At 41.9% G+C, this 461,373-nt stretch carries 353 protein-coding genes and 4 tRNA genes (2 of these 357 running past the window's edge); 99 read left to right on the top strand and 258 right to left on the bottom strand.

Going from position 1 to position 461,373, the window contains the following annotated elements; translation table 11 throughout:
- The 4 genes in view from PHEP_RS19165 to PHEP_RS19180 are tightly spaced (at most 8 nt apart) and all read right to left on the bottom strand, a layout consistent with a single transcriptional unit that may run on beyond the window.
- A protein-coding gene (locus tag PHEP_RS19165; RefSeq protein ID WP_015809642.1) for a lipopolysaccharide biosynthesis protein crosses the window boundary here: on the bottom strand, nt 1–398 show its 5' portion. Its footprint begins 1,102 nt before the window's first position; the window shows 398 of its 1,500 coding nt (coding positions 1–398); it begins with the start codon at nt 396–398; the stop codon falls past the left edge of the window.
- Nucleotides 398–676 (bottom strand): acylphosphatase, encoded by a 279-nt coding sequence (locus PHEP_RS19170; protein WP_015809643.1) that lies wholly within the window; start codon nt 674–676, stop codon nt 398–400. The genes PHEP_RS19165 and PHEP_RS19170 overlap by 1 nt, the downstream gene beginning before the upstream one ends.
- On the bottom strand, nt 673–1,620 hold the full coding sequence (locus PHEP_RS19175) for an NAD(P)H-dependent flavin oxidoreductase (protein WP_015809644.1): 948 nt from the start codon (nt 1,618–1,620) through the stop codon (nt 673–675). Before PHEP_RS19175 ends, PHEP_RS19170 begins: the two co-directional genes overlap by 4 nt.
- 8 nt (nt 1,621–1,628) lie before the next feature.
- Complete coding sequence (locus PHEP_RS19180) at nt 1,629–2,807, bottom strand: amidohydrolase family protein (RefSeq protein ID WP_015809645.1); 1,179 nt, start codon at nt 2,805–2,807, stop codon at nt 1,629–1,631.
- 63 nt (nt 2,808–2,870) lie between these two features.
- Here PHEP_RS19180 and PHEP_RS19185 point away from each other — a divergent pair, with 63 nt between their 5' ends.
- Nucleotides 2,871–3,563, top strand: a complete 693-nt coding sequence (locus PHEP_RS19185) for a helix-turn-helix transcriptional regulator (RefSeq protein WP_015809646.1) — start codon at nt 2,871–2,873, stop codon at nt 3,561–3,563.
- 27 nt (nt 3,564–3,590) lie between these two features.
- Here the strand turns inward: PHEP_RS19185 and PHEP_RS19190 are convergent, their stop codons facing one another.
- Entirely contained in the window at nt 3,591–3,950 is a 360-nt protein-coding gene (locus PHEP_RS19190) for a winged helix-turn-helix transcriptional regulator (RefSeq protein ID WP_015809647.1), read from the bottom strand.
- Between the two features lie 81 nt (nt 3,951–4,031).
- On the opposite strand from PHEP_RS19190, the gene PHEP_RS19195 reads away from it, so the two are divergent.
- Nucleotides 4,032–4,916 carry an NAD(P)H-binding protein gene (locus PHEP_RS19195; protein ID WP_015809648.1) on the top strand — a complete coding sequence of 295 codons (885 nt, stop codon included), beginning with the start codon at nt 4,032–4,034 and terminating at the stop codon, nt 4,914–4,916.
- A gap of 6 nt (nt 4,917–4,922) precedes the next feature.
- Here PHEP_RS19195 and PHEP_RS19200 read toward each other — a convergent pair whose 3' ends face one another.
- Together PHEP_RS19200 and PHEP_RS19205 are read right to left on the bottom strand one after the other, a co-directional pair.
- Nucleotides 4,923–5,753 carry a sialate O-acetylesterase gene (locus PHEP_RS19200; protein ID WP_015809649.1) on the bottom strand — a complete coding sequence of 277 codons (831 nt, stop codon included), beginning with the start codon at nt 5,751–5,753 and terminating at the stop codon, nt 4,923–4,925.
- A gap of 58 nt (nt 5,754–5,811) precedes the next feature.
- Nucleotides 5,812–6,639: an AraC family transcriptional regulator gene (locus PHEP_RS19205; protein ID WP_015809650.1), complete on the bottom strand. Its 828-nt coding sequence runs from the start codon at nt 6,637–6,639 to the stop codon at nt 5,812–5,814.
- Between the two features lie 93 nt (nt 6,640–6,732).
- Between PHEP_RS19205 and PHEP_RS19210 the strand changes: the two genes are divergently transcribed.
- From PHEP_RS19210 to PHEP_RS19235, 6 genes are all read left to right on the top strand, one after another.
- Nucleotides 6,733–8,250, top strand: a complete 1,518-nt coding sequence (locus PHEP_RS19210) for an MFS transporter (RefSeq protein WP_015809651.1) — start codon at nt 6,733–6,735, stop codon at nt 8,248–8,250.
- A 278-nt stretch (nt 8,251–8,528) separates the two neighbouring features.
- Complete coding sequence (locus PHEP_RS19215; RefSeq protein ID WP_015809652.1) at nt 8,529–9,935, top strand: arylsulfatase; 1,407 nt, start codon at nt 8,529–8,531, stop codon at nt 9,933–9,935.
- Nucleotides 9,936–10,020: 85 nt separating this feature from the next.
- The gene (locus PHEP_RS19220; RefSeq protein ID WP_015809653.1) at nt 10,021–10,518 is read left to right on the top strand and encodes a DinB family protein; all 498 of its coding nucleotides are present in this window, start codon (nt 10,021–10,023) and stop codon (nt 10,516–10,518) included.
- Nucleotides 10,519–10,588: 70 nt separating this feature from the next.
- The gene (gene rluF, locus PHEP_RS19225) at nt 10,589–11,635 is read left to right on the top strand and encodes a 23S rRNA pseudouridine(2604) synthase RluF (RefSeq protein WP_015809654.1); all 1,047 of its coding nucleotides are present in this window, start codon (nt 10,589–10,591) and stop codon (nt 11,633–11,635) included.
- Nucleotides 11,636–11,667: 32 nt separating this feature from the next.
- Nucleotides 11,668–12,714, top strand: a complete 1,047-nt coding sequence (gene rlmN / locus PHEP_RS19230; protein WP_015809655.1) for a dual-specificity RNA methyltransferase RlmN — start codon at nt 11,668–11,670, stop codon at nt 12,712–12,714.
- A gap of 74 nt (nt 12,715–12,788) precedes the next feature.
- Nucleotides 12,789–13,487, top strand: a complete 699-nt coding sequence (locus PHEP_RS19235; protein ID WP_015809656.1) for a ComF family protein — start codon at nt 12,789–12,791, stop codon at nt 13,485–13,487.
- Nucleotides 13,488–13,810: 323 nt separating this feature from the next.
- Here PHEP_RS19235 and PHEP_RS21770 read toward each other — a convergent pair whose 3' ends face one another.
- Nucleotides 13,811–16,204, bottom strand: a complete 2,394-nt coding sequence (locus PHEP_RS21770) for an ATP-binding protein (protein ID WP_015809658.1) — start codon at nt 16,202–16,204, stop codon at nt 13,811–13,813.
- 18 nt (nt 16,205–16,222) lie between these two features.
- Nucleotides 16,223–17,494 (bottom strand): serine hydroxymethyltransferase, encoded by a 1,272-nt coding sequence (glyA, locus tag PHEP_RS19245; RefSeq protein ID WP_015809659.1) that lies wholly within the window; start codon nt 17,492–17,494, stop codon nt 16,223–16,225.
- A 94-nt stretch (nt 17,495–17,588) separates the two neighbouring features.
- Between glyA and dxs the strand changes: the two genes are divergently transcribed.
- Entirely contained in the window at nt 17,589–19,517 is a 1,929-nt protein-coding gene (gene dxs, locus PHEP_RS19250) for a 1-deoxy-D-xylulose-5-phosphate synthase (protein ID WP_015809660.1), read from the top strand.
- Nucleotides 19,518–19,531: 14 nt separating this feature from the next.
- Here dxs and PHEP_RS19255 read toward each other — a convergent pair whose 3' ends face one another.
- A complete protein-coding gene (locus tag PHEP_RS19255; RefSeq protein ID WP_015809661.1) occupies nt 19,532–20,281 on the bottom strand; it encodes a DeoR/GlpR family DNA-binding transcription regulator in 750 nt (249 codons plus the stop codon).
- Nucleotides 20,282–20,370: 89 nt separating this feature from the next.
- Here PHEP_RS19255 and PHEP_RS19260 point away from each other — a divergent pair, with 89 nt between their 5' ends.
- Nucleotides 20,371–20,925, top strand: a complete 555-nt coding sequence (locus PHEP_RS19260) for a 5' nucleotidase, NT5C type (protein WP_015809662.1) — start codon at nt 20,371–20,373, stop codon at nt 20,923–20,925.
- Here PHEP_RS19260 and PHEP_RS19265 read toward each other — a convergent pair.
- The 6 genes from PHEP_RS19265 to PHEP_RS19290 all read right to left on the bottom strand — a co-directional run bounded on the left by PHEP_RS19265 (nt 20,884) and on the right by PHEP_RS19290 (nt 32,899).
- Complete coding sequence (locus PHEP_RS19265; RefSeq protein WP_015809663.1) at nt 20,884–22,854, bottom strand: polysaccharide lyase family 8 super-sandwich domain-containing protein; 1,971 nt, start codon at nt 22,852–22,854, stop codon at nt 20,884–20,886. The genes PHEP_RS19260 and PHEP_RS19265 overlap by 42 nt on opposite strands.
- 2 nt (nt 22,855–22,856) lie before the next feature.
- Nucleotides 22,857–24,059 (bottom strand): YyaL domain-containing protein, encoded by a 1,203-nt coding sequence (locus tag PHEP_RS19270; protein ID WP_015809664.1) that lies wholly within the window; start codon nt 24,057–24,059, stop codon nt 22,857–22,859.
- A gap of 2 nt (nt 24,060–24,061) precedes the next feature.
- Nucleotides 24,062–26,818 carry a glycoside hydrolase family 2 gene (locus PHEP_RS19275; protein ID WP_015809665.1) on the bottom strand — a complete coding sequence of 919 codons (2,757 nt, stop codon included), beginning with the start codon at nt 26,816–26,818 and terminating at the stop codon, nt 24,062–24,064.
- Between the two features lie 66 nt (nt 26,819–26,884).
- Nucleotides 26,885–28,147, bottom strand: coding sequence for a glycoside hydrolase family 88 protein (locus tag PHEP_RS19280; protein ID WP_015809666.1), 1,263 nt, complete (start codon nt 28,145–28,147; stop codon nt 26,885–26,887).
- 6 nt (nt 28,148–28,153) lie between these two features.
- Nucleotides 28,154–31,504: a DUF5107 domain-containing protein gene (locus tag PHEP_RS19285; RefSeq protein WP_015809667.1), complete on the bottom strand. Its 3,351-nt coding sequence runs from the start codon at nt 31,502–31,504 to the stop codon at nt 28,154–28,156.
- A gap of 42 nt (nt 31,505–31,546) precedes the next feature.
- Entirely contained in the window at nt 31,547–32,899 is a 1,353-nt protein-coding gene (locus PHEP_RS19290) for a sugar porter family MFS transporter (RefSeq protein WP_015809668.1), read from the bottom strand.
- Between the two features lie 189 nt (nt 32,900–33,088).
- On the opposite strand from PHEP_RS19290, the gene PHEP_RS19295 reads away from it, so the two are divergent.
- Nucleotides 33,089–33,973 carry an AraC family transcriptional regulator gene (locus PHEP_RS19295; protein WP_238326513.1) on the top strand — a complete coding sequence of 295 codons (885 nt, stop codon included), beginning with the start codon at nt 33,089–33,091 and terminating at the stop codon, nt 33,971–33,973.
- Nucleotides 33,974–33,982: 9 nt separating this feature from the next.
- Here PHEP_RS19295 and PHEP_RS19300 read toward each other — a convergent pair whose 3' ends face one another.
- The 8 genes from PHEP_RS19300 to PHEP_RS19335 are packed head-to-tail and all read right to left on the bottom strand — an operon-like array spanning nt 33,983 to nt 50,235.
- A complete protein-coding gene (locus tag PHEP_RS19300) occupies nt 33,983–34,702 on the bottom strand; it encodes an SGNH/GDSL hydrolase family protein (RefSeq protein ID WP_015809670.1) in 720 nt (239 codons plus the stop codon).
- Nucleotides 34,703–34,725: 23 nt separating this feature from the next.
- Nucleotides 34,726–37,500, bottom strand: coding sequence for a glycoside hydrolase family 2 (locus PHEP_RS19305; RefSeq protein WP_015809671.1), 2,775 nt, complete (start codon nt 37,498–37,500; stop codon nt 34,726–34,728).
- Nucleotides 37,501–37,524: 24 nt separating this feature from the next.
- Nucleotides 37,525–39,141, bottom strand: coding sequence for a glycoside hydrolase (locus PHEP_RS19310; RefSeq protein WP_015809672.1), 1,617 nt, complete (start codon nt 39,139–39,141; stop codon nt 37,525–37,527).
- The gene (locus PHEP_RS19315) at nt 39,141–40,733 is read right to left on the bottom strand and encodes a hypothetical protein (RefSeq protein ID WP_202901281.1); all 1,593 of its coding nucleotides are present in this window, start codon (nt 40,731–40,733) and stop codon (nt 39,141–39,143) included. Before PHEP_RS19315 ends, PHEP_RS19310 begins: the two co-directional genes overlap by 1 nt.
- Nucleotides 40,734–40,763: 30 nt before the next feature.
- The gene (locus PHEP_RS19320) at nt 40,764–42,470 is read right to left on the bottom strand and encodes a RagB/SusD family nutrient uptake outer membrane protein (protein ID WP_015809674.1); all 1,707 of its coding nucleotides are present in this window, start codon (nt 42,468–42,470) and stop codon (nt 40,764–40,766) included.
- Nucleotides 42,471–42,491: 21 nt separating this feature from the next.
- On the bottom strand, nt 42,492–45,305 hold the full coding sequence (locus tag PHEP_RS19325) for a SusC/RagA family TonB-linked outer membrane protein (RefSeq protein ID WP_015809675.1): 2,814 nt from the start codon (nt 45,303–45,305) through the stop codon (nt 42,492–42,494).
- A gap of 37 nt (nt 45,306–45,342) precedes the next feature.
- Nucleotides 45,343–47,106 (bottom strand): RagB/SusD family nutrient uptake outer membrane protein, encoded by a 1,764-nt coding sequence (locus tag PHEP_RS19330; RefSeq protein WP_015809676.1) that lies wholly within the window; start codon nt 47,104–47,106, stop codon nt 45,343–45,345.
- 18 nt (nt 47,107–47,124) lie between these two features.
- Nucleotides 47,125–50,235 (bottom strand): SusC/RagA family TonB-linked outer membrane protein, encoded by a 3,111-nt coding sequence (locus PHEP_RS19335; protein WP_015809677.1) that lies wholly within the window; start codon nt 50,233–50,235, stop codon nt 47,125–47,127.
- A 501-nt stretch (nt 50,236–50,736) separates the two neighbouring features.
- On the opposite strand from PHEP_RS19335, the gene PHEP_RS19345 reads away from it, so the two are divergent.
- The gene (locus PHEP_RS19345) at nt 50,737–51,450 is read left to right on the top strand and encodes a hypothetical protein (RefSeq protein ID WP_015809678.1); all 714 of its coding nucleotides are present in this window, start codon (nt 50,737–50,739) and stop codon (nt 51,448–51,450) included.
- An 80-nt stretch (nt 51,451–51,530) separates the two neighbouring features.
- Here the strand turns inward: PHEP_RS19345 and PHEP_RS19350 are convergent, their stop codons facing one another.
- The 10 genes from PHEP_RS19350 to PHEP_RS19395 form a co-directional block, all read right to left on the bottom strand.
- Nucleotides 51,531–52,418 (bottom strand): PorP/SprF family type IX secretion system membrane protein, encoded by an 888-nt coding sequence (locus PHEP_RS19350; protein ID WP_015809679.1) that lies wholly within the window; start codon nt 52,416–52,418, stop codon nt 51,531–51,533.
- A 621-nt stretch (nt 52,419–53,039) separates the two neighbouring features.
- Nucleotides 53,040–54,071 (bottom strand): GntR family transcriptional regulator, encoded by a 1,032-nt coding sequence (locus tag PHEP_RS19355; protein ID WP_015809681.1) that lies wholly within the window; start codon nt 54,069–54,071, stop codon nt 53,040–53,042.
- Nucleotides 54,072–54,091: 20 nt separating this feature from the next.
- Complete coding sequence (locus PHEP_RS19360; RefSeq protein WP_015809682.1) at nt 54,092–55,495, bottom strand: FGGY-family carbohydrate kinase; 1,404 nt, start codon at nt 55,493–55,495, stop codon at nt 54,092–54,094.
- A 3-nt stretch (nt 55,496–55,498) separates the two neighbouring features.
- Nucleotides 55,499–56,773 carry a sugar isomerase gene (locus PHEP_RS19365; protein ID WP_015809683.1) on the bottom strand — a complete coding sequence of 425 codons (1,275 nt, stop codon included), beginning with the start codon at nt 56,771–56,773 and terminating at the stop codon, nt 55,499–55,501.
- Between the two features lie 11 nt (nt 56,774–56,784).
- Nucleotides 56,785–58,905 carry a bifunctional rhamnulose-1-phosphate aldolase/short-chain dehydrogenase gene (locus tag PHEP_RS19370; protein ID WP_015809684.1) on the bottom strand — a complete coding sequence of 707 codons (2,121 nt, stop codon included), beginning with the start codon at nt 58,903–58,905 and terminating at the stop codon, nt 56,785–56,787.
- Between the two features lie 29 nt (nt 58,906–58,934).
- Nucleotides 58,935–60,014, bottom strand: a complete 1,080-nt coding sequence (gene rhaT, locus PHEP_RS19375) for an L-rhamnose/proton symporter RhaT (RefSeq protein ID WP_036675275.1) — start codon at nt 60,012–60,014, stop codon at nt 58,935–58,937.
- 90 nt (nt 60,015–60,104) lie between these two features.
- Nucleotides 60,105–63,065: a glycosyl hydrolase gene (locus PHEP_RS19380; protein ID WP_015809686.1), complete on the bottom strand. Its 2,961-nt coding sequence runs from the start codon at nt 63,063–63,065 to the stop codon at nt 60,105–60,107.
- Between the two features lie 23 nt (nt 63,066–63,088).
- On the bottom strand, nt 63,089–65,803 hold the full coding sequence (locus PHEP_RS19385) for a glycoside hydrolase family 78 protein (RefSeq protein ID WP_015809687.1): 2,715 nt from the start codon (nt 65,801–65,803) through the stop codon (nt 63,089–63,091).
- 177 nt (nt 65,804–65,980) lie between these two features.
- On the bottom strand, nt 65,981–66,706 hold the full coding sequence (locus PHEP_RS19390; protein ID WP_015809688.1) for a tyrosine-protein phosphatase: 726 nt from the start codon (nt 66,704–66,706) through the stop codon (nt 65,981–65,983).
- Between the two features lie 27 nt (nt 66,707–66,733).
- Entirely contained in the window at nt 66,734–67,483 is a 750-nt protein-coding gene (locus tag PHEP_RS19395) for a glycosyltransferase family 2 protein (RefSeq protein WP_015809689.1), read from the bottom strand.
- Nucleotides 67,484–67,621: 138 nt separating this feature from the next.
- Between PHEP_RS19395 and PHEP_RS19400 the strand changes: the two genes are divergently transcribed.
- From PHEP_RS19400 to PHEP_RS19505, 22 genes are all read left to right on the top strand, one after another.
- On the top strand, nt 67,622–68,353 hold the full coding sequence (locus PHEP_RS19400) for a polysaccharide biosynthesis/export family protein (RefSeq protein ID WP_162141671.1): 732 nt from the start codon (nt 67,622–67,624) through the stop codon (nt 68,351–68,353).
- Nucleotides 68,350–70,758, top strand: a complete 2,409-nt coding sequence (locus PHEP_RS19405) for a GumC family protein (protein ID WP_015809691.1) — start codon at nt 68,350–68,352, stop codon at nt 70,756–70,758. Before PHEP_RS19400 ends, PHEP_RS19405 begins: the two co-directional genes overlap by 4 nt.
- Nucleotides 70,759–70,770: 12 nt before the next feature.
- Nucleotides 70,771–71,292: a UpxY family transcription antiterminator gene (locus tag PHEP_RS19410; protein ID WP_143715780.1), complete on the top strand. Its 522-nt coding sequence runs from the start codon at nt 70,771–70,773 to the stop codon at nt 71,290–71,292.
- A gap of 120 nt (nt 71,293–71,412) precedes the next feature.
- Nucleotides 71,413–72,537: a glycosyltransferase family 4 protein gene (locus PHEP_RS19415; protein ID WP_015809693.1), complete on the top strand. Its 1,125-nt coding sequence runs from the start codon at nt 71,413–71,415 to the stop codon at nt 72,535–72,537.
- Nucleotides 72,521–73,384, top strand: a complete 864-nt coding sequence (locus PHEP_RS19420; RefSeq protein ID WP_015809694.1) for an ABC transporter permease — start codon at nt 72,521–72,523, stop codon at nt 73,382–73,384. Before PHEP_RS19415 ends, PHEP_RS19420 begins: the two co-directional genes overlap by 17 nt.
- Before the next feature lie 8 nt (nt 73,385–73,392).
- Nucleotides 73,393–74,649: an ABC transporter ATP-binding protein gene (locus PHEP_RS22385; protein ID WP_015809695.1), complete on the top strand. Its 1,257-nt coding sequence runs from the start codon at nt 73,393–73,395 to the stop codon at nt 74,647–74,649.
- A gap of 3 nt (nt 74,650–74,652) precedes the next feature.
- Nucleotides 74,653–75,180 (top strand): class I SAM-dependent DNA methyltransferase, encoded by a 528-nt coding sequence (locus PHEP_RS19430; RefSeq protein WP_015809696.1) that lies wholly within the window; start codon nt 74,653–74,655, stop codon nt 75,178–75,180.
- Nucleotides 75,181–75,185: 5 nt separating this feature from the next.
- Complete coding sequence (locus PHEP_RS19435; protein WP_162141672.1) at nt 75,186–76,682, top strand: glycosyltransferase; 1,497 nt, start codon at nt 75,186–75,188, stop codon at nt 76,680–76,682.
- Complete coding sequence (locus PHEP_RS19440; RefSeq protein WP_015809698.1) at nt 76,679–77,575, top strand: glycosyltransferase family 2 protein; 897 nt, start codon at nt 76,679–76,681, stop codon at nt 77,573–77,575. Before PHEP_RS19435 ends, PHEP_RS19440 begins: the two co-directional genes overlap by 4 nt.
- Nucleotides 77,572–78,702, top strand: a complete 1,131-nt coding sequence (locus tag PHEP_RS19445; protein ID WP_015809699.1) for a glycosyltransferase family protein — start codon at nt 77,572–77,574, stop codon at nt 78,700–78,702. Before PHEP_RS19440 ends, PHEP_RS19445 begins: the two co-directional genes overlap by 4 nt.
- Nucleotides 78,699–79,970, top strand: coding sequence for an acyltransferase family protein (locus PHEP_RS19450; RefSeq protein ID WP_015809700.1), 1,272 nt, complete (start codon nt 78,699–78,701; stop codon nt 79,968–79,970). Before PHEP_RS19445 ends, PHEP_RS19450 begins: the two co-directional genes overlap by 4 nt.
- A 13-nt stretch (nt 79,971–79,983) precedes the next feature.
- Nucleotides 79,984–80,964 (top strand): glycosyltransferase family protein, encoded by a 981-nt coding sequence (locus PHEP_RS19455; protein WP_015809701.1) that lies wholly within the window; start codon nt 79,984–79,986, stop codon nt 80,962–80,964.
- Nucleotides 80,961–81,989, top strand: a complete 1,029-nt coding sequence (locus tag PHEP_RS19460) for a glycosyltransferase family 4 protein (RefSeq protein ID WP_015809702.1) — start codon at nt 80,961–80,963, stop codon at nt 81,987–81,989. The genes PHEP_RS19455 and PHEP_RS19460 overlap by 4 nt, the downstream gene beginning before the upstream one ends.
- On the top strand, nt 81,986–83,203 hold the full coding sequence (locus PHEP_RS19465) for a glycosyltransferase family protein (RefSeq protein WP_015809703.1): 1,218 nt from the start codon (nt 81,986–81,988) through the stop codon (nt 83,201–83,203). The genes PHEP_RS19460 and PHEP_RS19465 overlap by 4 nt, the downstream gene beginning before the upstream one ends.
- A 60-nt stretch (nt 83,204–83,263) precedes the next feature.
- A complete protein-coding gene (locus PHEP_RS19470; protein ID WP_049772283.1) occupies nt 83,264–84,490 on the top strand; it encodes a glycosyltransferase family protein in 1,227 nt (408 codons plus the stop codon).
- Nucleotides 84,487–85,650 (top strand): glycosyltransferase family 4 protein, encoded by a 1,164-nt coding sequence (locus PHEP_RS19475; RefSeq protein WP_036674945.1) that lies wholly within the window; start codon nt 84,487–84,489, stop codon nt 85,648–85,650. The genes PHEP_RS19470 and PHEP_RS19475 overlap by 4 nt, the downstream gene beginning before the upstream one ends.
- Nucleotides 85,643–87,046 (top strand): exosortase Y-associated Wzy-like protein, encoded by a 1,404-nt coding sequence (locus PHEP_RS19480; RefSeq protein WP_015809706.1) that lies wholly within the window; start codon nt 85,643–85,645, stop codon nt 87,044–87,046. The genes PHEP_RS19475 and PHEP_RS19480 overlap by 8 nt, the downstream gene beginning before the upstream one ends.
- Before the next feature lie 26 nt (nt 87,047–87,072).
- Nucleotides 87,073–88,212 (top strand): XrtY-associated glycosyltransferase XYAG1, encoded by a 1,140-nt coding sequence (locus PHEP_RS19485; protein WP_015809707.1) that lies wholly within the window; start codon nt 87,073–87,075, stop codon nt 88,210–88,212.
- Nucleotides 88,205–89,068, top strand: coding sequence for a glycosyltransferase family 2 protein (locus PHEP_RS19490; RefSeq protein WP_015809708.1), 864 nt, complete (start codon nt 88,205–88,207; stop codon nt 89,066–89,068). Before PHEP_RS19485 ends, PHEP_RS19490 begins: the two co-directional genes overlap by 8 nt.
- The gene (locus PHEP_RS19495) at nt 89,052–89,606 is read left to right on the top strand and encodes a putative colanic acid biosynthesis acetyltransferase (RefSeq protein WP_015809709.1); all 555 of its coding nucleotides are present in this window, start codon (nt 89,052–89,054) and stop codon (nt 89,604–89,606) included. The genes PHEP_RS19490 and PHEP_RS19495 overlap by 17 nt, the downstream gene beginning before the upstream one ends.
- A gap of 10 nt (nt 89,607–89,616) precedes the next feature.
- The gene (locus tag PHEP_RS19500; protein ID WP_015809710.1) at nt 89,617–90,720 is read left to right on the top strand and encodes an MraY family glycosyltransferase; all 1,104 of its coding nucleotides are present in this window, start codon (nt 89,617–89,619) and stop codon (nt 90,718–90,720) included.
- A gap of 121 nt (nt 90,721–90,841) precedes the next feature.
- Nucleotides 90,842–91,501: a PAS domain-containing protein gene (locus PHEP_RS19505; protein ID WP_036674949.1), complete on the top strand. Its 660-nt coding sequence runs from the start codon at nt 90,842–90,844 to the stop codon at nt 91,499–91,501.
- 37 nt (nt 91,502–91,538) lie between these two features.
- On the opposite strand, the gene PHEP_RS19510 is transcribed toward PHEP_RS19505, so the two are convergent.
- The 3 genes from PHEP_RS19510 to PHEP_RS19520 all read right to left on the bottom strand — a co-directional run bounded on the left by PHEP_RS19510 (nt 91,539) and on the right by PHEP_RS19520 (nt 97,540).
- Nucleotides 91,539–91,862 carry a hypothetical protein gene (locus tag PHEP_RS19510; protein WP_015809712.1) on the bottom strand — a complete coding sequence of 108 codons (324 nt, stop codon included), beginning with the start codon at nt 91,860–91,862 and terminating at the stop codon, nt 91,539–91,541.
- Between the two features lie 128 nt (nt 91,863–91,990).
- Nucleotides 91,991–96,004, bottom strand: a complete 4,014-nt coding sequence (locus PHEP_RS19515; RefSeq protein WP_015809713.1) for a chemotaxis protein CheB — start codon at nt 96,002–96,004, stop codon at nt 91,991–91,993.
- Nucleotides 96,005–96,010: 6 nt separating this feature from the next.
- Nucleotides 96,011–97,540: a GAF domain-containing protein gene (locus tag PHEP_RS19520; protein ID WP_015809714.1), complete on the bottom strand. Its 1,530-nt coding sequence runs from the start codon at nt 97,538–97,540 to the stop codon at nt 96,011–96,013.
- 204 nt (nt 97,541–97,744) lie between these two features.
- On the opposite strand from PHEP_RS19520, the gene PHEP_RS19525 reads away from it, so the two are divergent.
- The gene (locus PHEP_RS19525; protein WP_015809715.1) at nt 97,745–98,302 is read left to right on the top strand and encodes a biliverdin-producing heme oxygenase; all 558 of its coding nucleotides are present in this window, start codon (nt 97,745–97,747) and stop codon (nt 98,300–98,302) included.
- 28 nt (nt 98,303–98,330) lie between these two features.
- Here the strand turns inward: PHEP_RS19525 and PHEP_RS19530 are convergent, their stop codons facing one another.
- From PHEP_RS19530 to PHEP_RS19700, 35 genes are all read right to left on the bottom strand, one after another.
- A complete protein-coding gene (locus PHEP_RS19530) occupies nt 98,331–101,225 on the bottom strand; it encodes a T9SS type B sorting domain-containing protein (protein WP_036674951.1) in 2,895 nt (964 codons plus the stop codon).
- 35 nt (nt 101,226–101,260) lie between these two features.
- Nucleotides 101,261–102,115 carry a dTDP-4-dehydrorhamnose reductase gene (gene rfbD, locus PHEP_RS19535; RefSeq protein WP_015809717.1) on the bottom strand — a complete coding sequence of 285 codons (855 nt, stop codon included), beginning with the start codon at nt 102,113–102,115 and terminating at the stop codon, nt 101,261–101,263.
- 18 nt (nt 102,116–102,133) lie between these two features.
- Entirely contained in the window at nt 102,134–103,750 is a 1,617-nt protein-coding gene (locus PHEP_RS19540) for a hypothetical protein (RefSeq protein ID WP_015809718.1), read from the bottom strand.
- Nucleotides 103,747–105,705 (bottom strand): polysaccharide biosynthesis protein, encoded by a 1,959-nt coding sequence (locus PHEP_RS19545; protein WP_015809719.1) that lies wholly within the window; start codon nt 105,703–105,705, stop codon nt 103,747–103,749. The genes PHEP_RS19540 and PHEP_RS19545 overlap by 4 nt, the downstream gene beginning before the upstream one ends.
- 224 nt (nt 105,706–105,929) lie before the next feature.
- Nucleotides 105,930–106,529 carry a sugar transferase gene (locus tag PHEP_RS19550; protein ID WP_015809720.1) on the bottom strand — a complete coding sequence of 200 codons (600 nt, stop codon included), beginning with the start codon at nt 106,527–106,529 and terminating at the stop codon, nt 105,930–105,932.
- Nucleotides 106,526–107,731, bottom strand: a complete 1,206-nt coding sequence (locus tag PHEP_RS19555) for a DegT/DnrJ/EryC1/StrS family aminotransferase (RefSeq protein ID WP_015809721.1) — start codon at nt 107,729–107,731, stop codon at nt 106,526–106,528. Before PHEP_RS19555 ends, PHEP_RS19550 begins: the two co-directional genes overlap by 4 nt.
- Complete coding sequence (locus tag PHEP_RS19560) at nt 107,732–108,310, bottom strand: GNAT family N-acetyltransferase (protein ID WP_015809722.1); 579 nt, start codon at nt 108,308–108,310, stop codon at nt 107,732–107,734. It lies immediately after the preceding gene.
- Entirely contained in the window at nt 108,300–109,472 is a 1,173-nt protein-coding gene (locus PHEP_RS19565; RefSeq protein ID WP_238326514.1) for a glycosyltransferase, read from the bottom strand. Before PHEP_RS19565 ends, PHEP_RS19560 begins: the two co-directional genes overlap by 11 nt.
- 68 nt (nt 109,473–109,540) lie before the next feature.
- Nucleotides 109,541–110,530, bottom strand: coding sequence for a UDP-glucuronic acid decarboxylase family protein (locus PHEP_RS19570; RefSeq protein ID WP_015809724.1), 990 nt, complete (start codon nt 110,528–110,530; stop codon nt 109,541–109,543).
- Nucleotides 110,530–111,843: a UDP-glucose dehydrogenase family protein gene (locus tag PHEP_RS19575; protein WP_015809415.1), complete on the bottom strand. Its 1,314-nt coding sequence runs from the start codon at nt 111,841–111,843 to the stop codon at nt 110,530–110,532. The genes PHEP_RS19570 and PHEP_RS19575 overlap by 1 nt, the downstream gene beginning before the upstream one ends.
- An 87-nt stretch (nt 111,844–111,930) precedes the next feature.
- Nucleotides 111,931–113,163, bottom strand: coding sequence for a glycosyltransferase family 4 protein (locus tag PHEP_RS19580; protein ID WP_015809725.1), 1,233 nt, complete (start codon nt 113,161–113,163; stop codon nt 111,931–111,933).
- A 3-nt stretch (nt 113,164–113,166) separates the two neighbouring features.
- Nucleotides 113,167–114,042, bottom strand: a complete 876-nt coding sequence (locus PHEP_RS19585) for a glycosyltransferase family 2 protein (RefSeq protein WP_015809726.1) — start codon at nt 114,040–114,042, stop codon at nt 113,167–113,169.
- Complete coding sequence (locus tag PHEP_RS19590) at nt 114,042–115,253, bottom strand: hypothetical protein (RefSeq protein WP_015809727.1); 1,212 nt, start codon at nt 115,251–115,253, stop codon at nt 114,042–114,044. Before PHEP_RS19590 ends, PHEP_RS19585 begins: the two co-directional genes overlap by 1 nt.
- A gap of 31 nt (nt 115,254–115,284) precedes the next feature.
- Nucleotides 115,285–116,217, bottom strand: a complete 933-nt coding sequence (locus PHEP_RS19595; RefSeq protein WP_015809728.1) for an NAD-dependent epimerase/dehydratase family protein — start codon at nt 116,215–116,217, stop codon at nt 115,285–115,287.
- On the bottom strand, nt 116,214–117,452 hold the full coding sequence (locus tag PHEP_RS19600) for a glycosyltransferase (protein WP_015809729.1): 1,239 nt from the start codon (nt 117,450–117,452) through the stop codon (nt 116,214–116,216). The genes PHEP_RS19595 and PHEP_RS19600 overlap by 4 nt, the downstream gene beginning before the upstream one ends.
- Nucleotides 117,449–118,993: a lipopolysaccharide biosynthesis protein gene (locus tag PHEP_RS19605; RefSeq protein ID WP_015809730.1), complete on the bottom strand. Its 1,545-nt coding sequence runs from the start codon at nt 118,991–118,993 to the stop codon at nt 117,449–117,451. Before PHEP_RS19605 ends, PHEP_RS19600 begins: the two co-directional genes overlap by 4 nt.
- Nucleotides 118,994–119,017: 24 nt before the next feature.
- The gene (locus PHEP_RS19610; protein ID WP_015809731.1) at nt 119,018–120,322 is read right to left on the bottom strand and encodes a hypothetical protein; all 1,305 of its coding nucleotides are present in this window, start codon (nt 120,320–120,322) and stop codon (nt 119,018–119,020) included.
- Between the two features lie 20 nt (nt 120,323–120,342).
- On the bottom strand, nt 120,343–121,596 hold the full coding sequence (locus tag PHEP_RS19615) for an N-acetyl sugar amidotransferase (protein WP_015809732.1): 1,254 nt from the start codon (nt 121,594–121,596) through the stop codon (nt 120,343–120,345).
- Nucleotides 121,593–122,459, bottom strand: a complete 867-nt coding sequence (gene hisF / locus PHEP_RS19620; RefSeq protein ID WP_015809733.1) for an imidazole glycerol phosphate synthase subunit HisF — start codon at nt 122,457–122,459, stop codon at nt 121,593–121,595. The genes PHEP_RS19615 and hisF overlap by 4 nt, the downstream gene beginning before the upstream one ends.
- Before the next feature lies 1 nt (nt 122,460).
- Nucleotides 122,461–123,084, bottom strand: a complete 624-nt coding sequence (gene hisH / locus PHEP_RS19625; RefSeq protein ID WP_015809734.1) for an imidazole glycerol phosphate synthase subunit HisH — start codon at nt 123,082–123,084, stop codon at nt 122,461–122,463.
- The gene (locus PHEP_RS19630; protein ID WP_015809735.1) at nt 123,081–124,211 is read right to left on the bottom strand and encodes an N-acetyl sugar amidotransferase; all 1,131 of its coding nucleotides are present in this window, start codon (nt 124,209–124,211) and stop codon (nt 123,081–123,083) included. The genes hisH and PHEP_RS19630 overlap by 4 nt, the downstream gene beginning before the upstream one ends.
- Nucleotides 124,208–124,753 (bottom strand): GNAT family N-acetyltransferase, encoded by a 546-nt coding sequence (locus PHEP_RS19635; RefSeq protein ID WP_015809736.1) that lies wholly within the window; start codon nt 124,751–124,753, stop codon nt 124,208–124,210. Before PHEP_RS19635 ends, PHEP_RS19630 begins: the two co-directional genes overlap by 4 nt.
- The gene (locus PHEP_RS19640; protein ID WP_036674962.1) at nt 124,753–125,715 is read right to left on the bottom strand and encodes a hypothetical protein; all 963 of its coding nucleotides are present in this window, start codon (nt 125,713–125,715) and stop codon (nt 124,753–124,755) included. The genes PHEP_RS19635 and PHEP_RS19640 overlap by 1 nt, the downstream gene beginning before the upstream one ends.
- The gene (locus PHEP_RS19645) at nt 125,699–127,009 is read right to left on the bottom strand and encodes a DegT/DnrJ/EryC1/StrS family aminotransferase (protein WP_015809738.1); all 1,311 of its coding nucleotides are present in this window, start codon (nt 127,007–127,009) and stop codon (nt 125,699–125,701) included. Before PHEP_RS19645 ends, PHEP_RS19640 begins: the two co-directional genes overlap by 17 nt.
- Before the next feature lies 1 nt (nt 127,010).
- Entirely contained in the window at nt 127,011–127,961 is a 951-nt protein-coding gene (locus PHEP_RS19650) for a Gfo/Idh/MocA family protein (RefSeq protein WP_015809739.1), read from the bottom strand.
- Complete coding sequence (gene pseF, locus PHEP_RS19655; RefSeq protein ID WP_015809740.1) at nt 127,954–128,667, bottom strand: pseudaminic acid cytidylyltransferase; 714 nt, start codon at nt 128,665–128,667, stop codon at nt 127,954–127,956. The genes PHEP_RS19650 and pseF overlap by 8 nt, the downstream gene beginning before the upstream one ends.
- Nucleotides 128,668–128,684: 17 nt before the next feature.
- Nucleotides 128,685–129,734 carry a pseudaminic acid synthase gene (gene pseI / locus PHEP_RS19660; protein WP_015809741.1) on the bottom strand — a complete coding sequence of 350 codons (1,050 nt, stop codon included), beginning with the start codon at nt 129,732–129,734 and terminating at the stop codon, nt 128,685–128,687.
- Nucleotides 129,721–130,605 carry a methionyl-tRNA formyltransferase gene (locus PHEP_RS21775; protein ID WP_015809742.1) on the bottom strand — a complete coding sequence of 295 codons (885 nt, stop codon included), beginning with the start codon at nt 130,603–130,605 and terminating at the stop codon, nt 129,721–129,723. Before PHEP_RS21775 ends, pseI begins: the two co-directional genes overlap by 14 nt.
- Nucleotides 130,602–131,630 (bottom strand): UDP-2,4-diacetamido-2,4,6-trideoxy-beta-L-altropyranose hydrolase, encoded by a 1,029-nt coding sequence (gene pseG, locus PHEP_RS19670; RefSeq protein WP_015809743.1) that lies wholly within the window; start codon nt 131,628–131,630, stop codon nt 130,602–130,604. The genes PHEP_RS21775 and pseG overlap by 4 nt, the downstream gene beginning before the upstream one ends.
- Entirely contained in the window at nt 131,623–131,865 is a 243-nt protein-coding gene (locus tag PHEP_RS19675) for a hypothetical protein (RefSeq protein WP_015809744.1), read from the bottom strand. Before PHEP_RS19675 ends, pseG begins: the two co-directional genes overlap by 8 nt.
- On the bottom strand, nt 131,846–133,036 hold the full coding sequence (gene pseC, locus PHEP_RS19680) for a UDP-4-amino-4,6-dideoxy-N-acetyl-beta-L-altrosamine transaminase (RefSeq protein ID WP_015809745.1): 1,191 nt from the start codon (nt 133,034–133,036) through the stop codon (nt 131,846–131,848). The genes PHEP_RS19675 and pseC overlap by 20 nt, the downstream gene beginning before the upstream one ends.
- Nucleotides 133,029–134,051, bottom strand: coding sequence for a UDP-N-acetylglucosamine 4,6-dehydratase (inverting) (gene pseB, locus PHEP_RS19685; protein ID WP_015809746.1), 1,023 nt, complete (start codon nt 134,049–134,051; stop codon nt 133,029–133,031). The genes pseC and pseB overlap by 8 nt, the downstream gene beginning before the upstream one ends.
- Before the next feature lie 20 nt (nt 134,052–134,071).
- Nucleotides 134,072–135,169, bottom strand: a complete 1,098-nt coding sequence (locus PHEP_RS19690; protein ID WP_015809747.1) for a Wzz/FepE/Etk N-terminal domain-containing protein — start codon at nt 135,167–135,169, stop codon at nt 134,072–134,074.
- A gap of 43 nt (nt 135,170–135,212) precedes the next feature.
- Nucleotides 135,213–137,684 carry an SLBB domain-containing protein gene (locus PHEP_RS19695; RefSeq protein ID WP_015809748.1) on the bottom strand — a complete coding sequence of 824 codons (2,472 nt, stop codon included), beginning with the start codon at nt 137,682–137,684 and terminating at the stop codon, nt 135,213–135,215.
- A 208-nt stretch (nt 137,685–137,892) separates the two neighbouring features.
- A complete protein-coding gene (locus PHEP_RS19700) occupies nt 137,893–138,600 on the bottom strand; it encodes a hypothetical protein (protein ID WP_015809749.1) in 708 nt (235 codons plus the stop codon).
- Nucleotides 138,601–138,800: 200 nt separating this feature from the next.
- Between PHEP_RS19700 and PHEP_RS19705 the strand changes: the two genes are divergently transcribed.
- On the top strand, nt 138,801–139,142 hold the full coding sequence (locus tag PHEP_RS19705; RefSeq protein WP_015809750.1) for a helix-turn-helix domain-containing protein: 342 nt from the start codon (nt 138,801–138,803) through the stop codon (nt 139,140–139,142).
- A gap of 198 nt (nt 139,143–139,340) precedes the next feature.
- The gene (locus PHEP_RS19710) at nt 139,341–140,627 is read left to right on the top strand and encodes a nucleotide sugar dehydrogenase (RefSeq protein ID WP_238326515.1); all 1,287 of its coding nucleotides are present in this window, start codon (nt 139,341–139,343) and stop codon (nt 140,625–140,627) included.
- A 17-nt stretch (nt 140,628–140,644) separates the two neighbouring features.
- Here PHEP_RS19710 and PHEP_RS19715 read toward each other — a convergent pair whose 3' ends face one another.
- Nucleotides 140,645–142,435, bottom strand: coding sequence for a hypothetical protein (locus PHEP_RS19715; RefSeq protein WP_015809752.1), 1,791 nt, complete (start codon nt 142,433–142,435; stop codon nt 140,645–140,647).
- A 126-nt stretch (nt 142,436–142,561) separates the two neighbouring features.
- Nucleotides 142,562–142,999 carry a DUF6266 family protein gene (locus tag PHEP_RS19720; RefSeq protein WP_015809753.1) on the bottom strand — a complete coding sequence of 146 codons (438 nt, stop codon included), beginning with the start codon at nt 142,997–142,999 and terminating at the stop codon, nt 142,562–142,564.
- A 518-nt stretch (nt 143,000–143,517) separates the two neighbouring features.
- On the opposite strand from PHEP_RS19720, the gene PHEP_RS19725 reads away from it, so the two are divergent.
- A complete protein-coding gene (locus PHEP_RS19725) occupies nt 143,518–144,102 on the top strand; it encodes a hypothetical protein (RefSeq protein WP_143715782.1) in 585 nt (194 codons plus the stop codon).
- Nucleotides 144,089–144,472: a hypothetical protein gene (locus PHEP_RS19730; RefSeq protein ID WP_015809755.1), complete on the top strand. Its 384-nt coding sequence runs from the start codon at nt 144,089–144,091 to the stop codon at nt 144,470–144,472. The genes PHEP_RS19725 and PHEP_RS19730 overlap by 14 nt, the downstream gene beginning before the upstream one ends.
- A gap of 35 nt (nt 144,473–144,507) precedes the next feature.
- On the opposite strand, the gene PHEP_RS19735 is transcribed toward PHEP_RS19730, so the two are convergent.
- Nucleotides 144,508–144,777, bottom strand: coding sequence for a hypothetical protein (locus PHEP_RS19735; RefSeq protein ID WP_015809756.1), 270 nt, complete (start codon nt 144,775–144,777; stop codon nt 144,508–144,510).
- 214 nt (nt 144,778–144,991) lie between these two features.
- On the opposite strand from PHEP_RS19735, the gene PHEP_RS19740 reads away from it, so the two are divergent.
- Nucleotides 144,992–147,214: a glycoside hydrolase family 88 protein gene (locus PHEP_RS19740; RefSeq protein ID WP_015809757.1), complete on the top strand. Its 2,223-nt coding sequence runs from the start codon at nt 144,992–144,994 to the stop codon at nt 147,212–147,214.
- A gap of 75 nt (nt 147,215–147,289) precedes the next feature.
- Here PHEP_RS19740 and PHEP_RS21780 read toward each other — a convergent pair whose 3' ends face one another.
- The 27 genes from PHEP_RS21780 to PHEP_RS19875 all read right to left on the bottom strand — a co-directional run bounded on the left by PHEP_RS21780 (nt 147,290) and on the right by PHEP_RS19875 (nt 196,088).
- Nucleotides 147,290–150,490: a T9SS type B sorting domain-containing protein gene (locus PHEP_RS21780; RefSeq protein WP_015809758.1), complete on the bottom strand. Its 3,201-nt coding sequence runs from the start codon at nt 150,488–150,490 to the stop codon at nt 147,290–147,292.
- A complete protein-coding gene (locus tag PHEP_RS19750) occupies nt 150,487–152,328 on the bottom strand; it encodes a carbon starvation CstA family protein (protein WP_015809759.1) in 1,842 nt (613 codons plus the stop codon). Before PHEP_RS19750 ends, PHEP_RS21780 begins: the two co-directional genes overlap by 4 nt.
- Before the next feature lie 11 nt (nt 152,329–152,339).
- Nucleotides 152,340–154,283, bottom strand: coding sequence for a heparinase II/III family protein (locus tag PHEP_RS19755; RefSeq protein ID WP_015809760.1), 1,944 nt, complete (start codon nt 154,281–154,283; stop codon nt 152,340–152,342).
- Nucleotides 154,284–155,579: a polysaccharide pyruvyl transferase family protein gene (locus PHEP_RS19760; protein WP_015809761.1), complete on the bottom strand. Its 1,296-nt coding sequence runs from the start codon at nt 155,577–155,579 to the stop codon at nt 154,284–154,286.
- Nucleotides 155,580–155,600: 21 nt separating this feature from the next.
- Nucleotides 155,601–156,764, bottom strand: a complete 1,164-nt coding sequence (locus PHEP_RS19765) for a glycoside hydrolase family 88 protein (RefSeq protein WP_036675292.1) — start codon at nt 156,762–156,764, stop codon at nt 155,601–155,603.
- Between the two features lie 25 nt (nt 156,765–156,789).
- Nucleotides 156,790–157,680 carry a DUF5017 domain-containing protein gene (locus tag PHEP_RS19770; RefSeq protein WP_162141673.1) on the bottom strand — a complete coding sequence of 297 codons (891 nt, stop codon included), beginning with the start codon at nt 157,678–157,680 and terminating at the stop codon, nt 156,790–156,792.
- Nucleotides 157,681–157,740: 60 nt separating this feature from the next.
- On the bottom strand, nt 157,741–159,735 hold the full coding sequence (locus PHEP_RS19775) for a RagB/SusD family nutrient uptake outer membrane protein (RefSeq protein ID WP_015809764.1): 1,995 nt from the start codon (nt 159,733–159,735) through the stop codon (nt 157,741–157,743).
- 14 nt (nt 159,736–159,749) lie between these two features.
- Nucleotides 159,750–163,136 carry a TonB-dependent receptor gene (locus PHEP_RS19780; protein WP_162141674.1) on the bottom strand — a complete coding sequence of 1,129 codons (3,387 nt, stop codon included), beginning with the start codon at nt 163,134–163,136 and terminating at the stop codon, nt 159,750–159,752.
- Nucleotides 163,137–163,334: 198 nt separating this feature from the next.
- Nucleotides 163,335–164,492 carry a FecR family protein gene (locus PHEP_RS19785; RefSeq protein WP_015809766.1) on the bottom strand — a complete coding sequence of 386 codons (1,158 nt, stop codon included), beginning with the start codon at nt 164,490–164,492 and terminating at the stop codon, nt 163,335–163,337.
- Between the two features lie 121 nt (nt 164,493–164,613).
- Complete coding sequence (locus tag PHEP_RS19790; RefSeq protein WP_015809767.1) at nt 164,614–165,204, bottom strand: RNA polymerase sigma factor; 591 nt, start codon at nt 165,202–165,204, stop codon at nt 164,614–164,616.
- 477 nt (nt 165,205–165,681) lie between these two features.
- Nucleotides 165,682–166,296, bottom strand: coding sequence for an RNA polymerase sigma-70 factor (locus tag PHEP_RS19795; protein WP_238326516.1), 615 nt, complete (start codon nt 166,294–166,296; stop codon nt 165,682–165,684).
- A gap of 116 nt (nt 166,297–166,412) precedes the next feature.
- Nucleotides 166,413–167,366 (bottom strand): RpnC/YadD family protein, encoded by a 954-nt coding sequence (locus tag PHEP_RS19800; RefSeq protein ID WP_015809769.1) that lies wholly within the window; start codon nt 167,364–167,366, stop codon nt 166,413–166,415.
- A gap of 207 nt (nt 167,367–167,573) precedes the next feature.
- The gene (locus PHEP_RS19805) at nt 167,574–168,812 is read right to left on the bottom strand and encodes a BamA/TamA family outer membrane protein (RefSeq protein ID WP_015809770.1); all 1,239 of its coding nucleotides are present in this window, start codon (nt 168,810–168,812) and stop codon (nt 167,574–167,576) included.
- A 134-nt stretch (nt 168,813–168,946) separates the two neighbouring features.
- The gene (locus tag PHEP_RS19810) at nt 168,947–171,736 is read right to left on the bottom strand and encodes a polysaccharide lyase family 8 super-sandwich domain-containing protein (RefSeq protein WP_015809771.1); all 2,790 of its coding nucleotides are present in this window, start codon (nt 171,734–171,736) and stop codon (nt 168,947–168,949) included.
- A 16-nt stretch (nt 171,737–171,752) separates the two neighbouring features.
- A complete protein-coding gene (locus tag PHEP_RS19815) occupies nt 171,753–175,019 on the bottom strand; it encodes a glycosyl hydrolase (RefSeq protein WP_015809772.1) in 3,267 nt (1,088 codons plus the stop codon).
- Between the two features lie 155 nt (nt 175,020–175,174).
- Nucleotides 175,175–177,376 (bottom strand): alpha-L-rhamnosidase-related protein, encoded by a 2,202-nt coding sequence (locus PHEP_RS19820; RefSeq protein WP_015809773.1) that lies wholly within the window; start codon nt 177,374–177,376, stop codon nt 175,175–175,177.
- The gene (locus PHEP_RS19825; RefSeq protein ID WP_015809774.1) at nt 177,373–178,242 is read right to left on the bottom strand and encodes an alpha/beta hydrolase; all 870 of its coding nucleotides are present in this window, start codon (nt 178,240–178,242) and stop codon (nt 177,373–177,375) included. Before PHEP_RS19825 ends, PHEP_RS19820 begins: the two co-directional genes overlap by 4 nt.
- A complete protein-coding gene (locus PHEP_RS19830) occupies nt 178,235–180,625 on the bottom strand; it encodes an alpha-L-rhamnosidase-related protein (protein ID WP_015809775.1) in 2,391 nt (796 codons plus the stop codon). Before PHEP_RS19830 ends, PHEP_RS19825 begins: the two co-directional genes overlap by 8 nt.
- A gap of 27 nt (nt 180,626–180,652) precedes the next feature.
- Nucleotides 180,653–182,260: a glycoside hydrolase family 28 protein gene (locus PHEP_RS19835; RefSeq protein ID WP_162141675.1), complete on the bottom strand. Its 1,608-nt coding sequence runs from the start codon at nt 182,258–182,260 to the stop codon at nt 180,653–180,655.
- Between the two features lie 31 nt (nt 182,261–182,291).
- Nucleotides 182,292–183,398, bottom strand: a complete 1,107-nt coding sequence (locus PHEP_RS19840; protein ID WP_015809777.1) for a glycoside hydrolase family 88/105 protein — start codon at nt 183,396–183,398, stop codon at nt 182,292–182,294.
- Between the two features lie 55 nt (nt 183,399–183,453).
- Nucleotides 183,454–185,610 (bottom strand): polysaccharide lyase family 8 super-sandwich domain-containing protein, encoded by a 2,157-nt coding sequence (locus PHEP_RS19845; RefSeq protein ID WP_015809778.1) that lies wholly within the window; start codon nt 185,608–185,610, stop codon nt 183,454–183,456.
- Nucleotides 185,611–185,625: 15 nt separating this feature from the next.
- The gene (locus PHEP_RS19850) at nt 185,626–187,278 is read right to left on the bottom strand and encodes a RagB/SusD family nutrient uptake outer membrane protein (RefSeq protein ID WP_081436880.1); all 1,653 of its coding nucleotides are present in this window, start codon (nt 187,276–187,278) and stop codon (nt 185,626–185,628) included.
- 42 nt (nt 187,279–187,320) lie between these two features.
- The gene (locus tag PHEP_RS19855; protein ID WP_162141676.1) at nt 187,321–190,248 is read right to left on the bottom strand and encodes a SusC/RagA family TonB-linked outer membrane protein; all 2,928 of its coding nucleotides are present in this window, start codon (nt 190,246–190,248) and stop codon (nt 187,321–187,323) included.
- A gap of 315 nt (nt 190,249–190,563) precedes the next feature.
- A complete protein-coding gene (locus PHEP_RS19860) occupies nt 190,564–192,180 on the bottom strand; it encodes an alpha-L-rhamnosidase-related protein (protein WP_202901282.1) in 1,617 nt (538 codons plus the stop codon).
- Between the two features lie 50 nt (nt 192,181–192,230).
- Entirely contained in the window at nt 192,231–193,424 is a 1,194-nt protein-coding gene (locus tag PHEP_RS19865; protein ID WP_015809782.1) for an AGE family epimerase/isomerase, read from the bottom strand.
- Nucleotides 193,421–194,608, bottom strand: a complete 1,188-nt coding sequence (locus tag PHEP_RS19870) for a glycoside hydrolase family 130 protein (protein ID WP_015809783.1) — start codon at nt 194,606–194,608, stop codon at nt 193,421–193,423. The genes PHEP_RS19865 and PHEP_RS19870 overlap by 4 nt, the downstream gene beginning before the upstream one ends.
- Nucleotides 194,609–194,657: 49 nt before the next feature.
- Nucleotides 194,658–196,088: an MFS transporter gene (locus PHEP_RS19875; protein ID WP_015809784.1), complete on the bottom strand. Its 1,431-nt coding sequence runs from the start codon at nt 196,086–196,088 to the stop codon at nt 194,658–194,660.
- 177 nt (nt 196,089–196,265) lie between these two features.
- Here PHEP_RS19875 and PHEP_RS19880 point away from each other — a divergent pair, with 177 nt between their 5' ends.
- Nucleotides 196,266–197,135: an AraC family transcriptional regulator gene (locus tag PHEP_RS19880; protein WP_015809785.1), complete on the top strand. Its 870-nt coding sequence runs from the start codon at nt 196,266–196,268 to the stop codon at nt 197,133–197,135.
- A 15-nt stretch (nt 197,136–197,150) separates the two neighbouring features.
- Here the strand turns inward: PHEP_RS19880 and PHEP_RS19885 are convergent, their stop codons facing one another.
- The 11 genes from PHEP_RS19885 to PHEP_RS19935 all read right to left on the bottom strand — a co-directional run bounded on the left by PHEP_RS19885 (nt 197,151) and on the right by PHEP_RS19935 (nt 214,914).
- A complete protein-coding gene (locus PHEP_RS19885; RefSeq protein ID WP_015809786.1) occupies nt 197,151–198,461 on the bottom strand; it encodes a TlpA family protein disulfide reductase in 1,311 nt (436 codons plus the stop codon).
- Nucleotides 198,462–198,497: 36 nt separating this feature from the next.
- Nucleotides 198,498–199,934, bottom strand: a complete 1,437-nt coding sequence (locus PHEP_RS19890; protein ID WP_015809787.1) for a RagB/SusD family nutrient uptake outer membrane protein — start codon at nt 199,932–199,934, stop codon at nt 198,498–198,500.
- Nucleotides 199,935–199,981: 47 nt separating this feature from the next.
- Complete coding sequence (locus PHEP_RS19895) at nt 199,982–203,311, bottom strand: SusC/RagA family TonB-linked outer membrane protein (protein WP_015809788.1); 3,330 nt, start codon at nt 203,309–203,311, stop codon at nt 199,982–199,984.
- Nucleotides 203,312–203,434: 123 nt separating this feature from the next.
- Nucleotides 203,435–204,538 (bottom strand): FecR family protein, encoded by a 1,104-nt coding sequence (locus PHEP_RS19900; protein WP_015809789.1) that lies wholly within the window; start codon nt 204,536–204,538, stop codon nt 203,435–203,437.
- 68 nt (nt 204,539–204,606) lie between these two features.
- Nucleotides 204,607–205,137: an RNA polymerase sigma factor gene (locus tag PHEP_RS19905; RefSeq protein WP_015809790.1), complete on the bottom strand. Its 531-nt coding sequence runs from the start codon at nt 205,135–205,137 to the stop codon at nt 204,607–204,609.
- 188 nt (nt 205,138–205,325) lie between these two features.
- The gene (locus PHEP_RS19910; protein WP_015809791.1) at nt 205,326–206,456 is read right to left on the bottom strand and encodes a TlpA disulfide reductase family protein; all 1,131 of its coding nucleotides are present in this window, start codon (nt 206,454–206,456) and stop codon (nt 205,326–205,328) included.
- Between the two features lie 37 nt (nt 206,457–206,493).
- Nucleotides 206,494–207,630 (bottom strand): TlpA disulfide reductase family protein, encoded by a 1,137-nt coding sequence (locus tag PHEP_RS19915; protein ID WP_015809792.1) that lies wholly within the window; start codon nt 207,628–207,630, stop codon nt 206,494–206,496.
- A 33-nt stretch (nt 207,631–207,663) separates the two neighbouring features.
- Nucleotides 207,664–208,635 (bottom strand): discoidin domain-containing protein, encoded by a 972-nt coding sequence (locus PHEP_RS19920; RefSeq protein WP_015809793.1) that lies wholly within the window; start codon nt 208,633–208,635, stop codon nt 207,664–207,666.
- 16 nt (nt 208,636–208,651) lie between these two features.
- A complete protein-coding gene (locus PHEP_RS19925) occupies nt 208,652–210,031 on the bottom strand; it encodes a RagB/SusD family nutrient uptake outer membrane protein (protein ID WP_015809794.1) in 1,380 nt (459 codons plus the stop codon).
- A 12-nt stretch (nt 210,032–210,043) separates the two neighbouring features.
- Entirely contained in the window at nt 210,044–213,556 is a 3,513-nt protein-coding gene (locus tag PHEP_RS19930) for a SusC/RagA family TonB-linked outer membrane protein (protein ID WP_238326517.1), read from the bottom strand.
- 224 nt (nt 213,557–213,780) lie between these two features.
- Nucleotides 213,781–214,914, bottom strand: a complete 1,134-nt coding sequence (locus PHEP_RS19935) for a FecR family protein (protein WP_015809796.1) — start codon at nt 214,912–214,914, stop codon at nt 213,781–213,783.
- A 117-nt stretch (nt 214,915–215,031) separates the two neighbouring features.
- Between PHEP_RS19935 and PHEP_RS19940 the strand changes: the two genes are divergently transcribed.
- On the top strand, nt 215,032–215,640 hold the full coding sequence (locus PHEP_RS19940; RefSeq protein WP_015809797.1) for an RNA polymerase sigma factor: 609 nt from the start codon (nt 215,032–215,034) through the stop codon (nt 215,638–215,640).
- A gap of 66 nt (nt 215,641–215,706) precedes the next feature.
- Here PHEP_RS19940 and purU read toward each other — a convergent pair whose 3' ends face one another.
- On the bottom strand, nt 215,707–216,531 hold the full coding sequence (gene purU / locus PHEP_RS19945) for a formyltetrahydrofolate deformylase (protein WP_015809798.1): 825 nt from the start codon (nt 216,529–216,531) through the stop codon (nt 215,707–215,709).
- Nucleotides 216,532–216,644: 113 nt separating this feature from the next.
- Between purU and PHEP_RS19950 the strand changes: the two genes are divergently transcribed.
- Nucleotides 216,645–217,610, top strand: a complete 966-nt coding sequence (locus PHEP_RS19950) for an EamA family transporter (RefSeq protein WP_015809799.1) — start codon at nt 216,645–216,647, stop codon at nt 217,608–217,610.
- Here PHEP_RS19950 and gmd read toward each other — a convergent pair.
- From gmd to PHEP_RS20015, 13 genes are all read right to left on the bottom strand, one after another.
- The gene (gene gmd / locus PHEP_RS19955) at nt 217,598–218,734 is read right to left on the bottom strand and encodes a GDP-mannose 4,6-dehydratase (RefSeq protein ID WP_015809800.1); all 1,137 of its coding nucleotides are present in this window, start codon (nt 218,732–218,734) and stop codon (nt 217,598–217,600) included. The genes PHEP_RS19950 and gmd overlap by 13 nt on opposite strands.
- A gap of 37 nt (nt 218,735–218,771) precedes the next feature.
- Nucleotides 218,772–220,508 carry a hypothetical protein gene (locus PHEP_RS19960; protein ID WP_015809801.1) on the bottom strand — a complete coding sequence of 579 codons (1,737 nt, stop codon included), beginning with the start codon at nt 220,506–220,508 and terminating at the stop codon, nt 218,772–218,774.
- A 48-nt stretch (nt 220,509–220,556) separates the two neighbouring features.
- A complete protein-coding gene (locus PHEP_RS19965) occupies nt 220,557–221,852 on the bottom strand; it encodes an MFS transporter (protein WP_015809802.1) in 1,296 nt (431 codons plus the stop codon).
- Nucleotides 221,842–222,900 carry a glycoside hydrolase family 130 protein gene (locus PHEP_RS19970; protein WP_015809803.1) on the bottom strand — a complete coding sequence of 353 codons (1,059 nt, stop codon included), beginning with the start codon at nt 222,898–222,900 and terminating at the stop codon, nt 221,842–221,844. The genes PHEP_RS19965 and PHEP_RS19970 overlap by 11 nt, the downstream gene beginning before the upstream one ends.
- A 14-nt stretch (nt 222,901–222,914) precedes the next feature.
- Entirely contained in the window at nt 222,915–224,402 is a 1,488-nt protein-coding gene (locus PHEP_RS19975; protein ID WP_015809804.1) for a RagB/SusD family nutrient uptake outer membrane protein, read from the bottom strand.
- Nucleotides 224,403–224,424: 22 nt separating this feature from the next.
- Nucleotides 224,425–227,487 carry a SusC/RagA family TonB-linked outer membrane protein gene (locus tag PHEP_RS19980; RefSeq protein WP_015809805.1) on the bottom strand — a complete coding sequence of 1,021 codons (3,063 nt, stop codon included), beginning with the start codon at nt 227,485–227,487 and terminating at the stop codon, nt 224,425–224,427.
- Nucleotides 227,484–229,991, bottom strand: a complete 2,508-nt coding sequence (locus PHEP_RS19985) for a hypothetical protein (RefSeq protein ID WP_015809806.1) — start codon at nt 229,989–229,991, stop codon at nt 227,484–227,486. Before PHEP_RS19985 ends, PHEP_RS19980 begins: the two co-directional genes overlap by 4 nt.
- A gap of 82 nt (nt 229,992–230,073) precedes the next feature.
- Nucleotides 230,074–234,198 (bottom strand): two-component regulator propeller domain-containing protein, encoded by a 4,125-nt coding sequence (locus PHEP_RS19990; protein WP_015809807.1) that lies wholly within the window; start codon nt 234,196–234,198, stop codon nt 230,074–230,076.
- A gap of 192 nt (nt 234,199–234,390) precedes the next feature.
- Complete coding sequence (locus PHEP_RS19995) at nt 234,391–236,301, bottom strand: redoxin family protein (protein WP_015809808.1); 1,911 nt, start codon at nt 236,299–236,301, stop codon at nt 234,391–234,393.
- 11 nt (nt 236,302–236,312) lie between these two features.
- Nucleotides 236,313–237,755: a RagB/SusD family nutrient uptake outer membrane protein gene (locus tag PHEP_RS20000; protein WP_015809809.1), complete on the bottom strand. Its 1,443-nt coding sequence runs from the start codon at nt 237,753–237,755 to the stop codon at nt 236,313–236,315.
- A gap of 19 nt (nt 237,756–237,774) precedes the next feature.
- Nucleotides 237,775–241,008 carry a TonB-dependent receptor gene (locus tag PHEP_RS20005; protein ID WP_238326518.1) on the bottom strand — a complete coding sequence of 1,078 codons (3,234 nt, stop codon included), beginning with the start codon at nt 241,006–241,008 and terminating at the stop codon, nt 237,775–237,777.
- A 231-nt stretch (nt 241,009–241,239) separates the two neighbouring features.
- On the bottom strand, nt 241,240–242,241 hold the full coding sequence (locus PHEP_RS20010) for a FecR family protein (protein ID WP_015809811.1): 1,002 nt from the start codon (nt 242,239–242,241) through the stop codon (nt 241,240–241,242).
- 87 nt (nt 242,242–242,328) lie between these two features.
- Complete coding sequence (locus tag PHEP_RS20015) at nt 242,329–242,910, bottom strand: RNA polymerase sigma factor (protein WP_015809812.1); 582 nt, start codon at nt 242,908–242,910, stop codon at nt 242,329–242,331.
- A gap of 189 nt (nt 242,911–243,099) precedes the next feature.
- On the opposite strand from PHEP_RS20015, the gene PHEP_RS20020 reads away from it, so the two are divergent.
- Entirely contained in the window at nt 243,100–244,875 is a 1,776-nt protein-coding gene (locus PHEP_RS20020) for an aminopeptidase P family protein (RefSeq protein WP_015809813.1), read from the top strand.
- A gap of 1 nt (nt 244,876) precedes the next feature.
- On the opposite strand, the gene PHEP_RS20025 is transcribed toward PHEP_RS20020, so the two are convergent.
- The 22 genes from PHEP_RS20025 to uvrB all read right to left on the bottom strand — a co-directional run bounded on the left by PHEP_RS20025 (nt 244,877) and on the right by uvrB (nt 267,571).
- Nucleotides 244,877–245,656, bottom strand: coding sequence for an SDR family oxidoreductase (locus PHEP_RS20025; protein WP_015809814.1), 780 nt, complete (start codon nt 245,654–245,656; stop codon nt 244,877–244,879).
- 13 nt (nt 245,657–245,669) lie between these two features.
- Nucleotides 245,670–246,500 (bottom strand): amidohydrolase family protein, encoded by an 831-nt coding sequence (locus PHEP_RS20030; RefSeq protein ID WP_015809815.1) that lies wholly within the window; start codon nt 246,498–246,500, stop codon nt 245,670–245,672.
- Nucleotides 246,487–247,344, bottom strand: a complete 858-nt coding sequence (locus PHEP_RS20035) for a fumarylacetoacetate hydrolase family protein (RefSeq protein WP_015809816.1) — start codon at nt 247,342–247,344, stop codon at nt 246,487–246,489. Before PHEP_RS20035 ends, PHEP_RS20030 begins: the two co-directional genes overlap by 14 nt.
- 46 nt (nt 247,345–247,390) lie before the next feature.
- Nucleotides 247,391–248,155: an SDR family NAD(P)-dependent oxidoreductase gene (locus PHEP_RS20040; RefSeq protein ID WP_015809817.1), complete on the bottom strand. Its 765-nt coding sequence runs from the start codon at nt 248,153–248,155 to the stop codon at nt 247,391–247,393.
- A 9-nt stretch (nt 248,156–248,164) separates the two neighbouring features.
- Nucleotides 248,165–249,823: a UxaA family hydrolase gene (locus tag PHEP_RS20045; protein WP_015809818.1), complete on the bottom strand. Its 1,659-nt coding sequence runs from the start codon at nt 249,821–249,823 to the stop codon at nt 248,165–248,167.
- Nucleotides 249,823–250,161: an L-rhamnose mutarotase gene (locus PHEP_RS20050; RefSeq protein WP_015809819.1), complete on the bottom strand. Its 339-nt coding sequence runs from the start codon at nt 250,159–250,161 to the stop codon at nt 249,823–249,825. Before PHEP_RS20050 ends, PHEP_RS20045 begins: the two co-directional genes overlap by 1 nt.
- On the bottom strand, nt 250,154–251,407 hold the full coding sequence (gene fucP / locus PHEP_RS20055) for an L-fucose:H+ symporter permease (protein WP_015809820.1): 1,254 nt from the start codon (nt 251,405–251,407) through the stop codon (nt 250,154–250,156). The genes PHEP_RS20050 and fucP overlap by 8 nt, the downstream gene beginning before the upstream one ends.
- Nucleotides 251,408–251,547: 140 nt before the next feature.
- Entirely contained in the window at nt 251,548–252,408 is an 861-nt protein-coding gene (rfbA, locus tag PHEP_RS20060; RefSeq protein WP_015809821.1) for a glucose-1-phosphate thymidylyltransferase RfbA, read from the bottom strand.
- Nucleotides 252,409–252,436: 28 nt separating this feature from the next.
- Nucleotides 252,437–253,015, bottom strand: coding sequence for a DUF3109 family protein (locus PHEP_RS20065; protein ID WP_015809822.1), 579 nt, complete (start codon nt 253,013–253,015; stop codon nt 252,437–252,439).
- Between the two features lie 30 nt (nt 253,016–253,045).
- The gene (locus PHEP_RS20070) at nt 253,046–253,822 is read right to left on the bottom strand and encodes a DUF3108 domain-containing protein (protein ID WP_015809823.1); all 777 of its coding nucleotides are present in this window, start codon (nt 253,820–253,822) and stop codon (nt 253,046–253,048) included.
- 30 nt (nt 253,823–253,852) lie between these two features.
- On the bottom strand, nt 253,853–254,368 hold the full coding sequence (locus tag PHEP_RS20075; RefSeq protein ID WP_015809824.1) for a DUF2480 family protein: 516 nt from the start codon (nt 254,366–254,368) through the stop codon (nt 253,853–253,855).
- Nucleotides 254,369–254,439: 71 nt separating this feature from the next.
- Nucleotides 254,440–256,536, bottom strand: coding sequence for a peptidylprolyl isomerase (locus tag PHEP_RS20080; protein WP_015809825.1), 2,097 nt, complete (start codon nt 256,534–256,536; stop codon nt 254,440–254,442).
- 71 nt (nt 256,537–256,607) lie between these two features.
- A complete protein-coding gene (locus PHEP_RS20085; protein WP_015809826.1) occupies nt 256,608–257,135 on the bottom strand; it encodes an LptA/OstA family protein in 528 nt (175 codons plus the stop codon).
- A gap of 88 nt (nt 257,136–257,223) precedes the next feature.
- On the bottom strand, nt 257,224–258,537 hold the full coding sequence (gene bamG / locus PHEP_RS20090; RefSeq protein WP_238326519.1) for a BamG family beta-barrel-assembly machinery protein: 1,314 nt from the start codon (nt 258,535–258,537) through the stop codon (nt 257,224–257,226).
- A complete protein-coding gene (locus PHEP_RS20095; protein ID WP_015809828.1) occupies nt 258,500–259,255 on the bottom strand; it encodes a type III pantothenate kinase in 756 nt (251 codons plus the stop codon). The genes bamG and PHEP_RS20095 overlap by 38 nt, the downstream gene beginning before the upstream one ends.
- A 74-nt stretch (nt 259,256–259,329) precedes the next feature.
- Nucleotides 259,330–260,310: a DUF6427 family protein gene (locus PHEP_RS20100; RefSeq protein ID WP_015809829.1), complete on the bottom strand. Its 981-nt coding sequence runs from the start codon at nt 260,308–260,310 to the stop codon at nt 259,330–259,332.
- 22 nt (nt 260,311–260,332) lie between these two features.
- Nucleotides 260,333–261,319: a glycosyltransferase family protein gene (locus PHEP_RS20105; RefSeq protein WP_015809830.1), complete on the bottom strand. Its 987-nt coding sequence runs from the start codon at nt 261,317–261,319 to the stop codon at nt 260,333–260,335.
- A 52-nt stretch (nt 261,320–261,371) separates the two neighbouring features.
- Nucleotides 261,372–262,223 carry a UDP-2,3-diacylglucosamine diphosphatase gene (locus PHEP_RS20110; RefSeq protein ID WP_015809831.1) on the bottom strand — a complete coding sequence of 284 codons (852 nt, stop codon included), beginning with the start codon at nt 262,221–262,223 and terminating at the stop codon, nt 261,372–261,374.
- Between the two features lie 225 nt (nt 262,224–262,448).
- Complete coding sequence (locus PHEP_RS20115) at nt 262,449–264,926, bottom strand: hypothetical protein (RefSeq protein WP_015809832.1); 2,478 nt, start codon at nt 264,924–264,926, stop codon at nt 262,449–262,451.
- Nucleotides 264,927–265,010: 84 nt separating this feature from the next.
- Entirely contained in the window at nt 265,011–265,259 is a 249-nt protein-coding gene (locus PHEP_RS20120) for a DUF4834 family protein (RefSeq protein ID WP_015809833.1), read from the bottom strand.
- Nucleotides 265,260–265,322: 63 nt separating this feature from the next.
- Nucleotides 265,323–265,523, bottom strand: a complete 201-nt coding sequence (locus tag PHEP_RS20125; protein ID WP_015809834.1) for a YwbE family protein — start codon at nt 265,521–265,523, stop codon at nt 265,323–265,325.
- 8 nt (nt 265,524–265,531) lie between these two features.
- Complete coding sequence (gene uvrB, locus PHEP_RS20130; RefSeq protein WP_015809835.1) at nt 265,532–267,571, bottom strand: excinuclease ABC subunit UvrB; 2,040 nt, start codon at nt 267,569–267,571, stop codon at nt 265,532–265,534.
- Between the two features lie 74 nt (nt 267,572–267,645).
- Between uvrB and PHEP_RS20135 the strand changes: the two genes are divergently transcribed.
- From PHEP_RS20135 to PHEP_RS20165, 7 genes are all read left to right on the top strand, one after another.
- Nucleotides 267,646–268,683 (top strand): DUF7033 domain-containing protein, encoded by a 1,038-nt coding sequence (locus tag PHEP_RS20135; RefSeq protein ID WP_015809836.1) that lies wholly within the window; start codon nt 267,646–267,648, stop codon nt 268,681–268,683.
- The gene (upp, locus tag PHEP_RS20140; protein ID WP_015809837.1) at nt 268,664–269,308 is read left to right on the top strand and encodes a uracil phosphoribosyltransferase; all 645 of its coding nucleotides are present in this window, start codon (nt 268,664–268,666) and stop codon (nt 269,306–269,308) included. The genes PHEP_RS20135 and upp overlap by 20 nt, the downstream gene beginning before the upstream one ends.
- A gap of 29 nt (nt 269,309–269,337) precedes the next feature.
- Nucleotides 269,338–270,027 (top strand): YjjG family noncanonical pyrimidine nucleotidase, encoded by a 690-nt coding sequence (locus tag PHEP_RS20145; RefSeq protein ID WP_015809838.1) that lies wholly within the window; start codon nt 269,338–269,340, stop codon nt 270,025–270,027.
- Nucleotides 270,028–270,063: 36 nt separating this feature from the next.
- Nucleotides 270,064–271,398 (top strand): flippase, encoded by a 1,335-nt coding sequence (locus PHEP_RS20150; protein WP_015809839.1) that lies wholly within the window; start codon nt 270,064–270,066, stop codon nt 271,396–271,398.
- A gap of 80 nt (nt 271,399–271,478) precedes the next feature.
- Nucleotides 271,479–272,105, top strand: a complete 627-nt coding sequence (locus PHEP_RS20155; RefSeq protein ID WP_081436881.1) for a class I SAM-dependent methyltransferase — start codon at nt 271,479–271,481, stop codon at nt 272,103–272,105.
- Nucleotides 272,106–272,107: 2 nt separating this feature from the next.
- Nucleotides 272,108–272,752 carry an FkbM family methyltransferase gene (locus PHEP_RS20160; protein ID WP_015809841.1) on the top strand — a complete coding sequence of 215 codons (645 nt, stop codon included), beginning with the start codon at nt 272,108–272,110 and terminating at the stop codon, nt 272,750–272,752.
- Nucleotides 272,753–272,784: 32 nt separating this feature from the next.
- A complete protein-coding gene (locus PHEP_RS20165) occupies nt 272,785–273,684 on the top strand; it encodes a glycosyltransferase (RefSeq protein ID WP_015809842.1) in 900 nt (299 codons plus the stop codon).
- A gap of 3 nt (nt 273,685–273,687) precedes the next feature.
- Here the strand turns inward: PHEP_RS20165 and PHEP_RS20170 are convergent, their stop codons facing one another.
- From PHEP_RS20170 to PHEP_RS20180, 3 genes are read right to left on the bottom strand one after another with little or no spacing between them, the layout of a single operon-like run.
- Nucleotides 273,688–275,229 carry a rhomboid family intramembrane serine protease gene (locus PHEP_RS20170; protein ID WP_015809843.1) on the bottom strand — a complete coding sequence of 514 codons (1,542 nt, stop codon included), beginning with the start codon at nt 275,227–275,229 and terminating at the stop codon, nt 273,688–273,690.
- 12 nt (nt 275,230–275,241) lie between these two features.
- Complete coding sequence (locus PHEP_RS20175; protein ID WP_015809844.1) at nt 275,242–275,991, bottom strand: class I SAM-dependent methyltransferase; 750 nt, start codon at nt 275,989–275,991, stop codon at nt 275,242–275,244.
- Between the two features lie 28 nt (nt 275,992–276,019).
- The gene (locus tag PHEP_RS20180) at nt 276,020–276,541 is read right to left on the bottom strand and encodes a serine acetyltransferase (RefSeq protein WP_036674976.1); all 522 of its coding nucleotides are present in this window, start codon (nt 276,539–276,541) and stop codon (nt 276,020–276,022) included.
- A gap of 107 nt (nt 276,542–276,648) precedes the next feature.
- Here PHEP_RS20180 and PHEP_RS20185 point away from each other — a divergent pair, with 107 nt between their 5' ends.
- The gene (locus PHEP_RS20185) at nt 276,649–277,917 is read left to right on the top strand and encodes a glycosyltransferase family 4 protein (protein WP_015809846.1); all 1,269 of its coding nucleotides are present in this window, start codon (nt 276,649–276,651) and stop codon (nt 277,915–277,917) included.
- Nucleotides 277,914–278,672, top strand: a complete 759-nt coding sequence (locus PHEP_RS20190; protein ID WP_015809847.1) for a glycosyltransferase family 2 protein — start codon at nt 277,914–277,916, stop codon at nt 278,670–278,672. Before PHEP_RS20185 ends, PHEP_RS20190 begins: the two co-directional genes overlap by 4 nt.
- A gap of 29 nt (nt 278,673–278,701) precedes the next feature.
- Here PHEP_RS20190 and PHEP_RS20195 read toward each other — a convergent pair whose 3' ends face one another.
- From PHEP_RS20195 to PHEP_RS20205, 3 genes are all read right to left on the bottom strand, one after another.
- The gene (locus PHEP_RS20195) at nt 278,702–279,418 is read right to left on the bottom strand and encodes a 3-ketoacyl-ACP reductase (RefSeq protein WP_015809848.1); all 717 of its coding nucleotides are present in this window, start codon (nt 279,416–279,418) and stop codon (nt 278,702–278,704) included.
- A gap of 152 nt (nt 279,419–279,570) precedes the next feature.
- On the bottom strand, nt 279,571–281,370 hold the full coding sequence (gene typA, locus PHEP_RS20200; protein WP_015809849.1) for a translational GTPase TypA: 1,800 nt from the start codon (nt 281,368–281,370) through the stop codon (nt 279,571–279,573).
- A 381-nt stretch (nt 281,371–281,751) separates the two neighbouring features.
- Entirely contained in the window at nt 281,752–282,567 is an 816-nt protein-coding gene (locus PHEP_RS20205; protein WP_244862629.1) for an alpha/beta hydrolase, read from the bottom strand.
- 169 nt (nt 282,568–282,736) lie between these two features.
- Between PHEP_RS20205 and PHEP_RS20210 the strand changes: the two genes are divergently transcribed.
- From PHEP_RS20210 to PHEP_RS20240, 8 genes are all read left to right on the top strand, one after another.
- Complete coding sequence (locus PHEP_RS20210; protein ID WP_015809851.1) at nt 282,737–283,729, top strand: ATP-grasp domain-containing protein; 993 nt, start codon at nt 282,737–282,739, stop codon at nt 283,727–283,729.
- On the top strand, nt 283,726–284,829 hold the full coding sequence (locus PHEP_RS20215) for a carboxylate-amine ligase (RefSeq protein ID WP_015809852.1): 1,104 nt from the start codon (nt 283,726–283,728) through the stop codon (nt 284,827–284,829). Before PHEP_RS20210 ends, PHEP_RS20215 begins: the two co-directional genes overlap by 4 nt.
- 3 nt (nt 284,830–284,832) lie before the next feature.
- Nucleotides 284,833–285,663, top strand: coding sequence for a type 1 glutamine amidotransferase (locus PHEP_RS20220; RefSeq protein WP_015809853.1), 831 nt, complete (start codon nt 284,833–284,835; stop codon nt 285,661–285,663).
- Nucleotide 285,664: 1 nt separating this feature from the next.
- Nucleotides 285,665–286,852: a hypothetical protein gene (locus PHEP_RS20225; protein WP_015809854.1), complete on the top strand. Its 1,188-nt coding sequence runs from the start codon at nt 285,665–285,667 to the stop codon at nt 286,850–286,852.
- A gap of 50 nt (nt 286,853–286,902) precedes the next feature.
- On the top strand, nt 286,903–287,064 hold the full coding sequence (locus tag PHEP_RS21975) for a FeoB-associated Cys-rich membrane protein (protein ID WP_015809855.1): 162 nt from the start codon (nt 286,903–286,905) through the stop codon (nt 287,062–287,064).
- Between the two features lie 15 nt (nt 287,065–287,079).
- On the top strand, nt 287,080–287,670 hold the full coding sequence (locus tag PHEP_RS20230; protein ID WP_015809856.1) for a Crp/Fnr family transcriptional regulator: 591 nt from the start codon (nt 287,080–287,082) through the stop codon (nt 287,668–287,670).
- An 89-nt stretch (nt 287,671–287,759) separates the two neighbouring features.
- Complete coding sequence (locus tag PHEP_RS20235; protein ID WP_015809857.1) at nt 287,760–288,290, top strand: YceI family protein; 531 nt, start codon at nt 287,760–287,762, stop codon at nt 288,288–288,290.
- A 48-nt stretch (nt 288,291–288,338) separates the two neighbouring features.
- A complete protein-coding gene (locus tag PHEP_RS20240) occupies nt 288,339–289,211 on the top strand; it encodes a pirin family protein (protein WP_015809858.1) in 873 nt (290 codons plus the stop codon).
- 150 nt (nt 289,212–289,361) lie between these two features.
- On the opposite strand, the gene ispF is transcribed toward PHEP_RS20240, so the two are convergent.
- Together ispF and porV are read right to left on the bottom strand one after the other, a co-directional pair.
- Nucleotides 289,362–289,841, bottom strand: a complete 480-nt coding sequence (ispF, locus tag PHEP_RS20245) for a 2-C-methyl-D-erythritol 2,4-cyclodiphosphate synthase (RefSeq protein ID WP_015809859.1) — start codon at nt 289,839–289,841, stop codon at nt 289,362–289,364.
- A gap of 58 nt (nt 289,842–289,899) precedes the next feature.
- Nucleotides 289,900–291,078 (bottom strand): type IX secretion system outer membrane channel protein PorV, encoded by a 1,179-nt coding sequence (gene porV / locus PHEP_RS20250; RefSeq protein ID WP_015809860.1) that lies wholly within the window; start codon nt 291,076–291,078, stop codon nt 289,900–289,902.
- Between the two features lie 215 nt (nt 291,079–291,293).
- Between porV and PHEP_RS20255 the strand changes: the two genes are divergently transcribed.
- Complete coding sequence (locus tag PHEP_RS20255; protein ID WP_015809861.1) at nt 291,294–292,892, top strand: SUMF1/EgtB/PvdO family nonheme iron enzyme; 1,599 nt, start codon at nt 291,294–291,296, stop codon at nt 292,890–292,892.
- 68 nt (nt 292,893–292,960) lie between these two features.
- On the opposite strand, the gene PHEP_RS20260 is transcribed toward PHEP_RS20255, so the two are convergent.
- From PHEP_RS20260 to PHEP_RS20405, 31 genes are all read right to left on the bottom strand, one after another.
- Complete coding sequence (locus PHEP_RS20260; RefSeq protein ID WP_015809862.1) at nt 292,961–293,458, bottom strand: biotin/lipoyl-containing protein; 498 nt, start codon at nt 293,456–293,458, stop codon at nt 292,961–292,963.
- Nucleotides 293,459–293,501: 43 nt separating this feature from the next.
- On the bottom strand, nt 293,502–294,158 hold the full coding sequence (locus PHEP_RS20265) for a DUF4159 domain-containing protein (RefSeq protein ID WP_015809863.1): 657 nt from the start codon (nt 294,156–294,158) through the stop codon (nt 293,502–293,504).
- Nucleotides 294,155–294,859 (bottom strand): 16S rRNA (uracil(1498)-N(3))-methyltransferase, encoded by a 705-nt coding sequence (locus tag PHEP_RS20270; protein WP_015809864.1) that lies wholly within the window; start codon nt 294,857–294,859, stop codon nt 294,155–294,157. Before PHEP_RS20270 ends, PHEP_RS20265 begins: the two co-directional genes overlap by 4 nt.
- A 10-nt stretch (nt 294,860–294,869) precedes the next feature.
- On the bottom strand, nt 294,870–296,186 hold the full coding sequence (locus PHEP_RS20275) for a hemolysin family protein (RefSeq protein WP_015809865.1): 1,317 nt from the start codon (nt 296,184–296,186) through the stop codon (nt 294,870–294,872).
- Entirely contained in the window at nt 296,187–296,738 is a 552-nt protein-coding gene (locus PHEP_RS20280) for an inorganic diphosphatase (protein WP_015809866.1), read from the bottom strand.
- Nucleotides 296,739–296,740: 2 nt separating this feature from the next.
- Nucleotides 296,741–297,403, bottom strand: coding sequence for a DedA family protein (locus PHEP_RS20285; protein WP_015809867.1), 663 nt, complete (start codon nt 297,401–297,403; stop codon nt 296,741–296,743).
- A gap of 45 nt (nt 297,404–297,448) precedes the next feature.
- Nucleotides 297,449–298,822: an NADH-quinone oxidoreductase subunit N gene (locus tag PHEP_RS20290; RefSeq protein WP_015809868.1), complete on the bottom strand. Its 1,374-nt coding sequence runs from the start codon at nt 298,820–298,822 to the stop codon at nt 297,449–297,451.
- Between the two features lie 4 nt (nt 298,823–298,826).
- Nucleotides 298,827–300,293 carry a complex I subunit 4 family protein gene (locus PHEP_RS20295; RefSeq protein WP_015809869.1) on the bottom strand — a complete coding sequence of 489 codons (1,467 nt, stop codon included), beginning with the start codon at nt 300,291–300,293 and terminating at the stop codon, nt 298,827–298,829.
- A 21-nt stretch (nt 300,294–300,314) separates the two neighbouring features.
- Nucleotides 300,315–302,207: an NADH-quinone oxidoreductase subunit L gene (gene nuoL, locus PHEP_RS20300; RefSeq protein ID WP_015809870.1), complete on the bottom strand. Its 1,893-nt coding sequence runs from the start codon at nt 302,205–302,207 to the stop codon at nt 300,315–300,317.
- 19 nt (nt 302,208–302,226) lie between these two features.
- A complete protein-coding gene (gene nuoK / locus PHEP_RS20305) occupies nt 302,227–302,556 on the bottom strand; it encodes an NADH-quinone oxidoreductase subunit NuoK (RefSeq protein ID WP_015809871.1) in 330 nt (109 codons plus the stop codon).
- The gene (locus tag PHEP_RS20310) at nt 302,556–303,053 is read right to left on the bottom strand and encodes an NADH-quinone oxidoreductase subunit J family protein (protein ID WP_015809872.1); all 498 of its coding nucleotides are present in this window, start codon (nt 303,051–303,053) and stop codon (nt 302,556–302,558) included. The genes nuoK and PHEP_RS20310 overlap by 1 nt, the downstream gene beginning before the upstream one ends.
- Before the next feature lie 29 nt (nt 303,054–303,082).
- Entirely contained in the window at nt 303,083–303,580 is a 498-nt protein-coding gene (locus PHEP_RS20315; RefSeq protein WP_015809873.1) for a NuoI/complex I 23 kDa subunit family protein, read from the bottom strand.
- Nucleotides 303,581–303,614: 34 nt separating this feature from the next.
- A complete protein-coding gene (nuoH, locus tag PHEP_RS20320) occupies nt 303,615–304,652 on the bottom strand; it encodes an NADH-quinone oxidoreductase subunit NuoH (protein ID WP_015809874.1) in 1,038 nt (345 codons plus the stop codon).
- Entirely contained in the window at nt 304,652–305,656 is a 1,005-nt protein-coding gene (locus tag PHEP_RS20325; protein WP_015809875.1) for an NADH-quinone oxidoreductase subunit G, read from the bottom strand. The genes nuoH and PHEP_RS20325 overlap by 1 nt, the downstream gene beginning before the upstream one ends.
- A gap of 26 nt (nt 305,657–305,682) precedes the next feature.
- Nucleotides 305,683–307,047, bottom strand: a complete 1,365-nt coding sequence (gene nuoF, locus PHEP_RS20330; RefSeq protein WP_015809876.1) for an NADH-quinone oxidoreductase subunit NuoF — start codon at nt 307,045–307,047, stop codon at nt 305,683–305,685.
- Nucleotides 307,047–307,559 (bottom strand): NADH-quinone oxidoreductase subunit NuoE family protein, encoded by a 513-nt coding sequence (locus tag PHEP_RS20335; protein ID WP_015809877.1) that lies wholly within the window; start codon nt 307,557–307,559, stop codon nt 307,047–307,049. The genes nuoF and PHEP_RS20335 overlap by 1 nt, the downstream gene beginning before the upstream one ends.
- On the bottom strand, nt 307,552–308,766 hold the full coding sequence (locus PHEP_RS20340; RefSeq protein ID WP_015809878.1) for an NADH-quinone oxidoreductase subunit D: 1,215 nt from the start codon (nt 308,764–308,766) through the stop codon (nt 307,552–307,554). The genes PHEP_RS20335 and PHEP_RS20340 overlap by 8 nt, the downstream gene beginning before the upstream one ends.
- A gap of 6 nt (nt 308,767–308,772) precedes the next feature.
- Nucleotides 308,773–309,285 (bottom strand): NADH-quinone oxidoreductase subunit C, encoded by a 513-nt coding sequence (locus tag PHEP_RS20345; protein WP_015809879.1) that lies wholly within the window; start codon nt 309,283–309,285, stop codon nt 308,773–308,775.
- A complete protein-coding gene (locus PHEP_RS20350; RefSeq protein ID WP_015809880.1) occupies nt 309,285–309,827 on the bottom strand; it encodes an NADH-quinone oxidoreductase subunit B in 543 nt (180 codons plus the stop codon). The genes PHEP_RS20345 and PHEP_RS20350 overlap by 1 nt, the downstream gene beginning before the upstream one ends.
- A 105-nt stretch (nt 309,828–309,932) precedes the next feature.
- Nucleotides 309,933–310,304, bottom strand: coding sequence for an NADH-quinone oxidoreductase subunit A (locus PHEP_RS20355; protein ID WP_015809881.1), 372 nt, complete (start codon nt 310,302–310,304; stop codon nt 309,933–309,935).
- A gap of 76 nt (nt 310,305–310,380) precedes the next feature.
- Complete coding sequence (locus PHEP_RS20360; RefSeq protein WP_015809882.1) at nt 310,381–312,096, bottom strand: tetratricopeptide repeat protein; 1,716 nt, start codon at nt 312,094–312,096, stop codon at nt 310,381–310,383.
- Nucleotides 312,097–312,164: 68 nt separating this feature from the next.
- Entirely contained in the window at nt 312,165–313,070 is a 906-nt protein-coding gene (locus PHEP_RS20365) for a substrate-binding domain-containing protein (protein ID WP_015809883.1), read from the bottom strand.
- 36 nt (nt 313,071–313,106) lie between these two features.
- A complete protein-coding gene (locus PHEP_RS20370; protein WP_015809884.1) occupies nt 313,107–313,337 on the bottom strand; it encodes a hypothetical protein in 231 nt (76 codons plus the stop codon).
- A 1-nt stretch (nt 313,338) separates the two neighbouring features.
- Nucleotides 313,339–313,809: an energy transducer TonB gene (locus PHEP_RS22460; protein WP_015809885.1), complete on the bottom strand. Its 471-nt coding sequence runs from the start codon at nt 313,807–313,809 to the stop codon at nt 313,339–313,341.
- 49 nt (nt 313,810–313,858) lie between these two features.
- Entirely contained in the window at nt 313,859–314,161 is a 303-nt protein-coding gene (locus tag PHEP_RS22465) for a hypothetical protein (RefSeq protein WP_015809886.1), read from the bottom strand.
- A 31-nt stretch (nt 314,162–314,192) separates the two neighbouring features.
- Nucleotides 314,193–314,732, bottom strand: a complete 540-nt coding sequence (locus PHEP_RS20380; protein WP_015809887.1) for an ExbD/TolR family protein — start codon at nt 314,730–314,732, stop codon at nt 314,193–314,195.
- A gap of 9 nt (nt 314,733–314,741) precedes the next feature.
- Complete coding sequence (locus PHEP_RS20385) at nt 314,742–315,359, bottom strand: ExbD/TolR family protein (RefSeq protein WP_015809888.1); 618 nt, start codon at nt 315,357–315,359, stop codon at nt 314,742–314,744.
- 83 nt (nt 315,360–315,442) lie between these two features.
- Nucleotides 315,443–316,285, bottom strand: a complete 843-nt coding sequence (locus tag PHEP_RS20390) for a MotA/TolQ/ExbB proton channel family protein (RefSeq protein ID WP_015809889.1) — start codon at nt 316,283–316,285, stop codon at nt 315,443–315,445.
- Nucleotides 316,286–316,556: 271 nt separating this feature from the next.
- Nucleotides 316,557–318,158, bottom strand: a complete 1,602-nt coding sequence (pckA, locus tag PHEP_RS20395; protein ID WP_015809890.1) for a phosphoenolpyruvate carboxykinase (ATP) — start codon at nt 318,156–318,158, stop codon at nt 316,557–316,559.
- Nucleotides 318,159–318,301: 143 nt separating this feature from the next.
- Nucleotides 318,302–318,655, bottom strand: coding sequence for a translation initiation factor (locus PHEP_RS20400; RefSeq protein WP_015809891.1), 354 nt, complete (start codon nt 318,653–318,655; stop codon nt 318,302–318,304).
- Complete coding sequence (locus tag PHEP_RS20405; protein WP_015809892.1) at nt 318,645–319,535, bottom strand: diacylglycerol/lipid kinase family protein; 891 nt, start codon at nt 319,533–319,535, stop codon at nt 318,645–318,647. The genes PHEP_RS20400 and PHEP_RS20405 overlap by 11 nt, the downstream gene beginning before the upstream one ends.
- A 232-nt stretch (nt 319,536–319,767) precedes the next feature.
- Between PHEP_RS20405 and metK the strand changes: the two genes are divergently transcribed.
- Nucleotides 319,768–321,018 carry a methionine adenosyltransferase gene (gene metK / locus PHEP_RS20410; RefSeq protein WP_015809893.1) on the top strand — a complete coding sequence of 417 codons (1,251 nt, stop codon included), beginning with the start codon at nt 319,768–319,770 and terminating at the stop codon, nt 321,016–321,018.
- A 310-nt stretch (nt 321,019–321,328) separates the two neighbouring features.
- On the top strand, nt 321,329–321,676 hold the full coding sequence (locus PHEP_RS20415; protein WP_015809894.1) for a hypothetical protein: 348 nt from the start codon (nt 321,329–321,331) through the stop codon (nt 321,674–321,676).
- 67 nt (nt 321,677–321,743) lie between these two features.
- Here PHEP_RS20415 and PHEP_RS20420 read toward each other — a convergent pair whose 3' ends face one another.
- From PHEP_RS20420 to PHEP_RS20470, 11 genes are all read right to left on the bottom strand, one after another.
- Complete coding sequence (locus PHEP_RS20420; RefSeq protein WP_036675317.1) at nt 321,744–325,403, bottom strand: glycosyl hydrolase; 3,660 nt, start codon at nt 325,401–325,403, stop codon at nt 321,744–321,746.
- A gap of 11 nt (nt 325,404–325,414) precedes the next feature.
- Nucleotides 325,415–326,635, bottom strand: a complete 1,221-nt coding sequence (locus PHEP_RS20425; protein ID WP_036675319.1) for a glycoside hydrolase family 88 protein — start codon at nt 326,633–326,635, stop codon at nt 325,415–325,417.
- A 119-nt stretch (nt 326,636–326,754) separates the two neighbouring features.
- Nucleotides 326,755–327,864 (bottom strand): DUF4998 domain-containing protein, encoded by a 1,110-nt coding sequence (locus tag PHEP_RS20430; RefSeq protein WP_015809897.1) that lies wholly within the window; start codon nt 327,862–327,864, stop codon nt 326,755–326,757.
- A 24-nt stretch (nt 327,865–327,888) separates the two neighbouring features.
- Complete coding sequence (locus PHEP_RS20435; RefSeq protein ID WP_015809898.1) at nt 327,889–329,058, bottom strand: DUF5000 domain-containing lipoprotein; 1,170 nt, start codon at nt 329,056–329,058, stop codon at nt 327,889–327,891.
- Between the two features lie 25 nt (nt 329,059–329,083).
- Nucleotides 329,084–331,000 carry a RagB/SusD family nutrient uptake outer membrane protein gene (locus tag PHEP_RS20440; protein ID WP_015809899.1) on the bottom strand — a complete coding sequence of 639 codons (1,917 nt, stop codon included), beginning with the start codon at nt 330,998–331,000 and terminating at the stop codon, nt 329,084–329,086.
- Between the two features lie 14 nt (nt 331,001–331,014).
- Nucleotides 331,015–334,221 carry a SusC/RagA family TonB-linked outer membrane protein gene (locus PHEP_RS20445; protein ID WP_015809900.1) on the bottom strand — a complete coding sequence of 1,069 codons (3,207 nt, stop codon included), beginning with the start codon at nt 334,219–334,221 and terminating at the stop codon, nt 331,015–331,017.
- Nucleotides 334,222–334,398: 177 nt separating this feature from the next.
- Nucleotides 334,399–335,661 carry a M28 family metallopeptidase gene (locus PHEP_RS20450; RefSeq protein ID WP_015809901.1) on the bottom strand — a complete coding sequence of 421 codons (1,263 nt, stop codon included), beginning with the start codon at nt 335,659–335,661 and terminating at the stop codon, nt 334,399–334,401.
- Nucleotides 335,662–335,716: 55 nt separating this feature from the next.
- Complete coding sequence (locus PHEP_RS20455) at nt 335,717–336,982, bottom strand: DUF2264 domain-containing protein (RefSeq protein ID WP_143715784.1); 1,266 nt, start codon at nt 336,980–336,982, stop codon at nt 335,717–335,719.
- Nucleotides 336,983–336,992: 10 nt separating this feature from the next.
- A complete protein-coding gene (locus PHEP_RS20460) occupies nt 336,993–339,209 on the bottom strand; it encodes a glycoside hydrolase family 3 N-terminal domain-containing protein (protein ID WP_015809903.1) in 2,217 nt (738 codons plus the stop codon).
- A gap of 95 nt (nt 339,210–339,304) precedes the next feature.
- Entirely contained in the window at nt 339,305–340,960 is a 1,656-nt protein-coding gene (locus PHEP_RS20465) for a RagB/SusD family nutrient uptake outer membrane protein (RefSeq protein WP_015809904.1), read from the bottom strand.
- A 17-nt stretch (nt 340,961–340,977) separates the two neighbouring features.
- Nucleotides 340,978–344,124, bottom strand: a complete 3,147-nt coding sequence (locus PHEP_RS20470) for a SusC/RagA family TonB-linked outer membrane protein (protein ID WP_015809905.1) — start codon at nt 344,122–344,124, stop codon at nt 340,978–340,980.
- 351 nt (nt 344,125–344,475) lie between these two features.
- Between PHEP_RS20470 and PHEP_RS20475 the strand changes: the two genes are divergently transcribed.
- Genes PHEP_RS20475 through PHEP_RS20490 form a run of 4 tightly spaced genes read left to right on the top strand, consistent with a single transcriptional unit; the run spans nt 344,476 to nt 350,954 of the window.
- Nucleotides 344,476–347,181, top strand: coding sequence for a glycoside hydrolase domain-containing protein (locus PHEP_RS20475; RefSeq protein ID WP_015809906.1), 2,706 nt, complete (start codon nt 344,476–344,478; stop codon nt 347,179–347,181).
- Nucleotides 347,182–347,201: 20 nt separating this feature from the next.
- Entirely contained in the window at nt 347,202–349,367 is a 2,166-nt protein-coding gene (locus PHEP_RS20480; RefSeq protein WP_015809907.1) for a right-handed parallel beta-helix repeat-containing protein, read from the top strand.
- On the top strand, nt 349,364–350,002 hold the full coding sequence (locus PHEP_RS20485; RefSeq protein ID WP_015809908.1) for a carbohydrate-binding family 9-like protein: 639 nt from the start codon (nt 349,364–349,366) through the stop codon (nt 350,000–350,002). The genes PHEP_RS20480 and PHEP_RS20485 overlap by 4 nt, the downstream gene beginning before the upstream one ends.
- A gap of 43 nt (nt 350,003–350,045) precedes the next feature.
- Nucleotides 350,046–350,954 (top strand): class I SAM-dependent methyltransferase, encoded by a 909-nt coding sequence (locus PHEP_RS20490; protein ID WP_015809909.1) that lies wholly within the window; start codon nt 350,046–350,048, stop codon nt 350,952–350,954.
- An 11-nt stretch (nt 350,955–350,965) separates the two neighbouring features.
- Here the strand turns inward: PHEP_RS20490 and PHEP_RS20495 are convergent, their stop codons facing one another.
- A complete protein-coding gene (locus PHEP_RS20495) occupies nt 350,966–352,042 on the bottom strand; it encodes a substrate-binding domain-containing protein (RefSeq protein WP_015809910.1) in 1,077 nt (358 codons plus the stop codon).
- Nucleotides 352,043–352,437: 395 nt separating this feature from the next.
- On the opposite strand from PHEP_RS20495, the gene PHEP_RS20500 reads away from it, so the two are divergent.
- Genes PHEP_RS20500 through PHEP_RS20515 form a run of 4 tightly spaced genes read left to right on the top strand, consistent with a single transcriptional unit; the run spans nt 352,438 to nt 358,611 of the window.
- Nucleotides 352,438–355,578 carry a DUF5107 domain-containing protein gene (locus tag PHEP_RS20500; RefSeq protein WP_015809911.1) on the top strand — a complete coding sequence of 1,047 codons (3,141 nt, stop codon included), beginning with the start codon at nt 352,438–352,440 and terminating at the stop codon, nt 355,576–355,578.
- A gap of 29 nt (nt 355,579–355,607) precedes the next feature.
- Nucleotides 355,608–356,510 (top strand): phytanoyl-CoA dioxygenase family protein, encoded by a 903-nt coding sequence (locus PHEP_RS20505; RefSeq protein WP_015809912.1) that lies wholly within the window; start codon nt 355,608–355,610, stop codon nt 356,508–356,510.
- A 3-nt stretch (nt 356,511–356,513) separates the two neighbouring features.
- On the top strand, nt 356,514–357,332 hold the full coding sequence (locus tag PHEP_RS20510; RefSeq protein ID WP_015809913.1) for a sugar phosphate isomerase/epimerase family protein: 819 nt from the start codon (nt 356,514–356,516) through the stop codon (nt 357,330–357,332).
- Complete coding sequence (locus PHEP_RS20515; RefSeq protein ID WP_015809914.1) at nt 357,322–358,611, top strand: sugar MFS transporter; 1,290 nt, start codon at nt 357,322–357,324, stop codon at nt 358,609–358,611. Before PHEP_RS20510 ends, PHEP_RS20515 begins: the two co-directional genes overlap by 11 nt.
- Nucleotides 358,612–358,618: 7 nt before the next feature.
- Here PHEP_RS20515 and PHEP_RS20520 read toward each other — a convergent pair whose 3' ends face one another.
- The 4 genes from PHEP_RS20520 to PHEP_RS20535 form a co-directional block, all read right to left on the bottom strand.
- A complete protein-coding gene (locus PHEP_RS20520) occupies nt 358,619–360,409 on the bottom strand; it encodes a DUF4091 domain-containing protein (RefSeq protein ID WP_015809915.1) in 1,791 nt (596 codons plus the stop codon).
- A gap of 253 nt (nt 360,410–360,662) precedes the next feature.
- Nucleotides 360,663–360,736: transfer RNA gene (locus tag PHEP_RS20525), tRNA-Asp, on the bottom strand.
- Nucleotides 360,737–360,833: 97 nt separating this feature from the next.
- Nucleotides 360,834–361,907 (bottom strand): peptide chain release factor 1, encoded by a 1,074-nt coding sequence (gene prfA, locus PHEP_RS20530; RefSeq protein ID WP_015809916.1) that lies wholly within the window; start codon nt 361,905–361,907, stop codon nt 360,834–360,836.
- 163 nt (nt 361,908–362,070) lie between these two features.
- Nucleotides 362,071–362,817: a UDP-2,3-diacylglucosamine diphosphatase gene (locus PHEP_RS20535; protein ID WP_015809917.1), complete on the bottom strand. Its 747-nt coding sequence runs from the start codon at nt 362,815–362,817 to the stop codon at nt 362,071–362,073.
- A gap of 130 nt (nt 362,818–362,947) precedes the next feature.
- Between PHEP_RS20535 and PHEP_RS20540 the strand changes: the two genes are divergently transcribed.
- Together PHEP_RS20540 and PHEP_RS20545 are read left to right on the top strand one after the other, a co-directional pair.
- Complete coding sequence (locus tag PHEP_RS20540; protein ID WP_015809918.1) at nt 362,948–363,958, top strand: NAD(P)/FAD-dependent oxidoreductase; 1,011 nt, start codon at nt 362,948–362,950, stop codon at nt 363,956–363,958.
- 3 nt (nt 363,959–363,961) lie between these two features.
- A complete protein-coding gene (locus PHEP_RS20545; protein ID WP_015809919.1) occupies nt 363,962–364,291 on the top strand; it encodes a 2Fe-2S iron-sulfur cluster-binding protein in 330 nt (109 codons plus the stop codon).
- A gap of 6 nt (nt 364,292–364,297) precedes the next feature.
- Here PHEP_RS20545 and PHEP_RS20550 read toward each other — a convergent pair whose 3' ends face one another.
- The 6 genes from PHEP_RS20550 to PHEP_RS20575 all read right to left on the bottom strand — a co-directional run bounded on the left by PHEP_RS20550 (nt 364,298) and on the right by PHEP_RS20575 (nt 374,640).
- Nucleotides 364,298–365,998: a S41 family peptidase gene (locus tag PHEP_RS20550; RefSeq protein ID WP_015809920.1), complete on the bottom strand. Its 1,701-nt coding sequence runs from the start codon at nt 365,996–365,998 to the stop codon at nt 364,298–364,300.
- A gap of 77 nt (nt 365,999–366,075) precedes the next feature.
- The gene (locus PHEP_RS20555) at nt 366,076–366,291 is read right to left on the bottom strand and encodes a hypothetical protein (RefSeq protein ID WP_015809921.1); all 216 of its coding nucleotides are present in this window, start codon (nt 366,289–366,291) and stop codon (nt 366,076–366,078) included.
- 133 nt (nt 366,292–366,424) lie between these two features.
- On the bottom strand, nt 366,425–367,870 hold the full coding sequence (locus PHEP_RS20560) for a glycoside hydrolase family 10-like protein (RefSeq protein WP_015809922.1): 1,446 nt from the start codon (nt 367,868–367,870) through the stop codon (nt 366,425–366,427).
- 69 nt (nt 367,871–367,939) lie between these two features.
- Nucleotides 367,940–369,370, bottom strand: coding sequence for a DUF4623 domain-containing protein (locus PHEP_RS20565; protein ID WP_015809923.1), 1,431 nt, complete (start codon nt 369,368–369,370; stop codon nt 367,940–367,942).
- 39 nt (nt 369,371–369,409) lie between these two features.
- Nucleotides 369,410–371,218 carry a RagB/SusD family nutrient uptake outer membrane protein gene (locus tag PHEP_RS20570; protein ID WP_015809924.1) on the bottom strand — a complete coding sequence of 603 codons (1,809 nt, stop codon included), beginning with the start codon at nt 371,216–371,218 and terminating at the stop codon, nt 369,410–369,412.
- Between the two features lie 17 nt (nt 371,219–371,235).
- Nucleotides 371,236–374,640, bottom strand: coding sequence for a SusC/RagA family TonB-linked outer membrane protein (locus PHEP_RS20575; protein ID WP_015809925.1), 3,405 nt, complete (start codon nt 374,638–374,640; stop codon nt 371,236–371,238).
- 278 nt (nt 374,641–374,918) lie between these two features.
- Here PHEP_RS20575 and PHEP_RS20580 point away from each other — a divergent pair, with 278 nt between their 5' ends.
- Entirely contained in the window at nt 374,919–375,665 is a 747-nt protein-coding gene (locus tag PHEP_RS20580) for a DeoR/GlpR family DNA-binding transcription regulator (RefSeq protein WP_015809926.1), read from the top strand.
- Between the two features lie 81 nt (nt 375,666–375,746).
- Here the strand turns inward: PHEP_RS20580 and PHEP_RS20585 are convergent, their stop codons facing one another.
- From PHEP_RS20585 to PHEP_RS20600, 4 genes are read right to left on the bottom strand one after another with little or no spacing between them, the layout of a single operon-like run.
- Nucleotides 375,747–376,733, bottom strand: coding sequence for a phosphodiester glycosidase family protein (locus PHEP_RS20585; protein WP_015809927.1), 987 nt, complete (start codon nt 376,731–376,733; stop codon nt 375,747–375,749).
- Between the two features lie 46 nt (nt 376,734–376,779).
- Nucleotides 376,780–377,577: a DUF4397 domain-containing protein gene (locus tag PHEP_RS20590; protein ID WP_015809928.1), complete on the bottom strand. Its 798-nt coding sequence runs from the start codon at nt 377,575–377,577 to the stop codon at nt 376,780–376,782.
- 11 nt (nt 377,578–377,588) lie between these two features.
- On the bottom strand, nt 377,589–379,208 hold the full coding sequence (locus tag PHEP_RS20595) for a SusD/RagB family nutrient-binding outer membrane lipoprotein (RefSeq protein ID WP_015809929.1): 1,620 nt from the start codon (nt 379,206–379,208) through the stop codon (nt 377,589–377,591).
- A gap of 12 nt (nt 379,209–379,220) precedes the next feature.
- Nucleotides 379,221–382,304 (bottom strand): SusC/RagA family TonB-linked outer membrane protein, encoded by a 3,084-nt coding sequence (locus PHEP_RS20600; RefSeq protein WP_015809930.1) that lies wholly within the window; start codon nt 382,302–382,304, stop codon nt 379,221–379,223.
- 340 nt (nt 382,305–382,644) lie between these two features.
- Here PHEP_RS20600 and PHEP_RS20605 point away from each other — a divergent pair, with 340 nt between their 5' ends.
- Complete coding sequence (locus PHEP_RS20605; protein ID WP_015809931.1) at nt 382,645–383,391, top strand: DeoR/GlpR family DNA-binding transcription regulator; 747 nt, start codon at nt 382,645–382,647, stop codon at nt 383,389–383,391.
- A 55-nt stretch (nt 383,392–383,446) separates the two neighbouring features.
- On the opposite strand, the gene PHEP_RS20610 is transcribed toward PHEP_RS20605, so the two are convergent.
- The 4 genes from PHEP_RS20610 to PHEP_RS20625 form a co-directional block, all read right to left on the bottom strand.
- Nucleotides 383,447–384,079: a hypothetical protein gene (locus PHEP_RS20610; protein WP_143715785.1), complete on the bottom strand. Its 633-nt coding sequence runs from the start codon at nt 384,077–384,079 to the stop codon at nt 383,447–383,449.
- Complete coding sequence (locus PHEP_RS20615; protein WP_015809933.1) at nt 384,072–385,283, bottom strand: 6-bladed beta-propeller; 1,212 nt, start codon at nt 385,281–385,283, stop codon at nt 384,072–384,074. The genes PHEP_RS20610 and PHEP_RS20615 overlap by 8 nt, the downstream gene beginning before the upstream one ends.
- On the bottom strand, nt 385,283–385,639 hold the full coding sequence (locus PHEP_RS22110; RefSeq protein WP_015809934.1) for a hypothetical protein: 357 nt from the start codon (nt 385,637–385,639) through the stop codon (nt 385,283–385,285). The genes PHEP_RS20615 and PHEP_RS22110 overlap by 1 nt, the downstream gene beginning before the upstream one ends.
- Before the next feature lie 107 nt (nt 385,640–385,746).
- Nucleotides 385,747–387,066, bottom strand: coding sequence for a CDC27 family protein (locus PHEP_RS20625; RefSeq protein ID WP_162141677.1), 1,320 nt, complete (start codon nt 387,064–387,066; stop codon nt 385,747–385,749).
- 817 nt (nt 387,067–387,883) lie between these two features.
- Here PHEP_RS20625 and PHEP_RS20630 point away from each other — a divergent pair.
- The gene (locus PHEP_RS20630; protein WP_015809936.1) at nt 387,884–388,642 is read left to right on the top strand and encodes a LuxR C-terminal-related transcriptional regulator; all 759 of its coding nucleotides are present in this window, start codon (nt 387,884–387,886) and stop codon (nt 388,640–388,642) included.
- A gap of 107 nt (nt 388,643–388,749) precedes the next feature.
- On the opposite strand, the gene PHEP_RS20635 is transcribed toward PHEP_RS20630, so the two are convergent.
- Together PHEP_RS20635 and PHEP_RS20640 are read right to left on the bottom strand one after the other, a co-directional pair.
- Nucleotides 388,750–390,588: a RagB/SusD family nutrient uptake outer membrane protein gene (locus PHEP_RS20635; protein WP_015809937.1), complete on the bottom strand. Its 1,839-nt coding sequence runs from the start codon at nt 390,586–390,588 to the stop codon at nt 388,750–388,752.
- A gap of 11 nt (nt 390,589–390,599) precedes the next feature.
- Entirely contained in the window at nt 390,600–394,019 is a 3,420-nt protein-coding gene (locus tag PHEP_RS20640) for a SusC/RagA family TonB-linked outer membrane protein (RefSeq protein WP_015809938.1), read from the bottom strand.
- Nucleotides 394,020–394,265: 246 nt separating this feature from the next.
- Between PHEP_RS20640 and PHEP_RS20645 the strand changes: the two genes are divergently transcribed.
- A complete protein-coding gene (locus PHEP_RS20645) occupies nt 394,266–395,012 on the top strand; it encodes a DeoR/GlpR family DNA-binding transcription regulator (RefSeq protein ID WP_015809939.1) in 747 nt (248 codons plus the stop codon).
- A gap of 37 nt (nt 395,013–395,049) precedes the next feature.
- Here the strand turns inward: PHEP_RS20645 and PHEP_RS20650 are convergent, their stop codons facing one another.
- Entirely contained in the window at nt 395,050–396,249 is a 1,200-nt protein-coding gene (locus tag PHEP_RS20650) for an anhydro-N-acetylmuramic acid kinase (RefSeq protein ID WP_015809940.1), read from the bottom strand.
- A gap of 173 nt (nt 396,250–396,422) precedes the next feature.
- Here PHEP_RS20650 and nagB point away from each other — a divergent pair, with 173 nt between their 5' ends.
- From nagB to PHEP_RS20665, 3 genes are all read left to right on the top strand, one after another.
- Nucleotides 396,423–398,342: a glucosamine-6-phosphate deaminase gene (gene nagB, locus PHEP_RS20655; RefSeq protein WP_015809941.1), complete on the top strand. Its 1,920-nt coding sequence runs from the start codon at nt 396,423–396,425 to the stop codon at nt 398,340–398,342.
- A 68-nt stretch (nt 398,343–398,410) separates the two neighbouring features.
- Nucleotides 398,411–399,565: an acyltransferase family protein gene (locus tag PHEP_RS20660; protein ID WP_015809942.1), complete on the top strand. Its 1,155-nt coding sequence runs from the start codon at nt 398,411–398,413 to the stop codon at nt 399,563–399,565.
- A 29-nt stretch (nt 399,566–399,594) separates the two neighbouring features.
- On the top strand, nt 399,595–402,459 hold the full coding sequence (locus PHEP_RS20665) for a M16 family metallopeptidase (RefSeq protein ID WP_015809943.1): 2,865 nt from the start codon (nt 399,595–399,597) through the stop codon (nt 402,457–402,459).
- A gap of 60 nt (nt 402,460–402,519) precedes the next feature.
- On the opposite strand, the gene PHEP_RS20670 is transcribed toward PHEP_RS20665, so the two are convergent.
- Nucleotides 402,520–404,079, bottom strand: coding sequence for a glycoside hydrolase family 10-like protein (locus PHEP_RS20670; RefSeq protein ID WP_015809944.1), 1,560 nt, complete (start codon nt 404,077–404,079; stop codon nt 402,520–402,522).
- Nucleotides 404,080–404,259: 180 nt separating this feature from the next.
- Between PHEP_RS20670 and PHEP_RS20675 the strand changes: the two genes are divergently transcribed.
- Entirely contained in the window at nt 404,260–405,168 is a 909-nt protein-coding gene (locus PHEP_RS20675) for a hypothetical protein (RefSeq protein WP_015809945.1), read from the top strand.
- Here PHEP_RS20675 and PHEP_RS20680 read toward each other — a convergent pair.
- The 4 genes from PHEP_RS20680 to PHEP_RS20695 are packed head-to-tail and all read right to left on the bottom strand — an operon-like array spanning nt 405,160 to nt 410,916.
- Complete coding sequence (locus PHEP_RS20680; protein ID WP_143715787.1) at nt 405,160–408,885, bottom strand: sensor histidine kinase; 3,726 nt, start codon at nt 408,883–408,885, stop codon at nt 405,160–405,162. The genes PHEP_RS20675 and PHEP_RS20680 overlap by 9 nt on opposite strands.
- 42 nt (nt 408,886–408,927) lie before the next feature.
- Complete coding sequence (gene fabD, locus PHEP_RS20685) at nt 408,928–409,806, bottom strand: ACP S-malonyltransferase (protein ID WP_015809947.1); 879 nt, start codon at nt 409,804–409,806, stop codon at nt 408,928–408,930.
- Between the two features lie 54 nt (nt 409,807–409,860).
- Nucleotides 409,861–410,493, bottom strand: a complete 633-nt coding sequence (gene folE, locus PHEP_RS20690; RefSeq protein WP_015809948.1) for a GTP cyclohydrolase I FolE — start codon at nt 410,491–410,493, stop codon at nt 409,861–409,863.
- 9 nt (nt 410,494–410,502) lie between these two features.
- Entirely contained in the window at nt 410,503–410,916 is a 414-nt protein-coding gene (locus tag PHEP_RS20695; RefSeq protein ID WP_015809949.1) for a 6-pyruvoyl trahydropterin synthase family protein, read from the bottom strand.
- Between the two features lie 72 nt (nt 410,917–410,988).
- Here PHEP_RS20695 and mqnB point away from each other — a divergent pair, with 72 nt between their 5' ends.
- Nucleotides 410,989–411,621: a futalosine hydrolase gene (mqnB, locus tag PHEP_RS20700; protein ID WP_015809950.1), complete on the top strand. Its 633-nt coding sequence runs from the start codon at nt 410,989–410,991 to the stop codon at nt 411,619–411,621.
- Nucleotides 411,622–411,655: 34 nt separating this feature from the next.
- Nucleotides 411,656–412,501, top strand: coding sequence for a menaquinone biosynthesis family protein (locus PHEP_RS20705; protein WP_015809951.1), 846 nt, complete (start codon nt 411,656–411,658; stop codon nt 412,499–412,501).
- Nucleotides 412,502–412,505: 4 nt separating this feature from the next.
- On the opposite strand, the gene PHEP_RS20710 is transcribed toward PHEP_RS20705, so the two are convergent.
- The 8 genes from PHEP_RS20710 to PHEP_RS20745 form a co-directional block, all read right to left on the bottom strand.
- Nucleotides 412,506–412,883, bottom strand: a complete 378-nt coding sequence (locus tag PHEP_RS20710) for a hypothetical protein (protein WP_015809952.1) — start codon at nt 412,881–412,883, stop codon at nt 412,506–412,508.
- Between the two features lie 4 nt (nt 412,884–412,887).
- Entirely contained in the window at nt 412,888–414,123 is a 1,236-nt protein-coding gene (locus PHEP_RS20715; protein WP_015809953.1) for an FtsX-like permease family protein, read from the bottom strand.
- A 22-nt stretch (nt 414,124–414,145) separates the two neighbouring features.
- Nucleotides 414,146–414,784, bottom strand: coding sequence for an MBL fold metallo-hydrolase (locus PHEP_RS20720; protein ID WP_015809954.1), 639 nt, complete (start codon nt 414,782–414,784; stop codon nt 414,146–414,148).
- A gap of 3 nt (nt 414,785–414,787) precedes the next feature.
- Nucleotides 414,788–415,366, bottom strand: a complete 579-nt coding sequence (gene gldD / locus PHEP_RS20725) for a gliding motility lipoprotein GldD (RefSeq protein WP_015809955.1) — start codon at nt 415,364–415,366, stop codon at nt 414,788–414,790.
- Nucleotide 415,367: 1 nt separating this feature from the next.
- A complete protein-coding gene (locus PHEP_RS20730) occupies nt 415,368–416,111 on the bottom strand; it encodes a shikimate dehydrogenase family protein (protein WP_015809956.1) in 744 nt (247 codons plus the stop codon).
- Between the two features lie 28 nt (nt 416,112–416,139).
- Nucleotides 416,140–416,907 (bottom strand): phosphosulfolactate synthase, encoded by a 768-nt coding sequence (locus PHEP_RS20735; RefSeq protein WP_015809957.1) that lies wholly within the window; start codon nt 416,905–416,907, stop codon nt 416,140–416,142.
- Between the two features lie 65 nt (nt 416,908–416,972).
- Complete coding sequence (locus PHEP_RS20740; RefSeq protein WP_015809958.1) at nt 416,973–418,376, bottom strand: tetratricopeptide repeat protein; 1,404 nt, start codon at nt 418,374–418,376, stop codon at nt 416,973–416,975.
- A gap of 346 nt (nt 418,377–418,722) precedes the next feature.
- Nucleotides 418,723–419,364, bottom strand: coding sequence for a GIN domain-containing protein (locus PHEP_RS20745; RefSeq protein WP_015809959.1), 642 nt, complete (start codon nt 419,362–419,364; stop codon nt 418,723–418,725).
- 278 nt (nt 419,365–419,642) lie between these two features.
- On the opposite strand from PHEP_RS20745, the gene PHEP_RS20750 reads away from it, so the two are divergent.
- Nucleotides 419,643–422,537, top strand: coding sequence for a DEAD/DEAH box helicase (locus PHEP_RS20750; protein ID WP_015809960.1), 2,895 nt, complete (start codon nt 419,643–419,645; stop codon nt 422,535–422,537).
- Here the strand turns inward: PHEP_RS20750 and aat are convergent.
- Both aat and PHEP_RS20760 read right to left on the bottom strand, forming a co-directional pair.
- On the bottom strand, nt 422,530–423,165 hold the full coding sequence (gene aat, locus PHEP_RS20755; RefSeq protein ID WP_015809961.1) for a leucyl/phenylalanyl-tRNA--protein transferase: 636 nt from the start codon (nt 423,163–423,165) through the stop codon (nt 422,530–422,532). The two genes, PHEP_RS20750 and aat, sit on opposite strands and share 8 nt — an antisense overlap.
- Before the next feature lie 58 nt (nt 423,166–423,223).
- A complete protein-coding gene (locus PHEP_RS20760) occupies nt 423,224–424,195 on the bottom strand; it encodes an App1 family protein (protein ID WP_015809962.1) in 972 nt (323 codons plus the stop codon).
- 54 nt (nt 424,196–424,249) lie between these two features.
- On the opposite strand from PHEP_RS20760, the gene PHEP_RS20765 reads away from it, so the two are divergent.
- Entirely contained in the window at nt 424,250–425,128 is an 879-nt protein-coding gene (locus PHEP_RS20765) for a diacylglycerol/lipid kinase family protein (protein WP_015809963.1), read from the top strand.
- Nucleotides 425,129–425,136: 8 nt separating this feature from the next.
- On the opposite strand, the gene PHEP_RS20770 is transcribed toward PHEP_RS20765, so the two are convergent.
- The 8 genes from PHEP_RS20770 to PHEP_RS20805 form a co-directional block, all read right to left on the bottom strand.
- The gene (locus PHEP_RS20770; RefSeq protein WP_015809964.1) at nt 425,137–425,787 is read right to left on the bottom strand and encodes a TonB family protein; all 651 of its coding nucleotides are present in this window, start codon (nt 425,785–425,787) and stop codon (nt 425,137–425,139) included.
- 41 nt (nt 425,788–425,828) lie between these two features.
- A complete protein-coding gene (gene rbfA, locus PHEP_RS20775) occupies nt 425,829–426,212 on the bottom strand; it encodes a 30S ribosome-binding factor RbfA (protein WP_015809965.1) in 384 nt (127 codons plus the stop codon).
- 31 nt (nt 426,213–426,243) lie between these two features.
- Complete coding sequence (gene hflX / locus PHEP_RS20780) at nt 426,244–427,434, bottom strand: GTPase HflX (RefSeq protein WP_015809966.1); 1,191 nt, start codon at nt 427,432–427,434, stop codon at nt 426,244–426,246.
- Between the two features lie 22 nt (nt 427,435–427,456).
- Entirely contained in the window at nt 427,457–428,248 is a 792-nt protein-coding gene (gene trpC, locus PHEP_RS20785) for an indole-3-glycerol phosphate synthase TrpC (RefSeq protein WP_015809967.1), read from the bottom strand.
- Between the two features lie 2 nt (nt 428,249–428,250).
- Nucleotides 428,251–428,838, bottom strand: a complete 588-nt coding sequence (locus tag PHEP_RS20790; RefSeq protein ID WP_015809968.1) for an anthranilate synthase component II — start codon at nt 428,836–428,838, stop codon at nt 428,251–428,253.
- Between the two features lie 4 nt (nt 428,839–428,842).
- Nucleotides 428,843–430,246, bottom strand: a complete 1,404-nt coding sequence (locus tag PHEP_RS20795; RefSeq protein ID WP_036675333.1) for an anthranilate synthase component I family protein — start codon at nt 430,244–430,246, stop codon at nt 428,843–428,845.
- A 243-nt stretch (nt 430,247–430,489) separates the two neighbouring features.
- A complete protein-coding gene (locus PHEP_RS20800; protein WP_015809970.1) occupies nt 430,490–430,933 on the bottom strand; it encodes a hypothetical protein in 444 nt (147 codons plus the stop codon).
- Between the two features lie 112 nt (nt 430,934–431,045).
- Complete coding sequence (locus PHEP_RS20805; protein ID WP_015809971.1) at nt 431,046–431,285, bottom strand: hypothetical protein; 240 nt, start codon at nt 431,283–431,285, stop codon at nt 431,046–431,048.
- A gap of 128 nt (nt 431,286–431,413) precedes the next feature.
- On the opposite strand from PHEP_RS20805, the gene PHEP_RS20810 reads away from it, so the two are divergent.
- Genes PHEP_RS20810 through PHEP_RS20820 form a run of 3 tightly spaced genes read left to right on the top strand, consistent with a single transcriptional unit; the run spans nt 431,414 to nt 435,884 of the window.
- Nucleotides 431,414–431,800 carry an iron chaperone gene (locus PHEP_RS20810; protein ID WP_015809972.1) on the top strand — a complete coding sequence of 129 codons (387 nt, stop codon included), beginning with the start codon at nt 431,414–431,416 and terminating at the stop codon, nt 431,798–431,800.
- 54 nt (nt 431,801–431,854) lie between these two features.
- Nucleotides 431,855–434,581: an amidohydrolase family protein gene (locus PHEP_RS20815; protein ID WP_015809973.1), complete on the top strand. Its 2,727-nt coding sequence runs from the start codon at nt 431,855–431,857 to the stop codon at nt 434,579–434,581.
- Nucleotides 434,574–435,884, top strand: a complete 1,311-nt coding sequence (locus PHEP_RS20820) for an amidohydrolase family protein (RefSeq protein WP_015809974.1) — start codon at nt 434,574–434,576, stop codon at nt 435,882–435,884. Before PHEP_RS20815 ends, PHEP_RS20820 begins: the two co-directional genes overlap by 8 nt.
- Nucleotides 435,885–435,951: 67 nt before the next feature.
- Here PHEP_RS20820 and PHEP_RS22115 read toward each other — a convergent pair.
- Both PHEP_RS22115 and PHEP_RS22120 read right to left on the bottom strand, forming a co-directional pair.
- Nucleotides 435,952–436,096, bottom strand: a tRNA-Asp gene (locus tag PHEP_RS22115).
- A 69-nt stretch (nt 436,097–436,165) separates the two neighbouring features.
- A tRNA-Asp gene (locus PHEP_RS22120) sits at nt 436,166–436,273 on the bottom strand.
- Nucleotides 436,274–436,425: 152 nt separating this feature from the next.
- Here PHEP_RS22120 and PHEP_RS20825 point away from each other — a divergent pair.
- Nucleotides 436,426–436,899 carry an Lrp/AsnC ligand binding domain-containing protein gene (locus PHEP_RS20825; protein ID WP_015809975.1) on the top strand — a complete coding sequence of 158 codons (474 nt, stop codon included), beginning with the start codon at nt 436,426–436,428 and terminating at the stop codon, nt 436,897–436,899.
- Between the two features lie 267 nt (nt 436,900–437,166).
- Here PHEP_RS20825 and PHEP_RS20830 read toward each other — a convergent pair whose 3' ends face one another.
- The 7 genes from PHEP_RS20830 to PHEP_RS20860 form a co-directional block, all read right to left on the bottom strand.
- A complete protein-coding gene (locus PHEP_RS20830; RefSeq protein ID WP_015809976.1) occupies nt 437,167–439,494 on the bottom strand; it encodes a Tex family protein in 2,328 nt (775 codons plus the stop codon).
- 149 nt (nt 439,495–439,643) lie between these two features.
- On the bottom strand, nt 439,644–440,630 hold the full coding sequence (locus PHEP_RS20835; protein ID WP_015809977.1) for a pyruvate dehydrogenase complex E1 component subunit beta: 987 nt from the start codon (nt 440,628–440,630) through the stop codon (nt 439,644–439,646).
- Between the two features lie 157 nt (nt 440,631–440,787).
- Nucleotides 440,788–443,643: a PD-(D/E)XK nuclease family protein gene (locus PHEP_RS20840; RefSeq protein ID WP_015809978.1), complete on the bottom strand. Its 2,856-nt coding sequence runs from the start codon at nt 443,641–443,643 to the stop codon at nt 440,788–440,790.
- Between the two features lies 1 nt (nt 443,644).
- Nucleotides 443,645–446,866 carry a UvrD-helicase domain-containing protein gene (locus PHEP_RS20845; protein ID WP_015809979.1) on the bottom strand — a complete coding sequence of 1,074 codons (3,222 nt, stop codon included), beginning with the start codon at nt 446,864–446,866 and terminating at the stop codon, nt 443,645–443,647.
- Between the two features lie 50 nt (nt 446,867–446,916).
- On the bottom strand, nt 446,917–447,696 hold the full coding sequence (locus PHEP_RS20850) for a tRNA threonylcarbamoyladenosine dehydratase (RefSeq protein ID WP_015809980.1): 780 nt from the start codon (nt 447,694–447,696) through the stop codon (nt 446,917–446,919).
- A 1-nt stretch (nt 447,697) separates the two neighbouring features.
- On the bottom strand, nt 447,698–448,354 hold the full coding sequence (locus PHEP_RS20855; protein WP_015809981.1) for a TatD family hydrolase: 657 nt from the start codon (nt 448,352–448,354) through the stop codon (nt 447,698–447,700).
- Between the two features lie 9 nt (nt 448,355–448,363).
- Nucleotides 448,364–450,070, bottom strand: a complete 1,707-nt coding sequence (locus tag PHEP_RS20860) for a glycoside hydrolase family 3 protein (RefSeq protein ID WP_015809982.1) — start codon at nt 450,068–450,070, stop codon at nt 448,364–448,366.
- 413 nt (nt 450,071–450,483) lie between these two features.
- Between PHEP_RS20860 and PHEP_RS20865 the strand changes: the two genes are divergently transcribed.
- The 5 genes from PHEP_RS20865 to PHEP_RS20880 all read left to right on the top strand — a co-directional run bounded on the left by PHEP_RS20865 (nt 450,484) and on the right by PHEP_RS20880 (nt 454,698).
- Nucleotides 450,484–451,092: a porin family protein gene (locus PHEP_RS20865; RefSeq protein WP_015809983.1), complete on the top strand. Its 609-nt coding sequence runs from the start codon at nt 450,484–450,486 to the stop codon at nt 451,090–451,092.
- 247 nt (nt 451,093–451,339) lie between these two features.
- Nucleotides 451,340–451,984: a porin family protein gene (locus PHEP_RS20870; RefSeq protein ID WP_015809984.1), complete on the top strand. Its 645-nt coding sequence runs from the start codon at nt 451,340–451,342 to the stop codon at nt 451,982–451,984.
- Between the two features lie 137 nt (nt 451,985–452,121).
- The gene (locus PHEP_RS22275) at nt 452,122–452,298 is read left to right on the top strand and encodes a hypothetical protein (protein WP_015809985.1); all 177 of its coding nucleotides are present in this window, start codon (nt 452,122–452,124) and stop codon (nt 452,296–452,298) included.
- A gap of 144 nt (nt 452,299–452,442) precedes the next feature.
- Nucleotides 452,443–453,933, top strand: coding sequence for a glycerol kinase GlpK (gene glpK / locus PHEP_RS20875; protein WP_015809986.1), 1,491 nt, complete (start codon nt 452,443–452,445; stop codon nt 453,931–453,933).
- A gap of 33 nt (nt 453,934–453,966) precedes the next feature.
- Nucleotides 453,967–454,698: an MIP/aquaporin family protein gene (locus PHEP_RS20880; protein ID WP_015809987.1), complete on the top strand. Its 732-nt coding sequence runs from the start codon at nt 453,967–453,969 to the stop codon at nt 454,696–454,698.
- Nucleotides 454,699–454,757: 59 nt separating this feature from the next.
- Here the strand turns inward: PHEP_RS20880 and PHEP_RS20885 are convergent, their stop codons facing one another.
- From PHEP_RS20885 to PHEP_RS20900, 4 genes are all read right to left on the bottom strand, one after another.
- Entirely contained in the window at nt 454,758–455,453 is a 696-nt protein-coding gene (locus PHEP_RS20885) for a LytR/AlgR family response regulator transcription factor (RefSeq protein ID WP_015809988.1), read from the bottom strand.
- 143 nt (nt 455,454–455,596) lie between these two features.
- Nucleotides 455,597–455,684, bottom strand: a tRNA-Ser gene (locus tag PHEP_RS20890).
- 48 nt (nt 455,685–455,732) lie between these two features.
- Nucleotides 455,733–457,163 (bottom strand): pyruvate kinase, encoded by a 1,431-nt coding sequence (pyk, locus tag PHEP_RS20895; protein WP_015809989.1) that lies wholly within the window; start codon nt 457,161–457,163, stop codon nt 455,733–455,735.
- Nucleotides 457,164–457,305: 142 nt separating this feature from the next.
- Nucleotides 457,306–457,725: an IPExxxVDY family protein gene (locus tag PHEP_RS20900; RefSeq protein ID WP_015809990.1), complete on the bottom strand. Its 420-nt coding sequence runs from the start codon at nt 457,723–457,725 to the stop codon at nt 457,306–457,308.
- A 157-nt stretch (nt 457,726–457,882) separates the two neighbouring features.
- Here PHEP_RS20900 and PHEP_RS20905 point away from each other — a divergent pair, with 157 nt between their 5' ends.
- The 3 genes from PHEP_RS20905 to rnc are packed head-to-tail and all read left to right on the top strand — an operon-like array spanning nt 457,883 to nt 460,139.
- Nucleotides 457,883–458,119 (top strand): acyl carrier protein, encoded by a 237-nt coding sequence (locus PHEP_RS20905; RefSeq protein WP_008241990.1) that lies wholly within the window; start codon nt 457,883–457,885, stop codon nt 458,117–458,119.
- A gap of 28 nt (nt 458,120–458,147) precedes the next feature.
- Nucleotides 458,148–459,401, top strand: a complete 1,254-nt coding sequence (gene fabF, locus PHEP_RS20910; protein WP_015809991.1) for a beta-ketoacyl-ACP synthase II — start codon at nt 458,148–458,150, stop codon at nt 459,399–459,401.
- Nucleotides 459,402–459,410: 9 nt separating this feature from the next.
- Nucleotides 459,411–460,139, top strand: a complete 729-nt coding sequence (rnc, locus tag PHEP_RS20915; protein ID WP_015809992.1) for a ribonuclease III — start codon at nt 459,411–459,413, stop codon at nt 460,137–460,139.
- Here the strand turns inward: rnc and PHEP_RS20920 are convergent.
- The gene (locus PHEP_RS20920) at nt 460,136–460,849 is read right to left on the bottom strand and encodes a hypothetical protein (RefSeq protein ID WP_015809993.1); all 714 of its coding nucleotides are present in this window, start codon (nt 460,847–460,849) and stop codon (nt 460,136–460,138) included. The two genes, rnc and PHEP_RS20920, sit on opposite strands and share 4 nt — an antisense overlap.
- Nucleotides 460,850–460,959: 110 nt before the next feature.
- Between PHEP_RS20920 and PHEP_RS20925 the strand changes: the two genes are divergently transcribed.
- Nucleotides 460,960–461,373, top strand: partial view of a YicC/YloC family endoribonuclease gene (locus tag PHEP_RS20925; RefSeq protein ID WP_015809994.1) — the 5' end (the start) only. Its footprint extends 450 nt past the window's final position; only the first 414 of its 864 coding nucleotides appear in the window; its start codon is at nt 460,960–460,962; the stop codon falls past the right edge of the window.

Raw genomic sequence — 461,373 nt, forward strand, 5'->3', positions numbered from 1 at the left:
ACAAATAAAATACCGATAAAATATTGCACATACTTTTTGTAATCAGCAAGCTGTGCCGGGTCAGCAGAAAGATATCTGGCAATTGGATTTACAAAAACAAAACCGGTGATCAGGAATAGCAGCGAGATAAAAACAATGCATAAAAACGAGTTATTGTACACTTCTTGTTTTTTGTCTTCATGCTTGTTCAAGTACCTGAAATAAGTACTTTCCATACCGAAAGCCAATACTGCATTGATCATTGATGCATAGGCATACATCTTTGTAAAGATGCCATAAGTAGCCGAAGGATAGGCCCTGGTAAACAGAGGGGTCAAAATAAAATTAAATAGCCGCGAAAAGACTGTACTGATGCCATATACGGCCGTTTGTCCCAAAAACTTTTTTAATACCGACATTATTTTTTCAGGATTACAAAATCAGTAAAATGTTTCGGTTCGGCCATCTCAACGGCACAATTTTCCACTTTTGCCCTGTCTGGCCCGTCATTGCACCATTCCAAAAATGAATCCAGCTCCCATTGTTCCCCTTCGGCCTCAATATAGACCGAACCATCAGGCTCATTCCGCACAAAACCTTTAATTCCCGATTGGTCGGCCACATATTTTGTTGTCTCCCTGAAAGTTACGCCCTGCACTTTTCCAGTAATTTTTATATTTAAATGTATTTTCTTCATACGTCAAATTCTTTAATCCGCTCTACTTCAAGCAAAAACTCCTGCCATATACGGCCCAGTATTTCTGCTGCCGGTTTTATCTTCTTCAGCATGGCCGATACCTGGCCAATCTCCAGTTCACCCTCTTTCATATTCCCTTCAAACATACCCAATTTTGCACGGGCCCTGCCCAGCATACTCACCAGTATTTCGGCACTGGCCCCCGCTGCCTCCGCTTCCGCAACCGCCTCTGCAAACTCATTTTTCAGCAAACGTACCGGCACCAGTTTTTTTAAACTCAGTTTTGTATCCCCCTCAGCAGCATGGATAATCCGGTCCTTAAAATAAGGATGTGCAGAAGATTCTTCTGCAACAGCAAAAGCAGATCCGACCTGAACGCCATCTGCACCTAAGGCCATCGCTGCCAGCATAGCCTTGCCACTGCCAATACCCCCAGCAGCAATCAAAGGAAGCTTAACAGCCGCCCTGATCATAGGAATCAGGCACATCGTGGTAGTTTCTTCCCTTCCATTGTGCCCGCCTGCTTCAAAACCTTCGGCAACTATGGCATCCACGCCACAGGCTTCCGCTTTCAGTGCAAACTTTGTATTGGCAATCACATGTACCACTATAATCCCTTTCTCTTTTAAAAAAGAAGTCCAGCTGGCCGGGTTGCCTGCCGATGTAAATACGATACGCACCCCTTCTTCAACTATGATCCGCATAATTTCCTCTACGTTGGGATAAAGCAAGGGTACGTTTACTGCAAAAGACCCTGAGGTAGCCACCTTACATTTGCGGATGTGTTCCCGAAGCACATCAGGATACATCGATCCGGCACCTATAATACCCAAACCACCAGCATTAGACACAGCCGATGCCAAACGCCAGCCACTGCACCATACCATCCCTGCCTGTATAACCGGATATTTAATATCAAAAAGTTCAGTGATCTTATTTGTCATATTCAATATTAAAACAGCCGTTTTACTTTATCGCCTAAAATTACCGCACCATCTTTTTCCGTAAAATCAACCAGATTAACCCCGGGACGTTTTCCGGGTTCAAAGCTACCAAATTCTGACGCTAAGCCTAAAAATTCGGCTCCGTTAATTGTCGCCCATTTTAATAATTCTTCAGTTGGCACATTAAAATGCTCCTGCAACAGGTTCATTTCTGATAGAATGCTCAGCCGGGTATTACTGGCCAAACTATCCGTCCCAATTGTTAACCTTAAACCGGCAGCGCGCAGCATATTCACATCTGGCAGTTTATTTTCTATATACAGATTGGCATGCGGACAAAGGCACCAGTATAAATTAGGATGGGTAGCGACTGCAAAAGCTACATCTTCTGCCGTGGTATAAGTATTGTGTACCAGCAAAGTTCTTAGTCCGGGCGAGATCAGGGGCAGAAAAGCTTTTATTGAACTGGTTCCAGGGGCTTCAAAAAAGCTGATATCTTGCCCTAAAAACTCAAAAAGACCTAAAAAGCCACCTGTTTTGTGCTCAAAAAAGATATTTTCATCTGCCGATTCCTGGTTATGAATACTTACCATCCCTGCCATCTCCTCTTGATGCAAACGAAGCTCGGCAAACAACTCTTTTGAAACAGAATATGGCGCATGCGGCACTATTGAGACTGGTAAAGGGGCAAATTCTTCCTTAAATTTCAATGCCCTGGCTATCGCCTCTTTCGCTTTATCGGGGTTGAATCCCATTATCTCCAAAAAGGTATGGTAATGAATGGGCGTATTGTTTTTAAATTTCCTGGAGATCAACTGATTCGAAATATCACCCACGGCAGCTATGCCATTTTCAAACATCTCTATATCAGCCTTCAGCATAGCAGTTTCAATCTCATACTCATCTGAAGTACGCGACCTGATGACCGATTTTGCAAATTCCGGTAAACCGGTATGCCGCCTGATCTGGTAACAAAGATTAGAGAGTTCAAGGTGACAATGTGTATTTACAAAACCTGGCACCAACAGACCGTCATGGTATTTGATGTTCTTAATCTTCCTTTCTTTAGCCTCCTCTGCAGTAAATACCGCCTCAATTGTCCGATCAGGACCAACAGCAAGTACCCCGTTCTTTATTGGCGGGCCAACAACGGGATGTACATAAGTTGCCGAAATGTATGATATCATACGCAAATAAAAGATTTTTCCATCTAATAATGTTAATTTTGTTTTTACCAATCCATAAACCTGATGAACCGAATTGACCGGCTGTTTGGCATACTTTTATTACTCCAAACCAAGAAATACATTACAGCAGATCAAATTGCTGATCAGTTCCAGATCAGTGTACGAACGGTATACCGCGACATTAAGGCCCTCCTGGAGCAGGGCGTTCCTATCAGCTTTGAACAACCCAAAGGCTATTTTATTGTACAAGGTTACTTTCTTCCACCGGTTTCTTTTTCCCAGGATGAGGCCAATGCCTTGCTCATCATGGAGCGTCTGGTATCGCGTTTTGCAGACAGGTCTATTTTGGCCAATTACACTACGGCACTGAACAAGGTGAAGGCAGTTTTAAAACATGCTCAAAGGGAAAAACTTGAACTCCTGAATGAAAGTATAAAGTTTCAGCTGAACCATGAAATGCTGAACGATGAGTTTGACCACCTGTCCACCCTTCAAAATGCCATTTCAGGCCGCTGTATAATCGAAATCGATTACCAGAACAATAACGGTGAAAGCAGTAAAAGGGAACTTGAAGCTATCGGACTTGTATTTTATGCCTATAACTGGCACCTTATTGCCTGGTGCCACCTGCGCAATGAATACCGCGATTTCAGGGTATCACGTATAGTAAAAGTCAGAAACCTTGATATCCCTTTCCGGAAAAAAGACCATATAAAAATTGGGGATTATATGAAGATGCTACCTGTTGACTATTAAGGCCGTGGTAGATTTTATTTTTTCTTTTCACCTTCTCTGTTCCATATCATCTAATCCCCATACTGCCATTGCATTCAGCACAGGTTGTAACTTCGCTCCTGCAGGGGTTAATGAATAGGTAACAAACGGAGGAACAACAGGTTCCGCAGTTCTTAGTACCAGATTATCTTCCTGCAACTGCTTCAAATGCTGGATTAGCATCTTTTCTGTGATTTGGGGGATGGCCCGCTTTAATTCGCTGTAACGCTTCGGGCCGTTGGAAAGGTGATACAAAATAATCGGCTTCCAGTACCCGCCAATCTTGTTCATTACGTAAGTAACGGGACAAGAAATAGCAGAAAACTGCTTGTTAAAATTACGCGTTGAACTTTCTTTAATTGCGGTCATAGTTACATACTTTGGGGTAAGTACTTGTATAAAAGTAAGTACAAATATACCTTTGTATTCAACAATTTAAAATATATAACCATGAATTTTACAATCACAGGATCACTAGGAAATATCAGTAAACCATTGGCAGAAATCTTAATCGCTGCCGGACACCATGTGACCATCATTAGCAGCAATCCGGCTAAAGCTAAGGCTATTGAAGCCCTTGGCGCCACTGCAGCTATTGGTTCAGTAGAAGATGTAGCCTTCTTAACCTCTGCCTTTTCTGGCAAAGACGCCATTTATACTATGGTTCCACCAAATTTTGGGGCACCTAACATCAGGCAATTTATAGCTGGCACCGGTAAAAAATATGCCGAAGCCATTCAGGCCTCTGGCATTAAACAAGTGGTTAACCTGAGCAGTATCGGTGCACATTTAGACGGGGGTACAGGTCCTATTTCTGGTCTTCACGATGTGGAGCAAACCTACACCCAACTGGATGGTGTAGCTGTTAAACACCTGCGCCCGGCATTTTTTTACATCAACTTCCTTGGAAACATCGATATGATTAAACATGCAGGCATTTTAGGTTCAAATTATGGTCCGGAAACGCCACTTGTACTGGTGCATCCAAACGATATTGCAGCGGTAGCCGCAGAAGAATTGCAGCAGACTTTTACGGGTAAAAGCATAAGGTATATTGCCAGCGACGAAAGCACTGCTGCAAATGTGGCTGGTGTATTGGGTGCGGCCATTGGTAAACCGGAACTTCCCTGGGTAGCATTTAATGATGACGAAGCTTTACAGGGCATGTTACAGGCAGGCTTGCCCGAGGTGATGGCTAAAAGCTATGTGGAAATGGGCGATGCCACCCGAAGCGGTAAATTATATGAACACTATTTTAGCAACAGGCCTTCAACATTTGGGAAAGTCAAGCTAGAAGATTTTGCAGTAGAGTTTGCAGAAGCACTTATCCGATAAGGCTAACTATTTTATATTTTGCTGAAGCCATAACATTTTTTCGGCATATCGCTTTCCGTATGCAGTAGCCGAAGGCGAATCGAAATGTGTCAGGTCACCTTTATCCACCAGTGATTCCGACGTGGCCAATGCCAGGTTCGGAATCATTTGCGGAGCCCCGGCCAGCATCTTATTAAATTGCTGATAATTGGTTTTATACCGGCCCAACTCTCCAACTACAACCGGCAATTTTTCGTTACCCACCATTTTCCTGATCCGGGTGATCAGTTCATTTAGCTTATCTAAATAGCCGATCATATTTTGGGCACCGCTATTTGCTTCGCCCTGATGCCAGATCATGCCTTTTACCACCCCATATTTCATCGCTTCCCTGATTCTCATTTCCGCATCATCAAAGGGATGCGTATTTGTCGCCTTGTCCATAGCGCCAGGCTTCCAAACATCAATATTGGTTCCGCCCACTGCACATGGCACCAATCCGATACGGACATTTGGCTTTGACCGGGCCATTGCAAAACCAAAAGACAGGCCGGGGCCTACACCCGCAACCTTGGGTTTATCGTAATGTAAAGGATGCCTGGCTATGATCCATTTACCTTCGCTATCCCAAACTAAAACATTCGGCTGTTCCATCGCCGTGTACTCCGCTAAAAGCGGTCCTCTCCCAGCCATGTTTGACTGTCCAAGTAACAGATATATTTCCAACTCAGGGCCTGGTTTTTTAATATGAAGGCTTGTATCCACATCATACACCTCGTTAAATAAAGGAGTGGCGGCAGGAAGAAAATTCGGGCTTATAAAGCAAACAAATAATAAAATGAAGTAGTTTTTAAACATATTTTGCGATAGGCTTTCCTAATATACAGCATAAATGTCCAAATTTTATGCTATTCATTCATAAATTCTGCCTGTAACCAGTCAAACTTATACCTTTCTGCTTCTTAAAGAACTTGTTCAGGTGACTCCCATCGGCAAAACCGAATTCATCAGCAAGTTCATTGATTCGGAGATCGCTGAACTTTAACCGCCATTCGATCAGCCGGATCCTGTAGCTGGTAATGAACTGCTGGATAGTTTCTCCGCATTGCTTCTTGAAATAAACACCCAGGTAAGCCTGTGAAATCCCAAAAGTCTGACTTATTGCAGCCGCAGTCAGTTGATCTGGCATAAAAATATGGCGCTCGATATAATTGATGATCTGGAGTATGCGCTTATCTGTATTGGTACGGACGTTTTCAGGCCTTATCTTTGAAATGTTTCTGGCTGCAATAACAATCAGTGCGTTTACCAGGTTCATGTCCAGATCTTGCTGGTAAACACCTCCAAGCTTCATCCCAAACAGTAGCGATTCGACAATCATCTCAACCAGACGGCTGTCGTCCTTGCAGCGCATTACGCAACCCGACAGATGTGTGGCATAGAAGAGCAGACATTCCAGGTGGTGAATACTTTTCCAGGGATAACTCCGAACGTAACTATCACTAAACCGGATCAGCAGGAACTCTGTTACTTCAGTTATTTCAAAAGTATGGCGGTCGTTGGGCGTGAGTAATAATAGGTTCCCGTCACGATAGGCCATGCGGTTGCCATTGATACAGACGGTGCCCTTACCAGAAATGAGGTACACCATTTCAAAGAAACTATACTGCCGGTCACCTAGTGGGCAGTGATCAGTTTTGAGGTATTCCAGCTCTACCTGCTGGTGCATATTTTGTTTAACCATAATACAAACATACCTTTTTATCATAGAAATGAACCGAATAGTCATGCCTTTTTCGGTCTACTTTTGTTAAAAATGACCACATAAATAAAAACTATGTTTAAAGACAAAAAGAATACACTTACCCTGGCCGCCGTTTGCCTTTCCTCATTAATGTTTGGATTGGAAATATCTAGTGTGCCGGTATTACTGCCCACACTCGAAAAATTATTAAAAGGCAATTTCAGTGATGTACAATGGATCATGAATGCCTATACCATTGCTTGCACTACAGTATTGATGGCTTCCGGTACGCTTGCAGACCGCTATGGCCGCAAACTTGTTTTTACAGCCGGGCTTTTGCTTTTTGGTATAACCTCTCTGCTTTGTGGGCTGGCCACGGCGATGCCATTACTCATCGCAGGACGTTTTTTACAAGGACTTGGCGGAGGCATTATGCTGATCTGCCAGGTTGCGATTCTTTCTCACCAGTTCCAGGACGGACGCGAACGCAGCCTGGCCTTTGCCGCCTGGGGGATTGTTTTCGGAGTAGGCTTGGGGTTCGGGCCTCTAATTGGCGGTATGATCCTCACATTTTTAAGCTGGAAATGGGTGTTTCTGGTACATGTGCCACTCAGCTTGCTTACACTGGGACTTGCATGGGCCGGGGTGCGGGAATCGCGGTCGGCTCAAATACAGCGATTGGATACCTTAGGGATGGTCACTCTTTCCTTAGCTGTTTTTGGACTGATTTATTACATTACCCAGGGACCCGCAATGGGATTTTCAAGCCTTTACGCGCTATTGATTCTGGGGGCATCTGCAGCTTGTTTTCTGCTCTTTTTATATGCAGAAAAGACAAGCACCCAGCCTATGTTTGATTTTACCGTATTCAGGATACGGGACTTTTCCGGGGCCATCATCGGCTCTATTGGCATGAACTTTTGCTTTTGGCCCTTTATAATCTACCTTCCTATCTATTTTCAGGGTGTGTTGGGGTACAGTAGCCTTATGGCCGGTACGATGCTGCTGGCCTATACTTTGCCTACATTGGTAGTTCCACCACTGGCCGAGCGGCTTTTGATGAAATACCGGCCCGGTATCGTTATCCCATTCGGGCTTTTTATCATCGGACTGGGATTTATATTGATGTGGTTTGGCATCCATGTTGCACACATGGGGTCGTGGACCATGATACCAGGTATGTTGTTGTCCGGCATCGGACTAGGGTTCTCTAATACTACGGTTACCAACACTACCACAGGTGCTGTGAGTTCAGACCGTGCAGGTATGGCTTCAGGGATAGACATGAGTGCAAGACTGATCACCCTGGCAATCAATATTGCTTTAATGGGATTCTTGTTAAGTAAAGGTGTGCTCATTCATTTAAAGATTGCATTCGCAGGAGTTTTTGATAGTCCTCAGCTCCATTCGGTGGCTGAAAAGATCGCAGCAGGAAATTTTGCTGGCCTTCTGGAAAAATATCCCAGGATTGCTACTTTAGACCCGGCTGGCGATATTACACATCAGGCATTAGCTGGCGGTTTTCAACTGCTGACTTTGTTCGGCGGAATTGGGGTAGTTTTCCTTGCATTGGTCAGTTTCTTTATATTTAAGCCACGATCAATTCGATAATGTTCGTCTAATTATACCCATACACTGTCACTTACACTTTTCCAATTGGCAGCTATAAGGGCTAAGGATTTGTTTTGTACTGAGGATGTAATGATCAAGTGTTGGTTATGCCTTGATTGAGCCTGGGGGTATATCAAGGCTTAACCAACCCTTGCCCAATGGTTACTCAAGGTATACTCAAAGTTGAATGAGGATGCCGAAACCTCAGGAGTAGACAGGCAAAAAATCTCATTTATGACAGTCTCAGAATAGAATGGTTATTTTGCTATTTTTATAACATGAGAATATACCTTTTTACCGTTTTATTGGTTTTAGCGACAATCCATTTAAGTGCCCGCCAAAAGCCCAATGTGATCTTTATTTTAGCAGATGACATGGGCTATGGCGATTTAGGCTGTTACGGCCAACAACTCATAGAAACGCCTAACATTGACAAGCTGGCTGCAAATGGAATCCGATTTACTCAATTTTATGCTGGCACTTCGGTATGTGCTCCATCAAGGGCATCTTTAATGACCGGCTTACATACCGGCCATACGCCAATAAGGGGTAATCATGAAATTAAACCAGAAGGACAGCTACCCTTACCCAAGGACACCTATACCTTGGCCAGACTATTTAAAGCTGCTGGTTATAAGACCGAGGCATTTGGTAAATGGGGACTGGGCTATCCAGGTTCTGAAGGCGACCCGGTAAAACAGGGCATAGATCAGTTTTATGGCTACAATTGCCAGCGCCAGTCGCATAACTTCTTTCCAGACCATTTATGGGACAACGAAAAACGTGTTGAACTGGGCAATACTTTAAGCCAGCAAACACAATATGCCCCCGAACTGATCCAGAAACAGGCTATGTCTTTTATGAAAGCAAATCAATCCAACCCTTTCTTTCTGTATCTGGCCTATACCCTGCCCCATGCAGCATTACAGTTACCCAAAAACGACCAGGCATTTGAATACTATAAAAAGAAATTTAAGGAACAGCCCAAGCCTGTAAAAGAAAACTGGGACGGCATTGCTTATCAACCGCAGCCTTACCCACACGCAGCTTACGCAGCTATGGTAAGCAAACTGGACAATTATGTAGGTGAAGTAGTAAAACAGCTCAAGGCACTTGACCTGGAAAAACAAACGCTGATCGTTTTTACCAGTGACAATGGTCCGCACAATGAAGGTGGAAATGAACCTGCTTTTTTTAACAGCAGTGCTGGCTTTAAAGGAATAAAAAGACAGCTTACGGAAGGTGGGATTAGAGAACCAATGATTGTTAGCTGGCCAGGCAAGATCAAAGCCGGGCAGAGCTCGGCACATATTGGTGCATTCTGGGATTTTATGCCAACTTTTGCAGAACTGACGGCTCAACCCCTGCCTGTTAAAACAGATGGATTATCCATACTACCTGTATTGCTAAATAAAGGCACACAAAAACAACATGATTTTTTATACTGGGAGTTTCATGAACAGGGCGGAAGACAAGCCCTGAGAATGGGTAAATGGAAGGCCATCCGGGAAAAGGTTAAACAGGATGCAAATGGCCCAATTTTGTTATATGATCTGGATATTGATCCAAAAGAGCGCAACGACCTGGCTGCCAAACATCCGGAAGTGGTAAAAAAAGCGGCATTGCTTATGCAGCATGAGCATGTAGAAAACAAGGATTTCCCACTAATTTCAAATAAATTTTAAACCGGGAAAACAGACTGCCATAGGGTTGTCAGTGTCTACTCTTTTCTTTGTATTGTTAATGTTAAACTATTAAAAAAACAATACGATGAACAGGATTAAAATGTTTTTGAAAGAACTGGACGAAGCCTCAGTAACTACCCGAAAAATGTTGGAAAGGGTGCCTGCAGATAAATTTGACTGGCAGCCACACCCAAAAAGTATGACCGTTAAAAGACTGGCCACACATATTGCTGAACTGCCTTCATGGATATCAATGGCCCTGACCACCGACGAACTGGATTTTGCCGACAATCCTTACGAACCGGTAGATGTAAAAAATACAGACGAGCTACTGGCTTATTTTGAAAAGTCGTTACAGGACGGACGCAGCCACCTGGTTGATCGTTACGAAGATGTACTGGATAAAGACTGGACATTAAGAAACGGAGAACAGGTTTACAGTGTAGAGCCTAAGGCAGATGTGATCCGCATGAGCCTGAACCAGGTTGTGCATCACCGTGCACAACTGGGCGTATTTTTAAGGCTGCTGGACATCCCGATACCTGGAAGTTTTGGTCCGAGTGCAGATGAAACAGATTTTTAAAATGCATATTTTGATTTTTTATGGGTATAAATTGATTTCTTTGTAAATAATTTCAATTTATATCCATAACATGTCTGATTCTACCACCCGATTAAATAAATACATTAGTGAAAGCGGCCTATGCTCCAGAAGGGCAGCCGACAGGTACATAGAGCAGGGAAATGTATACATCAACGGCAAAAAAGCCAAGGTAGGTGATAAAGTGTTTTTTGGGGATATTGTAACGGTTAACGGACAAACTATAGACCCTAAGGAAGTTGAAAATTCTGTTTTAATTGCATATAACAAGCCTGTTGGCATTACCAGTACCACCGAAGCCGGGGTAAAAGGAAATATTGTAGATCATGTTAACCATAGCGAACGCGTGTTCCCCATTGGCCGTTTGGATAAAGATTCACAGGGACTGATATTTCTGACCAACAATGGCGACCTGGTAAATAAAATACTCCGGGCAGGTAACAACCACGAAAAGGAATACGTAGTAACCGTAAACAAACCCCTTACAGATCAGTTTATAACCGGAATGGCTAAAGGTGTTCCTGTTTTGGGTGTAATGACCAAAAAATGTAAGGTAGTTAAAGAAAGCCCGCTCATATTCAAAATCACATTGATCCAGGGCCTGAACAGGCAGATCAGGAGAATGTGTGAGTATTTTGGCTACGAAGTAACCAAGCTGGAGCGTGTAAGGATCATGAACATTCCATTAAAAGGCATTCCTTTAGGAGAATGGCGTGAGCTCACACCAGAAGAACTGACTGGAATATTTAATATGGTTGCCAAATCAAGTGCGGAAGCAGATGCAACACCCAAAAGAGTAAGCAAAAAACCTAAGACACCAAAAGAGGAGGATTTTTTAGAAAATGTGACCCCTGGGAGATCTTCAGGAAGAAATGCTAAACCCAAAAGTAAAGGAAAAGCTGCCCCAGCTTCAGTAAGACGGGAAGATCGACCAGCTGGAGGCAAGGGCAAATCCGGCCCTAAAACTTCCGCTGCTTTTAAAACAACAGGGGCGGCAGGCGACTGGAACAAAAGTGGCGGTCCGTCCAAAAGACCCGTCAAACCAACAAAGGGCCGCTCCGGGGCCCCTGCTGCCAAAACGAGAAGCCCTAAACGATAGAATTGTAAAAATTTAGGTAACTTTGCAGCGAAATGCCTGCTACAAATAAAATAGACATCCGTTCATTAGATCTTTCTCAACTGCAACAGCACTTTATTGCCATGCAGGAACCTGCCTACAGGGCCAAACAGGTTTACCAATGGCTTTGGGAAAAATCTGCCCGCAGCTTTGCGGAAATGAGCAATCTTCCAAAAGACCTTAGGGCTAAACTGGATGCGCAATATGCCATTAATGTGGTGGAGGTAAATAAATCGCAGATCAGTAATGATCATACCATCAAAAATGCCTTTCGTTTGTACGATGGCAATATTGTAGAAGGTGTACTGATCCCTATGGATGACCGAATGACTGCGTGTGTAAGTTCGCAGGTGGGCTGCAGTTTAACCTGCAAATTTTGTGCAACGGGTTATATGGACCGTAAGCGGAACCTGAATGCCGATGAAATTTATGATCAGGTGGTACTGATAGACCAGCAGGCCAAAAAAAATTACAATGCTCCATTAACAAACATTGTATATATGGGCATGGGCGAACCCCTTCTGAATTATGCCAATGTATTGAAATCTATTGAACGTATCACTGCTCCTGACGGATTGAACATGTCGTACAAACGCATTACGGTCTCTACTGCCGGCATTTCCAAAATGATCAAAAAACTTGGTGACGACGGGGTGAAATTTAACCTTGCTTTATCATTACATGCCGCTAATGATAAAAAGCGCAACGAGATCATGCCAATCAACGAGCACAATTCACTGAAAGCACTGGCCGAATCCTTAAAATACTATTTTGCCAAAACCAAGAACCCGGTAACCTACGAATACATCGTATTTAATCATTTTAACGACGAAATTGAGGATGCCATGGAACTGGCCAAATTCTGCAAACACGTACCCTGCAAGGTTAACCTGATTGAATACAACCCAATACAGTTTGCTGATTTCATCAATGCAGAAGGGGATAAAATCGATGCTTTCTCCAATTACCTGAAAAGCCAGGGCATTACCACCAATATCAGGCGCAGTCGTGGTAAAGACATTGATGCGGCATGCGGACAGCTTGCTGTTAAAGAAAGCTAAAGCAAGACAGGCTCCGAAAAATAAATCAGCCCATTTCTTATCATCGTATTGCTAAAACTCTGGAGATTGGCAACATGATGTTATTGAAACGGATTTTGGGCGACCTGTTCAGTCTTTTATTTCCCAGCCTTTGTTGCGGATGTGGTACGGACCTGTACACCGGCGAACAGTTACTCTGTACCGAATGTTTATATAACCTTCCTTATACCGATTACCACCTGCATACCGAAAATAAGGCGGCAAAACAATTATGGGGCAGGCTCCCCTGTAATGCAGTAATGTCTTTATTCTATTTTAAAAAAGGGGCAAGGACGCAAAACCTGATACATAACCTGAAATATAAAGGCAGGAAGGATTTGGGGATAAAACTGGGGAATATGATTGCAGAAAAACTACTGACAGCACCTGCTTATACAGGGATTGATATTATTGTACCGGTACCACTGCACAAAAGCAGGGAAAGAGTAAGGGGTTACAACCAAAGTTGCAGCATCGCCGAAGGCATTGCTGCAGGATTAAATATTCCGCTAAGTACAGATGGCCTGGTACGAATAAAAAAAACCAGCAGCCAGACGAAAAAAGGGCGCTATCAACGCTTTGAAAATATGCAAAGCGTATTTTCTGTTAAGGATGCATGGGCTTTTAAAGACAAACACGTATTGCTGGTGGATGATGTGTTGACCACCGGTGCCACCCTGGAAGCTTGTGGAATGGTACTGCTGGAAGCTAAAATTGCAAAACTGAGCATAGCAACCGTTGCCTATGCGGAATAAAAACGTGCTGATAAAACATTTTTCAAATAAATGCGTTATTATAATTGAGAGCGTTAATTTAGATGGTAAGAGTCGATATTTTCTATTTAGAAATATCGGCTCTTTACTTTTTATAGCCGGTTTAAAATGCTTAAAAGCCCTGTTGATAAAAAAAACGATAATCTGACAGAAATAATTACTGATATTTTTGCCAATTCAAAAATAATTATCATCTTTGTGGTGAGAGCGTTAATTTAAGGGTCGATATTTTCATTCACATGAATTATCGGCCCTTTATCTTTGGAGCAGATTTTTACAAAACCTACTTATTTTGAAAGCACAAATCAGGGCTGTAAATAGGCTGATAGCAAATCTCTGATCTCTTCAAGTTTAAATGGTTTTAAAATATGGCCATTCATTCCCGACTGCTTAAACCTCACAATTTCATTGTTTAATGTGGATGCCGTTAAAGCGATGATAGGCACCGTGCTAAAATAATTGCCACCAAGATTTCTGATACGCACCGTAGTTTCAAAACCATCTATGCCTGGCATTTTAATATCCATAAATACCAGGTCATAAATATTCTTTTGTACCATTTCAAGGGCTTCTTCACCGCTAAGTGCAAAGTCTATCTCCAAACTATATTTTGTCAGGATTCTTTTAGCGATCAGCAGGTTAATCTCATTGTCATCTACGATCAGTATTTTTTTACCTGATAGTGCAAGTGGTTGCAGCGCAGGCTTAACTTCGCTCACAGCGGCAGATGCCTTTGCAAATCTGAGCGTAAACGAAAAAGTAGTACCCGCTCCTTCCCTGCTTTTTACTTGAATTTCCGAATTGTATAGTTCCAGCAGTTTTTTAGTAATGGCCAGGCCCAGACCTGTTCCACCATATTTCCTTGAAATATCCGTTTTAGCCTGCGTAAAGGTCTCAAAAATATAAGAAAGTTTATCCTCAGGTATGCCAATTCCTGTATCACTGATCTCAAAATACAGGCTGGCATTTACAGCATCCTGCTCAAGCAGTTTAACACTCAGTATGATCTTTCCCTGATCAGTGAATTTAATCGCATTACCGAGTAAATTCATCAGTATCTGGTATAACCTTGTTTTATCTCCCGAAAGATGCGGGATCTGGTCATCGTACAAGAGCTCCAGAATATTCCCCTTTTTAGTTGCACCAACATATAAAGAGGTGATGATATCAGTGGTGAGCGCCTTCATGCTAAATGGAAGTGCCTCAAGTTGAAGGTTACCGGTTTCCATTTTAGTGAAATCCAGGATATCATTAATGATGTTCAGCAGGTTTTCACCCGAAAACTTAAGGATATTGAGGTCTTCGATCTGAGAGGCCCTCGGATCATTTTCTATCAGCAGATGAGTCATGCCAATTACAGCATTGAGTGGCGTTCTGATCTCATGGCTCATTACAGAGAGGAACATCTCTTTGGCTTCGCTCAATTGCAGGGCCTGTTCTTTGGCCTCCAGCATTTCACGTTCCACTCTCTTTTTGTCGGTAATGTCAATGATGATTTCTACTTCTATCTCCACATTTCCCAGATCATTAAATACTACCGTATTGTATATGGAAAGCCAGATGGGTTGACCATCTTTACGGTAAGCCAGGAGGTCGACCGTGAAGGACTGGTTCAGTTTGGTCTGTGCCCTTGCCCTTTCCATAAGTGCCATATCTGTTTCCGGACCAGCAATAAGATCGCCCAATCGCCTGCCCTTAAGATCATCCAGGTTAAAACCCGTAATCTTTTCAAAAGCTTCATTTACCCAGGTTACATGGTTGTTGGCATCATTAATGACGATGGCATTGTTCACCTTACTGGCCACAAAAGACAGCTTCATCAATTCGTGCTCTACCTTCTTATTTTCTGTAATGTCTCTTCCGTAAGCATACCAGCGTCCGTTTTTGGCTACCATGCTCCAGCCCAGCCAGCGGATTACCCCTGTTTTACTGACAATCCTGAAATCAATTACAAACTCCTTGATCTTATTCCTCAGCCCCTCTTCTATGATTTTTACAATACGGTCTATATCTTCCCTATGGCAAAAATTCCAGATATTTAAGCCAATAGCTTCCTCAACTGTATATTCAAGAATATTCGTTATAGCATTGTTAATGAACAACACTTTACCGGTATAATCCAGGATACAATGTATTTCGGGTGAAACTGCAGTGATGTTGAGCAGTTCCTCATAGCGGTGGTTATTCGCAATCAATGCTTCACTTTTCTTTTTTAAGGAAATATGGGCAACAACTGTTCTGGCCAGAATTTCCAGGCCCTCTTTTTGCGCATCGCTTAGTTTTCGGGGTGCTGTATCAAATACACAGAGCGCACCCAACTTAGAGCCATCCTCATCTATAAGAGCCGTACCTGCATAAAACCTTATATGAGGTTTGCCGACAACTGATGGATGCGCTTTAAATCTTTCATCAGACCTGGCATCATATACTTCAAAAGTCTGCTCGCCCGTAAGAGTATGTTCACAAAATGAAATGCCCTGGGGCATTTCATTATAGGTGATACCTATGGTAGATTTGAACCAAAGCAGGTCTTCGTCAACCAACGCAATGATTGCTATGGGTGTGCCACATAAAAACGAGGCCAGTTTAGCCATATGGTCAAACTGGTCCTCTTGTGGTTTATTCAATATACTATAGCCATGCAACGCATTGATGCGTTTACTTTCATGAGTTGATGAATCCTGCTGTGCTGTTGACATTGGCTTTTGATCAAGCCGTTATTTATACAATGGGAAACGGCTTACTAAACTTATCACTTTTTCTTTTACCTCTTTCAAATTATTTTCATCTTCTGCATTGGTCAGAACCTGATCAATCAGTTCAACGATCTGCTCCATTTCGGATTCTTTGAAACCTCTGGTAGTAATAGCAGCTGTACCTACCCTGATTCCAGAAGTTACAAATGGTGATTTGTCATCAAACGGAACCATATTTTTATTTACGGTAATATCTGCTTTTTCCAATGCACTTTCAGCGAGTTTACCGGTGATATTTTTATTACGCAGGTCGATCAGCATTAAATGGTTATCCGTACCACCTGAAATGATGCCATAGCCTTTAGCTACAAAAGCTTTGGCCATAGCCTGTGCATTTGCCTGTACCTGTTTTACATAAGCTAAATATTCATCGCTTAACGCTTCACCAAAGGCGATGGCCTTAGCTGCAATGATGTGTTCAAGCGGGCCACCCTGTGTTCCCGGGAAAACCGCCATATCCAAAACTGAAGACATCATACGGGTCTCACCTTTAGGGGTTTTTAATCCGAAAGGGTTTTCAAAATCTTTACCCATCATGATCATACCACCACGCGGACCACGTAAAGTTTTATGTGTGGTTGTGGTTACGATATGACAGTGTGGAAGTGGATTTTGTAACAATCCACGGGCAATTAAGCCTGCAGGATGAGAGATATCTGCCATTACCAATGCGCCGATTTTATCTGCTACACTACGTACAAAAGCATAATCCCATTCCCTTGAATAAGCTGAAGCACCAACAATGATCAGTTTAGGACGCTCAGCCAAAGCAACTTCTTCCAGTTTGGCATAGTCTATTCTTCCATCTTCTTTCTTTACACCATAAAATAACGGATGATACAATTTTCCTGAAAAGTTAACCGGTGAACCATGTGTAAGGTGTCCGCCATGAGAGAGGTCAAAACCAAGGATCTTATCGCCTGGCTGGATCACTGCCAGCATTACTGCAGCATTTGCCTGCGCACCTGAATGCGGTTGTACGTTAACCCACTCTGCACCAAAAAGTTTTTTAGCACGCTCAATTGCAATGCTCTCTACCTGATCAACCACCTGGCATCCACCATAATACCTTTTACCCGGAAGGCCTTCGGCATATTTATTAGTTAAACAAGAACCTGCGGCTTCCATTACCTGTTTGCTTACAAAGTTTTCAGATGCAATCAGTTCAAGACCATTTTCCTGACGGTCCAATTCCCTGTCAATCAAATCAAAAATTAAAGTATCTCTAGTCATTTATCGAATTATTATTTTGTAAAATTAACGATTTTCCTTCTTAGTTTGATAACAAAATAGCTTACTTTGTACTTTCTATTCTATAAAAGCCTGCATGGAAGATATTAACGGCCTGTTTTTACCCAACATAAATTATCCTGCTGATTTAAAGCAGTATAAAGAACAAGATCTGGAACAAATTGCTCAGGAATTACGTCAGTACATCATTGACGTGGTGAGCGTAAACGGCGGACATTTTGCCGCCAGTTTAGGTGTTGTGGAATTAACGGTCGCTTTACACTATGTATTGAACACACCTTACGACAAGCTGGTCTGGGATGTTGGGCACCAGGCATATGGGCACAAAATACTAACCGGAAGAAAAGACGTATTTCATACCAACCGTATTTTGAATGGCATCAGTGGCTTTCCAAAGATCAGCGAAAGTGAATACGATACTTTCGGCGTAGGCCACTCCTCCACTTCCATTTCTGCTGCTTTAGGTATGGCTGTAGCTTCACACTATAAGGGAGAAACAGACCGCCAGCACGTAGCTGTAATTGGCGATGGGGCAATGACCGCAGGTCTTGCTTTCGAAGGCTTAAACCATGCGGGCATCGAAAATTCGAACCTGCTGGTAATTTTGAATGACAACTGCATGTCGATAGACCCTAATGTTGGCGCTTTAAAAGAATATTTAACAAACATTACAACGTCCAAATCATATAACCGCTTTCGCGAGGACATCTCGCAGGTATTGTTCAAACTTTCTGAACTGGGGCCAAATGCACATAAGTTTGTAAAGAAAATAGAGAAGAGCATTAAAGGTACATTGCTGAAACAGAGCAATATGTTTGAGGCACTGAACTTCAGGTATTTTGGTCCGGTTGACGGGCATGATGTACAACGGTTGGTACAGGTGATCAGAGATTTAAAAGACATTCCCGGCCCTAAGCTTCTACACTGTGTTACTTTGAAAGGCAAAGGTTTTGCCCTGGCCGAAAAAGACCAGACCAAATGGCATGCACCAGGTTTATTTGACAAGATCACCGGTGAGATCAAAAAATCTGTATCTGATAAACCCCAGCCTCCAAAGTATCAGGATGTTTTTGGGCATACCCTTGTTGAACTAGCGGAAGCCAATAAAAAAATAGTAGGGATTACCCCTGCCATGCCCTCCGGCTCATCAATGAACATCATGATGAAGGCAATGCCGAACCGTGCTTTTGATGTGGGTATTGCGGAACAGCATGCGGTTACGTTTTCGGCAGGACTGGCAACACAAGGGCTTGTACCGTTTTGTAACATCTATTCGAGCTTTATGCAGCGGGCTTACGACCAGGTGATCCATGATGTAGCCATACAGAATTTAAATGTAATATTTTGCCTCGACCGTGCGGGCCTGGCCGGAGCAGACGGTGCCACACACCATGGGGCTTATGACTTGGCCTATATGCGCTGTATCCCTAACATGACTGTTGCAGCCCCCATGAACGAAGAAGAATTGCGCAACCTGATGTTTACAGCGCAGCAGGAAAATGCTGGCCCTTTTTCTATCCGTTACCCCAGGGGAAATGGTGTAATGCCCGACTGGAAAAGGCCATTTAAAGCCCTTGAAATTGGTAAAGGCAGGAAAATATGTGATGGCGAGCAAGTTGCGATACTGACCATTGGGCATGTAGGAAATTTTGCTGTGGCAGCTTGCAAAGAACTGAACAGTGAAGGCATACATCCTGCCCATTATGATATGCGCTTTGTGAAGCCCATTGATGAGGCTCTGCTGCACGATGTATTTAAACGTTACAAAAACATTGTTACAGTTGAAGATGGTTGTTTACAAGGTGGAATGGGTACTGCGGTACTTGAATTCATGGCCGACCATCAATACAGCGCACAGGTAATCAGACTGGGCATACCTGACGAGTTTATTGAACATGGAGAGCAGGCTGAGCTATGGGCACTTTGTGGTTATGACACCCATTCGATCATCAGCACAATAAAAAAAATTGCAGTAGGCAGAACAACTGAAACAATGGCCTCTTAGTAGCCTGCAGGCTTTTAAACAATTTCGACTCCCGCAGCTGCATACCTAAGCAGTTCCGGATGCCCGGGATCTGTATCAGTGATGATCGTATCAATTGCCCTTATCGGGCAAATACCGTAATTTTCTGCACGGCCAATCTTTTCTAAAGTCGACAAGGCAATGACATGCTTGGCATTTTCAACCATCGTCTTCTTCACCTGCGCATCTTCATAATCTTTTCCCGTTACCCCCTCATCAATATCAATACTGCAGATCCCCAGGAAACATACGTCCGGACGGATATCATTAAGGACACGGATCACTTCATGCCCTGAAGTTGAAAAGGCTGTTTTGTTTAAACGTCCGCCAATAAAAATCACCTCAGCATTCGGATGGTCTTCCAGCACTGAAGCCACCGGGAAACTATTTGTAATCACAGTAATCCGACGCGCTCTAGGTAAATGGCTGGCTACAGCCAATGCAGATGTGCCCGAATCAAATAGCACCACCTGATCGTCTTTAATGAACTGCAAGGCCTTTTCGGCAATAATCTCTTTATGGCTAACATCATAATGCTCCCTGTCCCGGAAATGCAGTGGAATCGGAGAATTAGAGATCGCCCCTCCACGCACTGCTTTAAGTAGCCCCTGGTCAGACAGTTCTTTGATATCCCTTCTGATGGTATCTTCAGATACGTTTAATAAAGTGCTCAGGTTACCCAGCAATACCTTTTGGTCTTTACTGACCTGTGAAATGATGAGCTGTAATCTTTCTGCTTTAATCATGGCTTAATTGCATTATATTGCAAATATAATAGAAATATTTGCAATATAATGCAATATTTATCTATATTTGTTGCAAAATAATTCGATATATGAAAAGAAAAACGATTGGTATAGATATGGACGGGGTTTTAGCGGATATTGAAGCTCACTGGTTAAACTGGTATGAAAGGGATTATGGTGTAAGGCTTGGACCAGAGATCTTTCTGGGTGTAAAGGAGTCAGAAGCATTTCCAGACAAAGAAGCGGTACTTAAATTTGTTTATTCACCGGGTTTCTTCAGGACTTTACCGGTGATGGAAGGAGCAGTAGCAGCCGTAAAAAAACTTTCAGAAGATTTTGAGATCTACATCGTTTCTGCTGCAATGGAATTCCCTTTGTCCTTATTTGAAAAAAGGGAGTGGCTTGCAGAGCATTTCCCTTTCATCAGCTGGAAAAACATCATTTTTTGTGGCGACAAAAGTATAATTGACACAGATTACCTCATTGATGACCATTGCAAAAATCTGGATCATTGTAAAGGCAGCCCTATTATGTTTACTGCCGGCCACAATACAAACCATACACACCATACCAGGGCGAACAACTGGCAGGAAGTGCTGACATTAATGGAAGCGGACAGGTGTGGAACTGCCATCTGCAGGTAGTTCAACCACTTTATATTGATCATTTATACCCAGCTTTACCTTAAGCGGCTTACATGCAGGATTGCTTAACCAGATCTTTTTGTTACTGATTAAAACCAGACAGGGCTGATCTACGCTAAGCTGCTGGTGACCTTGTCCGGTTTTAAGTACTCCAGGCTGATAAAAAGCAGCCATTATTGTACCGTCATTAAATGAAACAGCCTGTATCTCCTTATTATTGCAGAGCACTTTCCATTGCGGACCCGCCACTAGCCTTGCTGCTTCTTTAGCGTTTTTACAGGCCGAAATGACATATCCGGAATTGCCATTTTCAAGCGTTTTGTGTTCCAACACCGGCATAAATATTTTTTCTGTGAGCGGGGTATTACTTTCTGCGGCATTGATTTCCTTCCACGAGCCGGTGGCATCTGTTACATGCAGGCTTATCTTTGCAGCTCCCAGGGGGATGTAAGCAAATCCCGCATGGTAGATCCAGGAATCATTGACACTTTCGCCGCCACGCCACCTGCATTGGTCCAATGTAGTGTATGCTGCTGTTATTCCCGAACCTTCAAGACCCGCAATTAAACAGAGCACCTTCGAACCAGCCACAGCCCAAAACTTCTTTGCACGAAGTAATTTACTTTTATCTTTATTCTCTAATTGATAATCCATTACTGTGAGTCCGGCTTGCCCATTGCTTACACTCCCTGTAAAGGCTTGCCTGTTCACCTTATCTGCCCCAACAAAAGTGGTAACACCAGGCAGACAGGCCCAGTTCCATACCGGCATCAGGTTAAAATACTCCTTCCCATCCCTGATCAGATAGGCGTCACCGCTGTTAAGCAGGTTTCCTTTTAAGTTTTCGCTGTTGATGGATTCTGTTGCCAGGGTACGTGAGGAAATCGTTTTGAGGAAAAAGCTGAAGTCTTTTTGATGAAATGCAGCAAAATCGGAATAAGGGTAATAACGGTAGCCTGTAAGCGCGCCTTTCCCCTGCTGTATTTCATCCAGCTGACAGAAAGCGTTCTTATTCTCGGGACTAAGCGCAATGAAGTAGGGAATAAACTCACGAAGATCGGCATTGTCCAGCGCATTTACCCTGCTTGCAGACCTGTCCATAGTACCTGGCACAGTATGTATTCCCCTGGCCATCCACTGCCAGCCTTTCAAAGCAAAATCAGTAAGTATACCGATTTTCTCTTTAGGGAAAGCCATTGCCGTGCCCCTAAGCTCCCAGGCCAGCCTGATGTTCTCCTTTAAAAAAGCGGCTCCATACTGGTACATCTGTAAACGGGCGCCATGCTGATGGAAACTGAAATCAGGCTGTACACCCTCCTCTGTAGAAATCCTGATCTCTTTGACAATCAGGTTCCGGCAAAGCTCCATCATCCGGACATTACCGGTTAAGGCGCCGTAATGAAAGCCCAGATCGGCACTCCAGGTAAGGTTTGCGCCTACCCAGTTTTCCTGCACCCGGTGCTGGGCCATCACTTCCAATGCTGCTTTGAGCTGTTCAGGCCTCAATTCTTTTTTCATAAGAATAATGATATCGCGCATGTATTGAGGAACACCAATTTCGTTGTGCCACCAGTTGGAGTTCCTATAGCGCTTATCCAGCCAATGGTTTAACCCTAAGTTAATGGCCTTCTCTAATTGTATGTTATGATACAGGGCTGAACCCGGCTTTTCCCAAACAAGGGCCAGGTCGCGTACTCTTTTTAAATGGATCAGATTTTTCCAGTTCGCTTTTTCTGTATCTGTATAATTGATATCCGGCCATTGCCCTTCAGCATTCAATGAACCCAGCATAAGGTTTATATCACCTTCCGGTTTCACAGTGCCAAGCAAGTATTGCTTATAGCGGCTCAAAATGGTATCGGCCTGTGCCTTCACCTGATGACAAATGAATAGTAAGCTGATGAAAAAAAAGCAGGTCTTTTTCTTCATGGTTATAGTTTCTGATATCTTGACAGGGCCTCGATGTAATAATAATCTGCGTAAATCAGGGGCACATCTATATCTGCATTACGGGGGTAATTACCAACGCCATGTTTTAGAATAAACCCGCCATTTTCCCCTGTTGCAGCACGATAGGCAGGAGAAGACAACGCCCCAAGCATGGTCTCTGCCGCACTAAAATAAGTTTTCGCCATTTTAGGGCCGGCGTAGCCCGCCAGTTCGATCAGAGCTGAACAGATCACTGCACCTGCAGATGCATCTCTGGGTGCATTGGGAATACCTGCTGCATTAAAATCCCAGTAAGGGATCTTGTCTTTCGGCAGATTGGGGTGGCCAAGGAGAAACTGCGCAATGTGATTGGCCATATCCAGATATTTTTTATCCTTTGTTTCCCGGTACATTACAGTATAACCATATAATCCCCAGGCCTGCCCCCTCGCCCATGCTGAAGTATCAGCTGCCCCCTGAACTGTTTGTTTTTTGGAAACAGCACCGGTTTCAGGATTATAGATGACCAAATGGTAGGAACTGTAATCCGCACGGTAATGGTGCTTCATGGTGGTATTCGCATGTTTCACTGCGATGTGGTAATAGCTGGAATCTCCGGTTAATTTTGTTGCAGCAAACAGCAGTTCCAGATTGACCATATTGTCTATAATGACCATGAAACGTGCAGCATCAGAGTCCCATGAACGGATACAGCCCACTTTATCATTATAACGGCTGGAAAGTGATTTTGCACTGTTGATGATGATCTGATCGTATGCGCTTGTGTGCATCAGCCTTCGGGCATTTCCAAAAGAACAATACATCATAAAGCCAAGGTCGTGCGTAGTTTTGTTAAACTGCTCTTTTTCCAGCAATTTTAGTTTGCGTAAAGCTTCATTATATAGCGCTGTATCTCTAGTGCTTTCATACAGGTAAAGTAACCCCCCCGGATAAAAACCACCTACCCAGGGCTCGGAGCCGCTGGTAATCATTTTTTGTTCTTTACTGTAATAGGTAACGGGGAAACGTCCGGCAGGTAGCTGTTCCATCAAAAAATGATATTGCAGAGCTGATTCGTTCAGACCCCTTTTTACCGCTTTTAATAGATTTCCATTCGGCTTAAAGCGTTTCTGGGCATTTACCGACACCGCGGCAAAAGCCATGAACAGCAATACAAAACAGCTTGTTTTTAATTTATAATGCATAATTACTCTTTTATCAGTTGCTCCAGATCGCCAGTACTCAGCGTTACTGCCGGGTTAAATTTATTACTGCCCATATATTGCTCCAGACTGTACCTTAATTGCCTGGCCGCCGGTCTTTTTTCCAGGTTGGTAGTAATATCCATAGAACAGATGATGAGCTGCCCCTTTCCAACTCTGGCCTCTACAATATTGGCCATTTTTCTGTTCTTGTAAAAATTATCGATGATCCTGACAATCGGATCTACTGCCGGAACGGAATCCAGAATCATAGTTTTGGATGCCGTAATGAGGTCCCACCATTGCCAGTTGCTGTAAAAGTCTGTTGGAAAATCTGCCAGTGCCGGATGAGCCGGATCGCACAGCAGCCCCATGGTCCCTGGCTGGTTAGGGAAATGGACAGGGCTCCAGAATACAGGAGCGAAACGACCCTGCACGCCATTTATATGAGTAGTATCCGGATTGAGCAATACTTTCCTGCCTTCATTCAGGTGTTTAAGTGCCTGAGATAAAGAAGTGGCGAACACCATATCTTTCGGTGCAGTTCCAGGTTGTTCTGGGTATACCCAAATACTCCACTTATTTTTGCTTACTGTACCCTTGAGCTGCAGCTCTACTATGAGGTGCGTGGCTTTTTTTATGTCTTTTAAACTAAAGTTAATTTTACCAAGGCCAATTCCATTGCCCAGCGGGATATCTTTAGCGGCTAGTGCTCCACTGAACAGTGTCTCTCCTTTATCGTTTTTAACAGTCCATAGCGGTGTAACTTGCTGTAATGCCTTATTACTGAAATTGGCAACCTCGGCATCTGCTTCAAAAATTTCGGCATTGGTATAAGCTGCCTTCGAAAACCGGATTAACGGCACTATAGCTGCAGTATACATACGGTGCTCTGCCGGAGAAACTAAACCTTTACTGTCCCAGAAAGCATCAAGGATGCCTACCAAGGCAGTACCCTGACCAGGGAAATCATGAAGATCCAGCAGTTGAAAGCCGCTTAAGCCTTTAGTTTTAAGGGCTCTTTCAATTTCCTCTTTGTAAAGGCTGGCCGAGAACTTACCACTGGCCAGGGTAAACTGACCAGCTAGCGACAGCATGTTTTTTCTTTGCAGGTCTTTGCTGATGGCCTTGAAATTTACAGGCTCCAGCACACCGGTATACTTTGGTACTTCTTTTAAGTTTGGATAAACGGAGTACTGCCCGATCTCATGCGTAATGGAGGGTACGGGTAAGCTATCTATGGCTTTTGTATAATCTGTAGAGAAATTTGGCGCATAGGTATTGAATATACCCTGTCCGCGCACCCAGCCTTTTTTAGTGTATTGCGTAATGAAATAATCATCTCCTGGTTCTGGCCAGCGGCCATGGTCTTTCTGAAATGTAAAAGTAGTAGTGGTATAAAGGTGACGTTTATCTTTCATTTTTAATTTTTGCAGCAGTTGTGCCAGCCAGCTAAAATCTCCCTGAAGTTCATTACCCAAAGACCACAGACAGAAAGAAGGATGATTTCCGTATTCCGAACTGATCCTTTGGGCCTCTTCTTCAATAAAGCGATTGGTGTTTTTGTCTTCCCCGGTTTTAAGGCTCCATAACGGCAATTCTACCTGTAAGTAAAAACCCAGTGAATCAGCTACTTCAAAAGCTGCTTTTGGCGGACACCAGGAATGAAAACGAAGATGGTTTAAGCCATACGCCTTAGCGGTACCAAACACTTTGACCCAGCCTTTTTTATCCATAGGCGGATGTCCGGTTAATGGAAAAATGTTGCATTCAAGCGTGCCCCTTAAAAATACCCTGCGGCCGTTAACCTGCAGGGTACTGCCCTGGTTTGTAATCTCCCGCAGGCCAAACGTTGTTGAACTTGCATCTTTAAAAGAAGTTCCGCTAATGGTCAACTGTGCTTTTAGCACATAAAGATTGCTGTTGAATTCGTCCCAAAGCAGGGCGTCTTTGCCTAAAGGGATATTGATTTCCTGCCGGGTATCACCGGCGGCAAGATTGACGGGTATGCTACGGTTTGCGACAATCCGTTTGTCTTTTCCGATAACCTGGAGCTGCAATATCCCCTTTTTACTTTGTTTAAGGCCATTTTGCAATGTAGCAATTACATTTACAGATTTATCTTTGAGACGGGGATAGGTTTGCAATGTGGCAATGTTTATTTTGTCCTTTGCCATGAGTTCCATTTTGCCTATTACACCATTCCAGATAATCTGTGTACCATCAGTATAGGCATGGGCCATATTGAGATGGGTCATGTCGTATTGTTTGCTGTTATCTATGCGGATAACAAGCCGGTGCCGGCCTGGCTTTGCCAAAGCACTCAGCTCAAAGCGATGGGGAACACTCAGACTTTCCTGCACCCCAGCCTCCTGTCCGTCAATCCAGACCCTCGTGTTCCAGATCACCCGTTCCAGGTACAGGCTGATGTCTTTATCTTTCCAGTCTTTGGGAATGAGGATCTCCCTCGCATACCATGCCACACCAATATATGTATGTTTTCTGATCAGGTTGATCAAAACATCTTTAACCAGTTTATCTGCAGAGAGGTTATTTGACCTGCCCAGCCCTGCGTCATCCAAAGTTCCGGGTAGTTGGATACGCTGGCTGAATTGCTGATGATACCATTTTTCCTGTACACCTACATTTGCCGAATCCAGTTTAACCTGCCAGGTTCCTTCAAGAGGGATATGTTGCCGGGCCGTGGCACTGCCTGCTGCAAAACACAGGCAGCTGATGCATAACATCCCTAAAAATTTCATCGATATTCGTTTTATTATCATTGTTTGTTCTTTATACTTGGTTCAAATGTTGTACGACAATCCCGATCAGGCGCCCATTGCACGATATCGCATCAAGGCTTCCAGATAATAATAATCCGCATAGGAAACCGGGACATCCACTTCTATATTTCCTGGTACACCTCCTGAAGAATGCATCAGAATAAAACCGCCATTGGCTCCGGCAGCAGAACGGTATTGTGCAGAAGACAGGGACTTCAGCATGGTTTCGGCAATCGTCAAATATTTTTGTGCTGTTGCAGCATCCACATAAGCGGCCAGTTCTATCAGCGCCGAAGAAACGATAGCTGCAGCAGAAGCATCCCTGGGTATTTCCCGATATTTAGCCGGATCATATTTCCATGGCGGGATAAACCCAGGCTGGTTGACATTAAAATCCCAGTAAGGAATCTTGTCTTTGGGCAGGTTGGGATGGTTGATGAAATGCGCAGCCATCTTTTGTGCTGCTTCAAGGTATTTTTTCACCCTCGTTTCCCGGTATACCATGGTAAATCCATATATGGCCCAGGCCTGTCCTCTTGCCCAGGTTGAATTGTCAGAAAATCCCTGCATAGTCTCTTTACTTTTAACCGCACCTGTTTCCTCATCATAGTCTACTACATGATAACTGCTGTAATCAGGTCTGAAATGGTTTTTAAGCGTCGTTTCTGTATGTTTAATGGCAATATCTTTATAAGAGGGGTCGCCGGTAACTTTTGAAGCAAAAAACAAAAGCTCAAGGTTCATCATGTTATCAATGATCACCGGGAAATTCAGCATTCTTTTCCCATCCAGGGACTTGATCTTGTTCCATGATTTGATACAGCCCGTTTTTGGATAAAACCTGGAGACGAGGGATTTGGCAGATTGGACGAGTATATCTTTGTAACGGGTGCTGTCGAGCAATCTGTAAGCATTTCCAAAACTACAGTACATCATAAAGCCAAGATCATGGTTGGCTGTTACATATTGTATCTTTTCCAGGTCCTTTAGCCTTATTTCTGCATCTTTTAACAAAACGCTGTCGCGCGAATATTCGTAGAGGTACATCAGTGAACCCGGATAAAAGCCACTGATCCAGGAATAAGGGCTTGCCGTAGCCAGCTTCCCGTTTTCGAAAGTGCGTGGCAACTGCCCCTGCGGTAATTGCCGCATCATGGTTTTATATTGGGCCACAGATTGCGCCAGAACCTGGTCTGCCAGCTTTAACATCTCTTTTTCAGGCTTAAGGCGCTTCATCTGCCCATGACTGTAATTTACCCCTATCAGGAGAAAGAAAAATAAGAGCGGAAGGTTTTTAAATCGTCCCATTTCCTTTTAAATTAACGCGGGTTCATCTTTATAGCCTGCAGCCCGCAGGTGTACGCTTGCACCAAAGTGCATAGCATCATTTTTTAAAGCAAGTTCAAATTCCTTTTTGGCATTGCTCAGCTCCTTCAGGCCCAATAAACCTAAACCGATCAGGTAATGACAGTGCGTCTTGTTCCGTATATCCAGGTTATCTTCGAAAATAAGGAGATCAGGCAGTGATACCGCAAAATAATCTATTTTAACAACATCATTTAAGTGTGCCCTTCCATAGCTGATCAGGTTTTCAAAGATCATTTTTGCCTTTTCGGGTGCATTGAGCCTCATCCAGGCCAACCCCTGGTAAAAAATTTTGTCGGGTTGCTGATCATTATAAAACATAGCCGCTGATGGTTCTGACAGGCCCTTTACGGCAATATGATAGTGTTCGCGGGCAATATCTTTTTGTCCTAACCCATCGTATGCACAACCCAGCCAGTAAAAAATATCGTTTTCCTGTATACCGTAAAGCTTACCTTCGCCCAGGTTATGCGGATATTCCCGTACCATCTGTAATTTGTCAACAGCCAGCTGATATTCCTGATCCTGTATGTGTTGCTTGGCCATCTCTGTCAGGCTGTAGAGGTACTGGCCCGAAACCTTACCCTCTCCGCCTTCCCAAGGGTGAAACTGCCGGGACATGATCATTGCATAGGCTTTTTCGTACCTACCTGTAAAATTATATAAAGCAATCTGTTCAAGGTAAACGTCGTCTCTTAATGCTACCAGAGCAGGATGTGCTTCAAGTAAATTCAGACGTTCACTTGCCGGGGTATTCAATCTTTTATACAGCTGATCAAGCTCCATAAAAATACGGGCATCTGTCTGATCAAGTGTAAAAGCCTTTTGAAAACATTCCAGGGCTTTACCGGCATCATTTCTTTTGTTAAAATAGGCAATCCCCAAATTGCGCCAGGTTGCCGGAAAAGTATCCTCTCTCTCTATGGAAGATTCCCACATCTTAATGGCCTCATCGTATTGTCGTTTATCATACCATAAATTACCAAGGTAATAAGGTGCTTTGCCATCATTTTCATTCCTGCTCATTGCCGAACGCAACACGGCTACATCTTCTATCCGGTTGGGGAAACAATAATCAGAATTGGCCAGGGCCGCTTTCTTAAAAAGTGATAAAGCCTTTTGCTCCTGGCCCATTTGTACATTAAACCAGCCCAGGTAATAAAATACCATCGGATAGGTATCGGTATCACTTTGGTCCAATGCAAAACTCATCATTTCTATGGCTTCACTGTATTGGTTTGCCGCAGCGTAGTCAAGCGCGTAGGTAATATAGCTGTGCACATTTTGTCTGGACAATCTAAACAGTACATTTAATGCCTTTAAAGCCTTTTCTTCCTGCCCTTTACCCTTATATATTTTAGACTGTTCAAAATAGATGTTCAGGTTAAAAAGATCACGTTCTATAGCAGTCTCAGCAGCTATGGCAGCTTCATCCAGCCGGTCCATTTTTCTGAGCACCATCACTTTTAAGGCCCGGGCCTTATTGTTCCTTGCATTACGGTCTATCGACCATTCAATGTGCTGCAGGGCCTGTTCAAAATCACCACGGGCGGCATCGATCAATGCCAGTGAAAAATAGGCACTATCCTGCCATGCATTGTTCCATGCCGATTTATAAAAGTGATCGTAAGCTTCATCGTATTTGCCCTGAAGCTTTAAACAAAGCCCCAGATTGTAGTAAGGTTCTCCGTCATAAGGATTGGGGTTACGTGAAACCAGGGTCTCAACAGCTTTGCGCAGATAAGGTTCACTTTTATTTAACTGTCCCCTTCTCAAATACCATTTTCCCATCGCATTGTTCACCCGCACATCCTTATCATCGCGGCGTAAGGCCTCTTCATAATAATCAACAGGATTATAAGTGGCATGCCGGTATTGTTCCAGGTGCAGTCCTGTAAGAAAAAGCTGTTCGTTATTTTCTACTTCCTGTGGTGGCAGCGCTGCTTTTGCAGGCTCAGGAATTTCATTTTTCTGATCGGCAGCCGGTTCGTACTTCAGCAGGATTTTTCCTGAGGCATTTGTGATCACCAGCAAAATATCGGTTTCCTCCAGTTGGGTTGGGAGGGCAATTTCTTTTTCAAATGTACTTTCCGGGCTGACATCAAATACCACTGAATAAACCACTTCACCTTTAACAGACAAGCTAACCTTATTTTCACGCTGTACAGATGTTGCAAAAATTTGCAGCCTGGCTTTTTTCCCGGTCCGGGTTAAATTGAGTAAAATATCCTTATTGGCATTCTTTACCACCCCAAGTTCGCGGTAAGGCATAAAATATTGTACAAAAGATTTTTCTTCATAAGGCATCAGCCAGGAGAAATCGGGCTGGTTATCGGTATAAACACCGGTCATCAGCTCTATGTAGGGCCCGTCCTCATCAGTAAGGTTCCTGTCCCAGGCTTTCCCAAAGTCACTATTGCCCCAGGTCCACTGTTTTTTACCCGGCGAGATGTGGTGGCTGGCCACATGTAACAGCCCTGCTTCGGTATCATTTTCATAACCACCCACAAAATCATAATCGGAACGGATGGCCATATAAGAAGTAGGTACCGGAATATTCCTGTATCTGGAGATATCTGTTCCGGGGGCGTAATCAACTTTATAATAAGTACCCGTTGCTATTGGAAAGGTAGAAACGTCACGTTTACCATGGTCAAAAACAGCGTTTACATCAGGCGGAAAAACCGACTGATAATCGTCGTTTACCTTTACCGCAGGGTTTGCCCACCATAAAAATGTTTGCGGCAGACTGGTCCGGTTATACAGTTTCCCTTTAATTTCGAGGTAGGCTTTATCAGGATGTAGGGTAAAACCTGCCATCCCCTTGGTAAGGAACATTTTCTCTACCTCATTAACCCATACCGTTTTACTTCCATCCGCATTTTCTTCAATGGCATAATCAACAGGCTCAAATGTACTCGGACGATGATGTTGAGGCCAGTTAAACTCTATTCCGCCCGATATCCAGGGCCCGCAAAGACCAACAAGTGCAGGTTTGATCACTTGGTTATAATAAATAAAATGACGCTGCTTTATCTTATCATAGGCCATATGTACCCTTCCACCTAATTCAGGAAGGATCATGATTTTCAGGTATTTATTTTCCAGGTAGAGGGCAGTATAACTTTTATCTTCTTTGTCATCATAGATTTTTTCGATCACCGGGTTTGGATAAACAACACCACTGCTGCCCTGATAAATCCGCTTTTCAAAAAACATTGGATTTTTTTCCGGCTTACCCGTTGGATATGTAGGGATACTGACCTGTTCTTCCCAAACATTTACAAATAATTCGCTCATATACAATTCTTATACTAAATAGATGATTTTTTGATGTTCCTGTTAATGTCTGACCAAATCCTGCTCCAGTTCTTCAAGTGTCCTTCCTTTGGTTTCACGCACCTTGGATTTCACAAACAGGAAGCCAAGCAGGCAAATTCCGGCATACAGGTAAAAAGGGCCATAGGTACCCAGTTTTTCTGCAAGGATGGGGAATGTAAATACCAGGATAAAATAGGCCCCCCAAAGGGATACAATCGCAATTGAAGAGGCTACACCCCTGATTTTATTTGGAAAGATCTCTGAAATGAGCACCCAGGTAACCGGTGCAAGTGAGGTGGCATACATGGCTATTGCCAACAATACAAATACAGAAACGATACCCGCTGCAGCATGGCTTTGAAGTAAAAATGCCAGGATAATATATACTACAGACAGGCCCAGGGAACCGATCAGCATCAATGGCCTGCGGCCCAGCTTGTCAACCTGCCACATGGCAACAAGGGTAAAAACAAGATTTACAATGCCAATGGCAACCGTTTCAAACAACTGGCGGTCCAGACTGGCACCCACCGACTCAAATATGGTTGAGGTATAATTAAATACGACATTGATGCCACACAATTGCTGGAATACAGCCAGCGTGATGCCCACAATTACTGCCGGACGCACACCCTTTGCCAATACAGCTCTATAAGATTGTTTTTCTCCCCCTCTAAGGGAAAGCTCAATGTCGTTATAGATGTTCTGTGCATAGGCTGAACTGCCGATCTTGTTCAATACTGCCTTCGCTTTTTCCAAACGGCCTTCTTTAATTAACCACCTCGGACTTTCAGGAAGCCACACCACGCCCAGTAAAAAAAGGAGAGAAGGCACTGCCCCCAGGCCAAACATCCATCGCCAGGCTTCCGGGCCATTGTCTGAAAGTGTATAATTGACCAGGTTAGTGATCAATATGCCAATAACAATGGTAAGCTGGTTAATGGCCACATTCCGGCCGCGGATACTGGCGGGAGAAACTTCCGCAATATACATAGGGCTTAACATTGAGGCCATACCTACCCCAACTCCTGCCGCAAAGCGCATCATTACAAAAATACTGAGCCCGGAAGAAAAGGCCATTCCCAGGGAAGAAAGGGCAAAAATGAGTGCCGCCAGCATCAGGCCCGGTTTACGGCCATAACGGTCGCTTAAATTGCCTGCCATCAGACAGCCAACAATACAACCCAACGCAAGTGAACCGGTAAGAAAACCTTCCCACCAGGCATTAAGCGCAAACTCTACACGTAAAAAAGGAAGTGCACCCGATATAACGGCAAAGTCGAAACCGAACAGGTATCCGCCAAGTGCCGAGATAAATGATATGCAAAGAATATAACTGTTTTTGAAAGTCACCGGTTGCTGGCTCGTGCTCATGTTGATATTTGGTTGTTGGTTGTAGCTGGTTAATCTATAATTCAAAACTAAGATACCTATATAGCAATTGAAATGGGCAATTCACCGAAAAAGATAGATTTTGTTACACTCCATAAAATTTAAAATTCCGCCTCTATAAGCGTTTAAATCAAAAATTTATTATAATTTTAACAAGTAATGGACAATCTTATGAATGTAAGAAAAATCAAGGAGGGCTTCCTCGGGCAGCAGATGATCGTGCTTCCGCCTGATACCAAGAAAGTGGTTACAAAAAATCCACTTATCCGTGGATTGTACCTTACCGCTATCGGGTATTATCCAAAGGCAATCCATCACGACCGCGAACGGAAGACAGGTAGTCAGCAGTATATATTTTTATATTGTACAGAAGGCAGGGGTTATGTCGAGATTTTGAAACAACGGTTTGAGCTGGTGCCAAATACTTACATTATCATTCCCAAAAATATTGCCCATCATTATTGCACCAGTGAATCCGACCCCTGGACAATTTATTGGATCCATTTTACGGGGGAACATGCAGATCAGCTTTATTCCAGGTACGCAAAAGATACAGCACCAGAAGTACAGACCATAGCTTATGATGAACAAAGGACTGAACAGTTTAACCTGATGCTTTCCCTTCTTGAAAATAATTACAGCACAAGAAACATAGAATTAACGAATATAAAGTTGCTCCAGTTCTTATCTTCTTTTATTTACCACGAAGAAATGTATCCTTCTCATTATTCTGTAGATCAGGTTAGCATTTCTATAAAATTCATGAAAGAAAACCTGACAAAATGTTATGCGATACAGGAACTCGCTGCACATTCCAATTATTCGGTTTCCCATTATTCCGATCTGTTCAAGAAAAAGACAGGCTGTTCTCCTATGCAGTATTTTAACCAGCTGAAGATCCAGAAATCCTGTCAGTACCTGTATTTCACCGATATGAACATCAAAGAGATCTGTGTAAAGATCGGTTTTGACGATCCCTATTATTTTTCCAGGATGTTCAAAAAACTGATGGGCTCTTCTCCGGCCAATTACAGGAATATTTATAAAAAGAAATAGCTTAAAGAATTATTTGAAATAACAGAACAACTCATCAGCGATGATCTGATGTCCTTTTTTATTAGGATGGTTACTTTGAGCCATATAATCTTTTAAGTTCTGCCCATTTTTTGCCAGTGCTTTAAATTCCCCAAAACTATCGGACAGGCCGATATGGTATTTTTTTGCCAGTGTAATGAGCTGCTCTGTGTGCTGCTGCAAAGGGTTATCTTCCTGAAGTATATTGGTGCTGATATCTGGAGAGGGTGTAAGCAATATGACCTTTATACCCTTACTCAAAGCCGCCCTGATCATTCTTTCCGTGGCAATTTTCGACCTTTCCAGACCGATCCCCCTGTCGTTTAATGCGTAATCAATAAACAATACATCCGGTCTGTGAACAAGCACCTCATTTTTCAACCGTTTTTGCCCCTGTTCGGAGTTTTCGCCACCAATGGAAGTCGTGATCACATTGATGACCGCAAAAGGATACTTTTGTTTTAATTTAGCCAGTAAGGCATGCGGATAGGCATCCAGGGTGTTGACATCAGGGGTTGCAAAATAACCGGTAGGTACGGAATGTCCGTGAAATACCAGGTTGATGGTATGGTTTTCAGGCCATTTTTTTTCCAGTTCAGCTTTCAGTGCCGAAAGGTAGGTATCAGGAGCTGCGATTTGCTGTGCAGCTGCATGCTGAACGAAAAAACCAGTTAAGAAAAATAAAAAGACAAATAAATGGGGTCTGTTCATAAAATTACAGTTATTGCTTTCCCTTATTTTTTAAAGATCATATCGATCATCTGGGCTGGCACTTCGGTTAAAGGTAAAAATTTATCACTGTTCATGTATGCCTTCAGGCTATACAAAAGTTGCCGGGCCACCGGGCGTTTGTCCAGGTTGTTTTTCAGATCTACTGCCGATACCAGCAGGCTCCCCTTTCCTATTTTAACTTCAAACACCAGGGCTATCTTACGTGGATTGTTCCAGTCGGGGATCATCTGTACCAGTGGCTTAAATGAAAAAGGCATCTGTTCAAGTACCATAGGCTTTGAATTGCGTACAATATCCCACCACTGCCAGTCAGAGTGTTCTGCTGTAGGGAAGTATTTCAGTGCCGGATGCTCCGGGTTACACAAAATGCCCAGCAGGTTTGGCGGCATGCCAGACCATACCGTATTCCATGAAATCCCGGAAAATGCCGGATCGGCATCCGAAAGTATTTTTGAGGTATCGGCCAGCAAAAGCACCTTTCCCCCTTTTTCAAGGTATTGCTTCACTTTGCTATCCCAATGATCAGCAACCATCAGCCCTTTCCTTTCAGGTGAAGGCAATGTTTTAGGATATACCCATATGTTCCAATGGTTGCTGTATGTGGTTCCATCCACGCTAATCGTCAGCACCAGTTTCGTCGCCGCTGTTACCCGATCCAATGGAACAGATAGCTCACCCAGTTCAAAAGGACTACCTACAGGAATATTGCAGCGGTTAAATTGCCCTCCGGCATATAAGCCCCCATCCGGATATTTTAATGACCAGCTTACTGCCGCATTTTCCATACTTAACTTCCCAAAGTTGGCAAACTGTGCCCTGGCCTTAAAAGTCTGGTCATTCGTCCAGGTAAAAGAGGCCGTTCTGAGCAAGGGCACCCGGGCCGACTGAAACCTGCTAAATTCTTTGGCAGTCACATAAGGTTTCGGATCCCAGAAAATATCAACCACACCCACAGGGGCAGTCCCCTGTCCCGGAAAATCATTTAACTGGAGCATGTGATAGCCCCCAAAACCCGGAGTACGTAAATAAGATTCCACTTCCTCCTTTTTCATGATCACCTGAAATTTCCCCGAAGCCCTGGTAAAATCCCCTGCCTGATCCATCAGCTGATGGTCCCTCAACAGCTCCCTGAACAATTCATAATTATAGGGTTTTAAGACCCCGGTATACTTAGAAATTTCACCAAAATCAGGGAACGCACACCATTGGCCGATCTCATGGGTAATCATCGGTTCCTTATTTTTCTTCACATACTCCCCATAATCATACTCTGTATCCAGTGGACGTACATTAAACCGGCTTTTCAGGCCTTCTTTCCAGCGGTGTGGTCTTGCCCCATACAATACATGAAACTGGTTTTCTGCAATCAAGGGATAAGCCGCACTCCCTGTATATAAATGCCTTGGATCGGTCTCTTTCCAGTGTTTAACCTGTTCCGTCAGAAACTCCTTTACCGCCGGCCCAACCATTTCATTTCCTTCACAAAACATAATAAATGAAGGATGGTTGCCATAGGCTTGCAATATCCTGTCGGCTTCTTCTTTTAAGAACCGGTTCACGGCCGCATCTTTCCCTACAGTAAACCTCCAGTCCGGATTTTCTACCTGCAGGTAAAAACCCAACTGATCTGCGGCTTCAAAGGCTGCTTCGGGCGGACACCAGCTATGAAAGCGCATGGCATTTAATCCATAATCCTTGCAGGTCTTAAAAATGCGGAGCCATTCTTTCAGCCTGGTAGGCGGATAGCCCGTCAATGGAAACTCCGAAGAGTTTACCGTTCCCCTGATAAAGGTGGGAATACCATTGAATAAGAATTGTGTTTCCCGGGTAGCCAATGTCCTTATACCAAAATCAAGCGTTTTAGCAGCCCTGCTTAACTGCCCCTCTGCCCCGGCATTTAAGCTTACATTCAACTGGTATAAATTAGGATCAAACTCATCCCACAATTGGATCTGCTCTCCCAATGGAATTTCCGTTGTAAGGGCAATGACCGAATCCTGACCGGAAAATTTTATACGGTGTACAGGCATAGGTTCGGCACCTGCTTTTTTAAGGCTGCAGACAAAAAAAAGTTCGCCTTCTACTTGTTTCTTTGCCGCATTGCTGATCAGTACTTTGGCTGTAGCCGTTTTCTTTTCTGCATGGGGATAAATCTGTACATCGGCAAGATAAATCTTATCATTAGCCTGCAACTGCATTTTCCCGATAATCCCATTCCAGTTTGTTTGGGTTTCCGCACTAATGGCATGGGCATATTCCAGATCATATATCTTTTCATTGTTTACCCTTATCCGGATCTTATTCTTCTTTCCGGGCCGAACAAGCGCAGTGATGGAATAAATATGGGGCACCGAAAGGCTTTCCCTTTTTCCGATGGGTTTATCGTTAATCCATACCCTGGTTTCCCAATGCGCACGCTCTAAGTAGAGTTGGATCTCCTTGTCCTTCCATTCCAGTGGCACAAAAATCTCTTTCTCATACCAGGCTATCCCCTTGTATTCAAATGGCCTTGTCAGCCTGATCGAAGTCATTGCCTGTGTCTGATACCCTTTGCCTGCCTGGTCTGTAGAACCTGGCAAGGTAATGGTCTCTGCAAGTGATGGGAGCAGCTGAACACCATTGCTATTGATACCTGTTTCAAAGGGGTCCAGCTTAAAATGCCAGATGCCCTCTATAGGAAGCACATTTTCACTTATTCCCTGCTGCTGGGCACGGAGTATTGGACTAAATAAAAAAGTTATCAGTAAAAAAAACAACAGGGATTTAAATTTCATCATAATAATGGTTATCGATATTCAGGCTCAATGGTAAGTGCCAACAAGTGTAACTACCGACCGGGGAACGATCTTTACTTTCTCTGCCGAAGCAGTTGTTTTTTTAAGGTTATTTTGTGCATCAGTAGTGTATACGTTCAGCAGGTTCCCTGCCAGTTTAAAGACAGTACCTGCGGCCCTAAGCTGAAATTCTTTTTCCTTTTGCTCCGGATTAACAATTACAACTACTATTTTTTTTGCGGTTTCATCTTTATAAGCAGAAACCATGAGAGAAGCTGCCCCTTCAACCGGACCGGCAATACCATCTGTCTTTACCCCGATACGCTTCATTCCCGGACGGATAAAACGGGAATAATTTCCCATCGCCCATAGTTGTTTGGACTCTAATACCTCACCATCATTTTTACATCCTGCGGCATTGATCATCCCCGAAGGGTCATTGATATACACGAGGGCATCACTGTAATTATAAGGACTGATGGACAGCCACCATTGCCAGGAAGTAACATTGGCAATGGTAAGGTCGTGATGGATCACCTTGGCTACATACAGCCCATAATCGATCCCGGTATTTCGCGGGCCGCCATTGTATTGGTTGCAGATGTTGCCAAGTATGCCGAATTCCGTTTGCCATACTTCCAGCAAGGGGTCTGTTTGTTTGGCCTTTGCAGCAACCTGCTCACGCACATGGATCAGGTTGTTATCCGGACATGTTGTAAAATAACTGTGTCCGGAAATAATACGCTTAACATTTGGACGATCAGCAATATAATGAGCAGAAGCGGGCGAAAAGAACTCACTGATCTGATCACCCCGGCCATCTGTATTCTTTCCATAAAGAAAATCCCATTGCCCGGCTTCCCCAATAACCACCTGCGTTCCTGGACTCTTTGAAGGAAGTTGAACAGAAAGCACCTTTACCAGGTCTGCTATTTCTGCATTCGTTGCCTGTGAACCTTCCTGACTGATCCTGTCCCTTCCCCAGAACCACTGCGGTTCATTTACGGGGCTTAAAAAGTCAAATTTAAAATGAGCAGAAACCGCAGACATGAATGCTGCATAAGCATTTGTCATACCGGCCTTTATATTCAGGTTCGGTGTATTGCTGTTGTTATAGGCCTTCCCATTCCCGCTCATAAAAGCAGGAGGAGTAAGCGAGAAACCCAGAGTATAAGCTACCCCCCGTTGTTTAGCCGCTTTCAGAAACCATTGCTGCCCGTTCTGTTTTTCCCAGTTATAAGTACCGTTTTCATTTAAAAAGCATTCTTCCCTGCGCCATTCATCAGGAATATTACTTTCCGCACCTTGTTCGTAACTACCCGATCCAATGTTAAACCGCCATAAAGACAGGCCTATACCTTTCGGCTTGCCATCTGAAGTCGTATCTGTACTGAATAAAAGATCAGCAATACGGTTCTTTTTCTGCAGATCGGACCACTTGCCCACATATTTTGCCGACCAGCAATCGGAGGCCCCAAAACTGTGAATGGTCTGCTTTTCTTCAGTTAAACTGATCCTGATGCTTTGAGGAGCACCAGGACCAGGATTTTTTATTATTTTCTTCTGGGCAAAGACTAAAGGATTAAATACGGACATCAAAATGATGAGCACAAAGGATGGCAAAGAAGCACGCATATATTCCATTAATTACCTGTTCTGATTAACCTTAACCGCTCTAATGCCATATCGTAAGTTGCTTTAAAAGTACCTGCAGTATTGTGCGAAAACCCGTAATTGGTACCTGCACTGATCAGTCCCACAGCACTCACGATATCTATCGGATCGCCATAATCGTCTTTCATATTTGCCCTGGCACTCAACAACCTGAACCAGCCATTGGTACTGTTAACGAATTCTTTAGGTGCCGTAAAATTCAGGTTAACGGAATTTCCGGTAGTTTTGAAAGTCCCGGTATACAGGAAGTTATGGTTGGCTTCTTTCATTAGTTTTGGGGAAGTGGCTACTTCGGCCCAGCCTGCTGTTCCATCTACAACACTACTAATTACAGCCAGGTAAGCATAAGGTTTATTGGCGGCCCAACCCGGATATTTAGTGGCATCCACAAAGGGCTTGGAGGGCGTAAAAGGAACAGCCGTTATTGAACGGGCAGTCATGTCTACGGTAATACGGTAATATCCTTTCTGTGTTACCGGTAATTTAAAGTTGGCTTCGGCCAAAACCGGGGTCACTTTACCTGTAGCAGTCGCACTGTTGCCCAATACATTGGTCCCATCCAGCGTATACAAAGCCGCCGCCTGGGTAGTAGCCGTAAAGGGTCTGTCATTTCCTAAAAAGGCAATAAAACGGATATTGTCACTGGCTTCATTGCGGTAGTAATAATCGACCACAAAACTATTGGCTCCTTGTTTTTTCATAGAAAGTAAGGTACCAATACCCCTTGCATTGCCGCCATTGTCATAGCCCTGATTGGTTACTTCGGCCATATTTTCTGCATCCGACAAATACAATCTATCCATATAACCAACGGTTATTACACCGCTTTTGATAGATTTATTTCCACTGGCATCAGTTGCTTTGATCAGGTATTGGTATTCTCCTACCTTACCTGCCGGTAAGGCAAATGTTTTGCTGTAAGCATAACTGTTTTGCTGGCCAGCAACAGGGCTGATCAGCTCTTCCTTGTTGACGAGTTCTCCGGAAGCGGTTTCTCCCCATACTTTTACTTCAATAGCAGCAATTCCAATTGCATCAGTTATGCCGGCCGCCACATCAATATTAATGGGATCGTTTGCCAAACCGTAAAATCTGGTTATAGTGGGTTTGGTAACAGTAATTACAGGGGGTAAAAGATCTGGTGTATAGCCAGGAATCTGGTTTTGTGCAGAAAGGTCCTCTACTTTTACCTTTGCTTTTGCAATTCCGCCTTTACTGTTGGTTATGGTCAGTTCAACGTTATGCTCAGTAACATTTACATCTTTTGAAACCACAAAGGTCTGGTTTACGGTATAGCTGGTTTTATTGTCGGCCGTCACTTCAGCGTCCAGCCCCCACTCGCCGTTTTTTAACTTCACCTTACTGATCCCATAGGCATCTTGCAGTGTGGCCTGAACCACCAGTTTATATTCAGGGCCTATCCATAGCAGCTGGGCTACAGCTTGTTTTACCTGCGGAACAGCTGTGGGTTCGGTTTCAGGAAACATTAAAGGTTTGCTGCAGGCAGCTATGCCAATCATTACCATGATCAGCGCTGTTAAATTATTAAATACTTTTTTCATGATCATTATATGATTAATCAATGATAAAACTTACCAGCCCGGATTTTGGACCAGACTTCCGTTACTTTTAAGCACCTCAACTTCGGGAATAGGGTATAAATACATACGTTCGCTAAATGTCCTGTCTTCCGCCTTAACCACCAGATAACTAAAACTTCCATTTGTATTTTTCGTGATCTTCATGGCCATTACCGGTCTATTCTCTGTTTGTGCAGCAATTTTCCATCTCCTGACATCAAAGAAACGGTGTTCTTCAAATGCAAGCTCAACCCGTCGTTCGTTTCTGATGCGTAAACGCATTTCATCAACTGAAAGACCGGGAGGAAGAGGTGGCATAGCAATACCCGTCCGGGCCCTGACCATATCTACGGCTTTTTTTGCCGACATGCTATAACCGGCCGTAACGTCGGGGCCATAAGCTTCATTCATCGCTTCGGCATAGTTTAACAGCACCTCTGCATACCGGAAAATCATCCAGGTATGCAAGCTGGTCGCCCCCTGGGCCAGGTTCAGGTTTTCGTCCACGTATTTGCGGATATAGTAACCGGTCGTAGTTGCCTTAAATTTACCAAGCCCATCCAAACCACCTACCCAGGCTTCCACCGGGCGTCCTTTAAAGGAAGTATTGCTGACCAGTATGCTAAGCCCTAAGCGTGGATCTCTGTTCGCATATGGATTGGCCGGATCATAACCTGACCCATTTTCAGTTATAGCAAGGCCCGTAGTTTTCATTTCATAAGCATCTACCAGATTCTGTGATGGAGAGGTGCTCCCTAACCCCCCCTGGTCATAGCCAATAGGGTAATTGTATTTTTCATAATCGTTTCTGTTATAACCCTGCTGTGCGAAAATGATCTCCGGGTTTCCATCAGCCCCATTCCCCAACCTAAACAATCCTCTATAGTCAGTATGCAAGCCATACTTATTCAGGGCAATTACATCGTGCGCTGCTTTTGCGGCCTTTTGCCATTTGGTAATATCATTGGATGCATTATTAAGCGGACTGGCAGCATATAGCAATACCCTTGCTTTCAATGCCATTGCCGCTCCTTTGGTTACCCTGCCACGCCACTTGTCGCCATCAAAACCTACCCAGCTCTCGTTCAGCAGGGGCACTACCGCATCACACTCATCGGAAATAAATTGAACACATTCCTCATAAGTTTTTCGCTTATAAGTATTCAGTTCATCAATATCCGTTACAGATTTTAGCAGAATAGGTACTCCCCCATAACGTTTAATAAGCTCAGCATAGTAATATGCCCGTAAAAAGCGGTTTTCGGCCCTTAACCATTCTAAATCCCGTACTCTGTATTTATAAAGGTCTTTATTGGTTACATTAATGGTATCTCTGTAGATCAGGTTTTTAAAATCTGCCGATTCTTCCAGAAAAAGATTTGCCCGCCTGATGCCCTGGTAAAACAGTCCCCATACATCTTCAGGATTAAATGTAGCATTCCAGGTGCCCGTATTAAACCGCTGAATACTTGAAATATTGTCTGCATGATCGGCTTCATCACAACCTGAGGCCAGCATGGCACCATTGATCCGGTTATAGCCAATGGTATTAAAAAGGAAGGCATAAGCCCCATATCCTGCCTGTGAAATGCGGTCATAGTTCACAAATACCTGATCGTCCTTAACATTAGTTGGAATTTCCCTGTCCAGGTAATCCTTACAGCCCATAAAGGTGGTTAGAATTGCCATCAACCCTAACATAAATCTTTTAAGTTTCATACGCTATCTTTATTTATCGGGTTAAAATTTGACACTTAAACCCGCAGTATATGTTTTAATATTAGGATAACCGGCACTCAGCGTTTCCGGATCAACATTCACATCCAGATCATCCCAGGTTAGCAGGTTTAAACCGCTAACAAATACCTTCACACTTTGCAAACGAAGTTTAGCGGTTACACTTTTGGGCAGGGTATAACCCAGTTCCACATTTCTTAACCTGAGGAAATTGGCACTCCGCACCCAAAAATCGGAAGTCCTGTAATTGTTTGCACTCACCTCGGTAGTCAACCGTGGAAAGGTAGCTGAATTCGGATTTTCCGGAGTCCAGTAACCTTCCGATGCCCATTTGATGATGTTGTTGTTATTTACAAAAGGCTGGAACATCGCTCCGCTTAACAACACGCTTCTGTGTGCTACCCCCTGAAAAAAGAAATCAAGATTGAAGCCCTTATAACCAATACCTGTATTAAAAGCATAAGTTATTTCAGGATAAATATGGCGCCCGACAGCGACCTCATCGTTCACATCAATGATCCCGTCGTTATTCTGGTCTTTATACTTAAGGTCTCCTGGCCTTACTACCGAGAAGGTTTGCTGCGGGCTGCTGATGATATCGCTTTCATTTTTAAAAAAACCAATCGCCTCAAGCCCAAAGAACTGACCTACCGGTCTGTTTAACCTGGAGCTATAGGCTTCTTTTCTGGGTATATCGTAATTGGCCTTAACCTTATTTCGCGCGAATGAAAATTGTCCGCCGATATAATAGTCAACCGCGCCAACCCGATCATTAAACATGGTAAAGAGCTCTGTACCATAACTCAACACCTTACCTTTGTTTTGGCGCATCCCATCGGCAATACCCGACATTGCAGGTGTGGCATTACCCATATCCACCAGGATATCCGATCGCATTTCCCGATAAATATCAGCTCCGAAGCTTAGTTTGCTGTTAAAGGCTTTTGCCTCTATTCCCAGGTTATAGATCATCCCTTTCTCCCAGGTAATATCCGGATTGGCAGTACCCAGCTGAACCAGCGCATTGTAAAAACTGGTTCCTGTTCCAAAATAATATCCCTGCCCAGTCTGCGTGCCCCAGTATTGATTATAATTAAACCTTGGTGAGCCTTTATCATTGCCTACCAGTCCTGCAGAGGCCCTCAATTTCAGGTAATTGATTGCTGAGTTTTCTTTCCAGAAACCTTCTTTATGGATTAGCCATCCCCCAGACAGGGCAGGGAAAAACCCGAAACGCTTGCCCGGAGCGTAGTTTTCAATGCCACTATACGAAAAAGAGAATTCCGCAAAGTATTTATCTTTAAAGCCATAATTAAACCTGCCGGCAAGGTTTTGCATGGCAAAAGCCGACTGATTGCCCAGCACAGTATACTTATCCTGCTGGTACATCAGCATACCGCTAAGCTCACTGTTGTTAAATTTACGGTTGTAATCAAAGCCCGCCTGCAATATGACCCGGTTATTTTCGTAGTTAGGGTCTGTCCTTACAGTAAGGTCTGTATTAAGTCCGCGCTGTAAGTAATAAACATAGGGTTCACCATCCGTATTGGTACCCACAATCGGTTCCGCATAAGCATAATCCCTTGTTTTATCGTACCTGTTATTAAACTCATTGTCGAACAACAAGGAACCGAACACACTTAGGCCCCTTGTAAGCACATCCAGTTTCTGGTTTACCCTTACAGACGATTGGATATTGCGGTCATGCCGGGAAAAATAACCTTTCTCTAAAAGGTAGCCAACCGGGTTTATAGGGTAATTGGCACTACCTGTAATCTGTCCGTCCGGACTTCTTACTGAATATAAATTGGGTGCATAACTCGCCATACTCTTCCATAGATCCTCTGTAGATATGGTCGGGAACATCCTGTCCTGTATATTCCCCCCTAAACCAATCGCGGCAGATAAATTTTTAGTGATGTTCAAATCAATATTTCCCCTGAAATTGATGCGCTTAAAATTGATGTTGGAATTCGTTTCCTGATTGGTATTGGCATATAACCCCTCATTGGCCATATAACCTACCATCAAAAAATACTTTACCTTATCGTTACCGCCGTTAAATGTAAGTGCGTAATCCTGAAGGACTGCATTTTTCCGAAGGATCTCGCCATACCAGTTTACACTAGGGTATAAATAAGGATCTGTTCCTTCTTTATAACCGTTCAGCTGTTTTTCGGTATAGATGGGAGGGAGCCCGTCATTTGTCCTTGCTACGTTATGCAATCTGGCATAATCATAAGAGTTTGCAAATTCGGGCAGCAATACGGGCGACTGCAAGCCATAGCGGGCGTTAAAAGAAATATTGATCTTATCACTTACTTTTCCCCGCTTTGTAGTCACCAAAAGCGCTCCGTTACCACCCCTTACACCATACATAGCCAATGCTGCAGCATCTTTTAGAACGGTAACACTTTCAATTTCGTCTACAGCTATATAACTTAAGCTATTGATCTGAATGCCATCAACCAGTACCAGATAACCATTGTTGGCAGTTGTATGCATGCCACGGATAGCAAAGCTTGGGTCATCAAATCCGGGTGCGCCACCATTGTTTAATATCGAGACCCCGGTGAGCCTGCCAATAAGTGAATTGGATAGTGATGCCGTATGTGTGGTACGCAATTCGTTACCACTTACACTGGCCATAGCCGAGGTAACCTGGTCTTTGTTTTGCCGGCCGTAGGCTACACTCACTTTTTCATTTATATTTTTTAATGAGTCAGAAAGCTTTGTACTGTCATTTACTTGCGCAATCACAGATAAAGGCAATGCTAACCCCATTAAAAGAAAAATCCTATTTAATTGAAAATTCATAATAATTGCGTTTTGTTTGAAAAATTAGGCAAAGAGACTACCATCCCGGGTTTTGAATTAAATAGCCCAAATCTATTTCTGTGCTGTTAAAAGGATATAAATACATCTTATCTTCCCATACCCGGTCTTCAAACTTTTCCAGTTTATAGGTTGGGGAAGTCCCTCCATACAATTTAAGGCTCCACATTCCACCCTTCATTACCCCTTCCTGTCCTGCAATTTTCCAGCGGCGGACATCAAAATACCGGTGCTCTTCAAAAGCAAGCTCTACTCCTCTTTCCCGGCGGATTTTCTGACGCATGTCATCCTGGCTGGTATAACTGATCCCAGGCATATTTACCCTGGCCCTGATTTCATTTAAAGCATTTGTGATTTCTGTTGAAGAACCATTCACTTCGTTAAGCGCTTCAGCATAGTTCAGATAAAACTCCGCCAGCCGGAAAGTAATCCATCTTGGAGCGGCAGAACCATTCGAAACCCCCTTTACGAATTTTCTTAAGAACCCAACGCCATTATACCTGTCCAGCTGCTTGGAACCCTGTTCATAAAAATGATATCTGGTACCTGAGCCCCTGGACCATTCTGTGCCTGACTGGAATACAGAAGCCTGAAAACGCGGATCAAGTTCACCCAGTTTTTGCTGATACTGTGCATAAGGATAAGCTGTTCCCGGAACCTCATTCCAGGTTTGATCTGTTCCATCAGCCTTTTGATAGAATTTGGCAAAATTAAAGGTGATGCCTACATTAACCGGATCAGAGCCCGTATAAACGATTGTACCAGGTGTCAAAAAACGTACAAAATAATTGTTGGTCTGCAAGCCCTGGATCCCTGCATCCAGAATGATCTCGCTCACATTCGGGTTGATAAAGATCTCTTCATAGCGGTCTATAGGATTTGTTTTTCCTTTATAAAGTTCAAGGCCCCACTTTTGGGCAGAATCCAGTACCATTTTACTGGCATTGGCCGCCAGCTGCCAGCGCTCAGCCTTATAGCCATCTGCATAGCCAATCATCGCCCTCAGTTTCGGATCGCTTACAGGTACATAAGTTTCGTTGGAATTGAAAAGCGGACTGGCCGCATACAACAGTACCCTTGCTTTTAAAGCATAGGCAGCGGCCCTGATGATCCGGCCCCTGTAATTGCTGGAATAGCTCACAGGCAAATCATTGGCAATATCATTACAGCTTTTAACAATAAAGTTGACCGTTTCTTCATAAGTGCTTCTTGGAATTCTTACGCCGGGAACATCTTCGGCTGAAGAAACCTTGAGTACTTTGTCAACAATCGGGATTCCGCCCAAACGCTGCATCAGGTCAAAATGCATCAGTGCACGTAAAAATATGGCCTCTGCTTTCATTGCCCGTTTTTCCTGATCCGAAAAAGGTGCTTTATCCACATTTTCTATAAAGATGTTTGCATTCCTGATACCCTTCCAGGGGTACTCGCTCCTGAATTCATAAAATTTTATATCATTTGGGCCCCAGTTCCCCTTATTCATGGCTTCTGCCCCGGTCAGATTGGCAAAAGCATCTGCCTCATCGGTAGCTGCAGCCACAATGGTATATGTAGCACCATAATGGTAGTAATTATTTTCACCGGAAGTCCAGTAATAAGGGAATTCATAAATAGAGGCAGTTCTGTAAACTGTCCATAGAAACTGCTCAGTTTTGTCGCGTGATGCAAAAACATCATTCAGTGTGACATCGCTGCTCACAGGTTTTTCCAGATACTTTTTACAGGAAGAAAGTATAGAGGAAAATAAGATCAGACCGCTTATAAAGCATAAATATCTTTTCATATCAATTGTTTTTTATGATTAAAATTGAAAATTGACCCCACAGTTAAATACCCTGTTAGGCGGCGTTACACGTCCCCATAACTCCCGGGCATCAGGGTCTTTGCTATATTTTAAATCAGTCCAGGTAATCAGGTTATTCCCGCTCACAAATACCCTCATAGAGCTTAGTCCTACCCTTTGCAAAGCTTTGGTAGCAAACCTGTAACCCAGCTCAATGTTTTTAAACCGGAAATAAGAGGCGTCCTGCACCCAAAAACTTGAAGGCTGATAATTGTGCTGTTTATCTGGTGAAAGTTCTACCCTTGGAAAGTCTATCTTGTCTCCATTGGCATAACGTTCAGGTGTCCAACGCTCCAGATGCCATTCCTGTGCGGCACTCCAGTCGGACACAAAAGGATAGGCTGCCGTATTGCTGAAACTTACCGAAACATGGTCTGTTCCCTGGAAAAGAACGGCCAGGTCAAAACCCTTCCAGGATACTCCTCCTGAAATACTATAGTTAATTTCAGGAGAACTGGAATAACCAATATTTCCCATATCATCTGTTGTGATCTTTCCATCCCCATTCAGGTCCTTATATTTCATATCACCCGGCTTCAGCCCCGTTCCCTCCCATTGGGATTTGGGCCTGTTCGGGTCATCAATTTCCGCCTGGGTATTGTAAAACCCTTCAAAAGTTAACCCGAAATACTGATCAATGGGCCTGCCTGTACGCTGTAACCACTCGTACACCCGGGTTGGTTCATCCTGGTAAATGATCTTGTTCCTGGCAAAAGAATATGCGCCCTTAAGCCAGTAATTTAACGACCCTACCTGATCCTTATAGCCCAGCTCCAGTTCATACCCATGGTTTTTTACTTTACCGATATTGGCGGCAGGCAATTCTGCAGATACCAGTTCCGGAACGGTAGACAGCGTCCAGAGAATATTGTCCCTTTTTTCTTCAAAATAATCACCAGTCAGAGACAAGCGGTCTGAAAAGAACCGTAGTTCAGCACCGATATTGTATTTTACTGCTGTTTCCCAGGTTACGTCCGGATTGCCCAATGCACCTTCGGTATAGACATTGTAAACTGCCATATTTGTACCCTGCTGACCAAAAACCACCTTTTGAAAACCACCGTTTCCGAGTGCATAAGGACCATCCAGATATAAATACCGCTTTCCGCCAATTTTGTCATTCCCTACTTCACCGTAAGACCCTCTGATCTTTAAAAAGGAAAGCCATTTATTTTTCCTGATGAAAGGTTCTTCAGTAGCCACCCAACCGAGCGAATAGGATGGAAAGAGCCCGAAACGTTTACCTTCGGGGAAATTCTCGGAACCATTATAGCCCATATTAAATTCTGCAAGGTAGCGGTTCTTGTAATCGTAGGTTACCCTCGATACAAAACCCAGATAACCGGTTGGTAATTTATAGGCCAGATCAGGAAAATAGGCCTTCTGCAAATTTGCCAGCAATAAACCCGACACATTATGACCTCCTTCGAATGACCTTTTATAATCTATGGCCAGTTCACCGTACATTTTCCTGAATTTATCCCTTCTGCTGTCATTTATCCCTTCAGACAAGCCATAATAAGGGCCTTCTTCTTTACTCTGATATAAAATATAGCCTCCGGGACTGGCGGTATTTTTCATAACCGTGTAGGCAGGAAAGTACTTACTCCGTACAGCCGTTTTCAGGTAGTAAGTATCATAGGCACCCATAGCCCGTACCGACAAGCCCCGGGTTATTCTGTCCAGCTTATAATTAATGGAAAGATTGGTATTTAAGGTATTAGCAAACATTTCTGTAATAAAACCACCGCCCGAACTTGTCAGGCCAGGTTGTCCCCATGGGTTAAAATGAGGTACACCCGAAGGCAGACCAATAACCCCTTCAATGTACTTTCCATCTACAAAAGCGGGGCTGGACATGGGTGAGGCATTTGCAGCCCTGTCAATAGCAGAATAGGCACCGCCATTTGGCGCTACATTATCCGTAATTTGTTCCCCGAGCTTTACCGACATGGACAAATCTTTCGTCAGGTCGAAATCAAAATTCATCCTGATGGTATAATTGTCGTATTTATGCTTGTATGGCAGTCCAAAATCCTGTTCGGGCTGGTTATAGGCCCCGCCCTGATTAAAGTAACCGAAGGAGGTAAAATACCTTAACTTTTCTGTTCCGCCAGAGATATTGGCATTATACCGCTGCTGAAACGATACAGGACTGATCAATTCTTTAATCCAGTCTTTACTTGGGTGAAATATCGGGTCTTCACCACTTTTATATAGCCTAAGGTCTTCCTCACTAAAAGTTGGTACTTTACCCATATTTGTCTCCGCCTCATTTCTTAACACAGCATAATCATAAGAATTGAGGTATTTTGGAAGTATAATGGGCTGTACAGCAGCCACATTTCCGGTAAAATTTACAACAGGTGTTCCTATCTTTCCCTGTTTGGTAGTAATGATGATTACCCCGTTTGCACCACGAACACCATAAACTGCTGTAGAAGAGGCATCTTTCAGTATGTTAATGGATTCTATCTCATTTGGGTCTATGTTGTTATAGGTTTCCCTTTCCACCCCATCCACCATAATCAAGGGGTCCCTACCCCCGGCATTCAGTGTGGCCATACCCCTGATCCTGATCTGGGCTTTATCGCTTCCAAATTCGCCGGAACTTTGAATGGCCTGTATGCCGCTGGATAAACCAATTAAGGCATTGCTAATTCCGGCAACAGGCGCCCTGACCAGGTCGGCACCGGATACAGAGGTGATTGCCCCAGTAGAGGTGATCTTTTTCTGTACCCCATAGCCCACAACAAGCACTTCATCCAGTTGCTGCTTGTCGGCCTCCATAGATTCAGTAATAAAAGTCCGCCCCTTTATGGAAACTTCCTTTGTGCTGAAACCAATAAATGAAAGGATCAGGACGTCTGTGCCTGATGCCTTGATTAAGAATTCCCCATTCGAATCGGTTACTGTAGCTACTTTGGAGTTTTTTACTTTTACACCTACTCCAGGTAAGGGTATACCCGCTTCAGTGATCTTTCCCCGGATATTTACAGTCTGCGCCAAGGCTTTTTGGAAAAGCAGAAGGGAGAATACCCATGTAAAAATGAGTATAGCTTTTTTCATATCTGTTTAATTGAGATTTGGTTTAAATATTTGGTTGTATTATTGGTTATACAATATTGTAGATATAAAGGCTCTGAAAAAATAGACCTTTTTAGGGAAATAATGGACAATTTTCTGCTAATACTTTTAAGTGATACCGTGCAGGGACACAACGCTATTGTCCTTCAGCAAAATTTCTTAGGGGCCGGTAACGTAATCTATGCAGCAAAATTATTGACAAGCCTCCAAAAACCATTTTTAAAACTATCATTTTAATACCAAGCTTAGTTTAACCTTTTCATTTAAAAATGGACAATATTACAATTATCAGCATTCAATATCACAATAAAATAAGCCCTAAAGAAACCCCTGTTTAAACATCAAATTTCATCCAGCAGTAAATCAACAACTTAGATAATAAGTATCCTGTAATGACATTTTACTGACACTATTAATTCTATTAAACCTACTTTTGCAGCCTTAAATATTATAATTAACAATTATTTAACATTTAACACATTTATGAAAAAATTATTATTATCATTAAGCATTGCTATTTTAGGTTTGACAGCTCAGGCACAAGACTTTAAACCAGTTAAGGGCGATGTAACCACAGAATTTGGTTTAACAGGTGGCATTAACACGACAAATTTCAATTTAAACGAAGGAGCAGGTTTATTGCGTTTCCGTTATTTTCAAAAAGATAATTTAGCCTACCGTTTAGGTTTTAATGTTGGCAGCCAGAACGTAACCAAAAATGCTTATGGTGTTGTTGGTACACCAAACGAAGGTAAAGAAGGATCTGCGACTACAAAAGCTACCCAATTCTTAATCAACTTAGGCGTTGAGAAACACTTTGCCGGTACAGAGCGCTTATCTCCTTATGTAGGTGGCGATATCCTTTTCGGAACCGGTACAACTAAAACTTCTTTTGAAAATGCTACAGGTTCTGCAAATGCACCTGTTTATGCAGATAATACCAGCAGTGAATCTAAAGGACCAGGTTATACTTCTATCGGTTTGCGTGGGGTAATCGGCGCTGATTATTATATCGCAAAACGTTTATACCTAGGTGTTGAAGCTGGATTCGGGTTCAATTATGAGTCAGCTGGTAAAGCTACCTCTACTACAACTGTAGGTGGCAACACTACTACAGTTAAAACCAAATCTGCTGGCAACAGCTTTGAGATCAACCCTAGCATCATCACTGGTGTTCGTGTAGGTTTTGCATTCTAATAATTACCGGTCTTTACCGGTTTATATAAAAAAACCTGTTCATGATTTGAACAGGTTTTTTTATGCTCCGGGGTTGAAGTTTACTTACTCAGGTTCAACCTCAGGTTCAGTTCAAAACTGCCATTGGTATAACTGCTCAAAGCTGAAGTCTGGGTGGTATAGGTGCCGCTGATCAGGTATTTCTTTCTGAAGTCCATGCCCAGGCCAAAAGTTGCATTTTCTGTACTGTGGTACATGGCCAGTAAAAACACCTGTTTGTTGGCAATGCCAAACTGTGCCCCTGCATCCCAGATGTTGTCAAAGCCCTGTACACCCCTGTAGGCTACTTTAGGTTCTACATCCATACCCTCTGCTCCTTCGCTGATCCCGATCTTGTAACTTGCTGCCGTATAAAAGGTAGCTACATCGGCCAGTTTGATCACATCCTTTTTCAATACACTTTTCAGGTTGGGCACAGAAGCCTGTATGTTCAGTTTACCGGAAGTATAGGCTACACCAAAATCTCCGTCCAGATAGGTTTTACGGTCGTTGTACTGCCCTACCATCGGGTCGCTGGGGTTGCCATAAATGTCTGCATTTTCCAGGCGCTGGCTCATGAAGCCCAGGGATACCCCAAAATGCAGCTGATGTTTGTTGTCGTTCAGTTTGAGGTGATAGGCATAACTGCCCACTACCCTGGTCTGGCGCTGCAAACCTGCACTTTCATTGTTTACTGTAAGGCCCAGACCTACTTTGTTAAAACCATAATCGGCCGTCAGGTTTTGGGTCAATGGCGATCCGGGCACATTGCTCCAGAGCTTACGGTAAGTCCCGTTTAATTTTAAGCCCTGGTCTGCACCAGCAAAGGCAGGGTTGATCAGGTACTGGTTGGTATAGTACTGGGAAGATAAGGGGTTCAACTGCCCTTTTACGGTAGTACTGAGAGCGCTAATTGCAATCAGCACCAGTGTTTTATATAGTCTGTTCATTTGTTTTGTTTATCTGTGTTAGTCCTGTCTTACACTCGTAATAAAACCTTTGAATACCCTTGTTCTGTTAAACGAGAGCAGCGTTAATAATTTAAATTTCATGAGTCGCGGATTTAGAATTAAGAGATTTTTTGATACGTTTTTATTAAAATTATTTTCTAATGCTGACAAATATAATGACAACACCACTACTAAGAGTAAAAAATTAGCGATTATTTTTGTAACATTTCTACAATTAGAGGAATATTGAGGAAGAGACACCTCCTTATTTCCTAATCCTTATCTCACCTAGATACACGCTCGTACTTACATCTTCCCTTACAAATTAGTAGCTTAACAACCTGTTCATTGCAGTTTTATAACCTGCAAGTATTTGAAAGCTGATGTTGACCCAAACTAGGCCAGCACCTAACTGGACCAGGCAGGATAGACTTATACAGTTTATTTGAACAAGGCAAAAACCGCACTGACATGCAGGCCCTTTACACTTGCCTATGCCCTGCTTCTACATTTCTTCGGAAAAGGTACCTTTTCCGAAGAAAGGCCCCATCATCCACGAACAAAGGCCTAAGCAAGGATCAGCCAAAGCAGCGGGCAGGCCAAAATTTCTGAAAAAAATGTTTAAAGAGAAGCCCTGAGCGTTAAATGAAAAGGTACTTCCAGATGCGCTTTCGAATTGTCGAGGATCAATTTAGCAGTCATCTCTCCCATTTCCCTGAAATCCGTAGAGATGGTGGTTATTCCGTTTAAAATGATCTTTTTTAATGGGGTTTCGTTATAGGAGATCACCCCAACATCCCTTCCCAGCTTCAGTTTCAGGTTAATGATCCTTTCCACCAGTGTAACCAGGTCATCTTCCATCAGGTTAATGTAAACCTCTCCGGCACCTATTTCTTCTGTCAGGATCTGATTGATCACTTTAGAAGTAAATGCATATTGCTGGCAAAAACGATAAAAGCCTTTTAAGATCTCGACGGGGTAATAGCTGCGCTTAGGCATGATGATCTTAATGGTATGGTATTTACTTAACTGTTCCCTTGCCTGTTCCAGCGCATTGTAAATGTCATTTTCAAAGTTCTCATAAACCGCAGCATATTCGCCGCTTACCCCCGGCACCAGTTTGTCCAGCATTACCAGCTTTTCTTTTGGGATCAGGTTGATCACTTCGTGGACATGGTCATGTCCTTCCATAAAATGAGGGATGATCACATAATGTGAATATTCTTCTTTATTGTTGGAAAGCAGCTTTTTAAACAGGTTAAAATCGTTGTTGTAGATATAAAAATCTACAGCCACATGATCGCCCAAAGCCTTGATAAAAGCATCGTAGATAATCTTTTTATGGGCACTGAGTTTGTTGAACAGCAGGAATATCTTAAGTGTACGCCTAAAATCGGTACTGATGATGTAATAACCTTTACCTGGAACAGAACCCACTACGCCGATCTTTTTCAGGTATTTATACCCTTTTTCTGCGGTATCTCTGGAGATTTCCAGCTCGTAGCTCAGTTCGTTGATAGAGGGCAGCAGGTAATCTTTCTGAATTTTACCTGCTTCTATGGCACTGAGAATAGAATTGGTGAGCTGCAGGTATTTCGGGGTAGAGGAATACTCGTCAACGTGTATGTAATCAAAAAACTTCAACGGCTTCATCAGGTTAATATAGCAGTTATTTAGGATAAAACCTTCCCGCCGGCGTAATATTTTAGTTCAATGATGTCGTTAGGTAAGGCTTTTGCATTCCATGAATGGTGAATGGCCAGTGCTGCACCAACTGCCGTTGCCTGGGCCATATAGGCTGCAAACACTTCCAGATCAGGAAAAACAGCGGCCAGTAAGTTCATAAAGATGACGTTTTTACTAAAGCCCCCATCCACAAATATGCGTTTCACTGCGGTCCCATCCAGTACCCTCCTTGTAGAAATATATTGCTGGTTCACCAGGTCCAGGATCAGGCGGTGATAGGCCACAACATCTGAGGGATAATCGTTAAGGTCGCGCTGGGCGAAAGGTGATTCCTTTAAGCCTTTGGTCTCTTCTGCCCTAAATGGTGTAGCCTTATCTGATTGTTGTAAGGCCTCAACTATTTTAGGATCGTAAGTAACAGAACGGTAGGCAATGATATCTGTACCAAAATGGGCAGCAATCCTTTTTACCTGCTGTTCATGTTCATACCCTGCAAACAGCCGGGATGCTTTTACAGGTTTTCCTTCGTATTGTAAATAACAGAGACAGTCGTTCTCCAGTTCTTCTGTACTGAGCGGAATAGCATTAAAAGGATTTAAGCTGATGCACCAGGTTCCGGTAGAGAGGAGCACAAAGGGTTCATGGAAATTTACCAGGTAAGGGACCAGGGCAGCAGAACTGTCGTGAAAACCGGCACCAACGGCGTAATTGTTACCAGGGAACGCTGCCGGGATCACGCTGTCTGAGGGCACAATGGGTGCAAGTTTATCGATGATGCCTTCCTTACGTACCCAGTCGTGATAATCGTTTTTCGTAAAATCCCAGAGATTGGTATGGCAACCAATACTGGTCAGGTCAGAATACGCCTCGCCCGAGATCAGGTAGCTCAGGTACTGGGGCAAATGGAGTGCATACCTGATCTGCTTAAACAGCTCAGGCTTTTCATATTTGATCCGGTACAACTGCATTCCGGAATTTAAGCTGCCCAATACCGGAGAGGCAGTACGATTGGAAAACGCTGCCATACCACCATAAGTATTGTAAAACTGTTCTTTTAAATTTTCCGGGTATTCCTTAAGGTAATTGTACAAAGGGGCCAGTGGGTTTCCATTTTCATCGATATAGACAAAGCTTGCCCCATAAGTAGCAAAGTTGATTGATTTTACCTCAAAAGCCGGATTTCTGAATACTTCCCGTAAGGAGTCAAAAACAGATAACCTTAAGCTTTCCAGGTTCTCGCAGGGGTCACCATCTTCATCTACTGTTTCTGTAAACCTGGCCGATCTTTCGAAAACAATTTTATAATGTTCATCAAAGAGGAACAGTTTTTTATTGGTCTTCCCTACATCAAATACAGCTATTACAGGAGTTGCCTTCATCTTTAATCCCATCAATTATAATCCAGTTGCTACAGTTTTTAAACCACGGCTTTTTATCAGTTCTTGTCTTACCTTGCTATTTCTAAACAGCTCAAGCGGAGCCAGGGCTGCACCTGCACGCAAACGTGCTTCTGCTACCAAAGGTCGCAGATCGGTACGGAATGCCTGTTGTAATATTTCCTGGGCACGTACCACATCATTTTCTTCCTGGGCCTGCTGCAATGCTTTACGGTCTACTGACAGTGCCTGCGCATAGGCCAGCATAATGGCTTCAACCGATTGTAAAAGATCTTCTAAGGGGTCTTTAACATTATGTGAGGCATCGATCATCCAGCCCAGGTCTTTCCTGTGGTCCATACCACGTGCATCCATTCCTTCCACCAGTTCATTAAAGATCAGGAACAGCTGGTAAGGCTTCATGCTACCTGCCGTTAAGTCGTCATCGCCGTATTTGGAATCGTTGAAATGGAACCCACCCAGCTTTCCTTCCATCAGCAATAAAGAAACGATCTGCTCTATGTTGGCGTTTGGCAGGTGGTGACCAAGGTCGACCAGTGTAAAGGCTTTAGGGCCTAGTTTACTGGCGTACAATAAGGACTGCCCCCAATCGCCCACGGTAGTAGAATAGAAGTTGGGCTCAAAAGCCTTATATTCTACAAATACTTTCCAGTCGGCCGGCAAAGCTGCATAAATTTCCTGCAGGCTTTCCAATGTGTTCTGGAAGGCTTTCCTGAAGTTCAGCTGTCCGGGGAAACAGGAGCCATCTGCCAGCCATACCGTAAGTGCCTTAGAGCCCAGCTCCACACCCTGACGGATCACTTCAATGTTGTGTTCAATGGCCTGTTTTCTTACCGCCTTGTTTACATGCTGTAAGGAACCGAATTTATAGCTGTGCGCCTGGTTGGCCTGGTCCTGAAAGGTATTCGAGTTCATGGCATCAAAGCCCAGGCCATGCTGTGCTACCAAAGCTTTTATAGCCGGTACATTATCAGCCGTATCCCATGGAATGTGCAGGGATATGGTTCCGCTTGCTGCATTTAATTTATGCAGCAGGCCGATGTCTTCAATCTTTTCTTCGATGTTGCGGGGCTCACCACCCGAGGAGAAACGTCCGAAACGTGTACCCCCTGTGCCCAATGCCCAGCTGGGAATCCCGATCTGGAAGTCAATCAGTTTCTGTATGATCTCCTCTGCATTGGCAAGCTCATCTTTAACAAAGGTAAGTTTACGCTGATGTTTAGCCAACAGCTCATTGTTATGTGAATCTATCTGATAGTTCTCTAATATCATAATATTTGGTTTTAACGGACAAAGGCGTTGGCTACACCACCATCCACATTTAATACATTTCCGGTTGATTTATTGAGCAGGCCGCCTACAAAAGCGAAGCAGGCATTGGCTATATCGTCCGGTAAAATTATTTCATTCAGCAAGGTACGTTTTGCATAGTAAGCTGGCAACTCTGCCACGGTAATTCCGTAAGCTTTTGCCCGGCCTTCGGCCCAGCCACCAGCCCAGATATTGCTGTCGCTGATCACTGCATCAGGGTTAACCACGTTTACACGAATGCCATCTGCACCAAGTTCGGCAGCGTTTAACCTGCTTAAGTGCAGCTGAGCTGCTTTGGCACTGCCATAACCCGCATTGTTTGGCCCGCTTACCAATGCGTTTTTGCTTACAATGTTCAGGATATCACCACCGATATCCTGTTTTTTCATTACCGCTGCAGCAGCCTGGGTAATGAAAAACTGGCCTTTTACCAATACGTCATACAACAGGTCCCAATCCTTCTCGGTATGGTCTGCTATGGTTTTCGAAATAGAAAGGCCTGCATTGTTCACAATAATATCTACCCCGCCAAAAGCAAGCGCAGCAGCATCAAATGCAGCGTTAATGTCTTCAGCACTGGTTACATTCAGCAAGGCAGTGGCATAACTGTCTTTACCATATTTGTTTTTGAACTCTTCAGCAGCACCTTCCAGGCGTTCTGCGTTCATATCGTTCAGTACCACTACAGCACCTTCTTCTACAAACTTTTTAGCAATTGCTCTACCAATCCCGCCTGCGCTTCCGGTAATCAGGGCTATTTTTCCCGACAAGGCTTTCGGCTTAGGCATGCGCTGCAGCTTTGCTTCCTCCAGCAGCCAATATTCAATGTTAAACGCTTCCTGTCTCGGTAAAGAAGTGTATTCAGAAATGGCTTCGGCGCCTTTCATTACATTGATGGCGTTGGTGTAGAATTCTGCAGCCACCCTTGCCGTTTGTTTATCTTTTGAAAACGAGAACATCCCGATGCCCGGATATAAAATGATGACCGGGTTGGCATCACGTATGGCCGGGCTATTGGCATGTTTGCACGAATTGTAATATTCGGTATACATTTTACGGTAAGCCTCAAATTCAGGGGCCAGCCTTTCTTTCAGAGAGGACACATCACTCAGGTCTTCACTGGCATCCAGTTTCAATACCAGAGGGCTGATCTTAGTCCTCAGGAAATGGTCAGGACAGCTGGTACCCAAAGGGGCCAGACGGTCCAGGTCATTTGAATTGATAAATTCCAGTACCCTGGCATCATCGGTAAAGTGCCCGATCATGTTTCTTTCGCTCGAGCAGAACCCCCTTAAAACAGGGGCAATAGCTGCGGCCTGTTTTGCACGTTGTGTTTTTTCGGCACTTTCAATTTTCTGTCCGCCAAATACCGGACCTTTTTTACCATAATTTTCATCCAGGTATGCAGCACACCTTTCAATTACTTCAAGGGTATTCATATAGCTTTCGTAAGCTGTATCGCCCCAGGTAAATAAACCATGTGAACCTAACATAATGCCCCTGATGCCAGGGTTTTCGTCCAGGCATTTACGAAGCATCAGCCCCAGCTCAAAACCAGGTTTTTGCCATGGCACCCAGCCAATTGTTCCGTTAAACAATTCTTTGGTAATGCGTTCGCCATCTTTTGCAGCTGCAATAGCGATGGCTGCATCGGGATGCAGGTGATCAATATGTTTAAAAGGCAAAAAGCCATGTAAAGGGGTGTCAATAGAAGGCGCTTTACTGTCCAGATCGTAAATGCAATGGTTAAACAATTCCACCATTTCATCTTCGTATGCCAAACCCCGGTAAACATTTTTAAGGTTGCGCAGGCGGTCAACATATAAAGCGGCCAGGCCGCTTTTCTTTAAGGTACCCAAATCGCCGCCAGACCCTTTTACCCACATTACCTCTTTTTCTTCTCCGGTAAGCGGGTCTTTGGCCATGGCCTTGCAGGAGGTGTTACCTCCACCGTAATTGGTTAAGCGCAAATCTGCACCCAGTAAATTTGAACGGTAGATCAACAATGCTACTTCATCCCCGGCCATTTCAGCAGCCTTTGCATCATCCCACAAATAGCTTACATGTTTAAAATCGGTTGTTCGAGTACTCATAAAAATATTTCATTAATTGTTTATTGTTTCTATTTAATTGAATTGCCATAACCCACAATGAGTATGGATAAGATCAGGATTACAATGCCCGCAACTACGGTTCCAAAAGTCTTTTTCTTTACTCCCGACCATTCTTTAAAGAACAGGCCCCAGCCATTGGCCACCAAAATGATACAGGCCATGTGCAGGATCCAGCCACTGGCACCGTTACCCAGCTTGCTTTCGCCCATGCCATAAAAAAAGAACTGCAAAAACCAGGTGGTTCCGGCCAGTGCCGAGAAAATATAATTTTTAAGCAGTGGGGCTTTTTTATCCGAATAATCGCCAAAGGTTTTATTGCGGGAATTGAGCAGCATACACCAGAACAGGTTGGTGGTTAAACCACCCCATAAGATTACCACATAGGTTACATTGTTCTGGAACAGGAATTCACCCTGTCCGGGATTCAGTGCTTTCCAGGCCTCATTGGCATGATGGGCCATGTCTTTACCGGCATCAATACCAAAGGCAAAACAGGCACTTAAAATACCCGATACAATGGATACGATTAAACCGATACCCAGTTTATATTCTTTATTTGAAGGATCGGCCTTGCCCGAAGCAACCAGGTCCTTCTCTTTCATGCTGCCCGCCAGCCCGCATACCACAATACCCACTACGCAAACCAAAAGACCAAGCAATACCATTTGCCCCCATTGGGAAGCAGCCATATCTGATAAGCTGTCCTTACCAGCTGTAGGGTTAAAATCATAATACAAGGAAGGGATCAAGGCGCCAAACACCGAACACAGGCCAAGTATAATGGTACTGCCCAGCGATATGCCCAGATAACGGACACCCAAACCATATGTAAGGCCCCCAATGCCCCATAACAGACCAAAGAAGTAAGTAAGCAATAAGATCTTGCCATCGGTTTGAACAATGATGTCCATAAAACCGGGGATGGTGAGGTAAGCTGCAAGTGGAGGTACGATTAACCAGGAGAACAGACCACCAACAATCCAGTAAGTTTCCCAGGCCCAGCCTTTAACTTTTTTGAAAGGGATATAGAAACTGCCGGAAGCAAAGCCGCCGATAAAATGAAAAATAACTCCTAATAGAATCTGCATGTTTAAGGTTTTAAATTTGGTCCGACTAAAATAGAGGAATGACAGTTGACTTCCGTCATGTACTGTCATGCCTAAATTAATGAATTACAATTATTTTGTAACTTTTATAATTACAGGGCCCAATAATCCGGATGACAATAATTTATCTTCTTTCTTAAAAACAATGTTTGTATTGGTGATGCGCTTCTCTTTCGGTAAAGCGGCATCTCCAATCAGCCTGTTGGGCCATAGGTTGATCACTTCTATCTGCAGCCTGTTCTGACCGGTCTTTAAGGCCGGGGAAATGTCGACATGCCAGGGTGCAGTCCACACCACGCCCAGGTTTTTACCATTCAGGCTTACTTCGGCTATGTTTTTCACTGTACCCAGATCCAGGTATACGGGTTTATCTTTCGACAATGGCTTATCGTAACTGAATGTTTTGGTGTAAACGGCCTTACCGGAAAAATACCTGATCCTTTCGTCAGCATGCTGGCTCCAATCCAGCAGACTGGCAAATTCAACAGCTTTAGGGCCGCCCCAGTTTTCATCAAAGGCCACCTGCCAGGCACCTGTCAGTTCCAGTCCGCTTGTTAATTCCGGATAATTGGCAGCAGTAGTTTTAACGGAGGAACTGTTTTTTGGAAAGACGATGAACCAGGATTGAAATGCCTCAAATTTTAAAGGTATTTCTACACGATCACCGGCTTCCCGGAAATTGACCCTTTTTATCACTGCGCCTTTAACAGGATCCCAGATTTCGGGAAGCCGGTTTTTTACCCTGAAGGTACAGGTAGAACTGACGCTAGTGCCATGTCTGTTAGTGATGAAATAGATTTCAGCTTCCGGCGTACTGCGGTGGATAAAATCAATGTGTTCACCAGCGTTACCTGTATATTCAAAGTCTGGCTTTATCCCTTTGTTCATCAAAACATTACGGATAGCTGCTTTAGCTAAGACCTTTCCCTGCAATTCCCTGGCAATCTCCTGTACTTTGGCATCACATTCAGGATAGTTTTTAAGCCCTGAGTCTTTAACCGGCAGATGGCCAACAACTGTTGCGCCGGCTGCAACCAGCTCGCTGACCTTAGTGATGACTGCCAAAGGCATCCTTTCAGTATCCGGCAATACCAAAATGCGGTAATTCATTCCATCTGGCAGGGTAATCCTACCGTTTTTAACGCTTACACGGGTGAGAAGGACTTCTTCATTGCAAACATCATAATCATAACCTTTACCCAGCAAAGGGTCGATGTGTTTTTGTGCGACCAGGTTGGGTGCCCCGTCGCCATTATAATACAGCACATCGGCAACAAATTTACCCGAACGCAGCAGGTATTGTGAACGTGCAACATAATCAAAAAAGGGCCCTGATTTTTCCCACCAGGTTACATTAGGGTTAAAATGTGTACCTGCGCCATACTCATATCCGGGCTTACCATCTTTGGGCCGGGAAGCGGTTGAGGTATGGATGGCAATGCGGTTTATGCCTTCACAAAAGGCCCGGTCAAGGGCCTGCTTCAACGAGCCCGGATAATCGAGCCAATGCCGCATGGTGGTAAACGCCTCTGCTGAGGCGGTCTCACGTCCATAAATATGTGCTGCCGAAGCCACCATTTTGGTTACTTTATTCTGACCATAATCCAGCCTTGAAACGCCATAAGACTGGTCGTCTGCCAGTGTGCTTTCATCCTCGTGCTTAGGGCCGAGCCAGAATTCACCCATAGGGAAATCGCTGCGCCCAAGATTTTTGAGCCCGTCCAGACAGATGGTACCTGAGCGGCTTGGCCCTGCAGATTCATTCTGGACCAATATACCCTGCCCGTGACAGAGTTCTGCAAAACGTTTATAATGTTCATCAGCCATACAATCTGCCAGGGTTTTCCTGTAATCGTGCAAAAAGCGGTCGGCTATTTCTGCACTGCCGATCAGGTAACCTGAAAGTGCAGGCAGGTAGGGTGTAGGATCATAACCCCGGTAATGCTTAAAGTGTTCAATAATTTTTGCGGTCCAGTTGGGGAAGCCATCTTCAAAACTATCGTCACAGAAATATTTGGGTTTATTCCCAACTTTTGCAGCTTCTTCAATAAACATTTTGCCCAGCTTTTCGAACTGGATCTCTACGCCTTTACGGTCAAACCAGTCGACCGACAAACCATCTGCTTCGGGCTGGGCAATCATTAACTTCGAGCCTGTCATGCGGTGCCCGGTACGGATAATTTTCCATTTACCGGCTGGCACCTCCCAGTCAAGATGCCCGTCTTTACCTACTTTATCTGTCAGGTTGATCACCTGGTCGACAGGGACAGGCTGATCGGCCGGATCATTTTCCCAGGCCTGCCTTACCGGGCCCATTACTTCATTTGCCTTGGCAAAATTGCTCAGGTCTTTATGATTGATTTTAGCTGCAAGTACTTCTGCACGCGTTCCGCTGATGCGCATATCAGGCATTCCGTTATCAGGAATGGCAACGATGGCGGTATCCTGGTAGTCCAGCTGCTCCAGAGGCAGGTCTATGTATTCCTTATAGCCAGGTGGGTTAAATACCTTATCGTAGCCTACCCTGTTGCCTGGCAAAGGCAAGGTGCCGGAAAACTTCCTGGGACCACTCAGGGCCAGTTCCGACTGCAGGTACCAGCGTCCGGAATTTTCAGGTTCAATCCAGGGCCCGCCCATACACCAGCCCGAGCTCATATTGATCCCTACGGCTATGCCGACCCTTTTGGCTTCTTTCATGGCATGCCGGTATAAGGCTTTCCATTCTTCCGACATGAACTTTGCACCCTGCGGATAGGGCACGCCACCAAGCCCGCCAGCAGAATTTACCAGCAGTACCTCACCCATGCCCTTCGCCCTGAATTCTTCCATATCGCGGGTAATGCCCGCTTCATCTACCAACCCGTTAAACCACCACCAGTAACAGGATGATTTTGACGCATCTGGCGGATGGATAAAGTTTTTTTCCAGTGGAGAGAGGTCGGGTATCGTTGCTAACCCATCCACACTGAACAGGGATAAATTTAAGGCGCCAATAGAACTGATCTTTATAAAATTCCTTCTTCCTAATTTCATTTGTATTTTTTGCAGGGCATCGGTTAATATTCAAAATGATAAGTACCAGAACCTGCAGTAAGCTCGGTATTGTTATCCACATTTTTAATGGCTCTTAATCCTTTGGCTTTATTGAGGGCGACGTTAGATTCCGTTACCACAGCATTTCCGGTTCCCGGCAAAATAACTCTGGCAGTGGTATTAGGGGGAACGACAATGTCAATTTTAGTTTTACCATCAGCAACAGACCATGCAGATTTTACTTTGCCATACATGGTTTCCAGCTCGGCACCTGCATTTTTAAGATCGCCTCCAGGTTTTGGAGCAATGCTGATCTCTTTATATCCTGGTGCTGTTTCGTTAATCCCCGTTACGGTACGGTACATCCAGTCGCCAATTGCTCCATAAGCATAATGGTTAAAAGAATTCATGCTCACTGCCTGAAAAGAACCATCAGGTTTAATGCCATCCCATCTTTCCCAAATGGTAGTGGCTCCTTTTTTAACAGGATATAGCCATGACGGATAGGTATCCTGCAACAACAGCTTGTATGCAACATCATTGTATCCAAAACGGGTAAGGACATGGCACAGGTATGGCGTACCTAAAAACCCTGTTGTCAGGTGGTTGCCATAAGCTGCCACATTATCTGCCAGTCTTTGTGCGGCCTGGGCCCTTAAATTTTCAGGCAAAAGATCAAAATTCAGGGCCAGTACATAAGCCGTCTGAGAGCTGGAAACCAGTCTTCCTGAAGGGGTAACATATTCATCCAGGAAAGCTTTTTTAATTATTTTGAGCAGTTCAGTATAAGCTTTTACGTCCTCTGTATTGCCCAATACTGTAGCTGCATTGATCAGATTTTGAGTAGAATGCGCATAAAAAGCTTGTGCGATAAAAAATTTGTCTGTAATTGCTGCCTTACCATCACGGTCATCGGCCATCGTATAGAAAAGCCAGTCGCCATAATGCGGCCCGCTGTTCCACAGGTTATTTTTGCTGATGCTGCGGATATATTCTACCCAGGCTTTCATACTGCTGTATTGACGCGAAAGCAGTTCCTTATCTCCGTAAGCGCGATAAAAATCCCATGGGATGATGGTGGCCACATCGCCCCATCCGGCAGAACCTGCATTCTTTATCGTACGCACGTCAGGGATTACCACTGGCACATTTCCGGTTGGGTGCTGGTCTACTTTCAGGTCATGCAGCCATTTGTCGAAAAATCCGGCCACATCCATATTGTAGGCAGCTGTTTTGAAGAACACCTGTGCATCGCCAGTCCAGCCCAAACGCTCGTCACGCTGCGGACAGTCGGTAGGCACATCTACAAAATTCCCTTTTTGCCCCCACTGGATATTACTTTGCAGCTGGTTGAGCAAGGGGTTTGAAGTAGAGAACAGACCTGTAGGTTTCATGTCTGAATATACTGCAATGGCATTTACAGTAGTGCTGTCCAGTTTGCCTTTATAACCCGTAATTTTAATATAACGGAAGCCCTGAAAAGTAAAATGTGGTTCCAGCACATCTACTTTTGTGCCGCTCAGTATATATTTATTTTCCTGTTTGGCCTTTCTCAGGTTTTCTGTATAAAAATTACCGTCTTTATCCAATACCTCGGCATGGTTAATGGTCAGGGTATCTCCTGCTTTTCCTTTAATTTTCAGTTGGGCCCAACCTACCAGGTTCTGGCCAAAATCGATCACGATTTCACCTTTAGGGGTTTTGATGACCTTTAGTGGGGCAAAATGTTCGTGCTTACTTACGGTTGGCCCGAGCGGCGCAACCAGGTTATCCATTTTCAGGTCAACCACTTTAGCCTGCTGCCAATCGCCCGTATTAAAATCCTGTACCAGCGCATTTTTTTCCAGTCGGGCGTCATAAGTCTCGCCATTGTAAATATCGGAGGCCTTTACCGGACCGCCAAAAGAGGTTTTCCAGTCCTGATCAGAACTGATGGTTTCTTTTTTACCATCTGCATATTCAATTTCCAGCTGGAACAACAGCCCAACCTCTTTACCATATAAATTGCGTTTATTGTTAAATTCCAGGTTTCCACGGTACCATCCGTCACCAATGGTAACCAGTGCTGTATTTTTACCCGCTTTTAAAGCCTGTGTCACATCATAGGTCTGATATTGTAAGCGTTTGTGGTAACTTGTCCAGCCCGGTGTAAAATAGTGGTCGCCAATCTTCTTTCCGTTTAGTTTTGCTTCATAAAGACCATGTGCGGTGATATAGAGTCTCGCATTTTTTATTTCTTTTGCTACCGTAAAGCTACGGCCAAACATCGGTGCGGGTCCTACTTTGCCTTCTGTATCGCGGGCGGTCTGGATCCATTTTGCCGACCAGTCTTTTGGCGACAACAACCCCATCTCCCAGAAGTTTACTACGCTCCAGTCAGATGCTTTCCCATTGTTGTCCCATACACGTACCTGCCAGTAATAGCGTTGTTTGGCCTGCAGTGCGCTTCCTTTATAAATAACATGGGCAGATTGATCTGAATTTACCTTACCAGTTTGCCAGACAAGGTTTTTTCCATTTAAGAGGTCCTTGTCACTGCTTGCCACCCTTAGTTCATAAGCTTTCTGCATTACATTTCTTTCAGTAGCGCTTAACTTCCAGCTAAATTGAGGCTGTAATACATCGGTGCCTATCGGATTTTGTTTATAGTTGCAGGTCAGTTGTCCTACCTCAAGTTTTTGTGCCTGTACAAAAACTGAGAAATGAATGAGTAAAAATAATGCGCTGAGTTTGTTCATCTAATGTTCGTTATTTGGTTCATTTGTGCTACAATATAGAAACATCCATGTTAAGTCTTTAATAAAGTTAAATTAACTTTCAAATAACACCAACACCAGTTTCATTTTATTACTAAATTATAATAATATGAAAGTAAAACTGTCATGAACTGTCCTGTTTAAGAACATGGGAAGAGATTAAATCAGGGCTTTATTTTTAAAAGGATAATTTCCGATCGTTTGGTGCAGGCTGCCGCTGCGAACCATGCGTCTGAGTTCATCCAGGTGTTGATGATGGTGCAGGTCTGTTCCTGCAAAGTCGTAAAATTTTTTCTGCAGCAGGTATCCTGCAACCTGCTTTATTTCTTTACCATAATATCCGCTTAAGGACAATAAGTTCAGCTGGAACAAAACTCCCATATCCTTTAAACGAAGGTACCTGTCTGGTTTTTTATGGTAATAACCATAACGTTCCGGATGGGCCAGGATTACTTTATGACCCATGATCTGCAAATCAAAAATAACCTGTTCAATGGCTGGCATTTCAGATAGGTAAGACATTTCAATTAAAACATGCCGGCCGGGAAGACTCAATAAATTTGTAGCAGGCTTAAATGTCTCATCAACCATATATTCCGCTGCGGCATCAATTTTTACCTGAACACCAGCTTTAGTTAATGCCGTTGTGGTAATTGTTAAAGCTGCATCAATTGTTTCGGCCGTATTGGGGTACAATTCTGTAAAAATATGCGGGGTACAGAAGAACTGGCTAAAGCCCAGTTCCTTTAAGCCTTTAATTAAACCCACAGTATCTGCTACGTTTTTTGCTCCGTCATCAATCCCTGGCAATAAATGTGTATGCATATCTACACCAAGCCATTCCACATCACGTATACCCGTATTTTTTTTAAAGAATGAAAACATGGTGGGTTTTTTAAATGGATTTATAGATTATCCTGCAAACTGGGTTATTTTTCTGAGCGGCTTCATGATCAGGCCAAATACAGGAACATTTATACCGTGCTGCTTCATGGCTTTAAGGTCGTTTCTCCAGGCCTTAATCCTGTTTGTCAGGTTCTGGTTGCTTACCCCTCCTAAACTCATTTTAACTATTACTTTATTTAAATAAAAAACTTTCGCCCTGTTTAAATACATGAAACGGAGCATCAGCTCATAATCTGCAGCGGTTCCATAGCTAAAATTATATAGGCCAAACTTGTCAAATAGCCCCCTTTTTACATAAAAAGTTGGATGGGGTGGCATCCAGCCCCAATTAAATTTATTGGGCCGGTAATGGCCGGAACGCCAGCTGCGGATTACCTTTCCATTCTTGTTTACATAATCCAGGTCAGCATAGAGCAGATCAGGATCATTTTTGATAAAAGAACTGGCTATCTCATTCAGCACATGTTCATTATCCAGGTAATCATCTGCATTCAGCATACCTATAACATCTCCTGTACACATAGAAATACCTTTATTCATGGCATCAAAAATACCATGGTCAGGTTCTGACCTGAAAAGCTGAATGTGCGCGCGGTTGTTCAGCACAATCTGCCGGGTCTTATCGCTAGAATTACCGTCAATAATGATGTACTCAATATGTTTATAGGTCTGCCTGATCACAGAATCTATACATCGCTGTATGGTAAGTTCGGCATTATAGGAAACAGTTATCAACGAAATTTTTACATTCAACATAGCAACAAATTTAATAATTAATTATAACCGTCTACAATTAATATGTATTTTTGAAGTCGTGGCGTGTTGCTATAAATGTTAAGTCTGTTTTTCATTATGTGTTTTGTTAAAAAACTCATTATTTTATTTGCGGTTGTAATGCTCTTTGTTGCTAGTTTTTCTTGCTCTTATAAGCAGCAACAAATACTTTTTGAAAGTAAAAATGCAAGTGACAGTTTAAAAAACAAAGCTTTTATACTGAACGTTTACAGGATAAAACCTCAGGACCTGCTTCAGATCAGGAATCTGCAAAACAAAAAGTATATTGTAGATGAAGCAGTTACCGGCAAAAGCAGCTCCACATCGGCTGATAATGGACAGACCTACCTGGTAGGCGCCGACAGTACAGTGGCCCTGCCCATAATTGGACATGTAAAGGTTGCCGGTCTTACACGGGAACAGGCCGCAGGTCATATAGAAAACCTTTACCGAAAAGAACTAAAAGACCCGATAATTGAGTTAAAAATTATTAACCTAAAAGTAACCCTGCTTGGTGAAGTTAAGAACCAGGGTGTTTACAACCTGATAAAAGACCAGACTTCGCTGATTGAGCTGATTGGTGAGGCGGGGGGCTTAACAGAAAAAGCAGGCAGCAAACAAATCAAAATTATACGCGGGGGAATGCCCGCCCCTGAAGTTATTGAAGTTGACCTTAGCGACATCAGGGTATTTTCCGATCCAAGAATTGTACTTCAAAACAATGACATCATTTATGTGGCCCAAAATAAACGGGCTATACGATCCGAAAAGTTACAAAACGTCTCGGCCGTTTTACAACCCGTTATCACTTTACTAAATACAGCATTAATTATCTATACATTGACCCGTTGACACAGGAAGCAGAAAAAAACCAAAGAAAAACCAGGGAAATTGACTATTTAAAAATAGCCAGGATACTGTTTAGTCATTGGTATCTGGTAGCAGCAACTATTTTACTGGGTTTACTTCTTGCTTATTTTTACCTGTGGTACACTCCGAAGACATATACAACATCGGCTGTGCTTAAATTTGAAGAAAAGAAAACCGAATTGTCCGATCTGGTGAGTGCGATGAGCAACTCAGGCAGGGGCCCGGTTAACCTGCAAAGTGAAAAATTTATTATACAAAGCCGCGACTTGCTGCTAAGTGCCATCCGGAGCCTGGATTATAAAATCAGTTTTTATATAGCAGGCAGGGTACGGTCTTATGACTTGTACCCGAATAAGCCAGTTCAGGTCAGCATATTAAAATTTGACACAGCGCATCCCTTTCTGGGGCTGATTACCTTTAAACCCATAGATAAAAAAACATTTATGCTGACCTGGAACGCGGGGGAAAACGAGATACAGCGGAATTTTCAGTATCACGAGCCAATAAATATTGAAAATATGGGTTTCGTGATCAAATATCCGGGGCCGCTGAACGCCAATATTTCCTACCAGTTTAAGTTCAATACCCCTGAAATTTTACTGGACCGTGTACGTAATGGATTGCGCACCAATGAAATTGTGAAGAACTCCAATATTGTTACCATACAGCAAACAGATTCCAACCCCCAGTTTGCAGCAGATATATTGAATGCGGTAATGAATGAATACCTGAACTACGACCGTGATCAGAAAACGCAATCGGCTACCCAGATGATCCGCTTCATCAACGATCAGCAGCAATATCTTTCTTCTGCAGTAAAAGGATCAGAAAGCTCGCTGGAGAAATACAAACAAAACTCGGGCATACTGGATGTCAGCTCGTCAGCAAATATGGCCCTTTCAAAAGTAACGGAACTGGAATCACAGCGGTCATTGTTAAAGATGCAGCTGATGGCAATAGAGCAGTTGAAAAAACAAATTACAAACGACAAGCACAATGTAAGCCTCAATTTTAACCTTGAGGGGGTTGTTGATCCTTTGCTTGGCGTACTGATCGGCAATATGAACAATTTGCTGGCCGATAAAAACGTCATGTTAAAAACTTACAACAGCGGCTCAGAAACTATAGCAGCGCTCAACGATCAGATTGCGCAGGTTAAAACCGCAGCACTGCAGAACATCAGCTCTTCAAACCAACGGATCCGGAAAAACATGGATTATCTGGACAGTCAGTTGTCAAGAGCAAACCAGCAGGTGAATGCACTGCCGGCCGCAGAAAAAAATATGATCAGTTTGAGGCGCGACTTTGAGATCAATGAAAAAGTATACTCCTTTTTATCCGAGAAAAAACTGGAAGCGCAGATCAATCGCTCCGCAATTTTACCTGGTGCAACAATCATTGAACAGGCCCAGGTAAACAAAGTGCCCGTTTCGCCAAATGGAAGAGAAATTTATCGTACGGCTACTATATTTGGGCTGTTAGCTGGTGTTGGAATTATCCTTTCAGCAAGGGTATTTAATCCTTACATTTACGATAAGGAATCGGTTGAGCATGCCACAACTGTTCCTGTCATCGGCATCATCAGAAAGTTTCCCGATCAGATAGATGAGGACAATTCCCAGATTCTTGCTTTAAGCAAACCCAGGTCCCTCTTTGCAGAATCGGTACGTTCAGTTCGCACCAACCTTAATTTTCTTGCTTCCGGAAAAAAAAGTAAAATTATCAGCATCACCTCTGAGGTGGCCGGAGAGGGTAAATCCTTTGTTGCCCTTAACCTTTCCAGTACACTTGCGCTGATTGATAAAAAGGTGATCCTGATTGGGGCCGATCTGCGCCGGCCCAAACTACATCATGCCTTTGGACTGCCCAATACTACCGGGCTCAGCAATTACCTTGTCCACCAAAGTACGGTAAAAGACATTATCCAGCAAACAGCTTATAAAAACCTGGATTTTATCAGTTCGGGGCCTATTCCTCCAAACCCGGCAGAACTACTCCATCACGAACGCATTGCCCTGCTGCTCGATGAGCTCAGGACAAAGTATGAGGTGATCATGGTTGATACTGCACCGATCGGCCTGGTTTCTGACTCCATTCCTTTAATATGCCAGAGCGATATTAATCTTTTTATCATCCGGTATGGAAAGTCTAAACACAGTGCAGCCACCATACCCGAGGGCCTCGCCAGGGAATACGGCTTAAACAACATGGCCATTGTATTAAATGCTTTTGAAGAAAACCTTTTGCAGTCGAGCTATTATAAAAACAGTTCAAATCATGGCACATTTCATTACTATGCAGATTACAATGGTTACAAAAGTTCAGGTTATTACGAAGATGATGCCCCTGTAAAATGGTGGAATGTGAAAAATTGGTTGAGATCCTAATTTATGGAAAGTATGGCCTTAACATCAGATATAAAAAAATGGTACCCGGTTTATACACAATCGCGTGCAGAAAAAAAGGCATATCAGGCATTATTGAGTAAGGGTATTGAAGCCTATTTGCCACTTCAGCGGCAGCTCAGGCAATGGAGCGACAGAAAAAAATGGGTAGAAGAGCCGCTGATCAAATCGTACCTCTTTGTACATATTGCCCGGCAGCAGCAAACAGAAGTATTGATGACCACCGGCATTTCGCGGTTTATCTATTTTTCCGGGAAAATAGCTGCTATGCCAGACAGGCAAATTGAAGAACTTAAACTATTGCTGGCCAGTCCTTATGAACTGGAAATTACAGAAGAAAGGCTATTACCGGGAGAGAAAATTGAGATTAAGGCCGGGCCACTAAAAGGGATCAGAGGAGAAATTATTGAATACCGTTCTCAAAAACAACTTCTTTTAAGACTTGGGGATATATCGCATTCCATTGTTGTGAATGTGTCAGCGTCTTTAATAGAAAGAATGAACAATAAAAGTTGAGTTCCGGCCAGACCGGGATTTCAAAAACAGGCTATCATCAATTATAAGTTGCAAAAAAAGAACTGTGACTTAGGGGGCGAAGCTATGGGCAAGGCCCAATGACTGGAAAGTATAAAACAAATGTCTAAAAAAATTCTGCTGCTCACACTGGAAACATTTTGTGCCACGGGCGGTATACAGAAAATGGGCCGGATACTGGCTTACGGCTTACAGCAGTTGGGTGCAAAACATAAATGGGAGGCTGAGCTGTATTCCTTATGCGACCGGAAAACCGACTTAATGCCCGAATATTTAGCGGAAGAAAAGTTTAAAGCTTTTCGCAAAAACAGGCTGAAATTTATGTGGGAGAGCATAAAGGCAGGAAAGAAGGCAGACCTGGTTATACTAAGCCACATCAATTTATCGGTACTCGGCTGGGCAATATACCTGCTTAATCCAAATTGCCAGATCTGGCTTATTGCACATGGAATAGAGGTTTGGCGCCCCTTAAGGTTATGGAAAAAGTCGGTTTGGAAAATTTGCAGTAAGGTAATCTGTGTAAGCAGGTATACACAGGAGAAAGTTATTGCCTTACACCAGGTTGCACCCGAACAGTGTACAGTGGTCAACAACGCAGTCGACCCCTTTATCACCTTTCCTGAACATTTCCATAAACCCGGGTATTTACTGGAACGGTACGAATTAAATACAGATCAGAAAATTGTATTTACGCTGGCCCGCATTTCCGTTACAGAACAGTATAAAGGTTATGATCAGGTGATAAAAGCCCTTGGCAATCTCGGTCAGAACAATATACAGTATGTGCTTGCAGGACCTTATGATGAAGCTGAAAAGCTACGCCTTACACAATTGGCAAGCCAGTACGGCCTGGGCAATAATTTTATACTTCCAGGTTATATCAAAGCTGAAGAACTGGCCGATCATTTTTTACTGGCTGACCTGTTTGTATTGCCCAGCAAGAAAGAAGGCTTTGGGATTGTGTTTATAGAAGCTATGGCCTTCGGCTTACCCATCATCTGCGGCAATGCTGATGGCAGTGTGGATGCAGTGAAAAACCAGGAGATGGGTACAGCCATTGATCCGGATGATATCGGGGCCCTGGAACAGGCCATCCTCCGGAACCTTGGCCGCACCTTAAGCATTGGGGCACGCAAAAGCATTCAGCAACAATGTTTAAAATATTTTAGTCAGCAGCATTACCTGCAAACCTTAGAACGGTTAATCAAAAATGAAGCCTGTAACTGAAGAAACATGGGACATGGAGATCAGGCCAAAAAACAGCCTGATTGAACTTAAGCTCAGGGATGTATGGCATTACAGGGATTTGCTGGTATTGCTGGTGAAGCGCGATTTTGTTTCCTTTTATAAGCAAACCATACTGGGCCCGCTCTGGTTCTTTATCCAGCCCATTTTTACCACTATCACCTTCACTTTCATTTTTGGTAACCTGGCCGGGATTTCGACCGACGGGCTTCCGCAGCCTTTGTTTTACATGGCGGGCATTACTGCCTGGAACTATTTTTCAGATTGCCTGAACAAGACCAGTACTGTGTTTAAAGACAATACCAATCTGTTTGGGAAAGTATATTTTCCAAGGCTGATCATGCCCCTTAGCATTGTGGCCTCTAACCTGGTGCGCTTTGGGGTACAAATGCTGTTGTTTGTCCTGATGATTGTTTACTACCTGTTAACCGGCAAAGATTTTGGACCAAACTGGTACCTGCTCCTGTTCCCCGTACTCATTGTACTGATGGCCTGCCTGGGCCTGGGCTTAGGGATGATCATCTCGGCAATGACGACCAGATACCGCGACCTCAGCTTTCTGGTAAGCTTTGGGGTACAGTTGTTAATGTATGCCACTACAGTCATCTACCCCCTATCCACTGCGCTGGAAAAATATCCGGCCTATGCCTGGATCATTGAGTATAACCCCATGACGCCCATCATAGAAACTTTCAGGTATGGCTTTCTTGGAAGAGGTAGTTTTAGCTGGCAGAACCTGGGTTACTGTACGTTCATAACTTTTTGCATTACCTTTTTAGGGGTTGTTGTTTTTAATAAGGTTGAAAAAACATTTGTAGATACAATTTAGGGTAATTCATGAGCAACATCGTGATAAAAGCGAGCGACCTTTCCAAAGCTTATCAGCTTGGTGAAATAGGAACCGGTACAATTTCCAGGGATCTGGAACGCTGGTGGGCAAAGCTGCGGGGCAAAGAGGATCCCTTTCTTCGCATCGGGGAGACCAATGACAGAAATACCAGGGCTAAAAGCGACCTGGTATGGAGCTTAAAAAACCTGGATTTTGAAATTGAACAGGGCGATGCCATAGGCATCATTGGCCGTAATGGTGCCGGAAAAAGCACATTGCTAAAAATTTTAAGCCGGGTAACCGCCCCTACCAGCGGTTCTGTAAAAATAAAAGGCAGGATAGCCAGTTTACTGGAAGTAGGTACAGGCTTCCATCCGGAACTGACCGGCAGGGAGAACATATTTTTAAACGGTGCGATTTTAGGGATGCGCAAAGCAGAGATCAAACGAAAGTTTGATGAGATCGTAGATTTTGCAGGGGTAGAAAGGTATATCGATACACCTGTAAAAAGATATTCTTCAGGAATGTATGTTCGGCTTGCCTTTGCAGTTGCTGCACATCTGGAATCGGAGATCCTCATTATCGATGAGGTTCTGGCTGTGGGTGATGCGGAATTTCAAAAGAAATGTTTGGGAAAGATGGGCGATTTGAGTAAAGGAGGAGGCAGAACGGTACTTTTTGTGAGCCATCATATGGGGAGTATAAGCGGACTTTGCAACAAAGGGATTTTATTGTCAAATGGAGAAATCCTTCAAACCGGCAGCATTTCGACCACAATAGATAGTTATTTAGCTAATCAGGTGCAGGAAAGTGAAATCCCAATTGCAGCACGAAAAAACCGGGAAGGTATAGGCAGTGTAAGAATCGAAAAGATTGATATTCTACCCGCAGTCATTACAACTTTCAAACCCCTGGTAATAGTGATTTCCTTTCAAAATAAGACCGGAAACATCAAGATCAGGGAAGCAGGGATCAGTATCTGGACAAGGGATGGCTTCAGGCTCATCAGCATCTCTACTGATTTTACCGGTGGGCAGGGGCTGATCCTGACCAATAAGATAACCTGTACAATTTCCAGTTTGCCTCTTATTGAAGGCAGCTATCAACTTAATGCATTTATATCATCGGATAATGGTTTAGAGGACTATATCACTTCTGCAAAAACATTAACGGTAACCCATTCAGATTATTTTGGATCTGGGAAAACCGTTAACCCGCAATGGGGGACGCTTGCCGTTCCGCATTCATGGGAATTCAACATTTAGTATATGATTCAGTCAAAAAAAGAGCTTGAAAAATGGTATGACTCCAATGACCCCTGGAAATACGGGGCAGATACGGAGGATATCAAAAGAAAAAAAATATTATTAACGGAGCTCCCGGACAGGGAGTATGAAACTGTACTGGACATTGGCTGCGGCAATGGTTTTATAACGCAGGATTTACCAGGTAATTTAATACTGGGGGTCGATCTTTCTGAGAATGCCATTAAATACGCATGTGAAAACAATAAGGCTACCCACATTTTTTTTGAGCAGCAGAATATTTTTGAACTTTATCATACAGAAAAGACTTTTGACCTGATTGTGGTTACAGGAGTATTGTATCCACAATATATAGGTGCCTCATCAAATTTAATTTTTGTGATCATCGACCGGTTACTCAATAAAAACGGCATACTGGTTTCCGTTCATATTAATGACTGGTACAATTGCAGGTTTCCTTATGATCTTTTTCGTGAACATATTTATCCTTATAAAGAATATCTGCATAGATTGGAGGTCTACCAGAAATGATCTTAATGTACCATAAAGTTGACCTCGAAAGCCCAACAATGTGGTGGGTGACTGCCGATGGGTTTTACAGACAAATGTTTGAACTGCAAAACAGGAAGGCTGTTTATCTGGATGATTACGATCCGGAAGATCCGGATCAGGTGGTCATTACATTTGACGGGGTTTATAAGAATGTTCTGACTTACGCAGCTCCAATTTTACATAAATTTTCCTACCCATTTGAATTATTTGTAACCAGCGATTACATAGGAAAAACCAATGAATTTGACAGTGTAGAACCACAGGCTGATTTTGCATCTGTTGATGACCTGCAAATTCTGCAAAAAATGGGGGGAAGGATACAATGGCATACGAAAAGCCATCCTGATCTTAAAGCAACTTACGACGAAGATCTGATTCATCAGGAACTGACAGTGCCTGATGAACTAATACCCTTTGAAAAACATGGCTTAAAATGGTTTGCATATCCTTATGGAAATTTTAACGACAAGGTTGTTGCTGAGGTTAGCAAACGTTTTAAAGGGGCTGTGTCCTGCCACCAGGGGTCTGACACGAACATCTACACCTTGAACCGGGTTACTGTAACCCAAAAGCATCGCTTTTCTGACCAAACCATATCTTGTATTATTCCCTGTTATAATTACGGGCACTTCCTGGCAGAGGCCATTGAATCTGTACTCAGGCAAACTATCCCGGCAGATGAAATTATCATTGCCGACGATTGCTCAACAGATATGACAGCCGAGATCTCCCTTTTTTTTCAAAAGAAACATCCGGACCGGATCAAATACATAAAGAACCCTGAAAACCTTGGAATTATCAGAAACTTCAATAAAGCAGTTAGCTTATCAACCGGCTCATATCTTGTTTTCTTAGGGGCAGACAATCGTTTTCAATCAAATTATATAGAAGAATGTGCAGGAATACTCCATCAACATGCGTGTGTTGGCATTGCTTATACAGATTTTTTATTTTTTGGCAGCAGGGCAAAGAAAATGTATACCGATTCTAAAAAGGAATACCAATCTACTGTACACAACGGCTTTTTCAAAATACAGTTCCCGGAAGCAGAAGATATAGATGTAGCCGAGAGGCTAAAACATGAAAACTTTATACATGGATCTTCTATGTTTAGGCGTATATGCTATGAACAGGTTGGAGGTTATCAGTCAAACCCAACGGTACCGGAAGATTATAACCTTTTTTTTAGCATAGTTAAAAGCGGTTATCAAATTAAAAAGGCAAATAAGACGGTATTACATTACAGACAACATTCCCCTGACCAGGCAAATCATGTTTTTGGGGCCCAGGTACTGGTCAACATTTATATGATTAAGATAAAAGAGCTGGAGACTGAATTACGGTTCTTAAGAAAGTACAAAATTGTGCAGGCCATTTCATTTGCGTTCAGGATAAAGAACAATACCAGAAAACTAATCCGTTATTCAAATCAGCATGGGATGGGCAAGACCATCCGAAAAGTATTTAGCAGGTTATTTTGATCTCCATCATTATCATAAATTACAATACATTTCAGCTGACAGCCGATTGCATTTCTTCTGTTGTGGAGTATACCTTTTGTAAGTATGAAATTATAGTGGTAGACAATGCTTCGACCGAATGTGATCCTGAGCGGTTTAAAGCACTGTTTCCTTTTATAAAGCTTGTTAAGAACCCTCGGAATTACGGGTTTGCAAAAGGAAACAACACTGGCATCCGTGCAGCAGCAGGAGCGCTTATATTACTGTTAAACAGCGACACAGTGCTATTGAACAATGCAATAGATTTAGCCTGCAAAAAAATACTGTCGGATCAAAAGATTGGGGCATTAAGTGTAAAGCTCGTCAGCACCGATGGCAGTTTACAGCAATGCACCCATCACTGGTCTGATTTAGGAAAGCTGGTAGGCTGCACCTTTCGTCTGCATCATATTTTCAGTTATTTTAAAAATATCCAGCCCGATCTTGAAAAAGAGGCTTACAGTCAATATCTCTGGGGTACATTTTTTCTTTTCCCCCGAAGTATCCTTGAGATCTTTGAAAACAGACGTTTACCGGAAACATTTTTCATGTATGGGGAAGATACCGAATGGAGTTATTACATCAGAGCAGCGGGATATAGACTATACTATTTGCCGGAGGCAAAGATTTTACACTATGGCGCTGCAAGTCCAGGGCCCAATAAAGCCGATAAATGGGCAAATGGGTTCCACAATGAATACCGTCTGCATCTGATCATCAAGGGAAGACTTTACACTTTCTTTTACTATGCATTCCTGTCTTTATTTTACTTTTCGGGCTTTAGAAAAGAGAACTTTCAGCGGGGCAGGTATATATTTAAATACATCTGTAAGCATGCATTTAAATCCCGTAAATATTTTTTATTAAAAGCTTGAAGATTTTTTTATCCTTCTTACAGGGCCCTGAACATTATCCCGTACCTGCCTATTCCTTCTGGCAGTACTATATAAAAAACGGAATTGAGGAAGCGGGTGATCAGTGGGACGAATGCCCTGGGGCCGATTGGGCAATGGGCCTGCTTCCCCTGTCGAAGCCGGATCTTGACAAATGGAGGGTGCAAATATGGGAGAAAACCATCGATTATATTAAAAAGAACCGGCCAGACTTTTTTTTAAGCTATTTATATCCGCACCAAATTGATGTAAACGCGATAAATGAGATCAAAAAATCAGGCATCCCCTGCATTAATTTCTTTTGCGACAATTACCGTGAGTTTGACAGGATCCCGAATGCATTCGGGGCCTTCGATCTGAACTGGGTACCTGAATTCGAAAGCTTAGCCGCCTATAAACACGCAGGGTTCAAACACATACATTTACCAATGCCCATGTGGGTTGATCCGCTTTATAGAAATACAAATATTGCCGAATCTCAGCAAGTCACATTTATCGGGTCCGCAGACCAGCAGCGCATTGCATTGTTTAATGAAACAGCTGAAAAAATAGATACCCTAAAAATTTACGGAACAGGCTGGCTTGGTAAAAGCAAGCCCGCTACAGCTCAGGACTCCTTTATCAGCAAAGGTATAAACCAGGTCCAATTCATTAAAAAATACGGGTTAGGAGCCTATTGTCAAAAAATGGCCCGGCGGAGCGTAAATGTAGCCGTTAACGGGCAGCTTAGCGATAAGCTAAATGGCAATTTAAGTTTTGAAGCCTATATTGACCATACCAGGCATAGCCTGATCACCCTGGGCATCAACCGCTTCCCATCTTTTAGGTTTCCGTTTAAAAACCCCGGCAAATACTCCAGGTTACGTGATATTGAGGCTCCAATGCTTGGGGCCTGCTACCTTACAGAATGGACCGAAGGATTAGATCTATTGTACGATATAGATCGGGAAATAGCCTGCTACTCCAGTTCTGAGGAACTAATTTTCCAGATAGGGCGACTTGATAAAGATAAACCACTTAGAGATGGTATCCGAAAAAAAGGACAGCAGCGTGCACTCTCTGAACATTCAATACCCCATACCTTAAAGCTAATTAAGGCAGGCTTATGAACAAAGATTTTTTAAACTGTCGTTTTGCACCAGCCGTAAAGGTTAAAGTGAAATTTGATCACCGGCTGGAAGGACTGCGCGGATTTGCTGCTCTGGGTGTTTTTCTGGCACATGGATTAGGGCAAAACTGGCTCGATCCCACTTACAAGGCTGCTGGTATCATATCCTATCTGACAGTGGGGGGATTAGCCGTTTACATTTTTTTTATGCTATCCGGGTTTGTTATTGGTTTAGGTGCATTGAAGGAAACACACCTTAGCGTTCACACTTTCTATAAAAAAAGATTGGTTCGTTTATACCCGATTTATTTATTTGCTTTTGCCTTTCTGTTCATTTTAGGCACTAAAAATACATTCCCGATTATCGTGGGAAATTTATTGATGCTTCAAAACAGCTTACCTTATCTAAACATTAAAATCCCGGTTGAATTTAATCTTGCCCCAATCTGGAGCATCAATTATGAAATGGTTTATTATCTGCTCTTTCCTTTGATAAGTTTAGCAAAGCCAAAAATTATTAGCATTGCGATACCACTATTCCTCATTTCTGTAATCGGTTATTATTATCCTTTTGTGCCCACATTCCTGACCGACTATGCTACCGGATATATCTTCTGGTTATTTGGACTCGGGATTTGCTGGCTTTTACCGGCAAGTAAAGTAGTTAAGGTCAGTTTCCTGAGCTACATGTTTCTAATTATGTCTTATCAGCACTTTGCAATAGGCTCCGTGTTTTTAAAAGGTTTTAATTTGTATAGCGAAAACAAACATGGACTTGGCCTGGAAATCCTGTGGAACCTTCCGCTCTGCATCCTGATCATTTCAGATCTTGCCGGAAGGCAGCTGCCTTACCGGCGCTTCTTTTTGATCCTGTCTTACCTGATGCCATTGTTTCTGGTCATTTACCTGGTCATCACAAAACGGCTGACCGAGGATACGCGCTGGATCGCTTCCACTTTATTTTATCTGATCTCTCTTGCTCTATTTGCAGAAAAAACATGCTCAGCAATAGTTTTAAAAGGGTTAAGTTTTATTGGCAGTATATCTTATGCCATCTATATTTTCCATTGGCCTTTAATGCTTATTGTGAATAAATACTACCCCTATTCGGGAACGATGTCTGCTTACCTGCAAAAGTTTATAGTATGGACGATACTTACTTTTACCTTATCATATTTTGCAGAAAAAATTATCCAAGCCCGGATCAGTGCCTTTTTTTTCAAACCTGCTTCAGCTTCGCCCCGGCTTGTTAACAGCAAGAACGGCTAAAAAGATCAAATTGATGAAAAGCCAGCTGTGCATTTATTACAGGGAAGAACCCGAAAAAGATCGCTTTGTTAAAGGGGACCGGTTCATCAGGCCCATCATCAGAAGACTGGTCAGGGGCCGAAGGACCAGTGGGATTAAAAAAGTTTTTTTGAACTTATGCAAGGGGCTCGACCTCTTAAAAATAGATTATGTGGTTAACAGGCCATTTAAGAGGTTAAGTCCCGCGGATAAAGTAGTTGTGCTAGGTAAGGGCAGATATGCACTGGAAGGATATACAAACCCAAATTTAATTATAGCGGGGATCAGCTTAGTGACACACCCCAGTGAGTGGCCGGACTTATGCATCAGCTATCCCATAGCCAGATACCTTCAGCATTCTGAATGGGCAAATAATGTATACAAGCCCTATTATGGGACAGAACGATGTGAAACCTGGCCCGCAGGCATTGATACAGCGCAATGGAAACCCGGAAAGGGACAAAAGGAGATAGATTTTTTGATCTACAATAAAATATACTGGGACATTGAAACGACCAATAAAATGTTAAGGAATCCGATTATCGACTACCTGAATAAAAAAGGTTATTCCTATACAGAAATAAAGTACGGAAACTATAAGGAACGGGATTATCGTAAGCTTTTAAACAAATGCCGGGCGATGATCTTCCTTGCCGGCCATGAAAGTCAGGGTTTTGCCTGCTGCGAGGCAATGTCGATGAACGTCCCAGTTTTTGCATGGGACATGGGCTTATGCATGGATCCCGCACGTTTTAAATGGGGCCATCCTGTAATTCCGGCAAGCTCGGTACCCTTCTTCAATGAACGCTGCGGAGCTAAATTTAAAGATTTATCGTCCTTCTACCATGATTTTGAAGCATTCCGTTTAAACGTTATTTCGGGGCATTACAGTCCAAGGGATTATATTCTTGAAAACCTCAGCTTAAAAAAGAGCGCTGAACAAATGCTCAACATCATAAACACTGTCTATCAATGAAAATTGCCATCCTGGTTAATCCACTGATTCCCGTACCACCCGAACAATATGGGGGCATTGAACGGATCGTTTACCTGCTGATCAAAGAACTCCAGAGAAATGGCCATGAGGTTATACTATATGCGCACAAAAACTCACAGGCCGGTTGTAAGTTAATCGCCTATCAGGAATCCGTAAATTATGGTGCAAAAGATTTTATAAAGATTAATGCCTTAACTGCAAAAATTGCTTTTCAGGATTTTGATGTGTTGCACACCTTTGGACGTATGAACAATATCGCTTTGATGATGTGGAGCAAGATACCAAAGGTGGTATCCTATCAATTGCCCCCTACTATTTCACAGGTAAAAAAAGCCACAAAAATAGCCTTCAAAAATACTTTGTATTTTACTGCCTGCAGTAATTTCATAGCCAGGCAGATCAATAAATTTGCAAATGTTACTACCATTTACAATGGGGTAAACATCAACGAATATCAGTTTAACGCAACAGTATCCGCTGATGCCCCACTTGTATTTTTAGGAAGGATACAGGAAGAAAAAGGTACATCCATTGCCATACAGGTAGCAAGGACAACAGGCCGGAAACTAATTATTGCCGGTAATATCCCTGCAGAAGAAACCCACAAGCAATATTTTAGCACCAAAGTAAAACCATTTATAGACGATGTGCAGATCAGCTATATTGGCCCGGTAAACAATTTTCAAAAAAACGAGTTACTTGGAAACAGTTATGCTCTGTTAATGCCGGTAACCTGGGACGAACCTTTTGGTATTGTAATGGCCGAAGCTTTGGCTTGCGGGACACCGGTAATTGGTTTTAACAGGGGCGCTATACCCGAAGTGGTCATTAATGGATTAAATGGTTTTGTATGCAATACCCTTACCGAAATGATTGCCGCGGTTGGCCACATCCCAGAGGTCAGCAGGCTTACATGTCGTGGTACTGCTGAAGACAGGTTTAATGCCGTTGTGCTGGGCAAACAATATGAAAACCTTTACAGAAAGGCGATAAACAGGCGTTGAAAAGGATCACTTTTATTACAACAGGACAGCCTACTACCAATCCCAGGCTGATTAAAGAGGCAGAAACCCTACACAATCTGGGTTACCAGGTAAAGGTAATCTGTTGTTTTTATCAGTCATGGGCCCAAAAATTTGATCAGGAGATTATTGATAGAAATCCTGAGATGTATATTTATTGCGGTGGCACCCCATTACGCGATAAAATACCCTACTTCCGCAGCAGGCTTCGTCAGAAAATATGCGTGCTCCTCTTCAGCTATATAAAACGCATGCAAATAGCCGAAAATGCCATCAGCAGGACGCATCGGGAGGCTCTTGCTATTGCCGGGCAAATAAAAACAGACCTTTATATCGCACATAACCTTGGGGCCTTGCCAACTGCAGTGCTGGCAGCAAAGAAAACAAATGCCAGGGTAGGATATGATGCCGAGGATATGCATTCTGGCCAGTTTACCTCCAAAAAGGATAAAACGTACCTGCTGAACAAATATATTGAAACCAAGTATTTTAAGCATACAGATTATTTTACTGCTGCCAGTCCGCTTATTGCCGCTTTCTATCACAAATTATATCCTGATCTGCAACCAGTGGTCATCAACAATGTTTTCAGGAAGACCAGTCTGAACCTGAAACAAAATTATAAAACCGGTGGCTGTTTAAAACTTTTCTGGTTTTCTCAAACAGTTGGCCCCAACCGGGGTCTTGAACAAATCATTAAAGCAATGGCTATTACAGCCCATCCTGTACAACTCCATTTACTTGGCAAATGTCCGGCTGAATACAAACTGAAAATACTTCAGCTTTTGAGCTTTCATAAGCTCCATAAAAACCAGGTCCGGTTTCATGAGCCGATCCCCGCTGATGCACTTTTCAATTATGCAATAAGCTTTGATATCGGTATGGCCTCGGAAACAGACGTATCCTTAAACAGGGACATTTGTCTTACGAACAAAGTATTTACTTACATCCAATGCGGATTGGCCCTTATTGCGAGTGATACAAAGGCCCAAAAACAATTCATGCAGCAATATCCAGGCACGGGTAAATTATATGATAAAAACAGTGCAGAATCATTGGCCGATTGCATAAATGCTTACGCCGGCGATCCTGGATCTTTATACCAAAACAGATTAAAGAATTATCACCTGGGCCAGACGGTGCTCAACTGGGAGACTGAAAGCCTTAAATTTCTAAAGGTGATTGCAAATACTTAAGTCCTGAAGAAAAAAGTCCTCATTATTTCGCCCTACTTTCCCCCTTCAAACGCTGCAGATATGCAACGGATACGGATGAGCCTGCCTTATTTTGAACAATTCGGATGGGAAGCTGAGATTGTAACCGTTGATCCCAAATATTCAGACCTGCAAAAAGACGATCTGTTAATGCAAGGTATTCCTGAAGGGTTACAAATACATTATATACAGGCATTTGATAAAAAACTAACGTCCCCCTTTGGTTTAGGCAGCCTTGCGCTAAGGTCGCTATGGTTTTATTTTAGAGGGATCAACAAAATCCTTAAATCCCAAAGGTTTGACCTTATCTATTTTTCAACCACACAATTCCCTGTTTGTATACTTGGGGCTTATTGGAAAAAACGGGTTAACATCCCTTATGTCATAGATATGCAGGATCCATGGCATTCTGACTATTACCAGGATAAACCCAAAGCGCAACGGCCTGCCAAATACTGGTTCTCTTACCGGCTCAATAAATACCTGGAACCCATAGCAATGAAACATGTAGGTGGACTGATCAGCGTAGCTGATGATTACATACAAACATTAAAGAACCGTTACCCACAGATCAATAAAATTCCCTCATCAGTAATCACCTTTGGAGCATTTGAAAAAGATTTTGAAATAGCTGAAAGTAATCAGCTCTCATTTAAACCTCTTCTCCACAGCAATAAAATCAATATAGTGTATGTAGGCCGCGGGGGTCTGGATATGCATACTGCCATCAAACCGGTCTTTGAAGCATTATATCGGGGCTTACAAACGAAGCCTGAAGTATTTAAAAAACTACAATTTTCATTTATTGGCACCAGCTATGCTCCGGCCGGACAAGGGAAAGCAACAGTTTTGCCGCTTGCAAGAAAATACCAGGTCGAAGAGCAGGTAACAGAAATTACAGAAAGAATAAGTTTTTATCATACATTAAACACACTTCAGCAGGCAGATGCCTTATTTATTCCGGGTTCTGACGACCCGCAGTATACTGCTTCTAAAATCTATCCATACCTGCTGGTAAAAAAGCCACTCCTGGCTGTATTTCATCGAAACAGCAGCGTGGTGGAAATCGTAAATAAATGCATAGTTAATGCCCGGCTAATCCGGTTTCCGGATAAAAACATGACTGATGAACTCTATTCTGTATTAACAAATTGGGCAAACAACATTTTTACATCGCCGGAACTTACAAAAGCCATAAAAGAATATAGTGCCGAAAATATGACCAAAAAACAAACTGAATTGTTTAACAAAGTTATTGGCGGGGATTGAAAAAGTTAGCTATTATTACTACGCATCCCATTCAGTATTATGCTCCTGTTTTTAAACTGATGCAGCAACGTGGGCAGTTAAATGTCAAGGTGTTTTATACCTGGGGCGAAGAAGCTTCGCAAAAATACGATCCTGGATTCGGCAAAACCATCAGCTGGGATATACCTCTACTTGATGGTTATCCTTACGCATGGGTACAGAATACCGCAGCTGTTAAGGGTTCGCATCATTTTAAAGGCATTCAAAATCCGGACTTAGTCCGGCAATTAGTAGCCTGGCAACCGGAAGCAATTTTGGTATATGGCTGGGCCTATCCTAGTCATTTAAAAGTTTTGCGCCATTTTAAAGGCAAATTACCCCTATATTTCAGGGGAGATTCTACCCTCTTAAATGAAACTACAAGTTTAAAAAGATTACTGAAAATCCTATTCCTGAAATGGGTTTATAAGAACGTAGACCACGCATTTTATGCGGGCACAAATAACAAGCACTATTTTAAAAAGTTTGGCTTAAAAGATGAGCAGTTAACCTTAGCGCCCCATGCCATAGACAATAACCGCTATGCCAAGAACAGGACAATTGAGATAAAAAGATTAAGGGATTCCTTAAACATCGGGGATCAGGATATTTTAATCCTTTATGCAGGAAAATTTGAGGCTGTCAAAAATCTGGAACTACTGTTAAAGGTTTTTATTGAACTTAACCGTCCAGGCACCCATCTGTTATTTACCGGTAACGGTAAGGAAGAAGTACAGCTTAAAAAGAAAGCGGAACAAAGTACTTCAGCAGCAAATATTCATTTCCTGGATTTTCAAAATCAGTCTTTCATGCCCGTACTTCATCAGGCGGCAGATCTGTTTTGCCTGCCCTCAATAAGCGAAACCTGGGGGCTGTCCGTAAATGAAGCCATGGCCTGTTCCAAACCCATTTTAGTATCGGATAAGGTGGGTTGTGCTGTTGATCTGGTTAAATCAGAATGTAATGGCGCTATTTTTAAATCCGGTTCTTCAGACAGCATGACCCTTCATTTAACAGCATTGCTGGATAAAGGAAAAGAAGGCCTGGCACAGATGGGCCTTCTTTCGAAAAAAATTATTGATGACTGGAGCATCCCGGTACAGGTTGAAGCCATTGAATCTGCAGTTTTAAAACATGGATAACCGTACATCGATTGAACAATACTTGATCCTCTTTGCACCATGGGTGCTGGCCTCCTTATTAAAAGACAATGCTGTACTGTCTTATTTTATCGCGTGGGCAGGCTCGTTTTTTATATTCTACCTTACTTTAACCGGAAAAATAAAAGCCCTGCCAGAAGATCGAAATATAGCAGGACAACTTATGCGGCCCATTTTTCTGGTCCAGTTCATTTTTGCCGGTTATATGTGCTGTACCACCCTATTTTACTTTTTTGATGTACTGGGTTATGTTGATTTCAGAAAAATGGATGGTTTTTATTTTGCAGACCCAGAAAAACTAAGGCTAACCGCTCAATGCCAACGCTATTATTGTTTGGCCCATGCAAGTTTTGTAACTGGCATACTGGTTTTCATGCGCTACCCAGTTGTACAAAAATACAGCTATAATCCTGCGGCACTGACCAGGCTGATCTTCGCTATAGCTTTAATTACACTTAGCCTATCTTACCTGCTTTTATATATCGGGGGCTTATCACAGTTTTCCCATCAGCTCAATACCCTAAGTTTTATTGCAGGTACCCTTGCCCTGGCCTTTGCCGTCCCACAAAGAAAAACATGGAGTATAATTGCCTGCCTGGTCATCTATGGATTTAATTTTTATCAGGCCCTCATCTCGGGGTTTAAAGAGCCCATTATTTTAAGCATACTCATCCTGGGGATTTTTTTATACCCGGCCTATAAAAAGACAGTGGCCACCACCTTCATACCACTCTTGTTCATGCTTTTTATATTACTGCCTACCTATAACCGGGTATTTCGCCAGCATGCCTGGTCAGACAATGTATCTGCAGATGAAGCGAGCCAGCTTGCTTTGGAGTCGGCCCTGAACGAAGAAGAGGTGGACACCGACAACTGGTCCTTTTTCGCTTACAGGTTAAGTGAAATAGATATGTTTACCAAATATGTCCAATCTACACCAACCCATGTCAATTATTATGGGTTTGAGCTGGTCAAACAATCCCTCAGCTCCATCATTCCCCGTATTTTCTGGCCATCTAAGCCCATTACTGAGCAAATTGTAATGGAACGGGTTTACAACGCAGGCGTCGCCTCCCGGAGATCAAATGTTTCAGCCAAACCCGCTTTTGTGGTAGATGCTTATCTATCAGCTGGTACTGCCGGAATATTTATATGCCTGTTCATTTACGGGGCGGTTTGCCAGCTGATAGCCACAAAGGCCGAGGAATTGTTTGGCGGATATGTATTGGGCACGGCATTGGTGTTTACCGGTCTGTTCCAGGTTTTCTGGCGGGGACAAAGTTTTGAGTTCCTGTTCAATACCGTCTGCTGGAGTTATGTAACCATGTATATCATTTTCTGGATTTTGCGCTTTACCCAGATTTTAAAACCACAATGATCAGTACCATTCAGGGATAGATTCCAATGAAAATTCTTCAAATTAGCGCCGCTTATAAACCTGCTTACGTTTACGGAGGACCAACCATGTCTGTTTCAAAACTTAGTGAACAGCTCAGCAAACATGGGCATCATGTAGCAGTATTTACAACTACCGCAAATGGCCTGGAAGAACTTCCCGTAACCAGAAATATCCCACAAAATGTGGATGGTGTGCCGGTAACTTATTTTAAACGCCTCACAAAAGACCATAGCCACTTTTCTCCCTGGTTATTGATCAGGTTATGGAAAGAGGTAAGAAAATATGATGTGGTCCACATCCATGCCTGGTGGAACCTGGTGTCTGTATTGTCCTGCCTGATCTCCTGTATGCGCGGCGTGCCCGTGGTATTGTCGCCCCGCGGCACTTTAAGTCCCTATTCCTTTGGCAATAACCACATCCTGATCAAAAAAATGTTGCATAAGCTTATCGGCAGGTCCCTCTTAAACCGGTGTTATTTACACACTACTTCTGCCCGGGAGCAGGAGGCCATGTACAAGCTTCTTAAACCCAAGGGTATTTTTAACATTCACAATGCAGTAAACCTTCCGGCCATTTTCCCAAAACAGAGCATGGACCAAACAGTACTGGTACTTAAACTTTTGTTCTTTTCCAGGATTGATCCTAAAAAAGGATTAGAATTACTGTTTGCGGCACTTTCGGAGATTTCTATTCCTTACAGTTTAACGATTGCCGGAAACGGTGATGAAAATTACATCACCTATTTAAAAGAACTGGCCAGGCATTATCAGATTGAGCACTCCCTGACCTGGCTGGGTTTTAAAAACAACCATAAATTTGAGCTGATTGCCGGGCACCACTTATTGGTGCTGCCCTCTTATGATGAAAATTTTGGCAATGTGGTAATCGAAAGCCTTGGCGTAGGCACTGCCGTCCTGATCAGCAAAGAAGTGGGTTTAGCCCAATATGTCAAAAAAAACAACCTGGGCTGGATATGTGAAACAGCGGCCAGTTCCATAAAAAAGAATCTTGTCCATATATACCATAACCCCGGCACATTAAATATCATCAGGGAATTTGCCCCATTTATAGTAACAAATGAGTTTAATGAAGACAAGCTCATTGAACAGTATGTAGCCATGTATCAACAGATCAGCCTTGCTTAACCCTCATTACACTTTCATTATATTAACCTATAATGAAGAAACACACCTGCCCAGGTTGTTAAACTCCATTTATGAATTAAATGCAGCGGTTTGCATCCTGGATTCTGGAAGTACCGACCATACCATGACCATTGCAGCAACCTACAATGCACAAATTAAACAACATCCTTTTAAAAACCACCCCTGGCAATGGCACCATGCCTTAAGCACTTTTGACATCAAAACGCCCTGGGTTATTGGCCTTGATGCAGACCAGGTCATTTCTGATGAACTCAGCACACTATTGCTGAACTTTAGAGATGAAGATTACGCAGATGTATCCGGCATCTATTTTAACCGTAAAAATTATTTCAAAGGCCGGTGGTTAAAATATGGGGGCTATTATCCTTTCTATCTTTTAAAAATGTTCAGGTATGGTATCGGTTATTCCGACCTGAGCGAAAATATGGACCACCGTTTTATTGTTCCCGGAAAAACCATCATCTGGAAAAATGCTTACCTGCTGGAAGAAAACCTGAAAGAGAACCAGATCAGCTTCTGGATAGACAAGCACAACCGTTACAGCGACCTGCTGGCGCAGGAAGAAATAGAACGCAGAAAGAAATTAAGGATACAAACCATCAAAGCTTCATTTTGGGGAACACCCGATCAGCGCACTGCCCGGCTTAAGCAAATGTGGTGGCGCATGCCATTATTTATCCGCCCGGTTATATATTTCATTTACCGCTACATCTTCCGGCTGGGTATACTGGACGGCTATGCCGGTTTCATTTTCCATTTTATGCAGGCTTTTTGGTTCCGCCTGGTGGTAGACATCAAGATAAAAGAGCTTTTAGATAATGAACAAACAGACTGACCTTTCTACCTATGTCCATGCGGCAGCGCATCGCAATTACAGCCCGCTGAAAAGGATACTCTGGTTTTATGTCAACACCTTGATCTTTAAAACAGGGCTGTTTCCATCCAGCCGGCTCAAAGTTATGTTACTGCGTTGTTTTGGGGCCAAAGTTGGCAAAAAAGTGGTCATCAGGCCTGGCGTAAACATCAAGCATCCCTGGCTGCTGAGTATCGGAACACATGCCTGGATCGGTGAAAACGTTTGGATCGACAACCTGGTACAGGTATCCATCGGCAACCATGTCTGTTTATCCCAGGGTGCAACCCTACTTACGGGCAGTCACAATTACAAAGACCCGGCCTTTGGCCTCATTACCGGGGCAGTTACTTTAGAGGATGGGGTATGGATTGGTGCCAGAGCTACGGTTAACCACAGCATAACGGCCTCCTCACATGCGGTACTTACTGCCGGATCCGTGGCCACAAAGAATTTAGAAGCCTGGTTTATTTATCAGGGCAATCCTGCCAGCAAGACCAGGCCCCGTTTTATCAGTTAATTTAAATGTAATGACAAGCTATTTACAGGAACACCAGCCGATCTATTATATCCTGGTTGTGCTCAGTTCAATTTCTATTACCTTACTCAGCATCCCATCTATCATATTTATAGCACGTGAAAGGCGGTTGTATGACGACCTGGGACATTTGCGAAAGCTGCATAAAGCTGATGTGCCGCGTTTGGGTGGTGTGGCCATATTTGTGAGCTTTAGCATTACGCTGCTGTTCTGGAACATTACAGGCCCGGCCTTACCCCTCAATTATCTGTTAACGGCCTGCATTATGCTGTTTGCGATTGGCATTAAAGACGACTTGGCAGGCGTTAACCACCGTACCAAGTTCATCATACAATTTATTGCAGGCTTAACACTCAGCGTTGCCGGCAATATCCGGCTCAGCAACCTATATGGCTTGTTTGGCATCTATGAACTCTCCTATTTTCCAAGCGTGCTCCTGTCTATATTGATCATCATATTTATCATTAACGCCTTTAACCTGATCGATGGCATCGACGGGCTGGCCGCCACTACAGGGATCATTGTGAACAGTGTATTTTCAGCCCTGCTGATCAGCATGCACCAGTACCAGCTGGCGGCCATTTCCCTGTCGCTGGCAGGCGCTATTCTAGGTTTTATTAAGTTTAACATCAGCCCTGCAAAAATATTTATGGGCGATACCGGCTCATTGTTAACCGGACTGGTATCGGCAGTGGTGGCTTTAAAATTCCTGGAAGCGGCACATTCCTCAGGCGGTCTTTTCAGCTGGGGGCCATCTGCATTGGGCATCTGTATGGCCATTTTAATCGGCCCCCTTTCCGATACCTTAAGGATTTTTGTGGTGCGCTTGTCAAAGGGCAGGTCGCCATTTGTGGGCGACCGCAACCACATCCACCACCGGATCTTAAAACTGGGTTTCAGCCATCTGCAAACCACCCTCATTTTAGCAGGCCTAAACGGTTCGGTCATTCTGCTGGCTTTCTTTCTGGCCGATTACGGCAATGGGATCATCATCCTTTCCATCGCCCTGCTCCTGATGTTGTTCAACTGGATACTCACCTATTTTATCCGCTCAAAAGACCGCGAAAGCTATGCGCTGCGCAATTTGTTTGTTTAATTATTTATATCCTACATATCACTTTTATAAATTTAATTCGCATATTGCAGTAATCCTCCCTTATTATTTTTTCGAAATCATGTAGCGTTAATTGAACCACAACTAAAGTGTATATCAGACCGTGCCCAATTTTAAAGAACTAGCCGAACGCAGCCACCTGATGGCCCGATTAAAAATAGAGGAAGAAAAGTACAACAATCTGTTGACCCGATTCAATACACTTTCAAAAGCTACCAGCGATGCCATCTGGGACCTGGACATCAAAAGCGGATATATGGTATGGAACAAAGGTATTGTGGGGATTTTTGGTCACCGGGACATTGCCCCTACCCGCGAATGGTGGTTAAGCCATATCCATCCGGAGGATTTGGACCTGGTGCTTAATGAATTCGAACAGCTGTTCAAAAACCATAAAAACCGGACAAAGACCGAATACCGTTTCAGGTGTGCCGATGGCACCTATAAATCAGTTTTAGACCGCTCTTTTACCCTTTTCGATGAAGAGGAAAAGCCGGTAAGGATCATTGGTTCTATACAGGACATTACAGAGCGGGTCAATTATGTGAATGCCATGCAGGAACAAAATGTCCGGTTAAGGGAGATTTCCTGGATCCAGTCGCACGAAGTACGGGCACCCTTAGCGCGGATCATGGGCCTGGTGAAGCTGCTGGATGCCACTGCTGAAACCCATCCTGATGTGAAAGAGCTGGTAGGCCACCTTAGCGGATCTGCAGCAGAGCTGGACAATGTGATCAGTAATATCCTTAAACGGACTTCTTAATTTAAGCGGCCTTTTGCAGACCGCTTAAATGTGAGTACTAATCCGGCTGCTCCATTCGTTTTACCCGCTTTTTTCTTTGCAGCCTTCTGGTCGGTCTTTCTGGTATGCGGTCTATTATTTTTTTATAATGATCGCAGGTGATGTTCTGATTGGTCAGGTCCCCATACTTTACACCAAAAATAATTTCCAGTTTTCTGATCGTACTGTAAGGGATGTCCTTTTTACTGGTAATTTTGATCAGGCTGTAATTGATCAGGGTATTGCGCGACACCCCGATAACCCGGTGCAACTGAGTGTTCAGCTTTCTGTATTCTATTACAGGAAGCTGGTCCATAAACTCTTTAATTTTATATTTATACATGGTTAGTGGTTTTTGTTAATTTAAGCAAGTTGCTTGTACAAAACCACAGTATTCACAGGTAAATAAAGCGAAAAAACGGATTTTACAAAATATTGTTTGGCAGGTATAATCGTTTTTTCAATCAGGCCTTAGTGTTTCGGTTTCAGTGGAATCTGGAACCAGAATTCTGATCCCTTACCTTCCTCACTTTGCACGCCGATGGTTCCCCCATGACGGGTTACGATCTCGGCACAAATGTATAACCCCAGTCCGAGCCCCGAAAACTGGTAATTGACATGATCTACCCTAAAGAACCTGTCGAACACCAATTTTGCCTTATCCGGTGCTATACCGATCCCAAAATCCTGCACACATACCCGTATCTCCTTACCCATCAACTTAGTATACACAATCACCACCTTATTGTCAGGCGAATACTTGATGGCATTCGACAGAAAATTTTTGATCACCTGTTCAATTCTGTGCTGATCGGCATAAATATCGATATCGTCTGTATGTTTAAGGCTAATTTCATATCCCTCAGTATTCTGCATATCATCCACGCATTCTGCTATCAGTTTACGTATATTAAACTCGCTGTAATTGAATTGCATCTTTCCAGCCTGGATTTTGGATACATCCAGCAGGTCATTTACCAGAAATGTTAAATTCTCCAGCTGCCGGTTGGCCTTGTCAATGTAAATGAGCATGTCGCGGTCGGCCGTACCTTTTGCTGCTGCCCGTTTGGTCAGCTGTAAAAACCCTTTAATACTGGTAATCGGCGTTTTCAGCTCATGGCTTGCAATACTCATAAATTCGTCTTTCTTTTCCATGAGTTCTTTTTGCAGTTCATTTGTTTTGGTAATGTCTACCATAGAGCCCACCATCCGGTAAGGTGTATTAAAGTCATCGTGTAAAATACTGCCCCGGTCAAAAATAATGGCATATTCCCCATTGGCCTTTAACACCCGATACTCTGCCGACCACTGTTTTTCGTTGTTGTTAATGGCCTCGTAAACACTATCCTGCACCCTTTTTCGGTCTTCCGGATGAATTTTATCAAACCAAAATCCAATATTGCTATTTTCATCCGAATTCGAATAACCAAACATCACATTGAGGTTTTCACTTCTCCACATGTTATTATTCACCAGGCTCCAGTCCCATATGGTATCATTGGTGGCCTTGGCAACCTCGTTAAAGCGGTTCTCGCTGGCCGTCAACTCTTTTGTACGCTGTCTTACCTTTTCTTCCAGCTCTACGTTCAACAGCTTCAGATTTTCCCGCACTGCAATCAGTTCATTATAATTTTTCTTCAGTCGCTGATCGGCCCGTTTACGGTCGGTAATGTCGGTTAAGGTTGCGGCAAACCCATCAGACATTTTTACGGCCACCAATTGGAACCACCTTTTGTTCATCAACTGAAATTCAGTCTGTAAAGAACTGCCTTTCTCTACCACACTGGTATATCTGCCAAACAGGTTACCTTCTGCAAGTTCAGGTAACTGTTTCACCAGCATCGCGTTGTACAGTTCGTCTTTTTTCTTACCCAGAAAAGCAAGTGCTACATCATTAAAGGCAACGCACTTAAAATCCACGATAAAATATTCCTGGTTCCTGACGGCTGTAAAAGCCATTACCGCATTTAAACTTGCATTAAAAACGCCGGAGATGATGTTGTTCAATTCAGTAATGTGCGATACATCCACGAAAGTAATCACAACGCCATCTGTTTTTCTGTCCTTGCGCAGGTAAGGCAGTATGCGCATCAAACTGCGGTTACCATTTTTTAACTGCACTTCCTTTTCCAATGTCCTGCCGGTAAGCAGAACCGAGCGGATATCTTCAGACAGGTTTTCGGCCTTAATGTTATTCGAAATATGGTCAATCGACCTGCCAATATCTGCATCAATCAGGTTTACCATACTTACAGCTGCTGGGTTAAATTTCCGGATGTATAAATTACCGTCTAAAAAAACCTGACCAATATCCGTACTCCGGAAATAATTGTCAAGGTCATCGTTCAGCTCTACCAATTCTCTGATTTTCACCTGATGTTCCGTATTTAAGGTGTGCAATTCCTCATTCAGCGATTGCAGTTCTTCATTTCCCGACTGCAGCTCCTCATTTGCAGACAACAGCTCCTCATTGCTCGACTGCAACTCCTCATTGGTGGTTTCCATTTCCTCCACTGCGAGCTGCAGATTGCTGCGCGTCTCGTTTAGTTCAGCCTCCAGTTCAAATACATATTCATTTTGCTGGTCATTGGACAGGAGCGACATCACCAGGTCTTCTTTGTCCGGAATTACCTCCATGGTACTTTCACCAAATACAATCATGGTGTAATCATTGCCTTGATGTATTTCTGGGGGCCTGATAGAAATGTTCAGATATACATCATCCTCCTTACGCTTAAAGCGGATCCGTTTCAGGTGTGTATTTTTATTTTCCTTCCATGACTTTCGCAGGGCGCTGTTCAAAACAATAGAAATCTCTCTCGGTACCATTTTCAACAGGTTGAGCTCTATCTTATCATCCGGTAAAGACAGAAACTGCCTGTAATTTCCTACAGCATCCTGTATGATATAGGCTTTGTCGATAAATATTCCAACATAGCCAAGATCATTGGTAATAAATTTATTGAAACTCTTTTCTGCTGCTGTAAGCGGAACATCAGCAATGGATTTCTCTTTTTTAGCCTTCTGCTCCAGGATCCTGCCACCCGTGCTATAGGTATTGTAATTTGAATAATTGATTGGCCCCGACTTCTGGTACACCTTCCATTTACCCGAAATCTCTCTGAGGCCCTCCTTCAGCACAGATGCGGTTTCACTCGATCCGAGGAACAGGTAACCATCTCTGTTTAGGGAAAAATGAAAGGTTGATAAGATTTTTTCCTGCAATATGCCATTCACATAAATCAGCATGTTGCGGCAGGTTACCATATCATTCTTTATAAAAGGGGGCGATTTAATCACATCGTGCTTCGCAAATACCACCTGTTTCCGGATTTGGGGAATCACCCCGTAAAATTTACCATCCTTTACAAAATACTTGCGGAACAAATCCGGGGGGATTTCCTTAATGATCGATTCCGGATATTTGTTGGCCGATGCAATTTCAATGCTTTTTTCATCAATGTCGGTAGCAAAAACTTTAATGTCCAGTTTTTTACCCGACTGCTCTACACATTCATTCAGCAATACGGCTATAGAATAGGCCTCCTGACCGGTACTGCATGCACATACCCATACCTTTACCAGGTCGTTTTCAGTTTTTGCATGAATCAGATCGGGAAATATTTTTTCTGCCAGCAATTCATAAGCCTGATGATCCCTGAAAAATTTGGTTACCCCGATCAGAAAATCTTTGGCCAGTATTTTAACCTCTTCCTTATCCGATGCCAGGTATTTCACATAATCCTCCAACCGCTTTATCCTGGTCTCATTCATTCTTCGTCCAATCCGGCGGATAATGGTGGGCGTTTTGTACAAATTAAAATCGTTGCCACTTTGCCGGTGCACCATATTGAAAATTTGATCCAGCAATTTTTCATCCATCTTGTCTTCTTCCAGCAGTAATGGTTCTTCTTTGATATAATTGAACAATTCCTGGTACATCTTTTTTGCCGGCAATATAAAATCTGCATTACCCGAAGAAATTGCACTGTTGGGCATTCCATCAAATTTGGCCGTTTCAGGATCCTGCACCATTACCATTCCACCACATGCTTTAATGCTTTGTATGCCCCTGGTACCGTCTGTACCGGTACCAGATAAAATGATGGCAATTGCCTTTTCCTTTTTGTCCTCGGCAAGGGTATGCAGAAAAGTGTCTATGGCGGTGTTCGGGGCTTTTATCAGCGATTTATCTGCCAGTTTAAGCTTCCCCCGCTTTACGGTCATCAGCTTATTGTTGGGAATGATGTATACACAGTCCGGTTCAATCAGCATATCATTCGCGGCTTCAATCACCTTCATATTGGTATGCTTGGCCACCAGTTCAACGAGCAGGCTTTTGTAATCGGAAGAAAGGTGCTGGATGACCACAAAAGAAAAATTTGAGCTTTGTGGCATATGGTCAAAAAACTCATGTATGGCTTCCAGTCCACCTGCCGATGCACCGATTGCAACTATATATTTTTCCTTATGTTCAGCCATCATATTCAATCAATTGTATAACTGTTTTGTCCTGAATTCAAACAAGAAACTCCTCAAGGCCTCTGCGGCTTCCAGTTCCTGCTGTTTCCAGGGCAGGGCATGTTGTTTAACGGTTTGTTTCCATAATTTAAACGAGTTCCTCGGATGATACCTTTTCCCGTCCTTTTCAAAATTGATAGCCTGGTTGGGGTCGCCCCCCCATTGAATCGTTTCTACCACTTCAGGCCTGAAGCAAAGGATGTAATCTCCTTTATTGTTGTCTATCGGTATGACCAGCACACCACTTGCTATATCAGCAAATTCACTGGCCTCCTCATATAAACCACTCAGGTGTTCCGTTGCAAAAACCTTGTTTATGCTTTTACCTTCTACCCACATCATCAGGTTATCTATGGCTTCCTCCGCTGGTACCATTCCCTGAGTTACCATTCTTCCATTTAAAATCATGGCTGCCCCCGTTGCATTAAACAGGTCAGGTAAACCCAGGCCCTCTTCAGGCAGCAAGCCAGCCACGATATTGTCGGCATCGTAAATCCGGTCTGTCAAAGTACTGCGTATCTGCTGAAGTGAGCTGGAAAAATCGTAGTCTTCTTTGTCGAGTATACGTGATACACCATTGGAAATCACTGCCGACAGCCATTCAAAAATAGAGCATACCTCATAATCCAGGTATTTTTCGGTCAGGTGATGGCAGGAGATCAGTCCCCATAACTCAGCATTTCTGATCACGCGGATAGACATGGACGCGTCAATGTTCATGTTCTTCATGTATTCCAGGTGCACTGCTACCACGCTTCTCAGGTTACAGTCGGACAAGTCTATGAACGAGTTGGTAACCGGGTTGATCACCGGATATAGGCGAACTGGCTGATAAGACCGGTTTGGGATCAGCCGGTAAGGATTTTTCAGGTAAAGCTGCCGGGCTTGTTTAGGCACATCAGATGCCGGAAAAGTTTGCCCGATATAAGGTTCAAGCCTTTCATCTTTTTCCTCTGCTATAACGGTACCATTCCAGTCGCGGTCAAACTGGTACATCAACACCCCGTCAAAGCCCGATATTTTACGGATTTCGTGAACGGCCAGTTCACAAACTGCCTGCACGGTATCTGCCTGTTCAATGGCAGCCATTATTTTTTTTATTTCCTGGAAAACATCCGTAAAACTCTTTCTTTCCAAATCCCTGGCTTTTTCCAGTTCAATCAGTATATAGTCTGCTTTAATGTGCATCAAAGCATGGAAATGTTCAGCATTCTGTCCATTTTTTATAGATAGATTGAAGGGCAGCCTCTGTTTGATACCGGATTTCAAATTATCACTTAATTTGTCCGCACTTTCCACATCCAGGTATTGTGAAAGCGCTGTGCCTACCAGTTCCTGAACCGGCCTGCCGGTTATTTCAACTGTATTTTCACTTGCCTGGATGATCTTTAAGCCTTTTGGTTCAAGCACCAGCAGGTAACCATAATCCTGTATCAGGTTCACGTTATGTAACGGCAAATTGCCGCAAAATTCAGAATCAAAGTTTTTTTTCTCTGCCATCTATTGCTTAGTTATCTGTTTGTCCAGCCTGCATCCCCTAAATTTGTATAAGTAAAATGGCTGTTGTTTAAACAATGCATTAAATACCAAATAATGTACCAAATTGTTTGCTAAGTTTACCTGCAGATACGTGTTTACGTTAATCAGAGATTTAATCCCTAAAATATATCTTTGCAGGCGGAAAATAAACAGAATTGAAAAAAAATGATTGCCGATAAAGTTAAAGCACAAACCAGCACTTACCACAGGGAGCTTGAAGCCATCCTGGTACGGAAAATAAAATCTATCCGTTCGGTACAGGATTACATACAGATCTTAAATGATTTTTACAGTTTTTTTGCTGGGCTAGAACTGCTGATCAGCAAACATCTGCAGCCTACACTTGCAGATGCAGGTGAGCGAAGGAAAACAGCCGCTATTGCAGATGACCTTAGCTATTTTAAAGCGAAAGTTCCTGATCTGGCGGCCGGAGCAGAGCTTCCTGTCATTTTAAACCATTTTCAGGCGCTGGGCGCATTGTATGTGATAGAAGGCTCTACGCTAGGTGGAAAATACATCAGCCAGATGATATCGCAACAGCTGAATATTCCTGTTGATGAGGGTTTATCTTTCTTTAACGGCTACGGAGAAAGTACCATGGAGATGTGGGCCAGGTTTAAAGATTATTTGAATAAGGAAGCAATTGCTGATGAACAACAGGCAGATGTAATTGAAGCTGCAAATCAGACGTTTTTGAAGTTTAAAGATTGGGTTGAAGGGTAGGGTCTGTAATAAATATGCCCTCCTATTTTTACCTTATTAAAGTAACCGATCCTTTTTTAACAACGGCTTCATTTCGCTGAGTTGTAAAAGTTGCAATCCAAAAATAGGTTGCTGTAGGTAATGCTTCACCTTTGTAATCTCCATTCCAGCAATTGTGCAGTTCGTTCGAGCTTGCAACTAAAACCCCCCTTCTATCATAAATCTGGATCTTAAAATTAGTTGCCTTGCTATTGCTATTTGCTTTGAAGATGTCATTGACGCCGTCTAAGTTAGGACTGAAGGCATTAGGAAACCCTACATCCCCACACTCCTCTCTGGTTAATTGTACACTAATGTCATCTACAATACAACCATTTTTTTTGAGTATAGAGAAACGATGACTGCCCGCATACAAATTAGTAAAGGTATGATTAACGGGATAGGTTAAAGAATGATACCTGATGACATACAGCTCTGGATTTGTCTTTATCGTAAAACTTAGCTGGCCTGGAAGATCACAAACAGGCTCTGTTTTATTCAGCACACTCAGTGGTCTATCTAATGAATAATCGGGTATAACAACAGGAAGGCTTTTTGGCGTTCCCCCTCCAGATGCAGAAACATTTAAGATATAACTTCCCGGATTTAGCATGTTGAAGATACCGGTGTTATTGCTCATGCCATTATTTAATGAGTAAGTGTAAGTCTCTGGAATAGTCGGACAACTTACGCGGATTGCCCCCTTACCAAGTACATCACACTCTGCAAATACTTCCACATCGTTAATCACCACATCACAGGGTTGATATACCAACTCAACATCATATTCATCAATCAGACACCCAGCTTGATTTAGAATAACAAAATGATGTATGCCCATAGACAGGTTATCAAATAAATGATCAAATGGTAGTATGTCTGTTTTGTATTTTATTTTATATAAGCTACTGTTTCCGGCTATGCTGAATTTGATGCCCCCTTTTAAATTGCACGATGGATCATTTTTATTATAGGTAATCAATGGATGCAATAATCTGTAATCAGGAACGATAATGGCTCGCGTTTGAGGGGTGCCACCTCCGGAGGCTGTCACATTTAAGGTATAATTCCCAGGGTCTACCATATTAAATCGCCCGGTGCTATTCGTCATTCCGTTACTAAGAGAATAATTATAGGTTTCAGGGATGGCCGGGCAGGTAACACGTATAGCGGCCTTACCCAGTACATTGCATTCAGCAAATACATCGATAGCTGTAATTTCAACAGCGCAAGGTTCGTAAACAAATTCTATATCATATTCATCAATTAAACATCCTGATTGACTTAATACTACAAAATGATGGATACCGGCAGATAGGTTTGTAAATAAATGATCAAATGGCAATACATTATTTTGATATTGGATCTGATACAAATTACTGTTCGTCGCGATACCGAACTTGATATCCCCTTTTAGATTGCATGACGGATTATTTTTATTATAAGTAATAGTTGGCTGCGTGAGTTTATAGTCGGGAACTTCTATTGAAAGGACTTCCAGTTCATGCTCAGAAGAAGTTATTTTCACGGCATATTGCCCCGGGCTTAGGTTACTAAAAACACCGGTTGAATTACTGACTGAGCCATTTAGAGTATAGGTGTAAGCGTATGTATGTGGTTTTGTCAGCACCTTAATTACGCCTTTATGAAAAGCATCGCACTGTTGCTGTAACTGAATCTGGTCGAGTTCAATTTTGCATACGTCTTTTAACACGGGAATATCTGCTTCATCAACTTTACAACCATTTTTATTAATAATTTCAAAATGATAAGAAGTGCCGGAGTTTAAACCACTGAAAGTATGATTTATCGGATATGAGGTATTGTTGTAACGAACCTGGTAATTGCTATTGGGCTCAGGAGAAGTAAAAGTAATTTCGCCTGCAATACCACACATTTCATTTTTGCGCTGCCAGCTATAGTCGGGTTTCAGCAAGTCATAGATTCCCACGGTAATTGTACTAGAAAACTGATCAGATGCAGAAGTAATGCTTAGTGTATAAGTTCCAGGATCAATCCCTGTAAACCTACCTGTGGTATTGCTTATCCCATTCAACACATAAGTGAATTGTTCAAGGTGAGGTTTGGTCAGAATCTCAACCACAGCTTTGTTTAGGGCACTGCAATCCTGATTAATATCTATTTTATCCAGCTCTATTCCAGTTATACTACCGTCTTCTACAGGGCTTGCTGCATCCAGAATTCCATAAGGAAGGGATCCGACAACACCTATGATCCGTTTGTTTTCCAGATCGAGTTCAAGAACATCAGTTTGATAGGGGGTTACGCTACATAAGCCATATACCGTATTTTTACGGAGACTCGTTGCGACACTCACCAATCCAAACATATTCAGGTTTGGACTAAGTGGGAGATATACATAGCTTTTAGTAGGATCAGTTATATCCACTTTGATAATACCCTGGCTTGCCGCCATATATAGACTTCCTTTAAAGAAGCACATGTCTCCTGTAGGAAAGTAACTCATTGGACCTAAACTGACGGTTTGTAAGGTGGTCAGGTCGGTTGCGTACAAGCTATTTGATGAATAATAAGCCTTGTTGTCGGGACCGATAGTAAGTGCAGATGAGCCAGTAGTTACCCCGGTTAACAATTGACAATTTATCAAAGCGTTTCCATTTATATCACCTTTATAGAAATATGGGCTTCTAAGCCAGTAAAAACCATTCTTATTCATCGCGATCGAAAAAAACTGATCATTTGGCGAACAGTTAGATATTAACTCCGATACTAATCCATTTGGTGTTAATGTAACTTTATAAATATCGCTTCCTGTTATAATGTTCGCTGGATTTTTAGGGGCACTTACATAAAAGGTCTGGGCTTCTGTTTTAAAACAGCACACCAATAGGATGAAAAAAAGTAATTTAAATTTACCGATCATTAAGAGCATTAAGAGGCATGTACTAAAACCCTAATTTAGTATTTTAATCTTGCTATGCAAACTTGTAGGCTATCTCGCCAATAAGGAATTTCTAAACCGAATGTAGATTTAATTTTAGTTTTATCCATTACAGAAAACTTTGGTCTTATAGCTTTTGTAGGGTACTGGGATGTAGAAATAGGTTTCACTTTTATTTTAGTGCCACCTAGTTCAAATATACCAACGGCAAAGTCATACCAGGAAGTTACCCCTTCATTGCTGTAATGATAAACCCCATAATCTTTTTGGCCAGATTCAATTATAGACAATATTGCTCCCGCAAGGTCAATGGCATAAGTAGGTGTCCCTATCTGATCAGCGATCACATTGAGTACATCCCTATCCGCACCAAGTCTAAGCATGGTTTTTACGAAGTTATTGGCATATTCAGAATAGAGCCAGCTGGTACGTAATATAAAATGTTCTTTGAGATTGTTGATGACATCTTGTTCCCCTTCCAGCTTTGTAAGGCCATATATATTAATTGGCTCGGCCAGATCATCTTCTTTGAGCAGCTCCGGCTTATCGCCCTTAAAAACGAAATCTGTAGAAACATGGATTAAGGTTGCCTTATTTTCTTTGCAAAGCCCTGCAATATTCAAAGCTCCATCTTTATTGATTTTTCTGCAGAGTTCGACATCATCTTCTGCCTTATCTACGGCAGTATAAGCAGCGCAATTGATAACATGGGTAGGCATTTCTTCAGTAAAAAGCGTTTGAAGAAGCGCAGTATCCAGAATATTGGCCTTGCTTTCATCAGGGAAACTGATGTTGCTGATATTTCTTTCTGCAGCAACCTTTTTGAGGCACTGGCCAAGCTGGCCGGAAGCTCCGAGAACTAGTATTTTCAATTGTATGTTTTTAAATTATTAAAAGTCCTGATATAAATTTCTGAAGGTACTGCGTAAACCAAAAGTGAATAAAGCAGTATTCGTATTTTTTACCGAATTGGTTTCTCTTCTTAATACTCCACCAAGTTCAAGGCGCAGGTTATATTTTGGATTGAGCAGATAAGAAGCCCTGCCTTCAGCGAAATATAGATTAGTTTTTATACCCTGTCCTATTTTGTTTCCGTAATCGGAAGGGTGTACATAATTATTCAAAAATATATTTTTACCATAATTTAATCCTTCTGGATCCAGTCCATAACGGGCATACATCAATTGTCCCTGTAGGTCAAATCTTTTATAACTATAATTCAAAATCCCCAATACTTCTCTGAAATTAGCACCCATTGGATGGGCCAGTGGCTGGTTCATGGCCGCGTAATTTGAAACACGACTGAAATGTGCATAAGTATAAGGTCTGGCCGTATTGAACTCGGCAAGGTAATTCAGGTTTTCAACCTTAAACAGATCCGAGCCTCTGAATCCTAATTGCAAAGCCCATTTATTAGCCCAATAACCTTTATTACTAAAAAACTCCTTCGCTGTAAATTCATCAATCATGAATTGTCCATAAACAGTTGTTTTATCTAAAATCTCGTATTTGGTATTGATGCCCAATCTCATTTTATCAGGAGAAGTACTATTTGCACTCTCCACTGACCTTAAAAAGATAAAGGGATGGACATAGTTGAAATCAAAGCCTCGTTTACCTTCTGGTTCCGCATCAGCCCAAGTTACCGCTTGGAAAAAGCCAATAGAGAAACGGTCGGTTGCATTCCAGTCAATGTAATGCATTGCTGCCCACTTACCTCTATCACCTAAACGTCTGTCGGTGGTTAACTTCTCTGCACCTGGATCCAGCATATAGCCGAATATCGTTTGATACTGTACATTGCCCAAACTGGCCCTTACCCTTAAAAAGGAATAATTGGCTGCCACATCAGATAATAACATAGACCGATAACCATCGCCAATAAAATTTTTGTCGTAACCCAGGGCAACATTTAAGTGTTTGTTAGGTGTATAAGAAAGTAAAGCTGTAACGTACGACCAGTCTTTTGTCTTTTTGCTCAATCTAGGAATACTACCACTCATTTCACTCGGGATCACTTGATTCGTATTAATAAAGTCCGTTAGATAATTGGCAAATACAGCCTGATTCTCAAAACCATTGGTATAAAAAGAGAACTTATCTCCTATGGTACCCCCAATCTGAAAACCTCTTGTATTTTTCCAGGTTGTAGTGCTGTTCTTAAAATCCCTGCCTATCTGAAAATCGGGTAAAAAATCTGCGTAAACCGTATAGTCATCCCCTTTAAAATTAAGTAAGTGCTCATCGGTAAGCTTCCTTCGCACCCAGGAACCTCTGTTTAACGAATCTACGCCCATCCACATCAAGCTTTGGTAGCGGTTTACCAGCAAAGAATCATCTGCATAAAATCCTTTAATCGCAGAATGGGTACGGCTGTTTACATCATAAACCGATCCGTTCAGTTTCTGATAAAATTGATAAGAATAAGGAATGTTTACATTGGGTGTCTGGGCTTTTAAGCTGTAAAAAGCTAAAATCATTACACCCAGCAATAGGGATTTTTTCATTTTAGGGGGCTTTCTTCTACTGGAACCTCTGCGTCTAATTCTTCAAATACAGAATTCTTACTAATAAATTCAGGAACAATGACCTTCATTTGCCTTACTACCTGCCTCGTATTGCCAGAACTTGCGTGATTTAGCAACTGATAAATCTGGGTTTCTATTTCATTAAAAATATACTCTCTAACCTGCCCAATCATAATTTTTTCATGGTGTGTAGGCTTAGTGATTTCACTATCGTTTAAAAGCTCTTCAAATAGCTTTTCACCAGGCCTCAAACCTGAATAGGAAATCTTGATGTCCTGGTTAGGAACTAAACCCGCTAAGCGAATCATTTTCTTGGCCAATTCCACAATCTTTACTGATTTACCCATGTCGAATACGTAAATCTCGCCTCCTTTACCCATGCAACCCGCTTCCAATACCAAACGACAAGCTTCGGGTATGGTCATAAAATAGCGGGTAATTTCTGGATGGGTAACGGTAACCGGACCACCATTTTCGATCTGGTGTTTGAATCTAGGAATGACAGAACCATTTGAACCCAATACATTCCCAAACCGAGTAGTGATGAACTTTGTGATGGGTTTGATATTGGAATCATTTAAATAACTCAATCCATTGGAGAAGATCAGATCGGGGTTATTCAGGGAATTATTTAGTGACTGTACATAAATCTCCGCAATCCGTTTTGAAGCACCCATTACATTGGTAGGATTTACGGCCTTATCTGTAGAGATCATTACAAATTTTTGCACCCCATGCTTAACCGAAAGATCAGCAATGGTTTTTGTGCCCATTACATTTGTTTTAATTGCCTCTGCAGGGTTATCTTCCATCAAAGGCACGTGCTTGTAGGCCGCTGCGTGGTATACGTAATGTGGTTTATAAGTATTGAACAAAGTCTCCATCCGTTTCTGGTCTTTCACATCCCCGATAAAAGCATGGAAATTGGTATTTACATGAGTCTCTTCCAGTTCCAGGTAAATGTTATGCAAAGCCGTTTCGCTCTGGTCACATAAAATAATCAGCCCTGTTTCAAACTTTAACAACTGTCTTACAATCTCACTGCCTATAGAGCCTGCTGCTCCAGTTATCAGTATTCTTTTCCCTTTCAATTGGTTCTGAATACCTTCTATATCAATGTCGATTGTCTTCCTGTTTAGCAAGTCCTCAATATTGATATTCTGGATTTGTGCCGTGGTCACATGTCCCTTAGCCCAAACCTCGGGTGAAGGTATATTTAATATTTTAACATCATTTTCTAAACATATATCCACCACCTGGTTCTTGCGCTCCGATGGAATGGTATAAGAGGCAAAGATCACTTCATCCACTTCATGTTTTGTAATCAGATCTTCCAATTGTGCTGCATCAAGAATTCTCACGCCATCAATGGTTTTACCTACTTTCCGCAGATCATCATCCACAAAGGCAATAATGGTCTTATTTATTTTAGGATCATGGTCAAAAGTTCTTTTGGTAGCTACACCTGCCTCTCCAGCACCATAAATGATAATTCTTCTTTTGTCCAGATTAGCATTCTTTATGTACATAAAAAAGTACTTTACAATGATCCGGTAAGTAATCAGCATTAAGAAATTAAATAAAGTATAGGTGATGATGGCTACACTACTAATCACACGCTCACCTGTAATCACTATTGCCAATGCATGGGTAAAAAACAGGATCAATGAACTCAGAACAACAGCAAATAAAATCCTGAAAGAATCCTGTGCAGAAGTATATCTAACAATGCCTGCAAATGTTTTAACGCTGTAAAATACAAAAGAGTTCACTATAATCACTAAAACTACAGCTTTATAAAAAGCAAGAAAATCTATTGTATCGATAATGAAATTATTTTGCAAAATGATCGCAAATAACAATGCAATGACACTTAAACAAATATCAATCGTAAAAATAACCCAGCGAGATACAATTTGTAGTTTTGTAAACATACACCTTTACATAAAAATGATCCTTACAAAACTAACAATAATTAAACCAAAAGATATGATAAAGTTCTGGATACTCTATTTGAAACATAAAAATGTGAGAATAAAAAAAATGTAGAAGAGCATGCAAGTAATAGTAGCCTCTCGCAAGCTATTCTCATTTTGAGATTAATATGGTCATTTTTCCCTTGCGCAACATGAATATCCATATAAATTATAATTAGTAATTATTTCCGTTTTACAATTGCTCTTAGAGTTATTATTATTATTTTGATAGACCCGATTACAGTTTTACTCAAATCATAAGAACTTAAGTTAATTTTTATCTTGTCAGGCATTATAACTTCTATGTAATATTGTTCTGGGCTCTCTTGAGCACTTAGAATATCATTTTCATTTTTATATTTTATAGATGCTAAATCAGTTATGCCAGGTTTTAAATCAAGTACTTTTAGCTCTTCTGGACTATATAATTCAACATATTTACGGACTTCGGGTCTGGGACCGACTAAGCTCATATCACCTAAAAAAACATTTATTAATTGAGGTAACTCATCTAATTTATAATCTCTAATAAAGATGCCGATGGGAGTTATCCGTTTATCTTGACTACCAACAGTCAGTAGACCTCTACGATCTGAATTTACATACATAGATCTAAATTTGAGCAAAGTAAAATCCTTCCCATGTTGTCCAACCCTTAATTGCTTATAAAACGCTCCTCCTTTTGAAGATAGCTTAATCAAACAAATTAATAATAAAAAAACGGGAGATAATAAAATTAATCCGATCAACGATACAAAAAAATCAAAGCTTCTTTTTGTCATGATAAACTTGCATAGGCTCTTTCAACTGTAGAACAAATATAAGATACTTCGTCATCTGTCAATTGAGGATAGATTGGCAAAGATATTTCAACTGAGTAGTTTGCATATGACATAGGATAATCCCCCATCTTATATCCTAAGTTCTTAAATACAGTAAGCAATGGCATAGGTATGAAATGAACATTCACAGCCACTCCGTTGTTCGTTATAAAATCAATCATATCATCTCTTTGAGCTTCAGTTATTCCGATAATTCTTAACGCATACAAATGATTAGATGAAAGTCGACTCCCATCTTCTAAAATTGGACATTTAGCCCATTTCAGCTCTTTAAAAAAAAATTCATATGCTTTTGCTATTCGTGACCTATTTTTGGTTAAAAGAGCATATTGACTAATCTGTCCAAGCCCCAGAGCTGCACAAAGGTCAGGCATATTTACTTTCAATCCAGCAAAAAGAATATCATATTTCCAACCACCAGCTTGGGATTTTGTAAATGCATCCTTAGTTTGTCCATTTAGCGACCAAAGTCTCATCAATTTATACTCTTCTTCGTTATTAAATGAGTCAGGTAAGTTAATACATATCACTCCACCTTCTGCGGTTGTAATATTCTTTACAGCATGAAAAGAAAAAATTGTAATATCAGCTGCCTTTCCAGATTGAATGCCGTTCAGACTTGCTCCTATTGAGTGAGCTGCATCGGATAGCACTAATATACGTCCCAGCTGACGCTGCTTTTCCGATCTCGGTTTAAACAGTTCCACAATTCCAGGTTGGGTAACTATTTCATTAATTTTATCATAGTGACACATAAGTCCAGCAAAGTCAACCGGCATAATCACTTTTGTATTTTCTGTTATTGCTAATTTGAGTTTTTCAGGATCTACTGTAAAATCATCTAATACGTCAACCATAACTGGGGTTGCGCCGCAATGCAAAACACTTAGAGCTGTTGCTGAATAGGTATATGCTGGTATAATAACTTCATCTCCTTCTTGAATTCCAAACCATTTTAAAACCAAAATGGCTCCTGAAGTCCAAGAGTTCACACCCAACGCCTTATCACAACCCGTCAATTTCACGACTTCTTCTTCTAATGCTTTGACTTTTGGACCTGTAGTAATCCATCCCGATCTTAGCGTATCCACAACTTGATCGATTATTTCTTCGTTTATATATGGTGGTGAAAATGGTATCATTTATCTTATTTTTTTTTTATAAACATTTAAAGTCCTATTTCCTTGCATAATTACATTTTCTAAAATAAATTCGTTCTTTAGATAAAATCTATTTACTTTATCATTATCTTTTTCATCTGTCATTAATCGATAGGTCATGCCGGGCCCAATTTGCAGTTCAAAAATATCTATAAGTGCGGTTCCTAATCCTTTACGCCCTGACAATGGATCCACGCATATTGATAGCAGAAATGGTCCATCCGTATTGCTGTTGGACGTGCGTAGAGAAACAATAAGTCTAAACAAGAATCTTGGGTTCGCAAAAAAATGAGGTAAAGCACTAAAAGATAATGAAAAGAGATTTTTCTTTGCTATGTTTTTATAGAATCCTCGAACCTGCTTGGCACCAATTGCAAATCCAATAAGCTTATTTTCCTCAAAAGCTCCTACGCCAATTCCATTTTTATCCATTAAAATAGCTTTATAAAATTTAAACAAAAAATTAGTCCCTAAAGAAGTTAGAAAGAAATTTTTAAACGCTAAATTATGAAGCATTGCCAACTCTCTACAATCATCGACTGTTAAAATCCTATTTACCATAGTAAACATTTTCTATAACATAAATAAATTTTGAGTACTGTAAATTTTCAGAAAAGATAGTTGAAGCTATTAAAGCATTTTCTTTCATCTGCAATCTTTTATCTTTATCATCCACTAATATTTTAATAGCCCCAGTTAAAGCTGATACTGATTCGGCTTCATAGTTAATGCCAATTTCCATTTTATTGATAAAATATCCCAAGTCACGCTTCAGTGAATTAACAAGTGGCAATCCAAAAGCAAAATAGTCAAATGCTTTTATAGGCATTGAAACCGTTGATCGCTGTCTATAAGTACTTAAAGCTATATCGCAATGTCGAAATAACCCCGCAAGGTCAGTTGAACTTAAGCGTCCAAGAAAAACAATACTCTTTTGATCTGAATTTTCAATGCAAAAATCTGCGAGAGGTCCGTCACCAGCTATTATAAGTTTAAACCTATTATGTGAATATATCTTTTTCAATTCTTCTCCTGCATCTATAATGGACTTGACGTCATAATTTTCGCCCAAAGTACCTGCATATATACACCAAACTTCTTCTAAACCCTTTGATTCTATTAAGTTTATCACATCTTTATTAGATATCAGCTCTTCTTTATTAATTTCATTTTCAGGAATGCTCCAATATACCACATCAGTGTGAGATGGTTTGAATGGTTTAATCTTTAAAGCTATATCTTGGTAGTTTTTAGAAACAGCTACCAGTCCATCTACACTTCTATAAAGTCTTCTCCTCCACATATACAAAGGAAAAAATATTAAATTAGCCAAAAAATTAAGTGATTTTGGAAACAAAAGATGAAACAGTTCAGGCCAAATATCTATTAAGTCGATAATAATTTTAGCTTTCAAATCTTTTTTGATCCATCTGAGAATTATATTATAATAACAAAGAGCGGGTTCAGCAAGTATAACAATATCTGGCTTTTCATAATCTGCTACATACTTTATTAGATTTTTTGCATAACTTCTTTCATATTTAACGCGAGACAGCGAGATATGTGATTTATAGGATGTGCTTGGAATGATACTGATTGAATAGTTGGGCCCATATGATCTACTTTCGTAGCAATCATTTCTAAAGGTTTTACTACGATGCTCAAAATTTGAAATAAATTGCGTAACTCGATGCCCTGAAGCCACCAATGCATTTGCAATCATAGTGCTTCGGTAAGTGCGCCAACTCTCGTCAGGAAGACTTCCATAAGGGTTTATTATCCAGATATTCATTATAGATTAAAAGTAGAAAAATCTTTATGTTCTTTGTTTGTTAAAGCTTCCTGGGGCAGGGATTTAAAATACTCATAAGTAATTTTTAACCCTTCGGCACGGCTTACTTTCGGTTCCCAACCCAGTATCGCTCTTGCCTTGGTAATGTCAGGCCGTCTTTGCTTAGGATCGTCTACCGGCAGGTCTTTCAATACCAGTTTCTGGCTTGTACCGGTAAGTTTGATGATCTCTTCTCCAAATTGCCTGATGGTGATCTCATCCGGGTTGCCAATGTTCACCGGAAGGGCATAATCACTCAGCAATAGCCTGTAAATACCTTCTATCAGGTCATCCACATAGCAAAATGAGCGGGTCTGCGAGCCATCCCCAAATACGGTCAGGTCTTCTCCGCGCAGGGCCTGGCCAATAAAGGCAGGCAAAACACGTCCGTCATTCAACCGCATCCTTGGTCCGTAAGTATTAAATATCCTTACAATGCGGGTTTCCAAACCATGAAAAGTATGGTAAGCCATGGTCATGGCTTCCTGAAAACGTTTTGCTTCATCATAAACACCCCTTGGACCAACAGGGTTTACATTGCCCCAGTATTCTTCAGGCTGAGGGTTTACACTTGGGTCACCATAAACTTCTGAAGTAGAAGCGATCAGCATCCTTGCATTTTTATTTTTCGCCAAACCAAGCAGGTTGTGTGTGCCCAATGAGCCAACTTTGAGGGTTTGAATAGGAATTTTTAAATAATCAATCGGGCTGGCGGGTGAAGCAAAATGAAGAATATAATCCAGCTCGCCAGATACATATACATATTTGGAAACATCGTGATGTGCAAACTCAAAATTTTCCAATCCGAATAAATGCTGTATGTTTTGCAGGTCGCCCGTAATCAGGTTGTCCATTGCGATCACATGATAACCCTCTTTGATAAATCTGTCGCATAAATGCGAACCTAAAAAGCCGGCAGCACCGGTAATTAAAACTCTTTTTGTTTTCATTAGTTATTGATAAGCTTACGGCCCACACTGTTATAATAATATCCAAGGTCGATCATCTTTTGCAGGTCATATAAGTTACGACCATCAAAAATAACTTTATTGCTCAGGGTTTCTTCCATTCTTTCAAAATCAGGGTTCCTGAATACCGACCATTCTGTTGCAATCAATAAAGCATCTGCACCGATCAGTGCATCGTACTGGGTTTCAGCATATTTTATTTTATCGCCAACAAGCGCTTTAACATTGTTCATTCCTTCAGGGTCGAAAGCAGCTACAGTAGCCCCGTGTTTAAGCAACTCATCAATGATATACAAGGAAGGTGCTTCACGGATATCATCCGTTTCGGGTTTAAAGGCCAATCCCCATAAAGCAAAATGCTTACCTTTTAAATCACCTTTATAATATTTCAGCAATTTATCCACCAATAAAGTTTTTTGCTTTTCATTTACCTGCATCACAGACCTCAGGATCTGGAAATCATAGTTATGTTCATCAGCCGACTTTGCCAAAGCCTGCACATCCTTAGGAAAACAGCTGCCGCCATACCCTATTCCGGGGAAAAGAAAGCGCTTACCAATTCTTGCATCAGAACCTATACCTTTACGCACAGCATCCACATCGGCATTTACAATTTCGCAAAGGTTGGCTACTTCGTTCATAAAAGTGATCTTTGTAGCCAGAAATGAATTGGCAGCATATTTGGTCAGCTCAGAAGAGCGCTCGTCCATAAACAGAATCGGATTTCCCTGACGTACATAAGGACCATACAATTCATTCATTAACTTCTGTGCTTTCTCGCTCCGTGTTCCGATCACCACCCTGTCCGGTTTCATAAAATCTTCCACGGCCACGCCTTCACGTAAAAATTCGGGGTTAGAGACCACGTCTATTTCTACATCCGTGTTTTCTGCAAAAACAGCCTGCACCTTATCTGCTGTTCCTACCGGAACGGTAGATTTGTTTACAATAACCTTATAATTGGTCACCAGTTTTGAAATGTCTTTCGCTGCCCCTAAAATATAGGACAGATCGGCAGCACCATCTCCACCCGGAGGCGTTGGCAGCGCCATAAAAATGATCTGGGCATCCTTAACCGCATGGGCAAGATCTGTTGTAAAGGTTAAGCGGCCCTGGGCAATGTTCCTGTGGAAGAGCACATCCAGCCCGGGCTCATAAATAGGCACTTCACCAGCCTGCATTTTTTTTACTTTGGCTTCATTAATGTCTACACAAATTACATTATTTCCTGTTTCAGATAAACAGGTACCTGTAACCAGACCTACATACCCTGTTCCAATAACGGCTATTTTCATATATTAATATTATTACTAAAATTTAGTTTGTCTTAAAACTATCAAAAAGAACAAAAATCTAAGTAACAATCCACACATTTATTTAAATCACTCATCGCCAATTACCCCTAAATATATCTTAGTTAATTCAAAAACGTAATTATTTTGTGCCAAATGTGATTTCGCTAAATTTCTAGCCAAATCACTCTCATTAAGAAATTTATCATAACTAGAAACAACATACGATATCTTTTGTGCTAATGATTCAGTTGAATCACCATCGAACATTACACCGAACCCAAATTTTGATACCATCTCTTTCATCCCACCATGATTACAAACGATAGGTATTATATTGAATGCCAATGACTCCAAAATCATCATAGGTGCATTTTCGTAACATTTAGATGCTAAAACTGATATCTTCGAGGCACTTAAATACTTCTGTAATTCAATATGTTGCATGAATGGCATAAAAGTTACCAGATGTGTCAACTCTAACTCTTTCGAAAGGCTCTTCAAGACATCGGCATCAGGGCCTTCACCAATAATCAACAAACTGTAAGGATTATGATTTTTTTTAGCATATAACGCGAATGCCCTCAAAATAAGTTGAACATTTTTCTCATCTGACAACCTCCCAAAATAAATTATCTGATCAACCTTATCAATATGCGGCCCTTGATTTAAAAACCCCTTAGAAACGGGATTGTCTAAAACTAATATTTTATCTTGGTCGTGAAGCTTACTATCTAAAATTGTACTCTTCATAAACTCTGATGGCACTATAATTACATCAATAACTTTTCTTTTATAAAAAAAATGAGAGATTAAACTACTTATTCCTTTAGCAACGGAGTGAAAATAACCTGAGCGACTGCAGTTTCTATAAAAAATCTTAAATTTATAACGATCCCTTGAGCAATCAACACATCTTATAGATTTATTGTAGTCGTAAGCTGCATGGTGGGAGCAAATATGTTCAAAAGTATGTGCTGTTTGCACGACTCGGAAGCCAGAATTTAATCGTTTGTATTTCCAAAGAACGTGTAAGATAGATGACGACAACAGACCAGTATGATGTAAATGAACTATATTAGGTTTAGCATGAATGAGAATTTTTTCAAGCTCAATTTTATACCTAAATGAATATATAAGTTGTGTTTTACTAATTTCGTGCGAAAAACTGTAATCTATATCAAAAGGTAAATTCATTGACTTTTTACAGGCTACTAAATGAGTATTCGAATCATCATACTTTTTAAGTAACATCACACTCTCTCTAAACACAGATTCTGCTCCACCACCACTTCCTTGTTCAGCTATATGCAATATTTTCATAAACTATCTAAATAATAACTTGTAAAGCGACCTTGCTTTAACTTTCCTTGTCCCATATTTAAGAGCAAACATAAAACACTTCGAAGCCCCACTCATATCTTTACCAATCGTCAATATACAAGCTTTTTGATAATTAAAAGCGGCTGTTGACTTCTTTCTATCTTTATGTTTTAACTTATATTGATTCGTCATATACAATTCGAAAAGCCTATCAATCTGTCTTTGATCTAAAAATGTAATATGATCGGAGCCTTCAATATTATAATAACCTAAATCTTTATTCAGAAATTTAAATTTCGCACCTGCAAATGCCAATTGTATCCATAAATCAAAATCCTCCAAGCCAATAATTTTTCTTTCTTCTGAAAAACACAACTTCAGCTCATCAAGTTTTGCTTTTCTTATACAAGTTGAGGAAGTTAAAATTCCATTGAAATTTGTAAGCAAATCCAAAGTTGCGTCATTATTATCAATTTGCCATGTTGGCATTCTGCTCAAAATTACATTTGATCTATTAACCCGAAGCAAATTATGGTGATAAACATCAAAGTCATTATTAACTGCATTTGCAAGATATGAAAGTCTATCATTATGGTACCAATCATCGGAATCCAGGAAACATATCCACTTTCCCGAAGCTACACTCAGCCCTAAATTTCTGGGTTTCGCTGGACCGCCCCAATTTTCATTGTAATAATAGCGAAGATTAATCTGTCCCCTGAATTTTTCAACCATTTCAAATGTATTGTCTGTTGAGCCATCATCGCAAATGATTACTTCAAAATTCTTATAGTTTTGTAACAAGAGTGAATTTAAACACCTTTCTAATGCTAAAACTCGATTAAAAGTTGGTATTATAATTGAAAACAATAAACTCATCAGGCATCTATTTTTTTAGTCTTTTCTTCATCATTCCATTTACATACGATTAAATTGAAAATAAATAACGGTGTAAAAAAAATCACAACACTATTTAAAAACAACAAATTGGCGACCAGAAACAATCTGGATTTTTTCGTACAATACACAATAAACGCTATAATCAAGGAAAACGTAATAATTCCATATTCTACAAGAATTTTCATCAATTGATTTGATTCGCCAGTTTGAACCGTTACCTCAATAAAACCAGGTGATCTGCCAAGAATTATATCCGGAATCGAAGAATTTGCTAATATCAATAACGAGTTCATTACCCTGTCTTCCCTATTCTCATGGGAGGAGGTGCCTAGGCCTTCAATTAATTTTTGTTTAGGAATCGCTAGAATAGTAATGCCCCCCACTAATAAAAAACTAATTAAAATGATCATATTGGCCAATCGGCCTTTTATTTTTATTAGACTTAAAAAGATATAGAAAAAATTCAGTAAACCAACTATTGCAAAAACAATCCAAGATGCGGTAGAAAATGAAGCTAAAGCCCCTAATAAAACAATAATTCTTACTGGAATAAGGTACTTTCTTGTGATTAGATAGCGATCAAGTATAAAAAAATTGGTGGTTAAAAACCATCCCAAGTAGCTTGGCTCGAATAGGTATCCACAAACCCTTCCAATGTTAAAAGTTTCGAAGATCTTAAGATTGACATAGCCGAAGAAAATATTATGATAATATTCATAATATTCTTCTTGTCCAACTGTTTTTAATACATAAGGAAAAATATCCAAATTAAAAGCCAAGAATGACAAGATTGCTAATATTGATAGAGATACTATTAAGATTAAGTAAAACCTTCGGACGAGGAATTTTAACTGTGGGATTCTTTTTGCGACAATCACAATGCTTGAGGCTAAAAGAGCGAATAATAGGAAATAAATTGTATCTCCAACAATTTTATTCCCCGTTAAAAGCCAATACACCTCCTGAATAAGAAAAAAACATACCCAAGGTCCAAATTGATATACATAAGACCTCTTAGTAATTGCCAAAAAGAAGAAAAATGCAACAAGAATAAATAACAATGGAATTCTAATAAAAGCAGGAACATATACCGAAGCTATAAAGGGAGGATATATTAAAATAAAAACTCCAATTAACAAAGCTATACTCAATGACAGGTTATCTACTTTTATAGACTGTTTTAATTTCATTAATTTTAAACCGAAAGTACTAATGTTAATGTTATAATATCTTTAATTTTTCCCACTCAATGGTTTTTGCTAAGCCATCGTCAAATGGGGTTATATCAAAATCAATAACCGATTTTAACTTACTTATACTCAAACAAAAATTAGAAACATCAGTTGGCTTAGAAGGCTCATATTTGACATCTAACGAAGGTAGAGCTTGCCGGATCTCTCTGAGAATATCATTCAATGCAATAGCAGTTCCTGAACCAACATTGAATGTATCGTTGACGATACCTTTCTCAAGGAGTTTATAAATAATACTTATCACGTCTTGAACATAGATATAGTCTTTCTCCTGTGCTCCATTTCCCCATACCGTCACCGTATCATTTCTCAATGCTTTTCTAATCGCAATGTTAACGATCCCCTGTTGTTCTGATACGTGAAAATGACCATAAGGATTTGATAATCGCAATATAAGATAATTTAGGCCATAATTTCTGCTATGCAATGCTATATATTGTTCATTTGCCAATTTAGTTATTCCATAGGAACTTATTGGCACACAATAGTGAGCCTCATCAAGAATCCTATCATTTGAATTACCGTAAACTGCGCCTCCGGATGAAAGATATAATATAAAATTACAGCCATTTTTTTTCATAACCTCGAGTAATGTTAACGTAGACATCAAGTTATTGTCGACATCGTCGAGGATATTGAAGTTAGATGATGAAGGAACGGAAGTATTGGCAAAATGGAAGACTTTATTAAATTTCTCAGTTCTAAAAAGAACTTCCATCTCGTCTTTGTTGCCATAATCGCCAACAACATATCTAACAGTTTTGGTAGGCGAAAAGTGATGATTTTGGCGAGATAATACCACAAACTCGATGTCTTTTTTTATTAGTTCAAAACTGTTAATTAAATTTCGGCCTATGAATCCACCACCACCTATTAATAATATTTTTTCAATTCCCATCATAGTTGACGATATAAATTTTCGATATTTTGTCCATATTTTTCAGGCGAATATTCTATAAAAGATTTTCTCGCATTATTGCCGAGAAGTGTTCGCAAAGCTAAATTCATATAAAGCTTATATATAATTTCATACAATTCCTGATGAAAACTCACATCATTGATATCAATAAGCATACCATTGACTTCAGATGTTATAACCTGCGATATTCCCGCAAAATTGCTTGCAATTATAGGCTTTCCTAATTCTAGCGCCGTCAACAATACTAATGGCATATCTTCATTACTAATAGAGGGTAATACAAATAAATCGCACGCATTTATATAATCATGACTATTTGACTTGTATCCGAGAAAAGTTATATTTTTTTCCAGGCCTAATTCATTTACTAACTGCGTAAGTTTTATCTCGTCTTCACCATTTCCAATAAACAAGGCAGAAATTTTTGTTTCAAGTTCTGGATGTATTTTTAATAGCAAATCCATTGCTAATATAAGCATTCTTTGCCCCTTACGTTCGGTCAAAAAACCAACCTGTACGATTATAAAACTTTCAATAGGTAGGGAAAGTTCGTGGCAAATTTCTTCTCGGTTTTTTTCTTTTAAACCAGGAATTATACAATTATTTATAATCTTTATCTTATCATTAGGGAATTGTCTATTCTTTATCAACATTTGCTTCGCCAAATTTGACGCTGTTAAAAAAACATCTACATTTCTACAAATAAATTGATCTGTAGGCAGGTCAATTTTTTTTGAGATTGTAGCCTGATTATTCACTTGATAAATAACCTTTGCGTTACAAAATAATTTATTTGCTAAAACCAACATATTACAACTCTTTGCTCCAGGATACCCACCATTGTTAATATGCAAAATGTCTGGCCTCTCCTTTTTCAACAAGAAATAGAAAACCATCAGATTCCAAATTGAGTAAACCTGGATTTTTTGGATGAAAAAAAAGGGTAATTTTATAATCTTTGAAAGCTTTAAACAATTTATTTTATAAAATAAAGATTCATTAGATAAAAGTTGTTGAGGAAGAATTAATGACTTTGGTAAGTCCTGATAATCTCTAGACATTCCTCTTTCATAATCCTTATAAGCCCTGTAGCTTAGTTTAAGATCAAATTTATTCTGTAGATTTTTATTGTTTATAAGAAAAGACATTAGTCTTTCACTGCCTCCATAAATATAGCAGTCCGTAAACACCAATACCTTGATTTTATGATTAATCATATACTTTCTCTTTTAAACTTAAATAATTTCGAAAAGCTTGGCAAAAACTCCAGTATAGTTTTTCTAAACTGAGACGACAATAAATAATAAAGGACTAAACTGAATACCAGATATCCCGAACACAACATTGTATACTTAAAAAGATTTCCAGGCTTCTTAAAATAGGGAAGATATGTCTGAGTATAATATACAATAAAATATAAGGCAATTGACACGATAGTTGCCTGAAGGACATTCCTACTTAAGAATTGTTTAAAATCAACTCCAAATAATTTAATAGATAAATAGGAATAAACCATCGATGACAACGAGAATGCAAATAACTTAAAAATTGCAAAAGACTGTAATCCCCAAAAATTGTACGTGACTATAATTCCTCCCCAATATATTAAAGGCATTATTGCTGTAGTCAAATAAATACTACGAATTCTTTCGTGTGCAACAAGTGCGATACTAGCCGGGCTTGCGATAAAATTAAACAGATATATAAACAGCATAATTCTGACTATAGGAATAACCTCCTCATATTCTATTCCAACCCAACTGTATATAAAACTCTTAATTGTAAAAGCTACAATCAACGTAGGAAATACAGATAAAGGTAATCCAAGAACCAAAACTTTATAAAAAGCTCTATTAAATCCAGAAAAGTCTCTTTTTCCAATATAATGATTAAATTTTGCTGTAAAAGGGTTGTATATAATACTATGTAATGATCGAAACAATGCCATTAAGGTTATCGATAGACTAAAAATAGCAACCCCTTTAGCACCAATAAACTTGCCGATAACAAATAGGTCTATTTCATAAAAAACGATCCATGCAATAGTTACGAAGAGGCTGCTAAAAGCCAATTTTTTCGTTTTATTAAAAATTTCTTTACTAAATTTTATAGATGCGAAGTACATTTTCAAGTTATAGTTAAATGACTTTTTAGCAAGTAATAATGCTAAAATCACCGCGATCAAACCTACAAACTGGCTAAATATGAAGTATTCCACTAACAGGTACTTGCCTCTTCCGAAAAAAAAGAAAGAGGATAAAATCTTTATAATATTTGAAGCTGTAAAGATACGTTGGTACAGATAATCTTTTAATCTAATGTTAAAAATGATCTGCACACTTCTTTGTAAAACTAAGAGTGGAGTAGATAAAGCAAACACCAATAACAATGTACTAGCAACATTCTTGGAATTCAAATCAGGTAGACTTTTAATTAGCAAATGTGGCAGGAAAGAAAAAACAAGAGCCACTATTGAAATCAATAAAACAAAACCACCAAGAATGAATGTCACAAAGGATATAATCTCAATTTCTTGTTTACGCTCATTTCGGACGGCGTACTCACTCGCATACTTAGCTCCGGCACTTAAAAACCCCAAATCAGCATAGGCCAGAAACAAGGACATGGACATCACAACCGAATAAATCCCAAACAAGTATGGGTTTGAAGATAAAAATGGGGTTACAATAACCATCGTAGCAAATCCACTGATTAAAGACAAGATTTGCCAAAGATAAATTTTAATAAAAGAGGACATTATAATGTTATGTTAGGCACACTTTTATTTAATTACTTGTTTAGTTAACAACTCCATACTTAATGCAGGGCTAATGAAATCAGGAAGCACGGTTAAACTCACTTTTTTCCTATTTCTTAAAATCTCCACCAAAGAAACCTCATCTTTAGCCACAGGAATCCGATCATCACTACCATCAAATGGATGTCCTACAGGATCATTAAGTATATCTAAGCCATCTTCATACAAAGGCTCAAAAATAGTATAGTTAACACCCGCAAACAACGAATCCAAACAAAGCGACGAGCTTGGGCCAATAACCAACGTCGATTGATTCAGCGTTTCCGCTAACGAAAGTCGATCGATCTCAAAGAACTCCATATCAAGAAATCCGACATACCAATCTGAATTTTCCGATGGATGTACCCTCAGTCTTGCTTTTGAGATTCCAACTGACTCTAAAGATTTTTGAACCATCCATAAATATAAAATTACATTTCCCCTATCCTTTAACCTATTTGTATCTTTATCTCTTCCTTTAAGCTTGTCATCATATTCAACCGGTTGTCCCGGTATCGGCTTTGATATTACCAAAATATTCTCATAATCAAATTTTAATGATTTAGGAACAGAACTGTTTGAATACTTTGGATGCCCTAGAACTAAGACCTTATCAGAAGGAAAACCCGATTCTACTAATTTAGACTTAAAAATATCACCAAATACACATAGATAATCAGTTTTATTGTCATTAATAGTATTTCCGTATCTTAAAGCGGCTCCATGCAAAACCAAAATAGTCGGTATGGATAATCTCTTGCATAATTCTATAGTTAACCGCTCAAAAAACCCAACATCTTGAGCGACAAAAACCCCTTTTACGTTATTTTCTATTAAGACCCGCTCAATAATTTGAATAATTTCATCAATTTTACATTGAAAATTTTCAGACGTTAATTGATTCAAATTTGCAGTCCCAAGTATCTTGTTAAACTTCTTAATTCTGACAAAATCAGTAAATGAAAGAATCGAACCTTCTTTAGTTAAGGTCCATGGAACACCATACACCTCATAACCTGATGATCTTAAGTCTTCTCCAAAATTGAAATATACACTAGAAATAAGTACGTCTTTAGAGTCGTTCTTTTTAGAGGTGAGTTTTTTGAATAGAAAAAATACGTATTGAACAATATCAAAATCTGCCAGCCTCCTTTTTAAAGGATTTCTTTTCTCAAAACTAATCTTGAAATGATCACCAAAATAATATACACGCCTATCTAATTCATATTGTAATAAATCAGCATGCCTTACTTTCGATTTAAGATAATTGAAATAATAATACTCCTTCATTCAGTTAAATAATTTAATTTTTAGTTTGCAACACCTTTGCCAATTAAAATATACTGTTGCTTTGCATCAGTAGATTTTCCCGTTGGTGTAATTATAAAAGGGGTGTGCTTTTCTTTTATCTTAAGACAACTATCTTGTTTTTTGTTATCTTCTAAATCGGAAAATTTGTCAATTTGAAGTTTCCATTCCCATTGGTCATTCCTTTTCCAGATCTCTTTATTTCTGAATTGGTCTATTATATAATAGAAACTATTCTTAGTCATCCCTATCCAATCCAGAAATAAGTCCAGATTTTTAACGTCTTTACTCTCATACTCCTTTACCAAACGCATTCCTTCTTCCCTAGTCATCCTGCGAAGACGAATCTCTCTACAAACATGGTCTGTTACTTTTCCATAACCATGTTTAATAAATTTGATGTAATCATGGACATCTGAATAATTATAACAATCTACGTCATTATAAGTATCAAAAGTACGTCTCTGTTCGAGGGATTCATAGCCGTACAGGTCAATCATTTTTTCATGTTGCGCTCTTGTATCCCAACGAATAAAATTATTAAGATAAATTCCCCTAACACCTACCCGTTCAATTTCTTTATCATCTGGATATTCATACTGTACTATATCTTTTGATGAAATCTCATCAAATTCATCTATTAAATCCGAAGCTTCATAACCCATTAAATCATGTTCTTTTCGATACTTACGGGTCATCTCTACTTCATCAAGATGAGAAAACATTCCGACCTGATCAATCCCTTGATGCGCTCCCCAAATTATAAGCGGAATTTTAAACTTAACGGCAACCTGCACTGGATAAACAGTTTGACCTGCAATACAATGCCAATAAATACTTCCCATCTTACGCATCGATGCTCTTGTAACTTTTTTTACAGATTCAGGGTTAACTGTGAGTGTCATAATATCACAATTAAAGGTAATTCTTAGATTAGCAAGATTACGAACACCTACATCCGTATTGTACTGTTTATTGTAAGTAACAAGAAGAGGGTTCATACCATATACATTTTTAACCATGTGTACGATGAAGTAAGAGTCTCTTGCCCCACTTACAGGTATTATGCAATCATAATTATTTTCAGACTTATTTTTATAGGCAGTCAAAATTTTCTTCAGTTTCTCCTCACGAGATCCCCAATCAAGAACATCTTTTTCTTCATGAACCCTACAACCACTACATACCCCTTCTTCATCAAAAGTAATATACAAGGGATGATTAGAAGGATATAAACAACGTGAACAATACTTCATATAATTTCTTTTTCTATTCTTATAAATAACAAATTTTCTAATACCTCATCTTCTTTTTTCAGTAGCCTCTGATCATCATCAAAACAGGCATCTTCATAATTGGCAAACGCTTCTGATCTTACATCCATTTTTTTATTGAGAATAGACTTTGTAATATTGACACTGTGCTCCGAAAAATGAAAAAAATTAGCAGCAGTCGCTGCTGAGGCATTTGTTTTACTAAACACTTCTATAAAATCCCCAGCATTTTTAGCACCACCACAAACGATTACTGGTATATTAACTACCGAACAAACGCTATTAATCAACTCGTGGTCAAAGCCCAAATATGATCCATCTCTATCCACCGAGTTTATCAATATCTCACCCGCCCCAGAATCTTCCGCACGTTTAGCAAATTCAGATGGACTGATATCAAGCGCACTATGCGTTAAATAATCATAAATCCGAAATCCTTTGTTCGTATGAATTCCATCTATAGAAATCACCACACATTGTCCACCAAAAATATGGGCCGTTTCAGTGATCAATTCAGGAGTGGTTATAGCTGCATTATTTAAGGAGATCTTATCCGCGCCATTGTGCAAAAGTTCTTTCATTTGGCCGGTATTGGAAATTCCCCCACCAACAGTTAATGGCACAAAACATTTCTGTGCAGCTCTTCTAATCATGTCAAAATCAGGACCGGATTGTTTGCGAGTTGCACTGATGTCTGTAAGAATAATTTCGTCAATGCCCCATTGATTTAGGAATTCAATAGCGATCTCTGGTTTACCAACTGGCAAATATTTTTTAAAGCCGATACTTTGGACTACTATGCCGTCTTTTACAACTAAATTGGCTGCTACTCTTTTTTTTAACACGTTATTTTATTAAATTAAAAAAACCTCTAAATAGTTTTAAGCCATTTGTTTGGCTCTTCTCCGGATGAAATTGAACGCCAAATACATTTTCTTTTTGAATAGAAGCTGTTACCTTTAATCCGTAATCCGAATAGCCAGTAACATATTTCTTCTCACAATCAAAATGAAAGCTATGGTCAAAATAGAAATTAGACTCCGATGGAATGACACCAAATAAAGGATTGCTATAAGTAACATTATTCCAGCCAACATGAGGAACAGCAAATTCTGCCGGTAAATCCAACTTGGTCACCTTACCCTCAATCCAATTTAATCCATTATGGATACCATTTTCCTCAGAAAATGTAGCCATTAGCTGCATGCCTACACAAATCCCTAAGATGGGCTTTTTACGCACTAAAATAGTTTTATGAAGTATTTCATCTAGCCCAAGGCTTTTAAGGTTATTGATCGCCTCTTCAAAGGCGCCCACACCAGGTAATATCAGAACATCCGCATTATCGATTACACTTTCCTGATCTGATATGGTTACCTTCCTATATCCTAAATGTTTAATTGCATTTGATACGGAAAAAGTATTACCCACTCCATAATCTATGATCACAATATTTTGTTTTAAATTCATAATCCGACCCCAACTTCAAATTTAGCCACCCATTTACCTGATCCATCTTTCTCAAACAAATCCTTATTTACAGATTTGTCAATATGTGTCCAAAATTCACTTTCGGTTATTCCAATATAATCACAAAAACTTTTAATATATTTTGGTGAACACGCCCCATCATATTTTTTATTCAAGATGATAGCTTCTTCTCTGGTCATCCTTCCCAAGCGAATATCTTCATTCACATAATCACTGATTCGACCAAATCCAAATTTCAGGTATTTAATCATTTGATTCATCCCAACCCAATCTTCATCTAAAGATGTAATACCAAATGGGTCTCCAATATCTTGGGGAGGTTCATTCCTAACATCAAGTCCTCTGAGCGCAGAAAAGTTACCGTTATCTATTAAAGACCAATCCTTCCAAAAATAACCTAAGAAGGTAATTCTTAAATCAGCATCACTTATTTCCTTTTCTGAAGGATAATTATACTGTAAGATATCCGTCTTTTTTACTTCCTCACTTAGGAGCCAGGTGATATCACCACCTCCAAGCGTGTTCATTTTCCGAAGATTATTTCCATCACTACCATTTTTACCCATTACATTTAAATCGCCCAATTGTAAGGCTGCATTCTCTCCCCACCAAATCAAAGGGATCTGATAAGCAATAGCGAGTCTTGGAACACTGCTAAATAGAGCCAATTCTGTCGATTTTGCCCAATTCGTATATTCAAAAAAACCCTTAGCCATGAGATTCCTCCATACACCTGGCGCTGGATTTATAGTAATACAGTCAAATCCATGGTTAATCATATTTGAGACATTATCAACACCTCTTTGAGTGATTTGCTCAGGAGGATAGCTCAAAGAAACTAACAGAGGATTCATCTTAAGTACCTCCTTAACAAAGAAAGCTTGTCTTGTGCTGTCTTTTCCACCACTGACCCCAATAATACAATCATAGCCAGAATGGGAATTAGCCTTTCCAAATGCCACAATATCATCCAATTCTTTTCGGCGTTCATCCCAGTCAACAGACTTTAAAGATTCAAAATAATTACATGCAGGGCATACTCCAAACTCGTCAAATTTAGTCCCCGGCCTGGTATCTACCTGTAAACACTTTTTACAATACTTCATATTTTTTTGGATAAGATGCCATATTCAATAACATCTACATACTTACCTTGTTTATAGAGTGCGTCCTTTCTAAGCCCTTCTTCAATCATTCCTAATTTTAGAGCTAGTCTTTGCATCCCAACATTTTCTGAAGAAGTACCACAATAAATCCTGTGTAAATTTAACATTTTAAAGCCATGGTTTATAAGCATTTCGCCGGCCTCAAGCATTATACCTTTCCCCCAATATGCTTTCTCGCCTAAAAGAAATGCTATTTCAGCATTACGGTCAATCCAATTTATACTTTGAAGGCTTACATTTCCAATATGAGCTTGTGTAGCCTGGTCAACTACTGCTAATACCAATGCATTCCTTGAAATCCTTGACTGTTCAACATAATTTACAAGATCTTCATTTGTGGCAGGGAACCGCCCATGAGAGTTATAATGAGTAATCTCGGGGTCGTTCAGCCAATTTGAATAATTGCCAGAAATATCCTCCTTAGTGAGCAGCCTGAGATCAATATGATTTCCTCGGATAAATATATTTTTATTAATTTCCATTACAAATATTTTGAAATTTCCTGAATTAATTTTGAAGAATCCGTTTTTACTCCTATGTTTAATTCCTCCAAGGGATCATTACTCAGGTTTTTGGGTATAAACCTAACCACAGATTTTCCAATAATTTCCGCTTCAATAAGAAACGAAGAGAAAAATCCGACCACAACATCTGCAAAGTAGATCGCATCATTTGCAGATATACCAAAATTTAGTAGAAATACATCCGGATGTCTATTTACAATATCTTTTAATTTCTCTATATCCTGATTCGGATGAGGTTTAACTAAAATCACCCATTTCCTTACAACCCTCTCATTTGCGAAGAGCTCCTCAATCAGCATTTCAGTTGCTGTTATTTCATCAAAGCCATATAAATCGATTCCATTCACATTAGAAAGAGGATCAGGTGCATACACAATGATGTTCTTACCTACCAGATCACTATTGATCTCAAGTGTTTTTAAAAAATCTTGTTTGGAAAGCTTAGGACTCCATTTCGCTAACCATTGATGATATGGATTACCCGAAATAACCAACTTATCTGTAGGAATATTTTCGGAAATCGCCATTTCTTTAGCTCGTTGATCTATCACCCAAATATGATTTGGTAATATCATTTTGCCCTCTTTATTTAAAAACCTCTTAGAGATGGAAGTCCAATGGTCCACAAAAGAATAGCATAAAATACCTAACTCCTTTGCTGCACTAATATACAATTGCTCCAGATCGGAAGTATATGAGGTTCCCGTAAAAACCAAATCAGGGCGATTAGCTTTTAGAAATGCTACTGCGCTACCATTTGCTATTTGTACTTTGGCATTAAAATCATCATAAAATGGAGCGGACCTATCAGAAATAGCTAAAACATCAGCTTCACACTCCTCCATTAAGGCTAAACAAGGTTTAGCCCCGCCTGGATCTGCAAATACAAATAAAACTTTACCTTTAAGCGTTGGTCTCAATTTTCTCTAATTCATCAATATTGTCAAATACCTTTTCAAATGCGTTTATAACATCTTGAATGTCTGATTTAGTCATTCCAGGTCGCATAAATTCATGCGTAAAAAGTGCTTCAAAATGCATATGTTCTACTATCGGACAAAGTCCCTTTTCGTAATTTAATGTACTTTGATCAACGGATTGATGTCCAAATGCCCAGGCTGCACGTTCCTGATATATAGATTGCAGATATAGGGGCTTAACATACCCTGCGCCAATCAACGGTGCCGTTTCTCTTAATATTGCAGACGGCAATTCCGCCTTCAATGCATTTACAAAAACATCTCTGTGCACGCCCGCTAGGTCTTTATTAAATTTGATCGGGTGAATATAGTATGTATGTACCGAACCATCGATTAGTTCAGGTTGCAACCCAAGGATGGGAAATGTAGATAGTTGTCGATTTAAATCTTCTACATTAGCCTGTCTTTCCACCAATAATCCTGGCAATTTTTTCAATTGCTGTATTCCAATCGCACATTCGATCTCTGTCATGCGAAAATTATAGCCCATCAAATTAGTAAGGTCTTTTACACCTTTTGGTTCCACTACGTTCTCAGCATGATTTCTAATCATCTGACATCTTTCAGCAAGGTCAGTACTGTTTGTGGTAATCACACCTCCTTCTCCTGTATGAATATGTTTGTGATAATTTAAACTAAAGACCCCTAGATGCCCAATTGTTCCGACATAATTGCCTTTATATTTACCCATAGGTGATTGAGCACAATCCTCAATAACATATAAATTATGCTTTTTTGCAAGTGACATTATAGCATCCATATCTGCTGGATGTCCAAAAATATGAACTACAAGAATTGCCTTGGTACGCACTGTAATCTTTGATTCAATGCTTTTAGGATCCATGCAAAAGGATATAGGGTCTATATCCGCGAAAACTGGTATACCGCCATATATAAGCGGCGCAATTGCACTTGCAGACATCGAATAAGGAGATACAATCACTTCATCCCCGGGCTGAATACCTATTGCTCCAATTGCAGTAAACAAACCGGACGTATTTGAATTCACAGAAATTGCATGTTCTACATTGAATGCACTTGCCCATTCTCTTTCAAATTCCCTAACATTTGGTCCACCAAGAAAATCACTATGATATGCACCCAAAAACTGCGATAGATTTCCCGTTTCAAGTACTTTTAAAACAGCCTTTTTTTCCTCTTCGCCAATAGTATTATATGCTGGAAAAAGAGATGACCTTATTGGTTCCCCTCCATTAATTGCCAATTTTGCCATATTAGTTTTTTATATATTTTAACATTCTTTGGTTTAGATCAATCGCATCTATAAAGTTGTCTGCTAGAATTGTCCCATCCATTAATAGCAGCACCTCATCTATTACAAATTTCATATAATTTTTTAAACAGTTGTACTGAGATTTTTGAATATCTAAATTCAAAGGTTTAAAAAAAACACCTTCTGAATTTGATTCGAAAAATTCTATTGTATCTCCGGAGTTCTTTATAGATATCTTATGCTTTGTTAAAAAAATATCTATCTCAAAATAGGAAAATAAAATGTTACTGAGTCCCTGAACACTTACGTTAATTGCATTCCAATACCCCTGCAAAGAGATTGTAGGGTCATAATCAAAATGATCATTTACAGAGTTATGAATAGTAACATCATCTAACAGCAATTTTCTATCGAATAAATATTCTATAAGATCAAATGCATGACTACAATTATTCAAAAACCCTCGTTGATATCGTACACTAATATTTGTAATCGAATTATCAATCATTAATTCTTCAAATGTTCTTTTTAGATCAGAAAATGATGGAAGAAACCTTCGAATATAATTAACCAAAACCCTAGAGTTATTGCCCTGATATGATCTTATTAATTTATTAAAGTCACTCTCTTTTAAGGAAATTGGTTTCTCACAAATAATAGTCTTCACATTCGCTAAAAAAGCATTATGCAATATTTCAGCATGTGTATAAGTTGGAGTACATATGCTAATACAATCAAAAGCTGAAAGTGTTTTTACAGAAATATTTTCGACAGATTTACAAGAATAATGATCACTTATTAAATTAAGAAGATTTGCATCAGTATCAAATATTGTAACATCTACCTTATCAGGATAAGAGTGCCATGCCTTGGTATGAGTCGTTATCTCATTTGTATTTATATCATACAAAGCACCTATATTTCCACAACCTATAACAAGTACTTTATACATCCTTTTTTATTCTTGTTTTTTCTAAAAGAAAGGTGTATTTAATTTCTGCAACCTTCCAATCTTCTTCATTATCTATGTCTTGAACTTCGGACTCTGGCATTTCATAAGGAATGGTATGGTCTGTAAACAATTGCTTTGTATCCAGAAAAGCTTCAGTATTAATAAAATAGAACTGCCCACAATCATGATAAGCAGGTGGTAAGTCCTGAGATCTGGATTGCATGTACTCAGGCCAATTCATTTTCACAAGTCCATTTTCGATATTAAATGATCTTAAGATTGGAAACCCAAAGCTAACAACAGGAACCAAGGTTTTCGCGCTACTGTCCTTTAGTTTTTGATATGCTATTTTAAGCTTTTCAGCAGTAACGAACGGCGCTGTTGGATAAATACAACACGCGTATTCAAAAGATTCACCATCTCTTTTATAATTACTTAATACTTCACTAATAACATTTGCAGTGGTTGCATAGTCATTCGAATTTTCCTTTGATCTCGTAAATGGCACCTTCGCCCCTAAAGCAAGTGCCAATGCTGCTATTTCATCATCATCAGTGGATACCATCACCTCATCAAAACATCCAGCTTGTAATGCTGCATCAATTGAATATTTAATAATTGGACTACCTAGAAAATTTTTAATGTTTTTACGCGGAATACGTTTACTTCCTCCTCTGGCTGTAATTATTGCTAAACACTTTTTCATAAATTAACTATACGGTTCTAAATTAAATCAAATGTCAATGCTGTGCCTCTTTTTGCATCTTTAGCAATCCTTTTCCCAATTATTTGTTCGAAATACTTAGGAGAAAGACCTAATCCAGGACGAATTATTCGTATATTCTTTTCGGTGAAAAGATCTCCTTCTCTCATATCTTCAACTACATAAATTGATCTTTTAAAAGTTAGACTTTTCTTTTCCTCCTCTAGAATTCCATAACTAACTTTGCCCAAAGATAGAAAAGCCCGTTCAGTTTCTTGAACTAAGATCTTAAATTCATCTGGTTCCATTGAAAACGCAGAATCCACTCCACCTTCAGACCGATTAATTGTAAAATGTTTTTCTATCACTCTAGCGCCCAATGCAATAGATGCAATAGATACTCCTACCCCAACTGTATGATCAGACAATCCTACATAACAATTAAACAATTCCGCCATGTGAGGTATTGTAAGTAAATTGGTATTTTCCGGAGTAGCAGGATATGTACTTGTACATTTCAATAAAATTAGTTCCTTACATCCATTCTCTTTAAGAGTCCGTACAGCGATTTCAATATCTGCAAGAGTTGAAATACCTGTCGACATGATCACAGGCTTACCAGTTTTTGCTATTCTTCGTAACAATGGTAAATGATTATTCTCAAAAGAGGCTACTTTATACGCTGGAACACCTAATTCCTCAAGAAAATCAACTGAAGTATCATCAAATGGTGTACTAAAAATCAAAATTTCTTTTTCTTTGGCACGTTCAAATAAAGCTTTATGCCATTCCCAGGGGGTATGGGCTTCCTCATATAAATTATACAAATTCCTTCCATTCCACAAAGATTTCGAATCTGTAATATTGAACTCTCCATGAGAAACATCAATCGTCAATGTATCAGCAGTATAAGTCTGAAGTTTTATAGCATGAGCACCGGCCTTTGCTGCTGCATCAATTATTTTTAAAGCATTGTCTATAGACCTGTTATGATTACCACTCATTTCTGCGATTAGGAATGGTTTATGATTTGGACTAATTGTATAATTACCTATTTTAATCTCTTGCATATAATATATCTCCTATTTCAAAATTAAAGGATCCCTCCACTTCATAATCTATAAGCATTAGGGCTCCATTTTGTGTTTTTACAACAATTCCTTCTTGTACACTAATTACTTCTCCATTAACATCGTTATCAGCAAAACCTATATCAACAAATTTCACTTTATGAATAATAATTTTTTTATCGTTAACATATGAGAATGCTCCAGGATAAGGTTTTGCCTGTGCCCTCACCCAATTTTTTATCCTTTCTTTTTGCCAATTCCAATTTATCATTCCATCTTTAGGACTTCTCTTTCCATAATAAGTTGCGTGCTCATTATTTTGGGCAACTGGTTTTATTGAGCCATTTTCAATACTTTCTATTACTGATTTAATACAAATCGGAAACCGTCTTTCAAATTCGGCTAAAATATCCCCTCCCGTTGTATCAGGACCAATGGGAATAACCTCCTGATATACAATATCTCCCTCATCGCAATTTTTTGAGATTAAATGCGCTGTAATACCAGTTTGAATCTCATTATTTATTATTGCCCAAACATGAGGAGTCCTCCCTCGATACTTCGGCAGTAAAGAACCATGAAAATTAATCGCATATCCTTTAGGGAAATCAAAGATAGACTCATCAACCAGATATAAGTAATTAATAGATAAAATAAAATCTACATCAAATTGTTTTAAAAATAACTCTGACTTCTCATTTCTAGGATTTCCTACAAATACTGGTAAATTAATGCTATTGCATAAATCTATGATATTATTAGACTTAGAGTCTGTGAATACAAAACCAACAAAAACCTGCTTAAGAATTTCATTTAGACAAATAAATCCTAATCTCCCACTAGCTAAAATACCGAACTTATAATTGCTCATAAACTTAATTTCATGAATTCCTTTAATAATTCTTCATTGTGTACCCTCATTGTAGCCAATTTTTGACATCTAATTAGCTCATTTATCCTTTCAACAGAATTTACCTCATTAAGGGCGGTAATAATATCTTCAATCGTGGCTTTATTAAAATCCCCAATACTCATTGCACAGCCTTTACGAATTAATTGTTCGTGTATTGCAAACTGATTATCAATTACAGTACCAGTTAATAATCCTGATTTAACGCAACAAACCTCTAGAGAAATGGAACTTGCAGGACAAATAGAAAGTTGGCAAGCACTAATCATATCAACCATAAGTTCAGCACTTAAATTTCTTTCTAACTTTATATTAATGCCTTCATTTTCATTCTCGATCAAATTTATTAAGTCATTTGTATTAACATAAGCATTTCCAATAACAACTATAATATTTTTAACAAATCCAGATTTTATACATGCCTTTATAACTTTTGTCGTGACAGAAAAAGGATCGGCGCCCCCCATACAAATAAAAACTGTTTCTATCTCATCTATCACTCTATTTTTGGTCAAAGCTTGAATAAAAGCTTTTCTAACAATAAGATAATCAAATCCAATTAGAAGCCTCGTATATGATTCCGTTTTGTACTTATCCTTTATGTATTCTCCACCATGATTAATTACTAAATCTGCAATAAATTCACCTTTTGCTAAATCATCGATCACAACCAGCTTATGAACTCTGCACTTAATATATTTAAGATAAACATTGTTAAAATCATATCCGTCTGTTACAACAATATCTGTTGACAGTAACAATGGGGTTATTTCAAATAACTCATCTATTTTAGTATTGGATTTTAATTCAATCAGATCTCCAAAAGTTCGTATAATAGATTGTAGTTCTAAACTCGGTTTTGAAATTAAGAAAACACAATTAAAGTTTGGACTAAGCATCTCCGATAATGCAATGCATCTCATAATATGCCCTAAACCAATTTTATTATTTCCATCAGCCCTAAAGAGAATTCTGGGTTTATGCATAAAAAGTTCCACTTTTACCGGTAATTATTAATGCTTCAGATATTTCCGAAATAGACCTTTTCTTACCATTATTATTTAAGGAATAAACAACTCCATTCAAGACTATCATATTGGCTAGAATCTCTTTCCTGGTAATGGGCATAGGTGTGAGTGCTTGCAAAGCACTTAACTCACTATAAGTAATAATTGTAGCACTCTCTGAATAGGTATATACTTTAACTTTCAAAGAACTCATATATTTTTGCGATCACATAATCTTGTTCTTCATCTTTTAAAGATGGAAACATTGGTAAACTTATACAGTGCCTATAATATTGTTCTGAATTTGACATATCTCCTTCCTTCCATCCAATTTCCTTATAGTAAGGCATTAAATGGCATGGGATATAGTGTATTTGAGCGTAAATATTATGATCTTTTAAGTAATTATAAAGGCCCAACCTGTTTTCAACCTCAATAATATATAAATGATAGGCATGCCCTTCAACTACTCCTGATTGTCCTAGAATATATTCTTTTTCAATAAATGAATTATAGTATTTTGAGGCTATTTGCCTTCTTTTAAGAAGCCCTTGATCAGCTCTTTTTAATTGGCTGGAACCTAAAGCAGCCTGAAAATCAGTTAAACGGTAATTGAAGCCTAAAGTTTGCATTTCCATATACCAACCTGGATATTCTTCCCTCCCACCGGCCAATTCAATAGAATTGGTAAATACATCACTCTGTTTTGTAATGCCATGTGAACGTAAAACAAGTAATTTTTCGTATAGCGCCCTATTATTAGTTGTAATCATACCTCCTTCACCACAAGCAATGTGTTTTACAGGATGAAATGAAAAAATAGCTAAATCAGCAAAATTACCGTTTCCACAATTTTGCTGAATCCCATTTTTATCAATAAAGTAACCACCAGGAGCATGACAGGCATCTTCAATAATCCATAAATCATACTCCTTCGCTAATTTCTTAAGCTCCTCCAAATTGACTGCTCTACCTGCAAAATCGACAGGAATAATTCCTTTGTAAGTTCCTTTCGGGCTTGCGTCAAGCAGCGATTTTATCTTCTCAATATCAATCAGATAAGTTTCGGAGTCAATATCGGAAAATACGACCTCCCCTCCACAGTAGCGCACACAGTTTGCCGATGCAGCAAAAGTAATAGGGGTTGTAATTACTTTATCACCTTCTTTTACACCTAAGGCCAACGTACACAGGTGAAGAGCGGCCGTACCATTGCTCACTGCAACTGCATATTCACAGCCTATGTACTTAGCAAATTCCTGCTCAAACTGCAAAATCCTTGGCCCTTGGGTAAGGTAATCAGATTGCAAAGCCTCAATAACCTTTTTAATATCTTCTTGAGTAATATTCTGCTTTCCATATGGAATAACCACGTTATTATTCATTGTAGTTAAAACTTACGTCAACATGTTCTTTAATTAAAGATCGCAATGTATCTACCGTTTCCCATTCCGTGTTTTCACCAGAATTGTAAGCGAAACCTGGCTTTACCAGCTGAGCATTAAAAGTACTTTTGAAATCTTCAATGCTCCAATGGTGAGTTGCCGGTAAAATCGTATAATATTTCCCCAAATCATAGGTGTAAAAAGAATCAGAAGGTGTAATCATCTCTTCATGAACCTTTTCCCCTGGTCTGATTCCTACCAGAACCTGTTCACAATTTGGACCAATAGCAGTAGCAACATCAGTTATTTTATAAGATGGTATCTTTGGGATAAATATCTCTCCACCCCAAGCGTTACCCAGTGCATGCATAACCATATCTACTCCGCCCTGCAGTGAAATATTAAAGCGTGTCATTTCAGCATCGGTAATAGGCAATTTTCCTTCTGTTCTTTTATTTAAAAAAAATGGAATTACAGATCCATTTGATCCCATTACATTACCATATCGCACTACCGAGAAGATAATCGGACTATTCCCTTTTATATTATTTGCCGCGACAAAAAGTTTATCTGATGTTAATTTTGTTGCACCATATAAATTGATTGGCGCACAAGCCTTGTCAGTAGACAAAGCAACTACCTTTTGCACATTAGTCTCAAAACAAGCATGAATAACGTTTTGTGCGCCATTTATATTTGTCTTAATACACTCGTCAGGATTATATTCAGCTATCGGGACATGTTTCATTGCAGCCGCATGTATAACGTAATCTACACCTTTAAAAGCTCTGGTCAATCTTTGTGAATCTCTTACGTCTCCAATAAAGAATCTTATCTGTGGATATTGTTTTTCTGGATATTCCTGAGCCATCTGAAATTGCTTTTGCTCATCCCTAGAAAAAATGATAAGTCTTCTTACCTCAGGATATTTTGACAAAATCTCTTTTGTTAATGCTTTTCCCAGAGAACCTGTCCCTCCAGTTATTAAAATACTTTTATTCTTTAAATCCAACATATATATATATATCTATATTTTTATGAACCCTGAGTTCCAAATAATTTACTAACAATTAATATTATTATAATAATAAATCCCCCTAAAAATCCACCAACAATTATTCCCTTTAATTTTCCAAACGCCTCGACCTTTAAAGGATAGATAGGCTGATCTACTACTTGTATCAGCGGTGTCTCTTTAAGCAGGGATAACTTTGCCATCTCAAGATTCTGCACCAAAGAGCTTAGAAGCGCCTTATTTGATTCTGCAGAGAACTGGGCTCTTTGCGTTGGGACTGTGCGTTGAACCTGCCGCGTTGGATTCAAATTTGGAGTCGCATCAGCAACAGCTACAGCAGTATATATTGCCCCATTCATTACATTTCTAACAGAGTCAGTTTTCTTGGTTAAAATCATCACATTTTCTAGTGCCTTTTTAGTTTTAGTCTGTATGTAAAACTCACTTACATTTTTAACGATATAGTCATTGAGTAGTTTGGCAAATTCTTCATCTTTTGACTTGACGTCGACTTTTATTATACTTGATTTTTTATCAAGCTTTCCAACTGTCAAATAATTAGTATTTATGTCATTTACTATTACACCCAAAATGCTATCACGAAGACGAACATCTTTAGAATACGACTTCCCAGTTCCGTTAAAGCTGTTGGAAAAGTGTATTTCTTTAAGTCCCGGCTTTTCAACCCACGATTCCTTAAGTTTATTGAATTCTATATAATAGTCAATTAACAGTTTCTTAGAATTTGAATCCACAATACTAAGTAAGGTTTGCTGAATCATTTTTCTTGATTTATACAGCTCTAAAAGATTATCCCCTTGAAAAATCCCACCTTTACTGTCAATGTCAATACCAACCATTGAGGCTAATCCGGCATATTGTCCTAATCCAGCACTTTCAGAATTTTCTAAAACAAAATTTGTAGAAGCAGTATAAACAGGTTTTTTAAATAGAGAATATGTTAATCCCAATGCAGCTCCAATAAATCCAAAAATAATGATAACTAACCACTTTTTCAGGAAAAACCTATACCATTCACCTATTTGATGAGTAAGTTCATTTAAAGAAATCTCATCACTTTCTCTATTTATTTCGCTACGCGAACGCTCAATTGCCATTTTTTGGTAATTTTTAATATCAATAACACTCTTCAGCTTTCTATCATCTCAATAAACTTACGATAATAGCCCCAAGTGACGCAACTGCTGTTCCCAATCCAATCCATCCTTGAGCTGTCATTCTTTCTCTTTCTGCCTTCTTAGGTACTAATATTTCTGCTCCAGGTTTTACCTTCGGATAATTATTAAAGAACAAAAACTTACTTCCTGCTTCAACAGAGCCATTTGCATACTTAATATATGCTCCTTTTTTCAAAGCGCTTGAGGTAAATCCTCCAGCCCCATTTACATATTGCTGAAAACTTTTTCCCGGCAAATAAACTATACTATTTGGATTTAAAACTTCACCTGTAACTTTTACAGTCTGCAATTGTCTTGGCACCCTGATGACATCACCATCTTCAACAATTAAATCGTACCTGGATTGCGGTTTTCTCAAAATCTTTTCCAGATCTATACCAACTAAATCTGATTGAATTAACTTCTGTTCCACTTCTGCCTTAATTGTATCCTTAACACCGGCTTCCTGCGCGCGTTTTAAATTCAAAAACTTTTTATCATCTTCCTCCTTATTATCAATCGCATTTTTATCTCCCGGATTCACCTTTTCAGCTCCCGGTCTCTTTAAAGAAGCCCCTTCAGTATAAGCTGTCGGAGTCAAGCCTCCAGCTCTTTTGATCAGATCAGAGATCCGTTCGTTCTTCTGGGTAATCGTGTAAAGTCCAGGATACAACACCTCCCCTTCCAACTTAACTTGTTTTTGCACTTGATACCCTTCAGAACTCCGAACGGCAATCACATCAAATGGTTTTAACACAAATTTCTTGTCTATTACCCTCAAATTCTGATCAACTCCAACAGTAAATACCTGTGCGGTTTTAGCCGAAACAGATTTTGCATCACTATTTTTTATCCTACGTGAAATCTCGATTCTTTTAGCAGTAGCGTTTTCTTTAAAACCACCAGCCATCTGAATCACATCCTCAAGCGTCATGTTATCTGCATAATCAAATGTACCTCCAGCGCGCACCTCGCCCTGAATAGTTACTTTATATTCATCACGTAAATCAAATAAGGAAGAAATGGTTATTTTATCTTCTCTTTGTAAAACTACATCCTCCTGCGTACCTGCTATAACTTTGGCTACATCAAAAGAAATTAAGCTTTGCGTATTGTCTGCATTTAAGCGATTTATATAGCCCCTGTTCAAGAATGCATCTTCGGTTAAGCCGTCAGCTTTAGTGATCAAGCCTTTTAAAGTAAGTCCATTTCCCAACTCATACAATCCCGGGCGAAAAACAGCTCCAAGAATCTCTACTCTATTCTGGAACCGATCCAAAATTGCTTCAACCACATATTTATCACCATTTTTAGGCGCATAAGTTCCAAAATCAACAGCAGCAATATCTATTATACGACGTTCCTTGTCTGTATTCTGGAAAGATTTGATCTTAGCTGTATAAGCCTGTGTAGTAAAACCACCAGCAAAGCCAATCAGATCCTGCAAAGTTTCTCCTGTAACCACTTCAAATAAGGCCCCATTTTTTACTTCACCCAGAATCTCAACCCGCTTGTCGTAAACAGGTATATTGATCACATCCTGATCTTGCAAACGGATATTGTCCTGCTGAATTCCACGTAATAAGAAATCATATACATCAATAGTAGAAACTACCTTATTGTTGCGGATCAGTTGTATTTTACGGAAGGAGCCATTTTGAGAAGGCCCACCAGAAGCATATAATGCATTGTAAACTGTAGCCAGTGATGACAATGTATAAGTGCCGGGCTTGGTAACCTGACCAGTCAATACTACTTTGATACTTCTGATATTTCCTAAATTAATGGCCAGATTGGTACGTCCAGAGCGTAAGGAAGGGTAAGTTTTACCCATTGCAGTACGAATCTTCGATGTTGCCTGATCAATGGTCAATCCTCCAACTGCAATCCGACCAACATATTGTAAATTAATTATCCCTTCAGGACTAACCTGCAAGTTATAGCTGGCCTCATTATCGCCCGTTAAATCGATCAACAACTTATCATCAGGCCCAATTACATAACCTTTAGGTGTAGCTATACGCAGATTCGGTTCAAAAGTTATACTCCCATTCCTGAACAACTCCGCCCCAAATATTTTAGGACCAATCTCTTCATCCTTTATCTTTTTTTCATTGTCAACAGCCCCACCATCAGTAGTTTCACTGTTTTCGCGACCAGTGCTAACCACCTTGGTATCGACCTGTGTAGCTGCAGATCCTTGTTTACGTAATTTTTCAACCCTTAATTTCAATTTCTGGGCCTCCTCAGGTTTCATCCCCTGCGCTGCAGCCATCTGCTCCAGCTGCGCTTCGGTATACCCTATGGATTCAGCCCTTTTGATCATCTGCAAAATCTGCGCATCAGACAATTCGTCTACCTTCACATTGGCATAATTAGCTTGAGAAAAAGCCTGTTGACAGACCAGAAAGGAAAATATAAAAAGTATTGCAGTTATCGTTCTTTTAAAGTTCATATTTAGTGTAGAGAGAGGATAATGGTATATAATTTAATGAGCAGCAGCGCAAATCAGATTGAGCACAGTAAATTTTTGCATGAGTAAGAGACGTAATTTTATATTTTTATATGTAACTTTCATAGGGTAGATGTTAGTTGATATATATCGCTTGCAAATATATCAAATAAATTGAATTGTGATTAAATTGTGACACAGTGATTCTAAACTATTTAATGCTCCCCAAATGGACTTGTATCCCTACCGTAACCGGATTTAATAACCATTCCGTTTTATTGTATTTATTTAGGGTTCTTGTATTGTTAGCATCAGCTGCCACCATCTCCTGTCGTTCATAAGAATAGAACATTTCCAGGTTGCTTTCTGCAAAGAGAGAGATCATCGAAACGGGGTTAATTTTGATACCAATAACCGGAGCAGCGGTAAAACCAGTTTTGCTGGTCTCTACCCCATTAGGACCTAAAGTTGAAGATCCCACATCTCTTGAGTCAAACGCATCATTTGTACTTACTAGTGTTCCATCAAACTTATTGTACCTGAAACCAATATCAAACCCAAAATACGGCTGAATCCTTGAAAAATTAATGTTCTTTTCAAAACCAAGCTTAAAAGCATAATCCGTCATTTTACCATTGGCTTCCTGACAACCCACACAGTTATTTACCAGTTCCACGTCATTTTTCAGATAACTTCCACCCAGCCTATAGCTGATCTGGTTGTCGTTAAACTTGATCATCCCGCCTCGAAATGAAAAATCTGAAAACTTCTCTGCGTTTTTCTGGTTTAAAATTTTAGGCATTTGCATCAGGCTGTAGCCATTTACAGCAATACTGTAGTTATAGTTGCCGTTCATCTGTGCAAATGTGGCACTCCCCAATAGTAGAATTAATAGGACAGTTAGTAGATTTTTCTTCATTTATTTCCCCCCCGGGCATTATTTATTATCCAAGTCAAATGTAAAATAATAATCGATAAATACAATTAACCAATGAATTTGATAACCTATCATTTATTATGCCATAATATTAAGTATTTATTCCAGATCGGCACAATAATTAAAATTTAGGCCTGAAAATTGTTCTTTAACGGATATTCCAACATCCTTAAAAGAAAGCAATGAACACAATAAGTAAAAACATCAAACGTTTCCGACAAAAAAAAGGATGGAGCCAAAGAGAGGTTGCCGAACAGTTAAATATTTCCATTCCTGCTTTTTCTAAAATTGAGAATGGCATTACGGATATCAATTTGAAAAGGCTAGGGCAAATTGCGACCCTGCTGGAAGCATCCATTATGGATTTAATGGCTACCGATGGAGAAAACCCGCAATCAAAGCACTCTATGCATGTGAATATGCTTAAAATCAAACTGGCTAAAAAAGAGGAAGAAGTAATTGATCTTCAAAGAAGGGTTATTGAACTTTATGAGGAAGTAAAAAAGAAAAATAAAGGGAATTGATATTATCTCCTCCCCTTATTCATTTAAATTGTTTACTGTTAGCAAAACTATACAAGAATAACTGAAATAACTACTAATAAAAGAATTATTTTGATAACGCCAGTTGTTTTAGCCCTAGAAACAACACCAACATAGCCATCAACAACAAAAAACCTTGAAAGTCTTTACCCCATTAATTCCAACATTAAATAATTACGTATGTTTGCCTGCATGTCAGCAGCAAATAAGCCACATATTGCAATTATCGGATTAGGCTATGTAGGGCTACCCCTGGCCATTGAATTTGCCAAACAGTACCAGGTATTGGGCTTTGATATTGATGAAGAAAGAATAAAAGACCTTACTGCAAACATAGACCGCACCAAAGAGGCAGACCTGAACGCACTACAAAATGTACTTGGTAAAGGTCTTACCCTATCCTCCAATCAATCCTTATTAGAAGACTGCAATGTTTACATCGTAACGGTACCTACCCCTATTGATCAGTTTAAGGCGCCCGACTTAAAACCCTTGCTTAGTGCTTCTAAAATGCTGGCAAAGTACCTGTTAAAAGGAGATGTGGTCATTTATGAATCTACCGTTTACCCGGGCTGTACCGAAGAGGATTGCGTACCCATCCTGGAAAAACACTCCGGTTTAAAATACAATAGCGATTTTTATTGCGGCTATTCCCCGGAAAGGATCAACCCTGGCGACAAAGTAAACACGCTTACCAAAATCATCAAGGTTACTTCTGGTTCTACTCCCGAAGTGGCCGACTGGATTGACGGACTATACGCCAGCATCATTACCGCAGGTACCCACAAAGCCCCAAGCATAAAAGTTGCTGAGGCCTCAAAAGCCATAGAAAATGCCCAGCGGGATGTAAATATCTCCTTTGTGAACGAACTGGCACTTATATTCGATAAGCTGGATATTGATACTGCAGACGTGATTGCAGCTGCAGGAACAAAATGGAATTTCCTGAAATATAAGCCTGGCCTGGTGGGTGGGCACTGCATTGGGGTCGATCCCTATTACCTGGCACATAAATCCAATGCACTTGGTTACACCCCTCAGGTCATCCTGTCGGGCAGAAGGGTGAACGAAAACATGGGTATTTTTGTGGCCAGTAAGGTGGTTAAAATGATGATTGCCAAAGGATCTGCTGTAAAAGGAGAAAAAGCCCTCATTCTGGGTTTCGCATTTAAAGAAAACTGTCCGGACATCAGGAACACCAGGGTTATCGATATTTATACAGAGTTGCAGCAATTTGGTATGGAAGTAGATGTTTATGATCCATGGGCAAATGCAGATGAAGTAGCGCAGGAATATAACATTACATTAAGCCCAGACCTGGCAAACCAGGAATATAAAGCAATCATCATTGCCGTTGCCCATAATGAGTTTTTGAGCATCGATTACCAGAAATACAAACAAGCGGGCGCAATCATTTTTGATACCAAATCATTTATCGACCGCAAGTTTGCAGATGCAAGATTGTAAAATAAAAGAACGCCTCCTCAATTATCCCTTAACACATGCGCTGTACCCGAAATCGTGTGCGATAAATTGTATCCCTGGCTCATCCCTGTCATAACCACTTCCTGATAAGTTCCGCTAAAACTAACATCAATATATTGTCCTACGCCACCTACATTCGCCAAGTTATAAGTGATCGCAAACTGGTTAAGTGCCGAACCCAGACTGGTAGTCAATCCGTTGCCAATAATCTGTATTCCCGATGCAGAGCTATAAATGCCAGGCATTGAAGTATTACCGGTGATAGAAATATCATTCATTTGAACCGGACTGCCGCCGCTGATCGTAAATGCACCGGAAGAGGATGAGGCATTTATATTTACCGTTATGATTTTCGGTGCTCCCCCATCAATGCTATAGCTAATAGATTCCGAACTGGTATTACAGGCCAGTATATTGCCAATATTGGTTACCGGTGAGCTCAAAGTATAATTCAATGTACCAGTATTCTGATGACTGTCCGCATCTTCAGCAATTATGGTCATCCCATTCGACCCGCATATTATAGTCTGAAAGCTGAAAGCACCGTTCATCACCAAGGTAGCAAAAGTCTGCTGACCATAATTAACTACAACATACCCATTGGTAACATTTGTATTGTCGCATTTTTTTAAAGTACCGCTAATCGTAGTATACTGCGTTGCAGGCATATTCAGCACAATATCAGGCAAAGTCGTATTTACCGTAAAAGGGCCTATATTCTGCGTACAAACCACATTGCCACAAGCATCATAAGCTTTTAAAGTAAAAACCTCGTTGGCTGGCACAGGGCCATTTGCAGTTCCGTTCACCGCTGTTTCGGAAGCTATTGAAGCAGAACCACCTTGTCTGAACAATACCGTTTTAACATTTGCCAAGGGATGGGCATTCGCATCCACAAGTTTAATCTGCAGCTGTACAATTGGAGACTGGATTGGCGCATCAAAATTCCACCACGAGAAATGGGCAACCTCTCCAACATATTTATTTCCAACCCTATTGGCCAGGCCCTCCTCTTTCCAATAACCCAGTGCCTCATCAAAATGCCAAAGCGGCATGGTTGCAGCTGCAGTGCTCAACTGGGCGCTGGTAATATTCATCTCTATCTGGGCCTTATTGGCAATTTGCAACTTTTGTCCCGCACTTCCCCTCAGTTCCACATTCAACATTCCATAAGTTTCCAGCAATCTGGCATCACCAGCAGCATTGCGGGCAAACAGCATTCCTGGCATTTTCCTAAACAAATCCGGATCCGAAGCCTCTAAACCATTTAAAATTACATTTACCTGCCCGGTGTATGGGGTTCCGGTTTCTGTTTTAAAATTGCCGTCAAATGTAATCTTCACACCATTAGGCAAACTCACATTGCTAACTGCACCGGAATTTACAGTAGCCGTAACTTTATCCGAAAACAGCTTTATTTTAATGCTACTGGTTCCTGCTGCTGGCGATAAGGCCCTTGAACCGTCTATGTAACCGGCTTTCTTTACCGTTGCATAAGCAAATCGCTCAAAAACAGCAGCATTTTTAATCACAGCTACACCTTTGGCATCAGTCTGTGCAGTAATACTGCCAATTTTAACATCAGCCCCATTTACAGGGTTATTTGTTGCATCGAAAACTTCAACGATGAAGCTCCTGGAAGCCGCATCGCCAAAGTTTTTCGCAAAATCTGCATCCGAAACTACAGGATCTGTTGTTGGGGGCTCCGGAGCACCGGTATTATTTTTTTTACAGCTGCCAAAAGACAATAGCAGGAGCGTAAGGGCAGAAAGTAGAAGATGATTTTTCATAATACAGTTGTTAATTTTGGTTTATATCAACCAACATTAAAAAATGTTACCCCCTACTCTTCCACAAACTCAGCCAAAACCGCTGCAGCAACCACCAGCATAATCCCGTAACCAACATAAAGCAGATCATGCTAAACAGCACCAGCAAACAGCTGCTCTGGTCGATGTAACCATCACATCGGGGGCCGTTAAGGCCATCACCGGATCATTTAAGCCCGGCAAATCCCCGGCACTGATCACCATTTTGGTATAATCTACCCCCAAATTGGGATACACACCGGTTACAGCCTGATGAAAATTGCGCGAATAAGCTGCATTTAAAGCCGTTTTGGCAATGGCAAGGTTGGCAAAGCCGATATTTACATAAGGATGGAAGGGCACCAGCAGGTTGTTTACAAACTTCATCTTTTCCTCATTGGCAAGCCTGGCGGCCGACCGCGGGGCAGGATCAGTTTTTTGTTTGGGTGCCTGACGGATGTAGGGGATCCCCATCCAGGTGGCCCCTACTATTGCGCCCAGTTTTCCGGATAAAGGGCCGAAAATCCCTTTCTTTAATTTTGCCATAGTCTTTTGTTTTTTATAAGGTTTATGATAATTGCCATTTGTAGTTCACAGAGTGATGGCCTGCTGTTCTACCGATCTGAACAATCGCCCCATACCCGGATCAGCAAGGCCTTCCAAAGGCCATGACTGTCCTACGCAAGGCCTTTGAGAGGCCTTGGATACCCGAATGAAAATCCTATTAATAATACACTGCAACCGAGGGCGGCCTCAATAGGGCAATCCAGCGCATTACACATTATAATTACAAAAACAACTTATTTATCTTTTAACATTTTTTTATTAAAAATTATATTATTTTCTTAAAAGTGTGTTTTGCACACAAATTATATTTAAATTAGCAATACCAACTAAACCATATTGATACCACAGTCAGAAACACATTAAACAATCCTGATGAAATAAAACAGGTCAGGAAGCTGGGATTTAAAATTAATTTAGATGATAAGTCCTGTGCGGATTTTATTAACCAACATTTTAAGAACCTCAACTTATTAAAGTGGGCTGCAGATATAAATGAGGTGCTAAGTAAGGTCTGTACACCACCCCTATATAAAGAAATTTATCTTAAAGACGGTCTTGAGCCGGAAATGATTTTACAGTATTACGATCAGCTAGCTCAAGATGATACACAAGGCCTGGCATTTTCCCGTAAATTATATTGGAAACGCGGGGAACTTCTGATAAATCATGATTTTTTCAGGATACCGGAAAAAGATAGAAGAAAGGGTATTTCAAAAGCAATATTATTTGCCAGTTTGAAACAATACATCAATATGGCCGTTAATAAGATACTAATTCATGCTGCTTTAACTGATGGCGGATATGCTTGGGCAAGACATTTTTTTACGGCAACCAACAGGTTAGAAATGCGTGATATTTTAACCACTGCAAAGCGAAGATTAAGTACCATGGAATTTGCTGCTATTCATAGAATTTACACCAATTATTATACAGGCAATCCAGGCGGAAAGGCCTTTCCAATTTATAAATGGGCAGAATTTGACTTTATGAAACCCATTCTTAGAGGTAGTGAATGGCATGGGGGCTTGGATTTGAAAAATCAAGAACAATTGCTTAACTTTATATCATATGTTAATCAATAACTCAAAATTTAAAGAAGAAGGTTATACTGCAGATGAGTTACAGCCAAATGCACACAAGCAAATGGAACGAAAATGTCTGGTGATCAGCCAAACTGTAAAAGATGGTGATTTTACATTAGAAGAGGCCCTGCAATTGTATGGTGTATCACTTCAGGTGTATACTAAATATGCAGCCCAAATTATGGTTTCAGAATTGAATGCTAAGCTTGGTGAACTAAATTCGAAAAAAGAGGAATTGCTTTTGAAAGTTAAAATTATGCACGAGGCACACAAGATTCTATTTTCTACTGTAGACGATCAAATGCCGGAAGTAACTGAACATTACAAGCATCTATCAAGTACCATAAAAAGAGCTAAAGTTAAGGCCTAAAATAGCCAGGGCTAAAGGCTCTTATTTAATTGCAATTATCCATTTACCATCGTGACAGGGTGTAAAAAAGATGCCGTCGAAACAAACCACTCTGAAAAATTAATCGCTACTATTGAATCAGCTGCACTGGCTTCCTTAGTAGCTTTCTTCATGATATCAAATAATCTATCGTTAGCCGTCTGTTTGCTAAAAAAGTCCGTTAACCAGGCATTAATAAAAAGCTCAGCTTTCCTTTTACTTTCTCCGTCAGCGTTTTCAAAAGCCTCAGCTAAATTAGGAGGTACGTTTATCGCTATTTTCTTCATCTAGGTAAGGTTAAACTTACATTTTAACAAAAAAAATCAATTTAGTTAAAGCATCAATAGCTGGACTATAAAGTGACAAAACCTGTCACTTTTGCTACAAATGGGAAAAAACAAAAAAGTTCAAACAAATCTTAAATACTGATGGTTATTGCGCAGCTGACTGGTTAAAGAGCAAAAAGAGCAACTATGAATAAATTTCTCAAAGGTACTTGATATGAACGCATTATCACCATGGGCCGTATCGGCAAGCGCTGAACTGGCCGGCAATTCCTCAGTACGATTTGAACTTCATGCAGATCCCTTTAATTTTAAAGTGATTGCCACCAATGATTCCATCTGGATCCAAACTGAACTTCCTAATGGAGGACGCGTCTCCTTTCGTGCAGCCTATAGCCCCGGTAGCAACCTGGAAGTAGTAAAAAGCAAACAAAATCCCCGGCAAGGGATTGATTTGAAACTTAAATCAGCCATCGGCCAACAAAAGGTTACCATCAGCGTAGACCAAAGCGAAGGATCACCCGTACTGCGTTATACCAACAGCCTGATCCCAGTTAAAGATTTGATGATGCCCAGCTGGCCAAAAGACATTTTGTTTAATGGAAAAAACAATAATCCCGAACAAACCGAAGGAAAGATCCATGCAGGCCAGTTTGGTACCCGCACAGGATTTCTTTATTTGAGCCAGATCCGGCCAAAATCTGCTACCCTGCTCTACCTGCAAAACCTGACTGCCTTATCGGAATATGCTGAACAAACCGAAACCTCCTTAGGCGACACCGTTGGTGGCGAATGGCCGGAACTGGGATTTTCCCTGCCACCTTCAAAAAAGCCATTACCTAAGGGCAAGGAAGTCATCCTTGCCGATGCTTTCATCGCTTTTAGCGAAGAAGTACCGGAAAAAGAACCAGACATGATACGCCTTTACCTGGATTTGCTGGCCAGGATATACCTGCTGCTCCCAAAACCGCAAACAGCATACAAACACTGGCCCGACATACTGGACAAGGGTTTAAAAGATCTTATCGACAGCCCAGGCTGCTGGTCGCAGGTAAACGGACACAAATATTTCAATGCTTATGTAAGCGATTATGAAACCCCACCCGAAATCATGGTACAACTTGCTGTTTTGCTTCCCTTGCTGGACTATGTAGAGTGGAGTGAGAAAGAGCTTGAGGTTATGAAAACGATTAAAGCGGGACTTCCCTCTTTTTATGACAAAAAGCTGGGCACCATCATGCGCTGGCTTCCGGCAGCAGAAGACAAACTCAAAGGCGAAGAAGAACAAAAAGTTCCCAAGGTGATGGATTCCTGGTACCTTCATCACCCTTTGCTTAACCTGTCCAGATTAGCTTTGAAGGGAGATAAAATGGCTACGCAGCTTTTCCTGGATTCCCTTGATTTTGCCATCAGGGTAGCACACCATTTTAAATACCAATGGCCGGTGTTTTACAAGATGGATACCCTTGAGGTGGTTAAAGCAGAAACTGCTGAAGGAAAGGGCGGAGAAAAAGATGTAGCCGGTATTTATGCGCATGTGATGCTCCAGGCCTGGGAACTAACCGCTGAACAACGTTATTTAAAAGAAGCCGAAAAAGCTGCAAAAACCCTGCAGGGCCTTGGTTTTAAGATCTTTTACCAGGCCAACAATACCGCATTCTCTTCGGGAGCACTATTCCGGTTGTATAAAATCACTAAAAATGAACTATACCTGGAACTGAGTTACATGTGCCTGGCAGGCATATTCCGGAATGTGCAGCTCTGGGACTGTAATTACGGATACGGAAAAAACTTTCCGAAATTCTTTTCCCTTTATCCGCTCAACGACGCACCTTATACAGCCGTTTACGAAGAACAGGAAGTTTTTTGCGCCTTTCACGATTACCTGAAGCATGCTGAAGATGTAGACATTCTACCTTCTGTAAAACTGCTCATTGCCGAATACATCCGCTACCTGGTAGACCGTGCTGTATATTATTATCCTACTATGCTGCCCGCAGACATGCTAGAAGTAAAACCCAAAATCGGTGAAGTTGACCCCAAGCTATGGATTGCACTGGAAGACCTGCAGGATGGCTGGCTGAAATCCGGAACTGTTGGCCAGGAAGTATACGGGGCAGGTAACGCATTTGGAATTATGCCACGGCATTACCTGCAAATACCAGGCCTGCCATTCATGATTTACACCGACTACCCAACCTCAGGATTTAATGCCAGAAAAGGCAAAAACATCAGCTTTAAGATCCTTGGAGATAAGCGGATCAGCTGCCGGATGATGCTGGTAAAAACAGCTTCAAAGAAAATCCCGGAATTTCAAATATTGCTTAAAGGACAGAAAGAACCACTGAAAGCTAGTACCGTAGCAAATGGCAATCTGGAATACATCATTCCCGGCGACAGCTCAATCATCATTCATACACATCTTAGCAAATCCATTTAAAACGTCTTTCATAAGCTGTGTTTTTAAGGATATGCCCTGGAAGGCATTAACCACCGGCATCTACAACAACAATTTTTACTCTGGTCTGGTAATGGTAATGAAACCGCTTAAACTTGGCCTGCTTGTTCCAAAATTTATGATATAGTAATAAGTTCCTTCAGCCAGCGGCACACCATTTAAGGTACCTTCCCAACTATTGTCATAAGCTTTTTTACTATACATTAATCTGCCCGTACGCTCAAAGATCTTCACCTCGTTATTTGGATAAAAATCAATATTATCCACCACCCATTTGTCATTCACCCCATCACCGTTTGGAGATAGGATATTGGTTGCCTTGATCTTCAGTAAATCTTCCGGCTCGATTAAGTTAATCGCCTTGCGTTCTGTATAGCCGCTGGCATTGGTACCTGTTAAATTCAATGGCTGAGCCCCACCAATCTGTATCCGGTGGCGTAAGCCATTGGTATTAAAAGTAGCGGTAGCGGTATTTAGTGCATAATTACCACTGCCTATAACAGGTAACCAACTGTTTCCATTATATTTTGAAATACCGAAAGGAGATGATGGGGTAAAAGCACTGCCTTTCAGACTTGCAGGAAAGCCAACACGAAACGTATAATCTCCTGTTCCGCTTGTACGGATAACATGGTATGACGCATTTACAAACTGGCTCTTGTCTGCAACTACACCGCCATCTGGCAAACCATTAGCTGTAAGGCCTGTAAGTACACTCATTGTAAAGTTAAATGCAGTTTCTGCAGGTGGGGTAATCCGTACAGGCAGATAATTTCCGCCATTTCCTAAAGGAATATCTCCCTGAGCAGTTGTTAATCCGGTTACTTTAACTTTCGCAATTGCACCGGAACTTGCTGACGACATGGTGTTGATATAGGAAGTGTTGCTTCCGCCTGAAACACTTGAAACAGTAATCTCTGAAGTTTCCGGAATATTCAGCAATCCTTTCTGCATATCCAGTTTTGTTATCGTCAGCCCCTGGTTCAGCGTAACACCGGCGGCTGAATTGACTACCATTTTATTGACAGTTGCATCTTTAAAAGTATTGGCTGCGATGGTTCTTGCTATCGATATAGAAGGAGAGATATTTACAAAACCTATAGTGCCATTAGTTGCATCAATTATACCAGTACTGTTTAGACCAATAGCATCTGCAACATTCATTACGGCACCTAACTTCAATTTAAGGGTATTCGCAGCTTCAACACCCAGTGCGCTAAAAGTAACATTTCCGCCTATGAAACCGATATTATCTACGGTAGATTTTTTAAAATTTACTGTAAGTGATGAAATGGTATTATCGTGAGCTACAGAGATAAAATTAACAGTATCTTCTGCTATCAGGTTGCCGCTGATATTCAATGTACCTGTAACGGCCGAAGAGGCTCCCCCGCTATACACAGATGATCCTCTTTGAAAAGATACATCATTTGATACACCTAGAGCAATTCCGTCATTCACTCTCAGAAAGGTTCCTGCTATCACTGCTGGCGCTTTGGTATAACCGGTCCCTCCGCTACTAATGCTTATCTCTGTAATACCAACTTTTGCCGAAACAGCTGCTCCTGTACCATTTCCTGTAACAGACACAGTTGGTATGGATGTATAGCCAGATCCTGAATTGGTGATCACAATATCCATAATTTTACCATTACTCACTATTGCAGTAGCCGTGGCTCCGCTTCCGCCACCACCGCTAAAAGTAACACCGGCATTAGTATAGCCAGAACCCCGGTTTTTTATATCTGCACCTGTTACTTTTACGCTTGTAATCGTTGCAACGGCACTGGTAGAGCCTGTAGCTTGTCCACCGTTAACGAAAGATAGCGCAGGAATACTGCTTAAATTACCTGGCTCTACAATGTTTAATGCCGATACTGTACCTGCATTGACCTGTGCCCTTAAAACAGCTCCGTCCCCCTCTCCAACTATCAGGTTCTTTAAATTTCTAGTACCTGCTGCCAATGCACTTTGCCCATTTCTTACCAACAAATTAGTTGTTAATCCAAGGGCAGTTGTTGCTGTTACCCAATCTCCGTTCGTAAAAACTTCAAACTGTGATGGGGTACCCATACTGCTACTCAATCCTGTTGTCCGATAGTCACCCGCAGCAGGAACATATTTAAATACATATTCATTAAACAACAATGATCCGTATCCTGATAATATCGCAGTACCATTTTCTCCTCCATTGTCTTGCCTTATTTTTTCCACAACCATTTTGGTAAATTTAACCGGCTCTCCGGACATCCCTTTTCTGTTTACATAATGATTGTAAACCAATTCATAAAACGGAAGAAACTCTCCCCTTAAATCAGGAGAAATCACAGATCCATAATGATTTGTTGTATAGGGTACGCTATACCCTAAATTATATTTAGCGGTATATTCGGTTCCTAACAGTAACCTGTTTGAAAACAAACCATAAAGATCCGTACCTTGGTTATACCCTATTTCGCATGCTTCCGCTAAGCCCCCTATGCCCATTTGGGTATGCTCCTGATCGCGACCGCTTTCAAAACACTGGCCGGTAGTAGGGTAAATGTAATTGTTCAGTGTTCCTGAAGCGGTTTCGGTGGTTGACCACAAATAATTGCGCCCTCTGGTGTAAATGGCAACGTCATTTATAAAAACTCCTATTCCCATCATAGTTTTACAAATGGCGGTATCCCAATTCCCCGCCCATCCCCCCTGGAAAGGTTCAATTACCGGATAAAATTTATACCTGAACATAGATTCCGCGCGCTGTATATCTGTCGTACTCCAGCCTGAGTTTGTATAACGCAGAATTTCCGCAGCATTAACAAAACCAAAACCATACCAGGCCGCACATAACTTGGCAGCGCCTCCGGTAATACTATCCAGGGTACCTGACCACGAGTTCAATATTGTTTTAGCTTTATCTGCATATATTTGATTTCCAGTAATGACCCACAAAATTGCACACCTGTAAGCTCTCTGACTTTGGGCAGACATTGCCCTTGACTCAGTACTGGTTGCCCCTGCGAACTCTCTATTAACAATGGCATAAGCAGGTTCCTGCACATAGTTTATATCGTTATAGGCAAGTAATTTAGCATATGTCGCTGCCCATGGCTGCCGTTCCGTATTTGCATAGGTCTTTAACCTGGCCAGGCCAGCAGCGTTGAACAGTATCCCCGGATGTGTCAATTGCGCTTGAACATGTAAAACGCCCATCCATAAAAACATAAATGCCAGCAAAGGCATTTTTAGTTGCTTGGTAAATGTTAAGTTCATCTCTCTACTAACTCTTTAACGGTATCACCATAATAATCCAACTGATCTGCTTTCATTTTTGACAATTGGTACCATCTTTTAAAAGTGTTCACAAACACGATGAACATCAGTACCATGGCTATGCAGGCCAGGAAAGCCAGCAGATATTGGCCCTTGGGCAGGTACATATTCAGCACCTGCTCATAGCCCGCCCAGAAGGTGATGAGGACCATGAACACCCCGGGTATAGCAGCACAAAGGGCGTATTTTTTCCTGTTCATACGGATGAGCATGGTGGTACAAACAATCAGGCCGCAGGCTGCCAGCAATTGGTTGCTGATCCCAAATAAGGGCCAGATACTGCTTACGTTCCCTGTATACACCAGGTAGCCCCAGGAAAACGTGAACAGCAAACTGCTGATGATGAGCCCCGGCATCCAGTTCTTGTCATTGAATTTGGGGATGACCCTCCCTATCATCTCCTGCAGGAAGAACCTGCCGACCCTTGTGCCTGCATCAATAGCTGTCAGTATAAACACCGCTTCAAACATGATGGCGAAATTGTACCAGTAGGCCATTACATCGTCCATATACGGTATTTTATTAAATATATGGGCCATACCTACTGCAAGGGATACTGCCCCTCCTGTCCTTCCCTGCAGCTCTACCCCGATCTTTTCACTAAAATAGGCCAGGTCTATTGCCTTTAGGTCCGGATTTTGCGCAATAAAGCTTTCGTACATCTCTTTTGGGGTATTGATGGCGAAATAATCTCCCGGAAGCAATGTACAGGCTGCGATTAAAGCCATCAAAGCCACGAAGCCTTCTACCAGCATGGCGCCGTAGCCAACAAAAAGAATCTCCTTTTCATTGGTCAGCATTTTTGGAGTTGTTCCTGTAGCAATAATGGCGTGAAAACCAGAGATCGCTCCGCAGGCAATTACGATAAAAATAAAGGGCAATACAGGCCCGCCAATAACCGGACCGCCACCGCTCACAAAACGGGTAAGTGCAGGCATTTGCAGTGTTGGGTGTACAAAGATCACTCCTACTGTCAGCATGAGGATCGTTCCTATCTTTAAATAGGTAGACAGGTAATCCCTTGGGACCAATAATAACCAGACAGGTAATACGGATGCCAGAAAGCCGTATACTGTTATGGCGATAGATATGGTTGCAATCTTCCAATGGAAAATATTACTGATGGCGGGAATCTGCATCAGCTCATGGCCTCCAATTATGGAAGCAATTAGCATAATCCCTCCAAAAATACTGGCCAGGGTAACGCTGTCTTTCCGATAGCGCATGATCAACCCCATGATCAGGGCAATGGGCATGGTTGCTATAACAGTAAACAAAGACCAGGAAGCTTCATGCATGGCGCTGATACAGGCTAAAGAAAGGCCGGCAAGCGTAAGGATAAGGATAAAAAGAATAGCTATCCCTGCTATCAAACCAGTACCTGTACCGATCTCTTTTCCTGCTATGGTAGCCAGGCTTTTTCCTTTATGTCTTACTGATGCAAAGAGCACCACCATATCATGCACCCCACCGCCCAATACGCAGCCTATCAAAATCCATAACGCTCCCGGCAGGTAACCAAACTGGGCAGCAAGCACCGGGCCTACCAAAGGTCCGGCAGCTGCTATGGCTGCAAAATGATGGCCAAACAATACATTCTTATTGGTGGCCACATAATCTTTTCCATCTGAAAATTCTATTGCAGGGGTTACGTTTGCAGCATTGAGCTTTAATACTTTATTGGCCAGGAAAATCCCGTAAAACCTATACGCAATGGCAAATACCAATAAGGCAATAAAAACTAAAGTGAGGGCGTTAACGCCATTAAAAACATCCATGTCTTAAATTCTTAGTTTTGCGGTTTATAGGTGATTATCATGCGACCCGCCACTACTGGCTTGTCAATAAAAATCCCAATACGAGCATAAACCGGGCCTCCCTCAGTGATCTCTTCTGATCTCAGGGATAATTTGTTGCCCGGAGAAGAAAAGGTGACCAGCATTTTTTGATCATTCCTGGTCAGCAATAGGGTGCTATCGGAAACCTGCTTCCAGACTGAACGGGTAACCACCGCAGTTTCAAACTTTTTGGCTTCGGTATACTCAAAAACATCTTCAAAAGTAACGCTACCACTGCCCTGCCTGTTGTAAACCATAGTGCGTTCCAGTTTCTTTAGTCCGGGTACATTGTAGGCCGATGAGATATCTAAGGTAACCTCATCTTTTTCTGGTGTAAAGTTTGAATGTGTCGTTTTTGAGCGGGCCTGGGCACCTGGTCGCTGCGTACTATCCGCAATAAGGGGAACGGGATGGCCGAATGAACTTATTGTTTTGTAAGTATACCGATATTTAGGATCGAAAATATTAGCGGTATAGGGTATTACACCCGGATCACCCGCCATAGTTTGGTTACCTTGCACAACGGTATAGGAGCCTATATCATTATGATTATGTGATTCGTTGTTATTGCCGCCTTTAAGTACAACGCCCATATTGGAAGAAGATCCGGCAGCGGGCCTGCATACCAATACGCCCGTATGGTCGAAAAAGAAACGCAACGAAGAAGCGTCTTTCCGATCTGTCTTTCCCGGCTTCAGGCTGGTTGAAGAATTGGGAAAGGCCATCATCAAAGTCCGGCGGTTATCGCTTGTTTTTCCGGTAATCGACAGCGTGTCGTATCTTATCAGCCCCAGTTTAAGGCTCCGACTGAGGTAAGACATCAATTCGGTGTCAGGCGTTGCGCCTTCGCGACAATCTGAAAAAGCTGGATACACGTTGTTTATAATTTCGAGATTGGGTACATATCTGGCTATTTTCTGGACCTTCGGATCACTAAACAGGTCAACTTTACCCCCTGTAGCCTGCCAAATGCTTTCGCGCAACATCGCATAATGCCCAAAGCCGTAATTGTAATAAATAATACCTTCGCCACAGTACCCATCTTCACCAAAACCTGACAATCCGTTTTTCGAATAATATTCGCCTATCGCAACAAAAGTCGCACGTTCGTCTTTGTTGTCAATGGTGGCAAGTGCCGCTCCAACCAGTCCAGCCAGGCAAACATGGTTCCAGTTATTGGTTTCAGTCAGAAAACTGTTTTCTTTGTTTTGTGCTCTTATTTTTTCGAGTACAGGATTAAAAATCTTTAGGTACAAGGCGTTTATAGCCTCAGTTCTTAATTTACTGCTGATTTTATCGCCCATCATGTAGAGGGTTTGGGCAATGGTATGTGCATATAAGGAAGAGGTAAGTTCTACCGAATATGCGACGCCATTGTAGTTCTTAAAACCATGATCGCTGCGTGGCGATACCCATGATTTTTGATTGATAATATCGCGCAAGCCTGCTTCTACCTGAGCGGTATATCGGTCCTTGTTTTCCAGACATTCGGCCCAGGTCACTTTGGATAAGCCTTCGGCTCTTTTCCGCATCATGGTCAAGCCTGCCCCCGAAGAAGTTTCTGTTCCATTGGAAAGGGAGAAATAGTCCTTTTTGCTAAAGGGCGGGAAGGCATAATTTTTCATTCCACGTAAAAAACGCTCGTATTTGCCTGATTTTAAAAGCTTGTCCCAGGTTTCGCGCTTACTGATCGGGTCGCCAAATCCCTTGGGCTGTTCAGACAGCATGTTTTTAATTTCGGCTATGCGTTTGGCATCAAGGGGTTTGAGCGGATATGGGGCGTTCTGACTAATGGCCAAAGGTACATTTCCTATTAAAAACAGGGCAATCAACACCATTTTGATGGCTGGCAGCAGACGTAGTTGATTTACTTGTATAAAGTGTTTTCTTTTCATTTATTTTTTCATTGAGGGATGGTCCAAAAACCCTCCCAGTACTTTCATGGTGTCTTTTTGATATCGAATTACCCGGCTGAGGGCAGACATTGCTTTTGCTTTAGCGGCTTTAGGGTTTTTCACCATTTCCAGGACTGCGGGAACGATCCGGTCGACATCCGACTTGGTATCCATGTCAAATAACCACTCGCCTAATCCAATATCCCGCCACATAAATCCTTTAGAGGTTTGTTCGGTAAAGCGGCAAACGATAGCCGGTACACCCAGTGCTATGCACATAATGGGTGAATGCATTTCGAGCCCGAATAGTCCCGCAGAGCGGGCATAAGTACTAACCGCTTCATCTGTTAGCCAATATTTATCACGCCAGACAACCCGGGGCTTAATGTCCTCCGGCAGGGGATCATAAAGCATTTCCTTGCCAATACGGATCTGTGTTTCATTTTCAGGAACAAGCAATACTTTAAGATCTGTTTGCCTTACCACTTCAATAATTGCATTTCGAATGGGCAGGTTATCATGTTCTTTCATCTTTTCGTTCCATGCATGTTTTTCCTGGTTAACTGTAGGGTCTTTTGAAGGGAGTTCCCACCATGGAGAAAAACGGAGCTGTGGAATTGCACAAACAAATTTTCCTGTTTCCAGTGCATGTTCCTTCAGAAATAAATCAGCAGCTTTATCATTTCTTACATCTACCGCAAAAGCACCATCCGGACAGAAACCCATTACCGGGCATTTTGCACCTATTTGCTTTGCAAATTCCAGCGATACGGAGTCCCTGAAATATGCAAAAGATGCATGATTGATCAGTTCTAAATCCAAGGGATTGTAATTTCTATCCTGTGCCTGAAAACCATAATTGCCCGGGAAGGTAATTCCGTAGATCCCGTATGGTTTACCTGTTTCTTTTTTCCAACGGAGCATTTCCTTTCTGCCTACCAGAGAAGGCCCCGATCCGTGAAGAAAAAAATCGCTTTCTGCTATTGCTTTTTGCTGCTCCTTTTCTGATTTTAATATCTTTAATCCAGGAAACCTGGCCATCAGCATTTCTTCTACACCAGCCCCTACGTCCATAGGCCAAAGACGAACATCCACATGTGGCAGGTATTTCTCAATCAATGCCAGCACCCCTGGTGTGTGGGCAATATCACCAATATTTTCGACTTGCCACGATGAACGTAAAAGAATCGTTTTATTTCTCTTGCTACTGGAACTGGCTAAAGCCGGAATGGCAGCCAGGAAAGCGGCGAAAGCAAGCGTCTGCTTCAGGAAGTCTTTGCGATTGATGTGCATCATATATCTGATTTCTTTTTTAAATTATTTCAATAGTTTGCTATACCTTAATAATGCCTCCAGGTAATAATAATCTGCGTAAATTATGGGTGTATTTACCTCTGATTTATAGGGCTTTGAACCTACCGAATGTTTGAGCAGGAAATTGTGGTTTTTGCCCGGACTTGCAGTGTATACTTTACCCGAAAGACTTGCCAACATGTCTTCTGCCAGTCTGAACTGTGCCTTATCGTTGGTATAGGTGTACAATTCCAATAAAGCAGAAGCCGTAATGGCCGCTGCTGACGCGTCTCTTTCTTCATTCGGTATATCCGGTGCGTTAAAATCCCAATAGGGGATCTTATCCGATGGAAGGTTCGGATGACTGGCAATAAACTTTGCAATATTTATAGCCTGGTTAAGATACTTCTTATTTCCAGTTTCCCTATACATCATGGTATATCCGTAAACAGCCCATGCCTGCCCTCTGGCCCAGGCAGATTCGTCTGCAGCCCCCTGATTGGTTTTCCTGGCAAGTACTTTTCCTGCAGTATCATAACAAACTACATGATAGCTGCTATAATCTTTTCTAAAATGGTTTTTAAGGGTATTGTCAGCATGTGTAATACTTATATCATGAAATTTGCGGTTTCCTGATGCTTTAACTGCCCACAATAAGAATTCGAGATTCATCATATTGTCTATGATCACAGGATAGTCAAAGCCTTTAAACTCCTCCCAGGACTTGATCAGCCCAATTTTAGGATTGAAGCGCGTAGCCAGCGATTCTGCCCCAACAAGCATAATGTCCTTGTATTGCTCATTGTTGGTTAAACGATAACCATTTCCGAAGGAACAATACAACATAAACCCCAAATCGTGTGTGGTCTTATTGTATTTTTCTTTTTCTACAGCCATGGTCCATTTATCCGCAGCCACTTTCCATTTATCGTCGCTGGTAAATTCATAAAGATACCATAATGACCCGCCGAAGAAACCACTGCACCACCAATCTGATGTCCGGGTATCCAATGTCCCGTCTTGTTTTACAGACTGAGGGAACCTGCTGAGGTCTGTATTCGCTTTTAGCATCAATTCATATTGTGCTTTGGCAAATTCGATTTCTTTATTTACATCAACCTTAGGTTGTGCCTGTAACCTGAGTGTCGTTATTAAAAGCGTAACCGCTAAAAAAATAGTTTTCATCATTCTTTTGGTCAGGGGTGAAAGCATACTAATTGGTAACGGTAATTTCTATTTGCTTAACTACCTTTTTATTTCCATAGACATTATTGGTTTCAGCTACGAAAGTGGCCGTATAGGTGCCGGCTTTACTGTAGGTATAGGTGTAGCTTTCCTTTTTTGCTTCCCTGAACAATTTAAGCGCTGTTGCTTTATCTTTCCCCAGGTCGTTAGGGTTGATATAGATAGCCCTGCTTATTCCCCAGTCTTCTGTATATTCCTCCTTAATTTCCGCAGTTGCATTTCCTTTGAACTGAATCGTGGTCGTGTTTACAAGCGATCTGCCCGCTTGTTTGTTACCATAAGAAAATACAGAAAAATTACTACCTGACCCATAGTCCATTAGCGTAACCTCTGCATCGTCAAATTTACTTTTCAGCAATACAGCAGTGATATTCCAGTCATTGGCGGCTAAAAATTCTGTCTGAGGCCTGGTAATATATCTAAAGGCCAGATATAATGGTTTTCCTGTAACGGCAAGATCCATAATATCAACTTCCGTTGAGGGCGTTACTGTAGTGCTGGCTGCAAGTGTAAAGCGCCTGGTGATGTCTACCCAGGTAGCAGCCTTAATGTTGTCAATTGCGTATTTACCGTCAAAATCAGCAGACACCAGTACCGACAATTGATTGAGCTGTCGTATAGCGGCTACTGTAGCGCTGGAGAAAGACAAATAACAATTTTTTAATGCTCTGGAATTGGTAACATAGTTGTAGTCCTTCAGAAATTCCCCTGAATAAAAGGACAACATTTGAGGGCTCCCTTCAAATTTGAACGTAACAGACTCGCCAGCCTTAACCGTGGTTTTATCAGCCGTAACTTCTAATGCCGGATCATCAATCTGATATTTCTCACATGAAAATAAAAAAACCGATATCAGCATTAAATAATATTTAAAATATGTGTTCATTAGATTATCAATAAATAGTAAAACGAATAACAATTACCAACCTGGATTCTGACCGATTGCCTTATTGACGGTAGTTTCAGCATCAGGTATAGGCCATAAAACATCTCTCTCTGAGGTGTTTTCCCCTGCTTTTCCACCAAAGGCCCTTGATCCCAGAGCAGCAAAATCCAGCGCAATTTGTTTCATCACACGGTAGTAATCACCCCAGCGTACCAGATCTCTCTTCCTCATGGCCTCAAATGCCAATTCTCTTGAACGCTCCGCTTTCAGGAACTCCATAAATCTGGCATAGTCAGCAAAGCCCGCAGTTTTTACGTCACCTTTAAATTCAGATAACCTGGTCAGGGTTACAGCGGCCTTTGCTTGTACTCCTGCATAGGTAAACACAGCACCGGTAGTGGCTGCTGCAGATGCTCCGGAGCTTTGTGTTGGTGGTGTAGCGGTGGTTGTACCTGCTGTAGTTACAGTATACAGCTTATTGTCGTTATAAACTTGTTTACCTGCAGCGTATAAGACATTTGGCATCCAGGATTCACCAATAGTAATGGTTGGTGTTAAATTATAATTACCACCTCTGTTCTCCAGATAGATGGCGTTTAGCGCTCTGGTTCCACTTGTTGCAACTGTGGCAACAGCAGCGCCACCTGCACCGCCACCACCAGAAATTGTAACTGCCGGCGCTGAGGTATATCCTGAACCTGCAGTAGAAATAGTAATGGTATCAATCAGCTCTCTATTTGGCAACAGGTTTCCATACGCTCTTCTCCTTACCTGATTTACAGTCTGGTCCAATACATCCTGATCTGGTACAGTTCCATTTTGACTTGCTACTGCTTCTGCATACATCAGTAATACATCTGAGTAGCGCAGCAGCGGATAATTGACCGAGTTACCTCCTTGCTCTTTTGGATAAACGGTTTCATATTCCCTTTTCCATTTAGCTACACTTCTTTCACTTGCCTGCATGGCTGTAGGATAGATTGGGCGATACGTTTTAGTGGCAGGATTGGTCGACGACAAAGTGTATGGGGCGATGTTCCAGTCCCTTCTCCAATCACCTTTTGCATAGGAAAAATATAACTTTGGTGTGACCGCTACATATCCGAAGCAATAACCATAATTTGGGTCCTGACCACCGTGGGAAATTCCATAATGAATACCAACTTTCCCGGTGGCATTGAAACCATCTGAACTATAACCGTAAAACTCAACCTCCCAGATGCTTTCTTTAAGGTCATATTTATCCTGGCTCATGTTAATGAATACCTGCCTGTAATCCGGATTAAGGCTATGATAGCCGTCATCTATTACCTTTTTTGCCCAGATTTTAGCCATTTCGTATTTGGACACATCCTTTACAGGATCTCCGGCCATATATAAACACACCCTGGCCAACAAACCGCGTACGGCAGACTTATTGATGTGACCTGCGTTGCTGACCTGCCTTACATCAGGGACCAGACTTTCCGCTTCGGTCATATCTTTGATGATCTGCTCGTATACTTCTTTTGAAGGTGTTCTGGGATTATTAGTTTGTGCAACAGAAGAAGTAGGTTCCAGCAGCAAAGGCACATCTCCCCAGTAGCTCACCAGTAAAAAGTAAAAGTAGGACCTTAAAAACAAAGCTTCTCCTTTAATGACAGACCGGTTTGCTTCAGTCATTGTAGGTTTATTGATATTGGCCAGCAATAGGTTTGCTCTTTCAATTCCGTTATACAATGCGGTCCATACATTAGTTACGTTAGTTTCAGAAGTGGTAACCAGGTTTACAGCAATGCCCGTATTCTGTGCAGAACGGTTGTAAAAACCCTCATCTCCGTCCAATGACATCACCCCCTGAAAGCTGTGTCCATAAATTTTTGTCAAGGTCTGGAATACCCCGGCCAATGCCGAATTGAGCTGTTGTTCAGTCTCGTAATAATTTAAACTGGTGATCGTATCCTTTGGTACAGTATCTAAAAATTTAGAACAAGATGTAGCCATACAAACCAGGGCTACAACAATACAGATATATAATTTCTTTTCCATAATATTTTTTGGTTTTATAATGAAGCCTTTAGTCCAAAAACTAATGTTTTCGCAATAGGGAATGCAGAATAGTCAAACCCTGGAGTCAAGATGGAATTGCGCGTGGACACTTCCGGATCCATTCCTGAATAGTTGGTCCATGTAAGCAGATTCTGTGCAGAAGCTGTCAGGATGACCTCTTTAAGTCCTAATTTTTTCAGGTAATTCACTGGTACGCTGTAAGCCAATTCCACAGTTTTCAACCTTAAATAGGAAGCATCTTCCAATTCCCTGGTCGAATAATAGCCCTCAGGAACCCCACCCACAACCGGTATGGTCGTACTCGGATTTGCAGGCGACCACCGATTCGCATAACCCGCATATTGATTCAGCATGCTGTATGCTTTTGCCTCAAAAATCAGTTTGTTTGCATTGTATACATCATTGCCATAAGACCATTGCAAGAAGACGTTCAGACTTAAGTTTTTATAAGTAAAATTGTTGGAAAAACCACCAGAATGAATAGGTAAACCCCTGCCGATAATGGTTTGATCGGCCGCTGTGATGACTCCGTCATTGTTCAGGTCTTTATAGCGGATATATCCTGGTTTGATGACCTCTCTGGCCATCCCATTTGTCGGCACAGCATTTTTAAGGCGGTAACCGCCATTGGGCAATTGATAAAAATCATCGTACTGATAAATCCCATCAAAGATGTACCCAACGAAATTACCTACTGAATGACCTATTGCTGCACTATACAATACCGGGTCAGCATATCCGGATTGCCATCTGGGTGTGATACTATTCAACAAGCGTTCCTCTTCATCAGCTAGTTGTAAAATGGTATTCCGGTTGAAGCTGATGTTAAAATTACTCCGCCAGGTAAAATCCCGCTTATTGATATTCACCGTATTCAAGGTAAATTCCAAACCCTCATTCTTTAATTTACCTACGTTTTTGTAGGCACGGGCATACCCTGTGCTTGGCGACATATTGGCCAGCAGCAACAAATTGTCTGTTTTCTTTCGATATAGATCTACCACCAGCTCAATCCTGTTCTTCAATAAAGCTAAATCGTATCCTAAATTGAGCTGCGCAGTAGTTTCCCATCTTAATTTGGGATTGCCAATCGTAGGGATGGCTGCTGGTGTTGGCACCTCATTCCCAAAAGAATAACCAGTAGAGTTGTCTACATTGATTGGTGAAAGCGCAGAAAAATCCCCTACTCTGTTGTTCCCGGTAAGGCCGTAACTCAAACGTAATTTGGCTTCTGTAATGGTTTCAATTCCTTTAAGAAAAGACTCTTCCTTCATTTTCCAGGCAAAAGCTCCTGATGGAAAGTAACCCCATTTGTTATTCGGAAATTTAGACGACCCGTCGGCCCTGAATGTTGCTGTGAACAGGTATCTGGATTGATACCCATAATTTACTCTGCTGAAATAAGATTGCAGGGTATTATAAGTGCCGAAAGAGCCTACAGCCAGCGGCGTACCTTGCCCCAATCCGTCTATGCCCAAAGTCTCATTAGGAACTTTAATTGCTGTATAGTTATTTCCTTTGCTGCTTTCCTTTTGGAAACTAAAACCACCCAATACGTTTAAGGAATGAACCTTGTTTACCTTGCTATAGGTAAGGGTATTTTCGTTAGACCAGGTTGTGCGGCTGCTATAGGACATTGACCCCCACTGTCCATAGTTATTTCTAGGGCTTATGGGGCTACCTTCGCTCGTATTGGAGTTATAGAATGTACCCAATTGAATGGTATTCAGGTTAATGGCACCGGTAGATTTGAAGACCAGATTATTAGTGATGTCATAATTAAAATACCCATTGGCAACCAGGTTATTGTTGTCCTTATTTCTGTAAACATTCTTTGCAGACTGCACCGGGTTGAAGCGGTAATCTGTAGTGCTGGTTACACCTTCATCAAAAAGTTCTTCTTCCAGATCTATGTCGCCTGTCAAATATCTGGCGTTAACTGGCCTGTATCCCCATACTGAATAAAGAAGCGCACTCGATGCATAGCCATCTTTTATAGAAGAAGCGATCTGGCCATAGGTCTGCGTGTGTGTATAATTTGTGCTCAGGCCAGCTTTCAATTTTTTGCTGACGTTCTGATCTGTAGTAATGCGTCCCTGTTGTTTCTTCAAACCCGTATTTACTACCACAGAGCCGGTCTCAAACAAGGATCCTGAAATGGCATACCTGGTATCTTTATTCCCTCCCCGCAGTGATAAATTGTGAATATTGGTTACACCTTTGGTGAAGAACTGATCCTGCCAGTTGATCCCTTCCAGATTTTTATAGGAGTCATAGGTTACGCCGTCCGGGAGATACAGCGTCCTGGCAGTTACCGAATCCCGCTCAAATTCCAATTTAACAAACTCATAAGGACTTAATACCTCAACCCTTTTAGTCACATCCTGAAAACCGTAGGATCCTGAATAATTCAAATTGGGTTTACCCACTTTACCCTTTTTTGTTTCTACAACAATGACACCATTTGCACCTCTGGAGCCGTAGATCGCAGTTCCGGAAGCATCTTTGAGCACATTTATGGATTCCACATCGTCAGGGTTCAACATAGAAAGATCAAAGTTCTCTGTTGCGAAGCCATCAATGACGTACAAAGGGGACGCATCCTGTGTGATGGAGCCCACTCCTCTGATCCGTATATTGATCCCTTCTTCTCCGGGCTGTCCCTGACTGGCAGAAACATTTAAACCAGCCACACGGCCCGCCAATGCCTGTTCTATAGAAGACACCGGAGCTTTAGTCATATCACGGATATTTACCTGCGCAACAGAACCTGTAAGATCAACTTTTCGTACGGATCCATATCCTACCACTAAAACCTCATCCAGTTTGCTGATCTGCGGTTTTAGTGTAACGTTAATGGTTTGTCTTCCTTCAACCCGCATTTCCCGGTCATCAAAACCGAGGTAGGTAAAAACCAGTATTGCATTATCCGGAACCTCTATACTATAGCGTCCGTTCTTATCAGCAACTGCTTTTTTATCCCCACCTTTCATTCTTACGCCTGCGCCCTGCAATGGATTCCCCTCTTCATCATTGATCACACCTGAAACGCTGATATTTTTTCTAAGAGGTTGCATCATCACACTTGGCTTTATTTGAACAATGATAACGTTATTGTCAATCTTATAAGTTAAAGGCTGATTGGCAAATATTTGCGCTAAAACATCTTTAAAGTCGGCAGCTTTTACAGAAATGTCAACAGGCTTAGCCTGAGAGAGCGCATTGTCTGCATACACAAAATTATAGCCACTCTGAGTCCTTAGCACTTTTAGTACAGCACGTAAGTCTGCTTGTTTTTTTGAAATAGTAATTTTCTGTGCAAGGCCGGCAGCACTTACCTGCATCAGGGCAGCTATTAGTATTACGGTGGTTAATCGCATAATTAGCCAAATTTTACGGATATAAGAATTTATTATACCCAGGTTTGTGGTTATTTTTCTATACATTTATATATTTGGTTGTGCAGGAGCCTTTTGTTCTGAAGCGTCAGGCCACTGCGGGTTTAGTTTATTAAATTAAGCACCAAGTATTGACCAAGTTCCTGTTTCAGCAGGGATTTGGTTTTTTTGATATCCGTACTATCTGCTTACCAAAATCTTCGTTCCTTCAATTTTAAATTTTACCTGTCCGGTTGATTCTAATGGCCGCAATACTTCAGACACATTGGCAAAACGGGATACCGAGCCACTAAATGTAGTTACAGGTAATTCACCCAGATATACTATTTCTACATTATACCAGCGCGAGATCATGCGCATGATGTAGCGGATGTCATCCTGTTCAAAAACAAACTGATTGTTTTTCCAGGCTATAAACAATTCTGTGTCCACATGTTCAACTTTTATACGGGTACCATTAAGAGAGGATTGCTGGTTTGGTTTGAGTATGACCTCATTTACCTTTGCACTGCCCTCAACCAATGTAGTTTTCGTGCTATGCTCGTCCGCATAAGCATTGATGTTAAATTCAGTACCAATATCCTCTACAGTCTGCCCGGTGCTTTCCACTTTAAAAGGCATTTTTGAATTATGCACAACCACGAAATAAGCTTCACCGGTCAGTTTAACCCGCCGTTCGCCGCCCAAAAACTTACCCGGGAATTCAAGCTTACTGTCTGCATTTAAAAACACTTTGGTGCCATCAGGAAGGACAACCTGATAGGTTCCACCACGGGGAGTAGTGATGGTTGTCATTCCATTTAGCAGCCCTGGCGAAGAAGTATCCCCTTCCAAAGTAGTTCCATCACTATAGGTGATCTTACTCGCATCAATCACTACTCCGCTTTTCGCATCGCTTAGTTGCACGCTGCTGCCACCTGGTAAGGTAATTGTGGCTGTGTTTTTGCCGGGCTTAATGTCATTTTGATTCGCGATTTTTGAATTGCGATTTGCGACAGGGTTGCCGGCATAAAACCAAACGCCTGAGATTATCAAAGCTACAGCTGCCGCTATCGCCGCCAATTTTGGTAGTAACCTCAGCGTTTTAGGCTGATGGCTTGCTTGTAATAAATGATGATTGTAGATGTAGTTTAAAATAGTTTGTTTTTTTGTGGCATCCAATGCATTTTCGGGAACCTCCATTTCGTCACTAAATGCATCGGGAAAAAGCTGCATCAATTCCTGATCGTTGTGAGAAGTAATGATATGCGACCATAGCTCTTCATTTTCCGTTTCGGTATTCAGGTTATTGAAATAGTTTTGTAGCAGGACTTGAATCCTCGCGTTTGATTTTTGCATCGTTTGTTGGTTGTAGGCTTTTATACCTTTTAACTACATTGACACCTGACGCAAAAAAAATGCTTAGTGGTTAACTAAAAAATAATTGACAAATATTTAATAGACTGATTTACAATGCTATTTATTTAAATAGTACAGCAAATAGCGCCGGATAGGCTAGTGCATGTTTACTGAAGTGCTCACGTATGTGTTTTAAAGCCTGACGCATATGTGCCTGTACAGTACGGCTTGAAACGTTCATCTTTTTTGCAACTTCTTCATATTTCAATCCTTGTATATGGCAAAGGGTATATGCTGTTCGTTGCTGGGGACTTAAGTTTTCGACAGCCTGGGTCAATATCCTGTTACTTTCATTGTAATCTAGTATTTTATCTGTGGAATTGTCAGATTCCAGAGTATTAATTTTAAGCTGTGTGGCCGATCTGGCATCTTGTGCCAATTTGCGTATCACGTTTATGGAATGGTTTCTTACTACCCGGTTTAGATATGCCCCGAAATTTTTCACCTCGTTGAATTTTTCTCTGTTGAGCCATATTTTTAAGAATACATCTTGTACAATCTCACTCGCCTGATCTTCGGATTTAGTCAGCTTTCGGCCATAATCATATACATAACGCTGATAAAAATCAAAGATTTCCGTAAATGCACGCTGATCGCCCATGGCAATCCTGGCCAATAGTTCTTCTTCATTTTTAAGTTGCCTGCTCTCCATCAGTTGTACCCTGGTGATAATTTTTGTTGATTATCTAAGCAGCAAGTATAATATAAATTTAACCATGTTCAAGTATCTATTTCGATTGTTTTAAATGTAATGGCTGATTTGATGAACTTTCTTCGGAGCAAAAATGAAAGAATGTTTGTTTGAAAAAACCAGGCACAGTTCATTCGGCAATTTGCCATAAAATACGTTTCCAATTTATAAATGGGCAGAATTGTTTAACTCTATATCATATATTGATCAATAACTCAAAATTAAAGAAGAAGTATACTGCGGATGAACGAAAATGTCTGGTTCAGGTTGGCTTTGATTACTCTGATCACTTTGGTTAAATGCCCTTCAACCGTTTTTTAGATGGCAACATGTTCAGCCTCTTTTAAAATATCTGGCCCATGATATCAATATCCGTTTATTCTGTACCGCAGTGTGCATACACAAAAATACCATTTACACCGGCCTGCAAGGTTGAATTTAATTAATCCATAAATGACTGCTTGCAGAAACAGCAATGATCAGGATGCCGGAATCTTTCAAATTGGTTTTGATTACTTTGATCCCTTTGGTTAAATGTCCTTCAACCGTTTTTTCCGAAATATTCATCTCCTTTGCTATCTCTGGTATGGTCATACCTTCAACCCGGCTGTAATTAAATACCAGGCGGCATTTTTCTGGCAACAGCTCTACCTGCCCGTTAATATACTCCTGTAAAAACTTAGCTTCAAGCTTTTGTTCGTCATCTGCATAACTGTTCAGTTTATACTCCTTATGCTCAATATCCCTGCGCCTGCGTTCCCGCTCTATTTGCTTAAATATGGAGAACTTTACTGCCGTGGCCAGATAAGCTTTTAAGGTTTGGATCTCCAGTTTGTCCCTCCTGCTCCATACACCAACAAAAAGTTCCTGCACAATTTCCTGGGCAGCCGATTTATCTTTGGTATGGTTGTAGGCCATAGCCATCAACGTACTCCAATAACGGTTGTAAATTTCCGTAAAAGCAGCATGATCCGCAGCCCTTAACAAAGCAATCAGTTCCTGATCGGTATATGTGCTGTAAGCACCCATTTCCCTGTTGTGTTTAAACCTCAATAATAAGTTAGCTATAATTCCGAAAAAATCAAAACCGGATTATATTGTAAACTTATACATTTCAGCCAACGAAACCACACATTATCAGATGAATAATTTAATTGTGGGTGTATGGGTTATAGCTTTTCTATTTCTGCTATAGGGAGCTTGGTAGTTTTAGCAATAAATTCAATAGTAAGGCCCTCTTTTTTTAGTTCCCTGGCAATTTCTAAAGCCTCCTCACGGCGGCCTTCCAGTTTTCCTTCTATTTTAGCTTCCTGTCTTTCCCACTTTTTAAAAACGTCAATAACTCCCATAGGATTTTTATCTTTAGTTAGTTCCTCGATCTGCTGATCAAATTTACGATTAATTTCTTCACTCTCAATAAAAATGAAGTTCTTAAGAAATAATATAAAACTGATAATCCGCTGGCGGTCATAACCATGACGCAGTAATGCCTTGACAATGACAAGCCTTTCATCAGCAAGTTCTTCATCCGGTATTTTACCTTCCAGCAATGCTTTCTGGCAGGCCAGAGCAATGAGGGAAAACGGGTTGTCGCTTTTTAACAGTTCATCTTCCTGATGATCGAAAACGTGGTATGCAGTATACTTAAATGAAAGTACTGTACCCAGCAATTCGTCAAGGTATTCCGTAGGCCTTAATTGCGTCTTTTTACCGGTAAATACTGCAATAGAGGCTACAGATACTTTATACTTATCTCTGATGCGGTAATTGTATTCAAATACCCGTTGGCCAAACTTACGATCATTACCACCCTCTATTTCTACATTCAATAGTACCCACTTTTCTGTACCGTCTTTTAGATACAGTTTAGCTAAAAGATCTGCCCTGCGGCCCCCTCCTTTACGTTCCCTGTCTGGAATAATAGTGAACAGCTCATTATTCAAAAATTCTATCTCTCTATTAAAATCCAATATTTCGTCGGCATCAGAGAATACAAAACGTAAGAAATCAGGAAAATTGTCTTCAAAAGCTCCTTTAAGAAACTCGTCATCCTTTCGGCGGGGCCTTTCTTCCTCATTGTTTAGCTCCTTTAACGGTATTACAGCTATTGTTTGCTTTTCCATTTTTATTGGTCTGGTTTGTTTAAGCAAAAAAACATATCAATGGCCATGAAATCTGCATGAACACTCAACTCATTTCACTAAATTTTTGGGCTTTTGCCATATAATATTTGGCGATGGGCATTTTGCAGGCGAAGCATTGATAAACGTTATTCCGGGCGTTTTTTTAAACAACCTGCCAAAGGTTGTTAACCTTGTAGGATATCAGGTTTAAAATGCTTCTCCAAGATTGAGCAAAACTGCACTGTATCCTTTACTCATGCCATAATCAATACCGATATTCGTATTTGAAGCCTTATTAAACTTAATGCGCAGACCGGTTCCTGCTGCAGGCTTCCAGGAGGTAAATAAAGAGCCCGATCCACTAACAGTGTTTACATTTGCAAATACCACAAAACCCAATAAGCCATTTGTGGTAATGTCCCTGCGATATTCACTCTCAGCATAAAACAGCGTTCTGCCACGGTACCTGTTCTGGTCTATACCCCTTGCCGATCTGTTATAGGGGTCCCATCCGGTGCTTGGCAAATCCAGGTAAGGAGTTTTATCGTTCAGCACCGTCCAGAAGTATGACCATAGCGCGAGCGTATTTTGCTGACGGGGTTTTCCCGGATTCATAGAAATGTATTTACGCACATCCAGATAAACGGAGCTCCAGCTGTTGTCGCTGCCTAAAAACGTCGGGTTCACCCGGTAAACTAAATTTCCATACATTCCCGGCATAGGATTTATGGAATTGCTCCGCGTATCATAAACCATGTTCAGGCTAATTCCTGAAGAAAAGGAGTTTTTGCCTGTGCCGTATCGATAGCCGGCATACTGCTCCAGCTCCGGAGAGGGATCATCGGTATTGATGTTAAAGCGGTAATCCAGGTTGTAGCCAAGACCCGCATATAAGTACGGTTTGATCCGTTTAAGGGCATTCTGATAAAACCGGATGTATTTATAGTTCAGCAATACTTTCTCCTCATCCGCTTTCTGGTGGCCAAGCCCCCAGGTGTATTGAGGATAAACCAGGAACCGGGTATCTCCCTGAATCAGCCAGGTGTTGTCGGGAAGCCAGATGTTGGTCCTGACTGGCAATCCAAAACGGCTGCCAAGATTCCAGTAGGGTGTAAAGGTCGCCGTTGAAAGATTTGTCGTCTTTTTTGGGCCAAGATACATCGCAGCTGAAGTGCTGGTAATGAGCGCATTTCCGGTACCCCCGGGTACAGTACCCCCGATAGGCAGAATAGAAAAATAAAGCTTTTTATCCTTTTCTTCCCGGATTTTACCTGGGCGGATGCGAAATAAGGCTTTTCCGATGTCGATCAGATCTGTTTGTCTGGCGGTATCCTGACCCTTTTTGGTCTGAATGATCGCATCACCCGCATTTTGTCCAAAAGAAAAGACCGGCCCACACATCAGCAGGTTAACCAGGCATAATCTCACTATCGTCTTCGATTGCATATGAGCAGTTTAGGATAGATAAAATGCAATAAGCCTGCCAGAAACTGAGGTACCGGGATTAGCAATGGATTCATCACCAGAAGGATGGTATCGCTATTGTGGGAAATAATTCGTATTTTAGTGTACCAGAACTCTTACTCTTTGATGAACTGCTTCCGGATAACTTTGCCCTTATCGTAAATTCTCAGAAAATAATTGGGGCCATTTTGCAGCTCGCTTACCTCTACCGAATTCCCGGTCACCGTTTTATACTTACGGCCCCACAGGTCATAAACCTCAATTTTCGCGTCTTTAGAAACACCCTTAACTGTAAGTGTTGAAGTAGCAGGATTTGGATAAAGCATGATTTCATTGTTCTGCTGATCGGATTTAGCCATAAGCGATCCATCGTTAACAATGTTATAAAAACCTGTATTCGTTTTCCCTTTTTCATCTCCGGAATACATAGACAGGTTGATGGCAGTTTCTCCGCCCGCATAAGATGTGCCGGCACCGGTTAAGTGCAGGTTAAGCGTAATGGTGATGTTGGAGCCGGTATACTCCGGATCTGAAACCGATATCCGGTAATTTGTTGAATATTTCTTGACCTGCACTATCGCCTTTTTATCCGATTTGATCACCAGTCCATCTGGCATGGTTACCTGACCAGCACCATAGAAAACTGCAGCGTATTGCTTATTGGTGCCATTGTGGTAAATGGCCTGTACGGTAGAAGTGTTACTTGCAAGTTCGAATCCGTGATTGGCATAAAGTGTCGTCATGTCACCAGCAGACTTATTGGGTGCCACGATATAATAATAGGTACGGTTGGTTGGCGTAGGGCTGTGTCTTACGTAAAGGTTGAACATTTGGTTGGTAACACTGCCGGTGCCCCCGCCCAGACTTGCCCAGGTACCCGTTTGAGATTTATTTGTAAGCGAAAAGTACCCACCATTAGGAAACAGATATCCTACCTGTCCATGGTTCACCCAGTTTAGTTTATTGGTTGTGAGCGAATCGCCCGAGAAGGTATAGGTAGAACCATCGTCCCGAATGGTAATGGCCCCGTCCAACTTGGTCTGATTGACAGTTGTTACTATTTCGTTCGATTTTGATGCGGTAATGCTATTGCCAACACACACCATCATGTTCTCCAGCAAGAAATAGGCTTTATTTGCGGTAACCCCCCTTTTGTTGTCCTGCTGAAAGGCGATGATCCCTACTTCGTTGACCGAAAGACCACCCCCATAGACATTGGAGGCAGTCACATAACCATCTACCGTTCCAAAGGTGGTTGATGCGGCTGCCTCATTCATTTCGGACGTAGTACCAGGAATACGCGACCAATTCCAACTCGGAAAAATGTTATCATATTCGTTGCCGGTAACCAGGATATTAGTTGCACCGAAAGGCAAATTCCAGCCTTTTAAATTTGTCCCCTTAATGGCCTCTGCACCTGTATTACGTGAAGAAGTAATCTTTGCGGACATATAGAAATTCGCTCCCCGACTGACCACCATATTGGATAGCCAAAAATGTTTCGCCCTTGAAAATGGGAATGCAGCTCCAGCCAGATGCGCCTTCCAGCTCTGATAAGACGCATTGTTTACGGGATCATTTACAGCTTGTGTATCCAATAAACCTGCAGAGATCTTATTTAAAAGACTATTGGCACCACTAACCGACCTCCCAATAATTCCAAAGTCCAGCGTGTTGCGGTAGCTGAGATTGCGAAGGCCACCTAATATCACTCCCCTAAGGTTGTTTTTATAAGTTGTCGTATAAATTGAATTGAAACTGGTTCCCGCAGCGATATTGAGATACTTCACCTCATCATCTACGAATATCATTCCATAGCTGCCTGTTTGGATTTGGGTTCGATGCTGGTGGAAACTGCTATCTATCCGGATGCCCTCGGCTATGCTCATATTGGCAATATTTAACCCATTAACCATACTCTGGTAACCTTTCGTAACCGTTTTATAACTGTCCATCACCAATCCCTTTCGTATCATCGTTGTAGAAACCCAAGATCGGTTGGCACCTCTGTGATCAGGATTATCGGTTTGGTCAACTACAGTTGCCGCATAAGTCATAAGAGAATCGTTTGGTATCGCTCCTCTCATCAGCAGCAAAGCCGACACCACATTATTCGGCGAACGTATTTCATTATCATGCCAGTTAGATGACACGTAATTAGCATTGATAAAGTGTCTCATGGCCAACATAAATTTGGCAGGTACATCAGGATGATTATACAAAACATTGGACGGATTGCGATAAGCCTGTGCCAGGCGATTTAGCCAAAGTGTATGTCGCGGCCAATTGTCACCAGTATAATTTACACCAGGCCATTGTCCATTAGGCAACATCGTTGTAAGGAAAAAGGTAAGATCCTGCTTTTCCTGCTTCGAGTATTGGCTGATTAGCCTGCCGGCAACAGTATCCATATCTGCCTGTTGGCTACTGGTCGGATCCCCATCCCCATAAACCTTAAAATCTGAAATCCGATACCCGGCCGTATTTGCCCTGCCGCGTCCGTTAAACCTGATATACCTATACCAACCATAGGTTCCGTTTATAGTGAGCAGGGAAAGGCTGTTAGTGGGTGGAATTGTTTTTAGTGTATTCCAGGTTATTCCATTTGTTGAACCCTGGATATCAAAAGTTACGGCATATCGTCCGTCGGCAAATTGAATAACAACATGGTCTATATCCCGAATACTCCCGAGGTCTACCGTAAGTGTCTGGATATAACCATTAGAAGTTGATGACCAGTAAGTGGCCGTATTGTTATCCACGGCGTTAGCAGCGAAGTAGGAACCTTCTGTTGTAGATGCCGATGCCGGTTTATTCAGCGACAGCAATGTTTGCGCAGCCGCGCCAAAAGCAATGCCAAAAATCGGGAGCATGGCAAGGAGCAGAGATCGTAAATTTAGTTTCATACATGATTTGGTTAGGTTAATATTTAGTCACGCTTATAAACACCGGGCCTTTTAATCCTGATGGTTCGAGCATACTTTTCGGGTGATAAGGGTTGTCATTTGTCCAGGTATTCCGTTCTTCCGGCGGCAACATGCTATCGCCGATCAGACGGTTTACCCAGGTGTTCGCCACACTTATTTCAATGGTGTTCAGTCCCGGTTTTATGGCTTTGGTGATCTCTACCCTCCATGGTGCTGTCCATGCACCTCCTACATCAACACCGTTTACTTTTACTTTGGCTATAACCTTTACTTCTCCCAAATTCAGGTAAACGTGCTGAGCGGCAGTGGCTTTCTTTAATTCAACAGAATTGCGATAAACAGCCGTACCGGAATAATATCTAATCTCGTTATTGGTATGCTGCGTCCAATCGAGCAGCTCATTAAATATTACCGGCTGTACAGGACCGCGCATCTTACGGTCAAAGGTTACTTTCCAGGGTTTTTCAATTGTTGCCCATGTAAGCTCCTCCGGATTATTTAGTGTTCCAGTATGCTGTACTTTGCGAGCGGTTTTTTTAAAGATAATAAATGTACTCTGCAGCTTGTCCAGCTTTAAAGGGATAGTAGTTATCCCATTTTTATGTTCGTATTGGGGCAGGGCACGTGTTGTGCCATCAACCGGGTCCCAAAGCTCCGGCTGCTTATTGCCCACCCTGAATTCGGAAAGCACACTGACCGGCTTGTTTTTCTGGTTACTTACATAATAGATCTCGGCCTCGGGTGTTGTCCGATGGATAAAAAGTATAGAATCGGTATGGTTTGTTTTGTAGTCAGGAACGATATTAAGCCTGTTCAATGCAGTGGAAAGATCCGTACCATAAAGTACCTGCCCCTTACCATATTTGCGTGAGGTTATGGTTGTTCCGTTAATGTTGCCCCAAAGTTCTTTTGCCATAGCAGACACGTGCTGATCGGCCAAAGGATAATGTTCCAGACTTGGCGAACGCTTAGGGGCAGGGCCCATAACCGCAGCACCCTGACTTACCAGGTTACGGATTTTTTCAAGTAATTCCGGCCGTATTGTTTCCAGTGCAGGCAATACCAATAAACCATAGTTCATCCCGTCAGGCAAGAACAGGCGGCCGTTTTTAACAGAGAGCCGGTTTATGATCACTTCAGCATTGATGTAATCAAAAGAATATCCGGATGGTAATGCAGGTTCGGTTATCCCGGTCATTTTAGGTGCATCTTCTCCAATAAAATAAGCTACATCTGCCACGTACTTTCCTTGCTGGAGCATAAAATTGCATCGTTTTAAATAGGCTGTAAACAGGTCCAGATAATTGAACCAGGTATTGTGCCTGTTAAATTCGGTACTAAAGTTGGCGTTAACACCGGGCATCCTTTCATCTGGCTGCTGAATGAATACATGGAGCAGCGTATTGTTGATCCCTTCAGTAAAAAACCGGTCGCCCCGCTGTTTAATGTAAGCCGGATAGCGGATATACGGTTTGCCACCTGCGGTAAAAGACTCTGCCGATACTTTTGTTTTCCCGTATATATGTGCTGCAGAAGAGGCCGCCCTGTTTTCGATATTCCCCAATTCCCCGGCAGCCCAGAATTCGCCCGCAACTTCGTCCGACTGGCCTCCATATTGTAAAAATTCGCCCGGGAAGCCCCAGTGACCGTAATTTTCTAGCCATGTGCGGAGGCCGTTCTGATGGCTGATTTCGCGCAGTCCGCCCACATAATCATAGGCCACCTTGTCTGCAATGAACCTTCTTAAATCCCATAAAAAACGATCGGACATGTCCGGGTTACCCACCACCTTTCCCTGTAAGGCAGGTAAGTAAGGCAGGGGATCATAGCCATACCTGGCCTTAAATTTTTCGATCAATCCGTCCGTCCAGTTCTGTCCCCCCGTTTCGTAGCTATCCTGGACCACCACCTTCCAGGTCTTTCTGTCAGCGGCTGGTATGCGCCTCAAAATTTCTCCAAGAAAGGAGTCAAAATGAGACCTGAGGTGTTCCTTGCTCATTTTATCAACTTCCAGGCCCGTACCTTCTCTGGAAGCAGGACTGTTGTTTACCCCGGTCGGTGTCATCCCCATTCTCATAATAACCCAGTCTCCGGCAGGAGCATCCCAGTTAAAGTTCCCATCTGGCGACATAAACCGGGATACATCCAGGACATTTTTCGGCTCGATCAACAAATTTTTATCCCCAACTACGAGCTGCTGAGGCCATTGGTATTCATTCCAATAAGGAAGGGGTGTTTGGACCATTTTGGCAAAAGTCTTTTCTACATACCGCTCAACCCTGGGCACAGAAGAAAGGATAAATTCCCTGATCCCATATTTAGGGAAAGACTGGCCGGCCAACATGCTTTTTTTCAAAACTAAGCGGAAGTGCTTTGAAGTACTTGCCGGAAAAGAAATCACTATGGCTGCATAGGGATCGAAACCAACATTTAAGGCATTTCTCCTGCGGTCAATTTCAAAGGATCTTATTGTACGATAACCGCCTGCTTCCCTGATCTGAAGCTCGGCAGAAGCGGTCATCTGGTAAGCGGCCGGATAAATTGTCAGGCTTCGGGCCGTATACTCCCTCTCTGTCTGGAAGTCTATGTTCACCTGATTGGCATCTGTTATAGTAATTGCCGTTGAGGTATCGCGGTCTATCAGATTTTGTAGCTGCGGCAATTCGGGCTTAGAGGTCAGAACCGGACGAAGGTCTGTAAGCGTACTGCCATAAGCTTCAGGTGCCCTGAAAGCAACAACCCTGACATCCTGAAATTGAGGCTTGGGTTTTTCCAGCAAGACATTCACCCTGCCCCCGCCCTTAATAAGGGTTTCAGAGGAGGTCAGATACCTCATGGACTGCTCTGGCCTGATCCATGGCCCGCCAGACTGGCTCCAGCCTGGACTGTTAAAAATGCCGATCTCTATTCCGAGTTCGCCGGCCGTTTTTAAAGCAAGGTGGAGGATGTCCCACCATTGTTTAGAAAATAGTTTTACCTTCCCGTATGGGGTAGAATTGTATCCGATATTCCCGATAAAAGCTCTGTTGATGCCCGCAGTTTTCATCGCTTTAAGATCCCTGACCACCCCTTCTTTTGAGATGTTGTCCGACATCCAGTACCAGTATACACTGGTTTGAATCGTATCGGGTGTTACCTTGAAGCCTTTTTCCAGCGCAGACATGCCCTCATTTTGCTGACGGTGTTTTCCAGCCTGACCAAAGGTATGGATTGTACAGGCCGCCAATAAAGTCAGGCAAAAAAATGATTTAATTAGCTTCACAATAATTTGGTTAATTGAAATCAACGCTCAGTTTAAACAAATGTAATGGAGGAAAACAGTTATTGCTAATACGATCCAAGCAAAATATAGTACGATTATTACATTTTATTTTTTACCCAAGCTACTGGTTATGAGCAATATGACATGATCAAAAATTATTTTTTATAAACGATATGCAATGTATGCTTGCCTGAGCCTAAGTAGTCTACCAGAACTGTTTGATTTTCCCTGCTTGTTTTAACCGGACTACCATCTAACAAAACTTCGTATCTGCTTTCATTTTTAAGCGGGAGGCTTACCTGGGCCGAAGTATTCCCCGGTATTTCAACATCCATAGTGAAACTATCTTTCCTTTGTACATAGGCTACCTTGATCTTTCCCTTAACAGTAGGAACGGTGATACGCGCATGCTCCAGCGATCCTATTTGAGGTTTTATAGAGAACCTTGTCCAACCGGGCGTTATGGGTTCGATACCCATTAGTTTACGCGAAATGATATTTGCAGGCGCAGCACCCCATGCATGGTTCCAATCCTGATTGGGCTTATATTTATTGTCCCAGGCTTCCAGTGTAATGGTACTGCCTACTTTAATCATATTGAACCAGCTCCGGTCGGTTTTTGAAGTAAGCAGCGACAAACCATAGTCGCCATCGCAGGCATCATAAACCCCGTCCAATAAAAACTGGCTTCCATAAACACTACAGGCCATGCCTTTTGACCTGATGAAAGCCATAACGCTGTTCTTATGCTGATCGTTTACCAAGCCCAGGGCTAAAGCAAAGGCGTTGGCATGCAATGAAGCATGATCGGTACCAATACCGTCAACAAAAATATTCCTGGCCGGGTCAAAAAACATTTTTTGGAATGCGGCTTTAACATTGGCTGCACTTTTCCGGTACATATGGGCATCGGAAGTTTTACCCAGCTGCTTTGCGATCTGTTCCATGAGCACAAGCGCCCGATAATGAAACGCGTTGACCACCGCATTGTACTTTGTAAATACAAAACCATCTGTTTCGGTATTTCTTGGCCAATCGACGATGTCTTTTAAGGTTGCATCCTTCAGATGTATCGAAGCTTTAACATCGTCATTCAATAGTCCGTTTAACGTACTGATCAGTCCTGTTGAATCGGTTAATGAAAGGAGGGTTTTGGCCTGGAGGTCTTTGTAATAATGAGCTACAGAGCGGATATCCCCGGTATACAGGTAATCATTCCAGGCGATTAAAACAGATTGAAGGTTCCATTCCGTTGGCCAGGTAGGGTGTGTAATGAGGTATTCGTGTGAATTACGTGCTATTGTAAACTCTTTGTCTACCGCATAATGGCTGAGCTGGTTGATGTAAGCATCTGCTTCATAGGGGATACGTTCCCTGTCGCCATCTACATACATCCCTGTAAAAGACGTTGCCTTTATCGAATACTTACATAAATCCCATATGGCATTCAAAGTGGAATCAGAACTATGGAAGGATGAGCCTTCGTCATCGAATTTATAGTGGACAAACAATCTGGTTAATAACTCTTTTTGTATTTGCTGCTTATAACCTTCGATTTCACAATATCTATATGGGGTTACCTCGCCAACGTAAGCAGGCATTTTAATGGCGGCAGGCCTGGTATTGATGTTATCTTTATAAATACTGAGTTTGTAGGTGTGTGTACCTTTTTGCAAAACCAGAACATATTGTGCATAACGGATTTTTCCAGGGGGCTTCCGGTCAATGTTGCCATCCTTATCCAAAATTTCGCCCAAACGTACAAATACGGTATCACCTCCAAATGTTGAAGACAGCTGAAGTTTGAGCTGTGCAAAAGCATCCTTGCCGAAATCGGCCTGGTAAATTTTGCCGATTGCCTTTAATGAAACCGGCTGCTGTTCGGTAATTTGTAAGGGATAAGAGGGATTTTTATAAGCGGACAGCGTATCGCCCGTTAGAAATGATACGGCCCTGGAGTAGGGGCTCGCCGCCTTCTGGCTATCCCATATCTTAACTTTCCAATAATAGCGTGTATTTGGTTTCAGTGTGGTATTTTTTAACAAAACTCCAGCAGATAGGGAGCTCATTATTTTTCCGGAATCCCAAACCTTGCCCACATCCCGGTTTAGTTCTTCCAGATCATCAGACACCAATAGCTGATAAGCTATCTGGACCAACCCTTTCTTTTCTGCAGACAATTCCCAGCTAAAGGCAGGTGTTTTGTTAAATATAAGTACCGGCCGAACATCAACTGTTGCAGACACCAGGTCACACATCAGTCCCACTGGTGACCCGACCGGAGTGTTTTGAGCCCTTCCGGGAACCATATAGAGGATGGATAACAGAAAAGCCGATATTATTGATTTCTTTTTCATTTCTTATAACGTTCTTTTTTGATCCATTGGATACAATCGTCTATCCACTGTACTTGTGCTTGGGTATTATTTACACCATATCCATGACGCCCTTTTTCGTACAGAAACAACTCTACCGGAATGCGATACTGCCGCAGTGCGGCGGAAAAATAAAGACTATTTCTTACGTCTACAATTTTATCATCCATTCCGGAACTAAGGTAGCTGGGCGGTGTTTGCATGGTTACCTGCAATTCATTGGAATATGCCTTGATTTCTTCTGCGGTAATCTCAGGCCCCAGCAGGTTCATCCGGGAAATTTTATGGGTCAATGAATCTGCAAAACTTATTACCGGATAGACCAGCACCATAAAGTCGGGCCGCAATGAAGTGCCTTTCGGGTTATAGAGTTCCGATTCAGCAAAGCGGGTACCCACAGTTGACACCAGATGCCCCCCTGCAGAAAAGCCCATTATCCCCAAACGGGAAGGATCGATCTTATACTGGCCCGCATGTTCCCTCAGGTATTGGATGGCCCGTTGCGCATCTGTTAAAGGCACAATTTCCTTACGTTCCATTTTTTCTGCTTTTGGCAGCCGGTAGTCCAAAAGAAATGCAGTAATGCCTGCTTCCATCAGTTTGTTACAGGCAGGGATGCCTTCAACCCTGTTGGCCCGGCCTCCATAGGATCCTCCGGAACAAACAATAACCGCTGTACCTTTCGCCAGGTTTCGGGCAGGTTGGAAAACGGTCAGTTTTGGCATTTCTCCCCCTTCTTTGGCAAAAGGAACCTGCCCATCGGGATACAGCGGTATCACTTCCTGGGCCCTGAGTCCGATTGCCAGCAGACAAAACAATGTGGCGGTTAAATAATGTAGCTTATTCATATTTAAATGTGATTTCCTGCTTTCCTCCTGTTAAAATTACTTTTTGATCCTTGGAAATAAAGATACCATTTAAATTTGCTGGCAATTCAATATGGGCTGAATATGAGCCTTCTTTTATTTTTTTGTAACTTACTTTAATAGGTCCAAGGGGATGGGGCAGCTCTCCGGAAACTGCTTTCAGATTGCCCAGATTCGGGCTTATCCTGACGGTAGCAAAGCCAGGTGTTCCAGGCTCTATTCCACATACTGTTGCCAGGAAATCGTAACATGGGCTGGCACTCCAGGCATGGCAATCAGAGCGTACATTAGGCGCAAGTGTTTCAGGGAAGGTACTGAACCCTAAGTCGAGCATTTGCTTCCAGGGACGGAGTGAAGATAAATATAAGGAACCCAATCCTGCCTTTTTCATCGCCTTCGTATAATAAAATCTATAATAAAGCGACGTGGCAGTTAAAGTGCTATCGTTCATGATTCTTTCCATGGTAGCCTCCTGGTCTTTAAAGGGTATGCAGTCTGTAATTATCGACCAGATATTGGCATGCTGACTAAAGGCTTTCCTTTCGGGTGAATCGGCCAGCAATCTGTTGTTTATATCGTAACAGCGCGCATAGACCGCCCTTTTAATTTTTTGGCCCAGGTTATGGTAGTAATCAGCCTTTTGCTGTTGTTTTGCATGTGCAAAAATTTCTGCAGCCTGCTCTAAAGCATACACATACTGCAGGGATAAAATTGATGAATTGCCCTCCAGGCCACCAGATGGGATACCCTTTGGGCTGAACGACCAGTCTACAAAGTTCCAATATCCGGTTTTACCAAGCATCCCTGAATTGTTATCCAGCCTATACTCAAACCATTTCAGAATGGCTTCCATTGGAATGAGGTATTTTTCAATAAATTTCTCATCATCGCGATACCAATAAAAATCATGAAGCATTGCTATCCAGAACAAAGAAAAGGGTGGGATAAATTTACCACCCCCGGCAGGATAGGCATCCATAGTCAATCCATCAGGAATTTGTGACTGATGGAATTGTTCAATAGCGTTTCTCATTAGCCTGTCGTCTCCCGAAACATATAATGAAATCAGGGCTTGTATCCTTGTGTCGCCCACGTATTGCAACTGCTCATAATAAGGGCAGTCCATATACGTTTCGTTAGCACATAATCGGGCGGTGCGCCAGCTAACATCCCATATTTCGTGCAGAGTACTATCGTTTGACGTAAAAAATGCATGCTCTTTAAATGGATAGGCAGTGAATACCGATTGCATTTTGTCGATCACCATCGGTTCACTGCCAGTTGTGATGTCAAATTGTATGTATCGAAAAGTACGTGTCCATAGAGGTCTAAATGTATGGGCTGTTCCGCCATCGGGCAGAAATACATCGTAATACCCTTTAATGGTTTTGTTTTTTATCTCATTTCTGTTTCCTTTCAAGTTCTCGCTATTGAATAACGATTCTGCATAAGTGATCTTCACTTTTCCATTACTTCCTTTACTAAATGTTATTTCAGGATACGCTGTGGTGAGTGTTTTTCTATCAAAAAGAATTGTTGCTTTGGTATTTGCGGGAATGGTGATTGATCCATTTTTATTAAATGAGTTTAAAATTGCCGAAGTGTCTGTTCCTAAAATGCGAACAATGCCAGTAATGGGTTCAATTTTTTCCTCCATCATCGGAATGCTGCGGGGTATCAGCGAACGCTTTTCAGTATAGTATCTTGGTTTAGTTTCAGAAACAGGGCTTAGCCAACTCTTGTCATCATAATTAATATTTTGCCATCCAAAAGGGTAATTTTTAAACACCACACTGTCACAGCTGCCAACAATATATGAAGCCAATCTTGAGGGAGGAAACGGCTCAGGAAAGTAGCCCTTATTTTGAATAATACGCCAGCTATTATTTGTATTGACCATTTGCTCGGCATTGCTGTTCCCCTGTAAAATGAACCCTGTTTGATAAGTTAACTGGGCCGCCGGAGCTCCGGACCCCATATTCCACAGCTGTACCGCAAGCACGTTTTTACCCGTTTTCAAATATGGCGCGATATCTATAGTCTCATAGTTCCAGTTCCTTAAGTCGCCCCGGGCAGGGCCAAAGCATACTGGAGTACCGTTAGCGAATAAACGGTAACGCTGGTCACCCGAGACATGCACAACAAACTGTTTAGGCCTGGAAGTCAGTTCAAATACTTTTCGCATATGAAACACACCATAACTTTTTAAATTTACATCCGGACAGCTTATCCAGTCGGCATCAAAAGAGCCCCTGGGGTAAACAATGGTCCCGGATTTTACTTGTGCTGTTATAAAGGGGCTGCAGGAAAGAAACAACATCAAAAAAGAAGTGATGCGTTTAGCGATACAGGAAAAATTTGTCATAAGCGTATGGATAAATATTACCGTTTTTTATAAAGACGTTAGCCATCCTTTATATTTTTTAAACCCGGCAATGGCAATTTCAGGTTCAGCTGTGCCATCTAGTTGTATCAATGGTTGGTTTTCAGATTTAAAAACAGGATTGATGACTTTTATATTCTTACTGTTTTTTAAACCAATAGCAGCGGTGTTTCCTTCAGGCACCGGTAAATTTACATTGCTTATGTTAACTCCCAATACGTCATCCAAAATTATAGATGAACGATAATCGGGTTTTCTGACACTTAATTTGATGTGATTTAAAGATAGGTTTTTTACATGCCGTATAAAAAATCCGCTTGCAGGATAGGCCAGTCCGTACATCCTGTTTTCTGGATATGCACCCGGGTTCTCTATCAATGGGGTAATGGCTTCCTGTTGGGTTCCTGCTCCCATAATGTTAAATGCAATGTTGTCTAGTGTTATATTTTCTATGTAATGGCCTGGAAATGCTGTTATAGAACTGGCCATTTTGCTATGACTTGTCGCCTTGATATTTTTAAGCTGAATATTACTTATTTTTCCTACAGCTTGTTGTGCTGTATTGCCTGCAGAGGTATTGTAGAAATTCTTATCGCCCATTGGCTTATTACCTCTATTACCCAATACAATAAATAGGGGTGTTTGTACGTCTTTCATCGTGATATTAAAAATGCTGATGCTGTCAATTATACCTCCGTCTACAGCTTCAAGTGCAATGCCTGAAATTACCGTTATGGGTTGGTCTATAAATTTTAATGTCTTTTGCCAATGTCTGATGGGGTCAGCAGAGGCTTTCTGTATATTGCAATTTGATATGCTGACATTTTTTAATCCGGCCATAGATTTGGTGCCAAATTTAATGGCATTGCAGTTACTGGATATCTTACAGTTTCGGACCACCACATCTTCTACAATTCGTTTCGGATCATGACTTTTAAAACAAATACCATCATCATCAACATCTAAGGTACAGCCTTCTACCAGTACGTGTTTGGCGTCAATATCCATTCCATCCTGATTATAGTTTGACTGGTTATAAATCTTTAAACCTTTTAGCTCAAGAAATTCACAGCCCAGATAGTTTTGTAGCCAGTATGCTGAGTTCTCTAAAGTCAAATCATTCAGCTTAATGTGCTTGCTGTCAATAATTAGCAACATGCAGGGTCTTGAACGGCTTATAGACGTATCGTCATTTCCAAGATTAAATTCGGGACTGTCGCCACTGCCGTTAATAGTTCCCTTACCAGTAAACGAGATGTTACTCACATTTTCCGCAAAAATAAATGCTTTATTAGCATAAAGTTTTCCGTCTTCAAAATGTGTAAAGGCATTTTTGTAGGTCACTTTGTTGTCAGGATAATCTTTAAAAGAAGCGCTGCCTTTAAGTATCGCCCCTTCCTCAATATGTAGTTCTACATTGCTTTTCATGTATAAAGTACCTGACAGGTAAACACCTTTCGGAATTACAACCCGTCCGCCCTTTTTGCTACATTCATCTATTGCCTTTTGAATAGCGGCGGTGTTTAAGGTCTTCCCGTCCCGGACGGCTCCAAAGTCAAGTATATTAAAGTTTTTCTCAGTCCTGCAACTATAAATGAATCCAAGAAATATTATCATTAACAGTTTAAATCTATTTTTCATCCCGTTATTATCTGTATAGTTTATACAATTCAGATCCGGCAAGCAAAAAAGCACCCACACCGTAAACATCAGTGCTTTCATAGCCTGCTTTTACCGGTTTATCTCCTATGGGCTGTACATAGCCCAGCTTTCCATCAAGATGGACAGCAGAAAGCAAAGCTTCCCATGCTTTTTCTACCACTGGAAGGTACTTCTTCTTAGGCAGTAAACCCATGTTTATGCCCCATGCAAGTCCATAACAAAAAAATGCGGTACCACTGGATTCTTTAAGACTAAATGTAAGGGGGTCGTACAAAGAGGCATGCCAGCTGCCATCTGGCTGCTGTATAGTTGCTATTTTTTTTGCCATCTCTTTAAATTGCTGCTCATATTTTTTCCTGTTTTCAAAATCAACGGGCATATTGTCCATCATCCTGGCCAGGCCTGCCAGTACCCAACCATTGCCCCTCGACCAAAAAACTTTTTTACCATTGGCCTCCCTTCGTTCAAAAAATCTTGCATCGCGGTAATACAGGCTTTCTTTCCTGTCGTATAAATATCCCGAAGTTTTCCACCACAGCGTATCTGCTTTTTTAAGGTATCTCGGGTCTCCTGTTGCTTTGGAGAGCATGGCCATTCCAGGAGGGCCCATGAAGAGGGCGTCACACCAGGCCCATTCCCGGTGGTTAATTCCCGGCACGACCATTAAAGGTTCGTTAAATTGTTTATTTACAATGGTATCGGCAAGCGCCATCCATTTGGCAATCATTTTAGGCGCCCGATGTTCCATATACATTGCTGTATACATCTGGGCAATGGCATAATCGTCGGCAAAGAGCCTGACTTTTCCAGTGTTCCACTTCAACTCTTCTCCAATATTGTACAAAAACCGATCGTAGGCCGGCCGATTGTCGATTTGTTTCAAGGCGACAAAACCTGTATACATCGCAGCATTTTCCCATTCTGTTTTAGGAAGTTTGATGATCCTGCCCTCTTCCCATTCTTTCATTTGCCAATTGGCTACCTTACTCATCATCTTTAATACGGAATCACTGTTGGCCGGTATGTTCACCTTGGCCGCGGCAGCCACACATAAAAGGCAAGCGATCATCACTCCCGATACTTTTTTAACCATTGTCTTCTATTTACTAACTAATTTACACGGGCTGCATTTAAAACCAATTGTCAATTTATTTTTTATAAAATCTGTTTACGGCACTACCCTGATCGTCACCCTGTGGAAATATAAAGTTGAGTCTTGTTGTACCATTTTCCTGAGAGGGGGTAGCTGCATCTTTTAATAAGCTGAAGGATAAGTTCGCTTCTTTTTGCTGATGGGTAGGATCTGCAAGCGACAACTGATAACCATCCTCTTTCTCTTCCATCATGAATACTGCTTTTGAATCTGAAGAAACCTGCAGATTTTTTCCGAGATCAACTGCTCCCGGTTTGTAAAATACAACAAAATAGCTATGTCCATATTTTACGGCCTGTATATTCTTGTCATTTTTAAGGATTATAAAGCCATTTGCATGAACATGACTTTTAAAGCTTTCTAAAGAATGCTCCGGGCGCACGATATAACAGTAACTGTCTTCGGATGGAGCTGTGCCATGGTTAAGCCACAGACTAAAAACCGGTTTGCTGATGAGCTCCTCACTTCCACTTTGATTGATGGATTTCCAGGAGCCAGTCTGCACAGCGTTCTTCAGGGTAAGGTTTCCTCCGGCAGGAAAGATATAGCCCACACCGGCATGGTAAACCCAATGAAGTTCCACGCCTTTAGAGGTGCTCAGGCTATCTGTAAAGCGGGTTCCTTCTACATTGCCTTTTCCACCAGTAACCACCTCGCCATCCTGATAACATTGATTAACTGAGGTGACCACCTGCTGTGTTCTGATTGCATTGATACCTGCACCCAGGCAAAGCATAGAGCCATCCACAAGAAAATAAGCCTTTTTTGCCTGTACGCCATTATAGCTGTGCTCATAAGCAATTACGCCTGCTTCGCCATTGCTGATCCCTCCTGCAAATTCATTTGTTCCAAATAAATACCAGGGCAGTACTGTAGCCGATTGGTTCATCACTGCAGTAGTGCCGGGAACACGTGTCCAGTCCCATATGGGAAAGATATTTTTATATTCTCCTCCTGTCTTCATGATATTGGTTGCCCCCAATGGAAGGTTATATCCTTTCAGGTTCTCAGCGTTTAACATTTCCGTTCCGTTGGTACGGGTAGAGATTACTTTTGCCGACAGATAGTAGTCTTCTCCATGGTAGGTCATGATGTCTGACTTCCAGAAATACCTGCTCCCCAGAAAAGGTTTGGGGAAAGCCGCTCCTTGTATATGGGATTTCCAATCCCGGAATGCCGACTTCCGCTGGCTGTCGATGACCATCATCTGATCTAATGTTACCAGACTGATGGGACTTATTGAATTTGGACGGGCGATATTTCTGCCAATAGTTCCAAAGTCGACCGCCCCACGATAACTGAAAAGCTGGTGTCCGTACAAGAGCAGGTCTGAAAATATTCTTTTTTTCTCGGCAGAGAAGGTAGCATGAAAAGAGGTATTTGCAGAAAGGGCCATTAACTTTGCTGTACTTTCTGCAAAGCCCATCCCATATCCACCTGAATACAATTGTGGCCGGTGCTGGTGAAAACTATTGTCGGTTTTTATGCCCTCTATGCCTTGTTCGTTTGCGATTACCAGGGTAGCAGCTACACTTTGGAAGCCTTTGCCGACTAATAAATAGTCGTTTTCCAGGCATCCTTTGGCAATGGTAATGGCCGACACCCATATCCTGTTCATACCCCTGTGGGCAGGATTGTCTGTAAGGTCCTTTAGATAAGAAGCATAACGGATAAGGTCTGCATTTGCAATCTGGCCCTTCATCAAGATCAAGCCTGCCATATAATCCTGCTGGGCACCTATATCATTGTACCACCAGTTTTTTGATGTTGGCTTTTTATCCAGATAGTAATTATACCCGAGCAGGATTTTTTGTCTTAGTTCTTTGTTGCGATAAAAACCACTGCCTTGCCTGGCATACGCATTGGCCATGAGCATCAGCTTTTTAAGGTGAAGCCCGGCAGGGAAATCATTTGAAACGGTAACATAATCAATACCAGGCCAGCTGCCATCCTGTTTTAAAGATGAAACTACCGTTTCAACTTTATGGTAATCAACCCCTTCAGCCAGATAATCTTCAGCAAGGCGTTCTGTGATGGTTTTAATATCTTTTGCCCATACCTGAGGGCTGCTTTTATGCTGACCAAAAACCGATGCAACACCTGTAAGCACCAATTGTATAAGTAAGATAATTATAAAAAGTCTCCTTGCCATTTTTTAGGTTGAATGCTAATTGTCGTATCCTGGGTTTTGAGGAAAAGCACTTGCCCCACCAATAACCCTGTCTATCTGGGTTTGTGGAACAGGCCTCAACACATGATAGGATTTAATATTAGGTGCAGCAAGTGTATTGTATAGTTTCACGCGTTCCAATAATTTGCCTGTTCTTACCAGATCAAACCACCTCATATACTCCCCGTTAAGCTCCCTGGCCCTTTCATTCAAAATGAAATCTATGTTAAGGTCCGAAGCACTTACCTCCATGGCCTGCCTGTTAGCGGTTGTTACAGCAGGATCGGAAGAAACAATGGCAGCTCTTTTTCTCAGTTCATTCACATAGAACACCGCATCTCCAGCCTTGCCGTCCATCAGTAATGCTTCAGCAGCAATAAGATAAGTTTCACCTAATCTAAATATAAGCACATCTTTTACACCATTTATATTGTTAACATCGGCCCTTAATCCGTCTATGTGTTTTGAAGATTGGGGAAACAGGGTATTGTGTTGCTGACTGGGTGAGATGATCGTATATTTTGCGGCATTCCTTTGTGCCTGGGTAGGTTCGTAATCTGTCATCACCACAGCAGTATCACCCAATGCCATAGCTACAGTTTTACCACTGATGGTATAACTTCCTGGCTTGTTACAATACCATACCGTTTTAAACGACTTGCTAAAACGGGAGTCATATTGTTTGTTGTACAGTCCCAACATAAAATTGGTTGGCCTGAAATGATTGTAGGGCCGCCCGTTAGCTACATCGCGTACCATGCCCGGCTGGGAAGTATAATCTGTGGTAAAAAAGAGATGTGTCTGATTTCCAAGATTTCCAGCTGTACCACCGGTGAGCTGGTTCACATCATATTGACAGGCGAATATAACCTCGTTGTTCCTTCCTCCGGGCCCTTGTGCAAATATTGCTGCAAAATCGGGTAATAAAGAATATTTGCCAGATGCAATTACCTCTTTTGCCAGAGTTGCCGCTTTGGCATAATCTGTAGCTTCTTTAACTGCTGTACCGGCCCGGGTTAAATACACTTTAGCTAAAGCATGCTTGGCAGCAAGTGAAGTTGCCCGGCCATAGTCAGGGGTAGTTTCTGGTAAATTGGCCACAGCAAAAATCAGGTCATCAACAATTGCTTTGTAAACTTCAGCAATCGGTGTCCTGGTGGCCACACTCGAAGCACTTGTAGTTGGTGTTAAAGGCAGTGGAATCGCCCCATAGGTTTGAACGAGGAGAAAGAAATAATGAGCCCGCAAAAATTTGAGTTCACCGATTCTGGTGTTTTTTAATTGCTCAGTCATATTCACTTTTTCTGCCGCAGCCAAAACTGCATTACAGGTATTGATGGCCGTATAGGTTTGGTTCCAGCCATCTCTGACCACTAAATAAGATGAGTTCAGACCAGAAGTATAACCATTCATTGTGGCATCGGCAGCTCCATTGGTATATTCATCCCCATACATCGTTAACCAGGCTGACCCTTGCTTGCCATACCAGTTTCGCAGATAGCTGTAGCTGGCCTTTACCCCGTCTTCCACGCCGCTGGGTGTGGTATAATAAAGATTGGAGATTTGATTTCTAACATCTTCATCTAATAATTTCTGGCAGGAGGAAAAGAGCATTATACTGCCAATTATGGATACATATATATTTTTCATCTGTTTATAATTATTCATTATATTTTATTGAATTTTTTCAAATTAGAATTTAACATTTAATCCCAGTTGATAATTCACTGTTGCCGGATTGTCCAATATCTCAGGATCTATACCTGCATAATTTCTTACATAAGAAGAGAAAACAAAAGGGTTGGTGATGTTAAAATAAAATCTTAACGATTTTGCCCGGATTTTTGAAGCGACACGCTCTGGCACAAGATAGCCAAAATTGATATTCCTAATTCGTACAAACGAACCATCAAAATACTTTAAGGAGCTTCCAAAGAGGAGCGAATTCACATTTTGATCGGCAATGGGCTGCGGATAAGCATTAGTTGGGTTTGTAGGCGTCCAATAGTCAACTGCAAGCTGGTTATACCTGCCTCCAAAAGCAATGGTATTGTTAGGAACGGTATAAAGGGGACTGGTTACTGTCTTGTTCTGAACCCCAACTACAAATACTGACAGATCAAATCCTTTAAATGAAAAGTTATTGTTAAAACCAAATGTAAACGTCGGATCAGGGGAACCAAGGATTACCCTGTCATCAGGTGTGATTTTCCCATCTCCATTTTGATCTTTTACCCTGATTTGTCCTACTTTGGATCCTTGCTGAGCAGCTAGTGTCTCTTCCCCCTTCTGCCAGATGCCTATCTTTTCGTAGTCATAATACACATTCAGCTGTTTTCCTATGAAGCGCGCACTGCCGACATCATCTACTTTACCTAAAGACAGTTCAAGGATCTTTCCTTTATTGTAACCTGCTGTAATGTCTGTGCTCCATTGAAACCCGCTGTCAGACATGATGTTTTGGGTAGACAAAGAAAAATCAAGTCCCCTGTTCTGTGTTGATCCTATATTTGTGGTTACAGATTGAAAACCTGTAGATCCTGGCAGTGCAAAAGGAAGCAATAAGTCAGTGGTTTTGGTCTGGTATACCTCTATAGTTCCGCTAATTCGTTGATTTAGAAATCCGAAATCTATACCTATATTGGCCGTAGCAGAGGTTTCCCATTTAAGGTCTTTGTTGGCTATGCCATTGGGCGCATAACCAAAAGCTGCTTTCCCATCAAATTCGTAAGCTGTTTTACCTAAAAGTGCTAAAGTTTGATAAGAGTTGATCCCCTGGTTTCCGGTCAGCCCATAGCTCAGTCTCAGCTTAAGGTTACTCAGGTACGAGACATTCTTCAAAAAACTTTCCTCTGAAATGTTATAGGCAACTGCTGCCGATGGGAAAAAGCTCCATTTGTTGCCTGGTGCAAATCTTGAAGATCCATCAGCCCTTCCCGTGAGCGTTACCAGAAAGCGATTGTCAAAGCCATAGTTGATCCTTCCCATATAAGACAGGATATTCCATCTGGAGTAACCACTGCCTACGCCTCCAATAATACCTGCAGAACCCAGATTAAAATAGGTTACAGTCTCCACCGGCAAATCGCTTACACTGATATTGGTACTTTCATTTCTTCGTTCCTGAATGCTGTATAAAGCCGTTAAATTAAGCTTATGTTTTTTGTTAAATACTTTATCATAGGTCAATTGGTTGTCCAGGGTATAGGAGAACCAATAATTTTCAGAGGTACTGGCCGTTGGTAATATCCCCACGGGGATGTTTGTGGAGTTAAAATTGCCCACTCTTGCTGTACGGATATCCGGGCCAAAATTAATCCTGTATTTAAGCCCTGGTAATAACTCTGCCTCAGCAAACAGGCTGGCCAGAATCCTGGTGTCTTTTTCTATATTGATAAACTTATCCTTCTCTTTAGAGGCCAGTGGATTAAACATTGTGGGATCGTTAATGGGATAGGGTATAAATTTACCGTCACTATCATAGGGCACGCCCAAAGGTGAACTGATCAAAGAGTTAAGATATGGGTTATAACCCGCTCCATTATTTACAGCATATGAAGTCAAAATCGACAAGCCTGTTTTTATGCGCTTACCCAGGTTTTGGTCCAGATTAACCCGTGCGGTATAGCGGCTATAATTCTGACCAACAAAATAACCCTCATCATTAAAATAACCCAGTGACAGGTTGTATTTTGTATTTTCTGTTCCCCCAAGCATCCCTAGTTCGTGGTTTTGGGTATGGCCTTTTTTAATCAGTAAATCCTGCCAATTGGTATAGCGCCCTAAGGCTATGGATTCCCGTTCTATCGGATCTTTAAATATTAATGTCTCATCTGTTCTCCCGATAGCTGCTGCGGCATCTCTCATGTACTTTACAAAACCCTCTCCTTCAAATACATCTGCCTTTCGCACCACGTCTGTAATGCCATAATAGGCATTGTACCTCACACTGGTTTCTCCCGCCTTGCCTCTGGCAGTGGTTACCAGAATTACCCCATTGGCCCCTCTTGAACCATAGATAGCTGTTGCAGATGCATCTTTTAGCACCTCCATCGACACAATATCGCTCGGGTTGATGTCGCTGATACCATCATTTAAAGGCATACCATCTACCACGAACAAGGGAGCATTACCAGCACTGAAAGATCTGTTACCGCGAATGGTAATGTTTGGAGTGGTACCTGGCTTGTTGGCACCCGTGGTTACATAGGCCCCCGGAACCCTGCCCTCTACCAATTGCGCAGCATTGGTTACTGGAACTTCTCTCAATGTTTTTTCCTTAATAGAGGAGATGGATCCTGTAATATCCCTTCTGCTCTGGGTACCATATCCGACCACCACTATCCCGTCCAGACTGCTGTCGTCTTCCTCGAGCGTAACATTAATTACATGACGCCCCTTTACAGCTATTTCCTGGGTTTTCATTCCAATAAAAGAAAAAACAATAATGGTATTTTCATCAGGAACATTTATGGAAAAGTCTCCTTCACTGTTGCTTAATGTACCTCCCTTAACGCCTTTTATAGTTATGCTTACACCAACCAAAGGCATCCCTTTTTCATCAATAATTCTCCCGGAAACAGAGGTGTTTTGAGCATAGCCCATAGTGTAGCAAAGCATGAAGAATATCAGTAAACTTCGCTTACACCTATTCTCCAAAAAACTGTGTAATTTTTTTTTCATATCGTTATACTTGGTTATATAATAATCCATAAAGCCAGAAAAGATTGGCAAATCTGAGCTCGAGTTTTGCGCAGACCTTTTCTCTAAGATGTTATGGGATCATCCAAACTTAGGTAAGCTTTTAGCTAATTTGTAATACATTTTTAACGTTTTTAAGTACAAAAACATCAGTTAGCGCTATTAATTGCAATTTATAGTATCCTGATTTCATCATGGTGCAAAAGCCTATTCCTCAAAAACTGCTGAACAATATTATTTTTGGAATATCTCGGGATATTTTCTAATGAAATATACCGGTGTACAACTCCAGGCATGGCAATAACTATTGATTGGAAAGAAACCATACGGAGATAGGTAATCGTCGGAAGGATCATAAACTTCCCAAAACGTATCAGCACCCTTTTTAACCATTCCCCCCCAATAATCTAAAATTAAGTCTTTTGCCTCCCTGCCCATCCCCGATTTTATCATCGCCTCAACAACATAATGATAAAGGTAGGCTGCGCCCGGTTTTACCACATCTTTTATAGCAGCCAACGCCTCAAATGCGCTTTGGCCCTCCTTTTTAGAAGCTACCCCACTGATGACCATCCAGGCCTGGGAAGCATAAGAAATTTGCTTTTTAGGCCCACTTTCGAATAGCCCCCTTTGTTTGTTAAATAAGTTTTTCCTGGCGGCGGCAGTCATTCTGGCAATGAGAGCTGGCAAATGGCTAACCTCGCGCTCCTTTCCTAAACGTCTTGCCAGCTCGTATGTCTGTGCCAGGGAGTATATAACGATCCCCTGAATGGAGGCCTGGCGATCTAGCGCCTTGTTCCAATCCACAAACAGCCACCAGTTGTCTTTCATTGCCTGCCGATCATCGAACATCCCATCGCGCCTTAAATGGATTAGCGGACTCTCGGCCTGTTTCTTCACTACAGGCCACAAGTCTAAAGCCGTACCCCGGTCACCGCTAGCATCAAGATAGTCCTTAACCGCAACATTATATAACAATGCATAATCGAAAAGGAAGGAAATTCCTGCCTGTGGATGTGGTTCCGGATTTTCAAATACGCTTGGATACAGATAACCATCGTTCCTGCTTAAACCGGCAAGCAGATACAAACAACGTTTGGTTAGATCATGCTTTTTGAAAGATTGGTTATTAGCCAGTGCCTCCAGATAAAGATCTCCGATCCATAGTCGCCTGTCCCTCTTTGGGCCATCCTCATACACTGTTTGCATACATTCTTTAAGTGTTGCAAGCCCAACGCTATCAATTTGGGCAATCATTGAATTGGTACCTGCAGCAAGCGAAACAGGCTGTATGTTGACAGAGGTGGTTGACTTCAGCTCCATGTCGGCAATTGCAAAATCAAAAAACGCTGAGCTCCCAAGCAAATCAATTTTAAGATACCTAAACGCAACACGGCGTGGAAGCGTTACTCTGGCAGGAACGTCCATAACAGTTATGATTTCATCCTGCAACCAGGCGCGGCTTAAACCTCCCTTATACTGCTCAAACGGAGTAACAAGCTCAGAAGGTACTTCGCCGAAAGTGAACCTGAAACGCAGCGGCGCGTCTGGGGTTCCATGTATAGCTTTTATGGTGATGGTAAAATATCCTGTGAGATGTGTTTTAAAATCAACAACAATCCCTGATTGCTTTTTGAAAGATGAGCTATACAATTCGGATACAGGCTGGTTTCCTTCGCTCCTCCAACCCTGGAAAGAACGTTCATCCTTCACTATCTTAACTATCGAAACCGGCTTTTTAACCTGCTCAAAAAGTTTTGGTTTGCTTGCCTCCGCATTTTTTAGCCAGTCTTTACGCTGCAGCATAAAAACGTCTTTTGCAAGCTCTTGTCCTGCTAAGAATTGGCCCATGCCCAATAAAATCAAAAGTAAAAGTTGCTTTTTCAGGTTTATCATGATGATCAGGAAAAATCGAAATTGACACCAAGGCGGCGTATCATCTCCAAGCAGGCCCTGCCATTATGATATGGGCACTTCCATAAACCAACTTTATATTGTTCAGGCATCAAGGAAAGATCTTCATTTACACCCCAAAACCACTCTCCTTTTTGTGTATTGATAATGTGCGCTTTTGTAAACTCCCAGCATTTTAAAAATTTATCGTAGTAGGTCTGTTCTTTCGTAAGCTGAAAAGCATTAAAAAAACCTACCATGGCTTCAGCTTGTACCCACCAATGTTTTTCTCTGCTCCAATTGGATGGTTCAAACTCATAGTTTAGCCCTCCATTTTCATCTAGCCCTTGAATAGATGCCATGGCCATCTTTACTGCTACATCTTTAAATTGCCAGATCAGGTTTTCATCTCCCAAAGATTCCGCTGCTTCCAGCAAAAGCCAGGAAGCCTCTATATCGTGTCCAAAAGAAATTGCCCGGGATTTTGAATGCCAGCTTTCGTCAAAAAAAAGCATCAGATGATGGGTATCTCTGTCAATAATCTTATCTGTAAAAACACCAAGCAAATTACGGATCTGCCTGCCCAATCCCTCATCGGGCCAAACAGTGTAAAGACTGGTATATGCCTCTAAAACATGAAGGTGTGTATTCATAGTCTTTTTTTCGTTGGCATCCTTATCACTTAAACGTTGGTCTGTCAATTCTGACCACTGGCAGGAAAAAGCTTCAAAATATCCATTATTTATGGGGTCGAAGCTATGTTTCTCTATATCAGCATAAAGAATTTTAGCCAGGGCCAATGCCTCTTCCTCTCTGCTAGCCTTATAAAACTCTGTTATCCCATACAGGGCAAACGCTAGTGCATACATCTGTTTTTTGGTATCTGCTGGTTTGCCCTGAAAATCTACAGACCAATATACTCCTCCAAATTGCTTGTCCACAAAGTGGTCTCTTATATAATCATAGCTTCTTCTGGCCAGATGTAAACTTTCGGGCCAGCTCTTGTAATTATAGGCAGCAGAGAAAAACCAAAGGATGCGGGAGTTTAACACAGCACCTTTATCTGCTTTTTCAATAGCATTATTGTCATTATCAACTTGTCCATAAAAGCCTGTATGCACTTTGTCTACTGTATATGTAGCCCAGTAGTTCAGCATACCGGCCAGTTCCTTTTCAAACTCTTGTATAAGAATTTCGCTCATATTTTAGAAAAGCTGTGTATACTGTTTTTATCTATTAACCCAACAATATTCTTTATAGATTTAGCGGAACTTAACCCGTCTTCCGGGGTATTCACCACGTAATCTATCAGTTGTTCAACTGTAGATGTAGCAACGTGCATCCGGGTATCAGATGAAGCGTAATATATATAAACTTTTTCATCCTGATCTGCGATCCAGCCATTACAAAAAGTAACATTAGAAACATCCCCTACTCTTTCTTCTCCTTCAGGGGCAATAAAATAACCTCCTGGTTTATAGATTACTTTTGTCAGATCATCTAAATCGGTCATAAACATATATAACACATATCGCAACCCTGCCGCCGTATTCCTTACGCCATGGGCTAAATGCAACCAGCCCTTGTCTGTCTTTATTGGAGCTGGCCCTTGTCCATTTTTTGCCTCGTAAACAGTATGGTATTCTTTTTTATAAAAGATAGCTTCATGCGTTATAGTTGCATTTTCTATGTTATCTGCCAGTCCAAAACCTATTCCACCTCCTGTTCCGGCCTCTATAAAACTATCTTGCGGACGGGTATAAAAGGCATACTTTCCCCCCACAAATTCAGGATGCAGCACAACATTTCTCTGTTGAGGCGAGGGCGTTTTTAAATCCGGTAAGCGATCCCATTTTTTGAGGTCTTTTGTCCTGATGATCCCACACTGTGCCAAGGCCGAGGTTTGATCGGACTCCGGAGCTGAAGGATCTCTTTTCTCTGTACAGAACAAACCATATATCCATCCATCTTCGTGCTTTACGAGCCGCATATCATAAACGTTGGTATCTGCATGCTCATCGGTGTCAAAAACTATCGGAGCGTTCCAAAATTCAAAGCCATCAATACCATTTTCACTTTCAGCTATGGCAAAAAAAGATTTTCTGTCAGCCCCTTCTACACGGGCAACCAGGATGAACTTACCATTGAACTTTATTGCCCCGGCATTGAAAACAGCATTGAATCCTATGCGTTCCATGAAATACGGATTAGCTTTCGCGTCGAAGTCGTACTTCCAGGTTAAGGGTATATGTGCAGCCGTTAATACCGGATATCTATACCGGTCGAATATGCCATTCCCCCCGGTTTCAATTTGATTCTTTTGGTGGATAAGTGTCTGATGTACTTTCTGAAGTTGCTCTAAGCGATTCTTAAAAATGGATGTCATGCTTTTTTATATAATACATTTATATCTATACCTTCCCGCAGTTGACCTTTTAGGCTATGCGTTCGTTTTGTATCGCGATGTTGATGTGCTGTTCCTTTGTTCTTCTTTCCTCCAGTGCGTCAATTACAGAAACCATTAAGGAATCACTTAACTTGTAAAACAGGATAAATATGGCGGATAGTAATGCCCCGGTTGCAGGAATGAAGCTTAGCATGGTTCTTATGCCGGTTTGTGTTTCGATGGTCTGAGCAGCATTGGCTTCAAATCCATAGATGGCGAGCAACCAGCCCGTCAGCGCCCCACCTAATGTCCAGCCCAGCTTCTGGGACATGGATGAGGAGGAGAAAATCAGTCCTGTTGCCCTGCGGCCGGTTTTCCATTCAGAATAATCGGCAATATCTGCATACATAGACCACAATAACGGAAAAATACTTCCGGCGCAGATACTTATCAAAAACTGAAAAAAGAAGATCAAAAAGAGATCAGTTTCTTTAAAGGCATAAAATATACAGCTCAGGATGGCGGCAACCAGCATTGCAAAGAAAAAGGTATTCTTCTTGCCTATTTTGTCAGATACCGGCTTGGCCAATACGACACCAACAATATTGGCCGCCTGACCCAATACCAGGTAAAGGGTACTGTAATTAATCGGCGCATTTATCAAAGGTAGCTGAAAGGCTTCCTGGGCCTTGAAATAATACTTAAAATAATAAATAGCCGACCCATCACGTAACGAATTGAATATCAATGTAGAAACCCCCGCACCTAACAATACAAACCATGGTTTGTTTGTTGCCAGATTTTTTAAATCTGTTTTTAGGGATGTTTTCTGTTCTTTTGGGGGGTAAATCCTTTCCCGTGTCCAGGCAAAAGTCAGATAAAACAAAACAACAGCTATAACAGCATACAGGATCATGGTTAGCGACCAGCCTTTTTGGACATCTTCAACTGTTCCTGCTTTACCAAACCAGCCCACCAGGGGCTCTGCTGTTGCCAGTACAAGAATACTCCCTGCAAAAGCAAAAATAAACCTGAACGTGGATAAAGTGGTACGGTCCTTAACATTTGAGGTCATTACGCCCATTAGTGAGGCATAAGGTACATTGATAGCAGAATATACCATCATCATTAAAGTATAGGTAAGGTATGCATAAATAATCTTGCCACTCACATCCAGGTCGGGTGCTACAAATGTCAGTACGCCGATGATTCCAAAAGGAATGGCCATCCACAAAAGATAAGGTCTAAACTTCCCCCACCTTGAATTCGTCATATCGGCAACAATACCGACAATAGGATCAAGAGCGGTGTCCCAGATCCTGGTAATCAGGAACATCGTACCAACAACGGCTGCCGAAATACCAAATACATCCGTATAATAATAAAGTAGGTAAACAGAAAATATTTTCCAGAACATGGATGATGCAAAATCACCGAACCCATATCCGATTTTCTCTTTTAATGTTATTTTTTCGCTCATACTATTTATAGATCGTATTGTTTTGGCAACAACAATTCAAATGTAGCCCAACGAATTACATATCTATCAATACTTTTTTAACAAATTATGATACAAAAAGACAAGTCTGTGCTTAATGACTTGTCTTGATAATAATTTATTTTTAATTTACAAATACCAAACTACTCCAGTTCTCTTATGAATATTCAGCGAGAAATTACCCCTTTGACGCAAAGTGATTGCTTTACCTTATTTTCAAGACGTAAAAAGCAATTTGACTTCCCTCTGCACTATCATGAAGAGTACGAGCTTAACCTGATTCTCAATGCAAAAAATGCAAAAAGGATTGTCGGCAACCATATTCACCTCATAGATGACCTAGAACTTGTATTTGTAGGCCCCAATCTCAGTCATGCGTGGTTTACACATGAATGTAAATCTTCGGAGATTATTGAAGTCACCATTCAGTTTCACAAGGATTTTCTGGACGAAACGATCTTGAGAAGAAATCAGTTGAGCTTTATCCGAAACCTCTTCGAAAGATCAAAAAAAGGCATTGCCTTTTCTACTGAGACCATTAAAGCCATTAAACCGAGAATACTCGATCTATGCCAGAAAAACGGCTTCGATTCGGTTCTCGAACTGCTATCGATTCTGCACGATTTGTCCATTTCCAGAAATATGGTGACTCTATCTGATGCGGCTTTTATCAACCAGCATTCCAGTTACAATAGTAGAAGGATCGAAAAGGTATTTGAATACCTAAATGCCAACTACAGTAAGCAGATTACTTTAGCTGATGTAGCCAAAATCACCAACATGCCTGATGTATCATTTAGCCGCTTTATCAAAAAGAGAACCGGAAAGACATTTATCGATAGCCTGAATGAAATCAGGTTAGGCCATGCCAGCAGATTACTTATAGATACCACCACTACAATATCGGAAATAGCCTATAGCTGTGGCTTCAATAATATATCCAACTTCAACCGCATTTTTAAAAGGAAAAAGAATACAACTCCAAAGCAGTTCAGAGATAATTATTCCGGAACCAGGGTTTTTATTTAAATCAAATTGTTCAAATCACTGATCGTCACTGATCACCAGGGCTTCAATTTCCCTTTCCTGTAATGAAAAGATAAAACCATGTTTATTTAAAGCATAACTTAATTTTTTCCAGTCCTGTATGTTTGTGTCAATTTCAATATTTCCCAGTTTATCTGTAAATCCCGATTCATTTACAATGGGATAAGAAAGCCCGCTGTAATAGCCAATTCTCCCAATGAGTGCATTTAACAGCTCCTGCAAGGTAACTGCATTTAGTTTCAACATGCCATCATTGGTGTTCAAAACCTGTGTACCCTCTTTATACGCGGTAACAGGAAATTCCGATCTGGAAACAACCAGGCAGGTTTTCTTTACTTTTTCCCGGCTAACTTTTAATTCAAAATACCGTTGCAGGTCGCTTTTCAGAATGTCTTTTAATTTCTCCGTTGAGAAAACCTTTTCGGCAGTAAACTGTATGGTATAAAAGTTTTCAGGCCTCACGGCATCATTTACTTTGTTTACCAGTTTGGTTGTATCTGCTGCCTTTAATATAACCTGGCTATAGGGTACACGCAGCTGGTTCCCAATCCTGTCGACCCCCTTGCCATAAAGCATCCTGAACATATCCACCACTGTGGTATTACTGATTACGGCATAGGATGCATTGGCGTCTTTAACTTTTCCTGCCATGAAAACCCCCATCTGGTTCAATATGTTATTCCTGATTACCGTACGGCTTAAGACATCTTCTTCCGGCCCCCCATTGCCATTTATAAACAAGGGCCTGCTCCATTTTACGGGGACCTGAACATCGTTTTTTTGACGGATATCCATTTCTTTTCCCAGGATCATATTTTCAATGGTCTCATGGTTCAGAAACTGGGCCATAGAAATATATTTAACTGTCCCAACCTGATCAATCCATACCAAATGTGGGACACTTTGATGAGGAAACATGGAATTTACCACTTTATCCTGATAAGCAGTAGGTAGTGTCATCTGCATCTCGAAGGTCTTTGACCACCTTTTGATCAATGCCCGTATCGTAGCCTCATCATCCAGGTCATTTACCAGCAGAATCTGGATGTTATCCTTAAATTTTTCCTGCAACTTCATCAGTTTTGGCCAGGAGTCAATACAAGAGGTACAGCCACGGTTCCAGAAATCAAGAATCAGGATTTTACCCTTAAAATCTGTCAATCCAACGCTCGGCCTTGGGAAGTTGATGAGCCTGGTTAAGGTATGCCCCGGAATTTTTGTCCCGATCGTAACCACTGTAGTTTGTGTAAAAGCATTGCCTCCGGCCAGTATACCTACTGCCAGGAGGATCAAAAGTTTAAATCTCATGATATTTTATATGATAGAATAAGACGTTCCTGTTATTTACTGGTATCCCTTGTTTTGCACCAGGTTTGGGTTGTTTGCCAGTTCCGTTTTTGGAATGGGATAAAATACATCTGTACTTTGCCAGTTACTCCCTCTTAATGCGCCCATTACCGACTCAGCCTTATGGGTCCTTTTCAGGTCTAACCAGCGGTGCCCCCATTCAGCAAACAGCTCATATTTTCTTTCCTTTTCTACTGCAAGCAGCGCATCGGTCTGACTTAATGTCGGCAAAATATCAGGCAGTGGATTAGGGCCTGCAACACCGGGAAGGGGCCTGGCACGTTTGCGCAAAACATTCAGGTCCTGGACTCCAGTTTCCACATTACCCTGGTTAATACGGGCTTCGGCCCTGATGAGGTATTGTTCGGCTAAGCGCAGTACCATCGAATATTCCGTTACCACAGTAGCTCCTGTTTTAACCTTGTATTTGAATGCATATTTCCAGCTGCCAGCTGCATTGGTAAAGGTTCCGATCCATTTTTGTGCACGCTGGTCATTCGGATCAAAGGAACTGGTTAAATTGCTGCTCAATATTACAGCGGTACTGGCACCCGGCGCAGCAGTTAAAATAAAAAGCTGGCCCTCTCTGGTATTTACCCCGGTACTGGCTGGTGCAGCAAACTGTAAGATCGCTTCTTCACTATTCTTTAGAAATGCCTGGTTCAGGTCGGACTGTATTTTGTACAGATTTGTTTTTTGGATCACCTCGGTAGCTTGCTTTTCTGCATTTACCCAGTCTTCCTGGTATAAATAGACCCTGGCCAGCAGGGCTGTCGCCGCCCATTTGTTCGGCCTTGTTCTTTCAGCAGCCGGGTAACTCTCGGGCAATAATGCTTTAGACTTCAACAGGTCTTTAACCATACAGGTATAGATCTCTGTTTTGGAACTTGCCCGGGCAATGGCATTGACTCTGTAATCCGTGGTTAAAATAACAGGCACCTCACCAAAAAGGTTACTCAGATAAAAATGGCAAAATGCACGGATAAACAAAGCTTCGCCTTCAAGCTGGCTTTTCATGTCCGCAGAAACCAGGTCAGACTTTTGCAGGTTCTCCAATACAGCATTTGCATAATAAATGTACTTATAAGGCTCCTGCCATAATCCGGTCCGTAAAATACCATTATCCGGCAATAAATTATTGCTTGCAAACTGGACGTCCATCATACTGGAGGTATTGTAGTTTATAAATTCATCTGATGATTTCCCGGCCAATAAAGTTACACTGCTAACATAACCGCTTGCGAAACCATTTGCGATCATCATCCGCGCATATATGCCCCTTATGGTAGAAGAAGCCATATCATCACTTGTAAATACAGTCTCACTCACAATCTGGTCGACAGGGGGATCAATCTCCACAAATCCTTTACATCCGGCTATCAGCATGATCAGACCCATCACCATTGGTCTGATCAGTAGGTTTAAATTTTTCATTGGAATATAAATTTATTTTTAATGGTAATCGTTAAATGGATCAATCGTTACAGGCTTACCTGGATACCAGCCGTTAAAGTGGTTAAACTGGGTAAGCTTTTGATATTTAGTACTTCAGGGTCTCCTTTGTATTTGGTAAGGGTAAACAGGTTTTGCCCCTGCAGGTATAATTTAAGCCCCTTTAGCCGCAATCGCCGGCTCCAGTCTGCGGGCACATTCCAGGAGAACGATACATTCTTCAGCCTGATGAACGATGCATCGCTGAAATAATCTGAACTCAGCGTGTAATAGAACCTTAATCCGGGACCATCAGCGACGAGCGACTGGCTAAACTTCTGGACACTGCGCTCATCACCCTGCTTTTGCCACCTTTCCATAACTTCAGCCGATTGGTTACCCATAGCACCCGGAATGCCGTACAGGCTTATTGGATTCCTTGCCGTTTTGCTTACAAATTGAAAGAAAACATCCAGCTGGAAGCTTTTATAGGTAAAACTGTTTTGCAGACCACCAAAAGCATGACTTTCCAGCCCTTTATCTGCTGTTTTTTTATCTGCTTCATCCAGGTCGTTCCCGTTTCCGTCCAGATCTTCAAAAGTATACAAACCATTTTGCGGGTCAACCCCTAAATAGTGATAGCCTATAGGGGTATACAAAGACTGCCCAACAGTATAAGCACTTGCATAAGCGGAGCCTGCAATATTGGGATACGAAACCAGTTCATTGCGGGGAACTGTTAAATTAAATGCAGTTTTCCAGGTAAAGTTTCTTCCTGAAACATTGCTGGTGTTTAGCTCAAACTCCAGCCCCGTGTTTTGCACAACTGCCGGCAGGTTATATTGTATGCTTGTGAAGCCTGTAATATCCGGGAGTGAATAACCGACCAGTTGGTTGGATGACAGGTTTCGGTACCAGCTTATCGTAAAAAAGAGCTTGTCGCGAAGAAAACCCATGTCAACTGCGGCTTCAAGCTTCTTGTTATTTTCCCAGGCGTAATCGGGATTCGCCAGTCTGGTTGGGGTAAGCCCGGCTCCGCCCTGATAAGGCTGGGAAGCTGAATACGTATCCAGGAAGCCATAATCGCCGATCTTATCACTTCCCGTGAGACCGTAACTTGCCCTGAACTTTCCAAAGGAAAGAAAGGGCAGGCTGGATCTAAATGCCTTTTCTTCCGAAAATATCCAGGCAGCACCTACAGCACCAAAGTTTGCAAACTGTTTTCCGGGGCCAAACCTGCTCGACCCATCCCTTCTGGCAGTAAGGTTTAGAATATATTTGTCCTGATGGTTGTAGTTTAAGCGTGCAAACAGTGCATTGTACTTATACTGACTGCCTGAAGATGTGCCTGTTTTGGTCGGTGCAGCAGAGATGCTTTTCAAAAGCAGGTCGTTGGTGTACCCCGTACCGACAACCGCCTCTGTTTTTTGATCGTCCTTCTGAAAAGTACTGCCCAGTAATATTTCCAGACGCCCCTTAAAAACCTTAGGGTTCCAGATCAGCTGGGGTTCAGCAATCCAGGTTTCAATGGTATTATTTGACAGGTAATTAGAACCCAGCGAGGCTGTTGCCGGATTACCCGCCTTAACCGGATTTAGCAGGTTTTCCCTTAACCTGATATTGGTATAGCCCAAATTACTTTTAATGATCAAACCTCGGACGGGTTCATAACTCAGTACAGCACTCGACATGAAACTGACCGACCTGCCCTGGTAAACATTTCTTATTGCGGCCATCGGGTTTGTCCATGTTGCGGCACCGGTGCTGTTATAGGCCCAGTTTAAATCACCATTGTCTGTATAGGGTTCAGGTGCATTGGGGGCTAACAGGATATGATTGGTCAGATCAACCCTCGGTAGATTATTGTTATCCAGCAAATAAGATGATGAAAAATTTGCTTTAAACTTTTTATTCAATGAAGCGTGACCCGCGGTTAAACTTGCCGATCCTTTCTGATCCGCAAAATTGCCCGGAAAAACGGTCGATTGCCTGTTGTAATTGCTTCTGAAGGCAACCTGGGTAAATTCATTGCCGCCATTTATGGAGGCCGAGATATTGGTAAGCTGTGCCGTACCACCGATAAGTACATCCTGCCAGTCGGTATAACGATGCTGGTCCCAGCTGCCATTCAGGTCGTAATCTGTTAAGCCTGGACTTATCCCGTCATTTTTAAATGCCTCATTACGCATTTCAAGGTATTGCGAAGTATTTAAAAGATCGAGTATCGTACTGACTTTCGAAATGCCGGTATAAATATTGAAGCCTACTTCCGTTTTTCCGTTCCTGGCAGATTTTGTTTTGATCAGCACCACCCCATTGGCACCCCTTGAGCCATAAATGGCAGTTGCATCTGCATCTTTCAACACCTCGATACTTTCAATGTCGAGGGGGTTCAGGTAGTTTAAGGGGCTGCTGCCTGCTAAAATTGAAACACCCATACTGTTGTTGGTGAGCGGGGCAGAGGGATAAGGTACGCCATCAACCAGGTATAAGGGGTCCCTGGCATCCGATCTTAAGCTATTCCTCCCCCTTATTTCTACATTGACGTTTCCTCCGGCTACGCCGGAACTCTGTGCTATATTTACCCCGGCCATCCTGCCTGTTAACGCAGTCAGCGGATTACCAACCGGCTGTGCGGCAATTATTTCGTCAGACACACGGGATATTGCACCGGTACGTACTTTATTTTTAACCGTATAATAGCCGGCATTGATCTCCACCTCTTTTAAATCGTCAATAGCCAGAATCAGCTTAATGGTGCCCAGACTTTTCTCAGCTTTGATTTCTTTGGTCTCAAAGCCAAGATAGGAAACGAGCAGGATAGCATTTTCGGGCACCTGTTTCAGTTCAAAATTCCCCACTGCATTTGTTGAAGTGGCCATAGTGCTCCCTTTAACTTTAACAATTGCACCCAACAGGGGTTCATCCCGGTCGTCCACCACACGCCCCTGTACATCAATGCTAAGAAAAAAGTCATGGACCGAATCCAAGATGAGCTTCGCCTTATCTATAAGGGATGGGTTTATCGCTTTAATTACGATGGTCCTGCCCCTGATGGCATACGTTAAATTTAATCCTCTCAGGCTTTGGTTTAGCACTTCGGTTACCGGCACATTTCTAAAATTAGCGGTAATCACTGTATGGGTATTGATGTCCTGTTCCGGCCATACTACATGATAGCCCGTCTGGGCCTTTATTTCCTTAAACAGCTGGAGTAATGTGGTGCTTTTACGAACGTAATTCAGCTTCTGACCAAAACCGGAAGCACTTACCTGAAGCATCGATGCGATTAAAATTACGGTGGTCAGTCGCATAATCAATAGAATCTTATAGATATGCCTTTTCCGCATATCCGGATTATTGGTATAAAATATATACATTTGTTTAGTCTGTAAATTTGTAAATTGATGTAATAGATTCGCTTTTATTTCATAGCAATACAGGCATGAGCCAGAAGAGTCGAGACTTCTGGCTCTGTTGTGTATTACCGTTTTTATGTCTGTTTAATTCACGGTAATCCTCCTTCCTTCTACTTTAAATTTCACTTTCCCTGTTAATTCGAGCATATCCAGCACTTCTGAGACCTTGCCAAACCTGGATATGCTGCCACCGAATGGTACGTTACCGACGTTTTTATTTTCATAAACAACGGTAACATCATACCAGCGTGCAATTTTGCGCATGATACTTTCCAGTCTTTCATTGCTGAATGCAAATTCCCCGTTTTTCCATGCAATAACTTCCTCTGCCTCCACTTTGCTAACCTCAATCCTTTGCCCCTCATTAAATCCCTGTTCGCCTGGTTTAAGAATTGTCCCCCCGTTCTGCAATAGCGGGACAGAGAGGCGCACTGAACCCTCAAGCAGCGTTGTTTTGGTATTGGGCTCATCTGCGTAACTGTTGATGTTAAAATGGGTACCCAGCACGCTTACTTCCTGCTGAGCTGTTTTTACTATAAATTTTATGCCCTGCGGAGATTTGATCCGGGCCACTTCGAAATAAGCTTCACCGGATAAACGGACGATTCTTTCCTTAAGATCTGCAAAGCTTGAAGGAAATTTAAGTGTAGAACCCGCATTGAGCCATACCCGGGTACCATCAGGCAGGCTAACCTGATAAGTACCGCCCAGCGGTGTACTTACCTGTACTTCATTTAATACCATGTTTTGGGGCGATGCCAGCACAGTACCATCATTATAGGTTAAATGATCCCCCTCAATTACGACACCTGTTTTTGTACTGCTCAATGGAATAACTTTTCCATTGCTTAAGGTAAGCGTGGCTTTATTACCACCAGGGCCGATGTCATTACGGTAAGCTTTTGACAAGGGCCCTTCTCTAAACAGCAGCACAGATATGCCAAGCAGCAATAATATGGCCGCAGCAATACCGGCCAACTGCCGGTTTCTGTTGATCTTTTTTACAGGTACTTCAGCCAGAATGGAGCGCATAACTTCTCTATTGGCCCGCTCAATCCTTGCCGCGGAAGGGCTAACGCCATCTGCTTTCCAGTGCAGAAACCAGCTTTCTACCAATGCTTTTTCTTCAGCAGTGCAAACACCCTGGCTGTATTTATCGAGTAAATCTTCTGTTGGCTCCCTTTTCATTGTCAATTATAAACTATGCCTTTTATAACAATGACGAAGAACCGGGGGGCAGGGGGGCAATTAGCAGATTAAAATTTTAAGCGTAGAATTTTCAGGGCACGTTTAATATGTGACCTGACGGTTTGCTTTTGGAGGCCAAGCTGATCTGAAATCTCCTGATGCGATAAATCTGAGCTTCGGCTCAACAGGAATACTTCCCGCATCTTTATAGGAAGGGCATCGATTTCCTTTTCAATTAAGGCCGCAAGTTGTTTCTCCCTAACCAGGTGATCTGCCATGATATTGTCTGCTTCAAAAGTATCCAGTTTCTCAAGGTATTTTTTATGTAAACCATTGCGTCTTGTTAAATCGATCATTTTATTGCGCACCGAAGCATATAAATAGGACGAAACGGAAGTGGTAATGTTCAGGGATTCCCTCGAATTCCAGAGCTGGGCAAACACCTCCTGCACAATATCCTGCGCATCGTCCTGATCGTGCAGGCTTTTTGAGATGTAGACAAACAACAAATTGCCATATCTGTTATACAGCGCTTTAAAAGCAAAAACATTTCCCTCCCTTATAAGGCCGGTAAGCTGTTCGTCTGTTTGACAATCCATATTGTGCTTGTAATGATCTCCCTTTTTGTGAAGCTATACAAAATCAACAATACAAACCAAAAAACCCGGGCTTTATTTTTAATTCCGGTTTAACCTGGGCCTGTACTTCGCAAAAAAAAACCTTATTTAAAAAGACACAGATTACGTCTTTTTAAATAAGGGTCTAATGCTTATACTGATTTTATCTGCTAACGGATCAGCTTCGCAAGCTGCTCATTTACATCTTCACCCCTTAGGTTCTTCGCTATGATAACGCCTTGTGGGTCGATCAGAAAGTTTTGAGGAATGGCAGAGATACCATATTGAACTGCAATTTCACTCTTAAAGCCCTTCAGGTCACTCACCTGTATCCAGGGCATGCCATCATGCTTTACAGCATTAAGCCAGGCGGCTTTGGTTTCATCCAGAGAAATCCCTACAATTTCAAATCCCTTATCTTTTAACTGGTTATAAGCTTTTAGCAAATGTGGATTTTCTGCACGGCAAGGCACGCACCAGCTGGCCCAGAAATCGACCAGTACGTATTTTCCTTTTAATGAAGAAAGCTTGAATTCATTGCCTTTATCGTCTGTTTGCGTAAAGTCTACAGTTTTACCAATGGATATTTTCTTTGCCTTTTCAAATTTGGCAGTTAATTTCTGACCAGTAAAACTGGCCAGTACTCTTTTGCTTAGTGGATTGTAATAAGCCCCAAAAACCTGGGGATCGATTACTGCGGTCTTTTCTGAAGCAATCAGATCAAGCGCCACATAGGAATCCGGGTGACTAAAAATAAAGGAATCCAATGCCGCTTCGATTTTGGCATGTACTGGTCTTGCTTCGGCCTGAATCTTTTTGATCGTTACCGTATCTTTCACTTTCGCATAATAAACCTTGGTAAACCGCTGGGTGATCTCTCTGAACTGGGCCAACAGGGCCTGTGATTTAGACTTCCATAATAAAAAATCCTTTTGCGCCTGCGCTCCCGTTATGCTTGCTTTGGCCAGGCTATCTGTACCCGTTACTTTATACATGCCCTTTTCCAGGTAAAACTCCTGGTAATCAGATTGACCGACACGTCGGATAGTATCCTTTTTTACAGGCATTAGTGTCAGATACGCTTTATTACCAAAAGCTGTAGTACCGCTGATCAGGAATTTACCGTTTTTTACCAGGGCGCTGTCTTTGGTGTCTTTACCCTCGCTGTTTTTGTAGCTGAGCATTACCATCATATCCTTACCTGCTTGGGAAAGCTGGCCCGATATTTCAAATTTATCCTGCGCCAGGCAAAAACTTGCTGGCAGTAGCAGGAGCGCAACAATAATTATTTTAATATTCATAAGTAGTTTTTTTATATGTTAGAAGGTCAAAATGAATTTATTTAATCAATTCCTTCAATTTATCTGTAAGCGCCTCGCCCCTCAGATTTTTAGCAATGATTACCCCCTGCGGATCAATCAGCAGATTTTGTGGTACTGAATTGATGCCGTACATCAGGGCCACCTCATTTTTCCAGCCTTTCAGGTCGCTCACCTGGATCCAGGGTAAACCGTCTTTTTTAACCGCTTCTGCCCAGGCCGCTTTACCACCCGGGTAATCAAGCGATACGCCTACAATCTCAAAGTTCTTTCCTTTTAGTTCATTATATGCCTTTACCACATTAGGGTTTTCTGCACGACATGGGCCACACCAACTGGCCCAAAAATCTACCAGTACATATTTTCCTCTTAAAGAAGAAAGCGTAAATGGTTTACCGTTAAGGTCATTTTGTGTAAAATCTGTTGCTTTAGCACCGGTCTGGCGCCGCTTACCAATTTCTAATTTCTCTATGGTACGTTTACCAAGTGGAGAGGATTTTAAAACAGTTGAAAAACGGTTAAATAAGGGTTCTTCCTTCGCCGGATCAAATTTATTGTCGAGCACATACATATTGAAGGTGTAAAGTCCCATGAAAGAATTTAAATGCGTTTCTGCAAACCTATGGTTGATGTCCTTATTCATTGCCACCAATTTTTGAATGCTGTCTCCCGCTTTTTTACGTTCTTCCAATGATTTAATATAAGATCCGTCTGCGGCTTTTTTTCCAAATTCATCTTGCAGTTTTATGATCTTAGCGGTAACTGGCTTTATCATGGCTTCTCGCTCTTCATTTTCACGATTAGCAACCGAGCCGGTAATTTTAGCATTGCTGATTAAATCTGTTCCAACTATTTCAATTTTGGAGTTCTCAATGAAAAAGCCCAGCGCATCACGTTGTCTTCCTGAATCTGCTGCACCATTACGCCTGACGGCCAGGATTGCATTCTGAGGTTCATTCACACTCCCGGTAAACTGGAACTTACCATCTTTGATTTCAGCAGAGTCTGTTTCCTTCCACGCATTGTTTTTTAAAAGAACAAGATAAGCTTTGGCCTGGCCTTTAACAGCCGGCAATTTTCCTGTTATGGTATAGTTTTTTTGAGCTGCTGCCATAAAAGGCAGCAGTATCAAAACTGAAAATATTGTTTTTTTCATTTTTCTATTTTTATAGATTAAGAGTTATCTTTTTTAATTTAACAGTAAAATGCCGCCCACAAAACCTATGTTATAAGTGATTGTTGCTGATGCTACATATGGATTTGCTGCCAAAATGGTAAAGCGTAAGTATCTGGCTGTTGTTAATGAAGGCAAAGTTATAGTGTGCATTCTAGCAGTATTGTTGACATTGATTGCATACGTACCCTTATCTGTCCAGGTTATGTTATCTATACTTGTTTCCACTTTAGCAGAGGTTGTCTGAGCTCCATTGGCAGCGGTTAAGGCCGTCGGAAAAAAATAGTCTAATCCAGGAAAGGTAACATTTCGTCCATAATCAATGGTCAGGAATTGCGGCAGCGGCACGGTGTTAGAACTTGCCCAAAATGTTGTACCTGTAGCTGCATCAATTGCTCTGCTTGCTACGTTGGTTCCAAATGTAGAAGATGCAGTAGCAGTAGGAGTATATCCGGCATGGCTCATATAACGTGGTTCTTTTGTATTAAAAACATAATAAACCACTTTGCGTGTCTTTGGATCCTGTGGTATGCCATCTATAGATGCAATGGTTAGCGGCAGCACATAAGTGCTGAAAGGCTGTAGTGTAGTCTGAAAACTAAGATTCAGTACCGCTGCTTCTGAAAGGTTGGTGCCCGGAGCAATGGCTACCGTTGGCTTATAATAAAGATAGCTTTTTGTAGGAAGTAAAAGGGCGGTATTGCCATATTTTAGCTTATAATCTGCTATTTTAGTCGTATCAGTAGCAAAGGTCACATAATGAACATCCGAAGACGAGCTACCTTGTAGCGCCGCTTTCATTTCCACGCTAACTACGGACACATTTCTGATATCGAAATCTCTCGCCACTACATCTGTTGAAGCCGGCACATCAAAAGTTACCCTACCTTCTGGCAAGGGTTCGCGGCCAGTTTTGTCTTTTTTGCAAGCCATAAACAATAGCACTACCGTGCATATTGCCAATAAATTTAATTTGTATGTCTTCATCTCTTAAATTTTATAGTTATGGATTTTGGGGCATATCCGGGTTAAAGGCAATCACCTGAATAGGGATTTGCAGCGTGTATCTTGGGCTGTTCGGCTCAAGCGTGGCAACTACTGTGTTCTGTGCATTGGTGCGGATTACTGCTGACATCCTGTTCTCCATATCAAATCTCCGCATATCAAACCAGCGTAAGCTATGGAAAGGTAATTCACGTCTTCTTTCGGCCAGCACTTCGTTAAACACAACACTCTGACTTGATGAAGTAAAATCCCTGCTCTCAATTGGCGTACCCGTATACCTGTTCCTGCGCACCTGATTCAGGTGGCCAAGTGCCGTAGCCAGGCCATTCGGGGCAGTACTTCGCGCCGCACATTCTGCCGCAATTAAGTGCATTTCCTGAACAGTTGTACCGGAATTGGTTAGCTGGAAAGTTGGTGTAACTGCAGCTGCGTAAAACGCAGTCGCCCCTCTTACGGTACTGGTCCAGCTCGAATAAAAAATTGTTCTCCTTGTGTCGTTGCCCGCAAACGAGCCTTTCAAATCTAAGGTTATCGGGATACCAGCAGCAGCATATCCCTTACCATAAATTGCGTCCGGATGAGACACTACATTTTGCGTGGTGGGAAAGGAAGCAGGGGTGGTATAATCAATCATTGTGGCACGGGTATTGGCCAGCGCCAGCTCAGCATAACGCAGCGCTTCACTATATTCCCTTCTGTATAAATAAATGCGTGCCAATACACTATATGCGGCAGCCTTAGAGCCACGAAACCTAGCGCCACTGTTGTCAGCAGGAAGGTTCGGGATAGCCACATTGATATCATCCAGGATGTGTTGATAAATTTCAGCCGTTGTAGCTCTTGGGGGTGCTTTTTGACTTACATTGTCTGAAGTGACAAAAGGCACAGCCAAATCGGTGGATGCGGTTGCCGCATCGTAGGGCTTGGCATATTCATTCACCAGGTAAAAATACGAAAATGCACGGCCAAGTAAGGCTTCCGCCTTAAGGCTGTTCTTCTGTGATGCAGTCCCACCCTCAGCAGCGTCAATACCTAACAACACGGTATTATACAGACTAATGCGTTGATAGTGGTCAGCCCATAAATATGCCGGTGCTGTTACATCATTTGTAAACTGTGGCGCCCAGGTATAAACAAAGTCGGCAAGGCTAATTGGCGGAGTATTGACGCTTAGGTAATCTATATTGTCTGTCATATAATCCAAATAAGGACTACTCATCTCAGTTGTAAACGTTTGTGCGTTCAACCAAAGATCAAAGTCACCCGTTGTTTTCAGCAATTGCTTGCCCTTTGGTTCAACATCCAGATATTTATCGCAACCGCTAAAAACCATGCAGCAAACAAGCAATTGGGCGGCTATATATTTAAATTTCTTCATCAGTATAAAATTTTAAAAGTTGGTGAACAAACCAAGCGTATACGTAGGGGTTAAATACGATTTGGCATAGCTTCCTGTAGCCATGCTAAAGTTATAGCGGTTAAATCCGACGGAGTACAGGTTTGAAGCCTGGGCTTTGAGCTCAAAGTTCTTGAATCCGACATTTTTCATGAATTTAAGGTCATTTAAGCGGTAGGAAACTGTAACATCGCCCAGCGTCATGTAATCACCATGAACCACATAGTTGCTATTATAACGGTAAGCCAGTCCCGGAGCAGAGCTATTCAAATCAGTCAGGTTTGGAATGTTTGTTTTCAGCTCGTCACCGGCAACCCTCCAATAGTCGTTCGACCCTGGCAAAGGTCTGTTCTCTGCCGGAGTAGGTCTTGGCACCCGTACTTTAAAACCACCATAATAGTTGATCATGGCGAAGAAATAAAAATTACCAACGTCAACGCGGTTACTTAATCCACCGCTAATAGTTGGAACAGATGTTCCCGAATACTGTACCAGTCCTGAATTCTTATCTGACATTGCAGTAACCAGAGGTGTACCCGTGGAACTTGTATTTACAACATACGATGCCCCGTTCTGATCGTAAATAATAGGGTGGCCTTCATTATTGAGCCCGCGCGTATCATAGGAGAACATAGCACCTACCGGATAGCCACTTACATAACCCAGCACATCAAGTACCTGCGGATTGTACTGGCCTGTCCTGTAGACATCTAATACTTTGCTGCTATTTTTTGCCACCACTATACCTGTGTTCCAGTTAAAGTCTCTGGTAGAAATCCAGTCTGCTTTCAGGCTAAACTCTAAGCCATTATTTCTGATGCTGGCATAATTGATTAAGGCAGAGTTTGCACCAAGTGTTGGATCAATACTGGAATTACCCATCACATCGGTTGTTTTTTTGGTGTAATATTCAAAACTACCTGTGATATTTTTGAAAACATTAAAATCGAGCCCAAGGTTTAAGTTCTCGGTCTGTTCCCAGCGAAGGCCCGTATTGGCATTGGAGAACAGGACGAGAGAAGGAAGTGTTGGTGTATTGGCGTTATTGTTCCGGGATTGGGCAATGACCTGCGGAAGCGAAAGTTTAGCTACATTTCCATTAAATCCGTAAGCACCACGCAGTTTTAACTGGTGAAGCCAGTTAAAATTACTCATGAAATCTTCCTTATGTATGTTCCAGGCAGCACCTAATGACCACAGGGGCTTGTATTTATATTTTGGATCACTACCAAAAAGGTTTGATTGGTCGATACGGATACTTCCTGATAAGGAATAGGTATCTTTAAAGGAGTATACAACATTAGAAAAAGCCGATACATACCGGTCATCATCATAACCCTGGTTGAAATAATTCTCCAAAAGGCCAAGGCCATTTCCCGTGACAAGTGTACCACTGGTTCCCGTTACACCGTTAAATATCGAAGCGTAATCTACAGGCTGATGCAGCAAACTCTGATCGTTATAGCCAAAATAAGAGGCTAAATTACTTTTATTTAATACTCGGCGTATTTCAGCTCCTGCTATACCGTTAAGGGAATGGTTACCCATTCTTTTATTGTAATTCAATTGCGTACGTGCCGTATAGCCAGTTGAGGTGGCATTCTGCTGGCGTAGGAAATCTCCATCAGGAAGATTCCTTTTGAATGCCAGTGCAGGGTTAGCTGCAGTAGGTGTTACAGTATAATTGTTTACAAATGAATTCACTTCATTCGAACCCTGAGCGGCCAGGTGCCTGAACTCTGTACGGGAAGTTTCATATACCCCACCGAACAGCAAGTTAAACCCTTTTCCAATATCATAATTAAAATTGGCAATGGTCTTGTTGTTTAGCGTCCGCGTTTTATTGCTTACTTTATTCGCTTCAATCAAAGGGTAATAATTTTGATCCAACAAACCCTGTGACAGGATGAAACTATTGTAAACAGGCGCATAGCTTTGTGAAATGATGGCGGCAGGGTTGCCGTTTACATCTTCATAACGCTCATACCCCGCATAGGAAGCCGCACCTGGTACCGGAGCCCCGTTAACACGGTTTTCCTGATATTCAGTGGTCAGTTCCAGGCTCAGTCGTTTTGCGAGTTTAAGGGTAGTGCGGCCCGTAAGTTGAAATCTATTGTTGTCATTCAGGACTGCATTACTACGGTTACCCGTATAATTGGCCGTGATGTAATATAACGCGTTTGGCACACCGCCTGAAATGTTCAGGGTATTGGTTTGCGCAATTGCCGTCCGCTGGAATAAGCGACTGTAATCATCAAGATTATCATAATTAGCCAGTTCTGCAAAAGAGCTTTCAGCCTGTGCAGGTGTAATGATACCGGCGGCAAGCTGAGCCTGGATATAGAAAGGGATGGAACGTCGTACGTTACCTCCATTTGGTATTCCTGGTGCAAATAACAATCCCCAGCTACCAGGTGTAATAATTAATGATTGTCTTTCCCGTACGTAATTGGCATTGATGCCTGATGCCTCTGGATCCCAACGGTAGCGGCTGTAATTTTCCTCTGGTGTAATGCCCAATGTAGTCCTGAAATTGAACTGTGCCGCACCGGGTGTAGCTTGTTTTCTTTCGATTATGATGACACCGTTGGAGGCTCTTACTCCATATACGGTGGCAGAAGCGGCATCTTTAAGGATCGTAACTGATTTGATCTCATTTGGATCAATCATATCTAAAGTCAACTCCGTCGGATAGCCATCAACTACAATCAGTGGACTTTGGTTGGCCGACATGGTTGAAATACCACGAATGTTGAACAAAGGCCTCGAAGTGGAACTTATAGCACCTGGAGCTGTACTGGTAAACTGCACACTATTATTAATTAACAATCCAGGTAACCTGTTTACTAATCCATCAAGGAAATTGGAGCTCACCCTGGATTCGTACTCCTTTGTGCCTATTTGCGAAACTGCACCAGTACTTTGCTCTGGTTTGATTTTTTGGTAGCCCGTGTTGACTGTTACCGCAACTTCTTCCAGGTTTGCAACGGCAATATCCATCCTTATTGTTCCAAGGTCTTTTGAGGCTACAATCTCCCTGGTTTTATACCCGGTGTAACTAATGACCAGTATTGTCCCTTCTTCAACATTTTGCAAAAGAAACGTACCATCTGTACCGGCCCTGGCAATTTGTCTTTTTCCTTTGACCATTACACTAGCTCCCGGTAAGGCATGACCGGTACTGTCTACCACGCGGCCACGTACATCAATATTCGCAAACGCAGCCCTGATGTTATCCATAAAAGAAGGTTTTACCGGTTCTATTACGATGATCTTTCCTTCAATGGTATACTTCAGATTTAGACCCTTAAGTACAATGTCCATGGTTTCTTCAAGAGTAGCGTTCTGTACAGAAACATCGATAGATTTCGTTTTGTCCATTAGCTTTCTTTCCATAATCACGTCATAGCCGCTTTGCGTGCGGATAGCTTTTAAGATCTTTTCGAGTGGTGCTTTACGCTCATTTAAAATAATCCGTTGAGCAAAACCTGCAGCACTTACCTGCATTAAGGATGCTATTAAAATTATGGTGGTTAACCGCATAATAAATAATATTCTATCGACATACCGCAAGGGTACACCAAGTTTGTTAGTATAAATTTTATACATTTGTTAAGTCTGGTTATTAAGTTGATACACTGAAAATTTTATTGACGTAATGCCTGATATGAGCCGGGAGTGTAGCGAGCACCCTGGCTTTCTTTTTTGCATTACCGGAGTTTAGTATAAATTTACTTCATTACGGTAATCCTCCTTCCTTCAACGTTAAATTTTATTTTACCGGCCTGTTCAATTCGCTTCAATACCATTGAAAGCTGGCTGTCTCTTGAAATCCAACCTGCAAGTTCAATATCGTCAGGTACTGAAGGATCATAGCTGATCTCTACATTATACCAGCGGGCAATTTTGCGCATGGTGGTTTTAAAATCTTCCCCCTTAAATATAAAATCTCCGTTTTTCCAGGCTATAACATTTTCCAGGTCTACATCGGTCTCTATTTTAACCCCTCCATTCATTACCATTGCCTGTTCGCCTGGTTTCAGCACTTTCTCTTGCTTGCCCGCAGCAATTTTCACAGCACCTTCCAGCAGTGTTGTTTTGGTCTGGGCTTCATCACGGTAAGCCATGATGTTAAATTTAGTACCTAAAACTTCTACTGTTTGCCCGGTACTTTCTACACGAAAAGGCAGTACTTTATTGTGAACCACTTCAAAATAAGCTTCCCCATCAATTTTTACTTTTCTTTCCGAACCTATAAATGCAGTGGGGAAAGTGATGCTGGACAACGCATTTAACCATACACGGGTACCATCGGGTAATACGACCTGCCATTGGCCACCAGCTGGTGCTTCTATTGTGTTATACGTTGCAGCGGCGCCTGCCGAACCTTCGGGCACAATGTAAACCGGTTTGCCATTTACATCGCTCAATTGTACTTTACTACCATTTGCCAATGTTAATATTGCCTGGTTTCTCCCTGGCTTGATCTGAGCTGCCGCAATCTGCTCCTCAAGGTTGTCAAACGAATGTTTCCCATTATAATAAAACAAAGTTGCAGAAATAATGACAAGGATAGCAGCAACAGCAGCCACTCGTGGCCACAACCTGGCGAACAATGGTCGTTTAACCACCATAGTGTTTTGGATATGTTCATTTACCCTGAGATGAATGGCTGCTATCCTTTCATTCAGGTCGTCGGGTATAGCTTTTATCTCAGCCTGCCTTTCCAGCCCTGATAAAATAACTTCTTTTAACAGCGTTTTATTTTCGGGCAATTTAAAATGCTCCAGCAATAACTTAATTTCTGCTGAGCTGCATTGATCGTCCAGATATTTCGCAAATAAGGTATCGATTGGTTCTTTCATTTCCTGCAATTCGCTACTAATACACAGCAAACAGGAAAAGCAATGACTGTAAAATGGAATATTTCGTAACTATTTTTTAAAATCGTTAGATTTGAATGTTAAAAGGCCTGTTGTACATTGATCATTTTAGAAGATTCTTATCAAAATAACTTACTTGTCCGTCTTAAAACGGGTGATGAGACTGCCTTTAATGGGATTTATGAGGCTTACAGCAAACCCATGTACCTTAAAATCCTGAGCATGACCAAGGATAAGGACGTTGCCGATGAGTTGTTACAGGAACTTTTTATCCGGCTGTGGGATAATAAGGAAAAAATTATTCCCGGCAAATCCTTTCAATCCTACCTCTATACCATCACCAGGAACCTGGTTTACAATTATTTCAGGAAGGTAGCATCCGACAATTCATTGATTGAGCAGATGCTGCTCCGGGGCACTGACCATTACCTTAATGCTGAAGAAGTTTTATTGAGCAAAGAGAGTGCAGCACTTCTGAAAAATGCAATCGACCAGCTTTCTCCTCAAAGAAAAATGGTATTCGAGCTCTGCAAAATCGACGGTAAAAGTTATGATGAGGTTAGCAAGCTCCTTGGCATCTCTGTTGCCACCGTAAATAGCCATATCACTAAATCTATGCAATTGATCAAAGCATACCTTATCAAACATCAGGATACAGGCCTCTTGTTTATTGGCCTGTACCTGGCTTCAGATCTGATTGGCAAATAATGCCAAACTTTACTTTTCCTGCATCTCCGGTTTCCTAAGTGGAAAAATCATCCATAAAATGCGCGCTTACTCAAATACAACTGTTTTATTGCGGTAAACGAACACTCTGTCGTTCAACACCAACCTTAAGGCTTTTGCCAATACCGCTGTTTCAATCTCCTGCCCCGATTTTACCATATCGGCTACAGTAAATGAATGGTTAACCGGAATGATCTGCTGGGCAATAATCGGCCCTTCATCCAGATCGTCCGTTACAAAATGTGCAGTAGCCCCAATTAATTTCACCCCTCTTTCAAAGGCTTTTTTATAAGGGTTAGCCCCTGCAAATGCAGGTAAAAAGGAATGATGGATATTGATCACCTTATTGGGAAAATTAGCCACAAAAGCAGGCGAAAGGATACGCATAAATTTAGCCAGCACCACATAGTCCGGATCATAGGACCGGATCTTTGCAATGATCTCCCTTTCTGAAACTTCCTTATCTTCATGATAAGGGATCAGGAAAAAAGGAACGGCAAAACGTTCACAGATTTTTTGCAGTACATCATGGTTTCCGATTACACAAAGTACCTGAGCACCCAATGTATTAAAATTATTGCGGATCAGGATATCGGCCAGGCAATGGTATTCTTTCGTAACCATTACTACTACTTTTTTATCCGGAACCGGGTTTACCTGTATAACAGCTCCTGATGGGAGCACCTGCCGCATTTGCGCTTCCAGCAATACTTCATCCGAGACACCGTCTACTTCCAGGCGCATAAAAAAACGATTTTCTGCTTTATCAACATGCTCGCGCATAGAAATGATATTCAATTGTGCTGCTGCCAGTATTCCTGAAATGTCGGCCACCAGTCCCACCTGGTCCCTGCATTGTATAATGATAATCATGGGAGAGTATTTTTTTAAATTAAAAGGCAAGATAGCAATATCCGGGCTGCCCGGGATAAAGAATTTACATACTTTTGTATTTCCAGTTGGTAATACCTGAAAAACTATACATCATGCCCTCACAATTAAACAAAAAAGCCTCTCCCTTAATCGTTATCCTGGCCTTTGCCATAGTATATATCGTTTGGGGCTCTACTTACTTTTTTATCCAGAAAGCCCTCGCCGGCTTTCCTCCTTTTATCCTTGGTGCCTTCAGGTTCCTTGCGGCCGGACTGTTGTTAATAACATGGTGCAGCATTAAAGGGGAAAAGATTTTTGATAAAAAAAGTATCAGACAGGCTGCCATAGCGGGCATACTGATGCTTGGGATAGGCAACGGACTGGTGATCTGGGTAGAACAATCTATACCAAGCGGATTGGTTGCCATCCTGGTTTCATCTGCAGCCATGTGGTTCGTAATTCTGGACAAACCGAAATGGAAAGAAAACCTGCAAAGTACCTCTACAGTAATGGGATTGATTATAGGGTTTATAGGTGTTATCCTACTATTTGCAGAACAGGTAATGCATACGCTGAACAACAACCAGAGCAACACTCAAATTGTAGGTATTGTACTTTTACTGCTGGCACCAATAGGATGGGCAGCGGGTTCCCTGTATTCAAAATACAATACGACCACTACCGTTTCGGTATCTGTAAATACCTCCTGGCAAATGCTGGCCGCCGGTATCGCTTTTATGCCGGGTATCCTGTTCAATTCAGAACTTAAAGATTTCGATTGGCATATGGTATCAGCTGATGCCTGGTTATCAGTTGGCTATCTGGTCATATTTGGCTCTATTGCTGCTTTTAGTGCGTACGTATGGCTATTAAGTGTACGCCCGGCAACACAGGTGAGCACGTATGCCTATGTAAACCCCGTAGTAGCTGTTTTGCTGAGTATACTTTTTACCAGCGAAAAGGTCACTATAATCCAGGTTGCCGGATTGGTGGTCATACTGGGCAGTGTATTGCTCATCAACCTGGCTAAATACAGAAAAGAGCACCAGCTTAAACAAAAAACTGCCTACTCGAAATAATTAAGTGTTTTAAACCCACCTTGTTTCAGGTATTCATCTTTTTTCATCAGTTGCAGATCTGACTGGATCATGTCTTCCACCAAAAGTGGTAAATCGTACTTAGGTTTCCAACCCAGTTTCGTATTGGCCTTGGTCGGGTCGCCCAACAGCAGGTCAACCTCAGTAGGGCGGAAATATTTTTCATCTACCTGCACCACAACAGTGCCCGGTTTCAGATTGGCATCATTTAAACCTAGCTTTACAACCATTTCCTGGTCTACATCAATAATTACACCCCTTTCGTACTGGTCCTTGCCACTAAATTCAACTTCTATACCCAGTTCAGCAAAACTCATTTTCACAAAATCCCTTACTGTTGTGGTTATTCCGGTAGCAATTACGTAATCTTCTGGCTTTTCCTGCTGGAGGATCAGCCACATGGCCTCAATGTAATCCTTGGCATGGCCCCAGTCGCGCTGCGCCGACAGGTTGCCGAGATATAAACAGCTTTGCAGGCCCAATGCGATCTTACAGGCCGCGCGGGTAATTTTACGTGTAACAAAAGTTTCCCCTCTTAAGGGACTTTCATGGTTAAAAAGAATACCGTTACAAGCATACATCTGATAAGCTTCCCTGTAATTTACTGTAATCCAGTAGGCATACATCTTTGCTACAGCATAAGGTGAACGCGGATAAAATGGGGTACTTTCACTTTGGGGTACCGCCTGGACCAAACCATACAGTTCCGAAGTAGAGGCCTGGTATATTTTGGTCTTTTTTTCCATACCTAGAATACGTACAGCTTCCAATAGCCTTAATGTACCTATACCATCGGCATTCGCAGTATATTCAGGCATTTCAAAACTTACCTTTACATGGCTCATAGCTGCCAGGTTATAGATTTCATCAGGCTGCGTTTCCTGAATGATACGGATCAGATTGGTGGAGTCGGTTAAATCACCGTAATGCAATTTAAAATTTACACCTTTCTCATGCTGGTCCTGGTACAAATGATCAATCCGGTCCGTATTAAACGATGAGGACCGTCTTTTTAAACCGTGGACAAAATATCCTTTTTTAAGTAAAAACTCTGCCAGATATGCTCCATCCTGTCCGGTAACACCGGTTATTAACGCAACTTTCATTAATTTCTTTTATTTAGTTTTCAGCCTGTAAACATACTTAAATTTTGTTATAATTATAATCCACCACTACGCCGTCAATCCACATTTGTTTATCTTTAATCTGCATCTTCAGCCCCGCAGGCACACAAACAAGCACCACAGATTGTAATGCCGGAATAGTTACTTTAGCTCCTGCCAGCAGGTTCCGCGCCACAAAACGCTGGCTCAGCAAATCGTACACGTCTCTCTTCCCTTTAAGCCCTTTTGGTAACTTAAAATTTATTGTCTTAGCACTGCGATAAGGATTGTAGAACAGGTAACTCGGGTAAGCCTTTGCTGCATAAAAATCAGTCGCCAGCAAATCCAGTCCCAATATTCCTTTTACATCGGTTTCCTTCACAATGCCCCCAAAAATACCGGCATGTGCACTGCCATATACACTAAACTGCGATACCTCCGGATTTTTACCCGGCACCCATTTCGGTCCATCACCCTGTGCTACTGGCGCTTTTAACGATTGGTATAGGGTATCAAAAGTAGAAGCTTTTGCAAAGCCTTCGTAAGCAATTACCCCCTTGGTTACGGCAGCAAGCTCAGGTATGGTTTGATGTGAAACAGGCATATATTGCGGATAAAACAACCGCGAAGCATTTACCGCATTCAGCATCCATTTTCCGATCGCAGTGGCGTATTCGGGTTTATACCTCACCAATGGAACCAAAGGCCAGGCCGCATCAAAAGTGTTCATTAAAAAAGCATAACCGCCATGATCGACCGTACTGCCCACAGTGCCCGAAATGTCGAAACCATTCCAGTTACCTACCAGAAAACCCCAGCCTTTCCTACATACTGCAGTACCGTCAAATGTCCAATCCAGCATTTTTGCCAGGTTAAAAGAAGTACCCTGCTCTGCATTCATCCTGGCGGCAAGGTAGGCACCAAAAGGCATCAGCAACTCGTAAGTAGGATTTATTCCCTGGCTTTCCAGCGCTTTCATTGCGCTGACCGCGCCTTTCAGGTAGCGCGGATCACCAAACTTTTTATAAGCGGCATACAACACATAAGCGTGCCCGGCCGCCGCATCGGGTTGTGCACAGATCTGGTTGGTCATTGGCTTCATCTTCCCATAGTCGAAATAAGAATAGTGGTAATTGCCGTTCAATACCGAATCTGCCTGATAAAACTGCTCGGCAATACGCCTGGCCATCACCTCAAAACCCGGCTCCAAAGGATATTTGTCATAAATCGCATAGAACAATACGTTCGGGTAAACATCATACCACCAGTCGCGGCCATAGCCCCCACCCAGTAAAGCCACCTCTGGCGCCGTATTGTTCATCATAATATCCCAACCGGTATCCTTATTGAAATAGTTTTTCAGCATCCCCACATAATTCAGCCCCTGCTGTTTACTTTTATCCAAACCTACCAGGCTGGCACCCAAAACAGCTCCCATATTGGCCAGGGCCTCATGAAACATACCTTTGTTATTTTGTAAACCCTGTCTTACATCGCCCACAGCTGTATACATACCCAGTGCCGGTTGTTTAAAGTTCTTACCTGTACTGTCCATCCAAACCATTGGCCAGTATTCGCCTTTGGCCTTAAAGTCATACACCGTTCGGTCAAAATTAAGCGCCATCTGTTTCCAGTCTATAATCTGGAGTGGCCTGGGCAGGTTGGACATAGCATCTACCCGGTTAATCGCTATTTGTTTAACCTGAGCAAAGCAAAGTGTAAAAGCAAATAAAAGAATTAGCGTAAATGGTGTAATCAGTTTAAATCTCATCTTCATTGGTGATCATCTAAATATATTAAAAATAACAGGTAGCACTTTAAAATACTAAGCAATGGAATGGCTTGGGTTAACTGTTTCTGCAAGGCTCTTTTCGCCCAGTTCCAAGCCTTCATTCATAATTTTACCCTTTTTAATGATGCCCCTTGCCACCCAGTAAGAACTGAGCTGCAATACCGCCACAATAATGATGGCATAACGCAGTGCAACCTCATTCGAAAAATAATAGGCCAGTAACAAAAAAGTACCCGCTCCAGTTAGCCTGCCAATATAAAGGCCCGCCTCATGGTTTAGGATATAGGCAAATTCACTTCTCTTTTCCTTTTTAGTCAGAATGTCGATCACACTAAATTGTATAGGAAAATAAGCCAGGTCCAGCAAAGGTTTAGCCAGCAAAAGGAACAGCATAAACAGGATTACACCAGTTTCATTAAACAGGATCCCGTTAATCAGTGCGGCAATGGTAAACAATACCAGTCCGGTGCCAAATACATATATACGGTGCTGCGGACCGGTTTTACGACCAATAATGTACATCAATATGGCTGCAAAAACAGCCCCTACCGATTGTGCCGTGCCCAGTGCCCCCTCTTTTCCAAGCAGCAGCATAATCAGCATTGCTGGTGCAGTAACCAAAAAGCCCTGGACCAGCCCTTTTAATACCGCCAGAAACATCAGCCTGTACCAGTAAGGATCAAACTTAAAATAGATGAATTTCTTACTGATGGGATTGGTAAACCTTCCCGTAAAACACATCACCGAAGCCGCGAGTGTAATCACAAACACAATGCCCGTAACAATTTTATAAGCCAGCTTTGCATCACCCGTACCTGCCAGGCCTTCTATGAACCAACCGATCATCACCGGGATCACTACCGCAATAATGGTATAAAAAAAGGTCTCCAGCCCATAATAATAATTACGGTTACCGTCATTTGTGGTAGCCAGGGCCAGAAAATCCCGGTTTGCCCAGTAAAAACCAAAAGACATCCCCATTACAATGCCTGCAATACCGATCCCCGTAATATCAAGAGTGGTCAGCGACATCATGATCATCATCGAAATGGCGCTGAGCACCATTCCCAATGAATACAGTACTTTAATGGGGAAGCGGTTCAGCAGCCAGCCATTGATCAGGAAGGTTAAAGGGATGCCAGTATAAATGGTAAGCTGATATACCACCACTTTTACCGGGTCATTAGAACTGCGCATTACATAAGCCGCCACAAAAATATCTATCACAGGCAAAACAATGCTATAGATCAGATTGGTTAAGGTGAGCACTTTAAAGTTGTGCGATTGTGCCTTAAAATGAGCGATCTCGGATTTTAATTTATGAATCATGATAGTAAGTTAGGGAGGTTAATATTTCATTAATAGAGAATTTAGCCCCGCAAACAAACTCATCTGCAGCACCATAATAAATGGTCAGCTCATCGCCCTGCACTACATGGCCGTTCGTAAACACCACATGTCCGAAAAAGCCAGTCAGCTCATAAGTAGCCGTAGGTACCATAATAGGTTCTGTACTGCGTGCCAGCACAAGAGAAGGGTCATCAAGATCCAGCAAAAAAGCACCCAGACAATACCGGTGGGCGGTATCTGCACCATGATAAATTTCCAGCCAGCCCAGTGACGTCTTTATGGGCGCAGCCCCGGCGCCTACCCTTGCACTGTCCCAGCTATCTTTTCTGGTGGTAACAATACATTTATGCCCTCCCCAATGTATGCCATCAGGCGATTGAGCAATCCAGATGTAGTTTCCACCGATATCAACACTGCTCGGTCGATGCAGCGCATAAAACTTACCATTGATCTTTTCTTCAAAAATGGCACAGTCCTTATTGTGCGGTGGAATGATCATTCCTTCGGAAACAAAAGTTTTCCAGTCCTTGGTCTTACGCAGGCCAACCCCTACACCCTGCCCGGAAACAGCGGTATAAGTCAGGTAATACATCCCCTCAATCAATGCTACCCTGCAATCCTCTACCCCAAAAGCTTCCTGTAAAGTCTCCCCCTGCAAAAGGGGATAGCCTTCCGGCTCATAAAAATGAACACCATCGTCACTGCAAAGCAGGCGTAAATGCGATAGGGTGGTCAGGTAATCCTGCCCTTTATACCTGATGACCCGCGGGTCATCCGCATTCAGGTACGGATCACCCGACGCGATCTCAATAATTTCAATCCCCCCTCCTTTCAGTACCGGAAAAGAAATAAAACCCTCCTGTTGTTTCGGTCTCTCCGCCACACGTACCAGCAACCAGGTTTTGCCTTCAAAAGTAAAAACACCGGGGTTCAGCAGACAGGTGATCTCCAGTCCAGGCCTGCTTGGCTTCAATTCTTTTGGCGATAATAAAGGGTTTTGTATAAATCTTTGCGCTTGATCTTTCATATATTACTTCTCTTTTAATAATCTGGATTCTGAACAATAGTTCCTCCCGATTTATCCACCTCTCCCTGAGGGATTGGATATACATAATTGCGGTCCTGGAAGTTTACACCTACGGATTTCAAAAAGTCTTTTGCCATGCCCCACCTTTTCAGGTCATTAAATCTCTGCGATTCAAAGCCCAGCTCTACCCTGCGCTCTTTTACCAGCCAGTCTTTAATCTGTGCTTTATCTGTCGAAGCTACATTTCTGTCAGGTAGCGTGCCAGCAGGGGGTAAACTGCCATTCGCAGCTACACTGGTCCTTGCCCGGGCCCTGATGCTATTGATCACTCCTATGGCCGCAGGATAAGAAGCTGTCTCCAGCAAAGCCTCTGCCTTCCAAAGTAAAACATCGGCCCATCTGATGTATATTTTATTACTGGCCGCATCCTCATTCCCTTTATTGCCATCGTTTAAGGCCCCGAATACTTTGTATACACTCTGACTTTGCACATTTACAGTATAACCCAACCGCGGGTCATTGGCCTCAAAAGCATTGATAAAATTGGTGGTAGGCGCAATAAATCCCCAGCCGGCCAGGGCACACAGGCCGTTGCCCATGGGTGGGGTTTTGGCCGACTGGTGGTCGTAGGCAAAAATCACCTCATTATCGGCAAATTCCTTTGCCATGTCAAAACTATCGAAGTAATTGCTGTTCAAACTGTAAAACCTTAAAGTCTCCAGCTCTGTAATGCTGCTCAGCACATCCGTCCATCTTTTATTATAAAGCGCCACTTTAGCTTGTAAAGCAATTACCGCCCCTTTAGAGGCCCGCCATTTCTCCACATTATCAATGTATTTGGTAGCCGGAAGCAAAGGCTTGGCTAAGGCAAGGTCGGCACTGATCTGTGCCCACACTTGTTCTTTTGGCACCCGTTTGGCAACTTCATAAGCTTCCGAAAAATCTTTAAGTGGTTTTAACAACAATGGCACATCCCCAAAATTGTTTACCAGGTCAAAATAATAGAATGCCCTTAAAAAATAAACCTCACCCAGCAATCTGTTTTTCAGCGTTTCGTCTATCCCGATTTTTGCAACCACCACCGGGTCGGTCAAATAATTGATAGACCTGTTGCAGCGCGAAATCCCTTCAAAGTCGTAACTCCACTGGCCATTAAAACCACCATTCGATGCAGTAAAATTAAATTTAGAGAACTGGTCCATCCAGGCCTGGTCGCCATCAGGGTTCCATTTTTTCTGCATATCGCCCGATGCAATGTCCTGTAAAATAAAGTCATTTCTCAAAACGGTACCATCATCCCAGCCCCACTGACCAATGATGTTCAGCGTGCTGGACAGTAAGCGATAGGATGAGGTTACGGATGACACCACAATATTGAGTTTAGGATCTGTCTCATCCTGGTTAGAAGTAATCAGGCCTATAGGGGCTTTATCTAATTCCTTTTTGCAGCTTACTCCGGCAACCATCACCAGAACTGCAAGTATTTTATATATCGATTTCATAATTATAGTTTAAAATGCAGGGTTAAAATTTAACGTTTACACCAAACAGAAAGGCTTTGGATTGTGGATAAGTACCCATATCTATCACATCTGTTGATTCCGGGTCCAGCCCTGTATAATTTGTAACCGTAAACAGGTTTTGCGCAGAAACATATAAACGGATATTCTGGACACCCAGTTTCGTTTTTGTTAACAGCGACTTAAAGGAGTACCCTATTTCCAGGTTTTTTAAGCGCAGGTAAGAAGCGTCTTCCACAAAAATACTGGATGTTTTACTGCTACCATTGTCAGTAAAGGTAGACCGCGGTATGCTGTTACTGGTTCCTTCACCGTGCCAGCTGTCCAGCACCCTCACAGAATGGTTAAAAGGCCGGGAATCATAATCAATAATCTTTTTCAGGTCGTTATAACGATCTACACCCTGAACGCCCTGGAACAATGCCGAAAGGTCAAAACCCTTGTAACCAGCTGAAAGGTTTAGTCCGTAAGAAAGTTTAGGGTTTGGGTTCCCGATATAATCCCGGTCTGAATCGTTGATCACCCCATCCCCGTTAAGGTCTTTAAACCTAATGTCACCTGGAAGTTCGGAAGGGTTGAGCGTACCCGATAAATGACTGTTTATTTCAGCCTGGTTCTGATAAATACCTTCCATTACAAAACCAAACAGAGAATTGATCGGATGACCGGGTTCTGTCTTGGTTACCTGTCCTATCATGTTGGGCAGATTCGGGTGTAGCTTTACCACCTGGTTTTTCAATGTACCAATGTTTCCGTTCACACCATATTTAAACACGCCATCGTTGTTGCGGTAACTTAAAGAAACCTCAAGTCCCGAGTTTTTCACTTCTGCAGCGTTCACAATAGTAGGTTGTACGTCTCCCACTAAGTGTGGTAAAGAAAGGGGCAGCAAAATTCCGCTTGTTTTCTTTTTAAAATAATCAACACTTAAATAAATTTTGTTTTGGAGCATCCCCATGTCCAAACCAATATTGGTTTGGGTGGTACTCTCCCATTTCAGGTCTGGATTACCATAACGAAGCAGTTTTGTCTCATCCCCTACCTTGGTATATAGTGTTAAATAAGTATAATTCCCGATGTTCTGATTTCCGAGCGTACCTACACTTGCCCTTAATTTCAAATCAGAGATCCAGCGCACATCTTTCATGAAATCCTCTTGCGAAATTTTCCAGCCCGCAGATACAGAGGGGAAATAACCCCAGTGGTTATTGGGTCCAAATCTCGACGAAGCATCTGCTCTGAAATTACCCGTGATCATATATTTGGAATCATATACGTAGGTAGCAGAGCTAAATAAAGAAAACAAAGTCCATTCTGCACCATTTCCTCCATTCCACAAATTGGTCAAAGTATTACCGTAATCAATAAACTGAAATTCCGGAGCGGTATAATCAAACCTGTTCCTCGTTGCACCAATAGATGATGAGTAATTGGTGATGTACTCACTTCCCACCATGGCATTGATCAGGTGCTTCCCGATCGTTTTTTCATAATTCAGGGTATTGTTCCAGGTAATGGTACTTTCCTGGCCACGGTCCTCATTTAAAGAATTTGGCCTGTTTTTCCTGCCCAAACCTTTATCTTCCGCAGCACCGCCGCCATCATCATCACCAAAGTTCTGGTTAAAGGCTTTATTGTGGGTAAAATTAAGGTCAAGGCCCACATTGGTCCTGAATTTTAGCTCCTTGTTGCTAAGCAGTGCATATTCTGCATATACATTTCCAAAGGTCTTAAACAACGACCTTTTGTCGTTGGTAAAATAAGCAAGGGCTATAGGATTACTGCTGTACTCATATCTGCTCTGGTAAGTGCCATCGACTTTATAAAAAGGTAAATCGGTAAAAGGGTCAGCAGCAGAATAAGTAGGGTCACTCGGATCTTTGTATACTGGGATTACCGGCGGGCGGATAAATGCATGGCGGATCACACCGGGTTCATCTCCTTTAGACGACATTTTATCCTGTTTGGCGTAAGAAAGCTGAAGGTTAGCCCCAACAGTAAAACGGTCCGACAGATTACCGGTAACATTGGTACGGAAATTAACCCGCTGATATTTATCGTTTTTATAAACCACAATCCCATCCTGCCCATAATAGGCTCCTGAAATTAAATATTTGATCTTCTCACTTCCCCCACTTGCGCTCAGCTGTACATTTTGCGAACGGCCGGTCTCAAACAATTCGTCCAGCCAATTGGTGTTGGCCAGATCAGTCCGGTTTTTATCTGCTGTGTAGGGATTGGTACCAGCATATCCGGAATTGTTCCAGGACTCTTCCATTTTATTCATGTACTGGGTGGTATTTAACATTTTAGGCAAATTGGCTACCTTTTGAATGCCATTATAGTAGTTGATGTCAATGGTAGATAATCCCGCACTGCCCATTTTGGTAGTGATCACAATTACCCCGGCCGAAGCCCTTGAGCCATAAATTGCAGCCGCAGAAGCATCCTTCAGTACAGTTACCGATTGCATATCGGCCGGATTCAGAAAGGAAATATCCTGAGTCGGGTTGCCGTCAACGATAAAAAGCGGACTGTTATCTCCAAATGTACCCTGGCCACGGATCAGGATGCTGATCGGGTCGCCCGGCGCTCCGGTGCTTTGGGTAATCTGTACCCCGGCAACTTGTCCCTGTAACACCTGGGCCACATCCGCAACCCTCCTGTCTTCCAGGTCGGGCATGTGCACTGAAGTTACAGCACCCGTCAGGTTTGATTTTTTCTGTGAAGTATAGCCCAGCACCACCACTTCATTCAGCGATTCATTGTTCTCTTTCAGTGTAACATTCACACTTGAACTTCCATTTACAGGGATCGTCTGCTTTAAAAAGCCAACATAATTAAACGTAAGTGTTTGGGCTGCCCCCTCTTTTAGGCTCAGTGTATACCGGCCCTGTTGGTCAGTTACCGTTCCGTTCTGGGTGTTTTCCTGGACCACACTTACGCCAGGTAAACCTATTCCACTTGCATCCCTAACCGTTCCGGAAACCTTGGTTTGGGCATAAAGCTTTTGGCCTGAAAATGCTATGATCAGCAAAATGAGCCATACATGGTAAATTTTTTTCATTTGGTTAGTTTTTGATAAAAGTTTAATTCATTAAAATCCGGATCCATATCCGGCGTTCTTAATCCTGCAACCTCATTGGCCATCAGGATAAATACATTCCAGCACAACCCTTTTGTAGAGGGCCACCAGGAATCGGTAGTAGTCCATTTTGTAGGAATAAATTCTTTACTGAAAGGCCAGTCAGGATGTAGGTTGATCTCCGCCCATACCCGGTTTTCCATCAGTTTGGATGCTTTTTTCCAGCCATGCTTTAAGCCCGTAACATAAGCGCAATATTCTGCCCGCAGCCAGCTGCCGCCGTTATAATAAAAACCATCGCTTTTGCCATCGGCATAATTGGCTGCTCCAAATGCAGCAAAGGGCTGATAATCGGCACTGAGATAAGCATATCCTGGCTCAGTTTTCATTAACCTTACGCAGATTGGTGCCGTAGTGCCGTATTCGGGATGCGGTGCACCGGCATTTTTATTCAGCACAGGTATCTGCTCAAGGTGACTGGTCACCATTTCATCTGTAAGTAAGGGGCGGTTAAACAGCCACAAAGAATAAAATTCGGGCTCCAGATCAGTCAGACTAATGATATCCGGAAAATCACGGTCAAAAAGCAGATGCTTTCTTTTCGGGTCATAGAACTTCCTGTATTCGGCTTCAGCTTTCTGTATATAGGCTTCTTCCACGGGGTATCCCAGTTCTTTGATGGTTCTTAATGCAATGGCCAGCATGCCCTGGTTTACCGCTAGTCGGTCGGTTTTAGGCTGATAATCTACAATATCAACCTGGCTCATGGAAAAATGCGAACGGCATATCCCATCTTTACCGGCATCGAACTCATTGCGCACATAATCTACTGCTTTTTTGATTTTTTCTTCTGGCAATACAACATTAAACCTTCTTTTGTTCAGCATTGCCCAGATCAGCCATTCTATAGTAGCCTCATTGTCCTTCGCCTCTACCGAACCCATATAGGGGGTAATGATGGTGCCAATGCCACCTTTAGGGGTTTGCGTATTGGCCCACTGTTTCCAGATACCCAGGTTCAGCTCCTTGTTATAGGTAGCTACGGCAGCGAAAAAAGAATCCCGGTTATACATATCCGGCGAATAATTCATATTGGGTACGTTAAAAGGTTTAAAGTCATTTACTCCATTTATCCAGGTCAGCATATTTAAATTGCCATACAGCATTTTCTCTAGCTGAGAACCCCTGAACCCCATACCCTCCGAAAGCCGGGTTTGTGATGAGATCATAAATTCATGGTGGTCCTTCCAGGGTTCAGCGAATATATAGCTGGTCTTTTCCACGGCCTCTCCCATAACCAGGATGTTATAAGGTTCCGCTGCCGGTTCATGTTTCACAATCTGCAGGTCCTTAAGCTGTAGCTGGCAGGTCTTATTCGCCTGGGTACCTATAAAAAGCGACACGCTGTCTTTTTGAATATACGGCAGCATAATACTGCCTTTAAACAAGGTCCACTCTTTTTCCTTAACCTGAAAATTGTCAATGTACTTCAGGCCGTTTTCAAGCTCTTCGGTTTTCTTTCCATGCTTTATCCTGAATAACTTTAAGGCCAATGGGGCAGTTCCTTTACATAAAAAAGAAATGGTATATATCTGCTGGCCCTTTAATGGTGCAATCATGGTTATACCGCTGCGTGGCGAGGGCTTACAATCCATTGTAATCAGGCTACCCGTTTTTTTAAATGCCAGTTCCCCTTCTTTTTCCCAGGTATCAGGCAGCTTAACTGCACTTTCTTTTCCTGCATCCAGGTTATACATTTCACCAAATGTCATTTGCAGAAAGTCTATACCCCTGGACTGCTCATCTGCAGTAGCAACAGCCATCAATTCCGGGTCAGGCAATTTGCGCATGCCCACAAAACCACCACCGCGACCGTTAAACCGGCGCCTTGTAGTGCGCGTATATTGGTTTTTATAGCCCGCATCTGTTAAAATGCCAACCACAGTATGGTTTTCATTAACATAGCCTATGGAAGGAAACATTTCATGTGCAAAACCACCCGGAAAGTTATCATGTTCAAAGCTTACATACTTTGTTGGTTTCTCTGCAGGTACAAACCGCTCCTTTAAAGTATAATACAGCTGTGGCATTCCCGGCTGATATAAACGGATTGTTTTTTTAATCAGGTGATCACTGATTACCTTATAAGTGACCTGTACAGAAAGGTTCAGGTCGAACTCGGGGATATAGCTTTCCCTGCTCAGCGTAATCGTACTGTCGTTGCCCGCCGTCCAATGCTTTCCTGTCCAGCCTGCCATTAAGGTTTGTTCACTCAGGTCGGTATTGGCCATCAGCAGCGAAAACTCTGCTTCATTGGCCAACAACTGCCGGTCTCCGTCATACAACCCTACCTTAAAGCCTTTAACCGTATCACCCAATGCTTTAATCCTCAGTTTTTGTCCGTATACAGTAAGCGTTCCTGTATAGCAAATAAGAAGGGTAAGCATAAAGCTTAACTGAAAACGGAACAATAGCTTATGGTTCATCGATGATATATTTGGTGATAACAAATTTATATCGAAAGGCTTGCCACAAGGTGCACTATAATTACATTTTAGTTCACTATAGTTACAAAGAAGGGGTGTTTTCAGCATATTGCTGCTGCCTGTACTCATTTGGGGCACAACGGTAAATCTTTTTAAACTCCCTGAAGAAGTAAGATTTGTTGTTAAATCCGGTACGGTAAAATATCTCAGAAACCGTATACTGTGATGCGATCAGCATGTCTGCCGCATGTTTCAGCCTTATCCTTTTGATAAATTCGGCAGGGGTCATGCCTGCCAGCGATTTGAGCCTTCTGTACAACTGCATTTTGCTGATCGAAAGTGCATTCTCCAGTGTAGCGGCATTTAGTTCGGGTTCGTTTAAATTATTTTCAATCACCTTCAACAATCCTTCCAGAAATTTCTTATCCGTTTCTGCAATATCTGCATCCATAAACTGATTGGTAATGTGCTGGTCCTTGATCAGGCTTTCCATCCGCGCCTGATCGTCCAGGAGCTTCCGGATCCTCACAAGCAGATAATTGATCTGGAATGGTTTTGGAATGTAGGCATCGGCACCAAGCTCATAACCTTCGGCCTTATTGTCTTCAGAACCCCTCGCCGATAAAATTACAAAGGGGATCTGTGCCATAGCAGGCGTTTGCTTAACCGTACGGCACAATTCCAGTCCGTTCATATCAGGCATCATCACATCGCTGATGATCAGGTCCGGAAGTGTTTTATATAAAAAGGCAAGCGCCTCCACACCCGTACCCGCTTCATAAACCACATATTGTTCTTTCAGTACATTACGGATCAGATAACGCAGTTCCGGTTCATCCTCAACCAGTAAAATACTGGGTTTCCCAGCCTGCAGCTCATCAATCAGACTGTTCTTATTCTCTTCTTCTGCCGAGACCAGCTCCGGTTGTTCATATTCCTGTACCAGCGACAGGTATAAAGAGGATGGCGCTGAAGTAATGACTTTGGCATCCTTACCTTCCGATGTAGGGAGCTGCACCTTTACCATAAAATCTATCCAGCCTTCCTGCAAACTTACTTTAATATCTGCATCCATCAGCGTAACCAGCTCTTTGGTAAAAGCCAGGCCAATACCAGTACTAAACTTTTCCGTTTGCTGTTCATTGCTCACATAAAACTTGTTGAAGATCTGCTCCAGGTGTTCCTGCTTTAAAGTGCAGCCCGAGTTAGACACACTAACTTCCAGCAACTCAGCTTCCTGATGATAACCGGCCTTAAACACCACAGTTTCCTGAGGGCCCGAATGTTTAAAGGCATTGGACAGCAGGTTAAACAGAATTTTCTCAAACTTATCCTTATCTATAAATCCTGCAATCCCACTTTGTATGGTCCTCAGGTATTGCTGACTGTTCTTCCTACTGGCGGGGACAAACAGTTCTGATAAACTTTCCAGCATCTTGCTGATGTCCACATAGTCGTCGTTTCTTTTCAGATAACCTGCTTCAGCTTTTCTGAATTCCAGCAATTGCTGCACCAGGTAAGTTAACCTTGCCGTATGCTGGTGTACAATAGAAATAAAATAATTGTTTTCCTTATTTTTAAGCAACTCCGATTTTTTGCTGCGTAAATAGTGTTCTACCGAGCCCATGATCATTGTTAAAGGTGTCTGGATCTCATGTGCAATATTGGTAAAGAAATTCAAGCGCTGCTGATGTACAGCTTCATCCTTTTGCCTTAAAAGGTGCTCCATCTGCAACTGATACTTCATTTGCAGCTTATTTTTTCGATATAGATGAAAAGCATAGCCTGAAGCTACAACAATTATAAAATAAGTAAAAAGGGCCGGATAACTCAGCCAGAAATATTGCTCCACCTGCAGTTTGAATACCCCTACACCATCCGTCCAAACCCCCTCACCATTACTCCACCTTACCCGCATCGTATAATTACCCGGTGGCACATTGTTGTACACAATATTACCAACCCCGCCCGAATAGTTCCAGTTCTTATCCAGCCCATCCAGCTTATAGGCAAATTCATTTTTAGCTTCATTTAAAAAACTCATGGGCTTTAAACTCAGCTGAAAGAAATTACTTTTACGCGGCACCGTATATTCAGGTATTTCGGCCTGAACAGTATTCAACACCTGCAGGCGGTTTTCATCCAGATTTTTACCACCCAGCTGGATTCCTGAGACCAATAAATTAGGCTGCAGCTTGTTCCCCGTAATATTTTCAGGGATAAAATAATTGAAGCCATAGATACCGCCAAAATAAAGCTTCCCTGAGGCCGATTTCCAAACTGCGCCATCACTAAATTCGTTGCTCTGCAATCCGTCACTTTCCCTGAAACTGGCAATAGCCCCATCAACCGGATTTAACCTGGCCAGACCTTTATTGGTGCTAACCCAGATATTTCCGGAATTTGCCGCTTCAATAGCATGAATGGTATTGTTTGGCAAACCATCGTTCATGGTAAACTTCTTAAACACGGGGCTGTCCTTTACCGATTCTTCTTCACTGAGCATGTTTAACCCATAACTGGTGCCTATCCATAACCTTTTGCGGCTATCTTTATACAGGGAAAGGACATCGTTGTTTGACAGACTGTTTGGATAGGAAAAGGCCTTAAAGGTTTTAAACCTGCCAGTCCTTTTATCCAGTACACTTAAGCCACCATAACGGCAGGCTATCCATAACCGCTCATCATCACCATTGCTTAAAGCATAAATGATATCATTGGCCGGACCGTTTTGTTTGCCCGAAAGATATTGTTTAAAATCACTTACACTTAACATACCTGATGTATTTCTTGTAAGTTTTAAATGGATCAGCCCGTTTCCACTGGTGCCCAGCCACAAAGAACTGTCCCTATCTTCTAAAATGGCATACACAGAACCAAAAGCCGGCAATTCTGCTGTTCCGGCCAGCTCCTGCCATCTGATGACCTTTTTTGCCCGCAGGTCATAAATTCCCAAGCCCTGCCCGTCTGTACCTATATAGATATATGGTGCTCTTCCCCTTTTTAAAGCATACACGGAATTGTTATCAAGTCCGTTAGCCGTACTCAATCCTTCCTTTAATTGCTGAACAGCAAAACTTCCATTAAAATCCTTTAAAATTACGATTCCCTTCCCCTTGGTACCTACCCATAAATTGCCATCTGTTGCCGCAAAAGCACGGACAGGCTTATTCAGGTCAGCAAAATTAGTCCAGTTCACAAGACCAAAATGATTCACTTTAGGATAAATTTTGATCAGCCCGTTCCCATCAGTCCCTACCCATAATACGCTGTCCTTTGCCGGCTCAAGGGTGGTAACCCTGGTATTGGCCAACTGCTTAACCTCTTCCTGCATAAATGAAGAGGATTCAAAATCATCATTATAAACACCAATCCCCTGTCCATCAAAGGCCACTATATAGTGAGAATGGTAATAAATGACCGATTTTACCGCAGCGATATTCTTTATTTTTTTAGGCTGGAACCCGTTGTCAACCGTCCATAGGTTATTATCGGTATCTGTAAAAAGCATGCGTTGATTTGCAGTAAAAAAGTTATTAACCTGGGAAGGCAATTTGATTATCCGGTACGGACTTAGTCCAGCCGCAGTTACCTTACAAGCCAGTAATGTCCCATCATTTTTAAGGAACCACATCAGCCCCCCCCTTCCGCTTTCCATCTTTAACGCTTTCACCTTCAGCCCCGGAAAGGGAATCTGCTTAAACTGGTTACTTTGAAAGTCAAAACGGCTTAAACCATAGGTTTTACTGTAACAAAATACAATCCCTTCTTCTGTTACCGCCAGTTCATATTCCTTTTCAGCAATACTTCTTTTTGTAGCCTGGTTATAAAAATACCTGTAAAATTTTCCACTAGGTTTCTCAAAACGCGTAATCCCACCAATTGTACTGATCCAGATATTACCAGCTCTGTCTTCTTTAATATCCTGTATCACATTGTTGCCAATACTCCTCCCCTGATTTTCGCTATTGTAGTTAAAAACCCTGAAGTCTGTACCATCATACATATTTAGCCCGTCCCAGGTGCCTACCCACAACAATTGGTCTTTATCCTGAAAAACAATATTTACGGCACTGTTCGACAAACCATTGCGGTTATCATATTGCTGGAAATAAAACTCCACCGGATCACCGCCCGTAATTGCAGAAGAGAATTTCGAAAAACAAATTAAAACAACCGAGAAATAAAATTTAAAAAGGCCCTTCATCGATAATTAAATGAAATTGCAGGATTTCTGCATACAATATACGAAAAAAGCGTAAAAATGGGGTCCGTAGCTAAAGGATACTATACGGAAAAACCGGTACAGTATCAAAAAGGCATGAACTTAATATTATGCAAATAGCCCCTGGCTAAAGGAAGGCCAGGGGCTATTAAAGTAATCACTAAAACTGCATCTTTATTTCCCTTCCAGCAAAACCTCAATCTGCGCTGTCAGCTTATGTTCCAGCTCTGCACCTTCAAAACCAATGGTCCTGAACTGCATCTTTCCCTGCTGGTCAATAACCGCAATAGTAGGGATCAATGTAAAACCAACCTTCTCACCTATATCAGGATCATTGTTAAAATATAGTGGAAAAGTATACTGCGGATTTTTCGCCTCCCAGCCAAGCGCATCTTTAATGGTGTTTCGCGCACCGCTGTTTATCACCATAAACATCACATTAGGATGGTGCTTATACTGCTCATAAACTTTTTGCAGATAAGGCATTTCCTGCATACAGGGCACACACCAGGTAGCCCAGAAATCCAGGACCACTATCTTACCCTGCATCATTGCTTTGGTTACCGCATTCCCTTTAAGGTCTGTCAGACCAGAAAGCTCAGGCCCGGGTTTGTTCATCAGCTGCTTTTTTAAAGCTGCTTTTAACCGGGTCATTTTTAAGGCTTCCAGGTTTTTAACTTTCGCATTAAATTCAGTTTCCGAAGTATTAAACTTCAAAAAATTCTTTTTCGCAGCTGCGATAGCTACCGTGTCTGAGGGATCTTTTAACAAAACATGCCACAACACATCAAAGGCCTTTTTTGGATCAGCAGCCTGTTCATAAACGAGCGCAACATTCATTAAGCTCTCTTTGTTAGCACCTGCAGCTTCCGCTTTAGCCGCATAATTTAAGGCTTCAGCCCGGTTTCCCAGATATGATTTATTCAGGGCAATGATAGAATACAAGCCTGATCTTGCTTCAGCAACTGTTCTGCTACGCGTACTATCGGCTACAAAAGGCAAAATATGACCATATTCGGGGAAGTACCTGATCACACCGATCGGCCACCGATCGGCAATTTTCAAAGCAGCTTCTGCATAAGTTATCGCTGTATCAGGCGCGAGTTTCGCTTTTGTTAATTCTCCTGCTATAGTTTTCAGGGTCAACGGGGTATAGGGATTTGCAGCCCCCAGACTCCGGCGCGCATGGTAGACAGCTTTTGCGGCATCTCCCGCAGCGGTATAATGTTCAAACAGCATGCGATGGATGTCTGTTGAGTTTTCACCGCTTTCATTTCCCGTTTTCAACAGGGCTTCCAGCTGTGCAATCTTTTTTACAGTATCCTTTTCTTTACCAATGGCGGTTATCAGGTAATCTTTAGCCAGATCTGATTTGGGAAAACGCTTAGAAACAACCTTACGGATAGAATCAAGCCTCGAATTTTCACCAATGATCAGGTAACCCATCGTTACCTTGTTCAGGTTCCCGCCAAAGGTTGGGTTCTTTTCAAACTGGGCCGCAATGATCTTCCTGGCCTCAATCCGGTGTTCCAGCTTCTCGGCAGGCGTCTTCGCCATAGCCATTAGCACACTTTGCTCGCGCACCTTTGCTTCATAATTATCCGGATAATTGGCCAGCTCCTTTCTCAGCAATTCCAGTTGCAGCGCATGGATCCCAGGGGATTTGGGCATTTGTGCCCCAAGGCTATACGATTCATGTAAAAAGCCATCCCTTACCCTTTTATCATCTTTATACACAGCAACCGAATAATGCCGGTCAGCCGCAGGCTTATCTATAAGCTCTCCGCTCTGCAGATAAAAGGTAGCAAAAGTGGCATAGCGCTGTAGCACAAATGAAACTACCCAGTCGTTCCCCTGTCTGGTCATAGGCAGCTTCCAGGGTAGTTCATAAAAGGTAGAATACGTGAAGTTAATGATCACCTCAGTAGCATCTTTTCCAATGGCTGCACCGGCAGCGCCCGGATGATAAGTAATGGTTACCTTTTCACCTCTCTGAGGTTTTTCAGGAGTAATTTGTACCACCTGGGCCTGTACCTGCAATAAAGCAAGTACAAGCAGGCAGCACGCTAACGCATGTTTAAACATAGGGATGTGAATTAGTTGTAGCCAGGGTTTGGAGTTAAATTAGGATTGGTCTTCCGGGCATCAGAAGGGATGGGCATCAAGATGGCTGTTGATTTCCATGAAGGTTTGGTAAGTGGTAAAACGTCATCTGCACGTGTTTTAGTAGCATCACCACTTACACTTTTCCATCTTTTCAGGTCAAACCAGCGATGCCCCCACTCTGTAAACAATTCTACCCTGCGCTCTTGTTCAACCCGCAACATACCTGCAGGTATGGATGCAATTGAAGGCAATGGGGTACTAAATCCTGCACGGCTACGGATCACATCAAGATCTTGTTTACCTAAGTCTAGTTTATTCAGTTGTATCCTTGCTTCAGCACGGATCAGATAGGCCTCAGCATACCGTAAAACCATAGAATACTCTGTTATCGGGCCCGGGTTAGTCCTTATTTTATATTTATAAGGATAGGTATGGGTTAAAGGAGGTGTCGCCGTAGTGGTATAGCTACCTGTCCAGTTTGTCCTGCGCAGATCTCCTGGTTCAAATGCATCAACAAGGCCACCAGCACCTTTTGTTAAACGGTAGTACGCTACAGGGGCAGTAATACTGGCAGGTGTCATGGTAAAACCTTCCCAGGTATTTCTGCTTCCGCCATTGTTCACCACCTGTAGTTGCCATATTGCTTCTGGGCTGTTTGCTAAAAAGGTTTTATTCATGTTAGCTCCCTGTAGCAACTGGTAATTAGGGTTACTGATGACTTCTGCTGCTTCTATCTCCGCCTGTACGTTATTCCCTGTATACAAGTAGGCACGCGCAAGCAACAAGGTGGCAGCCCCTTTTGTAGGACGTGTCCTTTCTCCTGTGGATGGATAATTGATAGCTAATAGATTTTTTGCATCGATAAGATCCGCAATAATAGACTTATAAACCTCTGCAGCAGGTGTTCTAGATAAATTGGTATTTTTCTGAACGTCCGTATCCAAAATCAACGGAACATCCCCAAAAGTATTTACAAGATAAAAATGGAAAAATGCACGCATAAACTTGGCTTCGCCCAGTAATTGATTTTTAACTTGAGGACTTAAAGTTTGAGAAGCGGTTACACCCTCAATAACAGCATTGGCCCTGTAATTATAAGCGTAAGGCTCAGACCACAGTTGCCCTACAAAACGATTGGTAGACAACACATTATTGTTTTTGAATTCCTCAAATTCCGCTGTTGATGTCAGGGCATAAGTAAACTCATCTGAGCCCATCCCTCCCATAAACATTGTCAATAAATTAGCATAGAAATAATTATAAGAATTCATATCTGAATAAATGCCCACCATTGCTGATGTCGCAGTTTTATCATTCACAAACAGACTTTCAGAAGAAAGTTCTGTTCTCGGTGGATCTATGTCCACAAATTTTTTGCAGGATACACTCAGACTAAGCAAAGCAACCAAGGGGATATATATAATAGCTTTCATTATTTTAAGAATTAAGAAGTTAAAAAGATAGTTGTAGCCCAGCTGTATAAATACTCAAAGGAGGCATAGCCAACCCTTTAGTCTCGGGGTCAAAACCATCATAATTAGTTATGGTAAACAAATTCTGTCCCTGAGCAAATACCGTCAGGTTACCAACATGAAGGCGTTTTGCAAGTGAACCCAGGCTATAACGCAAAGCCACATTTTTTAACCGGATAAAGGAAGCGTCCTTCCAATTGGCACTCGATAATCTCCACTGACTATAGGAAACATAAGCATCACCACTTGCACTCGCCGTTGCCTTTGGAATATCGGTTTGCCTGTTGTCCGGGGTCCATCTGTCAAGTGCGCTGACATCTTTATTCACCATAAAACCATAAGGCACAGATAAATAACCATAATTTAATGACGGGCCTTCCTGTTTTACAAACTGGAAAAAGAAATCAAGACTCCAGTTCTTATAACTAAACTTATTCATAATCCCACCATAAAATTTAGGTGTGGTTGTACCCAGAAAGGTAAAATCGCTTATATCATCAATGTCCTGGTCATTATTTAGGTCTTTAATTTTAGCCAGTCCTGTTTGAGGATCAATTCCGTCAAAAATATATCCTGTAGTCACATCAATAGGCTGACCTATAAAGTATCTGCTGGCCAGAGCGGTATTTTCTAATCCTGGATACTTTAAAAGCTTATTTTTTGCTATAGTAAGATTAAAGGAAGTATTCCATTTAAAGTTCTTTTCATTGACATTTACGGTATTTAATTCCAATTCAAAACCTTTATTTTCCAGCTCTGCCGGAAGATTGGCTACATAGTCCTCAAAACCAGATTGTGGTGATAAAGGATAACTGATCAGCATATTTCCAGATTTGTTGCGGTAGTAGCTGGCAGTCATTAAAATCCTGTCTTTCAGGAATCCAAGCTCAAGTCCTACTTCAAATTTATGGTTTACTTCCCACTGGTATGTCGGAATTGAAAAACGGCTTGGGCTTAGCGTTGGGCTTCCTGCATAAGGAAAACTTGATGCCCCCCAGCCATCATAATATTCATAATCACCGATCTGGTCATTACCAACTGTTCCATAACTGCCCCTCAATTTACCATAACTTAAAAAACCCAGGTTATCTTTAATGAATGATTCATTTGCAAACAACCAGGCCACACCTATAGCCCCAAAGTTCCCGAACCTTCTATCAGGTCCAAAACGGGAAGATCCATCACGTCTGAAAGTTCCATTTACAATATACTTTTCATCCAGATTGTAGGTGGCACGTCCAAATATAGAGGTATACTTATAGTCGGTATAATTATAATTCCTCGATTCTAACTTAACAGCAACATTAGGGTTTTTTAACTGTTCGTCACTCGGGTAGCCAGATCCCAGAAGGTTCAATCCTTCGTTAATGCTGGATTGAAAGGTACCCCCCAATAATAAATTTAAAGTCCCTTTTCCTATTTTACGGACATAGTCCAGCTGTGGCTCTACAATATAAGAGTTCAATTCACTATTCCCATAATAGGCCTCACTTTCGGTGTAATTTAAGGGGTTAGAAGAAATCTCAGGAACAGTCTGTGTCTGTTTTAAGGTCATACGGTTATAACCTAAACTTACCTGAGCACTTAAACCATTAAAAATGTTATATTTTGCCAGAACATTTCCAAAAAGGTTATTGGTTTGCGACTCATAATCCCTTTCAAAAAGAGCCATTGGATTTTGTGTATTCCCTACCCAGTAATATTTACCATCAGGTCCATATACTGGAAAGTTTGGCGAAAGATTATAATATTGCGTGAGATCCGTAATAAAAGATTTGTTCAGGTCTGCCGTATATTTTAATGAAGTGCTGAGGTTAAACTTATTATCTGCCGACTTGTGGTTCATACTCAGGTTAACCGCACCGCGCTGATAGTTTTGATCACCAGGTGTAACATTACCTTCACGACGGTAGGTACCACTCACCAGGAAATTAGTCAGATCCGATCCTCCTGACAAAGAAAGTTGAGCTTCTGTAAATTTTGAAGTCCCACCCATTAACGTTTTCTGCCAATCGTTGTCAAGATTCTGATCCCACTTTTTAAGGTCGGGTATGCTTTCATCTGTTACAGCTATTCCATCATTTGCAATAGCTTCTTTACGTAAAGCAAGATATTGCTGGGTATTCAGCATTTCAATTTTATGATTTACAAAAGCAGCGCCGCTATACACTTTGGCATCAACGGCAGTTTTCCCACTCTTACCTTTTTTGGTACTGATCAAAATCACTCCATTTGCGCCCCTTGATCCATATATTGCGGTAGCATCTGCATCTTTTAAAATATCTATTCGTTCTATATCAGCAGGATTAATACTGTTTAACGGACTATTATTGCCATTTGCTCCCCTAAACTGATCTATTGGTTCGGAGATAAATGGAATTCCATCTACAATATATAAAGGACTGTTACCAGCAAGGATAGAATTGGTACCTCTTAAACGTACATTATAACTTGAGCCCGGATAACCAGTCGTTCCTGTAATATCCAAACCAGCAACCCGGCCCTGCAGGGCTGCAAGCGGATCGGAAACAGGCTGACTAGCGATATCTTTAGCTGTAATTGATGATACAGAACCTGTATTCAATCTTTTGGTGGTCGTTCCATAACCTATCACAACGACATCATCCAGCGTGCCTACATCGGGCTTTAAAGAAACATTCGTAGCGCGGCCGTTTTTAACCGTTGCCTCTGTAGTCACATAACCTAGATAACTGAATACAAGGATGGCATTTTCATCAGGTACCTGTATAACATATCTACCTGCATTACTTGTAGTAACCCCCTTATTTGTACCCTTGATCTTTACCGATACGCCCGGCAAGGGAAGCTTGTACTCATCGGTTACCAAACCGTTGATATAAATGTCCTGTCTAGCGGCACTTGATGCAACTGCCACTTCCTTAAAAATAATAATGCTGTTGTTTAGCTGCTTATAATTTAATCCTGTACCTTTTAACAGCTCATCCAGTGTGCTCTTCACAGAACGGGTCTCTCCGCTGATATTTAAATTTTTAAAGGTCGCAATCAGCTCATTCCGATACGCAAACCTGAAATCTGTTTGCTTTTCTATCTGTGAAAAAGCGCTGCGAAGTGTCCCCTTGTTCATCCCGACAGAGACTTTTACGTCGGCAAGGGTTTGGGCAGATCCGGTGGAGGCGGTCAGGCTGCCGACTGCAAATAAAAGGATCATCAATAGGACCGCGTTCACTTTCATAAAAAATTTTAATTTTTTAATATTAAACGGTGAATAAAATGCCGGAACACACCGGCTTGCAAAACGAGTAGAATTGTAATACATTGCGTTGGTTTTAGTTTGAACTGATACATGAATTGAGACCATCCGCAAGCTCCGGTTGCACCCGGAGTTTGCTTCTTTTGATCTGAGCGTGGAATATTAAGGAGAAGCTTTATTGTTCATTTTTATTTGTTTAGGTTTTTTATTATGTTAACATCCTGGCCCCTCAATCGTCACTATATTATTTTCTAATGTAAGTCTAGCCCCGGTAATGTCCGCCACTACATTCAGTACCTGGTTAATATCGTTCCTGTTTAAAAAAGCAGCAGTAAACCTGCAGGTTTTTACCTTTTCATTATTAAAGCGAACCTTCACCCCATATCGTTCTGTGATCATCTGCGCAGCTTCCATCAACGTAATGTCGTCCATGATCAGGTCCTGTTTCTTCCATTCCAGCACCACCTCAGCGTTCACTTTTGCTTTTACAGGTTCTGGCAACCTTGCACTCCAGGCCAGCTGCTGGTCGGGCGTCAGTATGGCCAGTGTCCTATCTTCATCCTCCACTTTTACCTTTCCGCGGGTCACCGTTACGGTAACAGCCTTACTGGCCTGATAGGCACTAATGTTAAAAGCAGTACCCAATACTGTAGTTTTAATTTTACCGGTATGGATCACAAAGGGATGTTTCGCATCATGTTTAATGTCAAAATAAGCTTCCCCGATCAAACGTACCTCACGCAATGCTTTGCCTTCAAATGAATCGGCATACTCCAGATAACTGTCATAGTTCAACTGTACCGAACTGCCATCAGGTAATTTGATCCATTTGTGTGTCGTGTCTTTCCGGGCTTGTACCGATGAACTTTTAGCTTCCATGGCATGCGGTACACGCATCTCCGAACGCATTAACCATAAGCCAACGCCTGCAATCAATATAATTGATGCAGCAGCAGTCAGCCATCCCCATAGTTTTTGCCGGGACGGTACGCTTGTGCCAATCGAATAGTTGATCCTTTTAAAAAGCTCCCTTTCATTAATCACCAAATCTGCATGCTCGGAATTTGCAAATTCCTGTTCAGTTTCTTCCAGTGCTGTACGCCATTCCAGTTCATGGCCACCGTTTTTAACCAATTCTTCGACCTGTTTGATCTCAGCCGGACTACAGCGGTTTAAAATGAAGTTTACAAATAATTGTTTGATGGGATTTTCCAATTTTTCTTACCTGTTTATATATATTACAATTAACAGGATGGGTACATGTACGTCAGTAAAAAATAAATATCCTTTTTTTTTGAAAAATTAGCTTCGGTAAAACAAAAGCAACAATAAAGCGCCATTACGGACCATAAAATCTTTAATCGTTTTCAATGCTTTTACCATCTGGCTGTTTACGGTACTGTCTTTTATGCCCAGTTTCTCTGCCGCCTGTTTATAAGAATAACCATAATTACGGCAAAGATCGTAAATAAGGCGCCGCTGTGGAGGAAGCTGCGCAATTGCTTTTCCAATAAATTCACCTGTTTGCCTTCTTTCAGTATATTGCAAACCATCTTCACTCTGGTCCAGTGCGTGTCCAAACAGTTCATCCGAGATCCATGTCTCCCTTGAAGCCTGTTTAAGAATATTTAACGCCAGGTTTCTTGCAATGGTAAAAAGAAAACCCTGAACCGAACGGTCGGTCCTCACTGATGCCGCATGCTCCCATAACTTTACAAAAGTATCCTGTGTAACATCCTCAGCAAGTACAGGCGATTTAAGAATGCCAAGGGCATAAGCATAGATCTTCTTAACATACAAGTTATACAGCTGCGAAAATGCTGCCCTGTCCTGTTGCTTAAGTTTCTCTAATAATTCTATTTCCCCTATGGTAGACAACCGCATACTCTACAAATCTAGTAGATTTTATTTATAAACTCAACTGATTCGATTATTAATGCGGAAGTTACATAATTTTAACAGGAATTTAAAATGTCACGACAGCCTAAACCCCACAGAAAGCATACCGAAATATGCTGCAAGGAAATAAATTCATAGCTTTGCACATATACTGACATACAAAAAAAGCTGAATATGACTTACCTGGAAAAACTGAACGAAATACGCCGTCAAATGAAGGCCGACAATGTACAGGCTTATATCATCCCATCTGCCGACCCGCATATCAGCGAATATTTACCCAGGCGTTACAAATGTATACCTTTCGCGTCAGGTTTTAGTGGTTCGGCGGGAGCGCTGGTCATTACCCAGGACACTGCAGGTCTATGGACCGACTTTCGTTATTTTGAACAGGCTGCAGATGAATTAAAAGGAAGTGGCTTTGAGCTCATGAAACAAAAGGTACAGCATGCCCCTGAATACATCCAATGGCTAACTGAAAAATTCGATAAAGGTGCAACGGTTGCTGCTGATGATAAATTGTTATCGGTATTGCTGGGCGAAATGCTTACCCAGAAACTATCCGTTAAAGGAATAAGTCTGAGCAACAAAGACTATTTAAGCCCAATCTGGAAAAACAGGCCTGAATTGCCTTCGGAAAAGGCTTTTTTAATCGAAGAGCAGTATACAGGTCAGTCTGTACGGACCAAACTTGAGCAGTTAAGGGCAGCCATGCAGCAACAGGCTGCAGGATACCACCTCATTTCCTCTCTTGACGATCTGGCCTGGTTATTCAATATCCGTGGTAAAGATGTAAACTATAACCCTGTAGTCCTGAGCTTTGCACTCATCAGTCAGGACTATGCTACGCTATATATCGATGTAGATAAACTGAGTTCAGCAGAAAAAGAAACCTTGTTAAAGAGCGGGGTGGAAGTACTGCCTTACGGAGAAATTGAACAGGCCATCACACATATTCCGGCCGACAGCAACATCCTTATCGATCCAAAACGCAATTGTTTTGCTTTCTATAAACTGGTCCCTTCAACTGTAAGGATCATAAAAGATACCAACCCTACCACCAACTTAAAGGCGGTTAAAAACGAAACTGAGCTTTCCAATACCAGAGCAGCAATGCTTAAGGATGGCCTGGCCATTACCCGTTTTTTAAAATGGCTTTCCGAAAATATAGGTAAAACAACCATTACAGAACTTTCTGCCGCAGCCGAACTCCGCAAGTTCAGACTGGAGCAGCCAGGCTTTATTGGCGATAGTTTTAATACCATCAGTGCCTATAAAGCACATGCTGCACTGCCTCACTATGGGGCATCGGAAGAAAGCAATGCAGCGGTTAAAGCTGAGGGCCTGTTCCTTGTGGATTCCGGTGGTCAGTATTATTATGGAACTACCGACATTACCCGTACCATTCCAATGGGAAACAATACTGAAGAGGAAAGTACAGACTATACCTTGGTGCTCAAAGGGATGATCGATGGCTGTAAAGCTCGTTTTCCTAAAGGTACCTGTGGCTACCAGATTGACGCCATCACCCGCAAGCCTCTATGGGATTATGCCATTAATTATGGTCATGGCACCGGCCACGGGGTAGGCTATTTCCTCAATGTCCACGAAGGTCCGCAGGTATTTAACCCAACAGCCAATCCGGTCCCTGTTGAACCCGGGATGATCACTTCTGTAGAACCTGGAGTATACCGCCCCGGCAAACACGGCATACGTATTGAAAACCTGGTCAATACCATTAGGGATGTCAGCAATGAATTCAATGAATTTTACGCCTTTGAATGCCTTACCATTGCACCCATCAGCACTAAAATTGTAAAAAAAGACCTGCTGGAAGCAGCACAGCTAGCATGGCTGAACAATTATAACGCTATGGTTTTTGAAAAACTAGGTCCTTTATTAACTCCTGATGAAGCGGCCTGGTTAAAAGAAGAAACCAAAGCCATATAATTTAGATAGATCTATCTAAATGCACATAGCCTCCATCTACATACACCAATTGTCCGGTTGTATGGCTGGAGGCTTCAGATAATAAAAATACCGTTGCATTTGCAATCTCTTCCGCTGTCGTCATTCTTTGTCCAAAAGGGATCCTGGCTTTAATCGAAGCCAGTTTCTCCTCAGCATTCGGAATTGAATTGATCCAGGTCTGGTACAAAGGTGTATAACATTCTGCAACAATAACCGCATTTACGCGAATCTCATAAGGCAGTAGCTCTAAGGCCCATTCGCGTGTTAAAGCATTTCTGGCCCCATTAGAGGCCGCATAAGCAGAAGTCCCACCTTGCCCGGTATCCGCCACCTTTGAACCGATATTCACAATTGCACCTTTTGAAGCCTTTAATGCGGGCAAGGCATGATGTGCCATCAGATAATAGTGGATCACATTCTTGTGCAGGCTGTCTACAAAACGTTCATAACTACCACTCTCCAGCCCCACACCGTCATTTACACCTGCATTATTTACCAATCCGTCAATCCGGCCAAATTTCTCCAAAACAATTTCAACTGCTTTTGCTGCTGCCGCAGGATTGGTCAGCTCGGCACTTACCTGAAAAACCTGTCCGCCATTTGCACTGATATCCTTGGCAAGTCTCAGGTTATCCTGTTCGTTTCTTCCAACAATAACGGGAATAGCCCCTTCTTTAGCCAGTACCCTTACAATACCTTCTCCAATACCTTTTGCGCCACCGGTAACAATGACCACTTTATCTTTTAATTGCAAATCCATCGATTGCTGTATTTTATAGATTATAGAATTTTGTTGCATTACCACCCCAGAACATACTTTGTTCATCGGCAGATAATTTTAAAGTATACTGTTCCATTATACCAAGTACCCGCTGGTAAGCCGCTGCCACCAGACAAACCGGCCAGTCAGATCCATACATTAGCCTTGCCGGTCCGAAAGCTTCAAAAACAACGTCCAGATAAGGTTCAAAATCTTCCGGTTTCCAATGTTGCCAGTCGGCCTCAGTTACCATTCCCGAGACTTTGCAGTAGACATTTTCATACTTGGCCAAAGCAACAATATCCTTTTTCCAATCCCCGGTATTTCCGTTTTTAATGTCTGGCTTTGCCATATGGTCCAGCACAAAGGGCTGGTCCGGAAACCTTGAAACCAGTTCAGCAGCGTATCTTAGCTGATCCGGAAAAATCAGGATATCATAGGTATAACCAAACGGTCTGAGCTTACCTATGCCGTTTGAAAATTCCGGCCTCAGCATTAGTGCACGGTCTTGTTCACCTTGTAAAATATGCCTGAAACCCTTTAACTTATCGTATTCCTGTAGAACCGAAAGCTGCACTTCAATATCCGGGGCCTGCAAATCAACCCAACCTACAACACCTTTCACAAAGTCATTCTCAGCTGCATTTTTAAGCTGAAAAAGATTTTCGGCTGCCGACTGGTCCGACTGTACAACAACACTCCCGTCAAAATGATGCTGCTGAAGTAAGGGTAATAGCTGTTCAGGCTTAAAATCTGCCCTCAACACCGCCATATCCTCGGTGATCCAGCTGTCCCTTAACGTATCATATATCCAGAAATGCTGATGGGCATCAATTTTTAACATAATTCTTCACCTGCTGTTTAGAACTGCCCAGACCCTCAATGCCCAGCTCAACCACATCACCATCTTTAAGGTATACCGGCGGGTTAAAACCCAGTCCAACACCTGCAGGGGTTCCTGTCGAGATCACGTCACCTGGTAAAAGCGTCATAAACTGGCTCACATAAGCCACTACAAAAGGTACATTGAATATAAAATTAGAAGTATTGCCGTCCTGCATTTTTTTATCGTTAACGGTAAGCCAAAGTCTGAGGTTGTCTACATCGGCAATTTCATCCTTTGTAGCCAGGAACGGGCCAAGCGGCGCAAAAGTATCACAGCCTTTTCCTTTGTCCCAGGTACCGTTTCTTTCTATCTGAAACTCACGTTCCGAAACATCATTGTGCAATACATAACCCGCCACATAATTCAGGGCATCTGCCTCTTCTACATACGATGCTTTTTTTCCTATAACTACTGCTAGTTCTACTTCCCAGTCGGTTTTAACCGAATTTTTAGGGATCACAATGTCATCAAAAGGGCCAACCAATGCAGTAGTCGATTTCATAAATATAACCGGCTCCGGTGGTATAGGCGCACCTGTTTCCTTTGCATGATCTGCATAGTTCAATCCGATACATACAATCTTTGAAGGACGCGCTATCGGCGAGCCTAATCTGCTTCCTGCAGGTACAACCGGTAATTTACCTTCATTTGCCTTCACAAATGCCGCAAGACGTTCCAGTCCCTTATCCTTAAAGAATCTCTCGTTATAATCCTCACCAAAAGCTGAAGTATCGTACCAGGTATCGTTTAAAATTACACCGGTCTTTTCCAGATCGGCAGCTCCCCATCTAATTAATTTCATTTTTTTCTTTTTTTCCTGAAAGATAATAATTGTTTGTTATCCCAACTTAATTATTCAATTTAATAAAGCCTCCATCCAGCGGATAGTCGTTACCCGTTACAAAACCCGCTTCGTCAGAACATAGGTAAAGGGCCAGTGAAGCAACTTCTTCTGGTTTTCCCATTCTACCTATAGGCTGACTTTTAGATAGTTTTTCAAATATTTCTGCTTCCTGCCCGGCATAGTTTTTGGCAATAAAGCCGTCTACAAATGGGGTATGTATCCTTGCCGGTGATATGCTGTTACACCGGATGCCATCTGCCATGTAATCTTTGGCAACCGACAGGGTCATCGCATAAACAGCACCTTTACTCATAGAATAGGCAAAACGGTCTGCCAAACCCACCAATGCCCCTATAGAAGCCATATTGAGCACTACACCCGCACCTTTTTGCTTCATAACAGGAATGGCAGCATACAGGCAATTGTAGGCTCCCTTAACATTTACATCAAATACCTTTGTAAACTCGGCTTCTGTAGTCGTATCCGCCCTTCCAATATGGGCAATACCGGCATTATTTACCAGGATATCTATATTACCGATCTGATGAAATACCTCAACAACATCCGATTGCCGGCTCACGTCACAACCATACGCAAAAGCCTGCCCTCCTGCGGCCTTTATTTCATTAACGGCCTGTAAAGCTGCAGCTGCATTTAATTCCACTATGTGTACATCTGCCCCTTGTTTTGCAAAAAGCACGGATATGGCCTTGCCTATCCCACTTCCTCCTCCGGTAACAATCGCTGATTTTCCTTTTAAACTAAACATTTTTAATAATTATAATGAAACTCCTCTTTTCCATGGAATAAAATCATCCTGGTTCAACTGTACTGCCTTTGGAATGATCTCTCCACTGGCGGCTTTTATGCAATATTCCAGAATTTCTGCACCCATTTCCTCTATCGTCTTCTCGCCCCTGATAATGGCACCGGTATCAATGTCAATGATATCACTCATCCTTGTGGCCAATGCAGTATTTGTCGCTACTTTAATAACCGGACAAACCGGATTTCCGGTTGGTGTACCCAATCCTGTTGTAAATAAAATCAGTGTGGCCCCACTTGCAGCCTTTCCCGTAGTCGCCTCTACATCATTACCCGGTGTACAGACCAAACTTAAACCTGGCCTGCTTACTGGTTCTGTATAATCCAGTACATCCACCACAGGTGATGTTCCTGCTTTTTTAGCAGCCCCCGTACTTTTTATCGCATCCGTGATCAGTCCGTCTTTAATGTTACCGGGCGAGGGGTTCATGTGGAAACCCGAGCCCACAGCATGCGCCTGTGCATCGTATTCCTGCATCAACCTGATAAATTTTTCTGCCGTGGGTTCATTCACACACCTGTCAATTATATTTTGTTCTGCTCCGCAAAGCTCCGGGAATTCCGCCAATAAAACTTTTGCACCTAAAGCTACTAATAAATCAGAGGTATAACCAACAGCCGGATTGGCCGATATCCCACTAAAGCCATCACTGCCACCGCACTTAACCCCCACACATAATTTACTTAACGGAGCTGGCTTTCTCTCGTTTTTATCAATCTCTGTCAACCCCAGAAATGTTTTCAGTATAGCTGATTTGATCAATTGCTCTTCGCTCTGGCTTTGCTGTTGTTCAAATATCAGTACCGGTTTATCAAACAATGGATTTCTCTGTTTAACATCATTCAACAGATCCTGCGTCTGCAGATGCTGGCAACCCAAACTCAAAACAGTTATTCCAGCAACATTGGGATGATCTGCATAAGCAGCAAGCAGTTGGCTCAGCAAGGCCGAATCCTGCCTGGTCCCACCACAACCACCCTGATGGTTCAGGAATTTAATGCCGTCAACATTTTTAAATACCCGCTTTTTAAGGGGCTCTGCAGGCACAAGTTCATCCAATTTAAATGAGCTCAGCTCTTGTCCCGACCGGTAAGCATCCAGCAAAGCTTCTGTAAACTGTTTGTATTTATCCGTCACTGTATAACCCAGTGTATTGTACAAAGCTTCCTTGATCACATCCAGGTTCCTGTTCTCACAAAAAACTGTAGGTACAAAAAGCCAGTAATTGGCTGTGCCAACCCTTCCATCGGGCCGGTGGTATCCATTAAAAGTCTTATCCTTAAATTTCGTGACATCCGGCACCTGCCATTCATAATCCACCTTCCGGTAAGCATAGTCCTGTGAGGCATGGTGTACATTGCCTGTAGTCATTAAACCGCCCTGCGGAATAAAAGCAGTGGCCTTTCCAACAAGTACACCATACATTAAAACCTCAGCACCAACAGCAAGATCGGTTATAAAGAACTTATGTTTGGCACGTATATCATCCTTTAAAGTGATCACCTCACCCTTCCATGTTATGATTTGTCCTTTAGGCAAATCCTGTAAAGCCACCAGCACATTATCATCCGGGTGGATCTGCAAAAAACTTTTTATTGTATTCGTCGACATCAGGCCTTTAACTCAAATATTTTATCCATCATTATCCATTTCTCTCCGGGCCTGGCACCCGGTACTGCTTGCTGGTATTTCCACATTAAGGTTTCCCAGGCCTGCACCTTTTCATTTCCGGCGTCCATCTCAGCTTTTTTATCAAAACTAAAACTGTCATTTACCTCCATGATCATAAACAGGCGGGTACCTGCACGGTAAATTTCCATATCCTCAATACCGGCCACAGTAATGCTATCTATAATCTCCGGCCATACCTTACGGTGCATCTCCTCATACTCGGCAATAAGCCCCTCATCCGCAATCAGGTCCAGTGTCAGACAATATCTTTTATTCATATTTTACACTTTTAATAACTTTATGGCCCTTTAAACCAAACATAAACACCACTACAAAACAAATTAAAGGCACAATGTATCCGGTCTGAATGTTATGCGTCACATCGCTGATATAGCCCATAGCAGGTGGCAAAACAGCACCGCCCACGATAGACATGATGATCAGACTGCTGCCCAGCTTGGTATCACTCCCCAGGTCTTTGATCCCCAGCGAGAAAATGGTCGGAAACATGATCGACATGAAAAATGCGATGCCGATCACAGTGAACAGTGCCAGCGTACCTCCCGCGGTAATCGCAACAATACACAACAGCACATTGATCAGTGAATAGATTGTCAGCAGCAATTCAGCCTTAACAAACTTCATCAGAAATGTACCTAATACCCTCCCCAGCAGAAATGCCAGTCCCACACCACCGGCATAATCTCCGGCCGACTTTTGACTGATCCCTGCAACGTCGGTAGCATAAAGGATGAAAAAACTAAATACACAAACCTGCGCACCTACATAAAAAAATTGCGCAGCAACCGCCCAGGATAAATGTTTGTGGCGCAAAGCATGCAATATCCCTGTCTTTTCAGCTTTAATATCCTCTTCTTCCTTGATCTCCGGAAGTTTCAGGAAAAGAAATATCACAGCGATAACCAGGATAATGCTTCCTAAAATCAGATAAGGTGTCTTTACAGAAGAAGCCTCCGACGCCAGGGCCAGCTGCTTTGCCGATTCCGTCATCGTACTTAATTCTTCGTCCGAAAGTCCTTTGATTAAAATTACACGCACCCCAATAATTGGCGCCATTGCTGCTGCAAGCCCGTTAAAAGTCTGTGCAAAATTTAAACGGAAAGTGGCCGTTTCCGGCGGCCCCAGCAACGAAGCATAAGGATTAGCAGCCGTTTCCAATATCGTAAGGCCACAGGCGATGATAAACAATGCGCCCAAAAAGAACACATACAACTGTGTATTGGCCGCAGGAATAAATAAGAATGAGCCTAAGGCAAAAAAAGCAAGCCCGATAATGATGCCCTTCTTATATCCATATTTCTTTAAAAGGAAGCCTGCTGGTAAGGCCATCACAAAATAGGCTATAAATACCGCAGAATCTACCAGCGAGGCCTGTAAAGTACTCAGGCTAAATGAACGCTTTAAGTGTGGGATCAGCACCGGGTCCAGGTTATGTACAAAACCCCACATAAAGAACAATGAGGTGATCATGATAAAAGGAAAGAGGTATTTATTTTTCGACATCCGGTTTAAATATTTGGTTATTCAAAGGACGGGAATTCTGGCTTTAATTATTTTATGATATTATCATATCATTAAACGATTTTAGCATATAAAGGGGTAAAAATAACCGTTCTCTTCTGCGGAAGAGAACACTCACTTTGTCACTTTATCATTTTAAGCAAATACGCGCCATAACCACTCTTCACTAAAGGCTCCGAAATCTTTTTCAGCTGTTGTTTATCAATAAATCCCATCCTGTACGCAACCTCTTCAATACAACCGATCTTCAGCCCCTGCCGCTCCTCAATTACCTGCACAAACTGGCCCGCCTGCATCAGCGATGCAAAAGTTCCGGTATCCAGCCAGGCTGTTCCGCGGCTCAGTACCCCTACCTTCAGTTTACCCTGCTCCAGGTATACTTTGTTGACATCTGTAATCTCATATTCCCCCCTCGGTGATGGTTTGATGTTCCTCGCAATCTCTACCACACTGTTATCGTAAAAATACAATCCCGGAACCGCATAGTCAGATTTTGGCTGAACAGGCTTCTCTTCAATAGAAATAGCCGTATTCTCGTCATTGAACTCCACTACACCATAACGTTCCGGATCAGAAACCCGGTAGGCGAATACAACGCCCCCATCGGGGTCTGCGCTAGCCTGCAACAGTTTCGACATGCCGTCTCCGTAAAATATATTGTCACCCAGTACCAGGGCTACTTTATCCTTACCAATAAAATCCGCACCAATTACAAAAGCTTGTGCCAGTCCATTTGGCTGTTCCTGTACAGCATAAGAGAATTTGCAGCCCAAACGGTCCCCATCACCCAATAGTTTTTCGAAATTTGGAAGATCATGTGGGGTAGAAATGATCAGGATTTCTCTTATACCCGCCAGCATCAGGATAGACAAAGGGTAATAGATCATTGGTTTATCATAAACAGGCATCATCTGCTTGCTCATCACCAGGGTAAGGGGGTGAAGCCTGGTTCCGCTTCCACCTGCTAAAATTATTCCTTTCAATTTATAAATGTTTGAGGTTAATATTCAATCAACTTTTATCGCTCTTTTCCGAAGATACAGTATTTTCCAATTCCTCAAACCATTCAGCACCGTATTTTCTGATCAGCGGACCTTTTAAAAACTGATATACAGGAACTTTCAGCTCCCTGCCAAACGAGCAGGCATCGTGGCATATGTGCCACCTGTCGTAATTCAGCACTTCAAATTCAGGGTAGCGGGTAAGCCTGATTGGGTAAAGGTGACAGGAAATCGGTTTTTGCCAGTCCACCAGCCCCTGTTCATAGCCTTTTTCTATCCCACATTTGGTAATGCCGTTTTCAAAGGTCACATAGGCACATTCTTTATTTCCATCCACACAAGGCGTGGTCAGATCTCCATCCGCATCTACCACCGAAGTCCCCTGTTGCTCAATGGCAGCAATACCCTTAGGCTCCAGTAAATGCTTAATTTTCGGATATACCTCGGCCAAAATAGCGGTCTCTGCAACATCCAGCGGCGCACCCGCATCCCCCTCTACACAACAAATACCTTTGCACTTATTGAGGTTACACACAAAACTCTCCTTTATCAGGTCTTCATGTACCAGTGTATTTTGTACTTCTATCATTATCTTTTTCAGCTGCCATTGCAGCTCTTTTTATTTAACTATCGCTAAAGGGTACTTTAACCCATCTGCCGATTTAATTTCCATAGTTACCGAGCCCACTATGATCTCTACCTGGGCCTTTACAGGAACCCTGTTCCCATCATCTGTAATCCAGAGGTACAGCTTGCTGTCCTTCCTGAAAACACGGCCGGGCTTTATAGAAGGACTAAATTTCAAACATTTGATCTTACCCATTTTGGTCTTCACCACTTCACGCCCTACAAACTGGATTTCAAGCTGGCTGATCTCATCACCCAGAAAATAATTCAGCTTTACATTATCTCCTATCTTCATTTTCGAGATGTCCAGACTCCGCGCAAAGTAATAGGCCGAGACCAGGTCAAAAGTTTGTGTGTTTGGCGTATTAAAGGTGCCCTGTGTTGCCACCACTTTTTTACCCTCCTGGTTAAACCTCGCCTTGTCCTGTCTCCTGTATCCTCCTTCACGTATATTCTCCTGATAGAAGTACGGCTTTAAATTGTCCTTATCTATATAGGAATCGTAATGGTCCCTTATTTTATAAAAAATATCAAAAGTTCCTGATGTCTCACCGTCCACAACCAGGTTAAAAGTAGGCTTGCCATCAAATTTAAGTGTCGATTCCTTTACCTGTAGCGTTCCTTCAGCAGCAGTGATAAAGCCATATTTTAACTTATATTTCAATACTTCCCCGGCCTGAAAAACAGGCTCCTTTACAAAAGGCAACTCCTGTGCAAATCCACTGAAGCTTAACCATGTAACAGCAATAAACAATAGCGATCTTTTCATAGTTAAGCTCCAAACAAAAAGCAATCCAAATTAATCCTTACGCTTATAAATAGGCACAGTAGAGCAGGGCTCACCATACATTATACTTTTCACCACCGGCGTCAGCAAATTAGTAATCTCCACATATGCGGCCACGGTAACGTCAATATCCGCGCAACCCTTAATCACCACGCGCTCACCCGCAAACGCATTTATATCTATTTTAGACAATGCTTTGGCAAATAAAACTGCTTCCAGCGTTTCCAGGCTGCCAAAAACCACTTCATTGGCATAAGGTTTCATTTTATTGGCCAGTAGCATATAGGCCCAGGTAGGCACAATGGCATCTGCACTGCAAATGATGGCCACATTCTTTCCGGTATAGGCCGACCAGTCATGGGTCTTGATAAACTCCCTGAAATCCTTTTCCCTCAACATCAAACCATGAAAAAGGTTATCCTTTATATCGTAAACAATCCTTTCGCCAGGATGAAAATAATCTTCCAGGTTAAGGGTGATCAAACCACTTGCCGCTACTTTATTGACAAAATTTTCCTGAATATCCATATTGTAAATGTTAGGATGCAAAAAAGCCGGAAGTCAAAGGACTTCCGGCTACAAAATTACGTAAAATAAGCTTAATAGAATTTCACCCTATTGTCTTTTATCTTACTTTTATCCTGTAAGGCCTGGAAAGCCGCACCTAAAGCGCGCTGTCCACCTGCCTGCATCATGGCTTCTTTTTGCTTGTAAGTGTTCGCTAAAGGAGCTGGCTGGCTAAAACCATCTACCGTAAAAGCATATACACCCGCTGTACCATCTATAGCTTTTGAAAGTTTTCCAGGTTGGGATCCAAAAACCGAACCTACCAGTTTATTTTCCTGGGCTGCGCCCGGGATAATAGGGTTTGCAAATACGATATTCTCAACAGGTGCTACTGTTTTACCCAGCTTCTGCGCTACCTGGGCCAGATTAGCTGAACCCTGCAAGGCTTTGTTCATTTTTTCAGTCAGCATTTTAGCTTTAACTGCTGTACGTACCATCGGCTCAATTTCTTTCTTCACATCTTCCAGCGAAAGCGTGCCTTTTGGTTTAATATCAGTTACACGGGCCACTACATAAGCATTGTCCATCTGGTAAACCTCTTTCAGTATTTCACCTTTATCAGTTGCGTAAGCATCACGGATCAGCTGACGCGGACTGTCCAGGCCCGGGGCAAAACCCTGTGTAGGGGTAACCCGGTCTGCAACACCAACTGTATACCCTTTTTTCTGGGCCAGTTCAGCAAAATTATTGCTTTTCACCTCATTCAGGAAAGCACTTGCTTTTTTATAAGCTGCATCCCTGGTTTTATTGCTCGAAGCCAGTCCTTTTTCTATATAGGCCAATTTGGCCACTTTTGAAGAGCCAATCTGTTTCTCGATTTTGATCAGGTGCACGCCAAACTGGGAAGTTACCACTTTAAGGTCACCAGCCTTGCCGTTAAATGCCGCATCTTCAAATACAGGTACCATCTGTCCACGGCTAAATGTGCCCAGCTCGCCACCTTTATCCTTAGATCCGTCAATGCTGTATTGTTTAGCTAATGCAGCAAAACTAGCTCCGTTCTGCACCAATGTTTTTAAGGAATCAGCCAGTTTTTTAGCTTTATCTGCACCACCCATTTTAGAAGGATCAAGTAGAATATGGCTTGCTTTTACCGAATCCGGAGAAAAACGCGTATCAATCACCTTGATCAGTTTATAGGAATTTCCAGAAAATCTTGGACCATAATAGCTGCCTGCAGGAAGGTTGAACACTACTGAATCAACAGCAGGATCCAGTTTGCCTTTAGACATATACGCATATGGGACCTTCACATCAGAGTTAACTGCTGCAAACAGGGAATCATTCGCTGCCGTCCGAAAATCAGCCGCAAGTTTATCAACCTGGGTTTTAACTGCCGCCGAATCTTCTTTTGTAGGGCTTACACTGAAAGCCACATATTCAAACGAGCGCGTCTCCGATGGATTTTCAAAACGTTTCTTGTTTTCATTATAGTAATCTGAATAATCAGACTCTGTTGGTTTTACTGTCGCATCCGGCACAGCTGCATAATCCAGCAGGGTATACTTGAAGCTCGCCAGTTTATTACGGTTCTGGTAATCATCATTGGCCTCCAGCGTAGTCACATAAATAGAATTACTGATCAGGTTGGCATATTTTTTCTGAAGTGCCTGCTTTTCAATCTCATTCTGTAAAAGCTCCCATTGCTTCTCTAACTGTGGATTTTTATCCTGTTGTTTTAAGGAAGCCAATACTTCAGCGCGGTTTACTTCTCCCGTCTGAGGGTTGCCAAAATATTGTACAATAAGCGGACTCGGGTTTTTGCCCTGCAGCAGGTCAAACAGCTCATCACTGGATATTGTTAAACCCAAACGGTTATATTCCTTACCTAAAAGAATACTGGCAATTTCACCCTGCCACACATTATCTACGGCCATAGCCTGCATCTGTGCATTGCCGGAACCACCATATTGCTGTTTAAATTGCGCTAAACTCTGGTCTACTTTCGGACCAAACTGATCTATGCTAATTTCTTCACCGTCAACTGACCCTACAACCTTTTGAGATTCAGCCCAGAAAGGCTTACCCACGTTAATTGCATCACCAACTAAAAATGCAACAATTGCAAAACCGATGGCCCCTACCAGGATATAGCCCGCGCGGTTCCGCAAAAATGTCATTAATCCCATAATATACTTATTTATAAATCTTTTTAAGAGGGCGCAAGATACAACTTTTGCGAAAAAAAGAAAATATTAAATTATTCCCCAAAATTTTCCTTTACATAAGTCTCACCATAGCCGCTTCCCGTCTTGTAATAGCTAAAATCCTGGGGTGCGCTAAAATTTTCCGCATTGGCAAAAGAGCCGTCAGGCTGTGTTACAACCCCTTTCGGAGAAAAAAACATCTGTTTATTCTGGTCCCAGATCAGCTCTTCCGTATTAAAAGTCAGGTTCTCGTTTACCACTATTACATTTCTTTTAAAGATCGTCAGCTTCTCCGTATCTTTTATGATCGCATAATCAGAGGTTATTGAACCCTTAACTTTCAGGGAGTCATTCAGGAACTCGATCTTCACACCTTTGGGCATTTCCTGCAAAATTGCCCCGCTCGACGGCGTGATCTTATCCAGCACCGGAGCAAAGCCTTTTGCCTTCACCTTTGCAGAATCACTGTATATGATCTCTACGCCGGTAGTCCTGGTGGTATCTAAACTGATTTTTCTGGAAAGAGTTGCCGCTTTTTTCAGGTCATCCTCCCCACATGAGCTCAGTGAAAGCTGAGCCATGCAAAGTATAACCAAACTTAAAATTATACCCCTGCTTTTCATTAGTATAATATATCTCTCTTTTACTGGCTATGAATTGCCGCAAATGCTAGTCGAATTTAAATCTTCTGAACCAGGTATCGTTAAGGGTAAACCCTAAATGAATGTTAATGTAGTTTTCTTGTACCAGCCCGCTGTTGAGCGTTCCCCTTCTTCCAATCTCAGAGGTCAGGTTGATCTTATGAAAAGCAAACCTGTTGAAAGCCAGCGGAAGTCCCAGACCAAATGTAACAGCCATTTGCTTTACATCCTGGTCCGCAATCTTGATATAGGTCTTGTCATAAGTAAAACCAACCCTGTAATCTACACGGTTAAAGTAACTGCCAATAGAAGTCATATCAGGGGTAAGTTGTGCCCCACCAGAGAATCCCCAGCTGTCTTCCAAACCCTTGTTTACACCATCAATGCTCAGTTTAGACCAATTGCCCATCCTGTAATCGGCACCGATCAGCCATTTATTGTCTTTTTGTATCGAAATCCCAAAATTATGTACCAATGGCAGTTTCAGCTTCGCAGAGTTGTTTTGGTTAAAGGTCGGCGTATCCAGTGCTGTCCCTTCATCTCCTGTACTCTGTCTCACATAACGCGTAACCACAAAGGTCTTCTGTGAATTGATACTTGAAGGAGAAGAACCTGAATAACCAATGGTAATGCGGCTCTTTAAGCTCAAAGGGATCTCGTATTGGGCCCCGTAAGAAAAGCCAATACCACCCACACTGTTTTTATCCTGTTGTTTCGTATTTACGGAAGCTACGCTCTGCAATTCTAAAGCCCGGTTTTCCACAAGGTTCCCGAAAATATATTCAATATTGGCCCCAATCCTGAAATGGTCACCAAACTGCTGTCCCAAACCAAAATAAGCCTTAGTTAAACCTCCTTCTCCGGAATACAGCTTATTCACCGTGTTCGTATCCAGTTTTTCTGTATTGCTGAACTCATAACCCAATTCGGTATAGGGCATTAAACCAAAACTTAAACCAGTACGGCCCGCTTTAATCGGAAAGGCAAGGGCTACATGGCTTAAAGTTGCATTGAAGCTTCCTTCAGACAGGCTTCCTTTTTTTAATTCCTTAAAACCACCACTCATGCCGATATCTACCGTAGTAAGGGTAATTCCCGAATAAGAAGCAGGGTTTTGCATATTGATCGTACTGTAATAGGTACTGGGCCTGAAAACCGCTGTAGAGATTCCACCCATTGCCCTGAACTGGGGCAGTAGCAAACCTTTCATATTGCCCAATCCATACCTGGAATATGGAGATTGTGAAGTCACCTGTGCTTTAAGGCTAACACTGGCCAGTAAGATCATTACCGCTACTATATAATTAATTTTTTTGTACATATTCAAATGCAATAACTTCATTTAATCCTTTTAATACCAAATACGGATCGTGTATAATTTGAGGCGCAAAGATGCTGTTTTTTAATTGTTCTAGCAAAAAAGCAGCATCACCACCTGTTAACAGTACCGTCAGGCCTTTATTTTCTTTATTATAAGCAGATATAAACCCCTCCACTTCATTAACTATCCCTTGCAAAACACCATTCTTAATTGCCGAAACGGTATCCGAACCAAGCGGTATCTCTATATTTTCCCTGTTCCAGGTTACCAGTGGTAACCGGCCCGTAAAATGATGCAGCGCTTTAAAACGCATGGCCACACCTAAGCTGATGCTTCCCCCCGAGTATTCACTTTCACTGTTCAGCAGATCGTAGGTAATACAGGTCCCGGCATCTATCATCAAACAGTTTTTCCCTGCATAACAGCTATTCGCTGCAATAACTTTGGCCCAACGGTCCAAACCCAGTGTAGACAGGCTCCGGTAATTGTTTTTAATCCCCGTATTGATATTTGTAGAGAAAGGAATGTAATTTGTATTTGATGTTAAAACACTGATTACTTCCTGTAAATCTTCAGCAACACTGGAAACAGTTGAATTGAGCACCCCGTACCGGGTTATTAATTTTACAAGATCAGCCGGAACAATCTGCTTAAGAACCTGGTAGTCTACTAACGTTTTTTCTTTAAAAACAGCCAGCTTACTATTTGTATTCCCAATATCTATAACCAGGTTATGCATTAACTACTCCAGACTTCATTGCACAAAGCTATCAATCTTTAGCTAGTTTCAAGGTCTCAAATTGTTAAAAAAAGTTAAACAAACAAAAAGTACTGAATGGCAAAAACCAGGATGAGGAATAAGCTTTCATAAAACCATCTCTTTTTGGCATTTGAAAAATAATAAGCCAGCAAAACTGCTCCCGGTGGCACACACAGCAGAAAATGGTACAGTCGGAAGTCTGGCTTCGTATAAAAGCTGACAATACTTACCATAAACATAAAGAACAGCATCTGAAAGGCTTTTCGGGTACTGATAAAGCTCCTGAAGAAGTTCTCACGCAATTGCAGTACCGCCAGTACCATCATCACCAGAACTGGTACAAGAACCAGGTAATCGTTATAATTGATCTTAAAAACCGAAGGGAATTTATTGCCCAGCGGTAACCAGATCTTGTAGAACATAGACAGGCTGTCGTTCCAGTAATAGAATACGCCAACAAAAAAGAAAATGGTCAGAAAGCCAACCAGGCCCGACACCCATTCCCTCCAGTCAAAACTCCTGTACAGCAACAGGGTAAGCCAGATCATCACCAGCATCACAATAAAAGGAAAATAGATCAGTGTCCCCAATGCAATGATCATCCCAATATCAAACATGATCATGATCGCATTTGGCGATTTACCGATCTTCAGGAATTTGTCCATCATCCAGATCAGCAAAAAATTACAGATCAGGGTGGGGCTCAGCACCAAAAAAGGCATAAATAAGCTGGCACCTGTTACATACATCAATGCCGGTAAAAACCCTGGTTTATTCAGTAGCCCATGGTTATTGATCACCCGGTTAAACAGCACAGCCTGCACATAAACAATAATCCCTGCAAAAAAAACATTGGCCGCCGGAGAAAAAAAGCCCTGTACCGGTATCTGAATAAAAAACTTGGTATACGATTCTAAAAACTCAAAATTAAGCTGAGCAGGAAGCTCCGCAAATATAGCCATCCGCAAAAAAAATGTATATGCGAACAGAATGAGCAGGTTTATCGGGTTTAAATTTCTAAATTGATTGATCATGCCTAAGGCAAAGTAAAGCAAATTATCTGGCAAACTGCTTTACAACTTTATCAATTACTGCAGCAGTTTCATCCGGAAAATCAAAATGGTGCTCCTGCGGCCGGGCTACCCATTCTTTAATTAAAGGCAGCCAGTTCTTATTGCTGGCCCAGATTACCGGCAAACCAAACTGTTTCAGCGCATACGCATTGCACTGCTGCTCATATTGGAACTTCATCGGCGCCACCAACAGTTTTTTGCCCAGGTACAGCGCTTCGGCCGGCCCCTCAAAACCGCCACCGGTAAACAAACCTTCACAGGAAGCCAGGCTTTCGTTAAACTGCTCATTGTTGACCGCCCTTACCCACACATTTTCATCCCTGTAGCTTTGCCTGCTATGTTTGGAAAACACTTCCCATTTTACCTGTGGCACCTGCTTCAGCAGGGGCAGCAGATACTGGTCGTCTATTGCCGGCAGGTACACCGTATAATGCCCAAGATTACTGCGCTGCATGTTCCTGATCTCTCCGCGGATTACGGGAGTATAGATAAAGTCATCATAACGGTCAAAATGGAATCCTACATAGTGCGTGGCCGGAGCATAATATTTCATCACCAGCTGTGCCCAGTCAATGCTTCTGGGTTTCGGCACTTTGCCCGACTGGAAGGAGGCCTGATGGCTTAGTCCTACACTTTCAATACCCCTGGTTTTACAGGCCCATGCGGTTACCGGCTCAAAATCATTCAGGATCAGGTTGTAATCTTTTAATGGAATAGTCCGCATGTCTTTCACAAAACGCGGCAGGTTCATCGACTTCCAGGTTTCATAATGGTTCACTCCACCTTTTTTCCCAAAAATAAAGCTAAAGCCATGCAGCTGATATTTCACCTCCTGCACCAGTTTTACATCTGCCTGTGTACCACTGATCAGCAGATCAACAGTCCCATATTGTTGTAAAAGGGGTACAATTTCCCTGGCACGGCTAATGTGTCCGTTGCCGGTACCCTGTATGGCATAAAGTATCTTCATCCGCACCGAATATCTGTATTTTTCATTAAAATATATTGTTTTTTTATACGCCTCAGGCAATTTCCAATTTAATCTTTTGCAGCAAGGTGTTCACATCGAGCTTACTGTGCAGATCTTCTCCGTCCGACAATTCCCCTTCTTCAACTTCATCCTTCTGGAAGTCCTTTTGTTCGTACTTAAATACCTTCCAGGATTGATCATAATACTCCAGGGCCGTCAGATTCTCTACCCAATCACCACTGTTTAAATAAGTTACTTCTCCATCTGCTGTACGGATCGTCCTCATTTCCGGTTGATGGATATGTCCGCAGACCACATATTCATACCCTTTTTCGAGAGCCAGCTCTGCAGCCGTATTTTCAAAACTATTGATAAATTTAACCGCATCTTTAAACCTGGCCTTGATCCGTTTCGAAAAACTCATCTTTTCCTTCCCTATCAATGCCAGAAACCAGTTTACAAAACTGTTGATCAGAATCAAAGTATCGTAACCCACTGCGCCCAGTTTGGCCAGCCATTTGGAATGCTGCATGGTCACATCAAATATATCTCCATGAAAAAACCAGGCTTTTTTTCCGTCCAGTTCTACCACCAGCTTATTCTGAAGATGAAAAGCCCCCATATGCATATCTGCAAATTTCCGCAGCAGCTCATCATGGTTCCCCGTTAAATAATAGACAGGCACACCTTCCACCACAAATTTCATCAGTTTTCTGACCACCTTCATGTGCGTTTCGGGCCAGTATCTTTTGCTGAACTGCCAGATGTCTATGATATCCCCATTCAGCACCAGCATTTTTGGCTTGATGCTCTTCAGGTATTTCAAAAGCTCTTTGGCATGACAACCATAGGTACCCAGGTGTACATCAGAGATTACGGCAATTTCAACTTCTCTTTTAGACATAAATAAGACTCCTGCATAGGAACATTAGTTTATTCCACAAATGTGGAGAATACAGATTAACAAGAAGTTAAGCAGATGTTATTTTCTGCTTACTTAACATAAACCTGCAACAAAATGAAAAAACCGGCCAATAAGCCGGTTTTTTATCTTTTGAAAGAAAAAATCAATGTGTTGCGAAGACCTGCAGATTATTGCCCTTCAGCAGCGGTTTAGCGATGAGCAACATCATTGTTTTTTTCCCTTTTTCTCCGAATAAAACGCAAATCCCAATCCTGCAATCAATAAAACTGAGCCTAGTAAAGAGATCTTTTCACCTGCATAATACGAAACCGGCTCAAACTTAAACTCTATTTTATGGTTGCCTGCTTCCAGCTGGGCAGCCCGCAAAACATAATCTGCCCTGAAATAAGGCTTCTCAGCCCCATCTACATACATGTTCCAGCCCTTATCGTAATAAATCTCCGAAAATACGGCAATTACATCAGTTGGCGCACTGTAAGAATAAACCAGGTGGTCCGGATGATAACTGTCCAGTGTAATCATTGCCCCGACACCAGAGCCAAGACGTTTCTCATTGATCAGTTGTTTATACCTTACATCAACAATGGCTTCCTTTTTAGGGTCAAAACTGTTAATGGCCTTCATTTCTTCATCTGCATCCTTTGCAAATTGAACATGAGACACAATCCAGGCATGCCCTGCAGCGGTTGCATTCCTTTGCATTTTGTACGAACCTGTCTGCTGGTCCTGCGTAATAATGTATTTGGTATTCAGCATATCCACTACATCCTGGTTAATGCTTTTCGAGAACTGTTTATCGATCAGCTCCTGATAACGTTTCAGTTTAGCCGCATGGTACCCACCTATCGTTTTATGGAAGGCCGAAGCACTCGCATCCTGAAAAGTAGCAATGCTCAGGTCCAGTACCCGGTAATCCGGGTCTTTATCGGCCAGGATCAGGTTGTCGATCTCTCTCGGCTGAAAATGATTTTTCAGATCCGACTTGCTCACAAAATTGCTGTTGTTTAAATAACGGCGGTCTACCTGCCACATGTCAATCAGTACGGCAAGCCCCAGCAAAACCATTACGGTCTGCAAGCCCATCTTTTTATTGATCAATGCCCAGATCAGCGCATAGCCTATTGCTATAAACAATAAAGAGCGCAAGGCATCTGCACGGGCAATATCAATACGATCCTGAACCAATGCATTGGCAATACTTTGTGCCACGCCGGCATTGTTCTGGGCAATCTGGGTCAGCACCTGCACCATTTGCGGGTGGTTTGATGCCGTAAAACTGAAAAATGCACTCGGCATTACTGCCACCAGTAAAGTAAAACCACCAGTTATGGCACCGGCAACCGTCAGTTTCTTACCCAGTGTTTTCTGATCCATAGTCCCTTCCAGGGTTTCTTTTACAGCAAGAAAAGCCAAAACAGGCACCATTAAACCTACCAGGGCCAGAATAGATTCTACTGCCCTGAATTTATTGTACATCGGGAAATATTCAAAAAACAGATCCGAGACCAATGGAAAATGCCTGCCAAAAGAAAGCAGCATAAACAAAATGGTCGTACCCAATATCCACCATTTTAACCGGCTTCTTACAATCAGCAAGCCAAATACAAATAGGAAACAAACAATGGCACCAAAATAATAAGGCCCCGAAGTAAAGGGTTTTTCTCCCCAGTACTGCTGCAGGCCAACCTGTCCCGCCAGCTGCTGTATGGCTGGCCTCGGATCACCACCGGTCACATTCTGTAAAGCTTTATAGGTATTGCTCTCGGGTTTCACCAGTTCATCAATCCCTGTCCCGCCCCCATATAAATTGGGGATTAGGAAAGTAAAGCTCTCACCTACACCCTGGCTCCAGCCATAAGCGTATTCTTTGGAAAGCCCGTTCTTTTCTTCGGCACTGTCCGTTGTTAAATTAGATTTGCCCCTGTTCGATTCTTTACCATATTCGTAAGTCGTCCATAATTTACCCGCATTTACCATCAGGGACAGTACCAATGCTATGGCCAGGAAGCCCATCGACTTTCCAAAGGCCGCTACCTTCTTTCCTTTTATGGCATGATAAAGCTCTATGCCTATAAAAATAAGCAGGGCAATCATCAGGTAATAGGTCATCTGAATATGGTTTGCCCTGATCTCCAGCGCCAGGAACAAAGCAGTTAAACTGGCCCCCAGCCAGTATTTACCCCTGATGGTCAAAATGATCCCGGCAACTATAGGCGCCAGAAAAGAAATGGCCAGGGCCTTATTGCTGTGTCCTGCAGCAATGATCTGGAAATTATAAGAGGTAAAAGCAAAAGCAATAGCCCCCGCTGCTGCCAGTAAGGGATTTACCTTCAATACACAAAACAGCAGGTAAGCACCAAGCAGGTACATCAGAACTACGTCTACAGGATCCGGGAACACCGCCTTCATGAAATCGATCACATAGGTGGCCGCATTGTAAGGGTGCTGTACCCAGATCTGATAAGCAGGCATCCCACCAAACATCTGGTTGGTCCATAAAGGCCCTTTACCGTCCTTTTCCTTGTAGTCCATGATCTCTTTGGCAGTGGCCTTAGCTTGCAATACGTCGCTTTGCTGCGGACCTTTACCTTGTAAAACCGGACTGAAATAGACAAAACAGATGAGTATAAAAAATCCAATGATGGCCAGATGAATGCCATTCGCTTTTAACCAATTATTCATTAAGGGTTGTTTAAGATTAAACTAACCTCAAAAATATAAAATTGAAACAGATTAAGAAGTAAATTTATCGATATTATAAAATACCTACTTTACTTCCTCATAATCCACAAAATCACCAAGCTTATCTGCATTCCCGCTTTTTGGCTGTGGCGGCATATAATCTATTGAAATAGAGCCCTCAGGCTTCTTTTGTTGTTGTCTTTGATGGTTTTCGGCCTGCTGATGCACCTTACTGAACAAACTTTTCAGTACATAAGGAAACACCAAACGGAGAATGATCCGTATGACATACAGGATCAGCAGGGTAACCAATATGAATTTTATAACTCCCATTTTATGCTTAACATTTACAAATATAGATTGTTTTGGAATTCAATTATTACAAAACCTTTCAGATTATTGCATATCAATTACATTTGCTACCCTTCCAACCTGTCCGTCTTCCAGCCTCACTTTAATCCCCCGTGAATGAAAAGCTGCCGAGGTCAGCAGGTTCGCTACAATCCCACGGGTCAGTTTTCCACTCCGCTGGTCTTTTTTAAGGATAATCTCTACTTCCAGTCCCGGATAAATATCTTTTCTATTCTTACCGTCCATTTAAAACATTACTTACTAAATTTTTCTTCAAATAATTTCTCCATTGCAAACATCTCGTCACGCAACCTGGCTGCAAGTAAAAAGTCCATGTCTTTTGCTGCCTTAGCCATTTCCTTACGGGTTTTATCAATAGATTTCTGCATTTCCGGTTTGGTCATGTACTGCACAACAGGATCAGCAGCAATGCTCACCTCATCTACCTCCACATAAGGTTTTGCCCGCTTGCGCTCACCCGACGAGAAGTCCAGTACCGAGCTCTGCTCCATTATCGCCTCCCTGCTCTTACCAACCGTTTTAGGTACAATTCCATGCTCCAGGTTATAGGCCACCTGCTTTTCCCTCCGCCTGTTGGTTTCCTCAATCGTCCGTTCCATCGAATCGGTCATGTTGTCTGCATACATGATCACCCGTCCCCTGTCATTCCTTGCTGCACGGCCAATGGTCTGGATCAGCGCACGGTCAGAACGCAAAAAGCCTTCCTTATCGGCATCCAGAATAGCTACCAGCGATACTTCCGGCAGGTCAAGCCCCTCCCGCAACAGGTTAATCCCGATCAAAACATCAAATTCACCCAGGCGCAGCCCCCGTAAGATCTCTACCCTTTCCAGCGTTTTCACTTCCGAGTGGATATAACGGCATTTGATGTTCAGCCGGTCCATATATTTGGTCAGCTCCTCTGCCATCCTTTTGGTCAGTGTAGTTACCAGTACCCTGTCTCCCAGCTTAATGGTCTTGTCAATTTCATCCAGCAGGTCATCCACCTGGTTAACTGCCGGCCGCACATCAATCAAAGGATCCAGTAAACCTGTAGGCCTGATCACCTGTTCAATCACAATTCCTTCCGATTTCTGCAATTCATAATCTGCCGGGGTAGCACTTACATAAATGGTCTGTGGTGCCAGACGTTCAAACTCATCAAAGTTCAGGGGCCTGTTGTCCAGGGCCGATGGCAAACGGAACCCGTATTCTACAAGCGACATTTTCCGCGACCTGTCGCCACCATACATCGCCCTGATCTGTGGTACCGTAACATGGCTTTCATCAATCACCATTAAATAATCATCCGGAAAGTAATCCAGCAAACAGAAGGGCCGCATTCCCGGCGCCCTCCCGTCAAAAAAGCGGGAGTAGTTTTCTATACCTGAGCAATAGCCCAGTTCCTTCATCATCTCTATATCAAAGTTCACCCTTTCTTCCAGCCGCTTTGCTTCCAGCAAATGCCGGTCGCCAATCAATTGGTTCTTCCTGATCTCCAGTTCTTCCTGTATCCCCCATATCGATGAATTAAATCTTTCCTTAGGTGTGACAAACAAATTGGCAGGATAGATCGCCATGTCTTCCAGCTTTTCCAGTGTCTTTCCTGTAACCGGGTCTATCACGCTCAGCGCTTCAATGTCATCCCCAAAAAAAGAAACACGGTAAGCATTATCCAGGTAGGCCGGAAAAATATCAACCGTATCGCCTTTTACCCTGAAAGTACCGCGCTTAAAATCAGTGGTGGTACGGGCATACAGGATCTCCACCAGGCTATGCAGAAAGGAATTCCTTGAAATCCGTAACCCCACCGAAAAGCGGAATACCGATCTCGAAAAATCTTCCGGATTGCCCATACCATAAATACAGGAGATAGAAGAGACCACGATGACATCCCTCCGGCCCGACATCAGGGCAGAAGTCGTCCGCAGCCGCAATTTCTCTATTTCCTCATTGATACTTAAATCTTTCTCTATATAGGTATTGCTGCTGGCAATGAAAGCTTCAGGCTGGTAATAATCATAATAAGAAACAAAATAGTTCACTGCATTTTCCGGAAAAAACTGTTTAAATTCCCCATAAAGCTGTGCTGCCAGTGTTTTATTATGGCTCAGGATCAGTGTGGGTTTCTGGGTCTGCTGTATCACATTCGCTATGGTAAAGGTCTTGCCCGAACCGGTCACCCCTAGTAAAGTCTGATAATGATCTTCGTTGTTTACACCTTCAACCAGTTGTTTAATCGCAGCAGGCTGATCTCCGGTTGGTTTATAATCTGAAACGATTTGAAATTTCATTCCTAAAAATATCTTGTTTTAATGAGGCCAGATGAACATCAAATATAACGAATAATATGCTAAATTTATTCCTCATGAAACTTTTGGTTTATGTACCACTGCTTACACCACGAATAAAGTATGTCTTCAGCTTTATATTTAATGACATTTTAAAAACTGAGATCGGCTTTAGTGTAAACATTCGCGAATTTGTGCAGTCTGAACTGCCAAAGTTCTGTTATGCAGCCCAACCCATTGGAGGTGAGCTGTTTTTTAAAAGCACCGGCCTGCTGCTGGAACATAAAATAGCTGAGCAGGAAATTAAAACAACTACATTTGGTGATGCCAAAGTACCTTTCGCTGTGCAGAAAAGCGCCCTGCCCTTTGATGTTTTTGCCGCCACCTTTTATTTTTTGAGCCGCTATGAAGAATATTTAGCTGCTGGTAACCAGAAAAGCATGCCCTACCCTGCCGAAAGTAGTTTGCAATACCATTTGGGACTTTTAGAACTGCCTGTTATAGACGGATGGGCACTTATCCTCAAAAACATGCTGCTCAAACAATTTCCTTCACTCTCCTTTAATAAAAAGCAATTTCTATTTCAACCCCTGTATTCTGCCTATCCGCCAGCCAAAAACAGCCGCCGCAATGTTTTTGCCAATGCGGTCGACTACCTGCGGTCATTTGTTCAGAACGAGACCTCAAAACATGCCGAAAAACTGACCGCTATCCGGCAGGCCATTACCGGCCTTCAAGCCCATAACCCTGCAGAAAGTTCAGCACTCCTTATTCCCTCTCCAGATCACAGGCATTACTTCGATACCGCAATGCTGATGCCCAAAAGCTACCTGAAACAAACAAAAAGCAACAGCGGGAACGACTATAGCATGTACTATAAAAATCAGCCTGGTTTCAGGGCCGGTACCTGCAGCCCCTTTGCCTGGTACGACCTGCAACTGGATAAAAAGACCCGGCTCATCGTGCACCCGGTAGCAACCACCGACATGGCCCTGCTCCATAACAAAAGTACCGAAACATTGTTATTACAGCTGAATGAACTTTTAGATCACGTTAAACTGGTCAATGGCCATTTTTATTTTTTATCTTTATGTAATGATATTCGACCTCAGTAAAACCAGTTCCATTGCCAATGTTTTTATTGCTGAGCTCAGGGATGAAAATATTCAAAAGGATGCCATGCGTTTCCGTACCAATATGGAAAGGCTTGGAGAGTTTTTTGCACTTGAAATCAGCAAAACACTCGAATACAGCGCTACTGAAACACAAACCCCGCTGGGTGTAGCCCAAACGGTCAGGCTTGCCGAACAACCCGTACTGGCTACCATTACCCGCGCTGGCATCCCCATGCACCATGGCATGCTCCGCATTTTCGACCGTGCCGAATGTGCTTTCCTGGCCGCTTACAGAAAGGTACACAAAAGCGGCAGTCTGGAAATTGCGCTTGAATATGTTTCCAGCCCAGATCTGACTGGTAAGACCGTCATCATGGCCGACCCCATGCTGGCTACCGGCATGAGCATGGTACTTTGCTGTAAGGAACTGATGGGCAGGTATAAAATCAAAGAACTGCACATCGCATGCGCAATTGCCAGCACAGAAGGCTTACGTCACCTAAGGGCAAATTTGCCAAAAGCAAAATTATGGCTGGGTGCAATTGATGAGGAAATGACCAGTAAATCGTACATTGTGCCCGGATTGGGCGATGCAGGCGACCTGGCGTATGGGACAAAGATCTGATTTTCCCATTCTCTTAAAAAACAATAAAAATGATCAGGCATATATTTTTTGATTTAGACCATACCATCTGGGATTTTGACCGCAATGCACAAGAAACCCTGATGGAACTGTACGATTTGTATCAGCTGCAAAAGCTCGGCCTCAGTTCCTGCCAGGAATTTATAGCCGCCTATACCGAGAACAATCACCAGCTTTGGGCAGAATACCATGTGGGCCGGATTACCAAAGAACAATTACGTACACAAAGGTTTAACAAAACTTTCCGGCAGCTGGGCATACGGCCAGATCAGATCCCGGCACAGTTTGAGGAAGATTATGTGCGCATCAGCCCTACAAAAACCAATCTGTTCAGGGGTTCAGAAAAAGTTTTGGCCTACCTGCAAAAAAAGTATACCCTCCATATCATCTCTAATGGATTTAAAGAAACTACCCTCACCAAAATGAACGTGTCGGGCCTCAACCCTTATTTCCGGAATGTCATCATTTCTGAAGATGTCGGTGTAAACAAGCCACATCAGGCCATTTTTGAATATGCCTTAAATAAAGCGGCCGCCCAGAAACATGAAAGCATTATGATTGGCGACAGCCTGGAGGCCGACATCAGGGGCGCACAGGATTATGGCATTAAAGCCATCTATTTCAACCCCTTAAAAAAAGAAAAACCCGGAGATGTAGACTGGCAGATCCATGACCTGGAAGAACTGCTCCTTCATTTTTAATGCCGGAAACACTTTTAATTTCCCATCTTTGCGCCAATGAAGATCCCCTTTATTAAAGGTTTTGATGAAGCAGCCTTAAGCAGATATTTAAAAAATACCGGCTGGCTCATGTTTGGCAAAATACTGGCCATCGTGGTCGGCCTGCTCATTGGCCGTTACCTGGGGCCCAGCTCATTTGGCGACCTCAGCTTCGCCGATGCCTTAACAGCCATTGTTGCTGCAGTGGGTACACTCGGCCTCGATACTTTCATCATCAGGGAAATCATCAACAATCCCTCTAAAAAGGATGAAATCCTGGGCACTTCCCTGGGGCTGCGCATTGGCGTTAACCTCCTGCTCATTCCCATTAGTGTAGGCATTTACCTCATCTTCCATCTCCTGTCCGATAAACCCGGCAATCCCTTAACCTGGATCGTTTTCCTGCTCTCCTTCGCCTCCTTTTTCAAATCCTTCAACATCATAGATTCTTACTACCAGTCGCAGGTACAGTCCAAATACGTCGTACATGTACAAAACATCTGCCTTATTTTTTCTTCCCTGTTAAAAATCCTGCTGATATGGCTCAAAGCACCCGTCATCTGGGTTGCCGCAGCATTGGCCTTCGACGGTCTTATCCTTGCCCTCGGCCTGGTATTCCTGTACCATAGTCACGGCTTCAGCATCCGGAGCTGGACCTTCAGCCGCAGCCGGGCCCGGTCCCTGCTCAAACAGTCCTTCCCCCTCATCCTTTCGGGGGTCATGGTGCTGCTCTATATGAAAATAGATATCCTCATGCTCAAAAAAAATGGCAGTACCGAAGTTGGCATTTATACTGCCGCCGCCAGAATCAGCGAGGCCTGGTATTTCATTCCTTCCGCCATCATCACTTCTGTCTTTCCTGCCATCATCAACGCCCGAAAAACAGATATTGAACGATATAACAAAAGGTTAAAAAACCTGTATGACCTGCTGGTCTTTATCAGTCTGCCCGTAGCGATACTGGTCGGTTTCTTCGGAAACGAAATCATCCATTTCCTCTGGGACACGGCGTATGAAGGTGCCGGCCCCATGCTTTCCATACACATCTGGTCGGGCATATTTGTATTCCTGGGCAGTGCCAGTTCTCAATACCTGCTGGCAGAAGGTTATACCATGATCTCCTTTCAGCGCACAGCTGCCGGGGCCATCATCAACATCCTCTTAAATTTCTGGCTGATCCCGCTTTATGGCGGTATAGGTGCGTCCATTGCCACACTCATTGCCTGCTTTGTCACCACTTTCTGGATCCTGTTTATCCCTGAAACCCGGCAACAGGGACTCCTCATGCTCAAATCACTGTTCATGATCAGCCTTTTTCAAAAACTCTTCCGGGCGGCAAATCCCTCCAGGTAAACAAACACCTAATAATTATACGCTTATATTAGTTTTTTGCGTTTAACATTTTAACTTTGGCCCATAAAATCAACAAGCGGATGAAGTCCTTAAAAGAGGTAGCAAAATCAATTCTGTTAAAGCCCGTACATATCTTTGATGTGATCCAGCTGAAGTCCAGGATCAGGAAAACAGATGGCGATCTGTACATCATCATTGGCGCCCACAATACCAATTACGAGAACTGGCTGCCTACCAATATAGAAAACCTCAACCTGCTGGATAAAGCTTCTTTCCAAAACCTGTTTGAAGAAAAAAAGGTAAGCCGCTTTTTAGCAGAGCATGTATTTGAGCACATCAGCTATGAGGATGCCCTTATTGCCCTTAAAAACTGTAACCAGTACATGAAAAAAGGCGGCACCATACGTATAGCCGTACCAGATGGCTTCCATCCCAACCCCGATTACATCAATATGGTCAAACCAGGGGGCATTGGCGAAGGGGCACACGACCATAAATTGTTGTACGATTATAAAAAACTGGGCAAAGTACTGGAAGATGCCGGCTTTAAAGCTGTTCCCCTGGAATATTATGACGAACAGGGACAATTCCATTTTACGGAATGGGACAGTAAAGATGGCCATGTACACCGCTCTAAAAGGTACGACAAACGCTTTAACGAGCCGCTCGGTTATTCTTCTTTAATTGTTGACGGCATAAAAATTTAAACATGAAAGCCAGATTATCCGCATTCAGTCTGCTCAACCCCGGAAAGTTAAAAGTATTGCTTTCCTTGGGCATAAAAGGCTATCTGGCCGACAAAGGCTGGTTCGATGCTTACCGCACTAAATCGGCTATCGACCAGGATGGTAAGCCCATCGCCTGGGTAACATATTCATTTATTGACTTTATTAAAGACCGGATCAGTAAACAACACGATATATTTGAGTTCGGCTCCGGTAATTCAACTTTATTTTACGCAGGCATGGCCCGCTCGGTATATTCGGTGGAACACGACAGGGACTGGTTCGAAAAGAGTTCCAAAATTAATCTCCCAAATGTGAACATGATCCATTGCAACCTGGTTCCGGGCGGCGACTATTGTAAAAGTGCCCAGACTACCGGTAAAAAGTTCCATGTCATTATTGTTGACGGCCGCGACCGGGTAAATTGCTGCAAACAGGCCATTGATGCCTTAACTGAAGACGGGGTGCTGGTACTCGATGATTCTGAAAGGCCAGTGTATGCCGAAGTCCATACTTTCCTGCAACAGCATGGCTTTAAATACCTGCCTTTTTCAGGCATGGCACCGGGTGTGATCATCTCCAAATATACCTCTGTGTTTTACAAACCAAACAATTGTTTGAATGTTTAATGCATAAATAACCCCTGCAAACCGTAAAATACATGCAAACCTTTGCCCCAATTGCCTTATTTGTTTATAACCGCCCGCAGCATACCGCGCGCACCTTAAAGTTCCTAACGCAAAATGAACTGGCATCCGAAAGCAGGTTGTTCGTATTTTCTGACGGACCGAAATCGGCCGCAGATGAAAACAATGTACTGGAAGTAAGGGAGCTCCTTAAAAACATCAGCGGCTTTAAATCTGTAGAACTTATCGAAAGTAAGGAGAACATGGGCCTGGCCAATGCAGTGATCTCCGGCGTCAACAGGCTCATTGCCGATTACAAGCAGGTGATTGTAATGGAAGATGACCTCATTACCTCACCTTATACGCTCAGCTATTTTAACGAGGCCCTGGAGCGCTACCGTAACGAAGATAAAGTGATGCACATTGGGGCCTATATGTTCAATGTAAAAGATGCCCAGCTGCCGGAAACTTTTTTTTACCGCGTAGCCACCAGCTGGGGCTGGGCAACCTGGGAAAGGGCATGGCAGCATTTTGAACCCAACATAGATACGCTGATGTCCCGCTTCGATAAAACGAAGAAGAGTGCCTTTTCTATAGAACATACCATGAACTTCTGGAAACAGATGCAGGAGTTTAAAAGCGGCAAAAACAACTCATGGGCCATCCGGTGGTATGCCTCTATCTTTTTGAAAGGGGGGTTAACCCTAAACCCAGCCCATTCACTGGTCAACAATATCGGTCACGATGGCACAGGTGTACACTCCGGGATCAACGACATTTACAATGTCATCATCAACCCCAAACCCATTACCTATTTTCCCGATCAGATTGCAGAAAACCCTGAAGCGTATGCAGCCATAAAAAGGTTCCTGGCCGGCAGGAAGGGATCTGTCTGGCAAAGGCTCAAACGTTACCTCATACAGCGTTTTAAATAAAGCTTATTCAGGCTCCGTCAGGCGTTCTCTCAGTTTCGCCTTCAGCCGCATCACCTCATTGATCTTTTCCTGGATAACTGCCCTGTTTTCCCGTGTACCCGACTCATAGTCTTTATACATCAGCATCGACACCGCATAGGCTTTTTCCGCAATTACCTTACGGTAATCCCGGTCTATCCCATCCATTTCCAATACGATCAGCTTGTCCATTTCCCTGGTGATCTTCAGGTTCTCGGCCCAAACATCTATCCCGTTCAGCTTCACCCTCCTCAGTTTTTCTTCCAAAGGCAAATCACTGCTGATGTAATAGATCTGGTTAAACCTTTCGTCATTTAAATTAAAGGCATCCCTTAGTTTTGCATATTCCTCTACCTGGTATCGGGGCGAAAACTGATAAATGAGTGCAGCAAAGGCCAGCACCATAAAACCCGAAGCCGAAGCCCTGTACAACAGCGGCACAGGCTGGCCCAGCAAACGTTCATTATATAGAAGATAACCAATAAGGAAGCCTGAAACCAATCCGCCCAGATGCGCCGAATTGTCGGCAGTCTCACTCAGCAGGCCATTCAGTAGCATGTATGCTACCACAATTACCGTACTGATCAGTAAGGCCCTGGCAGCGGTCTTTTCAAAAGCATTGCTCAGCAGCAGCGCCAGAAAAGCACCAAACATGCCCATAATGGCCCCCGAAGCCCCACCCATAAATCCGATCTTATGCCCGTAAACACTTAGCAAAGCCCCACATGTTCCACTTAAAATATAAACTATCAGTGTTTTTGCCCAGCCCAGCTTGTTCTCTGTCATCAGCCCGATATAGATCAGCGCATACATATTGAAAAACAGGTGCAGCAGCGAGAAATGGTAAAACTGACTGCTCAGCAATCGCCACCATTGCCCACTCAGGGTCAGGTCCCTGCTGTTTATCCCGAAATAAGACTGTATCTTCAATAAAAGTTCTGGCGTAAGTAAACCCTGCCCCCCCAGCTGCGCCTTAAAAAGGTTCGACAGCAGCAGCACTATGGCCAGCCTGCCCAGCCACAGCAAAATGTTCAGGGTTACAATAATGGGGGTAACCAGATAACCCTTCTGCGGAATGAACAGGTAAAATATATTTTTAATCTTATCTTTTGCTTTTAAAGGTGCCCGGTTAAAATAGCTGTCGTCCTGCTTAGCAATATGATCATGAAAATCCTTCAGCCTGTCCTCCCAAACCGCGGCCAGGTGGTACTCCACATATTCAAATTCATGAAAAAACCGGTCAAGGTTCTCCTGGTTCTTTCCATAATCGGTAAACAGCAGCTGAATGCCGATACATTCGCTTTTAAAAACAGCAAAATTAGCAATGATACGGATAGAAATCTCTTCACTGTACGATTGTGCCGAAAGACCTGTATAGGCAATAATCCCCGATTCCGACAAATGGCTTAGTTTCCAGCCCAGGTTCTCTATCGCCTGTTGTGCAATAACCAGGTACCTGTCGGCCGGAAAATTACCCAATGGGATGTATTTTTCAATTTTTGGAGAATAGCCCCACTGAAATGCCATAAGCTCGAGATGTTAAGTTTTTTTTGCTTCTAAAATAATATATGGTGAAAGCTGTCTGGAATTGAAAGGAAATACCTTGGTCAATATTTTTCCAGCCAGCCATAAAGTCCGCTTTAAAAGGCGCAACGCTAAAGGTTTTTGCTCCTCATCGTGCAGCCATAAACTAAAATTCCCAAAATAACGGGATTGCAGCACTTCAAGCCCCGCCTCTTCACAAATCCTGGCCAGCAACCGGGGGTCCATACAATCTATATTGTGTTTATCGTAATTATCGGGGTCAAACCGTTTCTGAAACCAGCCGTTCAATGCCCTGAAATTAGGCAGGGTAATGAACAGGGTACCTCCGGGCCTTACAAAATTAATGTGCCGCTCAATGATGTCCGCCGTATCGTTAAAATGTTCTATCAAACCAAAAGAAAGCACCAGGTCGTACTGCTGTTCAGGTGTATACTTAAACAGGTCTGTTTCTAAAATACGGATATCTTTTTCTTCCAGCCCGTTCTTTTGCAGCAGCTTACTGGTAATGGGCTGGTGTACAAAATAATCCAGCAGTGTTACATCCAGGTTAAAGTATTTCTTTAAAAAAACGGCATAATAGCCCGGAAAGCCACCCAGCTCAATTGCCGTTTTCACCTTTTCACGCTTAATGATCGAAGCAAGCTGCTCATGGAACATGTAATTCGCAGGGATGTTAACCGACAGGTCTGGTTTCTGCTCCCAATAATTTACCCAAAATGCTCTGTCTGTTAAAAGGTTTTCCATATCTGGTTCCAAAGAAAAGAAAAATCTGTTAAATCTGTGCTTCCCCGTTTTTCTTTTCCAGAATCCGCGCCGGGTTGCCCACCACTGTGCTATGGGCAGGAACACTCTTTGTAACTACAGCCCCGGCACCAATCGTTACATGGTCGCCAATTTCAACATCCCCTATAATGCACACGTTCGCACCAATGTCTACATGGTTCCCTATCCTCGGACACCCGCTGAAAGTCCCGTCGGCCAGCTTTTTATGCCCTATCGTTACCGAGTTCCGCAGCGTACAGCCTTCGCCCATCACTACCCCCTGGTTTACCACCAATGCCTGTCCATGGTATAACATCAGGCCTTTTCCAACTGTCAGTTTCCTGGGCAGTTCAATTCCCAGCACCCATTCTACATAATAATGATAAAAGGCCAGGTATAAAATGAAAATGATCTTCAACAGGGTATACCTGCTGATCACCTGTACCAGCCGGAACAGAAACAGCACAAAGCGCCCTTTAATGTTCTTAGGATTTGCCGCCCAATCCTGGAATAAGTAACTAAATAAATTCATCTTATGTAAAAGTAAAGTATTTTTCATTAGAATATATTTTCCGGTAATCCTTTATGGTCATTAATTTAGTATTTTTGTTACTTGTCGCGCTAATACTTATTTTATTCATGAAGATAACCTTGATCAATACATCCGATGCAGGCGGGGGTGCTCCCGTAGCCAGTATGCGCCTGTTAAAAGCGCTGGCATCAGAAAACATCGAGGTAAACTTCCTGGCCGGCGATAAAAAGACCAGCGAGGCCCGCGTTCAGGCCGTTCAAAATAACTTATGGCAGCGGTTAAAGGCCCGTTTTAATTTTTTATATGAACGCCTGCCCTTTATCCTTTTTTATGAAAAGGACAAATCTGTACGCTTCGCCTTTTCAACGGCCAATGCCGGAACCAGCATTGCCGGTCATCAGCTGGTTAAAGAGGCCGACATTTTACACCTGCACTGGACCAACTCCGGCTTTCTTTCTATCCGAGATTTAACAGAACTGATGAAACTGGGCAAACCGGTAGTGTGGACCCTCCACGATATGTGGGCATTTACAGGGGGCTGCCATTATGCGGGCACCTGCGACCATTTTACAGGGGAATGCGGCGATTGTTACTTTTTAAGAGACCCTGCCGGGAACGACATTTCCCATACCGGCTGGCTGCACAAGCAGGCCATGTATGCCAGCAGCCCAAACCTCACTTTTGTAAGCTGCAGCAACTGGCTGGGCAAGGTGGCCCGTCAAAGTTCATTAGTAAAGGATTTTCCTGTCCGGGCCATTGCCAACCCCATCGATATAGAGGTATATGCCCCTAAAGCCAGGATGGCTGCCCGTACCAAATGGAACATCAGCAACAACAGCAGGATCATTTTATTTGGTGCAGCCAATATAGGCGACCGCCGTAAAGGGATTGGCTATCTGGTACAGGCACTGCAGCATTTAAAGCAACATTACGAATTGCCCCTTCCGGTTGAGGTACTGATTTTCGGGAAAAACAAACACTTTGATGTCAGCCAGCTCCCCTTTCCTGTTCATGAGCTGAATACCATTAGCGCAGCACAGGACCTGGCCGAACTGTACAGCCTGGCCGATGTATTTGTAATGCCTTCTGTTGAAGACAACCTGCCCAATACCGTTATGGAATCTATGGCCTGCGGTACCCCCGTAGTGGCTTTTGATACAGGTGGCCTGCCGGAAATGATAGACCACCAGTTAAATGGCTACCTGGCCAGTTTCAGGTCGGCCACAGATCTGGCCACAGGCATCCATGAAATGCTCTTTACCCCCCGGGCAGAAGAAATCGCTATACAGGCCCGGAACAAAGTGCTCCAAAATTTTACCAATCAACACATCGCCAGACAATATACAGACCTCTACCAATCCCTACTTAGCAAATGACAGCAGCCAAACCCACCTTATCCGTAATTACAGTAGTATACAATAATGTAAAAGATATTGAGCGTACCATGCTTTCTGTCCTGAACCAGACCTATCCCAATATCGAATACCTGCTGATCGATGGCGGATCTACGGATGGGACCAAAGACATCATCTATAAATATAAATCCCGGCTTGCACAGTTCATTTCAGAACCCGATAAAGGTATTTATGATGCCATGAACAAAGGCCTGGCCCTGGCTACCGGTAATTACGTGCTGTTCATGAACTCCGGCGACGAACTCTATGCCTCCGATACCGTTGCGGAGGTTTTTGATACGGCCAGCTCTGCAGATATCTATTATGGTGAAACAGAAATGTACAACGAAAAATGGGAAAGCCTGGGCCAGCGCAGACACTGCAGCCCCGAAAATTTCAACTGGAAAAGCTTCCGCTATGGCATGAGCATCAGTCACCAGGCCATTTATGTAAAACGGAGCCTGGCTGCTCCATTCGACCTCAGGTATAAATACAGTGCTGATATCGACTGGATCATCAAAGCCGCAAAAAAAGCATCAAGCATCGTAAACACCCATATGTATGTGGCCAAATACCTGGTTGGCGGCATGTCCAAGAAAAAACACCTGGCCAGCCTGAAGGAAAGGTTCCGGATATTTACCAAATATTACGGACTGGTGCCTAACCTGATCAATCACATCTTTATCAGCTTTAACCTGGTGCAATACTATTTCAGGCACGGAAAAACCAACGATTAAATTTTTCTATTCCAGCCCCCTGTACCAGCTTAAGGATTAGTAGACCAAAGACCCGCTTCTTTTACAAATACCCTCCGGTTCAATTTCAATTGTGCCACAACCAATTCAGCGAAATCTTCCGGTTGCATAACCCGATCGGGATTGCCATCAGTAAGTTTTAAATCCTTAGCCATATCTGTAGCCACCGTACTTGGCAATAAAGTACTTACCCTGATGTTGTGTTTCCGCACTTCCTGCATCAGCGATTCAGACATACCAATCAAACCAAATTTAGAGGCACTGTAAGCACTGGTCACAGCGGCACCATTTTTACCTGCAGTAGAAGAGATATTGATGATGTCACCCGTCTTTCTTTCTATCATTTCCGGTAATACCGCACGGGTTACATAATACGCTCCCAGTAAATTTACACGGATGATCTGCTCCCATTTTTCGGGCTCAAGCTCCATAAAAGAACCAAAAGCACCAATTCCGGCATTATTGATGAGGATGTCAACCACTCCCAGTTCAGATTTCAATGCCAGGACCGCCGCATTTACCGCGTTAATGTCTGCCACATCCATGGTAACAATTGCAGTTTTAACACCGTAGGGTTTTAATTCAGCCGCTACACGGTCTAAATCGGATGCCGTTCTGGCCGCAAGGCCTATATTTACACCTTCTTGTGCCAAAGCAATGGCCAATGCCCTGCCAATTCCTTTTCCGGCACCGGTTATAATGGCGTTCTTTCCTTGTAATGATTCCATAGTATCTTGTATTAAATGGGTTCCCTTTATTAAAAACACAAAAATAACAAAAACAAAAGGCTGTTTCCTACGCAAGGGCCTTTATGACTTATAAATAGAAAAAGCCCCTGAAGATCAGTTCAGGGGCTTTTAAATATAGATAATTCTAAAAATTATACGATTTTATTGACTTTACGTGCAGCTTCAGTTAAGTGAATCTTACGTAAACGCATGCTTAAGGGGGTTACCTCAATGTACTCATCAGCCTGGATGTATTCCATAGCCTCTTCCAATGAGAACTTAATGGCCGGAGCAATACGCTGACTGTCGTCTGTACCGGAAGCACGCATATTGGTCAAAGCTTTACCTTTCACAATATTAATCACCAGATCATTATCACGAATGTGCTCTCCTAAGATTTGTCCTTCATAAATATCTACTCCCGGATCAACAAAGAAACGTCCGCGGTCCTGCAGTTTATCAATAGAATAAGCAGTAGTACTTCCTTTTTCCATAGAAACCAATACCCCATTTAACCTTCCCGGGATTGTACCTTTCCAGGGCTCATAAGCTTTAAAACGGTGTGCCATTATGGCCTCGCCGCCAGTAGCAGTCAATACATTGTTTCTTAATCCGATGATGCCACGTGCAGGAATATCAAATTCCAGGTGTTGTAAATCACCTTTTGGCTCCATGATCAGCAACTCACCTTTACGTTGCGTTACCAGCTCAATTACTTTACCAGCAACTTCACCCGGTACGTCAACAATCAAAGTCTCAATAGGCTCACATTTTTTACCATCAATCTCTTTAATGATTACCTGTGGCTGGCCTACCTGAATTTCATACCCTTCACGGCGCATGGTCTCGATCAATACGGATAAATGGAGAATACCCCTTCCGTATACCAGATAAGCATCCGGAGATTCTGTTTCTACCACTTTAAGTGCAAGGTTTTTTTCGATCTCTTTATACAAACGCTCCTTCAAACGCTGAGAAGTTACAAATTTACCTTCTTTACCAAAAAATGGTGAGTTGTTGATCGTGAACAACATGTTCATCGTAGGCTCATCAATTTTGATTACCGGCAATTGCTCCGGAGCTTCGAAATCAGCAATGGTATCACCGATATCGAAACCATCGATACCCACAACAGCACAGATATCACCTGATTTTACTTCAGTAGCACGGATTTTACCTAAACCTTCGAAAGTATATAATTCTTTTACCCTTGATTTTACAATTTTACCATCCCGTTTGATCAAAGTAACCGGTTGGTTTTCTTTAATTACTCCGCGGTGTACACGGCCAATAGCAATACGGCCTACAAAAGATGAGTAATCTAATGAAGTGATCTGCATTTGTAAAGTACCATCGTTAGTGGGTGCAGCAGGAATATTAGCTACCACAGCATCTAACAGGGCGAAAATATCAGTAGTAGGTACTTTCCAGTCCGTACTCATCCATCCTTGTTTAGATGAACCGTAAATTACAGGAAAATCCAACTGGTCTTCCGTAGCTTCAAGGTTAAAGAACAATTCAAAGATCTGCTCATATACTTCTTCCGGACGGCAGTTCTCTTTATCTACCTTATTTACCACTACAATTGGCTTTAAGCCCAATGCCAATGCTTTTTGTGTTACGAAACGCGTTTGAGGCATTGCGCCTTCAAATGCATCACACAATAACAATACACCGTCAGCCATTTTCAATACGCGCTCCACCTCACCACCAAAATCGGCGTGACCAGGGGTATCAATGATGTTGATTTTTACATCTTTGTACTGTACTGAAACGTTTTTGGAAACAATCGTGATCCCACGTTCACGCTCCAAATCATTATTGTCAAGTATTAAATCTCCTGATTGTTCGTTATCACGGAAGATTGAACAGGCGTGTAAGATCTTATCAACCAGTGTAGTTTTACCGTGGTCAACGTGGGCTATGATTGCTATATTTCTAATTTTTTGCATAAAATGCGTCTGATTTTTGGCGCAAAGATAGGGTTTATTATCGACATATCAAGCAATTAGCTCTCGCCAAGTGTTAAGTTTTATGCAGATCATTCATCTTTACCGTATATTCAGGACTTTAACTTATAAGCAAGCCCCGTTCTTTCAGCTACGCCCGTACAACCTTGATTCCAGCGTCGGCCTTTCTTTTGAATGACTCCGAGGTGAGTCCGGCATGAGTCCGGGGTGAGTCCGACTTTTTACTGAAAAAAGCCGGACTCACCCCGGGTTTATTGCGGTAACTATACGGACGCATTGCAAGGACATCTAAAGCGCATCCTTCAGTATGCAGCCACCTTAACTTAAAAGAAATAACAGCTTACAATCGTTCCCGCTCGGAAACTAGTTTAATTTGGTAATTTTCCGGCCAAAGGCCCAGCATAAAAATGCCGGCATGGCCCTCCCCCAGGTATGCACATCATGTTTGCCACCCACCATTTCATAATAAGTGATGTCATGGGGCCGCTGGTAGCCCTTTTTTAACAATGCTTTAATTACATCAACAGTATCATCGATGGAATCAATAATAAAATTCCTGTTCCGGTCGGCCAGCTCATCTTCTGTACCGGTCATTAACCAGAATTTGAGCTCAGGTTTTGCTGCTGTTGCAGCTATACTTTGGTGCAAAATGCGGTCATCATCGGTATAACCGTCTTTCAGGTCTTTTTTACGCCACCAGAAAGATCCGGAAAATACACCCACCGCATCAAAATAACGGTCGTTGTTCCAGACAAGGTCAAAAGCGCTAAGGCCTCCAAGTGAAAAGCCTGCAAAAGCTCTTTTGCCATTTATAGGCAGGGCAACTTCTCCATGCACAAAGGGGAACAGCTCTTTGATGATAAAATCGGTATAGGCAGCAGCTTTGCTACCCCTGTCCAAAAAATCAGGCTGCCCGGCTACACCATATTCCTGAAGGCGGTCGGCACCAGCTTTTATGGCCACCACAACCAAAGGTTCAATTTTAAAACCCTGGTACAGACTGTTCAGCATTTGCTGTAAACCCAGGCCCACTGTTTCCTGCCCGTCATTCAGCAGCAAAAGGTTCAGCGGCTCGTTTCCCATCAGACCTTCCGGTATAAAGAACTCCAGCGCTACATCCCTTTCCAGGTAAACAGATTTTAACAGGTGTTCAGTTTTAACAAGCTTCGGAAGCAACATGGCAGTATACATAATTCGGCGATTCCCCTTTCTCACAAATAAAATGCAAAGGTAATATTCTCGTTTAACAAATTGTTTATCTAACTTAAAGCAGCTAATTGATAAGCTGTGGGGAAGGGGTATAAAACACCTGAATGTTAAAACACTACTGAAAAACTAAAACAAGAGGATGAAGAAAATTGGAATTTTATTTGGGAAAGAAAGATCTTTTCCAGAGGCGTTTATAAAGCGTGTTAACCAGATTGGAGGAAAGGAATTCCAGGCAGAATTTGTAAGTATAGACAAGATACTTCAGGCAAAACCTTTGGCATACGCCGTAATTATAGACCGCATTTCCCAGGATGTGCCTTTTTATCGTGCTGCGATGAAAAATGCAGCCATTACCGGAACTGCGGTGATCAATAATCCTTTCTGGTGGAGTGCAGATGAAAAGTTCTTTAACAATGCGCTCGCAGAAAAACTGGGCGTACCGGTACCTAAAACTGCACTCATCCCTTCTTATGATCGGCCTGACGATACTTCAGATGCTTCGTTCAGTAACCTTGTTTATCCCCTGGATTGGGATTCGATTTTTGAGTACACCGGTTTTCCTGCCTACATGAAGCCTTTTGACGGTGGAGGCTGGAAAGATGTGTATAAACTGAACGACAAGGAAGACTTTTTTGACAAGCACAGCCGCAGCCGGCAAACGGTAATGATGCTGCAGGAAGAGATCATTTTTGACATTTATTTCAGGTGTTACTGTATTGGCGGCAAGTATGTACGCATTATGCCTTATGAACCCCGCAATCCCTTTCACCTCCGTTATGTAGCAAATGGCCCCGCTGCAGATAAAAAGCTTTTGCAGACCATTGAGGGCTATGTATTGAAATTAAACCGATACCTGGGCTATGATTTCAATACGGTAGAATTTGCTGTGCGTGATGGCATTCCTTATGCTATAGATTTTTGCAATCCCGCACCGGATGCAGACCTGGCCAGCATAGGACAGGAGAATTTTGAATGGGTAGTGGAAACCAGTGCCAGGTATGCCATAGAACGGGCCAAAATACAGGTTGAAGGGCAGGACAACCTGAGCTGGGGAGAATACCTTAAAACTGCTGCTGCAGGATTGCCCCTGATGGAGAAAACTACAGTTAAAAACAAGAAAGGCCAGTTATGATGAACGATTTTACCCTCGGTATAGAGGAAGAATATATGGTAACAGACCCTGTGACCAGGGAACTGACCTCGCACGACCAGAAGATAGTTGAAGCGGCACAAAAGATACATAAAGACCAGGTAAAGGCCGAGATGCACCAGGCGGTGGTAGAAGTGGGTACCGGAATTTGCAGGAATACCGACCAGGCAAGGGCGGAAATTTCGCAGCTGCGCTATACGGTTTCGCAACTGGCCGGCGAGCTGGGACTTAGGATTGGTGCTGCCGGTACACATCCTTTTTCCCATTGGGAAAAACAGCTGATTACCGAACATCCCCGTTACAGCGACATTGTGAACGAGCTGCAGGAGGCCGCGCGCTCTAACCTGATTTTTGGACTGCATGTACATGTGGGCTTCCAGTCGCGCGAGCTGGCCATACACATTGCTAACCAGGTGCGCTATTTTTTACCGCATGTTTTTGCCCTTTCAACCAATTCCCCCTTCTGGGAAGGGAGAAATACAGGGTACAAATCGTTCCGCACCAAGGTTTTTGACAAATTTCCGCGAACAGGCATTCCCGATATTTTTAACAGCATTGAAGATTATGACAATTATGTAAAGCTGCTGATCAAGACCAACAGCATTGACAATGCCAAAAAAATCTGGTGGGACATCAGGGTGCATCCTTTTTTTGAAACCATAGAATTCAGGATCTGTGATTGCCCCATGCTGATCGATGAAACCATGGCCTTTGTTGCCTTGTTTCAGTCCTTGTGCGCAAAACTGTACAAGCTGCGCCTGCAAAACATGAAGTTCATCAGCTATTCCAGGGCACTGATCAATGAGAATAAATGGCGGGCCGCACGTTATGGAATTGATGGTAACCTGATTGATTTTGGGAAAGAAATGGAGGTAAACTGTCGCAACCTGGTACTGGAGCTACTGGATTTTGTGGACGATGTAGTGGACGACCTGGGTTGCCGCAGGGAGATCAATTATGTAAGCCAGATACTGGCCAACGGAACTGGTGCCGACAGGCAATTGGCTGTTTACGAACAATTTGGTAACTTTGAGGCAGTGGTAGATTACATTACCACGCAAACTTTAATTGGGGCTAAATAGCGAATGGGGGATAGAAATAAGGTTAATGTGGCCGTTATTGACATTAATAACGGTTTTAGCAACCAGGGTATGCGCGGGATACAAGAGATCCTGACACGCTACAGGGAGGAGATCGGCGTGGATTTGCACTTCGAGGTGTTCGATTTAAGGCAAAAAGGGGAGATACCAGGCATGGATTATGACATTTATATCTCCAGCGGAGGCCCGGGCAGTCCGTACGACGGAGAAGGCCGGCAATGGGAAAACGACTTCTTTGCACTGCTGGATAACATTGAAGCTTTTAATGCGCAACAGGAACTTAGCAAGAAACATGTTTTTTTAATCTGCCATTCTTTTCAGATGGCCTGCCGGAAATTTGGTGTCGGCCAGGTGACCAGCAGGCGCTCAACAGCCTTTGGCATCTTTCCGGTGTTCTTAACGGAAGCGGGTGAAGATGATGTGATATTTAATGGTTTACCGAATCCTTTTTATACGGTAGACAGCCGGGACTGGCAGGTAACCAACCCCGATGATGCGCCCTTCGCCATTTCCGAAGCAAAAGTACTGGCACTGGAAAAAGAACGCCCGCATGTCGACCTGGACCGATGTGTCATGGCCATCCGCTTTACGAATGAGATTATAGGTACCCAGTTTCATCCGGAGGCCGACCCCTTTGGCATGAAGTTGTACCTGCTGCAGGAAGATAAAAAAATGGCCATCATTGCCAGTCATGGTAAAGAAAAATACCTGGACATGCTGAACAGCCTGGAAGATCCGGCACGGATCCAGCTGACCCAACGCATGGTATTACCTAATTTTTTAAACCGGGCAATTAACGCTTTACAGGAGGCCTGACATGATTGAAAGGTACAGGAAAGCTTTTAACGCCGCCTTTTCGGCCAAAAAATATGAGGAACTGATCTGCTCGCTGCAAAAAGGTTTTACAGAAATTCCATTCAGGATTGCCGAAACACCGGTATTTATCCCTAAAGATTTAAAGGATAAACTAATTGCTGCAGGCGAAGAAATCATTGCACTGATCAAACATCCGGATTTTAAATCGCTTACTGCAGCAGCCATTCCCGCAGAATGGCACATACCCGGCGAGAACGATCATCCCCATTTTCTGACCTTCGACTTTGGCATTTGCAAAGATGAACTGGGCAACCTGGTACCCAAACTGATTGAAATGCAGGGCTTCCCTTCTTTGTATGGTTTCCAGCCCCTGCTGGGCAGGACGTACAAAAAAGCATTTGACCTGCCCGACAATTTGAGCCCTTACTTTGAAGGTTTAAATGAGGCTACCTATGTTGCGTTGCTGAAAAAAGTGATACTTGGGCCCCACCAGCCGCATGAAGTGGCCCTGATGGATATAGCTGCCCCGGAGCAAAAAACACTGATCGACTTTTTAATTACAGAGAAACTACTGGGTATAAAAATATTGAGCCTGACCGATATCTTTAAAAAGGACCGGAACCTGTACTACAGCGAAAACGGCCAGGACATCCAATTGAAAAGAATATACAACCGGCTTATTTTTGATGAAATTGCCGGCCAGACGGAATTGTTTAACAAGAGTTTTGACCCCCGGGAGGTCCTGGATATTGAATGGATCACTCATCCGAACTGGTTTTACAGGATCAGCAAATATACCCTGCCTTTCCTGAAAAGCGACTTTGTGCCCGAAACCTGGTTCTTGAGCCAGCTGGGCAGTATCCCGGCAGATCTGGAAAATTACGTACTGAAACCTTTGTTTTCTTTTGCCGGCATGGGGGTTATGATTGAGGTTAGGGAGGAGGACATTAAGGCCATTAAAGACCCGGAGAACTGGATATTGCAGCGAAAGGTGGTTTATGCATCAGTGCTGCAGGCACCGGATGCAGGTGTAAAGGTCGAAATCAGGTTGATGTATTTATGGGCCGACGGCGAAGAACCGCAGCTCTGCATTACGCTGGCCAGGCTAAGCCGCGGCAAAATGATCGGTGTAAGGTATAATCAAGATTTTGACTGGGTTGGTGGCAGCATTGGCCTTATGGACCAGTAAATTTACATTTAACAGACCCCCTTTATGGCGGGTCTTATTATTTTTGTGTTATGGATATTCAGACCATTTTAGTCGCCTTACTTTTTGCTGCCGCCCTGTTTTATGTAGGCCGCATCATTTATCGTGCGGTTAGCTCCAAAAGCGGAGGTTGTGCTTCCAATTGTGGAAAGTGCGGTGTAGATTTCTCCAATATAGAACCCAATAAGAAATAGAATCATCTATAAGCTATGCTGGAGCAATTTAAAACCTATTTACAAAACAAGGTAGCCCTTACAGACGAGCAGTTTACGCTCATTTCCGGCAAACTTAAAATAAAGAATTTTGAGCGCAATGAAATGATCCTGATGAAGGGTGAGGTTTCTACTCATGGATATTTTGTGATGAGTGGCCTGTTGCGCAGCTATTCTATAGACAGCAAGGGCAAAACACACATCATCCAGTTTGCACCCGAACAATGGTGGCTGTCTGACCGCAATGGCATGTTGTTTAATGAGGCTTCCGACTTTTTTATTGATGCCATTGAACATACCCAGGCAGTGGTGATCCCTAAAGATTATATCAACGAAGCAGCAAAAATTGTTCCCTGTATGCACGATCTGAACCATACCATACTGAACAATTCGATCAGGTTTATGCAGAAACGGATCAATATGCTGTTGAGTGCTACAGCCGAAGAACGTTACCTGAATTTTATAAAACTCTATCCTAACCTCACCCTAAGGGTACCACAATGGATGATTGCCTCTTATCTGGGCATCACTCCGGAGTCGCTGAGCAGGGTACGTAAAGACCTGGCACATAAACATTTCAAAGCTTAACATTTTCTTATCATACATCAATGTCCAGCTAAACATATCACCGTAATTTTGTGTTGTTAATTAAAAGAAAAACTAAAAACAACAATATTATGGCAACTACAACCTGGACATTAGATCCTACACACAGTGAACTGCAGTTTAAAGTAAAACACCTGATGATCACTACCGTAACCGGTAGCCTGAATGTACTGACTGCATCATTAACTTCAGAATCTGACGATTTTGAAAATGCACAGGTAAAATTTGAGGCAGATACGGCTTCTATAGATACGGGAAATAATGACCGCGACAACCACCTGAAAAGTGGAGATTTCTTTAATGCAGATGAATTTCCCAAAGTATCCTTTGTATCAACTTCTTTCACTAAAGATGGGGGTGATTACACTTTAAAAGGCGATTTAACGATTAAAGATGTAACAAAACCTGTAAAACTGGCTGTTGAATTTGGTGGTATCGCCACCGATCCATGGGGCAATACCAAAGCTGGATTTACCATCAGTGGAAAAATCAACAGAACAGATTTCGGTTTAAACTGGAATGCGGCATTAGAAACCGGTGGGGTAATGGTAAGTGAAGAAGTTAAAATTTTAGGCGAACTGCAGTTTGTAAAACAAGCCTGATCATAAAAGACAATACAGCATCCTTCGTAAAACAGAAAGGAGACAAAGATGGAAGCAAATAGTAAAGGGGTAGCCGGTGTTTTAAATGCACCAGCACCTCACATGGTTGGTGATGGGTTCAGGGTACACAACTTTTTTCCCAGTGGTTACAAGCTAAAAATGAGCCCGTTTTTTCTGCTCGATTACAATGCTAAAATCGCATTTTCGGCCAGAAATGAACCCAGAGGGGTTGGTGTGCATCCACACAGGGGCTTTGAAACGGTTACCATAGCTTATCATGGCGCCGTGGCCCATCACGACAGTGCGGGCAACAGCGGTGTGATTTATCCGGGCGATGTGCAATGGATGAGTGCTGCGGGAGGAATACTGCACAAAGAGTATCATGAGGCAGCGTACAGTAAAAAGGGGGGCGATTTTCAGATGGTGCAGTTGTGGGTTAACCTGCCTGCAAAGGATAAAATGAGCAAGCCCAAATATCAGGGTATTCAACACCAGGATATTGCCAAATATCAATTGCCTGCAGCAGCAGGGGAAATTGAAGTTATCGCGGGTGAATATAAAGGAGTGAAAGGCTCTGCCAGTACATTTTCGCCAATGCATGTATTTAATGCCAGACTGAATAAGGACGGCAAGGCCAAATTTGATTTCCCGGCCAGCTATAATACCGGTTTTGTGGTTATTGAAGGCAGTATTAAGGTTAACAACGCAGAAACAGCCCATGCCGATCAGTTTGTACATTTTAAAAATGAGGGGACAAGTATAGAAGTTGAGGCTTTGGAAAACAGTGTGGTCCTGATATTGAGTGGTGAGCCCATCAATGAACCTATTGCCCAGTATGGTCCTTTTCTGATGAATACTGCCGAGGAAATCCAGCAGGCAATCAGTGATTATAATCAGGGGAAGTTTGGGTATTTAGAATAATAGGGGAAAATTGCCGTTCTCTTCGAAGGCTGGAAAAAGTTGCGCTGAAGAAGCGCAAATTATTCCTATGCCTTTTCTGAGAAGGTAATTTTCCTTTTAACTGAATGCATAGGCAAGACGCATACTTAGCATCCTGCCAAGCGAACAAAATTATCTTTTTTCAATCAAACACACTGCATACGCCACAACCCCCTCTTCCCGGCCAATAAAGCCCATTTGCTCATTGGTAGTCGCTTTGATGGAAATATCTTCTACAGATATACCCGCGGCTTCAGCAATATTTTGTTGCATAGCAGGAATGTGCGGATTGATTTTAGGCGCTTCAATACACAGCATCGCGTCTATATTGCCAATCCCATAACCTTTTTCATGTAACAATTTTACCGTTTCCTGTAACAGGATCAGGCTGCTGATCCCTTTCCAGCGGGGATCTGTATTTTTAAAATGAAAACCGATATCCCTTAAATTGGCTGCCCCCAGTAAAGCATCGCATATAGCATGCAGAAGCACATCGGCATCCGAATGTCCATAAGCCCCGCTATGATGTTCCAGGTTGACCCCTCCTATGATGAACGGATGATTTTCTTTCAACTGGTGTACATCAAACCCGAAACCTACTTTAATCTTCATGATCCTGTTATTATTCTATTGTTATTATTTTGCATTACGATTGCCTTGCACCGCCTGTTTAATTTTGAGTGCTGCCAAAGTTAAACAGTAAGGTAAACCTTAGGGTATTGGCCAATGGGTTCTTATCTGCATTGGCAAGCAGATAGGCAATATCCATATTAAACACATTATATTTTAACCCAGCGCCAAGAGTTGCGTAACGTCTGTTGCCTTTTTTCGGGTTTTCATAAAAATATCCGGCCCTTAAAGCAAACTGCTGGTTATACCAGTATTCCATTCCGGCAGCAATGTTTATTTCTTTCAGCTCTTCACTAAAACCGCCCGGCGCATCAGCAAATGAACCAAAGATACCGGCAGGGACGGAGCGGTCGGGGTCTTTACCCGAAATGATCTTCCCGTTGGCATCATAAACCGGCTGTGTAGGTACCATCAGCTTGTTAAAATCCAGGGCAAAAGTAAACTGGTTATAATCATCGATCAGAAAAGTGGAGGCCCCGCCTATTTTCATGTTTGCAGGCAAAAAAGACTTGGGGCCGCTATCGGAATAACTGACCTTGGTGCCAATATTTGAAAGGTTAAGACCGGCCGAAAGGATGGCATCTGTTCCTAAAAATACAGTAGGTTTTTTAAAGTAAGCGGATACATCGACTGCTATACCAGAGGCAGCATGCGTTTGCTGACCGGCCGAAAACTGCCCCGAACTAAGGTTCGAATAAATATACCTTAAGGAAGTACCCAATGAAAAAGATTCGCCCATGCGCCTGGCATAAGTCACATCAAAAGCCAGTTCATTAGGTGTATATACACCCAGATTGTTCTGGTTGATATCCGTCAGCTGGATCTCGCCGAGATTAAAATAGCGCAGGGAGCTGCCAATAGTGGTCCGTTCATCTGGCTTATAGAAACCAGCCAGGTAAGTCAGACTGATGTCTGGGACCAGGCTTTTTAACCAGGGACTGTACGAAACAGAGAAGCCGTATTTTTTATCTAAAAAAGCAAGTTTGGAAGGGTTGATGCCACTGGCATTTGCATCAGGCTGTACCGCTACGCCTGCATCGCCCATGCTTCCGGCACGGGCATCTGGTGTGATGAGCAAAAAAGGAACAGCAGTGATGATGTTATTGATTTCGCTGCCATTGGGCTGCGTACCAGGCTCCACAACCTGCGCAAATCCCTCATTGCAAACTGCAAATAAGAAGGAGATTAAAGCAGTTTTAACAAGGCATTTCAAATTCATCCGCTGTGCTATAATTTAAACAATTATTCTCCGCAAGTTAACATAGTGTTTCTTAATTTCAAAGTATTGCCGATCCAATTATCGCTATTGTGGAGTTCATTAACGATACAATATGCTACCTTATTTTAAATTATTTGTGATGTTCTTGTTGCATAAACCATTTTTTGTGTAATTTTAACTCTTAGTAGAAAAAGAACGCAATATATCATTCCCATATGAAGAAAATATACTTATACTTACTCCTATCCTTTGTGGCTGTAACTGCACTGGTTTCCTGTAAAACAAAATCAGAGAAGTCGGACAAAACAGGCATGGACTACAATAAACAGGAATACGGTGGTTTTGTAGTAAACAAAAAGTACAGACGTGGACCAGGCCCGGGACTTGTAGAAATTGAAGGCGGTGTTTTTGTGATGAGTGGCAGTGCCATTAATGTACCCGGACAGGAGCTGAGTTCTTATAACCACAAACGGGAAACCACGGTTTCTTCGTTTTACATGGATGAGACCGAAGTTTCCAATACCAACTGGCTGGAATACCTGAACTGGATCCGTACCAATTTTCCTAAAGATTACGAATACTATTACAATGAAATGCCCGATACACTGGTTTGGCGCAGGCCGCTTTCGTATAACGAACCTTATGTAGACAATTATTTAAGGCACCCCGCCTATCAGGACTATCCTGTAGTAGGTGTTTCATGGGAACAGGCCGGCAGATATTGCGAATGGCGGACCGACAGGGTGAACGAATATTTACTGCGCCAGCGTGGTTACATGACTACTTTTAAAGAACTAAATGGAGGTGCTGCAAAGGGCAATGCTACAGCCGCTGCCACGCCAAGACCTACAGGGCCATTTAATACGGATACTTACCTGAGCGGACAGTACGACGATAAAGGCAAAAATGCCATGAAAGACCTGAACCCGTCCAATGCAGCAGCAGGCACAGGTACTGCCGCCGCTGGTGGCCGGAACGCGCCTAAAAGAAATGTAAGGCTGGAGGATGGTATTTTAAAACAGCCTTACCGCCTGCCCACTGAAGCCGAATGGGAATATGCCGCATTGGGCCTGATTGGCAATACACAATATGAGAACATCAACAGCAATAAAATTTATCCCTGGAGTGGTCTGGGCCTAAGCTCGGCCAAGAAAAGTACCCGGGGTTTGATCCTGGCCAACTTTAAAAGGACCAAAGGTGATTATATGGGTGTTGGCGGCTCACTGAACGATAAAGGGAGCATCACGGTGAATGTCAGGTCATACACCCCAAATGACTTTGGCCTTTACAATATGGCTGGAAACGTAAGTGAATGGGTTGCTGATGTATACCGTTCCAATACTTTCGAGGCAGCAGATGCCTTTAACCCGTACAGGGGTAACTATTACCAGGATAAAAAGATTGCCGATCCTGCAACCGGAAAAATAGCGATCGACAAATACAACAAACCGGTCATGACAGATGCACTTTATGCAAAGAAACAGACCTGGGCTGAAAAACAGGCTGCAGCGGCAAAACCGACAGATTCGCTAAAGAACACTTATGCCGATCAAAGGGGCTACAGAGACCCTCAGAGCGAGCTGTATGGAGAAACTACACTGGTTAACGATAAATCGAGGGTGTATAAAGGTGGTTCATGGAACGATCAGGCACTATGGCTAAACCCTGCCAGCAGAAGGTACCTGCAGCAAGATGAGGCTACAGCAGATATAGGCTTCCGCTGCGCAATGACCATGCTTGGCGCACCGGAAATCAGGTCTTCAGGAAAACCTCAGTTCAAGCCAAAACAGGCAAAGCCATTCAAAGGAAAATAACTTAAAAATATTCACATAAAAAAGGGAAAACAACAGTTTTCCCTTTTTTTATGTGTCTAAATCTATAGCTACGAAAACCGGATCAGGACTTCGTTCTTTTCCACTTTAACCCCTTTACTGGTCAGTACCTTCTTCACTGTACCACCGGCCGGCGATTTAATGATATTTTCCATCTTCATGGCTTCCAGTACCAGCAGGTTATCCCCTTTATTTACTTCCTGGCCTTCTTCAACCATTACATTCAGCACCAGGCCGGGCATGGGGGCTTTAACATCCTGTACTTTACCAGCCATAGCCGTATCTAAACCGAGCTGCTTAAGCAAGGGGGCATACTCGTCCTGTATAGCAATATGGTATAATGCACCGTTTACCTTAATCACGCTGCTCTTTTCTGCCCTATCTGCTGAAACCAGTTCTATATTGTACGACCTGTTCTGATAAATGACATGCACATAGTTCTCGGATATTTTTGCAGGATCAAGCGCTATGACCTGGCCATTGGCTTTAAACTCTTTAGGAGCAAGCTCGATATCAAAATCGTAATGATCATTTACTTTAACTTTCATAAGCTGGTTCTATCTGCTGCACAATAACTGCAGCCTGTTTAAATTATTGTGTTAAGGCATATTGAATCAGGTTAGCGCCCATTTTAAGCGCGCTCATGCGTTTCTCTTGTGTGTCATCAGGGTAGGTGCCAAAGTCTTCCCAGCCATTGCCCAGATCGCACTCATAGGTGTAAAAACAAACTACCCTGCCCTGCCAGATCAATGCGTAACCTTTTGCCGGCTTGCCATCATGTTCATGAATTTTTGGAAGGCCGTTCGGGAATTTAAATTTCTGATTGTAGAGGCTATGATTGGGTGGTAGTTCAGTGAAAGACAGTTCAGGAAAAACCTTTTTCATCTCTGTACGGATAAACTTGTCGAGGCCATAGTTGTCGTCAATATGCAAAAAACCGCCACCAATCAAATACCTGCGCAGGTTACCGGCTTCAGCGGTGCTGAATACCACATTACCATGCCCTGTCAGGTATACAAAAGGATAATTAAACAATTCGGTACTGCCTACTTCTACGATGGCTTCCTGCGGAGCAAAATTTGTGCTCAGGTTTTTATTGCAGAAATCGATCAGGTTAGGCAGTGCAGTACGGTTGGCATACCAGTCGCCACCCCCGTTGTATTTCAGCTTGGCCATTTTATAGGTGGGCACCCAAAAGCTGCTTTGCAGTACCACCAATAATAAAAGTCCAAATAGCCTGATCCTCATCTGTTCAAATAATTCACTTCAAAACATGCCGCTAAGGCAGCTGTCTCTGTCCGCAACCGGGTATTACCTAAAGTTAAGGGTTTATAACCGCTTTGCAAAGCCATTTCAATTTCCTGGCCTGTAAAATCACCTTCCGGTCCGATCAGTATCGTATAGCTGCCCGCAGGCTTTACCACATCACTAATGTACTGTCTGGCTGCCGCATCTACACAATGGGCTATCATTTTAAGGCTGTCATTCTTTTGCTTCAGAAAAGCTGATAGGCTAATTTGAGGGTTTAAGCGGGGGTGATAGGCTTGTAACGACTGCTTTACTGCGGCAGTGATCACTTTATTTAAACGGTCTTCTTTAACCACCTTACGTTCCGACCTGTCGCAGATCACCGGGGTGATTTCTTCAATGCCGATTTCAGTAGCCTTTTCCAGGAACCACTCCAGCCGGTCTATATTTTTTGTAGGTGCGACAGCAATGTGAAGGTAATGCCGGCGTTTGTGATATTCTTTTTGGACCTCAATGATCCTTAGATTTACCTGTCTTTTAGTTTCACCGGTAATTTCGGCCTTATACAGGCCGCCAATGCCATCAATCAGATAAACAACGGCACCAGTACCCAGACGCAATACCCTGGTGCAATGCCTGCTCTCTTCCTCATTTAATACATACACATCCGAACCGATGTCAGGCGTATAAAAAACATGCATGGTATTGATTTTAGTGTAGATCGATCATATCACTCTTATTGATCACCAGTTCCAGCTTTATGGTCTCTATATTTTGTTCCGTTTTCTTTAAAATGGTAAATAAATAGCCATAACATTCTTCACTGTCGCCCACTTCAGGTATTTTGCCAAAAGCATGGGAGACCAGCCCTCCTACCGTATCAAAATCTTCATCTTCCGGCAGGTCGTGTGGCAGGTGCTCGTTTACATCGTATACAGTAGCGTAAGCATTGATAATAAACTCCGTATCCGATATTTTCTCTACAGTCGGCTTTTCTTCATCGTACTCATCCTGGATCTCCCCAACGATCTCTTCCACAATATCCTCGAGGGTAACCATACCGGCTGTGCCACCAAACTCGTCGATCACAATGGCTATCTGTATGCGTTTTTGCTGAAGCTCGCTCAGCAGGTCGTTGATCTTCTTGGTCTCGGGTACAAAATAAGGCTTCCTGATGATGTCGGCCAGCACCCATTCCTTATTGTCGGCCAGTAAAGGAAGGATATCCTTCGCATGCACAATACCGATGATCTTATCAATAATATCATCATACACCGGCAAACGGGAATATCCTTCTGCAATGATCTTTTCTACAACTTCTCTTTTTGGGGTAGAAAGCTCTACGCCCATAATTTTGGTTCTTGGAACCATAATATTTTTTACCACGCGCTCATTAAAATCAAAAACGTTTTTAATCAGCTCATGTTCATTGGTGTCAAGCGCACCGCTTTCCTTACCCTGGTCCAGCAAATAATAAAGCTCTTCAGTACTGTGAACAGAATCATGTCCGCCAACATTGGAGATCCCAAATAATTTAAGTACTACATTCGCAAATCCGTTTAATACCCAGATAAATGGCCTGAATATCAAATAAAAACCTTGCAGCGGCAGTGCGATAAAAAGGGTAGTGGCCACAGGCCTTTGAATGGCGACCGATTTAGGGGCCAGTTCTCCAAAAACAATGTGCATAACCGTAATGAACAGGAAGGCTATTCCGGTAGAAATAGAGGTGATATAGATCTCCGAAAGGGAGAAATTGATCAGCAGGTCGTGTACAATGCTATGCATGACCGACTCGCCAACCCAACCCAAACCCAGTGAGGCCAAAGTGATCCCCAGTTGTGTAGCGGCCAGATAACCATCTAAATGCTGGGTAATGTGCTTTGCGATATTCGCAACCCGGCTACCAGACTTAGCTTTTATCTCAATCTGGGATGCCCGAACTTTTACTATTGCAAACTCTGCAGCAACAAAAAAGCCATTAAGGGCAACCAGAAAAAAGGTAAAAAATATTTTAAATGCTTCCATTTAAGATCTGTTTCTAAACTTCTTGTCGTACAGCTCTATACTTTCCTGTATCACTTTATGGGCATAACGTACACCCAGTAAATGTTCAATTGTTACTTTCTTTTCTTCTAATGCCTTGTAATCCTGAAAAAACTTTACGATTTCTTTCATCGTATGCGGAGGCAGTTCGGCAAGATCATTAATGTAATTAACCGACATGTCGTTCTTGGCCACAGCAATGATCTTGTCATCCTGTTCTCCGTTGTCTACCATGTGCATCACGCCAATTACCTTGGCTTCGATAATGGTCATTGGGTAAACATCCACAGAACACAGTACCAGGATGTCCAATGGGTCATTGTCATCGCAATAAGTTTGCGGGATAAATCCATAATTTGCAGGATACATCACTGAAGAAAACAGCACACGGTCTAGTTTAATCAGATTGGAATCCTTATCAATTTCGTACTTCGCTTTTGATCCTTTAGGAATTTCAATAATGGCATTCACAATCTCCGGCAGGTTATCGCCCGGAGAAACACTGTGCCAAGGGTGATGGTCGTCTTTACTCATTTTTATTGTTCAGTATTTGATAATTCGTCATTGTTATCCTTCACTACTTTCTTTCTCACAAATGTAACGATGAGCGGAATAGTTGTAATAACAATAAAACCTATAATTATATATAATAAATAGTCACTAATTTCTTTTTCAAATCTTTTGCCCAGAAAATAACCGAGCAAAGTTAAGGATGCTATCCAAATTAATGCACCTGAAATGTTATATAAAGCAAATCTTTTAAAATCTAATTTTACAACACCAGCAAAAATCGGTGCAAAAGTCCTTACTATTGGTACAAATCTGCCCATGATCAGGGCAAAGGCCCCCTGTTTGTGGTAATATTCCTCGGCAGCCTTTAAATAACGTCGTTTAAAGAAGAAAGATTCTTTCCGGTGGTATAGCACCGGCCCGGTCTTTCGGCCAAACCAATAGCCAACAAAATTACCTGAAACAGCAGATACACACAACCCAAAGATCAGGACGTATATATTTACATCTAATTTATCTGTTGCGACAAACATCCCGGCAAGAAACAAAAGATAATCTCCGGGAAGAAAAAACCCGAAGAACAAACCTGTCTCGGCAAAGATCACAAACATTACAACGTAAAAACCACCTTCTCTAAGTAATTTTTCGGGATCAATGAAGTGCTGTAACGAATTCCAGAAATCTTGCATATTTCAATTATTCGTAAAACTACTAATAATTATCTATAGAAGTGACTATATCAAATTTAAAATTACGGATGGGTATATCCCTAAAAACAGCGTGATCAGTGCCGATAAAATGAGTACCACCTGGTATTGAAAGGGCGTTTGCAGCTGGGTTTCATGTCCATCGCGGAAGTACATCGCCACAATTACTTTAAAATAATAATAGAATCCTACCAGCGCATTTAAGATGGCAAAGGCCACCAGGTACACCTGGTATTCCGTCATAACGTTTACAAACATCAGGTACTTACCAATAAAACCGGCAGTAAGCGGGATACCGGCCAGTGACAACATGGCAACAGTAAGCATCAATGCCGTTAAGGGGTTACGCTTAGCCAGGCCATTAAAGCTTTCAAAATTATCATTGCCTGTTTTTTGTTTAACCAGGATCAATACAGCAAAGGCAACAATGGTTGCAAAAGTATAGGCCGTAGCATAAACAAATACATTACCCGAAGAATTTGCAGTTAAGGTAACCAGCGAGAACAACAGATAACCTGCATGTGAAATACTGGAATAGGCCAGCATTCTTTTAAAGTTTTTCTGAAATAAGGCCGTTACATTACCGATCAGCAAGGTAAGACAAACAATACCCATTAGTGGTGGCAGCCAGAAATCGTGCAGAGGTGCCAGCGTACCTGCAAACAAGCGTAAAAAAGCAGCAAAGCCTGCTGTTTTCACAATGGTAGACATGAACGTTGTGATCAGCGTTGGTGCCCCTTCATATACATCGGGTGTCCAGAAGTGAAAGGGTGCAGCGCCAATTTTAAAACACAGGCCGATCATCAGCAGGATCACTCCCGGATAAAACATCGGGGAAATGGCTTTATAGTTACCAACCAAATACTGGTTGATGGTATCAAGGTCAAAAGATCCTGTAGCCCCATAGATCAGCGTGATGCCGAACAGCAAAAATCCGGTTGAAAAAGCGCCCATCAGAAAATACTTTAAAGAAGCTTCATTCGAGGCAAAATTGCTTTTCCGGATGCCTGCAAGGATGTACAGGCTGACTGACATGATTTCCAGTCCGATAAACAGCATCGACATATTTTTGTAGGAAACCATGATCACTATACCTGCAAGTGCAAAAAGTATCAGCGTAAAATATTCAGCTATGTTTTCGCTGTTTGCAGCAAAATAATTTTGGGTAAGCAAAAATATAAGGAAAGTACCTGCTATGGTCAGCCCGGTAAAAGCCAGCGCGAAATTATCCATCTGCATCATCCCATAATAGGTTTGATTGGTGTCCCAGGCTGTAACCACAAACGCCAGCGAAACCAGCAAACCAAGTAAGGTAAGGGGTAATAACGCTTTTTTAGCTTTAAACAAACCTGCGTAAAGCACCACTAAAGCTGTAACAGTTATTGTTATAATGATATTCATTTCCTTAGTTTACCGATGTTAATTTTTGAGTTACCTGTTCTATTAAATGTTGTACTGATGCTTCTGACAGTTGCAAAATTGGTTTAGGATATACGCCCAAAACAATAACAAGTGCACAAATGATGTACAATACAACCTGCTCCGATCCTTTTATGTCGGTAAAGCCAATGGTCAGTTCATTGGTCTTGCCCAGCATGATGTTCTGGTACATCCTGAACATATATACTGCACCGAAAATGATGGTCAATCCTGCAAATACGGCCGCCCAAAGGTTATACTGATAAATACCGATCAGCAGGAGGAACTCGCCTATAAAACCGTTTGTACCCGGCAAAGCAACAGTTCCCAAAACAATGATCAGGAATACAATAGCCAGTTTAGGGGCTTGTTTGGCAATCCCGCCAAGTTCCGCAATTTTATAGGTATGCACGCGGCTTGCAATAATATCCAGTACAAAGAAAAGACCGATCACGTTAATACCATGGCTTAGCATCTGGATCATTGCACCCTGCATTCCCTGCACATTTAACGCAAAAATACCTGCCGAGATCAGGCCTACGTGTCCGATAGAGGAATAAGCCACCAGACGTTTGGCATCCTTCTGGGTAAAAGCAATCAGTGAAGCGTATACCACACCAATGACAGACAGGATGATGGCCAGCTGCCCCCATTCCTGCACACCCGCAGGCACAACAGGCAACAACCACCTGATCACCCCATAAATACCCATTTTTAGCATGATACCCGAAAGTAACATGGTTCCGGCAGCAGGTGCTTCTGTATAGGTATCCGGCTGCCAGGTATGGAAAGGAAATATTGGCATTTTAATGGCAAAGGCCACAAAGAACGCCCAGAATATCCAGGCCTGCTGGGTCGAATCTAAATTCAGGCTATAAAATGCCTGTATGTCAAAATTATTGGCAGGGTTCTGTAAATAAAGGTAAATGATACCCAGCAGCATAAACAAAGAACCTGCAATGGTATACACAAAGAATTTCATGTTTACCCGGATACGGTCCTTGCCACCCCATATGGCACATATAAAGTAAATAGGGATCAAAGCTGCTTCCCATCCGATATAGAAAAGAAATGCATCCATGGCCGTGAACACCACCAGCAATCCGCTCTGCATAAACAGGATCAGTGCAAAAAAGGCATTTGCACTTTTATACTGGTGCTGGTACGCCGAAAGGATGATCAATGGAACCAGTACATTGGTCAGCAGGATAGTGATCATGCTGATCCCATCCACACCTGCATGAAAACTGATACCCAGGTCTTTTATCCATGGACAATTTACCATAAACTGCGTACTGGCATCTGGTATAAAATTACATACCATAACCAGGGCCAGGGCCAGAGAAGCGATTGCCGAAACCAATGCAACATGCTTTGCTGCATTTCCGGAAAATGCGGTAACCAAGGCGCCAACCAATGGTAAAAATAGAAGAAGTAGTAAAAGTTGTTCCATTATCTTTTCTTGAACGATCTTTTATAGAGATAAATAAGTATACAATAACAACGAGATGATGCCTACCACCATCATAAAAATATAAAAGCCTACGTTTCCGGACTGGAGCAGGCGCAAGCCTTTACTCCCCTCAGCAGCTGTCCAGCCCAAACCGTTTACAATGCCATCTACAATCTTATTGTCCACAATTTTATATAAAAACCCGGAGATTGCATCCAAAGGCTTTCTGATCAACGCATCATATATTTCATCAAAATAAAACTTGTGGTAAGACAGACTGGCCAATGCCGGGCGTTTGGCTTCATCGGGTACAGGGATGTGGTTTTGTTTCACGTATTTACCATACGCTACTCCGATAGAGACCAGCACACCAACTACAGAAACTGCCATCAGCATGTATTCTGTAGCATGATCCGGGGCTTCAGCAACATGTTTAATCACTGGTGACAGCCAGTGTGACAACCAGTGGTTACCACCCAATGCCTCAGGGATGCCTATTATTCCGCCAAAGGCAGATAAAACAGCCAGGACAATTAAAGGAACAGTCATGGATTTTGGTGATTCATGAATATTCTCTTCTGCATGGTGTGTACCGCGGTACTTTCCGTAAAAAGTAAGGAACAACATCCTGAACATATAAAATGCAGTTAAGAAAGCCCCAAATACGGCAATTCCCCACATCACTTTATCATGCAGATAAACATGGGCTAAAATTTCATCTTTAGAAAAGAAGCCCGAGAATGGAGGTAAACCAGCAATGGCAATGGTACCGATCAGCATGGTGATAAAAGTAACCGGTAATTTTTTACGCAGGCCACCCATATGGCGCATATCCTGTTCGTGGTGCAAGGCATGGATCACCGAACCTGCACATAAGAACAATAATGCTTTAAAGAAAGCATGCGTTATGACATGGAAGAACGCACCATTATACGCACCAACCCCCAAACCTAAGAACATATAGCCCAATTGGGATACGGTTGAATAGGCCAGGACCTTTTTAATATCTGTTTGTGTAAGTGCAATAATGGCCGCAACAATGGCCGTAGCCAGGCCAACAATGGCAATGACATGCTGGATCATCGGGGCCAGGTCAAACAGCAGGTTCGATCTGGCGATCATATAAATACCAGCAGTAACCATCGTGGCTGCGTGGATCAGGGCAGAAACCGGAGTTGGACCCGCCATCGCGTCCGGCAGCCAGGTAAATAAAGGCAGCTGGGCAGATTTACCGCAGGCACCGATAAACAGCAATAAGGCAATTAAAGCAATGGTACCATTACCTGGCAGCATATTGGCAGCCTGAGGCCAGATTTTACCAAACTCTACACTTCCAAAAGTAGTAAAGATCAGAAATACACCGAGTAAAAAGCCAAGGTCGCCAATACGGTTCATTACAAATGCTTTTTTGGCGGCCGAAGCATAACTGCTGTTGGTGTACCAAAAGCCGATCAGCAGATAAGAACAAAGTCCTACACCCTCCCAGCCAATAAACATCACAATATAGTTGGAGCCTAAAACCAGCAGCAACATAAAGAAAATGAACAGGTTCAGGTAACTGAAAAACTTACCAAAACCCTCATCGCTATGCATATAGCCAATAGAATAAATGTGGATCAGAAAACCTACACCGGTAATGATCAGCAGCATTAAAGAACTCAATGGATCTACCAGGAAGGACAAGGGAATCTCGAGTGTTCCGGCACTGATCCAGTTAAAAAGAAATATTTCGTGCGATTTGTTCGCATCAGCACCCAGCTCAAAAAATATCCCCAAGCTAATGGCAAATGAAATGAATATGACACTGCTCCCTATAAAACCGATCAGGCTTTTGGATAATGAATTTCTGCCAAGGCCATTAATTACAAAGCCTAACAGAGGGATCAACGGAACCAGCCAAACTAAATTTATCATCTTATATTCTTCTTAATAATTACCACTTAAGGCGATTCAACACATTTATATCTGTAGATTGTGTATTTCTGTAAACCATTACAATGATACTCAGGCCTACTGCAACTTCTGCGGCGGCCAGGGCCATAATGAAAAATACAAATACCTGTCCCGAAGGATCATTGTTATGTACCGAAAAAGCGGTTAACAATAAATTCACCGCATTCAGCATCAGCTCTACAGACATGAAGATCACAATTGCATTTCTGCGTGTTAAAACACCGATCACACCAATGGTGAAAATAATAGCACTTAGCCAGATGTAATGGTTAAGCGGAACCCCTTGTAATTCCTGAGTAATGTTCCCCATTATACTTTTTCTTTTTTAGTTAACAATATAGCACCCACCATTGCCGAAAGCAGCAAAATAGAGCAAAGCTCAAATGGCAGCATAAACGGACCAAACAACTCTTTTCCCAGGCTTTTTACCAGTCCCAGATTAGGGTTTCTCAATACCACAGGATCTGAAAGGGCCGTAGCTTTCAATGCACCTGCCAGCGTAACCAGCAAACAACATCCGGCAATTACACCAACCACCTTTACCAGGCCCGATTTGAGCGGCTCATTATCTTTGTTCAGGTTGAGCAACATCAGCACAAAGAGGAACAGCACCATAATGGCCCCCATGTAAACGATAAAGTTCACAACGGCCAGAAATTGTGCATTCAGCAGGACATAATGGACCGTAAAAGTGAAGAATGTAACGATCAGGTACAGCACGCTGTGCACTGGGTTCTTTGAAAAGATGACCAGTAAGGAAAATATGACACTTAATGCTGCTACAAAATAGAATACCGATGTACCCATTAATTTTCTTTGTTTAGTTTATTTATTTTCTATTTATCTAATGGCGCCTCTACCAGCTTGTCTTTACCGTAAATAAAGTCTTTGCGCAAATAATCGGCCGGCACTATGGGGCCATCCAGGTAAATCGCTTCTTTCGGACAAGCCTCTTCACATAAACCGCAGAATATGCAGCGCAGCATGTTGATCTCATATACCGAAGCGTATTTCTCTTCGCGGTACAGCTCCTTTTCTTCGGGTTTACGCTCAGCAGCAATCATCGTAATTGCTTCTGCAGGGCAGGAAAGCGCACAAAGTCCGCAAGCTGTACAACGCTCCCTTCCTTCCTCATCCCTTTTTAAAGAGTGCATCCCCCTGAAATTGGTAGAGAATTCCCTTTCCACTTCCGGATAACGGATGGTGGCCTCCTTTTTAAAAAAGTGACTGATGGTGATCGCCATACCTTTAGCAATTGCCGGCAGGTAAAGTCGCTCGGCAAGCGTTAAGGGCTTTTTTTCTAATACTTTCTTTTTACTGGTCAATGGTTCCATTAAACCTCCTTATTGTTTATCCGCATTGCGGGCTTTAAAACTTTTCAATTATTGCGATCACAATACCTGTGATCACGATGTTCGCTATCGCCAGAGGGATCAGTCCTTTCCAGCCTAAATGCATCAGTTGATCATAGCGGAAACGCGGAATGGTCCAGCGTACCCACATGAAGAAAAATATAAATACAAATATTTTAACGAAGAACACCAAGGTACCAAAAAGTGGCGCCCAGGTTGGCCCCAATAATGTGGCCATCCAATCCATTCCGGGATAATTATATCCACCAAAATATAAGGTGGCCATTACTGCTGCCGAAACAAACATATTGATGTACTCTGCAAACAGATAGAAACCCAGTTTCATGGAAGAATATTCAGTATGGTAGCCCCCGATCAGTTCCGTTTCACATTCAGGCAAATCGAAAGGTGCCCTGTTGGTCTCAGCAAATGAACACACCATAAACAGGATAAAGCCCAGTGGCTGATACAGTACATTCCAGTGCCAGCCATGCTGCTGCTCCACAATTTCTTTTAAGCTCAGCGTATTGGTTACCAATAACAGGGCTATGATAGACAAGCCCATGGCAATTTCATAACTGATGTTCTGCGAAGCGGCCCTGATGGCACTCAGCAAAGAATATTTGTTGTTTGAAGCCCAGCCACCAATCATAACCCCATATACCCCCAGTGAAACTACACCAAAGATATACAGCAGGCCCACATTGATATCGGTTACCTGTAAAGGGACCACCCTGTCGTCAATGGTAACCGGACTTCCCCATGGGATCACGGCAGTACCAATGCAAGCAGTAAGCATCGCCAGGCCAGGCCCAACCATGAACAACCATTTGCTCGCATTTGAAGGAATGATTTCTTCCTTCATAAACATCTTTAAACCATCGGCCAAAGGCTGGAACATTCCTGCAGGACCGGCTCTGTCTGGTCCAAGTCTGTCCTGTAAAAAGGCTGCCACTTTTCTTTCTGCATACGTAGAATACATGGCAATCAGCAAACTGATACCAAAAATGATAGCTACAAGTACAAATTTTTCGATTACAAAAGCTATATCCATTAGAATTTAGTGGTTTTTTCTAGTTCAACCTTATTCGCTGCCTGCAATTGCGGGTTATTTTGAATGACCGGCAGGGGTTTTAAAGTTTCATAGTGGTTAGAGGAAATCACAGAAGTATCACTGATGTGTGTCGGATGCTCAATTACCCAGTCAGACGTTTTTTTCTTGTCAAACCTGCAGGTATTGCAGATAAATTCCTCCACCTCACCGTAAATGTCTTTTCTTGCAGTAACCCTCAGTACATCCTCTCCTTTATACCATAAGGTCACCTTACCACTACAGGTAGGGCAATCTCTGTGTGCATCAATAGGTTTGGTAAACCATACCCGGTTCTTAAACCTGAACGTTTTATCTGTTAAGGCACCAACCGGACAAACATCAATTACGTTGCCCGAAAAATCATTGTCTACCGCAGTCTGAATATAAGTGGAAATCTCCGAATGGTCGCCCCTGTTCAATATGCCATGTACCCTTTTATTCGTGATCTGATCGGCAGTAAACACACAACGGTAGCATAAAATGCACCTGTTCATGTGCAGCTGTATCTTATCGCCAATGTCTATACGTTCAAAAGTACGGCGCTCAAACTCATATCTGGTTTTCTGTAAACCATGCTCATAACCCAAATTCTGAAGGTCGCACTCGCCGGCCTGGTCGCAAACCGGGCAATCCAGCGGATGGTTGATCAGCAGCATTTCTACCACGCCACTGCGTGCTTCAATTACTTCAGGCGAAGTAATGTTCATCACTTCCATGCCATCCATTACTGTGGTACGGCATGATGCAACCAGTTTGGGCATCGGACGGGGATCCTTTTCAGAACCCTTGCTTACCTTAACAATACAGGTACGGCACTTACCGCCACTGCCTTCTAATTTAGAATAATAGCACATTGCAGGCGGTACAATATCCCCCCCTATCTGCCTGGCAGCATTCAGAATAGAGGTACCTGGCGCTACTTCTACTGTTATTCCGTCTATGGTTACCTTAACTTTATCACTCATTGTTGCAGCTATTCTTTTGTCTGAAGTTAATTCTCTGTCGTAACGGCCCTGGCAATTGGCTCAGCATAATTTGCCAGCCCGTAATTGGTGTCCAGGCACTTCACCGGCTCCTTTACATGCCATTCAAATTCATCCCTGAAATGTCTGATCGCACTTGCAACCGGCCATGCGGCAGCATCACCAAGCGGACAAATCGTATTCCCTTCTATCTTTTTAGATACATCCACCAGCAGGTCAATGTCGCTCATTTTGCCATGGCCATATTCCAGCCTGTGCAATACCTTCTCCATCCAGCCTGTCCCTTCACGGCAGGGCGAACATTGTCCGCAACTCTCATGATGATAAAACCTCGAGAAGTTCCAGGTGTTCCTAACGATGCACTGGTCTTCATCAAAAGCAATAAAACCACCCGATCCCATCATGGTACCCGTAGCAAAACCGCCTTCCGATAAGGACTCGTAGCTCATTAGCCTCGGCTCACCGTTGGCCAGCTTTAAGGTCAGATTAGCAGGCAGTACCGGCACTGATGATCCACCGGCAACAGTTGCTTTCAAACGTTTGCCATTGGCAATGCCACCGCACCATTCGTCTGAATAGATAAATTCTTCAACCGGTAAACCCAGCTCAATTTCATAAACCCCCGGCCGCACCAAATTACCCGAAGCCGAGATCAGTTTGGTTCCTGTACTGCGGCCAATACCGATCTTTGCGTACTCCTCACCCCCATCATTGACAATGGGTACAACGGCAGCAATAGATTCTACATTGTTCACTACCGTAGGACAGCCATACAAGCCGGCAATGGCAGGGAAAGGAGGTTTAATCCTTGGATTACCACGCTTACCTTCCAACGATTCCAGCAAAGCGGTTTCTTCGCCACAGATGTAAGCACCCCCGCCTGGTTGCACATACAGCTCCAGGTCGTAACCCGATCCCAGGATGTTTTTACCCAGGAAACCTGCGTTTTTTGCTTCCGCTATTGCCTTTTCCAGGATACGGATCTGCGGCATCATCTCTCCCCGTACATAGATGTAGGAAGTATTTGCGCCCAGCGCAAAACTGGAAACGATCATGCCTTCTATCAATGCATGCGGAATATGCGTCATCAGGTAGCGGTCCTTAAAAGTACCCGGTTCAGACTCATCTGCATTGCAGACCAGGTAACGCGGCACCCCATCAGGTTTAGCCAAAAAACTCCATTTCATTCCAGTAGGGAATCCTGCACCACCACGGCCGCGTAAGCCCGACTTTTTCACCTCTTCCACTACATCATCAGGTGTAAGCGTTTTCAAAGCCTTTTCTACAGCGCGGTACCCGCCTTTCTGGCGATAAACATCAAGTGTATTGATGCCTGGTACGTTAATATGTTCTAATAATAGTTTACGTCCCATTATTTTTTGCGTAAATCTTCTATCAATTCGTCAACCTTTTGCTCGTTCAGGTTTTCGTAAAATGTATATTCAGGGCCAATCTGTAAAACCGGACCATAACCGCAGGCAGCAAGGCATTCTACCCCTCTCCAGCTAAACAGCCCATCCGCAGTTACCTCATTTTCCTTCACACCAAGCTTATTTTCAATATGCCCCATCAGCTTTTCGGCACCAACCAGACAACAAGGTCCGGTTCTGCACACTTCCAGCACATATTTGCCCTGTGGCTTTAAAAAGTACATGCTGTAAAACGAAGCTACTTCATATACTTCAATATCCTGAATGTCCAGATAAGCAGCCACTTTATCCATCGCAGCAGCGCTCAACCAGCCCAGCTCTGCCTGAACTTCATGCAGTATAGGCAGCAAAGCAGATTTATGCTTACCCTCCGGATATCTTTTAACGATCTCATCAAACTTTGTTAACAAAGCCGGTGAAAACTCTACAGGTTGTTGTTCTTCTACTTTAAGCATCTAATTCTCCTGCAATAATATTCATGCTACTCATGTTGATAATGGCATCCGATAACAACATACCTTTACTCATGGGTGCAAACATTTGATAATTTATAAAACTAGGTCTCCTGAAATGCAAACGGTAAGGTGTTCTTCCACCGTCGTTGATCAGATAAAAGCCAAGCTCACCGTTACCACCCTCTACCGCGTGGTAAACTTCTGCCTTAGGGGCATCGATTTCTCCCATCACAATTTTAAAGTGATAGATCAATGCTTCCATATTGTTGTATACTTCTTCTTTGGCCGGCAAATAGAATTCCGGAACATCAGCATGAAAAATACCAGCTGGTTCCTTTTTCAATTTCTCCAAAGCCTGTTCAATCAGACGCACACTCTGCCACATTTCTTCATTACGCACCAGGTAACGGTCGTAAATATCGCCGGCAGTACCTACTGGAACTTCAAAATCGAAATCCTCATAAGAAGAATAGGGCTCACTTACCCGAACATCATAATCCACCCCGGTGGCACGCAGTAAAGGACCAGTCCAGCTGTAGTCCAAAGCCTGCTCTGCTGTAACGCAGGCCACACCCGAGGTACGGTCTATAAAGATCCTGTTGCGGTTCAGCAAATTTTCAAATTCGCGTAAAGCCACAGGGAACTCTTTTAAAAATTTATTGATCTTGGCAAAGGCAATAGCATTAAAATCGCGCTCAAACCCACCAATCCGACCAATATTTGTGGTTAAACGGGCCCCACAGATCTCTTCGTAAATCTCATAAATATGCTCTCTGAACTGAAACAGGTACAAAAAGGTGGTAGTGGCACCGGTATCCTGCCCAATGATCGTGTTACAGATGATGTGGTCAGAAATACGCGCCAGCTCCATGATAATTACCCGCAGGTAATCCACACGCTTTGGCATCTGTATGTTCAATAGTTTTTCTACCGTCATGTGCCAGCCCATATTGTTGATGGGCGATGAGCAATAGTTTAACCTGTCTGTTAGAGGGGTGATCTGGTAAAAAGGCCTGTGTTCAGCTATTTTTTCAAAGGCACGGTGAATATACCCTATGGTAGACACACCACTTACAATGCGCTCTCCATCCATCTGTAACACATTCTGAAAAACACCATGTGTTGCCGGGTGTGTAGGGCCCAGGTTAAGGGTCACCAACTCACTCTGCGGATCATTATCTGTATATACTGGTTGATTGTGATTCATATGTACTTATCTACCAAAGTATTCGTCTTTTTTATCTACTCTGTTCGGATCCTCTAAAGGATATTGTTTCAGCATCGGGTGTACACCCAGCTCGTCCATGTTTAATATTCTTCTCAGATCAGGATGCCCTTCAAATTTCACACCGAACAGGTCATAAGTTTCGCGTTCCATCCAGTTGGCACCATTCCAGATGGAAGTAGCCGTAGGAATAACAGGATTGTGCTCATCAATAAACACCTTAATCCTAACCCTGACCTTTTTAACCATGTTGTGCAGGTGATAGACAACAGCAATACCATGTTTTTTTTCAGGATAATGTACGGCGGTAATGTCAGTTAAGAAATTAAAACCGGTGACATCATTTTCACCGCTATCTTTAAGGAATTTTAAAACCTCGATGATCACGTCTTTAGTCGTCTCAAAAGTAAGCAGGCCATAAGGCTCGTTTACCCCAATAACCTTATCACCAAACTTTGCGCCTAGTGCTTCAACTATCGCTTGATTAATCAATTCTGCCATTATAGTATTCCGTATGAAGCCAACATTTCCTTGTACTGCTCAGAGTTCCTTCTTCTTGACGACTCGTTTCTCACCAGCTCCTGTATCTTTCCAAAACCATCCAGAATTGCTTCCGGCCTTGGCGGACAACCTGGCACATACACATCCACAGGGATGATTTCATCAATCCCCTGTAAAACCGAATAGGTATCAAATATACCACCGCTCGATGCACAGGCACCTACAGCCATCACCCAACGGGGCTCGGCCATTTGCAGATAAACCTGTTTCAAAACGGGGCTCATTTTCTTGGCGATCGTACCCATTACCATCAGCAAATCGGCCTGACGCGGAGAAAAGCTCAGGCGCTCAGAACCAAAACGGCCAAAATCATAATGGGAACCCATTGTTGCCATAAACTCTATACCGCAACATGAGGTAGCAAAGGGCAAAGGCCATAAGGAATGTGAGCGGGCCAAACCAATAACTTTATCTAAAGAGGTGGCAAAAAAGCCAGAACCTTCGATGCCTGGCGGCGCTTCTACTATATTGATGTCACTCATGATACAAAACGAAAAAGGCTCATTCCTTTAAAGAATGAACCACAAATTTACAATTTTTTGATGCAAATGATCTACACCATCTGCATTTAGAACCGATCTAAATAATTAATTCCAATCCAGTGCTTTCTTCTTCAAAACATAAATAAAGCCCAGTAGTAAAGTGCCCATAAATACGAACATCTCTATCATACCTGTCATACCCAGCTCTCTGAAATTAACTGCCCAGGGGTACATAAAAATCACCTCTACATCAAACAGCACAAACAGGATCGCTACCAGGAAATACTTGATAGAAAAAGGCTGACGGGCATTCCCAATCGTTTTAATCCCCGCTTCAAATGTTTCCAGTTTATCCTTGGTCTTTCTGCTCGGACCTAAAAGGTGTGTAGCGATCAGGGTTGTCACCACAAAGCCTAAAGCAACAACAACTTGAAATATGATGGGTAAAAAATCTACAGGTACACTTTGCGTTTCCATTTGAAAATATTTTGGGACAAAAATAAAACAAAAAGGCAGGATAACAACCCTGCCTTTCCATTTATTATTTAATTCATTACTTTTTCTTTACCGGGGCCTTAGCTGCAGGAGCGGTTAACTCTTTCAGTTTAGCCGGAGCAAAAGTACCAGCCGGGTTAGCCGCAATACTTTTATTCAGGTAGTCAATAGCTTTTGCCTTATCGCTTATCGCATAAAAACCTGCCAGGTTATCATATGCTTCAGATAATTTTCTGGCATTTGCAGGAGCAAGATCAGGCTTGTCAACGGTTACTTTTTTGATGAACATTTCATAATGAGGCACCAATAGTCCCTTAGGATTGGCTTCATCGTCAAGCAGGTTATTGATCCGTCCTCTGTACAGATAAGCATCCGTGGTTTCAGGGGCAAGCTGCGCTACTTTTGCAATAGCAGAATCAGCTTTAACCAACAGGTCTTTTGAAGGGTTCAATTTGGCACTGTACTGATTGGCGTAATCGAAATAATAAGCCAGGCCATCATAAAAATAGCTGTACAATACGCCTTTTGCATTCGGACCAGCTTTGATCACCTTGTCGTACACCTGTGCAGATTTCGCATATTTTTTAGCATCAAAATAAGCTTTTGCCACATCAGCCAATGCTTCAACATTCGTAGAATCCTTCTCAACTGCTTTGGTAATGTTGATCAAGGCCAGGCTATCGTTTCCGGCTGCCAGCTGAGCCCTTCCCAGATATAAGTAATCTGAAGCTACAATACGGCTTGTATCTTTGGCTTTTGCAAAGAAATCGTTCATGTATTCCAAACTTTGAGGGAAGTTCTTGTTCTCGAATGCCGAATAACCACGCAACCTTGTTACCACAAGATTTTTAGGGTCATTGGGGTTCATTTGCTGCAGAGTTGCAGATTCCTGCTCAAGGGTTTTAAAATCCTTTGCATAGAACAGAAACTGGGCATAACGCAATCTTGATTCATAAGATTTGTCGGTCAGGTCAAGATATTTTTTATAGTTTTCCAGGGCCTGGGCAGATTTAGCTGCAAATTCGTTTGGCATCTGGATAGCCCACTGCATATAAAGTTCAGCGATCTCCCTGTAAGCAGGTCCATAATTGGCATCTTTAGCGATCACCTCTTTTAATTGCTGCTCAGACTCGGTAAATGCTCTTGATTCTTTGTACATTCTTCCAATCTGAACAGGGGCCCTTAAAATACTCTCATTGATATTTCCCGCTCTCATGTAGTTTTGTAAAGCCTCAGAATTTTTCTTTTGCAAGGCATAATAATCACCTAGCGCAATAAAAGTTTCAGCATCTTTATCATTTGCATCCAATTCTTCTGCTTTTTGTAAATAAGGCAAAGCGGCTTCAAAATCAGGCTTATCAGTAGCAATATAGGCTTTTCCTATATACAACTGAGGAATCCAATCTTTTTTCGAAGAAACCTCCACTGCCTTTGCAAAATTGGTTTTTGCTGATGTCGGGTTATTGGAAACCAGATCAGCCTCTCCCAGACCAATATAATTTAATGAATTCTTTGGGTCAGCTGTAACACCTTTGGTAAATACTGCACGTGCCGAATCCACATAATCCATCTTCAGGTAAACCTCGCCTAAATTATAGTAGTTCTCGCCTTTGCTGGCCTGTGAACTCACCAATGTTTTAAGCATCGAAGTCGCTTTCTGATACTGCTCGGCATCTATCGCCTTTTTTGCGTCACTTAAGCTCTGAGCAAAAGAGGCAGAACCCATCACTACTAAACCTAAACCTAAGGTTATTGCTTTCTTTGTCATTTTCATTCGTTTACTTTTTATTTTTAGATTGTTATGAAGCCAGAAACGCGGGCTTCACTTTTCAAATATAAAATTTAGTTTGTATTCTTAAAATTAAAATCTCTAGAAGCCATCTTATGCGGCCCCAATCCAGATTTAAGTACAATCAGCTGTCCCCTCGGACTTACCAACCATGTTGCAAAACCTGTGCCTAAACCATTTCTGCCCTCGGCGTCAATAATATAAATATTTCTTAAAAACGGATAAATGCCATCTATTAAATTGGCCTGTGTAGGCTTGTAGTACGCATTGTCCCCTTTTTTGCCTTTAAGGTTCTTAACCCCCATTGGCTTTACTTTAGTCAGATAAACTGACATGCTGTCCTTATTCGCAATCAGCCAGTTTACACCAACTACTCCTATAAACCCTTTATGATCTGCAACATACTTAATAACGTCATTATTGGTCTTTAGTGTATAAACACCCCTGGCAGGCAGTGTTTTTATACCTGCAAGGTCCTTAAAATACCTCAGGGTACTGGAATAGGCATTGTCAAATACCAGTTGTTTACCACCCGCAGCATTACCTTTCATCATCTCTATCACCTCATTTACTGTAATATTGGTATCCGGTTCATTTTTCCCTGTTATCAGGGCGATTCCGTCAATCCCAAATCTCGAGGTTTTTGGAACGATGCTTCTGCTTCTATAAATTTTATCCTCATCAGCAGTCAGCATTCTTGATAAAATGATCACCCTTACGCTGTCGTTTAAAAAGGTTGGGATAATCTGCTGTTCATTTCCTTCAGTTATTGTAAACTTACTGTCCGGATAATCCGTTTTAAACACTTCAATCTGGCTGGCCAGTACTTCAGAGAAAGACTCATCAACCAGCATTTTCACACTGCCCGAGGTACGTGTTTCCTCTACAACTGCAGGTTTAGGCTTCTGTTTGCAAGCCGCAAATACCGCCAATAAAAGTATAAAACTGAAGTTTTTCATCCTAAATCTGTTGTTAAATCTGTAAGCCCGTTTCCTTTAATCTTCTTCCGGCTTCTGGTTAATTAAGCGTGTAAACCTGATCAACGCATATATGATCAATAAACCGCCCAGGAGCATCCTGTAAAGCGGCTGGATCTGGTTCAGCAACTGGGTTCCGAAGATCAGCATTCCACCAAGGATCAGGTAAAAGAGGAACATGACCAGGCCTAAAATGAACAGAAATCGCTGTTGAGGCGATTTCTGTTTAAATGTTTCAAAATTAAACATTCTAATTCGATAAGGTAAAGCTGATTGGAATATTATACTTTACACGTACAGGTTTACCATTTTGAATACCAGGGGTCCAGCGTGGACTGGCTTTTAATACCCTAATGGCTTCCTCATCGGTACCACCACCAAGTTTTCTTTCCACTTTAATATCTGTCAGTTCACCGTTTTTCTCAACAACGAACGATAAGAATACTTTACCCTGGATATTGTTCTCCTGTGCTACAGGAGGATACTTCACTGCTTTTCTCAGGTAAGCATAAAATTTCTCCATACCACCAGGGAAACCTGGCTGAGTTTCAATGCTCACAAAGTCATACACCTTGGTATCTTCCACAACTGCTGCCTGCTTAGGGCCTTCACCTGCTGCAGTAGCAATTACGATATCCGCATCAGGATCACCGGCAATGGTTTTCTGGCCCGGATCCGCTTTTTTAAGGTCCTCTATCTGAACAGGCTCCTTGTCAACCACCTCATTGTCCGGTTTAACAATCGGAGGAGGGAATTTAACCTGGTCCTGTTTAGGAGGTGGCGGCTCTACCGGTGGTGGCGGAGGTGTTTCCGGGTTTACCGGCGGAGGTGGTGCAACCCACTACCTCTACCTGCTTTACCTCGTTGTCTTCAGGCAATTTACCTTTGATCACACTCAGGATCTTAGGCGCTATAAACACCAGCACAAAAATAGCCGATGCTATAAATAAGGCTCTTGTCGTAATTGCAGAACTTTCCTTACGCAGCTCGTAAGCCCCGTATTTCTTGTTCTTATGTGCAAATACTACATCAAGCCATTCTGTTTTTAATAAATCTATCTTAGAACCAAACATAGCTTACTATTTAATTTCGTTAATTATTCTATTATAAAATTCCAGCTTTCTTCATGAAATCTTTTTCAGCATCAGTAATGTTCTCGTCGTCAATTGCAGGCGCTGTCTTGATCTTAGTGATCGCCAACTCGTCCATAATATCAACAAAGTTCTTATAAGTAGCTCCCGAAGTAGGCTTGATCACCATAATGATCTGTCTTCCGCCGGTAGCATCTGCTACTTTTTTCTTATTATCTAATATTGATTTTCTGATATCAGCGAAACTCTCAATATTAGGCACCGATTTACCTGCTTCACCCATATACCAGGCTACTTTATTGTTTTTACCCAACAAAATAGTCATGGTTTCCGATGCACGTAACTCGTTACGTTCCTGAGAATTGTCATCTTTATCAGGTTTTGCAATATCCATTGCAATTGGTTTCGACAGGGAGGTAGTTAGCATAAAGAATGTAATCAACAAGAAGGCCAAATCCACCATCGCGGTTAAATCCACTTTGGTATTGGCTTTCTTACTTCTTACCTTTTTGCCTTTTTTGCCCCCCCCGCCGGAGGTATCTAATTCTGCCATAATCTATAATTATTCTGCGCTGCCTTCGGCAGATGTGATTAAACTAAATTTGTTAAGTTTTTGTTTCTGAAGAATATCAACCACTTTTTTAACGGTAGGATACTCCTCATTCGCATCACCTTTAATACTTACACGCATTTGTGTAGAATGAAGTTCAGCTACTGAATGACGGGACTGCATCAACCATTCGGCCAATTGATTGTTGGTAGAATCAGTAGGGATCCCACCTGACGTTTCCTGATATTTTTTCCGCTGTTCCCCGTTCATATTAAGAAACTCTTTTAAATTCTGAATCGGAACCCCGAAAGACCCCACTACTGAAAAGCGCTTGATCTCTTCAGGTGTAAACTGGATGTTATACTTCTCACCCATTTTAGGTAAGGTAGCCTTCCTGATATCCTGTCCCAGAATCTCATAAAACACTTTACCTTTTCCGATAGATAATATCCCCATATCCGTATCAGGAACCTTAATCTTATAGGTTGATGAAGGAATGGTAACATCCAAAGGGTCAGGCTGGCGTGCAGTTGCTGTTAATATAAAGAAAGTAAGTAACAGGAAAGACACGTCGCACATGGCGGTCATATCTATCGAAGTACTCTTTCTTTGAACCTTTGCTCTTGGCATAATTTTAAAAATTACTAATGTTTTTAACTAATGATGTTATTTCTTCCGGTTTTCCATAAAGCCGGTAAAAAAAATTCATTATTTTATTTATGCGTGCTGGCGTAAGTCTGGATGATGCTGAAACCTGCCTCATCAATTGCATAAGTTAACTTATCAATTTTAGAAGTAAGGATGTTGTACATGATAATTGCGAAAGTTGAAGTACCGATACCTGTAGCCGTGTTAATCAAAGCCTCAGAAATACCAGTTGCCAATGCAGCCTGATCAGGAGCTCCAGAGTTGGCCAAACCACCAAAGGCCTTGATCATACCTGTTACTGTACCCAACAGACCTGTTAATGTACCTACAGAAACCAAAGTAGCAATTACAGTTAAGTTTTGCTCTAACATTGGCATCTCTAAAGTAGTAGCTTCTTCAATGTCTTTCTGAATAGCTAAACATTTCTGATCAGTATCCATATTAGGCTCCACTTCCATCTCACGGTATTTTCTCAAACCTGATTTGATCACGTTTGCAACAGAACCTTCCTGTTTGTCACACTCAGCTATAGCAGCTTCGATGTTGTTTGAGTTCAAAAGTGCCTGGATTTTTTTAACGAAAGAATCCAGCCCGCTTTTGCCGGTTGCTTTGCTGATTACGATCATACGTTCGATAGAGAATACAATTACCATCAGGAACATACCCAATAGAATAGGCACAATTACTCCGCCTTTGTATGCCATACCCATGTAGTTACCTACTTTTGGCAGTGTCTCATGCAGATCAGGGTCAGCGCCATCAATAAAGTTACCTCTATCGCCGAAGATAAATTTGTAAACACAGATCCCGATGATGATGCAAATTGGAATGGTTAATGTTGCGAATAAATTTGAAGCTGACGAGCTGCTCTCTTTTTTTACTGTTGTAGGTTTTGGTGCGTTTGCCATTTTTTTTTAGTTTTTTAGTTTTTAGTACTTTGTTTTTTAAAATTAGATAAATATTCTGTAATACACACAACGACCATTATAAACAATTGTTGTAACAACAAATTTATAATTTTGATTTTAATTCCAAATTAAATAATCGTTAGCCTATTCCCCGAGTATTTCCCCTCACGTATTGTTATAATTAAAAAAGATTGCCTCGTTGGGGAGACAATCTTTCGCAATTAAAACTAAAAAAAAATTGAAATGCAAATTTTTCGAGAAAAAAATGCTTTTAATGTGTGTTTTCAACAACTTTAGGTAAGGAAGCCAGCATTTCTTCGCTTGCACCGGCCTCAAACTGTTTAAAGTTGCTTACAAAAGCCTGGGCAAGCTCATTCGCTTTCTGGTCATATTCCCGGGCATCGGACCAGGTATTTCTTGGATTTAAAATTTCGGCAGGAACCCCCGGACAGCTTAGCGGCAGCTGCAAACCAAATACCGGATCAGCTTCAAAAGCTATATTTTCAAAGTCGCCCTGCAGTGCAGCAGAGATCATGGCCCTGGTATAAGCAAGCTTCATCCGTCTGCCAACGCCATAAGCGCCGCCACTCCAGCCGGTATTTACCAGCCAGACATTCACTTTGTGTTTTTGCATCTTTTCGCCCAGTAAACTGGCGTAACGCGTTGGGTGCAAAGGCAAAAAGGCCTTACCAAAGCAAGCCGAAAAGGTAAGCTGTGGCTCCGTAATCCCGGCCTCTGTACCTGCAACCTTTGCCGTATAACCCGATATAAAGTGGAACATGGCCTGTCCGGCATTTAGTTTGGCTATCGGGGGCAATACCCCAAAAGCATCCGCGGTTAAAAAGAAAATGTTTTTAGGCATACCCGCTATAGATGGAATAACGGCATTGTCAATATAATGGATCGGATAAGCCACACGGGTATTTTCTGTCTTGTTGATATTTGTAAAGTCAACCGTATGCGTCCCCTTAAAATAATTGGTGTTTTCCAGCAATGCCCCGAACTTAATGGCTTTAAAGATCTGGGGCTCCTTTTCAGCAGTAAGGTCCACACATTTCGCATAACATCCACCCTCAAAATTAAACACACTGTCCTCACTCCAGCCATGTTCATCGTCACCAATCAATCCCCTTTCCGGATCTGCAGAAAGCGTTGTTTTGCCTGTACCCGAAAGTCCGAAAAATATAGCGGTATCCCCTTCCCTGCCCACATTGGCCGAGCAATGCATAGGCAGTATATGCCTTTGTTCAGGTAAAATAAAATTCAATACAGAGAATATCCCCTTCTTGATCTCTCCGGTATATCCCGAACCGCCAATAAGGATCATCTTTTTTGTAAAATTAAGAATAGAGAAGTTCGACTGCCGTGTGCCATCCACCAAAGGATCGGCTAAAAATGAAGGTGCTGCGATAATGGTCCATTCCGGATCACTGATCCCATTCACCTGCGGTCGCAGGAACAGGTTATTGGCAAAAAGATTCTGGTAAGCCGTTTCTGTAACCACCCTTATGGTGGTTTTATACCGTTCATCGGCACAGGCATATGCATCTCTTACATAAAAATCGTTCCTGTTCAGGTGTTTAGTGATCTTCTCAAAAAGTATGTCGAAATTATAGGGATCAAATTTAATATTGATGTCGCCCCACCAAACGGTTTTTTCCGTTACCTCATCACAAACAATAAATCTGTCTTTTGGCGAACGGCCGGTAAACCTGCCTGTATCAATTGCCAGCGCGCCGCTATCCGCAAGCGTACCTTCCCCGTTTTTCAAGGCCTCTTCAACCAGTTCTGCTACATTAAGCTGATAAAGTGCCCTGTCTGAATTCAAATTCAGATAGCCCAAATCTGGCTTAAGCATAAATGCTTTGCTCATAAATAATAAGTTAGTGCAGCAAAGTTATGCAGATTAAAAGTGAAAAAACACGTTTTTGCCCGAAAAAATTTACTTATTGTCGCCCATACACTAACACTCAACCATCTATAAATCAAATATTTAAAACGATTTCAGAAAGCATTTTATCCGCCCGATTTTTTGACTTTATAGCCCTCTTTTTGAAGCAACTGTATCACTTTATCTCTAAAGTCGCCCTGTATTAAAATTTCGCCATCCTTTGCGGCACCACCTACACCACATTTGGTTTTCAACATTTTGCACAATTTATCCAGCATATCATCGCTGCCCATAAAACCAGTAACCAGCGTTACCGCTTTACCGCCCCTGTTTTTCCGGTCAAGCATTACCCTTAAATCCTGCTGGTTATTTGGCAATTCTGCTAAAGGGCCCGCATTTTCTTCTTCATAGGTAAAAGATGGATCTGTAGAATACATGATCCCACCAAAATCATTTAATAGCTTCTTTTTAGACTTCATAATCGGGTGTAATGATATTTAAGGATAAAGGTTTCACCGATACAGCAATTTCCTGCCCCATAAAAAAAGGTTCCCCGTCAATATGGATGGCATCCTCCTTTATCCGGCTGATGTGTATGTTTTTTCCTTTAATGATCTCGACCAGTTTTGAACTGTCTGTTTTTGAATTCAGCATTTCATAGGCCAGCACTGGCAATTTATACATCGGAAATTCCTTCACAATACATACATCCAGCAAGCCGTCAGTTACGGATGCAGTAGGGGCAATATGTGCATTGTTGCCATATTGGGAGGAGTTGGCCACACTGATCACAAATGCTGTACGTACATATTCACTGCCATCAATTACAATCCGGTAGGTTTGCGGCTTATAGCTCAGTACCTCACGCAGGCCCAGCTTTAAATACCCGCTTAGTCCCCGCCCCTTATTACCGGCAAAAACAGAACTGATATGGGCATCAAAACCCATCCCTGCCATATTAAAAAAACATTTATCGTTAAAGGTAGCTGTATCAATCAGCTTCACCTGGTAATTATTGATCACTTTCAATGCCTTAACCGTATTCATAGGTATTTTTAAGAAGCGGGCCAGCCCGTTTCCTGAACCGAATGGTAAAATCCCCAGCACTTTATTTTGCTGCATCACTTTCGTCCCGATCTCGTTAATCGTACCATCACCACCAACAGCCACAATCACATCAAAGTTTTTGTTTGCAGCTTCCTCGGCTATTTCCGATGCATGCCCCACATATTCAGTGAACGCAAAATTTGCGTTAAACTTTGTACGGTCTAAATGCGCATCTATCAATCCGGGGAGCCGCAATTTATCCTTACCGCCGGATATTGGATTTATGATGAATAAAATATTTGATTTTAACAATTCTTCCCGATTAAGTTAAGGATACAAAATAATCGATATTTTTTGACTATTTAAATATATAGTGTAATTTTGCGGCACTAAAGTGGACTGATTTGCGATGCTAGGTAACAATAGCGGGATTGCAACCACGTAAAAAAAAGTGCTAACCTGTCATACACTTCATTTTACTGCCTGTTTTACAGGATCATCTTCCATTTTAATAATTGTTTACTGTTTAAATTAATTATTTAAAATGTCGTATTTATTTACATCAGAATCTGTTTCCGAAGGTCATCCGGATAAGATAGCAGATCAGATCTCAGACGCCCTTATCGATAACTTCCTGGCTTTTGATGCCGATTCCAAAGTGGCCTGCGAAACCCTGGTTACTACCGGTCAGGTAATTTTAGCAGGTGAGGTAAAATCTACCACTTACCTGGATGTGCAGCAAATTGCCCGCGATGTGATCAAAAAAATCGGTTACACCAAAAGCGAGTACATGTTTGAGGCCAACTCATGTGGTATCTTATCTGCTATCCATGAGCAGAGCCAGGACATCAATCAGGGTGTAGACCGTTCCAGCAAAGAAGAGCAGGGCGCGGGCGACCAGGGCATGATGTTTGGTTACGCTACCAACGAAACCGAAAACTATATGCCCCTGGCATTAGACCTTTCTCATACTCTTTTACAGGAGCTGGCCATTTTAAGGCGTGAGAACAAAGAAATCACTTATTTACGCCCGGATGCCAAATCGCAGGTAACCCTGGAATATTCTGACGACAATAAACCTGTACGCATTGATGCTATCGTAATTTCTACCCAGCACGATGATTTTGATGAAGAGGCCAAAATGCTGGCCAAGATCAAAAAAGACCTGGTAGACATTTTAATTCCGCGCATCATTGCCAAATACCCGCAATACGCACATTTATTTAACGATAAAATTGAATACCACATCAACCCTACCGGTAAATTTGTAATCGGGGGCCCGCATGGCGATACCGGATTAACCGGACGTAAGATCATTGTAGATACTTATGGCGGTAAAGGTGCCCATGGTGGTGGCGCTTTCTCGGGTAAAGACCCAAGCAAGGTAGACAGGTCTGCAGCTTATGCTACCCGTCACATTGCCAAAAACCTGGTTGCAGCCGGTGTTGCTGATGAGATACTGGTACAGGTAAGCTATGCCATTGGTGTGGCCCAGCCTATGGGAATTTACATCAATACTTACGGAACAGCTAAGGTTGGTAAAACTGATAGCGAGATCGCTAAGATTGTAGAGGGCTTGTTTGATATGCGCCCTTACTTTATTGAACAGCGCCTGAAACTAAGAAACCCTATATACAGCGAAACCGCAGCTTATGGCCACATGGGCCGCAAGCCGGAAACCGTAACCAAAACTTTCAGGTCGCCTAACGGTGAGGAAAAAACAGTTACGGTAGACCTGTTTACCTGGGAAAAACTTGATTTTGTAGATAAAGTAAAAGCTGCTTTTGCGCTGTAAGCAATAAGCATTTAAAATACCCAAAGCCCTCCTGTAGTCAGGAAGGCTTTTTTTTGCTCCAGCCTTTGGATTGTGTTTGGGATGAAGAGCAGTTTTAAACAATATTTATACAATGTTTACACAATGCTTATACAATGGTTATACAATCAAATATTGTTTAAACTTTGTTTTAGTCCTGTTTAAAAGAAGTTTAAAATTTGTTTTAAACTTAAACCCATCCCGAATGCATCTTTACCATAACCGGCATTAAAACAAGTTGAGATCAAACCATTTCTTCAACCGGTTGTTTTATATAAAAAAGAATAAAACCATGGAACATCCTATAGAAATGAATACACTGAGCCAGATTTTAGAGAAATTGAGGCTTAAAGGCTTAGACAACGAGATTAAAATGACCGACCATGGAAAAATGCAGGGGGTTGGCGTAAACAAGATTTACAATCCGGAAGACCTGACCATCATCAAAACTTACCGTTTTGAAGGGGATTCAGATCCTGGCGATAATTCTGTACTCTATTTACTGGAGGATAAAGACGGGCAGATCGGTTATATCTTAGATGCTTACGGCATGTACAGCTCACAGGAAAATGCAGGATTTGATGATTTCCTGAAAAAAATACCTACAGCAGACCGTGACCTCCAGGAATTGCTGAGTTAAAACACAATTGCCTATAAAAAAGCCCGTATAAAAAATAATCATACGGGCTTTTTTATGGGCAATGTCCTTATTTCTGTATCTCGATCGCAACCGGCCCGATCAGTCCGGCCCTTGGATTCCCACGATAAGCAGATGGAATAGTTTGATAGTGATTAGACAGCGTACTATACACCAATACTTCTACTTCATTAGTCCCTGCTTTCAGGAATTTAGTGATCTCAGTTTTATAAGGTTTGGACATCATCGTTACCGCATCCTGTCCATTTATTTTAACAGCACAGGTAGCCACAACTTCACCCAAATCGAGTGAAACTTTATTTTTCAATTGCTCTGCACTGAAACTTAAGGTCTTTCTGTAATACAATCCACCCGAATAATGCTTCATCTGCCCCGTTAGCGACCAGTCACCCGCTTCCAGCAATCCAGACCGGCAGAATAATTTTACAGGAAAAGGGAATGCGGCAACATCCTGGATGCCCGTTTCGGTTTCGATCTGCATGGCCACTTCTGCGATCTGCGCTTTCTTCTCCGGCAGGTTTACCTGATAAGTATTTAAACCAGATTCGGCTTTCAACAGCTGGATGTACTTTTTATCCAGCGGCTGTCCGTCTATCCAAACAGCAAGGTTTTTACCATAAATACCCATTTCCATTTTTTCTAAACCCGGCGCAGATTTGAACCGGTAACAATAGGCTTTGTTTTCGCCCTTATCCGGATCAAACATTAAATGCGGCACCTGATACCAGCGCATAGCCAGTATTTTAGAATAAGGGTCTACCTTTTCCGGAAGTGGGTTTGCTGCCGGCAAAAAGACAATGGCACTTCTCGGACGTTCATCACGTGAGTTTGGCCCGGTTTTATACCCTTTTTTAGGCACCTTGGCATAAGCGGCAAGTACAGCATGCCAGCCTTTATTCAGTTTGATCTCAGTGCCTGTTAAAGCCTTGCCATCCACATAAAAGCGATCTGGCACCCTTTCTCCCAGCTCTACATGGTACAATTGTTCCTGCGGGGCATAAACATAAGTTTTAAAAAGGTGGTCGCCAGCCCCATCCAAAATAAGGAAACCATCGTTTACCTTAGCTTTTAACCCATGGTAACCCTGCGGGCCGGGATGGTCCCAAACACCAAAACGCCAGCTAAAACGGTAAGGTTTCCAGCTGTCCAGCTTTCCGTCAAGTGCCTGGCCTATTAAGGCATCAAAATTGTTGGAAGCAGAGTCCAGCAACCATTGCATCTGGTAGCTGTAATCGTAAATGCCTTCTTTCCAGCTGTTGTCATTAAATGCAGCAGCTGTCCAGTCTTTAGCCGCATTGGCCTTAGTGCTGAATTTAAATGTACGGGCTTCCGTACCGATCATACCATCAAAGGCGGGCAGGCGGAAATCCCCCCATTTGTTGTTCATGGTAGGCAGAAATTCTATCTTCCAGTTTCCTGTCACCGGAATTTTTTCAAGAGCAACTGCATCAGATGTTTTTTTGCTTTCTATCAGCGGTTCTCCTGGCGAGAAAACAATGAGTGATGAATTGGTATAACCGGCATCTGACCGGATATAAGTTCCTGCTGCAGTCTGTTTAACAACAGGCAAAACTTTGGTCTCGCCGGTTTTGGCATCCCATAATTCGGCACGGCCCAGGGCCCGGTAAAAAACTTCGTTGCCCGGTTTTACATTCATTGTCATGTATACCTCTTTATTTCCGACCCTGCGGTGCAGCACTTTGCCCCCTCCTTCACCAGGAATAAAATCAGGTGTAATGTGTTGCGCCAATACAGTTGCAATATTCAGCGTATCGGCAAGCAAACCCTTCCCTCCGGCAGCATTCTGATGAATCTCGGCCTTTTTACCGGCTTCCAGTTCTCTTGCCGTTAAGCCGAAAATTTCTTTTACAATGGCATCAACCTCCGGATCGTTGCTGCCTTTACGTGTACTGGCCATAGGCAATGCACCGGTGGCTACTACTATTCCTCCCTTACGATAAAAATTTAGCGCCTGTTGCAAAGCCTCGTGGTGCATCGCTTTCATATCAGGTAGGATCAGCACCTTAAAAGACATATCTGATACTTTCAGGGATTTGTCACTGATCTCTGTTTTAAGAAGGGATCTGTAATCCATAAAATCATAATCCAGGCCGGCATTGCTTAATGTTCTTGCAGTGGCAAAACTTATATCGGGCCTGCTGCCCGGAAAAGCCTGCATGGGTTCGGTAGGGTACATCAGGGCAATATCGCTAACATGGATGCCCTGGCTCATCAAATAACTCAGGCGCTCCCCATATTCCAGCCATTTTTTCATATGTGGCCAGTAAGGCATGCGGTAGTGGAAATCAGGTGGTGCCCACTCCCACCATCCGCCATGCGTGGTGTAATAGAGGCCATGCATACAAATGAGATTACCCCCTGCTATAAAATGGTGGTCCAGCTGTTCGGCCAGCCATTCGCCACTGCTGCCCCAGCCCATGCTGTGAAAGGCTTCCAGCCAGGTGCGTGGACGCTTGTATAAATGTGCAACAGAGCTGGATACTTTGGTCTGTAAAAAAGAAGAGCCTCTGGCCGGGGCATCATTTCCTGGGGCAGTATACCAGCTTTCTATACGAAAATAATCTACATAATTGAGGGGTTCCAGCCCCCGGTCCAGGTTATCTGAGCCATAAATGAGCCCGCGGCTGGCATGCCAGTTGTAAATGGGCTTAAAATATCTTTCCTCGGCCAGTTCTATCAGCACATCGGCATAATCCATACGGATTTTTGGGGTGATTGCACCGATATTTTCTTTTAAGGCTGGCAGATAGGGCAGTACGTCGTAGCCTTTTATACGGCTAAACTGCTCTGCAAAATCTTCCGACCAGGTGTTCATGTCAAAAGGGATGAACAGCTCATCCTGGAAAAAATAGTTCATTCCTTTGCGGCCCTGGGCATCCATTTTATCTTCAAAGCGCTGAAAATAATGTTTTACCAGTTCCTTACCATGATCGGGATGCAGCATGTAGTTATTGCTGGCCACAATGGTATATATTTTCCAGTTGCCATTGTTTGGTGCTTTAAATTCAATACTTCCGTTTTTAACCTTTCCTTTAAGGTCTATAAAGGCGGCCCTGCCTGTAACCGGCCAGGCAGTAAGGCTAATCAGATCTGGTGGGACTGCCTTTTTTAAGGAAGTACCTGCTGCTATGGTATCGATTTTTATAACCAGCGCACCCTTATAGGATTTGAAACGTTCCAGGTCGCGTACCTCATCGGTAGAATAGCCGTTACCTACCCAGCCTATGGTATAATCGTCAAGGCCTGCAGCCAGGCCCCGTTTTGCGGCTTCGCCGGAAAACCAGTTCCAGGTTTTCCACCATTCATCAGAATATACTGCGGGATTACCATGTTCGGTACGTCCATAAAGGCCATAGCCCAGCTTTTTATTCAGTTCTGCATCTGCGCCCCTGGGATCGGTATGCAGGTAGCTTATTGCAAAACCATCTGTAGAAGATTGTTTAAGGATATCCAACTGTTCAGTTAAGCGTGCGCGCGAAAGCGTATCACCGTTCCACCAGAAGAAAGGGACATTTCCATAGCCTTTAGGTGGGTTACCGAAGCCTGGCCGCACATCAAAGTCCGGATTTCTTGTTGGGTAGCCACTAAACTTTGTGTCGTGTGGCAGGCCATTCTTTTTCTGTGCAAAAGAATGTTGGGCAGCGCCTGACAACATCAGCAATACGCAAAGCATATAAAGTGTTTTCATATTCATTCTGCTTAAAATAGGTTGGTTTGGGTTTTCATTTCTTTGTACCGCTTTAGTGCTTCGAGGTAATAATAGTCGCCATAAGTAAGGGGCACATCCACTTCAGAGCCTTTGGGCATATGACCTACACCATGCTTAAGGATAAACCCGCCGTTTGTACCTGTAGCAGCCTTATATTGTGCAGAAGAAAGTGTCTTTATCATTTTTTCGGCAGTTTTAAAATAATGCTGTCCCTGCTCTCCTTTATTATACCGGCAAAGTTCCAGCAGTGCTGATGCCATAACGGCCCCTGCCGAGGCATCTCTTAGCGCGTTGGGAATGTCGGGAGCATTAAAATCCCAGTAAGGTATTTTATCCTGGGGAAGGTTGGGATGCTTTAATATAAATTCAGCGATATGGTTGGCCTGCTCCAGGTACTTTTTGTCTTTGGTTTCACGGTACATCAGCGTATAGCCATATAAGCCCCATGCCTGCCCTCTTGCCCAGGCCGATTCATCGGCATAGCCCTGATCTGTTCTTTTCTTTTGTACCAGGCCTGTTTCCGGGTTGTAATCGATGACATGATAGGAACTGTAATCGGGCCGGAAATGATTTTTCATGGTGGTACTGGCATGTGTAACGGCTATTTTATAATAACTGGAGTCGCCGGTTTCCTTTGTTGCCCAGAACAGGAGTTCCAGGTTCATCATGTTATCTATGATCACCAGAAACTCGTCAGGTTTTGCATCCCATGACTGGATGCAACCCACTTTAGGGTTAAACCTGCTGGCCAGCGATTTGGCGCTGGTGATTAAAATGTCTTTATACTCAGGTTCTGGTTTGATCCTATCGGCCATTCCGAAACTGCAGTACATCATAAAGCCAAGGTCGTGAGTGCTGGTATTGTTTTTCTCTTTTTCCAGCACTTTCAGGATCCTGCGGGTTTCGTTATAAAGTGCTGTATCTTTCGTTTGTTCATAGATATACAACAAAGAACCTGGATAAAACCCGCTTACCCACCAGTCGGAATTGCAGGCTTCGAATTTGCCTGTAAGGGGATAAAAAGTTTTCGGGAATTGGTTTGGGGGAAGGTTTTTCATCATCAGGTGGTATTGTTTACCTGCATCGGCAAAGGTGCTGTCGATGTTTTTTAACAATAGGGGGTCTGTTTTAAAAACCGGCTCCTTTACTGCACATCCTGCTACAATCGAGACGCCAATCAATACGCATAAGTAGGTGTTTAATTTATTCATTACTATCTGGTTAATTTCTATTCCAATTGTAATGGAGCACGCAACCTTTCCTGCTCCTTTTCCGTTTGTTCTGTGTTTAAAAAGATCCCCCGCCTGGATCATTGGCGGGGGATTATTAGCTATTTTACGGTAACATTTACTTCTCCCAGAATTACATACACCTGGGGCCCGCTTATGGCTTTAACCATAAGGTACCTGGCCTGAGGCAGATTTGGAATGGTATAAATCTGCTCATTATTGGTAAGTCGGTCAAAATTGTAAGTACCCAGGTCGGTCCAGGTAGTATTGTCCAGACTTCCAAAAAACTGCACAACGTTAGGCCCGCGCTCATCAGGAGCTGTCTGTACCCATCTCCATAAGCTAACCGTTCTTAGTGTTCTTTGTGTACCAAAATCGACAGTAACAAAATGCGGGTAACTGGCACTTACCAATGAAAGCCAGCGGGTGGCTGGATTACCATCTATCATATTGGCCGGAGCACTTACATTATTTGCATCGGTAGTATTGTAAGAAGAATATGCTGCAATCTTCCACTCGGTTTTGTTTAACAAAAATCCATCTACCAGCTGATCGTTGGTATAAAAAGGATCAATTGCAGTAGGATTTAAATGCTGCGTCCTCAGCTTATAACCTGTTTCCTTTTTATAATCTGTTAATTGCAGCGACAGCGTACCTGGTAAAACCGTTACTGTTTTCAGAGCTCCTGCAGTTGTAGTGTATTCTACCTCTGATTTCACAATTGTACTGCCCGCCAGCACCGGTTCAAATTGAATGGTTAAAGTATTGGCAAGGTTAATTGTGGATGACACTGCGAGGCGGTTAAGCAAGGTGCTGCGATAGCGTTCGCCCCATACATCCCCAGACACTTCTACTGGAACAGATACCCTTCCATCCTTATCATAAGTTTTAATGATAAAGGTATAGTAATTTTCTGCCAGATTTGGAATGGTATAACTGATGATATCCTGATCTGCCGGAACAGGGACTTCCACAGAATCCCTGTAGTTGTTCCAAAAAATCCTAGCCTTTACGACTTTTGGATCTGTACCACGGGCCCAAGAGATCTGTATCCGGTTAAGACCTGGCTTAACCGAGGGTGAAGTTGCTTTTCCAGGGTAGATAATCCCATTTGGAACTACATACTTCTCGTAAGTACTATCCATTCTTTTACAGGCAATAAACATGCTAACACCTGCGAATGCTATTGATAAATATATTCTAGTCTTCATTTTCTAATTTTAACAGGTTAGCATTTAAAATTTACCCCAGAAAGTAAGTTCTGAAATGGTGACCTGCCCGGTTCCACCCCATGTTTCGAGCGTTTTAAAACGCAGATAACGATACGCAGGAGGGGTATCCGGCATTTCAAAATCTTCACCATTCGTATAACCATAAGCGATATCTTCTTTGGTTACCCCTACGGCCCCGGATGGTTTATAGGAATCAAATTTACCGATCAGTGTCCAGCTTGCCCAACTGCCATCCAGCGCGGGGGCGTTAGAACCATACAGTTCGAAAGATTTTACGCAGGCACCCGTATAAGTATAGGGGTCTGTCCGTTGATGCTCTTTCATGCGGCTAAGTACCACCGGTACTTTCAGATCAATAGAAAACCACTGCGGTATAGGTGTATTGTTACCTGAAGCATAGATATTGGTGCTTGCCACCCCATCCCACATAAAGCTTAAGGCATAAGCGGAAGATAATGCCGCCTGGTCTGTAGGTAAGATATAAGTGCCAAAAGGCTTGGGTACTCTTTGTTCGAACAGCGGGGTCAGGTCTTTGACAATGGCCAGCGACTTATTGCCCCAGCGATCTCTCAGATAAACAGAGAACTTCATCTGTTTGGAACTCAGGCCGCGTATAGAATAGGATCCGGCGGCTGCAGCAGTGTAGAATGTTTGCAGCGGGCGTAATACACCGGCACCTGCAGTATCCGCATCGATAACAATGGCCAAGTTGGCCTTCAGTGTATTTTTAATCCTCACTTTTACACCCCCAAAGCCCGGTTCTATACTTAAATCACCATAAGCGAGTTCGACAGGCGGGGTAAGCGGCTGAATCTTTACGGTTACAGGTTCGGAAATTTTTTCATTTTTCCCAATGCTATAAACTTTTACTTCATGTTCTTTGGTATCACCAAAGCCTTCAAGCCTTAAGGTATCTGTATAAATGGAGGATTTACTTTCTTTAAATACGCCGGGCTGGATTTCATAAACTGCCTTTACATAAGATAAACTGATATCTGCATTCAATTTATAAGTCAGCATTGCCCCACCTGGTGTATTTTCGACCTTTATATTGGTGACCTGACCCGGAGCCGCTTCACTGGTATCAATATGGTCTAATCTAGACTGTTCCTTACAGCTTTGGACAATTACAACTGCCAGCAGGGCCAACACTATGTATATTAATCTTTTCATGATTTCTTTTTTAAAATTAATTCCATTACCAACCAATATTTTGGATTAAATTCTTATTGTTCAGGATATTGTTATCACGAATCGGCCAGAAATAGTCTTTCATTGAAAATCTGGGTGTAAACACCAGTTTTCTGCGGTAGTATAAATTTGCAGTAGACTGCTCGATGTCCCATCCCTGAATCGGCTTGATATACTCCTGAGGAGCTTCTTTCCATCTTCTAAGATCCCAGAAACGGGCACCTTCAAAAGCAAGCTCTATTAAGGTTTCCCTGTGGATAATATCTTTCATCCCGGCCTGAGTCGTGTACTTGGTATTATTTGCATACAGATCCCAGGATTCTTTAACTGATTTGAGACCAGCCCGGGCACGTACTTTATTGATATAAGTATGTACTTCTGCAACAGGTCCGCTTTTCTCATTCAGTGCTTCTGCATATAACAGATATAATTGCGACAAACGGATTAACGGCCACGGATAATTGTTGACGCTATAATCGGTCATTGCACTACCCTGGGTATTTTGATAATGCACGTATTTTTTAATAAAATAGCCAGTTACCGAACCATAATCTGGTTTTCCTTTACCATTTTGCTGCCCCTTTTTGGCCATTACATAATATGTACTTGCAGGTACTGCATCATTAAAATAACCCTGTCCGTACCAAATGCCCCCATCAAAGCCCAGATTGGCATAAAAACGTGGCTCACGGTCGAAATTGACAGAGGAGGTTTCATAATTTAATTTAATGAGCCGCTGATCTTCAACCGTACCTGCCCTTGTAGCTGGCTGGTTCAGGTTCCAGGTCCTATCTTCCGTTGTAGGTACGCCATTCTCGGTGTAAAACATGTCTACGATTTTTAACGGCGGGGCCAGTTCGTATCCAATGAAGGGATTGTCCTGGTATAATGGGTTGACATTAGGTGTTGCATTTAACTGGATGTTAGCTGAAAGGCTTTGGGTATTTGCCCAGATAATTTCAGAATTCCATTTTTCTGCGAAAGCATTTCTTAAGCTGAGTTGCAATTTCATCTGATCCGACAACACGAAGGTTGATGAAGCCGCATTGAACTCATACAGTTTTAACCCTGCTGCCTCGCATACGTCTATTGCCTGTTTACAGGCTACTACAGCCGAATCCCATTTAGCAGGAACCACCTGCTGGTTAAATAGTTGTGTCCCATCAGCGTTTTTTAAACTGGCCTGATCGGCATTTCCATTAAACAATGGGCTTGCAGCCGTTACCATAACTTTAGCCTTTAAAGAATACACAATAGGTTTGGTGATACGGCCCAGCATTTTAACCGGATCATTGATGGTAGGCTGTAATACATCTTTTGATTCATCGAGCAATTGCTTGATATAAGCAAAACAGCTGTCTACAGGTGCTCTGGTAATTTTCACAGAGGAGATGTTTACATCAACCGGCAAATTCTCTTTGATCAGCGGAATTGGCCCATACATACGTACCAGATAAAAATGGTAATAAGCTTTAAGGAATTTGACCTCAGCAATCCATTCTCTTTTTTCTTCTGGCTTAAGGTCGGGTACCCTCTCTACATTTTCCAGGAAGATGTTACAGTCGCGCAAGCCTTTATAGAGGTTTACCCAAATAAATTCTCCGACAGGATTAACCGTAGCCTGACGCCCCATTGCAATTTCAAAAATTCCATGGTTGAAATTTGGTTTTGGCGGACGGTCAATTGCCCATATTTCATCGCCACCTAAAATTGAAGGGTCCTGGTCTAGGCTACCATCCTTTGGCATGTAAGAATAACAGGTATAGAGGTATTTTTCCGCTTCTGAGCGCATCGCAAATGCATTGTCTATGGTTGCGACGTTATCAGGGATAATGTCCAGATATTTTTTACAGGAACTTAATCCGGAAATAACAATAAGGATGGCAACTTTTAAGCACCACTGCCTTTTTATAGCATATTTCATATCGTATGTTTTAATTAAAAGGTTAAATTAAGACCTGCGTTAAATACCTTTTGCAAAGGATAGCCAAGGCCATTACCAGCCATTTCAGCATCCCATATCTTAAATTTGCTCAACATCAGCAAATTGGTTCCACTCACATAGATCCTGAAGTTTGTGGCCTTGATGCGCTCTACAAGTTTTTTAGAGAAGGTATAGCCTATTTCGACTTGTTTTAACCTTAAAAAGGCTGCATTGCGCATAAACCAGGTACTAGGCTGGTTATTATTTGCATTTGGTGTATTGCTTAACCTTGGTAAAGTAGCATATACATCCCTGTTTTCTTCCGACCAGTGGCTATCTGCGTAAGCCTTTAACAACTGATTGGTAAAGATGCGACCTGATGTTGACTCTAAAGTATTTGGATAGTAATAGGGTACAAAAGGAGATGTAGCTGCAGGATCAATCCAGAATGACTGGTTGGCTGCCCCTTGTGCAAATGCTGAAATGTCAAATTTCTTGTAGCTTAAAGAGAACCCAAACCCGTACACCACTTCTGGAACTGTGGGGTTACCAATTGGCACCATGTCTGCCTCATTAATTTTTCCATCACGGTTTACGTCCGTATACTTAATATCTCCGCCACCATACACACCAAATTCCTGTTTTGGAGAGTTGAGTGCTTCCTGATCATCTACAAACAAACGTTCTGCGATATAACCATAGGTCTGCTGTAAAGAATTTCCAACCCTTGACCGCCATGGTTCTGCATAATCAGGTTCTTCATATACCCTGTATTTACTGGTTGCATAGGTAAAATTACCGCGTACGGATAGCCAAAGGTCTTTAGACCAGGCCTGCTGAAAGTCGAGAGAGATATCTACTCCCCTGCCGCTTGCTTCACCCAGATTTGACTTGGTATCGGCAGATAAACCCATGGTATTTGGAATGGAGGCCCTCGACATCAGGATATTGTCCCTTTTTTCTGTGAAATACTCTGCTACCAGGTTCGATTTACCGAAAAGGCTTAATTCCATGGCCATATTTTGTTTGGTGGCCCTTTCCCAGGTGATGTATGGGTTGGCGTATCTCGTTACCAATACTCCATCTTTAAATTCGGTAAGATCACGGCCGAATACTGCACGGCGGACGTTTGTTTGCCCTATTAATACATTAGACAAGTAGAAGAAGCGGTCTTTGACATCGCCGATCTGGTCGTTCCCCACCAATCCGTAGGTATAACGGAAACGTAAATTGGTAACGATGTTTTTAAGCGGTTCAAAAAACTTCTCGTTGGAAGCACTCCAGGCTACACCTGCCGACGGGAAAAAACCGAACCTGTTGGCTTCTGCAAAGCGTTCCGTTCCATTGTAGCCAAAGTTAAATTCTGCAAAATACCGTTTGTCGTAAGCATAAGTTGCACGACCTGATACGCCCATATTTCTGGATGGGAGTGATTGTAAAAGATCTCCGGCATTGGCATTAAGACTTTGCCTGGCAATCATAACCAATAAGCCGCCAACGTCATGTTTAGCGCCAAAAGTTCTGTTATAGTTAACGGTGGATTCAAAATAGAAAGTAGAGGTTAGCTCTTTAGGCCCCTGGTCAAAGCCCAGGTATTCTGTCCCATTGGTATTGATCTGGGCTATTGAGTATTGGTTAGAGATGGGATCATAAGCACCAACCTGATAATAGAAAGGATTATAAGCCCTGTTGTAGTTAAATTTGGAGGTTCTGGTTAAGTTAACCATCGCCCTTGCTGATAAGCCCTTGGTAATGACATCCAATCCCTGTTTTAATTCAAACTGGGCCAGCATCTGGGACCTGCTTTCATCTTTATATCCCCTTACCATGTCGGCATAAGGATTAATGTACTTATTGCCCAAATCATAATTTCCGAACATAATGTGTTTAACAAACTTATGTTCCTCATCTATGGGGAAATAAGCAGGGAAAAGTACGGGATTGGAACGCATAACCTTCCTGTACATCTCCGTACCTCCATCAATCGGACCTGTATAATCATCAAAATTACCGCTTAAACGAACAATCAACTCGGTAGACTTGGTCAGGTCTATATTTACATTGGCACGCAGTGAATAACTTTTCAGGTCAATGTTGTTGTTAAAGTTGTTCTTATTATCAACATTTAATATACCGTTATCTTTAGTATAAGACCCTGCAACATAATACCTCGTTATCGGCCCGCCTCCACTTACATTTAAATTATAACGCTGATTGGTGGCATAGTCTTTAAACAACATTTTGCGCCAGTCGTTGGCCGGATAAACCAATGGGTTGATGCCTTTAGCGGTATTTTCTATTTTATCTTCAAGGTAGGGCAATGCCAGTAAAGGATTTCTTGTTGCAGTTGCCTCATTTGCAAGTTTCATATAGGTTACCGGGTCTGCCAGTTCAACATTGCTGGTGGGTGCCGTTGCAGAGTTTTCTACTCTTAGTGACACTTTTGGCTTACCGGCAACCCCCTGTTTAGTGGTTACCAGGATTACCCCATTGGCTCCTCGCGCACCATATAGCGCCGTTGCTGTAGCATCTTTCATGATAGAGAAAGTGGCAATATCATCGGTTTGCAACCGGGCCAGATCAGTTGTAGTAAGCTCGATCCCGTCGATTAGGATCAAGGGTTTGGTATTGGTACCAAAGGTAGTGATTCCGCGTACGAAGAAATCGGCATTGTCCGCTCCGGGTTCGCCACTCCTTTGATAGGCTATTACACCGGCCACCCTACCTGCAAGCGACTGGGTAAGGTTACTTGAAGGAATTTTCAGGTCGCCCGGTTTTATAGTAGTGATGGATCCGATTACGCTTTCTTTTTTCTGGGTGCCGAAAGCTACAACAGCAACCTCTTCCAGTGCATTTTTAGGATCCGGTAGTAATTTCACGTCGAGTGTTTTCTGACTGCCGACTGTAATTCTTTGTGTGATGTACCCCACAAAAGAAAATACCAGAACCTCGGCATCATCATTGACCTGTATGGTAAATTTTCCATCTCCGCTGGTTACTGCTCCCCGTTCTTTACCCTGTACTTTTATAGTTACTCCGGGCATGGACAGACCTGTTTCGTCGTAAACTGTACCAGTTAAGACCCGCTGGACGGTTTGACTACTTTCGTTAATACAGTTGGTGGTGTAATTAAAAACTCCCTGCTTTTTTGTATTGAAGGCCTTTACCGAAACGGCACCGCACATCAGGATACAGGCAAGAAGAATAGGTATTTTTTTCATGTTGTATAACTTGGTTAAGTGTTATGATTCACGAAAACAGAGGGTTTGTTTGGTTATTCTCTTTTCGTTATGAATTGATTTCCTGGGCTTCCATACGCTATAGCGCATTAAAAGTTACATGTAGTATTGATCTAAATCATAAGCGGGTTCCTTTCATGGTTTGTTTGGTTTTGGTTTTTAAAAAGTAGCAAAGAACTTTACCATCAGCTGGAAATAATGTTCGAATTCAGTTAAAGGCAGGGTTTCGGCTTTATCGTACACATCATGATAAGCCTGTATACCGCCCATGGTGTAAATGAAAAAAGATGGAACCCCTTGCTGGTAAAACGGACAATGGTCACTTTTACAGGCTTCATCCCTTATTTCTACCTTTGGTACCAGCTGATACTGGGTATTGAGTTTTGACAGCAGATCAAACTGTTTTCTGAATATGGTTCCGTTTACGACCTTAATGCCTTCTTCGCCGGTACCTGCCAGGTCAAAATTGACAAGGAATTTAATTTTCTTTAAATCGATGAGTGGATTTTTGACAAATGCTTTAGAGCCTAGCAAACCAATCTCTTCACCAGAAAATGCAATAAAGACAGTATTGTATTTGGGCTGGTACTGCGCGTAATAACGCAGTAGGTTGAGCATGAAGGTGGTACCACTGGCATTGTCGTTTGCACCGGGGAAATAAACTTTGCGGCCCAGCATGCCCAGGTGATCGTAATGGGCAGTGATGACAAGTGTAGAATCTGAGCCAGAATACCCTTTTATCATTCCGGCAACATTCCGCGTCTGGTAATCCGGGACCAGTTTACTGTCTACATCAACGGTAATGGTTTGAATGGTTTTAGGATCAAGCCTTGGTTTGTTCACTTGTATGACAGGCCGTGAATTTTGATAAGTGAGGGTTGTCCAGGTTAGTTTTTCTGTTGTAAAAATAATTAAGCCTTTAAAATTTAGCTTTTCGCTACTGCGCAGGGCCCTTACATGGGCAGAGATTATTCTTTGTTCTTCGGCACTTTCCTTCCCGGCATCCCTGTTATCCAGCAAAATGAAAGAAGCCGCAGCTTTATGAATCAAGCTTTCGAACTTTTCGGGGGTATTGATATCGGCCCTGCCCACCGTGACCACCTTAAATTTACCATGAACAGCGGGACTGGTGGCATCAATCAGATAATCTACTGCTGTTTTGAGCTTGGTGTTGTTGAGTTTTACACGCACTTTTCCAGGAAAGGTATTTACGGAGAGTTGAAAATCCTGAAAATAGGATCCTTTGTTTAGTGGGATCAGGTGAGATTTCTCAAATTCCCTGGCTATGAATGCAGAGGCGATCTGGTCTCCATTTGCCACATAGCCCCTACCCTTAAAAGCGGCTGAGGTTAAGGTTTGGATCACTTTTCTGGAATAATCCATATCTTGTGCGGCAGCATTAAAAGCAAGAGCCAAATGCATTGATATAGTTAAGAATAATAACAGAAGTCGTTTTTTAGCTAACATAAATTTCAGGTTAAGGAATAGAATGATCGGCAGGCATGTTAACACCACTCCATAGTTTTTTCGAGGTCCAGTCGGCCGGCGCCCCTGTCCAGAATACATCGTTTGCTGGCAGGCCCAGTGGCAACAATCCTGCTGTACATAAGTACAAACTTCCGGTAGACATATAATATTCGCCTACATCAACCTGATGTCCGCAAAAGCCTATAGTTAACCATCCATTTTTATCAAATGTACCCGGGGCCTCGATCATGCGTTTAATGACCAGTGACATGGCCCCTCTTACCTGTTCCGGACGGATGTTTTCCGGGAGTCTAGACAGCAATGCAATGTGTGCCAGGGCTTGCAAGGCCCCAAAACGATAAACCAGAGACCTTCCGACGGGTGGAAATGTACCTTCAGGAGAGATGGTACGCTCCTGGATTGCAGCGTATCTGATGGCCCTTTCCAATACAGTATTGTAAACTTCCTGTTTTTCCAGGCCCTTGTCTGTCACAGTTTTTACGATGTCGATCAGCATGGGGTGGATCACAAAACTGTTGTAATAGTCGAAATGAAATTTAGGCCCATCGCCATAGATACCATCACCTTTATACCATTCTTCCAGTTTTTTGATGGCATAATCGATGCGCACTATGTCGCCATCATCACCTGCTCGCATTAAAAAGGCTTCTATCATTGCCGTAAAAAGCAGCCAGTTGTTGTAGGTTGGTTTAATGTTGCGTGTAGACTTTAGGGCATTGATGACATTTCTCTTTGTTTCTGCATCTAATGGCTCCCAAAGCTGCTTGGGAGCCCTGATCAACGAATGAGCTAAAAAAGAAGCGTCTACCAGGGCCTGTTCATATTTCTGGGAAGTAAACTGCATGAAATCCGGTGAGGATGGGTTGACTGCATTGGCAAGGCTTTTACGGGCGAGCAGGATATATTTCTCCCTGAGTTTTCCTTCTGCTGTAGAATCGATACCAAGCTCCAGCCACGGTGCCATTCCGGCCATCAGGCGTCCGAAAGCTTCCAGGTAAGTGACTTTAGTCCGGTCGAATTTGCTGGAGGGATTCACTTCTACGGGCATGTCCAGTTTAAGCCTGCCCCTGCTTAAGCTTTCCAGTACAGGGTCGGCGATTTTTGTGAGCACAGCAATCCAGTATTTCCTGCTTTCTGCATTTTTTTTCTGCATACCTACAGGATTTTCGGAAGCGGGCCGTGCATCGGCTGCATTTATACCCAATCCCATCAGGGCTGCGGGTGGTACTAAAGATAAAAATCGGCGCCTGTACATGATGATCGGTTTATTGGGTCAGTTCTAATTTAATGGTTTTCAGTTCTTCAGAATTTGGGCCCATCATGACTGTGAAACTGCCAGGTTCGGTAATCCATTTGCCATCTTTCCAGAATTCAAGCGAACGGGAAGAAATGGGCAGGGAAATCTTTTGGGTTTCGCCCGGACGCAGGCTAATGCGTTTAAACCCTTTTAATTCTTTAATTGGCCTTGCCAGTGAAGAGATGTCATCACGAAGGTACAGCTGCACAATTTCATCGCCAGCCACTTTACCGGTATTGGTTACTTCGATTTCGGCAAAAACAGTTTCACTGGCTTTCATGCTGGCTTTAGAGAGTTTTGGTACTCCATATTTAAATTGTGTGTAGCTGATGCCATAACCAAAGGGATAGGTTGCACCTTCTGTAGTTCCCCACATCATTCTTGGCCTGCCTGGTATTAAAGTATTATAAAATGCAGGTACCTGACCTACATTTCTTGGGTAGGTAACAGTTAATTTTCCGGAAGGGTTCAGATCGCCAAATATGGCTTCTGCAATGGCAGTACCTGTTTCCTGCCCCAGAAACCATCCGTCTAATATGGCCGGAACATGGTCTTTGGCCCATTGAATAGCGGCCGGACGGCCATGCAGCAATACCAGTACTACAGGTTTGCCTGTGGCTACAATGGCCTGCATCAGCTTATCCTGGTCGCCCGGCAAGGTAATGTCGTCCCTATCCACATTTTCCATTACGGTTTTATCATCATCGCCCAGCACCAGGATACATACATCAGCTTCTTTTGCAATGGCAACGGCTTCTGCAAGCTGCGTATCTTTTGGATGCTGGATATCAGTCCCTTTCGCATACAATACCTGTGCATTTTTACCTACAGCAGTTTCGATGCCTTGTTTTACAGTAATGAAGTGTTTAGGCTGCTGGGTAGAATAAGTGCCCAGGCGAATGGTATCGGCATTTGGACCAATTACGGCTATCTTTTTGAACTGACTTTTTTTAAATGGCAGCAGGTTGTTGTTTTTTAGGAGGATGAGACTTTTGCGGGCTGCTTCGAGTGCAAGTGCATCGTGTACAGGATTATTTAGTACGGTTTTATAGTTTGATCTGGGGCTGGACAATGAGCCATCGATCTGCGAAAAGAATACATCAGCATTTACATCTGCATCTTTTGTACCTTTTTGTAATTCGGTCATTTCCTTGCCCAATGGATTTTCTTCTTCGTCGAGGTGCAGGGCAATCTTAAATTCCAGTACTTTTCTAACGGCGTCGTCGAGCAGTTTTACCGGCACTTTTCCGTTTTTTACCGCGGCGACCAGTGGGGGGCCATACATTCTTTTATCGGCCCAGGTCTGTTTAAAGGCAAGCTCGGTATGCACACCTGCTTCCAGTGCTTTTCTGATGGTTTCTTCCTGGCTTTCGGTGGCGAACAAGCGCTCCTGAACCCACCTCAGGTCGTTGTTATCAGAAACCACCAGACCATCAAAGCCGTATTCCTTTCTGAATACATCGTTTAGGGTATAGGTATTGATGTGACAGGGCACCCCATTTAAGGTATGATGTGCAGGCATGACCGAACCAACCTGAGCTTCTTCTACTGCAGCCCGGAAAGGCGGAAGGTGAACTTCGTGCAAACTACGCAGGGAAATTTCGACTGCAGCACCATTGGCACCCAGCAGGGGTTCACTATCGGCCACAAAATGTTTAGCTGTTGCCACTACATGGTCCTTATCGAAGCGGTTTTTGCCACGGCCCTGCAGGCCATTGATAAAGGCTACGCCGATTTTACTGACCAGGTAGGCATCTTCTCCATAACCTTCTTCGAAACGGCCCCAGCGCGCATCGCGCAAAACCCCAAGCATTGGGGTATAACAGTGGTGTATGCCTAAAGCCCTGGCTTCTTTTGCAATCACGGTAGATACCCTTTCGACAAGCGAAGGATCCCAGGAACTGGCTATGGAAATGGCCTGAGGGAAAGAAGTGGTGCCGGCAGCAACCACACCATGCAGACATTCACCGGCCTGCATATGGGGGATATTTAATCTTTTATTGGCATTGGGATAAAATGAGGCCAGCTGATGCGCTTTTTCTTCCAAGGTCATTTTACTCAGCAGGAGTTCTACTTTTTGCCTTTCTTGTTTGGTTAAGGGAATATAACCGGTTTTTTCCTGGGCCTGTACTTTTAAAAGCTGCAGACCTGTAAAGAAGAATAGTATAAATTGAAATAGCCTCATAATATTTAAAGTGTAGCAGTCGATTGCAAGAAAAAGAATAAACTGTGCAGAGGTTTAACCCTGCACAGTTGAAATTTGTGTATACTCAGCAAAAATTAATAGCCAGTATTGTTGGGCATTTTGGCTCCGGTGTTTCTGTCTATTGCTGTTTGAGGAATTGGCATCAGGTTGTTCATCATCTGAACTGTAGCCTGAGATTTCTCATATCCATATTTTTTGGTCCTATCATAGATCTTTCCTAAGCGAGCCAGGGTCATCATTCTGAATTCTTCCCCATATAGCTCTCTGGCCCTTTCATCAAGGATATAGTCTATATCTACATTTGCTGCAGCAACCGGTGTGGCATTTGCACGTCTTCTTACTACATTAATATCGTCAGCAGCAAGATCTGCTCTTGATTTTCCCAGATAGGCTTCAGCACGCAGGAAATAGGTTTCCGGTAAACGAACGACATAAAAATTCCTTACATAGCCATTATCTGGTACTTTATTGATGTGCTTATCCGTACCAAATTTTGCCCAGTTCGGGAATACATAAATCATGGTATCATCCCTTGTGGTCAGGAAAGATTTTGGGATTAATGTGGCCTTTTTATACAACAGATTTCCAGCAGCATCTTTAATATCTGCACCGAAATAATATTTGCGTTTGATATTGGTTTCGTTATTCCTGATGTCATTTCCTGAATTTTTCCAGATGGTATAATTGGTATAATTGGTTGGCCTTGCATAAGCAACCCCACGACCAGTACTGTCTTGTGCAACACCAGGATAACCAATCTTTGCGAGACCCCAGTAGTTACACCACATCATCCGTTCAATTAGCGGTCTTCCCGCAAACGTAGTTCCTCCAGGGATAGAAGCACCTGTAGGACCTTGTGCAAACTGCGCAATAAAAATCCCTTCATTGTTACCCGCTTGTCTGTTTTGGTTTCCCATCACAAACAGGTCATAGTAATAATCTTTATCCGTTTCAGAACTGCGTGCGCCAAAACGGGCGTTTACCAAACCATAAGTACCATCCGTACCATCAATAACCCTGGTTGCGGCAGCAATGGCACCATCATAATCTTTCATTGCGAGGTTAATTTCTGCCAGATAGTGATCTGCAGCGGCCCTTACTACCCTTCCAGGTACAGTATGGGTAATTGGAAGGTTAAGCCTGGCAAATTCCAGGTCCTTTTTTATAAAGAGTAGGACCTCCTCACGTGTATTTCGTACAAAATCCACTTTTGCTGAAGTGACCGGTTTATCGACAATAGGAACCCCACCGTACAAGTGTACCAGATTGCGATAAGCAAATGCTCTGAAAAAGTAGGCTTCTGCCAGGGCTTGATTTTTATCAGTTTCTGTGGCCCATGGAAATCCAGGTTTTAATGCAGACTCGATCAATTGATTGGCATTTTTAAGCAAAGCATATTGATTGTTAAACCAATCAGCCGAATAGGCTTCTACTGAATTCACCAGACCCCAGTTGTTGTATTTGGCGTTGTCATCCCGTGGATCGAAACAAACATCGGTACCCAGACCCAGGATCCATGCTTCATGCGGCCCGTCGTTCATGTTGTAGATCAATTGTACATACCTGTAAAAGGTTCCGCTTAAACCTTCCAGCTGTGCTTTATTGGTATAGGCTGTTTCAGTACTGATCCTGTCGTCCAAACTTTCCCTCAAAAACTCATCATCTTTACAGGAAGCAAGTAGTGCTAATAGTCCTACTGCGACTACTCGTATATTTCTATGTAATTTCATATCTATTCATATTTTAATTAAAACCCTAAGTTTAAGCCAAAGGAAACAGTTCTCATAATAGGCGTATTGGCGTTTACCGATGTCTGAGAAGACCCGCCGTTACCACCAATCTGTGCCCCATTGGCTGGATCCAGACCTGTCCATCCTGTAAAAGTCAGTAAGTTGGTACCACTTACGAACAACTTCAAATTATCTACTTTTAACTTGTTGAGCAGTTCTTTCGGAAGACTGTAGCTTAATGAGGCCGTTTGCAAACGCACGAATGTACGCGACTGGTAAAAACCATATGAAAACGGATTTCCATAGTTAGGTCTTACAAATTCATTGCTTTCACGATCCGGCATCCATGGGTTTTGGCCGGCAATCCAATTTCCTGAAGTTGGCAAAAGCGACGCTGGATTTAACCCGCGTGGATTGCCCGACATAAAGAAATTGTTCTTTCCACCACCAATGATAGCGTTAACAGTAAAAAACAATTGGAAATTTTTGTAATTAAAGGTATTGGAAACATTGAAGTTGAAGTTTTCCTTGCTGTATCCAATTACGGACCTGTCGTTAACGTCTATCATCCCATCACCATTGATGTCCTTGATTTTAAGGTCTCCAGGAAAGAATATCTGGGCTCCACCTGCAGTTTTGTATTTGTTCATATATTCCGTATCAGAACTTTGCACGATTCCCTCAACGGTATAATCATAAAACCCTAATAAAGACTTACCAATGAACAATGAGTTTTCCGGCTGGTCTTTATCATCAGGCAAATGCGTCACTTTATTTCTGTTCAGCCAGAAACTGATTCCAGAGCTCCAGCTAAATCCATCATCAGATTTTATGTTGGTTGAATTTAAAGTTATTTCAATTCCCCTGTTCTGAACTTCGCCGAGATTCGATTTTACGGAACTAAAACCAGTGAAAATTGGCAGCAATCGTGTTAGAAGTTGATTATCGGTTTTGCTGGAGTAAACATCAACATTACCGGTTAAGCGCTGGTCTAACAACTGAAAATCTACCCCAAGGTTTAAGGTATTTGTAGTTTCCCAGGTAAATGTTTTATTAGCCAGTGTGGAAGGAGTACTGATTAAAAAAGAATTGCTGCCAAAAACGGTAAACAAGGTGTTGTCAGTAAAAGCAAGTGAAGAGTATGACCCTACCGATTGGCTACCTGTTTTTCCATAAGAAGCCCTTATTTTCAGGTAGTTTACAAATTTCACATCTTTCATGAAATTTTCTTCACTCAATGCCCATGCAACAGATCCCCCTGGAAAATAACCGTACTTAAAGCCTTCGGCGAATGCAGAATAACCATCACGCCGCAAGGTAAATGTACCGTAGTACTTTGATTTATAGTTGTAATTTAACCTGCCGAAATAACCAACATTGGTTGTTTTAGCAAATTCAGTATTTGTTGTAATGACTTTACCCGTATTTAAACCGTTCATCCCTAACAAGGTGGTTCCGGCTGCAGAGAAATCGGATGAATTTACCCTCAGCTGTTCAGTTGTACTGAAATCGCGGGTATAACCAAACAAAGCGTCAATATTATGGTCCCCAAATGAACGGTTATAGGAAATCAGGCTATTGATTACCCAGCTGTTTCCCTGATTATTTATCCTGTACCCATTTGCTCTGGACAAAAACTGTGCAGGATTCGCAATGTCTCCAGGAAGCAAAGTGTTCACTTCACCAAATTCGTGGTGGAAAAAGCCTGTATTCGAAACCGATTTTGTCCCTGTAGCTTCAAATCTATAGTTCAAACCTTTGATAAAAGGTATTTTCGCATTGATAAACCCGGTACCTCTTATCGTATTTTGCTTGTTCAAATCGTCATCATAGACTCCAGGTTGAGTAACATTAGTAGGGCTACCCCAGAAAGGACTGTACATTGACGTATTTCCTGTGGGGTAACGCTGGTAGATATCGCTGCCATCTACATACCTGTAACTGTATGGGGATATATAAGTAGCCATGTATAAGCTTGGCGAATTGCCTGTAAAATCACGTGACGAATAATATCCGTTTGCACCAAACGATAACCAGTCTGTAATATTATTCTCTACTTTTAGGGTGAGGTTTGGCTTCTTAAACTTATCGTTGTACAACACCCCTTTTTGGTTCAGGTAACCCGCTGAGAAATAATAATTGGTGTTATCTGTTTTTCCGGAGACACTTAATTGGTAATTCTGGATAGGCGCAAATTGTGTAACTTCATCCAGCCAATTTAAGGTATGCCCCTCATTATACGCCTTATACTCTAGATTCGACAACACTTTCGTCATATCTGTAATGTCCTGACCCCTGATAGACATATTGTCTTTTCTCCACTGAATAAACTCATCACCGGCTTTCATTTTAGGAACCCTTGTCCAGTTTTGTACGCCATAATAGGTGCTGAAGTTGATCTGAGGTTTTTCTGTTCTGCCACGCTTGGTAGTAATTACAAGTACCCCATTTGCAGAACGTGAACCATAAATGGAAGCAGCACTACCATCTTTCAGGATATCATAAGAAGCAATATCGTTCATATTGATCTCATTAAGGTTTCCATCAAAGATCACCCCGTCTAAAATGATTAATGGATTTCCTCCCCCACTGATAGAATTCTGCCCCCTGATTGCAATGTTAGGGGTAGCACCTGCAGCATTTGAAGGGCCAACATTGATACCAGATGTACCTTGTAATGCTTCTAACGCATTTACAAACGGGACACTGGCTTTAGGACCATCTTCTAATCTGACGGTAGTAATTGAGCCGGTGACATCTTTACGCTTTTGCGTACCGTAGCCGATTACAACTACATCATTTAACTGATTGGCCGCAGGGACAAGGGTAATGTTAATTTTTGTGCGGTTATTTACCTTTACTTCCTGGCTAATATATCCCAGGTAACTAACAGTAAGCGTCGCGTTACTCTCTGTAGTTAAAGAATAACCTCCGTTTACATCGGTAACGGCACCACCACCTGCCGAACTTTTGATGGTTGCCCCAATAATGGTCTCGCCTTTTTCATCCATCACCTTACCTGTGATGGTTATGGGGGCCAACATTTTCTTTGCTGCTACAGCTTTACCGGAGGCGGCCAGTAAGACTATAAAAACAGAAGCAAGCAACAATTTTGTAACCCTCAGACTTAAAAAGTTACAATTTAGTAGTTTGAGTTTTGTCATACTTCATGAATTTAGGTTGGTTAAAAGTTTCTATTTGGTTATATTTTGCAATCGATTGCCTTCTGATTACTTTATTTTCAAAAAAACAATCACAATATAAAGTGTGCGAACACACAATCACATCATATTGCTTACACAAACATAATAAAATATTAATGTGTGCGAACACAATTTTGAAATTATTTTTTATTACCGGTTTTTTGTTGCTATGTTTGGCTACAGTGTTTTTTGATTTTCACATCATAGCATGTGGTTAAGCTTTAAAAAGAATCTGTACGCTAAACTGTTAAAACAGCAAAAATTGCAACAACCAAAATAAACCACCCGATTTGTTTTAATAAATCAACAATTATGAAAAAACTGCTATTCTCTTCCCTGATGTTAATTGGCCCGCTTGTTTACGGACAGAACAAAGACAAACTGCTACATGCGATTGACATTGACGCCATACGGGAAACCAAATTAACCGGGTATATCGGATTGGCTCCTACAGTGATGTCTAAACCAGCAGCAAGCACACAGGTGACTGCCTTTTTAAAAAAATTTCCGGGGAAAAAGTATTTTACCTTTCCTGAAAGCAGGGAAAATTCAATCCGCCTGCTGGATAGTCTGCCTGAAAAATGGACAAACCATTCGGCGGCCGATCTGGTTTCATTTAAAGGCGTAGCACAACCAGGAGAATATTATGTATTTCAGGTTGGGGTTTATGGAGCTGGGCAGCCTTTAAAAAATATACAGGTTCGCTTTTCAGCTCTAAACAATGACAAGGGGCAGTCTATAAAAGAAGTAACCTGTTTCAATTCGGGGGGCATTTCTTTTAAAGGAGAGAAATTTTCAAAATCGCTGCATCTTGATCCGCACAATGTATTGCCTTTATGGTTTGGGGTAGATGTACCTGAAAATTACAAAGGTCTATATAAAGGTACAGTGGAGATTAAGCCCGAAGGTCTGCCGGCTACCTTAATTCACATAAGTATAGATGTAAAGGGAAATATTATTGCCAATCATGGCTACAATGACGAGACCAAATTGTCCCGTCTGGCCTGGCTGAATACAAAAGTTGCAATGGACGATGGCCTGACCAATGGCTTTAAACAGGTAGACCGGGCTCAAAAGAACATTTCTATATTGGGCCGTACCATTAAATTATCTGATCAGGGCCTGCCACTTGATATTCAAACTTTTTTTGATAAAAACAATGAACTGATCTTACCGAAAGGCGAACCCATTATTGCGGCGCCTATCCGGTTTATTATTGAAAAAGATGGACGGGAACTTCCGCTTGCCGCAGGAACATTGAAATTTGAAGATCATTTTCCGGGGTCAACACATTGGGAAACTAAATTAACGAACGGGGACATCAGCGTTACCATTAAAGGCCGTGCAGATTATGATGGATTTATTGGTTATAGTGCGGTAGTGACGGCTTCAAAGGATATCTCTATAGATGATATCCGTTTGCAGGTACCTATGCGTCCGGAAAAAGCGACCTATATGATGGGACTGGACAAAGAAGGTGGTTTTAGTCCGAAAGACTGGCGCTGGAAATGGGATGTGCTGGAAAAACATCAGGATGAGGTATGGATGGGTGCGGTGAATGGTGGACTGAAGCTAAAACTTAAAGGGAAAAACTATCAGCGACAGCTGGTTAACCTCTATTATCCATTTGGGCCATTGCATGAGCCTGAATCCTGGGGCAATGGTCATAAAGGTGGGGTAGATATTTATGAACAGGAAAAAACAGTAATGATTAAGGCCTATTCTGGTGAGCGCACCTTGAAAAAGGGAGAAACCTATCAGTTTGATGCAGAATTTCTGGTTACACCTTTCAAACTGATCAATAAGGACATACAGTTTAACGATCGCTATTACCATTCGGACATTGATACAACCAGCAATACAATCAGACTTGCACAGGAACATGGGGCCAATATCATCAACATCCACCACAAGAAAGATATCTACCCTTTCCTGGACTATCCAATGGCCAATGACAATGTTCCCGACCTGAAAGCATTTATCGATAGCAGCCATACTAAAGGTATAAAAACAAAACTTTATTATACTACACGGGAGATTAGCGTAAATGCGCCTGAAATATGGGCTATGCGGGCATTGGGTGATGAAATCATTTACCCGGGTCCAGGAATGGCTACCAGAACTTTGGTAAACCCGAATGGCGTACATCCATGGCTGGGTCAGAATTTAAAGAAGGATTTTATACCGGGCTGGGTGGCTACTTTTACTTCGGGTAAATATAAAGGCCGCCAGGACCTTTCGATCCTGACCAGGCCCGATTCTCGCTTAAATAATTTTTTTCTGGGCGGACTGGAATGGATGTGCAAGGAGCTGAACATTGATGGCATTTACATGGATGACCTGGCGCTTGACAGGGAAACCATGCAAAGGACCCGTAAAATCCTGGAGCGCGACCGTCCAGGTGCGAAAATTGACATGCATACCTGGAACCATTACAACAAATATGCAAAATGGGCTTCTTCGCTAAACCTGTATATGGATATGCTTCCTTATATTGATCATTTATGGGTTGGTGAAGCCAGGGATTACGACCGTTCTTCTGATTACTGGCTGATAGAAGTAAGTGGTGTTCCCTTCGGACTTTCTTCACAAATGCTGAACAAAGGTGGAAATCCATGGAGGGGTATGGTATTTGGTATTACAAACCGTTTGGGTTGGTTTAAAGCCAAAACACCAGAATATATCTGGAAATTCTGGGATGACTACCATATTGAAAAGAAACAGATGATCGGATTCTGGAATGATGAAATTCCGGTTAAAACGGATAATAAAAAAACTGAGGCCACTATTTATAAAGGAAAGGATGAAGTAATTGTGGCTTTGGCCAACTGGACTGCAGAACCGCAGAAATGCAAACTGAAAATAGACTGGAAAGCCCTGGGCTTGTCCCCTGACCAGGTAACAGCAGAAATACCGGAAATAAAAGAGTTCCAGGACGGACGGTCAATCAATGTCGAAAAAGAAATCAACCTTGAAGGCGAAAAAGGCTTTCTTATTGTAATCAAAAGGAAACAATAATTAAGATAAAGCGGATTGTTATGAAGATTACGACTTTAATGAAAAGATCGGCAAGTTTATTGCTGTTAGGTCTGACCCTTTGGGTCCCGGTAAATGCGCAGCAAGCCCTTAAAATATATGTGGCCCCAAATGGGAAAGTAAACGCTGCAGGTACGCTTAAAAACCCTGTATCAACAATTTCAACAGCCTTAGCCAGGGCCAATGCCGCAGCTAAGAAGAGCAAAAAACCTGTAGAGATTATTTTACGTGCCGGAGTTTATCCGCAGACAAATACCCTGGAAATTGTACAGGGGAAAACCTGGAATTCATTGGTGCCCCTGACTATAAAGGCTTACAACAATGAAAAGGTAATTGTTCATGGTGGGAAGATCATTGCCCCAAACCTGATCAAACCCGTTTCGGATGCCGGATATCGGAAGCGCTTTCTACCGGAATTCAGGAACAGGATAAGGCAGGTAAACCTTAAGGAAGCCGGTATTAAAAATACCGGTAAGTTAAGGATGACCGGCTTTACAAGACCTTTTGCACCTGCATGGCTGGAAATTTTTACAAATGACGAACCGGGCAGAATTGCACGCTGGCCAAATAAAGGGACTGTCCCTATCCACTCTGTACTGGATACGGGTTCCATTCCAAGATGGGGCGACTCTACAAACCGGGGTGGTACCTTTACCTATAAGGACATTAACCGCCCTTCAAGGTGGAAAGAACCTGAGAAAGCCTGGATAGCCGGCTTTTTCATGTGGGGCTATGCAGATGACGCGGTGCCTTTAAAGGGCATAGATACAGTAAAACAGACCATTACTACACTTAAGCCCCATGCCTATGGTTTCGGAAATGGAAAACCATGGCGGGCATGGCATGCATATAATATACCTGAAGAGATTGATGTTCCGGGAGAATACTATGTGGACACCGAGACCAAAATGCTTTACTTTTTACCGCCCGATAATTTAAAAAAACTGGAAATCTCAGAACTGGAAAGTCCACTATTTTCCATAGATGATGTACAGAATGTGAAGATACAAAACCTGGATTTTACCTGCAGCCGGGGCATCGGTATTACGATGGAAAGAACAGAGCGCGTGCTGATTGATGGCTGTAAGTTTACCAATCTTGGCATTGTAGCAGTTTTTATGGGTAAAGGTGTAGAGGCAGAATCAGACAGCTTAAGTGTATTTGCCGTTAAGCCCGCCTCCAGATCTATTGGGAGCCTGGTACAATATGTTTATGACCATACGGTTTTTGACCGGGAAGCCGGAAAAAACAATGGAATTGTCAACTGCGAAGTTTACAATACCGGATCAGGTGGCTTTTTGATCAGCGGCGGGAACAGGTTAACTCTTGAACGCGGCAATAATTATGTTAAAAACTGTAGCATTCACGATTTCAACCGCATTGAACGTTCGTATCGCCCTGGTATATGGATCACAGGGGTAGGTAACAGCATTTCCAACTGCGACATTTACAATGCACCTTCATCTGGTGTGATGCTGCATGGCAATAATCATCTGGTTGAGTATAATAATTTTCATCACCTGGTGATGGACTCGGATGATATGGGCGCCCTGTATTTTGGCAGGAACCCTTCTGAAATGGGGCAGATTGTAAGGTACAACTATTTTCATCATATAGGTGGTGATCATAAGACTATGGCGGTTTACCACGATGACGGAGCCTGTGGAATGGAAGTTTATGACAATGTATTTTATAAAGCAGGAACTGTTGCAGGCTTTATTGGTGGCGGCAGGGACAATCCTTACCACAACAACATTTTTATTGAAACAAAATATGCTGGGCATATTGATGACCGGCTAAAGCACTGGGCAAGGGCCATGCTGGTAAAAGATGGTACTTTTCAAAAACGACTGGAAGCTGTAAATTACAAGAACCCACCTTATTCGACCCAGTACCCAACATTACCAAAATACTTTGAAGATAATCCGGAGATTCCAAAAAGAGATACTTTTTATAACAACCTGTTGGTAAAAATGCCAAAAAGAGTTGAAGGCCGGGAAGAAATGCTGCCGTTTATGAAAAGCAATTACGAAACCAATGAAGATCCTGGTTTTGAAAACTATGCCAAAGAAAACTTTAAATTGCGTAAGGATGCCATCATATGGCAAAAAATACCTGGTTTCAGAAATATCCCATTTGAAAAAATTGGCTATCAAAAAGTAAAATGATACTAAAAGTAGCATACCTGCCGGAAATCAACACCAATACAGGGCTCTTTGGGCTGTCTGATCTACTTGACCAAGTGGAACGACAGCCCATAGGCTGCTCACCCTGGAAAGAATATGCCGGCGCAGACGTACAAGCCGGTTTCGCCATTGTTCAGGGGAAAGACTGCATCGCGCTGAAATATTATGTCAGGGAAGCCTTTAGTAATCCTGTATATTTTAACGCCAACGACCCGGTATACAGAGACAGTTGTGTAGAGTTTTTTATTGGTTTTAATACCGATGCAGGATATTACAACTTTGAGTTCAACAACGCCGGAACCTGTTTATTGGGTTTTGGAACAGGCAGGGAAAGAAAGTACCTGCCAAAATCGCTTATCGATCAGATCAGCTACTGCCGCTCATTTAAAAGCAAGGGAATGGAATCGCTGATAGAATGGGAGCTGACGCTGGTTATTCCTTTTGAGGTATTCTGTTTTCATACCATTCGTAAACTTGAAGGACCATCATGCAGGGGCAATTTTTTTAAATGCGGTGATGATCTTCCAGAGCCGCATTACCTGGCCTGGAACAATATTACAACGGATAGTCCCAACTTTCATTTACCGGAATATTTTGGTTTAATTGATTTTGTATAATTGGATTTTGTAGTTTTTTTTATAACCTTGCCAAAAAAAGCAGATGTTTCAAGAAGAGAGCTATAATAAACATGGGAACTGGTACAACACCCTATTCCCAACTGAAGAATCTAAAAAAGCTTATTTTCAAAAATTCAAAGAAGCAGATCAGAATACCATCAACAACTGGCTTCAAAGTATACAATTCTCCTGTCTCGACCCGTTGATCAGTGTAAAGGGACAGGCTTGGTTAACCGTTGGTGATGCTTACGGTTTAGATGCCAATTACATCATTTCAAATGGCAATGACAATACCGCCCACGCCAGTGATCTGAAAAGTGATTTCCTCAAAGTTTCTGAACAGGAAGGGTTTATCAATAGTTTTTCGGCTGAAAATGCCGAGAAGCTGTCTTTTGAAGACAACAGCTTTGATTATGTATTGTGCAAAGAAACCTACCATCATTTTCCAAGGCCATATATGGCGGTATATGAAATGCTGAGGGTAGCCAGAAAGGGCATCATGATGATTGAACCCCAGGATCCGGTAATTAAAATGCCAATGTTCCTGTTCATCACCAATATTCTGGCAGCAATAAATGATAAACTGGTACAGAAAGTCTGGAAAAACCGGTTTTCTTATGAACCTGTAGGAAATTTTGTATACAAGGTTTCTGAACGCGAGTTTGAAAAACTAGCGGCAGGACTGAATTTACGTATGGTGGCTTTTAAAAGGATCAATTCCAATTTCTATTATAAAGGTGCAGAAACAACCATGGCCAATCCGGGAAATCTGAAGTTTTTAAAACTAAGGATGAAAAAATATATATTCGACCTGCTGGTGAAGTTAAAATTATGCAGCAGTCAGGTGCTTACAAGTTTAATTTTTAAAGAAACACCAGATGAACAGGAGCAGCAAAAGTTAAAGCGGGCCGGTTATCACCTGGTGCACATTCCGCTCAACCCTTACCTGTAAACAGCGCTTTTTTAAAATCTGTTGTAAAGCATCGAATCATCGATGTAATAGTTCAGATTTTCTTTGGTAACAATATCCAGCGGCAGAAACTTGATGGCCGAAATTTCCTTTTTAAACACCAAATGATCAACCAACTGGTTAATACCCCAATACCCCTGTCCTAATGGATTTTGATTGATTAAAAAGCTGATAGACCCTTTATTGAGGTAATGGAGGTTTTGAGGAATAAGATCGTAGCCTATTATTTTGATGTGGTTGATAAATTTTTGTTCAAAATACTTTGCGATTTCAAAGGCTTTGGAGGTTGTCACAAAACAAAACTGCAACTGGGGATTACCTTCAAATATGGAATCGAGCTGTTCTACAAACAAAGCGTAATTGCGTAAGTTCAACTCTGCTTTAATGATCTCATATTGATGGTTCAAATTATTCTGAATGAAGTAATTCCTTAAACCCTGCTCTTTCTTGGTAAGGTGGGCTGAATTACTGATCTCTTCATCGATATGGGCAATTAAAACGGATGGTGGCTGGGGTTGTCCGTAATGGATCAGCTTACCTGCAACCTGGCCGCTCTGATAGGAATCTTGTCCGATATAACTCAGGGGATCAAATTCTGCAATTTGGGTATTAAACAGAACGAAAGGGATTTCCTGTTTTTTCCATGCTTCGAAAAACGGAAGTACTTCCCTGTAAAACATTGGAGCAAGTAAAATCCCATCCGGATTGGCACGGCTAACTTCTTCAGCTTTTTTCACAAATGAATGGGGATCATAAGGATTGAACATAAACAATGTCACCTTAACACCGTATTGTCGTGCTTCTTTCGCGGCCTTTTGGATCCCGGCCCTTGGATCGAGCCAATACGCATCGTAGCGGGGATCACCAATAAGCGCGGCAAAATGATATTCTTTTTTGGTTCCAAGGGCGCGGGCCATGAAATTTGGCTCATAGTTCATTTCTTCAATGATCTTAAGAATCCGCTCCTTTACCTTTTCAGAAACATTCCCCCGGTCGTGCAATACCCTGTCGACAGTACCTGCAGATACTTTTGCTTTAACGGCAATATCCTTAATACGGATGTTCTTCATTTTCTATTTATATTTTCTGTTATATTAAAGCGTTATTCTTTCCTTCTGCAAGCCAGAAGATAATCAAAAATATTGGCGGCGGCGGCTAAAAAAATTTAACAAATGTATTTATTTAGTTTGTAAGATAAACATAAATACAAGTCTATCCGGTTAATCCTCTTTTCAAGGGCATATCACCAAAACCGTAAGTTTTTTTATCCACATATACATTTAATATTAAATGTATGCGTATTGCAAATAAAATACATTTTATTGGTTATTTCAACAAATAATCATGTGTGTGCGCACACATTTTTTTAATTCACGGCTTGCTTCTTAATTTATTCTTAACTAAGTTTGATCATAGAAATATTGTTGGGCTCATATACTTATCCCTGCTCAACCTGTGACATCAAATGGAAGACACCAAGATTAAAGAAAAAGCGATCATCAGAAAGGAACTTATTGTACTTAAAACGTATCCCTATTCGGATCCGAGTCCCATTCCTGAGTTTGGACGCCTGTATCCTTATAACCGTTTTGATGGATACACCAATAAAAGCATAGAACAGACCTGGGAAATGATTGTTATGGAAAACAATCACATCAAAATCTGGATCAATCCAGCTGTAGGGGGAAAAATATGGGGTGCCATAGAAAAATCGACAACAAGGGAATTTATATATTTTAACCATGCAGCAAAATTCAGAGATGTAGCCATGAGAGGTCCCTGGACTTCCGGTGGCATGGAAATCAATATGGGCATCATCGGGCATACTCCCTCCTGTTCGGCTCCGGTTGACTACAAAACAATTGAGAATGAAGATGGCAGTGTAAGCTGCTTTATCGGGGCCACGGACTGGCCCTCCCGTACAGAATGGCGTGTAGAAATAAAACTGGGTAAAGATGCTGCACATTTTAGCACTAAAAGTTGGTGGCACAACAATAGTTGTATGTCCCAGTCCTACTATCAATGGAACAATGTGGGTATTAAAACCTCCGGAAACCTGGAATACATCTACCCGGGGCAGCATCGTTTAGGACACGATGGAGTACCACAGAGCTGGCCTGAGGATGACGAAAAAAGAAAAATTTCTTTCTACGACCAGAATAATTATGGTGAATATAAATCCTATCATGTTTTTGGCGCCTATACCGATTTTTGGGGGTGTTACTGGCATAATGATCAGTTTGGCATGGGACATTCTGCTCCTTATGACGAAAAACCAGGAAAAAAGATATGGATTTGGGGACTTTCGCGTTATGGTATGATCTGGGAAGATCTTTTAACAGACGAGGATGGCCAGTACACAGAGGTTCAAAGTGGTCGTTTATTTAATCAAAGTATTGCTGCCAGCTCTAAAACCCCGTTTAAACACAGGTCATTTTTACCCTATACTTACGATACCTGGGAAGAACATTGGTTTCCGGTTAAAAACACTGGAGGATTAACCTATGGCAATCAACAACTTTCATTTTATATAACTGTACAAGAAGGAAACCAATTGATTAATATCTGTGCCAATGAAAGCCTGGATGATCATTTTAAAGTTTTTCACCACACTAAGGAAATCCTTTCAACACAGCTTAGAATGAAAGCAATGCAGAACTGCAGCTTCGGACTTCCATACCCTGTAAAAGCAGCCGAATTACTGGTAACGTTAAATGATTCGATAATATACAATGGCCCTGAACAGCATACAGTATTAAAAAGACCCACAAAACTGAGTAAGGACTACAATTTCGATTCGGTACAAGCGCATTGCATTCAGGCAAAGGAATGGGAAAGACAACGTTTTTTTGACCGAGCAATAACGCATTATCAGATTTGCCTGGACCTGGACCCCTTTTATACAGAAGCGCTTAGCGGCCTGGCAGGTCTTTATTTTAAACAACTTAAATTTACTGAAGCACTGAACCTTTTAAGTATTGTATTATCTGTTGATACGTATGACCCGGAGGCCAATTATTTATATGGACTGGTAAATGAAAGGTTACGAAATACAGCAGACGCAAAGGATGGTTTTTCTATTGCCAGTCAATCTGTCGAGTATAGGGTTGCATCATTTATAGCTCTGGCAAAAATGTTACTGCGTGAAGGTCAGATTGAAAAGGCATATGCTTATGTAAAAAAAGCAAGATTGTATAGCCCGGACAATCTCCAATCTTTATATTTAAGCATCATTATAAACAATCTTAAAGGAAATAAAAAACAGTCGATGCTACTGATCAAACAGCTTTTACATACAGACCCCATTAATTACCTGGCAAAATTTGAATTAAACAAAGCAGAAGGCATCCCGCTGGACAAAATTACCGTAAGTGAACTTCCTTATGAAACTTATACAGAACTGGCTGCCTTCTATTACAATGTAAACCTGTATAGTGAAGCGCTTAAACTATTGGAAGCAGCCCCTGATTACGCAATGGTTTATCTTTGGAAAGCTTATCTATATTCGCTTTCCGATTCGAAAACTACTATTGCCAGTGCACTGGAAAAGGCAGTGGCAATGAGGCCTGATTTTGTTTTTCCGCATCGTGAAGAGGACATTACAGTATTGAACTGGGCAATTAGCCAGCACAATGCCTGGCAGTTTAAATATTATCTTGCACTTGCCCATATCCAGAACCTGCGCAGAGAAGAAGCATTGAGTCTTTTAAACAGCTGTCAGCAGCTGCCCGACTTCTATCCTTTTTATATTGTACGGGCAAACTTAAAAGAGGAATTGCAGAAGGACGGCTGCCTTTCTGACCTAAAAAAAGCCTTTCAGCTTGCACCCGATGAATGGAGGACAGTTCTAAACCTTTCCAATTACTACGCTGCACATGAGGACTGGGTGCAGGCACTCAACATCACCAGTAAAGGATATAAAATGTATCCCGACAATTATTATTTAGGGCTGAAACTTGCAAAATGCTTTATGCATACGCATAAATTTGAACAAGGGATTGCCCTGATGACCAATATGACCGTATTGCCAAATGAGGGGGCCTCTGAAGGCAGGAACAGCTGGCGGGAAACTCACCTGCTCTGTGCGTTTAACGCGCTTGAAGATAAGAACCAGGAAAAAGCGACACATCATATCAATATGGCTAGGACATGGCCTGAAAACATGGGCATTGGCAAACCTCATCATGTTGATGAGCGCCTCGAAGACTACATGCAGCTTATCTGTATAGATCATGAAAATAAAGAAGAACGAAAGGCACTAACGGATAAAATAACAAGTTACAGAATGCACCATAAACTCAGTCCTTATGGTATACTTGACTTCATCAGCATTTTTCTTATGCAGGAAATGGGTGATGTAAAAGGTGCAGAAAGAATCCTGGACAACTGGTTAAAACAAGATCCTGATGCTTTACCGCTAAAATGGAGCATCGCATTTTTAAAAGGCAACCAACAGGAATTGGCTGAACTTTCTCAACAGAAGGTTCCGGTTAAAGAGGTTCTGCCTTATGAAGTGCCATTTGAAGACCGGTCCTTTCCTTTCGTAAAAAAATTACACAGTATTGGATTATTTAACAAGCATACACATTTAGCTACAATGAATTAACAGATCAATCGGATTTAAAAATCAGCAAAATGAACACGAACCAACTTAAAGACCTTTCCGTATACCACCAGCTGGTATCAGACTTTTTCAAATGGCCAACACACAAGGAAGAATGGGAGAAATATAAACTCAGTGATGAGCAAATCAGTTTTTTCAAAGCGAATGGTTATGTAAGTGACATCAAATTTTTAGAAGAATGGCAGGTAGATCAGCTGAATGAAGACCTGTTGCGCATTTCAGATCCAAACCTGCCTGACCACACTTTATTTCATCAGTTTTTCTCCAATGCTTCAACAGATCCCAACTCTGTATTGTTCCATGCTTTAGGAGCCTGGCGCATTACGCCGGCTTTTCATGACATTTTATGGAACCCGGCCTTTGTTATGGCGGCCAGCCAGCTGCTGGGCAACAAAGCCGTCCGCTTTTGGCATGACCAGCTTTTTTGCAAACCTGCCAAACATGGCGGCGTGGTAGCCTGGCATCAGGATTATTCGTACTGGACACGGACAGTTCCTTTGCAACATTTAACCTGCTGGGTAGCGCTTGACGATGCAACAACTGAAAATGGCTGCATGTATTATGTGCCCGGAAGCCATAACTGGGGCCTCTTGGAGAAACCGGAACTAGCAGGAGAAATGGAAGGTTTGATGGAGTTTCTGACAGACGAACAAAAAGCAGCTTTCAAACCAGTTCCAATTGAGCTTAAAAAGGGCTATGGAACCTTTCACCACCCATTGCTGATCCATGGATCTTACGAAAACAGATCTGAAAGATCAAGAAGGGCCTTTGTTTTAAATATGTTTGCAGATGGCACCATTTCTGATACCGACAAAGAACTGATGCCAGGAACTCCAGCCATACCTAAAGGAGAAAAAATAAGCGGACAATATTTCCCTATATTGATAGATCCTGAAAAGGAAATGGCCATATAAAATATGGAGAAGTTATTTTTTTGTACCTACTGGGGTAATGAGCACCTGGATTGGGCAGACTTTTTAAGAAAGGTTAAGGATGCCGGGTACGATGGTGTAGAAGCCAGCTTGCCTTCCAACCCTACGATACAAAAAAAAATGGCGCAGCTTGCAGCAGCTATGAATTTGAAGCTGATCGGTGTACACTGGGATACCGGTACACCAGATTTTAATCAGCACAAAAAAGAAATGCAAAGTCGGTTAATTAACCTGACAAAGGCAGAACCCATGTTCATTACCTCACATACTGGAAAAGATCATTTCAGTTTTGAACAAAATCTGGAATTGTTATCCCAGGCGGAACAAATAAGCATTTCAAGTGGAATTAAGATCCTGCACGAGACACATCGTGGAAAATTTAGTTTTACCGCACATGGTACCAAAGCTTTTTTAGAAGAACTGCCCTGGTTAAACCTTACACTCGATATTTCTCATTGGTTTACTGTTGCAGAAAGTTTTTTACAAGACCAGGCAGCAACAGTTGACCTGGCCTTGTCCAGAACCCGGCATATCCATGCTCGTGTCGGCTTTACGCAGGGCCCCCAGGTAAATGACCCCCGCAATCCGGAATGGCAGGAAGCCCTTCAGCATCATTTACAAATCTGGGATAAAGCAATTTGCCTGCAGGAAGAAAAAGCGGCTCCATATTTCACTTTTACATCAGAGTTTGGCCCATTCCCGTATATGTCGTCCAGTCCCGGCCAGATACCTGCTTCTGAACACCAATGGAACCTCAACAAATACATCAAAGATTTACTTAAAACCAGATATTATGCCGAATGAAACCCTAACCATACAGACTCCGGCTAAAAAAGCCCTGACCATGCAAATCATAACTATTGGTGCTTTCTTTTTTATTTTCGGTTTCATAACCTGGGTTAACGGAACACTGATCCCTTACCTGAGAATAGCCTGTGAACTGGAAGAATGGCAGGCTTACCTGGTTACTTTTGCCTTCTACATTTCCTATACCGTGATGGCCATTCCGTCCAGCAAAATTCTGGAACGGACAGGTATGGTTAAAGGGATGCGTGTTGGTTTGATAATTATGGCTATTGGTTGTGCTTTGTTTATACCTGCGGCCTTAATGCGTTATTACCCTTTATTTTTATTGGGCTTGTTTGTAGTGGGCACAGGTACAACCTTATTGCAAACGGCGGTGAATCCTTATATTACACTGCTTGGCCCTCCTGAAAAGGCTGCACAACGCATCAGCATGATGGGTATATGCAATAAATTTGCCGGTGTAATTGCCCCGCTTATTTTAGGCGCTATTATTCTTAAAAATTCTGATGGCCTGATTGCCGAACTTCAGCAGATGGCAGATGCAGCCCGTAAATTACGTTTGGATAGCCTTGCACATGCAGTAATATTACCTTATATAGCACTGACGCTCATCCTTTTAGCCATAGCCTATCTCATTAAATTTGCGCATTTACCTGAAATTGAAGCCTCATTACCAGCACGTCCGGATAAGGGGACAATTGATTTAAAACAGGCGGCTAAACTGCGGCTAAACTTTATATTGGGCTTTATTGCAACATTTTCGACCGTTGGCCTGGAAGTGATAGCCGGAGATACTATTGGTAATTATGGCATTTATCATGGCCTTTCCTTAAACATTGCAAAGAACCTTACTGCCTATACCTTAGCAAGTACCATGATTGGCTATCTTTTTGGCGCTTATGCCATTCCCAAATATATATCACAGGAAAAGGCTTTTACCTATTCTGCATGGCTGGGCATACTCATTTCACTTCTGGCGATCTTTGTCCCCGGTACAGGTTCCATCGTATTTATCGCTTTACTAGGCCTTTCTAATGCATTATTATGGCCTGCAATATGGCCCCAGGCCCTAAAAGGGTTAAAAGGGAAGATGCTAAACAGAGGCTCTGCTATTTTGATTATGGGCGTTGCCGGTGGGGCCATCATGCCATTAGTATATGGCGTTTTAGCTAAGTATACCAATAATCAATATGCCTACATCATTCTAATTCCCTGCTATCTTTTTAATCTATACTACAGCCTGAGGGGCAGACGTTCAATGCCGGATGAAATTTAACAGAATGCTATTTCGATAAGGATACTGAAATGTTGTTGAGCAATTGCTTTGCTGCATTTAAATCACTATTCCAACCTTCATATCGGGAATGGCTTTTCAATTTCGCAATGGCATCATTCAATTTCGCTAAAGTAGCCAGGTCATTCTTATGTTCCAGCATTTTCTTTACCACAAGCACTTTCTCATAGTCCTGGATACCTTCCAGCATACGCTCGTATCTGATAGAACTTCTGGCTTGCGGATAAGTAATATAGGTGTCTCCTGCAGGCCATGTTCTGAATCGGGAGTCTACCAAAGGATTTTCCACCCAGGAATTATAAGCCCAGCGCAGCACGCCATTATAACCTGTAGCCAGGGTATACCAGCCTAAATAAGCAGACTCAGCGGGCTCAGAAAAAGTAAATTGATTGGGAAAACTATTTCCACAATAGATATAAAAGGTAGTGTTCAATCCCTTGCTTCTACGCTCTGCAATATCTTTGTCATCTATAGGATGTTGAACCGCGGTACTCACATCATCACTGTTGGTATAACGCTTATAGGTCTTTTGATTATCAGCATAGGCAACGCCAAGTTTTGGGGCTACCTTTTCTATCAGTGCAAAAGCCATTCCCATCTCATCCTTATTTCTTTCATCCAGGGCAATGTTTGTAATTTCAAGCCAGCCTTTTTGCTGCAGATGTTTTGCAAAATCTTTCAGGAACGGTTCCCACATTTCGGTAAACGCCGTAGTACCAGGCTTGGCCACTATGTTTACAAACTTGTTTGTGATGGCATCTTTATAATGGATTTCATTATTCCAGGGAACAATAGAATAACAGTTGATCATCTTCTTTACTCCAAGGCCCATCATAAAAGATACCCACTTATCAAAAATCCGGTAGTCGTACGACCAGCTTCCGTCCTTTCCCTTTGTCCAGATGATCATATCTTCATAAGGATCGTAAGTTTGAATATTCCAGGGGTCTTTGTTCAATGTAGCCGTAATTACTTTCTGACCGGCGTTTGCCAGGAGCTGCATTTGTGGTCTCATGGCTTCGAAATGCGCCTCGCTCCATACAGGTAATTTATTTACACGGGCAACTGCTGAGGGGTGTTGCCATTGGTCGAGGTGAAAGCTCCACGAAGATGGTTGCGGTAACAGCTGATTGATAACATCCAGGGATAAGTTCAGTTCCTGCTGCTTTCCCTGTTTGGTAGTTATTTGTACCTTCGCCGAATAGGAGCCTTGCTCTGCCTTTCTGGGGATTTCTAGGGTGATCCACACGGGTCTTACTTTTTTCTTTTCCAGATTGAAGGACGAAAGGTCATCCAGCATATCTGCAGATAATGAACTGGAAAAATCTGCTGCGTTCCGTTTTCCGCAAGCCCATCCGGATCCATATTCGTCTGTCAGCACATATCGCTCGAACCGGGCATAACCGATTGATTTGAGCTTACTCCCACTTTCAGAAATAAAATCAGATAAGGTTACTTTCACTCCGGGAATGGAATCTGTAGTCCAGAGCAGCACCTGGGCTGACAAACGCTCTCCTTTCCAACCTGTTAAAAGAACTGAACGCTCTATGTTAATATTAGGCACTTCAGATTTAGCATAACGTTTATCAATAGATACAAAAGAACTATGTAAACCCGGTTTTACCTCTAACCAGTTTTTGTTGTCCGTTTTTACTGGATCGTTTGCCTCTGTAAATATTTGTCCTTTGTCCCAATGCGTTTGCTGACAAAATCCGGCGCCGGAAATTCCGGTTAATGCACTAAAAAGAATTAATTGATAAAGCTTGCTGGTCACTTTCATAAAATTGTAATATAGTTTTGGTTCGGTTAAACAGGTTCCTGCAAGTTAGAAAACATTTCGTTTTATCGCAATTATATTTCGTTTTATTTCGTATAACAGTTTCGTTTGGTTGCGAAAAATAATGTAATGAACCAGTAACCGGGTATTGCTGGATAACCTAAAGGAAAAATTGAATATTTCGGGGGACCCGGAAAATGAAAAAGCCTTCAAATCTTACGATTGAAGGCTTTTCGATGTTTTAATTTAAAACTTGCGGACCGGACGGGACTCGAACCCGCGACCTCCGCCGTGACAGGGCGGCATTCTAACCAGCTGAACTACCGGTCCGTTTTCCCGCTTTTTGTATCGTTGTTTCGTTTCGGGATTGCAAATATAGGGTGTTTATTTAACTTTGCAACATTTATTTTAAAATAATTGCAACTGACTAAATTACAGCTCCTTCTTTTAATTTCTCTGCATTTTCTGCAAACTGCAAGGCATCAATAAGCTCCTGTACACCACCATCCATGATGCTGTTCAGGTTATAAAGCGTCAATCCGATACGGTGATCGGTAACCCTACCTTGCGGATAGTTGTAAGTACGGATCTTTGCAGAACGGTCCCCTGTTGAGACCATCGTTTTCCGTCTTGCAGCGATATCCCCATTTTTCTTCTGCAATTCGATGTCATAAAGCTTACTGCGCAACATCTCCATCGCAATTACGCGGTTGCCTAACTGAGACCTTTCCTGCTGGCAAACCACCACAATACCAGATGGCCTGTGTGTCAACTGCACTTTGGTTTCTACTTTGTTCACATTCTGACCGCCTGCACCACCGGAACGAGATGTTTGCAGATCAATATCTGCCGGATTAATGTAAAGATCGATCTCTTCTGCTTCCGGCAATACGGCTACAGAAGCCGCTGAAGTATGTACGCGTCCCTGAGTTTCCGTATCTGGTACACGCTGCACCCGGTGGACACCAGATTCATATTTCAGCTGTCCGTAAACATCTTCACCACTAACTTTTAAAATTACCTCTTTATAACCGCCGGCCGTACCTTCTGTTACATCAACAGTTTCCACTTTCCAGCCTTTTTGCTCAAAGAAGCGGCTATACATCCGGTACAGATCTCCGGCGAACAGCGCAGCTTCATCTCCACCTGTACCCCCTCTGATTTCAAAGACCGCATTTTTAGCATCTTCCGGATCAACAGGAATGAGCATTAACCGCACCTTTTCTTCCAGCTCTTCCTGCTGTACCAATAACAGATCTAACTCCTCTTTTGCCATTTCACGCATTTCAGCATCCTTTTCTGTGCTCAGGATTTCTTTGTTGGCTTCTATATTGCTCATCACATTTTTGTAGACCTTATATTCATCTACAATCTTGCCGAGGTCTTTATATTCTTTATTCAAAGCAGCAAAGCGCTTCATATCCTGCATGGTATCAGGATTACTCAACTGCTCTTCCACATCTTCCCAACGCAGTTTAATTGCTTCTAATTTCTCTAACATATTCTTTTTTCAGGAAATAATTTATTCTCATTAGTCCTGAAATCAAATCTGCAAGATCTTGATTAACCGGACAAATGGTTTTTATTTTGGACAACAAAAATAGGGTTTTTCGTTTAATACAGCTAATAATTGTTGGCAATACCCAACTGCACCCTGTCGTGAACTATTCTTTTTCAAAGTAATTCAGGGTTAAATCATTGCCATCAAATACGGCATAAGAATTGAAATTGATCCACTCACCAAGGTTTATATACCTGCTTTTACCATTTAAGTCTATGTTCAAAGGCAAATGACGATGTCCAAAAACAAAATAATCGAAATGTGTTTTTGATAAAATTTCTTTAGCATAAACAGCAAGCCATTCCTGGTCTACACTTTCAAACACCTCTTCATTACTATTGGCAAGCCGGCTGCGGCCAGACCACCAGTTGGCTATACCCAAACCTATACGGGGTGGCACTAAGGCAAATAACCACTGACAAACCGGGTTTCTGAATATCTTTCTTAATAATTTGTATTTTCTGTCACCAGGCCCCAATCCGTCACCATGATGTAAAAAGAACCGTTTCCCATTTCTTTCTATCTCCAGTGCATCACTCACAATCTCCATCCCCATTTCTTTGCTAAAGTAGTCGTGAACCCACATATCGTGGTTGCCTTTAAAAAAATAAACTTTTATTCCCGCATCTGTCATTTCTGCAATTTTACCTTGCAAACGCACAAACCCTTTAGGTATAACGGTACGGTATTCAAACCAGAAATCGAAGATATCACCCATCAGAAACAATTCACTACAGGTTGGCGTTATGAAATTTAGCCACCTCAATATGCGGTCTTCGCGCAGTCTGCTTTCTGCGTAACCTGGCGACCCAAGGTGAAAATCTGAAGCGAAATAAATGTTCTTTTTCATGAATGCGGGACAAAGATAATTAATATTATCAGCCTTGTAGCCTAAATAAATTCTACAGGCTTTGTAGAATATTACAAAATAGAATCGTTATTAATAACTAAAGTTCGTAAATTCGCACAAAATTTAAACTATGATTTCTACTGATATAGCCATCATTGGCGCCGGACCTGTGGGTTTATTCGCGATTTTTGAAGCAGGTTTATTAAAAATGCGCTGTCATTTAATAGATTACCTTCCACAAGTTGGCGGGCAGCTTTCTGAGATATATCCTAAGAAACCTATCTACGATATCCCCGGCTACCCAACCGTTTTGGCTCAGGAGCTGATCGATAACCTGATGGAGCAGGCCAAACCTTTCCACCCTGGGTTTACATTAGGAGAGCGCATTGAAGGTTTGGAAAAACGTGGTGAGGGCGATTTTGTACTAACCACCAATATGGGTACCATTATAGAAGCTAAGGTAGTGGTTATTGCAGGTGGGCTGGGCTGCTTTGAACCCCGTAAACCAGCTGTAGCAGGCCTGGAACAGTTTGAGAACGGACGTGGTGTTAATTATATGATCCTGGACCCGGAAAAATATCGCGGACAAAAAATGGTAATTGCGGGTGGTGGTGATTCTGCACTGGACTGGACCATTTTCTTAGCCGATGTGGTAGATGAGCTGACTTTGGTTCACCGTAGTGAAAGCTTCCGTGGTGCACCTGATTCGGTAAACAAAGTAATGGAGCTAGCCGAAAGCGGACGTATCAATCTGGTACTTAACAGCAACCTGAATTCAGTAAATGGAAACGGGAAACTGGAAAGTGTAGAACTGATACACAACAAGAGCCTAGAAACCACTACAGTAGCTGCCGACCACCTGATCCCTTTGTTTGGATTAAGCCCAAAATTAGGCCCTATAGAGCAATGGAACCTAAACATAAGCAAAAGTGCTATTGAAGTGAATACAGATGATTACTCAACCAATATTCCAGGTATTTATGCAATTGGTGATATCAACACTTATACCAACAAACTTAAACTCATTTTATGCGGCTTCCATGAAGCTGCACTGATGAGCCACAGTGCTTACCAATACATGAACCCCGGAATTAAATACACGATGAAATACACCACTGTTAACGGTGTATCTGAGTTTTAAAACATGGAAGAAAACAACATTACCCTGCACGTACAAAATCCTGATGGCAGCCGTACTACATTAGAAGCACCTGTGGATATGGGCTTAAGCCTAATGGAATATCTTAAAGCTTGTGAATATGATATTCTTGCCACTTGCGGTGGTATGGCACTTTGTGCTACCTGCTGTGTAGACGTGCTAGAAGGTGAAGATAAATTAAATGAAATGAGCGATGATGAATATGCCATGCTGGATACTTTACCAGATGTGCTGCCAAATTCGAGACTGGCCTGCCAACTACAGCTGAACCCTGCAATGGACGGGCTTGTTGTAAAGCTGCATCACGCCGAATAAATACTATTAATTATTATCAGAGGCAGCTGCTATTGTTTTTATAGGGCTGCCTATTGTTTTATATTCGCCCTCACCTTTAAGGATGGCCAGCATTTTATTGTTGTTATTTAACAGACTTTTTGCTGCATTCAGCTCCTTATCGTACTGAAACGCCTGGATCACTTTACCCTTTTCATAGTAGTAGCGGCTTACGATCTGGGTTTCTAAAACTCTTTTGATCTCTGCTTTATAGGTAGTCAGGTCTGTTTTTCTGGCACCAAGCATTTTTTCTTTTAAATCTTCAAGGTCGGCCTTAACAAGCGTCAGTTTATTCTCTTTTTCTGCCTCTGTTCTCAGGTCAGACAATAAGCGTTCTGTACGTGAGGTGTATGAGTAATCCCGTCCTGCCATGGTATTTACAAAAGCGGCATAATCGTTTTCCGTAAGCTGAAAAGAAGCTGCCGGAGCAATTTCTTTATTGTTCTTTTTATAATTATTGGCATAATCAAAAAACAGGTTCTTATTCAACAGTGAAATGGTTACCGGGCTAAGCTTAGGGCTATTTACCAGCACATCAGGATAAATGCCATTTCCGTCATATACATTTCTCCCGGTTTTTGTACTGAATTTACTCATCAGCGAATCTGCAAATTTGAGTGTTTTGCCGTTGGCATCCTTATGCGCATAGTCAAGCGCCTGGATGCACCTGCCCGAGGGGGTAAAATATTTGGCTACAGTAACCTTAACAAGGCTGTTATAAGGCAGGTTAAAGGTTTGTTGAACCAGCCCCTTTCCATAGCTCCTCTGTCCAACAATTATAGCCCTGTCGAGGTCCTGCAGTGCTCCAGCAACAATTTCAGAAGCCGAGGCAGAAGATCCACTGATTAACACCACCAGTGGAACGTTTGGAAATAAGGGCTGGTTAATTGTTTTATAGGTAATGGTTTTTTGCGGATTTCTTCCTTTCTGGGTCACGATCAGGATATCCTTATCCACAAAAATGTTGACAATTTTAACAGCTTCCTGCAGTATCCCCCCACCGTTGTATCGCAAATCGAGGATCATACCCTTAGGCTGCTGTCTACCCAATGTAACTGCAGCATCCTTAACCTCCTGAGCAGAGTTTTCAAGGAATTTATCCAAACGGATATAGGCAATATTATCTGCTGTCATGCCGGAGTAGGCAACATTGGGCTGTTTGATTTCATCACGGGTCAGGTTTTTGGTAATCAAGGTACCTTCCCTAATGATCAGGAGTTCGACAACAGAGCCTTTTGGTCCCCTCAGCAACTGGCTTACCTGCGCCCGGTCTTTCCCCTTAACCTCATTACCATTAATTTTTACAAGTTGATCGCCAGGTTTTACTCCCTGTTTATCGGCCGGATAGCCTTCATTAACCTCATTTACAAATAACTTACCCTCAATAAAAATGGTGCTGGCCCCAATGCCACCGTATTGAGTACTCACGTATTTCAGCTTATAATCTTCTACTTCTGATTCAGGAACGTATTCTGTATAAGGGTCCAGATTTTCGAGCATCGCATCAATGCTGCTGCGCATGAGGCTGGAAGGGTTTGTTTCCTCTACATAATTGATGTTTATTTCTTTATATAAAGAAGCAAAAATGTCCAGATTCTTTGACACCTGAAAAAGGTCTTCCTTAAAAGACCAGGTTATAGAAGCAAAGGTAATAAGGAGAGCAACTGCGGCAATTTTGTATATTTTCATCGTAAGCAGATGGGGTTCATCAATCCATTGAAGTAAATTTACAAAAAAGCCTCGTATATCAATAAAAAGGCAGCAAATTAAAGCCTGTTCCCTTCCGGATCCGCTAGCGCCTTGTTAATCGTAAACTCAACATAAGTGCGGTCCCTTTTTACCAGGCCCATCAATTGTGTTACGAGCTGATCTTCCTGACCAGGGCTAAACGACAGGTCTACTGCAGCCAGATCACGGTATTTTCTCAAAAATTTTATTTTAACCTTTTCCCAGGTTTCAGGAGTAAGCGTAAAACTTGCCATAATATGTACTTTGATGCAAAAATAGGAAAATTTATGAGAGCAAAGCACCCATTTTTTATAACAAAAAGCCCGGACTTTACGCTGTCCGGGCTTAATTTATATAGCTGTAACCATTTTTATTTAGGCCAGTTCATTATTTTTTCTCTACTACACCAGATGACTTACTTTCCTGGCTATCTATATTTAGCGTTGAAACAGAATAATATCCAATTGTGTTAATTGAAATGCTATTCCCTTTGGTTATCGTTAATACTTTCCCTTCTTTCTTTAAATCAGAAAAATAATACACAACTGATTTCACATTTCCTGTAACATTCCATTTCAACTCCCCATTTTCTATCCTAACATTTGTAGCTTCAGCTGGGGCTGCAGCAACATTACGACCTAAAAATGGCATAACAGCAGGGTCTTTGTAAATAGCGGCGAGCTTATCTGTAATGCCTACCTTATTCAAGTTAAGATATTTAGCACTGTACATTGCATTTCCTACAACTTTCTTATTTAACCTAGTCAGGTCAAATTGTCTTTGTAACTCTGATGATGACTGAAAAGCCGCCGGCGCAGTAGCATCTCCAAATCTATAATAGCCATGCCCCACCATTAAAGCTGCTTTGAAGCTGTTCTGAGACCATTCGGAAAGTCGCAATTGAAAATCGTTGTATTGGTTTCCTATTTCCTGATACAATTGAGGTATAACCACATCTACCCAACCTTCCTGGTTCCATTTTTTAACGTCGGCATATAGGGTATTAAAGTTTTTAGTGATTTCCGGAGCAGGTGAAACAGAAAATACTACTCCGGGTTTCGTAGCTACTATAATATCATATACACCTTTTATTGCCTTATTCACATTGTCCCTTCTAAAATCCTGAATATTGGCCATACCTGCACCGTACTTTGTAAAATCTGCCTGATCTGTAAACGTTTCGCCTTCCGGATAAAAGTAATCATCAAAATGTATCCCATCGACATCGTATTTTGTGATCGTTTCTTTAACAATATCAACCAGTCGTTGCCTCACTTCGGGCAATGCAGGGTTATAAATGCGTATGGTCGGAAAGTCCAGTACCCATTCTGGTTTAACAGAAGAATGAAGGGCCGGAAATGAGCTGGCAGAACTGGCACGAGTTGCTATCCGATATGGGTTCATCCAGGCATGAAACTCAATATCTCTGGCATGGGCTTCATCAATCATAAATTTAAGCACATCATACCCTGGGTCTACACCTCTTGTTCCAGTGATAGATGCGCTCCAGGGTTCATAGCTGGAATTATAAAATGCATCTCCCATTCCTTTTACCTGAAAATATATGGCATTGATATTAAGGCTCTTAAACTTTTCAAGGTAATCTATGTATTGTTGCTTCTGGCCAGCCATAGTATATACACTTTGTGGCCAGTCTAAACCATACACTGAGGCAATCCAAACCGCTCTCATTTCTTTTTTAGGAAAAAGAAGGCTTGTTTCTACTGGCGGATCAACAGGATCAGGTTTGGCGTCGTTACCACCTTTCTTACAGGCATTTAGAAGCAGTGCCAAGATCAGCACTGCCACAAGGTGTAAATGGTTCTTTTTCATTGATTTAAAGTTTTGTACTAATTTCAATTATATTATTGCTTAGTGTTCATTTTAAATGGGATAGATGGGTTAATCTAAAGCTACTTTCTTTTGAAATTCAAAAAACACGAATCCCGCATCACTTGCAGCAGCATATAGCATTAGAGATACATCATTACCCATTGCATCCTTTTTAACATAAAAACCTGTTTGCGATGCTGGTGAGGTATTTACAGGCCCCATTAAGGAGTACTCAAATACAGGTTTAACCAAAGCTTGTGCATTTAAGTTGGTTAAAGCATCTTTTACATTTTCGCCTTTTGTAATGTCATAAACAATAAAATTGGTAGCTTCCGCACCTGTTCTTGCTGCTGTGGTTACAATAAGGTAACGTTCGCCATTAAAGTAAACCACACGGGCATCTGAGCCTCTTACAGGAATGGCTGTCCTACTCATGGTAAATGCAGCCGTTCCTCCTTCAGACACCAATGCAACAGGCGCATCATGTCCTGTAAATAGGTATTCGCTAGTATTGCCAATTCGATTGTACGAGGTCCATGATCCAGCCGCTGCAACTGGAATTGCAAAAGCAATCGGATTGGTTACGGAGGTATAATTAGCAACATCAAATCTTAATATTTTAGTGCCTGCATTGTCTCCAAAAAAGAAATAGCCATTCCCTTGGTCATCTAAGCTCGCTGAAAAATTGTCGCCATATCTAACTCCGGCCCCGGTTATAGTTCCAACATTTATATTAGCAATTACTTGCGGAGCAAGGCTAGGATTAGTCCAGTGATAAATTTTTAAAGGGCTGCCAGCAGTATTACCAGATAGGTTTGCGATATAGGAATGTCCATTTACCTGGGCCGCCATATTAAGGGTGAAGGTCCCTAAGGTAACTCCGGTTATATTTAACGGAATTTTATTGATTACCCCAGCTTTCAGTTCCGACACATTTAGCAGATGTGGGGCTTCTCTTCTAGGAATTAAAACTTGTTGTCCGTCAAACCCACTACCTCTGGTTAATGCACCTGTAAAGGCATCGTAAATTGGGTTTCCTAATGGGTTACTTGTAAAATCATAAGTAGTTTTATTTTCAAAATCAGCACCAAACACGGGCACTTTTAATCTCAACTTCACTAAATACTCGCGGTAACGAGGCGAATTTAAAACTTTAAGTACAATCACTTTCTCCGTTTGTCCCTCTTCAAATGTAACGGGGTACGTTTCTTGATTTAATTTAGCACCAGGAGATAGATCTGCCTCAAATTTAAGATTTGAGAAATCTGTGCCTGGTTCTATTCTGGGGAATGTCACTGTCTTGGTATTTTCATCAACAACCCCCTGCAACACGGTAGCCCCGTTTGCTCCGGCATTCATTAATTTAATTGAATTTAAAACAGTCATATTGGATGATGTATCAGGTGCTACCGGGTAATCATCTTTACATGAGGCCAGGATCAGCAGCCCCATAAAGGTTGCTAAAAGTCCTGTTTTTGAAGTTTTATATGTTAGTTTCATTTTATATCTGTCTATTTTAGAAATATAGATTTTAAACCTTTAGTTCTGCGGCCAGCCTTGTGTCTGCGTCAATTTATATCCTTTGGCAGCATAATCGTCCATTTGAACCAAGCCAACAGGAGTTAAATATGGATTGATATTTGGTTGATTCAGAAATGGCAAACGGCCCTTATTTATAGTATTTTTATAAAAACCTTTCATGGCTGCCGCATTGGTTCCATTGTAAACGGTTTCTGTTCCATTTAAATCTACAACAGAAACAATCCCTATATTTGCTGCAGTTAATGCGCCAGGAAGTTGTGTCGGAAAATTAACCCATCCACCCGATAGTAAATCAGTGTTAAGGCTATTATCCATATACTGAAGTTTGGACCATCTCTTTAAATCTGCCAAACGAAAAATTTCGAACGCAAACTCCATTCTGCGCTCTCTTCTGATCTCCCATATTAAAGAAGACACATCGGGATCTCTATCCGGATCTGTTGGAAGAGCTGCTAAACTCAGGTTCGTTGTTTTAACTACACCCCTGGTTATCGCCTCTGCTGCCAAAGGCCTGCTCCTGATCTTGTTAATTGTTTTATCTATATCATTTTGTACTAACGCTGTACCACCAATAGTAGCTAGTTCAGCTTTGGCTTCAACCCAGTTCAGCAATACTTCTGCATAACGTAATACCGGGGCATCCGTTTCATTTTTATCACCAACAAATTCTGGAGGCATACCCAGCAGGTCTACTTGTGTGCGTTTCTCTACATCCCGTGGCAAAAACTTGGTGATGTAGTAAAAAGAGCCCTTATTGAGCAGACTGGGTTTACTATAAAAAGTTGCTTCAAATCTGGAGTCACGGGTTTTTATCAGGTTATCCAGATTAAAATCCTGTATTGCAGAACTTGCATTTTGCCATACCCCGCCAGTATTAAGAATATAGGATTTAATTAAATCGGAAGTGGGGCCATTAGTTGTAGACTCTGCTAAATTACCATAAGATGCAATTGCATGGGTAACTCCGGCAGCAGGATCGTAATTTCTATACAAGATACACTCTTTGTTTCCTTTTAATTCTTTAGAAGTAAACAGTGTTTTATAATCAGTAGTAATGTCATACTTACCGCTTGAAATGACCATATCGGCAGCTTCCACGGCAAGATCTAAAAACTTTTTGGCGCGTTCATTACTCTTGTAATAATATTTTTGCCAGGTACCTTCAATTAATGCCAATCTGGAAACAAAACCTGCTACAATATATCTGTTTAAATTTTGATCCCCATCATTTAAACGAACATTTTGAAGTGCAAATTTCCAATCGTCATACGCACCATCCATTACTTCATTGCGTGGTGTTCTTGCTTTATACAATTCACCAAGCTCTGTATTTTGAATTTCCCGTGTATAGTAAGGCACATCTCCGTAGGATTGTACCAGTTCTGAATACCTAAAACCTCTGAAAAACCGTCCAACACCTGTCCAATGTGCCTTCGCTTCAGTCGACAAAATGCCAGACATTTTAGTTTCTATCCGGTCTAACATGATGTTAACAGAGCGGATAGTCGTATAACTCCAAATAGAACTGTTAGGTACCGAACGTGTAAAGTTCGGTTGATTTCCCTGAACAACCATATCATCGCTATTGGTATAACCTACCAAGGGTGCACCAGTTGTCGTAAAGCCATTTCCATAACCGTCAAAAAAATCTGTATAATATTTGTTTGCGTAAAGACGGAGTTTTTCTTCGCTCGTCCAGGCTGTCTCATCCGTTTCGGAGGTCAAAGGTGGCCTGTCTAAAAATTTCTTACAACCAGAAAAAACGATCACTAAAAAGACGAATACTATTTTAAATGCTATTTTCATTTCTTTCTTCCTTTAAATTAAAAACCAATTTGAAGTCCTGCAGAAGCCGATTTAAATGCAGGATTTGAGGTACCTGTACGGCCTAAATTATAATTTCCTTCAGAACGTAATATAGAATATCCTGAAATAGCTTCTGGATCAATCGGCAATCCTCTCAAATTATCAAACGTAATAAAGTTCTCCAGGGAAATGTAAACCCTTGCATTAGCGAGCTTAATTTTCTTAAGCACTGAAGCAGGCAGGTTATACCCGAAAGTAATGTTCTTTATTTTTAAATAAGACATGTCCAGCATATATTTACTTTGAGTTCTCATCACATATCCTTCATTGGCACCGTTCATATTCCAGGCCCTTGGATAAAACGCTCCAGTACGATCAGGTTTCCAGTAATCCCCGGCAATTGCTTGTGGCATTGCGCCCTCTTTGGCGAAATATCCAGGTATAGCCAACTGTCCGCTACCCCAAATTTTTCTTTCACCCACGCCTTGAAAGAAAACGGATAAATCAAATCCTTTGAAGTCGGCACCTAAACGAAAGCCATATTGGTACCTTGGTGTGATATTTCCAATTACAACCCGATCACCAGGATCACCATTGGTGCCTTTTCCGGCATCGATGTAGCCATCCCCATTCAAATCCTTAAACTTCACATCTCCAGGGCTAATCAGCAAGGTCTGGTTACCATCTTCAAAATAGGTCTGATAAACAGGATTATCCCCAGCAAGTTTATTAGTTGTTTTACTGGTTCCATTATATACAATATTGGTTTGCACAAACTTACCGTTAGCATCATACACGAAATCATCCGCTTGAAATAACCGGTCGGTTACAAAACCATATACATCACCATATCTTCGTCCTGTAGAAAAAGTTGAACTTAGAAGTCTATTTTCCCAGGAATTTTTATAATCAGGGCCTTTTGTAATAATAGTCACAGCGTCAGAAAGATTAGCATCTATACTTAAGCGGAGCCCATTATCGAATTGATGGTTAAAATCTATATTCAATTCCCATCCCCGGGTTCTCAAGTTTCCATAATTACCCTCAGGGGCACTTGCACCAAAGGTAGCAGGCAGTGCATCACCTCCCATAATCATATCGTTGGTGTTCCGCTGAAACACTTCAGCTGTAATGCCCAACTTATTATTAAAGAATCGAAGATCAACCCCCAGGTTCATATGCTCAATATTTTGCCATGAAACGTCCCCCGAGACAGGGTCAGGTGTAGCCAAATAATAATAAGGGTTGGCAGAACTATTTAACCATGAGCTTTTGAATGGATCCATTACTGGTAAATACAGGGAATTAGGCACTAATTGATCTCCAATAGAACCCCAGGATGCACGAAGTTTGGCAAAACTCAATACAGGTTTTATCGATTCCATAAAATTCTCGTTAGATATAACCCAACCTCCAGAAACCCCGGGATATGATCTCCATCTCAAATGCGTTGGAAATTTCGAGCTCCCATCGCGTCTCAAAGTAGCTTCAAAAAGATATTTGTCTTTGTAGGCATAATTGATTCTTCCAAAAAATCCTGCTTGTGAATCCCAATTCGCACCTCCACCTGATTTTTCAGTTCCGCCAAGAGCAAAATTATATTGCGGATTGTCATTGTTTAATAAGTTACTTCTATAAGAGAATTGACTGGAATAGTCAAAAGCAACGATATTACTACCCAGCAAAAACTTGAATTGATGATTACCTAAATCCAAATTGTAATTTGTAAGCACATTAAATGTACTTCTTTTTGACCTATAATTATTTTGTGAGAAAGAAGTATTTGCCTTAAGGGTATGATCCGTTAACGGAAAACGATAAGCCGGCATGCCTCCTGAATCTGTAATATTGCCGTTTTCATCAACATACACTTGCCCGTTTGCGTCTCTAAGCGTCTCAACACCATACCAGGTAGTACGTCCCTGTACATAAGGAACAGAATAGGTTAATAGATTATTTTCTGTACTATATGCATAATCGGCTTGCACATCCCAGGCTTTGGTGATATTGATTGTAGTACCTAAATTCATATTCAAATACTTTTCATCACGGATCTGATCATTCGACATCCTGGCAGAAAAGGCAGGGTCTATAATATCTTCACCCTGCTCCTGCACACCTATTGGAAATAAACGACTCCAACGGTAAAGATATAACCAGGGATCTGCTGTAAAAGCATCTACATTTAATGAATAAGGATTCCGCTTTGTTGCATCTGCATACCTTACTCCACCGCGAACAGTTAAATAGTCAGTCGCTTTAGTGGACAAAGTTAATGCCGGGATAAATCTCCGGTAATCATCATGCTTGGCAGGTTTCATCATACCCTCTTGCCCCAAATACCCAACACTTAAATTATAACTTGTATTCCCGCTTTTCCCGTTTAAGCCAAGGTTATGAATTTGAGATAAACCATGATCTTTTATCATGGCTTCTACAGGATCATAAATTCTATAGCCGAATTTTTGGGCTCCGTCCCAAAACCAGTCACGACCATACACAATAGGGTCATTGTTGCCAACCACATCACCATATTTTGCCTGCCATTCTTTGATCTTACCGAAACTCGTTCTGTCTATACGCCAGAACCCCCCTGCAGGACCAGGTTGTTTCATGTTTTCATGAGCATCCAATGTATATTCCAAACCGTCAATTCCAGCAATATCAATGGGTTTAAATGGAGATTGCCATACAAAATTATTCGAGTAAGTAACCCTACTTCCATCTACCTTTGCCCCCTTTTTTGTCGTGATCAGGATTACGCCAAAAGCGGCCTTTGAACCATAAATCGCACTCGAGGCCGCGTCTTTTAATACGCTTATACTCTCTATATCATTTGGATTTACATATTGAATACTTGGAATTTCTACGTTATCGACTAATATTAGTGGACTGTTCGAACCTACGATCGATCCTATTTGGCCACGAATTTTAATAATCGGGTCTGATCCTACCTCGCCACTAGGCACAACTATTGAAAGGCCCGGAACTGCACCCTGCAAGCCTCTTCCTACATCGGCTAAAGGACGGTTGCCAAATACTTTCTCTACATTTACAGAAGATACCGCACCTGTCAAACTTTCTTTCTTTTGCGTGCCAAACCCTACCACAACCACTTCATCAAGCCCATTGTTATCAGCAACAAGATTTACATTAATTGTACTGCTGCTGCCAACATTTCTTTCTAAAGTAGTATAACCCACATAGCTAAAAACCAGGACATCATTTGCTGCAGCTTTAATGGCATATTTTCCATCGCCACCGGTTTGTGCAACCATGGTAGTTCCCTTAACCCGAATGGAAACCCCTGGTATAGGCCCGTCCGCAGACGAAACCGTACCTGTTATTGTAATTTGCTGGGCAATCGCCTGGACCGCCAGCAAAAATGTACTCAAGAACAGTATGAGTAATTTTTTTTTCATAAAAACGCAGATTTTTGGTTAAATAAATAGTTAAATAATTATTGTTCGATAATGATTAATTGTTCGGTTGTTGGTTTGGTACTGGCTTTTTATACTCGATTACAAATACCGCAATAACCCGCATAATTCGTAACCTTTTAGTAAAGAAAGGAAATGTTTTTTATATAATGCAATAAAAAGCAAACTATTTTAAAATATTTATGCAACAAATACCGCATAAATACGCAAATTTACGCAATTGATTATGCGATTTTTTATTTACAGTAACCAAAAATTTTATGCTCAAAAAAGAAAGGCACGACTTTGTAATGCGCCAGATCAACTTACACAACCGCGTACTTACATCTGACCTTGTTCAATTGCTCAATGTCTCTGAAGACACGATCAGGCGTGATCTTCAGGAGTTGGCAGACCAAGGCCAGCTTTCTAAAGTACATGGTGGCGCGCTCTCAAAATCTTATCAATCTTTTTTTGATGACAGTGACGTTTATGCCAGAGAGGCCAAGATCCTTATTGCGAAGAAAAACATCCCCTTAATAAAAGACGGAATGGTCATTTTAACGGGTGGAGGAACATCTATTATAGAGCTGGTAAAGCAACTGCCCGAAAATTTAAATGCGACTTTCTTTACCATCAGCCCTTTTGTAGCCATAGAGCTGGCAAAATATCCCCAGGTTGAGGTGATCCTTATTGGTGGTTTATTTTCTAAAAATTCGCAGGTAACTTATGGAGGGTATGTCATCAACCAGCTTTTAGAGATCAATGCCGATCTTTGCCTGCTGGGTACAAGTGCCATCCACCCGCAGGATGGATTAACCGACACCGACTGGGAGATCAATCAGCTCAAGAAAGCCATGTTCAGTTCCTCCAAGAAGGCTGCGATCTTATGTATTTCAGAAAAACTAGATACTTCATTAAGACTAAAGGTAGCTTCTCTGGATAATATAGATTACCTGATTACAGAGCTTGATCCCAGAGCCGAAGAACTTAATCCATATAGAGTAAAAACACTGCAGATATTATAGCATTAAGCAAACGCGGGTATCCAAAAAGATTGGATACCCGCGTTTTATTATAATAAAGCGTTAATTATGATGGTACAGCAATTAGTTTTTAAGGATAAAGCCAAGCCCGTTTCCAATTAACCTTTCTGCATTAAGTGCCAATGCAGGCTTATTTAAAACATTCCACGTTCCTTTAGTCAAATCCTTAGCCACTAAAGTTGAGGACGAAGCTCCGTCAAGGTTGACTGCGTCTTTTGTACCAAGCGCAGCCATAATATCTCTTAAGTCAACAAGCGTTAAACCATTTGAATAAGTAGCTTGTGATCCATCCACTACAATTGCATAAATTACCTTATTGGCATTATAACCAATTGCTGTCCGGGCACTAATCGTAGCGTCAGTCAAAGTGGCTTTTATATTGTTGTCTACCAGCCACTGATTCCCCCCAACTGCATTCTTAATCTGGGCTTTATCAACAGGTCTTTCTACCCCCTTTGTATCCTTTCCCCCAATAACTATTGTCCCATCCTTCATTGCAGCAAAAAAGGTTCTCCCTGTAGCAACAGTACCATAGTAAACCCGATTATTTATATAAAACAAACTGGTTGGGGCACCTGTTGTACTAAAGGTATCACCATTAACAGCAGCAACAATATTTGTTCCCGGAAGTTCATTGTCCCTGCACATTTCGGAAAGCCTCTGCAAACCATTAATGTAGTCATTATAAGGCGCCATTGCCTGAATTTCAAGTTTTGGCGTTTTCATATCAACTTCCATAATAAAGATTCTTACAGGCAATTTATCTTTCCTGAGAAAAGCCAGCCTGGTAATATTTATTCCAGCAGTAACAGAACCTGTCTCATCCGAAATGAATGTTCCAATTACCGTGGTATTGTCCATAATCTTCTTGGTAAGAGGTTCAATCACATTATCCACTACTTCTTCTGGTACATCTGTACCCCCATCTTCTTTTTTATCTTTTTTACACCCGTAAAGCACAGTTGTTAATGCCCATACCAATAACGTGCATTTAAAAGTGAAAACTTTCACTTCAACCTTAACATTTTTTAAATTAAATAATTTCTTCATGTTCGTAACATCTTATATATAGTGTTATACTTAAAAACAAATTGCCCTACCTGATGTGGAAAAAGGACACATAAGGCTTTTCTGTAGCAGAGGACATCCCTGCATATCCGTGTGCATATACAGTATATGTACGTTGATTTAATAATGAACTGGCACTGGTATAATTTGCTAAAACCGTAGCTGTCGTAACCGCTGCTCCAGCCGGACGAATTTTCCAGGTTCTTCCAGCATATCGGTTCAACGTAATGTAATTGCTGATTTGCAGATAACCAATATTTCCTGCCACCAATTTATCTGCTGCATTATCAGTTGCACTTTGCCCATAATACAAGTCTACAGCAGGCACATTTGGCATTAAATTAATAAAGCGGTATACCGCATAGCCGGAATCGGGTTTCAAGAAATTTTCTTCCGTAAGTACAGACTTTGTAAACTTAGCCGTATCCGCAATATGTATAACATATTTTTTGCCGCTTTCAATGTTTATGGTGGTATTATATAACTCTAATGAGTCCAACCCATTATCTTTCTTGAATGGCATTGCAACAGTAACCTTCACCTGCCCAGGGTCAACTGTCAGGTAATCAGCTCTAACATCTCCACGCGTATTGTATCCCCCACCGGGAAAAGGTGTACGGTTCTGGATCTGGGAAGTTACCCGTCTACCGTTAAACTTCACTATAACCATCCTGTCATCTTTATAAGGAGAAGCGTAGTTAATTTTAATCAGAGGCTGTTCATCACCAAATTTCCGAACGTCGCCATAATCTCCAACAGTCTTCTGGCAACTGGATAAAAATAGTAGCGAACAAAATATAATTAATAAATTTCTAAATATTTTCATGACAATAGTTTTTAATTTTCAGTAGTACTAAACCAGGTCTCTTTAGTATTGTAATCCGGTGCCAATCCACCTATACGCTCTATTTCTTTTTTATTCCAGATATATTCAGAATTGTAACGCGGACGATAACGATAAGCGTACTTGTTGCCATTATTGGGTGCAAACTCTGTCCCTGTCAATTGATAATACTGCGTAAATACTGTAGCATCATAATGGTATTTTCTTAAATCACACCACTGCTCCAATCCTGCCCAACCCCATTGCGCTATATATTTCTGATTCATAATATCGGATAATTTAAGCTGGCTCACATCCTGAGCAACTTCAGCAGAAGCCATATAGGGCTCAATTTCAGCAGGGGTTATCACTTTAAAATCTGCACCAGCATTTCCATAGGTATTGACAAATGTCATATGTGCCCGGATTGCTCCCTGGTAAGTGATGAGGGCCGAGGGTTTATCTCCCTTTATAAACAAGGCCTCAGCTTTAGCGAATTGTAGTTGAGCATAACTCATCAATGGATATTGAGAGGTATTACTAAAAAGGTATTTTCCCGGATAACCACCAATTGTACTTCCTGTAAAAGTACCCAATACATAAGGTGTCACAGGCACACCCGTTACCGCGACAGTTCCTTTGGTTGGTATATTTCCCCTGTAGTAAAATGCAGGGGTACTAATCGTTGTCTGCGCAGGTGTAAGCATACGGCTCAGCCTTGGATCAACGGATGTCACTGGGTCAACAGCGGGCACGCCTCTTACCCCACCAGTCAGGAGACTTAAAATTGTAGTTGAAATCCTTGACGCAGTAATCAATCCATAATCGGCACCCAACACACACCCATCATCGGAACCGCTCGCAGTAAACTTCACCGTTGCATCCTCTGAAGTATTGACAAAAGACAGATCCGCATATTTAATTACGCTATCCGCATAGGTTGAAGTAAAATTAGGCTTATTAACCAGGTGACTATAATGAAGCGCCAAGTTTCCATAAACAAATTTTTTCCACTTATTCATATCACCTCTGTACATGAAATCTCCCGAAGCACCAGCAAGCACAGGTTTATAATTTACAGGACTTTCCATATTCAGATATTTTATAGCCAAAGCACTCCATTCCCGTACCCTTTCATAAACTTCCTTTTGATTTTGATAACGAAAGGTCAAGGCAGTAGGATTAAAAGCCTCATCCAATACTATATCACCATACATATCTGTAGTCATCTGGAACCCCCAAGCTTTAATTGCATACCCCATTCCAACATATTCATATTTTTTGTTTTCAAGCCCATCATTGATCATATCTTCAATATTCAGTCCAAGGTCGGCATAATTCATCCGCCAGATTACCCCAGTTACATCTGAAGGAGAGGCTGGAAAACCGTGGCGCTCATACAAATCATTAGCTGTGGCACTTGTAAAATTTTGTGTCAACCTCATCAGCTGCATATAATCCTGAGAGGTTCCATTGGCCATTTGAAAAATCAAACGGGAAATCAAAAACTCCGCCTTTGCTATCTGCGGATTTGAGGGATTTTTATTGATATCCAAAAATTTCTTACATCCTGCAGTGGTCATTAACACAACACACATAAACAGAACTATTTTATGTTTTTTTATCGTCTTCATTACTTTATGCTTTTAAAGTTTCAATTTCAAACCAAAGTTTGCTGTTAAAGGGCGACCCATATTATAATAGTCTATTCCCATCCCACCTGCTCCACCGAGAGAGGCATTGTTTGAATTACTTTCAGGATCCATTCCTGAATAGTTGGTAAACAACACCACATCCGTTAGCGTTACAAACACACTTGCACTTTGCAGAAAAGGCAACCGCTTAAAAACTGTTTTTGGAATAACATAGCTTAAGCTAATGTCCCTTAAACGAATTGTATTGATGTTCTTTTCAACAAACATCTCTGCGGAAACATTCGTAGTATAATATAGTGAATTCAGATACGGGGTAACAGCAATTGCATTTGGCGTTGGGTTGTTTGTGTTTTCCAAGCCGTCTTTTAACACGCCCTTTACTACTCGTGGTTCTTCTCTATCAAGAGTCTTGGTGCTTATACCACGTGTATAATTTACGTATTCGGTACCATTTACAATATCTCCCCCAATACGGAAATCCCACAAAAAGGAAAGATTAAAGCTTTTTAACCTGATATTATTTGTTATTCCAAATGTAAATTTTGGCTGACGATCACCAATCACTTCATAGTTTTCACCAGTTGTATACGGAAGACCTGTAGCCGGATTGATCAAAATATCCCCATTATTGTTCCTGTCAAAACGTATACCTCCAATGGCAGTCATACTTGCCCCAGGAAATACCGCAGACCTCAAGCCACCAAGTACCCAAGTATCCGAATCATACAATTCCGGCAGTTCATCAGCAATAGAAATTACCTTACCCCTGTTCAGCGCAAAGTTGAATGTCGCATCCCAGCCAAAATCTTTTCTTTGGATAGGTGTACCCATCACCTGAATTTCAACCCCCTGATTCCGTACCTCACCTCCATTCAGCATCCGTAAGACATAACCCGTTGCGTAGCTGATTCGTGGCTGAATGATCTGATCCTTACTCAATAAACGATAGTAGGTAAAATCTAAACTCAGTCTGTCTTTAAACATTTTCAAGTCAAACCCGGTTTCCCAATTAATTGTTGTTTCGGGCTTAAGCTTACGGTTTCCTCCGTTATAATCATAAGAAAAGCCACCTCCACTCGATGTTCTTGGTGTTAAATTGGTTAAAACAGCATAAGTTCTCCAGGGCTCTTTACCTGTTATACCTACCGAAGCCCTAAGCTTACCACCTGTTATCCAGTCAATTTCCTTGAAATACTTAAGATCAGTAAAATTGAAAGCAAAACTGGCAGAAGGGTAGGCAAAATATGGGTCATTTGGCATCAAACGTGAAGCACCATCAACCCTTCCTGAAAGTGTTAAATAAACAAGCGAATTGTAACCTAAAACCGCCTGGGCAAATGCACCAACAGTTCTATAATTATTGATAGAATTACGTGCTCTCTGTGTAGTAGGCAATGTATTGTTGATACTATAGAAGTTAGGATCATACATTTTTTCCCCATATATTGAGTTCGTATTGATATAATTATCACCTATATTCCCACCTAGTACAAATGTGGTACTGAAGTTCCCGATTTTATGATTTGCTGAGGCAACAACAGAGCCATTCAGTATCCTGGTTTTCCGGTCATAAGTTGTGATTCTTCCCAAAGCAGGATCATCAGCAGAACCTGAACCTGCATAAGACTGTCCGTTAAAAGCCTGCAATCCAGCTGTGTTAGAGACATCTGCGGCCATCGTTACATTAATATTCAACCACTTAGTTGGCCTGATACGAAAAGTATTGTTCATCATAAAACGGTTTGTCTCATCCGTTGACGTATTCTTATAGGCTGTCCAAAAAGGGTTGTCAAATTCACTATAAATATCAGCCACACGCAACACCCTGTTACCTAGTTCATCCTGCCAGTAATTGATGTCATATCTTGGAGGAAAACGCAGTAAAGTAGACAGGTAGCCAGAAACACCTTTAGTTGGCTTCACATTCTTACTATTGATATAGTTAAAAAACGTTGTTAATTTTAACCAGGGAGCAATCTCTCCTTCCGCAGTTAAACGTGAAGAAAACTTATCCAGGTTTGTATTGGGCACCGTACCATTAAACGTGGCATATTGATTGGACCAACGATAGGTATATTTTTCAGTACCTCCTTCAAAAGAAAGGTTTTGCTGCTGCGAAATTGCATTCTGAAAGAACGCATCAAAATTATTATAAAGCTTGGTTCCTTCAGGATATACCGGACCACCATAAACTGTTGTATTGGAAGCATATATTCCATTCAGTCCCTGATTGTATTTGGTTTGTACTTCTGGCATATTAACTACACTAGAAACGTTAAAGTTTGTACTGTAGTTAATACTTCCTTTTCCTGCTTTTGCTTTTTTAGTCGTAATCAGAATAGCCCCACTAGCTCCAAGGTTACCATATAATGCTGTTGCTTCTGGCCCTTTTAATATGGTATAACTTTCAATATCTGCTGGGTTAATGTCACCAGCACGATTGGAGTAATCCGAGTTACGGTTGGGTGCCCCTCCTATCAGATCATTGGTCTGGTTGATAATTGAATTGTCAATAGGCAACCCATCAACTACAATCAGTGGGCTGTTATCCCCACTTACTGATACAAAGCCCCTCAATACAATTTGCGATGATGCACCGGGATCACCACTGGTCGGATTGATAGATAAGCCTGGAACACGTCCTTGTAAACCACTGAAAAAGGATTCTCTTTGTGTCTGGGAAACCTCATCTCCACTCACTTTAGGTGTAGAATAACCTAGTGATTTGGAATCCCGTTCAATACCGTAGGCAGTTACCACAACTTCATTCAACCCTTTTGAATCCGCGCTTAAAACAACGTTGATTATTGAGCTACCACCAACAGGTCTTTCCTGAGGGAGTAATCCGATGTAGCTAAACACAAGGATGTCCCCCGCCTTAGTCTGTATGGTATACACACCCGATGAATTTGTTTGAGTAGCCGTCTTCGTCCCTTTAATTAAAACAGAAGCCCCAGGGACAATACCTCCATCTTCAGATGAAGTTACTTTACCGGAAACGGTAATTTGTTGTGCCATGGCATGTGACACCAACAAAAAAGTCCCCATGAATAACATGAGTAATTTTTTTTTCATAATTGTCAATTTAGTTTAGTAGTGTGGTAGTGATTTGGGTTGGTTTAGTTAATTTTTAGTTTTTGATATGTTTTGGTTAATTGTTTCTTTAGTCGGAACGCCTCCGAAAGCATACGTTTTGTTAGTTTGATGGTTGGGTTGGTTGGTTTTTTAGCATCAACAAATACCGCAATAACCCGCAGAAATGCAACGCTTTAGTAAAGATCATAAAAGTTTCTTACAAAAAACAATAAAAAATAAAGTATTTTAAACTTTTAGCTGCCGTCAACCTCGCACAAATGCGCAAACTCCTGCATTTTGTTTTAATGATATTTTATTTACATTAGCTAAAAAATATTTTATGCTCAAAAAAGAAAGGCACGACTTTGTAATGCGCCAGATCAACTTACACAACCGTGTGCTTACATCTGACCTTGTTCAATTGCTCAATGTCTCTGAAGATACCATCCGGCGTGACCTTCAGGAATTGGCAGACAAAGGCCAGCTTTCTAAGGTACATGGTGGTGCGCTCTCAAAATCTTATCAATCTTCTTTTGACGATAGTGAAGTTTATGCCAAGGATGCCAAAATCCTCATCGCGAAGAAAACCATTCCCTTAATAAAAGACGGAATGGTCATTTTAACAGGGGGAGGAACCTCTATTATAGAGCTGGTAAAACAACTCCCCGAAAATTTAAATGCAACCTTCTTTACCATCAGCCCCTTTGTAGCCATAGAACTGGCAAAATATCCCCGAGTAGAGGTGATCCTTATAGGTGGTTTATTTTCGAAAAACTCGCAGATAACTTATGGAGGGCATGTTATCAACCAGCTTTCAGAGATCAATGCCGACCTTTGCCTGCTGGGTACCAGTGCCATACACCCGTTGGACGGACTAACAGATACCGATTGGGAAATTAACCAACTGAAAAAAGCCATGTTCAGCTCTTCAAAAAGAGCCGCTATTCTGTGCATTTCGGAAAAACTGGATACTTCGTTAAGGTTAAAAGTGGCTTCCCTGGATAATATAGATTACCTGGTTACAGAGCTGGATCCAGGAGCCGAAGAACTTAATGCTTATAGGGTAAAAACGCTACAGATACTTTAGAAAAAAGGATGCTTTCCTAAACTCCCTTAAGAAAAGCATCCTTTAGACTAATATCTTAATGAACTTTAACCTGTGTTAAATATTTTTTTTTCATTTCATTAATATACATTTCGGTAATATTAGGAAGATCCTTAAAAGGAAATAACATTTCCTTATATAAATACTCTTTATCAATAATAAAATAAAACGGTGAACCTACATCATTCAACAGGCCGTCATCTCTAACATTATAAATTTCAAAATCGAATTTATTGGAAATCTTGAATGCCTTCAAAGATCTTTCAAGGTTATATTTGGAAATTACCAGTAGGCTTCTTTCGATCATTATATCCCGTGCAATCATATTCTTTAACTTCCTCAGTTCACTTTTAACGCATACGTCACAGTTCCTTTCTGAAAAGTAAAATACAATGCGCTTACCTGAGCCAAACAAATCTCTAAATTCTGATTCCTTTCCATTGCTATCAACAAGGATGGCATTTGACGGCACTTTTGTATTGGCATACCTTAATACCAATCTATTAAAGTTTTGAAAATTATGAGTGAAAATTTGATTCAAAGCTTCAAGTCTATTTGTTCTCGTCTGATTTTCACTTCGCAAAACTTGAAAATGCAAATAAATTGCAATACATGTGCATGCCGATATAATTGTTACGGCCAACATTACCCAAAATAGATTCCTATTCATAAAAGTTAGGTTTTGCAAATACTAATATTGGATTATCGGTTCTTTTAACTTCGCTTTCTAACCCACAAGCATCTTTAAAAAGCTTTGTTATAGATAAAGAGTCACCTTTATCTTTGTGTTTTGCCAAATTGTATTTTAGAGCTGCCGGATCTATTAAGAAAATAAAATCCTCACCACTAGCTCCTACAGGTGTTGAATTAAAACTGCCAAGAAACCGATTATCAATTATTAATTTCACTTTGACAAATCTATTGTTTTGTCGATTGATGTAAATATGATATAGTTTACCTTCAGTTACACGAGAACAATAATAAAATTTAGGTGTTGCCATAAAATTACATAGCAAGGAATTAGAAGCTGATTTCACAGCTTTACTCTTCTCAAATTTAATATTCAATATTGGAACAATTGAATCAGTTTTTACTTCAAATACCGTATCCACATTTGTTTTGGTAAAAAAGGTTTCTTTGTCTCTATAAAAAAAATTAAATAGAGCAAACGTCGCCGCATCACGGTTTGTAGACCTTATTTGTTCTTTTAAAATCTTTCTTTTATTCAAATCAAGAGTAAAGAATTCAAAGTCAAGATTAAGCCCTATACCTGTATTTGCATTTTTGTTAACAAAGAAGTTAAAAGTTTCATTTTTTGATTCTACAGGTGCAAAACTAATTGCCTTAAATGGCAAATTAAATGTTTCTATTAACTCCCCATTTTCAACACTATATTTACTAACAGTTCCTTCACTTAAAATATATAAATTTTTCTCAACAAGGCAAATATCTAATGGCATATATAAATCCGATTTTTTTGGTGCTACTTTATAAATGAATTTACCATTTATATCGAAAACGAATACGGCCTTAGACATTTTGTAATCCAACACAAAAATGCGTCTATCTTTCAATAAAACTTTACTAATTGAGCCCAGAAGAGATTCTGGTAACGTTTCTAGAATAACGTATTTATAACTCCCCAGTATTTCTGTTATCTTAAGCTTTTTACCTTCCTCAGATAGATCAATATTAACTTTCCCATTTTTAAATAATGACTTTTTAACAATATGATGTGCCTTATCGTCATATTGAAGCGATAGAGTGGGGCTAACACTTTTATTGTTAGCCCCACTAAAACAGCCAATTATAAAAAATTGGAGAAAGCAAATAATTATAATTCTACTGAATTCTAAAGAAAATCGCATTTCCATCAATAAGGATGACAGTCTAAACTGTATTCGCATGAATTCGGTTTATCTGTTACAGTGCATATGTAAATTACTCCGGGTGTTGGGCTCATGACTGGCACCCAATCGCAAAATACTTCACCCGCTATTGAGTCACAAACCCATTCCATTTCTCCTTGATCGGAATCATACCAACAACTAGCTCCAGGCTCTTCCATATAGTAACTACAACCATTAGTACTTTTTGTTACCTTTTCTAAACTAGCCAAAGTTACATTACCATTATAACTGGTGTAAGTGTCTGCTTTAAACTTAAAAGCAGAAATAGCACAAATTGCCACAATGCATGTAGCAACATAAAAGAGATTTAGTTTTTTCATTTGATTTTGATTTATGGTTAATTATTAGATTTTTTAACTTAAACATAAATACACTTGAAAAGAGCATTCTTTACCAAAGATAACAACATATAGCACATTAAGAAATATTATTTCAAATTATTAACATGAATATAGTGCTTTGCAATTTCTTTTATCTCTAAAGTTGCTGAAGATGTTATTTTATCTTCAATGTTCAAAATGCTATTTGCTGTATACACGGCCATTTTGTTGTCTTTATTTCTTATAAAATGCTGCATAAGCAGATATCTTGGATACAATCTATTTGGGGTCATATTTATAGCTAAATTAAAATTTAGCTCACTATTTTTTCGATCATTTAAAAATGAATAAGATTGCCCCAAGGTATAATATACGATTGGATCTGATGAATAACCCTTTGCTTGATTAAGTATCTCGATTGCTAGGTCATATTGACCGTTTAAGAACAAACAACGCCCATAATATACTAAAAATGGCCCATTAGAATACAAAGTGGGGTATTGCAATTGAAGCACATTCATAGCATTATCGACCTGATTATTTCTTTTCATGTTATCATCAGCAGTTTTCCAGGCACTAAGAGCAGAAGCATTTTCAACTAAATTCCATGTGGCCCACCCAACAATAAACATCAATGAAATCTGTAAAGTAATCATCCAGGATTTTGACAAAATGATAATTACTTTATTGGATTTTTCTATCTCACTTATAAATAGAGCTAAAAAAGAAACAAAAACTATTTTACTGCCAAGCATGCTAAATGGATAAGAAACAAAGCTTTGTATGAAAACCGACAGTAGCACATAAAAAGAAATATGAAGCAATGTATTGGATGAATCATAGTTACTATAGTATGCTTTGATCACAAAAAATATTAATGAAATACAAAACAGCAATCCAATCAAACCATAATTAATATATACTTCAACAAATTCATTATAAGCGTATGTAACATTTCCAGCCAATTTTGCTTCTTTTGAATTTGGATTAACATTTTCCCTGGCAAAATACCGTCCTTGTATTACATTATAATGGTGTTCGAAATACTCATAACCTCCTCCAAAAATGACATCTACAGGCTGCTCTGTAAGTGCCACTTTCCAAATCAATAACCTCCCCGTAGACGAATCCTTCTTATATAAAAAAGCTAACAATGCAGTAATTAAAACAGATAACACCAAAAACACGAATAGATAGCTCTTAATAGAATAAGATGTTTTTTGAAATTTCAGGTTAAAAAAAATAGCTAAAGGAACTATAAATATAACAGCAAGTGCAGTGCGAATATTACATGCAGCAATAACCAGAATGCTTACAAACAAAAGTCCTTTCAACAATAGCATTCCTGTCTTGCCGTTGAAAGACGGGGCTAACTTTTCAATCAAGCTATTATCTGCATGGAACAGAATTGTTATTGGTATCGTCATCAACATTGACAATAAACACGTGTACGGCCCTGGATTGAGAAATGTCCCTGTAATTTTAAACAACGGACTGTAAGTTGGGAAAACATCTATCCATTGCAATAGGCCTATTATTGACAGAGTTGTAGTCAGTAACAATGAAAGCACTATTAAAAAAAATCGATATCTTTTATCATTAAATATATAGATAAGCATAATTATATAAATTAAAAGAAACAGATCAACATTAAAAAGAATATCATTGATCAGGGAAGTATCACGTATCAGTTCTATTAAAATTGAGACTCCAGAAAATATGATAATAAACAATGTAATATATTTTATTTCCCTCTTGTTGGACCTATAAGTCGGTTGCACAATTATAAATACGGACAACAGTGCAATTATACCAAACAAAAAAACGAGATTTTTTGTGCTGGAAAACCCATCGAAAAAAAAATGACTGTAAAAGACAGAGGAAAATAAAAGAATAGATAAGATTATTTTAATTATAGTACTTTCATCATAAATTTTTGGCATACCTAACAAAACAAGAGCGATTAAAAGCGTTAATGTTTAAATTCAACAGATAAGTAAAACTTTCACTGCAAGTTAAAGAAAAAATCACATTTAAGTTAACCTAAACTTTCGAAAATAGTTAACAACAAGCAGCTCAAACAATCCCTACTCATACAACTACACTCATATTTTTACAATCTCTGCATATTCCAATGAAATTGGTGATTTCCTACTTTTGGTGGTGAACTTAGATACTGTTTCTTTTTTTGACTATTGCACATTATTGAGTTAATTAGTAGCTGAAAATATTATTCAGGATTAAATGAATACCGATCTACAAAAACTTCATGATGTTTGGATGTCTAGCAGGGCTTTTCAAAACACAGATGCTCCAAAAATCAGTTTCGATGACTTAACCAATTCCATTGTCAGCACCGGACCATTCTATTATTATATCATTGATTTTTATGACATGGTACTTTCTCATGTCAGTCATTCAATTGCCGATATACATGGCCTGAATCCGCAAACGGTGACTTTTGATGATATATTAAACACGATCCATCCGGATGATATAGAATTTGTTGCCAATGCAGAGTCTTTTCTTCACCGGTTTTTTCAGGAAAAGATCCCTCCTGAGAGATTGCTTAGTTATAAAATGAGCTATAGTTTTAGAAGCAGGATGAAAAACGGAGAATATGTGCTGCTTAATCACCAGGCTTTGCTGCTCACACTGGACGAGAACGGGCGCTCAGGAAAGTCATTGAACATCCACACCCGGATAGACCACCTCAGTAAGTTCAATACCCGCCAAATCTCATTGATTGGTTTAAACGGGGAACCTTCGTTTATGGATATGTCTTTGGACAAATCCATTCATGACCTGCCAGCTTTTTCCAGACGGGAGATGGAAATTATCAGGTTGATTGCCCAGGGGCTGAACAACAATGAGATTGCTGAAAATCTGTTCATCGCGGTACTAACGGTCAAAAAACACCGGAAAAACATTTTAATGAAATCCAATTGTAAAAATACAGCCGAGCTGATCAGTAAGAGTGTGATACAGGGTCTGATTTATTAATGGCAAATAGATGTTGAGACAATCAGGGCTGACCAAGCTGCCCGCGTCAAACAAAAAAGGGTGCCTTCCCAGGCACCCTCATTTCAAGCATTAACAAAAAACAGGGATTACCACAACTTGGTCTGCGTTAATTTATAACCTTTTTCCTGATACTGAACAATCTGCGTTTGCCCAACCGGGGCAAGATAAGCACGATCGGTAAAAGCATTTCTATTCGCTGCGCCGGTTACCATCCAGAAACCCACCATTGCGGCCGCATTGGTGCCATCATAGGTAACAACAGTTCCGTCCAGCTTTCTTACTTTTACTGTTTTTGCAGTCGCATTTGCTGCAGTCAGAAAAGCAGGAACCTCTGCCTGAACATTTACCCATGGTCCCATTAAGTAATCAGGATTGGTAAAGTTCATATTACTCAATTTTTTCCAACGCTTCAGATCAAGTAAACGCGAATGTTCCAACATCAGCTCCATTCTTCTTTCCCTACGAATTTCCCAGATTAAAGCTGGTACATCTCCATCACGTGCAGGATCAGTGGGCAAAGCGGCCAAACTTAATGGCGCTGTTTTTACCACGCCTTTTCCAACAGCAACAGCATCTACCGGACGGTTGCGAATAGCATTAATTGATTTATCGATATCACCCTGGCCAACTGCAGCACCACCGTAATATGTTGCCAGTTCAGCCTTTGCTTCTATCCAGTTCAATACCACCTCACCTAAGCGCATTACAGGCGCATCACTGGTATTGGTATTACTGCCCCAGGCAGCGGGATAACTCTTACCAATATAGGTAATGGCCTCTCTGGATGCATATTTAAAACTATACAATAACGTTGCTGAAGTTCCTAGCGCCCTGTCAATAAATGAAGCTTCAAACCTTGGGTCTCTGGTTTTTACCAGATCAGCAATGGCAAATGAACTTGCATTAGGCACTGCCGAATTTTGCCATACCTTACCGTCATTAACAATAAACGACTTAATAAACACCAGGTTCGCATCTACACCCGGCACCTCTGTGCCATTATTATAGGAGCCAATGGAATGCATGATACCCAAACCAGCATCGTATGTTCTATAAAAAATAACTTCGGGGTTACCTGACAGGTTATCTGAAGAGAACAAGGCTTTATAATCACTGCCAAATGTCCATTTTCCCGCCATCACATAATTCCCCGCCTCCACTGCAAACTCCAGGTATTTTTTTGCCCTTGCCGCATCCAGGTTATGATAGTGCTGAAAAGTTCCCTCAAACAACATGAATCTGGATATAAAAGAAGCCGCAACGTACCTGTTCAGGTTCTGCACATTCAAATCGCTTTCACGCATATTTGCCATTACATATTTGAAGTCGTCGTATACTTTGTCCATAACCAAACCACGATCATCTCGGTCTTTGTACATGGTAGGCAGGTCACTCTCTTCAATATCCTTATCAAAATAAGGCACATCCCCAAACACACTTACCAAACGGCAGTATTCATATGCACGGAAAAACCTTGCCACCGCAGTCCAGTGTTTATAGGCATCATCAGAAAGATTTGGCTTGGTAACATTATCTATCCGGTTAAGGAACAGATTCGCCTTACGGACCCAGGCGAAATCCCAGGTAGGGCCCGCATACGTACCTAACCAATCTGCAACTTCGGATGTAGACCCTCTTGTAGTTGGCACACTGCTTTCAAAAGCTGCCTGTACGTTTTTACTGGTCAGGTCATCTGAAAATGTGTATCCCCTTACCGGTGTATAATCAACAGTAAAACTGGTATTATATCCATTAAAATAATTGGCATAAAAACCATTAGCATACAAACGAAGATCATCTTCGTTCCTCCAGAAATTATCATTTCTGTAAGAAGACTGTGGAGGTCTGTCTAACACCTCTTTATTACAAGAAACAAATAAAACTGTTACTGTAACCAGGCTATATATATATCTAAAATATCTCATATCTCTATGTATTAAAAGTTTAATTGAACACCAAACGATATACTTTTAAAAGCAGGTACCCCTGTGGCTGTACGACCCGAGTTATAATTGGAAATGTTCCACATAGAATAACCGTTGATCGCTTCCGGATCGATAGGCAGGTCTCCAAGTTTATCCCATGTGATTAAGTTCTCTACAGCTGCATATACCCTAAGCGAGCTTAAACTTATCTTTTTCAATAAAGCAGGTGGGAATGAATAACCCAAAGTTAAGTTTTTAAGCCTCAGATAGGCCATATTTAACAGGTACCGATCCTGAATCTGCATGTTATTTGCGTTATTACTAGCTCCGTTATTATAGGCTGCCGGATAAAAAGCACCGGTATTTTCTGGAGTCCAGTAATTTTCAGAAAAGGCTGCCGGCATTGCACCATCAGAAGAGTTATAGCCAGGAATGGCCAGGAACCCATCTCCCCAGATCTTACGACTGCCTACACCCTGGAAGAAAGCACTGATGTCAAATCCTTTATAGTCGGCCCCTAATCTGAAACCATATTCATATCTGGGATTGGCATTACCAATAATCTCCTGGTCGCCATGATCAGCCAGCAATCCTTTTCCATTGCTGATTTCACCATCCCCATTTACATCCACAAACTTAACATCCCCAGGTCCAAAATAAAAGTTTGAAGAGGTTTGCAGAAATGGCTGATAAACCGGCTTCTCACCATTAGGCCCAGGTTTTAATTTATAAGCTTTTTTACCAGCATTCAAAGCACTTTCAGCAGCAGTTAAAGTAATCAACTGAGGCTTTCCGTTGGCATCCAGGTCAAAGTCGCTCAGTTGAAACAACCGATCTGTGCGGTATCCCCAGATGTCACCAATGGTTCGGCCTACATAATTGTCATTCACCCCGGTAAGCGTACCATACTTGGTAATGGTAGTTTTTGCATCCGTATAATTGGCCTGGACATTAATTCCAACACCATTTCCAAACTTATGGTTATATTCAACAGCCAATTCTAAACCTTTAGTACTTAACTCCCCATAATTACCAACCGGCGCAGTCACACCAAAAGTAAGCGGGATCCCTTCCTTAGGAACAATGGCATTTTTTGTTTTCCGCTGATAAACATCAACAGTTGCAGTCAAACTATTATTAAAGAAGCCCAGGTCCAGACCAAGATTCTTAGTTTCAATATCCTGCCATGTAATAGAAGACTGTACGGCTGTTGGCGTTCCAACAAAAGGTGCACGTATTCCGCCACTGATCCAGTTAGAAAGTCCATTAGGCATTTGAGAGATGTACAAGCCCGGAGACACGGTCTGATCTCCGATAGAACCCCAGGAGCCCCTTACCTTTAACATAGACAGGGAAGGTTTAGCCCACTCCATAAATTGTTCTTCGCTGGCTACCCATCCTGCAGAGAAAGATGGAAACCACCGCCACCATAAGTCACGCGGAAACTTAGAGGTTCCATCATAACGTAAGTTGGCTTCCAAAAGGTATTTATTTTTGAAGGCATAATTGACACGGCCAAAATAGCCAAGTTGCGCCTCCTTATACAAATTTCCCCCACCTGTAGTGGTACCTGCCGCGAAATTAAACTGAGGATTTGAGATATCTGTAAGGTTTGTAATCTGCGTAAACTGCGACTCATTGGTAACAGCAACCCGGTTTAAACCTAATATAAATTTAAAATCGTGGTCTTCCTTTAATTTCAGGTTATAAGTAGTAAAAGCATTAATCGTATGGCTATACCAGTTACCCACAAATCTGTACATGTGGTCCGGGTTAGATCCTGAAGCAGTATAGGTTTCTTTTAAAAGATCAAATGCACGGATAGCACCAGGAGTAGTACTAGACACTACCTGGCCCTCTGAGTTCACATAAACAGGTTGTCCACTTGCATCTACCCTGGCTCTGGGCGCAACCCAGGAGTTTCTGGCAGTATACCTGGTACCCGGACGCCGCCAGGCTGTATCTTGTCTGGAATAGGTGTAATCAAAATCTACTTTCCAGTTTTTTGTGATGTTAACTGTAGCACCCGCATTCGCGTTAAAATAAGTTTGCAGAATATTGGCTGTATTGGCCGCAGCAGCTTCGCTTGCAGGACTTCGTATCGGGTCTCCATTTTCATCATTACCAAACGGATATAACGGGCCCCAACGGTAAAGATACAACCATGGATCGGCGGTAGTAGAGTTGGTGATATAGGCATACTCCTTGTTTCTTTGAGAGAAAATAGCTCCTCCACGAACCGTAACGTAATCGTTAAGTTCACTTGAAACTTTTACCGAACCATTATACCGGGTAAATTTATCCGATTTGGCAGGTTTCATCATACCGCTCTGGTTCAATGCAGCCAAGCCAATATTGTAACTGGTTTTACCTGTGGTACCACCAATTGACAGGTTATGCTGCTGGGTTGGCGCCCACTCTTTAACCATCAAGTCGTATGGATTATAGGTCCTCACCCCCATCTTCTGGTTATCTGGCCCCTGCACGTACCAATCTCTTCCAAAAACTGTAGGATCATTGGAACCTATTGTACCCCCATACTTATTCTGCCATTCTACTGCTTTTTGATAGCTGGCACGATCTACATAATAAAATGCTCCTGTAGGTGTAAATGTGCCAATACGCTCAGCAGCATCCACCGTATATTTTAAGGCACTAACCTCACCCATCCTCAGGTCTTTCCATGGATTCTGGAAAGAAAAGTTATTGGTATAAGTGATGGTAGGCTTGTCAGAGCCTGAGCCTGTCTTTGTAGTGATCAGTATTACCCCAAATGCGGCTTTGGCACCATAAATAGATGAAGCAGCAGCATCCTTTAACACAGAAATACTGGCAATATCAGCAGGGTTAACCAATTGAATACTGGGTATCTCAACGTTATCCAATAAAATTAATGGCTGTGCGGTACCTCTGAATGATCCAATCTGCCCCCTGATCTTAATCAGCGGATCTGAGCCGACCTCTCCGCTTGGAACAACCACACTTAATCCTGACGCAACCCCCTGCAGCGCTCTTCCAACATCAGCAATAGGCCGCCCAGAAAGGGTCTTATTTACATCGATAGAAGTAACTGCACCGGTCAGGTTTGCTTTCCTTTGCGTACCATAACCCACCACAACAATTTCATTAAGCGCCTTGTCATCTTCTCTAAGGACTACATTAAGAGTTGTCCCGCTAACTGTTCTTTCCTGTGTTAAGGAGCCGATGTAAGAGAAGACCAGTACATCTCCTTTTTTTGCACTGATAGAATAGGTTCCGCTAGCTTTGGTCTGGGTACCAATCTGGGTTCCTTTAATTTTTACAGAAGCTCCGGGTATGGGCAACCCGTCACCTGATGACGTAACCATACCGGTTACTGTAATTTGTTGCGCAAACGTTTGCGTAAACAACAAAGAAATGCCCACAAAAAGTAATAGTAGTTTTCTTTTCATAAAAGCTTTTTTAGTTTAGTTAGCATTAGCTGGTCTGATTTTTAAAACACGCAATTACATGCATAAAAACAAAACCTAGAATAAATATCATAAATAGTTTTCACATTATTACAAAATATAATACTATTTTTATCTTAAAATACAAATATTTTTATCGAAAGCCGGACAAACTCTGCAAAAACACGCAAAAACACGTGCAGGTTTTATATACGAAATTTTAACCATTTTAGCCAAAAAATTAAACCAATGCTTAAAAAGGAACGCCATGATTTTGTGATGCGCCAGATCAATTTGCATAACCGCGTACTCACATCAGATCTTGTACAGTTATTAAACGTTTCAGAGGATACGATCCGACGGGACCTCCAGGAGTTGGCAGAATGGGGACAGCTTTCAAAAGTTCATGGCGGTGCACTGTCCAAGTCTTACCAATCTTCTTTTGACGACAGCGAAGTTTATGCGAAAGACGCTAAAATCATTATTGCTAAAAAGACGTTACAGCTCATCAAGGATGGGATGGTGATTCTGACCGGGGGCGGAACATCCATTATAGAGTTGGTAAAACGCTTACCAGAAAATTTAACTGCTACATTTTTTACCATTAGTCCTTTTGTAGCTATAGAGCTATCTAAGTATACCAGAGTCGAAGTTATTCTTATAGGAGGTTTATTTTCCAAAAATTCGCAGGTAACTTATGGGGGCCATGTCATCAACCAGCTCTCGGAGATCAATGCCGATCTTTGCCTGCTGGGAACCAGTGCCATACACCCGCAAGATGGATTAACTGATACAGACTGGGAAATCAATCAGCTTAAAAAAGCCATTTTCAGTTCCTCAAAAAGAGCAGCAATTCTGTGTATTTCAGAAAAACTGAACATCTCATTAAGATTAAAGGTCGCTTCATTAGAAAATATAGACTACCTGATCACAGAGCTTGAACCTGAAGCAATAGAACTTAATCCATATAGGGTGAAGACTTTACAGATACATTAAAATCGGCTATCTAACCAAATATTTTACTCAGAAATGACTATTCTGGCAAACAAACTTTTCCCATAAATACTGAAGGCACGCCTTCCCTATCCCCAAAATTGGTTTTACCGCCAACCATGGTTTCATTTGCCAGGACGGCAAAAAGTACGGCTTCCTTGGCATCGGGATTTATTTCCAGTGCATCTGTTGAAAAGAAACTGGCATTGTTAAGCGCTGTTTTAAGCTGTTTCAACAACAATGGGTTATGCATACCTCCGCCACTGATAAAGATTGAAGGTGTTTCTGCTTTTCCGAAACATTTTTCAATGGCATTGATGATCACATCAGCGGAAAACCTGCAGAGCGTAGCCATGATATCTTCTTTACTGATATGCTCTGTTTTAGACCTGGCCTGTGCCTGCGCCAGATATTCGAGGTTAAAAAGTTCCGGACCTGTCGTTTTAGGAAAGGCTGCGTGCAGAAATTCGGATTGCATCAGCTCTGCTAAAAGCTGTTCGTTTACCATTCCAGCACGCGCAATCCGGGCATCCCCATCATAATACAAGCCTTTATAATGTTGCTGTACAAACTGGTCCATCAATGTATTTCCGGGCCCTACGTCAGTCGAAAAAACCTTAGCCGCATCATTGTCGCCCGGCAAATAGGTAAAATTGGCAATGCCACCTATATTAAGCATAATGCGGTCTTCTCCTTTTTTAGAAAAAAGCAGGTAATCCCCATAAACAGCCAAAGGTGCCCCCTCTCCGCCAGCGGCGATATGTTTTTGCCTGAAATCGGCAATGGTAATGATACCTGTTTTAACCGCAATATGATCGCCGTCCCCTATTTGCAAAGTTGCATTCGGAAAATCATCCAGTCTATGCAAAGATTTCGGCGCATGAAAAATCGTCTGCCCATGGCTCGCTATTACATCAATATCTGATGGCTTTAAACCCCAGGAAGCAATGGCCTCAAGAATCAATTCAGCATGCAGCAAACCTACTTTCTCGTTCATCAGGCATACCATTTGCAGATCAGCATCCCTTTTTGAAAAAATAGATTTTACCTCCGCCTTAAATTCATTACTATAGGAAACTGTTTTAAATTCTACCAGTCTTACCTGGGTTGCCGTTCCGCTACCTCTCACTGCACATAAAGCAATATCTAAGCCGTCCATTGAAGTACCCGACATGAGGCCTATGATTAACCGTTCCGGCTGCTGAATAATTTGAAAAAACTTTTCCCAGGTTGCGTTCATTTTGTAAACATTTTTCTACCGCAAGGTAACAAACGAAAATGGTTTTCTATTTCTTTTCAACCGTTTGCGCAGCAAAACATCCGATAAATAAGTGGGATATACTTCTTAAAAAATTTGATAAAGTCAGCAGAGTACCTATATTTACTGCTCCGTACAAAATTTAAGAACAAAAAATGGCTAGATTAAATCTTCTGGAAGAAACTCGCTTTGAAAAACTGCCTGTTTCTGTCTTTGAAAACCCCAAAGAAGCATCTTTAAGTGTTGCCCACCGGATCGGGAACCTCATTAAAGAAAAACAAAAAAACAATGCCCAGGCAGTTTTGGGTTTGGCTACAGGCGCAACCCCTATTGCTGTGTATGCTGAGCTGGTTAGAATGCACCGGGAGGAGGGTTTAAGTTTTAAAAACGTAGTAACGTTTAACCTTGATGAGTACTACCCTATGCAACCGAACGCTGCACAGAGCTATGTTACTTTCATGAATGAAAATCTGTTTGATCATATCGATATCGATAAGAAAAACGTAAACATTCCTGATGGTACATTGAGCTTAGAGGAGATCCCTGCATTTTGCCTGAATTATGAGAAAAAGATTGGAGACCTTGGAGGACTGGACATACAGATCCTCGGTATCGGACGTACAGGTCACATCGGATTCAACGAACCTGGCTCTGCACCTAACTCAGGCACACGCCTGGTTACACTGGACGACCTGACCAGACGTGATGCGGCCAGAGATTTTGGCGGTAAATCTTTTGTTCCCACAAAAGCTATTACCATGGGGGTAGGTACCATTTTTAAAGCCAGGGAAATCATTCTGATGGCCTGGAACAAGAAAAAGGCACCCATTATTAAGAAGACCGTTGAAGGAGAAATCTCGAGTGAGGTACCAGCAACCTATTTACAGCTATCTGATAATGTTGAATTTATTTTAGATAAAGATGCCGCTTCCTTACTGACACGTTTTGATACACCATGGTTGGTTAAGGATTGCATCTGGGATGAAAAGCTGACCAGGAAAGCGGTGATCTGGCTAGCCAATACGCTTAAAAAACCCGTGCTCAAACTTACCGAAGATGACTACAACAATAACGGTATGGCACAGCTTGCTGTTGAACAGGGCCCTGTTTACAACATCAATATTCATATATTTAATAAACTGCAACATACCATTACGGGCTGGCCGGGTGGTAAACCTAATGCAGATGACTCACAAAGACCGGAAAGAGCAGAGCCTGCTAAAAAACGCTCTATCATTTTCTCTCCACATCCTGATGATGATGTGATCTCTATGGGCGGGACATTTATACGCCTGGTAGATCAGCAACAAGACGTACATGTAGCGTACCAAACTTCGGGTAATACCGCAGTATGGGATGATGATGCCCTGCGTTTTGTAGAGTTTAACATCGATTTCTCAGAGAAAATGGGGCTTGAAACAGCTGAGTTAAAGAAACTGTACCAAAACATGCGTTCTTTTATTGAGCAAAAGAAACCCAACCAGATCGACACACCAGAAATACAAACGGTAAAAGGGCTGATCAGAAAAGGTGAAGCCATTGCCGGCGCACGTTATTGTGGTTTGGCAGACGACCACATTCATTTCATGGCATTGCCATTTTATGAAAGCGGCAAAAGCCAGAAGAACCCGGTTACCGATGCGGATGTGGTATTGACCATGGAGCTACTGCAAAAGGTAAAACCACACCAGGTATTTGCTGCTGGTGACTTTGAGGATCCGCATGGTACACACATTGTTTGTTTTAACATCATTCTGGAAGCCTTAAGACGCCTTTCGAAAACGGAGGCCTGGGTTAAAGATTGCTGGTTATGGATGTACCGCGGCGCGTGGCAGGAGTTTGAGACCTATGAAATTGAAATGGCCGTGCCGCTTAGTCCGCAGGAAGTTGAACGCAAGAAATTTGCTATTTTCAAACACCAGTCTCAAAAAGACAGGGCAGTATTCCCTGGTGATGATGCAAGGGAATTCTGGCAACGTGCCGAAGACAGGAACAGAGAAACCGCCCAGGCTTATGACAGTTTAGGTTTGGCAGAATATGAAGCGATGGAGGCTTTTGTCCGCTATAAGTTTTAGTTATATTTATTATATTTATATCCGCTATTGCTTAGGCGATAGCGGATTTTTTGTTTAAAATCATTTTTATGACAGCTCAAACAGCCCTGGATAAGCCAGTAAGATTATTATCCCTTGATTTTTTCAGGGGTGCTACCGTTGCCGCGATGATCCTGGTTAATAATCCCGGAGACTGGGGCCATATTTATGCCCCGCTTGAACATGCTGAATGGAATGGCTGTACGCCAACAGACCTGATTTTCCCATTTTTCCTGTTTATTGTGGGGGTGTCTATCGCCTATGCAATGGGCGGTAAAAAAGCCGATCCTTCATCTCATGGTAAAACTATTGTTAAGGCCTTAAAAAGGGCATCGATCCTATTCGGACTGGGTTTGTTTTTATCCCTTTTCCCTAAAGTTTTTACAGCACCTCTTGAAGCGTTTCAACAGGTACGCATTCCGGGTGTATTGCAACGTATTGCGGTAGTGTTCTTGATTTCAGCCATTATCTTCCTTAAAAACACAGAGAAAAATATCTTTAAAATTTTATTAGCTATACTGGCCGTTTACTGGGCTTTAATGACCTTTATTCCGGTACCCGGGGTCGGCTATGCCAACCTGGAGAAAGAAACCAATCTAGGGGCCTGGCTGGACAGGAGCATCCTTACAGAAGCCCATTTATGGAAATCGGCCAAAACATGGGATCCGGAAGGCATACTGAGTACCCTGCCCGCTATTGCAACCGGACTGTTCGGAATCTTGGTTGGCGTGTATTTAAAGCGCAAAGATGTGGATGCCGCAACAAAAATTTCCTGGTTGTTTTGTACAGGATGTGCCGCTGTAGCTTTAGGCCTGCTTTGGGACCTTCAGTTCCCGATCAATAAATCTTTATGGACCAGTTCATTTGTACTTTATACGGGTGGCCTGGCCACGATGATCCTCTCTTTATGTTATTGGATCATCGACGTTCAGCAATACAACCGTTTTACCAAGCCATTTGTGGTATATGGAGTAAATGCAATTACGGTTTTCTTTTTATCCGGTCTGATCCCCAGAATATTCCGCATGATTACAGTTAAGGGGTCCAACGGATCGGATATGAACCTTCAGTCCTGGTTGTATTCAGGCTTTGCGGCATCTTTTTCGCCCATCAATGCCTCGCTGGCCTGGGCCATTAGTTTTATTTTGTTCTGGCTTGTGATTCTATGGGTGATGTACAACAAAAAAATCATTATAAAAGTTTAAATTAGCCGCAACTAATTGAACCTTTTTTCATGAAAAAACCTTTTAATATCCTTGCGATATGCCTGGTGCTGAATTTATCATTTTATGCACCAGCGTATCCACAAAAGAAAACTGTAACCGCTAAAAAAACAATAGCTGTTGCTACGCAAAAAAATGAGGGAACACCAATTCCCAATGATCCTGATGTAAAAATTGGTAAACTGGCAAACGGTCTTACCTACTACATCAGGAAAAATACAGAACCTAAGAACAGGGCAGAATTATATCTGGCTACCCGGATTGGTTCGCTGATGGAAAATGACGACCAGCAAGGACTTGCCCACTTTACGGAACACATGGCCTTTAACGGCACAAAAGATTTCCCTAAAAACGAAATGATCAATTATCTGCAAAAGGCAGGTGTACGTTTTGGGGCCGATCTGAACGCCTACACAAGTTTTGATCAGACCGTTTACCAACTGCCTATTCCTACAGATAGTGTAGCTGTATTTAAGAATGGTTTCAAAATTTTGGCCAACTGGGCGGGTAAAATTGTAATGGAAGGAGATGAAATTGATAAAGAACGTGGTGTGATTGTAGAAGAAGACCGTCAGCGTGGTAAAAATGCCAAAGAGCGCATGAGTAAGCAATTGCTTCCCCTGCTCTTAAAAGACTCCCGCTATGCCAACCGTTTACCTATTGGTAAATTAGACATCTTGCATTCTTTTACACATGATAAGATCAGAAATTTTTATAAGGATTGGTACCGGCCAAATCTGCAGGCTGTAATTGCAGTAGGCGATTTCGACGTAAACGAAGTAGAACGGCTGATCAAAGCAAATTTTTCTGAACTGACCAATCCTGTAAACCCAAGACCTCGTGTGGCTTATGATCTTCCTGACAATATAGCTCCGCTGGTAAAAATAATCACCGATCCGGAGCAGCAATATAATGTTGCACAAGTAATGTACAAACAACGGGGCAGGATTATGAAAACCACTGCCGATTACAAAAAAAGTCTGATGTACAATATGATCAACAGCATGTTGGGGGCAAGGCTGCAGGAGATCATGCAAAAAGGCAATGCACCTTTTATCCAGGCACAAAGCGGATACGGTCCATACCAGGGCGGCCTGGTCCCAGGTATCAATGCTTTTCAATCATTTGCCGTTTCAAGTTCGGGAGCTACACTAGAAAAAGCACTGACTGCTGTACTTGCCGAGAATGAAAGGATGAGCAAATACGGCTTTTTGCAGTCTGAACTGGATGTAGCCAGAAAAAACATCCTTGCCGGAAACGAAAAAAGGTTAAAAGAAAAAGACAAAACAGCTTCCTCCTCATTTGTACAGAAATACCTTAACAATTTTCTGACAGGCACCAGCATCCCTTCTACTGAATTCGCTTATGAACTGACGAATAAGCTGGTTGGAGAAATTACACTGGAACAGGTAAATGCACTTGCAAAAACACTGATCACTACAGAAAACCAAATCATTATTGTACAGGCACCCGAAAAAGAAAAAGCAGGCCTGCCTACTGAGGCGCAATTGCTTGCTGCCTTAAAAAATGCTGGCAATGGCGTAACTGCTTATGTAGACAATTCCTTAAACAAACCTTTGCTGGAGCAAAAACCTGCCGCCGGAAAGATTGTTAATGAACAGAAAATAGATCAGATCGGCGTTACAGAACTGACCTTAAGCAATGGCATCAAAGTGTTACTGAAACCAACAGATTTCAAAAATGACCAGATCATTTTCAGTTCTTTTTCTAAAGGGGGCACCTCATTGGCTACAGACGCCAATTTCCAGTCAGCCGAAACAGTTGGCCTCATTCCGCAAAGTGGTGTGGGCGACTTTAACCCTTCGCAACTGAACAAGCTTCTTGCTGGGAATACAGGAAGGGGCGGTGCTTATATAGATGGTTTATACCAGGGCTATCGTGGCAGCGCATCGCCAAAAGATCTGGAAACAGCTTTTCAAATGGTATATGCCTATGCTACAAATCCACGTAAAGATGCGGAGCTCTTTAACAAGAGCATCAGCGATTATAAAGTAGTACTGGCCAATAAAAGCGCTGATCCCGGAAGCGTTTTTGCAGATACTGTGCAGGCAGTATTATCTTCTTATCACAAACGGGGCATGCCTACAAATTTGTCTGACCTGGACAAAATCTCGCTGGATGAAAGTTTTAATTTTTATAAGAACCTGTTTGCAGATAACAGCGGGCAAACTTTTGTAATTGTGGGCGCTTTTAATATGGAAACCATTAAGCCCCTGATTGAAACTTATATTGCCAGTTTACCAGCCTCAGGGCAGGCACATAACTTTGTCGACAACGGAATATACCCTCCCCTTGGAAAAGTAAGTAAAACTGTTTACAAAGGACTAGAAGACAAAGCTTCGGTTGAACTGTATCTGCATGGGGATTATGAGTTTAATGCCCAAAACAATGTACAGCTGGAGGCATTAAAAGCGGCACTTGAGATAAAGATACTCGAACGCCTGCGTGAAAAGGAAAGCGGCGTTTATAGTCCCAGGGTTGGGCTGAGCATCAAGAAATACCCAAAAGCCCATTATTATTTTACCATTTCTTTTAGCTGTGCCACAGCCAATGTTGAAAAACTGATTGGAGCCGCATTAGATGAGGTTAAACAGATTAAAGATAGTGGCGCAACTGCAGATGACATCAGCAAGTTTAAATCGGAAGAACAGCGCCAGATAGAGCTGAGCCTGCGTGACAATAGTTACTGGCTGAGCTACCTGACCAACCGTTTGAAGAACGGAGAAGCTCTTACACAATTACTGGACGCCCAGCAAAGAATAAACAATGTTACTGTAGAAACTACCAGGGCAACAGCGCAAAAGTATTTAAACGAAGACAACTATATTCGTTTGGTATTACTGCCACAGAAATAAAAAAATACGATCATCATCTCGATAAGAGGAGAGGTCTCTCCTCTTATCGAGATGTATTTTTTATTCTACACTGGCCAGCTCTTTTGTCTGCACGCCAACAGGACCACTGGGTTCACTTTCATTTTTTAACCTGTCCAATGCAGTAACCATGTAATTGTACCTTTTCCCCCGTTCTACATTAGTATCTATAAAGCTGGGAAAATCTTCAAAGCTGATCCTCATTATATTCCTCGCATCCAGCACATCGATTTTCTCTCCCTCATTAAAACGATAAATAACATAGCCCGAAGCTGTTTCACCATCGCTTGCTTTTAACGGCCTTTCCCATTTCAGATGAACCCCATCGGCATGCGCTTCAGCGTTAAGGTTAAGCGGTTGATTCGGCACGACATCATCAAGCCAGGGCATTTGAGGGGGGAGTGCCGGATACTTGTAGTAATTGTTTCTCAATGAATCTCCAAGAGCCCGCGCAACCGTTGAGAATGACTTGGAACTAAAAAAGACACTACCCTGGATCAGATTGCTCCCACGTATATGCCTGATCTGGTTGGGGATCTGGTTAGGAAAAGCCCAGGCCGCTTCTTTTCTGGTACTGCCATTATGGATCAGGTAAGCACCATGACCAATATAAACGTGCCTTCCGAAAGCATTGTTTGTCCACCAATCTGCGATGGTGGCAAAGGGCGCAGCCCTTCTGGTAAAGCTAAAGTAAACCTGGGGGTTGATATAATCAACCCAGCCTTCTTTTACCCATTTCCGGGAATCTGCATATAATTCTGCGTAATTGGATAGTCCATTGGTAGCCGAGCCCAAACTGTCCTCAGAAAGGTTTTTCCAGATACCAAATGGGCTCACACCAAACTTCACATATTTTTTATAATGATGAATGCTATCGTCCAGCTGTTTGATCAGCAAATCCACATTGTTACGGCGCCAGTCGGCAATATTGCTAAAACCATTAGGGTATTTATTAAATGTTGCAGCATCATTAATGTTCTGTCCGGCAATCTTATAGGGATAAAAATAGTCGTCAAAATGAATTCCGTCTACATCATAGCCTTTTACTACATCAAGAATTACCTGAACAATGTACTCCCTAACCTCAGGGATTCCAGGGTCAAATTGTTTTTTCCCGCCATATACAAAAAACAGGTCCGGCCTTTTTCTGGTCATGTGGTCCGGGCTCACTACTGCACTTGCACTCATCGTTGCCCGGTAAGGATTAAACCAGGCATGGAGCTCCATACCCCGGGAATGCGCTTCTTTAATGGCAAAAGCAAGCGGGTCATAACCGGGGGCCGGTGCCATGCCCTGTTTACCCATCAACCATTGGCTCCAGGGCTCTCTTGATTTTAAATAAAATGCATCAGCAGCAGGTCTGACCTGTAAAATGATCGCATTCATCCCGTTTGCTTTATGTTGTTCAAGCAGACCTATGAGTTCCTGTTTTTGCTGATCAATGTTTAGACCTGGCTTAGACGGCCAGTCTATATTTGCAACAGTTGCAACCCAAACTCCTCTAAACTCTCTTTTTGGAGCAATTTTTGATGGGGATTGTGCTATTAGGGAAATAGGGGTTATTATTACTGTTAATAGTGCATAGATTATGAGTTTAAACATCTTTTACAATTAGAGATAAAAATTTTGGTTTCATTTTGTCGTTTTCAGTCTACAGTACAATAGCTGATCTGCCAATTAAACGATTTTTTTTAAAGTCTCATACAAATTGAGTGTTTTTTTACTTAACCGTGCAATTAATTCTACTCCTTTTTTAAATTGTTTTTAGATTAGACCAGAGAAATGTCGAACCAAAATGATATTGTAAATAAAGGTGACCGCAATAAAATCTATTTTCTTGTTGTGGTTATTGTTGCATTATTAGGTACCAATCTTTATTTATATGTTAATGACAGGCAGCAGAACCAGCGTTTTGTGACTGTAAGTACAGAGAAGGACCGTTTAAAGCTTGAGGTAGAAAAGATAGAAGTGGAGCTGGATAAAGCAAATGGCCTGAATTTGGTGTTGAGCGATAAATTGCAGGAAGAGCAAAAGTTAGCAAGGGAAAAGATCGCAGCGCTAAAAATAGCCTTACAAAAGAGCTCGCTAACAGAAGGTAAACTGGCAGCAGCACAAAGGGAAGTACAGGAACTGAGGGAATTTGTTAAAAATCATAACGATCAGATTTTCAGGCTGGAAAAAGAAAATGCAGACTTAAAGAACCAGCGTGACAGTTTAAAAGAATTTGCTTATGCTGAAAGCCGCAAAGCGCAAGACCTGGCCAGGAAGAATTCTGAACTGAATGCAAAAGTAAAAACCGGCGCGTCCCTAAAGGCTACAAATGTTCAGGTTGCTGCCTACAAAGTAAAAAGCAATGGAAAGAACATAGAGGTGACTCGTGCCAGCACAGCAAAAAAACTAAGTGTGCGGTTTAGTATTGTACCCAATCAACTGGCAGAAAAAAACTATCATAAGATCTATCTCCGAATTTTTGACCCGGCAGGAAACCTGATTGCCGATGAAAATAATATGTTCGAAGCAGACGGACAGGAAATGCAGTATACTTCATCTACTTCTATATCCTATAATGACGACAATACGGCCTATAAGATGGACTGGATTAATCCAAATGAATTTATAAAAGGGAATTATTCCATTATTTTATACACTGACGGCTTTACAATGGGCAAAGCTTCAATCCTTTTAAGATAAGGGAAAACTAAGATAAAATGTAGTTCCTATGCCTGTTACAGATTTAAAATCTACCGTACCACCTGCATTTTCTACCGCCTGTTTTACAAATGCAAGGCCCAAGCCTGTACCAGATGATTTGGTAGTGAAATTGGGCACAAATATTTTATCCTGTAAGTAAGGGTCTATTCCCTTGCCATTGTCTTCCACTTCAATGAATACATGCGTATCATTGTGGTTGATCCTTACCTTGATCACACATTTATCATTTGCATTGCCGGCCTCAATTCCATTTTTAAGCAGGTTATTGAATGTTCTCAGCAATTGGTCCTTATCGCCAAGCACCTCTATATCCATGCGTGTATGATTAAAAATATAGATTTCCGCATCTTCCGCATTGGTAAAAACATTCCTGGCTTGTTCAATGATTGGCAACAGTTGTAATTTTTCCAGCTTAGTGTCGGGCATTTTGGCAAAATTAGAAAACTCAGAGGCAATGGTAGACAGGCTGTCGATCTGTTCAATAAATGATTTGTTAAACCGCTCAAATTTCTTTTCAAAATTTGGGTCCTGTTCTTTCCAGGATTTCTCAAGCAATTGTACCCCTAGCTTTAATGGCGTCAGGGGGTTTTTAATTTCATGGGCTACCTGTTTGGCCATTTCTCTCCATGCACTTTCACGTTCGGACCGGGCAAGTTTAGCTGCACTTTCTTCCAGTGCAGCAATCATCTTATTGTACTCTTTTATCAGGGATCCGATCTCATTATGACGGGACCATTGAATGGGCTGGTTTTTTTGCCCAAGTTTGGTTTTACGGATGCTGTCCTGTATAAAAGTTAGCGGACTCGTAATCTGGTTGGCAAGAAAAACAGCAAGGATACCAATGGCTACAAACACCAATGCATAAATATTGATCAGCGTATTGATAAAAAGACCTATTTTACTCTGATAATCCGCTTCATTTGCATAATAAGGTAAACCGATATAGGCTATCGTTTTATTTTGGGCATTTCGGATCGGTGCATAAGCTGAGGCATATTTAAAGTCCTCGCCAATATGTTCTGTAGGGTTAATGTACTCAGATTTTTGCTGGGCTTTAAGGTAGATATAAGCCTCGGGCCCCATTTTTTTACCTATGATACCAAAGTCGTAAATTTTGGGGATCGAGGTAAACCGCACATTCCCGGCCGTATCATAAAGGTTCAGATATGTAGCATTGATATTGGCAAACTGATTAAAATCGGCATTGCTCTGGTCCGTAACCTCAGGAATAACTCCTATACTAAAAATTTGCTTTTCGTAAGAAAGTTGTACCTTTCTGATTTTTTCTTTGATAAAATTTTCCTGCTGTTTACGATATTCTTCCCTGATGTAAAAATAGGTTGTCCAGCCAACGATCACCAAGGTAGCCACAACCGAAAGTACGATAGAGAACTGTATCCTTGTTTTATAAAGAATCTTATTGGCATTGATCATGAGTGACCTGTTGATATTGAACCAGCTACCCCAGCTTTCATCAATATTTTTCAGCAACCAGATCAGGGCGTAAAGTGTGATTGAAAAGATGATGAAAACAAGAAAGAAAAACGACAGCGTAGCCAGCCTGGCCACATAAGAAACTTTCTCTTTACTGATCACGATCATTTTTGAGCTGGCTGGCATATACACCAGATGTGTGTATCCCAGGGTATCGGTTACGATTTCGCCCTTTCCTACCTTACCTTTAAAATCAACACTCGAAAGTTTATAGGTGTATTTACCTGATTGATTTACCAGCTTACCAGAATTGTAGAAAGCAAAAGAATAACTGCTATAATCATCCTCACCTTTAATTCTGCCATCGGCCAGTATCTCCGGAAGCTGGCTATTGAAATTATATTGCGGAGATTTAAGGTCTATCACCAATGTACCCAATATCCTGTAGTCAACAAATATGGGGATGATACCAAAATAGTTCTGATAACCGAAGGTATAATTCATCCTGTAAAAGAAATCTGATTCAGGTACTTTAACAGAGCCGGATTGGACCAGGTTTTTATAATAGCTTAAAGCTACCGGATTTTCTTTGGAAATTGCAGAATCCTGGCCGTTAAACTCATATAAATTATATTCAAACTGGGTAAGGTAGCCACCCAGCAATATTTTGTTAACATGTTTTTGCAGGTCAAAAGTCTCCTCCAGCTTAGGTTGTTTAAAATATTCTGCAATAAACACATCTGTAGAAACGGCTTTTTCCAGGCTTTCGATAGAACTGATCACTTTAGGATCATCTGTCGAGCCCAATTTTTGGGCAATAGTATATCTTTTATTTTTTTCTTTAACATCGGTAAACCTGAGATATTTGATAGAGGTTATAAATGCCAGGCAAAAGAAGAGTGCAGCAAATATGCCAATAGAAAATTTCTTTTTCCTGATATAGATATTCCATGCCATAATAAAGATGAGCAGGGCATAAGCGATGAAAAATATACTAAAACCTGTATCCATCCTATAAATCAGGTAGACAAAAAAGGCAGACAGAAAAAGGATAAGTCTTTCGCGGTTAGTTACATTAAGCTGTAGCGTTTGCTGCATAAATACATTGCCCAGCAGGTAAACATCAAACCATACCAGGCATAAAATGATGATACTAACCCAGCTGATCCAGCCAAGATTGATAATATTGGTAATGTTAAAATTTATTTTTGAATTGATGATAAACCCGAAAAAAACCTGATCGAACAAGAATGCCAATGCTGCAAAAGCAATTAATAAAACCAGGTGAAAGATCAGGCCGGCTACTTTGCTGTCCAATAACCATTGCGGCACCTTGAATTTATCACTATAGGTGTACATGAACATTACAACCCAGGTGAAGGCAATTACATTGAGCAGGAAATCGCCCAGGGAAGGCAGGAAAAAGCTTTCTCCAAATATAGTCGGGCTAAATATCTGCAAATTAAATTGATGGTTAAACCACCCATATTCCAGATCTGTTACCCTAATGGCGACAAAAAACAGGATCAGCAACAAGGTACCTGCAATTGGCCTCCCCGCTCTGACCAACCAGGCAGAAAGGGAATTGAAAAACAGACAAAAGCTGAAAATTCCTATTACCCAAAGCCATACTTCAATGGTTGCGTAGATACTTTTGGAATAGCCCTGTTTTAGTTTAACTTCGAACAAAGGTTCACCCTTGATGTTTCTTATACCATACACTTCCCGGTCTGCATAGGTTGCAAGGGTTAATGAGCTGGAAGGGCAAAGATGCCGGGAAATGATATTTTCCAGGTACTGGTTCTGGATATCAAACTGACTTTTGATATCTATCAAAAAAATAATGGAATAATTTTCTGAGGTCTTTTTTATAATTTCATAAACGCCATTGCGCAACGTCACCACGGAGGTTCCCTCTTTAATGCCCTGCAAATTTGAGGGAAAGGCCCGGAATGAGCTCCAGAATTTAAGGTTCCCCTCTTTATATACCAAAATGTTAATACCCTGGCTGCGGTAAGTTTTAATAAAGTTTAAACCATGGTTTTCATCCTGGTCATACCTTTTGGCATTTTCTACCTGTTTATCATCTGATAAAAAATCATAGACAATCCGCTCCTTAGCTTCTAGCTTTTCCTGAAGCTGACGGGCCTCATAAGCAAGCAGTTCTTTTTTAGTAATAGAATGCTTTAAAGATAAAGCAGTAACGATACAACAAGCGCCCAGTATCAATAAAAGAAATCTGATTTTACCTCTTATACTCACGCTTGTTATATTTTTAGGTGTTCATTATAAAAACATTATGAGCTAACTGCTGGCAGAACTTGTCTGCACTGCTCTGCTCACCTTTTTTACCAGGCCTTGTAATACATTTCCCGGGCCAACTTCAATAAACTCATCCGCTCCATCCGCAATCATCCGCTCAATGGTCTGCGTCCACTTCACCGCACCCGTCAACTGGGTAATCAGGTTGGCCTTTATTTTTTGAGGATCCGTATTTGGCACAGGTTCAACGTTCTGATAAATTGGACACACAGGCGCTTGAATGGTTACTTTTTCGATCGCTTCCTGAAGTTCTAATCTTGCAGGTTCCATTAACGGAGAGTGAAAGGCACCTCCCACATTGAGCTTCAATGCGCGTTTTGCTCCCGCTTCAGTCAGTTTCTGGCAGGCCAGATCTACACCTTCAATACTACCTGAAATTACGATCTGTCCCGGACAATTGTAATTTGCAGCTACAACAACCGCATCAATTTCCTGACAAATATTTTCAACGACCTCATCAGCCAGACCAAGTATAGCGGCCATGGTTGAGGGTTCCAGTTCACATGCTTTCTGCATGGCATTGGCCCTTGTAATGACCAGTTTAAGGCCATCCTCAAAAGACAGGGCAGAAGCGGCTACAAGTGCCGAAAACTCTCCCAAAGAGTGGCCTGCTACCATGTCCGGATTAAATGCATCGCCCAGCGTTTTAGCCAGTATTACAGAATGCAGAAATATGGCCGGCTGTGTAACTTTTGTTTGTTTAAGCTCTTCTTCAGAACCGGAAAACATAATGTCGCTAATCCGGAAACCTATAATTTCATTTGCTTTCTCGAACAAGATCCTCGCTGCTTCATTCTCGTAAAGTTCCTTACCCATGCCCGAAAACTGAGCCCCTTGTCCTGGAAATATATATGCTTTCATCTGTTGGTTTATTTTAATGAAGGCTATTTGCCCTATGTTGATATAATTTTTTAATTAGTGAAGATTGGCTGTGATCAATCTTAAAAACTCTGCCCTTGTTTTGTCCTTTGCAAATTCCCCTGTAAATGCCGAAGTGGTGGTAACTGAGTTTTGTTTTTGTATGCCCCTCATTGCCATGCATAAGTGCTTGCATTCTATCACCACTGCAACGCCTGCTGGCATTAACGTATCCTGGATACAATCTCTGATCTCATTGGTAAGCCGCTCCTGTACCTGCAGTCTTCTTGCAAAGGCATCAACTATACGCGGAATTTTACTTAAGCCTACAATGTGCCCATTTGGTATATAAGCAATATGGGCCTTACCAAAAAACGGGAGCATATGGTGTTCGCACATAGAGAAAACTTCTATATCCTTTACCACAACCATCTGGCTGTAATCTTCTTTAAACATTGCTGAACGCAATATCTCTGCAGGGTTAAGGTCATAACCATGTGTTAAATATTGTAAGGCCTTAGCTACGCGTTCAGGCGTTTTTATTAAACCTTCACGGTTTGGATCTTCCCCCAGCTGGCCAAGGATGTCTTTATAATGATGTGCAACTGCAGCGATTTTGCCTTCGTTATAACGGTCTATTTTTATATAGCCATTATCTTCCTCATCTAAATGATTTGTATGATTATCCATTATGTACAATTATTGACCGAAATATTCCACAAAGTTATTTTCAGTCTCGTAAATTTTTATACTGTGCAGCTGCGCTCCCGATTCGGCGATCAGGTTTACCAGTTCTTCCCATATGGCAATAGCCAGATTTTCTGTTGAAGCAAGTTTGCCTTTCATAAAATTGACATCCAGGTTCAGGTTTTTATGGTCAATTTTATCTACTACATAAGTATTGGTAATGTCTTTAAGCCATTTAAGATCTACCAAAAATCCCGTTTCAGGATTAATTTCTCCTTTAACAGTTACATACAACTGATAGTTATGCCCATGCCAGTTTGGATTGGCACATTTTCCATAGACCTCTGTATTCTGAGCTTCGGTCCAATCGGGCCTTGACAATTTATGTGCTGCGTTAAATGATGCTTTTCTGGTTATATAAATCATTCTATGTTATATTATTGACAAATATACGCAGAAAGGTTAAAGTAGAAAGGTTAAATCTCTAACTTAGCCATCATGAAGATTCTAGTGGTTGCTGCCACCTGGCAGGAAATAGCTTTATTAGCAGTACACTTCCATTTGCCTGAAAAGGATTTTGTACGTACTTCGGATTTTGACCTGCTGATTACAGGTGTAGGAATGACGGCAACGGCTTATGCGCTGGGCAAGCACTTGTCGGGGGCTTACAAATTGGTTTTGAACCTGGGTATTGCAGGTACTTTTGACCCGGCCATTTCATTAGGAGCTGTTGTGAATGTGACGAGTGATGAATTTACGGAACTGGGCGCAGAAGATGGAGATGAGTTTCTGAGCATTGAAAAGCTTGGCTTTGGTAAGGCTAACTTTATTGCAGCAAATAACCTGTTGCATGCATCTGTTACAAAACTTAAAAAGGTAAAAGGCATTACTGTTAACCTTGTTCACGGCAACGAAAGCAGCATTAAAAAAGTACTTCAGCAAGCCAACCCACAAACAGAGAGCATGGAAGGGGCCGCTGTGCTGTATTGTTGTCATCAGGCATCCCTGCCTTGTCTTCAGATCCGCAGCATTTCGAATTATATAGTACGCAGAAATAAAGAAAGCTGGCAGATTGGCCTTGCCATAAAGGAACTGAATAAATGGGCTATTGATTTTTTGACAAATACATAACTGGTTTTTTGGGGGGCTTCTGTACCTTTACCCTATGAAACTTAGTCTTGGTTTTTCACCCTGCCCCAACGATACTTTTATTTTTGACGCGCTCATCCATCATAAGATTGATACGGAAGGTTTAGAATTTGAAGTCTTTTTTGATGATGTGGAAACACTGAACCAAAAAGCATTCCGGGCTGAACTGGACATTACCAAACTAAGCTTTCATGCTTTTGCCTATGTGGCAGAACAATATGCACTACTTGATTCGGGAAGCGCCCTGGGTTTTGGAGTTGGCCCCTTATTGATTTGTCACAAGGAAAACTTTATCCGAAACAGTGACCATTTAAGTCCCGATCTTAAAGTTGGAATTCCGGGCAGGTATACAACAGCCAATTTTTTATTGGGTATTGCATTCCCCCATTTGACTAATAAACAGGAAATGGTTTTCTCAGCTATAGAAAGTTCCCTGTTAGCAGACCAGATTGATCTTGGATTGATCATTCATGAAAACAGGTTCACCTATACTGAAAAAGGCTTGCATAAAATAGTTGACCTGGGAAGCTTTTGGGAACAGCAAACAGGCTGTGCCATTCCATTGGGGGGAATTGTGGTAAACCGAAAACTTGACCGGAAAACTATGGAAAAAGTAAACCGGCTGGTTAAAAAATCAGTAGAATTTGCCTTTGCCAATCCAAAATCAGGGCTTGAGTTTATCAGACTCCATGCCCAGGAAATGAGTGAGGAAGTGATGTATAAACACATTGACCTGTATGTAAACCAATACAGTGTTGAACTGGGCATTGAAGGAAGAAAAGCCATTGACACGATGTTTACCATGGCACTGAAAAAAGAACTGATCCCTCCGTTTAAACAAAGTATCTATCTGATACCTTAAACAATTAATTACAAGGCCCGTCCGGTATTTCCTTTGTGATCTTAAGGAGTTTAGTTACAACAAGCGTAGAGTCAAAATCGGCTGACATGCTTAAGCTATCTGATTTTATGGCATGACATTCCACCTCAATATAAACGGGTTCATAAGGCTTTTCAAAATTAAAATTATTGTAGGCCAGTTCCAGGGTCTTTGCACTGTCTGCAATCCAATACTCAGTTCCCTCCTCACAATCTGTAAATGATTTCATTTCCGGCCCGTAACTATATAAGCCCTTAAGTACTCTGCTGGCATGCTCCTTAACTTCTGCAGGCCTTCGATTACATGCCATTACCGTAACCGCAACGGCTATTATTAAAAATAGCAGGCTTTTAAATATATTCATGATTTTATAGATCTTGATTTAAATGGTTTATCTTCTTTACACTCAAATTAGATGACAAAGCTGATGCCATAAAAGAAAAAATACTCACGGTAAAGAATACGAGCAGAAAATCTTTCCATTTTAAGGCCACAGGATAAGCATTCGTAATCACGAGATTATCCTGGGACATTTTTATGAGTCCGAACTTCTGTTGAAGCAAAGAGAAGCCAAGTCCGATAAGCAGACCACATATACAACCGGTCATGGAAATCATCATCCCTTCCAGCAAAAAGATACGTTTAATTAACTTTTTACCAGCCCCCAAACTGCTCAATATGGCAATGTCTTTCAACTTATCAATTACCAGCATGGTTAATGAACCAATGATATTGAATATGGCAATGATCAATATAAAGGTGAGAATGATGTATACGGCCCATTTTTCACTGCCCAGAATATTATATAAAACTTTATTCTGTTGTATCCTATCCTTTATTTCAAAGTTTTCCCCGATCTGATCTTCTATCTTTTGCCTGAACAGATCGGCATCCGCACCTTTATGCAGATTGATCTCGATGGCTGAAATGTTTAGCGGTTCTTCAAGCAGTTTTCTGGCAAACCTCAATGGGACTATAGCCATATTATCGAAATCCTGCTGCACTTCAAAAACTCCGGATACCGGAATAGAAAGAATCGTAAAATCATCTGCCGGATTGATTGAACTGGCCTGGTTCGCCTTCTTTTTAGGTGAAAAAATCTGCAGCGGATAAAAAGGATCTGTTGTATTTACCATCAAAAAATTTTGAATGGCCGAACCAATTACCGCGTAGTTCAGGCTCTTGCTTTCGAGCACAAAATTACCGTCAATGGTAATGCTGTCCAGGCTCTTGTTTTTCAGGTAATCTGTACTTACCCCTTTTACCAGCCCAACAGACTGTTTATCATTATACCTTAATAAAGCATTTTCCGAAAGCACTTCAGTAAAAGAATAGATTTCCTTATCCTTTCGCAATTCATTAAAATAAGTCGTATTGGGATTAAATGTTTTCCCTTTTAAAGGAGAGATCACTATTTGCGGGGTAATGGTATTAAACATTTTTAACACCACCTCTTCAAAACCATTGAATACCGACAGGATAATGATCAGCGCTGCACTACCTACAAAAACCCCTGCTACCGAAATGGTAGAGATAATGTTGATGGCATTGGTAGATTTTTTTGCAAAAAGATACCGCCGAGCTATGTAGAAAGGTGTATTCAATATTTATTTAATGGTATAATGCTTATTGTAAATAAGGATTGTGCTGTTTTTCAAAGCCTATGGTTGTAGACTGACCATGGCCCGGATAAACCCTGCAATCATCAGGCAATATAAACAAGTTATTTTTGATACTGTTGATTAATTGCAAATGGTTCCCTCCGGGAAGATCTGTCCGGCCAATGCTGCAATAAAACAGCACATCACCCCCGATTAAAAAGTTATCTGCCGCTGCATAAAAACACAAATGCGCCGGAGAATGGCCTGGTGCAAAAATAAGCTCCAGCTGGCTATTGCCAAAATTAACCTTTCCGGACTCAGGCAAAAACACTTCCGGTTCAGGCGAAAGCTCGTAATGTAAGCCCATTTGAGGTACATAACCAGGCATGGCCTGTAAAACATATAACTCTCCTTTATGAAATTGCGGTTTCAACCCCCAGTTGTCATAAACAAATTTATTGCCAAATACATGATCGTAATGGCAATGGGTATTTAGCAAAAGAACCGGTTTTAATTTTTTCTCTTTTATGAATTTAACTACTGTATTCTGCTCTTCAGCATCGTACATCCCCGGGTCAATGATCACACATTCGCCCGTTTCATCAAACAGGATATAAGTGTTTTCGCTTATAGGGTTAAAGGTAAATTGTTGAATGCTGATCATAAGTTATTTCCATTTAAATGTACTGATCATCCGGTCTATATCTTTTTTAATAAAATTGACTACCGGCTGAATGGAATCATATTGAGGGCGTTCATTGAAGTACAATGCGGCCCTAAAATAGTGTTTTGTACTGTCAGTTAAAAAAAATTGTACAGAAGATGCGGTATTGCCTTCTATTGCGTAATAAACCCCATATACCTTCTTTTCCGGATAGTTAATGATTTTCTGGTCTATTGCATTTGCCTTTACGGTATGTTTAAAGGCAAATGTCCGGGCATCCTCTACCAGGTTTTCATATTCTTTTTTTGAGGAAATATCATAATAGGTAAGATGTAAGCGGCCGTTAAACTGCGGAAACGACAGGTTGTACCAGCAGGGCTGGGTATCCCGGCTGCTATCATGCTGCAAAGTAGCATATTTTGGATAATCGAATGAAAAAGGGCAGTCTTTATTGTAAGGCTGATAGGCTTTTACCGGAAAATCTATTTTAAAATATCCTCTTGGCTTAGGCGAATAACTATTACTGTTACACGCAGAAAATGTAAGTAAAACAACAAATAAAAGAAAGAAATATCTGTTCATGTTATGGATTCCAAATCTCCCAGGAGCGGATGGCCTGCAGGTGCAACATCTCTAATCCGTTTTTTGTTTTGCCTCCCTTTTCTTTCACCTGTTTTAAAAACAGGGTCTCTTCAGGATTATAGACCAGATCGTAAGCCACATGGTTTTTATTTAAAGCACCATAAGGAATGTCCGGATAAGTATCTGTATCGGGAGACATCCCCAAAGGAGTGGTATTAATCAGAACGGTATATTCCCGAAGCATAGCCTCATCCACTTCATTGTATAAAATGCTGCTTGCTGATGGTTTCCTGGTCACTACCAGGAAAGAAATCCCAAGTTTGTTTAAAACATATTTTATAGCCTTTGCCGCCCCGCCATCTCCAAATACCAACGCTTTACGGTGGTGTACTTCCAATAAAGGTTTTAATGATTCTTCAAATCCATAAGCATCCGTATTGTATCCTTTAAGCCATTGCCCCGATTCATTTCGTATGATCGAAATACAGTTAACAGCTCCGATTTCTGTGGAAGCCTCATCCATCTCATTCAAATATGGCAATACCTGTACCTTATAGGGTATAGTTACATTTATTCCACAAAGTTCCCGATCCCCTGAGATCATTTTAGGAAAAAGCCCGATGTCAGCTATAGGGTAAAGCTCGTATGCACAACCCTCAATCTGTTCATGTTCGAATTTTTCTGTAAAAAACTTTTTTGAAAAGGAATGTGATAAAGGGTAGCCGATTAAACCAAATTTTCTCATTATTATTAGTAGGGATGGATTTAGGAAATTACTTCTGCGGATTCAAAAAATGATCAAAGGTATCTCCTCTTAAGCCCAACCGTATAGTCTCTAATGGGATCACCTCAGCAGGTGCAATATTTCCAATGTTTACATTAGCACCAAGTAACTTAATAAACCAAACCTGTTGTTCTTTCTGTGGCGCTTCCCAAATAATTGTTTCTTCTGGTATCTGCGTCAGGATCTCATCTACCAGGCCTTCACGAACCTCTCCGGATCCTCTGTATATACCTACATTCCCTCCTTCTCTGGCTTCTGCTATCACCTTCCAAGAACCCGCCTCAATTTCAGCATTCATCAGTTTGATCCATTTATAGGGGGCAAATATTTTGGTTGCGTCTTTAGAACCCACCTCAGAAATCACAGTAACCTGTTTGGCCAGCTTTTGGATGAACTCGCATTTCTGGTCGTGCTCTATTGTAATTGAACCATCCGAAACCTCGGCATACTCCATACCAAACTGATCCAGCACCCTGCAATAATCATCAAACTGGTTCCGTATAATGAATGCTTCAAAAAGTGTTCCTCCAAAATACGTAGGGATCCCTGCATCCCTGTAGATGCGGAGTTTCTCTTTCAGGTTGGGGGTAACAAAGGAAGTTGCCCAGCCCAGTTTCACAATATCAGTATGTATTCCGGCTACCTCTATAAAATCTTCAGTTTGTCTTAAGCTTAATCCTTTATCCATAACCATTGTAATTCCTTTATTACGTGGTTTTGCAGGACGCTCCGGTATATTATTCAATGGGTAATTCATATAGGTCACAAAGGTGAAAAAAAATTAGACAGTTTTATCAATACTATCTAATAAAAGGCACAATACTATTTTATATACCTATTGATAACGTCCACTATTGAGCTGTTATCTTGTAATTGAGGTAAATATTCAAACAAAATATAGTGCTTTTCAGGATCTGTAACCAGGGCTGTTTCAAGATATAAGAGGGCTTCGCTCTTTTTTCCAAGGGCAAATAAATAAGCTACCATACGATAATATAGCTCTGCGGCATCAGGATTATTTTTTATCGCATCAGACATCGTCTCTGAAGCTTCGAGTAGTTTTCCCTGCTCGTACAATACAGTTGAAAAATCAAGCCAGGCTTCTACATCTACCGGATTGTACTCCAAAACTTTATAATAGGCTTCAACAGATTGTTCTATCTGCCCGAGCTTATAATGGGCATCGGCCATGGCAAACCAAAAATCCGGATTCTCTGCATCCAGTTCCAGCGCTTTTCTGTAAAAATGCAGCGACTCAAAGTAGCGTTCCTCAAAATTCAGGGTAACACCTATGCCAAACCAGGCATCGGCCATCTTCGCGTCCATCTTAACAGATTTTTTGTAGTATGAACGCGCTTCATCCATCCTTTCAAGCTTTTCATAACATTCCCCGATAGCACAATAGGTATCGGCATTGGGTGGTTCGTATTCAAAGGTTTGTTTATAAACCTCAATAGCTTCCGTGTAGCGGTCAAGCTGAACCAGTGCATTCCCTTTATTGTAGTAGGCAGAAGCAAAATTGTCTTTAATTAAGATGGCATAATCATAAGCATCAATTGCTTTCTCGAACAAATCCAGTTTATGGTAAGAATTGGCCAGGTTATACCATGCGGCATAAGAATACGGATCATTATCTATGTATTCCTGATAAAACTTAATACTTTCTTCCTGTTTATCTAAAATGTCATAACAAAAAGCAAGCTCATACAAACCGTCCTTGTTCTCCATGTTTTGCTCCAGGCTCTGTTTAATATATATAATCGCGCTTTCATAGTCCAGCATATTCTGGTATACATAAGCAATCTGCAAAAGAATTTCATCTGTTGTTTCAGCAAATTCCAATGCTTTCTGGAAATTATCCAATGCTTCAGAATAACGCTCAAGGCTATTAAAGATATTCCCTCTTAAAATATAGATCTCTGCTTCAGAAGCCTCCAGCATTTCCGCTTTCTGCAGCGACAGGAATGCCCTTTCCGTCTGATCGGTTATAAACAGCAACTGCGCCTGTTTAACCAGAAATACCGCAGCATAAGGATGCTGATTAAGTGCATATTCTATTACCTGAAGGGCCTTTACAGGGTCACTCTTCTCAATATAGTAATCAATAATATTCTCAAAAGCCTGGGCATCAAAAAAGTACTGATCCTGATTGCGTATCATCTCCTCGTAACGCTCAACAGACCGTTGGGCGTCATCACTAAAATCAAAGTAAAATTCCTCTTCCATGTATTGAATAATTAAAGAACTGCTCCCCTTGTTGCTAAATACATTATAAGTTTACAATTATTATGTGTTGGATACGCCAAATAATTTTCAACATACACACAACTTATCTGTTAAGTAGCTGATTATATTAATAATGCGAGAGGGCTATGATCAGAAATATTTTACAAAGGAACACAACATTATATTAAAACAAGTAAAATTCGGGTCATGAAACTCATTTAACTACCCAACCTGTCATCGTTTCGTTATTTTTTGTTGATTTGTATACCTGACCATTTTACTATATGTAGAAGGAAAACGGTAGAGAAACTTTTGCCCCACCTTAACTGTGTAAATAGCTTTATATTTATCTAATAATGCGCTCTGCGATTATGGTGTCTTTCAACATTCTGTTCCTGTAGCCTGGCAGCTGGTATTGAACCTCTTGTGCGGCTACTGTTGTTGTTACTGCTGCAAACTGTTCCATTTTTAATTTTGCTACCTTGTTTTTAACCAGGGTATGTTCATTTGTTGAGCCTTTCAGGTTTAGCGCCGAACTGTCTTTTATAACCGTATATAAACTTCCGGCATCCGCATTTACATAGGCTGTTGCCTCATCTTTCAGAAAAACCTGAAGTACGTTTAATGAAAACCTGCCCCTTGTAGTTACCGTAGCTGTATTGGCAGCGTCAATCCTTTGTAAGTCCTTCATAAATACGACTATAACAACAGGCTCCAGTTCGGTAGAGCTAATGTATAGTTTATCGCCTTTTTGCATGATCTTAGTAAGTTTTTTATTGTAATCCTGGTAAATTGCCACACTTTGTTTGTCGCACTGGACAAGTTCAACCCGGGCATTTCCCGTGATCACAACCTTATTAAAATCTATCGTTGAAGATATTTCCGGTTGATTATTTTTTTTATCAGTTACCGCCGAAGCAAATGCTGATGAGGAGAGCACAATAGCTGTTAAAGCTGATGCGAATAATGTTTTTACCAGAGTTTTCATATTTTTTGTTATTTTGTTAGCATACTTACCTATAAGTCACATTAAAACCAGAAACGTTACAGCGTTTTTTAAGCTTTTAGGCAAGATTGGCAGAATAACCGACCAACCTGCATTTTTTTTCGACCAACAGCCAATAAAGACATCAATGCAACGAATACTGATCAGTCTTTCGTTAAATAGTTAAAAAAACAGCGCAATTTTATTTGAAAGCATTTCAATTTGATGTAAGTTTAGAGATTTTTAAATGCTTATCCTCTGATTGTTTTAATCTCTTGCCAATGTTACGTGTAGATAGTGCCAAACCCTGCAAAATTGTATACTCTTTATGTAAACATGCATATTTGGGCTATTTGATTGAGCCCCATATTGTACAGTTAAATCCGCAGGGCGACTTTTCCTTAACCTATCAGCGTATTTTTTCACATACTGCAAAAGAATTCACCAAACATCTGACAGAAACTGATCTTAAACTCATCAAAATTCTGGACGAAACGGAGCAGGACTTCATTATCAAGAAATTTCACAAAAAAGCGATCAGACCGGTAGAATTTTTCAGCAAGTTTTTCAATGACAAGTTCTATGATAATGTTCGTCCAAAAATTGAAAAGAAATTATCCGAAGTTTTGGAGATGTTAAAAACTGAAGGCTCCTTATACCTCATGGACAAGGATGGATGGCCCGCGGAAAGAAAGATTGATATTGCTACAGAACCTTCAACTGTATTGTTTCATTTCAGGAGAAATGAAATAGAGACCCGCTATTTTCCAACCATTAAATACCAGGGATTACGTATCGATTTCATGTTTAAAGATGCTCAGGTGATCAGCAACCAACCTTCCTGGCTCCTGCTTAATGATATGCTTTATTTTTTTGAACAGGATATTGAAGGTAAAAAACTTCTCCCTTTTCTGAATAAGCGCTACATCACCATTCCTAAAGCGACAGAAGATGCCTATTTCGGAAAGTTTGTGGCTCCCCTGATAGAGAAATACCACGTTTATGCCGAAGGCTTTGATATCCGGACAGAAAAGCATGAGCCTATACCCGTTATAAAGGTAATTTATGTAGATGCCGGGATTTCTCAGCTACAGCTTAACTTTAAATACGGAGAGCATGCTTTTGCAATGGGCAGCGAGAAAAAAGTAACTGTACACCTTCATAAGGAACAGGACAATTATGTTTTTACCCGGGTTAAAAGAGACGCGGTCTGGGAAAAACAGAAGTTCAATTATCTTTTAAGTCTTGGTCTTAAAAAAACAAGCACGCTTTACCATCACCTGGAAATCCCTGCAGAAATGGAGGAAGACCAATCTTATGCAATCATCAACTGGGTAAACGAACACCTTGAACAACTACAGGCTGAGGGCTTTGAAATAGAGCAGCACCGTGGAACCAAAAGGTTTTTATTTGCCGTAAATAAGATCAGCTTTGACATTAAGGAAGACAACGATTGGTTTGACATCAATGCCATTGTTTATTTTGGCGAGCACCCCATTCCTTTCATTTCATTAAAAAACCATATTCTGCACAAAAAAAGGGAGTTTCTTTTACCAGATGGGTCAATTGCCATTATTCCAGACAAATGGTTTACCCAATATGGAAGCTTGTTTAGTCTTTCGGATGGTAGCAAAGGATTAAAACTTAAAAAACATCATATCGGCCTGATCAATGAACTGGCTGAAGACGGCATCGCCAATATCACCCTGAGCAGGAAGCTGCAAAGGTTGAACGACTTTGAGAATATTGCCGATACAGAGATGCCCCTTAACTTTAAGGGCGATTTGCGGCTTTACCAAAAGGCCGGGTACAACTGGTTTAGTTTTTTAAGGGAATATAATTTTGGTGGCTGCCTGGCTGACGACATGGGTTTGGGAAAAACCATACAAACGCTGGCCATGTTACAGAAACTAAAAGAAGAAGACCTGGAGCAGTCTAAACACAGCACATCACTTATTGTGATGCCCACATCATTGATTTACAATTGGTTAAATGAGGCTAAAAAATTCACACCAAAGTTAAAGATCCACGCACATACCGGCACTTCAAGGAATAAGGATGTTGCCCGTTTCTCTGACTTCGACATCGTTATTACAACTTATGGCATTACCCGGGTTGACATAGAGGTGCTTAAAGACTTTTATTTCAGTTATATTATATTGGATGAAAGCCAGAACATCAAAAATCCTTCATCCAAATCTTTTAAAGCGGTAAGGGCCCTTAAATCCAGGCATAGGCTAATCCTAAGTGGTACACCGGTTGAAAACTCGGTCAGCGATCTGTGGACACAGCTAACCTTCTTAAATCCCGGATTACTGGGTACACAGGCCTTCTTCAACGAAGAATATGTGCAGGGCATTGAAAAGAAAAAAGACGAAGAAAAAGCCAGGAAATTACAGGCCATCATTAAGCCTTTTGTGCTCCGCAGAACAAAGGAGCAGGTGGCATCTGAACTTCCCCCTAAAACCGAACAGGTATTTTATTGTAACATGAGTGAAGACCAGGCTGCTTATTATGAAAAAACCAAATCAGCCTATAGAAATGATTTGCTCAACAGCATGGATGACGGCACTTATGCAAAAAAACAAGTCCAGCTTTTACAGGGCTTAACGGCCCTGCGTCAGCTGGCCAACCACCCCGTAATGATAGATGAAACCTATACTTCAGATTCGGGTAAGTTTGAGAACGTGGTCCATACTTTAGACAATGTGCTTAAAGGAGGGCATAAAGTGCTCATTTTTTCTCAATTCGTGAAACACCTCAATATCTTCAGACAATACCTTGAAGAAGAAAACATTTCCTTCGCTTACCTGGACGGTGCCACAAAAAACCGGGGAGAGATTGTTGCCGACTTCCAGAAGAATACCGCATTAAAAGTATTTCTGATTTCTATTAAGGCCGGAGGTGTAGGTCTGAACTTAACCGAAGCTGATTATGTTTTCATTCTTGACCCCTGGTGGAACCCTGCTGTGGAACAGCAGGCCATTGACAGGACCCATAGAATTGGCCAGGACAAAAAGGTTTTCATCTATAAGTTCATTGCAAAAGATACTGTAGAGGAAAAAATACTTGCCTTACAAAACCGTAAAAAAAGACTGGCCAGCTCGCTGATCACTACAGAAGAGAGTTTTTTTAAATCCTTGAGCAAAGAAGACATTAGTGAGCTGCTCAATTAGTCTTTAATAAGTTAAGATAACGTCCATTGCTGATCATTTCTGCACCTAAACTCATTAAATGATTGTTTGGCAGCTGGCAGTCTATGACATTGAAGTCCTTGTACCGACAAAGCCAGATCAAAGCCGCCTTAGAAGCATTGCTTGCTTTGCTAAACATGCTTTCCCCGCAAAAAACCTGATTAATCTGTACTCCATATAAGCCCCCAACCAGTAGCCCATCCTGCCATACCTCTACACTATGTGCATGCCCACGCTGATGTAAATCCAGGTAAGCGGTCTGCATTTCCTTCGTAATCCAGGTGCCATCCTGTTCTTTTCTATTAATTATGGCACAATTTTCCACCACTTCTTTAAACGCCTGGTCATAGGTAATTTCAAACAGCTTAAGCTTAAATATCCGGTCCATGCTTTTGCTCACCTTTACATTTTCAGGAAAAATCACACAACGCTCAGCGGGCGCATACCAGCAGATCGGATCCCCCTCACTAAACCAGGGAAAAATTCCATTTTTATACGCTAAAATAAGCCTTTCGGGCCTCAGATCGCCCCCAATTGCCAGTAACCCATCGGGATCTGCAAGATCCGGGGCTGGAAAAACGATTGTTTGATCGTCTAACTTAAAAACCATTTACAATATTACGCACTAAAAAATTATCTCCATTATGTTCTTTTACAAATTCGAAACATTAGATCAGTCCCGCACTGAGGGCATCCGTTATGGCCTCCTCATTCGTTTCAAAAAGGCAGGTCCTGATGTTCCGGGCCTCAATTTTTTTCAGGAACTCACAGGTAAGGGCTTCCTTTTCTTTACGGATATTCCTGATGTAGACGGCTTCAATATTTTTAGGATACTTTTCTGCTATAGCTGTATAAATAGCAGGATCGCTTTGGGTATTGTCGCCAAGAAAAACAAACTTTTGGTTGGGAAAAGCATCCAGAATCCGCATTACCCGCATTAGTTTACCCTGATGGCCTGTTTTACCTGTTTTGATCAGGTCTTTCCAACGCTTGATCTGGTTCAGTAAAAATGCACCTTCAGGTAACTTGTTGTACCTGAAGGTTTCTACCAGGTAATCGTACAGGTTCCATTCACTACTGGAAACATAAAAAAAAGGATTTGGCTGATCAGCGCTGGTATGTGACAGTGACAGCGATTTATAGAGCGTGTAAGTATCCTGGAAAGTTTTTCTCGTCCTCGGATTTTTGATAAACAGCTCTCTTAGCCTTCTTCCAATGGCTGCCGAATGGGAAACCATTACCGTATCGTCAATATCTGAAATGAAAGCATATTGGGTAATATGAGGTACAAATATCTGTCCGTGTCCTACTGCCATCACAACACCATGATCATTCAATGCCTCAACTTTAACACTATGCCAGCCTGCCTGAACATTTTCAATAGCCGCCCATTCAAATTTAAAGAACCCATCATATTCGGTTGTGTTGTATACCTGCTGCCCTTTAAAAGTTAACCTAACTTTAACGTAAGGATAAGGCTTTAAAATAAATAGTTTTAGCAGGTGAACAATGTTAACAAAAAGATTATTGCTATAAATCTGTCTCGTTCGGGCTTTAAAACGGAATACATGTCCGTATACAACCAGATTGTGCGTGTGCCCGTAACCATGATATACTTTAACGCTGACAGATTTATTCATTAATAATTAAAACAGAGTAGGGCAGCAGTTGTTTTTGCTATTAGATATTTACTGATGCATAAAAAGACTTCCAAATTAAAATTGCTGTTTATTGTGAACCCTGGCTCGGGAAGTGGAGAGATAAACTTCAGCGAGGTCATTGGCAATTATTTTGCCGAAAAAACACAGGATTTTGAGATTTACAAACTTACAAAAAACTGTTCTCTAACTAAGATCAAGGGTGTTATTCAGCAATCGATGGCCGATAGGGTAATTGCCGTAGGTGGGGATGGCACCTTAAAACTGGTTGCAGAGTGCGTACTGGAAACCAACATACCAATAGGCATTATTCCGGCTGGTTCTGCCAATGGCATGGCCCGCGAACTAAACATCCCCTCCAGAATAGAAGAAGCGCTTGATATCGCCATAAATGCCCCGGCTAAAAAGATACATGCCGTTATTGTAAACGGCGAGCTCTGTATCCATCTGGCCGACATTGGCTTTAATGCTTACCTGGTAAAGAAATTTGATGCCCTGCCGCAACGCGGAATGCTTGCCTATGCTAAAGCAGCCTGGACAGCCCTCTGGAATCATTATAAAATGGAAGTTGAATTTAAGATCAAAGATAAAACCATTCACTCAAAGGCTGCCATGGTGGTTATAGCCAATGCCACTATGTATGGTACGGGAGTTAAGATCAATCCTGATGGGCAACTGGATGATGACTTTTTTGAGGTCATCCTTGTTAAAGAATACTCCTTCATGGAAATACTTAAACTAAAGTTTACCAACCTGCCTTTTAATCCAAAAAACATCGAGTCCTTCCAAACTACCAATCTCAGTATTAAAACCCGGCATAAGGCCCATTTCCAGGTCGACGGAGAATATATAGGAAAACTGAACAACATTAAAGCGCACATCGTTAAAGATGCCATCCACATCATTGCACCATAATACCCCTTTTATCTGCAATACTTTTCCAGCATTTCATCCGCCAGGTCAGATCCCATGTATTTTACAAAAAGAAAGTCTTCGCAGGCTCCCTGTTTGTCCTGCTGCTGTATCTTTTTAAGCCCATCTGCTATTCTCTCCTTAAAATAAGCATCATCATAACCCAATTCCCGCTTTAAGGCAATAAAACGGGCTTCTTCCCCCGCTTTAATGTCGCCCTTTTCTTTATTCTTATAAAAGTTCTGAATTGAATTGGCCAGTGCTTCGCTCGACTTATAAACTGCAATTGCCCGTTTAATTTCCTGGGGATCCTTATCGGCACAGTTATAGCCTGATAATGTAAATTTCATAGGGGCTACCAAAAACACAGTTGTATCATGGTTTTCAGGTACAGTCCATTTGCCACTACTCAGCCTGATCAGCCTTAAGGCCTCATCATCCAGGTCTGTACCGATGCCCGAACTAATTTTTGAATAATAGACATGACCACTCTTGCTGAGCTTAAAGCTGATCGTGACAGTACCCTGAATGCAATTTTGCAAAGAATACTGGGGATAAATGTTATTTGCCGTAACAAAGGCTTCCAGCCCACCCTTTATAACCGGCTGGGCACTTACTGCAGGTACCAACAGTACAAAAAATGCAATCAGGATCTTTGTCATACACTAATTTACACATTTTAAAAAGAAATTAGCACAAGGGCTTATTCGCTTTCTTCACGCGCTCCGCTTTCTTCGCGGTCTCTCGAAATCTTGTCAAACAACTTGTCCATCTGTTCCACATACGTATTGGTATCATCCACAAAAAAAGTAAGTGTTGGAACCACCCTGGCCTGATGGCGGATGCGGGCGCCCAGCTTATACCTGATTTCGCCGGAATGAGAATTTACCTCGGCAACAGAAAGGGTGGTATTGCTGGTATTTAAAAAGCTTAGATAAACTTTTGCTACCGCCAGATCCGGAGAAACACGAACTTTAGTAATGGTAACCAGTGTATTCGGTAAATAAGCTGATCCTTCACGTTGAAAAATAGCAGCTAACTCTTCTTGTATTACACCGGCAAATTTCTGTTGACGTTTACTTTCCATAATTTTTCTCTTTCTTCTTTAACGGCATTAATTAATATAACAACTTATCATAAGGATACCGTTCAGTATGCATAGCCAGCACCTTACCATATAACAATTGCCTGAATTCTTCTAAATTCTCTTTGTGCAGGGCGGAAATAAATAGAGCGGGTGCATTTTCAGCCCCCATCCAGCTTTTCTTAAAGTCGTCCAAAGTAAGTACGATCTTTTCCTCATCTTCATGGTCCGGCTCAGGACTTACATAAGCATCAATTTTATTGAATACCATAATCGTATCCTTATCACGGGCACCAAGGTCTTTTAGTGTCTCATTTACCACATTGATCTGGTCTTCAAAATTAGGATGGGAAACATCCACCACATGAATCAGGATATCGGCTTCCCTTACCTCATCAAGTGTAGATTTAAAGCACTCTACCAGATGATGCGGCAGCTTTCTGATGAACCCTACGGTATCAGACAACAAAAAGGGCAGGTTTTCAATCACCACTTTACGAACAGTAGTGTCCAGTGTGGCAAAAAGTTTGTTTTCAGCAAATACTTCCGACTTGGAAAGCATGTTCATGATTGTCGATTTGCCCACGTTGGTATATCCTACCAATGCAACCCGGATCAGCTGACCACGATTTTTACGTTGTGTTTCATTCTGACGGTCAATCTGTTTCAGCCGTGTTTTTAAAAGAGATATCTTTTCCAGGATCATCCTTCTGTCACTTTCTATCTGCGTCTCACCAGGCCCTCGCATCCCGATTCCCCCTTTCTGACGTTCCAGGTGGGTCCATAAACGGGTTAACCGGGGCAGTAAGTATTGCAGCTGCGCCAGCTCTACCTGGGTTTTGGCTTGTGCAGTTTGTGCCCTGCCGGCAAAAATATCAAGAATCAGATTGCTTCGGTCTAATATTTTAACCTGCAGTTCCTTTTCTATATTTCTAAGTTGCGACGGTGATAACTCATCGTCAAAAACAACCATGTCAATCTCTTCCGACTTAACATAAGCCTGTATCTCTTCCAGTTTACCTGTACCCACAAATGTTGCACGGTCTGGCTTCAGCATTTTCTGGGTAAATTCATGCTCCACCAAACCACCTGCAGTATCCACTAAAAACGCTAGTTCGTCCAGATACTCCCTGGTTTCCTCAGGCTTTTCACCAGGCCTGATTACCCCAACAAGTACTGCCCGTTCCTGCTTAACCGCTGTATCGTAATATTTCTGTCTTCCCATGTAAAATACAAAGATACAAAAGTTATACCGAGATCAATTGTGTGGCAAAGTCGCGCATTGCCTGTCCCGGATTGGTGGTTTTCATAAAGTTCTCCCCTATCAGAAAACCATTAAAACCTGCGTTTTTCAGGTCTTTTATGGTTTCAACTGCACTTATGGCACTCTCCGATATCTTCATGAATTCATCCGGTATCTGCTCCACCAGTTCAAAAGAAGTTTGAATATTCACTGTAAAATCGGCCAGGTTACGGTTATTTACACCAATCGCATCTAAATCTTTACAAATACTGCGCTGCAGCTCTTCCTGGTCGTGTACCTCCAGCAATACATTTAATCCCAGATTTTTGGCCAGGGCCGACAGGTTTCTGATCTCTGCAGGTGTCAAAATAGCAGCAATCAGCAAAATAATATCAGCCCCAAGTGCCTTTGCTTCCAGTACCTGGTATTCATCTATCATAAAATCCTTTCTCAATACAGGAATTCTGTTTGCCGCCCTTGCTGCCAGCAAGTCGTCGGCATGGCCGCCAAAGAAATCAACATCTGTTAAAACCGATAGGGCCGAGGCCCCTGCCGCAGCGTAAGCCTGCGTAACCTCTTCAACAGTTACCCGATCATTAATGATGCCCTTAGATGGCGATCTCCTTTTAAACTCCGCAACAATCCCGGTCCTGTCCGGGGCCAGTAAAAAATCTTTAAACACATAAGGATCACGGTTGAAGTGCAGGCCGGATTCAAGCTGTTTAACAGAAACGACCTGCTTTGCCTGTGCTACCTCTTCCTTTTTACGAATTACAATTTTATCTAAAATAGTCATATCTAATGCGCTAACCAGTTTTTCATCATTTGTTTTCCATACTCCGTAAGTACACTCTCCGGGTGAAACTGAACCCCACGTACATCAAAATCATTGTGGTGCAGGGCCATAATCTCTGCATCGGCATCCGTAGCGGTTACAGTAAAACAATCCGGCAAGCCTTCACTGCTCACTACCCATGAGTGGTACCGTCCTACATTGATCGTATCAGGACAATCCTTAAACAACAGTTCTGTCTTATCCAAAACTGTAATAGGTGTAGCAATGCCATGCATTGGGCGGCCCAGGTTCAGCAAAGTACCTCCAAAAGCTTCCGCAATGGCCTGCTGGCCTAAGCAAACCCCAAAAATACTTTTGGTTGGGGCATACGCTCTGATCACATCCAGCAACAGGCCTGCTTCTTCAGGAATACCCGGACCAGGTGACAAGATTATTTTATCATATTCTGCCACATCTGCCAGCTCAAATTTATCATTTCTCCATACCTCTACATCTCTGCCAAGTTCATTCACCAGGTGCACTAAATTATACGTAAACGAATCGTAGTTATCAATAACCAATACTTTCTTTTGTATGCTCTCGTTGTTCATTTTCTTAAATATCTGTAGCCATCTGTATGGCCTTGCGCAAGGCCGCAATTTTGTTATTTACCTCATTCAGTTCGTTTACAGCAACAGAATCGGCCACTATACCTGCCCCTGCCCTGTAATACAACTGGTTATTTTTACTCATAAAAGTCCTGATCATAATGGCATGGTTAAACTGGTCGTTAAAGCCCATGTATCCAATGGCCCCGGCATAAAAATTACGTCCCAAACCTTCATACTCATCAATCAGTTGCATGGCCCGGTATTTAGGGGCTCCGCTTAATGTTCCCGCCGGATAAGTATCGGCAACTACCTTAAAGGCCGATACATTGGGCTGCAGGTTACCACTTACCTTAGACACCAGGTGGATCAGGTGAGAATAGTATTGAACTTCTTTAAATGATTTCACCTCAACCCCGCTGCAATGCCTGCTCAGGTCATTCCTGGCCAGATCTACCAGCATCACATGTTCAGCACTTTCTTTAGGGTCCTGTTCCAGTTTCCGCGCCAGTTCTGCATCCTCCTCGTCATTTCCCGTCCGCTTAAACGTACCTGCAATCGGGAAAATATTGGCTACATTATCTTTTATGGTGATCTGGGCTTCCGGAGAAGAACCAAAAAGTTTAAAACTCCCATAATCGAAATAGAACAGGTAAGGTGATGGATTAATAGACCTTAAGCAACGGTAAACATTAAATTCATCCCCCAGGAAGCCCTGATTGTAGGCCCTGGAAGGCACAATCTGGAATACATCGCCGCGTAAAATGTGCTTCTTCATCTGCTCTACCATTTCCATAAAACCCTCATTACTCAGGTTCGAATGCTCTTCTCCATCCGTTTTAAAGCTGTATTCCGGAAAATTTTTGTTCTGAATGATGTATTCTATCTTTTCAAGATCTTCATTATCATCCCCGTTAAAGGTATTTTTAAACAGGGTGACCTCATTTTTAAAGTGGTCTATTGCAATAATATACCGGTAAATATGGTATTGCATTATTGGAATTTCCTGATCCTTTGGCGATTTTGCAGTAAATTTAATGTCTTCAAACTCCTGTACGGCATTCCAGGTAAAATACCCAAACAAGCCGCTGGATATGTATCTTGTATCATCCACTACATCCGGCTTAAATGCTGCTTTAAAGGCATCAATTTCTGCCGTAAGCGTAAAGTCCTTCTTTTCCTCTTTTTTACCATCGGGAAAATAGGTTGAAAGCAGGCCATCCTGCAAAACAATACCGGCTATGGGCTCGGCACAAACATAGCTTACCGAATTGGAACGACTATGGTAGTCAGAACTTTCCAGCAAAATTGTATTGGGGAATACATCCCGAAGGCGCAAATAAATACTCACCGGTGTGGTCGTATCTGCCAGTCTTTTCTTGTAAGTTGTTTTAATTATGTAATTACTCATATGCATCATTATTCTGAATCCGGTTCAGGGTCTTTTTAAAAATTAATCATATAAAAAAACCCGACGTGTGGTCTACGTCGGGTTCTCAATGTGGTTTGGTTTAGGTTGATAAACTATAAGGTACACAAAGCTGCGACTAGACTTTTTTGAGAAGTACTACGCCATTGCCAGGTGTGTATATTGTTAATCATGTGTCACAAAAATATAAATAAATCTAACAAACCAAAATTAATTTTATAATTTTTATGAAACACCGAAGAAAGACCGCGAGGGATCGGCATTAACCATGGCTACAATTGCAGCTATAATTAAGAGGAGTGCCAGGCCAAAATAAAGTGCTACCGACCTGTGTTTTACTACTGCATCTGTACCTTTTTTAGACCGTGCATTTCCTACAGTAATCAATATAACAGCAAAAATCATCATGCTGATGTGTTCCATTTTCCAGTAACGGCCAAGGGCAATACTGCTATCAACCTTATACCAGTCGTTCATAAAGTAGAGGATCAAACCTAATAAGAGCTGAATGTGCGCGGAAATCAATGTAAAAACATTTAGTTTTCTGTTTCCTTCTGTATATGGCTTTTTACCAAGCCAGCCTGAAAGTGCCTGAATAAGAGCGATCACCAGTAAAATTAAAACCAGGTAACGCCAGCCCGAGTGTGCGCTTTTTAAAATCTGATACATAATCGTTTTTCTTTCAAACTTAACCAATTACTTTCTCATTCGTAAAAAACAGAAATAGTAATTTATTTTTAGAATCATTATTAATTACAAAATTCTATTTTTATTTCAGCGCTCATTTAATTGCAGTGATCTTGTAAAGCGGAAAATCAAGCGGCTGTTCTTTTCCCCTGATCAGTTTATATTCATAAAACCGGTCCAGATATTTTTTGAATCGGTCCAGCGAGGGCATTGCAGCACTATAATCTTCATCATATTCAACAGTTTCTCCAACTTTAAGTGCAGCTTCCGGGTCGGAGGCTTTATGGAGCTCCGTTAAATCGTTAGGGTTGATATTGTGTCTTAATTCATCCATGGCTTTTTTTATCAAACCTACACTATAAAAAAGCAATTACGCTATATGCCCCTGCTATTGTCGTTAATCCCCCCTTCAGATATCAAAAATCCAAGCGATATTTGTTTTAGCAATAAAAACGGAACCATATGGCTACAACAAAATTTACATCAGTTGACGAATACATCGGCACTTTTTCCAAAGACATACAATCACGGTTACAGGACATCAGGCAGGTCATTAAGGAAAATGCACCCGATGCAGAAGAAATGATCAGCTACAACATACCCGCATTTAAACTACAGGGTATGCTGATCTTTTACTCCGCCTATACCCATCACATTTCCATTTCTATACCACCCTCTAAAGTATACGAAGCCTTTAAAAAGGAATTATCCGTATATAAAGTCAGTAAATCGGCCATTCAGCTGCCCAACGACAGTCCTTTACCACTAACATTGATAGGAGAACTGACAAGGTTCAGAGTAAAAGAGAATGTGGAAATGGCTGAGTCAAAGCGGGTAAAAAACCTTTAATAGGCAGGATAAATCATTTTTTTATAATAGATTTAGCCATTATCTAAATTATTTATGAAGAAAATCCTGCTCCTCTTCGCCTTTTTGTTAGCTGTAAATTATCTTTTTGCACAGCAAACTTATCCGGTTAATGGCACTTACGATATCCGACAGGGCTTATACGCCTTTACAAATGCCAGTATTGTAATCAGCGCTCAAAAAACCATTAGTAATGGTACACTATTGATTAAAGGACAAACCATACAAGCCACAGGTAGTGGACTGGCTATTCCTAAGGGCTACGTTGTGATCGACCTTAAAGGCAAATTCATTTATCCCTCACTTATTGATGCTTTTACCAGTTATGGAATGCCAGAAGCTACACGGACAGGAAGCAGTGGCCGGCAATCTATTTTTACCTCTACCAAAAAAGGGGCCTATGGGTGGAACGAAGCCATAAAGGCAGAAACCCAGGCCAGCACCATGTTTTCTGCCGATAATAAAAAGGCCGACGAACTGCGTAAAGCTGGTTTCGGCAGTGTTAATGTGGTTAACCGTGATGGCATTGCCCGCGGCACATCGGCCGCAGTAACTTTAAGTGATGAAAAAGAAAACAATACCATATTGAACCCCCAGTCGGCCGCCAATTACTCTTTTAACAAAGGGACCTCACAAAACGACTATCCAACATCTTTAATGGGGGCAGTTGCATTGTTGCGTCAAACCCATTACGATGCACAATGGTACAGTAAACAGAAGGAGGAATACAACATCTCTTTGGATGCCTTTAATAAGCAGCAAAACATTCCCCAGATCTTTGAGGCAGATGGCTGGCAAAATATACTGCGCGTAGATAAAATCGCTAAAGAGTTTGGCAAATCATATATTATCAAATCCAACGGAGATGAGTATCAACGGATAACTGCGGTTAAAGCAACCGGTGCCAGCCTCATTGTTCCGGTAAATTTTATTCGGGCATACAACGTAGAAGATACGGTTGAAGCAAGGGACATTAGCCTGGCCCAGATGAAAGCCTGGGAACTGGCCCCTACAAACCCCGCAGCACTTGAAAAAGCCGGCATCAGGTTTTCACTCAGTACGCATGGCCTCGAGAGTGTTAAGGATTTCTGGCCAAACATTGCCCAGGCTATCAACAATGGGTTAACAAAAAAACAAGCCTTACTGGCCCTTACAGAAATTCCGGCTGCAATGATTGGAATAGCCGATAAGACAGGCACGCTGGAAACCGGTAAGCTGGCCAATTTTATCATTACATCAGATAGCCTCTTTAACAAAGAAACCGTTATTGAAGAGAACTGGATACAGGGTAAGCGTTTTATCGTGTTTAAAAAAGATACCGGGAAAGACACCTCAAAGCTTGTGGCCAAAAAACAGGAAGAGCTAAAAACGGATAGCCCGGGAGCACTACTGTTCCCTTTTGCCCGTTTTGGCAACCTCGCCCCACTAAAGCAGCAAAACGTTTTGCTGAAAAATGCAACCATATGGACCAACGAAAAGGAAGGTATCCTGCAAAATGCAGATGTGCTTATAGAAAATGGTAAAATCAAAGCTGTTGGTAAAAACCTGAATGCCGGTAATGCTAAAGTAATTGATGCTACAGGAAAACACATTACCGCGGGAATGATAGATGAACACTCGCACATTGCCATGACCGGCGGTATCAATGAAGGGGCCCAGGCCTCTTCTGCAGAGGTTAGGGTGGGCGACATCATCAATTCTGAAGATATAAACATTTACCGCCAGCTTGCAGGTGGTGTAACCACTTCACAAATTCTCCATGGTTCTGCAAACCCCGTTGGCGGCCAATCACAACTCATTAAACTCAGATGGGGGAAACTGCCGGATGAACTTAAATTTGAAGGCGCTGATGGTTTTATAAAGTTTGCACTCGGAGAAAATGTGAAGCAGAGTAATTTTAGTGGCAGTGGCGCACGTTTTCCGGTAACCAGAATGGGGGTTGAACAAACCTTTGCAGATCAGTTTACACGTGCCAAAGCCTATAAGATTGAAATGGCAAAGAAAGGCAATATGGCCCGCCGCGACCTGGAACTTGATGCTATTGTTGAAATACTGGACAACAAACGTTTCATTACCTGCCACTCTTATGTACAGTCTGAAATCAACATGCTGATGAAGGTAGCCGATAGCCTGGGCTTCAGGATAAATACTTTTACCCACATTCTGGAAGGATATAAAGTGGCCGACAAGATGAAGGCTCGTGGCATCAGCGCTTCTACCTTCTCTGACTGGTGGGCATACAAAATGGAGGTAGCAGAGGCCATTCCCTATAACGGGAAAATACTGCACAACATAGGCATCACCACAGCATTTAACTCTGACGATGCTGAAATGGCCCGGCGTCTAAATCAGGAGGCCGGGAAAGCCATTTTATACGGAGATGTCCCGGAAGAAGAGGCGCTTAAATTTGTAACCTTAAACCCGGCAAAAATGCTGCATATAGACAACCGGGTTGGCAGTTTAAAAGTTGGTAAAGATGCAGATATCGTAGTCTGGTCTGCCCATCCTTTATCCATTTATGCAAAAGCAGAAAAGACCTTCATTGATGGAATCCCTTATTGGGATATAGAACGTGATGCCGAACTCAGAAAAACACAAAATGAAGAACGGGCAAGACTGATCCTGAAGATGAAAGAAAGTAAAGATAAAGGTTCCAAGACCCAACGCCCGAAAGCAGAAATACAGCGGCAATTCCATTGCGAAACGATTGAAGATTATTCTATTGAGCTGAATGAGTCAGAAAGGAGCCATAACCATGAATAAGTACATTTTAATCCTCTTACCATTAGCCATTAGCCTGAACTGTCTGGCGCAGGCCAATATTTCTCCGGCAAAACCACAGGATACAAGAACAGTGATTATGGGGGCAAAACTACACATCGGTAACGGACAGGTTGTAGAAACCGGATACCTGATATTTGATAAAGGAAAAATTACCGGTGTAGGAGATGCTACAGTTGCCCGTATTGACCTTACAGGCGCCATAGTAATTACCGCAAATGGTAAACAGGTATATCCGGGTTTCATAGCGCCGGTTACCAATCTCGGACTGGTAGAGATCAGTTCAGTAAAGGCAACATTGGATTATAATGAAATTGGCGAACTGAACCCACACATCAGGGCCCTGGTAGCCTATAATACAGATTCAAAAGTACCCGCTACCATAAGGAGCAATGGTGTGCTGATGGCTCAGATTACACCTCAGGGTGGCACCTTGTCGGGCAGCTCATCAGTTGTACAGCTGGATGCCTGGAACTGGGAAGATGCAGCAATAAGAAAAGACGATGCCCAGCATTTAAACTGGCCGGTTACCTCAAAATTCAGCAGTTCGGGAAACAGGGCCATGGCCCAGGCCGAAGTTTTTAAAGAGCGCACACAGCAGGCGATTAATGACCTTGAACAGCTCTTTGCAGAAGCAAAAGCTTATGCCGAAACAGATAAACCAGCAGTGGTAAATGCCCGTCTGGCTGCCATGAGGCACCTGTTTGATGGTTCGCAAAAACTGTTTATCCATGCAAATGCAGAGAAAGACATCATTACTGCAGTAAAATTTGCAAAAAAATATGGCATTACACCGGTCCTGGTTGGTGGAGATGAAGCCTATCTGGCTATCCCCTTCTTAAAAGAGAACAATATTACGGTGGTGGTAAAGGAGCCACACAATTTGCCCAATAACAGCGACGACGATGTAAACCTGCCCTATAAAAATGCAGGTTTACTGGCCAATGCCGGAATCAATGTAGTGATGAGCCTGCACAGCTACTGGCAACTGCGGAACCTGCCTTTTATGGCAGGAACAATAACGGCCTGGGGTCTTGACAAAGAAAAAGCTTTACAAACCATTACCTTAAACACCGCTAAAGCATTAGGTATTGAAAAGATTGCGGGTAGCCTGGAAATCGGTAAGGATGCGACTTTCTTTATTTCGTCCGGGGATGCGTTGGACATGAAGACCAATAAAGTGGAAAGAGCGTTTATCCAGGGCAGGGATATCAATCTGGATAATCTTCATAAACAATTAGACAAAAAATTCAGTGACAAGTACCTGCTGAAAAGCTTAAAATAAGACAAAAAAAAGAGTGACCCCATCCAAGGTCACTCGTTTTTAACTAACTTATTATTCATAAAAAAACTGGCTGTTGGGGAAGGAGTCGAACCTTCAAGGGGTAGTTAGCTACAGTTCAAAAATTAATTTGTGGTCAACCCATAAACTGCGTTTATCCATTTATCCCCACCACCGAGACAAGAAGGCGTGTCTGCCAATTTCACCACCCAACATGATATAAAGTACTAATTCATTAAGTTTAAGATTTGGTTTAGGTTGATTCTGACCTTAAACTTAATTAGCTGTAGGGGAAGGAGTCGAACCTTCAAGGAGTAGTTAGCCCTTACGGGTTTTCCATTTTCTCCACCACCGAGACAAGGAGGTGCGTCTGCCAATTTCACCACCCTACAGAGTATAAGCAAATGTTAAAGAACTATTTTTTATTACTTGCTTGATACAAATGTAACAACAACCTCAATACGTTGCAAATATTTTAATCATTTAATTTTATTTTTATCATATTAATAATTATATTTGATTATCGTTAACAAATATCAAAATCATGCTTAGAAAAGAAAGCCAAAATTTAGAAATTGATAACCTGGATATAGACATCTTGAAGCAATTGATGCATGACGCAACCAAACCTTATACTGAAATTGCCAAAGATCTGATCGTTTCGGGCGGTACCATACACGTTCGTATGAAAAAGCTGCAGGAGATGGGCATCATCAAAGGCTCGCATTTAATTATTGACCCGCAAAAAGCCGGTTATGATGTAACAGCCTTCCTCGGTATCTATCTGGAAAAGGGTATCCAATATAAAGATGCTGTAGAACAGCTGAGCAAAATTAAAGAAGTTGTAGAGCTTCATTACACTACCGGGGCATACAGTATGTTTGCCAAGATCATCTGCAGGGATACCAGCCACCTGAGGCATGTGCTGAATGAAGAAATACAGGCAGTGCCCGGAATTCAACGTACTGAAACATTGATATCACTGGAAGAAAGCATCCGAAGGCAAATTGAGCTTTAAAGCCAGAATTGATTTACAGGCAGGGCTCCGGTAGCACATGCATTGCGCCCTATAAGAACTTGGCCTAAAAAACCCCTGTTAAAGGAGTTGTGCAGGAGGTAGGCGTCCTTGCAGACCCCTACCTTAGTCCTTTTACACGCCTCTGATACTCCTTTTATAGTTAAGCCGCACCAAAGGCCCAACCAATCTGCTGGCTAAAGCCAATAAACGCTACTGAAAAATTTGCGCTTCTTCAGCGCAACTTGTTCCAGACTGCGAGGAGAACGGTTATTTTTCAGTTTTAAACATATTTTTCAACGCCGCTAATTTCATCTGCAGGTCACCATCGGGCAGCGGCTTTTCTTTTTGCCCCCCTTTATGACTGTGTTGCGGCTTTATTGGCTTTTTATGTTGGGCAGATCCATTAGTCTTCACAAACTTTTTAGCCTTATCAGCCTGCTTATGCTGTTCGCTTTTAGGTTTTGCGCCAACTTCTTTTTTCATAGACAGAGAAATCCTTTTACGGGCCACATCAACTTCAACCACGGTCACCTCTACCTTCTGATGTACCTTAACCACATCTGCGGCATTGGCCACAAACTTGTCCGAGATCTGGCTGGTATGCACCAGGCCGTCCTGGTGTACACCGATGTCTACAAAAGCACCAAAATTGGTAATATTGGTAACAATACCCGGCAATTTCATACCCACTTTCAGGTCGGAAATTTCATTTACCCCTTCCGTAAAACTAAACACCTCGAACTGTTCACGCGGATCTCTCCCTGGCTTAGCCAATTCGCTCATGATGTCGTTCAGGGTTGGTAAGCCAATATCGTCACTTACATATTGCTGTAGCTTAATCTGCTGCTGTAAAGACGGATCTTTTACCAGCTGATTAATGCTGCAGTTCAGGTCTCTGGCCATTTTATGGACCAATGCATAACGTTCCGGGTGTACACCGCTGGAATCCAATACGGCTTCTGCATTCCTGATCCTTAAAAATCCTGCCGCCTGTTCAAAAGCTTTATCACCCAAACGGGGAACTTTCTTCAAACTTTCACGGTTTTTGAATGCACCGTGCTCATTGCGGTAAGCCACAATATTTTGTGCCAGCTGCGGACCCAAGCCTGAAACATAGGCAAGCACCTGTTTAGAGGCCGTATTCAATTCCACACCTACAGCATTTACACAACTCATCACCGTATCATCCAGTGAGGCCTGCAGTTTGTTCTGGTCTACATCATGCTGGTACTGCCCTACACCTATCGATTTAGGGTCTATTTTTACCAGCTCGGCCAGCGGGTCCATTAACCTGCGGCCAATGGAAACAGCACCTCTGACCGTAATGTCCTGTGTAGGGAATTCTTCACGCGCCACTTCCGAAGCGGAATAAATGGAGGCCCCGTTTTCACTCACCATCACAACTACGATGCCCGGAATATTCAGCGCACGTACAAACACTTCTGTTTCGCGGCCCGCGGTACCATTGCCGATAGCAACAGCCTCAATTTCATATTTGGCACAAAGCTCCTTAATCTTGTCGCCCGCTTTTTTAACATTCCCCTGTCCGGTATGTGGATATATGGTTGCATTTTCCAATAATTTGCCCTGCTTATCCAAACATACCACTTTACAACCTGTACGGAAACCAGGGTCTATAGCCAGCACATTTTTCTGTCCCATTGGGGCGGCGAGCAACAATTGGCGTGCATTTTCTGCAAATACACGAATGGCTTCTTCATCTGCTTTTTCCTTAGAAAGATTACGGATCTCCGTTTCCATCGAAGGCCCCAGCAAACGCTTATAACTATCCTGTATAGCCAGTTTTACCTGATCTGCACAGGCATTATTCCCTTTAACAAACTGGCTTTCCAAAATCCTGATGGCACCATCTTCCTCGGGCATGGCCTCCAGTTTCAGGATCGCCTCATTTTCGCCTCTGCGTATAGCCAGAACCCGGTGTGATGGCGCATTTTTTAACGGTTCCTGCCAGTCAAAATAATCTTTATACTTAATCCCTTCTTCTTCTTTGCCCTTAATTACGGCAGACTTAAATACAGCTTTTTGCTGGAAATAATTCCGCATTGCAGTTCTGGCCTCTGCATTTTCATTGACCAATTCGGCAATGATATCCCTTGCACCAGCAAGCGCATCTTCTAAAGATCCGACCCCAAGCTCATCATTTAAAAATTTACCTGCTTCAATTTCCGGATCCGTTTTAGCCTGCTCCAGGATAAATAACGCCAAGGGTTCCAATCCCTTTTTCCGGGCCTCAGATGCTCTGGTTTTGCGTTTGGGCTTATAAGGCAGATAAATATCTTCAATTGCTGCAATATTGGTTGCCGCATTAATTTGTGCTTCCAGCTCAGGTGTAAGTTTATCCAGCGCTGTTAGGGCTTTTAAAATGGCTTCCCGACGTTTATCCAGCTCTCTTAACTGTTGGAACCTATCGCGGATACCTGCTACCTGCACTTCATCCAGACTTCCTGTCACTTCTTTCCGGTAACGTGAAATAAAGGGAACCGTTGCCCCCTCATCCAGTAATTCAATAGTAGCGATGACCTGCTTTTCCGTTACTGCCAGTTCAGCAGCAATGATTTTAGAATGATTGCTCATTTAATTTCTGTTTGATATCCTAACGTACAATTGCCGCCAAAATTAATTCTAACAATTGACATCTCAAATAAATATAATGTTAATAAAAAATCCTGCCGGTATTACCGGCAGGATCAATATATCATAATGTGTTTAAAAGAAACAACAGCTTATTTGTTCAGGTACATGACCTCTTTTACTGCTTTTACTACTTTCTCTGCATTAGGTAAACTTGCTGCAATCAGTGTAGGAGCGTAAGGCAAAGGCACATCTGCACAGGTAATACGCAATACAGGTGCATCTAAATAATCAAAAGCATTTTTCTGAACGTTAAATGCGATTTCAGACGAAATAGAAGCCAAAGGCCAGGCTTCTTCAACCACCAGCAGGCGGTTTGTTTTCTTCACCGACTCGATTATCGTTGCATAATCGATAGGACGTACAGTACGCAAATCGATGACCTCAACATTGATGCCTTCCTTGGTCAGCTCCTCTACAGCAGGATTTACCACACGGGTAAGCATTTTTCCAAAAGTAACGATAGTTACGTCCGATCCCTCTTTTACTACATTGGCCTTACCAATTGGCAGGTAATATTCTTCTTCAGGAACCTCTCCTTTATCTCCATACATCACCTCTGATTCCATAAAAATAACCGGATCAGGATCTAATATAGCTTGTTTAAGCAATCCTTTAGCTTCGTAAGGTGTTGAAGGAACAACAACCTTTAAACCCGGACAGTTGGCATACCAGTTCTCAAAATTCTGAGAGTGCTGTGCACCAAGCTGACCAGCATTACCAGTTGGGCCACGGAATACGATTGGCACAGGAAACTGTCCGCCACTCATAGACAACATTTTAGCTGCACCGTTAATGATCTGATCAATAGCAACCAAAGAGAAGTTAAAAGTCATAAACTCTACAACCGGAGTCAATCCGTTCATTGCAGCACCTATGGCAATCCCGGCAAAACCCAGTTCAGCAATCGGTGTATCAATTACACGTTTATCGCCAAATTCATCAAGCATGCCCTGACTAACCTTATAAGCGCCGTTGTATTGCGCAACTTCCTCGCCCATAAGGAAAACGTTTTCATTTTTACGCATTTCTTCGCTAAGGGCCTCACGCAAAGCTTCTCTAAATTGAATCTCTCTCATTGTATATTCAAATATTTACTGGGGCAAACTTAGATAAAATTGCATTCAAATGCAAGTTTATCCATATTGCTGAAAGCTTTAAAAACAAAGCGTTAGGGCCGGAAATATATGTTTTGCAAGGGGATTAAACTGTATAGATTTAATTATTCTTTGCAGGCTACTTACCAAATAATGTTTTATAAATGGAGTATTTATAATTGTCCTCAATAATGGAAGATTTAAAATAGGGAGCCTCAAATAATTCTGTCAGCTTTTCTTTTAGGGCCGATAAGAACTCTGGCTTCACTTCTTCCAGGTAAGAACCAGACAGGCTTTGCCTGCCCGACTTAAACCATACCCCCTCCTGGCTCATGGTTTTAACCACATATAAATTTGGCTCAACTGCGGTTTTACCAGAAAACTGCTCGTAAATATAGGTATAAAGCAAGGTCTGGATCAGCGCCTTATTGATGTGTTTCCCATCCGTATTAAACAATTCAGGAATGTCTTTATAATTCAGCTTGTCGCTCCCGGTTTTATAATCTATGATCCTTGTAATACCGTCCTTTAGATCTACCCTGTCTATAATGCCCCCTATCCTGATGCTGGCTGCCCTTCCTCCAAGCGGGAAACTGATATCTGCCTCCACCCACTGCTCAAGGCTTTCAATCATAAAGGGGGTCTGGCGCTCATCCTGGCTTACGATAATATTTACATAAGCCTCAACAATCGCAAGGATCACTTTCTGCATCCCCTTAAATTCTGCTTGTTTTTCAGGATTGTTAAATATAACTGCAGCAAAAGCTTTCTGTGTCAGTGCCGGAATTTTTTTACGCTTTTCCTTTAGCAAAGGCAATGTGATTTCCTGACGGATACAATCTTTGTAAAAATATTCCATCACCTTGTGCAAAATAGACCCTACTTCATTGGCCTCTACAACCGCACTGATCTCCTTGGGTTCCTTAATACCTGCGATATAATTGAAAAAGAAATCGATTGGATTGAGGATATACTGGGTTAGCGCCGACGGCGAAAGCGTCTTTTGCTTGTTGAGGTATCGCTGCAAACCTTGTTGTATGGCTTCATTGCCCTCTTTTTTAATTGTGATTTCTTTAAGGGGCTCTGTTCTTACATTTAAATCCAGCGTATGGTAATTAAACTCAAATCCACTTTCGTAGGCCAGCTGTTTTAAAATTCTGCTGGGTTCACCGGATGTAGCATCATCAGTAAGACTATTGTAAACAAAACTTACATCAGATGCACGCTGAATAAGCCTGTAAACCATATAAGCAGAAATGGCATCCTGATTTTCCAGCACAGGAAGGCCGTAAACACGCCGGATGCTATCCGGAATAAAACTATTCCCGACTGAGGATTTGGGGACAATCCCTTCATTGAAACCCAGCATCACTACCTTGTCAAAATTCAGATTTCTTGTTTCCAGTAAACCCATTACCTGTATACCTTTTAAAGGATCGCCGGAAAGCGGCACTGCCAGCCCCATAACTGCTTTCTGCACCAATGAGATAATGAATGGGATTTCTTCATGGTCAACATGCTTACCAAAAGTATCGTATAACCTGTTAAGCTCCTGAATGGCCTTTGCAAATAATTCAGCATCTATTTTTTTTAAATTACCCGCATGGGACAGCCTTGCGAGTACAAAATTCATCACTTCGAGCAACTGTTCCATCACTTCGCCGGCATGCAACAGCTTTTTAAAGAAAACCTCAAAAAGTCCTTTCTGATTAACCAATCTTGTATAAGGCACTTCTATTTCCTTTTCTGCCAGCAACGCGGTATTGATCTTATCCCGCATCGCTTGTCTCAGCCCCGTTAAAGGGTGGGTCAGGAAAGCCTCAACATTCTTATAGGACAACCGCCCCGTCTGCTGAATTTCCAGCTGACAGCCCGACCAGAGATCTATAAGCCCATATACACCTGAAGCCGCCAATGCAAAACCCATAGTGACATTCAGTTCCAGCTCCCGGCCATTATGGTTTGTTGGTATGGTTTGCAAAGTAGGGATCAGCAGGCTCTCATCGGCCAAAACCACAACAACAGACTGGCTTTCTGCCTCATTTGCATAGTCCTCTTTTAAAATATTGTTCAAAATCTTCGCTTGTGCAGTCTGCCCCTGTACACTATACACGTCAACGCAGTGTTTTTCGGTACGGATTAAACTGGGGTTATTTTCAAAAACGTTTTTAATTCCCAGCTGATAAATATTTTTTCGTAAAAACAGCCCGGCTTCCTGTAACGGATCATCCAGGTAATAGCTATCTGCATCAAAATAGAACAACGCTTTGCCGGCTTTCTGTAAGTTCACAAAAACCTTAGCCTCTGCGTTACTAAGTGCATTAAAGCCAGCAAAAATGATTTTACCCTTATCAAATCCCTTTATAAAATTTTGTTCTCCGGCATTACCTTCGGCCAGCCCCCTGTAAACTGCGCCATTGGTTACAAAACCCTGTTCCTTTAATGCAGTATGAAACTGATGATAAAGTTTAGGCATTCTGCGCCACATTTTTATAAAAAGTTCCTGCTGTCTTTTGTGTTTCCCTTCAGAATAGGAAGTCCAGAACTGCGACAGATATTGATATTGTTCAGGGCTTAAATAATCGAAATCTTTATTGATGACAGATATGTCTTCCAGGTCCCGGTAAATTTTATCCGCATCAACCAGATCTATATCTATCTGTGCAAAATCAGCCAATATAATTTTTGCCAGCGGAAAAAATTTATTCCCCGAAATGCTTTCCATCCCCTCTTCTTTGAGCAGCTGGTTATAAATTTTATGCAACGTAAAAAACTGTATGTAAAAATCGGCTATCCTGTAATTGGTCCATTTAGCAAAAAACTCCTGAACCGTAAAAAAAGAGGGACTAAAAAAAGGCTTTTTTATCAGGTCGGCCAGGTGTTTCTGTAAATAGGCTGCCGGTCTTTTGTTGTTAAAAATAATTGCACAATGTTGTAAGCCATCGCCAAACCTTGCGACCAGATCTGCTGCTACCTCCTGTAAAAATGGCTTCATACTAAATAGATTTAAGTTGTTTGGTTACGGCATAAAACAAATAACCACTTACCTTGCTGTATCCCATTCCGGTAAACAGGGTTTTATAATTCAATACCTGCGTGATGTGTTCTTTCGACTCCTGCAGGGTAAACTTATAGTCCAGAATAATCACTTCATCAGCACTGATCAACACACGATCAGGACGGTGCATTTTCCCTTCTGCATCTATGATGCTCTTTTCTGTAATGCTTTGGGTTGCTTTATTCAATATGGCCTGCAGGTCGGCATGATTCAAAACCTCCAGCACCGAATTGCGGAGTTCGGCTTTTTCTTTCTCCAGGATCAGGCCTTCCAGCGCCAGGCCTTCAAGGTAGTTATCTACTTCTTCTGTATTCGCCACATTTGCCAGCACATCGTGCAGCAATGAGCCTCTCCTGCCTGATTTCTGAATATTCAGCATATGTTTTGCATGCTGTTCCTGCTCCGCAACATACAGTTCTGCCAGCCGGCTGGTGGTTGGATAATGGTCAAGTTCTATTTCTTTTACCTTTTTCTTCGGTGCTTCTTTTGCCGGCACTTCGTCAATAATTTCATAAGTGTTGTTTTCATCAAAATCATTTTCAAAAGTCTTGTTCAGTACATCACCTATCGTGCCGAGCCTGGCCGGGTCCTTTTTAGCCATGGTGGCGATATACAAATAATCACGTGCCCGCGTAGTAGCTACATAAAGCATGTTTAAAGCATCCATATGGTTATACAACAGCTCTTCATAATAGGCTTTTGCCACCGCTGAGTTACCAAGTGATTCATTGTATTTTAAAGGTATGCCCCGCAAGGCTTTAAATGCCGTTTCTTCTGCTGAAACCCAAAATATGGAATTCGCCTTTCCTTTAATTTCCCAGTTACAAAAAGGAATAAAAACGGCTCTGAAAGCAAGCCCCTTAGATTTATGTATGGTAATCACTTGTATGGCATCTGCACTTTCCGGAGAGGGCAGGGATTTTTTTATCCCTTCTTCATCCCACCAGTTTAAAAAGGCGACAATTCCCTTTTCTCCAAGCCTTGTGGCATTACCCGCGAGGTCACGGAAAGCCAGCAGATAGGGAAGATGTGCTTCCATACGGCTCAGTCCATAGCTCTCCATCAGAATTTCAACAAGTTCTGGCAATGGCAGCTGCATCCAGCTTTGCCAGCTTGCACATAAAGACGCCGGCAATACTGCGCTTAAGCTACTAAATGAGGTATGGTTAAGGTTAAGATAATGATTGGCATCGGCACTTACATTCCTTAATGAATTGTACAAGGCGATACAATTGGCCTTATACAAGGCTGTTTCTGCATCCAGGCCAATTAATGCTTTCATTGTATCAACAATGAGCTGAACTGCCAGGTTGTTGGCAATCAGTAAGGCTTCTCCTGAAATAACATCAATACCCTGATCCATCAGTTTTTTAACCGTAGTAACGGCTTCAGTATTTGACCGGACAAGTATGGCGATATCTCTTGCCACATACCCCTGTTCCGACTTTAACCCGCCAATTTCTACAATGATTTCGTTAAGCGAGATATCCCTGAATATGGTTTCGGTAAAACGCAGTTCTTCAGGGGCATCCTCTTTTCCGATTTTTCTGAGTTTTATTGTTCCGCCGATAGCGGTGTTAGGGGCAAACTGCTGCGTAGAGGTACTGTATATATCAGTAATGACCCGATCAAAATGCTGCTCCTGCCACCAGTTCTTCAGCTCTTCCGGCTTTCCATCCAAACCCTGGTTCAACTCCTCCTGAAGCAAATCCGGGATCTTTTTATAAATGTAATTGTTGAAAGTAATGATATGCTCGGCACTCCGGTAATTCTCTTCCAGACTTTCTTCCAGCACGCGACCGGCACCAATGTCAAACTTCGCCTGCCGGTGCAAAATGTTCCAGTCGCCATTACGCCATCTGTAAATTGACTGCTTGGTATCCCCAACAATTAAATGGTCAATAAATTCTTCAGTTGGCGTAGCAATAGCATTGGCGAGTAATGAGCGGAAACTGTTCCACTGACTTGTTGAAGTATCCTGAAATTCATCGAATAAAAAATTCCGGTACCGGGTACCTACCTTTTCCCAGATAAAAGAGGGGTTATCTCCTGCATCATCTGTAATTCCTGTAATCAGCTTTTGTGCATCACTGATCAGCAAATTGTCATTCTCCTGCCGGTAAACTTTTAAAAGGGACGCTACTTCCTGCATCAGCCTCAGATAATATAGATTTTTACTAAAAGCAATGGCCAGGGTATAATTGGGCAAATGGGTTAAATAATAATCCTTTATGTTTTTTAATATAGGGTTCAGCAACTGGTAAACTTCGTCCAGACTGGTGTTTTTTTGAAACCAGATCTCCGGTTCATCTATATAGTTGAACAGGGATTCTATTTTGGAAAAATCACCGTTAATGACCAAAGGGATCTTAGCCAGCGGACTGACCGATTTCTTATTGAGATGCTCTTTTTCTACGCCAAACCGGTTAAATACCTCCTGCGCCTGTATGGCCAGATTGGTAAGCTCTTCTTCAAAACTTTTGGTGGCGGCTTTGGTGATGCTGATATACTGCTTAAACAGCTCGTCAATGCCATCGTCGCCAAATGCTTCAATAGCCTCTTCAAAAACCTGGAAACGTTCCTTGAATATTTCCCCGATCAGGTTGTAGAGCTCTGTTTTATAGTTCCAGCTTTTGTTGTCATTAATCCGCTCAATAGCAAGGTCAATGATCCACTGTAACAGTTGCCTGTTATGATCCAGGGCTTCGTCCAGCTTAGCTACCAGGTCATCTTTCACTTTATCATAGTTCATTTCCAGACTGTAACCGGCATCCAGTCCCAGCTCAAACGCAAAACCACGGATCACTTTCTGCACAAAACCATCAATGGTACTTACTGAAAAGCGACTGTAATCGTGCAGGATTTTACGGTAAATCTGATCTGCTTTTTCTTTTAACTGATCTGCGTTTAATGTCGGATTTGCATTCAGGACAATATTGCGGTAACTGTTAAATTTTTCATCCCCGGTAGCAAAGCCCTGCAATACATCCAGTATCCGGCTTTTCATCTCTTCGGTAGCCTTATTGGTAAAAGTTACCGCCAGAATTTCACGGTATTTGTTTTCACCTGATAAAAGCAGGGTTAAGTAATGGGCTGTTAAACTGAACGTTTTACCCGATCCCGCAGATGCTTGTAATATTTTTAATGGCTGTTGAGGCATTAAGTAAAGCTATTAATATTTTACAACATCCTCAGATAAAATCTACCTGATCAAACCTTCTTCTTCTTTTTTGAAGCAATTCTTGGTGGCCGTTCTGCCATGGTTATGGGCTGTTTCAACAAATCCCTGATCGCAACTGAAGCACAAACCCCACCAAAAGCAGCGGGCAGGTAAGATATGGTACCATACGCAGAACGCTTGAAATTGCTGCCATCTGTCATCACCAGCGAACTTTTGGCAACGGCCTCGGTAGAAAAGACAGCTTTCACCTTATCATAATTGACCAGTTTTTTCAGTCTTTTCCGTACATACTGGGCAAAAACACATTGATAGGTATCTGGCAGCCAGGTTACCCTTAGCTGGGTAGGGTCTAGTTTTCCACCCGCACCCATCGAACTTACAATGGGCATATCTTTTTCCAGTGCTTTGGACAGCAGGGTAACTTTTGGGGTAATGCTATCTATGCAATCCATCAGGTAATCAAAGTGCTGATCCATCAGCACCCGGCATTTTTCAGGGGTTAAAAAATCTCTTACGACATGCAGTTTCAGATCCGGATTGATGGCCAGTAAACGTTCTTTCATGATATCAGCCTTGCTTAGCCCATGGTTCGTAGACAGGGCAGGCAATTGCCTGTTTCTGTTGCTCGGATCAACCACATCTCCATCAACAATCGTAAGCTCACCTATACCCGACCGGCACATAAACTCTGCAGCAAAAGAGCCTACCCCACCAAGGCCCACTACCAGCACGTGCTTTTGCTGCAAAATATCAATTCCTTCATTTCCGACCAGCAAAGCTGAGCGCGACAACCAGTTTAAATCAGACATGCTAAATAAGCTTTATTTTTTTCCAGCTGGCAAAAATAAGTGCTTTTAGCGCTTCTACAGTAGTGTTTTTTAAATTTGCTGCTGTCCTGTAAATTTCTTCAATTCCATAACCTGCATCATCCGTTTCCAAAAAGAAAACATCAGTTTGTTTAAGCAGGGCCGCGGCACCCGAATGGGGCTTCAAAATGGCTTTACCGACAGAAAGGTAAAACCCTTTGTCCATCAGTTGCCTGCCCAACTCCTCACTTTTATTAAACCCATGAACAATAAGTGGAACGGTCGGTTTCAACTCTTTTTTCAGCGCCATCAATTCGTCAAAACACCTTACACAATGCAAAATTACCGGTTTACCAAGCTCTTCTGCCAGCTTCATCTGTTTTTTTAAAATGATCAGCTGGTTTTCCAGCTTTTCCCCTTTTAACCGGTCCAAGCCACATTCGCCGATCAGTTTAACCTCGGGATTTTTTGCCAGTGTGGCAAGCCTGTTATAATCAGCATCCAGGTGCTCCAATGTAGCAAACCAGGGATGCAATCCTATTGAAACGAAACGGCCATTAAGCGGTATTTGCGGGATATACCCAGTCACAGAAAGACTCAGGATACTTTCAACTCCGGCATCCCTGCTTTCATCATGCGTATGGATATCTAAAAACTGCAAAACCCAATATTACAATCCGTCGCCGTATTTAAAAAAGGAGTTTACTGTAACCGGCAGTTTTCCGGTAGCATCCAGCTGATTTTTAATTACTGAAGCTGCAGCCTTCTGCATAAAGTCTTCTTTCTGATAGGCAACTATAAGGCCCTTGCTTTGCTCTAAACCAGGTAAGGCGGCCAAATTATAGGGATTGGCAAATAAAGCAAATACAGTGTTGCTCAAGGCCATATCCTTAATAAATATTTTCAGGTCGGCGCTCAACACCATGCCATTACCCGGACGTAAACGCGTATCATGGATACCTATTATCAGCTGGTCAAACGCTTTCAGCTCGCGCAGCACCTTTGCAATCTGGCTGGCTGATGCATTTTTATCCAGCGTATAAAAAACCGAATTTTTATAATAAGTACCCAGTTCGCGCTGAAAGGTGGTAACCTCTGGTGTACCGACGCTAATGATAACTGTCCTTTTCTCTGCACTTAGCTGTTTGATATTGTCTTTACCCGTTAAAACTGTCATAGAAGCATCGGCCAGCTGTTGCAGCAATGCCAGGCTTTCTGGTCTGTTCACCCCGGCTACGACATTATTTTCATCAACTTTCTGTTTAACATTTAAACCTGCCCAATATTTAGCTGTAAGGATTTTTTTTACACTTGCGTCGATCTGTTCCATACTGATCCTGTCTGCTCTTACGGCCTTACGTACCAGTTTTATGGCTCTTGCACTGTTTTCAGACAACTCTAAAATATCGTTGCCGGCAATAATGCCCATTACATCAGCTTCGCCATCTTTAAAATTTTTTACCACCCCTTTCATACCCATCGCATCCGAGATCACAATTCCTTTAAACCCAAGTTCTTCTTTAAGCAATCCGGTTACAATTGGTTTAGATAAAGTAGAAGGCATATTTGGGGTATTGTCCAATGCCGGAATGTTCATGTGTGCAATCATTACACCTGCAGCACCTTCCCGGATCAGTTCTCTGAAGGGATAGATCTCCAGGCTATCCAGACGTGCCCGGGTAAAATTTAGCTGGGGCAGGTCGTAGTGCGAATCTACATCCGTATCTCCATGTCCTGGAAAATGTTTAATACTCACCAATAGGCCGCCATCCTGCATGCCCTTCATATACGCAGCCGCTTTTGTAGCTACATTGTATTTGTTTTCGCCAAAAGAACGGAAATTGATCACTGGATTTTTAGGGTTATTATTTACGTCTACATCAGGTGCCAAGTTCATGTGCATACCAATTCTTTTATAATCTCTGGCAACTTCAAGGCCCATTTTATACAGCAGGTCTTTATTCTGTACTGCTCCTAACGCCATCTGGTAAGGATAAGAAATGGTACTGTCTAAACGCATGCCCAATCCCCACTCCCCATCAGAAGTAATCAATAAAGGTACCCTGGCCAGTGACTGATAGGTATTGGTTAAAATGGCTTGCCTGCCCGGACCACCCTGGAAAAATACCAGACCACCAACGCGTTCTTTTTTAATTACTTTACCTATAGAATCTTCAAAAGCTTTCCCAAAATTGGTATGCGCCCTGACAAAAAAAAGCTGGGCAATTTTTTGTCGTTTGCTCAGTTTTTTAAATACAGAATCTACCCAGTGGTTGGGTTCCTGCAGTGTTTGTAAGTATGTTTTTGTTTGGCCTTGTGCAGTAAGTACTGTTGTTATTAAAAGTAAAGTCGCTATAAAAAAATGCTTAACATTCATTTGTGTGGGGATTGGTTAAACTTCAAAGTTAAGCAAAAGTTCCATTTTTACACTTCGGGCAGGCATTTCTGTTCCTTTCAAATATCCTTTTCGGCAAAATTTGATAGTGATAATTGTTTTAGATGTGTTAAAAGAATTTTTACAAGTGCCCGGCAGCAATTGTATCAAATTTGATACAATTCTGACAACAGCTCCCGTTAAATGAAATATAAGTTAATGCATGTTAAAACATCTAACCACTTGTGTACAAACTTGGTTCTTGTCCTTTTAACAAATTATAACAGTAGAAATATAAGGCTTTGGCACATTTCTTTCACATACCCCTAGCGGTGGGATGAGCCACCAAAGCTGGCAAAGCGATCTGATATCTGCTGATAAAACCAGCTTATTACATTAACTTAAAATATATACAGATGAAAAAAGTAATTATTTTGGCCATTGGCCTATTTGCAGCAACTGCTGCCAGCGCACAGATCAAATTGGGTGTTAAAGCAGGATTAAATGTTCCAAACATCATTAAAGGTGATGGCAATAACGATTTCAAAACAAAAGTAAATCCAGGGTTTAATGCAGGTGTAACTTTAGATATCCCTTTAATCACTGGTCTTGCCTTTACTCCTGAACTGCTTTATTCTACCAAGGGATATAAAGCGGAAACGGTGTTTGGCGACTTTACACAAACCACCAGTTTTATCGACATTCCGATTCTGGCCAGCATTAACCTGGGTGGCAGCGGATTAAACCTTGTAGCAGGGCCGCAGGTATCGTTTTTAATGTCGACAAAGAACAAATTTGAAAGCGGTTTTGGGTCTACTGAGCAACAGATTATCGAAGATAAATCAGACCGTTTCAAAAAAAGCCTGGTTGGTGGTTTAATCGGTTTCAGGTATGACATCAACGAGAAATTCGACATCCATGGCCGTTATGCACTGGACTTCCAGAAAAACAATGAAGATGGAAGCAGAGAAACCCCTGAATATAAAAACCAGGTGTTCTCTGTAGGGCTTGGAATAAAATTTTAAACCCTTACAAACTCCATTTAAAGCCGCCCCCCTAAGGCGGCTTTTTTAATGGAGCTGTCCCAGATTTAATACACCCGAAAAAAATCTGGCAGGGCCGGTAAACACTGGCAGAAACAACAAGCCAAAATCATTGAATATCAGCAGTTTAACCACTAAAACAACCCCTTAAAAACACTAAATACAGCCATTTCTGGCATGGTTATTACCATACATATCTCGAATTTTAATCCATTTTAAAACAGAAATTATGAAACGATTATTCATTATAGCACTGGGTATAACCGCAGGAAGTTTAGCTTTCAGGGCAGATGCCCAAACCTCACAAAGGGCAGCAAATGACAAGATGAGATTTGGTATTAAGGCAGGTGCCAACCTGATGAAAATGGGTAAGGTACAATTTGGAGACCAACTGTATTCAACAGATTACCGGGTAGGGTTCCAGGCAGGTATCTACGCTGATTTGCCGATGGGCGGAAATTTTGCTTTTATGCCAGAAGCAACCTTTACACAAAAAGGTGGCAAACTAAAAGAAACAGTTTCAGGTAATACCGGAGAATTTGACAGTAAGGTATCTTATATTGATATTCCCGTACTGATCGGTTATAAGGCCAGCCCCGAATTAACTGTTTTTGCAGGACCCCAGGTTTCTTTTTTACTGGACCAGAAATCAACCATCAAATCCAATGGCAATGAAATTGTGTCCAGCAGCAGCAAGGAAAACTTTGAAAAATCTATTGCCGGAGCTGCCATAGGGCTTGGTTATGCCATTACACCTAACATCAACGTAAATGGCAGGTACACGATGGACTTCCAAAGAGCATTTAAAGAGAATGTAAATCAGGATAAAGTTAAAAACAGTGGTTTTGCCTTATCGCTTGGTTATACATTTTAAAAATCCTATATCCCTTCCATAATCCCTATGGAAACGCCCCGGTTACTGTAATCAGTGCCGGGGTTATTTTTTTAAAACATATTTCTATATAGCCTGTTATAAAAAAGAAAGATCTGTTTATCAAATAATCTGTAACTATGAAAAATCAACCCAATCAAAAACATACTGGTAATGAACAGGGCAGACCAACATCAGACCGGGTGTTCCACAATGCTAAACAAGACAAAAAACAACAAGGCATTTCAAACGGAGGCGGACAACGTTCCGATCAGACCTCTAACAGAGACAACCAGCGCAAGCGTGAAAACAATTGATCCTTATTGTGTGTGAGGATAATATATTCCTATCTATTTCCAAAAAGCATCCTGTACAGGATGCTTTTTTTTGTCTGTATCTTTTACTTTCGATAATGATTCCGTATACTTACGTTTTGTTACACATTATTGCAATTATAAATTATGAGCAAGTTTATTTTATCCTTTGATCAGGGAACCACAAGTTCAAGGGCAATTGTATTTAATAAGGAAGGAAGTATTGTATCAATCGCCCAAAAGGAGTTTGAACAGATCTATCCTCAACCTGGATGGGTAGAGCATAATGCCAGCGAAATCTGGTCTACCCAGATTGCAGTAGCTACCGAAGCGATTGTAAAAGCCAGCCTTACCCCACCCGACATTGCTGCTATCGGCATCACCAACCAGCGTGAAACAACGGTACTTTGGGATAAAAAAACCGGAGAGCCTTTATACAACGCCATAGTATGGCAAGACAGGCGTACATCTGCCTATTGTGATGAACTGAAGTCCAAAGGACTGGCGAAAAAAATACAGGAAAAAACAGGGCTGATACTGGATGCCTACTTTTCGGCCACCAAGATCAAATGGATACTTGATAACGTAGAAGGAGCCAGGGCCAAAGCTGAAGCTGGTGATATTGCTTTTGGCACCATAGATTCATGGCTGATCTGGAAACTTACAGATGGCAGGGTACATGTTACAGATGTAAGCAATGCTTCCAGGACCATGATCTATAACATCCATACCCTGGATTGGGACCAGGAACTGCTTGATCTTTTTGACATCCCTAAAAATATACTCCCTGAAGTCAAATCATCAAGTGAAGTTTACGGGGAGACCACAGGAAATGTACTTGCCGCAAAAATTCCTATTGCCGGCATTGCCGGTGATCAGCAGGCCGCCCTGTTCGGACAAATGTGTACTGAAGTAGGAATGGTTAAAAATACTTATGGAACAGGTTGCTTTATGCTCATGAACATCGGCGATAAACCCATTGTTTCGCAAAACAACCTGGTAACCACCATAGCCTGGAAAATAAATGGCAAAGTACAGTATGCTTTAGAGGGAAGTATTTTTATTGGCGGGGCAGTTGTACAATGGCTAAGGGATGGGCTGGGCATCATCAGCTCTTCGGCCGAAGTAGAAACCCTTGCATTAAAGGTAGCGGATACAGGTGGTGTTTACCTGGTACCTGCATTTGCCGGTCTGGGTGCACCACACTGGAACCAGGATGCCCGCGGAACCATAACCGGTATCACCCGTGGAACTACTGCTGCACACCTTGCCAGAGCAGCAATCGAAAGTATTGCTTTTCAGACCATGGAAGTGCTTAAAGCTATGGAAGCTGATTCAGGACATGCCATTAAAGAATTACGTGTGGATGGCGGGGCAACCAGCAACGACATATTGATGCAGTTCCAGGCCGATTTGCTGGATACCACAGTAATCCGTCCGAAAGTAACGGAAGTAACCGCTTTGGGGGCTGCTTATTTGGCCGGACTGGCTGTAGGCTACTGGAACAGCATGGATGACATTAGCGGACAATGGAAAATTGACAAGAATTTTAATGCAGGCAATACCGATAACATTGCTGAACGTATAAAAGGCTGGAACAGGGCAGTAAAAGCCGCAAAAGCCAATGCCGAGAATTAATTAATTTATAAACCAAATTTAAACCGAATCAACATGTCACCTTTTTCAGCCGAAGTGCTCGGCACGATGTTTATGATCTTATTGGGCAACGGGGTGGTTGCCAACGTGGTTTTGAAAGGAACCAAAGGCAACAATGGTGGATGGATTGTGATTACCACCGCCTGGGCCCTGGCTGTATTTGTAGGCGTGGTTATCGCCGGACCCTATAGTGGCGCCCATCTTAATCCAGCCGTAACCATTGGACTGGCCATTGCCGGAAAATTTCCCTGGGCCAATGCACCAATGTATATTGCGGCTCAATTTATAGGCGCTATGTCGGGGGCTTTCCTCGTTTGGCTATTGTTTAAAGATTTTTATGCCGGCACTGAAGATAAAGGGGCAAAACAGGCTACCTTTTGTACCGGCCCCGCCATTCCAAATACGGTATCTAACCTGATCAGCGAGATCATTGGCACTTTTGTACTCATATTTGTCATCTTTCATTTTACAAATGCCGAAATGGGTACAGATAAAAGCCCGATTGGACTGGGCTCCATTGGCGCATTGCCGGTAACCTTACTGGTTTGGGTAATCGGTCTTTCGCTGGGCGGTACCACCGGCTATGCTATTAATCCGGCAAGAGATCTGGGACCAAGAATTATGCATGCCCTATTGCCAGTAGCGGGTAAAGGTGGTAATAACTGGAATTACGCCTGGATACCGGTAATTGGCCCCGTAATAGGTTGTGCGCTGGCTGCTATGCTTTATTTATGGATTAAAATTTAACACACCAGAATACCTGAAAGGCGGCCAATTGACTGGCCGCCTTTTTTATGGATAATCATTTACAGGATTTGCATTCTCTTATATAAAGTTGCCCGATAAGCATCCGATACAGGAACCATATTGCGGTGCACGATCAGTGTTCCGCCCTCAATGGTATCTATTTTTCCGACATTGATGATAAATGAGCGGTGTACCCTCAGAAACATATTTTTAGATAATTTTTCTTCTACCGATTTTAAAGAAGAGTGGATGGAATAGGTATGATCGGTCAAGTTGATTCTGACATAATCACCCCGGGCCTCCATATATAAAATATCGCTCACCTTAACTCTGCGCACCACATTGGAATCACGTATAAACACAAACTCATCTTCTTTATCCGCAACAGACAAACCTTTGGTAAGCAACACCCGCTTTGCCTTTTCTACCGCCTGCAGAAACCGCGCAGGGCTAACGGGCTTGATCAGAAAATCAACCACATTTAGGTCAAAGGCCTCAGCGGCATACCCTATTGTAGAAGTAGTAAAGATAACCATTGGCCGTTTATCGCCTAAACTTTTCACCAGTTCTATGCCGCTCATATCCGGCATTTCTATATCTAGAAATAAGATATCTACTTCCTTTGTCTGAATTTGTTTGTAAGCTTCAACAGCATCAAAACATTCCCCCACCACTGTCAGTGTAGGTTCCATACTGATCAGCTTTTTGAGCACAGCGAGCGCTATAATATTGTCATCTACAATTAAGCAATTCATTTTGATCGGGAATGATTGCTCTAAAATAGAGATAATACACAGAATATTATAATCTTGAACGAATTGAACAAAAAAGCGGGGAGGGCAAAAGACAATTGGCTTAAATGTAAGAGCCCAACAATGTTGGGCCCTTATTTATTCAGCGGAGAGTCAGGGATTCGAACCCTGGATACCCTTTTGGGGTATACACACTTTCCAGGCGTGCTCCTTCGACCACTCGGACAACTCTCCGTTTTTGCGGAATGCAAAAGTAGAAAAAAAATTGATTGTTAAAGTATATTAATCAATAACCGTAACTTTTAGCATATTCGTTTTGCCCTTACGCTCCATCGGGATAGCCGCTGTGTTGATAATCACATCACCGCTTTTGATCAGTTTATTCGCTTTGAGCAAATCATTCACATCCTGTATGGTTTCATCAGTGCTCTCAAACCTGTCATAAAAGAAGCCCTGAACCCCCCAAAGTAAACTCAGACTGTTTAACAGGCTTCTGTTACTTGTAAAAATGTAAACGTGGGCTTTTGGCCTGTGACTCGAGATCTCAAAAGCGGTATAGCCACTCAGTGTCATCGAAACAATACCAACTGCATTGGTTTGTTTTGACAGGAAGCAGGCAGTATCGCAAACTGCATCACTTAAAAAGCTCTCTGCTTTAGGCTTAAGGAATTTCTCAGGATGAAAAGGATAATTGTTTTGCTCGATGTTCTGAATGATCTTTTGCATGGTTTCAATAACGATCAACGGAAACTCACCTACAGAGGTTTCCCCGCTCAGCATTACTGCATCTGCCCCATCCAATACTGAATTGGCTACGTCATTTACCTCGGCACGTGTTGGTCTTGGTGTCGTGATCATACTTTCCAGCATCTGTGTGGCCACAATTACAGGTTTTGAAGCAGCACGACATTTCTGAACAATCATTTTTTGCAGCAAAGGCACTTCTTCCATTGGCATTTCAACGCCCAGATCACCACGTGCAACCATAATCCCGTCAGAAACAGCAATAATTTCATCAATATTTGCAATCGCTTCCGGTTTCTCAATTTTTGCAATCACACGGGCTGATTTTCCGCGTTCTTTAATGATATCCTTTAATTCTATGATGTCTTCAGCATTTCGTACAAAAGAAAGCCCGATCCATTCTACATCGTTTTCGAGAACAAATTCAAGGTTTTTACGGTCTTCTATTGTAAGCGATGGAATAGAAACTTTGGTATTTGGCAGGTTCACACCTTTCCTGGAAGTTAGTATCCCACCATGAACAATCTCGCAAACAACTTCATCTTGATGATTTGTTTCCAATACCCGCATCTGTAGTTTACCGTCATCCAATAAGATGATCTCGCCAGCTTTAACATCTTTCGGAAAAGACTCATAAGTGATGTAAATGCGTTCTTCGTTGCCAATGCACTCCTTAGTGGTAATAATGGTTTTCGCTCCATTAACCAGCTGAATACCACCGTCCTTCACCATACCAATCCTTATTTTCGGCCCTTGAAGATCAGCAAGGATCCCAACATTATAATTGTGTTTTTCATTAAGGCCACGAATGGTATCCAATACCTCCTGGTGATCTGCCTGTGAACCATGAGAAAAGTTTAAACGGCAAACATCCAGTCCGGCATTAAACATACTATATAAAACGTCTGGTTTAGCTGAGGCGGGGCCTAAAGTGGCTACGATTTTTGTTCTAGAATGAAATGGTTTCATTGAGTTATTTAAATTTTATTACAGACCAACAAAACGAGCGTTTTTTGATACAGAAAACTGATGCTAGTCTGATTTATTAAAGTTATCTGTTTGGTTATGTAAATCCAAATATAGTGTATTTTGTACACCTTCAATATAAAATTTACATTATCAAATTTTCTTTCGATCTTAATTTGGACGGCTCTATTTGCGCAGCCACCTGAATATCAGCAAGTTTATTCAAACCTCCAATGATAAAATTCAGGTCTTCCTTGTCAATATATTGATGGATAATCATAAAAAAATCAACCTTATTCATCTCTGGAATTAAAAAACCTTCAGCATTTCTGTTATTGATCAGATAGTATTCAATTTCGCCCTGCTCCACAAAAAAATAATATTTGGAAAAGGCAAGCGGCTCTTCATCAATATTGAAATAAACTTCATGGTCATCTATCTTTTCAAACCCAAAATTCAGACTGGTATTGATTTTATGGCACAGTACGTAATCCTTTAAAGAGGCAGTGATGGCAATTAATACAAAGTCGAGGTCTAGTGAAAGTTTTAAGTAAGTTTTGTTCAAAACAGAATATTTTACGGAAATACGAAATTATAAAACTAATTTTACATTGATGTTCAAAATAAAAACATTAAAATTGGTACAGAAATAAAAACATTTGAAATGTGTAAGAATTTATTTTTCTTTGCACTGAATTATTTAACCATTAAATTATAACATTATGTCTGATATTGCTTCAAGAGTTAAGGCTATTATCGTTGAAAAATTAGGTGTGGATGAAAACGAAGTTACACCAGAAGCTTCTTTCACTAACGACTTGGGTGCGGATTCTTTGGATACAGTAGAACTTATTATGGAGTTTGAGAAAGAATTCAATGTAGCAATCCCTGATGATCAGGCTGAGACTATCGGCACAGTTGGTCAGGCAATTGCTTACTTAGAGAAAAACGTTAAGTAAAAATACGGTTTCCGTATAATCCGTATAAATGGAATTAAAAAGAGTAGTAGTTACAGGGCTAGGTGCGCTCACTCCAATCGGCAATACCATCCCAGAGTTCTGGGATGGTTTGGTGAATGGGCTGAGTGGTGCCGGCCCTATTACCGGTTTTGATACCTCAAAGTTCAAGACAAAATTTGCATGCGAGCTTAAAAACTTCAATCCGGAAGATTTTCTGGATAAAAAAGAAGCCCGCAAATTAGACCCATTTGTTCAATACGCTTTAGTAGCGACCGAAGAGGCTGTAAAAGATGGTAATTTCGACTTTTCACAGTTAGACACCAATCGTATTGGTGTAATCTGGGGTTCTGGTATTGGCGGATTTAAAACATTTCAGGATGAAATGAAAGCCTTTTTCTTAGGCGATGGTACACCACGTATCAATCCTTTTTTCATTCCAAAAGTAATTATTGACATTGTTCCGGGCCATATCTCTATAAAATATGGACTAAGGGGACCAAATTTCGCTACGGTTTCAGCCTGTGCTTCCTCTACAAATGCCATGATCGACGCTTACAATTATATTCGACTGAATATGTGTGATGTGATCATCAGCGGTGGTTCGGAAGCCATTATCAATGAAGCTGGTATTGGCGGGTTTAATGCCATGCACGCCCTTTCTACGAGAAACGATGATCCTAAAACAGCCTCCAGGCCATTTGACAAAGACCGTGATGGTTTTGTTGCCGGCGAAGGTGCAGGAACCATCATTCTGGAAGAACTGGAGCATGCTAAAAAACGCGGGGCCAAGATCTATGCCGAGTTGGTTGGCGGAGGGATGAGTGCAGATGCCAATCACATTACAGCACCTCACCCGCAAGGATTGGGTGCCAGAATGGTCATGCAAAATGCCTTAACCGATGCCCGGCTCACTACGGCTGATATTGACTATATCAATGTTCACGGTACGTCTACCCCATTGGGCGACATATCTGAAAGCAGGGCCATCGTAGATCTTTTTGGAGAAGACGCCTACAAACTGAACATCAGTTCAACCAAATCGATGACAGGACATTTATTGGGTGCTGCCGGCGCAATAGAAGCCATTGCTGCAATACTTGCAGTGAAAAATGATGTTGTGCCTCCAACAATCAATCACTTTACCGATGATCCTGAATGTGATCCAAAATTAAATTTCACTTTTAATAAGGCGCAAAAACGTACCATTCGTGCTGCTCAGAGCAATACATTTGGTTTTGGTGGTCATAATGCGTCTGTAATTTTCAAAAAATACGAAGAGTAAACATAATTAATGCCATTATTTGACCTGTATAAGCTTTATCTTTCAGCCGATAAAGTCTTTATAAGAAAGTTAAAAAACATTTTAGGCTTTGTGCCGGGAAATGCCACCTTATATAAAATGGCATTCAGGCACAGGTCTGTGGCAAAAATTTTAAAAAACGGAAGCAGGAGCAGCAATGAGCGGCTCGAGTTTTTAGGAGATGCTGTTCTGGGCTCTGTAATTGCAGAATTATTATTTAAAAGCTATCCCTATAAAGAAGAAGGTTTTTTGACAGAAATGCGCTCTAAAATTGTAAACAGGGCCAATTTAAATCAGCTTGCCCGAAAAATGGGGTTCGATCAGCTGATTGTATTTGATCAAAAGGCGGTGAATGTACAAACCAAGCATCATTCTATGCTTGGCGATGCTTTTGAGGCCCTTATTGGTGCTGTTTATTTGGATAAAGGATACAATTTTACCCGTGAATTCCTGCTGAAGAGAATTGTGAAACCTTACATTGACATTCATACCCTTGAACTGACCGAGACCAATTTTAAAAGTAAACTGATCGAGTGGTGCCAGCGCCATGGCAAGGACATTACCTTTGACATGATGGAAAATGAGGAAGGTGAAAGCGCCAAGTTGTTTACCATCCAGGCTGTTGTTGAAGGAGAAAGCTATGGCATTGGCCGTGATTACAACAAGAAAAACGCCGAAAAGCTGGCTGCAGAAAAAGCCTGCGAAGCACTTTCTATCTAATTCTTTTTAAGTGTATCGGTGTATTTCTTATAGGAATCCCTGATGTATTTAATGGCGTCATACTGGGCCCAGTTCTTCGCCTTTTCGTATTCAGGCCGGTAATCCAGCATAAATTTTTCCAGGTCTTTCCCCTTCAGGTCTGTATTGCTCTGAATCAAAAACTCATTAAAAAACCCATCTATCTGCGTTTGCTGCAGCTCGGTTTCGTAATAGCGGCCAAACCTCCTCGCATTTTTTGGGGTACGGCCAAACAACTCATAAACAGCAGTTAGGGGTTTAAAAAGAAAAGAAAGAAAAGGTGGCTTACCCTGGTAAAAAGATCCTTTATCCTTATAATCCCTTTTCAGTTCATCCAGCTCCTGTTTCTTGGTCTGTCCGGTGATGTTCACTTCTTTAAGCATCCGTCCGCCAGTAAGATAAACCAGGATGTCCTTATTTGATGATACAACTGTTTCGGCATCCGAAAAATTCGCTTTAATTACAAGTAGGGTATCCCCTACACCGGCCCTGATCTGAAACAGCCCAAAGTCACTACTGCTTACTTTATATCCCGTTCTTTTATTGATCACCTCAGCACCCGCGATGCGGTTGGAAGTCCCTTTTTCGAAAACAACACCCCCAAGTAAAAAGTCCTGTGCAAAAGCTGCCGGCAAAAAGAAAAGAAAAAATGCCCAAAACAGAAGAATATGTAGACGGTTAAATTTTAACATAGGTCATATATAAACGTAAAATTAACCATTGTTTGTCAAATACCTTAGTTAAAAAAAGTTAAATAGGCAGGAAAAGCCAATAAATTATATCTTTGCACATGATAAAATCAATGACAGGATATGGCCTGGCCTCTGCAGATCATGAAAATGTAAAATTTGCTGTAGAGATAAAATCCTTAAACAGTAAGTTTTTAGAACTCAATCTAAAACTACCAAAAGCCTTTTCGGATAAGGAACTGCTGCTCCGTAACATTTGCAGCAAAGAAATTGAGCGCGGAAAAGTTAGCGTTTCCATCAATCTTGAACGTGGGGAAGAAGCCCTGAAAGGAGCCAGCATCAATGCCGCTTTACTAAGCAGGTATTACAGGCAGCTTGAAGCCATCAATACCAGTCTGGGTGCAAATTCAACTAATCTTTTACAGGCTGTACTCAATTTTCCTGAAGTGATCAGTTACACCGAAGATGAGGTAAGTGAGAACGACTGGGTCATCCTTTTTGACACCTTTAACAAGGCTTTGGCCAGC

The organism is Pedobacter heparinus DSM 2366 (assembly GCF_000023825.1).
In the GTDB taxonomy this organism is placed as follows: domain Bacteria; phylum Bacteroidota; class Bacteroidia; order Sphingobacteriales; family Sphingobacteriaceae; genus Pedobacter; species Pedobacter heparinus.

Coding starts and splice junctions, on each gene's coding strand:
- PHEP_RS20400 (WP_015809891.1), bottom strand. CDS start 318,655: ATGAAGTCTAAAAAGAAGCTATTAAATGATTTTGGTGGGATCATGTAT.
- PHEP_RS19545 (WP_015809719.1), bottom strand. CDS start 105,705: ATGTTTACAAAACTACAAATTGTATCTCGCTGGGTTATTTTTACGATT.
- PHEP_RS20540 (WP_015809918.1), top strand. CDS start 362,948: ATGATTTCTACTGATATAGCCATCATTGGCGCCGGACCTGTGGGTTTA.
- PHEP_RS19380 (WP_015809686.1), bottom strand. CDS start 63,065: ATGAAATTAGGAAGAAGGAATTTTATAAAGATCAGTTCTATTGGCGCC.
- PHEP_RS20190 (WP_015809847.1), top strand. CDS start 277,914: ATGACAGCAGCCAAACCCACCTTATCCGTAATTACAGTAGTATACAAT.
- PHEP_RS20545 (WP_015809919.1), top strand. CDS start 363,962: ATGGAAGAAAACAACATTACCCTGCACGTACAAAATCCTGATGGCAGC.
- PHEP_RS20485 (WP_015809908.1), top strand. CDS start 349,364: ATGATACTAAAAGTAGCATACCTGCCGGAAATCAACACCAATACAGGG.
- PHEP_RS20845 (WP_015809979.1), bottom strand. CDS start 446,866: ATGCCTCAACAGCCATTAAAAATATTACAAGCATCTGCGGGATCGGGT.
- PHEP_RS19530 (WP_036674951.1), bottom strand. CDS start 101,225: ATGATCGGTAAATTTAAATTACTTTTTTTCATCCTATTGGTGTGCTGT.
- PHEP_RS19645 (WP_015809738.1), bottom strand. CDS start 127,009: ATGGCAAAATTGGCAATTAATGGAGGGGAACCAATAAGGTCATCTCTT.
- PHEP_RS20155 (WP_081436881.1), top strand. CDS start 271,479: ATGAAGTCCTTAAAAGAGGTAGCAAAATCAATTCTGTTAAAGCCCGTA.
- PHEP_RS19215 (WP_015809652.1), top strand. CDS start 8,529: ATGAGAATATACCTTTTTACCGTTTTATTGGTTTTAGCGACAATCCAT.
- PHEP_RS20020 (WP_015809813.1), top strand. CDS start 243,100: ATGACTTACCTGGAAAAACTGAACGAAATACGCCGTCAAATGAAGGCC.
- PHEP_RS20470 (WP_015809905.1), bottom strand. CDS start 344,124: ATGACAAAACTCAAACTACTAAATTGTAACTTTTTAAGTCTGAGGGTT.
- PHEP_RS19560 (WP_015809722.1), bottom strand. CDS start 108,310: ATGGTAAATAGGATTTTAACAGTCGATGATTGTAGAGAGTTGGCAATG.
- PHEP_RS20235 (WP_015809857.1), top strand. CDS start 287,760: ATGGCAACTACAACCTGGACATTAGATCCTACACACAGTGAACTGCAG.
- PHEP_RS19855 (WP_162141676.1), bottom strand. CDS start 190,248: ATGCTTTGCTACACTATGGGCTATGCTCAAAACACCTCTGTTTCCGGG.
- PHEP_RS19755 (WP_015809760.1), bottom strand. CDS start 154,283: ATGAAAAGAAAACACTTTATACAAGTAAATCAACTACGTCTGCTGCCA.
- PHEP_RS20340 (WP_015809878.1), bottom strand. CDS start 308,766: ATGAATCACAATCAACCAGTATATACAGATAATGATCCGCAGAGTGAG.
- bamG (WP_238326519.1), bottom strand. CDS start 258,537: ATGAAGTTATTGCATTTGAATATGTACAAAAAAATTAATTATATAGTA.
- PHEP_RS20850 (WP_015809980.1), bottom strand. CDS start 447,696: ATGTCTGATTTAAACTGGTTGTCGCGCTCAGCTTTGCTGGTCGGAAAT.
- PHEP_RS20390 (WP_015809889.1), bottom strand. CDS start 316,285: ATGGCAAACGCACCAAAACCTACAACAGTAAAAAAAGAGAGCAGCTCG.
- PHEP_RS21780 (WP_015809758.1), bottom strand. CDS start 150,490: ATGAACTTAACATTTACCAAGCAACTAAAAATGCCTTTGCTGGCATTT.
- pyk (WP_015809989.1), bottom strand. CDS start 457,163: ATGAAACCATTTCATTCTAGAACAAAAATCGTAGCCACTTTAGGCCCC.
- PHEP_RS19730 (WP_015809755.1), top strand. CDS start 144,089: ATGTTAATCAATAACTCAAAATTTAAAGAAGAAGGTTATACTGCAGAT.
- PHEP_RS19175 (WP_015809644.1), bottom strand. CDS start 1,620: ATGACAAATAAGATCACTGAACTTTTTGATATTAAATATCCGGTTATA.
- PHEP_RS19585 (WP_015809726.1), bottom strand. CDS start 114,042: ATGAGTTTATTGTTTTCAATTATAATACCAACTTTTAATCGAGTTTTA.
- PHEP_RS19515 (WP_015809713.1), bottom strand. CDS start 96,004: ATGATGGCTGAACATAAGGAAAAATATATAGTTGCAATCGGTGCATCG.
- PHEP_RS19355 (WP_015809681.1), bottom strand. CDS start 54,071: ATGAAGCCGTTGAAGTTTTTTGATTACATACACGTTGACGAGTATTCC.
- PHEP_RS19500 (WP_015809710.1), top strand. CDS start 89,617: ATGACAAGCTATTTACAGGAACACCAGCCGATCTATTATATCCTGGTT.
- PHEP_RS20625 (WP_162141677.1), bottom strand. CDS start 387,066: ATGACGATACCAATAACAATTCTGTTCCATGCAGATAATAGCTTGATT.
- pseB (WP_015809746.1), bottom strand. CDS start 134,051: ATGTTGGATTTAAAGAATAAAAGTATTTTAATAACTGGAGGGACAGGT.
- PHEP_RS19345 (WP_015809678.1), top strand. CDS start 50,737: ATGAAAAAATTATTATTATCATTAAGCATTGCTATTTTAGGTTTGACA.
- PHEP_RS19770 (WP_162141673.1), bottom strand. CDS start 157,680: ATGCTGATATCGGTTTTTTTATTTTCATGTGAGAAATATCAGATTGAT.
- PHEP_RS19595 (WP_015809728.1), bottom strand. CDS start 116,217: ATGATGGGAATTGAAAAAATATTATTAATAGGTGGTGGTGGATTCATA.
- PHEP_RS20840 (WP_015809978.1), bottom strand. CDS start 443,643: ATGAAGCCATTTTTACAGGAGGTAGCAGCAGATCTGGTCGCAAGGTTT.
- PHEP_RS19830 (WP_015809775.1), bottom strand. CDS start 180,625: ATGACAAATTTTTCCTGTATCGCTAAACGCATCACTTCTTTTTTGATG.
- PHEP_RS20490 (WP_015809909.1), top strand. CDS start 350,046: ATGTTTCAAGAAGAGAGCTATAATAAACATGGGAACTGGTACAACACC.
- PHEP_RS19700 (WP_015809749.1), bottom strand. CDS start 138,600: ATGAAGAAAAATCTACTAACTGTCCTATTAATTCTACTATTGGGGAGT.
- PHEP_RS19960 (WP_015809801.1), bottom strand. CDS start 220,508: ATGAAGATGAGATTTAAACTGATTACACCATTTACGCTAATTCTTTTA.
- PHEP_RS19350 (WP_015809679.1), bottom strand. CDS start 52,418: ATGAACAGACTATATAAAACACTGGTGCTGATTGCAATTAGCGCTCTC.
- PHEP_RS20260 (WP_015809862.1), bottom strand. CDS start 293,458: ATGAAAGTTAAAGTAAATGATCATTACGATTTTGATATCGAGCTTGCT.
- PHEP_RS20445 (WP_015809900.1), bottom strand. CDS start 334,221: ATGAAAAAAATACCTATTCTTCTTGCCTGTATCCTGATGTGCGGTGCC.
- gldD (WP_015809955.1), bottom strand. CDS start 415,366: ATGAACAGATATTTCTTTCTTTTATTTGTTGTTTTACTTACATTTTCT.
- PHEP_RS19195 (WP_015809648.1), top strand. CDS start 4,032: ATGAATTTTACAATCACAGGATCACTAGGAAATATCAGTAAACCATTG.
- PHEP_RS20385 (WP_015809888.1), bottom strand. CDS start 315,359: ATGCCAAGAGCAAAGGTTCAAAGAAAGAGTACTTCGATAGATATGACC.
- PHEP_RS20080 (WP_015809825.1), bottom strand. CDS start 256,536: ATGGGATTAATGACATTTTTGCGGAACCGCGCGGGCTATATCCTGGTA.
- PHEP_RS19460 (WP_015809702.1), top strand. CDS start 80,961: ATGAAAATTGCCATCCTGGTTAATCCACTGATTCCCGTACCACCCGAA.
- PHEP_RS20360 (WP_015809882.1), bottom strand. CDS start 312,096: ATGAAAATGACAAAGAAAGCAATAACCTTAGGTTTAGGTTTAGTAGTG.
- PHEP_RS19910 (WP_015809791.1), bottom strand. CDS start 206,456: ATGAATATTAAAATAATTATTGTTGCGCTCCTGCTACTGCCAGCAAGT.
- PHEP_RS19865 (WP_015809782.1), bottom strand. CDS start 193,424: ATGAGCGAAATTCTTATACAAGAGTTTGAAAAGGAACTGGCCGGTATG.
- PHEP_RS19965 (WP_015809802.1), bottom strand. CDS start 221,852: ATGATTCATAAATTAAAATCCGAGATCGCTCATTTTAAGGCACAATCG.
- PHEP_RS20345 (WP_015809879.1), bottom strand. CDS start 309,285: ATGGCAGAATTGATTAATCAAGCGATAGTTGAAGCACTAGGCGCAAAG.
- PHEP_RS20630 (WP_015809936.1), top strand. CDS start 387,884: ATGAATACCGATCTACAAAAACTTCATGATGTTTGGATGTCTAGCAGG.
- PHEP_RS20605 (WP_015809931.1), top strand. CDS start 382,645: ATGCTCAAAAAAGAAAGGCACGACTTTGTAATGCGCCAGATCAACTTA.
- PHEP_RS19735 (WP_015809756.1), bottom strand. CDS start 144,777: ATGAAGAAAATAGCGATAAACGTACCTCCTAATTTAGCTGAGGCTTTT.
- PHEP_RS19925 (WP_015809794.1), bottom strand. CDS start 210,031: ATGAAGAAATTTAAATATATAGCCGCCCAATTGCTTGTTTGCTGCATG.
- folE (WP_015809948.1), bottom strand. CDS start 410,493: ATGGATAATCATACAAATCATTTAGATGAGGAAGATAATGGCTATATA.
- PHEP_RS20270 (WP_015809864.1), bottom strand. CDS start 294,859: ATGCATGTTTTTTATACGCCTGACATCGGTTCGGATGTGTATGTATTA.
- PHEP_RS19900 (WP_015809789.1), bottom strand. CDS start 204,538: ATGAAAAGGGAGCCAACAGAAGATTTACTCGATAAATACAGCCAGGGT.
- PHEP_RS20825 (WP_015809975.1), top strand. CDS start 436,426: ATGCTTAGAAAAGAAAGCCAAAATTTAGAAATTGATAACCTGGATATA.
- purU (WP_015809798.1), bottom strand. CDS start 216,531: ATGATTATCATTATACAATGCAGGGACCAGGTGGGACTGGTGGCCGAC.
- PHEP_RS20065 (WP_015809822.1), bottom strand. CDS start 253,015: ATGATAGAAGTACAAAATACACTGGTACATGAAGACCTGATAAAGGAG.
- PHEP_RS20480 (WP_015809907.1), top strand. CDS start 347,202: ATGAAGATTACGACTTTAATGAAAAGATCGGCAAGTTTATTGCTGTTA.
- PHEP_RS20505 (WP_015809912.1), top strand. CDS start 355,608: ATGAACACGAACCAACTTAAAGACCTTTCCGTATACCACCAGCTGGTA.
- PHEP_RS20645 (WP_015809939.1), top strand. CDS start 394,266: ATGCTTAAAAAGGAACGCCATGATTTTGTGATGCGCCAGATCAATTTG.
- PHEP_RS19890 (WP_015809787.1), bottom strand. CDS start 199,934: ATGAAAAATTTAAACCTACTGATCAGACCAATGGTGATGGGTCTGATC.
- PHEP_RS20370 (WP_015809884.1), bottom strand. CDS start 313,337: ATGTTTAATTTTGAAACATTTAAACAGAAATCGCCTCAACAGCGATTT.
- PHEP_RS19705 (WP_015809750.1), top strand. CDS start 138,801: ATGAACACAATAAGTAAAAACATCAAACGTTTCCGACAAAAAAAAGGA.
- PHEP_RS20820 (WP_015809974.1), top strand. CDS start 434,574: ATGAATAAGTACATTTTAATCCTCTTACCATTAGCCATTAGCCTGAAC.
- PHEP_RS19370 (WP_015809684.1), bottom strand. CDS start 58,905: ATGAGTACTCGAACAACCGATTTTAAACATGTAAGCTATTTGTGGGAT.
- PHEP_RS19775 (WP_015809764.1), bottom strand. CDS start 159,735: ATGGAAAAGAAATTATATATCTGTATTGTTGTAGCCCTGGTTTGTATG.
- fucP (WP_015809820.1), bottom strand. CDS start 251,407: ATGTCGAAAAATAAATACCTCTTTCCTTTTATCATGATCACCTCATTG.
- PHEP_RS19325 (WP_015809675.1), bottom strand. CDS start 45,305: ATGAATTTTCAATTAAATAGGATTTTTCTTTTAATGGGGTTAGCATTG.
- PHEP_RS20265 (WP_015809863.1), bottom strand. CDS start 294,158: ATGAGGATCAGGCTATTTGGACTTTTATTATTGGTGGTACTGCAAAGC.
- PHEP_RS19845 (WP_015809778.1), bottom strand. CDS start 185,610: ATGGCAAGGAGACTTTTTATAATTATCTTACTTATACAATTGGTGCTT.
- gmd (WP_015809800.1), bottom strand. CDS start 218,734: ATGAAAGTTGCGTTAATAACCGGTGTTACCGGACAGGATGGAGCATAT.
- PHEP_RS20815 (WP_015809973.1), top strand. CDS start 431,855: ATGAAGAAAATCCTGCTCCTCTTCGCCTTTTTGTTAGCTGTAAATTAT.
- PHEP_RS20185 (WP_015809846.1), top strand. CDS start 276,649: ATGAAGATAACCTTGATCAATACATCCGATGCAGGCGGGGGTGCTCCC.
- PHEP_RS19750 (WP_015809759.1), bottom strand. CDS start 152,328: ATGGATGTTTTTAATGGCGTTAACGCCCTCACTTTAGTTTTTATTGCC.
- PHEP_RS20745 (WP_015809959.1), bottom strand. CDS start 419,364: ATGAAAACTCTGGTAAAAACATTATTCGCATCAGCTTTAACAGCTATT.
- PHEP_RS19320 (WP_015809674.1), bottom strand. CDS start 42,470: ATGAAACTTAAAAGATTTATGTTAGGGTTGATGGCAATTCTAACCACC.
- PHEP_RS19920 (WP_015809793.1), bottom strand. CDS start 208,635: ATGAAGACATACAAATTAAATTTATTGGCAATATGCACGGTAGTGCTA.
- PHEP_RS20660 (WP_015809942.1), top strand. CDS start 398,411: ATGACAGCTCAAACAGCCCTGGATAAGCCAGTAAGATTATTATCCCTT.
- PHEP_RS20835 (WP_015809977.1), bottom strand. CDS start 440,630: ATGAGAGAGATTCAATTTAGAGAAGCTTTGCGTGAGGCCCTTAGCGAA.
- PHEP_RS20415 (WP_015809894.1), top strand. CDS start 321,329: ATGGAACATCCTATAGAAATGAATACACTGAGCCAGATTTTAGAGAAA.
- PHEP_RS20015 (WP_015809812.1), bottom strand. CDS start 242,910: ATGCGGTTGTCTACCATAGGGGAAATAGAATTATTAGAGAAACTTAAG.
- PHEP_RS19570 (WP_015809724.1), bottom strand. CDS start 110,530: ATGAAAACAAAAAGAGTTTTAATTACCGGTGCTGCCGGCTTTTTAGGT.
- PHEP_RS19575 (WP_015809415.1), bottom strand. CDS start 111,843: ATGAAAATAGCCGTTATTGGAACAGGGTATGTAGGTCTGGTTACAGGT.
- PHEP_RS20730 (WP_015809956.1), bottom strand. CDS start 416,111: ATGAGAAAATTTGGTTTAATCGGCTACCCTTTATCACATTCCTTTTCA.
- dxs (WP_015809660.1), top strand. CDS start 17,589: ATGGAAGATATTAACGGCCTGTTTTTACCCAACATAAATTATCCTGCT.
- PHEP_RS20195 (WP_015809848.1), bottom strand. CDS start 279,418: ATGGAATCATTACAAGGAAAGAACGCCATTATAACCGGTGCCGGAAAA.
- PHEP_RS20145 (WP_015809838.1), top strand. CDS start 269,338: ATGATCAGGCATATATTTTTTGATTTAGACCATACCATCTGGGATTTT.
- PHEP_RS19430 (WP_015809696.1), top strand. CDS start 74,653: ATGATTCAGTCAAAAAAAGAGCTTGAAAAATGGTATGACTCCAATGAC.
- PHEP_RS21770 (WP_015809658.1), bottom strand. CDS start 16,204: ATGTCAACAGCACAGCAGGATTCATCAACTCATGAAAGTAAACGCATC.
- nuoF (WP_015809876.1), bottom strand. CDS start 307,047: ATGGGACGTAAACTATTATTAGAACATATTAACGTACCAGGCATCAAT.
- PHEP_RS20040 (WP_015809817.1), bottom strand. CDS start 248,155: ATGTTTAGTTTAAAAGGAAAATCAGCGATTGTTACCGGAGGAGGAAGT.
- PHEP_RS20315 (WP_015809873.1), bottom strand. CDS start 303,580: ATGGAACCATTGACCAGTAAAAAGAAAGTATTAGAAAAAAAGCCCTTA.
- PHEP_RS19870 (WP_015809783.1), bottom strand. CDS start 194,608: ATGACATCCATTTTTAAGAATCGCTTAGAGCAACTTCAGAAAGTACAT.
- PHEP_RS19990 (WP_015809807.1), bottom strand. CDS start 234,198: ATGAAGGGCCTTTTTAAATTTTATTTCTCGGTTGTTTTAATTTGTTTT.
- nagB (WP_015809941.1), top strand. CDS start 396,423: ATGGCTAGATTAAATCTTCTGGAAGAAACTCGCTTTGAAAAACTGCCT.
- pckA (WP_015809890.1), bottom strand. CDS start 318,158: ATGAGCAAAGCATTTATGCTTAAGCCAGATTTGGGCTATCTGAATTTG.
- PHEP_RS20705 (WP_015809951.1), top strand. CDS start 411,656: ATGAAACTTAGTCTTGGTTTTTCACCCTGCCCCAACGATACTTTTATT.
- PHEP_RS19205 (WP_015809650.1), bottom strand. CDS start 6,639: ATGGTTAAACAAAATATGCACCAGCAGGTAGAGCTGGAATACCTCAAA.
- fabF (WP_015809991.1), top strand. CDS start 458,148: ATGGAATTAAAAAGAGTAGTAGTTACAGGGCTAGGTGCGCTCACTCCA.
- nuoK (WP_015809871.1), bottom strand. CDS start 302,556: ATGGGGAACATTACTCAGGAATTACAAGGGGTTCCGCTTAACCATTAC.
- PHEP_RS21975 (WP_015809855.1), top strand. CDS start 286,903: ATGGATATTCAGACCATTTTAGTCGCCTTACTTTTTGCTGCCGCCCTG.
- PHEP_RS20180 (WP_036674976.1), bottom strand. CDS start 276,541: ATGAATTTATTTAGTTACTTATTCCAGGATTGGGCGGCAAATCCTAAG.
- PHEP_RS20465 (WP_015809904.1), bottom strand. CDS start 340,960: ATGAAATTACATAGAAATATACGAGTAGTCGCAGTAGGACTATTAGCA.
- rhaT (WP_036675275.1), bottom strand. CDS start 60,014: ATGCAGATTCTATTAGGAGTTATTTTTCATTTTATCGGCGGCTTTGCT.
- rbfA (WP_015809965.1), bottom strand. CDS start 426,212: ATGGAAAGTAAACGTCAACAGAAATTTGCCGGTGTAATACAAGAAGAG.
- PHEP_RS19265 (WP_015809663.1), bottom strand. CDS start 22,854: ATGAAGAAAAAGACCTGCTTTTTTTTCATCAGCTTACTATTCATTTGT.
- pseC (WP_015809745.1), bottom strand. CDS start 133,036: ATGAATAATAACGTGGTTATTCCATATGGAAAGCAGAATATTACTCAA.
- PHEP_RS20500 (WP_015809911.1), top strand. CDS start 352,438: ATGGAAGACACCAAGATTAAAGAAAAAGCGATCATCAGAAAGGAACTT.
- PHEP_RS20285 (WP_015809867.1), bottom strand. CDS start 297,403: ATGCAAGATTTCTGGAATTCGTTACAGCACTTCATTGATCCCGAAAAA.
- PHEP_RS20695 (WP_015809949.1), bottom strand. CDS start 410,916: ATGATTTATATAACCAGAAAAGCATCATTTAACGCAGCACATAAATTG.
- PHEP_RS20115 (WP_015809832.1), bottom strand. CDS start 264,926: ATGAATAATTGGTTAAAAGCGAATGGCATTCATCTGGCCATCATTGGA.
- PHEP_RS19785 (WP_015809766.1), bottom strand. CDS start 164,492: ATGCAAAAATCAAACGCGAGGATTCAAGTCCTGCTACAAAACTATTTC.
- PHEP_RS20740 (WP_015809958.1), bottom strand. CDS start 418,376: ATGGAAGAGGAATTTTACTTTGATTTTAGTGATGACGCCCAACGGTCT.
- PHEP_RS20665 (WP_015809943.1), top strand. CDS start 399,595: ATGAAAAAACCTTTTAATATCCTTGCGATATGCCTGGTGCTGAATTTA.
- PHEP_RS20000 (WP_015809809.1), bottom strand. CDS start 237,755: ATGAAAGCTATTATATATATCCCCTTGGTTGCTTTGCTTAGTCTGAGT.
- PHEP_RS19905 (WP_015809790.1), bottom strand. CDS start 205,137: ATGGATTGTCAAACAGACGAACAGCTTACCGGCCTTATAAGGGAGGGA.
- PHEP_RS22110 (WP_015809934.1), bottom strand. CDS start 385,639: ATGAAAAAACTAAATCTCTTTTATGTTGCTACATGCATTGTGGCAATT.
- PHEP_RS19805 (WP_015809770.1), bottom strand. CDS start 168,812: ATGCAATCGAAGACGATAGTGAGATTATGCCTGGTTAACCTGCTGATG.
- PHEP_RS20610 (WP_143715785.1), bottom strand. CDS start 384,079: ATGAATAGGAATCTATTTTGGGTAATGTTGGCCGTAACAATTATATCG.
- PHEP_RS20070 (WP_015809823.1), bottom strand. CDS start 253,822: ATGAAAAGATCGCTATTGTTTATTGCTGTTACATGGTTAAGCTTCAGT.
- PHEP_RS20175 (WP_015809844.1), bottom strand. CDS start 275,991: ATGGAAAACCTTTTAACAGACAGAGCATTTTGGGTAAATTATTGGGAG.
- PHEP_RS19260 (WP_015809662.1), top strand. CDS start 20,371: ATGAAAAGAAAAACGATTGGTATAGATATGGACGGGGTTTTAGCGGAT.
- PHEP_RS20295 (WP_015809869.1), bottom strand. CDS start 300,293: ATGGAACAACTTTTACTACTTCTTCTATTTTTACCATTGGTTGGCGCC.
- PHEP_RS20280 (WP_015809866.1), bottom strand. CDS start 296,738: ATGAGTAAAGACGACCATCACCCTTGGCACAGTGTTTCTCCGGGCGAT.
- PHEP_RS20495 (WP_015809910.1), bottom strand. CDS start 352,042: ATGAAGAACATCCGTATTAAGGATATTGCCGTTAAAGCAAAAGTATCT.
- PHEP_RS20580 (WP_015809926.1), top strand. CDS start 374,919: ATGCTCAAAAAAGAAAGGCACGACTTTGTAATGCGCCAGATCAACTTA.
- prfA (WP_015809916.1), bottom strand. CDS start 361,907: ATGTTAGAGAAATTAGAAGCAATTAAACTGCGTTGGGAAGATGTGGAA.
- PHEP_RS19400 (WP_162141671.1), top strand. CDS start 67,622: ATGCTCTTTGTTGCTAGTTTTTCTTGCTCTTATAAGCAGCAACAAATA.
- PHEP_RS19485 (WP_015809707.1), top strand. CDS start 87,073: ATGAAAATTCTTCAAATTAGCGCCGCTTATAAACCTGCTTACGTTTAC.
- PHEP_RS19210 (WP_015809651.1), top strand. CDS start 6,733: ATGTTTAAAGACAAAAAGAATACACTTACCCTGGCCGCCGTTTGCCTT.
- PHEP_RS19935 (WP_015809796.1), bottom strand. CDS start 214,914: ATGAAAGAACCAATCGATACCTTATTTGCGAAATATCTGGACGATCAA.
- PHEP_RS19565 (WP_238326514.1), bottom strand. CDS start 109,472: ATGATTGCAAATGCATTGGTGGCTTCAGGGCATCGAGTTACGCAATTT.
- PHEP_RS19740 (WP_015809757.1), top strand. CDS start 144,992: ATGAACGCATTATCACCATGGGCCGTATCGGCAAGCGCTGAACTGGCC.
- PHEP_RS19885 (WP_015809786.1), bottom strand. CDS start 198,461: ATGAGATTTAAACTTTTGATCCTCCTGGCAGTAGGTATACTGGCCGGA.
- PHEP_RS20425 (WP_036675319.1), bottom strand. CDS start 326,635: ATGAATAAATTAAACACCTACTTATGCGTATTGATTGGCGTCTCGATT.
- PHEP_RS20880 (WP_015809987.1), top strand. CDS start 453,967: ATGTCACCTTTTTCAGCCGAAGTGCTCGGCACGATGTTTATGATCTTA.
- PHEP_RS20045 (WP_015809818.1), bottom strand. CDS start 249,823: ATGTCGACGAATACAATAAAAAGTTTTTTGCAGATCCACCCGGATGAT.
- PHEP_RS20290 (WP_015809868.1), bottom strand. CDS start 298,822: ATGAATATCATTATAACAATAACTGTTACAGCTTTAGTGGTGCTTTAC.
- PHEP_RS20860 (WP_015809982.1), bottom strand. CDS start 450,070: ATGAATGTTAAGCATTTTTTTATAGCGACTTTACTTTTAATAACAACA.
- PHEP_RS19290 (WP_015809668.1), bottom strand. CDS start 32,899: ATGAGCACGAGCCAGCAACCGGTGACTTTCAAAAACAGTTATATTCTT.
- nuoL (WP_015809870.1), bottom strand. CDS start 302,207: ATGATAAATTTAGTTTGGCTGGTTCCGTTGATCCCTCTGTTAGGCTTT.
- PHEP_RS20110 (WP_015809831.1), bottom strand. CDS start 262,223: ATGTCTAAAAGAGAAGTTGAAATTGCCGTAATCTCTGATGTACACCTG.
- PHEP_RS19455 (WP_015809701.1), top strand. CDS start 79,984: ATGAAAAGCCAGCTGTGCATTTATTACAGGGAAGAACCCGAAAAAGAT.
- PHEP_RS19185 (WP_015809646.1), top strand. CDS start 2,871: ATGAACCGAATTGACCGGCTGTTTGGCATACTTTTATTACTCCAAACC.
- PHEP_RS20710 (WP_015809952.1), bottom strand. CDS start 412,883: ATGAATATATTTAAAAGCCTGCTATTTTTAATAATAGCCGTTGCGGTT.
- hisH (WP_015809734.1), bottom strand. CDS start 123,084: ATGAATTTAAAACAAAATATTGTGATCATAGATTATGGAGTGGGTAAT.
- PHEP_RS19630 (WP_015809735.1), bottom strand. CDS start 124,211: ATGAAGTATTGTAAAAAGTGTTTACAGGTAGATACCAGGCCGGGGACT.
- hflX (WP_015809966.1), bottom strand. CDS start 427,434: ATGGGAAGACAGAAATATTACGATACAGCGGTTAAGCAGGAACGGGCA.
- rlmN (WP_015809655.1), top strand. CDS start 11,668: ATGCCTGCTACAAATAAAATAGACATCCGTTCATTAGATCTTTCTCAA.
- PHEP_RS20595 (WP_015809929.1), bottom strand. CDS start 379,208: ATGAAGACGATAAAAAAACATAAAATAGTTCTGTTTATGTGTGTTGTG.
- PHEP_RS19525 (WP_015809715.1), top strand. CDS start 97,745: ATGATTGCCGATAAAGTTAAAGCACAAACCAGCACTTACCACAGGGAG.
- PHEP_RS20205 (WP_244862629.1), bottom strand. CDS start 282,567: ATGTTGCTTCCGAAGCTTGTTAAAACTGAACACCTGTTAAAATCTGTT.
- PHEP_RS19415 (WP_015809693.1), top strand. CDS start 71,413: ATGTCTAAAAAAATTCTGCTGCTCACACTGGAAACATTTTGTGCCACG.
- PHEP_RS19835 (WP_162141675.1), bottom strand. CDS start 182,260: ATGATAATATTTCTTGGATTCATTTATAGTTGCAGGACTGAGAAAAAC.
- PHEP_RS19975 (WP_015809804.1), bottom strand. CDS start 224,402: ATGAAATCGATATATAAAATACTTGCAGTTCTGGTGATGGTTGCCGGA.
- PHEP_RS20255 (WP_015809861.1), top strand. CDS start 291,294: ATGAAGAAAATATACTTATACTTACTCCTATCCTTTGTGGCTGTAACT.
- rnc (WP_015809992.1), top strand. CDS start 459,411: ATGCCATTATTTGACCTGTATAAGCTTTATCTTTCAGCCGATAAAGTC.
- PHEP_RS19390 (WP_015809688.1), bottom strand. CDS start 66,706: ATGTTTTCATTCTTTAAAAAAAATACGGGTATACGTGATGTGGAATGG.
- uvrB (WP_015809835.1), bottom strand. CDS start 267,571: ATGAAATTTCAAATCGTTTCAGATTATAAACCAACCGGAGATCAGCCT.
- PHEP_RS22385 (WP_015809695.1), top strand. CDS start 73,393: ATGAGCAACATCGTGATAAAAGCGAGCGACCTTTCCAAAGCTTATCAG.
- PHEP_RS19555 (WP_015809721.1), bottom strand. CDS start 107,731: ATGATACCATTTTCACCACCATATATAAACGAAGAAATAATCGATCAA.
- PHEP_RS19860 (WP_202901282.1), bottom strand. CDS start 192,180: ATGGGCCAATTCTTAGCAGGACAAGAGCTTGCAAAAGACGTTTTTATG.
- PHEP_RS19985 (WP_015809806.1), bottom strand. CDS start 229,991: ATGAACCATAAGCTATTGTTCCGTTTTCAGTTAAGCTTTATGCTTACC.
- PHEP_RS19635 (WP_015809736.1), bottom strand. CDS start 124,753: ATGGAAATTAATAAAAATATATTTATCCGAGGAAATCATATTGATCTC.
- PHEP_RS19395 (WP_015809689.1), bottom strand. CDS start 67,483: ATGTTGAATGTAAAAATTTCGTTGATAACTGTTTCCTATAATGCCGAA.
- PHEP_RS20560 (WP_015809922.1), bottom strand. CDS start 367,870: ATGAAAAAGAACCATTTACACCTTGTGGCAGTGCTGATCTTGGCACTG.
- PHEP_RS20455 (WP_143715784.1), bottom strand. CDS start 336,982: ATGTACAGGCGCCGATTTTTATCTTTAGTACCACCCGCAGCCCTGATG.
- PHEP_RS19520 (WP_015809714.1), bottom strand. CDS start 97,540: ATGGCAGAGAAAAAAAACTTTGATTCTGAATTTTGCGGCAATTTGCCG.
- PHEP_RS19995 (WP_015809808.1), bottom strand. CDS start 236,301: ATGTTTAAACATGCGTTAGCGTGCTGCCTGCTTGTACTTGCTTTATTG.
- PHEP_RS20150 (WP_015809839.1), top strand. CDS start 270,064: ATGAAGATCCCCTTTATTAAAGGTTTTGATGAAGCAGCCTTAAGCAGA.
- PHEP_RS19970 (WP_015809803.1), bottom strand. CDS start 222,900: ATGAAAGATCAAGCGCAAAGATTTATACAAAACCCTTTATTATCGCCA.
- PHEP_RS20770 (WP_015809964.1), bottom strand. CDS start 425,787: ATGACAAAGATCCTGATTGCATTTTTTGTACTGTTGGTACCTGCAGTA.
- glpK (WP_015809986.1), top strand. CDS start 452,443: ATGAGCAAGTTTATTTTATCCTTTGATCAGGGAACCACAAGTTCAAGG.
- PHEP_RS20230 (WP_015809856.1), top strand. CDS start 287,080: ATGCTGGAGCAATTTAAAACCTATTTACAAAACAAGGTAGCCCTTACA.
- PHEP_RS19180 (WP_015809645.1), bottom strand. CDS start 2,807: ATGATATCATACATTTCGGCAACTTATGTACATCCCGTTGTTGGCCCG.
- PHEP_RS20865 (WP_015809983.1), top strand. CDS start 450,484: ATGAAAAAAGTAATTATTTTGGCCATTGGCCTATTTGCAGCAACTGCT.
- PHEP_RS19285 (WP_015809667.1), bottom strand. CDS start 31,504: ATGAGCGAATTATTTGTAAATGTTTGGGAAGAACAGGTCAGTATCCCT.
- pseI (WP_015809741.1), bottom strand. CDS start 129,734: ATGCAAGAGATTAAAATAGGTAATTATACAATTAGTCCAAATCATAAA.
- PHEP_RS19200 (WP_015809649.1), bottom strand. CDS start 5,753: ATGTTTAAAAACTACTTCATTTTATTATTTGTTTGCTTTATAAGCCCG.
- PHEP_RS19550 (WP_015809720.1), bottom strand. CDS start 106,529: ATGACAAAAAGAAGCTTTGATTTTTTTGTATCGTTGATCGGATTAATT.
- PHEP_RS20720 (WP_015809954.1), bottom strand. CDS start 414,784: ATGATCAGCATTCAACAATTTACCTTTAACCCTATAAGCGAAAACACT.
- PHEP_RS20635 (WP_015809937.1), bottom strand. CDS start 390,588: ATGAGATATTTTAGATATATATATAGCCTGGTTACAGTAACAGTTTTA.
- PHEP_RS20810 (WP_015809972.1), top strand. CDS start 431,414: ATGGCTACAACAAAATTTACATCAGTTGACGAATACATCGGCACTTTT.
- PHEP_RS21775 (WP_015809742.1), bottom strand. CDS start 130,605: ATGAGCAATTATAAGTTCGGTATTTTAGCTAGTGGGAGATTAGGATTT.
- PHEP_RS19765 (WP_036675292.1), bottom strand. CDS start 156,764: ATGATGAAAACTATTTTTTTAGCGGTTACGCTTTTAATAACGACACTC.
- PHEP_RS19880 (WP_015809785.1), top strand. CDS start 196,266: ATGAATATTCAGCGAGAAATTACCCCTTTGACGCAAAGTGATTGCTTT.
- PHEP_RS19315 (WP_202901281.1), bottom strand. CDS start 40,733: ATGAAAAAAGTATTTAATAATTTAACAGCGCTGATCATGGTAATGATT.
- PHEP_RS20805 (WP_015809971.1), bottom strand. CDS start 431,285: ATGGATGAATTAAGACACAATATCAACCCTAACGATTTAACGGAGCTC.
- PHEP_RS19600 (WP_015809729.1), bottom strand. CDS start 117,452: ATGATTAATCATAAAATCAAGGTATTGGTGTTTACGGACTGCTATATT.
- PHEP_RS19875 (WP_015809784.1), bottom strand. CDS start 196,088: ATGAGCGAAAAAATAACATTAAAAGAGAAAATCGGATATGGGTTCGGT.
- PHEP_RS19675 (WP_015809744.1), bottom strand. CDS start 131,865: ATGAGTTCTTTGAAAGTTAAAGTATATACCTATTCAGAGAGTGCTACA.
- PHEP_RS20220 (WP_015809853.1), top strand. CDS start 284,833: ATGGGGGATAGAAATAAGGTTAATGTGGCCGTTATTGACATTAATAAC.
- PHEP_RS20640 (WP_015809938.1), bottom strand. CDS start 394,019: ATGAAAAGAAAACTACTATTACTTTTTGTGGGCATTTCTTTGTTGTTT.
- PHEP_RS19715 (WP_015809752.1), bottom strand. CDS start 142,435: ATGAAAAATCATCTTCTACTTTCTGCCCTTACGCTCCTGCTATTGTCT.
- PHEP_RS20105 (WP_015809830.1), bottom strand. CDS start 261,319: ATGAAGATACTTTATGCCATACAGGGTACCGGCAACGGACACATTAGC.
- PHEP_RS20030 (WP_015809815.1), bottom strand. CDS start 246,500: ATGTTAAAAATTGATGCCCATCAGCATTTCTGGATATATGATACGTTA.
- PHEP_RS19825 (WP_015809774.1), bottom strand. CDS start 178,242: ATGAATAAGCTACATTATTTAACCGCCACATTGTTTTGTCTGCTGGCA.
- PHEP_RS19330 (WP_015809676.1), bottom strand. CDS start 47,106: ATGAAAAGATATTTATGCTTTATAAGCGGTCTGATCTTATTTTCCTCT.
- PHEP_RS19435 (WP_162141672.1), top strand. CDS start 75,186: ATGTACCATAAAGTTGACCTCGAAAGCCCAACAATGTGGTGGGTGACT.
- PHEP_RS20520 (WP_015809915.1), bottom strand. CDS start 360,409: ATGAAAGTGACCAGCAAGCTTTATCAATTAATTCTTTTTAGTGCATTA.
- PHEP_RS19580 (WP_015809725.1), bottom strand. CDS start 113,163: ATGAAAATATTGCATATAGCTGAACAAGGAAGTGGTGGTGGAGCAGAA.
- PHEP_RS20870 (WP_015809984.1), top strand. CDS start 451,340: ATGAAACGATTATTCATTATAGCACTGGGTATAACCGCAGGAAGTTTA.
- PHEP_RS20350 (WP_015809880.1), bottom strand. CDS start 309,827: ATGAGTGACATCAATATAGTAGAAGCGCCGCCAGGCATCGAAGGTTCT.
- PHEP_RS20675 (WP_015809945.1), top strand. CDS start 404,260: ATGTCGAACCAAAATGATATTGTAAATAAAGGTGACCGCAATAAAATC.
- PHEP_RS20240 (WP_015809858.1), top strand. CDS start 288,339: ATGGAAGCAAATAGTAAAGGGGTAGCCGGTGTTTTAAATGCACCAGCA.
- PHEP_RS20905 (WP_008241990.1), top strand. CDS start 457,883: ATGTCTGATATTGCTTCAAGAGTTAAGGCTATTATCGTTGAAAAATTA.
- PHEP_RS20355 (WP_015809881.1), bottom strand. CDS start 310,304: ATGGAAACGCAAAGTGTACCTGTAGATTTTTTACCCATCATATTTCAA.
- PHEP_RS20650 (WP_015809940.1), bottom strand. CDS start 396,249: ATGAACGCAACCTGGGAAAAGTTTTTTCAAATTATTCAGCAGCCGGAA.
- PHEP_RS20440 (WP_015809899.1), bottom strand. CDS start 331,000: ATGAAATATGCTATAAAAAGGCAGTGGTGCTTAAAAGTTGCCATCCTT.
- PHEP_RS19420 (WP_015809694.1), top strand. CDS start 72,521: ATGAAGCCTGTAACTGAAGAAACATGGGACATGGAGATCAGGCCAAAA.
- PHEP_RS19190 (WP_015809647.1), bottom strand. CDS start 3,950: ATGACCGCAATTAAAGAAAGTTCAACGCGTAATTTTAACAAGCAGTTT.
- PHEP_RS19780 (WP_162141674.1), bottom strand. CDS start 163,136: ATGCGATTAACCACCGTAATACTAATAGCTGCCCTGATGCAGGTAAGT.
- PHEP_RS20565 (WP_015809923.1), bottom strand. CDS start 369,370: ATGAAACTAACATATAAAACTTCAAAAACAGGACTTTTAGCAACCTTT.
- PHEP_RS19980 (WP_015809805.1), bottom strand. CDS start 227,487: ATGAAAAAAATTTACCATGTATGGCTCATTTTGCTGATCATAGCATTT.
- PHEP_RS19280 (WP_015809666.1), bottom strand. CDS start 28,147: ATGGGACGATTTAAAAACCTTCCGCTCTTATTTTTCTTTCTCCTGATA.
- PHEP_RS20795 (WP_036675333.1), bottom strand. CDS start 430,246: ATGAGTAATTACATAATTAAAACAACTTACAAGAAAAGACTGGCAGAT.
- PHEP_RS19840 (WP_015809777.1), bottom strand. CDS start 183,398: ATGGTTAAAAAAGTATCGGGAGTGATGATCGCTTGCCTTTTATGTGTG.
- PHEP_RS20085 (WP_015809826.1), bottom strand. CDS start 257,135: ATGGCTCAGCTTTCACTGAGCTCATGTGGGGAGGATGACCTGAAAAAA.
- PHEP_RS19235 (WP_015809656.1), top strand. CDS start 12,789: ATGATGTTATTGAAACGGATTTTGGGCGACCTGTTCAGTCTTTTATTT.
- PHEP_RS20380 (WP_015809887.1), bottom strand. CDS start 314,732: ATGGCAGAATTAGATACCTCCGGCGGGGGGGGCAAAAAAGGCAAAAAG.
- metK (WP_015809893.1), top strand. CDS start 319,768: ATGTCGTATTTATTTACATCAGAATCTGTTTCCGAAGGTCATCCGGAT.
- PHEP_RS19335 (WP_015809677.1), bottom strand. CDS start 50,235: ATGAAAAAAGCTATACTCATTTTTACATGGGTATTCTCCCTTCTGCTT.
- PHEP_RS20790 (WP_015809968.1), bottom strand. CDS start 428,838: ATGAACAACGAGAGCATACAAAAGAAAGTATTGGTTATTGATAACTAC.
- PHEP_RS19605 (WP_015809730.1), bottom strand. CDS start 118,993: ATGTCCTCTTTTATTAAAATTTATCTTTGGCAAATCTTGTCTTTAATC.
- PHEP_RS19365 (WP_015809683.1), bottom strand. CDS start 56,773: ATGATATTAGAGAACTATCAGATAGATTCACATAACAATGAGCTGTTG.
- PHEP_RS20670 (WP_015809944.1), bottom strand. CDS start 404,079: ATGTTTAAACTCATAATCTATGCACTATTAACAGTAATAATAACCCCT.
- nuoH (WP_015809874.1), bottom strand. CDS start 304,652: ATGGATATAGCTTTTGTAATCGAAAAATTTGTACTTGTAGCTATCATT.
- PHEP_RS20005 (WP_238326518.1), bottom strand. CDS start 241,008: ATGAAAGTGAACGCGGTCCTATTGATGATCCTTTTATTTGCAGTCGGC.
- PHEP_RS19310 (WP_015809672.1), bottom strand. CDS start 39,141: ATGGAATATATGCGTGCTTCTTTGCCATCCTTTGTGCTCATCATTTTG.
- PHEP_RS20135 (WP_015809836.1), top strand. CDS start 267,646: ATGAAACTTTTGGTTTATGTACCACTGCTTACACCACGAATAAAGTAT.
- PHEP_RS20325 (WP_015809875.1), bottom strand. CDS start 305,656: ATGAGTGATAAAGTTAAGGTAACCATAGACGGAATAACAGTAGAAGTA.
- PHEP_RS20050 (WP_015809819.1), bottom strand. CDS start 250,161: ATGAATAAAAGATATTGTCTGACACTGGACCTGATTGCGGATGAGGGG.
- PHEP_RS20585 (WP_015809927.1), bottom strand. CDS start 376,733: ATGAAGAAATTATTTAATTTAAAAAATGTTAAGGTTGAAGTGAAAGTT.
- PHEP_RS20275 (WP_015809865.1), bottom strand. CDS start 296,186: ATGGAAGCATTTAAAATATTTTTTACCTTTTTTCTGGTTGCCCTTAAT.
- PHEP_RS19800 (WP_015809769.1), bottom strand. CDS start 167,366: ATGGAAAAGCAAACAATAGCTGTAATACCGTTAAAGGAGCTAAACAAT.
- PHEP_RS19305 (WP_015809671.1), bottom strand. CDS start 37,500: ATGATGAAATTTAAATCCCTGTTGTTTTTTTTACTGATAACTTTTTTA.
- PHEP_RS20170 (WP_015809843.1), bottom strand. CDS start 275,229: ATGGCATTTCAGTGGGGCTATTCTCCAAAAATTGAAAAATACATCCCA.
- PHEP_RS20210 (WP_015809851.1), top strand. CDS start 282,737: ATGAAGAAAATTGGAATTTTATTTGGGAAAGAAAGATCTTTTCCAGAG.
- PHEP_RS20310 (WP_015809872.1), bottom strand. CDS start 303,053: ATGGGTACATCGGTATTCTATTTTGTAGCAGCATTAAGTGTCATATTT.
- PHEP_RS19760 (WP_015809761.1), bottom strand. CDS start 155,579: ATGATGCACATCAATCGCAAAGACTTCCTGAAGCAGACGCTTGCTTTC.
- PHEP_RS19790 (WP_015809767.1), bottom strand. CDS start 165,204: ATGGAGAGCAGGCAACTTAAAAATGAAGAAGAACTATTGGCCAGGATT.
- PHEP_RS19915 (WP_015809792.1), bottom strand. CDS start 207,630: ATGAAAAAAACAATATTTTCAGTTTTGATACTGCTGCCTTTTATGGCA.
- PHEP_RS20035 (WP_015809816.1), bottom strand. CDS start 247,344: ATGAAATTAATTAGATGGGGAGCTGCCGATCTGGAAAAGACCGGTGTA.
- PHEP_RS19850 (WP_081436880.1), bottom strand. CDS start 187,278: ATGAAAAATATATATGTATCCATAATTGGCAGTATAATGCTCTTTTCC.
- aat (WP_015809961.1), bottom strand. CDS start 423,165: ATGGTTTTTAAGTTAGACGATCAAACAATCGTTTTTCCAGCCCCGGAT.
- PHEP_RS19710 (WP_238326515.1), top strand. CDS start 139,341: ATGTTTGCCTGCATGTCAGCAGCAAATAAGCCACATATTGCAATTATC.
- ispF (WP_015809859.1), bottom strand. CDS start 289,841: ATGAAGATTAAAGTAGGTTTCGGGTTTGATGTACACCAGTTGAAAGAA.
- PHEP_RS19720 (WP_015809753.1), bottom strand. CDS start 142,999: ATGGCAAAATTAAAGAAAGGGATTTTCGGCCCTTTATCCGGAAAACTG.
- PHEP_RS19820 (WP_015809773.1), bottom strand. CDS start 177,376: ATGAAAAAGAAATCAATAATATCGGCTTTTCTGTTATCCATCCTCTAT.
- glyA (WP_015809659.1), bottom strand. CDS start 17,494: ATGACTAGAGATACTTTAATTTTTGATTTGATTGACAGGGAATTGGAC.
- PHEP_RS19930 (WP_238326517.1), bottom strand. CDS start 213,556: ATGCAGGTAAGTGCTGCAGGTTTTGCTCAACGGATTATTTTAAATGAG.
- PHEP_RS20600 (WP_015809930.1), bottom strand. CDS start 382,304: ATGAAAAAAAAATTACTCATGTTATTCATGGGGACTTTTTTGTTGGTG.
- pseF (WP_015809740.1), bottom strand. CDS start 128,667: ATGAAAAAGTGTTTAGCAATAATTACAGCCAGAGGAGGAAGTAAACGT.
- PHEP_RS20920 (WP_015809993.1), bottom strand. CDS start 460,849: ATGTTAAAATTTAACCGTCTACATATTCTTCTGTTTTGGGCATTTTTT.
- PHEP_RS20550 (WP_015809920.1), bottom strand. CDS start 365,998: ATGAAAATATACAAAATTGCCGCAGTTGCTCTCCTTATTACCTTTGCT.
- PHEP_RS19615 (WP_015809732.1), bottom strand. CDS start 121,596: ATGAAGTATTGTTCACGTTGTTTATATCCTTCTAATCATCCCTTGTAT.
- porV (WP_015809860.1), bottom strand. CDS start 291,078: ATGAATTTGAAATGCCTTGTTAAAACTGCTTTAATCTCCTTCTTATTT.
- PHEP_RS19695 (WP_015809748.1), bottom strand. CDS start 137,684: ATGAACTTTAAAAGAACGATAACTGCAATACTTTTTATATTTTCCTTT.
- rluF (WP_015809654.1), top strand. CDS start 10,589: ATGTCTGATTCTACCACCCGATTAAATAAATACATTAGTGAAAGCGGC.
- PHEP_RS20555 (WP_015809921.1), bottom strand. CDS start 366,291: ATGGCAAGTTTTACGCTTACTCCTGAAACCTGGGAAAAGGTTAAAATA.
- PHEP_RS20830 (WP_015809976.1), bottom strand. CDS start 439,494: ATGAGCAATCATTCTAAAATCATTGCTGCTGAACTGGCAGTAACGGAA.
- PHEP_RS20535 (WP_015809917.1), bottom strand. CDS start 362,817: ATGAAAAAGAACATTTATTTCGCTTCAGATTTTCACCTTGGGTCGCCA.
- PHEP_RS20615 (WP_015809933.1), bottom strand. CDS start 385,283: ATGGAAATGCGATTTTCTTTAGAATTCAGTAGAATTATAATTATTTGC.
- PHEP_RS19540 (WP_015809718.1), bottom strand. CDS start 103,750: ATGAAAAAATCCCTATTGCTGGGTGTAATGATTTTAGCTTTTTACAGC.
- PHEP_RS20075 (WP_015809824.1), bottom strand. CDS start 254,368: ATGGATATTCAGGAAAATTTTGTCAATAAAGTAGCGGCAAGTGGTTTG.
- PHEP_RS20165 (WP_015809842.1), top strand. CDS start 272,785: ATGCAAACCTTTGCCCCAATTGCCTTATTTGTTTATAACCGCCCGCAG.
- PHEP_RS20160 (WP_015809841.1), top strand. CDS start 272,108: ATGAAAGCCAGATTATCCGCATTCAGTCTGCTCAACCCCGGAAAGTTA.
- PHEP_RS20435 (WP_015809898.1), bottom strand. CDS start 329,058: ATGAAAAGATTAATATACATAGTGTTGGCCCTGCTGGCAGTTGTAATT.
- PHEP_RS19895 (WP_015809788.1), bottom strand. CDS start 203,311: ATGTATATATTTTATACCAATAATCCGGATATGCGGAAAAGGCATATC.
- PHEP_RS20125 (WP_015809834.1), bottom strand. CDS start 265,523: ATGGACGGTAAGAATAGAAAAGATATTTATCCGGGACTGGAAGTAGAG.
- typA (WP_015809849.1), bottom strand. CDS start 281,370: ATGCAAAAAATTAGAAATATAGCAATCATAGCCCACGTTGACCACGGT.
- trpC (WP_015809967.1), bottom strand. CDS start 428,248: ATGACTATTTTAGATAAAATTGTAATTCGTAAAAAGGAAGAGGTAGCA.
- PHEP_RS20885 (WP_015809988.1), bottom strand. CDS start 455,453: ATGAATTGCTTAATTGTAGATGACAATATTATAGCGCTCGCTGTGCTC.
- PHEP_RS22275 (WP_015809985.1), top strand. CDS start 452,122: ATGAAAAATCAACCCAATCAAAAACATACTGGTAATGAACAGGGCAGA.
- PHEP_RS20750 (WP_015809960.1), top strand. CDS start 419,643: ATGTTACGTGTAGATAGTGCCAAACCCTGCAAAATTGTATACTCTTTA.
- PHEP_RS20765 (WP_015809963.1), top strand. CDS start 424,250: ATGCATAAAAAGACTTCCAAATTAAAATTGCTGTTTATTGTGAACCCT.
- PHEP_RS19690 (WP_015809747.1), bottom strand. CDS start 135,169: ATGGCAATTGAGCGTTCGCGTAGCGAAATAAATAGAGAAAGTGATGAG.
- PHEP_RS19360 (WP_015809682.1), bottom strand. CDS start 55,495: ATGGGATTAAAGATGAAGGCAACTCCTGTAATAGCTGTATTTGATGTA.
- PHEP_RS20420 (WP_036675317.1), bottom strand. CDS start 325,403: ATGAAAACACTTTATATGCTTTGCGTATTGCTGATGTTGTCAGGCGCT.
- PHEP_RS20460 (WP_015809903.1), bottom strand. CDS start 339,209: ATGAGGCTATTTCAATTTATACTATTCTTCTTTACAGGTCTGCAGCTT.
- PHEP_RS20215 (WP_015809852.1), top strand. CDS start 283,726: ATGATGAACGATTTTACCCTCGGTATAGAGGAAGAATATATGGTAACA.
- PHEP_RS19650 (WP_015809739.1), bottom strand. CDS start 127,961: ATGTATAAAGTACTTGTTATAGGTTGTGGAAATATAGGTGCTTTGTAT.
- PHEP_RS20515 (WP_015809914.1), top strand. CDS start 357,322: ATGCCGAATGAAACCCTAACCATACAGACTCCGGCTAAAAAAGCCCTG.
- PHEP_RS20095 (WP_015809828.1), bottom strand. CDS start 259,255: ATGCATAACCTGGTTATAGATATTGGGAATACAAATAGTAAGCTGGCT.
- fabD (WP_015809947.1), bottom strand. CDS start 409,806: ATGAAAGCATATATATTTCCAGGACAAGGGGCTCAGTTTTCGGGCATG.
- PHEP_RS19495 (WP_015809709.1), top strand. CDS start 89,052: ATGAACAAACAGACTGACCTTTCTACCTATGTCCATGCGGCAGCGCAT.
- PHEP_RS19470 (WP_049772283.1), top strand. CDS start 83,264: ATGCAACGGATACGGATGAGCCTGCCTTATTTTGAACAATTCGGATGG.
- PHEP_RS19590 (WP_015809727.1), bottom strand. CDS start 115,253: ATGAAATTAAAACAGTCTATAAAAGTAGATAACCTGTCATTGAGTATA.
- PHEP_RS20735 (WP_015809957.1), bottom strand. CDS start 416,907: ATGAATTACCCATTGAATAATATACCGGAGCGTCCTGCAAAACCACGT.
- PHEP_RS19275 (WP_015809665.1), bottom strand. CDS start 26,818: ATGAAATTTTTAGGGATGTTATGCATCAGCTGCCTGTGTTTTGCAGCA.
- PHEP_RS20510 (WP_015809913.1), top strand. CDS start 356,514: ATGGAGAAGTTATTTTTTTGTACCTACTGGGGTAATGAGCACCTGGAT.
- pseG (WP_015809743.1), bottom strand. CDS start 131,630: ATGCATAAACCCAGAATTCTCTTTAGGGCTGATGGAAATAATAAAATT.
- mqnB (WP_015809950.1), top strand. CDS start 410,989: ATGAAGATTCTAGTGGTTGCTGCCACCTGGCAGGAAATAGCTTTATTA.
- PHEP_RS19255 (WP_015809661.1), bottom strand. CDS start 20,281: ATGATTAAAGCAGAAAGATTACAGCTCATCATTTCACAGGTCAGTAAA.
- PHEP_RS19220 (WP_015809653.1), top strand. CDS start 10,021: ATGAACAGGATTAAAATGTTTTTGAAAGAACTGGACGAAGCCTCAGTA.
- PHEP_RS20430 (WP_015809897.1), bottom strand. CDS start 327,864: ATGAAGACTAGAATATATTTATCAATAGCATTCGCAGGTGTTAGCATG.
- PHEP_RS20590 (WP_015809928.1), bottom strand. CDS start 377,577: ATGAAAATATTTAGAAATTTATTAATTATATTTTGTTCGCTACTATTT.
- PHEP_RS19950 (WP_015809799.1), top strand. CDS start 216,645: ATGCCCTCACAATTAAACAAAAAAGCCTCTCCCTTAATCGTTATCCTG.
- PHEP_RS19450 (WP_015809700.1), top strand. CDS start 78,699: ATGAACAAAGATTTTTTAAACTGTCGTTTTGCACCAGCCGTAAAGGTT.
- PHEP_RS19410 (WP_143715780.1), top strand. CDS start 70,771: ATGGCCTTAACATCAGATATAAAAAAATGGTACCCGGTTTATACACAA.
- PHEP_RS20575 (WP_015809925.1), bottom strand. CDS start 374,640: ATGAAAAAAAAATTACTCATACTGTTCTTGAGTACATTTTTGCTGGCG.
- upp (WP_015809837.1), top strand. CDS start 268,664: ATGATATTCGACCTCAGTAAAACCAGTTCCATTGCCAATGTTTTTATT.
- PHEP_RS20100 (WP_015809829.1), bottom strand. CDS start 260,310: ATGATCAATCAATTTAGAAATTTAAACCCGATAAACCTGCTCATTCTG.
- PHEP_RS20225 (WP_015809854.1), top strand. CDS start 285,665: ATGATTGAAAGGTACAGGAAAGCTTTTAACGCCGCCTTTTCGGCCAAA.
- PHEP_RS19480 (WP_015809706.1), top strand. CDS start 85,643: ATGGATAACCGTACATCGATTGAACAATACTTGATCCTCTTTGCACCA.
- PHEP_RS20760 (WP_015809962.1), bottom strand. CDS start 424,195: ATGAATAAATCTGTCAGCGTTAAAGTATATCATGGTTACGGGCACACG.
- PHEP_RS19610 (WP_015809731.1), bottom strand. CDS start 120,322: ATGAAGGAGTATTATTATTTCAATTATCTTAAATCGAAAGTAAGGCAT.
- PHEP_RS20025 (WP_015809814.1), bottom strand. CDS start 245,656: ATGGATTTGCAATTAAAAGATAAAGTGGTCATTGTTACCGGTGGCGCA.
- PHEP_RS22465 (WP_015809886.1), bottom strand. CDS start 314,161: ATGTTTGGTTCTAAGATAGATTTATTAAAAACAGAATGGCTTGATGTA.
- PHEP_RS19270 (WP_015809664.1), bottom strand. CDS start 24,059: ATGCATTATAAATTAAAAACAAGCTGTTTTGTATTGCTGTTCATGGCT.
- PHEP_RS20800 (WP_015809970.1), bottom strand. CDS start 430,933: ATGTATCAGATTTTAAAAAGCGCACACTCGGGCTGGCGTTACCTGGTT.
- PHEP_RS20450 (WP_015809901.1), bottom strand. CDS start 335,661: ATGCATTTGGCTCTTGCTTTTAATGCTGCCGCACAAGATATGGATTAT.
- PHEP_RS20120 (WP_015809833.1), bottom strand. CDS start 265,259: ATGGGAGTTATAAAATTCATATTGGTTACCCTGCTGATCCTGTATGTC.
- PHEP_RS19300 (WP_015809670.1), bottom strand. CDS start 34,702: ATGAACAGACCCCATTTATTTGTCTTTTTATTTTTCTTAACTGGTTTT.
- PHEP_RS19295 (WP_238326513.1), top strand. CDS start 33,089: ATGAATGTAAGAAAAATCAAGGAGGGCTTCCTCGGGCAGCAGATGATC.
- PHEP_RS19810 (WP_015809771.1), bottom strand. CDS start 171,736: ATGAAACTAAATTTACGATCTCTGCTCCTTGCCATGCTCCCGATTTTT.
- PHEP_RS20475 (WP_015809906.1), top strand. CDS start 344,476: ATGAAAAAACTGCTATTCTCTTCCCTGATGTTAATTGGCCCGCTTGTT.
- PHEP_RS19510 (WP_015809712.1), bottom strand. CDS start 91,862: ATGTATAAATATAAAATTAAAGAGTTTATGGACCAGCTTCCTGTAATA.
- PHEP_RS19170 (WP_015809643.1), bottom strand. CDS start 676: ATGAAGAAAATACATTTAAATATAAAAATTACTGGAAAAGTGCAGGGC.
- PHEP_RS20335 (WP_015809877.1), bottom strand. CDS start 307,559: ATGCTTAAAGTAGAAGAACAACAACCTGTAGAGTTTTCACCGGCTTTG.
- PHEP_RS20570 (WP_015809924.1), bottom strand. CDS start 371,218: ATGAAAATAGCATTTAAAATAGTATTCGTCTTTTTAGTGATCGTTTTT.
- PHEP_RS20365 (WP_015809883.1), bottom strand. CDS start 313,070: ATGAAAAACTTCAGTTTTATACTTTTATTGGCGGTATTTGCGGCTTGC.
- PHEP_RS19385 (WP_015809687.1), bottom strand. CDS start 65,803: ATGAACAAACTCAGCGCATTATTTTTACTCATTCATTTCTCAGTTTTT.